Origin of the sequence: Mesorhizobium sp. M3A.F.Ca.ET.175.01.1.1 (assembly GCF_004791945.1) — a bacterium.
Lineage (GTDB): Bacteria > Pseudomonadota > Alphaproteobacteria > Rhizobiales > Rhizobiaceae > Mesorhizobium.
Map to the genome: position 1 here is coordinate 331,951 of NZ_SRTP01000002.1, position 368,535 is coordinate 700,485.

General features: G+C 62.9%; 344 protein-coding genes, 3 tRNA genes, 1 other RNA gene, 9 pseudogenes and 1 riboswitch (1 of these 358 only partly in view). Of the genes and pseudogenes, 144 read left to right on the plus strand and 213 right to left on the minus strand.

Features of this window, described 5'->3' with window-relative positions; translation table 11 throughout:
* Nucleotides 1-352, plus strand: the 3' portion of a protein-coding gene (locus EN818_RS06215) for a murein L,D-transpeptidase family protein (protein WP_095804543.1). Its footprint begins 941 nt before the window's first position; the window shows 352 of its 1,293 coding nt (coding positions 942-1,293); its start codon lies beyond the left edge, outside the window; the stop codon is at nucleotides 350-352.
* Between the two features lie 47 nt (nucleotides 353-399).
* A complete protein-coding gene (locus EN818_RS06220; protein ID WP_095804929.1) occupies nucleotides 400-651 on the plus strand; it encodes a sulfurtransferase TusA family protein in 252 nt (83 codons plus the stop codon).
* Between the two features lie 17 nt (nucleotides 652-668).
* Here the strand turns inward: EN818_RS06220 and EN818_RS06225 are convergent, their stop codons facing one another.
* Nucleotides 669-1,775, minus strand: coding sequence for a GTP-binding protein (locus tag EN818_RS06225; protein WP_095804544.1), 1,107 nt, complete (start codon nucleotides 1,773-1,775; stop codon nucleotides 669-671).
* Nucleotides 1,776-1,779: 4 nt separating this feature from the next.
* Entirely contained in the window at nucleotides 1,780-2,952 is a 1,173-nt protein-coding gene (locus EN818_RS06230) for a D-alanyl-D-alanine carboxypeptidase family protein (RefSeq protein ID WP_095804545.1), read from the minus strand.
* 215 nt (nucleotides 2,953-3,167) lie between these two features.
* Here EN818_RS06230 and EN818_RS06235 point away from each other — a divergent pair, with 215 nt between their 5' ends.
* Both EN818_RS06235 and EN818_RS06240 read left to right on the plus strand, forming a co-directional pair.
* Nucleotides 3,168-4,331, plus strand: a complete 1,164-nt coding sequence (locus EN818_RS06235) for a M20 aminoacylase family protein (RefSeq protein ID WP_095804546.1) — start codon at nucleotides 3,168-3,170, stop codon at nucleotides 4,329-4,331.
* Between the two features lie 485 nt (nucleotides 4,332-4,816).
* Nucleotides 4,817-5,839: a zinc-binding alcohol dehydrogenase family protein gene (locus tag EN818_RS06240; protein WP_095804930.1), complete on the plus strand. Its 1,023-nt coding sequence runs from the start codon at nucleotides 4,817-4,819 to the stop codon at nucleotides 5,837-5,839.
* 144 nt (nucleotides 5,840-5,983) lie between these two features.
* Here the strand turns inward: EN818_RS06240 and EN818_RS06245 are convergent, their stop codons facing one another.
* Genes EN818_RS06245 through EN818_RS06265 form a run of 5 tightly spaced genes read right to left on the minus strand, consistent with a single transcriptional unit; the run spans nucleotide 5,984 to nucleotide 9,969 of the window.
* Entirely contained in the window at nucleotides 5,984-6,775 is a 792-nt protein-coding gene (locus EN818_RS06245; RefSeq protein ID WP_095804547.1) for a transporter substrate-binding domain-containing protein, read from the minus strand.
* 37 nt (nucleotides 6,776-6,812) lie between these two features.
* Complete coding sequence (locus EN818_RS06250) at nucleotides 6,813-7,541, minus strand: amino acid ABC transporter ATP-binding protein (protein ID WP_095804548.1); 729 nt, start codon at nucleotides 7,539-7,541, stop codon at nucleotides 6,813-6,815.
* Nucleotides 7,525-8,175, minus strand: coding sequence for an amino acid ABC transporter permease (locus EN818_RS06255; protein WP_095804549.1), 651 nt, complete (start codon nucleotides 8,173-8,175; stop codon nucleotides 7,525-7,527). The genes EN818_RS06250 and EN818_RS06255 overlap by 17 nt, the downstream gene beginning before the upstream one ends.
* A gap of 16 nt (nucleotides 8,176-8,191) precedes the next feature.
* Entirely contained in the window at nucleotides 8,192-8,875 is a 684-nt protein-coding gene (locus tag EN818_RS06260; RefSeq protein ID WP_095804550.1) for an amino acid ABC transporter permease, read from the minus strand.
* On the minus strand, nucleotides 8,872-9,969 hold the full coding sequence (locus tag EN818_RS06265; RefSeq protein ID WP_245420278.1) for a mannitol dehydrogenase family protein: 1,098 nt from the start codon (nucleotides 9,967-9,969) through the stop codon (nucleotides 8,872-8,874). Before EN818_RS06265 ends, EN818_RS06260 begins: the two co-directional genes overlap by 4 nt.
* On the opposite strand from EN818_RS06265, the gene EN818_RS06270 reads away from it, so the two are divergent.
* Both EN818_RS06270 and EN818_RS06275 read left to right on the plus strand, forming a co-directional pair.
* Nucleotides 9,956-11,065, plus strand: a complete 1,110-nt coding sequence (locus EN818_RS06270) for a GntR family transcriptional regulator (protein ID WP_095804552.1) — start codon at nucleotides 9,956-9,958, stop codon at nucleotides 11,063-11,065. The genes EN818_RS06265 and EN818_RS06270 overlap by 14 nt on opposite strands.
* Before the next feature lie 139 nt (nucleotides 11,066-11,204).
* Nucleotides 11,205-11,281: transfer RNA gene (locus tag EN818_RS06275), tRNA-Arg, on the plus strand.
* A 37-nt stretch (nucleotides 11,282-11,318) separates the two neighbouring features.
* On the opposite strand, the gene ugpC is transcribed toward EN818_RS06275, so the two are convergent.
* From ugpC to EN818_RS06320, 9 genes are all read right to left on the minus strand, one after another.
* Nucleotides 11,319-12,377 carry a sn-glycerol-3-phosphate ABC transporter ATP-binding protein UgpC gene (gene ugpC / locus EN818_RS06280; RefSeq protein ID WP_095804553.1) on the minus strand — a complete coding sequence of 353 codons (1,059 nt, stop codon included), beginning with the start codon at nucleotides 12,375-12,377 and terminating at the stop codon, nucleotides 11,319-11,321.
* Nucleotides 12,378-12,415: 38 nt separating this feature from the next.
* Nucleotides 12,416-13,237, minus strand: coding sequence for a carbohydrate ABC transporter permease (locus tag EN818_RS06285; RefSeq protein ID WP_095804554.1), 822 nt, complete (start codon nucleotides 13,235-13,237; stop codon nucleotides 12,416-12,418).
* Nucleotides 13,238-14,176 carry a sugar ABC transporter permease gene (locus EN818_RS06290; RefSeq protein ID WP_095804555.1) on the minus strand — a complete coding sequence of 313 codons (939 nt, stop codon included), beginning with the start codon at nucleotides 14,174-14,176 and terminating at the stop codon, nucleotides 13,238-13,240.
* Nucleotides 14,176-15,513: an extracellular solute-binding protein gene (locus tag EN818_RS06295; RefSeq protein WP_095804556.1), complete on the minus strand. Its 1,338-nt coding sequence runs from the start codon at nucleotides 15,511-15,513 to the stop codon at nucleotides 14,176-14,178. The genes EN818_RS06290 and EN818_RS06295 overlap by 1 nt, the downstream gene beginning before the upstream one ends.
* Before the next feature lie 62 nt (nucleotides 15,514-15,575).
* Nucleotides 15,576-16,235, minus strand: coding sequence for a GntR family transcriptional regulator (locus tag EN818_RS06300; RefSeq protein ID WP_095804557.1), 660 nt, complete (start codon nucleotides 16,233-16,235; stop codon nucleotides 15,576-15,578).
* Between the two features lie 22 nt (nucleotides 16,236-16,257).
* Entirely contained in the window at nucleotides 16,258-17,142 is an 885-nt protein-coding gene (locus EN818_RS06305) for a dihydrodipicolinate synthase family protein (protein WP_095804558.1), read from the minus strand.
* A gap of 96 nt (nucleotides 17,143-17,238) precedes the next feature.
* Nucleotides 17,239-18,627 (minus strand): chromate efflux transporter, encoded by a 1,389-nt coding sequence (gene chrA / locus EN818_RS06310; RefSeq protein ID WP_095804559.1) that lies wholly within the window; start codon nucleotides 18,625-18,627, stop codon nucleotides 17,239-17,241.
* On the minus strand, nucleotides 18,624-19,442 hold the full coding sequence (locus tag EN818_RS06315) for a chromate resistance protein ChrB domain-containing protein (protein ID WP_095804560.1): 819 nt from the start codon (nucleotides 19,440-19,442) through the stop codon (nucleotides 18,624-18,626). The genes chrA and EN818_RS06315 overlap by 4 nt, the downstream gene beginning before the upstream one ends.
* A 184-nt stretch (nucleotides 19,443-19,626) precedes the next feature.
* Nucleotides 19,627-20,160, minus strand: coding sequence for a TetR family transcriptional regulator (locus EN818_RS06320; RefSeq protein ID WP_095804931.1), 534 nt, complete (start codon nucleotides 20,158-20,160; stop codon nucleotides 19,627-19,629).
* Nucleotides 20,161-20,309: 149 nt separating this feature from the next.
* Between EN818_RS06320 and EN818_RS06325 the strand changes: the two genes are divergently transcribed.
* Nucleotides 20,310-21,623 carry an efflux RND transporter periplasmic adaptor subunit gene (locus EN818_RS06325; protein ID WP_095804561.1) on the plus strand — a complete coding sequence of 438 codons (1,314 nt, stop codon included), beginning with the start codon at nucleotides 20,310-20,312 and terminating at the stop codon, nucleotides 21,621-21,623.
* A complete protein-coding gene (locus EN818_RS06330; RefSeq protein ID WP_095804562.1) occupies nucleotides 21,620-24,703 on the plus strand; it encodes an efflux RND transporter permease subunit in 3,084 nt (1,027 codons plus the stop codon). The genes EN818_RS06325 and EN818_RS06330 overlap by 4 nt, the downstream gene beginning before the upstream one ends.
* A gap of 212 nt (nucleotides 24,704-24,915) precedes the next feature.
* Here EN818_RS06330 and EN818_RS06335 read toward each other — a convergent pair whose 3' ends face one another.
* On the minus strand, nucleotides 24,916-25,371 hold the full coding sequence (locus EN818_RS06335) for a L,D-transpeptidase (RefSeq protein ID WP_095804563.1): 456 nt from the start codon (nucleotides 25,369-25,371) through the stop codon (nucleotides 24,916-24,918).
* A 344-nt stretch (nucleotides 25,372-25,715) separates the two neighbouring features.
* On the opposite strand from EN818_RS06335, the gene EN818_RS06340 reads away from it, so the two are divergent.
* Complete coding sequence (locus EN818_RS06340; RefSeq protein WP_095804564.1) at nucleotides 25,716-26,048, plus strand: hypothetical protein; 333 nt, start codon at nucleotides 25,716-25,718, stop codon at nucleotides 26,046-26,048.
* 34 nt (nucleotides 26,049-26,082) lie between these two features.
* Nucleotides 26,083-26,247 carry a hypothetical protein gene (locus tag EN818_RS06345; RefSeq protein ID WP_095804565.1) on the plus strand — a complete coding sequence of 55 codons (165 nt, stop codon included), beginning with the start codon at nucleotides 26,083-26,085 and terminating at the stop codon, nucleotides 26,245-26,247.
* Nucleotides 26,248-26,389: 142 nt separating this feature from the next.
* Here the strand turns inward: EN818_RS06345 and EN818_RS06350 are convergent, their stop codons facing one another.
* The gene (locus EN818_RS06350; RefSeq protein ID WP_095804566.1) at nucleotides 26,390-27,076 is read right to left on the minus strand and encodes a response regulator transcription factor; all 687 of its coding nucleotides are present in this window, start codon (nucleotides 27,074-27,076) and stop codon (nucleotides 26,390-26,392) included.
* A 93-nt stretch (nucleotides 27,077-27,169) separates the two neighbouring features.
* Here EN818_RS06350 and EN818_RS06355 point away from each other — a divergent pair, with 93 nt between their 5' ends.
* The gene (locus EN818_RS06355; protein ID WP_245518798.1) at nucleotides 27,170-27,901 is read left to right on the plus strand and encodes a response regulator transcription factor; all 732 of its coding nucleotides are present in this window, start codon (nucleotides 27,170-27,172) and stop codon (nucleotides 27,899-27,901) included.
* A 37-nt stretch (nucleotides 27,902-27,938) separates the two neighbouring features.
* Nucleotides 27,939-30,038, plus strand: a complete 2,100-nt coding sequence (locus tag EN818_RS06360) for a sensor histidine kinase (protein WP_189523769.1) — start codon at nucleotides 27,939-27,941, stop codon at nucleotides 30,036-30,038.
* A gap of 181 nt (nucleotides 30,039-30,219) precedes the next feature.
* Here EN818_RS06360 and EN818_RS06365 read toward each other — a convergent pair whose 3' ends face one another.
* From EN818_RS06365 to EN818_RS06390, 6 genes are all read right to left on the minus strand, one after another.
* Nucleotides 30,220-30,630, minus strand: a complete 411-nt coding sequence (locus tag EN818_RS06365; protein ID WP_095804568.1) for a hypothetical protein — start codon at nucleotides 30,628-30,630, stop codon at nucleotides 30,220-30,222.
* Between the two features lie 340 nt (nucleotides 30,631-30,970).
* Nucleotides 30,971-32,275, minus strand: a complete 1,305-nt coding sequence (locus tag EN818_RS06370; protein ID WP_095804569.1) for a flavin monoamine oxidase family protein — start codon at nucleotides 32,273-32,275, stop codon at nucleotides 30,971-30,973.
* Nucleotides 32,276-32,328: 53 nt separating this feature from the next.
* Nucleotides 32,329-33,387, minus strand: coding sequence for a dipeptidase (locus tag EN818_RS06375; protein WP_095804570.1), 1,059 nt, complete (start codon nucleotides 33,385-33,387; stop codon nucleotides 32,329-32,331).
* 165 nt (nucleotides 33,388-33,552) lie between these two features.
* On the minus strand, nucleotides 33,553-33,852 hold the full coding sequence (locus tag EN818_RS06380) for a GNAT family N-acetyltransferase (RefSeq protein ID WP_095804571.1): 300 nt from the start codon (nucleotides 33,850-33,852) through the stop codon (nucleotides 33,553-33,555).
* The gene (locus tag EN818_RS06385; RefSeq protein WP_095804572.1) at nucleotides 33,845-34,480 is read right to left on the minus strand and encodes an alpha/beta hydrolase; all 636 of its coding nucleotides are present in this window, start codon (nucleotides 34,478-34,480) and stop codon (nucleotides 33,845-33,847) included. The genes EN818_RS06380 and EN818_RS06385 overlap by 8 nt, the downstream gene beginning before the upstream one ends.
* A 4-nt stretch (nucleotides 34,481-34,484) precedes the next feature.
* The gene (locus tag EN818_RS06390; protein WP_095804573.1) at nucleotides 34,485-35,417 is read right to left on the minus strand and encodes a VOC family protein; all 933 of its coding nucleotides are present in this window, start codon (nucleotides 35,415-35,417) and stop codon (nucleotides 34,485-34,487) included.
* Nucleotides 35,418-35,634: 217 nt separating this feature from the next.
* Between EN818_RS06390 and EN818_RS06395 the strand changes: the two genes are divergently transcribed.
* Nucleotides 35,635-37,194: an alkaline phosphatase family protein gene (locus EN818_RS06395; RefSeq protein WP_095804574.1), complete on the plus strand. Its 1,560-nt coding sequence runs from the start codon at nucleotides 35,635-35,637 to the stop codon at nucleotides 37,192-37,194.
* Between the two features lie 50 nt (nucleotides 37,195-37,244).
* On the opposite strand, the gene EN818_RS06400 is transcribed toward EN818_RS06395, so the two are convergent.
* Nucleotides 37,245-38,561, minus strand: a complete 1,317-nt coding sequence (locus tag EN818_RS06400; protein WP_095804575.1) for a PRC-barrel domain-containing protein — start codon at nucleotides 38,559-38,561, stop codon at nucleotides 37,245-37,247.
* A gap of 245 nt (nucleotides 38,562-38,806) precedes the next feature.
* Here EN818_RS06400 and EN818_RS06405 point away from each other — a divergent pair, with 245 nt between their 5' ends.
* Nucleotides 38,807-39,727 carry a diacylglycerol kinase family protein gene (locus tag EN818_RS06405; protein WP_135904135.1) on the plus strand — a complete coding sequence of 307 codons (921 nt, stop codon included), beginning with the start codon at nucleotides 38,807-38,809 and terminating at the stop codon, nucleotides 39,725-39,727.
* Nucleotides 39,728-39,740: 13 nt separating this feature from the next.
* Here EN818_RS06405 and EN818_RS06410 read toward each other — a convergent pair whose 3' ends face one another.
* From EN818_RS06410 to EN818_RS06425, 4 genes are all read right to left on the minus strand, one after another.
* Nucleotides 39,741-39,959 (minus strand): hypothetical protein, encoded by a 219-nt coding sequence (locus tag EN818_RS06410; RefSeq protein ID WP_348631403.1) that lies wholly within the window; start codon nucleotides 39,957-39,959, stop codon nucleotides 39,741-39,743.
* A 96-nt stretch (nucleotides 39,960-40,055) separates the two neighbouring features.
* Nucleotides 40,056-40,508, minus strand: coding sequence for a phage holin family protein (locus tag EN818_RS06415; protein ID WP_095804577.1), 453 nt, complete (start codon nucleotides 40,506-40,508; stop codon nucleotides 40,056-40,058).
* Between the two features lie 5 nt (nucleotides 40,509-40,513).
* A complete protein-coding gene (locus tag EN818_RS06420; RefSeq protein ID WP_095804578.1) occupies nucleotides 40,514-40,840 on the minus strand; it encodes a DUF883 family protein in 327 nt (108 codons plus the stop codon).
* A 78-nt stretch (nucleotides 40,841-40,918) separates the two neighbouring features.
* Nucleotides 40,919-41,680 carry a Crp/Fnr family transcriptional regulator gene (locus tag EN818_RS06425; RefSeq protein ID WP_095804579.1) on the minus strand — a complete coding sequence of 254 codons (762 nt, stop codon included), beginning with the start codon at nucleotides 41,678-41,680 and terminating at the stop codon, nucleotides 40,919-40,921.
* A 244-nt stretch (nucleotides 41,681-41,924) separates the two neighbouring features.
* Here EN818_RS06425 and EN818_RS06430 point away from each other — a divergent pair, with 244 nt between their 5' ends.
* The gene (locus EN818_RS06430; protein WP_165349985.1) at nucleotides 41,925-42,245 is read left to right on the plus strand and encodes a response regulator; all 321 of its coding nucleotides are present in this window, start codon (nucleotides 41,925-41,927) and stop codon (nucleotides 42,243-42,245) included.
* 33 nt (nucleotides 42,246-42,278) lie between these two features.
* Here the strand turns inward: EN818_RS06430 and EN818_RS06435 are convergent, their stop codons facing one another.
* A complete protein-coding gene (locus EN818_RS06435; protein WP_095804581.1) occupies nucleotides 42,279-42,830 on the minus strand; it encodes an RNA polymerase sigma factor in 552 nt (183 codons plus the stop codon).
* Nucleotides 42,831-42,833: 3 nt separating this feature from the next.
* On the minus strand, nucleotides 42,834-43,037 hold the full coding sequence (locus EN818_RS06440; RefSeq protein WP_095804582.1) for a NepR family anti-sigma factor: 204 nt from the start codon (nucleotides 43,035-43,037) through the stop codon (nucleotides 42,834-42,836).
* A 225-nt stretch (nucleotides 43,038-43,262) separates the two neighbouring features.
* Between EN818_RS06440 and EN818_RS06445 the strand changes: the two genes are divergently transcribed.
* From EN818_RS06445 to EN818_RS06465, 6 genes are all read left to right on the plus strand, one after another.
* Nucleotides 43,263-44,057: a response regulator gene (locus tag EN818_RS06445; RefSeq protein WP_095804583.1), complete on the plus strand. Its 795-nt coding sequence runs from the start codon at nucleotides 43,263-43,265 to the stop codon at nucleotides 44,055-44,057.
* Nucleotides 44,058-44,230: 173 nt separating this feature from the next.
* The gene (locus EN818_RS06450) at nucleotides 44,231-44,395 is read left to right on the plus strand and encodes a DUF1328 domain-containing protein (protein WP_095804584.1); all 165 of its coding nucleotides are present in this window, start codon (nucleotides 44,231-44,233) and stop codon (nucleotides 44,393-44,395) included.
* Nucleotides 44,396-44,548: 153 nt separating this feature from the next.
* Nucleotides 44,549-45,580, plus strand: coding sequence for a sensor histidine kinase (locus tag EN818_RS06455; protein WP_165349984.1), 1,032 nt, complete (start codon nucleotides 44,549-44,551; stop codon nucleotides 45,578-45,580).
* Between the two features lie 145 nt (nucleotides 45,581-45,725).
* Nucleotides 45,726-45,905, plus strand: coding sequence for a hypothetical protein (locus EN818_RS32575; protein WP_095804586.1), 180 nt, complete (start codon nucleotides 45,726-45,728; stop codon nucleotides 45,903-45,905).
* A gap of 118 nt (nucleotides 45,906-46,023) precedes the next feature.
* Complete coding sequence (locus EN818_RS06460) at nucleotides 46,024-46,350, plus strand: hypothetical protein (RefSeq protein WP_095804934.1); 327 nt, start codon at nucleotides 46,024-46,026, stop codon at nucleotides 46,348-46,350.
* Between the two features lie 82 nt (nucleotides 46,351-46,432).
* Entirely contained in the window at nucleotides 46,433-46,678 is a 246-nt protein-coding gene (locus EN818_RS06465) for a YMGG-like glycine zipper-containing protein (protein ID WP_095804587.1), read from the plus strand.
* Between the two features lie 114 nt (nucleotides 46,679-46,792).
* Here EN818_RS06465 and EN818_RS06470 read toward each other — a convergent pair whose 3' ends face one another.
* The 4 genes from EN818_RS06470 to xylF form a co-directional block, all read right to left on the minus strand.
* On the minus strand, nucleotides 46,793-48,415 hold the full coding sequence (locus EN818_RS06470) for a CHASE domain-containing protein (protein WP_095804935.1): 1,623 nt from the start codon (nucleotides 48,413-48,415) through the stop codon (nucleotides 46,793-46,795).
* 123 nt (nucleotides 48,416-48,538) lie between these two features.
* A complete protein-coding gene (locus EN818_RS06475; RefSeq protein ID WP_095804588.1) occupies nucleotides 48,539-49,339 on the minus strand; it encodes an ATP-binding cassette domain-containing protein in 801 nt (266 codons plus the stop codon).
* A gap of 27 nt (nucleotides 49,340-49,366) precedes the next feature.
* The gene (locus EN818_RS06480) at nucleotides 49,367-50,731 is read right to left on the minus strand and encodes a sugar ABC transporter permease (protein WP_095804589.1); all 1,365 of its coding nucleotides are present in this window, start codon (nucleotides 50,729-50,731) and stop codon (nucleotides 49,367-49,369) included.
* A gap of 241 nt (nucleotides 50,732-50,972) precedes the next feature.
* Entirely contained in the window at nucleotides 50,973-52,013 is a 1,041-nt protein-coding gene (xylF, locus tag EN818_RS06485) for a D-xylose ABC transporter substrate-binding protein (protein WP_095804590.1), read from the minus strand.
* Nucleotides 52,014-52,277: 264 nt separating this feature from the next.
* On the opposite strand from xylF, the gene EN818_RS06490 reads away from it, so the two are divergent.
* Nucleotides 52,278-53,519 (plus strand): ROK family protein, encoded by a 1,242-nt coding sequence (locus tag EN818_RS06490; RefSeq protein WP_095804936.1) that lies wholly within the window; start codon nucleotides 52,278-52,280, stop codon nucleotides 53,517-53,519.
* 83 nt (nucleotides 53,520-53,602) lie between these two features.
* On the opposite strand, the gene phoB is transcribed toward EN818_RS06490, so the two are convergent.
* From phoB to EN818_RS06525, 7 genes are all read right to left on the minus strand, one after another.
* Nucleotides 53,603-54,292, minus strand: coding sequence for a phosphate regulon transcriptional regulator PhoB (gene phoB, locus EN818_RS06495; RefSeq protein ID WP_010911896.1), 690 nt, complete (start codon nucleotides 54,290-54,292; stop codon nucleotides 53,603-53,605).
* Between the two features lie 19 nt (nucleotides 54,293-54,311).
* Nucleotides 54,312-55,013, minus strand: coding sequence for a phosphate signaling complex protein PhoU (gene phoU / locus EN818_RS06500; RefSeq protein ID WP_095804591.1), 702 nt, complete (start codon nucleotides 55,011-55,013; stop codon nucleotides 54,312-54,314).
* Between the two features lie 18 nt (nucleotides 55,014-55,031).
* A complete protein-coding gene (gene pstB, locus EN818_RS06505; protein ID WP_095804592.1) occupies nucleotides 55,032-55,835 on the minus strand; it encodes a phosphate ABC transporter ATP-binding protein PstB in 804 nt (267 codons plus the stop codon).
* Nucleotides 55,832-56,683, minus strand: a complete 852-nt coding sequence (gene pstA, locus EN818_RS06510) for a phosphate ABC transporter permease PstA (protein WP_095804593.1) — start codon at nucleotides 56,681-56,683, stop codon at nucleotides 55,832-55,834. The genes pstB and pstA overlap by 4 nt, the downstream gene beginning before the upstream one ends.
* 3 nt (nucleotides 56,684-56,686) lie before the next feature.
* A complete protein-coding gene (gene pstC / locus EN818_RS06515) occupies nucleotides 56,687-57,673 on the minus strand; it encodes a phosphate ABC transporter permease subunit PstC (RefSeq protein WP_095804594.1) in 987 nt (328 codons plus the stop codon).
* 64 nt (nucleotides 57,674-57,737) lie between these two features.
* Entirely contained in the window at nucleotides 57,738-58,796 is a 1,059-nt protein-coding gene (gene pstS / locus EN818_RS06520) for a phosphate ABC transporter substrate-binding protein PstS (protein ID WP_095804595.1), read from the minus strand.
* Between the two features lie 479 nt (nucleotides 58,797-59,275).
* Nucleotides 59,276-62,212 (minus strand): response regulator, encoded by a 2,937-nt coding sequence (locus EN818_RS06525; protein ID WP_245420280.1) that lies wholly within the window; start codon nucleotides 62,210-62,212, stop codon nucleotides 59,276-59,278.
* Nucleotides 62,213-63,075: 863 nt separating this feature from the next.
* Between EN818_RS06525 and EN818_RS06535 the strand changes: the two genes are divergently transcribed.
* A complete protein-coding gene (locus EN818_RS06535; protein WP_095804596.1) occupies nucleotides 63,076-63,297 on the plus strand; it encodes a hypothetical protein in 222 nt (73 codons plus the stop codon).
* 122 nt (nucleotides 63,298-63,419) lie between these two features.
* Here the strand turns inward: EN818_RS06535 and EN818_RS06540 are convergent, their stop codons facing one another.
* From EN818_RS06540 to EN818_RS06565, 6 genes are all read right to left on the minus strand, one after another.
* Nucleotides 63,420-63,788, minus strand: a complete 369-nt coding sequence (locus EN818_RS06540) for a hypothetical protein (RefSeq protein ID WP_095804597.1) — start codon at nucleotides 63,786-63,788, stop codon at nucleotides 63,420-63,422.
* A gap of 258 nt (nucleotides 63,789-64,046) precedes the next feature.
* Nucleotides 64,047-64,988 carry a glutathione S-transferase family protein gene (locus EN818_RS06545; RefSeq protein ID WP_095804598.1) on the minus strand — a complete coding sequence of 314 codons (942 nt, stop codon included), beginning with the start codon at nucleotides 64,986-64,988 and terminating at the stop codon, nucleotides 64,047-64,049.
* A 23-nt stretch (nucleotides 64,989-65,011) separates the two neighbouring features.
* Nucleotides 65,012-65,593, minus strand: coding sequence for a VOC family protein (locus EN818_RS06550; protein WP_095804599.1), 582 nt, complete (start codon nucleotides 65,591-65,593; stop codon nucleotides 65,012-65,014).
* A gap of 233 nt (nucleotides 65,594-65,826) precedes the next feature.
* Nucleotides 65,827-65,901, minus strand: a tRNA-Glu gene (locus EN818_RS06555).
* 87 nt (nucleotides 65,902-65,988) lie between these two features.
* Nucleotides 65,989-66,402: a VOC family protein gene (locus EN818_RS06560; RefSeq protein ID WP_095804600.1), complete on the minus strand. Its 414-nt coding sequence runs from the start codon at nucleotides 66,400-66,402 to the stop codon at nucleotides 65,989-65,991.
* Between the two features lie 11 nt (nucleotides 66,403-66,413).
* Entirely contained in the window at nucleotides 66,414-66,797 is a 384-nt protein-coding gene (locus EN818_RS06565; protein WP_095804601.1) for a fimbrial protein, read from the minus strand.
* A 26-nt stretch (nucleotides 66,798-66,823) separates the two neighbouring features.
* On the opposite strand from EN818_RS06565, the gene EN818_RS06570 reads away from it, so the two are divergent.
* Both EN818_RS06570 and rpoH read left to right on the plus strand, forming a co-directional pair.
* Nucleotides 66,824-67,864 carry an RluA family pseudouridine synthase gene (locus EN818_RS06570; RefSeq protein ID WP_129553681.1) on the plus strand — a complete coding sequence of 347 codons (1,041 nt, stop codon included), beginning with the start codon at nucleotides 66,824-66,826 and terminating at the stop codon, nucleotides 67,862-67,864.
* Between the two features lie 210 nt (nucleotides 67,865-68,074).
* Nucleotides 68,075-68,986 (plus strand): RNA polymerase sigma factor RpoH, encoded by a 912-nt coding sequence (rpoH, locus tag EN818_RS06575; protein ID WP_095804603.1) that lies wholly within the window; start codon nucleotides 68,075-68,077, stop codon nucleotides 68,984-68,986.
* A 289-nt stretch (nucleotides 68,987-69,275) separates the two neighbouring features.
* On the opposite strand, the gene EN818_RS06580 is transcribed toward rpoH, so the two are convergent.
* From EN818_RS06580 to EN818_RS06590, 3 genes are all read right to left on the minus strand, one after another.
* Nucleotides 69,276-69,935 carry a peroxiredoxin gene (locus tag EN818_RS06580; RefSeq protein ID WP_095804604.1) on the minus strand — a complete coding sequence of 220 codons (660 nt, stop codon included), beginning with the start codon at nucleotides 69,933-69,935 and terminating at the stop codon, nucleotides 69,276-69,278.
* 189 nt (nucleotides 69,936-70,124) lie between these two features.
* Complete coding sequence (locus EN818_RS06585) at nucleotides 70,125-70,490, minus strand: cell division protein ZapA (RefSeq protein WP_095804605.1); 366 nt, start codon at nucleotides 70,488-70,490, stop codon at nucleotides 70,125-70,127.
* 18 nt (nucleotides 70,491-70,508) lie between these two features.
* Nucleotides 70,509-70,781 (minus strand): DUF4164 domain-containing protein, encoded by a 273-nt coding sequence (locus EN818_RS06590; protein WP_095804606.1) that lies wholly within the window; start codon nucleotides 70,779-70,781, stop codon nucleotides 70,509-70,511.
* A gap of 261 nt (nucleotides 70,782-71,042) precedes the next feature.
* Between EN818_RS06590 and tkt the strand changes: the two genes are divergently transcribed.
* The 6 genes from tkt (at nucleotide 71,043) to EN818_RS06620 (ending at nucleotide 79,637) form a co-directional block, all read left to right on the plus strand.
* Nucleotides 71,043-73,034: a transketolase gene (gene tkt / locus EN818_RS06595; protein WP_129553680.1), complete on the plus strand. Its 1,992-nt coding sequence runs from the start codon at nucleotides 71,043-71,045 to the stop codon at nucleotides 73,032-73,034.
* A 158-nt stretch (nucleotides 73,035-73,192) separates the two neighbouring features.
* Nucleotides 73,193-74,203 (plus strand): type I glyceraldehyde-3-phosphate dehydrogenase, encoded by a 1,011-nt coding sequence (gene gap / locus EN818_RS06600; protein WP_095804608.1) that lies wholly within the window; start codon nucleotides 73,193-73,195, stop codon nucleotides 74,201-74,203.
* Nucleotides 74,204-74,399: 196 nt separating this feature from the next.
* Nucleotides 74,400-76,289, plus strand: a complete 1,890-nt coding sequence (locus EN818_RS06605; RefSeq protein ID WP_095804609.1) for a potassium/proton antiporter — start codon at nucleotides 74,400-74,402, stop codon at nucleotides 76,287-76,289.
* 103 nt (nucleotides 76,290-76,392) lie between these two features.
* Nucleotides 76,393-77,589 (plus strand): phosphoglycerate kinase, encoded by a 1,197-nt coding sequence (locus tag EN818_RS06610; RefSeq protein ID WP_129553679.1) that lies wholly within the window; start codon nucleotides 76,393-76,395, stop codon nucleotides 77,587-77,589.
* A gap of 200 nt (nucleotides 77,590-77,789) precedes the next feature.
* Nucleotides 77,790-78,815 carry a class I fructose-bisphosphate aldolase gene (locus EN818_RS06615; protein WP_095804611.1) on the plus strand — a complete coding sequence of 342 codons (1,026 nt, stop codon included), beginning with the start codon at nucleotides 77,790-77,792 and terminating at the stop codon, nucleotides 78,813-78,815.
* Between the two features lie 84 nt (nucleotides 78,816-78,899).
* A complete protein-coding gene (locus EN818_RS06620) occupies nucleotides 78,900-79,637 on the plus strand; it encodes an SGNH/GDSL hydrolase family protein (RefSeq protein ID WP_129553678.1) in 738 nt (245 codons plus the stop codon).
* A 105-nt stretch (nucleotides 79,638-79,742) separates the two neighbouring features.
* On the opposite strand, the gene EN818_RS06625 is transcribed toward EN818_RS06620, so the two are convergent.
* Complete coding sequence (locus EN818_RS06625) at nucleotides 79,743-79,904, minus strand: hypothetical protein (RefSeq protein ID WP_095804938.1); 162 nt, start codon at nucleotides 79,902-79,904, stop codon at nucleotides 79,743-79,745.
* Nucleotides 79,905-80,108: 204 nt separating this feature from the next.
* Here EN818_RS06625 and EN818_RS06630 point away from each other — a divergent pair, with 204 nt between their 5' ends.
* Nucleotides 80,109-80,273: a hypothetical protein gene (locus tag EN818_RS06630; RefSeq protein WP_095804613.1), complete on the plus strand. Its 165-nt coding sequence runs from the start codon at nucleotides 80,109-80,111 to the stop codon at nucleotides 80,271-80,273.
* 219 nt (nucleotides 80,274-80,492) lie between these two features.
* On the plus strand, nucleotides 80,493-81,212 hold the full coding sequence (locus EN818_RS06635) for a YafY family protein (protein WP_095804614.1): 720 nt from the start codon (nucleotides 80,493-80,495) through the stop codon (nucleotides 81,210-81,212).
* 223 nt (nucleotides 81,213-81,435) lie between these two features.
* Here EN818_RS06635 and EN818_RS06640 read toward each other — a convergent pair whose 3' ends face one another.
* From EN818_RS06640 to EN818_RS06650, 3 genes are all read right to left on the minus strand, one after another.
* Nucleotides 81,436-82,131, minus strand: a complete 696-nt coding sequence (locus EN818_RS06640; protein ID WP_095804615.1) for a DUF1013 domain-containing protein — start codon at nucleotides 82,129-82,131, stop codon at nucleotides 81,436-81,438.
* A gap of 306 nt (nucleotides 82,132-82,437) precedes the next feature.
* The gene (locus EN818_RS06645; protein ID WP_095804939.1) at nucleotides 82,438-82,578 is read right to left on the minus strand and encodes a DUF1127 domain-containing protein; all 141 of its coding nucleotides are present in this window, start codon (nucleotides 82,576-82,578) and stop codon (nucleotides 82,438-82,440) included.
* A 289-nt stretch (nucleotides 82,579-82,867) separates the two neighbouring features.
* On the minus strand, nucleotides 82,868-83,878 hold the full coding sequence (locus EN818_RS06650; protein ID WP_095804940.1) for an NAD(P)H-quinone oxidoreductase: 1,011 nt from the start codon (nucleotides 83,876-83,878) through the stop codon (nucleotides 82,868-82,870).
* 112 nt (nucleotides 83,879-83,990) lie between these two features.
* Here EN818_RS06650 and EN818_RS06655 point away from each other — a divergent pair, with 112 nt between their 5' ends.
* The 3 genes from EN818_RS06655 to EN818_RS06665 all read left to right on the plus strand — a co-directional run bounded on the left by EN818_RS06655 (nucleotide 83,991) and on the right by EN818_RS06665 (nucleotide 85,826).
* On the plus strand, nucleotides 83,991-84,185 hold the full coding sequence (locus EN818_RS06655) for a DUF1192 domain-containing protein (protein ID WP_095804616.1): 195 nt from the start codon (nucleotides 83,991-83,993) through the stop codon (nucleotides 84,183-84,185).
* A gap of 78 nt (nucleotides 84,186-84,263) precedes the next feature.
* Entirely contained in the window at nucleotides 84,264-85,508 is a 1,245-nt protein-coding gene (locus EN818_RS06660) for an MFS transporter (RefSeq protein WP_095804617.1), read from the plus strand.
* A 30-nt stretch (nucleotides 85,509-85,538) separates the two neighbouring features.
* Nucleotides 85,539-85,826 (plus strand): metalloregulator ArsR/SmtB family transcription factor, encoded by a 288-nt coding sequence (locus tag EN818_RS06665; protein WP_095804618.1) that lies wholly within the window; start codon nucleotides 85,539-85,541, stop codon nucleotides 85,824-85,826.
* Between the two features lie 48 nt (nucleotides 85,827-85,874).
* Here EN818_RS06665 and EN818_RS06670 read toward each other — a convergent pair whose 3' ends face one another.
* On the minus strand, nucleotides 85,875-86,531 hold the full coding sequence (locus EN818_RS06670) for a glutathione S-transferase family protein (RefSeq protein ID WP_095804619.1): 657 nt from the start codon (nucleotides 86,529-86,531) through the stop codon (nucleotides 85,875-85,877).
* 17 nt (nucleotides 86,532-86,548) lie between these two features.
* Nucleotides 86,549-87,376 carry an alpha/beta hydrolase gene (locus EN818_RS06675; RefSeq protein ID WP_095804620.1) on the minus strand — a complete coding sequence of 276 codons (828 nt, stop codon included), beginning with the start codon at nucleotides 87,374-87,376 and terminating at the stop codon, nucleotides 86,549-86,551.
* Between the two features lie 88 nt (nucleotides 87,377-87,464).
* On the opposite strand from EN818_RS06675, the gene EN818_RS06680 reads away from it, so the two are divergent.
* Nucleotides 87,465-87,983 carry a helix-turn-helix domain-containing protein gene (locus EN818_RS06680; protein ID WP_095804941.1) on the plus strand — a complete coding sequence of 173 codons (519 nt, stop codon included), beginning with the start codon at nucleotides 87,465-87,467 and terminating at the stop codon, nucleotides 87,981-87,983.
* Between the two features lie 39 nt (nucleotides 87,984-88,022).
* Here EN818_RS06680 and EN818_RS06685 read toward each other — a convergent pair whose 3' ends face one another.
* The 3 genes from EN818_RS06685 to EN818_RS06695 all read right to left on the minus strand — a co-directional run bounded on the left by EN818_RS06685 (nucleotide 88,023) and on the right by EN818_RS06695 (nucleotide 89,813).
* Nucleotides 88,023-88,424 (minus strand): hypothetical protein, encoded by a 402-nt coding sequence (locus EN818_RS06685; protein ID WP_095804621.1) that lies wholly within the window; start codon nucleotides 88,422-88,424, stop codon nucleotides 88,023-88,025.
* Between the two features lie 345 nt (nucleotides 88,425-88,769).
* Nucleotides 88,770-88,952, minus strand: a complete 183-nt coding sequence (gene rpmF / locus EN818_RS06690) for a 50S ribosomal protein L32 (protein ID WP_006203806.1) — start codon at nucleotides 88,950-88,952, stop codon at nucleotides 88,770-88,772.
* Nucleotides 88,953-89,105: 153 nt separating this feature from the next.
* On the minus strand, nucleotides 89,106-89,813 hold the full coding sequence (locus tag EN818_RS06695; protein ID WP_095804942.1) for a transglycosylase domain-containing protein: 708 nt from the start codon (nucleotides 89,811-89,813) through the stop codon (nucleotides 89,106-89,108).
* Between the two features lie 129 nt (nucleotides 89,814-89,942).
* Between EN818_RS06695 and EN818_RS06700 the strand changes: the two genes are divergently transcribed.
* Nucleotides 89,943-90,860 carry a polyprenyl synthetase family protein gene (locus EN818_RS06700; protein WP_135904137.1) on the plus strand — a complete coding sequence of 306 codons (918 nt, stop codon included), beginning with the start codon at nucleotides 89,943-89,945 and terminating at the stop codon, nucleotides 90,858-90,860.
* Between the two features lie 22 nt (nucleotides 90,861-90,882).
* Here the strand turns inward: EN818_RS06700 and EN818_RS06705 are convergent, their stop codons facing one another.
* Nucleotides 90,883-91,806, minus strand: coding sequence for an SMP-30/gluconolactonase/LRE family protein (locus tag EN818_RS06705; protein WP_095804623.1), 924 nt, complete (start codon nucleotides 91,804-91,806; stop codon nucleotides 90,883-90,885).
* A 132-nt stretch (nucleotides 91,807-91,938) separates the two neighbouring features.
* Here EN818_RS06705 and EN818_RS06710 point away from each other — a divergent pair, with 132 nt between their 5' ends.
* The 3 genes from EN818_RS06710 to EN818_RS06720 are packed head-to-tail and all read left to right on the plus strand — an operon-like array spanning nucleotide 91,939 to nucleotide 95,635.
* Complete coding sequence (locus tag EN818_RS06710; protein ID WP_129553677.1) at nucleotides 91,939-93,432, plus strand: sugar ABC transporter ATP-binding protein; 1,494 nt, start codon at nucleotides 91,939-91,941, stop codon at nucleotides 93,430-93,432.
* Nucleotides 93,433-93,441: 9 nt separating this feature from the next.
* Nucleotides 93,442-94,524 carry an ABC transporter permease gene (locus EN818_RS06715; protein WP_129553676.1) on the plus strand — a complete coding sequence of 361 codons (1,083 nt, stop codon included), beginning with the start codon at nucleotides 93,442-93,444 and terminating at the stop codon, nucleotides 94,522-94,524.
* A gap of 13 nt (nucleotides 94,525-94,537) precedes the next feature.
* A complete protein-coding gene (locus EN818_RS06720; RefSeq protein WP_129553675.1) occupies nucleotides 94,538-95,635 on the plus strand; it encodes a substrate-binding domain-containing protein in 1,098 nt (365 codons plus the stop codon).
* Between the two features lie 62 nt (nucleotides 95,636-95,697).
* On the opposite strand, the gene EN818_RS06725 is transcribed toward EN818_RS06720, so the two are convergent.
* The 3 genes from EN818_RS06725 to EN818_RS06735 form a co-directional block, all read right to left on the minus strand.
* Nucleotides 95,698-96,717 carry a LacI family DNA-binding transcriptional regulator gene (locus EN818_RS06725; protein ID WP_165349980.1) on the minus strand — a complete coding sequence of 340 codons (1,020 nt, stop codon included), beginning with the start codon at nucleotides 96,715-96,717 and terminating at the stop codon, nucleotides 95,698-95,700.
* Between the two features lie 48 nt (nucleotides 96,718-96,765).
* Entirely contained in the window at nucleotides 96,766-97,800 is a 1,035-nt protein-coding gene (locus tag EN818_RS06730; RefSeq protein WP_129553674.1) for an L-idonate 5-dehydrogenase, read from the minus strand.
* Between the two features lie 70 nt (nucleotides 97,801-97,870).
* Nucleotides 97,871-98,818, minus strand: a complete 948-nt coding sequence (locus EN818_RS06735; RefSeq protein ID WP_129553673.1) for a 2-hydroxyacid dehydrogenase — start codon at nucleotides 98,816-98,818, stop codon at nucleotides 97,871-97,873.
* Nucleotides 98,819-98,897: 79 nt separating this feature from the next.
* On the opposite strand from EN818_RS06735, the gene EN818_RS06740 reads away from it, so the two are divergent.
* From EN818_RS06740 to EN818_RS06760, 5 genes are all read left to right on the plus strand, one after another.
* Nucleotides 98,898-99,653: an SDR family oxidoreductase gene (locus EN818_RS06740; protein ID WP_129553672.1), complete on the plus strand. Its 756-nt coding sequence runs from the start codon at nucleotides 98,898-98,900 to the stop codon at nucleotides 99,651-99,653.
* Entirely contained in the window at nucleotides 99,622-100,158 is a 537-nt protein-coding gene (locus EN818_RS06745) for a gluconokinase (RefSeq protein ID WP_129553671.1), read from the plus strand. Before EN818_RS06740 ends, EN818_RS06745 begins: the two co-directional genes overlap by 32 nt.
* Complete coding sequence (locus EN818_RS06750; protein WP_129553670.1) at nucleotides 100,155-101,042, plus strand: NAD(P)-dependent oxidoreductase; 888 nt, start codon at nucleotides 100,155-100,157, stop codon at nucleotides 101,040-101,042. Before EN818_RS06745 ends, EN818_RS06750 begins: the two co-directional genes overlap by 4 nt.
* Nucleotides 101,039-101,380 carry a hypothetical protein gene (locus EN818_RS06755; RefSeq protein ID WP_095804632.1) on the plus strand — a complete coding sequence of 114 codons (342 nt, stop codon included), beginning with the start codon at nucleotides 101,039-101,041 and terminating at the stop codon, nucleotides 101,378-101,380. Before EN818_RS06750 ends, EN818_RS06755 begins: the two co-directional genes overlap by 4 nt.
* A 116-nt stretch (nucleotides 101,381-101,496) precedes the next feature.
* On the plus strand, nucleotides 101,497-103,827 hold the full coding sequence (locus EN818_RS06760) for a response regulator (protein WP_095804633.1): 2,331 nt from the start codon (nucleotides 101,497-101,499) through the stop codon (nucleotides 103,825-103,827).
* Nucleotides 103,828-103,905: 78 nt separating this feature from the next.
* On the opposite strand, the gene EN818_RS06765 is transcribed toward EN818_RS06760, so the two are convergent.
* From EN818_RS06765 to EN818_RS06775, 3 genes are all read right to left on the minus strand, one after another.
* On the minus strand, nucleotides 103,906-104,721 hold the full coding sequence (locus EN818_RS06765; RefSeq protein ID WP_245420297.1) for a lytic transglycosylase domain-containing protein: 816 nt from the start codon (nucleotides 104,719-104,721) through the stop codon (nucleotides 103,906-103,908).
* 49 nt (nucleotides 104,722-104,770) lie between these two features.
* A complete protein-coding gene (gene ispG, locus EN818_RS06770) occupies nucleotides 104,771-106,021 on the minus strand; it encodes a flavodoxin-dependent (E)-4-hydroxy-3-methylbut-2-enyl-diphosphate synthase (RefSeq protein ID WP_095804944.1) in 1,251 nt (416 codons plus the stop codon).
* Between the two features lie 263 nt (nucleotides 106,022-106,284).
* Entirely contained in the window at nucleotides 106,285-106,464 is a 180-nt protein-coding gene (locus tag EN818_RS06775) for a YdcH family protein (protein ID WP_095804635.1), read from the minus strand.
* 237 nt (nucleotides 106,465-106,701) lie between these two features.
* Here EN818_RS06775 and EN818_RS06780 point away from each other — a divergent pair, with 237 nt between their 5' ends.
* Nucleotides 106,702-106,905 carry a YdcH family protein gene (locus EN818_RS06780; RefSeq protein ID WP_095804636.1) on the plus strand — a complete coding sequence of 68 codons (204 nt, stop codon included), beginning with the start codon at nucleotides 106,702-106,704 and terminating at the stop codon, nucleotides 106,903-106,905.
* Between the two features lie 22 nt (nucleotides 106,906-106,927).
* Here the strand turns inward: EN818_RS06780 and EN818_RS06785 are convergent, their stop codons facing one another.
* Nucleotides 106,928-107,728: an IclR family transcriptional regulator gene (locus tag EN818_RS06785; RefSeq protein WP_095804637.1), complete on the minus strand. Its 801-nt coding sequence runs from the start codon at nucleotides 107,726-107,728 to the stop codon at nucleotides 106,928-106,930.
* A gap of 166 nt (nucleotides 107,729-107,894) precedes the next feature.
* Between EN818_RS06785 and EN818_RS06790 the strand changes: the two genes are divergently transcribed.
* The 8 genes from EN818_RS06790 (at nucleotide 107,895) to EN818_RS06825 (ending at nucleotide 114,373) form a co-directional block, all read left to right on the plus strand.
* A complete protein-coding gene (locus EN818_RS06790; protein ID WP_207210082.1) occupies nucleotides 107,895-108,725 on the plus strand; it encodes a transporter substrate-binding domain-containing protein in 831 nt (276 codons plus the stop codon).
* Nucleotides 108,726-108,831: 106 nt separating this feature from the next.
* Nucleotides 108,832-109,497, plus strand: coding sequence for an amino acid ABC transporter permease (locus EN818_RS06795; RefSeq protein WP_095804639.1), 666 nt, complete (start codon nucleotides 108,832-108,834; stop codon nucleotides 109,495-109,497).
* Nucleotides 109,497-110,147: an amino acid ABC transporter permease gene (locus EN818_RS06800; protein WP_095804640.1), complete on the plus strand. Its 651-nt coding sequence runs from the start codon at nucleotides 109,497-109,499 to the stop codon at nucleotides 110,145-110,147. The genes EN818_RS06795 and EN818_RS06800 overlap by 1 nt, the downstream gene beginning before the upstream one ends.
* A gap of 4 nt (nucleotides 110,148-110,151) precedes the next feature.
* Complete coding sequence (locus EN818_RS06805) at nucleotides 110,152-110,961, plus strand: amino acid ABC transporter ATP-binding protein (RefSeq protein ID WP_095804641.1); 810 nt, start codon at nucleotides 110,152-110,154, stop codon at nucleotides 110,959-110,961.
* Nucleotides 110,962-111,028: 67 nt separating this feature from the next.
* Nucleotides 111,029-111,490, plus strand: a complete 462-nt coding sequence (locus EN818_RS06810; RefSeq protein WP_010911960.1) for a RidA family protein — start codon at nucleotides 111,029-111,031, stop codon at nucleotides 111,488-111,490.
* Between the two features lie 17 nt (nucleotides 111,491-111,507).
* Complete coding sequence (locus EN818_RS06815; RefSeq protein ID WP_095804642.1) at nucleotides 111,508-112,713, plus strand: aminotransferase class V-fold PLP-dependent enzyme; 1,206 nt, start codon at nucleotides 111,508-111,510, stop codon at nucleotides 112,711-112,713.
* 89 nt (nucleotides 112,714-112,802) lie between these two features.
* Entirely contained in the window at nucleotides 112,803-113,300 is a 498-nt protein-coding gene (gene purE, locus EN818_RS06820; protein ID WP_095804643.1) for a 5-(carboxyamino)imidazole ribonucleotide mutase, read from the plus strand.
* Nucleotides 113,297-114,373 (plus strand): 5-(carboxyamino)imidazole ribonucleotide synthase, encoded by a 1,077-nt coding sequence (locus EN818_RS06825; protein WP_095804644.1) that lies wholly within the window; start codon nucleotides 113,297-113,299, stop codon nucleotides 114,371-114,373. Before purE ends, EN818_RS06825 begins: the two co-directional genes overlap by 4 nt.
* A 7-nt stretch (nucleotides 114,374-114,380) precedes the next feature.
* Here the strand turns inward: EN818_RS06825 and EN818_RS06830 are convergent, their stop codons facing one another.
* The gene (locus EN818_RS06830) at nucleotides 114,381-114,803 is read right to left on the minus strand and encodes a lysozyme inhibitor LprI family protein (RefSeq protein WP_095804945.1); all 423 of its coding nucleotides are present in this window, start codon (nucleotides 114,801-114,803) and stop codon (nucleotides 114,381-114,383) included.
* A 239-nt stretch (nucleotides 114,804-115,042) separates the two neighbouring features.
* On the opposite strand from EN818_RS06830, the gene ykgO reads away from it, so the two are divergent.
* The 3 genes from ykgO (at nucleotide 115,043) to EN818_RS06845 (ending at nucleotide 117,132) form a co-directional block, all read left to right on the plus strand.
* Nucleotides 115,043-115,168 (plus strand): type B 50S ribosomal protein L36, encoded by a 126-nt coding sequence (gene ykgO, locus EN818_RS06835; protein ID WP_040974291.1) that lies wholly within the window; start codon nucleotides 115,043-115,045, stop codon nucleotides 115,166-115,168.
* A gap of 155 nt (nucleotides 115,169-115,323) precedes the next feature.
* Nucleotides 115,324-115,944: a hypothetical protein gene (locus tag EN818_RS06840; protein WP_095804645.1), complete on the plus strand. Its 621-nt coding sequence runs from the start codon at nucleotides 115,324-115,326 to the stop codon at nucleotides 115,942-115,944.
* 126 nt (nucleotides 115,945-116,070) lie between these two features.
* A complete protein-coding gene (locus tag EN818_RS06845; protein ID WP_129553668.1) occupies nucleotides 116,071-117,132 on the plus strand; it encodes an alpha/beta hydrolase in 1,062 nt (353 codons plus the stop codon).
* Nucleotides 117,133-117,250: 118 nt separating this feature from the next.
* On the opposite strand, the gene pyk is transcribed toward EN818_RS06845, so the two are convergent.
* Nucleotides 117,251-118,678, minus strand: a complete 1,428-nt coding sequence (gene pyk, locus EN818_RS06850; RefSeq protein ID WP_095804647.1) for a pyruvate kinase — start codon at nucleotides 118,676-118,678, stop codon at nucleotides 117,251-117,253.
* Nucleotides 118,675-119,163 (minus strand): DUF1036 domain-containing protein, encoded by a 489-nt coding sequence (locus EN818_RS06855; RefSeq protein ID WP_095804648.1) that lies wholly within the window; start codon nucleotides 119,161-119,163, stop codon nucleotides 118,675-118,677. The genes pyk and EN818_RS06855 overlap by 4 nt, the downstream gene beginning before the upstream one ends.
* 351 nt (nucleotides 119,164-119,514) lie before the next feature.
* Between EN818_RS06855 and EN818_RS06860 the strand changes: the two genes are divergently transcribed.
* Together EN818_RS06860 and EN818_RS06865 are read left to right on the plus strand one after the other, a co-directional pair.
* Nucleotides 119,515-120,312, plus strand: coding sequence for an N-formylglutamate amidohydrolase (locus EN818_RS06860; RefSeq protein ID WP_095804649.1), 798 nt, complete (start codon nucleotides 119,515-119,517; stop codon nucleotides 120,310-120,312).
* A 25-nt stretch (nucleotides 120,313-120,337) separates the two neighbouring features.
* Nucleotides 120,338-120,646, plus strand: a complete 309-nt coding sequence (locus tag EN818_RS06865) for a DUF1244 domain-containing protein (protein WP_095804650.1) — start codon at nucleotides 120,338-120,340, stop codon at nucleotides 120,644-120,646.
* A 134-nt stretch (nucleotides 120,647-120,780) separates the two neighbouring features.
* Here EN818_RS06865 and EN818_RS06870 read toward each other — a convergent pair whose 3' ends face one another.
* From EN818_RS06870 to EN818_RS06895, 6 genes are all read right to left on the minus strand, one after another.
* Nucleotides 120,781-120,939 (minus strand): DUF3309 family protein, encoded by a 159-nt coding sequence (locus EN818_RS06870; RefSeq protein ID WP_095804651.1) that lies wholly within the window; start codon nucleotides 120,937-120,939, stop codon nucleotides 120,781-120,783.
* A 197-nt stretch (nucleotides 120,940-121,136) separates the two neighbouring features.
* Complete coding sequence (locus EN818_RS06875; RefSeq protein ID WP_095804652.1) at nucleotides 121,137-124,295, minus strand: efflux RND transporter permease subunit; 3,159 nt, start codon at nucleotides 124,293-124,295, stop codon at nucleotides 121,137-121,139.
* A 73-nt stretch (nucleotides 124,296-124,368) separates the two neighbouring features.
* The gene (locus EN818_RS06880; RefSeq protein ID WP_095804946.1) at nucleotides 124,369-125,544 is read right to left on the minus strand and encodes an efflux RND transporter periplasmic adaptor subunit; all 1,176 of its coding nucleotides are present in this window, start codon (nucleotides 125,542-125,544) and stop codon (nucleotides 124,369-124,371) included.
* A gap of 414 nt (nucleotides 125,545-125,958) precedes the next feature.
* Nucleotides 125,959-127,380, minus strand: coding sequence for a coniferyl aldehyde dehydrogenase (locus tag EN818_RS06885; RefSeq protein WP_135904139.1), 1,422 nt, complete (start codon nucleotides 127,378-127,380; stop codon nucleotides 125,959-125,961).
* Between the two features lie 170 nt (nucleotides 127,381-127,550).
* Nucleotides 127,551-128,681, minus strand: coding sequence for a patatin-like phospholipase family protein (locus tag EN818_RS06890; RefSeq protein ID WP_095804653.1), 1,131 nt, complete (start codon nucleotides 128,679-128,681; stop codon nucleotides 127,551-127,553).
* A gap of 209 nt (nucleotides 128,682-128,890) precedes the next feature.
* Nucleotides 128,891-129,976 carry a citrate synthase/methylcitrate synthase gene (locus EN818_RS06895; RefSeq protein ID WP_095804654.1) on the minus strand — a complete coding sequence of 362 codons (1,086 nt, stop codon included), beginning with the start codon at nucleotides 129,974-129,976 and terminating at the stop codon, nucleotides 128,891-128,893.
* 94 nt (nucleotides 129,977-130,070) lie between these two features.
* On the opposite strand from EN818_RS06895, the gene EN818_RS06900 reads away from it, so the two are divergent.
* Nucleotides 130,071-131,219: a citrate synthase gene (locus tag EN818_RS06900; RefSeq protein ID WP_095804947.1), complete on the plus strand. Its 1,149-nt coding sequence runs from the start codon at nucleotides 130,071-130,073 to the stop codon at nucleotides 131,217-131,219.
* A 208-nt stretch (nucleotides 131,220-131,427) separates the two neighbouring features.
* On the opposite strand, the gene phaR is transcribed toward EN818_RS06900, so the two are convergent.
* Nucleotides 131,428-132,018 carry a polyhydroxyalkanoate synthesis repressor PhaR gene (phaR, locus tag EN818_RS06905; protein ID WP_095804655.1) on the minus strand — a complete coding sequence of 197 codons (591 nt, stop codon included), beginning with the start codon at nucleotides 132,016-132,018 and terminating at the stop codon, nucleotides 131,428-131,430.
* A 302-nt stretch (nucleotides 132,019-132,320) separates the two neighbouring features.
* Here phaR and EN818_RS06910 point away from each other — a divergent pair, with 302 nt between their 5' ends.
* The 6 genes from EN818_RS06910 to EN818_RS06935 all read left to right on the plus strand — a co-directional run bounded on the left by EN818_RS06910 (nucleotide 132,321) and on the right by EN818_RS06935 (nucleotide 140,291).
* On the plus strand, nucleotides 132,321-133,505 hold the full coding sequence (locus EN818_RS06910; protein WP_095804656.1) for an acetyl-CoA C-acetyltransferase: 1,185 nt from the start codon (nucleotides 132,321-132,323) through the stop codon (nucleotides 133,503-133,505).
* A gap of 112 nt (nucleotides 133,506-133,617) precedes the next feature.
* On the plus strand, nucleotides 133,618-134,343 hold the full coding sequence (gene phbB / locus EN818_RS06915; protein WP_095804657.1) for an acetoacetyl-CoA reductase: 726 nt from the start codon (nucleotides 133,618-133,620) through the stop codon (nucleotides 134,341-134,343).
* Between the two features lie 723 nt (nucleotides 134,344-135,066).
* Nucleotides 135,067-138,453, plus strand: coding sequence for a helicase-related protein (locus EN818_RS06920; RefSeq protein WP_095804658.1), 3,387 nt, complete (start codon nucleotides 135,067-135,069; stop codon nucleotides 138,451-138,453).
* A gap of 15 nt (nucleotides 138,454-138,468) precedes the next feature.
* Complete coding sequence (locus EN818_RS06925) at nucleotides 138,469-138,855, plus strand: RNA-binding S4 domain-containing protein (protein WP_095804659.1); 387 nt, start codon at nucleotides 138,469-138,471, stop codon at nucleotides 138,853-138,855.
* Between the two features lie 142 nt (nucleotides 138,856-138,997).
* Nucleotides 138,998-139,336, plus strand: coding sequence for a ferredoxin FdxA (fdxA, locus tag EN818_RS06930; RefSeq protein ID WP_095804660.1), 339 nt, complete (start codon nucleotides 138,998-139,000; stop codon nucleotides 139,334-139,336).
* Nucleotides 139,337-139,709: 373 nt separating this feature from the next.
* Entirely contained in the window at nucleotides 139,710-140,291 is a 582-nt protein-coding gene (locus EN818_RS06935; RefSeq protein WP_095804661.1) for a CarD family transcriptional regulator, read from the plus strand.
* A 123-nt stretch (nucleotides 140,292-140,414) separates the two neighbouring features.
* On the opposite strand, the gene EN818_RS06940 is transcribed toward EN818_RS06935, so the two are convergent.
* From EN818_RS06940 to EN818_RS06950, 3 genes are all read right to left on the minus strand, one after another.
* Nucleotides 140,415-141,200, minus strand: a complete 786-nt coding sequence (locus EN818_RS06940; protein WP_129553664.1) for an amino acid ABC transporter ATP-binding protein — start codon at nucleotides 141,198-141,200, stop codon at nucleotides 140,415-140,417.
* Complete coding sequence (locus EN818_RS06945; protein ID WP_095804663.1) at nucleotides 141,197-141,877, minus strand: ABC transporter permease subunit; 681 nt, start codon at nucleotides 141,875-141,877, stop codon at nucleotides 141,197-141,199. Before EN818_RS06945 ends, EN818_RS06940 begins: the two co-directional genes overlap by 4 nt.
* 122 nt (nucleotides 141,878-141,999) lie before the next feature.
* On the minus strand, nucleotides 142,000-142,773 hold the full coding sequence (locus tag EN818_RS06950; protein ID WP_095804664.1) for an amino acid ABC transporter substrate-binding protein: 774 nt from the start codon (nucleotides 142,771-142,773) through the stop codon (nucleotides 142,000-142,002).
* A gap of 308 nt (nucleotides 142,774-143,081) precedes the next feature.
* Between EN818_RS06950 and EN818_RS06955 the strand changes: the two genes are divergently transcribed.
* Complete coding sequence (locus EN818_RS06955; RefSeq protein ID WP_095804665.1) at nucleotides 143,082-143,945, plus strand: RNA polymerase factor sigma-32; 864 nt, start codon at nucleotides 143,082-143,084, stop codon at nucleotides 143,943-143,945.
* Nucleotides 143,946-144,116: 171 nt separating this feature from the next.
* Nucleotides 144,117-146,510, plus strand: a complete 2,394-nt coding sequence (locus EN818_RS06960; RefSeq protein ID WP_176478329.1) for a caspase family protein — start codon at nucleotides 144,117-144,119, stop codon at nucleotides 146,508-146,510.
* Between the two features lie 70 nt (nucleotides 146,511-146,580).
* Here EN818_RS06960 and EN818_RS06965 read toward each other — a convergent pair whose 3' ends face one another.
* The 4 genes from EN818_RS06965 to thiB all read right to left on the minus strand — a co-directional run bounded on the left by EN818_RS06965 (nucleotide 146,581) and on the right by thiB (nucleotide 151,860).
* Complete coding sequence (locus tag EN818_RS06965; protein ID WP_348627031.1) at nucleotides 146,581-147,987, minus strand: M48 family metalloprotease; 1,407 nt, start codon at nucleotides 147,985-147,987, stop codon at nucleotides 146,581-146,583.
* A 217-nt stretch (nucleotides 147,988-148,204) separates the two neighbouring features.
* A complete protein-coding gene (gene thiQ / locus EN818_RS06970; RefSeq protein ID WP_245420284.1) occupies nucleotides 148,205-148,990 on the minus strand; it encodes a thiamine ABC transporter ATP-binding protein in 786 nt (261 codons plus the stop codon).
* The gene (thiP, locus tag EN818_RS06975; protein WP_245420298.1) at nucleotides 148,987-150,606 is read right to left on the minus strand and encodes a thiamine/thiamine pyrophosphate ABC transporter permease; all 1,620 of its coding nucleotides are present in this window, start codon (nucleotides 150,604-150,606) and stop codon (nucleotides 148,987-148,989) included. Before thiP ends, thiQ begins: the two co-directional genes overlap by 4 nt.
* Before the next feature lie 243 nt (nucleotides 150,607-150,849).
* Entirely contained in the window at nucleotides 150,850-151,860 is a 1,011-nt protein-coding gene (gene thiB, locus EN818_RS06980; protein WP_095804668.1) for a thiamine ABC transporter substrate binding subunit, read from the minus strand.
* Between the two features lie 43 nt (nucleotides 151,861-151,903).
* A riboswitch (TPP riboswitch) is annotated at nucleotides 151,904-152,017 on the minus strand.
* A 145-nt stretch (nucleotides 152,018-152,162) separates the two neighbouring features.
* Here thiB and EN818_RS06985 point away from each other — a divergent pair.
* From EN818_RS06985 to EN818_RS07000, 4 genes are all read left to right on the plus strand, one after another.
* Complete coding sequence (locus EN818_RS06985; protein ID WP_129553663.1) at nucleotides 152,163-152,810, plus strand: thiamine diphosphokinase; 648 nt, start codon at nucleotides 152,163-152,165, stop codon at nucleotides 152,808-152,810.
* A 1-nt stretch (nucleotide 152,811) separates the two neighbouring features.
* Nucleotides 152,812-154,626 (plus strand): ATP-binding cassette domain-containing protein, encoded by a 1,815-nt coding sequence (locus EN818_RS06990; RefSeq protein ID WP_095804670.1) that lies wholly within the window; start codon nucleotides 152,812-152,814, stop codon nucleotides 154,624-154,626.
* Between the two features lie 71 nt (nucleotides 154,627-154,697).
* Nucleotides 154,698-154,940 carry a type II toxin-antitoxin system CcdA family antitoxin gene (locus EN818_RS06995; protein WP_095804671.1) on the plus strand — a complete coding sequence of 81 codons (243 nt, stop codon included), beginning with the start codon at nucleotides 154,698-154,700 and terminating at the stop codon, nucleotides 154,938-154,940.
* A complete protein-coding gene (locus tag EN818_RS07000; protein ID WP_095804672.1) occupies nucleotides 154,940-155,242 on the plus strand; it encodes a CcdB family protein in 303 nt (100 codons plus the stop codon). The genes EN818_RS06995 and EN818_RS07000 overlap by 1 nt, the downstream gene beginning before the upstream one ends.
* A 24-nt stretch (nucleotides 155,243-155,266) precedes the next feature.
* Here the strand turns inward: EN818_RS07000 and EN818_RS07005 are convergent, their stop codons facing one another.
* Together EN818_RS07005 and EN818_RS07010 are read right to left on the minus strand one after the other, a co-directional pair.
* A complete protein-coding gene (locus EN818_RS07005) occupies nucleotides 155,267-156,970 on the minus strand; it encodes a hypothetical protein (RefSeq protein ID WP_095804673.1) in 1,704 nt (567 codons plus the stop codon).
* Nucleotides 156,971-157,040: 70 nt separating this feature from the next.
* Nucleotides 157,041-158,339 (minus strand): adenylosuccinate synthase, encoded by a 1,299-nt coding sequence (locus EN818_RS07010; protein WP_095804674.1) that lies wholly within the window; start codon nucleotides 158,337-158,339, stop codon nucleotides 157,041-157,043.
* A gap of 202 nt (nucleotides 158,340-158,541) precedes the next feature.
* Here EN818_RS07010 and EN818_RS07015 point away from each other — a divergent pair, with 202 nt between their 5' ends.
* On the plus strand, nucleotides 158,542-159,432 hold the full coding sequence (locus tag EN818_RS07015; RefSeq protein WP_095804675.1) for a DMT family transporter: 891 nt from the start codon (nucleotides 158,542-158,544) through the stop codon (nucleotides 159,430-159,432).
* A gap of 58 nt (nucleotides 159,433-159,490) precedes the next feature.
* On the opposite strand, the gene serA is transcribed toward EN818_RS07015, so the two are convergent.
* The 5 genes from serA to glmM form a co-directional block, all read right to left on the minus strand.
* Nucleotides 159,491-161,089, minus strand: a complete 1,599-nt coding sequence (gene serA / locus EN818_RS07020; protein ID WP_095804676.1) for a phosphoglycerate dehydrogenase — start codon at nucleotides 161,087-161,089, stop codon at nucleotides 159,491-159,493.
* 71 nt (nucleotides 161,090-161,160) lie between these two features.
* Nucleotides 161,161-162,336 carry a phosphoserine transaminase gene (locus EN818_RS07025; protein WP_095804677.1) on the minus strand — a complete coding sequence of 392 codons (1,176 nt, stop codon included), beginning with the start codon at nucleotides 162,334-162,336 and terminating at the stop codon, nucleotides 161,161-161,163.
* Between the two features lie 192 nt (nucleotides 162,337-162,528).
* Complete coding sequence (locus tag EN818_RS07030; RefSeq protein ID WP_095804678.1) at nucleotides 162,529-163,302, minus strand: outer membrane protein; 774 nt, start codon at nucleotides 163,300-163,302, stop codon at nucleotides 162,529-162,531.
* A gap of 208 nt (nucleotides 163,303-163,510) precedes the next feature.
* A complete protein-coding gene (locus EN818_RS07035) occupies nucleotides 163,511-164,326 on the minus strand; it encodes an outer membrane protein (protein WP_095804679.1) in 816 nt (271 codons plus the stop codon).
* Between the two features lie 210 nt (nucleotides 164,327-164,536).
* On the minus strand, nucleotides 164,537-165,889 hold the full coding sequence (gene glmM, locus EN818_RS07040) for a phosphoglucosamine mutase (RefSeq protein WP_095804680.1): 1,353 nt from the start codon (nucleotides 165,887-165,889) through the stop codon (nucleotides 164,537-164,539).
* Nucleotides 165,890-166,255: 366 nt separating this feature from the next.
* On the opposite strand from glmM, the gene EN818_RS07045 reads away from it, so the two are divergent.
* Nucleotides 166,256-167,119: a hypothetical protein gene (locus EN818_RS07045; RefSeq protein WP_095804681.1), complete on the plus strand. Its 864-nt coding sequence runs from the start codon at nucleotides 166,256-166,258 to the stop codon at nucleotides 167,117-167,119.
* Between the two features lie 462 nt (nucleotides 167,120-167,581).
* On the opposite strand, the gene ftsH is transcribed toward EN818_RS07045, so the two are convergent.
* The 10 genes from ftsH to ybgC form a co-directional block, all read right to left on the minus strand.
* Entirely contained in the window at nucleotides 167,582-169,516 is a 1,935-nt protein-coding gene (gene ftsH / locus EN818_RS07050; protein ID WP_095804682.1) for an ATP-dependent zinc metalloprotease FtsH, read from the minus strand.
* Between the two features lie 104 nt (nucleotides 169,517-169,620).
* On the minus strand, nucleotides 169,621-171,012 hold the full coding sequence (gene tilS / locus EN818_RS07055) for a tRNA lysidine(34) synthetase TilS (protein ID WP_095804683.1): 1,392 nt from the start codon (nucleotides 171,010-171,012) through the stop codon (nucleotides 169,621-169,623).
* Between the two features lie 58 nt (nucleotides 171,013-171,070).
* Complete coding sequence (gene ybgF / locus EN818_RS07060) at nucleotides 171,071-172,207, minus strand: tol-pal system protein YbgF (RefSeq protein ID WP_095804684.1); 1,137 nt, start codon at nucleotides 172,205-172,207, stop codon at nucleotides 171,071-171,073.
* 192 nt (nucleotides 172,208-172,399) lie between these two features.
* Nucleotides 172,400-172,906: a peptidoglycan-associated lipoprotein Pal gene (gene pal / locus EN818_RS07065; protein ID WP_095804685.1), complete on the minus strand. Its 507-nt coding sequence runs from the start codon at nucleotides 172,904-172,906 to the stop codon at nucleotides 172,400-172,402.
* 255 nt (nucleotides 172,907-173,161) lie between these two features.
* Nucleotides 173,162-173,536 (minus strand): four helix bundle protein, encoded by a 375-nt coding sequence (locus EN818_RS07070; RefSeq protein WP_129553661.1) that lies wholly within the window; start codon nucleotides 173,534-173,536, stop codon nucleotides 173,162-173,164.
* A gap of 42 nt (nucleotides 173,537-173,578) precedes the next feature.
* Nucleotides 173,579-174,850: a Tol-Pal system beta propeller repeat protein TolB gene (gene tolB, locus EN818_RS07075; protein WP_245420299.1), complete on the minus strand. Its 1,272-nt coding sequence runs from the start codon at nucleotides 174,848-174,850 to the stop codon at nucleotides 173,579-173,581.
* A 79-nt stretch (nucleotides 174,851-174,929) separates the two neighbouring features.
* Nucleotides 174,930-176,087, minus strand: coding sequence for a cell envelope integrity protein TolA (locus EN818_RS07080; RefSeq protein WP_095804688.1), 1,158 nt, complete (start codon nucleotides 176,085-176,087; stop codon nucleotides 174,930-174,932).
* A gap of 8 nt (nucleotides 176,088-176,095) precedes the next feature.
* Complete coding sequence (gene tolR, locus EN818_RS07085; RefSeq protein ID WP_095804689.1) at nucleotides 176,096-176,557, minus strand: protein TolR; 462 nt, start codon at nucleotides 176,555-176,557, stop codon at nucleotides 176,096-176,098.
* 9 nt (nucleotides 176,558-176,566) lie between these two features.
* On the minus strand, nucleotides 176,567-177,277 hold the full coding sequence (gene tolQ / locus EN818_RS07090; protein ID WP_095804690.1) for a protein TolQ: 711 nt from the start codon (nucleotides 177,275-177,277) through the stop codon (nucleotides 176,567-176,569).
* A gap of 313 nt (nucleotides 177,278-177,590) precedes the next feature.
* Entirely contained in the window at nucleotides 177,591-178,061 is a 471-nt protein-coding gene (gene ybgC, locus EN818_RS07095) for a tol-pal system-associated acyl-CoA thioesterase (protein ID WP_095804691.1), read from the minus strand.
* Between the two features lie 132 nt (nucleotides 178,062-178,193).
* Here ybgC and EN818_RS07100 point away from each other — a divergent pair, with 132 nt between their 5' ends.
* Nucleotides 178,194-179,444, plus strand: a complete 1,251-nt coding sequence (locus EN818_RS07100) for a cellulase family glycosylhydrolase (protein ID WP_095804692.1) — start codon at nucleotides 178,194-178,196, stop codon at nucleotides 179,442-179,444.
* Nucleotides 179,445-179,450: 6 nt separating this feature from the next.
* Here EN818_RS07100 and EN818_RS07105 read toward each other — a convergent pair whose 3' ends face one another.
* From EN818_RS07105 to EN818_RS07125, 5 genes are all read right to left on the minus strand, one after another.
* On the minus strand, nucleotides 179,451-180,353 hold the full coding sequence (locus tag EN818_RS07105) for a metallophosphoesterase (protein WP_095804693.1): 903 nt from the start codon (nucleotides 180,351-180,353) through the stop codon (nucleotides 179,451-179,453).
* A gap of 140 nt (nucleotides 180,354-180,493) precedes the next feature.
* Nucleotides 180,494-181,531, minus strand: coding sequence for a Holliday junction branch migration DNA helicase RuvB (gene ruvB / locus EN818_RS07110; protein ID WP_095804694.1), 1,038 nt, complete (start codon nucleotides 181,529-181,531; stop codon nucleotides 180,494-180,496).
* Nucleotides 181,532-181,574: 43 nt separating this feature from the next.
* A complete protein-coding gene (ruvA, locus tag EN818_RS07115; RefSeq protein WP_095804695.1) occupies nucleotides 181,575-182,195 on the minus strand; it encodes a Holliday junction branch migration protein RuvA in 621 nt (206 codons plus the stop codon).
* A gap of 10 nt (nucleotides 182,196-182,205) precedes the next feature.
* The gene (ruvC, locus tag EN818_RS07120) at nucleotides 182,206-182,715 is read right to left on the minus strand and encodes a crossover junction endodeoxyribonuclease RuvC (protein WP_095804696.1); all 510 of its coding nucleotides are present in this window, start codon (nucleotides 182,713-182,715) and stop codon (nucleotides 182,206-182,208) included.
* Between the two features lie 105 nt (nucleotides 182,716-182,820).
* Nucleotides 182,821-183,348, minus strand: a complete 528-nt coding sequence (locus tag EN818_RS07125) for a DUF1465 family protein (protein ID WP_095804697.1) — start codon at nucleotides 183,346-183,348, stop codon at nucleotides 182,821-182,823.
* A 536-nt stretch (nucleotides 183,349-183,884) separates the two neighbouring features.
* On the opposite strand from EN818_RS07125, the gene EN818_RS07130 reads away from it, so the two are divergent.
* Nucleotides 183,885-184,436, plus strand: coding sequence for a DUF2269 family protein (locus EN818_RS07130; protein WP_095804698.1), 552 nt, complete (start codon nucleotides 183,885-183,887; stop codon nucleotides 184,434-184,436).
* A 31-nt stretch (nucleotides 184,437-184,467) separates the two neighbouring features.
* On the opposite strand, the gene EN818_RS07135 is transcribed toward EN818_RS07130, so the two are convergent.
* On the minus strand, nucleotides 184,468-185,238 hold the full coding sequence (locus EN818_RS07135) for a sulfite exporter TauE/SafE family protein (RefSeq protein ID WP_095804699.1): 771 nt from the start codon (nucleotides 185,236-185,238) through the stop codon (nucleotides 184,468-184,470).
* 188 nt (nucleotides 185,239-185,426) lie between these two features.
* Between EN818_RS07135 and EN818_RS07140 the strand changes: the two genes are divergently transcribed.
* The 9 genes from EN818_RS07140 to EN818_RS07180 all read left to right on the plus strand — a co-directional run bounded on the left by EN818_RS07140 (nucleotide 185,427) and on the right by EN818_RS07180 (nucleotide 193,145).
* Nucleotides 185,427-185,885 (plus strand): GNAT family N-acetyltransferase, encoded by a 459-nt coding sequence (locus tag EN818_RS07140; RefSeq protein WP_095804700.1) that lies wholly within the window; start codon nucleotides 185,427-185,429, stop codon nucleotides 185,883-185,885.
* A 142-nt stretch (nucleotides 185,886-186,027) separates the two neighbouring features.
* Nucleotides 186,028-186,675: a thiamine phosphate synthase gene (locus tag EN818_RS07145; RefSeq protein ID WP_095804701.1), complete on the plus strand. Its 648-nt coding sequence runs from the start codon at nucleotides 186,028-186,030 to the stop codon at nucleotides 186,673-186,675.
* Between the two features lies 1 nt (nucleotide 186,676).
* On the plus strand, nucleotides 186,677-187,753 hold the full coding sequence (locus EN818_RS07150) for a tetratricopeptide repeat protein (RefSeq protein WP_165349979.1): 1,077 nt from the start codon (nucleotides 186,677-186,679) through the stop codon (nucleotides 187,751-187,753).
* A 104-nt stretch (nucleotides 187,754-187,857) separates the two neighbouring features.
* On the plus strand, nucleotides 187,858-188,424 hold the full coding sequence (gene efp, locus EN818_RS07155) for an elongation factor P (protein ID WP_095804703.1): 567 nt from the start codon (nucleotides 187,858-187,860) through the stop codon (nucleotides 188,422-188,424).
* Between the two features lie 38 nt (nucleotides 188,425-188,462).
* Nucleotides 188,463-189,263, plus strand: a complete 801-nt coding sequence (locus EN818_RS07160) for an inositol monophosphatase family protein (RefSeq protein WP_129553660.1) — start codon at nucleotides 188,463-188,465, stop codon at nucleotides 189,261-189,263.
* A 160-nt stretch (nucleotides 189,264-189,423) separates the two neighbouring features.
* A complete protein-coding gene (locus tag EN818_RS07165; protein ID WP_095804705.1) occupies nucleotides 189,424-190,116 on the plus strand; it encodes a hemolysin III family protein in 693 nt (230 codons plus the stop codon).
* Between the two features lie 198 nt (nucleotides 190,117-190,314).
* Complete coding sequence (locus EN818_RS07170) at nucleotides 190,315-191,337, plus strand: MotA/TolQ/ExbB proton channel family protein (protein ID WP_095804706.1); 1,023 nt, start codon at nucleotides 190,315-190,317, stop codon at nucleotides 191,335-191,337.
* 1 nt (nucleotide 191,338) lies between these two features.
* Nucleotides 191,339-192,367 (plus strand): peptidoglycan -binding protein, encoded by a 1,029-nt coding sequence (locus EN818_RS07175; protein WP_095804707.1) that lies wholly within the window; start codon nucleotides 191,339-191,341, stop codon nucleotides 192,365-192,367.
* Nucleotides 192,368-192,719: 352 nt separating this feature from the next.
* Nucleotides 192,720-193,145, plus strand: a complete 426-nt coding sequence (locus tag EN818_RS07180; RefSeq protein WP_095804708.1) for a hypothetical protein — start codon at nucleotides 192,720-192,722, stop codon at nucleotides 193,143-193,145.
* A 128-nt stretch (nucleotides 193,146-193,273) separates the two neighbouring features.
* Here EN818_RS07180 and EN818_RS07185 read toward each other — a convergent pair whose 3' ends face one another.
* Complete coding sequence (locus EN818_RS07185; protein ID WP_095804709.1) at nucleotides 193,274-193,627, minus strand: DUF1304 domain-containing protein; 354 nt, start codon at nucleotides 193,625-193,627, stop codon at nucleotides 193,274-193,276.
* Nucleotides 193,628-193,774: 147 nt separating this feature from the next.
* Between EN818_RS07185 and EN818_RS07190 the strand changes: the two genes are divergently transcribed.
* Both EN818_RS07190 and EN818_RS07195 read left to right on the plus strand, forming a co-directional pair.
* A complete protein-coding gene (locus EN818_RS07190) occupies nucleotides 193,775-195,259 on the plus strand; it encodes a carboxypeptidase M32 (RefSeq protein ID WP_095804710.1) in 1,485 nt (494 codons plus the stop codon).
* Nucleotides 195,260-195,473: 214 nt separating this feature from the next.
* Nucleotides 195,474-197,462 (plus strand): DUF3857 domain-containing transglutaminase family protein, encoded by a 1,989-nt coding sequence (locus EN818_RS07195; protein WP_165349978.1) that lies wholly within the window; start codon nucleotides 195,474-195,476, stop codon nucleotides 197,460-197,462.
* A 32-nt stretch (nucleotides 197,463-197,494) separates the two neighbouring features.
* Here the strand turns inward: EN818_RS07195 and EN818_RS07200 are convergent, their stop codons facing one another.
* A complete protein-coding gene (locus EN818_RS07200) occupies nucleotides 197,495-199,297 on the minus strand; it encodes an ABC transporter transmembrane domain-containing protein (RefSeq protein WP_095804949.1) in 1,803 nt (600 codons plus the stop codon).
* Nucleotides 199,298-199,502: 205 nt separating this feature from the next.
* On the opposite strand from EN818_RS07200, the gene rpmE reads away from it, so the two are divergent.
* Nucleotides 199,503-199,724 (plus strand): 50S ribosomal protein L31, encoded by a 222-nt coding sequence (rpmE, locus tag EN818_RS07205; protein WP_095804712.1) that lies wholly within the window; start codon nucleotides 199,503-199,505, stop codon nucleotides 199,722-199,724.
* Nucleotides 199,725-199,860: 136 nt separating this feature from the next.
* Here rpmE and EN818_RS07210 read toward each other — a convergent pair whose 3' ends face one another.
* From EN818_RS07210 to EN818_RS07225, 4 genes are all read right to left on the minus strand, one after another.
* Nucleotides 199,861-200,187 carry a SelT/SelW/SelH family protein gene (locus EN818_RS07210; RefSeq protein ID WP_095804713.1) on the minus strand — a complete coding sequence of 109 codons (327 nt, stop codon included), beginning with the start codon at nucleotides 200,185-200,187 and terminating at the stop codon, nucleotides 199,861-199,863.
* A complete protein-coding gene (locus tag EN818_RS07215) occupies nucleotides 200,184-200,969 on the minus strand; it encodes an RDD family protein (RefSeq protein ID WP_095804714.1) in 786 nt (261 codons plus the stop codon). The genes EN818_RS07210 and EN818_RS07215 overlap by 4 nt, the downstream gene beginning before the upstream one ends.
* Nucleotides 200,970-201,062: 93 nt before the next feature.
* Nucleotides 201,063-201,812, minus strand: coding sequence for a YebC/PmpR family DNA-binding transcriptional regulator (locus tag EN818_RS07220; protein WP_095804715.1), 750 nt, complete (start codon nucleotides 201,810-201,812; stop codon nucleotides 201,063-201,065).
* Nucleotides 201,813-202,015: 203 nt separating this feature from the next.
* Nucleotides 202,016-202,339: a metalloregulator ArsR/SmtB family transcription factor gene (locus EN818_RS07225; protein WP_095804716.1), complete on the minus strand. Its 324-nt coding sequence runs from the start codon at nucleotides 202,337-202,339 to the stop codon at nucleotides 202,016-202,018.
* Between the two features lie 52 nt (nucleotides 202,340-202,391).
* On the opposite strand from EN818_RS07225, the gene EN818_RS07230 reads away from it, so the two are divergent.
* Nucleotides 202,392-202,874: an SRPBCC domain-containing protein gene (locus EN818_RS07230; RefSeq protein ID WP_095804717.1), complete on the plus strand. Its 483-nt coding sequence runs from the start codon at nucleotides 202,392-202,394 to the stop codon at nucleotides 202,872-202,874.
* Nucleotides 202,875-202,923: 49 nt separating this feature from the next.
* On the opposite strand, the gene EN818_RS07235 is transcribed toward EN818_RS07230, so the two are convergent.
* The 5 genes from EN818_RS07235 to ssrS all read right to left on the minus strand — a co-directional run bounded on the left by EN818_RS07235 (nucleotide 202,924) and on the right by ssrS (nucleotide 206,130).
* Nucleotides 202,924-203,691 carry a TerC family protein gene (locus tag EN818_RS07235; RefSeq protein ID WP_095804718.1) on the minus strand — a complete coding sequence of 256 codons (768 nt, stop codon included), beginning with the start codon at nucleotides 203,689-203,691 and terminating at the stop codon, nucleotides 202,924-202,926.
* 135 nt (nucleotides 203,692-203,826) lie between these two features.
* Nucleotides 203,827-204,651: a YmdB family metallophosphoesterase gene (locus EN818_RS07240; protein WP_095804719.1), complete on the minus strand. Its 825-nt coding sequence runs from the start codon at nucleotides 204,649-204,651 to the stop codon at nucleotides 203,827-203,829.
* A 95-nt stretch (nucleotides 204,652-204,746) separates the two neighbouring features.
* Nucleotides 204,747-205,172 (minus strand): DUF3592 domain-containing protein, encoded by a 426-nt coding sequence (locus EN818_RS07245; protein WP_165349977.1) that lies wholly within the window; start codon nucleotides 205,170-205,172, stop codon nucleotides 204,747-204,749.
* A gap of 86 nt (nucleotides 205,173-205,258) precedes the next feature.
* A complete protein-coding gene (locus EN818_RS07250; RefSeq protein WP_095804721.1) occupies nucleotides 205,259-205,843 on the minus strand; it encodes a 5-formyltetrahydrofolate cyclo-ligase in 585 nt (194 codons plus the stop codon).
* A 131-nt stretch (nucleotides 205,844-205,974) separates the two neighbouring features.
* Nucleotides 205,975-206,130: non-coding RNA, 6S RNA (ssrS, locus tag EN818_RS07255), on the minus strand.
* Nucleotides 206,131-206,242: 112 nt separating this feature from the next.
* Between ssrS and EN818_RS07260 the strand changes: the two genes are divergently transcribed.
* The 4 genes from EN818_RS07260 (at nucleotide 206,243) to msrB (ending at nucleotide 209,315) form a co-directional block, all read left to right on the plus strand.
* A complete protein-coding gene (locus EN818_RS07260; RefSeq protein ID WP_095804722.1) occupies nucleotides 206,243-207,082 on the plus strand; it encodes a MoxR family ATPase in 840 nt (279 codons plus the stop codon).
* Between the two features lie 92 nt (nucleotides 207,083-207,174).
* Complete coding sequence (locus tag EN818_RS07265; RefSeq protein ID WP_095804723.1) at nucleotides 207,175-207,621, plus strand: GNAT family N-acetyltransferase; 447 nt, start codon at nucleotides 207,175-207,177, stop codon at nucleotides 207,619-207,621.
* Between the two features lie 6 nt (nucleotides 207,622-207,627).
* A complete protein-coding gene (locus EN818_RS07270; protein ID WP_095804724.1) occupies nucleotides 207,628-208,818 on the plus strand; it encodes a VWA domain-containing protein in 1,191 nt (396 codons plus the stop codon).
* A gap of 92 nt (nucleotides 208,819-208,910) precedes the next feature.
* Nucleotides 208,911-209,315 carry a peptide-methionine (R)-S-oxide reductase MsrB gene (msrB, locus tag EN818_RS07275; RefSeq protein ID WP_095804725.1) on the plus strand — a complete coding sequence of 135 codons (405 nt, stop codon included), beginning with the start codon at nucleotides 208,911-208,913 and terminating at the stop codon, nucleotides 209,313-209,315.
* A 73-nt stretch (nucleotides 209,316-209,388) separates the two neighbouring features.
* On the opposite strand, the gene EN818_RS07280 is transcribed toward msrB, so the two are convergent.
* From EN818_RS07280 to EN818_RS07340, 13 genes and pseudogenes are all read right to left on the minus strand, one after another.
* Nucleotides 209,389-209,688, minus strand: a complete 300-nt coding sequence (locus tag EN818_RS07280) for a hypothetical protein (protein WP_095804726.1) — start codon at nucleotides 209,686-209,688, stop codon at nucleotides 209,389-209,391.
* A 4-nt stretch (nucleotides 209,689-209,692) separates the two neighbouring features.
* Complete coding sequence (locus tag EN818_RS07285; RefSeq protein ID WP_135904141.1) at nucleotides 209,693-210,133, minus strand: hypothetical protein; 441 nt, start codon at nucleotides 210,131-210,133, stop codon at nucleotides 209,693-209,695.
* 21 nt (nucleotides 210,134-210,154) lie between these two features.
* Entirely contained in the window at nucleotides 210,155-210,415 is a 261-nt protein-coding gene (locus EN818_RS07290; RefSeq protein ID WP_095804728.1) for a DUF2312 domain-containing protein, read from the minus strand.
* A gap of 213 nt (nucleotides 210,416-210,628) precedes the next feature.
* Nucleotides 210,629-214,087: a pyruvate carboxylase gene (gene pyc, locus EN818_RS07295; protein WP_095804729.1), complete on the minus strand. Its 3,459-nt coding sequence runs from the start codon at nucleotides 214,085-214,087 to the stop codon at nucleotides 210,629-210,631.
* 176 nt (nucleotides 214,088-214,263) lie between these two features.
* Nucleotides 214,264-215,382, minus strand: coding sequence for a branched-chain amino acid ABC transporter substrate-binding protein (locus EN818_RS07300; RefSeq protein WP_095804730.1), 1,119 nt, complete (start codon nucleotides 215,380-215,382; stop codon nucleotides 214,264-214,266).
* A 139-nt stretch (nucleotides 215,383-215,521) separates the two neighbouring features.
* Nucleotides 215,522-215,869 (minus strand): DUF6867 family protein, encoded by a 348-nt coding sequence (locus EN818_RS07305; protein ID WP_095804731.1) that lies wholly within the window; start codon nucleotides 215,867-215,869, stop codon nucleotides 215,522-215,524.
* Nucleotides 215,870-215,885: 16 nt separating this feature from the next.
* Nucleotides 215,886-216,614 carry an ABC transporter ATP-binding protein gene (locus EN818_RS07310; RefSeq protein WP_095804732.1) on the minus strand — a complete coding sequence of 243 codons (729 nt, stop codon included), beginning with the start codon at nucleotides 216,612-216,614 and terminating at the stop codon, nucleotides 215,886-215,888.
* Nucleotides 216,615-216,646: 32 nt separating this feature from the next.
* Nucleotides 216,647-217,771, minus strand: a pseudogene (locus EN818_RS07315) (ATP-binding cassette domain-containing protein); the annotation flags it as partial.
* Nucleotides 217,771-219,162 (minus strand): high-affinity branched-chain amino acid ABC transporter permease LivM, encoded by a 1,392-nt coding sequence (gene livM / locus EN818_RS07320; protein WP_095804734.1) that lies wholly within the window; start codon nucleotides 219,160-219,162, stop codon nucleotides 217,771-217,773. The pseudogene EN818_RS07315 and the gene livM, both read right to left, overlap by 1 nt.
* 3 nt (nucleotides 219,163-219,165) lie before the next feature.
* The gene (locus EN818_RS07325; protein WP_095804735.1) at nucleotides 219,166-220,068 is read right to left on the minus strand and encodes a branched-chain amino acid ABC transporter permease LivH; all 903 of its coding nucleotides are present in this window, start codon (nucleotides 220,066-220,068) and stop codon (nucleotides 219,166-219,168) included.
* A 423-nt stretch (nucleotides 220,069-220,491) separates the two neighbouring features.
* Entirely contained in the window at nucleotides 220,492-221,493 is a 1,002-nt protein-coding gene (locus tag EN818_RS07330) for a 4-hydroxyproline epimerase (RefSeq protein ID WP_095804736.1), read from the minus strand.
* A 16-nt stretch (nucleotides 221,494-221,509) separates the two neighbouring features.
* A complete protein-coding gene (locus EN818_RS07335; RefSeq protein WP_095804737.1) occupies nucleotides 221,510-222,844 on the minus strand; it encodes an FAD-binding oxidoreductase in 1,335 nt (444 codons plus the stop codon).
* Between the two features lie 56 nt (nucleotides 222,845-222,900).
* Complete coding sequence (locus EN818_RS07340) at nucleotides 222,901-223,794, minus strand: dihydrodipicolinate synthase family protein (protein ID WP_095804738.1); 894 nt, start codon at nucleotides 223,792-223,794, stop codon at nucleotides 222,901-222,903.
* Between the two features lie 69 nt (nucleotides 223,795-223,863).
* Between EN818_RS07340 and EN818_RS07345 the strand changes: the two genes are divergently transcribed.
* Entirely contained in the window at nucleotides 223,864-224,556 is a 693-nt protein-coding gene (locus EN818_RS07345) for a GntR family transcriptional regulator (protein WP_095804739.1), read from the plus strand.
* A gap of 15 nt (nucleotides 224,557-224,571) precedes the next feature.
* On the opposite strand, the gene EN818_RS07350 is transcribed toward EN818_RS07345, so the two are convergent.
* From EN818_RS07350 to EN818_RS07360, 3 genes are all read right to left on the minus strand, one after another.
* Nucleotides 224,572-224,889: a hypothetical protein gene (locus tag EN818_RS07350; protein ID WP_095804740.1), complete on the minus strand. Its 318-nt coding sequence runs from the start codon at nucleotides 224,887-224,889 to the stop codon at nucleotides 224,572-224,574.
* A 258-nt stretch (nucleotides 224,890-225,147) separates the two neighbouring features.
* Entirely contained in the window at nucleotides 225,148-225,450 is a 303-nt protein-coding gene (locus EN818_RS07355) for a hypothetical protein (RefSeq protein ID WP_095804741.1), read from the minus strand.
* 343 nt (nucleotides 225,451-225,793) lie between these two features.
* Nucleotides 225,794-227,290 (minus strand): CoA-acylating methylmalonate-semialdehyde dehydrogenase, encoded by a 1,497-nt coding sequence (locus tag EN818_RS07360; protein ID WP_095804742.1) that lies wholly within the window; start codon nucleotides 227,288-227,290, stop codon nucleotides 225,794-225,796.
* 285 nt (nucleotides 227,291-227,575) lie between these two features.
* On the opposite strand from EN818_RS07360, the gene EN818_RS07365 reads away from it, so the two are divergent.
* From EN818_RS07365 to EN818_RS07375, 3 genes are all read left to right on the plus strand, one after another.
* A complete protein-coding gene (locus EN818_RS07365) occupies nucleotides 227,576-228,457 on the plus strand; it encodes a LysR family transcriptional regulator (RefSeq protein WP_095804950.1) in 882 nt (293 codons plus the stop codon).
* Between the two features lie 95 nt (nucleotides 228,458-228,552).
* Entirely contained in the window at nucleotides 228,553-228,993 is a 441-nt protein-coding gene (locus EN818_RS07370; RefSeq protein WP_095804743.1) for a hypothetical protein, read from the plus strand.
* Between the two features lie 26 nt (nucleotides 228,994-229,019).
* The gene (locus EN818_RS07375) at nucleotides 229,020-231,155 is read left to right on the plus strand and encodes a phosphatidylserine/phosphatidylglycerophosphate/cardiolipin synthase family protein (RefSeq protein WP_348628766.1); all 2,136 of its coding nucleotides are present in this window, start codon (nucleotides 229,020-229,022) and stop codon (nucleotides 231,153-231,155) included.
* Nucleotides 231,156-231,170: 15 nt separating this feature from the next.
* Here the strand turns inward: EN818_RS07375 and EN818_RS07380 are convergent, their stop codons facing one another.
* From EN818_RS07380 to rsfS, 8 genes are all read right to left on the minus strand, one after another.
* The gene (locus EN818_RS07380; protein WP_095804744.1) at nucleotides 231,171-232,424 is read right to left on the minus strand and encodes a D-amino acid dehydrogenase; all 1,254 of its coding nucleotides are present in this window, start codon (nucleotides 232,422-232,424) and stop codon (nucleotides 231,171-231,173) included.
* A gap of 93 nt (nucleotides 232,425-232,517) precedes the next feature.
* Nucleotides 232,518-233,663 carry an alanine racemase gene (gene alr / locus EN818_RS07385; RefSeq protein WP_095804745.1) on the minus strand — a complete coding sequence of 382 codons (1,146 nt, stop codon included), beginning with the start codon at nucleotides 233,661-233,663 and terminating at the stop codon, nucleotides 232,518-232,520.
* 159 nt (nucleotides 233,664-233,822) lie between these two features.
* Entirely contained in the window at nucleotides 233,823-234,356 is a 534-nt protein-coding gene (locus tag EN818_RS07390; RefSeq protein WP_095804746.1) for an RNA pyrophosphohydrolase, read from the minus strand.
* Between the two features lie 32 nt (nucleotides 234,357-234,388).
* Nucleotides 234,389-235,591, minus strand: a complete 1,203-nt coding sequence (locus EN818_RS07395) for a divergent polysaccharide deacetylase family protein (protein ID WP_095804747.1) — start codon at nucleotides 235,589-235,591, stop codon at nucleotides 234,389-234,391.
* 174 nt (nucleotides 235,592-235,765) lie between these two features.
* The gene (locus tag EN818_RS07400; RefSeq protein WP_165349976.1) at nucleotides 235,766-237,097 is read right to left on the minus strand and encodes a S41 family peptidase; all 1,332 of its coding nucleotides are present in this window, start codon (nucleotides 237,095-237,097) and stop codon (nucleotides 235,766-235,768) included.
* Nucleotide 237,098: 1 nt separating this feature from the next.
* Complete coding sequence (locus tag EN818_RS07405) at nucleotides 237,099-238,430, minus strand: murein hydrolase activator EnvC (protein WP_095804748.1); 1,332 nt, start codon at nucleotides 238,428-238,430, stop codon at nucleotides 237,099-237,101.
* Between the two features lie 157 nt (nucleotides 238,431-238,587).
* Nucleotides 238,588-239,070 (minus strand): 23S rRNA (pseudouridine(1915)-N(3))-methyltransferase RlmH, encoded by a 483-nt coding sequence (gene rlmH, locus EN818_RS07410; RefSeq protein ID WP_095804749.1) that lies wholly within the window; start codon nucleotides 239,068-239,070, stop codon nucleotides 238,588-238,590.
* Nucleotides 239,071-239,131: 61 nt separating this feature from the next.
* A complete protein-coding gene (rsfS, locus tag EN818_RS07415) occupies nucleotides 239,132-239,509 on the minus strand; it encodes a ribosome silencing factor (RefSeq protein WP_095804953.1) in 378 nt (125 codons plus the stop codon).
* Nucleotides 239,510-239,752: 243 nt separating this feature from the next.
* Between rsfS and EN818_RS07420 the strand changes: the two genes are divergently transcribed.
* Complete coding sequence (locus tag EN818_RS07420; RefSeq protein ID WP_095804750.1) at nucleotides 239,753-240,604, plus strand: mechanosensitive ion channel domain-containing protein; 852 nt, start codon at nucleotides 239,753-239,755, stop codon at nucleotides 240,602-240,604.
* 18 nt (nucleotides 240,605-240,622) lie between these two features.
* On the opposite strand, the gene EN818_RS07425 is transcribed toward EN818_RS07420, so the two are convergent.
* The 5 genes from EN818_RS07425 to obgE form a co-directional block, all read right to left on the minus strand.
* A complete protein-coding gene (locus tag EN818_RS07425; RefSeq protein ID WP_245420286.1) occupies nucleotides 240,623-241,930 on the minus strand; it encodes an MFS transporter in 1,308 nt (435 codons plus the stop codon).
* A gap of 89 nt (nucleotides 241,931-242,019) precedes the next feature.
* Nucleotides 242,020-242,607 carry a nicotinate-nucleotide adenylyltransferase gene (locus tag EN818_RS07430; RefSeq protein WP_095804751.1) on the minus strand — a complete coding sequence of 196 codons (588 nt, stop codon included), beginning with the start codon at nucleotides 242,605-242,607 and terminating at the stop codon, nucleotides 242,020-242,022.
* Nucleotides 242,608-242,681: 74 nt separating this feature from the next.
* A complete protein-coding gene (locus EN818_RS07435) occupies nucleotides 242,682-243,968 on the minus strand; it encodes a glutamate-5-semialdehyde dehydrogenase (RefSeq protein WP_095804955.1) in 1,287 nt (428 codons plus the stop codon).
* 17 nt (nucleotides 243,969-243,985) lie between these two features.
* On the minus strand, nucleotides 243,986-245,125 hold the full coding sequence (gene proB, locus EN818_RS07440; RefSeq protein WP_095804752.1) for a glutamate 5-kinase: 1,140 nt from the start codon (nucleotides 245,123-245,125) through the stop codon (nucleotides 243,986-243,988).
* A gap of 5 nt (nucleotides 245,126-245,130) precedes the next feature.
* On the minus strand, nucleotides 245,131-246,159 hold the full coding sequence (obgE, locus tag EN818_RS07445) for a GTPase ObgE (protein WP_095804753.1): 1,029 nt from the start codon (nucleotides 246,157-246,159) through the stop codon (nucleotides 245,131-245,133).
* Nucleotides 246,160-246,357: 198 nt separating this feature from the next.
* Between obgE and EN818_RS07450 the strand changes: the two genes are divergently transcribed.
* Nucleotides 246,358-247,221, plus strand: a complete 864-nt coding sequence (locus tag EN818_RS07450) for an endonuclease/exonuclease/phosphatase family protein (RefSeq protein WP_095804754.1) — start codon at nucleotides 246,358-246,360, stop codon at nucleotides 247,219-247,221.
* Nucleotides 247,222-247,387: 166 nt separating this feature from the next.
* Here EN818_RS07450 and EN818_RS07455 read toward each other — a convergent pair whose 3' ends face one another.
* The 3 genes from EN818_RS07455 to EN818_RS07465 form a co-directional block, all read right to left on the minus strand.
* Complete coding sequence (locus tag EN818_RS07455; RefSeq protein WP_165349975.1) at nucleotides 247,388-247,975, minus strand: GNAT family protein; 588 nt, start codon at nucleotides 247,973-247,975, stop codon at nucleotides 247,388-247,390.
* A gap of 126 nt (nucleotides 247,976-248,101) precedes the next feature.
* A complete protein-coding gene (rpmA, locus tag EN818_RS07460; RefSeq protein ID WP_059189273.1) occupies nucleotides 248,102-248,371 on the minus strand; it encodes a 50S ribosomal protein L27 in 270 nt (89 codons plus the stop codon).
* Nucleotides 248,372-248,486: 115 nt separating this feature from the next.
* Nucleotides 248,487-249,176 (minus strand): 50S ribosomal protein L21, encoded by a 690-nt coding sequence (locus EN818_RS07465; protein ID WP_095804956.1) that lies wholly within the window; start codon nucleotides 249,174-249,176, stop codon nucleotides 248,487-248,489.
* A gap of 418 nt (nucleotides 249,177-249,594) precedes the next feature.
* Here EN818_RS07465 and EN818_RS07470 point away from each other — a divergent pair.
* Nucleotides 249,595-249,684 (plus strand) — tRNA-Ser (locus EN818_RS07470).
* Between the two features lie 114 nt (nucleotides 249,685-249,798).
* Complete coding sequence (locus EN818_RS07475) at nucleotides 249,799-251,121, plus strand: integrase (protein WP_126057794.1); 1,323 nt, start codon at nucleotides 249,799-249,801, stop codon at nucleotides 251,119-251,121.
* Nucleotides 251,122-252,575: 1,454 nt separating this feature from the next.
* Here the strand turns inward: EN818_RS07475 and EN818_RS33520 are convergent.
* From EN818_RS33520 to EN818_RS07535, 13 genes are all read right to left on the minus strand, one after another.
* Nucleotides 252,576-253,241: an EAL domain-containing protein gene (locus EN818_RS33520; protein ID WP_245454739.1), complete on the minus strand. Its 666-nt coding sequence runs from the start codon at nucleotides 253,239-253,241 to the stop codon at nucleotides 252,576-252,578.
* Complete coding sequence (locus EN818_RS33525) at nucleotides 253,235-254,383, minus strand: GGDEF domain-containing protein (RefSeq protein ID WP_245454738.1); 1,149 nt, start codon at nucleotides 254,381-254,383, stop codon at nucleotides 253,235-253,237. The genes EN818_RS33520 and EN818_RS33525 overlap by 7 nt, the downstream gene beginning before the upstream one ends.
* A gap of 269 nt (nucleotides 254,384-254,652) precedes the next feature.
* On the minus strand, nucleotides 254,653-255,834 hold the full coding sequence (ubiM, locus tag EN818_RS07485; protein WP_185928959.1) for a 5-demethoxyubiquinol-8 5-hydroxylase UbiM: 1,182 nt from the start codon (nucleotides 255,832-255,834) through the stop codon (nucleotides 254,653-254,655).
* 280 nt (nucleotides 255,835-256,114) lie between these two features.
* Nucleotides 256,115-256,459 (minus strand): hypothetical protein, encoded by a 345-nt coding sequence (locus EN818_RS07490; protein WP_126057793.1) that lies wholly within the window; start codon nucleotides 256,457-256,459, stop codon nucleotides 256,115-256,117.
* Between the two features lie 612 nt (nucleotides 256,460-257,071).
* Nucleotides 257,072-257,227 (minus strand): cbb3-type cytochrome oxidase assembly protein CcoS, encoded by a 156-nt coding sequence (gene ccoS, locus EN818_RS07495; RefSeq protein WP_081714250.1) that lies wholly within the window; start codon nucleotides 257,225-257,227, stop codon nucleotides 257,072-257,074.
* A 5-nt stretch (nucleotides 257,228-257,232) separates the two neighbouring features.
* Nucleotides 257,233-259,506 (minus strand): cation-translocating P-type ATPase, encoded by a 2,274-nt coding sequence (locus tag EN818_RS07500; RefSeq protein ID WP_126059322.1) that lies wholly within the window; start codon nucleotides 259,504-259,506, stop codon nucleotides 257,233-257,235.
* Nucleotides 259,503-260,000, minus strand: coding sequence for a FixH family protein (locus tag EN818_RS07505; protein WP_126057792.1), 498 nt, complete (start codon nucleotides 259,998-260,000; stop codon nucleotides 259,503-259,505). Before EN818_RS07505 ends, EN818_RS07500 begins: the two co-directional genes overlap by 4 nt.
* Nucleotides 259,997-261,556 carry a cytochrome c oxidase accessory protein CcoG gene (gene ccoG / locus EN818_RS07510; RefSeq protein ID WP_126057791.1) on the minus strand — a complete coding sequence of 520 codons (1,560 nt, stop codon included), beginning with the start codon at nucleotides 261,554-261,556 and terminating at the stop codon, nucleotides 259,997-259,999. Before ccoG ends, EN818_RS07505 begins: the two co-directional genes overlap by 4 nt.
* Before the next feature lie 166 nt (nucleotides 261,557-261,722).
* A complete protein-coding gene (ccoP, locus tag EN818_RS07515) occupies nucleotides 261,723-262,586 on the minus strand; it encodes a cytochrome-c oxidase, cbb3-type subunit III (protein ID WP_126057790.1) in 864 nt (287 codons plus the stop codon).
* 2 nt (nucleotides 262,587-262,588) lie between these two features.
* Complete coding sequence (locus tag EN818_RS07520) at nucleotides 262,589-262,738, minus strand: cbb3-type cytochrome c oxidase subunit 3 (protein ID WP_024502864.1); 150 nt, start codon at nucleotides 262,736-262,738, stop codon at nucleotides 262,589-262,591.
* Between the two features lie 11 nt (nucleotides 262,739-262,749).
* A complete protein-coding gene (gene ccoO / locus EN818_RS07525; protein WP_126057789.1) occupies nucleotides 262,750-263,481 on the minus strand; it encodes a cytochrome-c oxidase, cbb3-type subunit II in 732 nt (243 codons plus the stop codon).
* Entirely contained in the window at nucleotides 263,481-265,100 is a 1,620-nt protein-coding gene (gene ccoN / locus EN818_RS07530) for a cytochrome-c oxidase, cbb3-type subunit I (RefSeq protein WP_126057788.1), read from the minus strand. Before ccoN ends, ccoO begins: the two co-directional genes overlap by 1 nt.
* A 496-nt stretch (nucleotides 265,101-265,596) precedes the next feature.
* Complete coding sequence (locus EN818_RS07535; RefSeq protein WP_126057787.1) at nucleotides 265,597-266,340, minus strand: Crp/Fnr family transcriptional regulator; 744 nt, start codon at nucleotides 266,338-266,340, stop codon at nucleotides 265,597-265,599.
* Between the two features lie 152 nt (nucleotides 266,341-266,492).
* Between EN818_RS07535 and hemN (EN818_RS07540) the strand changes: the two genes are divergently transcribed.
* Nucleotides 266,493-267,842, plus strand: coding sequence for an oxygen-independent coproporphyrinogen III oxidase (gene hemN / locus EN818_RS07540; RefSeq protein ID WP_126059321.1), 1,350 nt, complete (start codon nucleotides 266,493-266,495; stop codon nucleotides 267,840-267,842).
* Nucleotides 267,843-268,077: 235 nt separating this feature from the next.
* Here the strand turns inward: hemN (EN818_RS07540) and EN818_RS07545 are convergent, their stop codons facing one another.
* From EN818_RS07545 to EN818_RS33225, 16 genes and pseudogenes are all read right to left on the minus strand, one after another.
* Nucleotides 268,078-268,320, minus strand: coding sequence for a DUF2274 domain-containing protein (locus tag EN818_RS07545; protein ID WP_126057786.1), 243 nt, complete (start codon nucleotides 268,318-268,320; stop codon nucleotides 268,078-268,080).
* 12 nt (nucleotides 268,321-268,332) lie between these two features.
* The gene (locus tag EN818_RS07550) at nucleotides 268,333-269,547 is read right to left on the minus strand and encodes a TrbI/VirB10 family protein (protein ID WP_126057785.1); all 1,215 of its coding nucleotides are present in this window, start codon (nucleotides 269,545-269,547) and stop codon (nucleotides 268,333-268,335) included.
* Nucleotides 269,544-270,569: a P-type conjugative transfer protein TrbG gene (gene trbG / locus EN818_RS07555; protein WP_127232321.1), complete on the minus strand. Its 1,026-nt coding sequence runs from the start codon at nucleotides 270,567-270,569 to the stop codon at nucleotides 269,544-269,546. The genes EN818_RS07550 and trbG overlap by 4 nt, the downstream gene beginning before the upstream one ends.
* A gap of 1 nt (nucleotide 270,570) precedes the next feature.
* The gene (trbF, locus tag EN818_RS07560) at nucleotides 270,571-271,302 is read right to left on the minus strand and encodes a conjugal transfer protein TrbF (RefSeq protein ID WP_126063930.1); all 732 of its coding nucleotides are present in this window, start codon (nucleotides 271,300-271,302) and stop codon (nucleotides 270,571-270,573) included.
* A complete protein-coding gene (gene trbL / locus EN818_RS07565) occupies nucleotides 271,303-272,625 on the minus strand; it encodes a P-type conjugative transfer protein TrbL (protein WP_126057783.1) in 1,323 nt (440 codons plus the stop codon). It abuts the gene before it with no gap.
* A gap of 33 nt (nucleotides 272,626-272,658) precedes the next feature.
* Nucleotides 272,659-273,384, minus strand: a complete 726-nt coding sequence (trbJ, locus tag EN818_RS07570) for a P-type conjugative transfer protein TrbJ (RefSeq protein WP_024502854.1) — start codon at nucleotides 273,382-273,384, stop codon at nucleotides 272,659-272,661.
* Entirely contained in the window at nucleotides 273,381-275,831 is a 2,451-nt protein-coding gene (trbE, locus tag EN818_RS07575) for a conjugal transfer protein TrbE (RefSeq protein WP_126057782.1), read from the minus strand. The genes trbJ and trbE overlap by 4 nt, the downstream gene beginning before the upstream one ends.
* Complete coding sequence (locus EN818_RS07580; protein WP_024502852.1) at nucleotides 275,825-276,097, minus strand: VirB3 family type IV secretion system protein; 273 nt, start codon at nucleotides 276,095-276,097, stop codon at nucleotides 275,825-275,827. The genes trbE and EN818_RS07580 overlap by 7 nt, the downstream gene beginning before the upstream one ends.
* Nucleotides 276,097-276,405 carry a TrbC/VirB2 family protein gene (locus tag EN818_RS07585; protein WP_126057781.1) on the minus strand — a complete coding sequence of 103 codons (309 nt, stop codon included), beginning with the start codon at nucleotides 276,403-276,405 and terminating at the stop codon, nucleotides 276,097-276,099. Before EN818_RS07585 ends, EN818_RS07580 begins: the two co-directional genes overlap by 1 nt.
* A 12-nt stretch (nucleotides 276,406-276,417) precedes the next feature.
* Entirely contained in the window at nucleotides 276,418-277,386 is a 969-nt protein-coding gene (gene trbB, locus EN818_RS07590) for a P-type conjugative transfer ATPase TrbB (protein WP_024502850.1), read from the minus strand.
* Nucleotides 277,383-277,796, minus strand: coding sequence for a CopG family transcriptional regulator (locus EN818_RS07595; protein WP_095488561.1), 414 nt, complete (start codon nucleotides 277,794-277,796; stop codon nucleotides 277,383-277,385). Before EN818_RS07595 ends, trbB begins: the two co-directional genes overlap by 4 nt.
* Before the next feature lie 116 nt (nucleotides 277,797-277,912).
* Nucleotides 277,913-279,937: a conjugal transfer protein TraG gene (locus tag EN818_RS07600; RefSeq protein WP_024502848.1), complete on the minus strand. Its 2,025-nt coding sequence runs from the start codon at nucleotides 279,935-279,937 to the stop codon at nucleotides 277,913-277,915.
* A 206-nt stretch (nucleotides 279,938-280,143) separates the two neighbouring features.
* Nucleotides 280,144-283,665 carry a Ulp1 family isopeptidase gene (locus tag EN818_RS07605; RefSeq protein WP_245454737.1) on the minus strand — a complete coding sequence of 1,174 codons (3,522 nt, stop codon included), beginning with the start codon at nucleotides 283,663-283,665 and terminating at the stop codon, nucleotides 280,144-280,146.
* Between the two features lie 833 nt (nucleotides 283,666-284,498).
* Complete coding sequence (locus EN818_RS07610) at nucleotides 284,499-286,805, minus strand: S9 family peptidase (protein ID WP_126080685.1); 2,307 nt, start codon at nucleotides 286,803-286,805, stop codon at nucleotides 284,499-284,501.
* A gap of 515 nt (nucleotides 286,806-287,320) precedes the next feature.
* Nucleotides 287,321-288,244: pseudogene (fni, locus tag EN818_RS07615) on the minus strand (type 2 isopentenyl-diphosphate Delta-isomerase); the annotation flags it as partial.
* A pseudogene (locus EN818_RS33225) lies at nucleotides 288,233-288,472 on the minus strand (hypothetical protein); the annotation flags it as partial. The pseudogenes fni and EN818_RS33225, both read right to left, overlap by 12 nt.
* Before the next feature lie 311 nt (nucleotides 288,473-288,783).
* On the opposite strand from EN818_RS33225, the gene EN818_RS07620 reads away from it, so the two are divergent.
* The 4 genes from EN818_RS07620 to EN818_RS07635 all read left to right on the plus strand — a co-directional run bounded on the left by EN818_RS07620 (nucleotide 288,784) and on the right by EN818_RS07635 (nucleotide 291,708).
* The gene (locus EN818_RS07620) at nucleotides 288,784-289,080 is read left to right on the plus strand and encodes a DUF2604 domain-containing protein (RefSeq protein ID WP_126057779.1); all 297 of its coding nucleotides are present in this window, start codon (nucleotides 288,784-288,786) and stop codon (nucleotides 289,078-289,080) included.
* A complete protein-coding gene (locus EN818_RS07625; protein ID WP_126057778.1) occupies nucleotides 289,073-289,690 on the plus strand; it encodes a putative metal-binding protein in 618 nt (205 codons plus the stop codon). Before EN818_RS07620 ends, EN818_RS07625 begins: the two co-directional genes overlap by 8 nt.
* Nucleotides 289,691-289,788: 98 nt before the next feature.
* The gene (locus EN818_RS07630; protein ID WP_245454736.1) at nucleotides 289,789-290,175 is read left to right on the plus strand and encodes a Mov34/MPN/PAD-1 family protein; all 387 of its coding nucleotides are present in this window, start codon (nucleotides 289,789-289,791) and stop codon (nucleotides 290,173-290,175) included.
* A 3-nt stretch (nucleotides 290,176-290,178) separates the two neighbouring features.
* On the plus strand, nucleotides 290,179-291,708 hold the full coding sequence (locus tag EN818_RS07635) for an E2 ligase fold family C protein (RefSeq protein ID WP_126057776.1): 1,530 nt from the start codon (nucleotides 290,179-290,181) through the stop codon (nucleotides 291,706-291,708).
* Between the two features lie 232 nt (nucleotides 291,709-291,940).
* Here EN818_RS07635 and EN818_RS07640 read toward each other — a convergent pair.
* The 7 genes and pseudogenes from EN818_RS07640 to EN818_RS07670 all read right to left on the minus strand — a co-directional run bounded on the left by EN818_RS07640 (nucleotide 291,941) and on the right by EN818_RS07670 (nucleotide 299,908).
* Nucleotides 291,941-294,409: pseudogene (locus EN818_RS07640) on the minus strand (S8 family peptidase).
* A gap of 17 nt (nucleotides 294,410-294,426) precedes the next feature.
* Entirely contained in the window at nucleotides 294,427-295,413 is a 987-nt protein-coding gene (locus EN818_RS07645) for an ATP-binding protein (RefSeq protein WP_126057775.1), read from the minus strand.
* Between the two features lie 355 nt (nucleotides 295,414-295,768).
* Nucleotides 295,769-297,739, minus strand: a complete 1,971-nt coding sequence (gene rlxS / locus EN818_RS07650) for a relaxase/mobilization nuclease RlxS (RefSeq protein WP_024505648.1) — start codon at nucleotides 297,737-297,739, stop codon at nucleotides 295,769-295,771.
* Nucleotides 297,740-297,917: 178 nt separating this feature from the next.
* The gene (locus EN818_RS07655) at nucleotides 297,918-298,601 is read right to left on the minus strand and encodes a lytic transglycosylase domain-containing protein (protein WP_024505647.1); all 684 of its coding nucleotides are present in this window, start codon (nucleotides 298,599-298,601) and stop codon (nucleotides 297,918-297,920) included.
* The gene (locus EN818_RS07660; RefSeq protein ID WP_024505646.1) at nucleotides 298,589-299,137 is read right to left on the minus strand and encodes a S26 family signal peptidase; all 549 of its coding nucleotides are present in this window, start codon (nucleotides 299,135-299,137) and stop codon (nucleotides 298,589-298,591) included. The genes EN818_RS07655 and EN818_RS07660 overlap by 13 nt, the downstream gene beginning before the upstream one ends.
* Nucleotides 299,134-299,403: a helix-turn-helix domain-containing protein gene (locus EN818_RS07665; RefSeq protein ID WP_024505645.1), complete on the minus strand. Its 270-nt coding sequence runs from the start codon at nucleotides 299,401-299,403 to the stop codon at nucleotides 299,134-299,136. Before EN818_RS07665 ends, EN818_RS07660 begins: the two co-directional genes overlap by 4 nt.
* Nucleotides 299,404-299,584: 181 nt before the next feature.
* Complete coding sequence (locus EN818_RS07670) at nucleotides 299,585-299,908, minus strand: DUF736 domain-containing protein (RefSeq protein ID WP_024505644.1); 324 nt, start codon at nucleotides 299,906-299,908, stop codon at nucleotides 299,585-299,587.
* A 1,010-nt stretch (nucleotides 299,909-300,918) separates the two neighbouring features.
* On the opposite strand from EN818_RS07670, the gene EN818_RS07675 reads away from it, so the two are divergent.
* The 3 genes and pseudogenes from EN818_RS07675 (at nucleotide 300,919) to groL (ending at nucleotide 303,343) form a co-directional block, all read left to right on the plus strand.
* Complete coding sequence (locus EN818_RS07675) at nucleotides 300,919-301,266, plus strand: hypothetical protein (protein ID WP_063169239.1); 348 nt, start codon at nucleotides 300,919-300,921, stop codon at nucleotides 301,264-301,266.
* Nucleotides 301,267-301,328: 62 nt separating this feature from the next.
* A pseudogene (gene groES / locus EN818_RS07680) lies at nucleotides 301,329-301,622 on the plus strand (co-chaperone GroES); the annotation flags it as partial.
* Between the two features lie 65 nt (nucleotides 301,623-301,687).
* Nucleotides 301,688-303,343: a chaperonin GroEL gene (groL, locus tag EN818_RS07685; RefSeq protein WP_126057772.1), complete on the plus strand. Its 1,656-nt coding sequence runs from the start codon at nucleotides 301,688-301,690 to the stop codon at nucleotides 303,341-303,343.
* A 157-nt stretch (nucleotides 303,344-303,500) separates the two neighbouring features.
* On the opposite strand, the gene EN818_RS07690 is transcribed toward groL, so the two are convergent.
* A complete protein-coding gene (locus EN818_RS07690) occupies nucleotides 303,501-304,502 on the minus strand; it encodes a zincin-like metallopeptidase domain-containing protein (protein WP_126059319.1) in 1,002 nt (333 codons plus the stop codon).
* 611 nt (nucleotides 304,503-305,113) lie between these two features.
* Between EN818_RS07690 and EN818_RS33530 the strand changes: the two genes are divergently transcribed.
* Nucleotides 305,114-305,683, plus strand: coding sequence for a hypothetical protein (locus tag EN818_RS33530; RefSeq protein ID WP_245454735.1), 570 nt, complete (start codon nucleotides 305,114-305,116; stop codon nucleotides 305,681-305,683).
* Between the two features lie 6 nt (nucleotides 305,684-305,689).
* On the opposite strand, the gene EN818_RS07700 is transcribed toward EN818_RS33530, so the two are convergent.
* The gene (locus EN818_RS07700) at nucleotides 305,690-306,889 is read right to left on the minus strand and encodes a cation:dicarboxylase symporter family transporter (RefSeq protein WP_306462679.1); all 1,200 of its coding nucleotides are present in this window, start codon (nucleotides 306,887-306,889) and stop codon (nucleotides 305,690-305,692) included.
* A gap of 707 nt (nucleotides 306,890-307,596) precedes the next feature.
* On the opposite strand from EN818_RS07700, the gene EN818_RS07705 reads away from it, so the two are divergent.
* Nucleotides 307,597-307,986 (plus strand): hypothetical protein, encoded by a 390-nt coding sequence (locus tag EN818_RS07705; RefSeq protein WP_024505560.1) that lies wholly within the window; start codon nucleotides 307,597-307,599, stop codon nucleotides 307,984-307,986.
* A 189-nt stretch (nucleotides 307,987-308,175) separates the two neighbouring features.
* On the opposite strand, the gene EN818_RS07710 is transcribed toward EN818_RS07705, so the two are convergent.
* The 3 genes from EN818_RS07710 to EN818_RS07715 all read right to left on the minus strand — a co-directional run bounded on the left by EN818_RS07710 (nucleotide 308,176) and on the right by EN818_RS07715 (nucleotide 309,193).
* A complete protein-coding gene (locus tag EN818_RS07710) occupies nucleotides 308,176-308,421 on the minus strand; it encodes a hypothetical protein (RefSeq protein WP_063169243.1) in 246 nt (81 codons plus the stop codon).
* Between the two features lie 174 nt (nucleotides 308,422-308,595).
* Nucleotides 308,596-308,730, minus strand: coding sequence for a hypothetical protein (locus EN818_RS34280; RefSeq protein WP_256754986.1), 135 nt, complete (start codon nucleotides 308,728-308,730; stop codon nucleotides 308,596-308,598).
* Complete coding sequence (locus EN818_RS07715; protein WP_245454734.1) at nucleotides 308,723-309,193, minus strand: hypothetical protein; 471 nt, start codon at nucleotides 309,191-309,193, stop codon at nucleotides 308,723-308,725. The genes EN818_RS34280 and EN818_RS07715 overlap by 8 nt, the downstream gene beginning before the upstream one ends.
* Before the next feature lie 599 nt (nucleotides 309,194-309,792).
* On the opposite strand from EN818_RS07715, the gene EN818_RS33535 reads away from it, so the two are divergent.
* The gene (locus EN818_RS33535; protein WP_063169245.1) at nucleotides 309,793-310,041 is read left to right on the plus strand and encodes a DUF6074 family protein; all 249 of its coding nucleotides are present in this window, start codon (nucleotides 309,793-309,795) and stop codon (nucleotides 310,039-310,041) included.
* Between the two features lie 366 nt (nucleotides 310,042-310,407).
* Here the strand turns inward: EN818_RS33535 and EN818_RS07725 are convergent, their stop codons facing one another.
* From EN818_RS07725 to panB, 4 genes are all read right to left on the minus strand, one after another.
* A complete protein-coding gene (locus tag EN818_RS07725; RefSeq protein ID WP_126057769.1) occupies nucleotides 310,408-311,040 on the minus strand; it encodes an acyl-homoserine-lactone synthase in 633 nt (210 codons plus the stop codon).
* Nucleotides 311,041-311,132: 92 nt separating this feature from the next.
* Nucleotides 311,133-311,852: a LuxR family transcriptional regulator gene (locus tag EN818_RS07730; RefSeq protein WP_126057768.1), complete on the minus strand. Its 720-nt coding sequence runs from the start codon at nucleotides 311,850-311,852 to the stop codon at nucleotides 311,133-311,135.
* Nucleotides 311,853-311,950: 98 nt separating this feature from the next.
* Entirely contained in the window at nucleotides 311,951-312,859 is a 909-nt protein-coding gene (gene panC / locus EN818_RS07735) for a pantoate--beta-alanine ligase (protein ID WP_024505565.1), read from the minus strand.
* The gene (panB, locus tag EN818_RS07740) at nucleotides 312,856-313,692 is read right to left on the minus strand and encodes a 3-methyl-2-oxobutanoate hydroxymethyltransferase (RefSeq protein ID WP_126063927.1); all 837 of its coding nucleotides are present in this window, start codon (nucleotides 313,690-313,692) and stop codon (nucleotides 312,856-312,858) included. Before panB ends, panC begins: the two co-directional genes overlap by 4 nt.
* Before the next feature lie 171 nt (nucleotides 313,693-313,863).
* On the opposite strand from panB, the gene EN818_RS07745 reads away from it, so the two are divergent.
* The 10 genes from EN818_RS07745 to EN818_RS07790 all read left to right on the plus strand — a co-directional run bounded on the left by EN818_RS07745 (nucleotide 313,864) and on the right by EN818_RS07790 (nucleotide 325,257).
* Entirely contained in the window at nucleotides 313,864-314,826 is a 963-nt protein-coding gene (locus EN818_RS07745; protein WP_126063926.1) for a hypothetical protein, read from the plus strand.
* Between the two features lie 62 nt (nucleotides 314,827-314,888).
* The gene (gene nadA, locus EN818_RS07750; protein WP_126063925.1) at nucleotides 314,889-315,863 is read left to right on the plus strand and encodes a quinolinate synthase NadA; all 975 of its coding nucleotides are present in this window, start codon (nucleotides 314,889-314,891) and stop codon (nucleotides 315,861-315,863) included.
* Complete coding sequence (locus EN818_RS07755) at nucleotides 315,860-317,401, plus strand: L-aspartate oxidase (protein ID WP_024505569.1); 1,542 nt, start codon at nucleotides 315,860-315,862, stop codon at nucleotides 317,399-317,401. The genes nadA and EN818_RS07755 overlap by 4 nt, the downstream gene beginning before the upstream one ends.
* Nucleotide 317,402: 1 nt before the next feature.
* The gene (nadC, locus tag EN818_RS07760; RefSeq protein WP_024505570.1) at nucleotides 317,403-318,284 is read left to right on the plus strand and encodes a carboxylating nicotinate-nucleotide diphosphorylase; all 882 of its coding nucleotides are present in this window, start codon (nucleotides 317,403-317,405) and stop codon (nucleotides 318,282-318,284) included.
* A 174-nt stretch (nucleotides 318,285-318,458) separates the two neighbouring features.
* Nucleotides 318,459-319,427: a biotin synthase BioB gene (bioB, locus tag EN818_RS07765; RefSeq protein ID WP_245454882.1), complete on the plus strand. Its 969-nt coding sequence runs from the start codon at nucleotides 318,459-318,461 to the stop codon at nucleotides 319,425-319,427.
* A complete protein-coding gene (locus tag EN818_RS07770; RefSeq protein ID WP_024505572.1) occupies nucleotides 319,424-320,563 on the plus strand; it encodes an 8-amino-7-oxononanoate synthase in 1,140 nt (379 codons plus the stop codon). Before bioB ends, EN818_RS07770 begins: the two co-directional genes overlap by 4 nt.
* Nucleotides 320,560-321,195, plus strand: a complete 636-nt coding sequence (gene bioD / locus EN818_RS07775) for a dethiobiotin synthase (protein ID WP_063169254.1) — start codon at nucleotides 320,560-320,562, stop codon at nucleotides 321,193-321,195. Before EN818_RS07770 ends, bioD begins: the two co-directional genes overlap by 4 nt.
* Nucleotides 321,195-322,460 (plus strand): adenosylmethionine--8-amino-7-oxononanoate transaminase, encoded by a 1,266-nt coding sequence (locus EN818_RS07780; RefSeq protein ID WP_126080683.1) that lies wholly within the window; start codon nucleotides 321,195-321,197, stop codon nucleotides 322,458-322,460. The genes bioD and EN818_RS07780 overlap by 1 nt, the downstream gene beginning before the upstream one ends.
* Nucleotides 322,457-323,440: a beta-ketoacyl-ACP synthase III gene (locus EN818_RS07785; RefSeq protein ID WP_126063924.1), complete on the plus strand. Its 984-nt coding sequence runs from the start codon at nucleotides 322,457-322,459 to the stop codon at nucleotides 323,438-323,440. The genes EN818_RS07780 and EN818_RS07785 overlap by 4 nt, the downstream gene beginning before the upstream one ends.
* 173 nt (nucleotides 323,441-323,613) lie before the next feature.
* On the plus strand, nucleotides 323,614-325,257 hold the full coding sequence (locus tag EN818_RS07790) for an MFS transporter (RefSeq protein WP_126063923.1): 1,644 nt from the start codon (nucleotides 323,614-323,616) through the stop codon (nucleotides 325,255-325,257).
* A gap of 234 nt (nucleotides 325,258-325,491) precedes the next feature.
* Here the strand turns inward: EN818_RS07790 and hemN (EN818_RS07795) are convergent.
* Nucleotides 325,492-326,818, minus strand: a pseudogene (gene hemN, locus EN818_RS07795) (oxygen-independent coproporphyrinogen III oxidase).
* A 470-nt stretch (nucleotides 326,819-327,288) separates the two neighbouring features.
* On the minus strand, nucleotides 327,289-327,645 hold the full coding sequence (locus EN818_RS07800) for a hypothetical protein (RefSeq protein ID WP_024505577.1): 357 nt from the start codon (nucleotides 327,643-327,645) through the stop codon (nucleotides 327,289-327,291).
* A gap of 682 nt (nucleotides 327,646-328,327) precedes the next feature.
* Between EN818_RS07800 and EN818_RS07805 the strand changes: the two genes are divergently transcribed.
* The gene (locus EN818_RS07805) at nucleotides 328,328-329,467 is read left to right on the plus strand and encodes a porin (protein WP_126063922.1); all 1,140 of its coding nucleotides are present in this window, start codon (nucleotides 328,328-328,330) and stop codon (nucleotides 329,465-329,467) included.
* Nucleotides 329,468-329,949: 482 nt separating this feature from the next.
* On the opposite strand, the gene EN818_RS07810 is transcribed toward EN818_RS07805, so the two are convergent.
* The 9 genes and pseudogenes from EN818_RS07810 to glyA form a co-directional block, all read right to left on the minus strand.
* On the minus strand, nucleotides 329,950-331,821 hold the full coding sequence (locus tag EN818_RS07810) for an acyltransferase family protein (RefSeq protein WP_126080682.1): 1,872 nt from the start codon (nucleotides 331,819-331,821) through the stop codon (nucleotides 329,950-329,952).
* Nucleotides 331,822-331,904: 83 nt separating this feature from the next.
* On the minus strand, nucleotides 331,905-332,465 hold the full coding sequence (locus EN818_RS07815) for a CpaD family pilus assembly lipoprotein (protein ID WP_063169261.1): 561 nt from the start codon (nucleotides 332,463-332,465) through the stop codon (nucleotides 331,905-331,907).
* Between the two features lie 12 nt (nucleotides 332,466-332,477).
* Complete coding sequence (locus EN818_RS07820) at nucleotides 332,478-333,899, minus strand: type II and III secretion system protein family protein (RefSeq protein WP_050580548.1); 1,422 nt, start codon at nucleotides 333,897-333,899, stop codon at nucleotides 332,478-332,480.
* Between the two features lie 71 nt (nucleotides 333,900-333,970).
* A complete protein-coding gene (locus EN818_RS07825; RefSeq protein ID WP_024505585.1) occupies nucleotides 333,971-334,657 on the minus strand; it encodes a response regulator transcription factor in 687 nt (228 codons plus the stop codon).
* 812 nt (nucleotides 334,658-335,469) lie between these two features.
* A pseudogene (locus EN818_RS33540) lies at nucleotides 335,470-335,638 on the minus strand (transposase); the annotation flags it as partial.
* Between the two features lie 714 nt (nucleotides 335,639-336,352).
* Nucleotides 336,353-337,387 (minus strand): L-threonine 3-dehydrogenase, encoded by a 1,035-nt coding sequence (tdh, locus tag EN818_RS07835; protein ID WP_126063920.1) that lies wholly within the window; start codon nucleotides 337,385-337,387, stop codon nucleotides 336,353-336,355.
* A gap of 65 nt (nucleotides 337,388-337,452) precedes the next feature.
* Nucleotides 337,453-338,466 carry an adenosine kinase gene (locus EN818_RS07840; RefSeq protein ID WP_126063919.1) on the minus strand — a complete coding sequence of 338 codons (1,014 nt, stop codon included), beginning with the start codon at nucleotides 338,464-338,466 and terminating at the stop codon, nucleotides 337,453-337,455.
* 100 nt (nucleotides 338,467-338,566) lie between these two features.
* On the minus strand, nucleotides 338,567-339,742 hold the full coding sequence (gene metK, locus EN818_RS07845; RefSeq protein WP_063169265.1) for a methionine adenosyltransferase: 1,176 nt from the start codon (nucleotides 339,740-339,742) through the stop codon (nucleotides 338,567-338,569).
* 57 nt (nucleotides 339,743-339,799) lie between these two features.
* A pseudogene (gene glyA, locus EN818_RS07850) lies at nucleotides 339,800-341,120 on the minus strand (serine hydroxymethyltransferase).
* Nucleotides 341,121-341,220: 100 nt separating this feature from the next.
* Between glyA and EN818_RS32585 the strand changes: the two are divergent.
* Nucleotides 341,221-341,421 (plus strand): hypothetical protein, encoded by a 201-nt coding sequence (locus tag EN818_RS32585; protein ID WP_024505365.1) that lies wholly within the window; start codon nucleotides 341,221-341,223, stop codon nucleotides 341,419-341,421.
* 1,137 nt (nucleotides 341,422-342,558) lie between these two features.
* Here EN818_RS32585 and EN818_RS07865 read toward each other — a convergent pair.
* Entirely contained in the window at nucleotides 342,559-344,493 is a 1,935-nt protein-coding gene (locus EN818_RS07865) for an HrpF/NolX family T3SS translocon protein (RefSeq protein ID WP_024505366.1), read from the minus strand.
* Nucleotides 344,494-344,794: 301 nt separating this feature from the next.
* Nucleotides 344,795-345,493 carry a secretin N-terminal domain-containing protein gene (locus EN818_RS07870; RefSeq protein WP_024505367.1) on the minus strand — a complete coding sequence of 233 codons (699 nt, stop codon included), beginning with the start codon at nucleotides 345,491-345,493 and terminating at the stop codon, nucleotides 344,795-344,797.
* Nucleotides 345,494-345,680: 187 nt separating this feature from the next.
* On the opposite strand from EN818_RS07870, the gene EN818_RS07875 reads away from it, so the two are divergent.
* From EN818_RS07875 to EN818_RS07930, 12 genes are all read left to right on the plus strand, one after another.
* Nucleotides 345,681-346,190 (plus strand): nodulation protein NolB, encoded by a 510-nt coding sequence (locus tag EN818_RS07875; RefSeq protein WP_024505368.1) that lies wholly within the window; start codon nucleotides 345,681-345,683, stop codon nucleotides 346,188-346,190.
* 9 nt (nucleotides 346,191-346,199) lie between these two features.
* Nucleotides 346,200-347,063, plus strand: coding sequence for a type III secretion inner membrane ring lipoprotein SctJ (sctJ, locus tag EN818_RS07880; protein WP_024505369.1), 864 nt, complete (start codon nucleotides 346,200-346,202; stop codon nucleotides 347,061-347,063).
* Nucleotides 347,056-347,694, plus strand: coding sequence for a nodulation protein NolU (locus tag EN818_RS07885; protein WP_306462680.1), 639 nt, complete (start codon nucleotides 347,056-347,058; stop codon nucleotides 347,692-347,694). Before sctJ ends, EN818_RS07885 begins: the two co-directional genes overlap by 8 nt.
* Nucleotides 347,691-348,314 carry a type III secretion system stator protein SctL gene (gene sctL, locus EN818_RS07890; protein WP_024505371.1) on the plus strand — a complete coding sequence of 208 codons (624 nt, stop codon included), beginning with the start codon at nucleotides 347,691-347,693 and terminating at the stop codon, nucleotides 348,312-348,314. Before EN818_RS07885 ends, sctL begins: the two co-directional genes overlap by 4 nt.
* On the plus strand, nucleotides 348,311-349,669 hold the full coding sequence (gene sctN, locus EN818_RS07895) for a type III secretion system ATPase SctN (RefSeq protein ID WP_024505372.1): 1,359 nt from the start codon (nucleotides 348,311-348,313) through the stop codon (nucleotides 349,667-349,669). The genes sctL and sctN overlap by 4 nt, the downstream gene beginning before the upstream one ends.
* Nucleotides 349,645-350,157: a hypothetical protein gene (locus tag EN818_RS07900; protein ID WP_032899688.1), complete on the plus strand. Its 513-nt coding sequence runs from the start codon at nucleotides 349,645-349,647 to the stop codon at nucleotides 350,155-350,157. Before sctN ends, EN818_RS07900 begins: the two co-directional genes overlap by 25 nt.
* Nucleotides 350,158-350,246: 89 nt before the next feature.
* The gene (gene sctQ, locus EN818_RS07905) at nucleotides 350,247-351,275 is read left to right on the plus strand and encodes a type III secretion system cytoplasmic ring protein SctQ (protein ID WP_095769044.1); all 1,029 of its coding nucleotides are present in this window, start codon (nucleotides 350,247-350,249) and stop codon (nucleotides 351,273-351,275) included.
* On the plus strand, nucleotides 351,268-351,933 hold the full coding sequence (gene sctR / locus EN818_RS07910) for a type III secretion system export apparatus subunit SctR (protein WP_029354851.1): 666 nt from the start codon (nucleotides 351,268-351,270) through the stop codon (nucleotides 351,931-351,933). Before sctQ ends, sctR begins: the two co-directional genes overlap by 8 nt.
* 2 nt (nucleotides 351,934-351,935) lie before the next feature.
* Nucleotides 351,936-352,211 carry an EscS/YscS/HrcS family type III secretion system export apparatus protein gene (locus tag EN818_RS07915; RefSeq protein ID WP_024505375.1) on the plus strand — a complete coding sequence of 92 codons (276 nt, stop codon included), beginning with the start codon at nucleotides 351,936-351,938 and terminating at the stop codon, nucleotides 352,209-352,211.
* 8 nt (nucleotides 352,212-352,219) lie between these two features.
* Nucleotides 352,220-353,038 carry a type III secretion system export apparatus subunit SctT gene (gene sctT / locus EN818_RS07920; protein WP_024505376.1) on the plus strand — a complete coding sequence of 273 codons (819 nt, stop codon included), beginning with the start codon at nucleotides 352,220-352,222 and terminating at the stop codon, nucleotides 353,036-353,038.
* The gene (locus tag EN818_RS07925) at nucleotides 353,035-354,072 is read left to right on the plus strand and encodes an EscU/YscU/HrcU family type III secretion system export apparatus switch protein (RefSeq protein WP_024505377.1); all 1,038 of its coding nucleotides are present in this window, start codon (nucleotides 353,035-353,037) and stop codon (nucleotides 354,070-354,072) included. Before sctT ends, EN818_RS07925 begins: the two co-directional genes overlap by 4 nt.
* 356 nt (nucleotides 354,073-354,428) lie before the next feature.
* Nucleotides 354,429-355,232, plus strand: coding sequence for a hypothetical protein (locus tag EN818_RS07930; RefSeq protein ID WP_024505378.1), 804 nt, complete (start codon nucleotides 354,429-354,431; stop codon nucleotides 355,230-355,232).
* Nucleotides 355,233-355,757: 525 nt separating this feature from the next.
* Here the strand turns inward: EN818_RS07930 and EN818_RS07935 are convergent.
* Nucleotides 355,758-357,872, minus strand: coding sequence for a hypothetical protein (locus tag EN818_RS07935; RefSeq protein WP_245454733.1), 2,115 nt, complete (start codon nucleotides 357,870-357,872; stop codon nucleotides 355,758-355,760).
* Nucleotides 357,873-359,220: 1,348 nt separating this feature from the next.
* Here EN818_RS07935 and EN818_RS07940 point away from each other — a divergent pair.
* The 6 genes from EN818_RS07940 to EN818_RS07965 all read left to right on the plus strand — a co-directional run bounded on the left by EN818_RS07940 (nucleotide 359,221) and on the right by EN818_RS07965 (nucleotide 365,129).
* Nucleotides 359,221-359,550, plus strand: coding sequence for a hypothetical protein (locus EN818_RS07940; RefSeq protein ID WP_081714433.1), 330 nt, complete (start codon nucleotides 359,221-359,223; stop codon nucleotides 359,548-359,550).
* Between the two features lie 71 nt (nucleotides 359,551-359,621).
* The gene (locus tag EN818_RS33545) at nucleotides 359,622-359,864 is read left to right on the plus strand and encodes a nodulation protein NopA (protein WP_224570034.1); all 243 of its coding nucleotides are present in this window, start codon (nucleotides 359,622-359,624) and stop codon (nucleotides 359,862-359,864) included.
* Between the two features lie 117 nt (nucleotides 359,865-359,981).
* Entirely contained in the window at nucleotides 359,982-360,872 is an 891-nt protein-coding gene (locus tag EN818_RS07950) for a hypothetical protein (protein ID WP_024505382.1), read from the plus strand.
* Nucleotides 360,873-361,104: 232 nt separating this feature from the next.
* Nucleotides 361,105-363,168: a type III secretion system export apparatus subunit SctV gene (gene sctV / locus EN818_RS07955; protein ID WP_024505383.1), complete on the plus strand. Its 2,064-nt coding sequence runs from the start codon at nucleotides 361,105-361,107 to the stop codon at nucleotides 363,166-363,168.
* Nucleotides 363,169-363,221: 53 nt separating this feature from the next.
* Nucleotides 363,222-363,764, plus strand: coding sequence for a tetratricopeptide repeat protein (locus EN818_RS07960; protein ID WP_081714429.1), 543 nt, complete (start codon nucleotides 363,222-363,224; stop codon nucleotides 363,762-363,764).
* A gap of 894 nt (nucleotides 363,765-364,658) precedes the next feature.
* Nucleotides 364,659-365,129 carry a MucR family transcriptional regulator gene (locus tag EN818_RS07965; RefSeq protein ID WP_024505385.1) on the plus strand — a complete coding sequence of 157 codons (471 nt, stop codon included), beginning with the start codon at nucleotides 364,659-364,661 and terminating at the stop codon, nucleotides 365,127-365,129.
* A 228-nt stretch (nucleotides 365,130-365,357) separates the two neighbouring features.
* Here EN818_RS07965 and EN818_RS07970 read toward each other — a convergent pair whose 3' ends face one another.
* Nucleotides 365,358-365,570: a cold-shock protein gene (locus EN818_RS07970; protein ID WP_008874821.1), complete on the minus strand. Its 213-nt coding sequence runs from the start codon at nucleotides 365,568-365,570 to the stop codon at nucleotides 365,358-365,360.
* A gap of 524 nt (nucleotides 365,571-366,094) precedes the next feature.
* Between EN818_RS07970 and EN818_RS33550 the strand changes: the two are divergent.
* Nucleotides 366,095-366,311: pseudogene (locus EN818_RS33550) on the plus strand (transposase); the annotation flags it as partial.
* A gap of 794 nt (nucleotides 366,312-367,105) precedes the next feature.
* On the opposite strand, the gene EN818_RS07975 reads toward EN818_RS33550, so the two are convergent.
* A complete protein-coding gene (locus tag EN818_RS07975) occupies nucleotides 367,106-368,074 on the minus strand; it encodes a DUF418 domain-containing protein (protein ID WP_135904145.1) in 969 nt (322 codons plus the stop codon).
* A gap of 11 nt (nucleotides 368,075-368,085) precedes the next feature.
* Nucleotides 368,086-368,535 (minus strand): integrase core domain-containing protein (locus EN818_RS07980; protein ID WP_135906525.1); only part of this gene is annotated, 450 nt, incomplete at its 5' end.

Consider the following 368,535-nt stretch of genomic DNA (forward strand, 5'->3'; position numbering starts at 1 on the left):
CGAGCCGCCGTCGATGAACGCCGACGGCTCGGTGACCGAAGTGACGCGTATGGGCCGTATCGATTCCCCGCTCGGTCGCAAGATGGCGGCAATCGACGCGGAGAAGGAGGCCAAGCGCAAGGCCGAGGAGCAGCGCCTGGCGGCCATCGAGGCGGCCAAGGCCGCCAAGGAAGCGGCCCGGGCCCAGGCTTTGGCCGAAAAGGAAGCCGCCAAGCAAGCTGCCCAGCAACCGGTTGAGACTGCTGGCGTCACCCAGCCCGCCGGGCCGGCAGCCGAGACGCAGTCGGCAAGTGCCGACGAGGGCACCGTGTCGAAGCTGAAGAAGAAGCTGGTCGGCCTGTTCGGCGGCTGAGATCGGTGATGCATGTTGCCAAACATAAGGTGGCTTTGGACAACGACATGCCGGAACAAAAAGTGGCCAGGCACTCCATTTACGACCTCAAGGGCCTGAACTGCCCGCTGCCGGTGTTGAAAGCCCGCAAACGCCTGGCCGCAATGCGGCCGGGCAGCCGGGTGTGGCTGGAAACCACCGATCCGCTGGCTGTAATCGACATTCCGGCATTCTGCGCCGACGCCGGGCACCAATTGATCGAGTCGGCCGCGGTCTCCGGCGGCCATCGCTTCCTGGTCGAGCGCGGCGCCGCGGCCTGAGCCGCCCTTGTTCCAGGTTACAACCCGGCGATCGCCAGCGGATTGGCTTCGAGTGCCGCCCGGTCCGGCGTGTCGATCGATGGCTTGTTGGTGAGGGCGGAAAACAGCCGCTGGACGTAATCCTGCGGCATGTCGATCGTGATCAACACCAGCCTTGTGCCGCGCTGGCCTTCCGGCCAAGCCGGCAGCCGTGCCGGCGGATGCAGGATCTTCTGCACCCCGTGAATGACCAGCGGCCGTGAGGGATCTTCCTGGAGCTCGATGACGCCCTTCATACGAAGCAGCTTTTCGCCATGCGTCGAGCGCAGGAGATCCAGGAACATCTCGATCGCCGAGAACGGCACCGGGCCATCATGCACCAGCGAATGTGAGCGCACGCGCTCGTCGTGCCGATGATGGTGATGGTCGTGATCGTGATCGTGATGATCATGGTCATCATGATGATGGCCGTGATCGTGCACGGCCTCTTCGCCGAGCCAGCGCCGCACATCGGCGGACTTGGTTTCGGGATCGTAGACGCCACAATCGAACAGCGAGGACGCCGCGGTCTCGGCCACGTCGAGCAGCACAGCGCCCGGATTGATCTGCCTCAGCCTCGCCCGCAACGCCTCGACACCGGCCGCGTCTGCCAGGTCTGTCTTGGCCAGCACGATGCGGTCGGCAACCGCAGCCTGCTTCACCGCTTCGACATGCGCGTCGAGCGTGGCAGTGCCGTTGACGGCGTCGACCAGAGTGATGACGCCGTCGAGGCGGAAGGCCTGCACAAGCGCCGGATGCGCCATGATCGACTGCAGCACCGGGGCTGGATCGGCAAGGCCGGTGGTTTCGACGACGACGCGGGCAAGCCTGGCGATGCGGCCGGTCTGCAGCCGGTCGACGAGATCGGCCAGCGTGTCGACCAGATCGCCGCGCACCGTACAGCAGAGGCAGCCGTCGGACAGTTGGATGATGCCGTCTGTCGCCTGCTCGACCAGCAGATGATCGATCGCCACCTCGCCGAACTCGTTGATAATGACCGCCGTATCGGTCAGGGCCGGGTCCTTGAGCAGCCGGTTGAGCAGCGTCGTCTTGCCGGCGCCGAGAAAGCCGGTGAGCACCGAGACGGGGATCGGAAAACCAGCCATGGACCTAGTTCGCGGGCTTGGCCGATTGGTCGCCCTGGGCGGCGGCAGCGGCTGTTCCGGTCGCGGCGGGCTCGGCGCCGGCCGGCACCTCCATGTCGGGCCGCCAGGTCGGCACCGGAACATCGGCATAGTTCTCGTCGGTCTGGTCGACGAAAGCCTTGGGCGCGGGTCCGGTCGCGCCCCCGAGGCCGACCGCGATCAGCGTCGGGTGGTCGAGCCTTACCTGATAGGGCGATTTCTGCTTGCCCTTGGCGGCAACGGCAGGCGCTGCCTCGGACTGCTCGTGCTTCGGCTTCCTCTTGCAGATCTCGTCGTTCATGTCGGTCGGCGACAGCGTGTCCCCATAGGGCTGCAAACCGGCCAGCGTCGTCGAGCCGGCGGCCGGCATGCCGAAACCCTGGTCGAGCAGCCTCGCCGCGGCCTCGGCACGGCTGACGGCCGATCTCTCGCCCAGCACCACGGCCACCAGCGTGCGGCCGTTGCGCGTCGCCGAACCGATCATGTTGAATCCAGACGAGCAGACGAAGCCGGTCTTCATACCGTCGGCGCCGGGATAGCGACCGATCAAGAGATTGTAGTTCGGCAGCGCCTTCTTGCCGACGGCAAGCCCCTCGATCGAGAACCACGGCGCGTATTGCGGAAAATCGGTGCGGATCGCGGTGACCAGCAGCGCGAGATCGCGCGCCGTCGTGTACTGGTCCGGCGAATAGAGCCCGTTCGGATTGACGAAGTGCGTGCCGGTCATGCCGAGCCGCGCCGCCTCGGCGTTCATCCTGTCGGCGAAGGCGGCCTGTGACCCGCCGATATTCTCGCCGACAGCCATGGCGATATCGTTGGCCGACTTGACCAGCATCATCTTCAGCGCATTGTCCAGCCGCATAACCGAGCCGGGCTTGAAGCCCATCTTGCTCGGCGGTTCGCCGGCGGAATGCTTGGTCATCTTGATCGGCGAATCGAGCGCCACTTCACCGGCGGCGATCGCACGAAAGGTGACATAGGCCGTCATCAGCTTGCTGAGCGAGGCGGGATACCAGCGCTTGAAGGCATCCTGATGCTCCAGCACCTGGCCGCTCTTGAGATCGAACAGCACCACCGGATTGGCGCGCGCCGCGCCTGAAAGCATCGGCAGCGCCAGCGCGCCCGCAAGCAACAGGTTGAGGAAATGCCTTTGCCGCATGATCAAATCCGAAATCGCCTCTTGCCGTAATCGCTGCTGGGTCCGTAAGATTTGGTTACGCATAGCCAGCATAATGCGGTTCGGCCCTCGATCTCGACCCGCATCGTTGCGGTGCTATTTACCCTATGTGACGCCAAAATGGCAAAGCGCCCGACAATCGCGATTGCTGAGCGGCGGATCTGAACCGACTGCTCCAACAAGGAAACGGACTGATCATGCCAATTCTGAACCGTGCCGCGGAAATGCAGGAAGAGGTCGCCGGGTGGCGGCGACAGCTGCATCAGACGCCGGAATTGAACTTCGACGTTTTCCAGACCGCCGGCTTCGTCACCGACAAGCTCGAGGCCTTCGGCTGCGACGAAGTGGTGACGGGCCTCGGCAAGACCGGCGTGGTCGGCATCATCCACGGCCGCAAGGGCAGCGGCACGACCATCGGGCTGCGCGCCGACATGGACGCGCTGCCGATCGACGAGATCAGCGGCAAGCCCTGGGCCTCGACGGTGCCCGGCAAGATGCATGCCTGCGGCCATGACGGCCACACCGCCATGCTGCTGGGTGCCGCCAAATACCTTGCCGAGACGCGCAATTTCGCCGGCACCGTGGCGGTGATCTTCCAGCCGGCCGAGGAAGGCGGCGGCGGCGGCAACGAGATGGTCAAGGACGGCATGATGGAGCGATTCGGCATCGCAAAGGTGTTCGGCATGCACAACATGCCGGGCCTCCCAGTGGGCCAGTTCGCCATCAAGCCCGGCCCGATCATGGCGGCGACGGCCGAGTTCACCATCACCGTCAAGGGCCGCGGCGGTCACGCCGCTATGCCGCACAGCACGATCGACCCGATCGTCATCGCCAGCCAGCTGGTCGGGGCTCTGCAGACCATCGCCTCGCGCACCACCGACCCGGTCGAGTCGGTGGTGGTCTCGGTTACGAAGTTCCACGCCGGCGACGCCTACAACGTCATCCCCGAGAGCGCCGAGATCGCCGGCACCGTTCGCACGCTGAAGAAGGAAGTCGCCAAGCGGGCGGAAGAGCGCATGCGTGCCATCTGCGCCGGCCTCGCCGCCGCCTTCGGCGCGACGATCGAGGTCGACTACGACCCCAATTATCCGGTCACCTTCAATCATCCGGAGGAGACGGTTTTCGCCAGCGACGTTGCCGCCGACATCGCCGGCGACGCGCATGTCCACCGCGCCATGCAGCCGGTGATGGGCGGCGAGGATTTTTCCTACATGCTGGAAGCACGTCCCGGCGCCTTCATCTTCATCGGCAACGGCGACACCGCCGGTCTCCACCATCCTGCCTACGACTTCAACGACGAGGTCATCCCCCACGGCATGAGCTATTGGGTCAAACTGGCCGAGACGGCGCTGGCGGCTTAAAGCATGTTTCCCGAGGGGAACCGGGTTCAAGACAAAGACATGCCTAGAATCAAAGACCTGAAGCGCATGGAGCGAACCTGAAAGATCGCGACGCGCTTTGAGAACGCGTCGGCTGAACGGGTATCATGCGTGGCGGAGGGTTGTCCTTCCTGTCCGCCCTGCTCACTCGGCGAAGTGTCTTTTTATCTGATTTTTATGCATAAAAAACAGCTTGACACTTATAGCTTCCGGGTTGTCTTTTACGCGAAGAAAAGCAACATGTCGCCCAGAACCGGGTTAGCGGTTCTGGGGCAAGGACAGCATCAAAACAAGGACTTAAGGCGCGCAGCCGGAATTCACTTGAGCGGACGCGCTTTAGAAACCTTCAAGGCGACGAGACTTCGGTTTCTGTCGCGGGAGAGAACGTGTGTTTGAACGACTGCTAGCGCTATTCGGTCGGTCTTCTGCGCAACTCCAAATCTTTTCGCGCTAGGTTCGCTGCCATGATCAAGACTGTCCGTTGTATCGCACCGGGACAACTGGAGTTCGGTGACCAGCCGGCACCGGGTGCCATTCCCGAAGGTTGGGCTCTTATCGACGTTGCTCACGTCGGGGTTTGCGGCACCGACTACCACATATTCGAGGGTAAGCACCCCTTCTTGGCCTATCCCCGTGTCATGGGGCACGAAGTCTCGGGCACGGTGGTCGCGCTCAATGGCGAGGCGGAGGTCGCGGCTGGCCAGGACGTGATCATCAACCCGTACCTGTCCTGTGGGAAATGCGTCGCCTGTCGGCAAGGCAAGCCGAACTGCTGCGTGGCGATCCAGGTGCTTGGCGTGCACCGTGACGGGGCGATGTGCGAGCAGATCATTGTGCCTGTGCAAAATCTGCTTCCAGCCGGCGGCTTGTCGCTCGTCGAGGCGGCGACTGTCGAGTTTCTAGCCGTCGGCGCACATGCCGTGCGCAGGTCGATGGCAAAGCCGGGCAGCCGCGCGCTGGTCGTCGGCGCCGGCCCGATCGGCTTGGCCACCGCGCTGTTTGCAAGGATTGCCGAACAGGATGTGACCGTCATGGATCTCAGCGCCGAGCGACTGACCTTCACGCAAGGCAAGCTTGGTCTCCAGGTGCTCGACGGATCCGAAGGCGTGCTCGAGAAAATATCCGAACGGACCAGCGGCGCGGGTTTCGATGTCGTTTACGACGCGACCGGAAACAGCCGTTCGATGCAATCGGCTTTCGCCTACGTCGCGCATGGCGGCGTGCTGGTCCTGGTCAGCGTCGTGCAGGGTGACATAACCTTCTCGGATCCCGAGTTCCACAAGCGCGAGATGATGTTGATCGGTAGCCGCAACGCCACCAACGCTGATTTCCAGCACGTGGTCGCCTCGATCCAAGGCGGCAGGATACCGATTGACCGCCTCGTCACGCACCGCACCAGCCTGGCCGACAGCCCCCGCGACATCGCGCTCTGGGCACATCAGAAGTCCGGCCTGATCAAGGCCGTGATCGATGTCCGAAACCCGGGCTGATACGCCCGTGTCATTGGGGACAGGGACTCGCCGCGCCGCCTGCGACGCGCTTTCAATGTAGCAGAATCCCGCTAATTCAAGGTCAAAAAAGAGCAGGATGCCAAGTCAATTGCATCCTGCTCCAGATACCACGATCGCGAAAGCTTATTTCAGCATGTCGCTCGGAAGGTCGAGATTGTTGTACTTCTTGTAGATCTCGTTCAGCTTGCCGTTCTTGAGGTTCGCGTGAACCCATTCGTTGATCGTTGTCTTTAGCTCATCGTCGCCCTTGCGAAGGCCGATGGCGTAAGGATTGACCTTGAGAACAAGCTTGGTTTCCAGCGGATCGTTTGTGCGGCGCTGATTGACGGCATTCAAGATCTGCGGAGCCGAGATCATGATGTCGTTCTGGCCCGACACCAAAGCCGTGACGAGGGTCGCATCGTCATCGTAGCGAACGATGTTGGCGTCCTTCGCCTGGGTCGTGGCTTCCTTGTCGTTGGAAGTCCCGCGCGTCGTGGCGACATCCTTGCCCTTCAGATCGTCCAGGCTTTTGATCGCCATACTTGCCGGCGCGGCAACGATGATCTTGATGACGCCATGGGGATCGGCGAAATCGATGACCTTCTTGCGTTCGTCCGTAACCGACAGCGAGGCGACCACGATGTCGGCCTTGCTCGTCTGCAGGAAGGGAATGCGGTTGGGGCTGGTCACCTCGACGATCTGCAGCTTCACACCCAGGGAGTCGGCAAGCAGCTTGGCGGTTTCCACTTCCGAGCCGGTCGGCTGCATGCTTGCGTCCTGCATGCCGAACGGTGGCGAGGCGAGGTCGATTGCCGCGCGCAGCGTGCCGCGCGCCTTGATGTCTTCGAGCGTGCCGGCCACCGCCGCGATCGGCGTGGCGATGAACAGCGCGAGGAACGTCGCGCGCGTGACGATGCTGTTGATGAATTTCACGTTGTATTCCTCCTTGAATTGCGTTGATCTGTCGGTGTCAAAGGCCGTTGCTTAAAAAGTCCTGCAGTTCGCGCGTCTGTGGCCTGTCGAGCATCGCGCCTGGACCCGTCTCCCAAACCTTTCCCTGGTGCATGAAGATGACCTTGTTGGCGACCTTGCGGGCAAAGGGCATTTCATGCGTGACCAGGATCATGCTCATGCCGCCACGGGCCAGATCCTCCATCACGCGCAACACTTCGCCGGTAAGCTGCGGGTCAAGCGCGGACGTGACCTCATCGAAGAGCATGAGCTTCGGCTGCATGGCGAGCGACCGCGCGATGGCGACACGCTGCTGCTGCCCGCCGGAAAGCTGCTCCGGATAGTTTTCGGCTTTTTCGGCCAGGCCGACACGGGCAAGCACGCTCTTGGCCAGCGCCCGCGCCTCGCCTTTGCCGATGTTCTTCACGCAGGTCGGCGCCAGCATGATGTTCTGTGCGACCGTGAGGTGCGGGAACAGATTGTAGCTCTGGAACACGATGCCGACATCGCGGCGCAGCGCGCGCCTGTCGAGCTTGGCGTCGTCCACCCGATGGCCGCAGACGAGGATTTCGCCACTGCTCACCGTTTCCAGCGCGTTGATGCAGCGGAGCGCCGTCGACTTCCCCGACCCGGAGGCGCCGATCACGGCGACAACCTCGCCGGCGCCGACCTCGAAGGTGACACCTTTCAGCACCTCCACCGAACCGAAGCTCTTATGGACGTTGGTAAGGCTAACGACGGCCGGCATTGAGGTTCCTTTCCAGGCTGCGGCTCCAGACGGACAGCGGGTAGCAGATCGCGAAATAGAAACAGGCGACGATCGCGAAGACTTTGAAGGGCTCGAAGAGCGAGTTGTTGATCAGCTTGCCGGCCTGGGCGAGTTCGACGAAGCCAACGACCGACGCGAGCGACGTGTTCTTGACGATCTGAACGAGGAACCCGACCGTCGGCGGCGTCGCGATCCGCAGCGCCTGCGGCAGGATCACCCGGCTCATGCGCTGCCAGCGGCTGAGCGCCAGGCACTCGGCGGCTTCCCACTGTGTTTTGGGAACCGACTGCAGGCAGCCTCTCCATATCTCCGCCAGGAAGGCCGAGGAGTAGATGACGAGGCCGGAGCCGGCTGCCACGATGGAGGGCAGGCTGTCGAAACCTGCAATGGCCAAGCCGAAGTAGAGCACGAAAATGGTGACGAGCAGCGGAGTTCCCTGCACGAGCTGGATATAGGCGCTGGCCGCCACGCGCAGCGACTTGTTCGGCCCGATTCGCGCCAGCGCCAGCAGGAAGCCAATGAGGGAGCCTCCGACAAAGGCGATGGCGGAAAGGCCGAGCGTCCACAGAGCGCCGATCGCTATGAACTGAAATTGGGTGAGACTGAGTGACATGCGCGTACCTCAGCTTTCAGATGGCCGTGCCGAGTTTGCGTCGCCGCGGGAAGACCACGAGACCAAAAACGGAAAATGCAAAACGCACGATGAAAGATAGAATGATGTAGAGCACGCCGGTCACGATGTACGTTTCGAAGGAGCGGAACGTATCCGACTGGATGCGATTTGCCACCGCTGTCAGCTCTTCGGCGGAAATTTGCGACGTGATTGATGACGCCAGCATCAGCAACACGTACTGACTTGTCAAAGCAGGATAGACACGCTCGATGGCCGGCCGGATAATCACGTGCCAATAAGTCTGCCCTCGCGTCAATCCGAGGCATTCAGCAGCCTCGAGCTGCGATTTGTGTATCGACTGAAGCCCCGCCCGCACGATCTCGCAGGTATATGCGCCGACATTCACCACCAGCGCCGCGACGGCTGCGGTATTTGCCGTAACTTTCAAGCCCAGCGAAGCAAATCCGAAATAGACCAGGAAAACCTGTATGAGCAGCGGCGTGTTGCGTATCAGCTCGACATAGAAGGAGACGAGCAATCGCAGCCAAGGCGGGCCGTCGGCCCGGGCTATGGCGCAGAGCGTGCCGACGGCGAAGCCGATCACCGTCGCCAGCGCGGATAGCTTGAGCGTCAGCCAGACCCCGCGCAGAAACTCGGGCCAATAGGGCAGCAGCGCTGAGAAATCGAAGATATAGCTCATGCCGCCACCCCGTGCCGCGCCACGATGGATTCGAGGATGGGCGCGGATGTGCCTGCCCATTCGATGAATCCGGCGATGCGCCGCCTCACCTTGAGTGCATGGTCGCCGGCGATGTCGGCGACGCGGTGGTTCAGATAGGGATTGAGGAAGCGATCCATGGTGGTCTGCACATACCCCCGGGCCTCCAATTCCATGCCGCGCGCGGCAAAACCCGGCACCACTTCATTCTCATAGAGCCTGTCGAGTTGGGCGCGCACGCCCGGATCGGCAAGCATGCTCTTGACTGTTTCTTGCTCGGCCCGTCCTTCATTCCGCCAGGCTTCGGCCAGGAATGTGTGTCCAAGATTGAGGATATGAAGCTTCAGCCGCTCATACGGCTCGAGATCGTCCACCAAAACGATGCTCGGATGTTCGCAGGGTAAAGCCAGTCCCGGCGCCTTCTCGATCGCCCAAAGGGCATAGGGCTCGGCGACGGCTCCCGCCGGCTCGATCGGCTCGGACACGATGCGGTCGACCAGCGTATTGGCGAACAGCACCTGCGCGTCGAGCCAGGACAGGAAGTCCGCTGGAGCGCCCGCCGCCACGGCGATACCGCGCACAAGCTTCTTCAGGACCTGCCCGTTCCGGCTGACAAGTTCGCATGGAAGACAGGTGAGCGGCGCGCCGCCGGCATGCCAGCGGGCATAGAGCAGTTGCGCAAGCTTGCCTGGAAAAGAAGCCAGCGGCGCCTTGCCGTCGAGCCCTTCGGCGCCCTCCCCGGCAGCGACCGCATATCCCGCATCGGCCGTGTTGGAGATGACGAAACGCGCTTGGAGGAAGAGCTCCGTGACCGTTGCCCAGTCGCGACCGGCGGAAAGTCCTCGGGTCACACTTTTGCAGGAAATACGTCGCTCGATCGGGTTGCCGCCTTCGAGACCCCGCACGATCACCGGAAAACCCGCGGGAGCGGACAGGCCGGCAAGTCTCGCCTCGCGCTCTGCGGCGCCAGTCGTCTGCACCACCACGATAGGTGGCACGGCCTGCCCCGCTTCACGCGCCTCGTGGAGAAAGAGATCGGCATGCGCTTGAAGGAAGCGGCTTGTGCCGAACTGCATCACAAGCCCCGTTGCCGGGTCGGAGCCGGGCATAGTGCTTGGATGTGGTGTCGCGCCTAGGCGCTGTCCTCCTGCTTGCATCAAGCTCCTCCCGCTAGGCAGCAGACTGTTCTTTTTACATAAAACACATATTCACTTGCGCGCAATCTGTTTTTTTTATAAAAAAGCCATTGAAAAAAACATCGCGGCGAGCGTGTCGCGGAGGCGGACCTTGAAGACCAATACACTCTACAAGCGCACCTATAACCAATGCCTCGATCTTCTTGCGCGCCATGAGGTCGGCCGGACGCTCCCTTCGGAAGTGGCCGTGGCGGCCGACCTGGGTGTCAGCCGGACGACGTTGCGGGCCATACTGGCTGAGCTCGCCGGCCGCGACATGGTTGCAGTCCAGGGGCGCTCAAAAATATTGCTGAGGCTGCCGAACCCAAACGATTATCTCGTCGGCCTCGATCTCGAGCCGCTTGCGGATATGGTCGAACGCAAATTCATGGCCTGGATGGTGGGCCCCGAATGCAGGCCCGGACAAATCATCAACGGCCTTGAACTGGCCCGCCAGTTCGGCGCCTCGACATCGGCGATCCGGGAATGCCTCAACAGGTTCAGTCATTTCGGTTTGCTGGAGCGTCAGAGAAATGGCCGCTGGCGGGTGCTCGGGCTGACCGTCGATTTCGTCACCGAGCTTTTCGACATGCGCGAGTTCATGGAGTTCGGCGCCGTCGATCGCTTCGTGGCCCTGCCCAAGGATCATGCTGCCTGGCCGGCCTTGGCGGCGCTCAAGCAGGAGCATTCCGAACTGCTCCTGCGTCAACGGCATGGCGATTTTCCGGACCTTGACTATCGCTTCCATCGCCTGGTCAACAGCGTTGCCCCGAACCGCTTCTTCACCAATATTCAAGGCGTCATGTCGGTGATCTTTCACTACCACTATCAGTGGAACAAGCACGATGAGAGGGAGCGAAACCTCGTCGCGGCAGCGGAACATCTTGCCTACATTGCCGGCCTGGAAAGCCGCGAGATCGGCAGGGCGCGCGAGGCATGTCGCAACCACCTTGAGACCGCTCGCGCGACTTTGCTGGCTTCCATACTGCGCCAATAGCCGAACTGGAGCATGTGCGGTTGGACGGGGTCGCACGCCAGGCATGGCAAAGCGGTCAGCCATCCGGCCTTGCGCGCGACCGGCAGCCTTCAGTACGCTCTTGGCGAAGCGGTCCGAAGCGGTTATGTGTCGGGCGCGTGGTCCCGTAGCTCAGTAGGATAGAGCGGCAGATTCCTAATCTGTAGGTCACAGGTTCGATTCCTGTCGGGATCACCATTTTCGCAACCTCCGGCGCAGCCCGGCCGCTGCGCGCTCAGATGCGCCGGCCGGTCTTGGCGTCGAACAGGTGGGCGCAAGCGCGGTCGACCTCGATGCGCACGTCCTCGCCTTGCTTCAGCGCCAGCCGCTCGCGGAAGAGGCAGGAGATCACCTCCCCGCCGCAGTCGACCGTGGCGAAGATTTCCGATCCGGTCGCCTCCATCAGCGTGACGGTGCCGGAAAGCCCCTGGCCGGTCGCCCGGATATGCTCGGGGCGGATGCCGTAGACCAGTTCCCTTCCCGCGGCCTCGCTCGGCTGGATGCCGTCCGGCAGCGGCAGCGTCAGCCCGCCGGCGCTGCGGAAGATGCCTTCCTCGATATGGCCGTGGATGAAGTTCATGGAGGGCGAGCCGATGAAGCCGGCGACGAACAGATTGGCCGGACGGTCATAGAGATCGAGCGGCGCGCCGATCTGCTCGACGAGGCCGTCATGGAGCACGACGATCTTGTCGGCCATGGTCATGGCCTCGATCTGGTCGTGCGTGACGTAGATGGTGGTGGTGCCGAGCCGCTGGTGCAGCGCCTTGATCTCGCCGCGCATCTGCACGCGCAATTTGGCGTCGAGATTGGAGAGCGGCTCGTCGAACAGGAACACCTGCGGGTCGCGCACGATGGCGCGGCCCATGGCGACGCGCTGGCGCTGGCCGCCGGAAAGCTGGCGTGGATAGCGATCGAGCAGTTTCTCGAGGCCGAGAATGCTTGCCGCCCGCTTGACCCGGCCCGCCGTGTCGGCCGGATCGGCCTTCTTGATCTTCAGCGCGAAGCCCATGTTGTCGGCCACTGTCATATGCGGATAGAGCGCATAGTTCTGGAACACCATGGCGATGTTGCGGTCCCGTGCCCTGAGGTTGTTCACGGTGCGCTCGCCGATCGCGATCTTGCCGGCCGAGATCGTTTCGAGCCCCGCGATCATGCGCAGCAGCGTCGACTTCCCGCAGCCCGACGGTCCGACGAGGATGACGAACTCGCCATCGGCGATGTCGACGCTGACGTCGTGGATGATCTTGGCGCTCCCGAAGGCCTTCTGCACGTTGTTGATCGTTACCGATGCCATTGCGTGTCTCCGAAAAAGAGTGAGGGCGGATCAGGCGCTCAGCCGCCCTTGACCGCGCCGGCGGTAAGCCCGGCGACGATCTGCCGTTGCGCGAACATGGTCAGAACCAGCACCGGCAGCGTCACCACCAATGCTGCCGCGGCGAGCGGTCCCCAACTCACCTGCTCGTAGGACAACATGTTGTAGACCGCGACCGGCAGGGTCCTGGTCTCGCGGCTGGCGAGCACCACGCCAAAGACGAAATTGTTCCACGAGAAGATGATCGACAGGATGAAGGCGACGACGATGCCAGGCTTGGCGATCGGCAGCGCCACCAGCCGGAACACCTGCCAGGAGCTGGCGCCGTCGATGTTGGCCGCCTCTTCCAGCTCCATCGGCGTCGTCTCGAAATAGCCGATCATCACCCAGACCACGATCGGCACCGTCACCACCAGATGGATGATGATCTGCGGCCACAGCGTGCCGAGGATGCCCAGCCACTGGAACAGGAGGAATAGCGGGATGAGGTAGGAGAGCCCCGGCGTCATGCGGGCGATCATGATGACGATCGCCGAGCGTTCCGCCTTCAGCCTGGCGATGCCGTAGCCGGCCGGCACGCCGATCAGCAGCGCCAGAAGCGTGGCCGTGCCGGTGACCAGAACCGAATTCCACATGTAGAGCAGGAAATTGTTCTCCTCGAAAACCTTCGCATAGTTCGACCAGGCGAAGCGCTCGGGGATCAGGATCGGCGGATAGGCGCCGTTGTCGATCTCGAACTTCAGCGACAGCGAGATCATCCAGAGGAAGAACAGGATTGCCGGCGAGACCAGCACCAGCGCCGCGAAGAACAGGCTCAGCTGGTTGAGAAGCCGCGAACTCATCTATTTGCCCTCCACGTCGATCCATTGCGAGCGCTGGCGCAGCATCAGCAGGATGAAGGACAGCGCCACGATGACGATGAAGAAGACGACGGCCATGGCCGAGCCGTAGCCCATGTCGTAATAGGAAAAGGCGGTGTTGTAGAGGTAGATGTTGATGGTCTCCGACGCCGTGCCGGGCCCGCCCTGGGTCATCGCGTAGATGATGTCGAAGCTCTTCAGCGCATCGATGGTGCGGATGATCACCGCGATCATCAGGAAGGGCGCGATCATCGGCAAGGTCAGATAGCGGAACTGCTGCCACGCGTTGGCGCCGTCGATCTCGGCGCTCTCGAACGGCTCGCGCGGCACCGACGCCAGCCCGCCCAGCACGATCAGCATCACCAGCGGCGTCCATTGCCAGGTCTCGACCGCGACCAGCGAAGGGATGACCGAGTTGGCGTTGAATATCCATTCCTGCGCCGGAATGCCGACCAGCGACAGGAGATAGTTGAGCACACCGAGCTGCGGGTGGAACATCATCGTCCAGACCAGCGCCACGGCAACCGGAGTGGCCATCATCGGCATCACGAAGATACCGCGCATCAGGCCCCGCAGCGGGAACTTGGCATCGAAGATCAAAGCGGCCACCGTGCCGAAGAGCATTGGTGCCGCCACCGACAGGAAGGTGTAGGTCAAGGTGTGCCAGAGCGACTCCCAGAAGCGCGGGTCACTCGCCAGGCGCAGATAATTCTCCATGCCGGCAAAGCTGCGCGACTGGCCGAGGGTCCAGCTGTTGACGCTCATCCACAGCGTGAATGCCCAGGGAAAGACGATCACCGCGCTGACGACGACGAGCGCCGGAAGGACGAAAGGCCAGTAGTTGGGAGCCAGCCGCACCGGCTGGCTCCCGTCGACGGCTTGCGTCGTCACCCCTGCGCGTTCTGGGGCGATGGCGGACATCAGCCTTGCTCGCTCCTGTCGAGAACCGGCTGGAACTGCTCGGTCGCCTTCTTCAGCTCTTCGGCCGGATCGGCGCCGGCGATCATGTTGGTCAGCGCCACGCCGTAGATGTCGCGGAACTCGGTGACCGGGATGATGACCGGCAGCGCCAGCCGGCTGATGTTGCCGGAGCCGACCACGGCATCCAGCCAGCTCGGCGGCATGGTGACGCCCTCGCGCACCTTGGGATCCTCGAGCACCGATTTGCGGAACGGCACGCCGGCGCCGGCCTGCAGCAGGCGCGCGCCCATTGCCGGCGACACCGCCCATTGGCAGAACAGGTAGGCCGCTTCCTTCTTGGTGCTGGCCGAGGTCACGCCGATACCGTCGCCGAAAGTGCCCGCGGCATGCGCCTTGGGACCCTTGGGCACGACACCATAGCCGACCTTGCCGACCACCCGCGACTTCTCGGGGTTTTCCATGGGCGGCGCAAAGCCGACGCCGTCGAACCACATGCCGATCTTGCCCTGCAGGAAGGCGGACTGCGCCTCGGCCCAGTTGAACCCGGTGACGCCCGGAGGCGCCGCCTTGGTCATCAGCCGCTGGTAGAGGCTGGCGGCTTCGACCGCCTCCGGCGAGGTGGTGCGCAGCTTGCCGTCGCTGCCGAGCGGCGTCATGTCGTAGCCGAGCATCAGCGACGTCCACACCGGCGTGTTGGCATTCTTGAGGCCGCGGGCGACGAAGCCGAAGGTGTTGCTCGATGGGTCGGTCAGCGCTTCGGCGGCGGTCACCAGCTGCTCGAAGGTCTCGGGATATTTCAGCCCCTTGGCGTCGAACAGCTCCTTGTTCCAGTAAAGGATCCAGTAGTCGACCGAGAACGGCAGCGAGCGCAGCACGCCCTGGCCGTCCTTGGCGAACTGCATGCCGGCCTCGGCGAAGTCGCTTTCGACGAGGCCCGGATCGGTGAGCGCCGGATCGGCCAGGTAGCCTGAGATGTCGGCCAGCCAGCCGCCCTTCTCGAACTGCCGCTTCTGCACATGGTAGCTCAAATGCACGACGTCGAAGCTGGGCTTGCCGGAGCTGAGCTCGATCACCGTCTTCTGACGCTGCTGCTGCTCCGGCGTCGCTTCCGCATTGACCTTGATGCCGGTCAGTTCCTCGAACTCGGCGAGATTCTTCAGGATGGTGTCGCTGCGCGGGCTCTTTACCAGATTGACGTCGAGCGTGGTGCCCGCAAAGCGCTTCCAGTCGACGCCGGCGGCGAAGCCCGGACGAAGACCGGCAAGACCCGCGGCGGCGAGCGCGGCGGTTCCTTGGAGCAGCTGTCTCCTGGTTGGATTGAACGAATTGGTCGACATTTCTTCCTCCCGGTTGCTGTCGTTGTCGATTGCGCCGCGTCATTGCGGCGCGGTCTGCTGCCTCAAAACTGGAGCGCCAGCCGGCGCGCATTGTCGATGTGCTGGCTGATCGCCTCGACCGCCTTCTGCGGATTGCGGCTTTCCAGTGCCTCGATCACGGCCAGATGCTCGCGCATCACCGGCACCACGCGTCCGTCGATGCGAAACCGCTCCTGGTGGATGAGCCGGATCTTCACCGAATTGACCAGATAGGCCTTGGCGATGATCTCGTTGTCCAGCGCGGTTATGAATGTGTCATGCATCGCCCAATCGATGTTCTGGGCCTTGGCTTCCATTTCCGGGGTCGCCGTCTGCGCCAGCGCCTGGGCCAGCATGTCCTCATGCTCGCGCCTGAGACGCGCCAGCTCGGCGTCCGAGGCGCTGACGGCAAACAGCGCGACGGCCTCGCGCTCCATGAACAGGCGAAACTGGAACGCCTCGCGGATCAGGCTGATGTCGATATGCGCGATCTGCATGCCGCGCTGCGGGATCGTCATCAGCAGGCCCTCGGCCTCGAGCCGCGGCACGATCTCGCGGATGGCGCCAAGCGGCAGGCCGGTGAAGGCCACCAGCTCGCGCTGCGACACGAACTGGCCGGGCTTCAGGTCGCGCGCCAGCAGGTGCCGCGTGAAGCTGGCATAGGCCTTCTCCCTGAGGGTCGCCGGTTCGCTCGTGTCGTCCATGCCGATGCGCGTCCTCCGCCGATCACGCCGCCTGTGTCGCGAACAGCCTGTCGTAGGCAGCGCCCAATTGCTGCCGCTCCTGCAATGTCACCGGCTCCAGCGGCGGCCGCACCGTCAGCCAGCGTTCATCACCGCTGGTCCGCGCCACCATGGCCTTCACCGCCGGAATGACCGGCTGCTTCAGCAGCTCGAGCACAAAGCCTTCGACGCGGGGATCGTCGGTCCCGTTTTCGGCCATGGCGCGAAGCTCGCCCGCGGCGAAATTGGCCATGCCGGAAATCGCTCCCTGGCCGCCGATCCGCACCGCAGGCGCCAGATGCCGTTCATCGCCGATCAGGATGATCAGATCGCCATGCGCTTTGAGCAGCGCTTCGCTGTAGGCCCAGTCCCCGCCGGAATCCTTGACCCCGGCGACCACGCCCGGATAGGCCTTGCGCAGACGGCCGATCAGGTCCAGCGACAGCTTCACCGTGGTGACCGAAGGGATGTTGTAGAGCAGCATGCCCCGGGCGAGCGGACCGAGCGACTCGAACACTGCGGCAAACCAGCCGAACAGCCCGGCGTCGCCGACATTCTTGAAGTAGCTCGGCGGCGCGAGCAGGATGTTGCGGGCGCCGAGCTGCAAGGCTTGGCGGCACTGCTCGGCCGCATCCTCCGCCGCATCGACCAGCACCCCGGCGACGAGCTGGTCGGCCGCAATCCCTGCCGCAAGCATGGCGTCGATGACCATCTGCCGCTCCGCCCTGCCGACCGAGGCGCCTTCCCCGGTGGTGCCGAACAGCGTCACGCTGCTGCAGCCGGCGTCCAGGCAGGCTCGGGCATGCGCGGTCATGAGCGGCATGACGATCCGCCCGGCGGCGTCAAAGGGCGTTGTGAGGGCAACCGATAATCCAAAGCGCGACGCCACGTAAGTCTCCACATCAATCCGCGCGCAGCCGTAGCACACTAACATGTTAGCTGTAAACAGAGAGCGCGATCACGTTTGCAGACGTGCAGAAAAAAATCACAATGCCTGGAGGGCAAGCCCCAGCAGCGCCGATCCGAGAAGCGTCGGCAACATACCGGCTTTCAGTCTCAACATGGCAATCATCGCAGCGATAGAAAGCAGTGCCGCGCGCCAGTCGAGAGAGGAGAGGACGGGAACCTCGACGCCCCAAGCGACGCTCTGGACATGAGCGAAGACGACATGCAGCGCGAACCACAGCGCAAGATTCATCACCACGCCGACCACCGCGGCCGTGATGGCGCCGAGCGCCGCCGACAGCGCCTTGTTCTGCCGCAGCTGCTCGATGTAGGGGGCGCCGAGAAAGATCCAGAAGAAGCAGGGCACGAAGGTGGCCCAGAGCGTCAGCAGCGCTCCGAGCGAGCCGGCCAGAAGCGGGCTGATGGCGCTTCCGTGGCGATAGGCGGCGGCAAAACCGACGAACTGCAGCACGAGGATGAGCGGGCCTGGCGTCGTCTCGGCGAGCCCCAGCCCGTCTACCATTTCTCCCGGCGACAGCCAGCCGAAGGAGTTCACCGCCGCCTGCGCGACATAGGCGAGGACCGCATAGGCGCCGCCGAAGGTGACGACCGCCATCAGGCTGAAGAATCCGCCTATCTGCGCCCACACGCTGCCCGGCCCCGCCAGCGCGGCGATGAGCGCCACAGGTCCGAGCCAGAGCGGCAGCCAGATGGCGATGATGCGGGCCGCGTGCCATCGGGTCGGCCTGGTGTGGCCGAGTTCACCGCGTTCGAACATCAGGTCGACCACGCCACGCGTATCGGCTGCGGCGCCGCCTTTGCCGTGCGCCGAGCCTGAAAACAGCCCCGGCGCATAACGGCTGCCGATCCAGCCGATCAGCCCTGCCGCAAGGACGATCAGCGGAAACGGCAGCCTCGCCACATAGATGGCTAAGAAAGCCATCACCGCGATCGCCACCATCATCCGGTTCTTGAGCGCTCGCCTGCCGATGCGGATGACGGCTTCGACGACGACGGCAAGCACCGCAGCCTTGACGCCGAAGAACAGCGCTTCGATGACAGGTGCATCGTTGTAGAGCATGTAGAAGCTGCTGAGGCCGAGCATGACCAGCGCGCCCGGCAGCACGAACAATGTGCCGGCAACCAGGCCGCCGGCCGTCCGGTGCAGCAGCCAGCCGACATAGACGGCGAGCTGCTGCGCCTCCGGCCCCGGCAACAGCATGCAGTAGTTGAGCGCGTGCAGAAAACGCTCCTCGCCGATCCAGCGGCGCTCCTCGACCAGTTCCTTGTGCATCAGCGCGATCTGCCCGGCCGGGCCGCCGAAGGACAGGACACCAATCTTGGCCCAAAGCCGCGTCGCTTCGCGGAAGGTCGGCACAGCGGGAATCTCGGCTGGCCGCGCGGTGCCGTCTTTGGCAAGGACGGTCATTGCGCTTTGCCTCCGGCCGGCCAGTTATGCGTCTCCTCGGTGGCATCGCGGCACCAGCGGAAGAAGGCGTCGTAAAGAAGCATGCCGGCTTCGAGCTGCTCGAGGTCGTCGCGGAACATGCGCGACAGGCCGAGCGAGGCGGCGAGAAAACCGGCCGCCTGCGGCACGAGGTCGAGCCGCGCCGTGTCAGCCCCGCGCACGATCAGTGCCAGGCGATCGAGCGCCTCGATGCGCAGGCCGAATTCCTCGATCATCGTGTCGAAGGTGCAGCGCTCGCCGCGATGGCTCCAGAACACGCCTTCGATGTCGAAGGCAACCGCGGCGAAGCGATCGGCCACCAGGGGCACCTCGGCCGGATCGACGAACAGGAACACCGCATCGGGATCGACGAAACGGCGGATCAGCCAGGGACAGGCAACGCGATCGACCTTCGGCCGGGAACGGGTGACCCATACGGTGCGTCCCTGCTCGTCGCGCGGCGGGATCGCGCTGGCGGAGACCAACGGTGCCTTGGCGGCAGCCCAGGCCTCGAAACCGCCTTCGAGCGATTCCGCCGGAATGCCTTCGTGGCGTAGCCATGCGGCAACGCCCTGCGAGAGCTTCTGCCCCCTATGGCAGATGACGACGACCTTTGATGCAGAAAACTCGGCCGCCCAGGTCGAGACGGTTTTGAAATCGCGCCGGTAAGAAGCCGGCAGCAGGCGCGGATCGGCCTGGTAGTCTTCATCGGTGCGGACGTCGATGAGAATTGGAGCATCCGGCAGCCCGACGAGACGGGAAAGCTGCTGAACGGTGATTGCGGTCGTTGATGGCATGGCGTCCACCTCCTGAACGAAGAGAGTTTGGACGCGATCGTTGGGCTGACGCCTCACGGGGTCGTCGCGGGAACCCCTTGCCCGAATGCTGGATCGCCCGCCGCCGATTGTCAAGAAAAGCGTTGCCTTCGGCGCCTTCCCTTTCAGCCGATCTGGACAGGCGGCAAGCCAGCCTCGTCGGTTTTCAACCAGCGATCTTGAGCAGCGATTCGATCAAGAGCTGGCGCTCATCCTTCGACAGCACATCGAAATCGAACAGATTCATGCTGCGCATTCCCTCGATGGCGAGGAAACAGACGAGCAGCGATCCGACATCCTTCGTCTCGCCCTTCAGCCGCTCGAACAGCTGCCGCTTGAACGACTTTATCGGCGTCAGGAAATCGGGGTCCTCCGCAATTGCGGAAAACATCCACGAAGCCGACGGCTTCGGCTCCTCGCAATCGTCGGCCGAGAGCTTGATATAGGCCGATAGCGCGCTTTCTTGCCCAGCCCCGGCGACGCGCGCTTCCAGGGCCTCTTCGAAGGCGCTGAGGTAGTTTTCCACCAAGCCCTGCATCAGCTTGGCTTTGGTCGGAAAATTATAAAGCAGGCCGCCCTTGGAGACGCCAGCCCGGCTGGCGACGGCATCGAGCGACAGGCTTCCCGGACCCGCCTCGCGCGCCACATCGGCGGCGGCGGCCAGTATCCTGTCGCGCGAATTTGCCCTGCGTGCTTTCATCAACTCTTCCATACATGAGCATGCGCCGAATTGACAAGACCGTCCAGACGGTACAGTAAAGCGCCAATTATTTGAGATGGGGACCTGTCGTCGACAAGTGTCCCGCTGCCGACTGTCATGCCGGGGTTCCGGCTCGAGGGGACTTACCCGTGAAGCGCTTCACCATCATCACCGCAATACTGCTGCTGCTCGTTTTGGTGTGTGGCGGCATCGTTGGCTTCAACATCATGCGCGACAAGGGCATCAAGCAGTTCTTCGCCGCCATGAAGCCGCCGGCCGCGACTGTCTCGACCGTTGTCGTGAAGCCTTCCGACTGGACGCCGGGCGTCGAGGCGATCGGCACCGTGAGTGCCGTGCGCGGCGTCGATCTCACGGTCGAAACCAGCGGCATCGTCAAGGAGATCCGCTTTCATGCCAACCAGAAGGTCGCCGCCGACGCTGTGCTGTTGCAGCTCGACGACGCCGTCGAGCGCGCCGACCTGGTTGCGCAAAAGGCCCAGGCCGCCTCCGACCAGGCGGCCTTGACCCGCGCGCTCGAATTGCAGCGACGCGGCGTCGGCACCGATGCAACCCTCGACGCCGCGCGCGCGGCGGCGACCGCCTCCGCGGCGCAGGTCAACAAGCTGCAGGCGGTGCTCGACCAGAAGCAACTGGCCGCGCCCTTCACCGGCACCGTGGGCATCCCGAAAATCGATATCGGCCAGTATCTGGCGCCCGGTAATTCGGTGGTGACGCTGCAGGACCTGGATACGATGCGCGTCGACTTCTCGGTTCCCGAACAGCAGCTGCCGCTGCTGAAGATCGGGCAGACCGTCCGCTTGGGCACCGGTGGTGGCGAAATGCCGTTCGCCGGCGCCATCCGCGGCATCAATCCCAAGATCGATCCGACCAGCCGGCTCGTGGCGATCCGGGCCGAAGTCGCCAATCCGGAGGGCAAGCTGACGCCCGGTCAGTTCGTTCAGGTTCGCGTCGAATTGCCGGAGGAGAACAATGTCCTGTCGCTGCCGCAGACGGCTCTGACGTCCAGCCTTTATGGTGACTATGTCTTCGTGGTCGTACCTGCCAAGCCCGCGGACGCAGGCGCCGCCCCGGCAGCGAAGCCCGACGAGCGGAAGGCAGCCGCCGACAAGCCGGCGGCGAGCGCCGACAAGGCGCAGTCCGATGCCGCGAAGCCTGCAGCCGGGGCGACCACCCCCCCTGCCGACCCGGCAAAGTCCGCTGCCAAGCCGGCCGTCGATGCGAGCAAGCCGGCGGCCGACGCACAGAAGCCCGCGCTCGTCCTGTCGCAGGTGTTCGTAAAGCCCGGCCGCCGCAACGAAGGCATGGTCGAGATCGTCGATGGCCTGAAGGCCGGAGACGAAGTGGTGACCGCCGGCCAGAACCGCCTGTTCAACGGCATGCCGGTCGCCGTCGACAACACCATCGATCCGAGCAAATCGGCAAACAAGCAGGCGCAGCAATGAGCTTCTCCGACATCTTCATTCGCCGGCCCGTCCTCTCGACGGTGCTCGCCTGCATGATCCTGCTCCTGGGCTTCCAGGGCATCTTCAACCTGTCGATCCGGCAGTATCCCAAGGTCGACGAGACGGCGATCACCATCACCACGGCCTATCCCGGCGCCAGTGCCGACCTCATCCAGGGTTTCATCTCGGCCCCGATCGCGCGCGCCGTCGCCTCGACCGAGAACATCGACTACGTCACCTCCTCCAGCCGTCCGTCCGCGAGCACCGTGACTGTGCAGATGAAGCTCGGCTCCAACCCGGACGTTGCGCTGACCGAGGTTCTGTCCAAGGTCCAGGGCGTGCGCGGCACCTTGCCGGACGCCGCCAAGGATCCGGTCATCGTCAAGGGTACCGGTCAGCAGTTCGCGATGATGTACATCTCGATGCAGAATCCGAACATGACCAAGGAGCAGCTCACCGAATATATCGAGCGCGTCGTGCGGCCGCGCATCTCGACGGTCGAAGGTGTGGCCGACGTCCAGATCTTCGGCGCCGAAGAATATTCGATGCGTGTCTGGGTCGACCCGGTCAAGCTCGCCGCCCGCGGAGTCACCGCGGCCGAGGTGCTGGCCGCGATCAACAATTCCAACTTCCTTTCGGCGCCCGGCAATACGCAGAACGAGTATGTCGTTTCCTCGATCACCGTCCACTCGACGCTGCAGACGCCGGAAGCCTTCGCCGCGCTTCCGCTGCGTTCGACGGATGGCCAGGTGGTGCGGCTGCGCGACGTCGCCCGTGTCGAGCTCGGCGCGGCCAGCACCGACACCAGGGTGAGCTTCAACGGCAAGCCTGGTACCTTCCTTGCCATCTTCCCGACGCCGGCGGCCAACCCGCTGACGACCGCGGCCGCGGTCACCAAGCTCGTGCCGCAGATTCAGGAGACGCTGCCGAAAGGCATGACGATCGAAGTCGTCTACGACGCGACCGGCCAGATCAGCGCCTCGATCGAGGAGGTGTTCAAGACCATCGGCGAGGCGGTCGCCATCGTCGTGGTGGTCATCCTGCTGTTCCTGGGTTCGTTCCGCTCGGTGCTGATGCCGATCGTGACCATCCCGCTGTCGCTGATCGGTGTCTGCTTCATTCTGTTTTCGATCGGCTATTCGATCAACCTGTTGTCGCTGCTTGCCATGGTGCTGGCGATCGGCCTCGTCGTCGACGATGCCATCGTGGTGGTGGAGAACATCCATCGTCACATGGAAGAAGACCACATGTCGCCGATGCAGGCGGCCTTCAACGGCATGCGCGAGATCTTCTCCGCCATCGTCGCCATGACGATTACGCTTGCCGCCGTGTTCGCGCCGCTGGCCTTCACCGGCGGTCTGACCGGCGCCCTGTTCCGCGAATTCGCCATGACGCTCGCCGGCTCGGTGGTGCTTTCGGGCATCATCGCCGTCACCATCACCCCGATGATGTCGGCGCGCATCCTGAAGGCGGGCTCGCACAGCCGCTTCCAGCGCATCGTCGACGGAACCTTCGGACGCGTCGAACGCGTCTACGAGCGAGCTGTCACTGCCTCGCTCCGCAACCGGCCGGTGACGCTGATCATCGTCGTCGCGCTCGTCGCCCTCACCGGCTTCATGTTCACCAAGACATCCGGCGAGCTGGCGCCGGAAGAGGATCAGGGCTTCCTGCTCTCGATCGTGACTGCCCCGCGCTACGCGACCTCGGATTACACCGAGACCTACGTCAACCAGATGCTCGGCCTCGTGAAGGACATTCCCGAAACCAGGGCGCAGTTCTCGGCCGTCGCCTTCGGCGGCGCGACCAACAGCGCCTTCGTCGGCTTCGCCTTCAAGGACTGGGCCGACCGCAAGCGCAACTCGAAAGAACTCCAGGCCGACATCACCGCGCGCCTTGCCAAGGTGGCAGGTGTCCAGGCCTTCGTCTTCGCGCCGCCGACGCTCCCCGGCTCGGGCGGCGGGCTGCCGATTTCTATGGTGGTGCGCTCGACGGGCGACGCCTCTGAAGTCTACGAGGTGGCCGAGCAGATCAAGAACAAGGCACAGGCATCCGGCCGCTTCATCGTGGTGCAGAACTCGATGTCCTACGACGCGCCGCAGACGACGGTCACCATCGACCGCGACCGCGCCGCGGCTCTGAACCTGCCGATCGCCGAGATCGGCCGCACGTTGACGCTGCTGGTCGGCGGCGCCGAGGTGGCCCAGTTTGATCGCGACTCCAACAGCTACGACATCATCCCGCAGGTACCGCAGGAGTTCCGCGACAATCCTGAGAAGCTCGGCGAATATTTCGTGCGTAGCGTGGACGACCAGATGGTGCCGCTCTCGGCGGTGGTGAAGATCTCCACCAATGCCGCGCCGGCGGCGATCGAGCAGTTCAACCAGCTGAACTCCGCCACCATCTCCGCCTTGCCGCTCCCCGGCGTGACCACCGGCGACGGGCTGAAGGCGCTCGAGGACATTGCCAGGGAGAACCTGCCCGACGGCTTCTTCATCGACTATTCCGGCCAGTCCCGGCAGGAGAAGGAGCAGGGCAACACCATCCTGATCGCGTTCGTTGCGGCCGTGTTCGTCATCTATCTGGTGCTGGCCGCCCAGTTCGAGAGCTTCCGCGATCCGTTGATCATCATGATGGCCGTGCCGCTGTCGATCTTCGGCGCCATCGTGCCGCTCAACATCGGGCTGGGTACGCTCAACATCTATACCCAGGTCGGCCTGATCACGCTGATCGGCCTGATCACCAAGCACGGCATCCTGCTGGTGGAGTTCGCCAACCAGCAGCGCGAGATCCACGGCATGCGCCGGCGCGATGCCATCATCGCCTCGGCCAAGGTGCGCTTGCGGCCAATCCTGATGACCACGGCGGCCATGGCCCTGGGCGTCGTGCCGCTGATCATCTCCAGCGGCGCTGGTGCCGCGGCCCGCTATTCGATGGGCCTCGTCATCTTCACCGGCATCCTGGTCGGCACCATGTTCACGCTCTTCGTCGTGCCCATGTTCTACACATTCATCGCCAGCAAGGATCTGCCGCACCTTGCCGAGAAGCCGGACCCGAAGTTGATGCCGGCGCTGCCGAGCTGATGCGCGTTGCCCAGAAGTGCGTAGCGGTTCTGGGACAACGACATGCATCAAAGCAAAGATCCGAGCGCGTCGCCCGAACGCGCGCTCCAAGAAACGAAAAGAGGCCGGAAAAAAACTCCGGCCTCTTTTTTGGCTGTGCTCGATACCGCAGGATGTTTCCAGCGGGAGTCTTGAACAGGACACGGCGGTTCCGCCGGCCCGTTCACAGCCTGCTACTTGACGATGACGATGCTGGTGTTGGCGGGGCCGAAGGCCTCGACCAGCTGGTAGAAGTCGGCGGCGGCATCCGGATGCAGACGCACGCAGCCATGCGAGGCCGGCCGGCCGAGATGCTTGACGGCATAGGTCGCATGCACTGCGTAGCCGCCGCTGAAGAACACCGAGTGCGGCATCGGTGCGTTGTCGTACTTCTTCGAATACCACATCTCGTGCAGGCGGGTCGGCTTGAACGATCCCGTCGGCGTGACATGCGCCCTGTCGCCCGTCGACACCTTCCAGGTGAAGGTCGGCCGGCCGTCGACCATGACTTGCATGACCTGCTGCGACAGCGAAACCCGCGCAACGATCTGATTGGCGTGGGCGTTGCTGCCGGCGCCGAGGAAAAGGGCCGCACCGGTGAGGGCGGCGGCGGTCACATTGATGAGCTTGGCTGAAATGGCGGTATGCATGACGATCCCTCTCTCTTTTTCTCGCCGGTCCGACCGGCTGTAATTCGATGGATCGCTTTATCGTGGCCGCTTGTTTCAAGCCTATTTCGTTTGATGATCGGTTTTGTTTCGAATCTGTTTCCCATGATTAACAGCGACGAGCTGGCGAGCAGCGGCCGAGAACGCAGCTTGAGTGCTTGAAAACACGGCCAGACGGCCAAACGAAAGCGCGCATGGCGCTGAAATAAAAGCAGTTTCGCCGGCCCCGAAACCAATTTGCAACAAACCGCGGCCCTGGCGGCATGATCCGGATACAGGCCGGCGGGACAGTTTGACGCAACGGGAACAGACGACGGCAAACGAAAATGGGCAGGAAAACGAACCTACGCTCCTGGCTCCTCGGGCTCAGTGTCGCGGCGGTCATTATCGGCGGCGCCGGCTCGGTGGCCGGCAACCCGGTCACGACGCTTGGGGCCATGAATTCTGGCGAGGTTTCGACGCTGCACACCGCTCTGTTCATCGCCACGGTCTGGATTGTTTCCAGCCTGCGCATCCACCGGCTGAAGGCCCTCTGGCGGGTCGGCCTTCGGCTGATGAGGATGCGCGGCCCCTCCGGCTACTTGCTGCCGAGAGGACCGAAGGCCCGCGCCGCAGCGGGGGGCTCCGTCAGCGGCGCGGGCGCTTCGGGAGTTTCCTGAAGCACAACGGAAATCGAAGTCTGGGGATACTGATATGAAGACGAAATTCGCCGCTTCCGTGCTTTCCGCCCTGCTCTACGCCCAGGGGCTGCTTGGTTTTGCCGCGCTCGCCACCGTGCTCCTGAAGGATCGCGCCCATGCCGAGCTTTCCGCCAGCGCGGAGATGCCATCGGGACCCTCGGTGCTCGTGGTGCGTTGAGCCGCGGTATCGGACCCACCATCGAAATTCGGTTTGCAGCACCCGATGACGCGCCAACACCCACATCGGGCCCAAATGTGACAACCGGCTTTTGGGAACTCCGATCTTGAAGCAGACAAACCTGGGAAAAACCGATTGCGTCTCAGTCGGTGCGTTGCGTCGGCGGGTCGAACCGATAGCCGGCACCGCGGATGGTGGTGATGGTGTCGGTGTCGAGCTTGCGGCGCAGCCGCACGATGCGGGAATCGATCGAGCGGTCGAAGGCATCGGCATTCTCGGCGGGCGCCGCGGCGATGATGTCGTCACGCGTCAGCACCTTGCGCGGACTGGCCAGGAAAAGCCGCAGCAGCGCCACCTGCCCCGGCGAGAGCTGATCCTCGGCACCCGAGCGATGCATGACCATGGCCGACCTGAGGTCGACCGTGGCGTTCTCCAGCACGATCAGCTCTCCGGCATTCCTGCCGCGCCGCATCAGCAGGCCGCCGATACGCGCCGCCAGCTCACGCACGTTGAGCGGGCTCTCGACGACGTCGGCGGCACCGAGCTCGAGCGCCAGCACCTTGTCGACCAGGTCGGCTGGCCGGCAGATCAGGATGAAGTCCGGGCCGCCCTCGCCGCCATAACGTTTGAGCAGCTCGCGGCCTTCCGCCTGGGTCACGCTGTCGCCGACCACCGCGACGTCGATACCGCCGGCCGAAAGCAGCGACTCCGCCTCCCAAGGCTGACGCGCCTGGCGCACGTCATGGCCGCGCCGTTCCAGATGGTCGGCGAGATCGCCCGCCACCACATCGGCAACGGACACAAGCGCGACAACGGATCGTGCGGCCATTTTTTCCACCCCGCCACAGACATCTAGAGATGAGTGCTGGACATCATGTTTATACCCAATCTACTTTCCACTGAAAGCGGGAGTGAGATCATAGTGAAGGCACGCATCATCGTCGTCGAGGACGAGCCGGACCTGCGGGAGGCGGTCGCCGAGTATCTTGGCGCCAGCGGCTACCACGTGGCAACCGCCGAGAACGCGGCGGCGGCGCGCGCCCTGCTCGACATGCAATCCTTCCATCTTGCCATTCTCGACATCGCCATGCCCGGCGAGGATGGCCTTTCGCTCGGCCGCTGGCTGCGGTCGAAAACGCAGATCGGCATCATCTACGCCACCGCGGCCGGCACCGCGCTCGACCGCATCGTCGGGCTGGAGCTCGGCGCCGACGACTACATCGTCAAGCCCTATGAGCTGCGCGAGGTGCTGGCACGGGTACGCAGCGTCCTGCGTCGCGTTCCGCAGCTGGCCGAGCCGCAGCCGACGAAGGCCGACAACGGCGCTGCCCGCCGCTTCATGAACTTCGGCAGCTTCCAGGCCGATTTCGATGGCCGCCTCGTCACTGGCGCCAACGGCGCGGTGATCGACATGGCCAAGAGCGAATTCGACGTGCTCGAAGTCTTCCTGACCCGCGCCAACCGCCTGCTGACGCGGGCGGCGATTTCCGAAGCGATCGGCTTTGTCGAGGATCCCGAATCATCCCGCGCGGTCGACATCCGCATCATGCGGCTGAGGAAGAAGATCGAGGCCGACCCGGCCAATCCGAAATTTCTGCGCACGGTTCGCGGCGAAGGCTATATTTTCTCGCTGCCGACAGGCGACAGCAACTGAACGACCAGACATCCGAGCCCCCGAATGACGGCCGAACATGACTGCTGAGGCAGCCCGCACAGACATGCCAGGCTCGCGCCAGGGCGCCGCGATGGCGGCCGTCCACGTCGTTCGCCGGCTGCGCGAGGCCGGCGATTGGCAGCGCGAGATGGACGGCATACTGGAGACGCTGTGCCGCGCCATGGATTGCCAGCGCGGCATTCTGTTTCGCCTGCGCGAACTGCCCGGCCAGGGCTTTGCGCAGTCGGTTTCAGCCTACTGGATCGACCCCGCATTCGGCGGCGAGCTGGCATTGCCGACCGTGATCATGCAGTCGATCATCAATTCCGATCCACTGCTCGAACGGCTGCAGGAGGACGAGCGCCAAGGCAAGGTCTTCGCCGGCCACACCCGCAATCTCGACGGTTTCCTGCGGACCGACTTCGAAAAGCAGAACATCAAGTCGTTCCTGTCCGTGTCGGTCTTCGCGCATGGGCATCTCTGGGGCACGCTGGCCGTCAACGACTGCGTTGCCGAGCGCGAATGGACCGAAGAGGAAGAGGCGACGCTGCACATCATCGCGCTCGCCATCGGCGATGCGATCGAGCACTCGCCATCGGAAGCGCATGCCAGCGAGGTCATTCGCCGCACTATGCTGCAGGCCTCCCTCGACGCCATCATCGTCATCGACGAGGCGGGCTCTATCATCGAGTTCAACCCGGCAGCCGAGAAGATGTTCGGCTTCCCGCGCAGCGATATCCTCGGCAAGGACCTGCTCGACACCATCGTTCCGATATACTACCGCAAAGGCTACGTATCGGGCGCCGAATATATGTCCGGCCGCGGCGCGCCGATGGTCGGCCAGCGCTTGGAGACCGTGACCCAGAACGCCGCCGGCGAGGTCTTTCCGATCGAACTGACGGCGACCGAGATGCGCGTTGCCGACCGCCGGCTGATCTTCGGTTCGATCCGCGACCTGCGCGACAAGCTGAGGGCCGAGGAGGAAATCAACCGCCAGCGCGAAAAGCTGCACCAGAACGAGAAGATGGCGGCCATGGGCTCGCTGCTTGCCGGTGTCTCGCACGAGCTCAACAACCCGCTGGCCGTGGTGGTGGCGCAGTCGACGCTGCTGCACGAATTCGCTGGCGATCCGCAGACCAAGGTGCGTGCCGAGAAGGTGCGTGCCGCGGCCGAGCGCTGCGGCCGCATCGTCAAGAGCTTCCTGTCGATGGTGCGCCTGCATCCGACCGAGCAGACGGAAACGGATCTCAACCAGGTGATGCGCGCCGCGCTCGAAGTCACCGCCTATGGTGCGCGCTCAAGCGGCATCATCATCGATACCGACTTTGCCAGCGGTCCGCTGCTGGCGATGGCCGATGCCGACCACGTGACGCAGGTCGCCGCCAACTTCCTGGTCAACAGCCAGCACGCGCTCGCCGGGGCGGCAGGGGAACGGCATATCAAGGTGCGGACTTTCCGCAGCGACCGCGGCAACCCGGGCTTCTCCGTCGAAGACAACGGGCCGGGCATACCGGAGGCGATTCGCTCGCGCATTTTCGAATCCTACTTCACCACCAAGCCGGTCGGCGTCGGCACCGGCATCGGCCTGTCGATCTCCAAATCGATCGTCGAAAGGCACAAGGGCAACATCTGGTTCGAGGAGGTGGTGCCGCACGGCGCGCGTTTCGTGGTCGAATTGCCGGCGCTGGTCGGCGATGTCGCCAAGGCCGGCGAAGGTCCGGCGCGCTCGAGCGGGTTGCGCCATGCGCTGATCATCGACGACGAGCCCGACGTCGCCGGCTCGCTTTCCGACATACTCGAACTGATGGGCGTCAAGTCGCGGGTCGTGGCGAACTGGAGTTCGGCCGCGCAAGCGCTCGACGGGCACATGCCGCCTGACATCGTCTTTTCCGACCTGCGCATGCCGGGCACCAGCGGAATTTCGATCTATCGCGAACTGCTTGTCGAACGCCCGATGCTGGCGCGGCGGTTCGTGCTGGTCACCGGCGACCTGATCGGCGCCAAGGCAGAGATCGAAGCACTGCCGCCGCAGCAGCGACCTCAGATCCTGGAGAAGCCGTTCTCGACGCTCGACGTACGCGGCGTCCTGTCGATAGTGGCGGAGGACGCGGTGGCCGACGGCGCAGCGCATCTCTGATCCTGCGCCATCGGGATGGCGGCTGTCCCCCGTCGCTGCCGCATCGTTCGCGTTGGCGCCAAAAAAAGAGGCTCCCGACCGACATGCGGTGGGAGCCTGACTGGAGCGCTGGAGGCGCGCTCTGGGGAGGTTGGGCGTGATCCGAAGACGCAAAACCAGTTTCGGATCAGCCCAGCAGAACTCAGAAAATATTCGGCGTATTTGTGAGCGGCGCGGCGTTGGCGATCATGCGCACCGCACGCGCCCGGTGCTGGCCCGACTGTTCGGCGATGGCGCGCAGGCATTCGGCGCTTTCGGCGCCCCAGTTCTGGCCTTTGCACGCAAACTCGATCGCCGGCTGCGGCAGGCGCGCGGTCTTGAGCGTGGTCGAGGCACCCTCGACGACATTGGCCGGCGGATTGATCGAGGCGAAAGCTGGACCGGCGGCCGGCGCGAGCAGCATGCTGCTGAAGGCGGTGGCGCCAAGCAGCATGAACATCGCCATCGGATGGTCGCTGGCGCGCTGGCGCAGGGAAAGCTTCGGCCGGCGGTCATTGAGCTCCGGGCCATGGGCGCGACGCTTCATGTCGGCGGTCTGGACTTTCGCAAACATCGGATGTTCCCTTCGTTATCTTTCTTTTGCTTATGAAACGAATGTAGTCGCGTCAGGTAACGAGCGAATGCTAACTGCAATTGCCTGTGTAACAGGAATGAAACAGCATCTTCGTCGTGACGTCCGATCCCTGATCGGACCGGCCGGCACTCGCCGCTTCCGGTTTGGCGACGCTCATGCACGAGCCTGGCCTCGCGCACTGTAAGCGAACTCACACAGCAGCTTGATTTCGGGCCTGCGACCACGATCCTGGAGATGCCGCGCCGGAAGGCGGTTTCGGTGGTCGCTCCGATAGTTCGGGCGCAGCCGGCATTCGGATCGATTTGTCGATCCGCCTCGGTTACGAGGTTCTCGTCACCCTCGCCGATTGAAGCTCGCCCGCGATCTTCTGGGCGGCGATACGCCCCGCGACAATGGCGCCTTCGACATAGCCCGGATAGGACGGCGATAGTTCCGAAGCGGCGAAATACACTGGCGGTGCGCCGGCGAGCATCGTGCGCTCTGCATCCGTCGCCGTCACGTCGACGATGAGATCGCCGTAGCCGCCGCCGCTCCAGCGGTCACCTGTCCAATCGCGCTGATTGAAATCGAGCATGTCGGCTGCATCCGGGCCGAGCGCGTCGGTGAGCCTGACCGTCACTTGCGCGCGCAGCGCCGCTTTGCCAAGCGCGCGCCAGCGCAGCGCCAGCGGCCCGCCAACGAAGACGGTGAGCGCGGCGTGCTCGGCATCTCTGCTCGCATCGCAGACAAACAGGCCCGGCAGGTCGCGCCACATCGCCATGCCGCTCAAATGCCGCTCGCGCCAGAACGGCCTGGCATAGCGCACCCGGATCTTGATCACTGCGCCGCTTTCCCACACGCTCAAAGCCGCAGCCAGCTTGGCGGGCAAGGCCGGCGCGAAATCGAGCTTCGCGGCCGTCGCCGGCGGCAGGGCGACAAGGACCTGGCGCGCTTCGAGGACGCCGCTTGTCGTATGAAGGCGGACATTGTCACCGCCATGCTCGACGCGCGTGACTGACCGGTTGAGCCGCAGCCGGTCGGCGAGATCATCTGCCAGATCGTCGGCGAGCGACTGCATGGTTTCTCGCAGGGAATATTGCAGCTCCGGCACATCGTTGGTGATGCGGCGATCATTGTCGATCAGATGCCAGAGCGGCAGCTTGTCGATCGCAAGACACCACAACCCTTCGATCATCGAACGGAAGGCTGATTTGGCATCGGCGGTGCCCTTCTGGCGCTCCAGCCAGCCGGCGACCGTCAGGCCGGCGATCGCCGCGTCGTCCGGCTCGATCCCGTTCATCCGCTCGCGCATCGCCACGGCTTCGCGATAGGTTCGCTCCGCCTGTCGGATCGACATCGACGGATGAGTGACGAAATCGCCTTCGACATAAGTCTCGACGAAGGTCTTGCCGCGCGCTTTCGCCAAAGCCATCAGTTCCGGCATGTCCTGGCAAAGGAACTGACCGCCCGTGTCGATCCGTTCGCCCAGCCCGTCCTGCACGGCTTCCACACGACCGCCGACACGATCGCGGGCTTCCAGGACTATCAAGTCGATGCCGGCGCGCTTGAGTTCCAGCGCGCCGGACAGGCCGGTGAACCCGGCCCCGACGATGGCAACATCGGTTCGTTCGATTTTGCTGCTCACTCGCCCGCCTCGATCTGCCGGCTATTCGATCGCTTCCAAGCGCGCCGATTACCTTAGCCGATCGTTCGCTCGAGCACGCTGAGCCAATTGCGGTAGGCGATCTTTTCGATCAGCGCCCGGCCGAAGCCGCGCCCGGCCAGCGCATCGATGAGCTTCGGCAGGCCGGCGACGTCGCCGATGGCGGCCGGGATCATCGCTCCGTCGAAATCCGAGCCCAAGCCGACACCGTCCTCACCCAGCGCCTGCAGCAGCGATTCGATATGGCGGACCATGATGTCGAGCCCGGTGTCGGCATTCATGCGGCCGTCCTCGCGAAGGAAGCCGGTGGCGAAATTGAGCCCCACCATGCCGCCCGACTCGCGAATGGCGCCGAGCTGCCAGTCGGTCAGGTTGCGCGAATGGCCGCAGATCGCATGCACGTTGGAGTGGGTCGCGACCAGCGGCGCCTCGCTGAGCGCCGCGACATCGCGAAAGCCCTTCTCGTTGAGGTGCGAAAGGTCGATCATGATCCTGAGCTGGTTGCAGGCCTTGACCAGCGCCTTGCCGGCGTCGGTGAGGCCGGGCCCCGTGTCAGGTGAGGACGGGAAGCGGAACGGCACGCCATTGCCGAACGCGTTCGGCCGGCTCCAGACGATGCCCAGCGAGCGCAGGCCCGCGGCATGGAGCACGTCGAGCATGGCAAGCTCGGGATCGATCGCCTCGACGCCTTCGATGTGGAACACCGCTGCGATCGAGTCCCTCGCCATCGCCTCGCGGATATCGTCGGCCTTGCGGCACACGGTCAGGGCTCCCGCGCGCTCGAGGCGGAACAGAATCGAGGCCATGCCGATGGTGGAGGTGACCGCCTCGGCATGCGGCAGTTCCGGCGGCAGCGGCTCGTTGTCGCTTGGCGCCGGCGGCACGGCGCTGCGCTTGGTCTTTTCGATCGGCGGCGGAAAGATCGCGAACATGCCGCCTGCGAAGCCGCCCTTCCTGGCGCGCGGCAGATCGATATGACCGCCCGCCGTGCCGTCGGTGAACAGCTTTTCGACGTCCGTATCCTGCGACTGATACAGCCGGAGCAGCGTGTCGTTGTGCCCGTCGAAAACGGGAATGAGATCGGGTTCAGTCATCAGGCCATTCGCTTTTGAGGTAGCAGGTCGGAGGCGCGAAAGCCGCAGGTGATCTGTCTACTTAGGCAAGATGGCCGGACTGCGCAAATGCCAGAGGCGTGTTCGGAATTGTGGCTGGCTGGCGGTTCCCCTCCTCCCCCTTGTGGGAGAAGGGGAATGCCGCCCCTACTGCTTCAGCACGTCGGCCCATTCCGGATGGCGGCGGAACTGGGCGTTCGCGAAGGGGCAGAGCGGGATGATCTTCTTGCCGGCGGCGCGTGCATCCTCGACGGCGCGGGTGACGAGCCGAAGCCCGGCGCCCTGGCCGCGAAAGACATCAGGCACTTCGGTGTGGTCGATGATGAGCTGATGCTCGCCGATCTTGGTGAAGGTCATCTCGGCCTCCGCCCGGCCCGGCCCGCGCAGCACGTAGCGCCCCTTGGAGCCGCGGTCTTCGAGTTCGATCTCCGGCAGTTGCTCAGCCATTGTCCTTGCCTCCTTCGGCCGGCGCCAGCGCAAACAGCCGCCGTGCCGCCTCGATTTCGTTCGGCCGCACCTCGTGCCCGCCGTCGTGCCACTCAATCGCGACGTCGGCGCCGTCAGCGCGCAAATAGGCTTCCAGCCGCGACGTCAGGTTGGGAGGACAGATCGGATCGCGGCGGCCGGCCGTGATCAGCATGCGGCGCCCGGCGAGGCTGCCTTTCACTTCCGGCTCGAACGGGATCAGCGGGTGCATGAGCGCCGCCGCGTCGAACAGGCCTGGCGCGGCGAACACCACCGATGCCAGGATATTGGCCCCGTTGGAGTAGCCCAGGCCCAACACCGCCGTGGGCTTTGTCGCCTCGACATGCGCGCTGACGAAGCCCCCCATCTTGGCCGTCGCCCTTGCGAGATCGTCCATGTCGTAGACGCCCTCGCCGGTGCGGCGGAAGAAGCGGGCAGCCCCATGCTCCGGCACATCGCCGCGCGGCGAGACAATGGTCGCGGAAGCCAGCAGCTCGCGCCCGAGCGACAGCAGTTGGTTCTCGTCGCCTCCTGTTCCGTGGAAGACGAACAACAGCGGGCCGCCCGGCGACCCGGGCAGCGTTTTGTGGATGTAGGCGTCCTTGCTCATGGCTTCAGTCTTCCAGCTTCTGCAGGTGCTGTTCCAGATAGGACCTGAGATGCTGATGCTGCCGCGGCAGCTTCAGCGCCTCGCCGAGATGGGCGGTATCCTCGTCGCGGTCGAAGCCCGGCTCGTTGGTGGACACCTCGAACAGCACCCCGCCGGGCGTGCGGAAATAGATCGCCCAGAAATAGTCGCGATCGATGACCGGGGTCACGCCATAGCCCGTGTCGATCAGCGCCTTGCGCACCTCGAGCTGCCTGGCGCGATCCTCGACCGCGAACGCGACGTGGTGCACCGAGCCGGCGCCGAGATTGGCAAAACCGGCGCCCGGCAGCGATTCGATGTCGACGACGTCGGCGCCGTTGCCGTTCTGGATCGCAAGCCGCCGGACATTGCCCGACTTGTCGACTTCCTCATAGCCCATGAACTTCAGCAGCTCCTCGGTGGCGCCGCCGTCCTTCAGCCTGAGCGCAACCGAGTGGAAGCCGCGGATCGCTTCGTCGCCGGGAACCCCGCCTTTGACCCAGGGCGCGCGGCTGTCGGCCTTGTCCTCGAGCAACGCAAAACTGTCGCCGTCGGGACCGGTGAAGGTGAGGCGCTGCTCGCCGAAGCTTTCGCCGCGGGAGACACCGCCCACGCCTTCGTCGGCAAAGCGCTTTTCCCAATAGCCGAGCGTGCCTTCCGGCACGGAAAAGACGGTGGTGCCGACCTCGCCGACGCCGTGCCGGCCCTTGCCGATGTCGGGAAACGGGAAATAGGTCATCACCGAGCCAGGCGTGCCGAATTCGTCGGCATAGTAGAGGTGGTAGACATCGGGCGCATCGAAGTTGACGGTCTTCTTCACCCGCCGCAGGCCAAGCTTCCTGGTGAAAAAATCATTGTTGCGGCGCGCGTCGCTCGCCATGGAGGTGACGTGGTGCAGGCCCTTGATCTGATTGAGCATGATCGTGTTCCTTGCCTATCCTTGCTGCGGCCCTTGCCGCTGTCCACGCCAATATGAGGATGGCACCGGCGGTGGCAAAGCCGCCAAACACAGAATGCACTGTGTCACAATAGTGAACGAATGCACTTCATATGTTCACCAATTCACCAATGGCTGCAACTTGCAACGGCTGCGAAATTGGGCTCCATGAGCCGCACACCTTCCCGAGGGAATCGATTTGGCCAACCGAACCAGCCGCCCGAATGTCCTCCTCATCACCTGCGATCAGTGGCGCGGCGACTGCCTGTCGGTTGCCGGCCATCCGGTGGTGAAGACGCCGAACGCCGACGCGCTCGCCGCCGAGGGCGTGCTGTTTCGACGCCATTATGGCGGGGCTGCGCCCTGCTCGCCGGCGCGCGCCTGCCTCTACACCGGTCTCTACCAGATGAACAACCGCGTCTGCCGCAACGGCACGCCGCTGGATGCGCGGCACGACAACATTGCGCTTGCGGCCCGCCGGCTTGGCTACGACCCGACCCTCTTCGGCTACACCGACGTCTCGCCGGACCCGCGCGCGCTGGCGCCTGACGATCCCCGGCTGACGACCTACGAAGGCGTGCTGCCTGGCTTCACCGTCCGGCAGTTCCTGCCCGAACACCAGAAGCCGTGGCTTTCCTGGTTGCGGGCACAGGGCATCGACAGCAGTGCCGGCTATCCAGGCATTCATCGGCCGCTCGGTCATCCAGAACCCGATGTGACCAGCGCCCCGCCCGTCTATTCGAAAGATCAGACGCCGACCGCCTTCCTGGCCGGCGAATTCGTCCGCTGGCTGGGCGAGCAGGAGCAGGGCGCGCCGTGGTTCGCGCACATCTCCTTCATCAGTCCGCATCCGCCCTTCATCGTGCCGGAATCCTACAACACCCTGTATGACCCGGCCGAAGGTCCGGCTTTTTGGCGGGCCGCAGACCGGCAGGCCGAGGCGCAGAGCCATCCCTACCTCGCCTACGACCTTGGCCGGCAGAAAAGAACGAATTTCGTTCCCGGCGTCGGTGGCAATGTCCGGGATTGGGGCGACGAGAATTTCCGCCGCATACGCGCCATCTATTACGGCATGATTTCCGAACTCGACGCGCAGCTTGGCCGCATCTGGAACGCGGTCCGGGCGGCGGGCGCCTGGGACGACACCGTGATCGTTCTCACCTCCGACCACGCCGAGATGATGGGCGACCATTACATGCTGGGCAAGGGCGGTTTCTTCGACGGCAGCTACCATATTCCGCTGATCGTCCGCGATCCTCGCCGGAGTGCGGCGGCTGGCACCTCCGTCGATCGCTTCACCGAGGCCGTCGACGTCTTTCCGACCCTGCTCGAGCTGACCGGCGCCGCACCCGAGCCGCACCTCGACGGCCGGTCCCTGGCGCCCTGGCTGGACGGCAGCGAACCTGCCGACTGGCGCGACGCCGCGCATTGGGAGTTCGATTTCCGCTCGGTCGCCGCCGGCGCAGCGGAGCGTCATTTCGGCATCGGACCACGCCACTGCAATCTCAGCGTGATCCGCACCGCGGAGTTCAAATATGTCCATTTCGGTGGCGGCCTGCCGCCGCTTCTCTTCGACCTGACAAAGGATCCGGGCGAGTTGGCCGACGTCGCCCGCGACCCGGCCTATTTGTCTGTGAGGCTTGAACTCGCCGAACGGCTGCTGGCATGGCGTGCCGAACACCTCGACCAGTCACTGGCGCTTGCCGAATTGACGGAGGCCGGCGTTGTCGGCCACGTGGCCAAAGCAATAGGGCAGTAGGTTCAGAATTTTCTTTGCCTACTGCCCTACTGCCTACTGCCTTAATTCACCTACTTCAGGATCATGCGCTGTTCGTCGCGCTTCTGGGCATAGGTGCCTTTGTCGTAGGCTGTCTGTGCCTGCAACTGATCCTTGGTGAAGTTGGTGTAGAGGTACTTGTTGCCGTCCTTGTCGGTCATGACCTTGAGCTTGTCCAAACCGAGTGCGACCTCCTTGGCGCCGATGCCGAGGAACCCGCCGACGTCGACGATCACCGCGTCCGGCTTGTTCTCGGGTGTCAGCACCACGTCGCCGATCGTACCGATCTTGGCGTCATTGGCGCCGTAGACGGTCGCTCCCTTCAGGTCCTCGCCCCTGATATTGCCCATCGGCATCTCCGTCAGGGTCGACTTGTCGATCGAGGCCGTCTGGGTCTCGTCGGTGGCGGACGTACCCGTTGTCGCGGCCGGAGCCGCAGGCTTGTTCTCGGCCGTCGTCTGGGCAGGCTTGGCCTGCTTATCGGTCGTGGTTTCGGCCGATGTCACGGCAGGGGTGGTCGTTGCCGGAGCATTGTTCGAAGCCGCGGTGGCCGGCGCCGGGGCCGGATCATAGGCCTTGCGGTTGAAATCCGCCTGTGCCTGCAGCTCTTCCTTGGTGGTCTCGGCCACCAGCCAGCGATCGCCGTTCTTCTCGGCCCACTTTGCCTTGGCAAAGTCGTAGGTGACGTTCTTTTCGCCCATGCCGAGGAAGCCGCCGACACCGATGACGAGCGATTCGGCCTTGCCGTCCTTGGCCAGCACGATGTCGTTCACGTCGCCGATCTTTTGGGCATCGTCCGCGGTGCCGTTGTAGACCGACTCACCCATGATGTTGGTGGCGAGATTGCCTTCGGCTTTCTTCACCGGTTCAGCCGGTTTGGCGGTTTCGGTGGTTGCGGGCTGTGTCGCATCGGTCGACTGCGCCGGCGGGGCCGGATCATAGGCCTTGCGGTCGAATGCCGGCTGAGCATTCAACTCATCCTTGGTTGTCTTGGCCACCAGCCAGCGGTCGCCGTTTTTCTCGGCCCATTCCAGCTTGCCGTAGTCGAAGGCCACGTCCTTCGTGCCGACGCCGAGAAACCCGCCGACTCCGATGATTGCCGACTTGGCCTTGCCGCTTTCATCGAAGATGACATCGTCGACCTTGCCGATGTTCTGGGCGTCGTCACCCGTGCCGTTATAGACGGATTCGCCGATGATGTTGCTCATCAGTGCGCCCTCCGCGCGCACAACGGGCGCGGGGTTCTCCGCGGCAGGGGGCTGAGCCGGCGCGGTGGTTGCCGTCTGGGCAAAGGCGCCCGTCGCAAGCAGCGTCGCAAGCGCTGTCGTCGCAAAAAGAGTGCGGATCATGATGGTCTCTCCTCGTGCCTGATTAGTGCACGCCGCACCCTGACCGGCCTCTGAAAACCAGGTCGGACGCGGCATCGTTTGACAGTTTCACAACGTCGTGAGCGGAGCGTTGTTCCAAAAAGAGCGTCGCTACCTGAGGCTGCGAGTTTCGGCTCGTTCCTGGAACCTTCGAACCGCCTCTCTCGTTTTCAGCCTGCGGCTGAGAGGCCGTTTTCGGCTATGGATCCACACAAACGGAGCGGGGCATGCGGTTTGCTGCAGTGCTGAACCAAAGCGGCGGCACGTTGCGCACGACCGATCTCTCTGCTCTGTCGGATCAGTTGCGCCAGACGCTGGAAGCGGCCGGACATTCGGTTCAGCTGGACATCGTCGCGGGCCGCGACGTCGCTGCCGCGCTGGAAAAGGCCATCGCCAACCCCGACATAGACGTCGTGCTTGCCGGAGGCGGCGACGGCACGATCTCGACGGCGGCATCGCTTCTCATGTACAAGCAAAAGGCCCTGGCCATATTGCCGGCGGGCACGATGAACCTCTTTGCTCGCGGCCTCGGTGTTCCCCAGACCCTGGATGCGGCCCTGAAATCCTTTGCCGACGGCGAGGTGAAGGCCGTCGACATGGCGACCGCCAACGGCCAGCCCTTCGTGCATCAGTTTTCGATCGGCATGCATGCCAGGATGGTCCAACTGCGCGAGAAAATGGATTTCGGCTCCCGCCTTGGAAAGATGCAGGCGTCGGTCCGCGCCGCCTGGGCGACGATCAAGAACCCGCCGGCCCTCAAGGTCACGCTGATCGTCGGCAACGCCGAGATCGTCACCCGAACCACCGGCATCGGCATCAGCAACAATCTGTTCGGCGAGGGTCATCTTCCCTATGCCGACAATCCGGCCGGCGGCGTGCTCGGCATCTATGTCAGCGTCGCGCGGCGGCGCCGCGATCTGGCGAAACTCTTCCTCGACATGCTGCGAGGCCGGTGGCGCGACAGCGAACATGTCGAAATCCACCAAGCCGACAAGGCGGTGCTCAAGATCCATTCGTCGACGAAGAAATTCCGTGCGGTGATGGACGGAGAGTTGGTCAAGCTGGAACGCGAGACGGTGATTGAAATCCATCCCGGCGCGCTCAATGTGCTGGTCCCCAGGAGCAGCATTCAGGCCAAGGCCGCCTAACCAGAAGATACGACTATTGGCTTTGGCCACTCGGAGCGGGCGCCTGTTCCGTACCCGGAGGCTGCGGAACGTGCTGCTGCTCGGCGGCTGGCTGCTTGATCATGACACCATAAATCTCTGCCACCCCCCAGGCGATGAAAACCAGCAGCAGTCCGGCGATGAGAATCCTCAGGGCGTGCCAGCCCCAATGCGCCTGGCGGGCTTTGTTCTCAGGAACGGTCTTCGTCATCATTGGCCTCCATGTGACGTGGCGGCGAAACGCACCTGGCGCGACATGGTCGGGTAACGACCCCTTTCCCCGAAGGTTCCCAATCTCCGGCTCTTCGCCCTATCCGGCTGGGTCCTTTGGCCCTGGCTTCACATTCTCGCGATAGATGGCATAGGCGACGAGCGCTATCGCGGGTGCAAGAACGGCGCCGAGGCCGCCCTTGCTCTTGGCAAGCGCCGGGAGCAGCGCGAGCGCCGCCGTCACCCCGACAGCCGTCATGTCGGTCTTGCGCCGGCGCGCCCGCCGCCGCGCGCGTATCCCTGCCGTCACGCGATGATACAACAGGATAAGCCCGGCTATGACGAGGAAGCCCACGCCGAAGCCGAAGGAAGTCGCCAATGGGCCATAGCGCTCGGCGAACCAGATATAAGCGGCGCCGATCAGGAAACCGAGGCCGCACAGAGCCAAGACACCGGCAAGCCCGTAAAGCATTGCCGTCGTGCGCGCTCGTTGGAGAGCCGCGAGAGCCTCGCCGGAGGCAAGGGCGGTAATGAGCGAAACCAGCGTCCCCATGCGCACTAGCGACGGGACAGCAGCGCGAACAGGAAGCCGACGCCAGCGGCTATCGCCAGTGAGGTCACCGGCTTTTCGCGAACGCTGGCCACGATTTGCGCTTCAAGGTCCTGGGCGCTGCCGCGCACGCTTTCGAACGCCGCTTCGCCTTGGGCGCGCAGTTGTTCGACGCCTTCGGCCGCCGCACGTCGTGCAGCGCCATAGCCATGTTCGCCGGTCTTTGCCAATTGCCTGGTGAGTTCTTCGATGTCGGCCCGCAATTGCCGGATGTCGGCTTCGAGATCGGCATTAGAGGGGGCATCTGATGAGGTTCTGCCTGCGGCGGTCGCCATCGCTTAACTCCTTGCGTTTGCTTCGGTTTCAACGTCGGATCGGCGCCAAGGTTCCCGCCCCCTCGGCTCGTGCTTTGCTCAAATCAGTGGCCGGCGCTGTTCACGCAAGCCTTCCCAGCGGGCGAGCCCTTTGAGCCCTTCATGATCGACCACCTCACAACCGCCATCACGCCACAGAATGAGCTTGCGGTCGATCAGTTTCCGGATCGTCTTGTTGGTGTGAACCAGCGACAGGCCGAGCGTATCGGCGATGTGCTGCTGCGTGATCGGGACCTGCACCGGCGTCTTGCCATTCAAGCCGGCGCCGCGCGCCCGGCTGGAGATGAAGGCGATAAGATAGGCGGCGCGTTCGAGAGCCGTGCGCCGTCCGATGCTGAGCAGGTTCTCGTCAAGCATGCGTTCCTCGCGCGATGCAAGCCAGGTGATGTCATAGGCAAGGCCGGGATGATTGCGGTAGAGCTCGTGCAATTGCTCGCGCTCGAAGACGCACAGCAGCATCGGCGACAGCGCCTCGACGGAATGTTGCATCTCGCCCATCAGGCTGCCTTGCAGCCCGATCAGGTCGCCTGGCATCGAATAGTTGAGGATCTGCCGCCGCCCGTCCGGCAGCAGCTTGTAGCGGAAGGCCCAGCCGGAAAGCACCGTGTAGAGGTGCGCGCTATGGCTGCCTTCGACCAGCACTGTCGCGCCCTTGTCGACTGAAAGCTCCCCTCCTTTGAAGATGCTGACGAATGCCAGTTCCTGCTTTTCGAACTCGCGAAAGGCCGGCAGCGGCCGAAGCGGACACTTCTCACAGGGATATTGGCGGCTGGAAGGGAAGCGGGCGGTTTGGCTGGACATTTCGACCCCTCTTCGAAATTCCCGCCCCGCGGGAGATCGCTCCCTGTGGGGCGCATAGAAACGCTCCAGCCAAGCCGAGGTTCCGTATTCCTTGATGTCTCGCCTCAGCCATGTCTTTTTTAAATGACATGAGACCAAATACCGAGCATCACTGCTGACCTTGCATTTAGGAGTCCGCCGCCACGTGCCCTCATTGCTAGCCGGACTACGCATTCTGGTCCTGGAAGATGAATTCCTGATCGCCATGGATGTCGAACAGCTGTGCCGCGACCACGGCGCCGCCGAGGTCGCGATCGCGCGCGGTTTGACCGAAATCGACGAGCAGGAGCTGCCCGCACGGTTCGACGCGGCTGTCGTCGACCTGATGCTGGGCGGCACGTCGACGCTCGATTTCGCCGCCCGACTGCACACGGCCGGCATTCCGTTCGTTTTTGCGTCCGGCTATTCCGACTCGGATGATCTCAAGTCGGCCTTTCCAGAGATTCGGCTGGTGAGCAAACCCTATTCCGGCGAAGATCTGATCGCCGCCCTGGCGGCGGCCTGCGGGCGCGCCGAGGCCGCCTGAGCCGACATTGGGCGCAAGCCATGTCGACCGGGCTCAGGCGGCGTTCGAGCCTGTCACCTGCGCCGAGATGGCGTCGGGCCCATATTCGTCCTCGCCGGAAATCTTGAGGATCTCCTGCAGCCTGGCGCGGGCGCGGCTGACGCGGCTCTTGATCGTGCCGACGGCACAGCCGCAGATCTCGGCCGCCTCTTCGTAAGAGAAGCCGGACGCGCCGATCAGGATGATCGCTTCGCGCTGATCCTCCGGCAGTTGCTCGAGCGCGCCGCGAAAATCCTTGAGGTCAAGCTGGCCGTGCTGGGCTGGGTGCACGGCAAGCCTGGCGGTCATAATACCGTCGCTGTCCTGCACCTCGCGACCGCGCTTGCGCATCTGCGAATAGAATTCGTTGCGCAGGATCGTGAACAGCCATGCCTTGAGATTGGTGCCTGGCTGAAAGCTCTCGTGCTTGTCCCACGCCTTGACCAGTGTTTCCTGCACCAGGTCGTCGGCCTTGTCGGCGTTCTGCGTCAGCGACACCGCAAAGGCGCGCAGGCTCGGGATCGCGCCGAGCAACTCGGTCTTGAAGCTCTGGGAGACCGCCGCCATGCTTCAGTCCTTTTTCTGGGCGGGTTCGGCCTTTTCCAGCTGGCTGAGCAACTGAGCGAATCGATCCGGCACATGATCGGAGACCAGTTCGTCATAATATTGCTTGAGCTTGCGCCCGATCTCGGAGTTTGGCCCAAGCGGATCGCCATTGGCGAGCCGGCGCTTGTTTGCGGCGCCAGCCGTGATGTGTTTCGTCATATCTTTCATTTCGCCCTAATTCCCAGCACCCGAAACCGCTTCTGAAATCGATACGACATAAGGCAAGCGGCACCCTCGTCTGGTCGCCCATCCCGAAGCCCCGAAACGTGTTCCGACTAAATTAGTTCCACAAACATCGGAACTTTTTCTAAAAGTCCACGTTGGGTTGGCCGGGACTTGCAAATCCGCCAGGCCTGTAAAAGTGCAATACGTCATCTGAGGGAGACGTCCAATATGAGCCTTTCCGCAACCATCGCGCCTCACCTGCCGTTCCTGCGCCGCTTCTCGCGGGCCGTCTCCGGATCGCAGGAAAGTGGTGACGCGCTGGTCGCCGCGATGCTTGAAGCCATCATCGCCGATGTCGAGATTTTCCCGCAGGCGTCGAGCGACCGCATCGCTCTTTACAAGGTCTTTGCCCGGCTGTTCACCTCGGTGGCCATTCGCGTGCCGCAGGAGCATGCACAGACCGCCTGGGAGCAGCGGGCTGCCGCCAATCTGAATGCCATCGCGCCGCGGCCCAGGCAGGCCTTCCTGCTGGTTGCCGTGGAAGGCTTCAGCGAGGACGAGGCCGCGGAAATTCTCGACGCCGACGAGCAGGAGTTTTCCGAGCTGCTTGCCCAGGCCAGCAATGAGATTTCGCGCCAGGTCGCGACGGACGTGCTGATCATCGAGGACGAGCCGCTGATTGCCATGGACATAGAGGAGATGGTCGAAAGTCTCGGCCATCGCGTCGTCGGAACGGCGCGCACCCATGCCGAGGCGGTCGCCATGTTCGGCAAGACGCGGCCCAAGATGGTCCTGGCCGACATCCAGCTCGCCGACGGCAGTTCCGGCATCGAGGCCGTCAACGAGATCCTTTCTTCGACGCCGATACCGGTGATCTTTATCACCGCTTTCCCCGAGCGCCTGCTGACCGGCGAGCGACCCGAGCCGGCATTCCTAGTCACCAAGCCGTTCAACCCCGACATGGTCAAGGCCTTGATCAGTCAGGCGCTTTTCTTCGATCGGCAGGCCAAGGCGGCCGCCTGATCAGGCGTTTTCGTTAGTGCGATTCTGACGCGCGCGGCGCGGCCTGCCGCGGGTTCGACGCGTTCGACATTTTCGATCTGGAAGAGCGTCGTGGGGGGTCGTCTTTTTCAGCGAATGGTGGAACAAACGGCACCGAGCCACGTTTTTCCCCCGACATAAGAAGGAGACGCATCATGCTGTACTGGGCGCTCGTGTTCCTTGTGGTTGCTATCATTGCCGGCGCGCTTGGGTTCGGCGGCATAGCCGGCACTTCGGCCGGTATCGCGCAGATACTGTTCTTCATCTTCCTGGCTTTCTTGATCATTTCGCTCATCGCCGGCCTGTTTAGACGGGCTTGACGGGATAGCGGCTGAACACTGGAAGCCGCACCCCTCAAACGGTTTCCAGCCACCGCCGGGCGGAGTCCTCCACGGGAAGCCGCCCGGCGGACCTTTTTGAGAACCCGTTTTCGAACAGAGCCGTTCAGCCTCCGTCGGGTGGACATACGATCGATGCGTTCCACGGGAGACAAAAGCCAAGATGATGTGCGCGAAAGCGAAGTCATTGCCATGCATCCCGCCGAAAGCGGCATGCAGCTCGGGCGAGCTCTCCTTCATGCCCTCCACAATGCAGGCATCTCCGTTCTCTACCAGGATCGCGAGATGAAGACGGTCTGGGCTCGCAACATGCGCGCGCCCTGGGCAGCGGACACCGCCGACGGAACCGATCAGATTCCTCCCGCTCAGGCCGAGCGAATCAAGGCCGCCAAGCGAAGGGTGGTTCAATCCGGCAATGCGGATCGGCTCGAGCTGAGCATCCCGGCAAGCGATGGCATACGCTGGTTCCATATCTGGATCGACGCCGACCGCAGCGAGGCCGGCGAGGTCCAGGGCGTCGTTACCACGATGGTCGAGACCACCGAGCAGAAACGGCGCGAACAGACGTTGAAGACGTTGCTGCGCGAAGTCAGCCACCGCTCGAAGAACCTTCTGGCCATCATTCAAAGCATCGCCAGCCAGACCGGACGCTACTCGGAAACGCTTGGTGACTTTCTGACCCGTTTTCGCGGCCGCTTGCAGTCGCTCGCCTCCTCGCAGGATCTGGTGACGTCATCCAACTGGCGCGGCGCCGCGCTCCGCGAGCTCATATCCGGTCAGGTCGGCCGCTATGGCGCGGACCCCAAGCGGAGCCTGCGGTTCGAAGGCGAAAATCCCTACCTCAACCCCAACGCGGCTCTGCACATCGGACTGGCGATGCACGAGCTTGCCGTGAACTCGGTGAGCTATGGGGCACTGTCGCGGCCGGGCGGCTATGTATCGGTCAACGCCAGGCTGGCCACGGCTCCCGGCGAGGCTCCCGCGTTGTGTTTGATCTGGAGCGAAATGATCGAACTCGACAAGCCTCACAACGAAAAGCGCTTCGGCAGCGTGGCCCTCGAGCGTGTCGTCCCAGCCTCGCTGAACGGCACCGCCACGCTTGACATCGGCGAGGGTCATCTCGAGTACCGTCTCACCGTCCCTCACGGCAATTTCGAAACGGACTGATTGTTCTCATAATCCCGAGTATGACCGCCGAGGTGGGCGGCGACTTTAACCGGCTGTTCACCATAAAGTCCGATGCTGGGCTTCCCGACAATCGCTGCGGCCCATGCACCGGCAATCCCGGCCGTGCCGAAGCGCGATTGGGGAGATGGTGAACGTGATCGTTGCCGATATGAATAGCCTGGAGCAGGCCGCCCGCATCTCGATGGGCGGCGTCCAGGAGGTCGAGCCGCAGCCTCCGCCTCAGCCCTTTCTCCGTCCGCTCCGCCTCGGCGCTGTCGTGCTGCTGGCCGCCGTGGCGCTGCTGGCGGCCTGGCAGTTGACCTGATCGGGTTCGCCGGCTGCTTCGCAAGGCTCAAAGGGCAGGCTGAGGCAGCATGGGCAAGCCCTGGACGCGGAACCTTTACCAACTCGGCGTCGTTTCTGCGGCCGGAGGTTCTTCCGCCATGGAACACATCGCTGCCTTGCTGCTTGTCATCGGCTGTTCGAACGGCATGACCGATTGCCGGGAGCTGTCGGTGCCGGTGAGCGTCTTCGAGACCTTCGAGGAATGCACCGCCGAACGCCCCTTCGCGCTGGACGGCCTTCGGAGCAAGGCCCAGCATGTCATCGGTGAGTGCCTTGCCGTCGATCCGGCGCTGGAGGACGACTACGACCAGATCGCCTGGAACGTGCGCCCTGACGGCACCCTCGAGGCCTCGCTCCAGATCGCCGGCACGCTCATTGCGGCGAACGGCCCGCGCCCCGAAAAGGACTATCTTCACCAACAGTAAGATCGAGCAGGCAAAGCTCGTTTTTTCGTGCTAAACGGCTGCTGGCATTGCCAAAAGTTAGTTCAAAATGAGGGAGCATTTTATGCGGAAAATGATTATTGCCTTGGTTGCGGTCGTCGGTGTCAGCGGCTGCACTTCGACCGAGCGTGACGTCGGCGTGGGCGCCGGTGTCGGCGCTGTGGCCGGCGGCCTTATCGGCGGCACCAAGGGGGCGCTGATCGGCGCGGCCGTCGGTGCCGGCTCCGGTCTTCTGGTGCGCAACCTGCGCAATGGCTACTGCCAGTATCGCGATAATCGCGGCCGGATCTACACGGCCCGCTGCAACTAACTTCCGCTTCAGACAGACGCATCCATCCAGAGACCGGCGGGCCGGTCTCTGGATTTGCTTGCGCGGGAAAACTGCGTAGCGGTTTGCGCCCGGGCTGCGTGAGAACCGCGCTCTTCAGCCGGTCAGGGGGATTCTGATTTCCACCGTCAGGCCGTCGGCCTGGAAATCGCGCCTGATCGTGCCGCGCAATTCGCGGGTGACGTTGAGATCGATCAGCTTGGTGCCGAAACCGGTCTTGGCCGGTGTCTCCAGTTTTTTCTGGCCGGCTTCGCGCCAGTTGAGCACCAGGATCCGCTCCCGGCTACGCCTCTCGACGAACCAGTCGACCTTGAGCGCGCCGACCACATTGCCGGCTTCGCCATATTTCAGCGCATTCGTCGCCAGTTCGTGAAAGGTCAGGCCGAGCGCCTGTGTCGTGGTCTCATCGAGCATCACCTCGGGCCCCGACAATATGCCGTCCGGCAGTTCCTTGCCGAACACCTGACCGAGCTCGATGCGCAGCAGATCCCCGAGGTCGGCCTTCTGCCAGCGCGAACGCGTCAGCATGTCCTGCGAGGCCGCCATCGCTTGCAGGCGCGCCGAGAAGGATGACGAGAACTCCTTCACATCCGTGGCCTGCGATGCGGTCTGGCGCGCGATCGCAAGAACCCGCGTGATCGAGTTCTTGATGCGATGCTTCATCTCCTGCAGCATCAGATCCTTTTCGAGCAGGCTCTTTTCCGTCGTCTCATGCAGCAGCGACACGGCGTCGTAAGCGCGTTCCTGGTAGCGCGCCACCAAGGCGATGGCGCCGGCAAGCAGCAGTCCGAACAGACCGAGCATCACCGGCACCGCGCGGGAGGAAGGCAGCGAGAAGGCGCTCGTCGGCCTGAACAGCACGGTCCAAGGCCTGCCCGCCACGACGATCTCGCGGCGCGCCAGAAGCCTGTCGCCCAAGGCGTGCGCCGGAGGGGTCTCGGAGCGGAACAGCAGCTTGCCGGCCTCCGCCTTGCCGTCATAGATCTCGATGTTGACCGGCAGCAGCGGCGCGCGGCTGAGAGATGTCTGGAACAGCTCGCGCGCCCGGAAGGCGGCATAGAGGAATCCGGCCGTGGAGGAGCGGCTTGCATCGATGACATCCGGAGCGGTCTCCACATTGAGCCGCACGAAGACCAGAAAACCCGTGAAGGTCTGCGCGGCGCCCGTGCCCTGGCCGAGCTGGACGAGCCCGCTGGCATGCTGCCGGTCGTCGGCCATCGCCTTTTCGATCGCCGCCCGCCGGACCGGCTCGGTGAACATGTCGTAGCCGATGATCGACTGGTTGGATGTGTCGAGCGGTTCGAACAGCACGATCGGCGTGCGCCATTGCTGGGTCGTGGCGGGATAGACGGGATGCGCCGATCCGTGATCGCGCAGGATATCGCGCTCGACCGCCGCCTCATCGCCGGTCTTGGCCAGTCTCAGGAATCCGATGCCGCGCAGGCCGGCGAAATTGTCGTTGATATCGAGCGCGGTGAAGAACGCCTTGAATTCCCCGCGCGTGATCTCACCGTTGTTGGCATCGAACAGTGCCTGCGTGGAGCGCAGCAGCGACAAATGCAGGTCAATCCGGCTTTCGATGCGGTTGAGCGCGTCGTCGGCCGTTCCTTCGAACTTGATGCGCGCCGCTTCCTGGGTGGCGAAATAGGCGAATCCCGCCATCGTCAGGCTGATAAGCGCGACGGCGACAAAGGCAACGATCGGAAAGAGCTTTTTCAACGCAGGATGCGGCCCATGGACGGTCGTTGCCTTTATGGGCAAGTCTCCGCGCCAATACAATGGCGAGGCCAAATCATCGCGATGGCTGGCACACCGGCAACGCAATTAGCCGGCTAAATTACCTCAGGCCGCGATCTTCAGCGCTCCCGGTCCCGGTATGGCGCCGGGCGGGCATTTGCCCAGAATGATCATGCCGAGCACCTCGTCCTGGGTCACGTCGCCGGTGCGCGCGGTGCCGACGACCTGGCCGTTCTTCATCACGCAGACCCGGTCGGCGAGCTCGAACACGTCATGGATGTCGTGGCTGATCAGGAAGATGCCGATACCGTCGGCCTTGAGCTGCCGCACCAGCTCGCCGACCTGGGCGGTTTCCTGCGGGCCGAGCGCCGCTGTCGGCTCGTCCATGATCAGGATGCGGGCGTTGAACAGGATGGCGCGAGCGATCGCCACCGATTGCCGCTGGCCGCCGGAAAGCTTGACCACCGGCTCCTTGAAGCGCTGGAAACGCGGATTGAGCCGACCCATGACCTTGCGCGCCTCCGCCTCCATGGCCACGTCGTCGAGCGTGCCCCAGCCGGTCATCAGCTCGCGACCGAGGAACAGATTGGCGGCGGCATCGACGTTGTCGGCGAGCGCCAGCGTCTGGTAGATCGTCTCGATGCCGTATTTCTTGGCGTCGCGCGGGTTGGAGATCGATGCCTCCTCGCCATTGACGAAGATCTGGCCCGCATCGCGCTTGTAAGCGCCGGACAGGATCTTGATCAGCGTCGACTTGCCGGCGCCGTTGTGGCCGAGCAGCGCCACCACTTCGCCGGGGTAAAGATCGAGGGAGGCGTCGTCGACGGCGCGGATGCCGCCGAATGCGATCGAGATGTTGCGCATGTCGACCAGCGGAGCGCCGGCGGGGGCGGACTTGTCTGCCATGATCGTTCTCCTCCTCCTTCAGCCTGCTCAGACGCGCTTGCGGTAGATCGTGTCGAGCCAGACGGCGACGACCAGCACGCCGCCGACGACAATGCTTTGCAGCGGCGAGTCGACGCCGAGCAGCACCATGCCGGACTGCAGCGACTGCATCAGCAGCGCGCCGAGCATGGCGCCGAGCACGGTTCCGGAGCCGCCGGCAAGCGAGGTGCCGCCGATCACCGCCGCGGCGATGACCAGGAGCTCGTCAAGCGTGCCCAGCGCATTGGTCGAGGAGTTCTGCCGGGCGGACGAGATCGCCGCGGCGATCGTCGCCAGCACGCCCATGATCATGAACACCTTCATGGTGATCCAGCGGGTGTTGATGCCGGCAAGATTGGCCGCCTCCGGATTGCCGCCGATGGCGAAGACATAGCGCCCGAAGCGGGTTCGCTTGGTGATGAAGGTCATGATCAGTCCGACGGCAATCGCCATCAGCACCGGGATGGCTATGCCGTGGGCGATGAACAGACCGCCCTCGGGCACAGTGATGTTGTTGGCCGCCGCGTAGCGGTTCACGATGCCGACCGGCCACGGATATGAATTGGCGAGCCACACGGCACCCATGATGATCGCGCAGGTGACCGCACCGAGCAGCGCCTCGGCCCAGATCGGGCGCAGCGGGAAGCGGAAGCGCTTTCGCTGCACCCGGCCGTGAAACAGCATGAACACCACCGCCAGGCAGGCGACGACGCCCACGACCCAGCTCCAGCTGGCGCCGATCGAGCCTGCCGGTCCGCCGCCCATCAGCTGGAAGGTGGCGTCGAGCGGCGCGACGGTCTGGCCGCTGGTCACCCACCAGGCAGCACCGCGCCACACCAGCAGTCCGCCCAGCGTCACGATGAAGGCTGGAACATCGAGATAGGCGATGACGAAACCCTGGAAGGCGCCGATCAGCAGCCCGAGCGTCAGGCCGATCGCCAGTGCCAGCACCCAGACCCACGGATTGCCCAGTTCGAGTCCGACCATGCGCACCAGGAAATGCACCTGGGCAAAACCCATGACCATGCCGATCAGCCCTTCGGCCGAGCCGACGGAAAGGTCGATGTTGCGCATGACGATGACCAGCACCATGCCGGAAGCCATGATCGCCACGGCCGAGGTCTGAACCGACAGGTTCCACAAATTGCGCGGCGTCAGGAACGTGCGGCTGTCGAAATCGAACGGATTGACCCCAAGCCGCAGGCTCGAAATGACGTGCAGCCCGATCCAGATGATCAGCAGCGCGCCGACCATGCCGAGCATGCGCGTGTCGAGCTCGGTCGCCTTGAGGAAGCGCCCGAGGGCGCTGAGTTCGGAGGCACGCGCGCGATCCGCGGCCGGGTTGGCGGCGGCATCAGAGGTCGTATCGGTCATGATATCCTCCCACCGGCGTGCCGTCTGTCGCGAATTGCCGGACCACGATGCTAGGGCAGTTCCAGGAAAAACGCGCACGGTTTTTGCGTCCGGAATTGCGTGGAAACCAACGGCGGCGCAGTTCGGCGATCCTGCCGGACGCGTGCGCTGCCCGCATGGCTCTTCCCGCCCCGTTGAAGCGGAAAGTCCTTGGCAAACGCCGCGGCTTTTCTCGACCGCGGCGTGCTGTTCGGTCGGCTGGTTAGTTGCAGACCGCGACGCTGCCGGCGGCAACGCCCGCGCAGACCTCGTCCTTCTTGATCCAGCCGGCGTCGATGACGACGTTCAGATTGTCCTTGGTGATCGCGACCGGGGTCAGGAACACCGATTTGACGGTGTTGCCGCCGGGCGTGGTGAAGTCCTTGGCGCCGGGGATGTCGGCCATCTTCTTGCCGTCGGCCAGTTGCGAGGCGATCTCGGCGGCGTTCTTGCCGAGCTCGCGCGCATCCTTCCACACCGACACAGTCTGCGTGCCAAGCGCAATGCGATTGAGCGCGGCGTGGTCGCCGTCCTGGCCCGACACCGGAACGGTCCCAGCCAGCCCTTGCGCGGTCAGTGCCGCGACGACGCCGCCGGCGGTGCCGTCATTGGCGGCGACCACGGCGTCGATCTTGTTGTCGTTGGCGGTCAGGAACTGTTCCATGTTCTTCTGCGCATTGGCAGGCAGCCAGCCGTCGGTATAGGCCTCTCCGACATTCTTGACCTTGCCGCTGTCGATCGCTTCCTTCAGGACTTCCATCGAACCCGAGAACAGGAAATCGGCATTCGGATCGGAACCCGAGCCCTTGATGAAGACGTAGTTGCCCTCGGGCTTGGCCTTGAACACCTCGCGAGCCTGCATGCGCCCGACTTCCTTGTTGTCGAAGGTCAGGTAGAACACGTCCTTGTTTTCGATCAGCCGGTCGTAGCCGACGACGGGGATGCCTTCGTCCAGTGCCTTCTGCACCGCGGGCCCGATCGCCGAGGCGTCCTGCGCCAGGACGATCAGCGCGTTGGCGCCCTGCGAGATGAGGCTTTCGACATCGGTCAGCTGCTTGCCCGGATTGGACTGCGCGTCGGCGGAAATGTATTTGTCGCCGGCAGCTTCGATCGCCGCCTTCATCGCCGCTTCGTCGGTCTTCCAGCGCTCCTCCTGGAAATTGGACCACGAAACGCCGATGACCTTGTCCTTCGCCTCTGCGACCGGGGCCAACGTCATCGACATGGCGACGCCCGCCAGCATGGCGGCTGCGAATTTCTTCATGATATCCTCCCTGCGCCGTGCGTGGCGCGACCTAGTCTGGCCCGAAGGCCGGCACAAGGCTCTTTTTTTCGAGCCTCGAAAAAATACTGATCCAATGGCGGAGTGCTGTCAACTGCGATTCTGAGGGTTTTTGAGCTGACAGCAACTTTTTTTCGGGTTCCGCAATAAATAATGACAGCTTCGCCTGGTTCTGCCACTATCCACACCTGTCACCCGCTGCCCATGTCATCGGAAAGCCTGCGGTGACTGGGAGGAATGCAAACGATGTCGGTGGGAATCCGCCACGACGACCTGCGTCGGCGCAACCGTGCGATGGTGCTTGCGGCCGTGCGCCGGGGTGGGCAGCCGTCGCGCACGGAGATCGCCGCCACCACCGGGCTCAGCCATTCGACCATATCCGCGATCTCCTCCGACCTTATTCAGGAAGGCATACTCGCCGAGAGCAAGGCGAGCGAGGCGGCAGCGCTGAAGCGGGGGCGGCCACAGGTCGGCCTTGCCCTCAACCCCGAGGCGGCTGCGGTGGTCACGGTGGTGCTGTCGCTGAATTTCCTCTCCGTCGCCGTCATCGACTATGCTGGCCAGGTCATCGCCGAGGAGCAGCGCCGCCTCGACACTCTCACCCTGCCCCGCGATGAACTGATCGGCGAATGCACCGCAATCGTCCGGCGCCGGCTGGAGGACCCCGACCTCGACGTCAGCAGCGTCGCCCGCATCGCCATGGGCATCCAAGGCATCACCGATTCCCATGCCCGCTTGATGCTGTGGTCGCCGATCACGCCGCTGACCGACATTGCCTTTGCCGACATACTGGAACAGGAATTCGGCATCCCGGCCACCATGGAGAACGACTGCAACATGATGGCGGTGGCGCTGCAGTGGCGCGAACCCGAGCGCTACCGCGACAATTTCATCGCCATCCTGCTCTCGCATGGCATTGGCATGGGCCTGGTGCTGAAGGGCGAGCTGTTCACCGGCACCCATTCTTCGGGCGGCGAGTTCGGCCACATGATCCACCGACCCGGCGGTGCGCTCTGCCGCTGCGGGCGGCGCGGCTGCGTCGAGGCCTATGCCGGCAACTACGCGATCTGGCGCAACGCCATGCGGATGGGCGAGGATGCCGAGCCGGTCGACATCGGCGACGCCGACATGCGGGCTCTGGCGGCACGGGCACGCGAGAATGACGGCCCGGAGCGCGAAGCCTATCGCCGGGCGGGAGAGGCGCTGGGCTTCGGCCTCGGCAGCCTGTTCGCGCTGATCGACCCGGCGCCGGTCGCCATGGTCGGCGTCAGCGCCGCCGCCTTCGACCTGATCGAGCCGGCGCTGCGCGCAGCCATCGCCCAGACCGCCGGCGGCCAGCATTCGAAGTCGATTTCCTTCGACACCGAGCCGAATGAATTGCCGCTGATCCGCGAGGGCTGCGCCGTCCGCGCGCTGACCTTCGTCGACCAGGAGATCTTCGCGCCGGGCATCCAGGCACGGGCAGGCGCCGGAAAGAACGTGGCGTGAGCCAACGCTGCTTCGATAGATCGCCACCAATGCTGAAGGTTGGCCGGGCGCCCTCGAGGTCGGCATAAGGGTCGCCGCCGGACCTAATCCTCCCTTATCGCGTAGCCCGCCCCGCGAATGGTGCGGATGACATCCGGCATGCGGCCGTTGTTGACCGCCTTGCGCAGGCGCCCGACATGCACATCCACCGTGCGCTCGTCGATATAGATCGTCTCGCCCCAGACATTGTCGAGCAGCTGGCTGCGCGAGAACACGCGGCCGGGATGGCGCATCATGAATTCGAGCAGCCGGAACTCGGTCGGTCCGAGCCGGATCTCGCTCTTCTTGCGGTAGACACGGTGCGATTCACGGTCGAGCACGATGTCGCCGACCTTGAGCACGCTGGACAGCACCTCCGGCTTCGCGCGGCGCAGCAGCGCCTTGACGCGTGCCATGAATTCCGGCGTCGAGAACGGCTTGACCAGATAGTCGTCGGCGCCGGTCGACAGCCCGCGCACCCGGTCGCTCTCCTCGCCGCGCGCGGTCAGCATGATGATCGGCAGCCGCTCCGTCTCGGGCCGCATCCTGAGGCGCCGGCACAGCTCGATGCCGGAAACCGCCGGCACCATCCAGTCGAGCACCAGCAGATCGGGCACGTTCTCCTGCAGGCGGATCTCGGCCTCGTCGCCGCGCGTCACCACTTCGACCTGATAGCCCTCGGATTCGAGGTTGTAGCGGAGCAGCACGCCCAGCGGCTCCTCGTCCTCCACCACCATGATGCGTGGCGCGATCATTGGAAATTCACCCTTGTCGTCAGGCCGCCGGCGCCGACATCTCGTCCTGCTTCGGACGGTTTGCGGGCAATTGGGTGCCGGTCAGCACGTAATAGGCGTTCTCGGCGATGTTGGTCACATGGTCGCCGATGCGCTCCAGATTCTTGGCGCAGAACAAAAGGTGCGTGCAAGCGGTGATGTTGCGCGGATCTTCCATCATGTAGGTCAAGAGCTCACGGAAGACCGAAGTGTACTTGACGTCGATGCGCTCGTCGTCGTTGCGCAGCCTGGCGAGTGCCGCCGCGTCGCCCGCCGCATACTCCTCGATCACGCCCTGCACCTGGATCAGTACAAGCTGCGCCATGCCGTCGATGGAATGCGAGAGGTCGCGCGGCGCGGCGCTGACGCCGACGGTGCCGACGCGCTTGGCGATGTTCTTGGCGAGGTCGCCGATGCGCTCGAGGTCGCCGGCCATGCGGATGGCGCCGACCACATTGCGCAGGTCGTCGGCCATGGGCTGCCGCTTGGCGATCAGGGTGATGGCGCGGTCGTCGAGCTCGCGCTGGCGGGCGTCCATGATGGCGTCGTCGGAGACCACGCGCTGCGCCATCGCATTGTCGGAATTGAGCAGTGCCTTGGTCGAGGCGCCGACCATCGCGCCGGCAAGATCGCCCATGTCACGGATGAGCCGGCTGATCTGGGCGAGATCCTCGTCGAAGGAAGCGACCGTATGGGCCATGATTCATGTCCTCGTATGAGATCAGCCGAAGCGGCCGGTGATGTAGTCCTGCGTGCGCTTCTCGCGGGGCGAGGTGAAGATCTTCTCGGTGCGGTCGAACTCGACCAGCTCGCCGAGATACATGAATGCCGTCTGCCGGGACACGCGCGCCGCCTGCTGCATGTTGTGGGTGACGATGACGATCGTGTAGTCGGCCTGGAGTTCGTCGATCAGTTCCTCGATCTTGGCGGTCGACAGCGGATCGAGCGCCGAGGCCGGCTCGTCGAGCAGGATGACCTCGGGCTTCACCGCCACGGTACGCGCGATGCAGAGCCGCTGCTGCTGGCCGCCGGACAGGCTCTGGCCGCTGGCGTGAAGCTTGTCCTTGACCTCGTTCCACAATGCCGCGCGCTTCAGCGCCTGCTCGACGCGGCCGTCCATCTCGGACTTGCTGATCTTCTCGTAAAGCCGGACGCCGAAGGCGATGTTCTCGTAGATCGACATCGGAAACGGCGTCGGCTTCTGGAAAACCATGCCGATCTTGGTCCTGAGCAGGTTGAGGTCCTGCGAGCGGTCAAGGATGTTCTTGCCGTCGAGCAGCACCTGGCCCTCGGCGCTCTGCTTCGGATAAAGTTCGTAGATGCGGTTGAAGACGCGCAGCAGCGTCGACTTCCCGCAGCCCGACGGCCCGATGAAGGCGGTGACGCTGCGTTCGGGCAGCGTCAGGCTGATATCCTTCAGCGCCTTCGATTGGCCGTAGTAGAAGTTGAGGTTCTTGACCTCGATCTTGGCCTTCTCGACGGCTGCTTCGGCCACGTTCAAATCGGTGGACAACATCGGTTTCATCTGTCCTCTCTGCGTCCGGTAAGGCTGCGGGCGAAGATGCTCAGCCCGAGAACCGTCAGGGTGATTACGAGGGCGCCGGTCCAGGCCAGTTGCTGCCATTCCTCATAGGGGCTGAGCGCAAACTGGAAGATGGTCACCGGCAGGCTGGCCATCGGCGCGTTGAGATTGCTCGACCAGAACTGGTTGTTGAGCGCGGTGAAAAGCAGCGGCGCCGTCTCGCCGGAAATGCGGGCGATCGCCAGCAATATGCCGGTGACGATGCCCGACAGCGCGGCGCGATAGGCGACGGAGCGGATGACGATCCAGCGCGGCGCGCCGATCGCCGTGCCGGCCTCGCGCAGGGCGTTCGGCACCAGCAGAAGCATATCCTCGGTGGTGCGCACGACCACCGGAATCACCAGAATGGCAAGCGCGAAGGCGCCGGCGATGGCCGAGAAATGCCCCATCGGCCGGACCAGGAGCTCATAGACGAACAGGCCGACGATGATCGAGGGCGCCGACAGAAGGATGTCGTTGATGAACCGCACCACCGTGGTGAGCTTCGAGAAGCGCCCGTACTCGGCCATGTAGGTTCCGGCGAGCACGCCGATCGGCGTGCCGACGACGATGCCGATGATCGTCATCACGATGCTGCCGTAGATGGCGTTGAGCAGGCCGCCCGCATCGCCGGGCGGCGGCGTCATCTCGGTGAAGACGGACAGTGAGACGCCGGATAGGCCCTTGTAGAGGAGCGCGCCAAGGATCAGCGCCAGCCAGGCAAGGCCGATGCCGGCCGCGACGACGCAAAGCGTCATCATCACGGCATTCCTGCGCTTACGGCTTTGGTGGAGCGACGTGGCTGTCGACATCGGTCAGGCTCCCGTGCGGCTATCCATGCGCAGCAGCATGTAGCGCGCCATGGCGAGGATCAGGAAGGTGATGATGAACAGGATCAGGCCGAGCCCCACCAGCGAGGACGTGTAGAGGTCCCCGTCCGCTTCCGTGAACTCGTTGGCGATGGTCGCCGAGATCGTCGTGCCCGGCGCGAACAGCGAGGCGCTGATGCGATGGGCATTGCCGATGACGAAGGTGACGGCCATGGTCTCGCCGAGCGCGCGGCCAAGACCGAGCATGACACCGCCCATGATGCCGACGCGGGTGTAGGGGATGACGACGCGCCGCGTGACCTCCCAGGTCGTGCAGCCGATACCGTAGGCCGATTCCTTCAGCACCGCCGGAACCGTGTCGAAGACGTCCTTGGTGATCGAGGTGATGAAGGGCAGCACCATGATGGCAAGGATCAGCGCCGACGTCAGCAGCCCGATGCCATAGGGCGGACCGGCGAACAGGCTGGAGAGCCCCGGCACGTGGTGGAACAGGTTGATGATGAAAGGCTGCACCGTCGTCTGCAGGAACGGCGCGAAGACGAACAGGCCCCAGATGCCGTAGATGATCGAGGGAATGCCGGCGAGCAGCTCGACGGCGATGCCGATCGGGCGCCTGAGGGGGCGCGGGCAGAGCTCGGTCAGGAAGATGGCGATGCCGATACCGATCGGAACGGCAATCAGGATGGCGATCGCCGCGGTGACGACGGTGCCGTAGATCGGCGCCAGAGCGCCGAAGTTCTCCTTGACCGGATTCCAGGACTCGGTCGTCAGGAACGAAAAACCGAACTTCGACAGCGCCTGCCATGAGCCGGCAAAGAGCGAGATGGCGACGCCGCCCAGGATGAGCAGCACGAGGACGGCCGAAAGGCGCGTCGCCGTGCGGAAGATCACGTCGGTAAGGGCGAAGCGCCGGACCGTTGCTTCCCTGGTCCGCATGGCGGCCGACGTCATGGCTTCGGAAACGGCTGTCATCTAGCCCCTCGCATTTGGAAAGGAGAAACGGGAGGGCGCCGGAAGCGCCCTCCTGTTCCGGAAATTACATTCCCGAGTAGAGCGGCTTGCCGTCGTTGTCGACGATGTCCTTGCCCCACATCTCCTCGACGCTCTTCACGACCGCATCGGGCATCGGGACATAATCGAGCTCCCCAGCCATGTCGTCGCCCTTGCCGTAGGACCAGGCGAAGAACTTGAGCGCTTCGGTCGTCGCCGCCGCATCGTCGGGCTTCTTGTAGACGAGGATCCAGGTGGCGGAGGTCATCGGCCAGGATTCGGCACCTGCCTGGTTGGCAAGGATCACGCCGTAGCCCGGCTGCGAGTTCCAGTCGGCGTTGGCCGCGGCAGCCGAGAAGGCCGCTGCGGTCGGCTCGACCTTCTTGCCGTCCTTGTTGACCATGTCCGTATAGGTCAGCTTGTTCTGCTTGGCGTAGGCATATTCGACATAGCCGATCGCGCCGCCGGTCTGCGACACGTTGTTGGCGACGCCTTCATTGCCCTTGGCACCGATGCCCACCGGCCATTCGAGCGCCTTGTCGACGCCGACCTTCGACTTCCACTCGGCGCTGACGTCGGCCAGGTAGTAGCTGAAGTTGAAGGTGGTGCCCGAGCCGTCGGAACGGTGGACGACCGCGATTGCCTGGTCGGGCAGCTTCAGATCGGGATTGAGCTTCTTGATCGCCTCGTCGTTCCAGTTGGCGATCTTGCCGATGAAGATGTCGGCCAGGGTCGGGCCGTCGAGCACGAGCTCGCCCGGCTTGATGCCTTCGAGATTGACGACCGGAACGATGCCGCCCATCACCATCGGGAACTGCGCGAGCCCGGTGGACTCCAGTTCATCGCCCTTCAGCGGCGCGTCGGAAGCGCCGAATGTCACGGTCTTTGCCTTGATTTGCTTGATGCCGCCGCCCGAGCCGATCGACTGGTAGTTGAGACCGACGCCGGTCTCCTTCTTGTAGGCATCGGCCCACTTCGCGTAGATCGGATAGGGGAAGGTGGCGCCGGCACCCGAGATGTCCGCGGCCCAAGCGGCGGACAGGGTGAGCGTGGACGCCGTAGCCATTGCAATCGCAACGGCCGCCGAGCGGATGAAATGTCTCATGTGGCCTGCTCCTGTTCAGAAATATTGTCTCTCGGCACCGTCGTCTGCCGGCGCCCGCCGTGGCCAATAGCTTCCGATTATTACAGTCGCATGACAGTTTCGTGTCAGCGCGATAACGTCCGCACGGCGGCGCCCGCGCCATTCCCACGGCCCAGCCAAAGTTCGCTTCCAGAATCAGTAACTTGCGTCGCCTTTGAAGAAAAATTTATTCCGGCGGCCGGTCTGCGGCCGCCGGAATAATAAAAACCGGGCGAGAGCGCGTCGCATGAATGCCAGAGCGTGTCATGGCCAAGCCTTCGCCGAAAACAGGTCCGTTGGGGTAGAGTCGACGCTGTTTCTTGACCGGCGGTCGCTGCTCCCGCCCGTAACCGAAAGGCGGAATCGATGCAGCCATTGTCCAGACTTGGTGCTCGCTTGGTATGGTGCGATCGCACCATACGCATACGTCAACCTCGCGCGACGGTCGGCGAGCCGCGTTGTTAGCCGGCGCTGCGCCGCGCTTGCTCGTCGTTGTCCAGCCAACGCTCGAGCTTCTCGAGCAGCGCGCGCGGGCTGATCGGCTTCGGCAGGTAATCGTCCATCCCGGCCTCGAGGCAACGCTCGCGATCGCCCTTGAGCGCATGCGCGGTGACGCCGACGATCGGCACATGCGTGTCCGTCTCCGCCTCGAGCTGCCGGATGGCGGCAGTCGCCTCGAGGCCGTTCATCTCCGGCATCGACAGATCCATCAGGATCATGCGCGGGTTGAGCCGGCTGAAGGCATCGATCGCCTTGCGTCCGTTGCCGACGATCTCGAATCCATAGCCGGTCTCGCCGAGGATCTGCGTGAACACGAGCTGGTTCACCTCATTGTCCTCGGCAACGAGAATATCGAGGCCGGTTTCCCCATTGGTCGGGCGCGGTCGGGCGCGGGTCGGCGGCGGCTGCAGCAGGGCGCGGTCCGAGGCCGCCTGCGCCGCGGAGGTCTGCGAGCCGGGTCCCGCCGACATCGGCGGACGAGTGCCTGTGCTGTGGCGGTGACGCTGGATGGTGGACACCAGCGTCTCAAGCAGGATGGAGGAGCGCGCCGGCTTGATCAGCTGCGCATCGATGCCGAGGTCGCGATAGCTCGTGTTGGCAAGCGACTGGTCGACCGAGGTCAGCATGATGATCGGGGTATTGGCGAGGCCATCGTTGTTGCGCACGATCCGCGCCGTCTCCGCGCCGCTCATGCCCGGCATCTGGTAGTCGAGCACGATGCAATCGACCGGCACGCCATAGGCGGCGGCGGCGATCAGCACCTTGAGGCCTTCGGCGCCGCTTTCCGCCGCGCAGGAATCGAATGTCCATGAGGCCATCTGCTCGCTGAGGATCGACCGGTTGACGGCATTGTCGTCGATGATCAGCACCCGCGCGCCGGTCACGTCCACCGGCATGACCCGCTGCCCGCCCTGCTGCATGGCGCGCGGCAGCGTCACCGTGAACCAGAAGGTCGAGCCCCTGCCTTCGGCGCTGTCCACGCCGATCTCGCCGCCCATCAATTCGACCAGCCGCGAGGTGATGGCAAGGCCGAGGCCGGTGCCTTCGTGCCGTCGCGTCGATGATGTATCGACCTGGCTGAACTTCTCGAACACCAGCTTGAGCTTGTCTTCCGGAATGCCGATGCCGGTATCGGTGACCGAGATGGTGAGCCTCGTCCCCATTGGCACGGGCTCGCCGGTGACATCGACCAGGACATGGCCTTCGTCGGTGAATTTCACCGCATTGCCGAGCAGGTTGGTGACGATCTGCCTGATACGGCCGACATCGCCGATGAACTGGCCGTCGAGGCCGGGCTGCACGCGCACGATGAGCTCGAGATCCTTCTCCTTGGCGCGCGTCGACACCAGTGTCGCCACGTCCTCGATCGCCTCAGCGAGATTGAACGGCGCCGGGTCGAGCACCAGCTGGCCGGCGTCGATCTTGGAGAAATCGAGGATGTCGTTGATGATCGTCAGCAGCGCGTTGCCCGACTTGACGATGATGTCGGTGAAGGTCTTCTGCTTCGGATCGAGCTCGGACTTGGCCAGCAGTTCTGCCATGCCGAGCACGCCGTTCATCGGCGTGCGGATCTCGTGGCTCATATTGGCCAGGAATTCCGATTTGGCGCGGTCGGCGAGCACGGCGCGCTGCCGCGCCTCGCTGAGCTCCGCCTCGCGCTGCTTCAGCTCCGTGATGTCGGTGGTCGATCCGATCAGGTAGAGCGACCCGTCGGAAGCAATCATCGCGCCTTTGCGCGCGAACTGGTGCCGCACGCTGCCGTCCGGCAATGTCACGGTCTCCTCGGTTTCCTGCGTCTCGCCGGTGCGCAGCACCGCTAGATCGCTCGCCACGAAGGCTTCGCCGTCCGGCCCGAAGATCTCGACATCGGTCCTGCCGATCGCCTCGTCCTTGCTGAAGCCGGTAAGGTCGCACCAGCCCTGGTTGACGTAGAATTGCCTGAGGTCCGAGCGCTTGGCGTAAATCGACACCGGCACGTTGTCGATGAGGCTGCGGAACACCTCGTTCTCGCGCATGCTTTCCTTGAGCGCCCGCTCTCGCGCCTTGACCTCGGTGATGTCGGTGCTGGAACCGACCAGGTGCACCGTGCCGTCGATCGCCACGAGGCGGCTTTTGCGGGTCATCAATTGCCGGACCGTTCCATCGCGATGGGTGACCGGCTCCTCGACCTCCCGCCCCTTGCCGGTGGTCATGACCTCGGTATCGTCATGGCTGTAGCTTTCGGCATCGTCGGTGCCGAACAGCTGGCGGTCCGTCTTGCCGATGACGTCTTCCTTGGCGATGCCGGTCAGCGCGCACCAGGCCTTGTTGACGAACTCGATGCTGAGGTCCTCGGCCTTGATGAATGCCGCCACCGGCAGCTCGTCCATGACGTGCCGGTAGAGATCGGTCTGGCGCATCGAATCGTGCAGCGCCTTTTCGCGGTTTTTGATGTCGGTGATATCGATATAGGAAATCAGCCGCTTGCCGTGGGCAAGCGGTGCCAGCGATGCAATCAGCGTGCGGCCGTCATTGCGCGGCAACTCCCTGGAGCCCGTCGCGCCGGCCGTGATCTCGGCCTCACGCTCGGCAATGTGGCGCTGCCAGGCCGCCTCCTCGGTGCCGTATGGGTCGGCATCGCGGGTCGCCTCCATCAATTCGCGGAAAGTGCAGCCAACCATGGCGCGACGCGGATCGACCTTCCAGAAATCGTAGAAGGCCCTGTTGATGATCTCTACCTTGAGACTGCCATCGAGGACGATGACCCCGATCGGCATCGAATCGACCATCAGGCGAAGATCGGTGAGTGCCTGCGAAATGCCGGCTGCGTGCTGTTCATGGGCAGGGCACACCACTTCCTTGCCGCGCGGAAAATCGCGCGTATCGCTCGCCCCGAACGTTTCGTCCCTACCCGCCATTCCCACCCCCAGGCTGATCCTTCCGGGTCCGTCGGCGGAATGTGCCCGACAAGCATTAACGATCCGCTAACCTTAACGATTCGCAACCAGACACGCGGCCGCTCGTTTCGGACGCAGGTCTGACCGGCTGCGATAATCGGTCCGTTGGCGCGGCAGCCGTCGCCGGGTTATAAGATGCGGGGGGTATGCTTATGCTTGGTCGATTGCTGGCTTTTGTCTTGTGCCCGGCGCTGCTTGCGGCAAGCGGTTGCGCCCGCAGCGACGACGGCACGGTGATTATCCCCAAACCGCTCGACGTCAGGCGCGTCTGGGACAAGGCCCCGCCGGGAGCGGCTCCTCCAAGTCAGACGGCCGCGGATGTGTTTCCTCAGCCGCCGCCGTCTCCGCCGACGACTGCGGCTCCCCGCAGATACTTCAAGCCGTCAGCGGGAACGCCTTCCCTGAACCAGCAAGATGCAGCTTCCGGGCCGCAGAGGTCGCTCGCCTGCAGGAACGTCAGCGAACCCGGCAAACGCTATCGCGTCGTGTGCAAATAGCTCTCGTCGTGTCTTCGTCATCCTGAGCCGGAGCAAGCAAGCGATGCGAAGCGGCTTCGGCGCAATGCGATGTTCCCGAACGGTGAGACTGTGGCCGCCCGTTCCTGCGCCCGGCTACGGCAAAATCGCGGATAGACCGTTTGTATAGCTGGCGCGCCATGCCGCCTGCGATAGAATGAACCATTGCTTTTTCATGTCTGATCGAGGCGCGCCGAAGGGCGCTGCCGTTTCGGTTCGCAGCCGCCCGGGCGCGCCTGCGGTCACGGACGGCTGATGAAACCATTGGCAGGCGTTTGACGTTATCGGCGGAACGCAAGGAGACCGAAGATGTCCATTCACTTCACCGTCTCTGGCCTGACCAGGAACCTGATCCATTCCCTTGGGCTGGATCACGAGCGCACGCCGAGACATCTGACGCCTGAGCAGAACCTTTTGCTGGAATGCTATCTGGCCGGGCAGATTCCGGATTCGGCCTGGAACGACTATGTCTACGAAATGCCGGAGCTGGGAAAGCACGTCGTTGCGCGGCGTTCTGGCAAAAGCGCGTAGCGGTTCTCCATCCGGCATCACGCAAAAAGCAAAGACTTGGAGCGGACCGGTTCGCCTGCGAAAAGGCTGGCCCGCTCTTGTCGATGCCGGGTGTGCCCAGGCCGGAACGGCGCCTTGCGTGACTACTGCTTCGGCGAATTGAACTGCAGAGTGAAGATGTTGCCGGCAATCCCCTTGGCGAGTGCCGGCGAGAAACTGAGCGGCAGGCAATTGCGCAACGCTGTCGTCGCCGCATCGACATAGGCTTGCCGCGCCTTGTCGTCGCCGCTGACCTTGATGGCGGTCGGTTTCGGCGGACCGATCAGCGTGCCGTCGCGCTTGAAGCTGAAGCTCAAGGTGACGGAGGCTGTGCCGGAATTGGCTGGCGGAGTCCAGCAGGCCTGTAGCGCGGTGCCCACCTCGTTCATCGTGTTGAGCGGTGCGGCATTCACCGGAATAGCAGGCGCCAGCATCACGCCCGCGATCGCCAGGATTCTTGCCATGCTTGTCATGACGGGGCCTCGTCGCTTTCGCCGCTCGCCTGAAGGTATGGTAGGTCCAACCAGAAGGATGACAATAGGCTTCAGCCGGGCGGCGGCAACAAATCCCGTCGTCGCGATTGCCGTAGCGCTCGCCGGAAAAGCAAAAGGTCGGCAACGAGCCGACCTTTCCCTTGGCCTCGGCGCTGCGCCAGTACATCCGTGGTCGCAGCGAGGACCACAACACTAGACAGGGTTTTGGTTAACCAATCCTTAACCCGTCCAAGCGCGCTACGCCCCGGCCTGAGCCTTCACATGGGCGATGTAGGCGCGCACGTCGCCGGCCGGCTCCGCATAAGCCTTGCCGAGTTTCTTCTCTATCGCGGCCATATAGTCTTTCGCCCATCCTGGCAGCTCGTAGTCGACCACGGCCAGGAATTCGAGCGTCGCCGCCAGCCGGATGTCGGCGATCGAGGGATTGCTGCCGCCGATGAACGGCTTGCCGTCGCGGAAGAAGCTGTGGAACACCTCCAGCGGTTCGGCGATCGCGGCCAGCGCCGCCTTCTGCGCCTCCGATTTCTTCTCCGGATGTGCGTCGCTGTGGCCGACCTCGCCGGCATATTGCGGGAAGCCCAGCGCGGGATAGGTGGCTCTAGCCACATAGGGATAGAGCGTGCCGACGAGATAGAACATGGCGCTGTCGACCATCGCGCGCTTGGCCGGCGCCTTCGGATAGAATTTATCGAGCCCATGCTTGTTGGCGAGGTACTGCATGATGGCGCAGCTTTCCCACAGCACGCCGCGCGGCAGGCCCTTGTCCTCGATCATCGGCGTCAGGTGCGCCGGGTTGCGCGCCAGGAATTCCGGTGAGCGCGTCTGGCCCCAGGCGTCCGTCTCGGAATGGTCGAGCCCGGCCGCGCGCGTGAACACCCGCACCGTCATGTTGTTGACGCTCGGCCGCAGCATGCTGAGCTTGACCGTCGGTTTCCTTGCCGGCTTCGCTTTAGGCGCGGCCTTGGCCGTCGTCTTAGGCGCGGCCTTGGCCGTCGTCTTAGGCGCGGCCTTGGCCGTCATCTTGGGTGCGGCTTTCGCCGTCGCTTTGGGTGCGGCTTTTGCCGCTGCCTTTGCGGCCGGCTTGGCTGACGCCTTGGCGGCGGCCGCTGTCTTTGCTGTGCTCTTCGCCGCCGGCTTGGCGACGGCCTTCTTGGTTGCCTTCGTTGCAGCCTTTGCCATCTTTCGTCCTCCCTCTGACCTGTTCAGTATGGGTTTTTCGCCGCCCGCTCCTCGGACAAAGTCGCGCGCGACCGCTCGACCAGCGCCTGGATGGCGTCGGCAAGGTGCACTTCGGCTATTGCGTAGTCGCCGCGCCCGACGCGGATCTTGTGCGCCTCCATCAAGACGTCGGCATGGGTGAAGCTGGCCGGCGGCTCGAAGCGGTAAGAGGCCAGCTCGATCAAGAGCCCGAGCGGATCCTCGAAGTAGATCGAATCCATGAAGCCGCGGTCCTTGACGCCGCTATGCTTGATGCCGCGCTCGTCGAGCCGCGCGACCGCCTGCAGGAACGTGACCCGCGACACCGAAAACGCGATGTGATGGACGCAGCCGATGTCGGTCGGCGTGCGCCGCTTGACCGGCGTGCGGCTCTCATCGGTGAAGATCGTGATCAGCCGCCCGTCGCCCGGATCGAAATAGAGGTGGCTTTCGCTCGCCTTGTCGAGATTGGGCTGCTCGAAGATGAACGGCATGCCGAGCACACCTTCCCAGAAGTCGATGGAAGTCTGGCGCCCGGCACCGACCAGCGTGATGTGATGGACGCCCTGCGACTGCAGCTTCTGCATTGGCTCTCCTCCCGGGATCGCTCGCCCGTGTGCCGAACGGAGTCCAGCCCGCACGAGCGCGCCTCGTCAGCCGTCTTGCGAATGCATAGCCGCCCGCCGGCTTGTTCCCTTGCGCCCGGTGTCGTGCAAAGCTGTATTGCGCCCCAGGCTTGCTGATCTGATGCTAATTCAATCGGCGGCATTGCGCCAGAAGCGGCAATGGCGGCTTGCTCGACATTTGAAGGAGAGGAACTTGGTACGCCCAAGGGGAATCGAACCCCTGTTCCCGCCGTGAGAGGGCGGTGTCCTGACCGCTAGACGATGGGCGCGCTCAAGAACCGGCTACATAGGCTGGCGGCAGCGAAAAAGCAACTGGGGTTTCGGTCCGCTTCGCGCAGTTTGCCCAACGGCTTGGCTTAGCCCTGCCGTTTTGGCTCGATCAGGTCCCAGAGATTGCCGTAGAGATCGGCAAACACCGCGACCGTGCCATAGCCCTCATGGCGTGGTCCCTCGCGGAACTCGACGCCTTTGTCGAGCATCGCCCGATGGTCGCGGGCGAAGTCGTCGGTCTCGAGGAAGAGAAACACCCGGCCGCCGGTCTGGTTGCCGATGCGGCTCGCCTGCGTTTCGCCGGACGCCTGCGCCAGCAACAGCCGCGCGCCGTTACCGTTCGGTGGCGAGACGGTGACCCAGCGCTTGCCGTCGCCGAGGTCGACATCCTCGGTCAGCACGAAGCCCAGCCGCTCGACATACCAGCCAACCGCTTCGTCATAGTTCCCGACGACGAGCGCCACGGTCGCAATGCTGCGGCGCTCTGCGAAGGCGCTCATTTGTTGCGGGCTCATTTATTACGGATTGGGAACTGGCCGATCATGCGGCGCTCGGCAATGTCGTAGACGAAGATCGCGCGGCTGCCGTCGGCAAGCTCGGCATCGATCGACAGCCGGTTGCCGGAAAGCGACTGACCGGCCACCTTGGCCCCGACCGGCAGCACGATGTCGCCGGAAAGCGGCGCGCCCGCCGGAGCCTGGATCTCGCCGGCTGACTCCGAGCCGGCCCCAGGCGCGTTGCGCGCTTTGTAGACAAGCGCCCCGATCACCACCATAAGGGCAAGAAACAGCAGCCCGAGATTGACGATCATGAAGCGGATCAGCTTCTGGCGCACTCTCTCGGCCGCGGGATCGAGCGGCTTTTCCTCTTCTTCTTCGGCGATCGGCCGGGCCATGGCTAAACAATCCGCAACGGGTTTCGATGAGCGCTCATAACGAAGACACCCCGATTTTGATAGGGGGCGAAGCAGTGGAACTGGAAGCCGGAGCCGAAGCCGCCGGCCAGCGCCTCGACCAGTGGCTGGCCTCCAGGCTTGGGCCCGACATCTCACGCAGCCGCGTCCAAGCCTTGATCAAACAGGGCGCGATCTCGATCGCCGGCAAGCCTGTCGAGGAAGCCAGGCGCAAGATGGCGGCCGGCGAGCGTGTCCTGGTCGTCTTGCCCGATGCGCAGCCGGCCGAGCCGCAAGGCGAGGACATTCCACTCGATATCCTGCACGAGGATGAGGAGTTGGTCGTCATCAACAAGCCGGCCGGGCTGGTCGTTCATCCCGGCGCCGGCAACTGGACCGGCACGCTGGTCAACGCGCTGATCCATCACTGCGGCGACAGCCTCTCAGGCATAGGCGGCGTCAAGCGGCCGGGCATCGTCCATCGCCTGGACAAGGAAACCAGCGGCGTCATGGTGGTGGCCAAGACCGACCGCGCCCACAAGGCTCTGTCGGAAGCCTTTGCCGATCATGGCCGCACCGGCGATCTCGAGCGCGCCTATCTGGCGTTGGTCTGGGGCATTCCGCAGCGGCCGGCCGGCACCGTCGACGCGCCGCTCGGCCGTGCCGCCGACCGGGTCCGCCGCGCCGTGGTTCCCGCAGGCCGCGACGACGCCCGCCACGCCATTACCCATTTCACGGTGGTCGAGCGCTTCGGCGAGCAGCAGAAGACCTTCACCACGGCGAGCCTCGTCGAATGCCGGCTGGAGACCGGCCGCACCCACCAGATCCGCGTCCACATGGCCCATATCGGCCACCCGGTCGTCGGCGACCCGGACTACGGCCAGGCCTTCCGCACCAAGGCCAACCGGCTGCCGGAACCGCTGAAAGGCGCGGTCGGCGCATTTCCAAGGCAGGCGCTTCACGCGTGGCTTCTTGAATTCCGGCATCCGGCCACCCATCTAACGATGAGGTTCGAGGCGCCGATGCCGAAGGACATGGAGGAACTCGTCGGCGGCTTCCGCAAGCTCTGAACCCGCCTTCAAGACGCTTCAAACCAGCCATCAAAAAACCTGACTGGCGTTGTTCACTTCAGCGTGACACACTGTTTCGTGTTGAACAAATGCCTGTCTTTTCTGGTTTTGTTCCTATATATACCCGTTGCCGCGAGTGAGCCTTTGGCATTCGCGACGCATGCCCGCCGCATCGCGGGGGCATCACTCCAATAGAGAGGGGGCGCTATCATGGCCCAGTCATTACCCAGTATTGTTTCCGGTGAAGGCGGTCTCGCCCGTTACCTGGAAGAAATCCGCCGCTTTCCGATGCTGCAGCCGCAGGAAGAGTACATGCTCGCCAAGCGCTACGCCGAGCATCAGGACACTTCGGCCGCGCACAAGCTAGTCACCAGCCATTTGCGGCTCGTCGCCAAGATCGCCATGGGCTATCGCGGCTACGGCCTGCCGATCGGCGAGGTCATCTCGGAAGGCAATGTCGGCCTGATGCAGGCCGTCAAGAAATTCGAACCGGAGCGCGGCTTCCGTCTCGCCACCTATGCCATGTGGTGGATCAAGGCCTCGATCCAGGAGTACATCCTGCGCTCGTGGAGCCTGGTCAAGATGGGCACCACCGCCAACCAGAAGCGCCTGTTCTTCAACCTGCGTAAGGTGAAGGGCAAGATCCAGGCGCTCGATGAAGGCGACCTCAGGCCCGATCAGATCGCCGAGATCGCGACCCGCCTCAATGTCTCCGAGGCCGAGGTCGTGTCGATGAATCGCCGCCTCTCGGGTGACGCTTCGCTGAATGCTCCGATCCGGGCAAGCGAGGGCGAGTCCGGCGAATGGCAGGACTGGCTGGTCGACGATCACGACAACCAGGAAGAGATGCTGATCGAGCAGGACGAACTGGAGAACCGGCGGACCATGCTTTCGGGCGCGCTGTCGGTGCTCAACGACCGCGAGCGGCGCATCTTCGAGGCACGCCGCCTCGCCGAGGAGCCGCTGACGCTGGAAGAGCTGTCGGCCGAGTTCGACATCAGCCGCGAGCGCGTGCGCCAGATCGAGGTGCGCGCCTTCGAGAAGGTCCAGGATGCGGTCAAGGCAGCGGCCAAGCGCCAGAGCCAGGCGCTGCGCACCATCGAGGCGCAGCCGGCGGCCTAGGCCTCGGGATCGCGTAGAATACGAAACGGCGGCGCCAGGATCTGGTGCCGCCGTTTGTGTTTGTGCAACGCTCGCGATTGGCCGAGGCAGCGGTTCCAGCCCTTTTTCCCCGTCACTATACGAGGAGACATGTCCGGCAGGACAATGAGGGGCAGCGCCGATGCCTCGAGGTTGTCCTACCAGGGCCGCGGTTGCGTCTGAGGATATTGGCGCGGTGATCGCCGAACGCCGCGCCGCCCCTCATCCGCCCTTCGGCACCTTCTCCCCGTGGAACGGGGAGAAGGAAAGCTCAAGCCGCAGGCTGCTTGGTCTTCCTCAGATACGGCAGCACCGTCTCATAGGCGCCGAAGCGCTTGACCGCATCTTCGTCGGAGACGGCGGCGGTGATGATCACGTCCTCGCCCTGCTTCCAGTTGGCCGGCGTCGCCACCTGGTGCTTGGCCGTCAGCTGGATGGAATCGACCACGCGTAGGATCTCGTCGAAATTGCGCCCGGTGGTCATCGGATAGGTCAGCACCAGCTTGATCTTCTTGTCCGGCCCGATGACATAGACCGAACGCACGGTTGCGTTGTCGGCCGGCGTGCGGCCCTCCGAACTCTCGCCGGCGCCGGCCGGCAGCATCTCATAGAGTTTGGCGACCTTGAGATCGCGGTCGCCGATCAGCGGATAGTTCACCACCTGGCCGGTGGCCGTCTTGATGTCGTCCTGCCACTTGCCGTGGCTTTCGACCGGATCGACCGAGATGCCGATGATCTTGACGTTGCGCTTTTTGAATTCCCCTTCCAGCCCGGCCATGGTGCCGAGTTCGGTCGTGCAGACCGGCGTGAAGTTCTTCGGGTGGCTGAACAGCACCGCCCAGCCGTCGCCGATCCATTGATGGAAATTGATCGTCCCCTGTGTCGTCTCGGCCGTGAAGTCCGGCGCGATATCGTTGATGCGAAGGCTCATGACGTGCTCCCTACCCTTGTGACAAATCGCCGGCATGGCCAACCCCACCGGCGCGGTTGCCGTTTTATACCGCCGGATGGCCCGGTTCAAAAGGCCTGTATCAGCAAGCGTGATCGGGGTCGCAGAAAATCTTCGTCTTTTCCTGGAAAAGACAGCTGAAATTTCCGCAGTGAAGGCGAGCGGCTTACTTTAGGCCTTCTTCAGCGCCAGCGTCGCCGCGAGATCTTCCATGCGCTGGGCCAGCGCGGCAAGCGCCGTGGTCAGCACGCTGTCGCTCTTGTCCGCCTTGGTCAGCGCCTCGTCGCGCGTCTTGCGCAAGGTCAGCACTTCACTCTCCATGCCCTTGACGCGCTTGGCGAGCTCCGACAATTCGTCCATCACCATGATGCCGGCCATAACCGTCAGCCGCTGGTCGCCGATCTCGCCGAAGGAATCCTTCAGATGCGCGACATAGCGGTCGAAGCGCTCGGCGAGATCGATGAGATGCTCTTCCTGGCCCTCGTCGCAGGCCATCCGATACTGCTTGCCGTCGATGGAAACCGTGACCTGTGCCATTGGCCTGCCTGCCCAGCCTTATCTGTCCAACACGGCGCGGATGGTTTCCATGGCGGTCACCAGCCGGCGTGAGACTTCCTTGTTGGCATCTTCCAGCCGTTCGGCGCGCGCCTCCGAATTGTCGAGCTCCTGCGCCAGCCGCGAGCGGTCCGCGTTCATGCGCTGCACCTCGGCCTCGGCTTCGGAATAGTCGCGCTCCTGCTCGAGCCGCGTCGCCACGGCATTTTCGAGCCCCTCAATGGCTTTGCCGAGCCTCGCGATGACTTCCTTGAGTGTCGTTTCCCCGGTCATGGCCTTCGTCCTGTGCCCTGCCCATCACCGAATCGTTCGCGTTCAGAACGCGTTATCTGGGAAACATTAGGCGCCGTGTGAAGCGCGCGTCAATAAAGCTCTCGCGACTGTCCCCCGCTAACGCTAATGTAGCTCGGCCGACGCTTCACAAGACTGGCAAAAACGCACCCGATTTGTTGACTCAAGGGCCCCGCCTGCTATGTGTCGCGCACCCTTTTCCAGGGCTCTCCCAAGGCCCCAACCCCCATTTCCGGAGGAAGCATGACCTCGCGTGAACAACATGACCGGATGGCCAATGCGATCCGTTTCCTGTCCATGGACGCCGTCGAGAAGGCAAATTCCGGCCATCCCGGCCTGCCCATGGGCTGCGCCGACATCGCAACGGTGCTGTTCACACGCTTCCTGAAATTCGACGCCAAGGCTCCGCACTGGGCCGATCGCGACCGCTTCATCCTGTCGGCAGGCCACGGCTCGATGCTGCTCTACTCGCTGTTGTACCTCACCGGCTACGAGGACATGACGATCGACCAGATCAAGAATTTCAGGCAGCTCGGCTCGAGGACCGCCGGCCATCCCGAATATGGCCATGCCGCCGGCATCGAGACCACCACCGGCCCGCTCGGCCAGGGTCTTGCCAACTCGGTCGGCTTCGCGCTCGGCGAGCGCATCATGAACGCCGCCTTCGGCAACGACCTCGTCAACCACTACACCTATGTGCTGGCCGGCGACGGCTGCCTGATGGAAGGCGTTTCCCAGGAAGCCATCGCGCTCGCAGGCCACCTCAAGCTCAACAAGCTGATCGTCTTCTGGGACAACAACAACATCTCGATCGACGGCCCTGTCTCGCTCGCCGACAACACCGACCAGGTCGCGCGGTTCCAGGCCTCCGGCTGGAACGCCAGCCATATCGACGGCACCGATCCGGAAGCGATCGCCTACGCCATCGAGGCGGCGCGCCATTCCGACAAGCCGACCATGATCGCCTGCAAGACCACCATCGGCTTCGGCGCCCCGACCAAGGCCGGCACCAACAAGGCGCACGGCTCGCCGCTCGGCGCCGACGAAATCGCCGGCGCGCGGAAATTCTTCAACTGGCAATCGCCGCCCTTCGAGATTCCGGCCGACATTCTCGACGCCTGGCGCGCCGCCGGCAAGGCCGGCGCCGAGGCGCGCGCAGACTGGGAGGGACGCCTTGCCAAGGCCGACGCCACGCTGAAAAGCGAATTCGAGCGGCGCATCGCCGGCAAGCTGCCAGCGAATTTCGACGCCGTCATCGCCGACTACAAGAAGAAGTTGTCGGCCGACAAGCCGAAGGTCGCCACCCGCAAATCATCGGAGATGGCGCTGGAGGTTATCAACGGCGCGGTGCCGGAGACCATCGGCGGCTCGGCCGACCTCACCGGCTCCAACAACACCAAGACCAGCCAGACCAAGAACATCACGCCCGACGACTACGGCCAGCGTTATGTCCATTACGGCATCCGCGAACATGGCATGGCGGCAGCCATCAACGGACTGACGCTGCACGGCGGCGTCATTGCCTATGGCGGCACCTTCCTTTGCTTCTCCGACTATGCCCGCCCCTCGATGCGCCTGGCCTCGCTGATGGGCATCCGCTCGATCTTCGTCATGACGCATGACTCGATCGGCCTTGGCGAGGACGGCCCGACCCACCAGCCGGTCGAGCATCTGGCGGCACTGCGCGCCATTCCCAATCACAATGTGTTCCGACCCGCCGATGCGGTCGAGACCGCGGAATGCTGGCAGCTGGCGCTCGAATCCGAGAAGACACCCTCGACACTGGCGCTGACCCGCCAGAACCTGCCGACGGTGCGCATGGAGTTCAGCGAGAAGAATCTGAGCGCCTCCGGCGCCTATGAACTCGCCGCCGCCAGCGGCGAGGCGGCCGTGACGATCTTTGCCAGCGGCTCCGAGGTGGAGGTCGCGCTCGGCGCCCGCGATCTGCTTGAGCAGCACGGCCATCCGACCCGCGTCGTCTCGGTGCCGTGCTTCGAGCTGTTCGAGCAGCAGAGCGAAGACTATCGCAGCAAGACCATCGGCAACGCCAAGGTCAAGGTCGCCATCGAGGCCGGCATTCGCCAGAGCTGGGACCATATCATCGGCAGCGACGGTATCTTCGTCGGCATGACCGGCTTCGGTGCCTCGGGCACCATCGAGCAGCTCTATCCGCATTTCGGCATCACCGCCGAAGCAGCGGCGAAGGCTGCAGAAGCCCGCTTGCACGGCAAGTGAGAAAACGCGCCGATCCGGTGAAGCCATCCAGAGAGTTTCACCGGGCTGGCTCAACTTAATCGATTTAGAACTGGACTTCTGCGGCTGGATTCTTTGTCCACCCGCCGTTATGAAGCTGCGGACCCATCCGCTTTCCAGCCCCCAAGGAGAGAAAAGAAATGACCGTCAGAGTTGCCATCAACGGATTTGGCCGCATCGGCCGCAACATCCTGCGCGCCATCCATGAATCCGGCCGCAAGGACATCGACGTGGTCGCCGTCAACGATCTCGGCCCGGTCGAAACCAATGCGCACCTGCTGCGCTACGACAGCGTCCATGGCCGCTTCCCGCATGAGGTGACGGTCGACGGCGACCAGATCTCCGTCGGCACCGAGAAATTCAAGGTCACCGCCATCAAGGACCCGACGCAGCTGCCGTGGAAAGAGCTCGGCGTCGACATCGCGCTCGAATGCACCGGCATCTTCACCGCCCGTGACAAGGCCGCCGCGCACCTGACCGCTGGCGCCAAGCGCGTCATCGTCTCGGCCCCGGCCGAAGGCGCCGATCTCACGGTCGTCTACGGCATCAACCACGACAAGCTGACCAAGGACCACATCGTCATCTCCAACGCGTCCTGCACGACCAACTGCCTGGCGCCGCTTGCCGCCGTGCTGCACGAGACCGTCGGCATCGAGAAGGGCATGATGACGACGATCCACTCCTATACCGGCGACCAGCCGACGCTGGACACCATGCACAAGGACCTCTACCGCGCCCGCGCGGCAGCGCTCTCGCAGATCCCGACATCGACCGGCGCGGCCAAGGCGATCGGCCTCGTGCTGCCCGACCTCAAAGGCAAGCTCGACGGCATCTCGATCCGCGTGCCCACACCGAACGTCTCGGTGGTCGACTTCAAGTTCATCGCCAAGCGCTCGACGACCGCGCAGGAAATCAACGAGGCGCTGATCGCCGCCTCCAAGGGCAAGCTGAAGGGCGTGCTCTCGGTCACGCATCACCCGAATGTCTCGATCGACTTCAACCATGATCCGCATTCCTCGATCGCAGCGCTCGACCAGACCAAGGTCATGGACGGCAACCTGGTTTCGGTCCTGTCCTGGTACGACAACGAATGGGGCTTCTCGAACCGCATGGGCGACACCGCCGTCGCCTTCGGCAAGACCATCGCCTGATAGCGGCCTCCTTTGCTGATGTCCAAGACGCCCGGCTTCGGCCGGGCGTTTTCGTTTCAGCCGGTCCGACTTCCGGAGACTCCGGAAAATCTGCGGCATGGTGCGAAAAACCACGCTGTTGCCTTGCACTGGTCATGTCTTCGCCCCAGTCTGCCTTGAAGCGACAAAACACAGGGTTTTGGAGGGGCGATACCGGATGGAGCATGCCATCTATCTCGTGACGCTGGTCGGCACGGCACTCATTGTTGTCGCCGCGTTCTCGAGCCTGATCGCCTTTCGCTTCGGCGCTCCCTTGCTGCTTCTCTTCCTCTGCATCGGCCTTGCCACCGGCACCGATGGCCTGGGCATCGAATTCGACAATGCCAGGCTGGCTTATTTTGCCGGCTCCCTGGCATTGGCCATCATTCTGTTCGATTCGGGTTTCGGCACCCCGCTCAATGCGCTCCGTCAGGCGGCCGGGCCGGCGCTTTCGCTGGCGACCTTCGGTGTCGTCCTGACCACCGCGATCTTCGGCGCCGCCGCCTACTATCTTCTCAATCTCAGTTGGCTGGAATCCTCGCTGCTCGGCGCCGCCGTCGCCTCGACCGATGCGGCCGCCGTCTTCTTCCTGCTGCGCGCCGGCGAGATCCATCTGCGCGAGCGCGTGCGTTCGACGCTCGAGGTCGAATCCGGCACCAACGACCCGATCGCAATCTTCCTCACCATCACCCTGGTCGAGATCATCGCCGCGCATGCCAATCCCGAGGCGGATGTTCTCGCCACCAACCTGGTGCTCGGTTTTCTCATTAATATGGGGCTCGGCGCCGTCATCGGCGGGCTGGGCGGCCTCGCCATCGTGCGTCTCGTCGAGCGGCTCAACCTCGACCACGGCCTGCTGCCGATCTTCGTGCTGACCCTGTCCTTGATGGTGTTCGCAGCCGCCGGTGCCGTCGGCGGTTCGGGCTTTCTTGCCGTCTATCTCGCTGGCTTGGTCGCCGGCAATTCCGACATCCGCGCCGTCACCATCCTGAAGCGCTTCCAGGACGGTATGTCGTGGCTTGCGCAGATCATCATGTTCCTGATCCTCGGCCTGTTCGCGACCCCCTCGCAATTCCCGGCGATCATGGTGCCGGCGGTGCTGCTCGGCCTGTTCCTGATTTTCGTCGCACGGCCGCTCGCCGTCTGGCTCTGCCTGATCCCGTTCCGCCTGCCGCGCCCCGAAGTCGCGTTCGTCTCCTGGGTCGGCTTGCGCGGCGCCGTCTCGATCCTGCTTGCCATCACGCCGCTGCTCGGCGGCCTCGCCAACGGTCGCCTCATCTTCAACGTCGCCTTCATCATCGTGCTTGTGTCGCTTGTCGTGCAGGGCTGGACCGTCGGCCCGCTGGCGCGGCGGCTCGGCCTGATCGTGCCGGCGCGCCTTGGGCCGCTCGACAAGGTCGAGCTCGAGTTGCCCGGTTCGGCGCATCACGAGCTGCTTGCCTATCGCGTCGCGCCCGGCAGTCCGGTGGCGCGCGGCGAACGCATCCCGCGCTGGGCGAGGCCCTCGCTGGTGCTGCGCGACGGCCGTTCCATGCGTTTCCAGGACATGGGCCGGCTTGCCGCCGGCGACCAGGTCTACATCTTCGTGCCGGATCGGTATCCGCGCCTGCTCGACAAGCTCTTCGCCAGCCGCGCTGTGGTCGATCCCGAGGATGCCGATTTCTTCGGCGCCTTCTCCCTCGATCCGGCCCGCTCCGCGGCCGAGCTGGAGGCCGCCTACGGGCCAGGCCTCACCGAAGCCGAACAGAAGCTCACCGTCGCAGAGCTGGTTACGGAGCGTCTCGGCAGCCACGCCGAATATGCCGACCGAGTGATGATCGGCCCGATCGAGCTGATCGTGCGCGACGTCGACGAGAAGGGCAGGATCATCAGCCTTGGCCTGTCCTTCGAGCCGACCGCTCCAGTGGCGCGCGTGCCGGTTTTCCTCAGCGCCGGCGAGATCGTCGACCGCATCGCCGCTTTCATTCGAGGCTGGCGCAAGCCTGCCGAAATGCGGGCAGCCGAAAGCGGGCCCAACGAGCCGGCGACGCCTGAGCCTGAGGCGAAAAAAGCAGCGAGCGAAAGCTGACGTCACACAGCGACATCATTTTTGCGCGCGCGTCACCATGCGGGCCTTGCATCCCCGACCATGCCGGGTAAGGTCGCCGCGTTTTTTGCGGAAAGGAACGACCATGGCCGGCTTCAAGACACTCGACGACATCGGCGCCGTAAGCGGCAAGCGGGTTCTGGTGCGGGTCGACCTCAACGTGCCGGTCGCCGACGGCAAGGTGACCGACGCCACGCGCATCGAGCGCATTGCGCCGACCATTTCCGAGCTTTCGGCCCAGGGCGCCAAGGTGATCCTGCTCGCGCATTTTGGCCGCCCGAAGGAGGGCCCGTCGGCCGAGTTCTCGCTGGAGCCGATCGCCAGGGCCACGGCTGAAGTGCTCGGCCGTCCGGTCGGCTTCGCCTCCGACTGCATCGGCGACAAGGCTGCGGAAGCGGTCGCGGCCATGAAGAACGGCGACGTGCTGCTGCTGGAAAACACCCGGTTCCACAAGGCCGAAGAAAAGAACGAGCCCAGCTTCACCGACAAACTCGCCGCCAACGGCGACATCTATGTCAATGACGCCTTTTCCGCTGCCCACCGGGCGCATGCATCGACGGAGGGCCTGGCACACCGGCTGCCGGCCTATGCCGGCCGCACCATGCAGGCCGAGCTCGAAGCGCTGGAAAAGGGTCTCGGCAATCCGGTGCGGCCGGTGGTGGCGATCGTCGGCGGCGCCAAGGTCTCGACCAAGATCGACCTGTTGATGAACCTGGTGAAGAAGGTCGACGCGCTGGTCATCGGCGGCGGCATGGCCAACACCTTCCTTGCCGCGCGCGGCACGAATGTCGGCAAGTCGCTTTGCGAGCATGACCTTGCTCCCACTGCCAAGCAGATCATGATCGAGGCAGCCGAGGCCGGATGCGCCATCATCCTGCCCAACGACGGCGTCGTGGCGAAGGAGTTCAAGGCCGGTGCCCCGAGCGAAACCGTCGCCATCGAGGCAGTGCCGGCCGACGGCATGATCCTCGACGTCGGCGCAAAGACCGTGCAAAGCGTAACCGACTGGATCGACAGGGCTGCGACGCTGGTCTGGAACGGTCCGCTCGGCGCCTTCGAGATCGAGCCGTTCGACCGTGCGACGGTGGCGGCGGCCAGGCACGCGGCGGCCCGCACCAAGGAAGGCAAGCTGGTGTCCGTGGCCGGCGGCGGCGACACGGTCGCCGCTCTCAACCATGCCGGTGTCGCCGACGACTTCACCTATGTTTCCACCGCCGGCGGCGCGTTCCTGGAATGGATGGAAGGCAAGCCGCTGCCCGGCGTCGATGTGTTGAAGCGGTAGAGCACATCCAGGAATGCGCGTGGCGGTTTTTCCTCTGAACCGCGTGAACGCGGAGCATCTTGCAGCCAGGCGGAAGCGCCTGGCAACGCAATCAAAACCAGCAGAGCCCGCCGCTTCTGCTCGAATCCTGCTTCTCGCCGATGCTTCTTTGGCGGTAGAGTTCCGCAAAAGCGCGGAACCACCATCAGGGAGAAGCGAAAATGAGCGAACGTCTCGAAGACATTGCCGCCGCGATCGTGGCCGATGGCAAGGGCCTTTTGGCTGCCGATGAAAGCTCCGGCACCATCAAGAAGCGCTTCGACGTCATCGGCGTCGAATCGACCGCCGACAACCGGCGCGATTATCGCGAGATGATGTTCCGCGCCACCGACGCGATGACCAGATACATCTCCGGCGTCATCCTCTATGACGAGACGATCCGCCAGAAGGCAGCCGACGGCACGCCGCTGGTGGACATCATCAAGGCATCCGGCGCCATCCCAGGCATCAAGGTCGATGCCGGCGCCAAGCCGCTGGCCGGCTTTCCCGGCGACACCGTCACCGAGGGGCTGGACGGCCTGCGCGAGCGGCTGGCGGACTATTACAAGCTCGGTGCCCGTTTCGCCAAATGGCGCGCCGTGATCGATATCGACACGGCAAAAGGCGTGCCTTCCGCGACCTCGATCGCCTCCAACGCGCACGCGCTGGCCCGCTATGCGGCACTTTGTCAGGAAGCCGGCATCGTGCCGATCGTCGAGCCGGAAGTGCTTATGGACGGCGCCCACAGCATCGATACCTGCTATCAGATCAGCAAGGCGACGCTGCTGAAGCTCTATGACGAGCTCTATGCGGCACGCGTGGTGCTGGAAGGCACCATTCTCAAGCCGAACATGGTCATCTCCGGCAAGAAGTCGGGCCGGACCGACAGCCCCGAAGCGGTGGCCGAAAAGACCATAAAGCTGTTCCGCGAGACCGTTCCGGCGGCGGTGCCGGGCATCGCCTTCCTGTCCGGAGGACAGGGTGACGAGGAGGCCACGGCCAACCTCAACGCCATCAATGCCATCGGCCCGCATCCATGGAAACTCACCTTCTCCTATGGCCGCGCCCTGCAGGCCGCCGCGCAGAAGGCCTGGAGCGGCAAGGCATCGAACGTCGCCGCCGGCCAGGCGGCCTTTATCCATCGCGCCCATATGAACCATCTGGCGGCGCTTGGAAAATGGCAGCCGACGCTGGAAAAGGCCGCCTGACCAGCCTGACCTTTCTTGCAAACTCAAAGCCCGTGCAGCTTCGCCCGGGCTTTGCTTTTGGGTGATTGTCAAACGGGAACCACCATGCAGCGCCTGCTCGCCCTCCTTACCTGGCTCGCCTATCCGGTCTATGCCTGGCAGGGCCTTGGCGTGCGCCGCCGCACGACACGCATGCTGCCCGCGCACGGCCCCGTCATGCACGAGATCGCCGGCGCGGCGCCGGCCATCTCGCTGCTGGTTCTGGGCGATTCCTCGGCCGCCTCCGTCGGCATCGAACAATCCGAATACGGCCTTGCCGCGCAGCTTGCCGGCCTGACTGCCGAGCGTACCGGCAGCACTGTGCGCTGGCGCGCCGCCGGCTTCAACTCGGCAACGTCCGGCCAAATCCGTGATCACGTCCTGCCGAACCTGTCGGCGGATCCGTGGATGCATATCGTGCTCGCCATTGGCACCAACGACACCAAGAATTTCCATTCCGTGCCCCGCTTCAAGAAGGAGTTCGGCGGCCTGCTGTACGCGCTGCGCGCCAAATGGCCGGAGGCGCGCGTGGTCTGGTCGCCGGTGCTGGAATTCACCCGCGCGCCGGCAATGCCGCCGCTGCTCGGCAAGATCCTCGAAATCCGCGCCACGCAGATGAACCGGATGGGCGTGCGCCTCTGCAACGAGCGCGGCGGCGTTCCCGCCGCGCGCCTGCCGATCGACGATCCGGCGGCCGGTTTCGCCTCCGACGGCTTCCACGCTTCGGAAGCGGGCTATCGTGCCTGGGCCGAGCATCTGTTGGATTTTGTGCTCGGCAACGAAAGCCCGCAGAAGGCTTGCTGAACATCAAGTCAGGACGAGCCGGAAATGTTGGTGGCGTACTCGTGAGCTCCGGAAGCGCAGGGCACCCTCATTTGCAAGCCGTCCTCACCTGAAACTCATCGAACCTTAGGCCCAATGCCCGAGCATCGCCGCGAGCGAGATCGCCGCCATGGCGAGCACCGCCAGCTTCCAGAAATCGCTGCGCCGCTTCAGCCCCGGCCAGCCGAGCGGCTTGATGATCTGGATCAGCATGATGCCGATGATGACAAGGGCGAGAAGTTTGGTCATGGCGCCTTTGACCAGCATCGCTGGCTGCTGTCAAAGCGCTTCTTCGGCGGGCCGGCGATCCAGACCATTGCTGCCAAAAGCCTGGTTTGCTGTTCGTCCGCGGCGTCGCGCGATCTGTTTTTCAGAAGGCTGCCACCCTCCTGACAGACTGCTGTCAGCAGGGGTGTGCGATACTGCTCTCATCAAAAAGAGAGGAGTCTGGTCATGAACGGTTTTACGATTCTGCGTAGCGTGCAGCACTATGTCGGCAAGATTCGCACCGTACGGAACGAGATCCGGACCCAGCGTTTCCTGAACACTTTGCCCGCGGACATCCGCAAAGACATCGGTTGGCCCGATCTCTACGACGGCCGTGTGCGCAGGAACTGAAATTTTTCGACGCATGACTTGGATGTCGGCCGTGCCGCGCCCAGATGTAATGTCGGTCGAAACGCTCGGTTTCAGGAAAGATGCCATTGTTTGCGAGTTGATTCAGCGCAGCCTCCTGACACTATGTTGTCAGGAGGCCTGCGCTATTGAAGCTGACTCGAACCTGCGCCCGGTTGTGGGACCGCGGCATGCATAGAACCGAAACCAAGGGGTCAAACGATGCGCCGCGCCGACAGGCTCTTCCAGATCGTGCAGCATCTTCGCGGTGGTCGGCTCGTCACCGCGCAGAAGCTCGGCACGTGGCTCGAGGTATCCGAGCGGACCATCTATCGCGACATAGCCGACCTGCAGTCGACCGGCGTGCCGATCGACGGCGAGGCAGGGGTCGGCTACATGATGAGGGAGGGTTTCGACCTTCCGCCGCTGATGTTCACGCGTGACGAGATCGTGGCCTTGGTTGCCGGCGCGCGCATGGTGCGTGCTTTCGGCGGAGCCGCCATGGCGAGGGCCGCCGACGAGGCGCTGGTCAAGATCGGCGCGGTGCTGCCCGACGCCGAAAAGGACCGCATCGCCCGCACCGAGATCCATACGCCGATGTGGGTGGTGAGCGATGCCGCGCGGGAAGCGATCGACCTGATCGAGCGCGCCGTCGAGAAACGCCAGGTGCTGACCATCGACTATTCGGACGAGGCGGGCCGCAGCACGGCGCGCGATATCCGGCCGCTCGGCCTGTGGTTCTGGGGCAAGGTCTGGACCTTGGTCGCCTGGTGCGAGATGCGCGACGATTTCCGCGCCTTCCGCATCGACCGCATCGCCTCAGTGGTCATCGCCGGCCGCATTTTCAAGCCGGAGCGCGGCAAGCAGCTCGCCGACTTTTATCGCGCCGTCGAGCGCAGCGAGGATTACGGCATGGCGCCCGACCGTGCCGCCCGGACATGATGCCTCCCAAGCCATTGTCCAACAAAAAAGCCCGCTCGAAGCGGGCTTTTTTGTCGAGCCTTTGCAACTCGCCAAAAGTGCGGTTTTGGGCGAATGCATCGCCACGAGGCTTAAACTGCGGCGCGCTGAAAGGGATTCAGGCGACGCGCTTTAAGGTTTTGTTTGATGCATGTCGTAGTCTCAGAACCGCTGCGCACTTCTGAGCGACATGCATTAAGGAATCTCACTCCTCGTCCTCGGGCTTGTCCTTCGACTTCAGCGCCGACAGCTTGGCGAAGACGGCGTTGGCGTCGAGCTCCTGATCCTCGTCCTTGGGCTTTTCCGGCGCCGGCACCAAGCGCTCGGTAAGAGCCGCCGGCAGCAGCGTGTCGCCGGCGACGGGCTGCGCCTGCTCGCGTCCGCGCGAAGCGCGGTTGACCTCCATGTCGAGATCGATCTGCGAGGCCAGGCCCAGCGTCACCGGATCCATCGGCTGGAGATTGGCCGAGTTCCAGTGCTTGCGCTCGCGGATCTGCTCGATCGTCGACTTGGTGGTGCCCACAAGACGGGCAATCTGCGCGTCCTTCAGTTCGGGGTGGTTGCGCACCAGCCACAGGATCGCGTTCGGACGGTCCTGGCGCTTCGACAGCGGCGTGTAACGGGGGCCCTTGCGCTTCGATTCCGGCACCCTGACCTTGGGATCGGAGAGCTTCAGCCGATGGTTCGTGTCCTTCTCGCCGCGCGCAATCTCCTCGCGGGTCAGCTGGCCGGTCATGATCGGGTCCATGCCCTTGATGCCTTGCGCCGACTCGCCGTCGGCGATTGCCTTGACCTCCAGCGGATGCAGTCCGCAGAACTGTGCGATCTGCTCGAACGAGAGCGCAGTGTTGTCGACCAGCCAGACGGCGGTCGCCTTGGGCATCAGCAGCGTATTGGCCATGTCAAAAATCCTTCTCGTTCGCCCGCGTTCCCGCGCGGGCGGTGGTTTAGAGCCACCAAAATGGGAAATTCGCGGCCTGTATAAACGCTCCGTCACGATTTCGCAATATTTTTGGGAAGGGAGGCGTCCGAGGCATGTCGCCCGAAAGCGCACGGCGGCTTTGGGAAGACGACGTTGATAAACAAAGTGCCCCAAAAGACAAAACCCGCTGGACAGGATCCAGCGGGCTTGGAACCGGAGACAGCAAGCGTCTGCGACGGCTCTGGCTTTTCGGCGCAGCCCGGCCCTGCGGCCGGGCATGCGTCATCAAAGCGCCTGGCGGGCGACCTTCTCGATGTCGCCGCGGTTGATGCCGAGGTCGTGCAGCTGACGAGCATTGAGCTTGTTCAGCTCGCGCACGGTCTCGTTGTACAGGCGCCAGTTGCGGTAAGCGCGGATCGGGTTCATTTCAGTCCTCCATTCGTCTGGATCGTGGATTTCGATGACGCGTAAATAGGCATCGTTGCACAGGAAATGAACGGATGGTTTTGCATGGCGGCAATGCATTTGTTGCATTGCACCATTAAGGTTCTGTTCAGCTTGCGGAAGGCGATGCGGACACCCCAGGCTGCATCGAGCTTCAGGTCAGGTCGAGCCGAGAGTTGCGCCTTCGAGAACCGGGGCGGAGCGCATTTGAAACACGTGAGCACCGCAAGCGCCCCGTCCACAGACCAACCTCGCCTGAATTTCGACGCGCCTAGCCGACGTCGAGCACGATCTTGCCGATATGCTCGCCTTCCTCCATCCGCTCATGCGCCCGCCAGGCTTCGGTCAGCGGGAAGATCATATCCATGACCGGCGCGACCTTGCGGGTGCCGAGCAGGGGCCAGACCTGAGCCTCGAGAGCGGCGGCGATGGCGGCCTTGAACTCGACTGTGCGCGGCCGCAGCGTCGAGCCGGTATGGGTGAGGCGCTTGACCATGATCTTGGAGAAGTCCGCGCTCGCCACCGCGCCAGCCTGCACCGCGATCTGGACGATGCGGCCCTCCATGGCGGCGGCGTGGTAGTTGCGGGCGACATAGTCGCCGCCGACCATGTCCAGGATGAGGTCGGCGCCCCGGCCATCGGTTGCGTCCTTGACCTGGGCGACGAAATCCTCTTCGCGATAGTTGATCGCGCGGTCGGCGCCGAGTTTCAGGCAGGCGTTGCACTTCTCCCTGGTGCCGGCCGTGGTGACGACATAGGCGCCGAACGCGGACGCCAGCTGTATGGCAGTGGTGCCGATGCCGGACGAGCCGCCATGGACGAGCAGCGTTTCGCCCTTCTTCAACCCGCCGCGCTCGAAAACATTATGCCAGACGGTGAAATAGTTCTCCGGCACCGCCGCGGCTTCCGAATAGGTGAAGCCGGCCGGGATCGGCAGCACGCTGCCGGCATGGACCTTGACATATTCGGCGTAGCCGCCGCCCGGCGTGAGCGCGCAGACCCGGTCGCCGATGCGCCAGCGCGAAATCTCGTCGCCGAGCGCCGCCACCTCGCCGGCCGCCTCGAGGCCGGGCAGGTCCGAGGCGCCGGGCGGCGGCGGATAGGCGCCCTTGCGCTGCTGTACGTCCGGCCGGTTCACGCCGGCGGCATGGACCCGAATGAGAACCTCGCCGGGGCCGGGCTTCGGCACGTCCCTCGTCTCCGCCTTCAGCACCCTGGGACCGCCCGGCTGCGAAATCGCGATGGCCGTCATCTTCGCCGGAATCTTGTGTCCGCTTGGCATGGTTCCCGTCTCCTCAACGCCGGTCGAGTCGCCGGCTGTTTGCATCGGCGCCCTCGCCCTATGTATGCTGATTGCCAAATCAGGCAAATGGCCAACTCAGGGAGGAGCGACGATGGCGACCTTCGACGACGAACCCAGGAAGAAGCCGCGCTCGCACGAGATCGGGCAGGACCTGGCGCTGCTTTCCGTCGATGAATTGTCCGAACGCATAACCCTGTTGCGTGACGAGATCGCCCGGCTCGAGGCCGAGCGGGCCGCCAAGGGCGCCACCAAGTCAGCCGCCGAGGCACTGTTCCGCCGCGGTTGACTTCCGCGGCTCGTTGCCGCTGAAAAGCCCCAATAAGCCTGTCAGACCTGCGCCACGACATTCCAGCCAGACGAGCCCATGTTCGCCACATACAGACCGATTCTCTCGCTGCTTCGCGGCACCGCCTTCCTGCTTGCGGCTTCCGGCCTGCACGGCCTGCTTCTGCCGCTGCGCGGACAACTGGAAGGATTCTCCACCGCTTCGCTCGGCCTGATGGGCACGGCCTGGGCCGGCGGCTTCGTCGCCGGCTGCTTCTTCGCCCCGCGCCTCGTGCGCCGTGCTGGCCATGTCCGCGCCTTCGGCGCCTTCGCCGCGTCGGGCGCCATAGTCGCCCTGCTCACCGGGCTGATCATCGAGCAGTATATCTGGATCCTGCTGCGCGCCTTCACCGGCTTCACCATGGCCGGCGCTTTCATGGTCATCGAAAGCTGGCTGAACGAGAAAGCGACCAACGAGAACCGCGGCACCGTCTTCGGCCTCTACATGATGGTCACTTTCGCCTCGATCATGGGTGGCCAGATGATCGTCGCCGGCGGCGACGTGAGATCGGCCTCGCTGTTCATGATCACCGGCATATTGTTCTGCCTTTCGCTCATTCCGACGGCCGTCTCGACGCAGTCGCACCCCAAGCCGCTGCAGGATGTGAAGCTTGACGTCAAAGGCCTCTACGCCAATTCTCCGGTATCGGCCGTGGCTTGCCTCCTGATCGGCATCGCCAACGGTGCGTGGGGCACGCTTGGGGCCGTCTATGGCGCGCGCATCGGCATCTCGACCGCCGAGATCGCGCTGATGATGAGCCTTGTGGTGATTGCCGGCGCGGCCATGCAACTCCCCGCGGGTCGGCTTTCCGACACCACCGATCGCCGCTTCGTGCTGGCTGGCGCCGCCTTCGGTGCGGCCGTGTTCGCGGTGCTGGTCTTCCTGATCGAACCGCATTCGGGCGCCTTCGTGATCGCCATGACCGCTGCCTATGGCGGCTTCGCCTACACCCTCTATTCCATCGCGGTTGCGCATGCCAACGACCATGCGCGGGCCGAGGATTTCGTAAAGGTCTCCGGCGGTCTGCTCCTGCTTTATGGTTTCGGCACCATGATCGGGCCGCTGCTGGGGGCTGCCCTGATGGGACTGCGCCCCGAGGGGCTTTTTCTTGCCACCGCCTTCGCGCACCTTTGCCTCACCGGTTACACGCTGCTGCGCATCCGCCGTCGCGCTCCTGTGCCCATCGAAAACCGCGAAGCCTTCAAGACGCAGCCGGCTGATAGGGCGGTCACGCCGGAAGCCTTGCGGCTCGATCCGCGCAGAAAGGTTGAAACCGACGGTTGAGATTCGGCGAAGTTTGCCTAAAAATATGGTATGATGTTCTCCGACGCCTTCATGGCGATAGCCGATCCCAACCGGCGTTATCTCTTGGAAGAGCTCCGACGCGGCCCGAAGACGGTCAACGAACTGGCGGCCGGATTGCCGGTTTCCCGTCCAGCCGTTTCCCAGCATCTGAAGGTCCTGCTCGACGCCGGCCTGGTCCATGCCAAGGCCGAGGGCACGAAGCGCGTCTACACCGTCAGCCAAGCGGGCTTCCTCAGGCTGAACATCTGGCTCGACCAGTTCTGGGAATCCGAGGAACTCGGCGCGCCCGGCAGCTGAAGCCGTCAGCTGCCGGGCGGCTGTCGCTTCCGAACTGTTTCTGCCGGCTCAACCGTCATTGTAGGGGAAGAGCTTGAAATAGGGCTGCGCTTCCTTGATCACGCGGGCAAAGGAAGCGCGATCCATCAGGCGATCGTGGTAGCGCCTCACGGCAGGGAACTTGTCGCCGAACGGTTCGACCTTGTTGGCGTAGAACAGGGCCGGCGAGGCAGCGCAGTCGGCCATGGTGAAGGTCTCGCCCACTGCCCAGGTCTTTCCCTTCATCTCCTGTTCGATGATGGCGTAGGAGGTGCGAAGCTGCGCGCGGGCCTGCTCGACGCCGAACGGATCGGTCTTGTCCTGCGGCCGCAGCCGGTCGCCGACGATCTTCTGCATCGGCTCCTGCACATAGAAATCGTAGAAGCGATCGGCCTGGCGGATCTTGATGGCGAGGTCGATGTCGGCCGAAACGAGTTCGACCGGTCCTGGATAATAGGCGGCGAGATATTCGATCACGATGGTCGATTCCAACACCGTGCGGTCCCGCGTGTCGTCACGAAGGGCCGGCATCTTGCCGGTCGGCGATACCTTCAGGAAAGCCGTGCGCGACTGCTCGTCGCCGAGATCCACGATGACCGGCGTGAAAGGCGTGGCGTTTTCGTAGAGCGCGATCAGCGGCTTCCAGCAGAAGGAGGCCAATGGATGAAAGTGCAGGGTCAGGGACATTTCTTCTCGCTTCCATTTTATCCGCCATGCTGCGTGATGGCTTCGATGATTTGCGGCCAATCCATGCGATGCAGTTCATGGCCACCGCCTTCTATCCGCACCAGTCTGGCGCCGGGAACCGCCGAGGCCAAGGCCTCGCCGTGCTCGATCGGGAAGATCGGATCGGCCGTGCCGTGGATGACGAGCAGCGGCACCGACAAATCTTTTGCCCGCCGCTCCTGCCCCCCACCCTTGAGCAGGAAATGATTGGTCGCGCTGGCGAGGCCGCCGGAACGGTCGAAATCCTCCTCGATCGTGGCGCGTGCGCGGTCCTCGTCGAACGGATGCAACGTGCTGGCGAGCGCATGCGCGTCCTCAAGCATGTAGGAGAGCACCTGATTCCTCTTCGACCAGTCGACGTCGGCGCCATGCGCCGAATGCTTCCGGTAAGCCTCGCTGGTGTCCGGCAGGCCGGACGTGTCGACGCCAAGCGGCGAACTGGAGATCACGGTGAGTGCCCGAACGCGTTCGGGATATTTCAGCGCCGCGATCTGCGCGATCATGCCGCCCATCGACATGCCGGCGACATGCGCCTCGCCTATCAGGTGATCGTCGAGCACCCGGATGGCATCGTCCACCATGTCCTCGAACGTATAAGGCGGTTCGCCCGGTGTGTATTTCGTCGACAGGCCTGTATCGCGATTGTCGTAGCGGATGACGAAGCGGCCGCGCTCGGCGAGCTGCCGGCAGAAGGCCTCCGGCCACCAGAGCATCGAAGCCATGGCGCCCATGATCAGCAGGATGGCCGGGTCGGCCGGATTGCCGAAGCCTTCGCAGACAATTGTCGGGCGGCGGATCAGGGTCATCGTCCAGTCCTCCAATCCGATTGCATTTTGCAATCAGTTGCACGATAATCAAACCGATATCATTATGCAACTGGTTTTGGAGAAATATATGAACACCGAGCACCGGTCCGGCTGCCCGATCAATCTGTCGCTCGAGGTCTTCGGTGACCGCTGGAGCCTGATCATCCTGCGCGACATGATCTTCGGCGGCCGCCGGCATTTTCGCGAGCTGCTCAAGGGATCGCTGGAGGGCATTGCCTCCAACATCCTGGCCGACCGGCTGAAGCGGCTGATGGAACTGGGCCTGCTCACAAAGGCCGACGATCCCAGCCACAAGCAGAAGGCGATCTATAGCTTGACCGAGATGGCAATCACCTTGGTGCCGATCATGGCGCATCTCGGCGCCTGGGGACGGGTCTGGTTGCCGGTGAGCGAGGAGCTTTCGATCCGCGCCGAGCTGCTGGAAAAGGGCGGCCTGCCGCTATGGGATCAGTTCATGGACGAGTTGCGCCACGAGCATCTCGGCGCGCCGGTGAAGACGCCGCCAGGCACGCCGAGCGTCCGCGCGCAATTGCAGGCCGCTTATGAAGCGGTGGTGGCGCGCAAGGCTTCGGCCGCCGCCAGATGACCGCGCTTGAGCGGCAGGCCGCAGGATGGTCGGCACAGCCTAATTCAGATTGATATCCCGGCTCGCCGACCGCATCGACACCGAGAACCCGGCAAGCACATCGAAGAGCGCGATGATCATCAGCGTGAAGAAAACGGAGTGCGCGGCGCCCTTGACCAGCAGGAACTCGACCAGAAAGGCGATGAAGACCAGCGTCGACAGAAGATGATCGAGGATCGATGCATTGGTGGTGCGCACCGATTTCGAGATCTCGACGAACAGGAAGATCAACCCGATCAGCACCATCAGGTCGCCGAGCGTCATCGAGAACACGCCGCCCGACATCATGCGGAATGAAAACATCTCGGTCATCCACGGATCGTCGCCGCCGCCGAACAGTCCGAGCAGTCCGAGATTGTAAAGGACGAAAGGCACGATCAGCAGCGGGATGGCACCGAACATCTGGGCAACTCCAATGGGCTCCCATTTGTAGAATGCCGGGCAGGCACGCCGTCAAGGTTTTTCAGGCGCGGCGGCAAACACGCTTTGGAGCAATTCCGGGAAAAGCGTGAAACGGTTTTCCGTCAGCAATTGCGTCAAACAAAGGGATAGAGCGGTTCGCCGTTTGCGTGAAACGGTGAACCGCTCCAAAACCCGAATGAAACAGGAATGCCAGCCGGTTGCCGGCCTTTCGCCGGTCTGCGAGGCTCGGCCGGAAGGCAGCGATCCGGCCCAGACCGCGAGCCCAAAACGCAAAAAGACCGGCCAGTGGCCGGTCTTTTGACTTGCCCAAACCGTGGAAGCTGCTCAGCTTTCCTTCGGCTCCAGGACCTGGCGGCCGCGATACATGCCGGTCTTCAGGTCGATGTGGTGCGGGCGGCGCATTTCGCCGGAATTCTTGTCCTCGACATAGGTCGGGGCCTTGAGAGCGTCGGCCGAGCGGCGCATGCCGCGCTTCGACGGAGAGGTTTTTCTTTTTGGAACGGCCATGGATATGCTCCACTACATGGTCAAAATGCCCCGGCAACCCTCGCGAAAGGGCCGCATCGAGGCCATAATCTGAGAAAGTCGGGTGCCTATACACGCCTTGCGCCGTTTTGGCCAGCACTGCCGCGAATTTTTTTGACCCGCCGCCGCCTTTCCCTAATCCAGGCAACCCACATACGCTCCGGACCTGCCCGCGCGCCGCTCGATCAGATTGGCGAGACGCCTCAAGCCAGGGCCGGGCTTGGCCGGATTGCGGGCGATCGGGTTGGGCAAGGTGACGGCGAGAAGCGCGGCCTGCCGTCGCGACAATTGCTTGGCCGAGACGCCGAAATGATGCTGGGCGGCCGCCTCGATGCCGTAGATGCCCGGTCCCCATTCGGCGATGTTGAGATAGATCTCCATGATGCGCCGCTTCGACATCACCGCGTCGAAATAGACGGCCAAAGGCAGTTCGACCACCTTGCGCACGCTGCCCAGCGGCCGCGACCACAAGAACAGGTTCTTCACCGTCTGCATGGTGATGGTGGAGGCGCCGCGCGTCGCCTCGCCGGCCAGGGCATCGTCGACGACGCCGCGCAATTCGCCGAGGTCGACGCCGCGATGGAAGCAGAACTGCCCGTCCTCCGACATGATCACCGAATTCGCCAGCACCGGCGCCACGTCGTCGATCGACACCCAACGCCGGTCGTAGCCGGAGAAAGTCACGAGGTCTTTCAGCATCAGTGTCGATACCGGATGCACGAAGGAGGGCAGATAGAGGAAGGCGAGCACGACCGGCATCGCCACCAGGACGGCGGCGACAACCACCAAGCGCCGGCCGAGGCGCTTGAGACCGGCGCGGTTCAGACGCCTCGGCCGCGCCATGTCCAGCACTTCGCTTCCATGATCCACGATTGGTTCCGTCAAGCCGCCCCACCCGCGCCATTCGCCCAACCGGCATAAAGGCGCGACGCTTCTTGCGCAATGTCTGAGTGTCGGCTACCGGTCCCGACCATGACGAAAGACGACCAGATGGCCTTCGATTCCGCGCTTTTTGCGCGTGCCGCCACGATCGAGACCCTGCTGCGGCGCCTGCTCGACGCGCGCCCCTCGCAAGGCGAGATCGCCCGGCCGGAGCGCCTGATGGCTGCCATGCGTCATGGCGTGCTGAATGGAGGCAAGCGGCTCCGCCCTTTTCTGGTCATGGAAAGTGCGGCTCTGTTTTCGGCCGATGGCGAGGCCGCGCTGCGTGTCGCGGCGGCGCTCGAATGCGTGCACTGCTATTCGCTGATCCATGACGACCTGCCGGCCATGGACGACGATGACCTGCGCCGCGGCCAGCCCACCGTGCACAGGGCCTTCGACGAGGCGACCGCGATTCTGGCCGGCGACGCGCTGCTGACCTTGGCCTTCGATATCGTCGCCGACGAGGCGACCGCGCTGCCGGCCGAACGCCGGGCGTCGCTTGTCCTGGCGCTCGCCCGCGCCGCCGGAACCGGCGGCATGGTCGGCGGACAGAGCCTCGATCTGGACGCCGAGCGCAAGCGGCCGGACGAGGCCGGCATCATCACGCTGCAGGCGATGAAGACCGGCGCGCTGATCCGCTTTGCCTGCGAGGCCGGCGCGATCGTCGCCGGTGCCTCCGCCACTGATCGCGAACGGCTGGCGGAGTTTGGCTCGGCAATAGGGCTTGCCTTCCAGCTAGCGGACGACTTGCTCGACCTCACCGCCGACGTGCACCAGATGGGTAAGGCGACGAAGAAGGACGCCGCCGCCGGCAAGGCGACTGTCGCGGCGCTGCATGGCCCCGACTGGGCGCGCGGTCAGCTCCATGGCCTCATCGACCAGGCGCATGCGCTGCTCGAACCCTATGGTGAGCAGGCGGCGATGCTGAAAGCCGCCGCGACGTTCGTCGCGACCCGGAGCAGCTGACGCTGCATCTCTGGGCCTGACTTCATCCGCGCCCGGCGGCATTCGCCGCGACGAACACCGCATAAAGCGACTGCCGCGCGGTGATGAACAGGCGGTTGCGCTTGGGGCCGCCGAAGGTCAGGTTGGCGACCGTCTCGGGGATGCGGATCTTGCCGATCAGCGAGCCGTCGGGATCGAAGCAGTGGACGCCGTCGCCGGCGCCCGCCCAGATGCGGCCGGCGGTATCCACCCTGAATCCGTCGAACAGCCCGGCCGAGCAGGCGGCGAAGACGCCGAGCTCCTTGAGCGCATTGCCCTCGACGGCGAACTTGCGGATGTGCTTCGGCCCATCCTTCTGGTGCGTGACGCCGGTGTCGCCGACATAGAGGACAGTCTCGTCCGGCGAGAAGGCAAGGCCATTGGGCTTGGCCATCGTGGAAACGACGCGCGCCACCGCGCCCGTTGCGGGGTCGGCGCGGTAGACGTGACAGCCCTCGATTTCCTGCTCGGCCCGGTCGCCCTCGTAGTCGGTCGCGATGCCGTAGGGCGGATCGGAAAACCATACCGTTCCGTCCGAGCGCACCACCACATCGTTGGGCGAATTCAACCGCTTGCCCTCGAAACCGTCTGCGATCACCGTAATCGAGCCGTCATGCTCGGTCCGCGTCACCCGCCGCGCCCGATGCTCGCAGGTGACCAGCCGTCCCTGCGTATCGACCGTGTTGCCATTGGCATTGTTGGCCGGCGCGCGGAAAACCGAGACCACGCCGCTGGTGTCGTCGTAGCGCATGATGCGGTCGTTCGGGATATCGGAGAAAAGGAGATAGCGGCCGGCGGCGAACCATGCCGGACCTTCGAGCCAGCGGCCCCCCGTCCAAAGCCGCTCGACCGCCACATGACCGACGAAACAGCTCTCGAACCGCTCGTCGAGAACCTCGAACCCAGTGCCGTCAATGTCGCCGAACATGGCTGTCTCTCCGCAAAATCGGTTCATCGATAGCCGTCGCCTCGCCCCTTTTTCAAGACTTGACCTGCAAAAATGTTAGCGATAACATCCGCGCCAATTCAATCCGTCTGCTTGGCTTGGGAGGAGCCAAAAATGCGGCCCAAGCTCATCGAATTCATCGACATCTCCAAGCGCTTCGGCGGTACGCTGGCGTTGAAGTCGGTGTCGCTCGACATTCACGAGGGAGAGATCGTCGCGCTGCTTGGCGAGAACGGCGCCGGCAAGTCGACGCTGATCAAGACGCTCGCCGGCATCCACAAGCGCGACCAGGGCACGATCCGGTTTCGCGGCGAGGACTATCATCATCGCCCGCCGAGCCCCAGCCTGCCACAGAAGGTCGCCTTCATCCATCAGGACCTCGGTCTGATCGAATGGATGACGGTGGCCGAGAATGTCGGCATGGCGCAGGGTTTCTCGCGCCGTTCCGGCCTGATCGACTGGCGCGACACCGAACGCCGCGCCGAGCGCGCGCTGGCGCTGGTCGGCTGCGCTTTCGATCCGGCGACACGCGTCCAGGATCTGTCGCGAACCGAAAAGTCGCTGGTCGCCATCGCCCGCGCCCTGGCCACGGAAGCGGATGTCCTGGTGCTCGACGAGCCGACGGCCAGCCTGCCGGCGGACGAGGTCGAGCGGCTGTTCGAGGCGCTGCGGCCGCTGCGCGAGCGCGGCGTCGGCATGATCTATGTCTCGCACCGGCTGGACGAGGTGTTCCGCATCGCCGACCGGGTTGCGGTCATGCGCGACGGTCGCATGGTCGCGGTCAAGCCGGTCGCCGAGACCACGCCGCAGGAACTGGTCGACCTCATCGTCGGCCGCCCGGCGCACCAGATGTTCGCCAAGTCGCGCTGGCAGGAGGGGCCGGAGCGGCTCAAGGTGGAAAATCTCACCTGCGGGAGCGTCGGCCCCATCCGCTTCGAGGCCCGGTCCGGCGAACTGCTTGGCCTAGTCGGCCTGCGCGGCGCCGGGCAGGAAGCCGTCGGCCGCGCCTTGTTCGGTGCCGAGCACTTCGAGGGCACCGTCCTGCTCGACGGCAAGCATCTCGACCTGTCCTCGGTCGGCGCGGCCCTTGCCGCCGGCGTCGGGCTGATTGCGCGCGACCGCACCGAGGAGTCGGTGGCGCTGTCGCTCTCCGTGCGCGAGAACATGTACCTCAACCCGTCGGCCATCGGCCGCGGGCTTTTCTCCTTTATGAAGCCGGCGCGGGAGAGTGAGCTAACGCGGGAGCTCGGCACCCGGCTGGGGCTGCGGCCCAACGACCCGCATCTCCCGATCGAGGCGCTGTCCGGCGGCAACCAGCAGAAGGTGGTGGTCGGCCGCTGGCTGGCGACGGAACGCAAGCTCTTGATCGCCGAGGACCCGACGGCGGGCGTCGATGTCGGCGCCAAGGCCGAAATCTACCGGCTGATCGCGGCCGCCGTCGAAGCCGGGCTGGCGGTCATCGTCGTCTCCACCGATTTCGAGGAGGTCGCGCATATCTGCCATCGCGCACTGGTCTTCTCGCATAACCGCATCGTGCGCGAACTGGCCGGCGATGCCTTGACGACGGCTGCGCTCATCAGCGCCGCGTCCGTATCCGAGGCAGCCTGAGGAGGATCCATGAATTCGATCAAATCGACGGCGCTGGAGCCGACCCGCTCGGAACTCTCGGGCCTGAGCGCCAGCCAGAAAGCGGCGCGCTACCTGCCGGTCTACGGTCTGCCGATCCTGACGCTGCTTTTGATCCTGCTCTTCTCGCTGCTCCTGCCGCGGACCTTCCCGACCCTGCTCAACCTGCGCTCGATCATTTCCGACAAGGCGATCATCGCGCTCCTGTCGCTGGCGGCGATGATCCCGATGGCCTCGGGACGCATCGACCTGACGGTCGGCTACGGCATCGTGTTGTGGCACATCCTCGCCATCAGCCTGCAGACCGCCTTCGGCGTGCCCTGGACGCTTGCCGTGCTGATCGTCATCCTGCTCGGCGTGCTCACCGGCTTCATCAATGGCCTGCTGGTCGAGGTGGCACGCATCGATTCCTTCATCGCCACTCTCGGCACCGGCACCGTGCTCTATGCCTTGGCCATGTGGTACACGGGCGGGCGTCAGGTCGTCGGCGTGCTTCCCGACGGCTTCCTCTCGCTCAACGGCACGATGCTGTTCGGCCTGCCGATCACCGGCTACTACGTGGTCGCGCTGGCACTCGTGATGTGGCTGGTGCTCGAATACATGCCGCTCGGCCGTTATCTCTACGCCATCGGCGCCAATCCGAAGGCTGCAGCGCTCAACGGCATTCCGGTGCAGAAATTCGTCATGGGCGCCTTCGTCGCCTCCGGCGCGCTGACCGCGCTTGGCGGCGTGCTCCTGGCGTCCAAACTCAGGATCGGCCAGGCCAGCGTCGGCCTCGAATACCTCTTGCCGGCACTGGTCGGCGCGTTTCTCGGCTCGACCACCATAAAGCCCGGCCGCGTCAACGTCTGGGGCACGATCGTCGGCGTCGTCATCCTCGCCGTCGGCATTTCCGGCATCCAGCAGTTCGGCGGCTCGTTCTGGGTCGAGCCGCTGTTCAATGGCGTCACGCTGCTGGTCGCGATCGGTATTGCCGGTTACGCGCAGCGCCGCCGCGGCGCGGTCGTGCCGCCCCCCGCATCCACCAGCCAACCAGCCACTAGCCAACCGACAACGACATCCAACAACGCTTAATGGGAGAAACGATATGCAGCGCAGAACAGTCCTTCAGCTTGGCGTCGCCTGCCTGGCGCTCGGCATTGCCTCGCCGAGCCTGGCCGACCCGATGGCCGACGCCAAGGCGGTCGTCGACAAATACGCCAGCAAGGTCGAGAAGTGGGATGGACCGACGACCGGACCGAAGGGCGCTGCCGGCAAGACAATCGTCGTGCTCGGCGCCGACATGAAGAACGGTGGCATCCTCGGCGTCACCAAGGGCGTCGAGGAAGCCGCTGCTGCGCTCGGCTGGACGGTCAAGACGCTTGACGGCGCCGGCTCGATCGGCGGCCGCACCGCGGCCTTCGGCCAGGCGCTGGCGCTCAATCCCGACGGCATCATCATCAACGGCTTCGATGCCGTGGAGCAGAAGCCGGCGATGGAGCAGGCCAGGGCCGCCAAGATCCCGATGGCGGCATGGCATGCCGCGCCGACCGTCGGACCGATCGACGATCTCGGCATCATCGCCAATGTCTCGACCGATCCGATGGAAGTGTCGAAGGCCGCCGCCGACTGGGCCTTTGTCGACGCCAAGGGCAAGCCCGGCGTCATCATCTTCACCGATTCCACCTACCAGATCGCCATCGCCAAGGCGGATCGAATGAAGAAGGAGATCGAGGATCTCGGCGGCAAGGTGCTCGAATATGTCGACACGCCGATCGCCGAGACCTCGCAGCGCATGCCGCAGCTCACCACCTCGCTGCTGCAGAAATACGGCGGTCAATGGACGCATTCGCTGGCGATCAACGACCTCTATTTCGACTTCATGGGACCGTCGCTGGCGGCGGCCGGCAAGTCGGGCACCGACGCGCCGATCAACGTGGCGGCGGGCGATGGCTCCGAATCTGCCTACCAGCGCATCCGCTCCGGCCAGTTCCAGAAGGTGACGGTGGCCGAGCCGCTGAATCTGCAGGGTTGGCAGCTCGTCGACGAGCTCAACCGCGCCATGGCCGGCGAGAAATGGTCGGGCTACATCTCGCCGTTGCATGTCGTGACTTCGGACAATGTCGAATTCGACGGCGGCCCGGACAACCGCTTCGACCCGGGCAACGGCTACCGCGACCAATACAAGGAGATCTGGGGCAAGTAAGCGCCATTCGCAGGACAAGCGAGCGGCCGGCGGTCACCGCCGGCCGTTTGTTTTTCCCAAGCTCAGGCCGTGTGGCGCACGATCACCTTGGGCGTCATGCCGACCACCACCCGATCGTCGGCCGCGCGGCGTCCACTGAGCAGGTCGAGCACCAGCTCCGCGACACGCACGCCGATCTCGTGGGCGCCGACATCGATCGTGGTGATCGGCGGCACCGACTGCTCGGCAAGGTCATAGGCGCCGAAGCCGGCGATCGCGACATCCTCCGGCACGCGGATGCCGCGCCGCACGCACTCCATCAGCGCGCCGAAGGCCGAAAGGTCCGACACGCACATCACCGCCTGTGTGTCCGGCCAGCGCGAGATCATCTCGACCATGGCGGCCGCGCCCTCGCGCATCGAGATCGGCGGCACGCCGGACGCAATCACGCGCGACGCATCGAGCCCGCGGCCCTGCAGCGCCGCGACGAAGCCGCGCCGACGGTCCAGGCCGCGCGTGTCGCGCGAGGTGTCGCCGCCGATGAAGCCGAGCCTCGAGTACCCGCGTTCGACGAAATGATCGACCATCAGGCGCCCGGCCTCCGCGTTGGAAAAACCGACGACATGGCCGATCGGATCGGCCGGCAGGTCCCAGGTCTCCACCACCGGGACGCCGGCATTGGCCAGCATCTTGCGGCAGCGCGGCGTATGCCGCCCGCCGGTGACGATGATCGCTTCCGGCCGCCGCTGCAGCAGCTGGCCGACCAGGCGCTCTTCCTCCTCGACATTGTAATCGGTGAAGCCGAGCAGGATCTCCAGCCCGCTGTCGCGCAGGCCCTCGGTCATGCCGCGCACCGTGTCGGCGAAGTTGGCATTGTTGATCGAAGGGATCGTCACCGCGACGAAACCCGACCGCCGCGACGACAGGTTGGCGGCAATGCTGTCGAAGACATAGCCGAGCTCTTCCGCGGCCTTGAGGATGCGGTCGCGCGTGTCGGCGCTGACCGAGGCGTCGCGCTTGAAAGCGCGCGAGACGGTCATGGTCGAGACATTGGCGCGATGCGCGACATCGGCCATGGTCGGGCGTTTTGGCGAAGACTGCATGGCCGTACGTTATCGATATCACATCGGATTGCAACGCATCGCCGCCGCCTATGCGAAAGCGATCTGGACCTTCATCGCCTGGCTGCGGTCGTTGGCGAGCTCAAAGCCGGACAGCGCCTCGCCGCAGGCCACCGTGTGGGTGATCAGCGGCTTCACGTCGATCAGCCCCTTGCGCATCAGTTCGACCCCGACGGCGAGTTCGGGGTGGAAGCGGAACGAGCCGTGCAGCGACAGTTCCTTGGTGGTGATCGCCGTCATCGGCAGCGCCATTTCGCCGCCGCCAAGGCCAAGCTGGACGATCGTCCCGCGCGGGCGCAGCGCCGAGATGCCTTGCGCCAGCGCCGCCGCCGCGCCCGAACATTCGTAAAGGACATCGAATGTTCCCTTGTCGGCAAGATAGGGCGCGAGCCCATCCGGATCGGTTCGGGTGTTGATGGTCTTGTCGGCGCCGGCGCGCATCGCCATCGCCAGCGTGAAATCGGCAATGTCGACGGCGACGATCTCGGCGGCGCCCGCGCGCCGCGCGCTCAGGATCGACAGCAGGCCGATCGGTCCGCAGCCGGTGACCAGCACGCGCTTGCCCAGCATCTCGCCGGCCCGGCGCGTTGCATGCAGACACACCGCCAGCGGTTCGGCCATCGCCGCCTCGGCGGCGGTCAGCCCATCGGCCGGAACGCATTGTATCGCGTCCGCTACCAGCATTTCGCGGAACGCCCCCTGGATATGCGGGAACGGCATGGCGCTGCCATAAAAGCGCATGTTGAGGCACTGGTTGTGCATGCCTTCCCGGCAATAGCGGCAGGTGTAGCAGGGCCGCGACGGCGAGACGGCGACCAGTTGCCCGGTCTCCAGCCCGCTGACGCCGGGACCGATCTTTTCGATGACTCCCGATACCTCATGGCCGAGGATCATCGGCTCCCTCAGGCGCACCGTTCCGAAGCCGCCGTGATTGTAGTAGTGCAGGTCGCTGCCGCAGATGCCGCCGACGGCAAGACGCAGCAGCACCTGGCCCGAATCCGCGTCCTCGACGGCCCGGTCCTCGATACGAAGGTCCTTGGCGGCGTGGATGACGATTGACTTCATGATGAGCGAACTCCTCGAGCAGTTCATGAAAAGGCGCGCAACGGTTTGCCTCGAAACGCGCAAAACATGTCTAGAGCACAGGCGTCAGCAGCGGCTCGCCGGCGAAATGAGCGGCAAGATTGTCGCGCACCAGCTTGCCCATCGCCTTGCGCGTTTCGACGGTGCCGGACGCATGGTGCGGTTGCAAAAGCACGTTGTCGAGCGCCAGGAAGCGGGGATTGAGCTTGGGCTCGCCTTCGAAGACGTCGAGCGCGGCCGAACCCAGCACCTTCTTCTCGAGCGCGTCGAGCAGCGCTTCCTCATCGATGTTGGAGGCGCGCGAGATGTTGATCAGCATGCCGTCCTCGCCCAGCGCTGCGATCACCTCGCCGTTGACGATGTGGCGCGTCGCGGCCGACGCCGCCAGCGTCACGAACAGGAAGTCCGAACGCCTGGCCAGCTTGACCGGATCGGCGACGAACTCCCAATCCGGAGCGAAGTCCTTCGGCGCGACGTCGCTATAAGCGATGTCCATGCCGAACCCGGCAAGACGCTTGGCCACCTCGTAGCCGATGCGGCCGAGCCCGAGCACGCCGGCCCGCCGGCCCCAGACGCGGCGCTTGAGCGGATAGAGCCCATTCGCTGCCCAACTGCCGTCGCGCACCCAGCGCTCGGCGCCGATCATGCCGCGCGACAGGCACAGCATCATGGCGATGCCGAGATCGGCGACGTCGTTGGTCAGCACGTCGGGCGTGTTGGTGACGCGGACGCCCCGTTCCCGGCATGCGGCGAGATCGACCGCATCGAAACCGACGCCGTAGACGGAGACGATCTCCAGCGAGGGGCAGGCATCGATCATGGCGCGGCTCGCGCCCAGTTCGCCGCGGGTTGCGATGGCGCGCACCTGCGGACCGATCTCGGCGAGGAAGGACGGCTTGTCGTCGGCGGCAAAATAGCGATGCACCACGAAGGCCTCATTGAGCGGCGCCTCGTCCCACGCGGGATAGGGTCCAACCTGAAGGATGTGAGGCCGCTGCATCGGTTTTTCGCTCCGCTTGACTTGACAGAAGATGTTATCGATAACATAAGGCGCTCAGCGACGAGAGGCAATTGGAAAAATGTCATCCACTCTGTTCGATCTCACCGGGCGCATGGCGCTCGTCACCGGCTCCTCGCAAGGCATCGGTTTTGCCCTGGCCAAGGGCCTTGCCGACGCCGGAGCCAGGGTGATCCTGAACGGCCGCGACCCGGCGAAGCTCGCTGCCGCGGCCGCTCAAATCCCCCATGCACTCACACTCGCCTTCGATGCGACCGACCATGAGGGGGTCCGGGCCGCGATCGACGCGTTCGAGCAGGCCCACGGTCCGATCGACATCCTGGTCAACAATGCCGGCATGCAGTTCCGCACGCCGCTCGAGGATTTTCCCGCCGACGCGTTCGAGCGCCTGCTGCAGGCCAATATCGCCAGCGTCTTCCACGTCGGCCAGGCGGTGGCGCGCCACATGATCCGGCGCGGCCGCGGCAAGATCATCAACATCGCCAGCGTGCAGACGGCGCTCGCCCGCCCGGGCATCGCGCCCTATACGGCGACCAAGGGCGCGGTCGGAAATCTGACCAAAGGCATGGCGACCGACTGGGCCAGGCACGGGTTGCAGTGCAACGCGATTGCGCCCGGCTATTTCGACACCCCGCTCAACGCCGCCCTTGTCGCCGACCCGGCCTTCAGCGCCTGGCTCGAAAAGCGCACGCCGGCCGGCCGCTGGGGCAGGGTCGAGGAGCTTGTCGGCGCCTGCGTCTTCCTGGCCTCCGAGGCATCATCCTTTGTCAATGGACATGTTCTCTATGTCGACGGCGGCATCACGGCTTCGATCTGACCCGCCGCCGCGCATGGTGGTCATGGGCGTCACCGGGTCGGGCAAGACGACCATCGGCGAAGCGCTGACCCGCGCGATCGCCGCAACCTTTGTGGATGGCGACAAGCTGCATCCCGAGGCCAATATCGCCAAGATGAGCGCCGGCATTCCGCTTGACGACGCCGACAGGTGGCCGTGGTTGGCGAAGGTCGGCGAAACGCTGAGGCGGCAGCCCGCACCGGTCATCGTCGGCTGTTCGGCGCTCAAGCGCGCCTATCGCGATTTCATCACCGAGCGGGCCGGTGCGCCGGTGCTGTTCGTATATCTCGAGGGGTCGCGCGAACTGATCTCGCGGCGCATGCACGAGCGCACCGGCCACTTCATGCCGACCAGCCTCCTCGACAGCCAGTTCGCGACGCTGGAGGTGCCGGGCAAAGACGAGAATGCGATCACGGTCGCGATCGACGCGCCGCTCGAAAAGATTGTCGCGGACATAACGTCCAGATTTGAGGAGCGGCCGTCATGACCAACATAGTCGCGCTCATCGGCGCCGGCGCCATGGGCGGAGCGATCGGCGAACGCCTGCTTGCCACCGGCAACCGGCTCTTCGTGTTCGACCTCGACACCGCCAAGGTGGAAACGCTGGTTGCCAGGGGAGCCAGCGCCGCGGCCAGTGCGGCCGCGGCCGCCGCTGCGGCCGACTTCGTCATCCTCAGCCTTAATTCCGCGGCGATCGTACGCCGCGCCGTGTTCGGCGATGGCGGCGTCGCCGCCGGCGCGAAGCCCGGCACGCTGATCGTCGACATGTCGTCGATCGACCCTGACGCCACGCGCCAGCTGGCGGTGGACGCCGGCGAAAAGGGTCTGCGCTGGGTCGACTCTCCGCTCTCGGGCGGGGCGCCGAAAGCCCTCGTCGGCGAGTTGACGCTGATGGCCGGTGGCAAGGCGGAAGATGTGGCGGACGCGCACAAGGTGCTCCGCCATGTCGCCAGCAACTACACGCATATGGGCCCGGCCGGTGCGGGGCAGACGACGAAGCTGATCAACCAGGTGCTCTGCGCGCTGAATTTCATGGCCGTGGCGGAGGCGACGCGGCTGGCGCTCGACGCCGGCGTCGACGCGCTGAAGATCCCGCAGGCGTTGAAGGGCGGCCGCGCCGACAGCGCCATCCTGCAGGAATACCTGCCGCGCTTCGCCACCCGCGACTACCGCCGCACCGGCCGCATCGACAACATGGTGAAGGATCTCAACGCCGCGCAGGATCTGGCGCGGCGCACACATACGGCCATGCCGCTGACGGCGCTCTGCGCCGAGGTGCATCGCCTGCTGACGGCCGCCGGACTGGGTGGCGAGGATCAGGCTGCTTTGATGGAATTTTTCCGGCGCAACGACGAGGAGAAGAACACATGATCACCCGCTATGCGCTGTTTGAGGGCAAGGTCAAGCAAGGCCAGATCGAGGCGTTCCGCAGGGACGTGATCGAGACCATCCTGCCGAAGTGGAAGGCTTTCCCGGGTGCGCTCGATGTGCGCGTCAGCTTCGCCGAGAAACGCGACGATGGCGCGCCGGAATTCCCGCTGATCCTGGCGATCAACTATCGCGACATGGCAGCTGTCGACGCGGCTCTCGCCAGCCCGGTACGGGCCGAGTCGCGGGCGGCGACCGAGGCAGTGCTGGCCAAATATTTCGAAGGCCGCATTCACCATCACGTCACCATCGCCAACGAGTTTCCCCTGGCGGCGGATTGATGGTGCCCAGAAGCCTTGAATTGGGAGGCAGGAGAGGCGGCAGCGCGAACGAAATCTTAATGTAAATCAAGCGTAATCCCGACCATTCAAATGATGCGTATTGGTTGGGGTTGCGCATGCCGGAATATTCCTCCTTCCTCCGGTCGATCCGGGTCCGCTATGTCTCGGGCCTGTTGATCTTCGCGCTGGCTTCCGCCGCCGTGATGTTCGCCCTCAATCGCGTGAACTCCTTCCGCCACGACGTCGATACGCTCAGCGGCAATTTCGTCATCTTCGCGCGCGACCTGCGCAACGCCACCAATTTTGCCGAGACGACCAGCACTGCCTGGCGAGCCGAGACACGCGACGCGTTGACCACGGCCGCGCGCGGCCATTCCGAACGCCTGACCAGCGAGATCAATATTCTCACGGCGGAGCTTGCCGCTATCAGGCCGCGCCTGTCGAAGAACACGGTCAACGCGCTCGAGTCCGCTTCGGTGAACGGCGATCTGTTCTGGTCGGCACGCGACATGGTGCGCAACTTCAATCTTATGTCGACGGCGCAGAAGGTCGATGAGTGGAGCTACCGCGAGATCCGCAACCAGAACGACCTGTTCGCCCAGCCGATGCTGGTGCGCGTGCGCACCGCGCTCGATGACGAGCGCCACCTCGCCGACGCCTCCAGCGACCGGCTGCTTTTGTGGGCGAGCGGCCTTCTGTTCGCCGTGCTCGCCATAGCCGCGTTCTGGATCTTCCGGCCGATGGAAAGGGCGATCCGCCGCGCCTTCGCCGAGACCGCTGCATCGCTGTTCAAGGCCGAGGCGGCCGACCGCGCCAAGTCCGAGTTCCTCGCCAATATGAGCCATGAGATCCGCACGCCGATGAACGGCGTGCTGGGCATGGCCGAGCTTCTCGCCAAGACCGAGCTGACGCCGCGCCAGAAGACCTTCACCGACGTCATCGTCAAATCCGGCAATGCGCTGCTCACCATCATCAACGACATCCTCGACTTCTCGAAGATCAATGCCGGCCAGCTCACACTCGACCCCGCCCCGTTCCGTCTTGCCGAAGCGGTCGAGGACGTGGCGACGCTGGTGTCGGCACGCGTCGCCGAGAAGAACCTCGAGCTCATCGTGCGCGTCGACCCGCACCTGCCGGGCTTCGTCGTCGGCGATGCCGGACGTTTCCGCCAGATCGTCACCAACCTGCTCGGCAACGCGGTGAAGTTCACCGAGAAGGGACATGTCTTGATCGATGTCGGCGGCAATGTCGTCGACGGCGTGGTCCAGCTCAAGGTGCGCGTCGAGGATACCGGCATCGGCATCCCCGCCGAGAAGCTGCAAAGCGTGTTCGAGAAGTTCGCGCAGGTCGACGGCTCCTCGACCCGCCGCCACGAAGGCACCGGCCTCGGCCTTGCGATCGCCGCCCGCCTCGTCGACCTGATGGGCGGCAAGATCGGCGTCGAAAGCGAGATCGGGCGTGGTTCCGTGTTCTGGTTCGCCGTGCCGCTGCCGGCGCACAACCAGGATGCGCGCGACGAGATCGTGCCGGTGGATGTCACCGGCGCGCGTGTGCTGGTCATCGACGACAATCCGGTCAACCGCGAAATCCTGCTGGAACAGCTGAGAAGCTGGAGCTTCGACTGTGCGGCGGCCGAAAGCGGCGCTGTGGGCCTCGCTTTCCTCGACCGTGCCTGCCAATTGGGCGCTTCGGTCGACTGCATCATCCTCGATTACCAGATGCCCGGCATGAACGGCGCCGATGTCGCCAAGGCGATTGCCGCCGACAGTCGCCTCGCCGGCATTCCGGTCGTGCTGCTGACCTCAGTCGACCAGATCGATTTCGGCAGGATGGTGATCGATTTCGGCATTGCCGCCCATCTCACCAAGCCGGCGCGCTCGGCGGTGCTGCTCGGCACCGTGATCTCCGCCATCCAGAAGGCGCGCACGCAGGCCGGCAGGGCGCATTTCGTGCGCGAGCCGGTTGCGATTCAGGCCGCGCCCCCGGCCTTTACCGTCATCCGCGGCCCGGCGGTTTCGGTGCCCTCGGCTCCGGAGACCGTCGCCCCGGGCGGCCCGATCGACATCCTCATCGCCGAGGACAATGAGGTGAACCAGTTGGTCTTCGGCCAGATCCTCAACGGCCTTGGTCTCAGCTACCGCATCGCCGGCAATGGCCGCACGGCGGTAGAGATGTACCGCTCGCTGCGGCCGCGGCTGGTGCTGATGGATGTCTCGATGCCGGAGATGAACGGCTACGAGGCGACGCGCGCCATCCGCGCCATCGAGCAGCAGAATGGCGGCCATACGCCGATCATCGGCGTCACCGCGCATGCGCTGAAGGGCGACCGCGAAAAATGCATCGAGGCCGGCATGGACGACTATCTGCCGAAGCCGGTCTCGCCCGACCGCCTCGGCGCCAAGATCGGCACCTGGCTCAGCGAAACGGTGGCAGCGAAGAGAGCGTGAGGCGCTTCTGAAGGAGGCGACCGACGACCCACCGCCGAGTTCCTTCGACAGCGTTTCTAATATTTTGTCGCAGGCGTCCTACCGGTTGCGCATCACCACGCAGGCGCCGCCGACGCCGTGCAGCTTATTGCAGATGCCGTTGGCCTCGGCCCTCGTATCGGCGCCGATCCTGACCGCATAGATGCCGCGCCGGCCGATCGGCGTGCGCACCCGGCTGACCACCGGATCGTGGTTGGCAAGCAGCGCCGGGAAGCGGCCGCGCACCCTGAGCCACTGGCCGATCGCCGCCGAGCGCCGGAAATTGCCGGCCACCTGCACGCCCCATGGCTTGACGTTGATCGACGCCATGGCGACGGTCTGCGACATGATCACCGGCAGCCTGCGGCAGGCGACCGCGAAGCTCATCTTCGGATCGAGTGGCCGGATGGTGCCGTCGTAGGCGGTGTCCGAGAACTTGTCGACCGGCTCGCCCATGATGTCGAAGACATAGCTTTCCGTCTCCATCGGCAGGAAGCCGCCGGAGGAGAGCCAGCGCGACACGCGGTTCTCGCCCGCATTGTAGGCGGCAGCCGCAAGGCCGAGATTGCCGTAGCTGACCTTCATCTCGGCGAGATATTTCGCTGAAGCCGGAATCGCCTGCCCGATGTCGAAGGGATCGGCGAGCCCGCGCAGCTTGGCGGTGCCCGGCATGAACTGGGCGATGCCTTCGGCGCCCACCGGGCTCACCGCGTTGGGGTCGAAGCGGCTTTCCTTCCAGATCAGCCTGGCAAAGAAATCCTTGGGCAGACCGTTCCTGACGGCCTCGCCCTCGATCAGGTCGCAGACGCGGCCGATCAGCCTTTTGGCGGCCGAATGTGACTGCGGCGGATCGGCGAACGCCTCACCGGCCGACATCAGCGCGCAAGTCAGGATCAGTGCCGCCCCGAACAAGCGTCGCATCGGCCTACTCGGCCGCTGCTTTGCCGTGTCCGTACCTCTGCTCGATATAGTCGGCGACCATCTTCTCGAAATCCTGGGCTATCGACGGTCCGCGCAAGGTCGCCGCCTTCTTGCCGTCGATGAAGACCGGCGCCGTCGGCGTCTCGCCGGTGCCCGGCAGCGATATGCCGATATCGGCATGCTTGGATTCGCCGGGACCGTTGACGATGCAGCCCATCACCGCGACCTTGAGGTTCTCGACGCCGGGATATTTCTCGCGCCACACCGGCATGTTCTTGCGGATATCGGCCTGGATGCTCTGGGCCAGTTCCTGGAAAACCGTCGACGTCGTGCGGCCGCAGCCCGGGCAGGCGGCGACGATCGGCACGAACTGCCGGAAGCCCATGGTCTGCAGCAGTTCCTGCGACACCTGCACCTCGCGGGTGCGGTCGCCGTTCGGCTCCGGCGTCAGCGAAATGCGGATCGTATCGCCGATGCCCTGCTGCAGGAGAATGCCCATGGCGGCGGATGATGCGACGATGCCTTTGGTGCCCATGCCGGCCTCGGTGAGGCCGAGATGCAGCGCGTGGTTCGAGCGCGTCGCGAGCTCGGTGTAGACGGCGATCAGGTCCTGCACGCCGCTGACCTTGGCCGACAGGATGATCTTGTCGCGGCCGAGCCCGATCTCTTCCGCCATCTCGGCCGACAGGATTGCCGACTGCACGATCGCCTCGCGCGTGACCTCCTGCGCGGTGAGCGGAGAGCCCTGCGCCTGGTTCTCGTCCATCAGCCGGGTCAGGAGCTCCTGGTCGAGCGAGCCCCAGTTGACGCCGATGCGCACCGGCTTGTCGTATCGGATCGCCATTTCGACGATCGCCGCGAACTGGCGGTCCTTCTTGTCCTTGAAGCCGACATTGCCGGGATTGATGCGGTATTTCGCCAGCGCCTCGGCGCAGGCCGGGTGATCGGCGAGCAGCTTGTGGCCGATATAATGGAAATCGCCGACCAGCGGCACATTGACGCCGAGCCGCGCCAGGCGCTCCTGGATGCGCGGCACCGCAGCGGCGCTCTCGTCGCGATCGACGGTGATGCGCACGATCTCCGAGCCGGCACGATGCAGCGCCGCGACCTGGGCAACCGTCTGGTCGACATCGGCCGTATCGGTGTTGGTCATCGACTGCACGACCACCGGCGCGCCGCCGCCGACGACCACGCCGCCGACGGAAACGCCGACCGAAGCCCGGCGCGGGAAGGGAGAAGAGAAATATCCGGTCATGCCGGCCGCCTTCATCTGGAAGTTCCGGGCATGAGGTGGAGGAGCAAGGATGGCTTGTCAATGCCGACTGGCAGGTAAGCCCGCAAATCGGCCGCAGTGCTGGGTGTTGAGAATATGTGCCCAATTACGGCACCGGAGGCGTCCAAAGACGCCACCGAGCCGAAACGACCCAAAATCCGAAGTAAGAACCCAAGCTCCGGCGGCTGAGACGCTACCGGAGGAGGACTGCGCCGCAGGGGCGCGGGGTGTTGCCTAAAGGAGCTTCAGTGTGCCGTCGGTTTTGCCTTCAGCTTTTCAATCTCGTCCTTGATTGCCAGCTTGCGCCGCTTGAGATTCACGATTTCGAGGTCGTCCACCGACGGATGGTTCATGGCGTCGGTGAGTTCGCGCTCGATGTCGCCGTGCTTCCGCTGCAGCTCATCAAGATGGGACGCAAGAGACATGATTGGTTCTCCCTTTCATGGTTTCCTCGATTGCAGCCATCACAAGGCAACGTCCACCGCAGGCTCGCTACTGTGACGGCATGATGACAGTCTGCCACCATCCGATCTCGATGTCGAATGCCGCGTGGTAGCATTCCACGACAATGTGAAATGTGATATCAGCGGCGCGCCGGTCACAAACCCCACCGGCCGCGCTCAACAAGGCCCCTTGGGCGTCGCATTTGCACACGGTAGATAATGTCCGAGCAGGAACAGGCTGAGATACGCCTAGAATTTTCCCGGCTGAAACAGGAACACGCCGATTTCGACGCCGCCATCAATGCGATGATCGCCACAGGCTGTGACCCGCTTCAGATCCAGCGCATGAAGAAAAAGAAGCTGCTCCTGAAGGACAGGCTGATGAGGTTGGAAGACCGCATCATCCCCGACATCATCGCCTGAGCCGCCTCCGGCTTCAGCCGTATCAGGAGATCGAAAGCCGTGCGGCGCGTTCGCGCAGCAGCGCGACCAGTTCGCCCGTTCGTTCTTCCGACGTGTCGATCGGAACCACCAGGCACATCGTCGCCTCGACCTTGCCGGGTGCCGAAAAGACCGGCGCCGCCAGGCATTTGGTGTAGGCGTCGACGAGGCCCGACGTCACGCAATAGCCGGCGACGCGCGCCCTGCCGATGTCGTCGATGAAATCGTCGAGCGATAGCTTGCGCCCATCCGGCAGCACGAGGTCGCCGTCCGAGATCATCGCTTCGATGCGGCTTCTGTCCAGGCCCGCAAGCAGCAGCCTGCCCGACGCCGTCCAGGGAAGCGGTATCTGCAGGCCGGTGGCCGAGCTGATCCGGAACGGCCTCGTGCCCGGACTGGAGTGGACGATCGTGTAGCGGCCGCTCTGCAGCATGCACAGTTCCGAGGTCTCCCCGGTCTCCCGCGACAGCGTGTCGACCTCCTGGCGGCCGCGCCGCAGCAGGTCGTTGCCGCGCATATAGGCCATTCCGTAGAGATAGAGCTTCTTGCCGAAGTAGACGCGGTTGCCGTCGCCGGCCATCTCAAGCAGCCCGGCATCCACCAGGTCGCGCACCAGCGTGTAGGTCGTCGAGCGCGGCGCATTCACCCCCTTTGCCAGCTCGCCGATGCCGATCGCCCGCTGGGTCGCATGCAGGAACTCCAGAATGTGGAGCACCCGATTCATGCCCTTCTCGCGGGAATTGGCCGGCCTTTCCTCGTCCGCCCCGCCAGCCTGCCATTCGGTCAGCGTCTCGCCATCTTGCATTGTCGATTCCTGGTGTTAGTATTGTCTTGTACAACATACATGCGTCTCTTGTAAGAGACAACCGCTTGTCGATCACGGACGCGTGTATGGCTCGCAGGGGAACACAACACGAAGGGAGGTCGCCGTGAACGACGCATCCGGAAGACGTGACTTTTTGAAGCTGGGAATGGCCGGACTGGCAACGGCAGGCGCGCTCACCGCCATCAGTGCCGAGAAGGCGGCCGCGCAAGCCGCGTCCGACAGCGTGCTGCGCACGGCGCTCGACCGCGGCAAGCTGATTGTCGGCACCGGCAGCACGAACGCGCCGTGGCATTTCGAGAACGACGCCGGCGAACTGGTCGGCATGGACATCACCATGGGCCGCATCCTCGCCAAGGGTCTTTTCGACGATCCGACAAAGGTCGAGTTCGTCGCGCAGGACCCGGCGCAGCGCATTCCGAACGTGACCACCAACAAGGTCGACATCACCATCCAGTTCATGACCATGACCGCGCAGCGTTCGCAACTGATCCATTTCTCGCGGCCATACTATGTCGAAGGCGTCGCCCTGCTGACGCTGCCCGGCGCCGAGAACAAGACCTTCGACAAGCTGCTTGCCGCGGGTTCGGCCACGCGCGTCTCGATCCTGCAGAATGTCGATGCCGAAAGCTCGGTGCACTATGCCCTGCCGCAGGCGCAGGTGATGCAGATCGACACCCAGGCCAATGTGTTGCAGGCGCTGGAATCGAAGCGCGTCGATGCCGCGGCGGTCGATCTCTCAACCGTGCGCTGGCTCGCCTCGCGCAACCCCGAGAAATATTTCGACGCCGGCAAGAGCTGGTACTCGATGCTCTACGGCGCGGCGCTGCGGCAAGGTGATCTCGACTGGCTGACCTTCGTCAACCAGACCTTCACCATCGCCATGTTCGGCCACGAGACGGCACTCTACGATGCTGCCTTCAAGGAATATTTCGGCCAGGAGCCGCCGCCGCGCCATCCGGGCTTCCCGGTCATCTGATCAAGCGCATCAGACGGAACCGGCGGAAGGAAACGTCCTTCCGTCGGTTTCTCCTCGACACGGGCCGAGCGGACGATGATCCGCCGCTGGCCATTGAGACGGACGCATGGGCTACACGCTCAACTTCAACCTGATCTGGCGCCATTTCGACAAGCTGTGGGGCGGGCTGCTGCTCAGCCTCGAGCTTGCCGTGATCTCGATCGCCATCGGCATCGTCATCGGGCTGGTGCTGGCCGTCTGGTATGTCTCGGCCGGGCGCGTCGTGCGCGGCATCATCGCGGCCTATGTCGAATTCATCCGCAACGTGCCGCTGATCCTGCTTGTCTATCTCGTCTTCTACGGCCTGCCGACGGTGGTCGACCTCGCCTATAGCGCGCAGACCTCCTTCGTTGCGACGCTTGCGCTCTATAGCGGCGCCTATCTGGTCGAGGTGTTCCGCTCCGGCTTGGAGGCAGTGCCGCGCGGCCAGATCGATGCCGGCAAGGCGATTGGGCTGACACCCTGGCAGCGTCTGCTGCATGTGCGCCTTCCGACGATGATGCGCATCACGCTGCCGGCGCTCTCCAACACCTTCATCTCGCTGTTCAAGGACACCTCGGTCGCCTCTGTCATCTCCGTGCCCGAGCTGACCTACGGCGCGCAGTGGATCAACTTCAACACCTTCCGCATCGTCGAGGTCTATCTCGTGGTGACGGCGATGTATCTGGTAACGGGATACGCCCTGCTCTTCGCGCTCCGCCTGGTCGAGCGCTGGTACAGGACGGCACGCTGATGCTGAGCCAGATCGCCTACGCCCTGCCGTTCCTCGCCCAGGGCTTCGCTCTGACGCTCTGGGTATCCTTCCTGGTCGTGGTGCTGTCGCTGATTGCCGGCGTCGTCCTCGGCGTCGGCCTGGTCTACGGACCGGCGCCGTTGCGCTGGGCGGTGCGCATCTTCAGCGACACCATTCGCGGCATCCCGATCCTGGTGCTGATCTTCTTCGTCTATTACGGCCTGCCGGCGGTCGGCGTGCACCTGCAGTCCTTCTGGGCCGCTGTGCTGGCGCTGACCCTGTTCAAGACCGCGCAGGTGGTCGAATATCTGCGCGGTGCGGTCGCTTCGATCCCGAAGGGCCAGTCGGAAGCGGCGATGGCGATCGGCCTCACCTTCCGCCGGCGCCTTGCCTACGTCATCTTCCCGCAGGCCTTCCGTCGCTTCCTGCCGCCATGGATCAATGGCGTCACCGATGCGGTGAAGGGCAGCGCGCTCGTCTCGCTGCTCGGCATCACCGACCTGATGCAGGCCATCAACCAGGTCATCGGCCGCACCTATGAGGCGATGCCGCTCTATATCCTCGGTGCCCTGCTCTATTTCACCGTCAACTACGCGCTTTCATACGCCAGCCGCCGGCTGGAACAGCGCTTCGCCTTCATTCGGGAATAGGACGATGGCCGCCAATTCGAACGCAAGCCCCGCTCTTCTCGATATCGCCGAAGTGTCGAAATCCTTCGGCTCCGTCGCGGTTCTGCGCTCGGTCAGCCTGCAAGTGGCGAAGGGCGAGGTGGTCACCGTCATCGGACCTTCCGGCAGCGGCAAGACAACGCTGCTGCGCTGCGTCAACTTCCTCGAAAGCTACGACAGCGGCTCGATCCGCATCGACGGCAAGGAGGTCGGCTTTCGCCCCGGTCCTGCTCGCGACTCCGGCGCGCGCCAGCGGCGCAGCGAGCGCGACTTGGCAGCCATGCGCGCCGAGACCGGCATGGTCTTTCAGAGCTTCAACCTGTTCCCGCATCTGACCGCAGCCGGCAATATCATGCTCGGCCTCACCAAGGTGCGCGGCAAGAGCAATGCGGAAGCGCGTTCGATCGCTGAGCATTGGCTGGGCCGTGTCGGCCTCGCCCACAAGGCCGACAGCCTGCCGGCCGAACTTTCCGGCGGCCAGCAGCAGCGTGTCGGCATTGCCCGCGCGGTGGCCATGGAGCCGAAGATCCTGCTGCTCGACGAGATCACCTCGGCGCTCGATCCGGAACTCGTCGGCGAGGTGCTGGCCGTTGTGCGCAGCCTGGCCGAGGACGGCATGACCATGGTGATGGTGACGCATGAGATGGCCTTCGCCCGCGATGCCTCCAGCCGCATCGTCTTCATGGCCGATGGCGGGGTGAGCGCCGTCGGGCCGCCGAAGGAGGTGCTCGCCGCGGAGACCAGCAACGAGCGGCTGCGCACCTTCCTGGCGCGTTTCCGCGCCTCGCATTTTTGACATCGGGTGGCCGAAGCCATTCATTGTGGACATCGGATGGCTGAGACCATCCAAGGAGCCTTCTTCCATGACGCCTTACATCCGGCTCGCCGAACTCGGCCTGACGCTGCCCGAGCCGCCGACACCCATCGCCAACTTCGTCACCCATGCCGAGAGCGGCCGGCTGATCTTCCTCTCCGGCCAGGGACCGCTGCGCGCCGACGGCACGCTCTGCACCGGCAAGGTCGGCGAGGACGTCACCGTCGAGCAGGCCTATGAGCACGCCCGCCTCACCGGCCTCAATCTGCTGGCGGTCATGCATGCGGCTGCCGGCGATCTCGGCCGCATCGTGCGTGTCGTCAAGCTGCTCGGCTTCGTCAATGCGACGCCGACCTTCAGCGACCACCCCAAAGTGGTCAATGGCTGCTCCGATCTCTTCGCCGACGTCTTCGACAAGATCGGCGGCCATGCGCGTTCGGCGATCGGCGTCGGCTCGCTGCCTGGAAACATAACCGTTGAAATCGAAGCGGTGGTCGAGATCGCCGCCTGACATTAGGATCTGCTGCCATGAAGACCTATTCCGACACCGGCTCCAACACCACGATCCGCGAAAGGCTAGGCTTGAGGCCCATCATCAACGTCTCCGGCACGATGACGGCGCTTGGGGCCTCGATCATCGTTCCCGAAGCGATCAGCGCCATGGCCGAGATCGCCTCGCAATGGGTGGAGATGGACGATCTGCAGCGCGCCGCGAGCTCGGTCGTCGCGCGCCTCACCGGCGGCGAGGCGGGCTTCATCACCGCCTGCTGCGCCAGCGGCATCACCATGGCGATCGCAGGCGCCATGACCGGCACGAATCTTTTGGCGATCGAGCGGCTGCCGGACGACACCGAAGGGCTGAAGTCGGAGGTCGTCATCCAGCTCGGCCACATCGTCAATTACGGCGCGCCGATCGACCAGTCGATCCGCGTCGCCGGCGCCAAGGTGGTGCCGGCGGGCACCGTAAGCGTCACGCAGGATTATCACGTACGCGAAGCGATCAACGAGCGCACGGCCGCAGCGCTCTACGTGGTCGCTCACCACACGGTGCAATACGGCATGCTCTCGCTGGAGGAGTTCTGCGAGATCTGTCATGCCAAGGGCGTGCCGGTGATTGTCGACGCCGCTTCGGAATACGATCTGCGCGCCTTCCTCGCGCGCGGCGCCGACATCGTCGTCTACAGCGGCCACAAATTTCTCAGCGGCCCGACCAGCGGCATCGTTACCGGACGCAAGGATCTGGTGCGCGCCGCCTATTTGCAGAACCGCGGCGTCGCCCGCGCCATGAAGGTCGGCAAGGAAAGCATCGCCGGCACCATGGCGGCGCTCGAGGCCTGGGAGAAGCGCGATCACGCCGGCATCCGCCGGCGCGAGGAGGCGGCGCTCAAGCTGTGGAAGGATGCGCTCCAGGACATTCCGGGCATAGGCGCTCAGATCATCCCCGACCCGACCGCCAATCCACTCGACCGCCTGCAGGTGTTCGTGCGTCCGGAGAGCCGCTTCACCGCTGCCGGCCTCGCTTCGGCGCTTGCGGCCGGGTCGCCGCCCGTCATTGTGCGCAACCACGAGGTCGAACGCGGCCACTTCTTCCTCGACCCCTGCAATCTCCATCCCGGCGAGGCCGAGATCGTGGCCGAGTGCTTGCGCGCGGTACTGACTGCCAAGGACCGCCCGGCGGATGCGATGAAAGCGCCGCGCAAGAATTCGAGTGGGGCGCTGCGCTGGCCGGACTAAACTCTCCCCGGGGCGCCACAGCCGCGACAATCCTTGCGGCTGTCGGCGAATTCCGCTAAGGCGCGCCTTTGCCGCCGGGGAGCGATGCATTGACCGATCAGCATGCCGACGTCGCCATCATCATGGGCAGCCAGTCCGACTGGGCGACGATGCGCCAGGCGGCGGAAATCCTGGATGCGCTGGGCGTTCCGCACAAGAAGCTGATCGTCTCGGCGCATCGCACGCCGGACCGCCTTTATGAATTCGCCAAGGGTGCCAAGGCGGCCGGCTACAAGGTGATCATCGCCGGCGCCGGCGGTGCCGCGCACCTGCCCGGCATGACCGCGGCGATGACGCCGCTGCCCGTCTTCGGCGTGCCGGTGGAATCGAAGGCGCTCTCCGGTCAGGACTCGCTCCTCTCCATCGTGCAGATGCCGGCCGGCATTCCCGTTGGCACTTTAGCCATCGGCAAGGCGGGCGCCGCCAACGCCGCCCTTCTCGCCGCCGCGGTGCTTGCGCTCCACGATGACAAGCTCGCCGCCAGGCTCGACGCCTGGCGCGCCGCGCAGACCGCCAAGGTCGCCGCCGAGCCGGCGGATACGCCGTGAGCCTGGTCCCCGGATCGACCATCGGCATCATCGGCGGCGGCCAGCTCGGCCGCATGCTGGCGATGGCCGCCGCTCGTCTCGGCTATCGCACGATCGTGCTGGAACCGCAGGTCGACTGCCCTGCGGCGCAGGTCGCCAATCGCCAGATCGTCGCCGCCTATGACAACCCGGCAGCGCTTGCCGAACTGGCTGCGGCGAGCGCCGTCGTCACCTACGAATTCGAGAATGTCCCAGTTGCGGCGGCCGAGACGCTCGCCACCAAAGTCGCGGTCTACCCGCCGGCCCGCGCGCTCGAAGTCGCGCAGGATCGCGTGATCGAGAAGCATTTCTTGAACGGCATCGGCATCCCGACCGCTGAATTCTGTCCCATCGACAATGACGAGCAGCTGACGGCCGCGCTGAAGAAATTCAGCGGCAGCGGCGTCTTGAAGACGCGGCGCATGGGCTATGACGGCAAGGGCCAGCGCGTCTTCCGCAACATGGAGACGGGCGGCTTTGCCGGCACCTGCGAGGCGATGGGCAATGTGCCGCTGATCCTCGAATCGCTCGTCGCCTTCGAGCGCGAGATTTCGGTGATCGCCGCGCGTGGAATTGACGCAAGCATCGCCGCCTACGACCCGGCCGAGAACGTCCATCGCGAGGGCATCCTGCGCAGCTCGACCCTGCCGGCCGCCATCAGGCCGGATACGGCCGCGGCGGCGAAGGAAGCGGCGGCGAAAATCCTGTCGGCGCTCGACTATGTCGGCGTCGTCGGCGTCGAGTTCTTCGTCCTTGCCGATGGCTCGCTGCTCGCCAACGAGCTGGCGCCGCGCGTTCATAATTCCGGACACTGGACGGAGGCGGCCTGCCTCGTCTCGCAGTTCGAGCAGCACATCCGCGCCGTCGCCGGGCTGCCGCTGGGTGCGCCCAGCCGCCATTGCGACTGCGTGATGGAAAACCTGATCGGCGACGACATGCTGCAGGTCCCGGCGCTGCTCGCCGAGCCTGATCTGATGCTGCATCTCTACGGCAAGGCGGAATCACGCCCCGGCCGCAAGATGGGCCATTTCACCCGGATCAGCCGCCGGGCCTGACCTGGCGCTATTGCATGTCCTGATCTTCGTCCTCGTCCGGGCTGGCACAGCTTGGATCGCCTTCCTGGCAGTTGGGACCGGACGTCAGCTGCTTGGTGCGCTCGTTGGTCAGCTCCGTCAGGCACTGCGATACCTCCATCGGATGGATGGAGCCGCCCTCGCTGCCGGCGGTCGAATAGGCGCATTCGGCATCGCGGAAGGCGATCCAGGCGCGTTGCGCCGTTTGCAGCAGCTTGTTGGCTTTCTCGTCGTTGCGGCCGACCAGATCCTTGTAGGCGGCATTGAGCTTGGCGTCGGCGGTCTGAAAGTCGGCATTGGCGCAGATATTCATCATCGACTGGCTGTCGTCGCTGCGGTCGCACTCCTGCCCCCAGGCAACAGGCGCCGTTCCAAGGAGGATAAGGCAGGCGGAGAGAAAGAGAGGGCGCAAGGTGGACTCCGATCGCTTCACGCGGGCACTTTTCCAGCAGCTTTCGAGTCGCGCAATGCCGCGCGGTTGCGATGGCGAATATTTGATGAGCCCTGCCATTTGCGGCATAGGAGCCGGCCATGCGGTTGACATAGGCAAGGCTCCTCGTTTAAGAGCCACGCAAGTTCACAAGGCGCGCTTTTTCGGGCGCGCCTTTAAAATTCGGCCCGGGACCGGGCCCCGACCAAACAGGCAAGACCATGAAGATCAAGAATTCGCTCAAGGCGCTCAAGGCGCGTCACCGCGACAACCGGCTGGTTCGCCGCAAGGGACGCATCTACATCATCAACAAGACCGCTCCGCGCTACAAGGCGCGCCAGGGCTGAGGCTTGCGCGCGGCTTGATGCATGTCCCCCAAAAGTGGGAAAACGGCATGCGCAAAAAACAACGGGCCGCGTTTGCTGATGTTGACTGCCGGTTCGCCGGCGCTCTCACGCTAAAATCAGATTGACGATCCGCCGTCCGGGATTAGATTCCGGCGATGCGGACTCTTTTTGCTTCTCTCGCCGCCCTGCTCCTCGCCTGCCCTGCCTTGCCTGCTTCGGCGCAGGATCAGCCCACGCAGCCGTCCGTGGCCTCGCCGCCACCGGCCATCACACCGCCGCCGGTCCCCTCCACCAGGCAGGGCCGCCTCGACCAGCTGTTTGCCGACCTCAGGCGCGAGCGCAATGAAAAGGCCGCCGAGCGCATCGCCGGCCGCATCTGGAGCGAGTGGAACCAGTCCGGCAGCGCCTCGATCGACCTGATGATGCGGTGGGCGCAAAAGGCGGCGGAAGACCAGAAATTCGGCGTCGCGCTCGATTTTCTCGACCAGGTGGTGATCTTGCAGCCGGACTATGCCGAGGGCTGGAACCGGCGAGCCACCGTGCATTTCCTGATGAAGAACTACGGCAAGTCGATGTCCGACATCGATCACACGCTGCGGCTCGAGCCGCGCCATTTCGGCGCCCTCTCCGGGCTGGCCCAGATCATGACCGAGACCGGCCACAAGCAATCGGCGCTCGAAGCCTGGCAGAGAGTGCTGACCATCTATCCGATGATGCGCAGCGCCCAGGACCAGGTCTCCGCGCTTTCGGAAGAGCTGGCAGGCGAAGGCATTTGATTCTTTTAAGGGAGTAGGGGAATAGGGGAGTAAGGGAATAGCGTAGATTGGCTCGGAACACCTCCCCTGCTCCCCTACTCCCCTACTCCCCTAAAACTAATTCCTCCCATCTTCGTACTTCCTCGCATGAACCTCATCTTCGCCGCGCTTTTCTTCCTCATCGCGTCCGTCTTTGCCCTGGCCGGCGTTACCCGTGCCGGCCTCTGGGTGGTTGAGCGCCGCAATCCGCCAGTGGGTCAGTTCACCGAGATCAACGGCGCCCGGATCCACTACGTCCATATCCCGGCTCCCGCCGGCGGCGATCTGCCGCCGGTCGTTTTCATCCATGGCGCCAGCGCCAACCTCAACGACCAGATGCTGCCGCTCAGGCCGCTGCTCGAAGGCCGTGCCGAGATGCTGTTTTTCGACCGGCCGGGCTTCGGCTGGTCGGAACGCGGCAACAACGAAACGCTGGCGGCGCAGGGAGACACAATCGCCGCGCTGATGGATCGCCTCGGTCTCGCCAAGGCCATCATCGTCGGCCATTCCTTTGGCGGCGCGGTCACCACCGCCTTTGCGCGAAACCATCCGGAAAAGACGCTCGGCCTCGTCTTCCTGGCGCCCGTCAGCCATCCCTGGCCTGGCGGCGCGACCGCCTGGTATTACAAGCTGACGGCCACCCCCGCAGTCGGCCGGCTGTTTTCCGAGACGCTCGCCTATCCCGCCGGCATGCTGCAACTCGGCAATGCGACGGCCTGCGTCTTCTCGCCCAACAAGGTGCCGGAGGGCTATATCGCCAACGCCGCCATCCCGCTGGTGCTGCGGCCGTCCGCCTTCCGCGCCAATGCCATCGATGTGGCCCAGCTCTATGAATACACCCGGACGGCCTCGCCTCACTACCGCGAGATCAGCGCGCCGACGGTGGTTATCTCAGGCGATCGCGACAAGGTCGTGTACGCCACGATCCACTCGGTCGGCCTCGAGCGCGACATCCCTGGTGCTGAGCTCGTCTGGGTCCACAATCTCGGCCACAAACCCGACTGGATCGCGCCCGATCTGGTGGTCGGCGCGATCGAGAAAGCGGCCGGAGCGGCCATCGACCTTCTGGCGATGGCAAGGACGGTGGAAAGCCGCGTTGCCGGCGACACCCAAGGTGCCGGCAGATGCCCGGAACTCAAAGCGCCCGACGCGGAGCTCGCGCCGGGCTAAGCGGTTTTCACCACTGTCGCCAAACGCCATCGAAATGGCGCTGCATAGGCTCATGCGGCGGCAGCAATCGCTGGTGCTTCGCGGAAGCGATTGGCCAGTGATTGGCTACAGGCAGCGGCTAATGCGTGTCCGACCCCACATACGCAATCCGCAGCATGTTGGTCGAGCCCGGCGTCCTCAGCGGCACGCCGGCGGTGATGATGACGCGGTCGCCCGGCTTGCCGAAGCCTTCGTCGAGCGCGATGCGGCAGGCGCGGTTGACCATGTCGTCGAGATCGGTGGCATCCGGGGACACGACGCAGTGCGTGCCCCACAAAAGCGAAAGCCGCCGCGCCGTGTTGACGATCGGCGACAGCGCCACGATCGGCACCTGCGGCCGTTCGCGCGCGGCGCGCAGGCCCGTCGTGCCCGAGGCGGTATAGGTGATGATCGCCGACAGCTTCAGCGTCTCGGCGATCTCGCGCGCGGCGAGTGAAATCGCGTCGGCACCGGTTGCTTCCGGCTCCGAGCGCTGTGCGTTGATGATGCCGGCATAGGTCGGATCGGTTTCGACCTTGGTGGCGATGCGGTTCATCATGCCGACCGCCTCGACCGGGTAGGCGCCGGCCGCGGATTCGGCCGAAAGCATGATCGCGTCTGCGCCCTCGAACACCGCGGTCGACACGTCGGATACCTCGGCACGGGTCGGCACCGGCGCGGTGATCATCGATTCCAGCATCTGTGTTGCGATCACCACCGGCTTTCCGGCGCGGCGGGCGGCGCGCGTGATCTGCTTCTGGATGCCGGGCACCGCCTCCAGCGGCATCTCGACGCCGAGATCGCCGCGCGCGACCATCAGCGCGTCGGACAATTCGATGATCTCCGTCAGGCGGGCGACCGCCTGGGGCTTTTCGATCTTGGCCATGATCAGCGCCCGGCCGCGCGCGATCTTGCGCGCTTCGGCCAGATCCTCCGGCCGCTGCACGAAGGACAGCGCCACCCAATCGATGCTTTCCGCGAGCACCGCGTCGAGGTCCGCGCGGTCCTTCTCGGTGAGCGCGCCGACTGGCAGCACGGTGTCGGGAAGGCTGACGCCTTTCTTGTCCGAGATGGAGGTGCCGGCCACGACCGTGCAGGTGATCGACTTGCCGTCGCTCTTCACCGCCTTGAGCTCCAGCTTGCCGTCGTCGATCAAAAGCCGGTGACCGGCCTCGACCGAGCTCAGGATTTCCGGGTGCGGCAGATAGACCCTCTTCGACGTGCCGGGTTCGGGATTGTCGTCGAGCGTGAACGTCTGGCCGGCGGTCAGCGCCTCCTTGCCATTGGCAAACTTGCCGACCCTGAGCTTCGGACCCTGCAGGTCGGCCAGAATGCCGATCGGACGCCCGACATCCGCCTCGACGGCGCGGATGCGGCGGACGAGCGTGCGCATCAGTTCGTGGTCGGTGTGGCTCATATTGATGCGAAAGACATCGGCGCCCGCTTCGAAAAGCTTCTTCAGCATCTCGTCGGATGAAGAAGCCGGACCGATGGTGGCGAGGATCTTGACCTTGCGGCTACGTCTCATTGACTGTTTGTTCCCGGAGCGGGGGTCGCTGGCGCGCCTCCCGTTGCGGGCTCGTCGGTAAGCTGGACCATCCAGCTTGCCTGCTCGCCCGTGTCATATTCTTGAAATCCGGCGCGCTGGAAGCCCCGGGCGACGCAATCATTCACGCCGGCGATCTTGAACTCTTTTTCGGCCACGCACATGTTGATCGGGCCGTCCCACCGACCGCCGCGCTCGGCGTCTTCTGCATAGAGATAGTAAAACCTTGATGACAGCGGCCCTTCGATCAGCGTCTTGCAGGTCGATCCTTCGATGTGCCACCAGCCTTCGGTGATCCAGCCGGCCTTGGCGCGATAGCCGATGCCGACCCCGACAAGGTTCTGCGTCGCGTTGCAGACGCGGAAGTCGGCGCGCGCCGGCGAGGTCGCCGCGATCGCGCACAGGCCCGCGGCAAAGATCAGCAGCGGCACGGCCATGCGCTCGCGCAGCCTGCCGCTAAAACCCATCCCAAATCCCCTCACGAACCACATCTGCATCTCTCGACGCCCCTTTTCAGCAAACTCCGGGCCCATGTCAACGCGCCGTTTTGTTGAATTCCAATCGATTTAGAAAGGTCCGGCGCCTGACCTCGAAAAATCGGAATCGATTTTCGGAAAGGATCATGCGCCAAATCAAAGTGCTACAGCATCCTTTGCCCATCCAAGAGGACGCGCGGCGCTGTAGTTGCACGGTTTGTCGTCTCATCCGGGATTTTTTTGCAGAAACCGTGGCCAAACAACGGCATTGCACCGGCGTCCTCTTCGTGGAATGACGATACCACCCTGCCGGACACCAGCGACCAGCCCATTTCCTAGCCGATGACCCGATCCACAGTTTTCGCGCCATTCGATATCGTCGAGGGCGATCGCAAGAAGGGCATCGTGCTTCTCGCCGATCACGCCCGCCGCGACCTGCCCGAGGAATATGGCAGCCTCGGCCTGCCCGAGGCCGAGTTCGAGCGGCACATCGCCTACGACATCGGCGTCGAGACGGTGACGCGCGAACTGGCGGCGGCGCTCGATGCGCCGGCCGTGCTCGCCGGCTTTTCGCGGCTTTTGATCGACCCGAACCGGGGCGAAGACGATCCGACGCTGATCCGCCAGCTCTATGACGGCACCATCGTGCCGCGAAACTACCCCATGGCCGCCGACGAGCGCGAGCGGCGCCTCGACCGCTTCTACCGGCCCTACCATGACGCCGTCGGCGCGATGATTTCCTCCGTGGCGCACGCCTCCGGCAAAGCGCCCTTCATCTTCTCGGTGCATTCCTTCACGCCCCGCATGCAGGGCTTCGTCCGGCCGTGGCATGTCGGCATCCTGTGGGACCTCGACGATCGCGTGGCGCGGCCGCTGATCGACATGCTGGCCGAAGACAAGACGCTCGTCGTCGGCGACAACGAGCCCTATGACGGCGCGCTGCGCGGCGACACGATGTTCCGACACGCGATCGTCAACGGCTATGCCCATGCTCTGCTCGAGATCCGCCAGGACCTGATCGCCGACCGCGCCGGCGCGCTGGCATGGGCCGAGCGGCTGGCGCCGATCGTTGACGCCATCGACTGTCGTGCCGATATACATCAGGTGAAGAGGTTCGGCTCCCGCACCGGCCCGGTGTGACAGAGGCGGCAAGGAGGTCCCGGCGATGATCGATCTCAGCGACGAGCAGAAACGCGATTTCGAGGCCGCCGCCTTCCGCCGGCTGGTCGGGCATCTGCGCGAACGCGGCGATGTCCAGAACATCGACCTGATGAACCTCGCCGGCTTCTGCCGCAACTGCCTGTCGAACTGGTATCGCGAGGCTGCCGCGGCCGATGGCGTGGCGCTGTCGAAGGACGAATCCCGTGAGATCATCTACGGCATGCCCTATGCCGAATGGCAGGCGCTCAACCAGACGGATGCGTCCGAAGCCAAGAAGGCGGAATTCGAGGCAAAGCGGCCGAAGGATCACTAAACGATCGCCTGCGGCCTCGTCGTTCTAGGGCGAAGCGCTTCTCAAAACCTACGGGAGGATCAATCGTCGCCAAGCCGCCTGGCGGTGGCGGGAGAACGGCCGAGCTTTGAAGAGCCCGGCCGCAAGTGCTTGCGTCAGATCCTGCCCATCAAGAGGAGGATCAGCAGCACCACCAAAATGACGCCGACAATCCCCGAGGGGCCATAGCCCCAGGAACGCGAATGCGGCCACGCCGGTATCGCGCCGATCAGGATCAGGATCAGGATGATTACGAGAATTGTGCCGAGCGTCATGGAATCCTCGCCGTGTGGTTGAATCGAGGAGACAATGCAAAAGGCCGCCCGATAGTTCCCGGGCGGCTCAGAGCATTCTGCAGCCGGCGCAGCCGCCTGGCGTCGCTGGAATGCGTTAACAAATAGCCTGAGCAGGATGCCGGATGTATCCTGCCCCAAGCGGCTATCCAGAGGAGGCGGCTATCCAGAGAAGGCCCCTACTCCGCGGCCTTCTGGAAGCTGACCTCCGTCTGGGCGGCCAATTCGGCCGCCTTGGTGGTTGAAGAGACCTCGCCCTTGCCGCGCCGGAAGAAGGCATGGAAGCGGCTGTCCTTGCTGCGCGTGAACACCATCAGCATAGACGGCGTCACGACCAGCGTCAGCAGCGTGGCGAAGGACAGGCCGAAGACGATCGCCGACGACAGTGAAATCCACCATTGCGTCGAAGGCGCGTTGATAGTCGTCTCGTGGTGGAAGATTTCGAGGCCGAGGCCGAAGGCGATCGGCAGCACGCCGAGGATGGCCGAGACAGCCGTCAGCACCACCGGCCGCGCGCGCTCGCGGCAGGTCTGCAGCACCGCCTCCATCTTGTCCCAGCCTTCCTCGCGCAGCCGGTCATAGGTGTCGATGAGCACGATGTTGTTGTTCACAACCACGCCGGCCAGCGCGATGACACCGATGCCCGACATGACGATGCCGAAGGCCTCGCCGGTCAGAAGCAGCCCCAGGAACACGCCGACCGTCGCCATGACGACGCAGGACAGCACCAGCCAGACGCTGGTGAACTTGTTGAACTGCATCAAAAGCACCAGGAAGATCAGGAAGATCGCCGCGCCGAATGCCTTGCTGAGGAAGGCGCCGGCCTCGGCGCTGTCCTCGTTGGAGCCGGCGAGCTTCCAGCGGATTCCGTTGCCGAGATTCATCTCGGAGACGGCCTTGGTCACCTCCTGCTGCACCGCCGCCACCTGCGCGCCGGCGCTGACATTGGCCTGGACGACCACGGTGCGCGCGCCGTCGATTCGGTTGAGGATGCCGACCGTCGGCTCGGGCTTGCGCACCACGAAGTTCGAGATCGGCACCGACCCTTGCGAGGTCTGCACGCGAAGTTCGTCGAGCGTCGACAGCGTGCGCCGGTCCTCAGGCAGGCGCAGCCTTATATCGACCGCGTCGTCGGCGCCGGCCGGCCGGTATTCCGACAGTTTGAGGCCGTTGGTCACCAGCTGCACCACAGTGCCGACCGAAGTCGGACTGATGCCGTATTGCGCCGCCTTGGCACGATCGACCTCAAGCGCCCAGTCGACGCCGGGCGGCGGCAGGCCGTCCGAAATGTCGATGACGTTGGATATCTTGGCGATCCGCGCCGCCACCGCGCGGGCCTTGTCGTCGAGCCCGGCCGGATCGGCGGCCGAAAGCCTGATCTGGATCGGCTTGCCGGTCGGCGGGCCGGCCTCCGGCACCCGCACCTCGACGTCGACGCCGGGAATGCCGGCCATGACGCCGCGCAGGTCGCTGAGGATCTGGTTGGCGGACTTGCGCTCGCGCCAGTCGACGAACTCGTACTGGATCACGCCGACGACGTCTTCCGGAATGTCCTGGCCGCCGCCCTGCGTTTTGCCGACGCGCGTGTAGACCGACTTCACGCCGGGCCAGCCGAGCAGACGGCCTTCCGCCGTCTTGGTGGCGGCATCCATTTCGGCCAGCGAAAGGTTGCCGCGCGCATGCACATAGAGCAGGCCGTAATCAGGCTCGACGCTGGGGAAGAATTCGACCCCGGCGCCGTATTTCGAATAGGCGAAGCCGACGCCGACCAGAAGGCCGACGGTGAGCAGGATGACCGTTATCGGGAAACGCACGGCCTGCTTGACCAGCGCCATGTACCAGCCGTCGCGATGATCGCCCTCGTGATGCGCCGGCGCCTTGGCGAAGATGGCCCCGAGCGTCGGCGCGAAGACCAGCGCGTAGAGCATCGATGCCGACAGGGTCACGATCAGCGTGATCGGCATGTACTTCATGAAGTCGCCGATGATGCCGGGCCAGAACAGGAGCGGCGAGAAGGCGGCGATGCGCGTCATCGTGGCCGCGATGACCGGGCCGGCCATGCGCCTGGCGGCGAGCGCGAAAGCGTCCGCCTTCGGCATGCCTTCGCTCATGCGCCGTTCAGCGAATTCGGTGACGATGATGGCGTCGTCGACCAGCATGCCGACCGCCAGGATGAGGCTGAACAGCACGATCATGTTGATCGTGTAGCCCATCATCGCAAGCAGCAGGATGCCGATCAGGAAGGATGACGGAATAGCCAATCCGATCAGCAGCGATGCCCGGCCCGACAGCGCATAGAGGATGACGATGAACACCAGGATGACGGCGATCATCACATGGTTCTGCAGGTCGCCCAAAAGCTGGTTGACGAAGACCGACTTGTCCTGCGTGTAGGTGACGTGCATGCCTTCGGGCATGGTCTTGATAAAGCCGTCCGAGACGGCCCGCACCTGGTTCAGCGTGTCGATCAGATTGGCGCCGATGCGCTTCTTGACTTCGATGGCGATGGCCGGCTTGCCGTCGAGCCGTGTCACCGTCTCGGCGTCCTTGAAGGTCGAGCGGATGGTGGCGACGTCCTTGGCCTGCACTACGGCATTTGGGGTGGCGACCACCGGCAGGTTGGCGACATCCTCAGGCGTCTCGATCAGCGACGGCACCTTGACCGCATACTTGCCTTCGGAGCCCTCGAGATTGCCCGCGGCGACCAGGCTGTTGGATGCGCCGACGCCCTGCATCACCTGGTCGAGCTGCAGCCCGTAGGATGACAGCTTCACCGGATCGATGACGACCTCGACCAGATCGTCGCGCGCGCCCTGCAGCGAGCCTTCCAGCACGCCCGGCACTTCCTCGATGCGGTCGCGCAACTCGCGCGCCGCCGCCGTCAGCACGCGCTCAGGCACATCACCCGAAAGCGTCACGACCATGACCGGGAATTCCGAAACGTTCACCTCGGTGACCGTCGGTTCCTCGGCCGCCTGCGGCAGGTCGGCCTTGGCGTCCTGGACCTTGCTGCGCGTGTCCTGCAGTGCCGTCGCCAGATTGGTCTGCGGCTGGAATTCGACCAGCACGTAGCCGCCGCCCTGGAAGGCGGCCGAGCGCATCTCCTTCAGCCCCTTGAGGCTCTTGAGCTTGCTTTCCATCGGCCTCAGCAGCAGGCGCTCGGAATCCTCCGGCGAGATGCCCTGGTAGATCAGGCTGACATACATCATCGGAATCGGAACGTCGGGCTCCGCTTCCTTCGGCGTCGACTGATAGGCGACCCAGCCCGCCACCAGCAGGAACATCAGCGCCGATATTGTGAGGCGGGCGTTGTGTATGGCGAGTCTGACGATATCCATGACTTATGCCTGCTGTTTCTTCGGAAGCGGAGAAGGGCCGGCGCCATTGATGGCGCGGTGCCGGGTGCTCGCGCTACTGCGTGCCGGCGGTGGCTTCGCCGATCAGCTTGCTGATGGTCGCCTGGTCTGCTTCGACCGGCTTCACCAGATCGCCTTCCTTCACCAGCTCCTGGCCGGCCACGATGATGCGTGCCTCCTGCGGGATGCCGCCGAGCACCAGCCCCTGGGGCGTGTCGTCGACGAGGTCGATCGGGAAGAACGCGACCTTGTCGTCCTTGCCGACCGCGCGAATGCCGAGATCGCCCTTGTCGCCCAGCGTCACCACCGAACGCGGCAGCATGATCGCATCGGTCGGCTCGGCGCTGAGCGTGATCTCGGCCGTCATGCCGGCCGGAATGGAGCCGTCCCCATTCGGGATCGCCACCTCGACGCGGAAGGTGCGGGTCTGGGAAGAAGCGTCGCGGCTGATGTAGCGAAGCGTGCCGGTCACCTTCTGGTCGTTGACCAGGCGCACATCGGCCTCGTCGCCGATCTTGACGTAGCGCAGGTCGCGCTCGCTGATCTCACCGCGCGCGATCACCGGATCGAGCTTGAGGATGGTCGCGACCTCGCCGCCCTGCATGACCGAACTGCCGAGTTCCACCGGCACGCGGTCGATGACGCCGTCGAATGGCGCCTTGACCTCGTTGCGGTCGAGTTCGGCTTGCGCCGTTTCCAGCATCGACTGCGCCGCCGTCAGGTTCGAGCGCGCGGTGTCGAGCTGCAGCTTGGGCAGGTTGCCGGTCTTGGCCAACTGCTCGGCGGCTTCGAGTTCGGCCTTGCGCTGCACCAGCAGCTGCTTGGCGTTGTCGACATTGGAGATCTTTTCTTCGGCGGCCAGCATCAGCACCAGGTCGCCCGTCTTGACGCGCTGGCCCTGTCTGACCGGCAGCTTGTCGATCACGCCGGCGACGCGGGTCGCCAGCACCGCCCGCTTGTCGGCCTCGGTCAGCCCGGAGATGCGGATGGCCCGCGCATAGGTCTTGCGCGGCGGCGTCACCACCGCGACCGTGCGCAGCGGTGCCTTCGGCTCGGCCTCGGCCGATTTCGGCTTGGCGTCCGGCTGCTTGGGCTTCGAAGCATCAGCTGTCTTCTGATCGTCGGCGGCAGCGCTGCTGCCGACGGACGAGAACTCGCCCGTTCCCATCCAGGCTGCGAAGCCGATGAGCACAGCAATAGCGGCAAGCTTGTGAAACCTGATTTTCGGCATCGTCATTTTTCCGTTGCGGGCCTGGCGAGGTCGGCGCGTCCGACTCCCGGGCGCGCGGCCGATATGGGTGCGCGCAGGGCCCAATTCAATTCGCCGTGATCGGCGACGGGGCGCTTCTTACCGCAAAGTTGCAACCCAAAACAGTCAGAAACTTTGATGTTTCCTGCGGAGTTACTGCATGCCGCGCAAACGTGTGCAGCTGTTTTGCGAAAACGACATGCACAAAACTAAGACCTGAAGCGCAGCGCATGGCTGCGTTCCACCGCGACGCGCTCTAGGTATTTCGCGTTCTTCGGCTTCCGCGCCTGCCGCTGCGTTTTTCTCGCTCGGAAGCCGAATGGCAGCAGGCGTCAGGATGATGCGAAACTTTGTTCTCGAATTCGCGCGAACCGGCCCATATCGGAAAAGCTGCCGTCAGGTGATCAGGTTCAGCAGTCGGAACAGCCACTCGAACCGTCTGCCATAGGGCGGACGCAAAAGCCCGCCAGCGCTGAGCCTCGATTGCACGAAGATCGGCTTTTCCTTGCTGAAGGTCCGAAATCCCCATTCGCCGTGGTAGGCCCCCATGCCGCTCTCGCCGACGCCGCCGAATGGCTGCCGCTCCTGCACCAGATGCATCATGCAATCATTGACCGTGACGCCGCCGGCAATGGTTTCGCGCATCATCCGTCGCCGATTGGCGCTGTCGCTGCCGAACCAGTAAAGGGCAAGCGGTCGCTCCGCCCGATTCACGTGATCGATGGCCTGCTCGAGGGTGCCATATTCGACGATCGGCAGCACCGGCCCGAAGATTTCCTCGCGCATGAGCCGCAAAGTCTCGCCGGCATTCCTGACCAGCACGGGCGACATCTTGCGGTCCGTCACGCCAAGCTCCTCCCTGGCCGGATTGACCTCTACGACCTCGGCGCCGCTTTCGCGCGCCTCGGCGACCATGTCGCCCAGGCGCTTGTGATGCCGCTCGCTGATGATGGCCGTGTAGTCGGGGTTGTTGCGCAGGCTGGGATAGAGCCGCGCCATGGCTGCCGCCAGCTTGGCGGCGACTGTCGCCCCTTGTCCGCGCGGGACCATGAGGTAGTCCGGCGCGATGCAGGTCTGGCCGGCGTTGAGCAGCTTGCCGTAGGCGACGCTGGCGACCGCCGCGTCGAGATCGCAGGACGGATCGAAGATCGCCGGCGACTTGCCGCCGAGCTCGAGCGTGACCGGTGTCAGGTTGGCCGCCGCCGCCAGCGCCACCTGCCGGCCGACCGCGGTTGAGCCGGTGAACAGCAGATGATCGAAAGGCATCGACACGAATGCCTTGCCGGCTTCGGCGTCGCCGACCACCACGCTCATCTCGTCGGGAGAAAAATGTTCTTCGACCAGCCGGGCAAGCAGGTCCGAAAATTTCGGTGTCAGCTCGGAGGGCTTGATCAGCACGCGGTTGCCCGCGGCGAGTGCCGCGGTCGCCGGCGCGATGGCGAGTTGGAAAGGATAGTTCCAGGGCGACACGATGCCCACGACGCCCAAGGGCTGCGCCAGCAGGCGATTGCGCCCAGGCAGGAACGGCAGGCTGGTGGCGAGGCGGCGCTCGCGCATCCAGCCGCGCAGATGGCGAATGGCATTCCTGATCCCGGCACGGACGACGAACAGCTCGGCAAGCCGCGTTTCCTGTTGTGCCCGGCCGCAAAAGTCGCCGTCGATCGCCGCGCAGATCTCGGCCTCATGCTTTTCGGTGAGCGCCAGCAGACGGTTCAGCCTATCCTTGCGGACCTCGAGAGCGGGGAACGGCTCCCTCTCGAAGGCCCGGGCCTGCGCTTCAAACCTGACTGCAAGGGCATTCTGTCCGGTCTGCAGCATCGCCACCTCCCGTTTACGTCGAGGTAAGCTATATCGCTGAACAGCGACGAATCCAGCGCCTCCGCGGTTTCCGCAAGGGAAGACGTCGCGCCGATTGCGTAAAAGCCGTTCGAGCGGTCCGCCCACGATAGACTGAACTGCTCCAGACCCGAACGGACAGGCGAAGAATTCTATGCCTGCCGCCGCGCCGCGTCAGGCTTCATGCGAGCGGCGAGGAATTCCTTGACCCGCCGGCCCGGCGCCGGGCCGCGCACAGGCTTGAAGCCGTCGTCGAGCTCGCCCGAGAGGTCGAGCGTCGCGCGCTTGCCCACGGCATCGTAATTCTCCTCCAGCCAGTCGCTCGCCGCGCTTCGGCCGAGGTCGCGCAGATAGACGAGGAAGGCCCACTCTGCATTGATCTTGGATGAGGCCGACAGGTCCTTGAACGCCTCGTCGGCATCGATCCGGTGCATGCGGATGTCGCGGTATTCGCCATGCGGCAGGCGGCCGGCGGCGATCAGCTCCTTGACGAAGGCGATGGAGCGGAATTCGCGCAGCAGCCCGGCGTTGAAGGTGATCTCGTCGATGCGGTTCTGGATCTCGTTGGCGCTTTTCGGCGTGCCTTCGCGCACCACGGGGTTGATCTGCACCAGCAGCACGTCCTCGGTCGCTGTCGCCTTGAAGAACGGGTAGAGCGCCGGATTGCCGCCATAGCCGCCGTCCCAGTAGGGAACGCCCTTGATCTCGACGGCGCGGAACAGTTGCGGCAGGCAGGCCGAGGCCATCACGGTGTCGAGCTCGATCTCGCCGTCGGAAAAGACATGCAACTGTCCGGTTTCGACATTCGTCGCAGAGATGAACAGTTCCATCGCCTTGCAGGCGCGCACGTTGGAGAAGTTGATTTCCTGCTTGAGCACGTCGCGCAGCGGGTTAAGCCCGAGCGGATTGGCGACATAGGGGGAAAACACCCGCGACATGGTGTCGAAGAACAGGTAGCCGGGCGTGTTCTCGATCGACCAGTTGCCCCACAGGACGTCCCACGGCATGCGCTGCACCGGGCTGAAGCGGCCTTTCGAAGCTACGGCGCGCCAGAGATCCTCGAGCTTCTTGCGCGCGCCCTCGACGCCACCGCGCACAAATCCGTCGGCCAGCGCCACGGCATTCATGGCGCCGGCGCTGGTGCCGGACACGGCAGCGATCTCCAGCCGTCCGTCCTCCAGCAGGCGGTCGAGCACGCCCCAGGAGAAGGCGCCATGGGAGCCGCCACCCTGCAGCGCGATGTTGATCTTCTTGTTGTCTTCCGCCTCGCCGTTCTTCGTCATGGCGTTCCTATCGTCTTGATGCGTCAGCCTGCCCCAGCGTCATCGCACGAAGCAAGCTGCCGTCGACCTATGTTGCAGTGCAGCATATAGGAGCGGACCAAGGCAAGAACACGAACACGCTCGCGTGATCACATGAAATTTCTGCGACGAAAAGGCGCCTTCCGCTATCCTGAGCGGAAGCGCGCCATCAAGGCTGTGGCTTGCAACCCTCAGGCGACCAGACCGGGCATCGGTCCGACATAGTGCGATTGCGGCCGGATCAGACGGCCGGTCGCCTGCTGCTCGCGCGCATGCGCAATCCAGCCGGCGACGCGGCCGGCGGCAAAGACATTGGAGAACGCCTCTTTCGGAAAGCCTGCGGCCTCGAGCAGCAGGGCCGTGTAGAACTCGACATTGGTCTGGATCGAGCGCTGCGGCTTCGCGACCCGAAGCACCTCGAGCGCCGCCTGCTCCACCGCCTCGGCAAAGGCCAGCCGGCTGCCGGCCTTGCCCGCCGCGCCCAGTTGCCGCTTCACCGCCTTCAGCACATCGGCGCGCGGATCGCGCACGCGGTAGATGCGGTGTCCGAAACCCATGATGCGCTCGCCGCGCGCGATCTCGTCGCGCAACCAGGCGGCAGCGTCGCCGCTGGCTTCGATCGCATCGAGCATCTCGATCACCGGCCCCGGTGCGCCGCCATGCAGCGGACCTTTCAGCGCGCCGAGGCCCGCCAGGATCGCCGAGGTCAGCCCGGCCTGCGTCGATGCCACGACGCGTGTCGCAAAGGTTGACGCATTGAGCCCGTGGTCGCAGACCGTCACCAGATAGGTGTCGAGCGCCTTCGCAAGCGCCGGCCTTGGGCCGCCGCCAAGCATCCTTAGCATGTCGGTGGCGTGATCGGCGCGTTGGTCCGGCGCGACAGGGCTTTCGCCGCGGCGCAGCCGCAGCAGAGCCGGCGTCAGCACGGCCGGCGCCGCGATCAGCCTCAGCGCATCGGCAAGGCCCTCCCCATCCGGCAGCGCGGCGATGCCTGCCCGCATGGCGCTGTAGATGTCCAGCGGCGCAAGTTGGGCGAGCAGCGGCTGCAGCCGCTCGAACACCTCGACACGCGCCGCGCCGATAGCCCTTTCCAACTCGGCGTCGGCCGGCAGTCCGTCGAAGAAGCCATGGAACAGCAGCTGGACGACCTGGCTGTAACGCCAACGGCCGGCGAGTTCTGTCACCGAGTAGCCTCGAATGGTCAGATGACCTGCCGCGCCATCGACGTCGGAAAGCACCGTGTCGGCCGCCACCACATCATCGAGCCCGTTTGCCATGACCGTCTCCTTGACCTCTTGCGCATTGCAATTAATGCTGCGCAATCAATGCATCAATCTTGATCAACTGAATCAATATGAGGCTGGAACGGGGATGTCGGAATGGCTGACAAGGGAGGAAGCGCTTCAACGGCTCAACGTTCGGCCGCAGACGCTCTATGCCTATGTCAGCCGGGGCCGCATCGGCATGCGGCCCGACGCGGCCGACCCGCGGCGCAGTCAGTACCGCGCCGACGACATCGCCGCGCTCGCCACCCGCAGGGCGCGCGGGCGAAGCCCGCAGGCGATCGCCGAGAGCGCCATCGCCTGGGGCGAGCCGGCGATCACCACCGCCATTTCGACGGTTCTGCATGGCCGCCTTGTTTATCGCGGCAAGGACGCGGCGGCGCTGTCAGCGACGGCCACTCTGGAAGAAACCGCCGGCCTGCTCTGGGCCTCCGACAAACCAGTTTCCTTTGCTTCGCTGACCTCTGCCGCCGTTCGGCAGAGCGGCACTCCCACAGCATTTGCAAGGTTGTCGGCGCTGGCTGCCCAGGGCTGGTCCTCGCTCGGCCGCAGGCCAGCCATGCTGCAGCAGGATGGCGCCAGCGCCACCAGCGCACTTGCCACGGCGCTCGGCGCTGCCCCCGGTTCGGCGCCGCCTCACGAGAGGCTCGCGCATGGCTGGTCGGCGGACCAGGCCGGCGCCGATCGCATCCGCAGGGCGCTGGTGCTGCTCGCCGATCACGAGCTGAATGCATCGACATTCGCCGCGCGCGTTGCCGCCTCCACCGGTGCGCCGATCGCTGCGTGCCTGCTCGCAGGCCTCGCGACCCTCTCCGGCCCTCGTCACGGCGGAGCCGGCGCGGCGGCGATTGCAATGGTCGAGGATGCCGAGCGGCTCGGCCCGGACGAAGCGATCGCGCGCTGGCTTGCCCAGGATCGGCCGTTGCCCGGGTTTGGCCACCCGCTCTATCCCGAGGGCGACCCGCGCGCCGAAGCCCTGCTGTCCGACCTCGCGATCGATGCCGGGCTCCAACGCCTGCGCGAGGCGGTGCTTGCCGCGACCGGCCTGCTGCCGAATATCGATTTCGCGCTGGCCGCACTGACGCGGGGCCTGCGACTGCCCGCCGACGCGCCGTTCCGCCTGTTCGCGCTTGGCCGCAGCGTCGGCTGGACGGCGCATGCGATCGAGCAGGTGACGAGCAACCGCCCGATCAGGCCACGCGCCCGCTATGAGGGAGCGGTCGGACCGGGACGATAGCTTCCCGGAAGTTAGCAGTTCTAGGGGCGGAGCAGGAGCGAAGCGACGCGCGCAAACCCTCCATGCCGTGACACTAAGGCGTCGCAACGATTACAGAATTCTGCACCGTTGTACCCTGGATCCTCGGGTCAAGCCCGAGGATGACGAAGCGAGGGGCGTTTTCGGCTAACCACAAACGCGAGCGACCGCCAGAAACGATGGCACACCGTCAGGACATCGTGTCGAGCTTGCGCTGCATCGCTGCGATCTGCGCCTTCAATTCCTGCAGATCGTCGGATTTCTCGTCTTTCTTCGGCGGCTCAGCGGGCGCTGCGGAACCTGGACCGGCCGACGGAAACGGCGTGAACATGCGCATCGCGTTCTGGAACATCTCGACGTTGCGGCGCGTCTGTTCTTCCAGCGCCTTCATCGGTGTCTTCATCATGTCCATCGGCGTCTTGCCGAAGGCGCCCTTCATCTGCTCGCGAAAACGCTCCTGCTCCTTGGAAAAGGCGATCATCGACTGTTCGAGGAAGCTCGGCACGATCATCTGCATCTGGTCGCCGTAAAACGAGATCAGCTGGCGCAGGAACGGGATCGGCAGCATGTTCTGCCCGTCCTTGTTCTCCAGCTCGAAAATGATCTGGGTAAGCACCGGATGCGTGATGTCGTCGCCGGTCTTGGCGTCCTGAACGGTGAACTCCTCGCCCTTCTTGACCATGTCGGCCAGATCCTCGAGCGTCACATAAGTGCTGGTGCCGGTGTTGTAGAGCCGGCGGTTGGCATATTTCTTGATGACGATCGGGTCGTCCTTGGCCATCCGTATCCTCCCCAGGATACCGGCGCATTGAGAGTAAGCAGCCGGTAACGATTGCGCCATCCGTTAAGGATATGCGCAAAAGCGTCGCAATTCCAAGTGGTTTGTGCAGTGCGGCATCAATTAATGCTGCAGAGCCGGGCAGAATATGCTGCGGAGCAGCGGCAGGCGGTGGCCGCGGATCTCCCTGTCCTGCTTGCCGCGCATGACCGCTATGCCGAATTCCGGTTTGACTCGGGGTCCGTAACGGGCAAGAAAAGTCTTCAAAGATACTGAGAAACGACACTCGAAGTCTGGAGAAGAAAATGGCTGCTTCCAATTCAATCGTCGTCGCCAGCGCCGCCCGCACCGCGGTCGGATCCTTCAACGGCAGTTTCGCCGCGACGCCGGCGCATGAGCTCGGCGCCGTGGTGATCAAGGAATTGCTCGCGCGGGCCAACGTCCAGCCCTCGGAAGTCGACGAAGTCATTCTCGGCCAGGTGCTGACCGCGGCCCAGGGACAGAACCCCGCCCGTCAGGCTTCGATCAAGGCCGGCCTGCCCAAGGAGACCACTGCCTGGGGGCTCAACCAGGTTTGCGGCTCCGGCCTCAGGGCAATCGCGCTCGGCATGCAGCAGATCGCTTCCGGCGATGCCAAGGTGATCGTCGCCGGCGGTCAGGAATCGATGTCGCTCTCGCCGCACGCCCAGCATCTGCGCGCCGGCGTCAAGATGGGCGACTACAAGATGATCGACACCATGATCAAGGACGGCTTGTGGGATGCTTTCCACGGCTATCACATGGGCACCACCGCCGAGAACGTCGCCCGCCAGTTCCAGATCACCCGCGACGACCAGGACCAGTTCGCGCTGGCCTCCCAGAACAAGGCCGAGGCGGCACAGAAGGCCGGCAAGTTCAAGGACGAGATCGTCGCGTTCACTGTTGCGGGCAGAAAGGGCGACACCATCGTCGACCAGGACGAATACATCCGCCACGGCGCGACGCTGGATGGCATGACCAAGCTGAAGCCTGCCTTCGACAAGGAAGGCACGGTGACGGCCGGCAACGCCTCCGGCATCAATGACGGCGCCGCCGGCGCACTGCTGATGAGCGAAGCCGAGGCCGCCCGCCGCGGCATCACGCCGCTCGTGCGCATCGCCTCCTGGGCGACCGCCGGCGTCGATCCGACGATCATGGGCACGGGGCCGATCCCGGCGTCGCGCAAGGCGCTGGAAAAGGCCGGCTGGTCGGTCGGCGACCTCGATCTGGTCGAGGCCAACGAAGCCTTCGCCGCGCAGGCCTGCGCCGTCAACAAGGACATGGGCTGGGATCCTGCGATCGTCAACGTCAATGGCGGCGCGATCGCCATCGGCCATCCGATCGGCGCCTCCGGCGCCCGCGTCTTCAACACGCTGGTGTTTGAGATGCGTCGCCGCGGCGCCAAGAAGGGTCTCGCGACGCTGTGCATCGGCGGCGGCATGGGCGTCGCCATGTGCGTGGAAGCGCTCTGAGAAAAGAGTGAATGGTGAATGGCAAAATGGTGAATGGCCGGTCGCGACCGTCATGAACCCGTTCGCTATTCACCATTGACCATTCACCAGATCTTTAGGGAGAGGAAATTTCATGAGCAAGGTAGCAATCGTCACGGGCGGATCGCGCGGTATCGGTGCGGCGATATCGGTGGCCTTGAAGAATGCCGGCTATTCGGTTGCCGCGAACTATGCCGGCAATGACGCGGCGGCCGAGAAGTTCAAGGCCGAGACCGGCATCCCGGTCTACAAATGGTCGGTCGCAGACTACGACGCCTGCGCGGCCGGCATCAAGCAGGTCGAGGCCGATCTCGGTCCGGTCGGCGTGCTGGTCAACAATGCCGGCATTACCCGCGACGCCATGTTCCACAAAATGACGCCCGCCCAATGGAAGGAAGTCGTCGACACCAATCTCTCCGGCGTCTTCAACATGACGCATCCGCTGTGGGGCGGCATGCGCGACCGCAAGTTCGGCCGCGTCATCACCATTTCCTCCATCAATGGCCAGAAGGGGCAGGCCGGCCAGGCCAACTACTCCGCCGCCAAGGCCGGCGACATCGGCTTCTCCAAGGCGCTGGCCCAGGAAGGCGCGCGCGCAGGCATCACCGTCAACGTCATCTGCCCCGGCTACATCGCCACCGAGATGGTCAAGGCGATCGACGAGAAGGTGCTCAACGAGCGTATCATCCCGCAGATCCCGGTCGGCCGCCTCGGCGAGCCGGAAGAGATCGCGCGTTGCGTCGTCTTCCTGGCGTCCGACGAAGCCGGCTTCATCACCGGCTCGACGATCACCGCCAATGGCGGCCAGTATTTCGCCTGAGATCTTGTTCGCCTGATTTCCTTCGACATCGCTGGCAGGCGGTCCGGAGCAACCGGGCCGCCTGTTTCGTTGGCGCCGCCAGGCTGGTCGCGGCGCATGCCTCAAGACGGCACGCAAAGGTTAACGGCCGCGCGGCGGCCTGTGCGAAAGCCTGTTCACAAGCTGTGAATTATCGGTGCGCAAGCTGTGCACAACACCATATCTGGGGGTGAACAAACCGGGAAAACTTGCAGATCGCTGATTCGTCGCCGATTCGTTCCGGGTTTGGCCGGAACGTTAACGCGACGGCCCCGAAATGACGCCTGAATTGTTAACGTCGATTAAGAAACGTCAATAATTTCATAACCTTGACAGCAACGCGCGGGGAGGTCGCCAGCCCTCGCCGGCAAAGGTTAACGCCGCGCCGGAAGGTGGCTCGTCCAAGCACGAAACGGGCCAATCCGGGGATTCAGCATGTGGTAAGACTCATCGTCAAAAAATCCACATATAGCCGTGAACAAACCCTGAATCAGGACGAGTCAGCGATTCGTCGCCGATTCGTTCCAGACTCGTTCCAACGGTTAATCGGCAGCGGTTTCTGACAGCGAATTGCAGCATCGCCGGCCTCCGCCGGAACAATTCCGCTTTCGCTTCGCGTCCGAAATCCCTATGTGTCGCCTGTCACACGCGGCGGCACCGCAGCGTTCCCGACAACAAGCGGCAGAAAGCCTCATTTCCGAGCCGATGAACATTCAGCCGAAACATACTAAGCCGCTGATCCTTTCGGGCCGCGACGTGACGGCCGTGCTGGGGCCGACCAACACCGGCAAAACCCATCTCGCCATCGAGCGCATGGTGGCGCACGAGACCGGCGTCATCGGCCTGCCGCTGAGGCTGCTCGCCCGCGAGGTCTATACCCGCGTTTGCGAGAAGGTCGGCGCCCACAAGGTGGCGCTGATCACCGGCGAGGAGAAGATCGTCCCGGCGAGCGCGAAATATTCGGTCTGCACCGTCGAGGCCATGCCGCGCGAGACCGACGCTGCCTTCGTGGCCATCGACGAGGTGCAACTCGCCGGCGACCTCGAACGCGGCCACATCTTCACCGACCGCATCCTGCATCTGCGCGGTCGCCAGGAGACACTGCTGCTGGGCGCCGCAACCATGCACGGCATCCTGCAGAAACTGCTGAAGGGCGTGTCGGTGGTGACGCGGCCACGGCTGTCGCACCTGGCCTATGCCGGCTCGAAGAAGCTCACCCGCCTGCCGCGGCGCACGGCGATCGTCGCCTTCTCCGCCGACGAAGTCTACGCCATCGCCGAACTGATCCGCCGCCAGCAGGGCGGTGCCGCCGTCGTGCTCGGTGCGCTCTCGCCCCGCACCCGCAATGCCCAGGTGGCGCTGTTCCAGTCGGGCGACGTCGATTATCTCGTCGCCACCGACGCCATCGGCATGGGGCTGAACCTCGATCTCGAGCACGTCGCCTTTGCCCAGAACCGCAAGTTCGACGGCTATCAATATCGCAATCTGACCGCCGCCGAGCTCGGCCAGATCGCCGGCCGCGCCGGCCGGCACCTGCGCGACGGCACGTTCGGCGTCACCGGCCAGGTCGACCCGTTCGACGAGGATCTGGTCAAGAAGATCGAGGCGCACGATTTCGACCCGGTGAAGGTGCTGCAGTGGCGCACCGCCGATTTCGATTTCGCCAGCCTCGACGCGCTGAAGCGCTCGATCGAGACCAACGCGCCGGTCGAAGGCCTGACGCGCGCCCTTCCGGCAGTAGACGCCCAGGCGCTCGAGCACCTGTCTCGTGACGCGGATATCCGCGCGCTCGCCAACAGCCCCGAGCGCGTGGCGCTGCTCTGGGAGGCCTGCGCCCTGCCGGACTACCGCAAGATCGCGCCCGCTCAGCACGCCGACCTCATCGCCTCGATCTACATGGATCTTGCCCGCCATGGCCATGTCGATGAGAACTACATGGCCGAGCAGGTTCGGCGCGCCGACACCACGGACGGCGATATCGACACGCTGTCGCACCGGATCGCCCAGATCCGCACCTGGACCTTCGTCTCCAACCGCCCAGGCTGGCTGGCCGATCAGGCACACTGGCGGGAAAAGACACGCGAAATCGAAGACAGATTGTCCGATGCGTTGCATGAGCGGTTGACGAAACGCTTCGTAGACCGCAGGACTTCCGTCCTCATGCGGCGCCTTAGAGAAAATACCATGCCTGAAGCCGAAATCAGCCCAACCGGAACCGTCCTCGTCGAAGGCCATCATGTCGGCGAGTTGCAGGGTTTCCGCTTCACCGCCGACCAGAGCGCCGGCGGCGAGGACGCCAAGGCGGTGCGCACCGCCGCGCAGAAGGCGCTTGCGGCCGAGTTCGAGGCACGCGCCGAACGCTTTGCCGCCTGCGCCAATGGCGACCTGGCGCTTGGCTCGGACGGCATCCTGCGCTGGATCGGCGCCCCCATCGGCACACTGGTTTCCGGCGACGAAGCGTTGAAGCCGCGGCTGGTGCTGCTCGCCGACGAGCAGCTCACCGGCCCGGCCCGCGACAAGGTGGCAGCGCGCGCCGAGCGCTTCGTCAACTACCAGATCGAATCCCTCCTGAAGCCACTGGTCGACCTCAAGAACGCCGAGCAGCTCACCGGCATCGGCCGCGGCATCGCCTTCCAGCTCGTCGAGCATTTCGGCCTCATCAATCGCCGCGATATCGCCGACGAGATGAAGTCGCTCGACCAGGAAGGACGTGCGGCGCTGCGCCGGCTTGGCGTGCGCTTCGGCGCCTACCACGTCTTCGTGCCGGCGCTGATCAAGCCGGCGCCCGCCGGGCTGGTCACGCTGCTCTGGGCGCTGCAGAGCGACGGCAAGGACAAACCCGGCTTTGGCGATGTCGTCCACGCTCTGGCGTCGGGCCGCACATCCGTGGTCATCGACCCAGCCTTCGACAAGACTTTCTACAAGCTTGCCGGCTACCGCAATCTCGGCCGCCGCGCCGTTCGCGTCGACATACTGGAGCGACTGGCCGATCTCATCCGACCGGCGACCAACTGGAAGCCCGGCCTCGGCCAGCGTCCCGACGGCGCCTATGACGGCCACGCCTTCATGGTGACGCCGCCGATGATGTCGATCCTCGGCGCCACCGCCGACGACATGGAAGAAATCCTCAAAGGCCTGGGCTACCGCGCCGAACCAAAGCCGGCGGCCGAGGTGAAGGCCAAGCTGGAGGCGCAGGACAACGCGGCTCGCGAAGCCGCCGCGGCCAAGCTCGCGGCCGAAGAGGCGGCTCGCGCCAGCCAGGCGGCGCAAGCAGAAGCTGCGGCGACAGACGCGATTGCCGCAGCATCGGTCGAAGGTTCGGAGCCGGCAGGCGTCGTCGAAGCGCCCGAAGTTGCCGCTGAAGCCGGCACGGAAGCGGCAGCGGAACCTGTCGCGGAAGAGCCGGCAGAAGCTGCCGTCGAGGTTGCGGAAGTGGCCCATCCTGCGGAGGAGAATTTCGCCGTGCCCGAGTCGGCCGAGAGCGCCGACGCCCTTGCCTCCTCCTCGATGGGGGATGCCGCGGCGCGAAGCGAAGCGGGTGATGGCGCCGACGATGCAGGCACTGCTGCCGCTGACGCTGCCCCGCCGTTGCGCGCCGGCCTTTCGGGCGAGGCTGACACCGCGGGAAGCCCGTCCGAGCAGGAAGAACCCAAGCCGATCCTGCTATGGCGCCAGGCCCGCTTCGACCACCAGCGCCCGCGCCACCGCCACCACGACAACCGTTCGCGCACCGGGAAGGCTGCCCGCGAGGGCCAGGCCGATGCCGCAAGCGGACAACCCGGCAATCGGTCAGGGCAAGAAGGTCGACGCGATCAGCGCGACGGCGCCGGCAAGCCGCGCTTCGATCGCAGCAAGTTCAAGCCCAGGCCGGAGCGCGAGACCGGCGAACGGCGCGAAGGACGGCCGCAAGGCGAGCGCCCCGAGCGCCGTGAGGCTCGGCCCGACTGGAAAGGCAACAGGCAGGACGCCAAGGAAAATGCCGCCGGCAAGCCGAGCTTCCAGGGCAAGCCGCGCGAGGAGCGCCCGCAGCGCTTCGATCCGGATTCGCCTTTCGCCAAGCTCGCCGCCCTGCGCGACCAGCTGAAGAAATAGCGTCGGCCGGTTGCGATGGTTGGAGAAGGCCGCCAGCGCATCGACAAATGGCTGTTCTTCTCGCGTGCGGTGAAATCACGCTCGCTGGCTGCGAAGATCGTCGTTGCCGGGCGGGTCCGCATCAATCGCGACAAAGCAGCGCAGGCCTCCGATCTGGTCAAGCCGGGCGACGTGCTGACCATCACGCTTGAGGGGCGCATCCTGGTCTGGAAGGTGCTTGGGCCCGGAACCCGACGCGGTCCGGCCGAAGAGGCGCGGCTGCTCTATGAGGACATGTCGCCGCCGCCTACCCCGAAGGGCGAGGCGGTCCCGGACGCCATTCCGGCACTGCGCGAGGCCGGCAGCGGCCGGCCGACCAAAAGGGAACGCCGCCAGACCGACCGGCTGCTCGGCGAAGATTGATCCGATCGATTGCCGGGCGCTTGTTGGAAATGCAATCCGGAAACGCCGGTTCAGCCGACAAGCTGCGCCCTTGCAAGCGACCGGCAAAGGCGGTACCTCACCTGAAAAAGCCCTGCAAAGACGGGACGTCCCGGAGCCTGCGATGACCTATGTCGTGACCGATAATTGCATAAAATGCAAATACATGGACTGCATCGAGGTCTGTCCGGTCGACTGTTTCTATGAAGGCGAGAACATGCTCGTCATCCATCCCGACGAGTGCATCGACTGCGGCGTCTGCGAGCCGGAATGCCCGGCTGACGCGATCAAGCCCGATACCGAGCCGGGGCTCGAGAAATGGCTGCAGGTCAACACCGAATATGCGGAGAAATGGCCGAACATCACGGCCAAGAAGGAACCGCCTGCCGACGCCAAGGCCTTCGACGGCGAGACCGGAAAATTCGAGAAGTATTTCTCGCCCGAGCCCGGCGAAGGCGACTGACATCCGCGGCGGCTGCCTTGCGATGACCGCCGCATGACACGACCGACACAATAACTGTCTTGACAGGCAGCGATGGCGTTCGTTGTTAGCGACCGCAGCAAAACCTTGATTCTTCCGACTTTTTGTGTTACATCAGCTAAACATGCCGGTGACACAACGTCGATTTATGGCGCTAACGCCCCAAATCACTGAAAGGTGAGCTTTCCATCCGGACCAGAGCGATCTGGGGCAGGCGGTCGCATCATGATGCGGTTAGCTCGTCTCGGCTTTTCCGGTGGCTCATCTGTGCGCGGCTGACAGTCGGCGACCGCCGACCACGTGGGTTTTGCCGGCGCCGCCATGCCGGCGCTACAACTAAGGAGTTCACGGCGTAATGGCAACGATCACCCCGCAGAAGAAGTCCAGTGCAGCGCGTCACGGTTTCAAGACCGGCGAGTTCATCGTCTACCCGGCCCACGGCGTCGGCCAGATCGTGTCCATCGACGAGCAAGAGGTTGCGGGCCACAAGCTGGAACTGTTCGTAATCGATTTCCAGAAGGACAAGATGCGGCTCAAGGTGCCGGTCGCCAAGGCGACCTCGATCGGCATGCGCAAGCTGTCGGAAGAGGATTATGTCGACCGCGCGCTGAAGGTGGTGCAGGGCCGCGCCCGCATCAAGCGCACCATGTGGTCGCGCCGCGCCCAGGAATATGATGCCAAGATCAACTCCGGCGACCTGATCTCGATTTCGGAAGTCGTGCGCGACCTCTACCGTGCCGACAACCAGCCGGAACAGTCCTATTCCGAGCGCCAGCTCTATGAAGCCGCGCTGGACCGCATGGCGCGCGAGATCGCCGCCGTCAACCGCATGTCGGAGACCGAAGCGGTTCGCCTCATCGAGGTCAACCTCAACAAGGGGCCGAAGCGCGGCGCCAAGGCCGACAATGAGGAAGCCGAGCAGGACGAAGCAGCCTGAGGCTTTTTGCTCACCACGACACGAAAACCCGGCCGAGCGCCGGGTTTTTGTTTTTGAAGACAGGATACTTGAGCCTGATGAATGTCGTTGCCAGAACCGCGGCACATTCCGGGCGACTATGCATTACACACCGCTCGCGCCGCTGCCGGCTTCCTTCTGCGCCTCCTCCTGCCGCAACGAGGCAATGAAGCGCCTGGTCCGCTCGCGCTGCGGATTGTCGAACACCACCGAGGCCGGGCCCTTCTCGACGATGGCGCCGGCATCGAGGAACACCACCTCCTGCGCGATCTTGGAGGCGAGCCTGAGATCATGGGTGGCCATCACCATGGTCGTGCCCTCGCGAGCAAGCTGGCCGAGCACCTCGACCACTTCCTGCGCCAGCTCCGGATCGAGCGCCGAGGTCGGCTCGTCGCAAAGCAGCACCCTGGGCGACGGCGCCAGCGCCCGCGCGATCGCCACGCGCTGCTGCTGACCGCCGGAGAGCGTCGCCGGCCAGGCATCGGTCTTGTGCCCCATGCCGACCTTGTCGAGCAGCGCCAGCGCCCGCTCGCGCGCCCTCGGCTCAGGCCATTTCAGCACCGTCACCAGCCCTTCCATGACATTCTCGATCGCGGTGCGATGCGGGAACAGCTGGAAGTTCTGGAACACCATGCCGGTCTGCAGACGGATGCGCTGGACATCCTTTGCCGCCACCTTGCCGCCCGGCCGGAACTCCAGTGTCTCATCGCCGATCCGCAAGGTGCCGGAGGTCGGCATTTCCAGCAGGTTGATGCAGCGCAACAACGTGCTCTTGCCCCCACCGGAGGGACCGACCAGGGCGGTCACGCTGCCTTCGTCGATGCTGACGGTGACGCCCTTCAGCACCAGGTTGTCGCCGAAGCGCTTCTCGATGTTGGTGAGGCCGATCATGCGTTCGCCTCCAGGAAGCCGCCATAGCGGTTGAGGCGCACCTCCAGCCGCGCCTGCAGCGCCGACAGCACCGAGCTCATGACCAGGTAGAGCGCCGCCGCCTCGACATAGAGGATCAGCGGCTCGTAGGTGGTGGCGACGATGCGCTGCGCCGCCTGGAACATCTCGGGCACGGTGATGGCGGCGGCCAGCGAAGTGTCCTTGACCAGCGAGATGAAGGTGTTGGAGAGCGGCGGCACTGCGACACGCCCGGCTTGCGGCAGGATGGTGCGTCGCATCGCCTGGCTCCAGGTCATGCCGATGGAATAGGACGCCTCCCACTGTCCCTTCGGCACTGAGCCGATGACGGCGCGAATGATCTCCGAACTGTAGGCGCCGATGTTGAGGGTGAAGCCGATCAGCGCGGCCGGAAAGGCATCGAGCAGGACGCCGACAGAGGGCAGCCCGTAGAAAATCAGGAAAAGTTGCACCAGCAGCGGCGTGCCGCGGAAGATCCAGACATAGAAGCGGACGAGCGCGACCAGCGGTTTCGGGCCGAACAGCCGGATCAGTGCCGTGACCAGCCCGGCAAGGAGCCCGAAGGCGAACGACAGCAGCGTCAGCGGCACGGTGAAGATCAGCGCCGCCCACAGCAACGTCGGCAGCGACTCCAGCATCAGTTGCAACCAGTGCGGCACGGAGCCCTTCTCCTTTCGGACGCGACAGCGTCTTGCCTGGCATCCTCAAATGACCATCACGCAAAAACCGGCGGACCATCGAAGACGGCCCGCCGGGATTCAAGAAGGAAAGGCGGTATGCCTTACTGCGAAACGTCCTGGCCGAAATAAGTGTCGGCGATCTTCTTGTAGGTGCCGTCGGCCTTGATGTCGGCCAGCGCCTTGTTGATGGCCGCGACCAGTTCCGGATCGCCCTTGCGCACGATGACACCGGAATAGTCGGCGTTCTCTTCCTGCGCGGCGATCTTCACATTGGCGTCAGGCTTGTGTTTCTTGAAGTCGAGGAAGGACAGGCTGTCGTTGATGGTGGCGTCGGCGCGGCCGGTCAAGAGCAGCTGGATCGACTGGTCGAAGCCGTCGGTGCCGACCAGCTCGGCGCCGTTCTTCTCGGCAAGCTTGCCGAAGTTGGACGTCAGCGACTGCGCCGCCTTCTTGCCCTTGAGGTCGGCAAAGGTCTTGATGTCGGTGTTGTCGCCACGAACGATCAGCACCGCCTTGGAGGCAATGTAGGGATCGGAGAAATCATACTTGGCCTTGCGGGCGTCCGTGATGCCGACCTCGTTGATGACGGCATCGTAGCGGTTGGCGTCGAGACCTGCGATCAGACCGTCCCATTTGCCCTCGAGGAATTCGACCTTGACGCCGAGCTTCTCGCCGATCGCCTTGGCGATCTCGACATCGAAGCCGACCAGGGCGCCTGACGCGTCATGATAGGTGAAGGGCGCGTAGGTGCCTTCCGTGCCGACCTTGATGACGCCCGCCTGCTTGATCTGGTCGAGATTGGCGCCGGCGTGTCCGGCGGCAATCGCCAGAGCCTGCAGCGTTCCGGCGATGATGAGCGATTTGAGCCATTTCATTTTTCTGTGATCCCGTCTTGACCGGTGCGCCGGCGCGTTTGTGAGAGCCTGGAAACTGGCAGATGGAACTCGGCGAAATAAGGAACGCGATTTCAAAAATCGGGCATCTCGGGAATGCAATTCTCAAAAGACTCCGCCTCTCGCCAATCGGCCTGCCCGCGACGGTCGTGTTCGCACCGCGCGCCGGGTCGCGCGCCAACGGGTTGCATCGGAACCAATCCCGCGCCTGGCACGTTGCTGGCTGTTGTAGGGCGCGGCGCCGCCATTTCAACCACCATCGATGAACATAGCCGCCAACGGAAACCGCCATGATCGAAGATACGGCAGGACGGACACTGGTCAGGGCGGCGATGCAGGCTCCCTATCTCGAGCGCGACGAGGAGCACCTTCTGGCCGTTCGCTGGAAGGAAGAGAACGACCAGCACGCCCTGCACCGGATCACCGTCGCCCACATGCGTCTGGTGATTTCCATGGCCTCCAAGTTCCGCCACTACGGCCTGCCGCTCGGCGATCTGATCCAGGAAGGTCATGTCGGCCTGCTGGAAGCGGCGGCGCGTTTCGAGCCGGCCCGTGAGGTACGCTTCTCGACCTATGCCACGTGGTGGATCCGCGCCTCGATGCAGGACTACATCCTGCGCAACTGGTCGATCGTGCGTGGCGGCACCAGTTCGGCGCAGAAGGCGCTGTTCTTCAATCTGCGGCGGCTCCGCGCCCGCCTGGCCAACAGCGCCGAGCCGATCTCGAACACCTCGCTCTACCGTCAGGTATCGGCTGCGCTGGGTGTCCCCGAAGCCGATGTGGCGATGATGGATTCGCGTCTGTCGGCGCCCGACAGCTCGCTCAATGCGCCGCTCGCCGACGAGAATGGCGCCGCCGAGCGGCTGGATTTCCTGATCTGCGAGGATCCGCTGCCGGACGAGGTGGTCGGCGAAATGATCGATGTCGAGCGACGCGCGGTTTGGTTGAAGGGCGCGCTCGGCGCGCTCAATGAACGCGAGCTCAGAATCATCGAGGAGCGCCGGCTGAGCGACGATGGCGCCACGCTGGAATCGCTGGGCGAGCAACTCGGCATCTCCAAGGAGCGCGTGCGCCAGATCGAAGCGCGGGCCATGGAAAAACTCAAGGTGGCGCTGGTCAAACAGAACCCCGCATTCCTCGCGGAGGCAGCCTGAGAGCTATGCGGCGACTCGCATTTGCCAATTTAAAAAATTACTAAATAAGAATATCTCGCCATCGGGGCGGATTTGTTCTTAACTATCTGCGGATTGTGAATTCTTTAACAGACCGCGCGCGCCGACTGGCCTTTCATGAAGCCGACAGACGATAGCGGGTGAGGATTTGCGATGCTGCGATGCTGCGCGTTCCTTGCAGCCTTGATCCTCGTGGGTTTCGCGACGTTCGAAGCTCGCGCCGATCGACGGGTTGCCCTTGTAATCGGCAATTCAGAATACCGAGAGATCCCTGCGCTCAAGAACCCTGACAAGGATGCTCAGGACGTGGCGAACACGTTCCGGCTGGCCGGCTTCGACGTGTTCGTCGCCAAGGACTTGACCAAGCTGCAGTTCGAACAACAGTTCCGCAATTATCTGGCCGCGGCGGACGGCGCCGATCTGGCGGTCGTCTATTATTCGGGCCATGGCTTTCAGATCGGCGGCGAGAACTTTCTTATCCCCGTCGATGCCTCCCTGAAGGATGCGGCCGATATCGAGGTCCAGGCAATCAAGCTCGACGACGTGCTGCAGCAATTGCGCTCGAAATCGAAGATCCAGGTGATCATCCTCGATGCCTGCCGCAACAATCCGTTCCCACGCAAGGACTATTGGCTGCGCGACCAGTTGATCACCGCAAGCGGCACCGGCCTGGCGCAGGTGAAAAGCTCGCAGAACACATTGATCGCCTTCGCTACCGAGCCTGGCGCTGTTGCCTTTGACGGGACCGGCAGCCTCAGCCCGTTTTCATCCGCCTTTTCCCGCCGTGCGCTGGCGCCGAACCAGGAGATACGCACCGTCATGGCCGCCGTGCGCCGCGATGTGGTGCGGGCGACCGACGGCAAGCAGGTTCCCTGGGAAAACTCCTCGCTGATCGACGACGTGGTGCTGATGCGCCGGGCGACCCGGCCCTCGCTGCCGCCGGTGCTGGAGAAGGTCGTGCCGTCGGGCGTCGGCCCGGTCGCCCTCGACTTGCCACAGCCGGTCGACGTCGACGGCGGCGCAGTTACCGTCAGCATTGAAACGCTTCCGACGCTCGGGCGCCTGACATTGGACGGCCGACCTGTCGCCGTAACCGAACCGATACAGGGCAAGGATCTGCCACGCCTGCGCATGGAGGTGGCCAAGACGATCGACGCGCAGGAACAGGTGGAAACGTTGGCCTATACCACACGTGACGAGTGGGGCGGCCAATCCCAGGGCATTCTGGTGCTGCGGATCAAGAGCGGCGGCGGCGCCGAGGGTCGGCAGATCGTGGCTTCGCAGAAGGAGCAGGTCGTGGAGCGCGGCCTCCATATCACCGGCGCGGTCAAGGTGATCGAGAACCGCGACGTCACGATTCCTGTCGGCGTTGGCCCGGTTCCATTGAAGCTGGACTTCCCGACCAAGGATCCGGCGATCAGCCTGAAGCTTGCGAGTTATCCGGCGACCGGAACATTGTCCCTGCCGGATCGCATTCTGTCGCCTCAATCGAGTCTGATGGCCAAGGAAGTCGGCGATCTTCGCTACGAGCCGCAGATCGGCTCGGCAGTTCCTGTCGAGGTCGGCTTCCAAATCCGCGCCAGCAAATCGTCCAAGCAGGCGACGATGAAGCTGTCGCCAAGCATCGACCCTTGCGATCAGGCGGCGGGCGCTCCGCTCGACCTGCAGGGCGTCGTCCCGGGCCGGTTGCCGAATGAGATCGGCGGCCAGGCGGTGGAGGCCTGCGAGGCGGCGGTGAAGGCCTACCCCGATGTCGCCCGCTTCCGCTACGAGCTCGGGCGGGCGCTGCTGGCGGCAAGCAAGGTCGACGAGGCCAGGAAGGTCATCCAAGCTGCTGCCGACAAGGGCCATGTCCGCGCCGGCTTCGAGCTCGGCTATATCGCGTCGTCCGGCACCGGGACGGCGGCGGATCCTGCGAAAGCGAACACCTTCTATTCACAAGCGTCCGACAGGGGAGATCCCTACGCCATGGCCGCTTGGGGGCGTGCCTTGTTCAATGGCCTCGGCGTCCAGCGCGATACCGGCAAGGGCTTGGACCTGCTGCTCAAGGCGGCGGCGATGGGGCATGTCGATGCCATGAACGATCTTGCGGTGATCTTCACGGAAGGCCGCAATGGCATGCCCGCCGATCCGGTTCGCGCCATGGCCTTTCTCAGAGCCGGCATCGAGCGGCAAGGCAACTTTTCGACGAGCGCTCTCGCTCCTGGCGGGCGCAACCTCCAGACGCTCGCTGTGTGCACGCCCAAGATCGTGCCGAAAATAATAACCAAGATAAAGGTGATCCGCGTACCCGCGCCAAAGCCGCCGAGAGTCGTCAGACCGGTGAAACCAGTGCAGGACGAACCCGGGCGGGCTACTTGGAGTGGCAATAATGGCGGCGACCGCCCAGGTCCCTCCGAAGGCGGCGGCAACACTGACGGCACTGACGGCGGCAGCACCGGCGGCACGGACGGCGGCACCACTGGCGGCACCGACGGCGGCACGACCGGCAGCACTGATAGCGGGACCGGCGGTGGCTTTGACACCGTCAGCGGCAGCCCCGGGTAGCAGCGGCGACGGCATGCCCGGGCCGCCGGAGCCAATCCTGGCGGAAGCGGCCGGAACGCGGAGCCGGGCTTTATCTGTCGGTGACGATCTTGACCTTGTCGCCGGCCGACACCGTGGCCCCCGGTGACATCGCGTTGAGCACCCGGAACAGATCGAGCTTACGGTCGACGCCGATCATCTGCGCGGCGAGCGAGCCCATGGTCTGGCCGGCTTGCACGGTCACCACCCGGATATGCAGCGGCTTCAGCGCCGCCTTCTCGGCCGCGCTCAGGATGCGGAACGAACCGCTGACGGAGCGCGCGACCGGCTCCAGCGCCGTGCTGGCCGAGGGTGCGGCGGTGAGCAGCCGGTAGACCTGGCCGCCGGCGCGGATCACCGCGATGTCGAATTGCCATCCTTGAGCGACGGCATGCGCCATCGCCGCTTCATTGCCATTGATCGATTCCTGGCGGACGCTTGCGTCCTCGAGGCCGGCAACCCAGCCGCTGCGGATGTAATCGGTCAATGAAACCGATTTGTCGATCGCCACGCCGTCGAAGCGGATCGCGATGTCCCCAGGCCCTGTGGCGGTCACGGCGGCGGCCGAATTGTCGATCACGAAGCCGTCCGGCACCGAAAACGACACGCCAAGGCCAGGATGCAGGAAGGTCTGGCCACGCACATAGCCCTCTTCCGGCGTGTCGCCGTAGAGCAGGCCGTCTATGCCGGCAAGAAAGGCGTCGCGGTCACGAGTGCCCACGCCCGGCGGGCCGAAATTGCGGGCAAGACGCTGCGCCAGTTCGATGCGCTGCGGCGTGTTGGGATGCGTGGCCAGGAAGTCGAGGCTGGCATCGGTGGCGCCGCTGACCGAACGGAAATCCGTATAGGCCGACATCGACTGCAGGAAACGGCCGGCGGCATAGGGGTCATAGCCCGCCTCGCCGATCGATTTGATGCCGATCGCATCGGCCTGCAGTTCCTGGTTGCGCGAGAACTGCGCCAGCTTCAGCTTGCCGCGGATCAGCGCGGCCTTGGCGGTCGGGCTGTCGCCGAGCACGTCGGAGACGACCTTGGTGGCCAGCCCCTCCTCGGCCTCGAGCTGCTGCCGCTGCAGTCCGTGATTCGCGGTGACGTGGCCCATCTCATGCGCGATGACGGCGGCGAGTTCCGAGGAATCATTGGCCAGCGCCAACAGGCCGCGCGTGACATAGAGATAGCCGCCCGGCAGTGCGAAGGCATTGACGTTGGGCGAATTGAGGATGGTGATGCGGTAGGTCTGGGTCGGGTTGGCTGACACCACGGTCAGGTTGCCGACGACCTTGGCCACCATCCGCTCGAGCTTCGGATCCGAATATTCGCCGCCATAGGTGGCCAGGATGCGCGGATGCTGCGCCTTCGCCATTTCCGCCAGCTTGGCATTGGCGACGACATTGTCGACCGTGATCGGCTTGTCGGAAGGCTGGAATCCGGATTCCTGCACATCCGGCGGCGTGAACATCTGGCAGCTCGCCAGCGCCACGGCAAAGCTGGCCAGCGCAAGGAATCGCGCCAGCGGCTTCGTCCGCACTTTCTCGATGCCGGTCGGCAGATCGGCCTCCGTTCCAAATCTCTCGGCAAATCACGGCCTATGCCGGACCAGTGTGGCCGGACCTAGCCACACTCCTCCTGACAAGGCAAGCAAACGCCGCATCGCACCCTGACGGTTTGGGCGTAAATTATGTCCGCTTCCGGGCAATATCCTGTGATCCGTTGCCCGCGCCTTCGCTCCCGATATAACGCCGGAAAGCTTCAGGTCCAGCACGATCGAAGAAATCTTCGGCCGGCCCTGTGGCTGCGACCTTACCCGCGTCGACAAAGGCCACATTCTGGCTGATTCGGCGCGCGTCTTGCGGCTGATGGGTGACGAAAAGCACCGTCATTTGCCGCTCGGCATGGATGGCGGCCACAAGATCCAGCATGTCGTCGCGCAATGCGGGGCCGAGCGACGCGAAAGGCTCGTCCAGCAGAAGCACCGGCCGGTTGCGCAACAGGACCCTCGCCAGCGCGACGCGCTGCCGCTCGCCGCCGGAAAGCTCGCGCGGCAGCCGTCTTTCCTTGCCGCCCAGGCCGACACGCGCCAGCGCCTCCGCGACTGCGGCGTGATCTCCATCTGTCAGCCGGAGCGAAGGCGAACGCCCGAGCCCGACATTGGCTTCGACCGAAAGATGGGCGAAGAGGTTGTTTTCCTGGAACACCATCGACACCGGACGAAGCGAGGGCGGCACATCCCCGACATCCACCCCGCCGATCAGAACCCTGCCCGCTCCGGGCGATTCGAAGCCGGCCACCAGATTGAGCAGCGTCGACTTGCCGGAGCCGCTCGGCCCCATGATCGCCGTGATCCTGCCGGCCTCGAACTCGGCATCAAAGCGGAAGATCGCCTCGCCATAGCTGAACGAGACGCTGTCCAGCCGCACGGCCGAGCCTTTCCCCGCCTGAATGCCGGTGGTGGCCATGGTCATGACCTTTCTTCCCGCCCCAGCCAGTCGGCGGCAACAACCAGCATCAGGCAGACGAGGCCGAGCAGCAAGGCGAGCCCCGCTGCATCGGCGGTCCGGTAGCTGCCCATGCGTGCGAACAGGAGATAGGGCAGGGTCTGCACCGAGTCGCTGCCGAACAGCGCAATCACGCCGAGATCCCCGAGCGAGAGCGCCATGGCAAAGGCAAAGCCGGTGGCCAGTGGCCGCCGGAGCGCCGGCCAGTCGATCAGGTGCAGCCGGTGCCATCCGGAAATGCCGAGCGCCAGGCAAAGCCGCTCGTGGCGTTCGCTGGCGGAATCATAGGCGGGGCGGACGGCGCGGAGGACGAACGGCATCGCCATCATTGCGTTGACGGCGACGACCATCACGGGCGCAATGGCGAAGACGTCGGTGACGCCGCGCAGCGCCAGGAACCAGCCTGCGCCGATCACGATCGGCGGCACGACCAGCACGAAGCCGGCGCCGGTGTCGGCGGCATGTTCGAGCAGGCTCATGGCGCCGCCGCGCCGCCGCAGGGCAAGCGCCCGCCGCGCCGCAACCAGCGCCAGCGAGAGCGCCACGGCAAGCAGCCCCGAAAGGAATGAGAGCCCGGCGCTGGTGAGCGTCGCGCGGCGCACCGCGTCTTCGCCCGCCAGCCGACCGAGATCCGCCTGCAGCCCCGCCAAAACGGTCGCCGCCATCGGCCCGGCGACGAACAGCAGCGCAAGCGCGATCAGGCAGGCGTTCAGCACCGTTTCGATTTTGCCTGACGAGAGATACCGGCGCCGCGCCACCGGCAGATTGGCGTCGCCGACCGTATTGGCGCCGAGCCGCGAGAGCACGGCGATGACGAGGACGGTCAGGGCGATCTGCAGCAGCGTCAGCACCACCGCGCGGGCCGGATCGAAATCGAAGCGCAGCGCCTGGTAGATAGCGACCTCGAGTGTCGTGGCCGCCGGCCCGCCGCCCAGCGTCAGCACGATGGTGAAGGATGTGATGCACAGCATGAAGACCAGTCCGGCGACGCTCGGCAATGCCGCGCGCAATGCCGGCCACTCGATCAGCCGCAAGGCCGGCCAGCCCCCCATGCCAAGCTGGCTTGCCAGCCGCCACTGGTCGGGCGCTATGGTGCCCAGCGCTTCGAGGAACAGCCGCGTCGCCAAAGGCAGGTTGAAGAACACATGCGCGACAAGAATGCCGGACAGGCCGTAAATGCCCGGCCATTCCTGGCCGCCGAGCTTGCCCAGGACGCCGGCGAAATAGCCGGCGCGTCCATAGAGCGCCAATATGCCGAGCGCCGCGACGATGGCCGGCAGCGCCAGCGGCACGGTGAACAGCCTGAGCATCATATTTCGGCCGGGAAAGCGCGGGTGCGTGGACAGCGCCCGCGCGACCAGAAGCGCCGGTGCGACTGACAGCAGCGTCGACAGCAGCGCCTGCCACAGCGTGAAGCGGGCGACGCGGAAGAGATAGCCATCGAAGGCAGCGAATGCGCCGGACGGATCGTGGATGCCTTCGAAGATGAGGCCGGCGAAGGCGCCGCCGATGAGCAAGGCGATTGCCGCGAGGGCCAGGACGCCGGCGACGACGCGGGCCTCAGAGCGCGCGGCGGACTGCACGCTGCACCATGTGGGCAGGGCTGGCTGGCGAATGCCGCGATCCTTCGCGCCCCCCTCTGTCCTGCCGGACATCTCCCCCTCCAGGGGGGAGATTGGAAGTTCGGGCGCCCCGCCCGGTCCCGCAACGTTTAAGATTGGCGAAATCGCCGATGACAGCCAATCTCCCCCCTCGTGGGGGAGATGTCCGGTAGGACAGAGGGGGGCGCCGTAGAACACTCATCTCAGAAGGCTAGCCAAGACCAGCTACTTGCTCATCACCGCAAGCCACTCGTCCACCCAGGCCTTGCGGTTGGCTGCCACTTCCTCGGGGCTGAACAGCAAAGTCTTGGTCGGCTTGACCAGCTTGTCGAAGGCCGGGTTGAGCGGCTTGTCGGTCTTGCCGGCCGGGAACATCCAGTTGGTCTCAGGGATGATGTCCTGGAATTTCGACCCGGTCATGAAGGCGATGAACTTCTCCGCGAGCGGATTCTTCGCGCCCGTGGTCGTGATGCCCGCAACCTCGATCTGCAGGTATTCGCCCTCTTCGAACGAGGCAGCCTGGTAACGCTCGGTGTTCTCGGCAACCATGTGGTAGGCGGGCGAGGTGGTGTAGGACAGCACCATCGGCGCCTCGCCCTTGGTGAACAGGCCGTAGGCTTCGCTCCAGCCCGGCGTGACGGTGAGCACCTTGGTCTTGAGCTTGGCCCAGGCTTCCGGCGCCTTGTCGCCATAGACCGACTTCACCCACAAAAGCAGGCCGAGGCCCGGCGTCGAGGTGCGCGGATCCTGGATGACGATCTTGTCGGTGGCGCTACCCTCGACGAGTTCCTTCAGGCTCTTCGGCGGGCTCTTCAGCTTTTCGGTGTCATAGACCACGGCGAAATAGCCGTAGTCGAAGGGCACGAAAGTGTCGTCCTTCCAGCCGCCGGGCACATTCGCATCGGCTACGGCGCCGTGCGGCGCGAACAGACCGCTCGCCTTCGCCTCTGCCGTCAGGTTGGTGTCGAGACCGAGCACGACATCGGCCTTGGTGCCGGCGCCTTCGAGCTTGACGCGGTTGAGCAAGGCCACGCCGTCGGCGACCGAGACGAACTCGAGATCGCAGCCGCATTCGGCCTCGAATTCCTTCTTCACCGCCGGGCCGGGGCCCCACTCGGCGGTGAAGCTCTCATAAGTATAGATGGTGAGCTTGTCTTTCGCCTCGGCAGCGCCGACGCCTGTCAGCAGCGAAACAAGACCTGTTGCGAAAATAAGCCGGGACAGCAGTGAGCGCATCGGCGCCTCCTTCGTTGGTGTGACAAGGAATTGAGGCGCCGGATGGTCCGAAACGTCTAATCCCTCCGCCGGTACAAACCGGATCAGGTTCAGCGGGTTGGCTTGTCTGCCTCTCAGCCGGCCGCGAAATCAGCGTCCGGCACCCCGTTAGAGCGGCTGCAGACATAGGCCCGGCCGAAACGGCGCGCAAGCGGAAGTTTGCCGGGCCTCCAATGCATCACGGTTCATTCTAAAACGAGCGCCGTTCCGTTTGGATGCGCCCGGCTTCCGTTTCGCGGGCCGGGCTGGTAAGGGCGACACCCATGGGCACATTCACCATCCTGCTTGGCGGCGAGCTTGTCCGCACGCCGCGGCTCGAGCGCCAGATCGAAGGCTCGCGCCTTATCGCCGCCGACGCCGGCATCGGCCATGCCCGCATGCTCGGCCTCGTGCCGGAGCTCTGGGTCGGCGATTTCGATTCGGTGCCGGCGGACCTGCCGGACGACCTGGCCGCCGTGCCGCGAAAGATCTTTCCGACCGAAAAAGACATGACGGACGGCGAACTCGCCATCGCCGAGGCCCTCCAGCGCGGCGCCACCAGCCTGGTGCTGGCCGGCGCCTTCGGCGGCAAGCGGGCCGACCATGCCTTTTTGCATCTGGCGCTTGCGCTTCGACTGGCGGACGCGGGCACGGACCTGCTGCTGACCAGCGGCGCGCAGGAAGGCGTGCCAATCCTGCCCGGCAAAGCAGCCGGTTTCGACTATGCCGACGGCACTCTGTTCTCGGTGCTCGGCTTTTCCGATCTCGCCGGCCTGACGGTCACCGGCGCCAAATGGCCGCTGGATCGCGTCGAGGTGGCGTTCGGCTCCTCGCTCACCATATCAAACGAGGTCAGGGGGCGGCTCGGCATTGCGCTCGAACGTGGCCGGGCTCTGCTTCTCGCCCACCCCTATCCTCTTCCCGAAAGCTGACATGGCGCCGCCTCTCCTCAATCTCGACGGCATCGTCCTGACCTTCGGCGGCGCGCCGCTGCTCGGCGGCGCGGCGCTCAGCGCTTCCGCCGGCGAGAAGATCGCGCTGGTCGGCCGCAACGGCTCGGGCAAGTCGACCTTGCTCAAGATCGCCGCCGGGCTGATCGAGCCGCAGGACGGCGAGGTGTTCCGCCAGCCCTCGGCGACCGTTCGCTACCTGCCGCAGATGCCCGACATGGATGGCTTCGCCAGCGTGCGCGCCTATGTCGAGGCGGGCCTCGGGCCGGCCGACGACCCGCACCGCGCCACCTATCTCATGGAGCATCTCGGCCTCACCGGAGAGGAGCGGCCGAACGACCTTTCCGGCGGCGAGGCCCGCCGCGCGGCACTCGCCCGCGCGATGGCGCCCGAGCCCGACATCCTGCTGCTCGACGAGCCGACCAACCATCTCGACCTGTCGGTCATCGAATGGCTGGAGGAGGAGCTCGCCCGCACCTCCTCGGCGGTGATCCTGATCTCGCACGACCGCCGCTTTCTCGAGCGCGTCTCGCGCGCCACCGTCTGGCTCGACCGCGGCCAAACACGCCGGCTGGACAAGGGGTTCGCGCATTTCGAGGAGTGGCGCGACCAGGTGCTGGAAGAGGAGGAGCGCGAGCAGCACAAGCTCGGCCGGCAGATCGTGCGCGAGGAGCATTGGCTGCGCTATGGCGTGACGGCCAGGCGCAAGCGCAACATGCGCCGCCTCGGTGAGCTTCAAGCCATGCGCCAGCGCTTCCGAAGCCACCGCGGCGCCGAAGGCACCGCGACCATGGTGGCCAGCGACGCCGCAGAATCCGGCAAGCTGGTGATCGAGGCAAAGGGCATCGACAAGAGCTTCGGTGACCTGACCGTCGTCAAGGGCTTCTCGACCCGCATCCAGCGCGGCGACCGCGTCGGTCTGGTCGGCCCCAACGGCGCCGGCAAGACGACGCTGTTGAAGATGCTGACCGGCGAGCTTCCACCCGACGCCGGCAGCGTGCGGCTCGGCGTCAATTTGGAGATCGCCACGCTCGACCAGAAGCGCGAGGCGGTCGATCCGCAGGAGACGCTGGCGCACTACCTGACCGATGGCCGCGGCGAGAACTTGCTTGTCAATGGCGAGCAGCGTCACGTCGTTTCCTACATGAAGGATTTCCTTTTCAAGCCGGAGCAGGCGCGCACGCCGGTGCGCGAGCTCTCGGGCGGCGAGCGGGCGCGGCTGCTGCTTGCCCGCGTGCTGGCAAGGCCGGCCAACCTCCTGGTGCTCGACGAGCCGACCAACGATCTCGACATGGAGACGCTGGAGTTGCTGCAGGAGCTGGTCGCCGGCTTTGCCGGAACGGTGATCCTGGTCAGCCACGACCGCGATTTCCTCGACCGCACGGTGACCAGCGTCATCGCTCCGGACGGCGGCGGGCGCTGGATCGAATATGCCGGCGGCTACTCCGACATGCTGACGCAGCGCGGCGGCTCAAGACTGGAGGAGCGCAGGACGAGGCCGAAGGTTGAAGCAAGCGAAGCGACAGCCAAGGCCGAACAGGCCAACGCGAAAAGCCCGGCCAAGAAACTCTCCTTCAAGCAGAAGTTCGCGCTGGAGTCCCTGCCGAAGAAGATCGAGGCGGTGACCGCGTCGATCTCGAGGCTGGAGAACAACATCGCCGACCCGTCCTTCTACGAGCGCGACCCCGCCTCGTTCCAGAAGACCATCGCCGCCCTCGACAAGGAGCGCACGACGCTGGCGGCGCTCGAGGAGGAATGGCTGGAGTTGGAGATGCTGCGCGAGGAGATGGAGGGGTAGGCGCCGAACAGTCTGCTCGTTGTTTTAGCGAGGAAAAGCGCATATGGTATACGCATGTTGCGGAGGCCATTATGCGCAAGATTGCTGCAAACGCGGTCCGTCAGCCTGCAAATCTGTCGATCGATTCACAGCTCATGAAGGAAGCGAAAGGTCTCAATGTAAACGTGTCCCGTGCCGCCGAGGCCGGGATCGCGGAAGCCGTGGCCGCCGAGAAGACGCGTCTCTGGAAGCTTGAGAACCGCGACACGATGGACTCCTGGAATGACTATGTCGAAAGGCATGGCATTCCGCTTGAGGAACATCGGCAGTTCTGATGGCGCGCTATGACGTCTTCGCCTCCAGCGGCTCCGAAGGCGTCTACCTTCTGGACGTCCAATCCGACTTGCTCGATCATTTCAAGACGCGGGTCGTTGTCCCGCTTCTGCCTATGGCTTCGGCCCCGCCCCCGATGCGCAAGCTCCATCCCGTCTTCGAGATCAACGGACGCAAAGTGGTGATGGCGACGCAGTTGATCGCAACGGTCTCGACGACGGAATTGGGCGAAAGCCGGCTTAACCTGACACGACACCACGACGAGATCGTCGCTGCGCTGGATATGCTGTTTCAAGGCTTCTGAACGTCGGGGCCGCCACCCGTTTTCTCACCCCGACGTCTTCGTCGCCCAGGCCTTCAGCGCCTCATCAAACACTTTCTCGCCCGGAATGCCCTTTTCCATCGTGAGCAACGCCCGTCGTCCGGTCTTGTAGACCACCGGCACGTCGATCCAGGCCTGGCCCCTGAGCAGCGTCAAATTGGCGTCCTCATCGGCCTTGGTGTCGTTGAGCGCCACGAGGAAGAACCCGTCGGCGATCTTGGCCGGGATGCCGATCAGCGGGCTGCCGGCATCCTGTTCCGAGCTCTTCATGGCGATGCGCAGGATGTTGTCGACACCGCCGCCGTCAAATCCTTCCGGTGTCAGGAAGATCATCTCGATGATATGGCTGGCCGGCAGCGTCTGGTCGGTGTTGCGCCGGATCGTCATGCGCAGCTGGATGTCCTTGCCCGGGATCGTCGCCTCGGCGCGGATCGCCGGCTCCGGCGGCAGGTCGCCGCCCGGCGATTCCTGCACCAGCGACCAGACGATGCTGCCGGGCTCAGCCGTGCCCTGCTGCGTGCTGGTTCGTTCCTCGTAGAAGATCGCCTTCTGCCCAACAGGCACGGTCGCTTCGGCCGTCGCGGGCGTAGGCGCAGCGCCGGCAGCGGGTGGCGTCGGGGCGGCCGCCGGCGGTGTGGTCCCGGCGGCGGGCGGCGCGGTCCCGGCGGCCGTCGCAGGTGGATTGGCGGCATCGGCGGACGGCGCCGGTGTTCCGGCAGGCGGTGCCCCCGGCGCTGGCGCCGCCGGAGCAGCGCCGGATGCAGCCGGCGGAATGGTCGGCGCCGGCGTGACGGTCGGCGGCGTGGTCAGCGCAGCGACGGATTCGCCTTCGCCGATCGTGGCCTGTCCGCCGGCGGGGCCAGGATCGGTCTCCTTGCCTTCCGGGGTCAGGCGTTGGGTGAACTTGGCTGTTTCGGCCGGTTCATTGGCACCGGCCGCATTGGTGCCCGCGGCCGGCGGGGCAGCCGCCGTCTCGGAAGCCGGTTTTGCCGGAGCCGGCTTGACCAGCGGCTCGGTCGCGACGGTCTTGCTCTCTCCAGCCAGGCCGAACAGCGAGCCGAACGCAGCCTTGTTCAGCCAGATGCCGTAGCCGCCGCCAGCCAGAACCAGAAGCGCGACGACGGCGGCGATCAACCCGCCATAGCTGCGCCTGCGCGCTGGCGGGCGCACCCGCTGGAAGCTCTCGGCCGCCGGCTGTTCGTCATTGGCGAAGACGTCGCTGCCATCGTCGGCTTCGGCCGGTGCCGTTGCGGCATGACCGATGTCGTCGTCGCGCGGCGACGGCATCGGCGGCGGGGGCCAGCTGGGTTCAGGCTTCTTCGTCGCACTTTGCCACGCCGGTTCCGCTTTTGCGGGCGCCGGTGCCGGTTTGGGGGGCACGGGCCTGGCCGGCTCCGGTTTGGCCAGCGGCTGCCGGACATGGCTCGGCTGGTTCTTGTTGCGGTCGATCGACGAGAAAATATGCTCCAGCTCCGCCAGCGGATCTTCTGCCGGGGCCGGCTTGGCATATTCCCGCTCGACGCTGGAAATGGCCTCTTCCAGCGAACGCTTCTGCTTGGCTATGACATCGGCCGTGAGCGGCGGGGAATAATCCGCAAGCTTCTTCGCCAGTGCCGCACGAGCATTCTCGTACGTCCGCTTGCGCAGCTCGGACGACGGTTCGCCGTGCTTCTCAAGCGACTTTTTCAGAACACTAACGAAATCCGCCATGCGTCAGTTGACCTGCATTCTTTCCCCGGGCGACCGCAAATCAGTCGCAGCGCCGGGAAGGGCTGTGAAACTAGTCTTGAAACGGGTCGGTCACAAGTATCGTGTCGTCCCGTTCCGGGCTGGTGGAAAGCAGCGCCACCGGGGCACCGATCAGCTCCTCGATGTAGCGGACATACTTGACCGCTTGCGCCGGCAGGTCGTTCCAGCTCCTTGCGCCGGCCGTGGTTCCCTTCCAGCCTTCGAGCGTTTCGTAGACCGGCTCGACGCGCGCCTGGGCGCCCTGGCTGGCCGGCAGATAGTCGATAAGCTCGCCGTCGAGCTTGTAGCCGGTGCAGACCTTGATCTCGTCCAGGCCGTCGAGCACGTCGAGCTTGGTCAGCGCGATGCCCTTGATGCCGTTGACGGCGACGGCCTGGCGCACCAGCACCGCGTCGAACCAGCCGCAGCGGCGCTTGCGGCCGGTGACGACGCCGAATTCGTGGCCGCGCGTGCCGAGGAATTCGCCGACCTCGTTCTGCTGTTCGGTCGGGAACGGCCCTTCGCCGACGCGCGTCGTATAGGCCTTGGTGATGCCCAGCACATAGCCGACCGCGCCCGGGCCCGTGCCCGAGCCGGCGGCGGCCTGGCCGGCGACGGTATTGGACGAGGTGACGAAGGGATAGGTGCCGTGGTCGATGTCGAGCAGCGTGCCTTGCGCACCCTCGAACAGAATGCGCTCGCCCGCGCGCCGTTTGTCGTCGAGCACCTTCCAGACACGGTCCATGTAAGGCAGGATATCGCCGGCGACCGAAGTCAGCTCCTGCATGATCGCCTCATGCGTCGCCTCGGCATGGCCAAGCCCGCGGCGCAGCGCATTGTGGTGCGTCAGCAGCCTGTCGACCTTCAGGGGAAGCGTTTCCAAATCCGCCAAATCCATCACCCGCACGGCGCGCCGGCCCACCTTGTCTTCGTAGGCGGGGCCGATGCCGCGGCGGGTCGTGCCAATCTTGGTTCCGGAATTGGAAGCGGCGTCTTCGCGGAATCCGTCCAGCTCCCGGTGCAGCGACAGGATAAGCGCGGTGTTTTCGGCTATTTTCAGGCGTTCGGGCGTCACGTCAACGCCTTGCGCCTTGAGCTTCGCCACTTCGGCGACGAAGGCATGCGGATCGAACACCACGCCATTGCCGATGATAGACAGCTTGCCTTGCCGCACCACGCCGGACGGCAGAAGCGACAGCTTGTAGACCTTGCCGTCGACGACCAACGTGTGGCCGGCATTATGGCCGCCCTGGAAGCGCACGACCACGTCGGCCCGCTCCGACAGCCAGTCGACGATCTTGCCCTTTCCCTCGTCGCCCCATTGCGAGCCGACGACCACCACATTGGCCATGTTCTTTTCCCTTGAGATGCCGCCCTGGCGGCTTGAAACGACAGGCCTCTATAGCCTCATGTGCACGCCGATGCGACCCTTTCTTTGCCGCGCGGGAACAGTCCGAGGCACAACCGATTCCGGCTTTCGCATCATTTACTTGGGTCGGCTTGCGCAATAGGCCGGCCCGCAGGTCGAACCATCCTTCACTTCGGAATCAGCGATGCATCGGAACGCCTACCTGTTCCTTTTCCTCACCACCCTGCTATGGGGCGGCAATTCCGTGGCCGGCAAGCTGGCTGTCGGCCACGTCTCGCCCATGACGCTGGTGTTCCTGCGCTGGGTGATGGCGGTGATGATCCTGCTGCCCATCGGCTGGCGGGCGTTGCGCGAGGACTGGCCGCAGGTGCGCCGGCATTGGCTGTTGCTCGCCGGCCTCGGCGCCTGCGGCTTCACATTCTTCAATGTCATCTTCTACACGGCGTTGAACTACACCACCGCCATCAATGTCTCGATCGAGCAGGCCGCCATACCGATCGTCATCATCATTGCCAATTTCGCGCTGTTCCGGCTGCGTGTGCGCCACTTGCAGATCGTCGGCGTCGCGCTGACCATCATGGGTGTCGCACTCACCGCGAGCCACGGCGATCTGGCCCAGTTGCTGAAGCTCGGTCTCAACTATGGCGACGCGATCATGCTGGTCGCGGTGCTCTGCTACAGCCTCTATTCGGTGGGTTTGCGCTTGAAGCCGGCGATCCGCTGGCAAAGCCTGATACTGGCCTTGTCTTTAGCCGCGCTTTTGACCTCGCTGCCCTTCTTTGTCTGGGAGGTCGCGGCGGGACGTGTCATCGTCCCGGACGCGCGCGGATGGGCGATCGCGGCCTACACCGCGCTCGGTGCCTCTGTGGTCTCGCAGATCTTCTACATCAGGGGCAATGAACTGATCGGCGCCAACCGGGCCGGGCTGTTCATCAACCTTGTGCCGATCTTCGGCACGCTGCTCTCGGTGCTCATCGTCGGCGAGAAATTCCAGCTCTATCAAGGTCTTGCGCTTGTGCTGGTGCTCGGCGGCATTGCCCTCGCCGAATACAGCGGCCGAAAGGCTGCCCTGTAGAGCGGCACCAAAATGCCCCGCTTGCCGAAGCGATGCGGGGCATTCCCAATGGCGTGTCTCAATCGCCTACGTCGAACCGCAGCCGCTTGGCCGAATCGATCGACTTGTGCGCCCGCAGCTGATCCAGGACCTTCTCCGGGAAGGGCGCGTCGAGATAGAGCAACGCAATGGCGTCACCGCCGGGCCGGTTGCGCCCGAGCTGGAAGTTGGCGATGTTGACGCCGTTCTCGCCGCAGACGGTGCCGAGCAGGCCGATGATGCCGGGCACGTCGGCATTGGTGGTGTAGAGCATGTGCTGTCCGACTTCGGCGTCGAGGTTGATGCCCTTGATCTGGATGAAGCGCGGCTTGCCGTCCGAGAAGCAGGTGCCGGCGATCGAACGCGTCCTGTGCTCGGTCTTGACCGTCAGCTTGATATAGCCGTCGAACACGCCCGACTTGTCGCGCTTCACCTCGGCGACGATGATGCCGCGTTCCTTCACCAAGATCGGCGCCGACACCATGTTGACGTCCGAGACCTGCGGCCGGATCAGGCCGGCAAGCGTGGCGCTGATCAGCGCCCGCGTGTTCATCGACGCTGTCGAGCCGTCGAAGAGGATCTCGACCTCCTTGATCGGATCCTCGGTGACCTGGCCGACGAAGGCGCCGAGCACTTCGGCAAGCTTGACGAAGGGCTTCAGCCTCGGCGCTTCCTCGGCGGTGATCGAAGGCATGTTGATGGCGTTGGAGACGGCGCCCTTGATCAGATAGTCCGACATCTGCTCGGCGACCTGCAGCGCGACATTCTCTTGTGCCTCGGCGGTGGAGGCGCCGAGATGCGGCGTCGCCACGACATTCTCCAGGCCGAACAATTCATTGTTCTCCGCCGGCTCGGTCTCGAACACGTCGATGCCGGCGCCGGCCACCTTGCCGCTCTTCAGCGCCGCCACCAGGTCGGCCTCGACGATCAGCCCGCCGCGGGCGCAATTGATGATGCGCACGCCGGACTTCATCTTGGCGATCGCGGCCGCATTGATGATGTTGCGCGTCTTGTCGGTCAGCGGCGTGTGCAGCGTGATGAAATCGGCGCGGGCGAAGAGCTCGTCGAGCTCGACCTTCTCGACGCCGAGCTCTTCGGCGCGACTGTCCGACAGGAACGGGTCGAAGGCGATGACATGCATCTTCAGGCCGACTCCGCGTGTCGCGACGATCGAGCCGATATTGCCGCAGCCGACGACACCCAACGTCTTGCCGGTGATCTCGATGCCCATGAAGCGGTTCTTTTCCCACTTGCCGGCATGCGTCGAGGCGTTGGCCTCCGGGATCTGGCGCGCCAGCGCGAAGATCATGGCAACCGCGTGCTCGGCAGTGGTGATCGAATTGCCGAAGGGCGTGTTCATCACGATGATGCCCTTGCGGCTGGCGGCGGGGATATCGACATTGTCGACCCCGATGCCGGCGCGGCCGACGACCTTCAGCTTCGGGGCGGCATTGATCAGCTTCTCGGTGACCTTGGTCGCCGAGCGAATGGCGAGGCCGTCATACTGGCCGATCACCTCGAGCAGCTTTTCCTTGTCCTTGCCGAGATCGGGCAGATAGTCGACGTCGACGCCGCGATCCTTGAATATCTGCACGGCTGTGGGAGAAAGTTTATCGGAAACGAGAACGCGGGGCGCCATGGCGACCTCCTTCGAAAATGGGATTTGATCCGTTTGGGGATCGGCGGCTCGCGGGCCGCCGCGAATGGATTTCAGGCCGCTGCTTTCAGCGACGCCTTCTGCGTGGCAAAGGCCCAGTCGAGCCAGGGCAGCAGCGCTTCGAGGTCGGACGTCTCGACCGTGGCCCCGCACCAGATGCGCAGCCCCGGAGGCGCATCGCGATAGGCGCCGATGTCGTAGGCCACAGCCTCCTTGTCGAGCACCGAGACGATGGCTTTGGCGAAGGCCGCCTGGCCGTCGGCATCGAGCACCGCCACGTCCGCATCTCTGAAGGAGAGGCACACGGACGTGTTCGAGCGCGTCGCTGGGTCGATCGCCAAGTGGCCGAGCCACGGCGATTGCGCCACGAACCGGTCGAGCACCGCGGCATTGGCATCGGCGCGGGCGATCAGCGCGTCCAGGCCGCCGATCGACTTCGCCCAGTTGAGCGCATCGAGATAGTCCTCGACGCACAGCATCGACGGCGTGTTGATGGTCTCGCCCTTGAAGATGCCCTCGATCAGCTTGCCGCCGGAGGTCAGCCGGAAGATCTTCGGCAGCGGCCAGGCCGGCTTGTAGGTCTCCAACCGCTCGACGGCGCGTGGGCTGAGGATCAGCATGCCGTGCGCGCCCTCGCCGCCCAGCACCTTCTGCCAGGAGAAGGTGACGACATCGAGCTTTTCGAAATCGAGCCTTTGCGCGAACGCCGCCGACGTCGCGTCGCAGATGGTCAGCCCCTTGCGCCCAGCCGGAATGAAATCGCCGTTCGGCACGCGCACGCCCGAGGTGGTGCCGTTCCAGGTGAAGACCACGTCGCGATCGAAATCGATCTGCGCCAGATCAGGCAACGCACCATAGTCGGCCTCGAACCTGCGCACGTCGGCGAGCTTGAGCTGCTTGACGACATCGGTCACCCAGCCGGAACCGAAGCTTTCCCAGGCGACCATGTCGACGCCGCGCGCGCCGAGCAGCGACCACAGCGCCATTTCGACCGCGCCGGTGTCCGACGCCGGCACGATGCCGATGCGATAGTCGGCCGGCACCTGCAGGATCTCGCGCGTCAGCTCGATCGCCTGCTCGAGCTTGCTCTTGCCGATCTTGGCACGATGGGAACGTCCGAGCGCGGCAGCCTTCAGCGCCTCGACCGACCAGCCGGGGCGTTTTGCGCAGGGACCTGAGGAAAAATTGGGATTTGCCGGACGGAGTCCGGGCTTGGTAAGCGTCGTCATCGTGGTCTATCCTTCCAGATAGTGGCCCCTCGTTGGGGAGGGGTGGCCCACGGACGGCGATATGCTGTCAGCCTTCCGGCGTCAAGAGCAAAGTTTTTGTCGCTGGCGGGATATTCGTCAGGTTTTTCACTACACGGCGAAACGACGGCGGATCAGTGGATCCGCCGTTTCGCGTTTCAGGAGTTGCGCTGCTCACCAGAGGTCGTAGCGAAGACCCAGCTTGACCTGGTTGTTGCTGATCCCCTTGTGGATGGAATAGGAATTCAGACTGTCGGCCGTGGCGTACTCGGCATCAGGCGCCGAGAAATACTGATATCCGAGGTCAATCACTACATTCTTCGTTACCTGGTAGGCAAAACCTGCATTCAAAGTATATGCCAGGGAATATTTCGTCTTGTTGTCACTTACGACAAAGTCATCGGTAGGGTCCAAGTTGTCGGTAAAATAGCTAGCCGAAAGGCTATATTTGCTTCGAACGATGCCGACACCGGCGCCGACATAGGGCGTGACCCCAACATAGGTGCCAAGATCGACATAGCCGTTGAGTATGCCGGAGATGGCATTGTTCTTGAGGGTCGCGGAAGCCACGGTCGCCGTTGCCGGCGGTATCACAGTCGTTGAATCATCGTAGCTGACACTGACCTCGTTGCCCGGCAGATAGCCGAGGTTGAGATCGGCGCGCAGATAGTCGTTGAAGTGGTAGCCAAAGCCGATGCTTGCAAAGATCGGATCTTCACTCTCGCTGAAGCTGGTGGGGGTGGAGCTGAAATTCTGGTCCTTGAAGCTCTTGTCTACCAGGTAGGAGACATCACCGCGCAGGTACCAGCCGGAGCCCACCTCGACCGGCTGATAGTCCGGCGCCTGGTCGACATAGATCGGCGGGTCGTAGTCGGCCGACAGCGCCTGCGTCGCCGGCGTCAGCACGATTGCGGCGAGCACCAGTGCAATACGCGATTTTGATATCATGGTCCCCGGCTCCTGAAGGTGGCGCCAGTCGCGAACGCGAGCACAGCTGCCGTTTCCAGGATGCATTGTTAACCATAGTGGTTAAGTGCCGGTTAAGGATAACAGTCAGTTACCGAATTGATTTCGATCGACTTTTGCCCAACGCTTGACAAACGAAAACCGCCCGGCGGATCGCCGGGCGGTTCGCAATGCCTCGAAAAATGGACGCCTACTTGGTATAGATGGGCTCAGGTTCGGGCTGATAGGCCACGACCGGCGCGGCACACCCATTGTTGCCGCCGAATTGATAGCGCAGGCCGCCGCGCACCTCGTGCGTATCGATGCCATGGTCGAAACCTGGCCCGGAGCTGCTCGTATCGAACTCAAACATGCGGCCTCCCTGGATATGGGAGAAGCGATAGCCCGCATCCAAGATCAATTTGTCGGTCAAGCAGTAGGAAGCGCCGGCCATAAGAGCGTATGCGAAACGCCAGCTGGATACGCCGGGGTTGAACTCGGTGGTGTTCGGGTCCCTGACGTCGTCCCATTTGACACGCGCGCCGCCGATGCCGGCGCCGACGTAAGGCGTGATCCCATGATAGGTGCCGAGATCGACATATGCATTGGCGAGCAGGAGGAAGGCGCTCATTTTTGAGACCTCGGTCGACGTCGTGACGAGGTCGGAGGTCTGGCCGTTGAAGTCTGACTTGAACCAGTAATCGGCAGTCAGATCGGTGCGGAAGTAGTCGTTGACCTTGTAGCCGACGCCGGCGCCCAGCGAGAATCCACCCTTGAGGTCGCCGAAATCGAAATCGTTGGTGCCGGGCGGGGGGCCGTATGTAATGTAGTCGATGCTATCCAGATCCGACTGGTGGTAGTCGATGTCGCCGCGGATATACCAGCCGCCGACATCCGCCGGCTGCGCCTCGACGACAGGCGGCGGTGCCTGCTCGACCATCGGCTCCACCATATCGGCCGCGAAGACCGGTCCGGCTGCCCCTGCGAACAGCGCGGCAAACGCCGCCATTCTTGCTGTATTGAACATGACTGTCACCCCTAAGAAGCCTCGGGACGACGCCCGAAGATGGTTGCCTCGGGTGGATAATGAATTGCAAAGGTTAAAGGCCGTTTAACCGTACCGATTAACCACGAATCTATGCAATTCTAGATGGCAAAGCCATGTCCATGGCGGCGCGGTCGCAGCAAAAAGCCCGCCTGCTGGCGGGCTCCGGGATGTCGGACGCGGCGGCGGGCGTCAGGCGGCGCTGCGGGTTTCCGAAATGATCCCGACGATGTCGTTGACGACGGCTTCGACCAGTTGCGGGTCGTCGCCTTCGGCCATGACGCGGATCAGCGGCTCGGTGCCCGAGGGCCGAATGACGAGGCGCCCGCTCTTGCCCAGCCGGTTGCGCGCATCCTCGATCGCCGCCTTGACGGGGGCCTCCTCCAGCGGCTTGCCGCCGGCGATGCGCACGTTCTTCAGAAGCTGCGGCACCGGCTCGAATTTCCTCGACAGCTCGCTGACCGGCCGGTTCTGCCGCTTGATGCAGGCCAGCACCTGCAGCGCCGAGACGAGGCCGTCGCCGGTGGTCGAGAAATCGGAGAGCACGATGTGGCCGGACTGCTCGCCGCCGACATTGAGCCCGTGCGCGCGCATGTGCTCGACCACATAGCGGTCGCCGACCTTGGTGCGGTGCAGTTGCAGCTTCATGTCGCCGAGGAAGCGCTCGAGACCGAGATTGGACATCACCGTCGAGACGACGCCGCCGCCGGCGAGCCGGCCGCTCTGGTGCCAGGATTCGGCGATCAGCGCCATGATCTGGTCGCCATCGACGATGGCGCCGTTCTCGTCGACGATGACCACGCGGTCGGCGTCACCGTCGAGCGCGATGCCGATGTCGGCGCGCACCTCATGCACCTTCTTCTGCAGCCCGGCCGGATGGGTCGAGCCGCACTCCTTGTTGATGTTGAAGCCGTTCGGCTCGACATTGATGGCAACGACCTCGGCGCCGAGCTCCCACAGCGCCTCGGGCGCCACCTTGTAGGAGGCGCCATTCGCGCAGTCGACGACGATGCGCAGCCCCGAAAGCGACATCGAACGCGGCAGGGTGCGCTTGGCGAATTCGATATAGCGGTCATGGACACCATCGACGCGCTTGGCGCGGCCGAGGCCGTCCGAATCGGCAAGCGCCAGCTCGATGTCCTTGTCGAGCATTCCCTCGATGCGCTCTTCGATCTCGTCGGAAAGCTTGTAGCCGTCAGGACCGAACAGTTTGATGCCGTTGTCGTAGTAGGGATTGTGCGAGGCCGAGATCATCACGCCGATGTCGGCGCGCAGCGAGCGCACCAGCATGGCGACTGCCGGTGTTGGGATCGGGCCGAGCAGGAATACATCCATTCCGGCGGCGCACAGGCCGGACACCATCGCGTTCTCGATCATGTAGCCGGAAAGCCGGGTGTCCTTGCCGAGCACCACGCGGTGGCGATGGTTGCCGCGCTGGAAGGAGAGTCCGGCCGCCATGCCAACCCTCATGGCGACCTCGGCCGTCATCGGAAACTTGTTGGCGCGTCCGCGGATGCCGTCGGTGCCGAAATATTGCCCTGCCATGTTTATTAGGTCCCCGTCGGTTTCAGCGGCCCGTATTGCCATAATTGGGCCGCATCCGATCATCACGTTTCGCGATTATATATTACCATTCCCTTAGAAAATCATTGTGGCGGCGGATTCAAATGATTCGGCGTCCCTGCCACGACCTCTCATTGTAACGGCAATATAGCAGCCGAGACGAGCTTTTTCCGTTCAAAGCGCATATCCGACCTTGCTTGCCTGGAGAATCGTAAGCAATTCATCACCTTATCGGGAGGAACACACTTTGTGACGGGGTTCGCAATGGAAGCATCTGGCGCAACCCGACATTGAGAGTTATTGATTTGGCATAGGGACACAACCTGACGGCAACAAGGGAGAGACGCCATGCTTATTCATAGACTTGCAACAGTGACGGGCCTCGCCGTGGCAGCCTTTTTCGTGGCGGCGCCGGCGAGCGCGCTGACCATGGCCGAGTGCAGCACCAAGTACAACACGGCCAAGGACGCCGGAACGCTCAACGGCCAGACCTGGAATCAGTTCCGCAAGGCCCAGTGCGGCAGCGAGGCCTCGGCCACGACCGATACCAAGGCGACGGACACCAAAGCCACTGACACCAAGACCAACACCGAGGCGGCCGAGACCAAGCCGGCCAAGAAGGCGAAGGAGCCCACCGCAGCAGCGGACAGCTCGGCCAAGGGCCTGACCGCCAAGGAATGCAGTGCCAAGTACCAGGCCGCGAAGGCCGCCGGCACGCTGAACGGCATGAAGTGGAACGACTTCCGCAAGACCGAATGCGGTGCAGGCGCGACCGCCGCGGCCGAGACCAAGCCGGCTGCGGCCAAGACCTCGACCGAAGCCGCCGAAGGCTCCAAGGGCCTCACCATGGCTGAATGCAGCAGCAAGTATCAGGCAGCCAAGACGGCCAACAAGCTCAACGGCATGAAGTGGAACGACTTCCGCAAGGCCGAGTGCGGCACAGGCGCCGCCGACGACGACACTGTCCCGGCCCCGACGGAAGCGACCTACACCAAGGAGCCGGCAAAGCCGACCGCAGCCGCGCCGAAGGGCGTCACCTTCCCGACCGCCATCTCGTCGAAATTCGCCAACGAGACCCCGGCCAAGGCCCGCATGCACACCTGCCTCGAGCAGTACTACGCCAACAAGGACGCCAACACGCTCAACGGCCTGAAGTGGATCCAGAAGGGCGGCGGCTTCTACAGCCTGTGCAATGCCAAGCTGAAGAGCTGATTTCAGCACAGACTCTCCAGATGAAGGCCCGCGCGTCGCCGGATGCGCGGGCCTTTTGCTGGAGATCATCGAGACTGTGTCTGCGCTGTTGGCGAAGCGCCGACGACGACGCTGCCAATCTCCCCCCTCGAGGGGCCCGCGTGGGGGAGATGTCCGGCAGGACAGAGGGGGGCGCGAAGGATCGCTTCCTTCATCCTACTTGGTTTGCTCACGAAGGTGCGGCTCGGCAGGCCGAGACCCGGCGGGGACTTATTAACGGGCGCAAAGCCACGCTCGACATGCCGGCGGGACAGCGCCCCTCTCTGCCCTGCCGGGCATCTCCCCCAGGAGGGCCCCAGGAGGGGGGAGATTGGCTGTCGCGCCGGCTTTCGACAATCGCCGGCGTGTAGGCCCGACCTCCGGCTCTTCAAAGCAAAAACGCCGCGGCAAGGCCGCGGCGCTCGTTCGATCGGTGTTTCCAGACTAGCCCTGCGGCTGGGGCTCCATGCCGCCTTCGGGCTCGGGGCCCTTCTTGCGGCGGCCGCCGGTGCCGGCCTTCGGCACGGCCGAGCCGCGGCTGGGGGGCGTGTCGTCGCCGAGGTCGCGGGCGGGCTTGTGGCCGGCGATCAGTTGCTTGATCTCGTCGCCGGTCAGCGTCTCGTATTCGAGCAGCCCCTCGGCCAGAGCGATCCAGTCCTTCTTCTTCTTGGTCAGCACGGCCTTGGCGGTCGAGTAGGCATCGTCGATCAGCCGGCGCACTTCGGCGTCGATGATCTGCGCCGTCTCTTCCGAGATGTTCTGCGTGCGCGCCACGGAGTGGCCGAGGAAGACCTCTTCCTGGTTGTCGCCATAGGCGACATGGCCGAGCTTGTCGGAGAAGCCCCAGCGCGTGACCATGGCGCGCGCCAGCTTGGTCGCCTGCTCGATGTCGGAAGAGGCACCGGAGGTGATGTTCTCCTTGCCGAACTTGAATTCCTCGGCAACGCGGCCACCCATCATGATCGCCAGACGCGAGATCATGTATTTGTAGCTCATCGAATAGCGGTCGCCTTCCGGCAGCTGCATGACCATGCCGAGCGCGCGGCCGCGCGGAATGATGGTCGCCTTGTGCAGCGGGTCCGCCGTCGGCACGTTAAGGGCCAGGATGGCGTGGCCGGACTCGTGATAGGCGGTCAGTTCCTTCTCGGCCTGCGTCATCGCCGACGAACGACGCTCGGCGCCCATCATGATCTTGTCCTTGGCATCCTCGAACTCGGCCATGGTGACGAGCCGCTTGTTGCGGCGCGCCGCCATCAGCGCGGATTCGTTGACGAGGTTCATCAGGTCGGCGCCGGAGAAGCCGGGCGTGCCGCGCGCGATGACCTTGAGGTCGACATTGGGCGCCAGCGGCACATTGCGCACATGCACCTTGAGGATCTTCTCGCGGCCGACGATGTCGGGGTTCGGCACCACGACCTGGCGGTCGAAGCGGCCGGGCCTCAGCAGCGCCGGGTCGAGCACGTCGGGCCGGTTGGTGGCGGCGATCAGGATGATGCTCTCGTTCGACTCGAAGCCGTCCATCTCGACCAGCAGCTGGTTCAGCGTCTGCTCGCGCTCGTCATTGCCGCCGCCGAGGCCGGCGCCGCGATGACGGCCGACCGCGTCGATTTCATCGATGAAGATGATGCAGGGCGCGTTCTTCTTGGCCTGGTCGAACATGTCGCGCACGCGGCTGGCGCCGACGCCGACGAACATCTCGACGAAGTCCGAGCCGGAGATGGTGAAGAACGGCACATTGGCTTCGCCCGCGACCGAACGCGCGAGCAGCGTCTTGCCGGTTCCGGGCGGGCCGACCAGCAGCACGCCGCGCGGGATCTTGCCGCCGAGGCGCTGGAACTTCTGCGGGTCGCGCAGGAACTCGACGATCTCCTCGAGATCCTCCTTGGCCTCGTCGACGCCGGCAACGTCCTGGAAGGTGACGCGGCCGTGCGCTTCGGTGAGCAGCTTGGCCTTCGACTTGCCGAAGCCCATGGCGCGGCCGGAGCCGGACTGCATCTGGCGCATGAAGAAAATCCACACGCCCAGGATCAGGATCATCGGCAGCCACGAGATCAGATAGCCGAACAGCGAATTGGAGCCATCGGTTTCAGGCTTGGCGGTGATGGTGACGTTCTTGTCCTGCAGCCTGGAGACCAGCGACGGATCGCCGGGCGAATAGGTCTGGAAGCCGTTGGCGTTGTCCGTGTAGTTGCCGAAGATGCGGGCGCCGGCAATCGTCACGCTCTTGACCCGGCCGGAAGCGACGTCCTGCAGGAACTGCGAATAGGCGATATCGCTGGTAGCGCCCCGCGTCTGTGGCGTCTGGAAAAGGTTGAACAGGGCAATGAGCAGGACGGCTATGATCGCCCAGAGCGCGAGGTTGCGATAGTTCGGGTTCATCTATTGTCCTGTTGGCGTCCGCGCGGGGACCACGATGATGGAGGAAGCTTGAGCCTAACATAGGGAGAGCGCCTCTCCTTGCCAAGCAGAACAGCACGGGTCGGTTAAGCTTTCGACCATGGTCGGCCGCGATCATGGCCGCGAAAGGGCGAAGCCGGCGGCTGCGCTGCGCCGATCAGCCGGGCCACGGCGGCGGCGGGCAGCAAATCGAAGCACGGCAGGAAGCGTGCGAACGGCGACACCAATGGGGCCGCCGCGATTGGCGGCCGCAAGCCGCCGCCGCCAGCAGAATCAAGGCGTTCGTCATCGCGCCACAGCGCGGGTTCGCTGGCAAGCGCCTTGCGCACTATGCCGGCGGGCGCAGCTTCGTCGGCGCAAGCGCGTTTGGCGGCGGCCACTCCCAACGGGGCGATCACCAACCCGTCCGATTTGTCGCCCAATGTGATCCGCCGCCGACCGTCCCAGCAGTTGTGGTCCTCGGCCGGAGCGGGTGCCGGCAGATTTCGGCTCTCGCGGTGGAGAAAGATGCCGCTTCGACGCGCATCCACCACGCTCCGCGACAATGTGGCGCAAAGCGAACCGGAACGCAGTCTCTCGAACAGGCGACGCGAGCGCGCCTCGTCCGCGAGAAACGATGTGCCCCCCATCGTGGCGAGCAGGATGCGCAGCGCGTAGGTCGCGGCCTCGCCGTCCTCGCTGGCGGCAAAGGCGGGATCAAGGCGGACAAGTCCGGAAGCCGGCCGGCTGGCGAAGGCCCCGATCAGAATGGCGGCGCGGCTGCCGAGTTCTTCGCGCGCGGCGGCGGCCTGCCCGGCCTCTGCGATCGCCGCGGCGAAGCGAGCCTCGCCCTCGCCGCCCGAGAGCGCCGCCCGCATCCGCGGGCGCTCGAAACGCTGGTCGACATTGGTCGGATCCTCGATCCAGCCGATGTTTCGCCGCTTGAGAAACTGACGCAGCACCGCCCGCCGCGTGCCGAGCAGCGGCCTTCCGATCCAGGTCCGCCAGCCATAGAGCGTGGCAGGCGCCATGCCCGCCAGGCCGCGCCCGTCATCGTCTCCGTCGCGAGTTCCGGCGTCGCGCGCCTGTCGCATCAGCACGGTCTCGGCTTGGTCGTCGGCGGTATGGCCGGTCAGGATCAGGCCGATGCTTTCCCCTTCAGCCGCCTCGGCCAGCAGCCGGTAGCGGGCTTCGCGCGCCGCGGCGGGCAGGCCGGTCGCCGGCTTGGGTCCGGACCAGATCAGGGTGCGATGCGCGATGCCATGAGCGGCGCAGAGTTCCGCCACGGCGCGCGCTTCCGCTGCCGAATTCGGCCGCAGGGCATGATCGATGGTTACCGCCAGCAGCCTTGCCGCGGGCGCGTCTCGATCGAGGCGGTCTTTGAGGAGAAGAAGCAGGGCGGTCGAGTCGCTGCCGCCGGACACGGCTGCAACGGCGCCGCTGGAAAAATCGAAATCTGAAAAAAGGCGGCCCGAAAACTCAGGCTCAGTGCCGGGCATTACTGCATGTCGCGCGGAAACGGTCCCGCTTGTGGAGCAACCACATGCGAGAGAAAAGCTAGCACGACGCCAGCGCCTTCTCCTGCTTGATGCGTTCCTTGAGCGCGCCGGAAACATCGGGATAGCGCTTCCCGATCTCGCTGAAGGTGGCGCAGGCCACGTCGTTCTGCTTCAGGCCGACCAGCGCTACGCCGAGCTTGAGCAGCATGTCGGGAGCCTTCTTGGCCTTCGGATAATCCTTGCTGGCGCCAAGGAAGACCTCTGCCGCGTCGCGGTATTTCTGCTGGCCGAGCAGCGACTCGCCCAGCCAGTAATGCGCATCCGCAGCCTTGGCATCCTTGGGGAAGCGGGAGATATGGTCGCGAAAACCCTGCTCGGCGGTCGGATAGTCGCCCGACAGGATGAACTGGTAGGAGTTGCGGTAGAGTTCGTCCGGGTCGTTGGTCGAGGGCAGAGAAGCCATGACCGTGCCGCCCGACTTGGTCTTGCCGCTCTTGGCCGGCGTCTCGGCGGTCGGAGCGCTCGCCGTCGCCGCCGGAGCTCCCGCTGGCGCGCTGGCCTGCGGATCGGTCTCGGCATTGACGACATTGCCGTTCTTGTCGACCGTAATGGTGCCGAAGGTCTTCGGCGGCGCGCCGGTGATCACCTTGCCCGGATCGCCGGTCTGCGACTCCACGATGACCTCGCTGACGCTCTTGCCGCCGCTCTGCGTGCCGGCAGCGGCCGGAGCCTGCGTCGGCGGAGCATCGGCGACGTTGGTGTCGGCGCCGGCATCAGCCATGCCCGCATCGCCACCATTCGCATCGCCGTTCTGGGGCGCGGCCTCGGACTTCTTCTGGCCCGTCGGTTTAGCGCCTTGGGAGCCGCCCTCGAGCTGCTGGAAGCGGAACTCGTTGTCTTCCTGCTGCTTGCGCATCTGCTCCTGCATTTGGAGGATCTGGAAGTTGAGTTCCTCGATCTTGCCGTTCATCTGGCGAAGCTGATCTTCCAGCCCGGTCGCCCCGGCGCCGTCCTGCTGCGCGACCTGCGCCTGCTCTGGCTTCGTCTTGTCGCCGAAGATCCCGAGTGTCGGCAGATGGAAGGTGAATCCGCTGTCTGGCGATTGCGCGGTGCTGCCTGCCGGGGCGGCGACGCTTGAGATGCTTGATGCGAGCAGCAGCGCAAGCGTGCCGCTCAGGACCGTTCTGAAATGCATTTATGTCTCTCGCCGTGAAATCTGTTGGCCTGATGCGCCTTTCCAAATCGGAATGGGAGGAAGCGCCGTCGCGCTCATAGCAGGACGCGAGACTTCGGCCAAATTTTGTTTCAGCCTGTCGCATGCGAAAAAGGCGGCCCTGAGGCCGCCTTTCGTGAGGAGATGTTGTATTTTTGCCGCCGATGCGATGCGTCAGGAACCGGCGCCGGAAAGCGTGGTGACGGCGCGGCGGTTCTGCGACCAGCAGGAGATGTCGTCGCAGACCGCGACCGGACGCTCCTTACCGTAGGAGATCGTCTTGAGGCGGTTCGCGGCAACGCCCTTCGAGACTAGGAAGTCGCGGGTGGCGGCGGCGCGGCGGGCACCCAGGGCCAGGTTGTATTCGCGCGTGCCGCGCTCGTCGGCATGGCCTTCGATGACGATGGCATACTGCCTGTACTGGTTGAGCCACTGCGCCTGGCGCGACAGCGTGGTCTGCGCGTCGGCGCGGATCGACGAGGAGTCGGTGTCGAAGAAGATGCGGTCGCCGATGTTGACGGTGAAGTCCTGCGCCGAGCCGGGCGTGGCGGCGCCGGCGCCGTTCAGGCCGAGATCGGCCGCGCTGTTGGGCGTCTTCTTCGAGGCGCAACCGGTGATGGCAAGCGCTGCCACCAGCGCGATCATCGCCGGGTTTCTGGTAAGTGCTGCGATACGGCCCATGCCGCCTCTCCTTCGCATTCGAGTGATTTCGTTGATCACCCAGTAACCACGTTTGGGTTAACCGGCATTCAAGAAACACGGTTAATATTTGGTTTCAGGCCGCCGTCCTCGGCCATTCTCGCGAGGGCGCCACGATGCGCGCGGACCGTAGGCGGAAATGCGGCCAAAACATGAAAAAAGGGGGAATTGAAGAACTGAAGAATTGAGGAACTGAGGAACTGAGGAACTGAGGAACTGAGGAACTGAGGGAAAAAATTACGTCAGCTTTTCCCTCAAGTTCACAAGCATCCCATGAACGAGGGCGTAAGACTGCCGCCACGCATCGAGTTGGTCCGGTGTGATGTACTCAAGGTCGAACGCGTAGGATATCCAGGTCTCCACTTCGCTGCACGAGCCGATCGCCATCGAAACGAAACGAGCAAATTCGGCTTTGGAGTGGCTCTGCTTGGCAAATCCCTCGGCCAGATTGGCGCAAATCGCTTTACTCGAGCGGCGCAATTGATCGGCCAGCGCGTATTGCTCAATTTTCGGAAAACCAAGGGTGGGGTGCATCTCGAGAGAAACTGCATAGGCGCGCTGGTAGACTCCCAGGTCTCTCGCGCGCTCAACGAAGCGCCCTGGCTTCTCCATTCCTCAGTTCCTCAGTTCCTCAGTTCCTCAGTTCTTCAGTTCCTACTCAAGCAACGGCGACCACGCCGGATCCGAGGCGAAGTTCGCCGTCGGTATCGGCTGCTCGTTGCGGCCGGTGAGATCGACCGAAACCAGTTTCGGACCGCCGGCGGAGTCGCGGAAGAACATCAACACGCGGCCGTTCGGCGCCCAGGTCGGGCCTTCCTGCTGGAAGCCGGAGGAAAGGATGCGCTCGCCCGAGCCGTCGGTGCGCATGACGCCGATCTGGAACTCGCCGCCGGTCTGCTTGGTGAAAGCGATGAGGTCGCCGCGCGGCGACCATACCGGCGTCGAATAGACGCCGTCACCGAAGGAAATGCGGGTCTGGCCCGAGCCGTCGGCGCCCATCACATAGATCTGCGCGCGGCCGCCGCGATCCGAGGTGAAGACGATCTTGCTGCCGTCGGGAGAATAGGACGGCGAGGTGTCGATGGCAGGCGAATTGGTGAGCCGCGTGGTCGAGCGGCTCCTCAAATCCATGGCGAAGATGTTGGAATTGCCATCGTCGCGCAGCAGGCTCATGATCACCTTCTGGCCGTCGGGCGAGAAGCGGGGCGCGAACGTCATGCCGGGGAAGTTGCCGACCAATTCGCGCTGCCCGGTCTCGATCTGCAGCAGATAGACCTTGGGCTGCCCGCTCTCATAGGACATGTAGGTGATTTCCTGCCGGTTCGGCGAGAAGCGCGGTGTCAGCACGATCGAGCGGCCGTCCGAGAGATAGCGCACATTGGCGCCGTCCTGGTCCATGATGGCGAGCCGCTTCTTGCGCGCGTTCTTGGCTCCGGACTCGTCAACGAAGACGACGCGCGTGTCGAAGTAACCCTTCTCCCCGGTCAGCCGCTCATAGATCGCATCGGCAATGATGTGGGCGACGCGCCTGGTGTTGGCGTCATTGGCGAAAAACTGCTCGCCCGCCATCTGCTGGCCGGCGAACGTGTCCCACAGCCGGTACTGGGCGCGGATGCGGCCGTCGGCTTCCTTGCCGACGCTGCCGGTGACCAGCGCCTGTGCGTTGATCACCTTCCAGTCCTCGAAGCGCGGCGTGGCGTCCGGGCCCGAGATCTTTTCGATGAAGGCGCTTTTGTCGATCGGGGCGAACAGGCCGGAGCGTTTCAGGTCGGCCGTCACGATCTGCGTGATCTGGGCGCCCAGCGCATCGTTGGACTGGAAGTCCGTGATCGCGATCGGCAGCGGCTCGACATTGCCCTTGTTGACGTTGAGCTCGACGAGGGCCCAGGCCGGCAGTGTGGCGCCTGCCGTCATGCCCAGCGCCATGGCTGCAATCGTCAGGAGCGGCTTGAGGAAAGATCTCATGTCTTCTCGCTTCTCTTCTTAGATGGTTTGGACGCCGGCCCTACAGGCCGAGCATCTCCCGTGGATCGAACGTGACCCGGATGTCGTTCCAGATGTCCTGCTTGCCGGCGGGAACCTGCAGGCCGGCCACGTCGCATTTCTGCACCGCGCGCACCGCGCTTTCGTCGAATTGCCGATTGCCGCTCGACTGCTCGACCGACGGGCGGCCGTCGAGCTTGCCGTTGGTGTCGAGATTGAACCGGACCACCACGACGAAATTCTCTGAACCTTCCAGCCCGACAGGCAAGGTCCAGCAGCCTCCAAGCTGATTTTCCAGCGCCCCCTGCTCAGACTTCGACAGCTTCTGGCCCTGGTCCTTTTCACCGCCGAGCGACGACTGCTGGGTCGAGCGCTTGGCGCCACCGCCTGACGGCTTCTGCTTGTCGAGCAGCGCCGAGATCTCATCGGCATTGAACTGCTTCTCATCCGACTTCGGCTTGGACGAGGCTTCCTTGACCGGCTTTTCGGCATCCTTGCGGTCCGGCGCCTTGGCGCTCGCGGCCGGAGCAGGCTGCGGCTTCGGCCGCGCCGCCGGCGCCGGCGCCGAATCCGGAAGCTTCGCCTCCTCGGTCGGCTGTTGCTTGGCGATCGCCTCGGCCACAGCGTCCGGCTTGACCTCTTCCTTCGGCTGGATGGCTGCGGTCGTGTCCTTTGTCGGCGCGGGCGTCGGCTCCTTGGCCGGCGCCGGCTTGGGATCCGTCTGCTTGACCGGCTCGGGCTTGACCTCTTCCTTCGGCGCAGGCGTCGGCGCCACTTCGGTGGCCGGCACCGGCTTCGGCTTTTCCTGCGGCTTCGGCACGTCCTCGGCAGCCTGCTTCTCTTTCGGCGTCGGCGCCGGCGGCGGCGCCGAAGTCTTCTCGACCGGCTTCGGCTTCGCCTCGTCCGTCACCGGCTTGTCGGTGTCGACGCTGTTCTCGCCGACCTTCTGGGCATCGGGAACGATATCCGGACGCTTCGTCGGCAGCGGCGCCGGCTTGTCATGCATGACCGCTTTCTTGTCGCCTTGCAGCGACTGCGCGACAGCTTCCATCGGCACGATGTCGACCGCCACCGACTCAACGTCGGCGGCGGGCATGGCCGGCGGCGTGGACAACGTGAACAGCCCGAAGGCGATCGCCGTCGCATGCAAGATGACCGATGTGGTGAGGCCGGTCCTCATCTTCGTGTCTACTGGTCCTGTTCCTGCAGAGAGACCAGGCCGATGTTCTTGTAGCCCGCGGCCGAAATGCGGGCCATGACCTTCATCGCCGTGCCGTAGTCGGTCATCTTATCGCCGCGGATGAAGATGCGCTCGTCATAGCCGGTCTTCGAGATCGCCTGCAGCTTGGCCACCAGTTCCTCGATCGGGATCTCGGTTTCCTGCAGATAGATCTGGCCGGCGGAGTTGATCGACACGGTGATCGGCTGGGTGTCGACATTCATCGCCTTTGCCTGCGTGTCAGGCAGGTCGATAGGCACGCCGACGGTGAGCAGCGGCGCCGCGACCATGAAGATGATCAACAGCACCAGCATCACGTCGACCATCGGCGTGACGTTGATTTCCGACATCAGGCCGTGATGGCGCCCACGCCGCCTATGGCCGCGTCCGCCTCGCCCCATGCCACCTGCGCCTGCAGCAGACATCCCCATGATCGATCCTCAGGCCTTCTGGGCTACTTTTTCATCGATTTGGCGCGAGAGTATGGCGGAGAACTCGTCCGAGAACCCTTCCATGCGCATGGCGAGTTTGTTCGCATCCGATGACAGCTTGTTGTAGGCGATGACGGCGGGGATGGCCGCGAGCAGGCCGATGGCCGTCGCCAGCAGCGCCTCGGCGATGCCGGGAGCGACGACCGAAAGGCTGGTGTTCTTCGACGCGGCGATCGCCTGGAACGAGGTCATGATGCCGATGACGGTGCCGAACAGGCCGATGAAGGGCGCGGCCGAGCCGGTGGTGGCGAGGAAGCCGAGCCGGCCCTCCAGCCTTTCCATCTCGCGCGTCAGCGCCAGGTCCATCGCCTTGTCGATGCGGGTCTGCAGCGCCAGCGGCGATTTGGCGCCTTTCTCGAAGCTCTTCTTCCATTCGCGCATTGCCGCGACGAAGATCGCGCCCATGCCCGTGGTCTTGCGGTCGGCCAGCGTGCGGTAAAGGTCTTCCAGCGACTGTCCCGACCAGAACACCTGCTCGAAGCGGTTCAGCGCCAGCCGCATCCGGCCATAGGCGACGAGCTTGTCGATGATGATGGCCCAGGTCCAGATCGAGGCACAGAGCAGGCCGATCATGACCAGCTTGACCACCCAGCTGGCCTGCATGAACAGGGCCCAAATCGATAAATGCGCGCCCGGTTCGGCGAGTGCGATGTTTTCCATGACTTAAGTCCTTAAGAATTTCCGGGCATCGCTGGCGTGGCCCATGGGCATCCCTTTGGTCCGATCGCGCGAAGCTTGAAGCTTGCGGGACAAGCCCCGAATGCACCGTTTCGCGGCCTTTTCGGGGCAAATCTTGGTGAAAGGAAGGCGCAGGAATTGCGCCAATCTTCGCCAATTCCTTCATGAACCGTTATGGTTAAGGATGGGTTAGGATCCAAAAGCGCGGCGCATTGCCGCGCCTGGCGCTGAACGCTTCGGCGCCACCGAGATCAAGTTGCGTTGAAATTCATGTCAGCCAGGGCTCACCTGAATGTCACCGTCCCTTGGGCATGAAGGCTGATATCCACTCTTTTGGAAAGCGCCTTGGTCTCCCGCCCTCGCCGACGATCGCCGCCTCGACCTTGGCTTCGACCAGCACCTCGGCGCCGCGCTTCAGTTGCTGCGCCATGAAGATGCGGGCGCCGGAAATATCTTCCGTGCGTGTTTCGACAGTGAGAATATCGTCCATGCGGGCCGGTGAGCGAAAGTCGATCACCATGCGGCGCACCACCCAGACGATGCGCTCGCCATGCTTGCCGTCGGCAAGCTCGGTGTGATGGACGCCGGCGAGCCGCAGATAGTCGGACCGGCCGCGCTCGAAGAACTCGAGGTAGCGCGCATGGTAGACGACGCCTGAGAAGTCGGTGTCGGCATAGTAGACCCGAGCCATCAGGCGATGGCCGAACTCGGTCAGCGCCCCGGAAAGCCCGGCGCTGAGCGTCGCCGATTCACCATGATCGTCCATCGCGCTTTCCTTTTCGGCCCCGAACGGGCACCTAACGCCCGGCGGGCTTTAGGCATTTTCCTTTTGCGTGTCGTTGTCCCAAAACCGCTGCGCACTTTTGGGCGACACGCACTGTTCCCGCGCGGGAACCGGATGGCACTGTTGGGCGGCATGATCAAGACCTTGATGGCGGCACTGCTGGCGCTCTTTGCGCTCGCTCAGCCAGTTGAAGCGGCGGCCTTCACCATGAAGCGCGGCCTCAACCTCGACCAGTGGGTCACCTGGCCGGCTGAAGACAAATGGGGCGATCGCGCGGCGATCCTGCCTTATCCGGAGTGGCGCAAGTTCCTCAAGGAAGATGACCTCAAGGCGCTCAAGGACGCCGGCTTCGACTTCCTGCGCATGCCGGTCGATCCCTCGCCTTTCCTGTCCGAGCGGACGCCGGCGCTGCGCGACGACCTCTATGCCAGCGTGCTGGACTCGGCGCGCCTGATCAACCGCGCCGGCCTCAAGGTCATCGTCGATCTGCATCTGATCCCGGCCGGCGGCAACCGCACGATCGGCATGGGCGAGGTGATGGGCGACCCCGCCACCTTCGACGCTTACCTCGAACTGGTGCGCAAAATGGCGCGCACGCTCGCCGCCGAAGAACCGGGCCAGGTCGCGCTCGAACTGATGAATGAACCGATCGTCGATTGCGACGGCAGCGCCACGAGCCTTTGGCCGGACCGCCAGAAGAAACTGTTCGCGGCCGCGCGATCTTCGGCGACCAGGCTGACGTTGATCCTCACCGGCGGCTGCTATTCGAATGCTGAATCTCTGGCCAGGATCGACCCGAAGGCGATCCCCGATGACAACGTCATCTGGACCTTCCATTCCTACGACCCGTTCCTCCTTACCCATCAGGGCGCGACCTGGGCCGGTGATTTCATTCAGTATGTCACCGGCCTGCCCTATCCGCTGACAGCCGTGTCACGTGCGCAGCTCGACGTGACGCTGGACACGATCCGCGACCGGATCAAAGCCGAGGCGCCATGGGCGCGGCAAAGCGGTCTGCTGGCCTATCTCGACGAACAGGTGGCTGGTCTCGACAGCCCCGAGAAGCTGCTCGCGGCCATGGACGCGCCGTTCAAGACAGTCGACGCCTGGGCGAAAGCCAACGGGATCAAGCCGGAAAACATCACGCTTGGCGAGTTCGGCATGATCCGCAAGGAGTATGGCAACGCCTATGCCATGCCGGCCGAATACCGCGCCGCTTACGTCGGCGACATGATCGCCCGCGCCGAAACGCATGGCTTTTCCTGGTCGGTCTGGAGCTACGGCGGCGCCTTCGGCATCGTCGACGGCTTCGATGGCGAGAAGGCGGAGCCGGAAGTGATGGATCTGATCAGGTCACTTCACTGATTGGTTTCAGCCCAGCTCGATATGCAAAATTTCCGGCCGCACGCCGAAACGCACCGGCATGATGCTGAAGCCGAGCCCACCGGAGACGATCAGGTGACGGTCGTTTTCCACCACATGGCCATAGGCGTAGCGGTTGCCGAACACGGACGGCACGACCGGCGAATAGCCGAACAGCCGCACCTGCCCGCCATGCGTGTGGCCGGACAGCGTCAGTGAAACCCGCCACGGCACTTCGGGAAAGATGTCGGGCTCATGCGCAAGCAGGATGATGGGCGCGTTGTCGCTCACCTTGGCGAGCGTGCCTTTGAGATCGTCCAGCCCCTTGAAGCTGGACCGGCCCCAGGCACGACCCGGACGCAGTGCAAGCTGGTCTGCGAGCCCGGCTATCCAGAAGCCTTGTCCATCCTTTTCCAGGCGCACGACATCGTTTTCCAGCACTGGAATGCCGACGCCTTCCAGTGCCTTGCGCGAAATCGTCGGCCCGGCCCCGGCCTCTTGCGCGGCAACATCGTGCCACCAGTCGTGATTGCCGAGGATCGACAGCACCCCGAGCGGCGCCTTCAGTCCGGACAGGGCCGAAGCCCATTCCGCCGCCGACACCTGCTCCGTGACCAGGCGCATACCGGCAACATAGTCGCCGAGCAGCACAATCAGATCCGGCTGCAGTGCGTTCGCCTCCTCGGCCAGCGAGGCGACGCGCTCCGGCGTCATCCAGGGCCGGCAGGCATGGATGTCTGCGAGCGCCACGATGCGGAGCTTGAGCCCGGCCGGCCAATGCGGCGGCGTCAGCGCGTAGCGCTTGACATGGGTGAGCAGCATCGGCTCGATGCCGACCGCATAGGCGCCGAGCGACACCAAGGAGAAGAACGAGCCGCCGACGAGCCGCAGGAAACCACGTCTGGTGATCATCGATAAGTCCCTGGCCCGGGCAACGGCAATTGCATCAATCCACCCCTGTCTTAGAGGCCGCAATTGCGCCTTCGGCTTGGCCGAGGCGAGGAGATTTTGCGCAGATAAGCCGTCACCCGGCAGCGGGCGACCAAATCACATTACTCTTCCTGGAACAGGCTGATCTGCTGCTGAGCAAGGTCCTTTGGCGCATCGAGACCGAGATGCCGCCAGGCATTGGCTGTCAGCACGCGGCCGCGCGGCGTGCGCTGGATGAAGCCCTGCTGGATCAAATAGGGCTCGATGATGTCTTCGATCGCGTCGCGCGGCTCGGAAAGCCCCGCCGCGATCGTTTCGATGCCGACCGGCCCGCCGCCGAAATTGCGCGCGATCATCGAAAGATATCGGCGGTCGAGCGCGTCGAGTCCGAGACCGTCCACCTCCAGCCTGGTCAGCGCCTCGTCGGCGATGCGTTTGTCGACATGGCCGTCTCCGGCGACGGAGGCGAAATCGCGCACCCGTCGCAACAGCCGGCCGGCGATGCGCGGTGTGCCGCGGGCGCGGCGCGCGATCTCCAGCGCGCCGTCGTCGCCGAGCGGCATCGAGAGGATGCGGGCGCCGCGGCGCACGATCTGCTCCAACTCCTCGACCGTATAGAAATTGAGCCTGACCGGAATGCCGAAACGGTCGCGCAGCGGATTGGTCAGCAGCCCGAGTCGCGTCGTTGCAGCAACCAGCGTGAAGCGGGCAAGGTCGATCTTGACCGAACGCGCCGCCGGCCCCTCGCCGATGATCAGGTCGAGCTGGAAATCCTCCATCGCCGGATAGAGGATTTCCTCCACCGCCGGATTGAGGCGGTGGATCTCGTCGATGAAGAGGACGTCGCGGTCCTCGAGATTGGTGAGAAGTGCTGCAAGGTCGCCGGCCTTGGCGATGACCGGCCCCGAGGTCGAGCGGAAATTGACCCCGAGCTCGCGTGCCATGATCTGCGCCAGCGTCGTCTTGCCGAGGCCTGGCGGCCCGACGAACAGCACATGGTCGAGCGCCTCGCCGCGGTTCTTGGCGGCGTCGACGAAAACCTTGAGGTTGGCCCTGACCGCCGCTTGGCCGACGAACTCGTCGAGCGACTGCGGGCGCAAGGTCTGGTCGGCATCCTCGCCGCGCTTGTCGGGAGCAATGAGGCGGGGCGAAAGGTTCATGCCGCCTTCCTTGCATACGCCAACAAACTGGACAAGCGCCGCGTCACCGCGCCAGTTCCTTCAATCCGAAGCGGATCAGCTTCGAGGCATCGGCACCCTCGCCGGCCGCCTTCAGCGCCGCCGCCACCGCATTGGCGGCGATGTCGCGCGAATAGCCGAGATTGACCAGCGCCGAGACCGCGTCGGTGATCGGTGCTGCCGCCACGCCCGCGCCGAGCTCCTGCTTGAGTCCGATCGTGCCGGTGGCAGCGCCCGCATAGGCGGGCGCCTTGGCCTTCAACTCGGTGACGATGCGCTCGGCCACTTTCTTGCCGACGCCGGGCGCTCGGCTGACCATGGCGATGTCGCGCAGCGCGATCGCATTGGCGAGATCGGCCGGGGCCAATGTCGACAGCACCGCCAGCGCCACCTTGGCGCCGACGCCCTGCACATTGTTCATCAGCAGGCGGAACCATTCGCGCTCGAGTGCTGTCTGGAAGCCGTAGAGCCGGATCATGTCCTCGCGCACATAGGTCTCGATGAACAGCACCACCGCCTCGCCGGGCCCCGGCAGGGAAGCCAGCGTGCGCGCCGAGCAATAGGCGACATAGCCGACGCCATGCACGTCGACGAGACAAGAATCCTCGTCGATCTCGTCCAGCGTGCCTTTCAGCTTGCCGATCATGGCATTCCTCTCATGCCAAAGCCGCCATCCGATAGGCGACGCTCTGGCGATGATGCGCATGGCAGATGGCGATGGCCAGCGCATCGGCGGCATCGTCCGTGTCGAAGATGGCCTTCGGCATCAGCACCTTCACCATCATGTGGATCTGCTTCTTCTCGCCGTGGCCGACGCCGATCACCGCCTTCTTGACGGCGTTGGGGGCGTATTCGGCAACGACCAATCCGGCGCGCGCCGGCACCAGCATGGCAATGCCGCGCGCCTGGCCGAGCTTCAGCGTCGCGGTCGCATCCTTGTTGACGAAGGTCTGCTCGACCGCTGCCTCGTGCGGCATGGCTTGGTGCAGCACCTCGGCCAGTCCGTCATGCAATTGGCAGAGTCTTGCTGCGAGCGGCGCCTTGTCGTCCGAGCGCACGGTACCGGAAGCGACGAAGCGCAGCGAATTGCCAAGGCTCTCGACGATGCCCCAGCCGGTGCGCCTCAGCCCCGGATCGATGCCGATGATGCGAATCGCTTCCCCCATGCGCCAACTTTACCCGTGGCGGCAAGCGATGCCAGCGAAATGTGAACAAACCAGAAACGATTCAAGGGGGAAACAGGCTGCTCGGATTTTGGCTAAGCAGCCGGATCAGCCGCGGGCGAAAGCCGTGTTCAGCAGGCTGATCTGGTCGGAGACCGGGTTGGCGCGGCGGCTGACGGCCGGCGTGTCGTAGATCGAGCCATAGATTTCCTCGTCCATGCGGCGCACCAGCGCCTGCAGGCGCAGCGACCGGCTCACGAGTTCCAGAAACTCCTTCGGCAGTTCGCTCCATCCGGCTGCTTCGTCATGCGCGGACGCCGTGTCGAGGCGCACCTTTGACTTCTCGGAGGCGACCTGGTCGCGCGTCATCTCGCCGGAATTCGCCGCGCGCTGCAGAAGCAGCCAGGACGCAACCTGCATCAGCCTTGTGGTCAGCCGCATCGATTCGGCCGCATAGAGCGTCGCCGCCGCGCGCGACAGCTTCTTCGCCTCGGCTCTGCCCTTGCCGTCGAGATATTCGGCGGCCTGTTCGACCAGTCCCATACCCTCCTGGTAGAGCGGCTTGAAGGATTGGGAAAAGACCCGGCGCTCCGCGAGCTTGATGGTTTTCGCGCTGCCTTTCGAAGGCTCGGTCATTGATACGCCCCTGCACTGCCGCAAGCCGATTCGGCATTCTTGCCGACGCGTCTGCACCCTAAACGACTGAGGCTTGAAAATGCGCTTAGGCGCCCATGAAGGCAAGCGCATGTTTAACAAACGGTTAACGCAAACCCTGCCACCGGCCGGCCTGCCGGGGACAAAAAAAGAGCCGCGGATAAGGCGGCTCTCAGGAGTTTAACAGGGAGGCGTCAAACAAAGTGGCTCCAACCACTCGGTAAGAATCCAGCAAAACTGGATGTGCATAGTAAACACCTGTAAAGCTTAACGAAGCCTTAACGCCGGGCGGATTTTTTGACCGATTGAGCTCTTCTGTGCCGGAACAGGACAGGCTGCATCGCGATCCCGATTTTCGGCGGCGGCTGACCTTCCCTCGCGATTCGCAGCGCCGAAACATACCGGCCGCCGGCGCGACATCGTTCCGATACAGCCCGCACGCTAAAGGCCCGCTTCTCTGAGGGGGCGGGCGCGAATTCGCGCCGCCGCGACATAAAAATGCATTCCAGGAGCAAAGCATGGACTGGTACTCGATCGTCAAATTCCTCCACGTCGTCTCGGCCATTCTGTGGGTCGGCGGTGGATTCGTCCTGTTCCTGCTCGGTGTGCTTGCCCAGCGCGCCGGCAACATCGAGGATAAGCTGCAGGCGATGCGCGCAAGCGGTCAGCTCGGCGGCAAGTACTTCGCCCCGATGTCGATGCTGACCCTGATCTTCGGGCTTATCATGTGCGGCTTCTGGGTCGGCTTCTCCGACCTGTGGATCATCATCGGCCTCGCCGGTTACGTCACCACCTTCTCGATTGGCATGCTCGTCTTCAAGCCGACCGGCGAGCGAATGGGCGCCATGATCGCCAAGGACGGCGTCACGCCCGCGGTTCTCGCCATCGGCCAGCGCATGATGAGTTGGGCACGCCTCGACTATGCCGTCATGCTGGTGATCATCGCCGACATGGTCCTGAAGCCGACTGTGCATGATGTCGGCATGCTCGCCGGCATGGCGCTGGTCGTGGTAGTGGGCGCGGCACTCGCCGTCGGCGGCGGCCGTCAGATGGTGCCGAGCGCTGCCTGACGGCAAGGGCGGCGGCAGGCCGCCCTCCTCCTTACATGAGGCCGGCGATACCGTCCCACAAAAGCTTGACCGCCACCACCGCGACGGTTGCGTATGTGAACGGATAGAACACCTCCGGCCGCATGCGCCGCACCAGCCACGCGCCTGCGATCGTGGCGAGCGGCGCCAGCGGCATCAGCACCGCCGAAGCGGTGAGGTTGGTGGTGTCGAACTGTCCGAGCGCGAAATAGGGAACGAGCTTCAGCGCATTGGTGGCGGCGAAGAAGATCGTCGCCGTTCCCGAAAGCACCTTCGGGTCGAGCCGTATCGGCAGTGCATAGACCTGGAAGGGCGGGCCGCCGACATGGGCGACGAAGCTGGTGAAGCCGGCAACCGTGCCCCAGAATGCGGCCGCCGTGCGGTTCGGCTCGGCCGCGTGGTCGGCACCATGACGCAATTGCAGATAGAGCCAGCGCAGCACGAAAATCAGCGCCACCGCGCCGACGATCAGCCGCACCATCTCCTCGGTCACCAGAGCCGCCGTCAGCCAGCCGAGGCCGATACCGACGATGGCGCCCGGCATCATCTCGACCAGCATCTTGCGGTCATAGATGCCCCACCAGGTCCATACCGAAACGATATCCATCAGGCACAGGATCGGCAGCAGGATGGCGGCGGCCTGCACCGGCGGGATGGTCAGCGCCATCAACGGCACGCCGACGAAGCCGACGGCACCGCCGAAGCCGCCTTTCGACAGGCCGACGAGGATGACCGCCGGAATGGCGGCGGCGTAGAACCACGGGTCGCTGGGCAGGCCTGACATTGAGAAGAGAGCGGCTGGGAGATGAGGTCGGCAGGAGGTCCTGCAATAGACCAGAATGCGAACTGTCGCGATAGCCAATGTGGCCGGACAACCGGACGGCACGATCAATTGTCCGTAACCCGGCCTTTGCGGTTTGCGGCAATCGCGCCGGCCATGCATAACTCCTCGACCCAGCAGAGGTTCTGACAATGAGCAAAATCGCGATCCGCCGCGCGACCGAAGCCGATCTCCCGACGATCGTCGCGATGCTCGCCGACGATGAGCTTGGCAGCGCCCGCGAGGATACGCGACTGCCTTTGGCGCGGGCCTATCTGGATGCCTTCGCCGCGGTCGACCGTGACCCGAACCAATTCCTTGCTGTCATGACTGACGGCGCCGACGTCGTCGGCACGCTGCAGATCAGCTTCCTTGCCGGCCTGTCGCTGCAGGGCGCCTGGCGCGGCCAGATCGAGGCCGTCCGCGTCGCGGCGGACCGGCGCGGCGAAAGGCTTGGACAGCGCATGTTCGAATGGGCGATCGAAAAGTGCCGCGAGCGGGGCTGCAGGGTGGTGCAGCTAACGACCAACAGAAGCCGCCTCGACGCGCACCGCTTCTACGAACGGCTCGGCTTCAAGGGAAGCCACCTCGGCTACAAGCTGGCGCTGTAAATGGAGGTGGCCCGACACCGCCTCCGTTCGGACCATCGATCCGCGCCGGCCGCATAGCCGGCTGTTCAAGCCGCCCGGTTTGCTCTATGCCGCAATGCAACCATCTTCGCCCGGCATAGGCGAAAACCGGGATCGAAGACCGATGAATGAAGCCACGCCGCCCAACCGCTGCCGCATCGTTTTGATTGCGCCGCCGCTTGCGACGGCTGAACATATCTGCGCGGCATTCGAGGGCGGCGACGTCGCCTCGCTGATCCTGCCTGAAAACGGCATGGACGATGCGGCTTTCCAGGCCTTCGCCGAGAAGATCGTGCCGATCGCCCAGGCCGCCGGCGTCGCTGTCGTCATCGCGGGCGACAGCCGCATTGCCGGTCGCGTTCACGCCGACGGCATCCATGTCGAGGCGGGCCGCAATGATCTCGCCGAGACGATCGAGCGCCTGCAAGGCAAGATGATGGTCGGCGCTGGCGGCGCCAAGACCCGCGACGACGCGCTGGACCTTGGCGAGGAGCGCCCGGACTATATTTTCTTCGGCCGCTTCGGCTACGACAACAAGTCTGAGCCGCATCCCCGCAACCTCTCGCTTGGCGAATGGTGGGCGCAGATGATCCAGATTCCCTGCGTCGTCATGGGCGGATCCGATCTCGGGTCGGTGGAAGCCGTCGCGGCGACAGGCGCCGAGTTCGTGGCGCTGTCCAGCGCGGTCTTCGCCGACGGGCTGGACCCGCGCGCGGCGGTCGCCGCGGCCAATGCGCTGCTCGACCAGACCGCGCCCCGCTTCGAGGACTGACGTGCGCCTGCCCCGGCTCCCCTTCGCGGCCCTGGCTGCCGCCCTTGCGATCCAGGCCGCGGCTGCAGCCGAACCCGTGCCGATGCCGCAGCCCAAGCCGGCTGCGAGCGCGCCGGATCCCAGCAAGCCCGCTGCCGGTGCGCATGAAAATCGGGTGCATGCCGACAAGGCGATCGACAAACCGCTGCCGCAGCCGGCCACGCTTGCGCCGCCCTCGGCCGACAGCATCAATCCCGACCGCTTTGGCGCGAGGCCTCCGGACGCCGCCTATGGCGCCTTCCAGCGCGGGCTCTACAAGACCGCCTACAACCTCGCGATGGTGCGGGCCAAGAATGGCGATCCGGCGGCCCAGACGCTGGTGGCCGAGATACTGTCGCGCGGGCTGGGCGTGCCGCTCAACGCCGCCGAGGCGGCGAAGTGGTATGGGCTTGCCGCCGAGCAGGGCGTTCCGGAAGCACAGTTCCAGTACGCCCTGATGCTGCTCGACGGGCGCTATGTGAAGAAGGACGAGAAGGCGGCTTTCGCGCTGATGCAGGCCGCCGCCGAGGCCGGCAATCGGCTGGCGCAGTTCAACTTCGCACAACTGCTCGTCCAGCAGGATCCGGGCGACGCCGGGCTTGCCAAGGCGGCGGCCTACTATGAACGCGCCGCCGCCACGGGCCTTGCGGATGCGCAATACGCATTGGCGCAGATCTACGCCAACGGCGTCGGCGGCAAGCCGCACGACGATGCCCGGGCGCGCATCCTGCTCGCGCAGGCCGCGCGTCAGAACTACGACACCGCGCAGATCGACCTTGCGGCCTGGATGATCGAGGGGCGCGGCGGCGCGCGCGACCTGAAGTCGGGCTTCGCCTGGATGAAACGGGCCGCCGAGGGCGGCAACGTCGCCGCCCAGAACCGGCTGGCCAAGCTTTACATGGGCGGCATCGGCACCGATCCGGACGTGATCCTCGCCGGCGCCTGGTACATTGTTGCCCGCCGCGCCGGACTGATCGATGCCGAGATGGATGATTTCCTGCAAGGGCTCGACGACGAACAGACCAGGCAGGCGCTGCAGAAGGCCAACCGCCTGCCCTGAAGGTCTCCCTTGCCCGCCCTCCCTTGCCACTGTGCGCGATTTGTGGTCTTGGAGGCGCCACACGCGCGGGCTGCGCCAAAAATCTCATTCCGGATCAGTTCATCATGGCCAAGATCAGTGGCAGCGAAATCCGTCCAGGCTATGTCATCGAGCACGACGGCGGCCTGTGGGTGGCGGTCAAGACCAACACCGTCAAGCCCGGCAAGGGCGGCGCCTACAACCAGGTCGAGCTGAAGAACCTGATCAACGGCACCAAGCTCAACGAGCGCTTCCGCTCGGCCGAAACGGTCGAGCAGATCAGGCTGGAAATGAAGGACTTTTCCTTCCTTTACGAACAGGGTGACGCGCTGGTGTTCATGGACACCGAAAGCTACGAGCAGCTCGAACTGCAGAAGGACTTCGTCGGCGACCGTGCCGCCTTCCTGCAGGACGGCATGATGGTGACGGTCCAGCTTTACGAGGAACGGCCGATCGGCATCTCGCTGCCCGACCAGGTGACGCTCACCATCACCGAGGCTGACCCGGTGGTGAAGGGCCAGACGGCCGCCTCCTCCTACAAGCCGGCGGTGCTGGAGAACGGCATCCGCGTGCTTGTGCCGCCCTTCATCGCGGCGGGCGAGCGCATCATCGTCGACACCAACGAAATCACATACGTGCGCCGCGCGGAATAGGCGGCGAGCAGCGGGAAGAAGGGCAGCAGGAAGAAGAAATGGCGCGTTCCGCGATCCTCAATGTCATGGTCCAGGCGGCGATGAAGGCCGGGCGCTCGCTGTCGCGCGATTTCGGCGAAGTGCAGAACCTGCAGGTGTCGATGAAGGGCCCCGGCGACTATGTCAGCCAGGCCGATCGCAAGGCGGAAGAAATCGTCTTTGCCGAGCTGTCCAAGGCGCGGCCGGGCTATGCCTTCCTGATGGAAGAGCGCGGCGCCGTCGAGGGCGACGACGACCAGCACCGCTGGATCGTCGATCCGCTCGACGGCACCACCAATTTCCTGCATGGCATCCCGCTGTTCGCTGTCTCGATCGCGCTCGAGCGGCAGGGCCAGATCGTCGCCGGCGTCGTCTACAATCCGGCGATGGACGAACTCTACACCGCCGAGCGCGGCGGCGGTGCCTTCATGAACGACCGCAGGCTGCGGGTCGCCGGTCGCGCCAAGCTGACCGATGCGGTGATCGGCTGCGGCGTGCCGCATCTCGGACGCGGCCAGCACGGCAACTTCCTGATCGAGCTCCGCAACGTCATGGCGGAAGTGTCGGGCGTTCGCCGCCTCGGCTCCGCCTCCCTCGACCTCGCCTACGTCGCCGCCGGCCGCATGGACGGGTTCTGGGAGATCGGGCTCTCCGCTTGGGATATCGCCGCCGGCCTATTGCTGATCCGGGAGGCGGGCGGCTTCGTCTCCGACTTCGAGGGCGGACAGGAAATGCTGGAGCGCGGCTCGGTCGTCGCCGGCAACGAGGTCATCCAGCGCGCGCTGCTCAAGACCGTCAGGAAGCCGCTCGCGTCCCGTTGATCGCAGGTCGCGCCGCAGGCACGACGCGCCAGAGCGTGCGCAAATGAAAATGCGGCAGCGTCCTTTGCGCGTCGAAAGGACGCGCTCGTGGTCGCAAAACCGCAACCGAAGCTTGAAATACTGGTTCGCAGCTGCCCAGATAAGGTCTGCAGGACCATTTATGAGCAAAGCCCGTCAAGAAACCCAGATCGAGATCCCGTTCATCGGGCGCTGGCATTACTCCCGCGCCGAGATGATCGCGGATGGCATCGTGCATGCCGTGGGCATCGTGCTGGCGATCGCCGCCGGTTCGGCCTTTCTGGCTTTAGCCGCCTTCCATTCAGGGCCCGGCGAATATTTCGCCGCGGTCTTCTACGTCATCTCGCTGCTCACCGTGCTTTCGGTGTCGCTGGCCTATAATCTGTGGCCGGTGGCGTGGCCGGCGAAATGGATATTGCGCCGTTTCGATCATGCCGCGATCTATCTGCTGATCGCGTCGACCTACACGCCTTTTCTCGCCCAGCTCCACAATTCGACGCTTGCCGTGCCCATGATCGTGGTGGTCTGGACCGCCGCCGCGCTGGGCATCGCGATCAAGATGCTCCTGCCAGGGCGCTATGACCGGTTGGCGATCGTCTTCTATCTCGCCATCGGCTGGAGCGGCGTCGTGCTGGCCGGGCCGCTGCTCGATACGCTGCCGACAGCCTCGATCGCCCTGCTCGTCGCCGGCGGCGTCGTCTATTCGCTGGGCGTGGTCTTCTTCGCCTGGAAGGGCATGCGCTTCCACAACGCCGTCTGGCATGGCTTCGTCGTCACCGGCGCCGGCTTGCACCTGGCGGCCATGGTCGACTGCCTGGTCGTAAGCCGCTTCTGATGGTTGTCGCCCGGAAGTGTGCAGCGCTTCAGGGACGATGGCATGCATCAAACAAAACACGCTGCCTGAATCCGTTTCAGCGCGATCCGCGTCGAGGCGACCGGCGCTGGCCATATTGCCAAGCGCCATTCAATTTGGTCACAATTCCGTTTAGAGTCGCGTGAATTCTGCGGCGGTGGCATCGGAAACGGGGCACGGATGGCTTTTCTCAGATCCTTCGGCAGGCGCTCGGATGTCCTGGTCTATGATCCGCACAAGCTATCGAGCCCGCAGGTCTTCCTGCTGACCATGGTGATCTTCCTGGTCATCGTCGCCTTCATCGCCGCCATCCTGACCCGCCAGATCTCGAGCGCCTTCGGCTCCAATCCCGGACTCAATGGACTGATCGTCGGTGTGCTCGGCATCGGCATCCTGCTTGCCTTCGTCCAGGTCGGCCGGCTCTTTCGCGAGGTGCGCTGGGTCAATTCCTTCCGTGCCGGCTCGGAGACCACCGAGCCCGTCCTGCTGGCCCCGATGAAGGCGATGATCGGCCGCTCGTCGTCGATGGCGTTTTCGACCTCGTCGATGCGCACCATGCTCGATTCGATCGCCACCCGCCTCGACGAGACCCGCGACACCTCGCGCTACCTGGTCGGCCTGCTGGTGTTCCTCGGCCTGCTCGGCACCTTTTGGGGCCTGCTCAACACCATCGCCTCGATCCGCGAGACCATCGAGGCGCTCGACCCCGGCACGGGAGACGCGGCCGCCGTGCTCGACGCGCTGAAGCAGGGCCTGTCGGCGCCGCTCGCCGGCATGGGCACCGCCTTCTCGTCCTCGCTGTTCGGTCTTTCGGGCTCGCTGGTGCTCGGTTTCCTCGACCTGCAGGCCGGCCGAGCCCAGACTCGCTTCTACACCGAGCTCGAAAACTGGCTGTCCTCGGTCACCGATCTTTCATCCGACATCGTCGTCTCCGACCATCCGGCCCGGACCGAGCCGTCCGAGGAAATTCGCGTGCTGTCGGAGCGGCTGCGCAGCCTGCAGGAAAATGGCGGCGGCTCCAACCCCCGCGTGGCCACCGCCATGGCCAATCTCGCCGACGGCATCTCCGGCCTGGTCAAGAACATGCGTTCCGAGCAGCAGATCATGCGCGACTGGGTCGAGGCCCAGTCCGACGAGCAGAAGGCCATGCGCAACACGCTGGAGAAGATCGCCGACGCGCTGAAGAAGCAAGGGGTCCACTGACGTGGCGCTGGCAAGGCGGCGCGCCGATCGCCGCATCGACTATTGGCCGGGTTTCGTCGACGCGCTGTCGACGCTGCTGCTCGCGATCATGTTCCTGCTCACCGTCTTCGTGCTGGCGCAGTTCCTGCTCAGCCGCGAGATTTCCGGCAAGGACGCGGTTCTCAACCGGCTGAATTCGCAAATCAACGAATTGACCCAACTGCTGGCGCTGGAGCGTTCGAACACGCAGGACAAGGAAGACTCGCTCGCCAACCTGCAAGCCTCGCTGTCGGCGGCCGAAGCTGAAAAGAGCCGTCTGCAGCAATTGCTGGCGCAGGGCGCCGGCGCCGGCGATGCCGCCAATCAGCGCGCGGAAGCTCTGTCCGGCGAACTCAGCAACCAGCGCCAGATCAGCCAGCAGGCGCTGAGCCAGGTCGAGATCCTGAACCAGCAGATCGCGGCACTGCGCAAGCAGATCGGCGCGCTCGAGGACGCGCTCAACGTCTCCGAACAGCGCGACCGCGACTCCAACACCAAGATCGCCGATCTCGGCCGCCGCCTGAACGTGGCGCTTGCGCAGCGCGTGCAGGAACTCAACCGCTACCGGTCGGACTTCTTCGGCCGCCTGCGCGAAATCCTCGCCGACCGTGAAAACATCCGCATCGTCGGCGACCGCTTCGTCTTCCAGTCCGAGGTGCTGTTCCCGACCGGTTCCGAGGTGATCAACGATGCCGGCAAGGTCGAGATGAAGAAGCTGGCCGACGCCATCATCGAATTGCAGAAAGAGATCCCGCCGGAGATCAACTGGGTGCTGCGCGTCGACGGCCACACCGACAACAAGCCGCTGTCGGGCACCGGCCGCTATCGCGACAATTGGGAATTGTCGACGGCGCGCGCGACCTCGGTGGTGAAGTTCCTGATCGAGAACGGCGTGCCGGCCAACCGGCTGGTCGCCGCCGGCTTCGGCGAGTTCCAGCCGCTCGATCCGGCCGACACGGACGAAGCGCGCAGCAAGAACCGGCGCATCGAACTGAAGCTCACCGAACGTTGATGTGAAGCATGTCTCGCGAAAGTGGGAACCGGCCTCGGGACAAAGACATGCGTGGAATCAAAACCCTAAGACGCATGCAGCGAATCTGAAGGATTGCGACACGCATCAACATCACGCGAGTTCACGCGAATTTGTTCGCCGGCGCAACTCTAGGGCGCAACAGGCTGCCGGCAAGGCCTGAAAACATTATCTTTTTTTAATTACACATCCTGCGCGGGCACTCCTAATTTGCCGTGCGGGCCGAGAACCGCCGGCGATGCCTCCCATCGCGACGCGACGGAACCGGACGGCCCAAACGGTCGGAAGGCGAAGCGGCAGGGCCGCTCACTTCCCAGCAAAAGGAGGCGCCGTCATGCGCACTTCAGCATCTCTCAAGACTGCAACCATCGCCGCGTTCCTTGTCGCCGCTCCGCTTGCCGGCGCCTATGCCGCTGGGCATCACAAGGGCGCGCTCGACGCGACCGAGCCGACCGACCTCACCGGGCCGCGTGTGACCAGCCTCATCGATCAGATTCAAGGCGTCGACCAGGGCATCAAGGAGGCACGGGAAGCCAACACCATCTCGGCCGCCGAGGCGCAGTCGCTGCGCATGCGTGCCAATCACATCAGCCTGGCAGCCGAGAAGGTCGCTGCTTCGGATCATGGCAGAATCCCTGCCGCGCAATATCACGACCTGTTGCGCCGGCTCGACAATGTCGACCAAAAGCTGATGCTCGATACCGGCAGCAGCTTCCTGATGGGCGATGGCGCCGACGGCGGTCACTACCCGAACGGCTGAGCAATTCCAGGAAAAGTGTGAAGCGGCCTTCCGTCCGGAACTGCCGCCAGAGCAAGAGCAACTCTTCGGAGGAACGGAAGGGACCACCTGACGCCCGAGGGACCTGGCCCCATGGGCGTCCTTTTTTGTCACCAACCCAGCCACAGGGCGACGATTGCGAGCACCGCCGGCACCGTCTGGATGAGGAGAATCTTCCGGCTGACGGTCGCCGCGCCGTAGAGGCCGGCGACGGCAACGCTAAGCAGGAAGAAGATCTCGATCTGGAACCCGGCGGCGCCGAGATAGAGTCCCCAGATCAGGCCGGCAGCGAGAAAGCCGTTATAGAGCCCCTGGTTGGCGGCGAGTACTTTTGAGGCGCTGGCGAAATCCGGCTTCAGCTTGAATGCCTTGTGGCCGCGCGGCGTGTCCCAAAGCACTATCTCCAGATAGACGATGCAGCAATGGATCAAAGCCACCAGCCCGACCAGGATACTGCCGATCATTGTCTCCTCCGCGCCTCCGGTTGAAGCATTGATCACGCATCGCCATGGCCAGGCAAGACGGCCTGATCCGAACCGCTGCGATCAGGGTTGCCAAGCTCTGTGCATTGGTATCTTTTCCCGCCAGCCAATTTCCAGTTGGGATCCATCATGTCTTTCCAGAAACTCGACGATCTCGGCCGCAAGCTCGAAGCGCTGGAGCACGCGCTTGCCATCCTCGGTGCCGACGAGGCGACCCACATGGCGGTCGGCGGCGGCGAGAAACGCGCCGAGGCCATGTCGGCGCTTGCCGGCATGCTGCACGCCCGCGCGACGGCGCCGGAGATCGCCGACTGGATCGCCGCTGCCGAGGCAGAGCCGCTGAACGAGGAACAGCAGGCGGCGGTCACGGAACTGCGCCGGCAATACACCAACCTGACCTGCCTGCCGGTCGAATTCGTCGAGCGGCAGACGACGGCGCGCATGCGCTCCGAGCAGCTCTGGCGCGATCTGCGCGCCAAGAACGACTGGGCCGGCTTCCTGCCGGCGCTGGAAGGCATTGTGGCGCTGGTCCGTGAAGAAGCGGCTCTGCGCGCCGACGTGCTTGGTCTGGACCCTTATGACTCGCTGATGGAACAATACGACCCCGGCAATCGCGCCGCCGACATCACGCCGGTGTTTGCCGAGCTGAAGGTATTCCTGAAGGATTTCCTGCCGCATGCGCTGGCCGTGCAGGACGCCCGGCTGGCGAAGCATCCGCTGAAGCCGCTCTCCGGCAGCTACGCAATCGACAGACAGCACGAGCTCGGCCTCGCGATGATGACGGCGGTCGGTTTCGACCTCACCCACGGCTCGCTGTCGGTGTCGCACCATCCATTCTGCGGCGGGGTGCCGAGCGATGTGCGCATCACCACCCGCTACAAGACCTCCGATTTCCTGTCCGCGCTGATGGGCGTGCTGCACGAAACCGGCCACGCGCTCTACGAGCAGAACCTTCCGAAAGCCTGGTCGCACTGGCCGCTCGGCAAGGCGCGCGGCATGGCCGTGCATGAGAGCCAGAGCCTGTTCGTCGAAAAGCAGATCGGCCGCAACCCCGGCTTCTGGCGCTGGGCTTTGCCGGCGGTCGAAAAGCATCTTGGCGAAGCCTGGTCGCTCGACGATATCCTGCCGCATGTCCACCATGTCGAGCGCGGGCTGATCCGGGTCGATGCCGACGAGGTCACCTATCCGCTGCATGTCATCCTGCGTTACGAGCTCGAGCAGGAACTGGTCTCCGGCCGGCTGGAGGCCGCCGACCTGCCCGAGGCTTGGGACGCCAGGATGCGCGACTATCTCGGCCTGTCGACCATCGACAACCCGGCCGATGGGCCGATGCAGGACGTGCACTGGCCCAGTGCCGCCTTCGGCTATTTTCCGTCCTACACGCTGGGCGCCATGATGGCGGCGCAGCAATGGGCCGCCCTGACCAGTCAGCACCCGTCGGCGGATGAGGATCTCGCGAAAGGCGATTTCAGCGCCATCAACGATTGGCGCCGCGACAAGATCTGGTCGCAGGGCTCGCGCTGGTCGACACCCGACCTGCTCGAACGCGCCACCGGCGAGAAGCTCAACGCCGCCTATTTCACCCAACATCTGCGCAGGCGCTACGGCGACTGAAGCGGCTTCGCGAACCACCAGGCCGACCGGCGCGAAAGATGCGTTATCGACCCTTTACTTTGGCGGGAAAGACTCTGACAAAGGGCGTTCCTTGCTTCAGTGGGCTTGAATGTTGGTGGGTGGCAGTTTTCGTCAGGTTGCGCCGTTCCGTTGCCTCGTTGTGATTTTGGCCGTACTGGCCGCTCCGATCCTTCCAGCCGGTGCTGATGAGATCGTGCTCAAAGGACCGGAGGCGGGCTGGATCAAGTCGGTCGATGTCCCGGTGGCCGATCCGGCGCGGGCCGATCAGATCAAGAACGGGATATCCTGGCTGCTAGCGGATGAGCAGATCATCCATCGCGACTATGGCTATGACGACTATTCGCGCACGGTCTACAGAATTGTCGACCGTCCCGGTCTTGAGCAGGGCGCGAGCATCGACCTCGAGTTCGATCCGTCGAGACACAAGGTCACGCTCAACCATCTGCGCATCATCCGCGACGGCGCCGTGCTGGACCGGCTCGATGACGTAAAGTTCGACATTTTCCGGCAGGAGAAGGACGCCGAGAAGGGCGTCTATGACGGCTGGCTGACCGCTCATGTCAACATTGACGACGTGCGTGTCGGCGACATAGTCGACTACGGCGAGACCTATGAGATCACACCGCTCGTCGGCAAAGGCCTGTTCTTCTACAGCTTCTCCACCGAGTGGGAAGACCCGGTGGGGCTGATCCGCACCAGCATCACCTGGCCGGCCTCGCAGCCGCTCGCGATCAAGCCGCGAGGCACCGAGATCAAGCCCACCATCTCCGCCTCGGGAACGGACTCCGTCTATCTTTGGCAGATTGCCAATCCGAAGCCTGTCAAGGTGGAGGAGAACGTGCCGACGGATTTCCCGGCCTGGGGATCGATCGACGTCTCGTCCACCGCCAGTTGGCAAAGCGTGATCGACGCCGTTCAGCCTTACTACAAACCGGCGACGGCCTTTCCGCCCGCCTTTGCCGCCAAGCTCGACGAGATCGCGGCCAGGCACCCTCTGCCAGAGGATCGGATGATCCAGGCGATGCGCCTCGTCCAGGACGAGATACGCTATGTCAGCCTCTCGATAGGCTCCGGGTCGTACATTCCGCGAGATCCGGCGATGGTCATCCAGAGCGGCTTCGGCGACTGCAAGGACAAGGCGCTGCTGCTGACCTCGGCGCTCGCGCGGCTGGGTGTTTCGGCCCAGGTCGCGCTGGCCGACCTTGACCACGGGCGGGCGCTGGACCAGCACCTGCCGGCGTTGCGCAACTTCGACCATGCCATCGTCAAGACGACGATCGGGGCCAAGACGTACTGGCTCGACGCCACCAATTACCTGCAGGGCGGCGACGCCAGCAATTTCCCACAGCCGGACTACGGTTTCGCCTTGCCGGTCTTTGGCACTGGCGAGTTGGAGAAGATGCCCAGTCGGGAGCTTAAAAGCCCAAGTATCAAGGTTGCCGAGGAGTTTTCCTTTCCCGACAAGCCTGGTGGCCAGTTGACGCTGTCGGTGCTGTCGACCCATGAGGGCGCCGACGCCGACTACATGCGCAGCAAGCTCGCCAGCCGGTCGGTCAGCGAACTGTCCGACGCCTACCTGAAATACTACACCAAGCGCTACCCCGGCATCGAAAGCGCGGCAAAGCTGGAAATCTTCGACAATCGTGACGGCGACATCATCAACATACGGGAGAGCTATCGGCTGCCGGCTGAAGCGCTCGCGGCCAACGATCTCGCCAAGAACTTCTCGCTCAAGGCGGCCGACCTCGGCACCGACCTGCCGACCCCGACCGTGGTGGATCGCGCCGGACCCGTGTCGCTGGGATCGCCGGTCTATCGCAGGCACAGCGTGACGGTGAGCAATCTGAGGGCGAGGTTTTCCGGCGGGGAGATGAAGAGTGTCGTCACGCCCTATCTCTCGCTGAAGTCGTCATGGAGCAATACACCGACAACTTTCGAGGTGCAGTGGGATTTCCGGACGTTGGCGACGCAGGTGCCGGCCAAGGAAATCACCGACTACCTGAGGTCGGTCAAGGACGTCGGCGACAACATCGACTGGACATACGACTTCACCTACCAGGATGCGCCCGCAGATCCGCTAAGCAGCGATCCTGACAGGTCGCAACAACAGGTCATAACCGGGGTGCTGCTGGTCTCGATCTTCATAGGCGTGCCGCTTTTCATGGCCTTCCGGCGCAGATAGCCGCACGGCAGCTCCTGCCGAGAAGGCTGGTGCTATTCCGCCGCGCCCTGGAAGGCGTTTGCACCGGTCTCGAACTGCAGCTTGGCGAGCCGCGCATAGATGCCGCCCTTGGCGACGAGGCTTTGGTGGGTGCCTTCCTCGACGATGCGCCCGCCTTCCATCACGAGAATGCGGTCGGCCTTGAGCACCGTCGCCAGCCGGTGAGCGATGACGATGGTGGTGCGGCCGCGCATCAGCCGTTCGAGCGCCGTCTGCACCAGCGTCTCGCTTTCGGCATCGAGCGCCGACGTCGCCTCGTCGAGCAGCAGGATCGGTGCGTCGCGCAGGATGGCGCGGGCGATGGCCACGCGCTGGCGCTGGCCACCGGAGAGCGTCACGCCCCGTTCGCCGACCTGGCTGTCGTACCCTCTGTCGAGCTTGCGAATGAACTCGTCGGCGAGCGCTGCCTTGGCGGCCGCCTCGATCTCGGCATCGCCGGCGCCCGGCCGGCCGAAACCGATATTGTCGCGGACGCTGGCGGCGAAGACGGTGACGTCCTGCGGCACGATCGCGATGCGTTCGCGAACCGCGGCGGGGTCCGCCCCGCGCACATCGACGCCATCGATGACGATGCGGCCGCTCTCGGGATCGTAGAAGCGCAGGATCAGTGAAAAGACGGTGCTTTTTCCCGCACCCGAAGGCCCGACGATCGCCACGGTCTCGCCGGGCTTCACCTGGAAACTCAGGCCATGCACGGCAGCCCTGTCCGGACGCGCCGGATAGGAGAAAGAGACGTCCTCGAAGCCGATTGCGCCTCTGGCGACGGCCGGCAGCGGCTGGGGATCGACCGGCGACTGGATCGCCGGGCGCTCGGCGAGAATCTCGGTCAGCCGTTCGGCGGCGCCCGCCGCCTGCGACAGCTCGCTCCAGACCTCCGACAGCGCGCCGAGCGCGCCGGCCGCGAACACCGAATAGAGCAGGAACTGGCCAAGCGTGCCGGCCGACATCGTGCCGACAAGCACGTCGCGCGAGCCGAACCAGAGCACCGCCACCACCGAGGAGAAGATCATGAAGATGGCAAAGAAGGTGAGGAAGGAACGGGCGAAGACGGAGGTGCGCGCCGCGTCGAAGGCAGCTTCGACCGCCGCCGAGAAGCGGTCGGTGACCAGCTTCTCGTTGGTGAAGGCCTGCAGCGTGCGCACCGCGCCGATCTGCTCGCTGGCATAGGCGGTCGCCTCCGCCAGCGTATCCTGCGCCTGGCGCGACTTGCGGCGCACCGACCGACCGAAAGCGACGAGCGGCAGCACGATCAGCGGGATGGCGGCCAGCACCAGGCCGGAAAGTTTCGGGCTGGTGAAAACCATCATGCCGACGGCGCCGAGCCCGAGAATGAGATTGCGCAGCGCCACCGAGGCGGTGGCGCCGACCGCCGATTTCACCTGCGTGGTGTCGGCGGCAAGCCGCGACACGATTTCGCCCGACTGCGCGCGGTCGAAAAAGGCCGGCGAAAGGGTCGTGACATGGGCGAAAACGTCGCGACGAATATCGGCGACGACCCGCTCGCCGAGCGTGATGACGAAATAGTAGCGGCTGGCGGACGCCGCAGCGAGCAGGGCCGCCATCACCACGAGCGCCGCGAAATACTCGGCGATGAAGCTGGAGCTCGCCGCCTGGAAGCCGTGATCGATCATGCGCCGCACGGCCATCGGCAAGGCCAGCGTCGTCGCTGCCGCCACGCTCAGCGAGATCAGGGCGCCGACCGCCAGTTTCCGGTAGCGCGTGACATAGGGAAAGAGGCTTCTCAGCGGCCGGATCGATCGCCTGCGCGCGTCTGCACTGCCGTCGATATCCGCCATGGGCGCTTCCTCCGGCCGCTTGCTGGTTTTGCGCTTCAATATGCGCTTACCGCGGCCTTGTGATTCAATTCCGGCTGATGTATAGGCTCGCCGACCGTTTTAGAAGCCGTGGCTTTCCAATAGCTGCGGCTTCGAGTTTTAAAAAGGGGCGCATCGACGCAGGCCATTGGCCCGTCACCGGCGCCGGCAAGCCAGGAACACGACAATGAAGGCCGATATTCATCCCGACTACCACACCATCAAGGTCGTCATGACCGACGGCACCGAGTACACCACCCGCTCCACCTGGGGCAAGGAAGGCGATACGATGAACCTCGACATCGACCCGACCACGCACCCGGCCTGGACCGGCGGCCAGCAGACCCTGCTCGACCGCGGCGGCCGCCTGTCCAAGTTCAAGAAGCGCTTCGAAGGTTTCGGCCTTTAAGACTTTCTCTGCTTTGTCGCAGATCAAAAACCCGCCTTCGAGGCGGGTTTTTTGTTGCAGGTCTCAAACCATAGCCAGCGACTGCTCAAGCCCTAGCCTCGGCCGCCGATCCGTGGACTAAGGTGAAGAATTCGCCTCAGGCAGAGCCTTCTTTCGTCTGCTCTTTTGACGTGTGGCCCTTGCGGTCGGCATGGCCGAGATCGCGATCCGGGTCGATGACATCGCGGACCAGCTGCTTCAGCTTCGCCGCATCCGGAAAGCCGCCGTCGCGCTTGCGATCCCAGATAAGCACCTCATTGCAGGAAATGGTGAAGATGCCCCCGGTGCCCGGCACCAGTGTCACTTCGCCGAGATCGGCGCCGAAGGTCGAGAGCAGTTCCTGCGCCATCCAGCCGGCACGCAGCAGCCACTGGCATTGCGTGCAGTAGGTTATGACGATCCGAGGCTTTTCCAATGGGGTCATGCGTTAGTCTCGCTGATGCGGACGGTCGTGTCGGCTAGTCTATCGTGTATCGGGTCGTTACCCGAGGCAATCGATAGCCCAATCCACACCGGCCAGATCAACGCTAAAGCAAATGCGGCGAACGCGCATACAATTTCCACCTTGGAATAGCTCGGCGCAGGTCCAGGAATGCTCCCCCAGGTCTGGAAAGCAAACCACGCCCCAGTCAGGGTGACGGGGACGACGCCCAGAAACTTTATCACTTGTCGACGAACCGCTTTTCGCACGGACAGGCCGGTTCTATGCCAATCGTATTCATCATGCACGACAAGCGACAAAGCACGCTTGCCGACCGACTGGCCGGCGGCCATCTCCATGGCAAGAAGGTAGAGCGCCAGGATGGGCAATTCGAGGAAGCCCAGATCCAATGCGGCAGGTCGAAAATTGCCTTTCGAATCAAGATCGAGTGAAACGGCCTCAGCCGCGCTCGATTGGGTATCTATGGGCGTGCCAACTGCCCATTCGGTAACCGGGAAACCGAAGATAGATGTTCTGCAGACCTGCCAATTGTAAGCTTCAAGCGATGGATTTCCGTGCACCGTCGCGGAGCTACATATTCTCCAGTTGAGCCAGAAGTGGCCATTCACCCCACCGTCGGTCAGCAGAAAAAAACTTGCTACCACCGAATAAACAGGTATCAGAACGACAAGATAATCGATTAGAGACGCGAAACACCGTCGCCAGAAACCACCTCGGCGAGGCCAATCCAACGCATCGGCAAATTGAACCCCTTCGCCAATCATCACCCCTCCCAACGATAACACACGAACTTATACGTTGGGCGGAGAGTTCTTGGCTATGGCATTTGAATATATTTCCGCGTGACAGTCTGAGACTCAAGCCGCGCTGAGCTTGGCCATCGTCTCTTCGTCGACCTCGAAATTGGCATAGACGCTCTGCACGTCGTCATCGTCCTCAAGCGTGGCGACCAGCTTCATCAGCGATTGCGCCCGCTCTTCGTCGACCGGCACGTTGTTCTGCGGCCGCCAGATCGGCTTCACCGATTCCGCCTCGCCGAGCGACGCTTCGAGCGACTTCGACACTTCGCCGAGATTCTCGAAGCTGCAGTAGATGGTATGGCCTTCCTCGTCGGACTCGACATCGTCGGCGCCGGCTTCGATCGCCGCTTCCATGACCTTGTCGGCACTGCCGGCCGCGACCGGATAATAGATCTCGCCGATGCGATCCCACATGAAGGAGACCGAGCCGGTCTCGCCGAGCGCACCGCCGGCCTTGGTGAAGGCGGCGCGCACGTTGGAGGCGGAGCGGTTGCGGTTGTCGGTCAGCACCTCGACGATCAGCGCCACGCCGCCCGGGCCGTAGCCTTCGTAGCGCACGGCCTCGTAGTTTTCGGCATCGCCGGCGGAAGCCTTGTTGATGGCGCGCTGGATGTTGTCCTTCGGCATCGACACCGCTTTGGCGTTTTGCACGGCAAGGCGCAACCGTGGATTCATCGCCGGATCCGGGGTGCCGGTCTTGGCGGCTACGGTGATTTCGCGCGCCAGCTTTGAAAACATTTTCGACCGCACCGCGTCCTGGCGGCCCTTGCGGTGCATGATGTTCTTGAACTGTGAATGGCCAGCCATGGCACCCCTGTCGCGTTCGGCTAGAGCATTCGCATGCGAGGTGCCATCACCTCGTCATCCGCGACATGCTCGAATTCAATTTTCAGAACGCCCGGGCCATGCCTTTGAAGGCGCGCGGCGCTCTCTGTCGGAATGGCCGGCTTATAGATAAATCGGCTCAATTCGTCCAGCCGCGCCGTTTCGCCGCCGCGACGCTCAAGCCATCAGCCTTCCAGATCCGACTTGAGCCGGTCGAGGATGCTGATCGCGTGGCCGGCATACTGGCTGATCCAGCGATCATGGATCTGCTTGATCGGCAGAGCGTTGAGATGGTTCCAGCGCTCGCGTCCCTCACGCCGCGCCACGACCAGGTCAGCCTGCTCCAGCACCTTGAGATGCATCATCACCGTGCAGCGGTCCATATCGGGGAACGCCTCGCAGAGCGCGCCGGTGGTCTGCGGTTGATCCTTCAGGCGATCGAGCAGCTCGCGCCGGCGCGGATGCGCCAAGGCCTTGAAAACATGATCATCTCCGGCGCGGGTTGACATGTTATCTTTTTATAACATATCGTGGGGGCAAGCAAGAAAGGGAGCTGTGGATATGTCTCTTGGATTCAAGATTTCCGGGCGTATCGGCAAACCGGTCGCCGAAGTCTTCGACGCGGTCGTCAATCCGACCAAGCTCAGCGGATATTTTACGACCCTCGGCGGCGCAAGCGCCCCGCTCGTTGCCGGCACCACGGTGACATGGTGGAAGACGGTGCCGGTCGAGGTCGAGGAAGTGGTTCCCAACAAGCGCATCGTGTTGCGTTGGGATGGCAGCGGCCCCGGCGTCGTGCCGGCCTACAAGACCAGCATCGAGATGAGCTTCGAAGCTCTGGATGACGGCGGCACTTTCGTTACCATCGCCGAAAGCGGATGGCGCGACGATGAGGCTGGCCGCAAATCATCCTACGGCAATTGCGAAGGCTGGTCGCAAATGCTGTCTTGCATGAAGGCCTACCTCGAATACGGCATCAACCTGCGTGAAGGGTTCTACCCCAGCGAGATGCGCGGTGAGTTGCCGACGTCGGAAAGCAGATGAACCCGGGCCAGCAGGGATAGCCACTCGGCTGGCGGCCAGGTTGGCTTAGTCAATGCTCGCCGCCGGCCTTCTGCCTCCTGCGTCGCCTTGCCAGCATATTGAGCCCCTCGACCAGCGCCGAGAACCCCATGGCGGCATAGATGTAGCCCTTGGGCACGTGGTAGCCCATGCCGTCGGCGATCAGCGTCATGCCGATCATCAGCAGGAAGCCCAGCGCCAGCATCACGATGCTTGGGTTCCTGGCAATGAAATTGGCAAGCGGTCCGGCCGCCAGCATCATCACGCTTACCGCCACGATCACCGCGATATACATGATGCCGATCTCGTCGGTCATGCCGACGGCAGTGATGATCGAATCGATCGAGAAGACCAGGTCGAGCAGCAGGATCTGGAAGATCGCGCCGGCCAGGCTCATGTGCAGCGTCTCGCCCATCATCGTGTCCTGATGGTCCTGCGGGTCGACCGTGTGATGGATTTCCTTGGTCGCCTTCCAGACCAGGAACAGCCCGCCGGCGATCAGGATCAGGTCGCGCCAGGAAAAGCCGTGCCCGAACGCGGTGAACACCGGCGTCGTCAGTTGCACGATGATCGAGATGGTGGCGAGCAGCACCAGCCGCATGATCAGCGCCGCCGAGATGCCAAGCCTGCGGGCGCGGGCGCGCTGCGCTTCCGGAAGCTTGTTGGTCAGGATCGAAATGAAGATCAGATTGTCGATGCCGAGCACGACCTCCAGCACCACCAGCGTCAGCAGCGCGATCCATGCGGTCGGGTCGGAGACAAAGGCAAGGTGCGGCGCCAGAAACTCGATCAGCTGCATGAAGTCGTCCCCTCTTAAGATCTAGAGCAATTGCAGTCGCGGTTTCCCGTCCGGAATTGCGTAGAAACAAAATTTTGTGGAGCAGTTTTCGCGGGTTTCGTCGCCAGTTAGGTATTGCTGGCGCCCATATCAATATTACGACCAGAAAGATGGGGCAGTTTCTTCCAGCCGCGGCCCGCGACGAAACGGCGCGATCTTCTCCGCAAGCCCCGTGCGGTCGGAAAGGTCGACCCCGACGCCGCACAGCGTCGCCGGCCCGCTCGCCGCCTCGAATCGGCCCTTCGGCACTTTCGACAGGAACCGGTTGAGCGGCTCCTCCTTGTCCATGCCGAGCGAGGAATCGTAATCCCCGCACATGCCCGCGTCCGAAATATAGGCGGTGCCGCCATTGAGGATCTGATGATCGGCGGTGGGCTGGTGCGTGTGGGTGCCGACCACCAGGCTGGCGCGGCCGTCCACGAAATGCGCGAAGCACATTTTTTCCGAGGTCGCCTCGGCATGGAAGTCGATGACAACCGCATCGGCCTGCTCGCCGAGCGGACAGGCGGCAAGCTCGCGCTCGCCGGCCTGGAACGGATCGTCGAGCTCGGGATGCATGAAGACGCGCCCCATGATATTGGCGACCAGCACCCGCGCGCCGTTGCGGGCGATATAGACGCCCGAGCCACGCCCCGGCGTTCCCTTGGGAAAATTCGACGGGCGCAGGAAGCGCTCCTCGCGCGGCGCGAAGACCAGCGCGTCGCGCTGATCCCAGACATGGTTGCCGGTGGTGACGACGTCTGCGCCGGCGGCGATCGTCTCGCGAAAGATCTCTTCGGTGATGCCGAAGCCGCCAGCGGCGTTCTCGCCGTTGACGATGACGAAGTCGAGTTTGAAGTCCGATATCAGCCCCGGCAGTTGTTCCCACACCGCCGTGCGTCCCGTCTTGCCAACCATGTCGCCGAGGAAAAGAAGTCTCATGCCCACTTCTATCTAGAGCCATGGACGCTAGGCAAGCGGCACCGCGATTGGTTTTAACGCGGGCCGAAGCGACGCGCTGCCCTCATAAACAGCCCCTAGTGCGCACGCCGGGCTCGCAGCCAGAATAACCAGACGTAGAAGGCGACGAAACCGGCGGTACTGGCAAGCAGCAACAACCCGCCGCGCCAGCCCTTCATTGCGGCAGTATCGAGGTTCGACGGATCGGCAGGGTCGTAGTACAATTCAACCTTGTCGCCTGGGTTCACGCTATAAAGACCGATAATCTTTCCCTTTCCGGACCAAGTCATCGGCGTGTCGCCAACGAGATAGGCAACGGCAACATTGATGCCGTCGGTGGTGAAGCCTTTTTTGTGCACTTCAGTGTACGGAACGACCTCTGTCACGGTAGCGACCGTCTGAATCCAGAAGGCTTGGTGATAGAAGCCTGTCCCGAAAATGTGCAGTCCCATGATAAACAGTACTGCCGCGATCAAAGCGAACGGCATCAGGAGGAACCGCATTAAACGCATAGCCGCCATCGACTTGGATTGTCACAGCGAAACATTATCTGGGCATGTCTTAGAATGACGTTAAGCGGCTGGGATATTTATTGGTCGCCGAACCTTCGCAACCCGCTCTCGGTCAGTATTTCCGAGATGATGACATCGTGGTTCTCTTCCGGAACCATCGCCACTTCCTGGCAGTCGAAAGCAATGCCGATGAGCCTCGGTGTCATTCCCTTGTCGGCCAGCTTGGCGATGGCGCGATCGTAGTAGCCGGCGCCGTAGCCGATGCGGTGGCCGCGCGCGTCGAAAGCGGCAAGCGGCACCAGCATCAGCGATGGATCGAGCACTTCGGCCTCTGCATGCGGCCCGACCGTGCCGAAGCCCATGTCGACCATCGGCGCCCCGCGCACCAGCTCGCGAAAGACAATCGTGGTCTTGTCGAGGATCGCCGGCAGGCAGAGCCTGGCGCCCTTTTCACGCAACGCGAACATCAGCGGCCGCACGTCGACCTCGGAGCGCATCGGCCAAAAGCCGGAGACGACTTGTCCGGGCTCGACGGCGATTTGGTCGCGCGCCGTCTCGGCCATTTCCAGCGCGATTTCCACCCGCCAGAATTCGTCGAGCGCATCCCGGCGCGCCAACGCCTCCTTGCGAAGCTGCTTTTTCAATTCCTTGGATGAGGTCATGCGGAACTCGTTTGCGGCGCCGCAGGAAAATCCCAACTTCGGACGCAGGTCAAGGAAAACCGGTCCAGGGCCTGGAGTTGACGTCGCGGTCAATCAGAGGAGCACCGGAACCGCTTGAATCTTTCGGGAGGTGACGATCCACACAACCGGTGGAGAGGTCGATCCCGGGTGCCTACAAAGTAGGTGGGCGCCGTGTGAGAAAACCCACGGGTCTTCCCAGGGACAGCTCCCTAAGGATCGATAAGGCCCCGGGGATAAGTTTCTCCTGCCGGGAAGCGCAGACCGCCAATGCCAATATAGGCCCATGCTTGCCCCAGCGCCAGAGAAACGGAGCGACCGTTAAGCCTTGCGCGCATGCGCATCGCTCCTTACGGTCCCGCCGCACGGACAGGAGACAGAATGCGTTTCGAAGGCACTGCGGCCTATGTCGCCGACAAGGATCTGATGGTTGCGGTGAACGCCGCGATCGCGCTGGAGCGGCCCCTGCTGGTCAAGGGCGAGCCCGGCACCGGCAAGACCGAACTTGCCCGCCAGGTCGCGGCCGCGCTCGAACTGGACTTCATCGAATGGAACGTCAAGTCCACCACCAAGGCGCAGCAGGGCCTCTACGAATACGACGCCGTCTCGCGGCTCCGCGACAGCCAATTGGGAGACGACCGCTTCAACGACATCGCCAATTACATCAAGCGCGGCAAGCTGTGGGACGCCTTCGCTGCCCAGAAGAAAGTCGTGCTGCTGATCGACGAAATCGACAAGGCCGACATCGAATTCCCCAACGATCTCCTGCAGGAGCTCGATCGGATGGAATTCTTCGTCTATGAGACAGGCGAGACGATCCGCGCCGCTTTCAGGCCGATCGTCATCATCACCTCCAACAACGAGAAGGAGCTGCCGGACGCCTTCCTGCGCCGCTGCTTCTTCCATTACATCCGCTTCCCCGACGTCGAGACGCTGCATCGCATCGTCGATGTGCACTATCCCGGCATCAAGCAGAACCTGGTGCGGGCCGCACTGACACAGTTCTACGAAATCCGCGAAGTGCCGGGGCTGAAGAAGAAGCCGTCGACCTCGGAAGCGCTCGACTGGATTCGCCTGCTCGTCGCCGACGACATCGCGCCGGAGGACCTGCGCGCCGACCCAAAGAACATGCTGCCGAAGCTGCACGGCGCGCTGCTGAAGAACGAGCAGGACGTGCATTTGTTCGAGCGCCTGGCCTTCATGGCCAGACGCCAGCAATAGGCCCGCAGCAACAGCACTTTCCCGAGCTGTGGACCGTTGCCGACAATCGGCCGAGGCCGCAGCTTCGGAAGCAAAGCATCGAGGGAGAAGAAATGTCCGAGATCGCCATCCGTCCGCTCGCCCAGTCCGACCACGCCGACTGGCGGCGGCTTTGGACCGCCTATCTCACCTTCTACGAGACCAGGCTGCCGGACGAAGTCTACGACCAGACCTGGAAACGGCTGTTCACGGCAGGCGAATTCGAGCCGAAGGGGTTCATTGCCACGCTCGGTGGCAAGGCCGTGGGCATCACCCATTATCTCTATCACCGCTCCTGCTGGTCGCAGCTCAACAACTGCTATCTGCAGGACCTGTTCGCCGACCCGCAAGTGCGCGGCAAGGGCGTCGGCGCCGCCCTGATCAAAGCGGTGCAGGACGAGGCCGGCAAGATCGGCGTCAAGAACGTCTACTGGATGACGCACGAAACCAACGCCACCGCGCGCCGGCTCTACGACCATGTCGCGCGTCGCACGGGCTTCATCGAGTACGATCTGCTATAAACAACCATGTTCATTCCCTTCTTCCTCGAGCTGAAGGCTGCGCGGATTCCCGTTTCGCTGCGGGAATATCTGACGCTGCTGGAAGGCCTGGAAGCAGGGCTCGTCGATTATGATGTCGAGGGTTTCTACTACCTTGCCCGCTCGGTCCTGGTGAAGGACGAGCGCCATATCGACCGATTCGATCAGGTCTTTGCGCATGTCTTCAAGGGTGTCGAGGCGCTTTCCGGCCCGGATGCCGTCGATGTCGCCAACATCCCCGAGGAATGGCTGCGCCGGCTGGCCGAAAAGCACCTGACCGACGAGGAGAAGAAACTGGTCGAGGCATTGGGCGGCTTCGACAAGCTGATGGAGACGCTGAAGAAGCGGCTCGAGGAACAGAAAGGGCGCCATCAAGGCGGCTCGAAATGGATCGGCACCGGCGGCACCTCGCCCTTCGGCGCCTATGGCTACAACCCGGAAGGCGTGCGCGTCGGCCAGCATGAGAGCCGGCATCGCCGCGCGGTGAAAGTCTGGGACAAGCGCGAGTTCAGGAACTTCGACGACACGGTCGAACTCGGCACGCGCAACATCAAGGTGGCGTTGAAGCGGCTGCGCCGCTGGGTGCGCGAAGGCGCCGAGGAAGAATTCGATCTGCCCGGCACCATCCACGCCACTGCCGAGCATGGCTATCTCGACGTCAAGACACGGCCGGAACGGCGCAACGCGGTAAAGCTTCTGATGTTCTTCGATGTCGGCGGCTCGATGGACGACCATGTCCGCGGCGTCGAGGAGCTGTTCTCGGCCGCACGCGCCGAATTTCGGCAGCTCGAATATTTCTACTTCCACAACTGCCTCTATGAGCGCGTCTGGAAGGACAATCGCCGCCGGCTTGCCGAGACGATCCCAACCTTCGACCTGCTTCACAAATATGGGCCGGACTACAAGGTCATCATCGTCGGCGACGCTTCGATGAGCCCCTACGAGATCGTTCATCCCGGCGGCTCGGTCGAGCACTGGAATCCGGAGGCCGGCAGCGTCTGGCTGGCACGACTGTTGCAGCAGTGGCCTAACGCGGTGTGGCTCAACCCGGAAGGCGAGAAGAACTGGCGCTACACCCACTCGATCCAGTTGATCGGCGACATCTTCGGCGGCCGCATGTTCCCGCTGACGCTGGCCGGGCTTGAGGCGGCGACGAAGCAGCTGTCGCGCAGGCACTGACCGCTTTCCCTGGCAGCGCCTGTAACAAAGGCCTATCTTCCGACGAATACGGGCTGCAACCGACAACGAGCCGCCAAGGCCGAGGAGATCTCATGGACACCCACGCCTATCCCGTTACCCGCAGCGACGCCGAGTGGCGCGCCCGGCTGACGCCGGAGCAATATGCCGTCATGCGCAATCACGGCACCGAGCGTCCGGGCAGTTGCGCCCTGCTTTACGAGAAGCGCGCCGGCACCTTCTACTGCGTCGGCTGCGATCAGCCGCTGTTCGAATCCAAGCTGAAGTTCGAGAGCGGCACCGGCTGGCCAAGCTTCAATGATCCTGTCCCGGGTTCGATCGAGACGACCGTCGACCGCAGCTACGGCATGGTTCGGACCGAATGCCATTGCTCGCGCTGCGGCAGCCATCTCGGCCATGTCTTCGAAGACGGCCCGCCGCCGACCGGCCTGCGCTACTGCATCAACGGCGTAGCGCTGCGATTCGAGCCGGCGGCCTGAAGGCGTCGCTTCGATCGTCAGCCAGAGGGCGGCTTCGGCCGCCCTTTTTTGTTTGCGCGGCACCGGGCGCCGGTCAGACAACCACCGTCGCGATCAGCCAGAGCGCCGAGCCCAGCATCGTCAGCGATGCTTTGGCGCCGGCTGTCTTCTCTGCCATCCGCCAGACGGCAAGAGCGAGAAAGATGTTGTACGGCACGGGGAGGAAATGCACCGAGAGCACCAGCCACAGCGGCAGCTTCGATCCGAGCAGGACGAGCGCGACCGCGGACGACACGATGTTGATTACGGTGCCGACCAGCAACATGTCGCGCCAGAACAGCCGGTCGAGCGGCACTTTGCCTTGCCAGCGCGAGCGAAAGAAATCCGCCAGCATCGGCCTATCCCTGCCTCAGAACTTCAGTGACGGCGCGCTCGAAGCGAGAGCATTCCGTAACCAGCCAATCGGTCATGGCCGGCCAGTCGTCCTCGGCAAAGCAATTGACCCGCGACTGCGAATTGATGCCGAGATTCTGTGCGCTCTGCTCCGGCCTGAGCTTCAGCCGCGCCTCGATCGCTGGCTGGACCGGCTTCAGCCGCGTCCAGACTTCCGTCGCGCCAAGCTTTTCGTTGCGCCCGAAGAAGACGCCGACGACGTTCTCGCTGGGCGCGACATACATGGAAAGCACCAAGCCGAATTCAGGCAGCCCGCGCTGCCAGAACCAGGGACCGCGCCTAGCCAGCCGAGCGCGCTCCTCTGGGTGCCGTTCCGAAAACAGCCCCCAGAAACCGCGGTGCCGGAACTCCGAGGCGCGGCGGCCGCCGAAGTCGAACTCGCTCATGGCCGGCCTCGGCCGCGAGCCTTAGACCATGCCGAGCGCGGCCTTGTACAGGTCGAGGATGGACTCCTCCTCCTGGCGCTCGGCCTGGTCCTTCTTGCGCAGCCGGATGATGGTGCGGATCGCCTTGGTGTCGAAACCGGTGCCCTTGGCCTCGCCATAGACGTCCTTGATGTCGTCGGAAATCGTCTTCTTCTCTTCCTCGAGCCGCTCGATGCGCTCGATGATGGCGCGCAGCTGGCCGGCGGCTACAGTCTGGCTGGTCTCGGTAATTTCGTCGGCCATTTTTCTCTCCGCGTCGTTTCAGCGCCGCGACTCTGGCGGCAAATTGGAGCGGGTTCGATGCCCGAGCGGGCGCTGCGGGTCAAGCCGTTATTGGTGCGGCATGAAACGCCAATTTCTTGCGAGGGCGGTGCTGACATCGACTATGCCCCCGGCCGAACCCACTCGTCGCGGCCAAGCGATTTCGTTGGGCAGCCTGCCCTGAAACAGCTTGTCTCAGGCAAACGCGATCAGCAGGTCCTTGGCATCGATCTGGTCGCCGGCCTTGACCAGCACCTCGGCGACCACGCCGTCGCGCTCGGCGTGGAGCGCGGTTTCCATCTTCATCGCCTCGATCGAGAGCAGCACGTCGCCCGCCTTCACCGGCTGGCCGGCAGCAACGGCAAGCGCCGAGACCACGCCCGGCATCGGTGCGCCGACATGCGCCTCGTTGCCTGGCTCCGCCTTGCGCCGCGCCTTGGCGGCAGAGGCGCCATGCGCGCGGTCCGGCACCTTCACGCGGCGCGGCTGGCCGTTGAGCTCGAAGAAGACGGTGACCATGCCCTTTTCGTCGACATCGCCGAACGCCTGGCAACGCACGACCAGCGTCTTGCCCTTCTCGATGTCGACGAAAATCTCGTCTTCCGACTTCATGCCGTAGAAATAGGTCGGCGTCGGCAGCACGCTGACCGGGCCGTAGGTCTCCTGCGCGGCGGCGAAGTCGGTGAACACTTTCGGGTACATCAGCCAGGAGGCGAATTCGAATTCGCTGAGCTTGCGCTCGAGCTTCTCTTCGATCTCCTTGCGGCTGGCCTTGAGGTCGGCTGCCTTCAGCAGCGAGCCCGGCCGCACGGTGATTGGCTTTTCGCCCTTAAGCGCCTTCTTCTGCAAGGGCGCCGGCCAGCCGCCCGGCGACTGGCCGAGATCGCCGCGCAGCATCGAGACGACCGAATCCGGAAAGGCGATGTCCTTTGCGGGATTCTCGACATCGGCGACCGCGAGATCCTGGCTGACCATCATCAGCGCCATGTCGCCCACCACCTTGGACGACGGCGTCACCTTGACGATGTCGCCGAACATCAGGTTGACGTCGTGATAGGCCTGCGCCACCTCGTGCCAGCGTGTTTCCAGTCCCAGGGAGCGCGCCTGCTCCTTGAGATTTGTGAACTGGCCGCCGGGCATCTCATGCAGATAGACTTCCGAGGCCGGCCCCTTGAGGTCGCTCTCGAAGGCGGCATACTGGTTGCGCACCGCTTCCCAGTAGAACGAGATGTGGCGGATCCATTGCGGATCGAGGCCGGGATCGCGCTCGGTGCCCTTCAGCGCCTCGACGATCGAGCCGAGACAGGGCTGCGAGGTGTTGCCTGAAAAGGAGTCCATCGCTGCGTCGATGGCGTCGACGCCTGTCTCGACCGCCGCCAGCACAGTCGCCGCCGAGAGGCCGGACGTGTCATGCGTGTGGAAATGGATCGGCAGGTCGGTGGATTCGCGCAGCGCCTTGAACAGCACGCGCGCCGCCGACGGCTTCAACAGCCCCGCCATGTCCTTGACGGCGATGATGTGGGCGCCGGCGGCCTCGAGTTCCTTCGCCAGCCCGACGTAATATTTGAGGTCGTATTTGGCGCGCGCCGGATCGAGTATGTCGCCGGTGTAGCACATCGCCGCTTCGATCAGCTTGCCTTCGGCGCCCACCGCGTCCATGGCGAAGCGCATGTTCTCGACCCAGTTCAGGCAGTCGAAGACGCGGAACAGGTCGACGCCGCCGGCCGCCGCTTGGCGGACGAAATGCTGCACCACGTTGTCGGGGTAGTTGGTGTAGCCGACGCCGTTGGCGCCGCGCAGAAGCATCTGCAGGAGCAGATTGGGCGCGGCTTCGCGCACCCGCGACAGACGCTCCCACGGATCCTCGGTGAGGAAGCGCATGGCGACGTCGAAGGTGGCGCCGCCCCAGCATTCCAGCGACAGCAGCTGCGGCAACGCCCGCGCATATGTGCCGGCGATGCCGGCAATGTCATAGGTGCGCATGCGCGTGGCGAGCAGCGACTGATGTCCGTCGCGCATCGTCGTGTCGGTGACCAGCACCTGGGTCTGATCGCGCATCCAGGCGGCGAACTTCTGCGGCCCGAGCGCGTCGAGCCTCTGCTTGCTGCCGTCGGGAATGTTGCCGTTGAGATAGGGCACGACCGGGGCCGCCGCATCGACCTTGGGCATCGGCCGCCCGCGTGTCTCGGGATGCCCGTTGACGCTGACGTCGGCCAGATAATTGAGCAGCTTGGTGGCGCGGTCCTGCCGCTTCACCTGCTCGAACAGCTCCGGCGTCGTGTCGATGAACTTGGTCGTGTAGGAATTGTCGGCGAAGCTCTGGTGGTTGATGATCGCCTCGAGGAAGGTGAGGTTGGTCGCCACGCCGCGGATGCGGAATTCGCGCAGGGCCCGGTTCATGCGCGCGATCGTCTCGGCCGGCGTCGGCGCCCACGCCGTCACCTTTTCCAGCAGCGGATCGTAGAAGCGGGTGATGACCGCGCCCGAATAGGCGGTGCCGCCGTCGAGGCGGATGCCGAACCCGGTCGCGCCGCGGTAGGCGGTGATGCGGCCGTAATCCGGAATGAAATTCTGCTCCGGATCCTCGGTGGTGATGCGGCACTGCAGCGCGTGGCCGTTGAGCCTGATGTCCTTCTGCGCCGGCACGCCCGATTCCGGCGTGCCGATGGCAAAGCCGTCGAGGATGTGGATCTGCGCTTTGACGATGTCGATCCCGGTCACCATCTCGGTGACCGTATGCTCGACCTGGATGCGCGGGTTGACTTCGATGAAATAGAACTTGCCGGTGTCGGCGTCCTGCAGGAACTCGACCGTGCCGGCGCCGATATAGCTGGTCTCGCGTGCGATCTTCAGCGCATAGCCGCAGAGTTCCTGGCGCAGTTCCTCGCTGAGATAGGGAGCCGGGGCGCGCTCCACGACCTTCTGGTTGCGACGCTGGATCGAGCAGTCGCGTTCGAACAGATGCACGGCGTTGCCATGCGTGTCGCCAAGCACCTGCACCTCGACATGGCGGGCGCGCTCGATCAGCTTCTCGAGATAGACTTCGTCCTTGCCGAAGGCCGCCTTCGCTTCGCGCTTGCCTTCCATCACCTCGCGCGCCAGGTCGGCTTCCGCGCGGATGGCGCGCATGCCGCGTCCGCCGCCGCCCCACGAGGCCTTCAGCATCACCGGGTAGCCGATCTCGGCGGCAAGCTTCTTGACCGTGTCCATGTCGTCCGGCAGCGGCTCGGTGGCGGGCACCACCGGCACGTCCACCTCGATCGCCAGATTGCGCGCGGCGACCTTGTTGCCGAGCCGGCGCATCGTCTCCGGCTTCGGCCCGATGAAAGTGATGCCGGCGCCAGCGCAAGCCTCGGCGAATTCCGGGCTTTCCGACAACAGGCCGTAGCCCGGATGGATGGCATCAGCGCCCGATAATTTGGCGACGCGGATTACCTCGTCGATCGACAGGTAGCTTTCGATCGGCCCCATGTCCTTGGCAAGATGCGGTCCGCGTCCGACCTGATAACTCTCGTCGGCCTTGAAGCGATGCAGCGAATATTTGTCTTCCTCGGCCCAGATCGCCACGGTTTTGAGCCCGAGTTCGTTTGCCGCGCGAAAGACGCGGATGGCGATTTCGGACCGGTTGGCGACGAGGATCTTCGTGATGGCCAAGGACTGGGCTCCAGCAGCGGAAGGTTGGGTGGACCGGCGCATGATTAACGTGAAAATGCTGCAGCGCAAACAAAATCGCGCGACACCTAAAACGATTTAAATCCTCTGTTTGCGCCAAAACAAAAATGCCCGGCGCGACGCACCGGGCATTTCTGGTCTCCGGCCTATTGCCGGGCTTATTGCTCGAAGTAGGAGTACTTGCCGTCGTCGCCCTTCTTCCAGGTGTACATGACGTAGTCCGGACGAGTGATGTCGCCCTTGGCGTCATAGCCGATGTCGCCGATGGCGGTCTTCCACGGCCCGCCGGACTTGATGGTGTCGGCGACCTTCTGGGCATCATCGGCGGAGCCGGTCTTGGTGATAGCCGCTGCGATGATCTGTATCGCGGCGTAGGAGTAGAGCGTGTAGGCTTCCGGCTCGAAGCCGGCGGCGCGGAACTTCTCGACAAGCTCCTTGGCGTTCGGGTTCTTGCGCGGATCGGGAGCGAAGGTCATCAGCGTGCCCTGGACGGCGTCGCCAGCGATCGAAGCCAGTTCGTTCGAGACGATGCCGTCGCCGGACATGAACTGGGCCTTGAGGCCCTGGTCGGCGAGCTGGCGAATGATCAGGCCGGCCTCGGTGTGCAGGCCGCCATAGTAGACGACGGTGACGCCGGCTTCCTTCATCTTGGCGATGAGCGCCGAGAAGTCCTTGTCGCCGACATTGATGCCTTCATACATGGCTTCCTTGACGCCATTGCCGTTGAGCGCCTTCTTGGTTTCGTCGGCGAGGCCCTGGCCATAAGGTGTCTTGTCGTGGATGAGCGCGATCTTGGCGTCCTTGAAGTTCTTGGCGACATAGTCGCCCGCAACCTTGCCCTGCTGGTCGTCGCGTCCGCAGGTGCGGAATGTGTTCCACATGCCGCGTTCGGTGAACTTCGGATTGGTCGCGGCAGGCGTGATCTCGAGGATGCCATTCTCGGCATAGACTTCCGACGCAGGAATTGAGACGCCGGAATTGAAGTGGCCATCGACGTACTTGATGCCGTCGGCGACAAACTTGTTGGCGACCGAGATACCCTGCTTCGGATCCGACACGTCGTCACCGACGCTCAGCTTGAGCTGCTGGCCGAGGACTCCGCCGGCCGCGTTGATGTCAGCGACGGCCTGCTCTGCGCCCTTCTGCAACTGCGCGCCGAAGGCGGCGTTCGGGCCGGTGATCGGACCGGCAACGCCGATCAGGATGTCGGCCCACGCGCTGCCGGTGAACGCGACGAGCGCGGTCAGGGCCACGGCGGACAAGAGAGATTTTTTCATTTAGTACGCTCCCATTTACGGAGTGGGCGTGGATGACACTTTCATGCGATGCCCACCCTTATCGCAGAAAGCACAGTTTGCCGATTTTCAGGCACTTGTCACGCCGAATTCATCCCTGAAGCGGCGCTAATCGTGAACATCAACCTTTCGGTTTCCAGCTCAAGAGGGAAGCTCTTTCGTAGAGCCAATTATACTGTGTCACCATCTGATTGGTGCGCGTGTATTGGTAGCCGAGGAAACCCAGTATGGTCAGCACAATCGTGTCGACGATATAGTAATGCAGCGAGAACATCGTGCCGTCGAACAGCGCGTGGTGGATGAACCTTATGCCGATGCCGAGCCCGAGCATGTAAAGGAACAGCTGAAAGAAGCTGCGCCAGGTTTGCGCGCTCGCCTTGCCGGTCATCCATGCCGCCCAGCCGCCGAGCAGGCAGGTGACGAACAGGAACTGCCAGATCGAGGCTTCCTCGTAGAGAATGCCCTGCATGATGAGTCTCCTGAACTCAGTGGTGGCCGCCCTCGAGATAGGCGGCGCGCACTTCCGGATTGGCGAGCAGCTCTTTGCCGGAGCCGCTCATCGTCACATTGCCGTTGACCATGACATAGCCGCGATTGGCGAGCTTCAGCGCGCCGAAGGCGTTCTGCTCGACCAGGAATACGGTCAGCCCTTGCGTCCTGTTCAGCTCGCGGATGGCATCGAAGATCTGCTTGACGATCAGTGGCGCCAGACCCAGCGACGGCTCGTCGAGCAGCAGCAGCTTCGGCCGTGCCATCAGCGCTCGGCCGATCGACAGCATCTGCTGCTCGCCGCCCGACAGCGTGCCGCCGCGCTGGCCGATGCGCTCTTTCAGCCGCGGGAACAGCGAAAAGACCTTCTCGACGTCCTCGTCGTAATGCTTGAGGTTGTCGAGGCTGGCGCCCATCTGCAGGTTTTCCATCACCGTCATGCGCGGGAAGATGCGCCGTCCCTCCGGCGACTGGGCGATGCGCATCCGTGCGATCTCGTGCGTCGGCAACTGCGTGATGTCGGTGCCGGCGAAGGTGATGGTGCCGGTGCGCGCACGCGGGGCGCCGAAGATCGTCATCATCAACGTCGACTTGCCGGCGCCGTTGGCGCCGATCAGCGCCACCACCTCGCCCTCGTTGACGCTGACATTGACGCCGTTCAGCGCCCGGATGTTGCCGTAATAGGTTTCGACGCCCTTGATGTCGAGCAGCGCTGTCCCGGCCATTATTTGCGCCCTCCGCGCGGCTTGGCTGTCGAGGATTTCGTCGCCGGCTTGGCCGGCGAGGTGGACTTGGTGGCCGAGGTCTTCGCCTTCGCAGCGGGCTTCCCGGCCTGCGCGGCCGGTTTGGTCCTTGCCGAACTTGCGCGTGCATCGACCTGAGCCGCTTTCGAGGCGCCTTTCGATACCGTGACCCGTTCGCCTTCGTCCGCGTGTTCGACGGTATCGGAAACCGGTCCCGCCATCATCGAGGCGGAACTGCCGGGCCCGTGCGCCGCATCCGGCCCGGTATCCAGCTGCTCGATGACGTCCTCGTCGCCGACCTCGGTCAGCACCGTCTCGACCTCTTCGTCGTCGACGCCGAGATAGGCGGCAATCACGCGCGGGTCCGTCCTGACCGACTGCGGATTGCCGTCGGATATCTTGCGGCCGTATTCCAGCACCACGACGTGGTCGGAGATCTGCATGACCACCGACATGTCGTGCTCGATGAGCAGGATCGAGGTGCCGGTGTTGTCCTTGATGTCCATCAGGAGTTCGTTGAGCGAGGCCGACTCCTTCGGATTGAGGCCGGCGGCCGGCTCGTCGAGGCACAGAAGCTCGGGGCCGGTGCACATGGCGCGTGCGATCTCGAGCCGCCGCTGCGCGCCATAAGGCAGGTCGCCGGCCGGGTCGTCGGCGCGGTCGACGAGATTGGCTTTCTCCAGCCAGTGCTTGGCGAGATCGATCGATTCGGCCGAGGCCTGCCGGTAACTGGAAAAGCCGAACAGGCCAAGGAAGGTGTAGCCGGAAGCCTTCATGAGCTTGTTGTGCTGGGCGACCAGGAGGTTCTCCAGCACAGTCATGCCCGAGAACAGGCGGATGTTCTGGAAGGTGCGCGCCACCTTGGCGCGCGCCGGGATCTCGTGATTGGGCAGGCGCTCGAGCAGGTAGCTCGACCCGTCGCGCCGGCTGAGCGTGATCATGCCTTCCGACGGCTTGTAGAAGCCGGTGATGCAGTTGAACACCGTGGTCTTGCCGGCGCCGTTCGGCCCGATGAGCGCGGTGATCTCGCCGCGCTTGGCCTGGAACGACAGGTCGCCGATGGCGATCAGGCCGCCGAACTTCATCGACAGATGCTCGACCTGCAGGATGACGTCGCTGATGGAAGGTTGCGCGTTCATCAGCCGTGGCCCTCCTTGGTGAAGGAGCCTGAGACGGCTCTTCGCTCCTTGAGGAAGGCTGTCGGCTCACGGCTGCCGACGAAGCCGCGCGGCTTCCACAGCATGACGACGACCATGGCGATGCCGAACAGCAGCATGCGGTAGAGTTCCGGCGTGAAGTCCGGACCGAACAGCACCTTGAGGAAGCCCAGCTCGCGCAGGATCTCGGTGCCGCCGATCATCACCAGTGCCGCCACCGCGATACCGCCCAGCGAGCCCATGCCGCCGAGCACGACGATGGCGAGGATGATCGCCGATTCCAGGAAGACGAAGGATTCCGGACTGACGAAGCCCTGGCGCGCGGCGAAGAAAGAGCCGGCGAAGCCGCCGAACATGGCGCCGGTGGCGAACGCCGTCAGCTTGGTGGTGGTGGTGTTGATGCCGAGCGATCGGCAGGCGATCTCGTCCTCGCGCAAGGCTTCCCAGGCGCGGCCCACCGGCAGGCGGCGCAGCCTGATGGTGACGAACGCGGTGAGGAAGCAGAGTCCCAGGATGAGATAGTAGAGGAAGATCTTGTAGTAGGCGCCCGACTGGGCGATGCCGAGAACCTTGGCGATGTAGTTCGGGTCCGAGACGTTGAACGACATCAGTCCGAAAAAGGAGACTTTCGGGATGCCGGAGATGCCTGCCGAGCCGTTGGTCACCTCACGCCAGTTGATCAGCACCAGACGGATGATCTCGCCGAAGGCGAGCGTGACGATCGCCAGATAGTCGCCGCGTAGCCTCAGCACCGGGAAGCCGAGCATGACGCCCCAGAAGGCCGCCATGCAGCCGGCGGCGGGCAGCAGGATCCAGAACGACAGGCCGAAATGCGTGCCGAGCAGCGCATAGGCATAGGCGCCGACGGCGTAGAAGGCGACGTAGCCGAGGTCGAGCAGGCCAGCCAAACCGATGACGATGTTGAGTCCCCAGGCCAGCATCACGTAGATCAGGATCTGAATGCCGAAATTGTCGACCCATTTCAGCGAGCCCTGGAAGCCGAACAGAAGCACCATGGCGACCGGATAGATCAGCAGCACGACGACGCCGATCTTGTTGAAGTTGCGCCGCACGAAGCCGGGCTCGACGGTGACCGCGGGCGCCTTGGCCTTCTCGACCTTGGCCCGCTCCATCGCCGGCTGAGCGAATCCGACATAGAGGAAGCGTCCGGCCGCGGTGAGGATCACCACCAGCGCGAGCAGACCCCAGCGCTGCACCAGGATCAGTTCGTTGTTGATGTTCTGGTCGGTCCTCAGACCGATGAACAGCACGAACAGCCCGAGCGCGATCGCGCCGGCATAGAGCGCTTCGCGAAATGCGCGCTGGATGGGAGTTGCGACGCTGTCGCTCGCCGGAGACACGGTAACGGCCATGGCTCAGACCTTTTCGACTTCAGGCCGGCCGAGAATGCCGGAGGGCAGGAAGATCAGCACGATCGCCAGGATCGAGAAGGCGGCGACGTCCTTGTAGTCGATCGAGAAATAAGCCGACCACATGCTTTCGATGAAGCCGATCAGAAGCCCGCCGAGCACAGCGCCGGGCAGCGAGCCGATGCCGCCGAGCACGGCCGCCGTAAACGCCTTCACGCCCGGCACGAAGCCGTCGGAAAACACCACCACGCCATAATACATCAGGAACAGCGTGCCGGCGACCGCCGCGAGCGCCGCGCCCATGATGAAGGTGATGGAAATGGTACGATCGACGTCGATGCCGAGCAGGGCCGCCATCTTGCGGTCCTGTTCGCAGGCGCGCTGCGCGCGGCCAAGCGCCGTTCGGTTGACCAGGTACCAGAAGATCGCCAGCAGCACGATCGTCACCAGCACGATGATGATCTGCTTCAGCGAGACGCTGATTCCGTCGAAGGAATAGACCTGGCTGACCAGCGGCGGAATCGGCTTGTTGCGCGGACCTTGCGTGACCTGCACGAAGTTGGACAGAGCGATCGACATGCCGATGGCTGTGATCAGCGGCGCCAGCCGGAACGAGCCGCGCAACGGCCTGTAGGCCACTTTCTCGATCGTCCAGTTGTAAAGACTGGTGAGCAGCATGGCCACGATCATCATGATCAGAAGCGCGACCACGACCGGGACGGAATAGAAAATCGCGCCGAGGATGAGGAAGACGATGAGGGCCGCGAAGGCCCCAACCATGAAGATGTCGCCATGCGCGAAATTGATCATGCCGATGATGCCGTAGACCATCGTGTAGCCGATCGCGATCAGCCCATAGATCGATCCCAGCGTCAGCCCGTTGATAAGCTGCTGGACGAAATACTGCATATTTATGCGGCTCCCCTGGAACGTCGCCCTTAAGGGCGCGTCCCTTTTCGTATTTCCCCTAGTCGTAAAGTTTCGAGCCCGGATTGCAACGTGATTTTTCGATCACGCGACATGTTTCCGACGCCCGGCTTACGATCGTTCGTTTTCTTGCACCCGACCCCCTGGACTATGGCGGACCCTAGCATTGGCACAACGCAATGTCTTTGACGATTCAGGCGCATCATGCGCCGCCTTTCGAAGAAATCGCCGTCAAAAGTAGGTGATGAGGCGATTCCTTGCGCCCCTGACAGGGTTCCGTTGCCCGCCCCGACTGCTTCCGCAAGGGCAGGATTCTGCCATGTGGCGGCCAGGCAAGCAGGGGCATCGCCTGGCCGTGAGTGGCCGCGACACCGGCTGCCGAGCACCGGCCAGTCCATCGGGACGTCAAGCGACGATAAACCCGTGCGCGAACGGATCGCGCTCGTCGATGAAAATGGTGTTCAAACCCGTCATGCGCGCCCAGCCGCCGATCGAAGGGATGATCGCCGGCTTGCCGGCCACGCTGACCTCCTTTTCCACCCTGCCCTTGAACAGCGAGCCGATGATCGATTCATGGACGAAGCTGTCGCCTTCCTTGAGCTTGCCCTTGGCGTGCAGTTGCGCCATGCGCGCCGAAGTGCCGGTGCCGCAAGGCGAGCGGTCGATCGCCTTGTCGCCATAGAAGACGGCGTTGCGCGCATCGGCCTCGGCATGTTTCGGCCGGCCGGTCCACAGCATGTGTGACAGCCGGTTGATGCCGGGATTCTCCGGATGGACGAAGGAATATTTCTCGTTGAGGCGCTGGCGCACCACAGGGCTCCAGGCGATGAGGTCGCCGGCCGAGTAGTCGGCCATGTCACGGTAGTTCTTCTGCGGCTCCACGATGGCGTAGAAATTGCCGCCATAGGCGACGTCGACGCTGATCTGGCCAAGCACCGGGCATTCGACCGTCAGCCCTTCGGCATAGAGGAACGACGGCACGTTGGTGATGCGCACTTCCTCGACATAGTCGCCGACCTGTTTGTATTCGGCGACGACGAGGCCGGCCGGCGTGTCCAGCCTGAGCACACCAGGCGTCTTCGGCTTCACCAGCCCGTGCTCGATCGCCATCGTCACCGTGCCGATCGTTCCGTGTCCGCACATCGGCAGACAGCCGGATGTCTCGATGAAGAGGATGGCGATGTCGCAGTCCCCGCGCGTCGGCGGATAGAGGATCGAGCCCGACATCACGTCGTGGCCGCGCGGCTCGAACATCAGCCCGGTGCGGATCCAGTCATACTCGGCCAGAAAATGCGCCCGCCGCTCCATCATTGTGGCGCCCAGCAGCGGCGGCCCGCCGCCGGCGACCAGCCTGACCGGATTGCCGCAAGTGTGGCCGTCGATGCAGAAGAAGGTTTGCTTGGCCATGATGATTTCCTAACTTTCAGAACCGCTGCGGGCGGAATGGTGTGAGATCGAGCGCCGGCGTCTGCCCGAGAACGAGATCGCGGATCAAGCGCCCGGTCGCGGCCGACTGGGTCAGGCCGAGGTGGCCGTGGCCGAATGCGTAGAAGACATTCGGCGCCCCGGCCATGCCGATGACCGGCAGCGAATCCGGCAGCGACGGGCGAAAACCCATCCATTCCCGGCCGCCGCTTGGATCGAGCCCCGGCAGGAATTTTTTCGCTTTTTCGAGCATCGCCCTCGAGCGGGCGAAATTCGGCGGCCGCTCGATGCCGCCGAGCTCGACGGCACCGCCGATGCGCAAGCCGGTCTCCAGCGGCGTGATGACGAAACCATGCCCGGAAAAGATCAGCTGCCGCTTCACATCGAAGGCTGAGACCGGCAGTGTCGTGTTGTAGCCGCGCTCGGTCTCCAACGGGATTCGGTCGCCGAGGTTTCTGGCTAGCAGGTGCGACCATGCACCTGCGGCGATGACGAGATGCCTTGCCCGCCGCGTCGTTCCGTCGGCCAGCGAAATCGTTGGGCCTTCGGATCCTGTTTCGACCCGCTGGACCTGCCCCTTTTCGTAGCGGGCGCCCAGCCGCTCGGCGTAGGCCCAGACCGCCTTGCCGAACAGCTTGGGGTCGGTGACCGTTTTCCAGCTCGGAACGAAGGAGCCCTTGACGAATCGCGGGGCAAGCCCCGGCTGCAGGGCGGCAAGCTCCTCCCTTTCGACGTGACGGAAGGCGATGCCGAAACGTCCGCGCGCCGCCCAGCCGGGCAGTGAAGCACGGAATTCCGCTTCGCTCTCATAGAGTTCCAATGAGCCGTCCTCGCGCAGCATCGACCTCGTGCCGGAGCGATCGAGCAGACCCATCCATTCGGCCTCGGCAAGCTTCATCATGCCCGCTTGCGCCGCGAGGCTTGCCTCGTAGCGGCCGCTTCGCCCGGCACGCCAGAAGCGGATCAGCCAGGGCAGGAGCTTCGGCAGATAGGTGGGGGGAATGCTGAGGGGCCCGAGCGGGTCTGCAAGCCACTTCGGCAGCTGCCTGATCATGCCCTTGTGCGCGAGCGGCAGCACATCGGAGAAGGCGAATGCCGAGGCATTGCCGGAACTCGTTTCCTCGCAGATGCCGGTGCGGTCGAAGACGGTGACGCGGCGCCCCGCCTCCGCTAGGTAGGTTGCCGCGCAGATGCCGATGATGCCGCCGCCGATGATGGCGATATCTTCTGCTTCTCCCGGCTCGCGAGATGAAGCTGCACGCGGGGCGGCTGAGGAGTGCCGCCTCTCTTGTGTCTCTTTGGAGTCTTCTTGCACGTCGGCACTGCCCTTCATCCGGCTGCCTTACCTTCTCTCCGGCGCGGGGAGAAGGCTGCAAGCCGGAGCCAAGTTTAGAACGCCGGCAGTTTCGGCCGCACGGCGAGCGCATCCCGCACGATCTTCTCGACAGCCTTGCGGCGTTCGCCCGACAGCGGCTGCCGCGGCATGCGCACGCGGTCATTGGTATCAATCGCCAGCACTTCAGCAAGCTTGATGTTCTGTACCAGATAGGTCGAGACGTCGAGATCGAGCAGAGTCCGGAACCAGCGGTAGATTGCCAGCGCCTCCTCGCGGCGGCCCTGCTTCATCAGTTGGTAGATGGCGACCGTTTCGCGCGGGAAGGCCGTCACCAGGCCGGCCACCCAGCCGACGGCGCCGACCGATAGCGCCTCGAAGGCGAGATTGTCGACGCCGGTGAAGAGGTCGTAGCGGTCGCCGAGGCGGTTGATGATCTCGGTCGACCGGCGGATATCGTCGGACGATTCCTTGATGGCGACGAAGCGCTCGTCGGAAGCAAGCTCCTCCATCAGGTCGACCGTGACGTCGACGCGATAGGCGAGCCGGTTGGAATAGATCATCACCGGCAGGTCGCCCGCTTGCGCGACGGCGCGTAGCGCTGCCACCGTCTCTTGCCGGTCGGTGTGGTAGATCGGGCTTGGCACCACCATCAGGCCATTGGCGCCCTCCCTGGCGGCGCGGCGCGCAATGTTCGCCGCCTCGCGGGTGCCGGGCTCGTTGACGGTCAGGAGCACCGGCTTGCGGCCGGCGACCTTCTGCGCCGTCTTCAGCACCTCGATCTTCTCGTCATGCGACAGCATCGGACCTTCTCCGAGCGAGCCACAGACGATGATGCCGTCGCAGCCAGCCTCCATCTGCAGCCCATAGCAGCGCTCCATCTCGGCGTGGTCGAGGCGGTCGTCGGTCGTGAATTTGGTCGTGACGGCGGGGAAAACTCCGGTCCACATGGCAGCACCTCCATCTGATATATCAGGCATATATCTATTAAGAAATGGCCCGTCAACGCGGAATCGATTATGATATATGAAAAATATATCAGGAGCCTGCCTTTGATATCCCTCGAGACAAGGACGGCGTTCGAGCCGGCGGCGACGCGAGCCTACCGGGCCCTCGAGCACATGATCGTCACCCTGGAGCTGCCTCCGGCTAGCTTTGTCACCGAGGGCGCGCTGATCGATCGGCTGGGGTTGGGCCGGACCCCGGTGCGCGAGGCAATCCAGCGGCTGGCGTGGGAAGGCCTGCTCGATGTGCGCCCGCGCGCCGGCGTCGCGGTCGCGCCGCTTCACCCCGGCGACTGGCTGCGGGTGCTCGACGCAAGGCGCGGCATCGAGCTGGTGCTGGCCCGCTCAGCGGCCCGCTTCGTCACCCGCGAGGCGGCGGACCTTTTCCACGAGGCCGCCCTAGCCATGCAGAAGGCGGTGATCTCCGGCAACGTGCTTTCTTTCATCCAGGCCGACAAGGCCCTCGACGAGGCCCTTGCGATGGCGGCCGACAATCCGTTCGCGGCACGCGTGGCGGCTCCCTTGCAGACCCACAGCCGCCGCTTCTGGTACCGCTACAAGGCCGATACCGGCTTGGCCGAATCGGCCGAACATCACGTCGCGCTGATCCGCTCCATCCTCGACGGCGATGAGGAGGCGGCCGCCAAGGATGCTGACAAGCTGATGGCGCTGCTGCGCGGCCATGCCGAGGTCGCGGCGACGCGCTGACCGGCGCGTCGCGCGTCACCCGCCCGGCTGCCCGACCGCGGTGGCCGGAGTCTCTTCCCAACCCTCACCGGCCGCAAGGATGCAGCTTTGGCCGTTGACGTCCGTCACGACGATGGTCCAGGTGCCGCTTGCCGAGGCGAACACCTCAAAGATGGCGACATCTCCGGCTACACCATAGCCGAGCCGCTTCTCCTCGAACGTCGCCGCCAGTCCGGTGACCAAAACGTCATGGGCGTCGCAAATGACCTGCGCCGATGCGGGGAATGCCAGCAACGCCATCGTCGACCCGACCGCCGCCGGCTTGATCCATTGAAACGAAAATATGCGTGCCATCGGGCACCTCCTTCGCCGTCGCATTTCGGCAAGGGAGGCACATTTGGCCGCCTCAGCGTGCCGGAATGCTCCAGGCCGGATCGGACGTTCCCATCACGTCATTCCTTCTGGTTTCCGGTCTGTCGGGAGCTGTCACTTCCTGGATTCGATATGGTGAACCTGCGCCCCGCAAACAAGCTGACCGAGCGCAAGCAACCTGCTTTCTCCGCTTCGGGCTGTAAACCTGGCGAGGCGCTCAGGCGCCTTGCATCTCGACGTTCAAGCGCCCGGCAGGGCGGCGGCGATCGTCGGGCTATCCCAGCCTTCGCCGACCGAAAGCACGCAGCTCTGACCCTTGGTATCGGAGGCAAGGACCGTCCAACTGCCCTGCTCGGAAACAAAAATCTCGAGCACCACGTTCGGATTGATCAGTCCGCGGCCGGCCTCGCTTTCATGGAACTTGTCGCCGAGCGCTTTGATCACCTCGGAACGTGGAGCACATTGCCCGGCCGCGTTTGCCTGGGCGATGCCGCCGGATACCGCAACCGCAAGGCTCATCGTCGCCATAAGAAATCGTGTCACCTGACACCTCCTCGCGCCAGACGAGTACCCCGGCTGCTACCGGCGCTGTTTGATTGGCCTGCACGCGGCAGGAATGTAATTTAAGGCAGATATTGCCTGTTGGTTCCATGGTCGTGACATTCGCTTGATTCCGCTTTGAAAAGGAGAGGCCCAGCGCGAGCGCCGGGCCTCTCATTCAATCACGATCGGATGCCGCGCGCCCGCAGCCGCAACGCGGCGAGGACGCGCAACCAAAAGCGTCCGGTCAGTTCATCGTCGGGATGACGAACTCGGCGCTGTCCTTGATACCTGCCGCGCGCCCGCAGCCGCAACGCGGCGAGGACGCGCAACCAAAAGCGTCCGGTCAGTTCATCGTCGGGATGACGAACTCGGCGCCGTCTTTGATACCGGACGGCCAGCGCGAGGTGACCGTCTTGGTCTTGGTGTAGAAGCGGAACGCGTCCGGACCATGCTGGTTGAGGTCACCGAAGGAGGAGGCCTTCCAACCGCCGAACGTGTAGTAGGCGATCGGCACCGGGATCGGCACGTTGACCCCGACCATGCCGACCTGGACGCGCGAGGCAAAGTCGCGCGCGGCGTCGCCGTCGCGGGTGAAGATGGCGACGCCATTGCCCATTTCGTGGTCGTTGGCGAGGTGGATGGCGTTCTCATAGGTCGGCGCGCGCACCACCGACAGCACCGGTCCGAAGATCTCTTCCTTGTAGATGCGCATGTCGGCGGTCACATTGTCGAACAGGCAGCCGCCCATATAGTAGCCGTTCTCATAACCTTGCATCTTGAAGCCACGGCCGTCGACGACGAGCTTGGCGCCTTCCTTGACGCCCAGGTCGACATAGCCCTTGACGCGCTCCAGCGCTTGGCGCGTCACTAGCGGGCCGAAATCGGCGGAAGAGTCGGTCGACGGGCCGACCTTCAGGCTTTCGACGCGCGGCACCAGCTTTTCCATCAGCCGGTTGGCGGTGTCGTTGCCGACCGGCACGGCGACGGAGATCGCCATGCAGCGCTCGCCGGCCGAGCCGTAGCCCGCGCCGATCAGCGCATCGACCGTCTGGTCCATGTCGGCGTCGGGCATGATGATCATATGGTTCTTGGCGCCGCCGAAGCACTGCACGCGCTTGCCGGCCGCGCAGCCGCGCGAATAGATGTATTGGGCGATCGGCGTCGAGCCGACGAAACCGATGGCCTTGATGTCCGGATCGTCGAGGATGGCGTCGACCACTTCCTTGTCGCCGTTGACGACGTTGAGGATGCCGGCAGGCAGGCCGGCCTCGATGAACAGTTCGGCGATGCGCAGCGGCACGCCCGGATCGCGCTCGGATGGCTTCAGGATGAAGGCATTGCCGCAGGCGATCGCCGGCGCGATCTTCCAAAGCGGGATCATCGCCGGGAAGTTGAACGGCGTGATGCCGGCGACCACGCCGAGCGGCTGGCGCATCGAATAGACATCGATGCCGGGGCCGGCGCCGTCGGTGAATTCGCCCTTCATCATGTGCGGGGCGCCGATGCAGACTTCGACCACTTCGAGGCCGCGCTGGATGTCGCCGCGCGCATCGGCAAGGGTCTTGCCGTGCTCGCGCGCCAGTATGTCGGCGAGCTCTTCATAGTCGCGCTGGACCAGCTCGAGAAACTTCATCAGCACGCGCACGCGGCGCTGCGGGTTGGTGGCGGCCCACTTGGGCTGCGCGGCCTTGGCGTTCTCGACCGCGGAGCGCAGCTCCGCCTGCGAGGCCAGCGCCACCGTGCCGCGCACGGAGCCGTCCATCGGCTGCATCACATCCTGCTTGCGCCCGCTCGTGCCGGCGACACGCTCGCCGCCGATGAAATGACCGTATTCGATCATGGTTTCTCTCCCTGTTTTCGATGATGAGGCATTGTCCGCCTTTGCGAGGGCGAAGGCAACGCGAGCCAGAACGCAACCGTTGTGCGAAAAATAGACAACAGGAGCCGGACGTGCATTAATTGCCGCAAATAGCCAGAGCCTGTCGCCAAGGATTTCTCAAGTTGAGCTTTGTCACGCCCCCCTCCGTCCTGCCGGACACCTCACCCTCTAGAGGGGAGATGTCCGGCAGGACGGAGGGGGGCGCGAGGGATCGCGGCCTTGACCGTTGCCACCGAGGTCATCCCCATGAACTGGGATGACGTCCGCATCTTCCTCGCCGTGGCGCGCGCCGGCCAGATCCTGGGCGCGGCCAAGCGCCTGGAGCTCAACCACGCCACCGTGTCGCGCCGCATCGCCGCGCTCGAGGAGGCATTGCGCACAAAACTCTTTCGTCGCCTGACCACCGGCAGCGAGCTGACGCCGGCCGGTGAGCGCTTGCTCGACATTGCCGAGCGCATGGAGAGCGACATGATCGCCGCGCGCTCGACCATTGCCGGCGAGGGCGACGACGTTTCCGGCACGGTGCGCATCGGCGCGCCCGACGGCTTTGGCGTCGCCTTCCTGGCCAAGCGGCTCGGCGGTCTGACGGCGCTCCACCGCGAACTCACCATCCAGTTGGTGCCCGTGCCGCGCTCCTTCTCGCTGTCGCGGCGCGAGGCCGATATCGCGATCACGGTCGAGCGGCCGACCGAGGGCCGGCTGATCGCGGGAAAGCTGGTCGACTACACGCTTGGCCTGTTTGCCTCCCGCGCTTACGTGGATTCCAACGGGCTGCCGAAGTCGGCGGCCGAGCTCGGTCAGCACACGCTGATCGGCTACGTGCCCGACCTCATCGTCAGCCCCTCGCTCGACTACGCCGCCGAGTTCAGCCCCGACTGGCGCTCGACCTTCGCCATCTCCTCGGCCCTCGGCCAGGCGGAAGCCGTGCGCTCCGGCGCCGGCATCGGCATCCTCCACACCTTCGTGGCGCGCTCGATGCCGGAGCTCGTCCCGGTCGACATCGTGGCGCCCATCCGCCGGGCCTACTGGCTGGTCTATCATGAATCGGTGAGGCCGCTGCGGCGCGTGCAGATCGTCGCCAACTTCATCACCAAGGCGGTCGAGCGGGAGCGCGCGTTGTTCATGTGAGCAGGCCGCCTTGCGCTTGCCACAAAGTCGGCGAGTGTGGCACCGGCGATCGTCACGGACGACCGTGGACTGTTCTTCGTAACGTCGGCGGAAACATGCGTGCCTCTCTTGCCATCCTGCCGCTGTTTTGCCTCGCCGCCTGCGCCAATCCCTGGACCAAACGTCCGGAGGCGGAACTTCCGAAACCGATCCGCTATGCAATGGCTCGCCCCTCGCCGTTCGTCTTCGGCAACTATTGTGGGCCCGGGACCCGAACCGGGGACCTGTCGTCCAAGCCGGTCGATCGTCTTGATGCCGCCTGCCAGGTCCACGACGCCTGCTACATCGCCCAGCGCAATCATTGCGACTGCGACGGCGCGCTGATCGCCTCGGCGAGGGCGATCCGCGACGACCGCAGCGCACCGAGGAAGATGCGTGGCGAGGCGGAGCTTCTGCTCGCCACCTTTGCGCTTCCCGTCTGCAGGATGTTCCCGCATGGCTTCATGCCGCCGCGCGATCCTGCCCAGCTCAAGGCCATGAACGGGGCCATCGGGTGAGCTTGAGGTCCGTTGGAGCAAGCTCGTTGGCGGGTTTGGCGCTGACGGTGCTGGCCAGTTGCGCGGGCATGCCGGGCCGTTCCGCCTGCGCCTATTTTCCAGGTGATGGTGCCTGCGCCCGCCCCCCAATATCGGCCGACACCAGCGGCGCCGAGACCGCGACCGCCCGCATCTTCGCGGATGACGGCGACTTTGCCTACGAGAAGCGGTTCCAGGCATTGCTCGCCCAGAGCCGGATCGACGCCCTCGACCGCTCAAACGGCACCGGCCGCTTCGGCCGCAACTGGCGCGACGTCCATAACGATAGCTTCCAAAGGACCTATCGAGCGCTGCAGCGGTTGGCAAATCCGCTCGACAGGACAGAGCTGCCGCCGGCATCGGGCAAGCCGGGCGAAAGCCATTTCACCGGCCGCTGGCGCATGTCGCGGCAGACGCTTTATCTCGATGCCACCGCGCGGCCCTCTGACCCCAAGACCTTCAGCTTTTCAGGACTTCAGGCGCGCTCCGTCGAGATCGTGCTGCGACAGGCCGGCAACACGCCCCTCGACATTGACGGCAGTTGCGATGGCCCGCTCGCCCTTCGCTCGTCGGCGCGATCGGGCACCGTCGCCGCGGGCTCGCAATTCCATCTCAGCCTGCCCGCAGCCGGCACTCCGGTCAGCCTCTTTCCCAGCGAGGCGCTCGGCCGCTGCGACCTGCGCGTCAGCTCCAGAGAGGCCCCGGCCGGAGCCCCGCTGACCATTCTGCGCGAGGAGACCGCCGATCCCTGGATCACGGCGCTCGACAGCCGCTATGACCGCTGCCCGGTACCCGATGCGAAAAGCCTCGAAGCGCTCGACCGCGCTTTCTATGCCGGCCGCTGGCTGTCGCAGACCTGCGCTCTGCCGCTCGGAAATCCCACGCTCCTGCGCAAGTCGCGCGACGGCTTCAACGCCAAGGTCGAGGCCCTGCTCGGCAAGACGCTGCCCGACAGTGCCTTCGACAAAGCCGATCCGGAACTGCCGCTCGATTTTTCCGACGCTCCAAAGCTCAGGCTGATCTATCTGTCGTCGCTGGAGTTCAAGGCGGACTTTTCCGGCCGCATCATCGAGCGGCTGATAAGGTATCATGCCGCGCGGGGCGCCAAGGTGCGCATCCTGATCACCGACGTGCTGGAACGCGAGAAGGACGACGCCATGCTGCACCGCCTGGCCGCCGAATTCCCCAATGTCCAGCTGCAGGAATATCGCTGGCGGGCCTACCGCGGCGCGCCGATCGACGAGCAGATCTCACAGCTGCACAAGACCCACCACATCAAGATGCTGGCGACGCTGGCGGATCAGCCTGGCCGGTCCCGCGTCATCATCGGCGGACGCAACATCCATGATGGCTTCCTTTTTCACCGGCCGGTCGACCTGACGCGTTATCCGAACCTGCAGCAATACGGCAAGACGGACGGGTTCTCGCTGAACTACTATTCCAACTGGAGCGATTTCGACGTCGAGGTCGCGGACGAGGCGACGGTCGCGACGCTTGCGGCGCACCTCTCCACAGTCTGGCTGCGCGATGCCGACACCAACCTGTCACGTCCGTTTTCAATCCCGGTTCCTTCAGCCGGTCGCAGCTCGCCAGGCGTGGCGCGGCACTTCATCTCGGTGCCCTACGAGGATGGGCATGCGCTGGAGAACTACTTTGTCGAGCTTATCAACGCCGCCAGGCGCCATATCCAAATCGTCAACCCTTATCTCAACCCGACGCCCGACCTTGTTCGCGCCCTCGACCGGGCGCTCGCCCGAGGCGTGAAGATCGACATCGTCGGCCGCATCGACCTCAAGGGCGACATCGGCGGCAGCTTTCTCACCGCGCTCAACAGGCTGTTCGTCGAGAAATATGGCGACCATATCAACATCCGCGAGTTCAAGGCCCCGGATGTCGTGTTACACTCCAAGATCATGATGATCGACGAGCGGCTGGTCACCATCTCCTCGGTCAATCTCAACAACCGCAGCTTCTTTCACGACAGCGAGAACGGCATGGTGGTGCTCGATCCCGCCTTCTACCGCCGCATGAAGCCGGTCTATGACGACTATCTCGCCCATTCCCGGCCGGTCGCCGCCAATGTGAGCATCGGCTGGGCCTACAGGCTGCTGTTCAGCGGGGCATGGGTGAGGCAGGCCTTTTGATCAGCGTGGCCTTCACTAGAGATACCGGTCCGGGCTGAGATCGCGCGCGTTGATCTCCGGGACCCTGTTGGAAAGGATGTCGGAGAGCACCCTGGCCGACCCGCAGGCCATGGTCCAGCCGAGCGTGCCGTGGCCGGTGTTGAGATAGAGATTGGACAATTCGCTTTGTCCGATCAGCGGCGGTCCGTCCGGCGTCATCGGCCTGAGCCCGCACCAGAACGTCGCCGCCTTGAGGTCGCCGGCGCCCGGAAAGAGGTCGCCGACTGAATGCTCGAGCGTGCGGCGGCGGGATTCGTGCAGCCTCATATCGAAGCCGGAGATCTCCGCCGTCCCGCCGACGCGGATGCGGTCGCCGAGCCGGGTGGTCGCCACCTTGTAGGTCTCGTCCATGATCGTCGACACCGGTGCCGCCTCGGCGTTCTTGATCGGCACCGTGATCGAGTAGCCCTTGACCGGATAGACCGGAATCGGCCGCTTCATCTTGTGCATGAAAAGCGCGGAATAGCTGCCAAGCGCCAGCACATAGGCATCCGCCATGCGCCAGCCCTTGTCGGTGATGACATGGCCGACGCGGTTGCGGCTCCTGACGATACGCCGGATGGTGGTGCCATATTCGAAGCTGACGCCGCGCGCCGCGCAAAGCTCGGCCAGCCGATCGGTGAACATCTTGCAGTCGCCGGTCTCGTCGCCGGGCAGCCTCAGGCCACCGACGAACTTCTCGCGAACGGCGGCCAGCCCCGGTTCGGCACCGATGCAGCCGTCGCGATCGAGGAGCTCGTAGGGAACGCCGTATTTCTTCAGCACCTCGACATCGCCGCCCGTGCCGTCGAGCTGCTTCTGCTGGCGAAAGAGCTGCAGCGTGCCTTTTGCGCGCTCGTCATAGGCAATGCCGGTCGCCGCGCGCAGCGCCTTCAGCGTGTCGCGGCTGTATTCGGCAAGCGGCACCATGCGCGACTTGTTGAGCGCATAGCGTTCCGCCGTGCAATTGCGCAGCATCTTGAGCAGCCACGTCCACATTTGCGGATCGAAGGCAGGCCGCACCACCAGTGGGCCGTGCTTCATCAGCAGCCACTTGATCGCCTTGATCGGCACCCCCGGCCCGGCCCAGGGCGAGGCATAGCCGGGCGAGATCTCGCCGGCATTGGCGAAGCTGGTCTCCAGCCCCGGCCCCTTCTGGCGGTCGATCACCGTGACCTCATGGCCGGCCTCTGCGAGGAAGTAGGCGCTTGTGACACCGATCACGCCGCCGCCCAACACCAGGATCTTCATCGCATGCTCCCCTCAAGACCGACCCGCCGTGCGGGGGCGAGATCGCTCCCGCCTGTCTGCCGGATTCTGAGGCGCGCGCCAAGGGCTTGCGTGCTACAGGCCGACATAGCGGCGATGAAAGCGGGGACCAAGGCTGGTCAGAATCTCATAGCCGATGGTGCCGGCCTGGCCGGCGGCGGCGTCGACGCTTTGCGAGGGGCCGAGGAGCTCGACGAGATCGCCTTCGCCGAGCCGTCCGGCCGGCAGCGCGGAAATGTCGAGGATGATCGAGTCCATCGACACGCGGCCGGCAAACGGCAGCCGCACCCCCTCGAACCAGGCTGCCGAGGCTGCGCGCCGGTGCCAGCCATCGGCGTAACCCAGCGAAATCGTCGCCAGCCGAAGCGGCCCCTCCGCGTGGAAGCTGTGGCCATAGCCGACGCCCGCGCCTTTTTCGACGCCGCGCGTCTGCGCCACCTTGGCCTCCAGCCGCACCACGGGCAGCATCGGGTTGGGTTCGCCAGGTGTCGGATTGATGCCGTAGAGCGCCGCACCCGGGCGGGCGAGATCGTAGCGGTACAGCGGCCCCAGGAATATGCCGGACGAATTGGCGAGCGAAGCGGGTGCCTCCGGCAGCATTTTCCGCAGCCGTTCGAACGCCAGCCACTGCTCTTCGTTGGCCGGATGCCTCGGATCGTCGGCGCAGGCGAGATGGCTCATGACGAGGCGCAGATCGATGCCCTGGAAGGCACTGTCATCCTTCGCGAGCGCCTCGACTTCGGCCGGCGACATGCCGAGCCGCGACATGCCGCTGTCGACCTGGATCGCGCCCGCCAGGCTTTGACCGGTCTGGCGGCCTGCCTGACGCCATGCTTCCAACTGCGCGGTGCTGTTGATGACGGGATAGAGCGCAGCCGCAACCGCTTCCGCTTCTGAACCCGGCGGCAGCCCGTTGAGCACATAGATCTGGGGCACCGGCCCCAGCGCCTTGCGCAGTGCAATGCCCTCGGCCAGCAGCGCCACGAAGAATGTCTCGCAGCCTTCTTTCGCCAGCGCCCCTGCCACCTGTGCGGCACCGAGACCATAGCCGTCGGCCTTGAGCACGCCGGCGCAACGCACACCGCCGAGCCTTGCCTTGAGCCGCCGGTAGTTCTCGCCTATCGCGCCGAGATCGATCGTCAGGATCGCGCCGGCCGCCGCTTCGCTGACCAGCGCGCCGGGAGCTGATTTCGGAAAAGGCCCTCTGGCGTCGTCGTTCATGGCGCCCCTTTTGCGTCAGCCCATCAATAGTGCGGTCGTGCCACCGGGGCAACCGCCGTGGAGACGACCGCCGCCTATGCATGTGGCTCGCAAGTGGCAGCGGGTCTGAGCTAGCGACATGCATCAAACAAAAACCTGGACCGCGTCGCCTGGATCCCTTCAGCGCGAGGCGCTTTGCGGAGCGAGATGCCGGAATGCCTGCACCACCTGTTGGTAGACCTTGCGCTTGAACGGCACGATCAGGTCGGGCAATTCCTGCATCGGCCGCCATGCCCATTGGTCGAATTCGGCCTTGTGATCGCCTGGCGGCGGATTGATCTGGATTTCGCTCTCGTCGCCCTCGAAGCGGTAGGCGAACCATTTCTGCGTCTGGCCGCGGTAGCGTCCCTTGAAGGCGACGCCCACTAGATGCGGCGGCAGGTCGTAATGGATCCACTGCGGCGCCTCGGCGAGGAACGACACGCTGCGCATGCCGGTCTCCTCATAAAGCTCCCGCCCGGCCGCCTGCAGCGGCTCCTCGCCCTTGTCGATGCCGCCCTGCGGCATTTGCCAGAGCTGTGTCGTGCCTGAAAATTCGCTGTCCGGTTCGGCGATGCGGTGCCCGACCCAGACCAGGCCGGCGGGGTTGAGGATCATCAGGCCGACGCAGGGGCGGTAAGGCAGCGTCTCGGGATCGATCATTTTCTTGGACATTCTGGATACCAGCATCAACGGAAGGCCGAGGGCTAACCTTTCTGAGGGTCTATGGCCACAGCCGAAATCGGCACGATCTCGATGCCGCGCTTCTTGGCCTCGGCGATCCAGGACGTCACCGCATCGACGGTGACGTCGAAGGCCGAGCCGATACCGACGGCCGTGCCCTTGGCCCGCGCAGTCGCCTCCAGGCTGTCGAGTTTCTTGAGGATCTCGCCCCGTTCCTGCACGGCATCGATCGACATGTCGCCGGCCACGAAAGGCACGCCGTCCTTCAGCGCCAGGTCGGATGCCAGGCTGCGCGCCGACGACCCGTCATCGACATAGGCCAGCCCCCGCTTGCCGAGTTCGGCGATGAATGGACCCATCGCGGCGGCGTCGGCCGAAAATCGCGCGCCCATGTAGTTCATGATGCCGGTGTAGTTGGTCGTCCTGGACAGCGCCCAGTGCAGGCTCTTCAGGTTCTCGGCCGGGCTTGCGGTGACAGTCAGCGTGTTGCGGCCGGGATTGACGTTCGGATAGTCGAACGGCTCCAACGGGATCTGCATGACGATCTCGTGCCCGCCCTGCCGTGCCGCCTGCATCCAGCGGCCGATGCTGTTGCCCTGCGGCGCGAAAGCCAGCGTCACTTCGGCCGGCAATTTGGCGATCGCCGCCTGCGTCCCGGTCTGCGAGACGGCGAGCCCGCCGATGACGATCGCCACGCGCGCCCCGCGCGCCCCGGACCATGGCCGCGCATAGACGTCGAACGGCCGCCTGCCGTCGGCCGCCCGGATCGGCAGCGGACCGGTATCGCTGGCCTCGATCAACGCCCGGTCGGGAATATGCGCTACCTTCAGATCCTGGCCGAGCGTGGAGGGATCGCGGATGACGATCCCTGCCTTGGGCGCGCCGTCACCCTCTGCGGGCTGGACATGGATGATCTGCGGACCACCGCTCTTCATCGATGTGCCCGCATTGGGGCTCGTCGCGGCGACCTCGGCCGGTGCCGGCGGCGGCGCCGGTGCGGGGGGCGCGGGAGCTGGCGCCACTGCCTCTTTCGGCGTCGAAACGGCTATCTCCTGCGGCTTGCGAAAGGGCCTGTCGCGCAGCGCGATAGCGGCGGAAACGCCCATCACGGCGAGGACGGCGATCGTTGCGACAAGCGTGCCTGTGCTGATGCCGCGCGCGGCGGAGCGTTGGGCGCGGAGCGTCTGTCCGAGCGGACGTTCGATGTCCTTGCCGATGTCAGCCAAGCCGCATCCCCAAGCCCGTGATCCAGCTCGCCAGGTCGTCAGCGGTCACGTGCGCATTCCTCTTCGGCGCGTCGCGGCGCCAACTCCCCGAATCAAACTGCCGGAACCTCGCGGTCCCGGCAGCATCGCATTGCTTCGATCGGGCGGCCAGAGTCTTCTCTAGCCATCCCAGGTTTACTGGTTCATCACAGCCTTGTCCGGGTTCGGCGGGAAGGCCGGATCGGTCTTTTGGCCGCGCAGCAGCTGCTCGGCATAGATCAGCTGCAGATCGTCCTTCGGTTCCGGCGGCACATAGGCGGCCGACCCGGAGCCGGTGGAGCTCTCGTCGGCGCCCTTGATATGGCCCTTGAGGTCCGATTCGCCACGGGTCAGGTCGCGGCCCTGCAGGTCCGGCGGCAGCGGCTGCTCGACCTTGATGTCGGGCGTGATGCCCTTGCCCTGAATCGACTTGCCCGACGGGGTGTAATAGAGCGCCGTGGTGAGCCGGAGCGCGCCATTCTCGCCGAGCGGGATGATGGTCTGCACCGAGCCCTTGCCGAAGGACTGCGTGCCGACCACGGTGGCGCGGCGCAGATCCTGCAGCGCGCCGGCGACGATTTCGGACGCGCTCGCCGAACCGCCATTGACCAGTACGATGAGCGGCTTGCCGTTGATGTCGTCGTTCTGCTTCGGCTTGGCGTCGAAGCGGGTGACGTCCTTGGGGTCGCGGCCGCGGGTCGACACGATCTCGCCGCGCTTCAGGAAGGCATCCGACACGCTCACCGCCTGGTCGAGCAGACCGCCGGGATTGAGCCTGAGGTCGAGCACGTAGCCTTTCAGCTTGTCGTTCGGCACCTGCTTCTTGATGTTCTCGATGGCGTTCTCGAGATCGTCATAGGTCTTTTCGGTGAAGGAGGTGATCTTCATGTAGCCGACGTCGTTCTCGACCCGGTACTTCACCGCCTTGACCTTGATGATGTCGCGCACCACGGTCAGCTCGATCGGCTTGTCGGCGCCCTGGCGCAGGATGGTCAGCTTGATCGGCGTGTTGACCGGACCGCGCATCTTCTCGACCGCGTCGTTGAGGGTCAGGCCGCGGACCTCCTCGCCGTCGATCTTGGCGATGTAGTCGCCGGCAAGCACGCCCGCCTTGGCGGCCGGCGTATCGTCGATCGGCGTGATCACCTTGACCAGGTCGTTCTCCATCGTGACCTCGATGCCGAGGCCGCCGAACTCGCCCTTGGTCTGCACGCGCATGTCCTGCGCCTGCTCGGCATTCATGTAGGAGGAGTGCGGGTCGAGCGAGGCCAGCATGCCGTTGATGGCATTCTCGACCAGCGACTTGTCGTCCGGCGGCGTCACATACTGCGCCCGCACCCGCTCGAAGATGTCCCCGAAGATCGCCAGCTGCTTGTAGGTTTCGGAACCCGCAGCGTTCGCCGCCGAGCCCGGTGCGCCGTAGACCAGGCTCATTGCCGATGCGCCCATCAGCGCGCCGGCAAACAGAAGCGACAATTTCCGCATCATTTCACGTCCTTCCAGAAAATCGGTCCGCCCACCAGGGATTCGGATCGACGGGTTTTCCATCCTTGCGGAACTCAACATAGAGTTCCGGCACCGCATTTCCATTCTGCGAGGCCGAAGTGCTTGCCACTCGGGCCTCTCCCATCGCGCCGACCGGCTCTCCTGCGAGCACCGACTGTCCGGTCGTGACGCTGATTCTGCTCATCCCAGCCAGGACGACATGATATCCGTCGCCGGCATCGAGGATCAAGAGTTGACCATAGGAGCGAAACGGGCCGGCATAAAGCACATTTCCGTCCGCCGGAGCGGTTACGATGGCGCCCGATTGTGTCGCAACCATGTCCCCCTGCATCGGGGCGCCGTTGCCGTCGTCGCTGCCGAAACGGCGCTTGATCTTGCCGGTGACCGGCGGCGCCACCTGTCCCAGCAGCGCCGAGAACGGCGCCGACGAGGCCAGACGGTTGGCCTCGGGGACAGGCAGCGCGGCAAGCTCCGTCGTCGATGCCGTCTGGTCGCCGTCGGCCGATTTCTGCTCGGCCGCCTTGGCCTGGTCGGCGGCCTTGCGCGCCTTGTCGGCCTCGAGCGAGGCGATGAGGTCTTTCAGGCTGCTGGCCTTGGCCGCCAGCTCCTGCGAATGCTGCCGTTCGGCGGCCAGCGCCGTTTCGGTGTCGGTCTGCAGCCTCCGCTTGGCCTCCAGCAGCATGGTTAGGCGCTTCTTCTCCGCTGCCTGCTCGGTCACAGCCGCGCTGAGGCGGCCCCGTTCGGCCTCGATCGACGCCGTCACCCGGGTCTGTTCCTTGAGATCGGCAACCAGCCTGTCGGTCTGCTGGCGCAGTTCCGGCACCACCGCCCCGAGCAGGATGGCGCTGCGCACCGACGACAGCGCGTCCTCCGGCTTGACAAGGATCGCCGGCGGCGGGTTGAGCCCCATGCGCTGCAACGCGCCGAGCACTTCCGCCAGCACGTCACGGCGCGCCGCCAGCGAGGCGCGCAGCTTCTCTTGCTCCGTCTTCAAACCCTCGAGCTTGGCGCCGATGTCCTCGATGTCCTGGCTGAGCTTCTGCTCGGTCATCGCCGATTGGATAAGCGCCGCGCTGATCGATGCGTGGTCCTTCTTGACCGCGGCGATATCGGCCGCCAGCTTGGCCAGCTTCTCCGCGGACAGCGTGATTTCCTTCGAGACCTGCTCGTATTCGGCGCGGCTCCGGTCCGGATCCGGCGCGCCATCCAGCGTGTTCTCCGCTCGCGCATGGCCCAAAGCCAACAGCACGGCGGCTACGGCCAAGCCGCAGCGGCCGCGCCAGGCGCGCTTCCTCGAATTCCAGCCTTCAGACATCAGGCTTCGACTCTATCCGCCGCTTCGTTAACGAACCATCAACCATGTTGGACGAACACCAGCCATTGGGATGATGTGGCATTGGGCTGATGTGGCCTGCCATTGGGGCGGAAATCCGGGCAAACGGGCCTCATCCCCAGCTTTCGATCGATGGTTTTCAGGATCGGTGGTAGGGATGGCCGGCGAGAATGGTCGCGACGCGGTAAAGCTGCTCGCCCAGCATGACCCGCACCAGCTGGTGCGGCCAGGTCAGCGCCCCGAACGAAAGAACGAGATCGGCCTGATCGCGCAGGGATTTGTCATGGCCGTCGGCGCCGCCGATGGCGATGACCAGCGCCTTGCGGCCACCGTCGCGCAACTGGCCGATGCGGGTGGCGAGGTTCTCCGAGGACAGCGCCTTGCCGCGCTCGTCGAGCAGGAACAGCACGGCTCCCGTCGCCAACTGGCTCTGCAATCTCTGGCCTTCTTCCCGGCGGCGCTCGTCGGCACTCTGTCCACGGCTCTCGGGAGTCTCGGCTATGCCGCCAAATTCCAGCCCGACCGCTGGCCCAGCCTTGGCGAAACGCTCGAAATAGCGGTCGGCGAGTTCTCTCTCGGGGCCGGTTTTCATTCGGCCCACGGCATGAACGGTGATCTTCATCCTCGCCCCCGCGAGATTCTCGATGCATGCCGCCGAAAATTCACGGCATGCCGATCAAGGCTCAGTGCAAGGTCTCTTCCTCGAGATCCGGCGCCTGCCACATCTTTTCGAGATTGTAGAATTCGCGGACTTCGGGGCGGAAGACATGGACGATGATGTCGCCCGAATCGATCAGGACCCAGTCTGCGCTGGCCAGCCCCTCGACGCGCGCCATGCCGAGACCGGCATCCTTGAGCGCCTTGAGGAGATGATCGGCGACAGCCGAGACATGACGGTGCGATCGACCCGAGGCGACGACCATATAGTCGCCCAAGCTCGATTTTCCCTGGATGTCGATTGAGACGATGTTTTCGGCCTTGGAGTCTTCCAGACTGGCAAGGACTGTCTTGATGGCGAGGGACGCAGCATCGTTCTCGCTGATCCCGGCCGGCGAAGGCACGATATCGGCCTTCTTCCGCAGTGCTGTTCTCAGTGTGTTTCCTTTCCCAACAAGAACAACCAAATCACCCATCAAATCAGGTGACACCACTTAGATAGGCAGAGTTCCGTTGCAGTTTCAAGACGCCGGCGCTCGCCGAGGCCAACGCGCCGCCAGCTTGGCGGTTCCACGACAGTCGGAAAATGTCGGAACCCTTTGCGCGCCGCAGGGGTTAACGGCCCGCCCACCAACCGGATTCCCGCCATGCCCATCGATCCCCAAAGTGCTTTCCTCACCGTGCAGGCTGGGCTCGCGCAGCTCAGCACATTGATCGTTTCCTATTCCTTCTCAGCCATCGGCGCCGTCATTCTCCTGATCGTCGGCTACATCGTCGCCGGTCTTGCCGAGCGGTCGATCTATGCCGGGCTCGGCCACATTCATGGCTTCGACGAGACCCTTCGCCATTTCTTCTCGCAGGTGGTGCGCTACGGCATCCTGATCCTGGTGGTGATCATGGTGCTCGGCCAGTTCGGCGTGCAGACCGCTTCGATCATCGCCACCATCGGTGCCGCCGGCCTGGCCATCGGGCTGGCGCTGCAGGGCACGCTGCAGAACATCGCAGCCGGCATCATGCTGCTGGCGCTGAGGCCGTTCCGCATTGGCGAATATGTGGAGGTCGGCTCGATCGCCGGCACGATCGAGGAAATCGGCCTGTTCGCCACCACGCTCCGCACTGCGGAAGGCGTGTACATCCTGGCGCCCAACTCGACGCTGTGGAACCAGCCGGTGCGCAACTTCACCCGCAACGGCGTGCGCCGCTGCGACGTCACGCTCAGCATCGGTTCCTGGAACGACATCGACCGCGGGCAGAAGACGCTGCTTGCCATCGCCAATGCCGAGAAGCGCATCCGGCGCGAACCGGCGCCGATCGCCTTCGTGGCGAGCCTGGGCGAAACCACGGTCACGCTGACCTTGCGCTACTGGACATCGGCAGCCGATTACTTCGCCACCCAGATCGGCATGACCAAGCGCGCCAAGCAGGCCTTCGACAATGAAGGCATCTCCATCCCGCTGCCGCCGCCCGAGGTGCCGCTGCCGGAGGCGCGCAAGCAATAAACCAATCCCTTTGACGATTCAGCGCTCGGGCCGATCTGTCGAATCGTCCGGCGCGAAGGCGAGTTCCACCGGCAACGGCGTCTGCGCGCACATCGGCGCGAAGCCGCCAGTCGCCGGGGCGGAGGCCCGCCGCGCCGCCATCACGCGCCACAGCACGAACACGCAGAACATTGAAGCGATGACAATGCCCACATAGATGAAGGTCGCGGTGCCGAAGACAGCCGAAAGCGCCGTCACGATGCCCGGCACGATGAAGCCGGACAGCGACCAGGCAAACAAAAGCGAACTCGACAGGGCAAGCAGTTCGTCCTTGCTTGCGCGGTCGGCAGCGTGCGCGCTGGACAGCGAATAGATCGACTCCGCCGCACCGTCCCAGACGAGGTAGATCACCACCAGGGCCATCAGCGCGCCGCCGTCGAAGCCGATCGCCAGCAGGCTGGCGACGACCGCCAGCGCCGCGGTGCCCGCCAGCACGTAGCGCCGGTCGGTGCGGTCGGAGAGCCAGCCGAGCGGGATCTGCAGGATCAGGGTGCCGACCGGCATGGCCGAGAGGAGCAGCGCGACATCCGCCTGGCTGTAGCCCTTGGCGGTGGCGTGGATCGGTGCGAAACCGGAAATGATCATCGACAGCCCGCCAACCGCCAGCATGCCGGCGACGCCGACCGGCGAGATCCGCCAGGCCTTGCCGAGCGCCACCGAAGCCGCCTGCGGCGCCGGCGGCTGCGCAAGCCGCGTCATACCAACCGGCAGGATGGACAAGGCGGTGAACGCGATGCCGATCAGCGGCGCGGCGGCGGTTTGGATGTCGATTGCCGCGAGCGTGCCATAGCCGAGGCCCAGTCCGCCAATGTAGGCGACATAGAACACCGCCATCACGCGGCCGCGTATGGCATTCGGCAAGGCATCGTTGAGCCAGCTTTGCGCGACGATGAACAGGCCGCAAATGGCAAAGCCGTAAAGCGCCCGGGCCGCGATCCAGACGAGCGGGATCGGACCGGCGCCGATCGCCGCATTGGAGAGCGCGATCAGTGCCGAGAGCACCATGAACGCGCGGGCGTGGCCAACCCTCCTGACGAGAGGTCCGGTCAGGATGCAGCCGGCGAGGCCGCCGGCCGAAAGACCGGTGACGATGAGCCCGGCCCAGGTCGGGTCGAAACCCCCGGCACCGAGCCGCACCGGTATGTAAGCGAACATCAGCCCGTTGCCGATCGCAATCAGCGCCATCGACACGATGACGCTGGCGATGGCGATCAGCGGCGCCGGCTTGCTGCCCTGGTTATTGTCGATCGTGGTGCGCTTCTTCGCCGGCATGATGTTGCGCAGCATCGCTTACCCAGGGACGAAAGACCGCCGTAAAAGCGACATGGCCGGCTTTTCCCCTTCTCCCCTTGTGTGGGAGAAGGGGGCGCCCGCGCTCAGCCCTTCGCCGCCTTGCGCAGCGCGGTGGAAGACAGTGACGAGCGCGGGCCGTGGATGAAGGTCCAGGCCGGCGCCTGCGTGCGGGCGAGCCGCGGCGCGTCGCCCTCGTCGACGCGGGCATAGTCGAAGGTCTTGGCGACGACCGACGACAGGAAGGAGAGCGTGGCGCCCGGACGGTCGATGACCGCGATCGGGAAGGTGAGCACGATCTCGCGCCAGCGCTGCCAGCGATGGAAGTCGCGCAGCGAATCCGCGCCCATGATCCAGACGAAGTCGACGCCCGGATTGCGCGCCTTGACCAGCGCCAGCGTGTCGGCTGTGTAGCGGACATGCTGCGCCGCCTCGAAGGCAGTGACCTTGATCTTAGGGTTGCGGGCAATTTTCTCGGACAACGCGATCCGCTCGGCGAGCGGCGCGAGTTCGCGTGCGCTTTTCAGCGGGTTGCCGGGCGTCACGATCCACCACAGCTGATCGAGCGCTAGCCTGCGCAGCGCGATCTCGGCGACCAGCGCATGACCGGCATGCGGCGGATTGAACGAGCCGCCGAACAGGCCGACGGCCAGTCCTCTGCCGGCATGCGGCATGTGGAGATAGGGTGCCGGAACAGGTGGCTCGGGCTGGGAAAGCATGGTGCCTCAGGCCCTTTGGCCAACCAGCTTCAAGGCCGCACCTGTCCCGACCCGCGCACGCGGTATTTGAACGAAGTCAGCTGCTCGACGCCGACCGGACCCCGCGCATGCATCTTGCCGGTGGCGATGCCGATCTCGGCGCCCATGCCGAACTCGCCGCCATCGGCGAACTGCGTCGAGGCGTTGTGCAAAAGGATGGCCGAGTCGATCTCATTGAAGAATCTTTCGACCGCCTTCGCGTCCTCGGCCACGATCGCCTCGGTGTGGTGCGAGGAGAAGGTCTCGATATGCTCGATCGCGCCGGCGACGCCGTCGACCAGCTTCACCGCGATGACGGCGTCGAGATACTCCGTCACCCAGTCCGCATCGGTCGCCGGGCTGGCATCGGAATAGGCCAGCAGCACCTCGGCGTCGGCATGGATCTCGCAGCCGGCGGCGTGCAGCGCCTCCAGGATCGGCACCAGATGCGTCGAGGCGACGGCTTGGTCGACCAGCAGCGTCTCGGCGGCCCCGCAGATGCCGGTGCGCCGCATCTTGGCGTTGACGGCGATCGCCACCGCCATGTCGAGCTTCGCGGACCGGTCGACATAGAGGTGGCAGATGCCTTCGAGATGCGCAAAGACCGGCACCCGGGCTTCGGTCTGCACGCGCCCGACAAGGCTTTTGCCACCGCGCGGGATGATGACGTCCAGATTGCCGCCCAGACCCTTCAACATCTCGCCGACGGCGGCGCGGTCCGTGGTCGGCACCAGCTGGATAGCGTCTTCCGGTAGGCCGGCGGCCTTCAGCCCCTCGGCCATGCAGGCATGGATAGCGGAGGAGGAATTGAGCGAATCCGAGCCGCCGCGCAGGATCACCGGATTGCCAGCTTTAAGGCAGAGCGCGCCGGCGTCCGCCGTAACGTTCGGGCGACTCTCATAGATCACCCCGACGACGCCGAGCGGCGTGCGCACGCGTTCGATATGGAGGCCGTTCGGCCGGTCCCATTCGGCAATCACGTCGCCGACCGGGTCCTTGAGCGCGGCGATCTCGCGGATGCCGTCGGCCATGGCCTTGATGCGCGCCGGATTAAGCTTCAGCCGGTCCATGAGCGAGGCGGAGAATCCGGCCTCTTCGCCGTTCGCCATGTCGATGGCATTGGCCTTAAGGATCGCCTGCTCGTTGCGCAGGATGGCGTCGGCCATCGCGGATAGGGCGCTGTTCTTGGCTTCTGTCGATGCGACGGCCAGCGGTCGGGCGGCAGCGCGGGCGCGACGGCCGATATCGGTCATCATCGCCACCGTGTCTTCCCCGGATTTTTCATGCAGCTTGAGCATGGTCATCCTCCACTGGGCTACTCGTCGGCCAATACGTGGTCGCCGGCAATGCTCACCACAAGGTCGTCGCGGTGGATCATCGCCGAACGCGCCTCATAGCCGAGCACGGTTTCGATCTCGGCGGTCTTCAGGCCTGCGATCCTTACGGCATCGGCGGCGTCGTAGGCAACCAGCCCGCGCGCGATCTCGCGCCCCTCGGGCGACAGGATCGCCACCGTGTCGCCGCGCGAGAAGTTGCCGCTGACCAGCCTGACGCCGGCCGGCAGCAGCGACTTGCCCGACTTCAGCGCGCCGACGGCGCCGGCATCGACGGTGAGCCGGCCCGCCGGCTCCAGCTGCCCAGCGATCCAGGTCTTGTAGCCCTTCACCGGATTGGCGCTCGGCCTGAAGAAGGTGGCGCGTTCGCCGCGCTCGATCGCCATCAGCGGCGACAGCCTTGTGCCTGAAGTGATGATCATGGCGGTGCCGGCGGCGTTGGCGATCTTGCCGGCATCGAGCTTTGTCCGCATGCCGCCGCGCGACAGCTCCGAGGCCGCGGCGCCCGCCATCGCCTCGATGTCGGGGGTGATGCGGTCGACCACCGGGATGAACTTCGCCGTCGGATCTTTCGCCGGCGGCGCCGTGTAGAGCCCATCGATGTCGGAAAGCAGCACCAGCAGGTCGGCGCCCATCATGGTCGCCACCCGTGCGGCCAGCCGGTCGTTGTCGCCATAGCGGATTTCCGAGGTCGCCACCGTGTCGTTCTCGTTGATGACCGGCACCGCCTTCATCTTGATCAGCGTCGAGATCGTCGCGCGCGCGTTGAGGTAGCGACGGCGCTCCTCGGTGTCGCCCAGGGTCAACAGAATCTGGCCCGACTTCAGCCCGTCCTTGCCGAGCGCGTCCGACCAGGCGCCGGCGAGCGCGATCTGGCCCACCGCGGCGGCAGCCTGGCTTTCCTCGAGCTTCAGCGCGCGCTTGCCGAGGCCGAGGATGGTGCGGCCGAGCGCGATCGCGCCGGAAGAAACGACGAGCACCTCGGCGCCGGCATTGGCGAGCGCCGCAATGTCGGCTGCGAGCGAGTTCAGCCAGTCGCGCTTCAAGCCCGTCGAGCGGTCGACGAGCAGCGCCGAGCCGATCTTCACGGTAATGCGCCGGTATGATTTCAGCGATTTCATGAGGCTTACCGCCAGCGCGTGTCGACAGGGGCGGGAACAGCGTCGCGCGCCTCAGTGACGACCGCCATCAGCGCGCGCTGAACAGCCTCGACACCTTCGCCGGTGACCGCCGACAACAGCATCGGCGCACGCCCGGCCGCGCGCTTCAGCGATGCCGCCTTCTTCTTGCGGGCATCGGCGTCGAGGACGTCGATCTGGCTCAGCGCGACAATCTCGACCTTGTCGGTGAGCCCCTGGCCATACGCTTCGAGCTCGGCGCGCACGGTTTTGTAGGCCTTGCCCGGATTCTCCTCCAGCGCCGAGACGAGATGGAGCAGCACGCGCGTGCGCTCGACATGGCCGAGGAAACGGTCGCCGATGCCGACGCCCTCATGCGCGCCCTCGATCAGTCCGGGAATGTCGGCCAGCACGAATTCGCGGCCGTCTATGCGGGCGACGCCGAGGCCGGGATGGAGCGTGGTGAACGGATAGTCGGCGATCTTCGGCTTGGCGGCCGTGACGGCGGCGAGGAAGGTCGACTTGCCGGCATTGGGCAGGCCGACAAGGCCGGCATCCGCGATCAGCTTCAGCCGCAGCCAGATGCTCAGCTCCTCGCCCGGCTGGCCGGGATTGGCGCGGCGCGGCGCCTGGTTGGTCGAGGTCTTGAAATGCTGGTTGCCGAAGCCGCCATTGCCGCCCTTGGCGAGCAGGAAGCGCTGGCCGACCTCGGTCAGGTCGCAGATCAGCGTCTCGTTGTCCTCGGCGAATATCTGCGTGCCGGCCGGCACTTTCAGCGTCACGTCGGCGCCCTTGCCGCCGGTCATGTTGCGGCCCATGCCGTGCATGCCGGTCTTGGCCTTGAAATGCTGCTGGTAGCGATAGTCGATCAGCGTGTTCAGCCCGTCGACCGCTTCCGCCCAGACATCGCCGCCGCGGCCGCCGTCGCCGCCGTCCGGGCCGCCGAACTCGATGAACTTCTCGCGGCGGAACGAAACCGAACCGGCGCCGCCGTCGCCGGAGCGGATATAAACCTTGGCTTGGTCGAGGAATTTCATGGATTACAGGTTTCTGTGATGGTCTTGCGCGACTGCTTAAACCAAGGCGAAGCTTAGGGCGAGGCTGTTTTGTGACGAAAGCGCTGGCACACGCTTTTGCGCGCGCCGCAGAAGCGGTAGCACTGTCAGGCCGCGAGCGATCGCGCGCGACGGTCCGTTGTGCTGTTCGCGGTTCCGCGTCGGCGTTGGAGCACCGGAATGAAGCTCGTCACCTACAACATCCAGTATGGCATCGGTCTCGACGATCGCTACGACGTCGGCCGCATCGCGGAAGCGGTGCGCGGCGCCGACGTGATCGCGCTGCAGGAGGTCACCCGCAACAACCCGCGCAACGGCGACCGCGACATGGTGGCCGAGATCGGCGAGGCGCTGCCCGACTATTTCGCCGCCTATGGCTGCAATTTCGAGGTCAATGTCGGCTCGCGCCTGGAGGCCGGCCGCGCCGTCACCCGGACTTTCCAGCTCGGCAACATGGTGCTGTCGAAGTCGCCCATTCATCTGTCGCGCAATCTCCTTTTGCCGCGCAGCCGCAGCCTCGAGGCGATGAACTTCCAGCGCGGCGCGCTCGAGGCGCTCATCGAGACGCCGCTCGGCTTCGTGCGCTTCTACTCCACCCATCTCGACCACCGCAGTCCGGTCGAACGCCAGGCCCAGATCCGGTTCCTGCGCCAGCGCCTGCTGAACTACGCGCTGGAAGGCGGCGGCCTGTCCGGCATTCCCGAGATCGGCCTGCCGGATTTGCCCTATCCGGAAGCCTTCATCGTCATGGGCGACTTCAACATGCTGCCGGGCTCGCCCGAATATGTCGAACTCGCCGGCCGTCCGGACCATCAGTTCGGCATGCCGCTGACCGCCGATCTGGCGGTCGACGCCGCCCAGCGCCTCGGCGCTTCTGATCTCGTCACCTGTGTCGATCCCGACCGACCCGACGACGCCAGCCGTCACAAATGCATCGATTACGTCTTCACCAGCGCTTCGCTGGCCAAATCGCTGCAGCGCCTGTGGGCCGACAGCAAAGCGGTCGGTTCCGACCACCTGCCGGTCTGGGTCGAGCTCGGCTGAGCCCCCCAGCACGATCAAGCGCACCCAGATGGGTCGAGATTGAGGTCAGGCCGCGCCGAGAGCGGCGGCTTCCGAGAACCGGAGCGGAGCGTGCTTGAGGCACGTGAGCCCGGAAGCGGAGGAAGTAGCCACTCGCAGGCCGGCATCACCTGAATATCGGCCCATCTCAGAAGTGGACCCAGTTGCGCAGGCTGCTCCACGTCTTTTTGTCCAGGCGGTAGCGCTCGACCGGCACCTGGCCGGCGACGATCGAGTTCAGCATGCCCTGGCCGGCATACTGGAAGCCGCACTTGTGGATGACGCGCCGCGAGGCAGGATTGATGACCCGGGTCGAGACGTGCAGCACCTGGATCGAGGTCTTCTGGAAGGCGAGGTCGACCAGCGCGTGCGCCGCCTCTGTCGCATAGCCGCGCTTCCAGTAAGGCTCGCCGATCCAGTAGCCGAGCTCCAGCCCGCGATCGGTGGTGTTGAGCCCCGCGCAGCCGACGAAGGTGCCGGTGCCGGCGAGCGTCAGCGCATAGACGATGCCGGCGCGCTGAGAGGAGGCCATGGCGAGAAAGGCCCGGCCTTCGGCCTCGCCATAGGGATGCGGCATGCGGGCCAGCATCTCGGCGACGTGACGGTTGTCGGCCAGCGCCACCAGTTGCCCGAGATCGCTCTCGCGCGGGGCGCGCATGACCAGACGCTCGGTCGCGAGCACCGGGCAATCGATCGCATAACTTTCGTCTTCGCTGTCTTCCGCTTCGGCAACCATTTTAGTCCTCCAGGCAAAAAGAAAATGAAAAAAGGAGAGATGGAAGCCCATCTCTCCTGATCCTTTTCCTGGACTGGCCAGACACCGGTTCCCGAGATGGGCGCCGGTGTTATGGTGCGGAACCGGCTACTCCGCTGCTTTGGTAATCGGGTTCACCGAAACGTAGGTTCGGCCGTTGGCTTTTTTGTTGAAGGCGACTGCGCCGGCTTCGAGCGCAAAGAGGGTGTGGTCCGTGCCCATGCCTACGTTGGTGCCCGGATGCCATTGCGTGCCGCGCTGACGAATGATGATGTTGCCGGCAACCACGGCTTCGCCGCCGAACTTCTTCACGCCGAGCCGCTTGGAATGCGAGTCGCGACCGTTGCGCGACGAACCGCCAGCTTTCTTGTGTGCCATCTAACTAACTCCGATGCGCCCTGGGGGCGCTTGAATTGTCTTATGAACGCGTTCGCGTTCCGTTTCAAGTCCGTACCGGCGGCAGCCGCCGGCCCGTCTTACTTATTCGTGCGCCTTACTTCTTCTTCGCCAGTTCCTTGGCCTGCTCGCGCCAGTCCTTGATCTGGTCGGTGCTGAACGGCATGTGCTCGTCGATCTTGGCGACATCCTTGTCGGTCAGCTTGGCGAGCTGCGCGAAGGTGATGATGCCCTGCTCGTTGAGGTCCTTCGCAGCGACGGGGCCGATGCCCTTGATCACGGTCAGGTCGTCCGGCTCGCCCTTCGGCGCCTTGAACAGCGGCGCGGCAGCGGTCTCGGCAGTGGCGTCGTCCTTCGCAGCCGCCTCTGTCTTCTTGGCCTTGGCTTCCTTCGGAGCGGCTTCGGCCTTCGCCTCGGCAGCGACTTCAGCCTTGGCTTCGGCCTTCGCAGCAGCCTTCTTCGCCGGCTTGGCGCCACCCAGCAGGATCTCGGAAATCCGCACGGTGGTCAGCAGCTGGCGGTGGCCGATCTTGCGGCGCGAATTCTGGCGGCGGCGCTTCTTGAAAGCGATGACGGTGCGGTTCTTGCCCTGCTCGACAACTTCCGCCGTGACCATGGCGCCATCGACGAAGGGTGCGCCGAAGGTGACGTTCTCGCCCTCGCCATGCGCGAGCACATTGCCGATCTCGACGATATCGCCGACCTTGGCTTCGACTTTCTCGATCTTGAGCAGATCGTTGGCGGCGACGCGATACTGCTTGCCGCCCGTTTTGATGACTGCGAACATTTTTTGCCTTTCGCTGTTCGGTCGGCCTCGATGAACCGCCTCAAGCGGTTCGGCCGTCTTTTTGTCAGTCTGCGGGTTCAAAAAACAAGCGGCGCGGAAGAGCCTCCACGCCGATTGCGGGCTGTCCCTAACCGATGGTTGCGCGGAAGTCAAGGCAATGAGCCTTTCCGGGAGCCAGCACCGGCGCAGCGTCCGGCGCTGGTGGTAGCTTGCAGCCTGTGCCAACCGCCCCACGGTCAGCCGACCCTCAAGGGGCAACACGGCGAGGACGCGCTGAAACCTCGCTTGCGGCGAAGACCGAAGCAGCGTGCCCTGCCGACTTTCGAAGAAGCTGGAAATCCGCCAAGAGGGCCTTGTAACTGCTGCAGTCAGCCGTTATCTAGTGCGCCGCGCCGGCAACGGCCGACCATGACCTCGCGGAGAGGTGGCAGAGTGGTCGAATGCACCGCACTCGAAATGCGGCATACTCGCAAGGGTATCGGGGGTTCGAATCCCTCCCTCTCCGCCATTTAGCTTCCATAATAATCGTTTCCTTTCAAAAGCTTCCTTGTTGCGCTTGACCAGCGCGAAGCGAAACTTATCTTAGACTGTGTAACAAACTGTGTAACATTAGAGAAAGATAATGCGACGTTCCGCAGCGCCAAAGCCGCATAAACGTGAAGGCATCTGGTATCTCGTCCGCAGGGTGCCGAAGGAATTCGCGGCGTTTGATCGCCGCTGCCTAGTACGCATTTCCACGGGCGTCGCCGTGGCTGACGATCCCCGCGGTGTACGGGCGCGAGATGCAGTGCAAAGCCTCGGCGCGGGGCTGGAGGCGTATTGGCGTAGACTGCGGGAAGGCCAATCCGCCGAGGCGGGGCTGCGTTTCGAAGCCGCGAGGAAGCGCGCGCGGTCATTTGGATTGGCCTATCGCTCTAACGAGGAACTAGCAGCGGGGCCGCTCGACGAACTCATGGCCCGTATCAAGCTGCTCCTCGACAAAAAATCGATCGAGGACGCGCAGGACGTCTCGGCCGTCATGGGTGGGGAGAAGCGGCCAGCGGTCCGCCTGAGCGGTCTTATCAAGGAATTCGAGACGATCGAGCAACAGAACTTGCTGACCATGTCGCCTAACCAAATCAAGAAATGGCGTAACCCCAAAAAGCGCGCAGTTGCCAATCTGGTTGGAGTCATTGGCGACAAGGAGATCGCAAGCCTCACTCGGGACGACGCAATCGCGTTCCGCGAGTGGTGGCAAAAGCGGATCGTTGAGGATGGACTTGATATCGGTACGGCCAACAAGGACATCGGCCATGTTTCGAAAATGCTGCGCGTCGTCGATCTGACTCACCAGCTCAAGCTGGAGCCGGTTTTTCGAAACCTGCGTCTTTCCGGCGCCGTCCCCGGGCAACGCGCTGCGTTCACAGCGGAGTTCATTCAGGAGAAGATACTCGCTGAAGGCGCGCTCGACGGACTCAATGACGAAGCCCGCCATCTAATCTATGTGATTGCCGATACCGGACTCAGGCTTTCTGAAGCGGCAAACCTCACCACCGAAACAATCCACCTCGATCAAGAAATCCCGCATGTGCGGGTGCGCCCCAATGGCCGTCGCTTGAAGACCGGTCATTCAGCCCGTGACATTCCCTTGGTTGGCGGCGCACTTGCAGCCATCAAGCTCCATCCGGACGGCTTTCCTCGTTATCGCGACAAGGCCGCGTCACTTTCAGCGCTCGTCAACAAGGTGCTCGCCAGCAAGGAACTTCTGCCGACTTCCGAGCATAGTCTTTATAGCCTGCGACACACTTTCGAGGACCGGCTGACGGCAGTTGAGGCGCCGGAGAAGGTAATTGCTTCTCTGATGGGCCACAAATGGATCCGGCCCAAATACGGCGCGGGACCTTCGTTAGCGCAAAAGCGCGAGTGGCTTCAAAAAATCGCTTTTACCCCGCCCGGGCGAATGTGATTGCGGCGCCATCCAGGCCTTGAGAACCAACCTCACGGCTCCAGCTGTCCGAGCCATTTAGGTTGAGCGTGGCCAGCACGCGCTGCGCTCGCTCGCGATTTCCGAGCTTCCGCCGCATTTGTTCGACCTCGTATTCCAGCCTTTCGAAGGTCGGTATATAGGCATCTCCATGCCGGATGACCAAGTAGGCGGCAACAGCTAGACAGCATTCTAGCTCCGTGGCCGATGGATCGGAAAAAGGGGCGACGCCATACCAAGACGAGCAACGCCTCTCGAGGGCTTCCGAACTAGGCAAACGGCCAGCATGTGGCATGGGATACAAACCTATGCCTGATCGACGAACCTAAAGTGCTCACGAAGCTTGACCGGTACGCGGGCCATCGGAGGGTTCTGCCTAAAACCGCCAAAAATTTTGAAACACCCATTCATCCGGCTCGAATTCAAAGGGATCGGCGATTTTTGGGTTATGGCTTGCAAGCATAGTTCAGCCCAGACAAGAACGCCTGATATCTTGTCGTTCACTGTCACCCTGCCAAATATGGTGCCGGTGACAACGGCAGTTTGGCGAGCAGAAGAATTCCCGAGACTGAGACGTTCTACGGCTTGGCCCATGTTCGCGCTCCTCCTCGATTGGAGACAGGATGGGCCATATGGAAGCGAATAAAAGGAGGTTGGTGACGAGTCTCGGTAGTGGAGTAGAAACGGGTGGAAAAGCTTGCGCTATTCGCCGTCGGCGCCGCTAAGCGCATTTGAGAGAAGGGGCAACGATCGCCAAGAGATGACGTCCGATCGCAAGCCGGCTAGAAATGCGACAGTGACGCGCCTTTTTTGGCACGACCTTAGCACCCGATCGGGCCTCAGCTGGTCGTCGTTGCGCAGCCGATCGGGTGCGATTTTTATAAAGCTCTCTTGGCTTTAGCTTTGAGAGCCCGTCATCGAGACAAATGCAAGGGAACGGTCCCGCCCCCTGGGGACATTCGACATGCCGTGGCAGCTTCCTATGGTGAGCCAGCGCATTCCGATACACGTTTTCCGCGCTCTACCGTTGCTCCAGCACCTGTGCTGAGGCTGAGCGCTTGATCAGGACCCGACCGCTGCTGTTGCGGGATGGTGACTGGGTTGAGGTCGCGAAAACCTTGACCGCGGGTACGTTGTTCATCCAGATGAGCGCTGAGCCGAGAAGCAGCCAAGAACGCTTCCCGTAATCGAATCCTACGGGAACCGCGAAACCAGCGTCCAAGGGACGCAATTCTCCGACGTCGTTCACTCAAGCTCATCTCGCAACTTGAACGCTTGTATGAAGCCGCTGCATGTGCGCCGGTGGACCGGATTGCTGCTATCCAAACCACGTGCTCAGTTTCGCCCCCGTAATAACTCTACCGTCCGAAACGGCTTTCGCGCGTCAGGTCCACCCCACATGAAAGTTCCGCGAGCAGCACGGACGGAGAGGCCGGTCACAACTCCTTCGCGTGCTCTTTTACTACCGAATCAAGTGCCAAATGGAGAGGCACTGCCTTAGAGAACAGGAAGCCCTGCGCGGTTCTGCAGCCAAGCTTGTACAGAGTTTGCCGATCTGCCTCTGTTTCAACGCCCTCGGCCATGACCTCGATCCCGAGCGTCCTACCAAGGTCAATCACCGCTTTGACAAGCAGCCGATTCTCCCGGGACTTGGCTAAGCCGCGAATGAAGCCCTGATCTATTTTCACTTTCCTGATCCGACTGTCCTTGAGCGATGCCAACGTCGAAAAACCGGTGCCGAAGTCCTCGAGCGCGATAGAAATGCCAGCATGTGAAAGCTGGCCGAGCTTTTCATCCACTCTGTCCGGATCCACTGGGGCTTCTTCGGTAATCTCGATGTCGAACATCGTTGCAGGGAGGTCTTTTGCCGCCAGACCATTAAGAATCATCTCGTCAATATCGCCAGCTTCCAACTCGCGCGGTGAAACATTCATCGCCACACGAACATCACGACGGTCAGCTTTGACCAAGCCCTCGATAAGAGCGCAACAGTCGGCGAATACCGTTTGAGTTAGCAGCTGAAGCATTCCAGTTTCGCGTGCCGCTGTCATGATCTCGGGCGGAGAAATGGGACCGTGAAGCGGGTGAGACCATCTTAGCAAGGCTTCAAAACCGACGACGCTTCAGTTTCGAGTCTTACGATTGGCTGAAACCAAGCGACCAAGCTTCTCATCGTTATCGCCGAATGAAGATCGCGTTCGATTGACTGGCGGCGTTGCAGTTCCCGGGCTAGCTCGGCACCGAACAGACAAAATTCATTCCTGCCGCGGCGCTTAGCTGTGTAAAGGGCGATGTCGGCCCGCAACAACATTTCCGTCAGTCCGGGGTTTTCAGCCAAGTAGATTCCTATAGACGCTCCAATGCGGACGGATGCGATCCCAGGATAGGGGCGAGCAAGCTTGGCTATGAGATTGGACGCGAGATTGGTGGGAGAAGGAGAATTCTTTCGCGAAGAAAAAACCAGCACGAATTCATCCCCACCGATGCGGGCGAGCGTTGAGCCCTCCGGTGCTTCTTCCTCTATTCGGCGGGCGATCCTGGCAAGCAGCTCGTCACCCGTTCTGTGACCGTAGGTACCGTTGACAGATTTGAACCCGTCCAGATCAATCAGCATGGCCACAAAGGGTCCATCGGTGTTCTCAAACTGATCGATTGCATGTTCGAGGCCCCGCCTGTTGAGGAGCGCGGTAAGATGGTCCTCCCTGGAATTGCGCTCCATTTCCGCGGCAAGCCGCTCGGCTTGATGTCTCAGGCGGCTCGCGTCACGGAAGCGCGCTTGTCCAACGAACGAGGATCGAACCAGGCCGCCCTCGAAAAGCAGGACGGCAAAAGCCAGAATGTAGTTTTCCGGGGCTCCCTTCGTCAGCAAACATGCGGCGGCAATGAGGAGTGGCGGTGTGATGAAGCATATCGCTGCCGCAGCATATGAGCTGCCGTACGTGACCGCGCCAGCTGAAATGCCCGCCAGAATTATTAGATGCAGCGATGCTTGAGACGTCGTGTATCCAGCCGTTAGGATGGCAAGGAATGACCAGGTGAATCCCGCCAGAAGAGCAAGCCTGCCAAACCAGCGAAGCCGCAGCCAAACCCGTGTCAGATCATCCTGGACTCCGGGTTCCTTCAGCTGATGACGGGCGAGTGCAAGGCGGGCGGCATTTATCGCATTAACGACCGAAAACCAGGCCGCGCCAGCAAGACCGTTCCCGGAAAGGGCCTGCACGGTCAAAATCAGCCCGGACAGCACAATGCTTATCGGCATTGAGACGAAAAGGCCTGCCCTCAGATCAGCGAGCTGGTCCTGAAGGATTCTCGCCTCCAGCGGATCTTCTTTTCCAAGGCTGGACGGGTCAGCTTGCTTACTCCTGCTTGTCCGCAGCCTATGCAGCCCCCCTGAAGGACGGGTTAATTCTTCAATCGGAGATCAGCGTCGGGGAGCAGGATTACTCCGGTGCATCATGCACTCTCTCCCATCGCTCGCCCAGCACGCGCAAAAATGCGACTGCTGGTGCAGTATCACCGCTGGAGCTCCGCCGATATCCCATGCCGGACAAGGGGAACATGTTGGGCAAAGCGAAGCCCCAGATGCCTTGCAAGCCGTGCCGCCAGGTGGTCTCTGGAGTAGAGTCCAATCAATATGTTCGTTGCATGGTAGAGCGGCGCCGCCGACAGGCGCAGCCGCCTTTCGTATATATGCAGCATGTCGGGGTCGCCAACATTGCGGCCGTCGCGGCACGCAGTCATGATTCCACGGGCGAGTTGCTTCTGGCTGCTGAGACCGATGTTGAATCCGTGAGCGGTCACCGGGTGCATGCCGATGGCAGCGTCGCCGATGAGTGCGGCGCTCGGCGCCCGGAATTTGTGCGCCCAGGTCGTGACCAGCGGATAGGTGTGGCGCTTGCTTGCCAAGGTCATTTTTCCAAGGCGCCCTCGACACCGTTTCGTCAACTCCGACAGGAACAAATCATCATCGAAGGCAAGCAGTCTATAGGCCTCGTTTGAGCGCAATGTGAGCAGCAGCGACGACATGCCCTCCGCGAGGGGCAACATCGCTATCGTCTGATGGTGATCGAACCATTCGATGGCGATCTGGTGGTGGGCGCGCTCGTGCCTCACTCGGCAAATCAGCATCGAGTGGCCAAGCCGGTTGATATCGGCGCCGATGCCTAGCAGATCACGCGTGGCGGACAAACGCGAATCCGCGGCAACAACCAGCCGAGCAGTTAAACGCGCGCCATTAGAGAGCGTTACGACTGCTCCTTCTTGGCTGTTTGTTGCATCGACGACCGAGTGGCCGCACAACAGCCGGGCGCGATCCTGCAAGCGGACGATTTTGAACAGCGCCTCGCGGATCCGGCAATTTGGAACCAAAACCCCCAGCGGTTCTCCAGAGTTGCTGGGAGGATCGAAACGAAGAGCGAATGCGCTCGAGCCGTTGAGCACGCGCGCGCCTTGAAGTGCTGATTTGTCCGAAGCCGGGATGACATCCCAGGCGCCGAGCTCGCGAAGGGTTCTGATCGAAGCGTTGGTCAGCGCGATTTCGCGACCATCGAAAGCCGGATTCGCCAGACTATCGAATGTGTTCTGTTCAACAACTGCCACCTTGAGTTCGCTTTGGGCAAGCGACGCAGCGAACGAAAGGCCGACCGGGCCGGCTCCAACGACAACGATGTCAAAATTATCGTCAGAGCCCATCAGCGTGCCGCCATCCGGTCGCCTATCCTCGTGTAACGGTGGAACTGAGCCGAGTGACATGAGCTCCGTGGCCGCCGCATTGCCTAAAGGCGCTGGGCCGGGAGATTCGCATCGATCGGCAACGAAGCACTCAAAGCGCTCAGAGGTGGATGCGGCTAACCGATCCCGCCCTTTGGCCGCGCAGCCGCGCAGATCGCCGCCAGCAAGCGAGACACTCGCGACGCTGGTCAGCCACGGCCGCGCCGCATCGATCGCCACATTCCACCTGGAACCCTTGCGCATACTACTCACGCTCCACGACGTCGAAGCGGGCTCTCTTGCGAGGGTATCGAACGTAGCGCTCTCTCTCGTCATCCCAGCCAAGGTAGCGGAAACTTTTATCCACGACCGCGCATATCTCATCAAGAACCTGCTGCATGGCTTCGATGTCGATGTCCTTGCAATTCAGTCGCCGATAGAGCAAAGCCCACGCGGCGACATAGTCGTCGAAATAGCGCGCGTCACTCGAACCAATGATCAACTTCGGACGGTTGATCGATCTCGAAAACGCACGTCCCAACCCCGATGATGCTCCGCAGCACGTTGACATCACGAGGATCTTCGGCGCTGGATGCGAGCCCTGGAACATTTCTACGAAGTCAGCCCAAAGAAGGCCACTTTCGACGCACACAACCCATCAAAGGCGAAAGCTGTTGATCGGCCCCCGTGTCCGCGCAGCCACGCGGATGGTCAGCCAGCAAGCGAGATACACACGACGCCGGTCAGCTAATGGCTGCGCCGTAAGCACAAGGCATGGCCGACCACACGACAGAAAACCCAGAACCGTGAAGGTGCTGATAATGACGACCAATCTTTCCGTAAGTCATGCATTTCTCCGTCGAAGACTGGTCAATAGAACACACCGATGAGTATGACCCTGATCTGGATCAGCCAGACATGACCAATCGGCACTGGCGGTTCACGGTCAGGTGATCGACCGTGACGTTCCACTTTGGAACCCGTGCGCACATGGCCAAGCTCTCGTCCGGCCACGCGAGGTACTCTCGTGGCATCAGCCGCCTCATACTGGGTGCAATGGGAGGCAGTCCTTCGCACGACAGAGGCTTTTCACAAATGTAGTGTGCAGCTTAGGTCAAGATGGTCATGGAGCATGGAGCATGGAGCATGGACAGCTTGTTCCCGACCGAGCCGGCTCGACTGACGAGCGCGATCCGCGCATCTTATGCACAGCGGATTGAAATCAGCGTTCCGGTTTGTCGTCCCGATCAATTAGTATCCGCTCGGCGGCTCCGTCGAGATCTTCGTATTGACCGCTTCGCAATGCCCAGACGAAGCCGGACACACCCAGTGCACCCAGAAAAAGGGCCACTGGTATGAGATAGAGCAACGTCGTCACGAGGATTATGCCGAATAGCTGACTGCGGAGCGTCCGACTTTTTGAATAACTTGCAGCGTCGCATTCGCCCCGAAGCCGTGCAAGCGCAATGCGTTTCCAATAACAAGCACCGATGAGGCAGACATGGCAATCGCCGCTAACAAAGGCGTGGCGTGCCCGAGGATGGCGATTGGTACTGCCACCGCATTGTAGACGATCGCAATCGCGATGTTCTGGCGGATCAGGTGTCCCGCCTTGCGCGAGACGTCCAGCGCGAGAGGCACTGCCAGAAGGCTTTCGCGCAGGAATACGAAGTCGGCGGCATTGCGGCCAATGTCGGCGGCGGTAGCTGGAGCGATCGAGACATGCGCCGCGCTGAGCGCCGGCGTGTCGTTGAGGCCGTCGCCAACCATCAGAACCTTGTGTCCGTCTTTCGCCAGGGTCTCGATGCGCTCGACCTTGCCGGATGGCAGCAGGCACGGAACGAAGTCCTTGACACCCAGCATTTCTGCGACTTCACCGCAGGCACCCGCAGTATCGCCCGACAGCATTTCCACTGACACCCCGGCATGGCTCAATTGCCCGATCGCCGCCTTGGCGTCTGCGCGCAGCGCGTCCTCAAAATCGAAGGTCGCGACAATGAACCCGTCTTTTGTCAGCACGGTTCCGCCATGTTTGCCTTCACCACCGGTCCGGGCTCTCCATCCAGCCCATCCGCGTCGGCCTAGCCGCCAGGTGCTTCCGGCTCCAGTGGCTTCGATTCCAAACCCTGGATGCTCGGTGACGGCATCAAATTTGTACTGCCCGCCGGGATGGGCAAAACCGGCTATGGCCTTTGAAAAAGGATGGCGGGAATGCGTAGCCATGTCTCCCGCGACTGCCAGCATGGCCGGATCGATCGACGATGCATTGACCAGCCGGGGCTGGCCGAGCGTGAGCGTTCCGGTCTTGTCGAACACCGCTGTATCAATCGTCGCCAGGCGCTCCATGGCAGAACCGTCCTTTACCATGATGCCGTTCTCAAACAGGCGCCGCGCGGCGACCACCTGAACGATCGGTACGGCGAGGCCGAGCGCGCACGGGCAGGTGATGATCAGAACGGCAATGGCGATGGTTATCGCCCGGTGCCAGTCGCCGGTCACCGCCATCCAGCCAAGGAACGTCGCGAAGGCTGTGAGATGAACCACCGGGGCATAGAGCGCTGAAACGCGATCGGCGATCCGGCGATAATGCGCGCGGCCGCCCTCTGCGGCTTCCATAAGACGAACCATTTCCGCCAGAAACGAATCCTTCGCGGCGGCTGTCGCCTCAATCGTCAGCGGGCCGGTAAGATTGAGCACGCCGGCCTGAACTGCTTCGCCCGGCGCCACGTTTTTCGGCGTGCTTTCGCCTGAGGCCAGCGAGCAGTCGAGATCCGACGTTCCCTGGATGATCTTGCCGTCGACGGGGATCCTCTCACCGGCTGCGATCAACAACCGCATGCCTGGTTCGATCTCGCCGACCGGCAAATAGTCGCGCGCGCCGTCGCTGCGCAGCACCATGGCGCCATGTGCGGCCAACTGGGACAGGCCTTTCACAGCGGTCCGGGCACGTTCGCGCATCACGTGATCCAACGTGCGGCCGATCAACAGGAAGAACAGCAGCGATACCGACGCGTCAAAATAGGCGTGATCGCCATGGTTGATCGTCTCGTAGAGGCTCATGGCGTAGGCGAGCGAAACACCGACCGCGATCGGCACGTCCATATTCATGCGGCCATGGCGCAAAGCATTCCAGGCCGAACGGAAGAAGATGCCGCCGGCGAAGGCGAGGGCAGGAATGGCGATCAGCGCCGAGACCCAGTGAAACAGGTCGCGGGTAGCACCTTCGGCGCCGGACCAGACCGAGACCGAAAGCAGCATGATGTTGCCCGCCGCAAAGCCGGCAACCGCGACCGCGCGGATCAAATCCGATAACGTCCTGTCCTTGTCGCCGACCTCGGAAGGGAAGAGATGCGCCTGGTAGCCTAGCCGCCCAAGCGCGACGACGAACGGTGGGACCTCGTCACCACGCCACCGGACAGAGACCCGTTTCGTCGACAGGTTGACGCGGGCGCTCTCGACGCGATCGAGCTTTCCCAGCGCCGTCTCGATCGTCTGGATGCAGCCTGCGCAATGAACCGTCGGTACTGAAAGATCGGTCTGGTGAAGATCATCGCCAAGCGATCGGCTCGCCAGCCTGATCTCCTGGCTGGACGGCAGGACCGATCCGGTGTTGACCAGATCAAGCGCCATTTCGGCGCCCGGTGCACAACAACTCATTGCAGCGCTCCATTGGAAATCATGATCCGGCGGACGTCGCGATACGGTTTGTCCAGACCGGCGTCGGCGTCGACTTCGACAATCCAGACGCCGTCCTTCGGCATGTGCTGGGCTGCGAATTCCTGGCCCGAGGCGGGTGCGAGGGTGACCGACTTGTCCTCCTTCTCGTACGCGGGATGGCGAAACAGCACCTTGACGCCGTGCAAGGGAACCGGCTTGCCGGCGACGTCGGCGAGGCCATAGCGAACTTCGCCCCATGCGATGGTCAGCTTGCCGGTCCAGCCAAGTGCTGCCTGCGCCCGTCCTTCCTCGGCCTTCTTGTTGAATTGCTGGCTCGCCACATAGGTGTTTTCGACGACGAGGCCAGTCCAGCTTGTGCTGGCGAGCGTTGCCATGGTCAGATTGACTGCGATGACCACGCCGAAAAAGGCCAGGATGATGACCAGCATGTGCCTGCCGGTGAATTCACGAGGCTTTTGTACATTGGCAGTCATCTGAGGGGCTCCGGCGCGTTGAAGGTGGCGGTGTACTCGTTCGACTCAAAGCTGGCTCTGTCCTCGACGCGGAACTTGAAGGTCTGTGCCGGAGCGCGGATCTGGTCCGCCGGCTGGCGAACGAAGACCCTCAGCATTTTCAGGCGGTCGGGTTCGACCGGAATGGCGAAGGAACGGCCTGCGGGGATGTCGTCGCCGACGACGACCATGTCAGCGCCTTCAAGGCCCTGCATGGTTACGACGATCGTCCTCGGCTCGGGGATCATGTTGAGCAGCTTGACGGTATAGCCATTGCGGATGGATCCGTCGGTCAGCGTGACGAACTGGGGATTGCGATCATGCAATACGTTCAGTTCGAGCCGATCGCGCGTCAGCAGCGAATAGAGCAGGCCGAGGCCGATCAGCGACCACAAGCCCATGTAGACGTAGGTGCGCGGCCGAAAGATCTTGCGGATGTGAAAATGCGCCACCTTGTCGGAGAACAGGCCATCAGCGGTCCTGATCAGCGATGGATTGACTGAGCTGGACCCGCCTGCAGTCGCCAGCATCATGTTGGCGTTGTAGTCGGAGAGCGTCGCATAGGCGATCAGCCCACGCTCCTTGCCGAGCTTGTCCATGACGCCGTCACAGGCGTCGATGCAGAGCGCGCAAGTGATGCATTCGAGCTGCTGGCCGTCGCGAATGTCTATCCCCATCGGGCAGACCGCGACACAGGCATTGCAGTCGACGCAGTCGCCCACGGGCTGGCCTGCGGCCAGCACCTTCTTGGCGTGGCGCGAACGCGGTTCGCCGCGCCAGTCATTGTAGGTGACAGTGAGGGAATTTTCATCGAGCATGGCCGCCTGGATGCGGGGCCACGGGCACATATAGGTGCAGACCTGTTCGCGCATCAGACCGCCGAACGTGTAGGTGGTAGCCGTCAGGACGGCGACAGTGATGTAGGCGACGGGCGCCGCAGTGCCGGTGAAGAGCTCGCCGAGCAGCGTCGGTGCATCGGCAAAGTAGAAGATCCAGGCGCCGCCAGTCGCCGCCCCTATGACCAGCCAGATGGTGTGCTTGGACACACGCAGCATGAGCTTGCGCGCGGTCCAGGGACCTGCGTCAAGTTTCATGCGGGCGTTGCGGTCCCCCTCGATCGCACGTTCGACGACGAGGAACAGATCGACCCACACCGTCTGAGGGCATGCATAGCCGCACCAGGCACGGCCGACAGTCGAGGTGATCAGGAAAAGACCGACGCCCGCCATGACCAGGAGGCCGGCCACATAGAAGAATTCCTGGGGCCATATCTCGATGAAGAAGAAGTAGAAGCGCCGGTTCGCGAGATCGAGCAGGACTGCCTGGTCCGGGGCAAATGGACCGCGAGCCCAAGGCAGCCACGCAGCCAGGTAGTAGATGCCAAGTGTGATCGTCATCACCAGCCATTTGAAGCGACGAAAGTTGCCCGAGGCGCGCTTCGGAAAGATCTTTTGACGCGCGGCATAAAGCGGCTTGCGGGTTTTGGCGGAATTGACAGTTTCTGTTTCGAGCCGTGTCAACTGCGTCTTATCACGCATGTGCAACTCCACTTTCCCAGCCAATGTCAGGGGCACCTGTCGTAAAGCCTCGCGGTAGGATAGCCTTGCCGGGTTGTGCAGATCGCATTAGGGATGGTGTCGAGGCCCGGCTCACGCCGGGCCTCGTCCGCTTGGCAGGGGGGACCGAAGAATAGGACTTCCATTCCTATTCTCCGCCGCCAAGCGAATGGACATAAACTGCAAGTTCCTTGACCTTGATCTCGCCGAGACGGCCAACCCAGGCCGGCATGACGCCCTGTTTTGGCGCACGGACCTGTGCGGCGATGGCTGTCTCACCGGATCCATAGAGCCAGATCGCATCGGTCAGGTCGGGGGCGCCGAATTCCCTGTTGCCTTTTGCATTGTCGCCGTGACAGGCGACGCAGTTCTCGGCAAAGACCTTGGCGCCGGGTTGGATCAGACTTGCATCGCGGACCTTGCCGGAAAGGCTGGCCACGTAGGCGCTGACTTGTGCGATCTGGTCGGCGGTAATGATGTCGCCGAAGGCCGGCATTTCCGACAGGCGCGTGTCCGGATCGGATGCGAAGCGGATGCCGTGCGTAATCGTCTGCTGGATCTGCTCGGCCTTGCCGCCCCATAGCCAGTCGTCGTCGTTGAGATTGGGAAAGCCCTTGGAACCTTGGGCGCCGGAGCCGTGACATTGTACGCAATTGACCTTGAAAGCGGCGCCACCGGCGGCGATTGCGAATTCGCGCAGGCCGTCGTCCGCGGAGATCTCCGAGACGCTCTTGGACTCCACCGCCGAGATATATTTGCCCTTGGCGGCCTCAGCCGCAGTCAGCTCGTTCCTGACCTCGTTGCGGCTGGAATAGCCGAGCACACCCTTCGTCGCCGAGTGCAACAGAGGCCATGCTGGATAGGCGATGGTGTAGCCTATCGCCCAGACAATGGTGACGTAAAAGGTGATAACCCACCATCTGGGAAGCGGGTTGTTCAGCTCCCGGATGCCATCCCATTCGTGGCCGGTGGTCGAGACGCCAGAGATTTCATCGATATGCTCGTCGCTCATGATCACTCGTCCTCGAGCGGAATGCGGGCCGCTTCGTCGGCCAGCCTTCGGCTGCCGGGGCGTAGGGCAAAGGCGATGCACCCCACGAAGAACAGCGCCATCGCAACCAGGCCCCAGCTGTCGGCAAACGCCCGCATCAAATTGTAGGTCATCAGCGTTCTCCTCAGCGGTAGCCGGCGGCTTCGTCGTAATTTTTGAAGTCGACCAGTGTGCCAAGCATCTGCAGGTAGGCGAGCAGGGCATCCATTTCGGTGACCTGTTGCGGGTTGCCGTCGAAGTCGCCGATCTTGGCTTTTGGGTAACGCGCCTCAAGGCCTGATGTGTCGGCATTGGGATCGGCCTGCGCCGCCAGATCCGCATTGGCGTGGACGATCATGTCATCGGTGTAAGGGACGGCTACAAGCCTGTTGGCGACCAGATGCGTTGAGAAATCCTTCACGTCGATCGGCGTGTCTTTCAGGAACCCATAGCTCGGCATGATCGATTCCGGCACCACCGAGCGCGGGTCGGTAAGATGCGCGACATGCCATGCATTCGAGTAGCGGTCGCCAACTCTGGCGAGATCCGGCCCGGTGCGCTTCGATCCCCACTGGAAGGGGTGATCGTACATGGACTCGGCAGCTAGGCTGTAGTGGCCATAGCGCTCAACTTCGTCGCGGAACGGCCTGATCATCTGGCTATGACAGAGGTAGCAGCCCTCGCGCATATAGATGTTGCGCCCGACAAGTTCGAGCGGCGAATAGGGGCGCATGCCTTCCACCTTCTCGATCGTATTGTCGAGATAGAAGAGAGGCGCGATCTCGACGATGCCGCCGACCGTCACCACGAGCAGCGAGCCAACGAGAAGAAGCGTGGCGTTCTTCTCGATGATTGCGTGTTTGTCCATCAAGCCCATTACCTGGCTCCTGATCGCGCAGGTCGGATGGCGACGGGGCTCGGCATCGGCTCCTCCTCGCGCTGGTGGCCGAGGATGGTCCTGGTGATGTTCCAGGCCATGATCAGCGCGCCGGAGAGGTACATGGCCCCACCGATGGCGCGCATGACATAGTAGGGGTGCATGGCGGCGACGGTCTCGGCGAAGGAGTAGACCAGGAAGCCCTGCTCGTCGTATTCGCGCCACATCAGGCCCTGCATGACGCCGGATACCCACATCACCGCGGCGTAGACAACGATACCAAGTGTCGCCAGCCAGAAATGCCAGGTGACCAGCCGCAACGAGTAGAGCCGTTGCCGGTTCCAGAGCTTCGGCACCATGTAGTAGATTGCGCCGAACGAGATCATGCCAACCCAGCCGAGCGCGCCCGAATGGACGTGGCCGATCGTCCAGTCGGTATAATGCGACAGCGAATTGACCGCCCGGATCGCCATGATGGGGCCTTCGAAGGTCGACATGCCATAGAAGGCGACGGCCATCACCATCATGCGTATGATCGGATCGGTGCGCAGCTTGTCCCAGGCGCCGGACAGCGTCATCAGGCCGTTGATCATGCCGCCCCAGGACGGCATCCACAGCATGATCGAGAACACCATGCCGAGCGTCTGCGCCCAATCGGGCAAGGCGGTGTAGTGCAGGTGATGCGGCCCGGCCCAGATGTAGAGAAAGATGATCGCCCAGAAATGGACGATCGACAGCCGGTACGAATAGACTGGCCGGTTCGCCTGCTTGGGCACGAAATAATACATCATGCCGAGGAAGCCGGCGGTGAGAAAGAAGCCGACCGCGTTGTGGCCGTACCACCATTGCGTCAAGGCGTCCTGGACCCCTGAAAAGGCGGAGTAGCTCTTGGAGCCCAGGAACGAGACTGGTATGGACAGGTTGTTGACCACATGCAGCATCGCGATGGTGACGATGAACGACAGGTAGAACCAGTTGGCCACGTAGATATGCGGTTCCTTGCGCTTCAGGATCGTGCCAAGGAACAGAATGAGGTAGGCGACCCAGACGATGGTCAGCCAGACATCCACATACCATTCGGGTTCGGCGTACTCGCGGCCCTCGGTGATGCCGAGCAGGTAGCCGGTCGCGGCCATGACGATGAACAGCTGGTAGCCCCAGAAGACGAACCAGGCCAGATCACGGCCGAAGAGGCGGGCGCGGCAGGTGCGCTGCACGACATACAGAGACGTGCAAAGCAGCGCGTTGCCGCCGAAGGCGAAGACGACACCGGATGTGTGCAACGGCCGCAAACGACCGAAATTGAACCAGGGCTGGATGTTGAGATCGGGGTAGGCGAGCTGCAGCGCGATCACCACGCCGACCAGCATGCCGACGACACCCCAGAACACGGTGGCGATCGCGCCGTAGCGGATCGGACCATCCATGTAAGCGGATGGGTCAATCGGAGCTGCTGGCTTGAACTCCGTGTTGCGCAACAGGATCGCAGTGAAACCAGCCACTGCGAAGAACAACACCCACATGTGTCGGCGGAAAGGTTCATCCACGCCGAAGCCGGCGGCCACCAGGGCCGCAAAAGCGAACACGCTTAGAAGGACGATCTCTGTGCCGAATTTCATTGCAGATCCCGATCTCGAATCTGGTGGATGCCAAATCCGCAGCGCACTAATCGCGCAGCCGCCGCCCCCTCGCCCTGATCTATGTCAGGCCGCAAGATTTTGTGTCGGCGGCGCAATCAGCAGGTGGCGAATGAACGAGGAACGCAGCGCGGGCTCACCCCCCTCATGGAAGGCGTTCCCTGGGTTGGGCGGGCGCAGACGCGATCGCTGAGGCGAAAGCTGAGGCCCTGCGCGCGTTGGATGCTATTGCCGATGCCCTGCCAAACGTTGTTCGGATCCCATTGGAAACGAACGCGATCGTTCCGCCGAGCCGTGGCAGATTAAGGACCATGCTTCGCCGGTATGTGCCGAAACACACCTGGCGATTGGTCACGTTCCTATCAAAGCCCGAAAGCTGTTTGTCTCGACCGTGACGCCGCTTCGTCGAAGGCGCGGCAACATCGCATTAAAAGGCAAACACGGCCCGCCCCGGAGTCATGCGACATGGCCTCGCCGCTTAGGGCCGCTCGCGTCCGCCGCCACAGCGCTTCTCCAGACGGCTTATGCTGTCCACCGTCACATGGCGTGCGTTCTCAATCCGAATCACCCCGTCAGCCCGCAATCGCGTCAGTTGGCGGCTCACGGTCTCGTTGGTGATTCCAAGGAAATCAGACATTTCGACACGCGTCAGCGGCAGATCGAAGGACGCCGACCCGGAAGCCGCATCGAGACTGGAATCGATATTCCGGGCCATCATGAGGAGAAAAGTCGCTACCTTTTCCGGAGCTGTCTTGCGCCCCAGCGTCACCATCCACTCGCGCGCCTCATCGAGTTCATTCAGCGTCTGTTTGAGCAGGCGATGCTCGAATTCCCGTGACGCCTTCATCATCCGTTCGACGGCCGCTCGCGGAAACGAACACAGCGTGACTGCTGTTGCCGCTTCCGCATTGATCGAGCTTTCCACCTTGAAAGGACGTCCCAGAAAATCCGGTGCAAACTGGAGACCGACGATCTGCTGGCGCCCATCCGACAGGCTCTTTGATAGCTTTACAACGCCTGAAAGCACGTTGGAGTAGCTGTCGACGTTCTGTGCCTCGCCGGTCAACTCCATTCCTGACTCGATCCGGCGACGCGAGCAAGTCTTGGCGAGCCCAACCAAATTGTCTGGATCGAGCGCACCGCAGACACCGCGACGCCGTGCCTCGCAAGGGAAGCAAAGAACAGGAATGCCGGAACTATGAATGTCTTGCCGAAAGGTCATGCGTTCGCCTTACCCGATCCTAACTGCCGGCAGGATACCCATCCAGGGTAGAGAAATCCTGCGGCGGTTTGTCCATGAGCGCGGCTGATCGAGATCAGGGTCTGCTTCAGCGATGCGTGCAGTGTTCCGGCGGGCAACACGGTGAACGCGAGATGCAATCGGAAATAGCTGTCAAACTCAGCGAGAACGTCCCACGCTACACCAGCTATCCGACGGCGCCGCATTTCCATTCGGGGATCGATGCTGCCATTTACCGTGGCTGGTTGGAGACGCTGGAAAGCGGCGACGAAATCTCGCTGTACCTGCACATTCCTTACTGCGACAAGCTCTGCTGGTTCTGCGCCTGCCACACCAAGCAGACGCACCAATATGAGCCGGTGGCCGCTTATCTGCGCTCGCTGAATGCCGAAATCGTCACGATTGCCGGTCTGCTGAGCGGCAAGGCACATGTCCGTGCAATCCACTTCGGTGGCGGTTCGCCAACTATTCTGAGGCCCGATGATATGGTTGCTCTTGGAGCGGCCTTGCGGGACAGCTTCGACTTTCTCCCGGATGCTACGGTCAGCATCGAAATCGAAACCAACGACATGGACAAGGCGCGCCTTGATGCACTTGCTCAAATCGGCGTAACCCGGGCGAGCCTCGGCGTGCAGGATTTCGATCCGCAAGTGCAAAAAGCAATTAATCGTGAGCAGAGTTTTTTGCAGACCAAGGCAGTCGTCGACGGGGTTCGTTCGCGGGGCGTCGAATCGGTCAATCTGGACCTGCTCTACGGGCTCCCGAATCAGACACGCGAGACGATCTGTTCCACGGTGGCGCAGGCACTGACCTTGGAGCCAGACCGGATGGCCCTGTTCGGCTACGCACATGTGCCCTGGTTCAAGAAGCATCAGACGATGATCGACGAGGCATGGCTGCCGAGTCCCACTGAGCGTTTCGCCCAATCTCAACTCGCGGCGCGGGCAATTGTCGCCAAGGGATATGAGGCAATAGGACTCGATCATTTCGCGAAGCCCGACGATGCGCTGGCCATAGCGGCCCGCGCAGGGGTTTTGCATCGCAATTTTCAGGGCTACACTGAGGATCGCTGCCCGACACTGATCGGACTTGGCCCTTCGTCCATCGGTCGTTTTCGCCAAGGCTACGTGCAAAACATGGCTTCGACTGCCGGGTACGGGCGCATGGTTGCGGATGGCGGGTTGGCTGCCGTCCGCGGCGTTGCCCTTTCCGACGACGATCGCGTCCGTGGCTGGATCATCGAGCGGCTGATGTGTGATTTTGCCTTCTCGGCAGTCGATCTGGTGGAGCGGTTCGGCAAAGCCGGCGAGCAGCTCCTTCATCGCTCGAGGTCCATCGCACTCCACGATCCTGCCCGAGCGCTTGAATTCGATGGTGACAGTTTCCTCGTACGGACTGAAAGTCGCCCCTTCATTCGAACCATCGCGGCCAAGTTCGATACATATTTCAAAGGGGGAACGGCGAGGCACTCGGTGGCGGTCTGAGCAAAGCACAGTGCGCTCGCCGTTTGGTCGATCGGCGAACCAGCTGCGTTCGTTTTGACCGCTCATAGGCGACTACCGCATCAAATCGAAAATGCAAACTTAGGCTGTTGCGCGGTATCTCCTTCCACATCCTCTCTTGCGCATACCTACATTCCAAGGGGTTTGATCCTATGCTTCGCGAGGAGCAGGTAGGTCGCGACAGCTAGGCAATGTTCCAGCTGCCCTAGCGGAGGAGTCACGATTTTCCGGCAAGCTCCGTCGGCAGACGTTCTTTTCTGGCCCTGGCAAAGGCTCGGTCGCCTTCCAGAAACGCCGCCAGCATGAAAGGGATGAGTTCTGCCACGGTTTCAGACTGACCATAGGTCTGACGGTAAAGTGCAGCATACTCCTTGAGTGTTTGGCTCAGCTCCGCGCTGACGGTAATGGTGATCTTCGAAGCTGTTCGGTCCGGAAGTTTTCCAAGTTTCAGGTCAGCCATGATAACTCCTGCTCAACTGGCGTATGGCCGCAGCACGATGTCCTTGTGCACGATGACGCGCAGTGGCCAACCTGGGCGGACGACGATGGTGGGCTGGATATTGAGGTTTTTTTCGGTGATGCGCTGGCCGGCTCGACTGGCGTTCTGCTGGGCTGATTCCCGGATCGCCTTGACCAGATCGCTCTCGTTTTCGCCGAGGCTGAATTCTGTGCCGACACCGAGCAATGTGGCAAGCGCCACTCCCTTGATCATCTGCCAAGTGTGGAAATCGACTTTGTCTTCCAGCCCTGCGTAGCCGGCGGTGTCGCTCGCGGGCAGATTGTCGATTTCGGCCGACGAGCCGTCGGGCAGCAGAATGCGCTGCCAGACCAGCAGCGCTCGCTTTTGCCCGAACGCGACGACGCTGTCGTAGACGCCGATAAGACGTGAGCCCTGCGGAATCAGCAATATGTTGCCCGTGACCGTGTCGTGCACATTTTCGGTGACTTGCGCGACGACAAGGCCCGGCAAATCGGAATTGATGCCGGTGATCAGGCTGGCGGCAATCACGCTGCCAGCCATCAGTTGATATGGCGAGATCGGCGTCTGAAGCGCATGCGGATTGTAGATCCCGCCAGTGCTCCGCTGGCTGAGAAAATCAAGCTTTCGCTGCTGATTGTTCTGGTCGCCTTCCGCCGCCGCCACCGAGGCTGACGCGCGTCCTGCTTCGGATTGGGGAAGCGCCTCAAATGGATGCTGAGCAGTTTGCACGCTCTCTCCGACATCTGTCTGTTGAGCTCGATTTTCGACGCGGAAAAGCACCCGCGATTCACGCGCTTCGATCGCCTGCTGCGCTAGACGCTGCTCCTCGGCCGAGATGTCTTGGCCCGGCACGATGCCGAGCTGGCGCTGCCGCTCGAGGATGGGGCGGCCGAGGTCGCCCGGCAAAGGTAGCCCAAGGACGGGAGGCTTTGGCTTCATGCCGGAATAGTCATGGGGAAGCGTATCGAGTCCCTCGGCGGTTGGTTTGCGCTCAGTGTTGTAGAGATCTTCCGCCTGATCCCTGATGCGAAGGGCCGGCCCCTGGAGGGCGATCATGGTAACGCCGAAGACAGCGCCGGATCCGAGCGCTGCGATAGCGATGATCACACCGCGCCTGAACCGCACCACGCGGCGGGGAGAGGCCCGAAGCTGCAGTTCCTCGGGATCCAGTTTCGGCGGGATGCCAGAGCGGGAATTTTCGATCATGAGCCCTCACCTCGCCGGCTGCCGCGAAAGAGCGAGATCCGCCGTTGCGGTTGCCTGCCGTCAATCCTGCTGATGCGGATCACCTGCTGCCGCTTGGTGCCGAGGCGAAGTTCGGCCGCGGCGAAGAGCCGATCGACGATGTAATAGTTGCCGCGCACGCGATAGTTGACGAGCTCGCTGCTCCCATCTGCGCCGACGATGAAGAGTGGTGGCGCCTCGCCCTGATCTATGCGACGAGGGAACTCAATATAGACCTTGCTGCCGTCGTCGAAGGCTCGCGTCGGTCTCCAGGGCGGTGTGTCGCCACTGATTGAGTAGCGAAAGCGAAGGTTTTCGAGCGCGATGTTCGACGCGACCGGTGTAACTGCCTCGGCTTGAGCATTGCGCTGGCGAAGCGCGATGATCTGGTCTTGGCTGTAGGTCCAGGAGATTGCCGCCATTGCGGTCTTCTCGGTGCTTTGAAGCTGCAAATGATAGGTCCGCCGGTCCGTCGTAATGACGACATTGGTGGCAAGACCCGGCGCGAAGGGTTTTACCAGAACATGGGTGCGCTGATTGTCACCGGTGCCGCTTGCGGTATCGCCAATGACCCAGCGCACGGTGTCGCCAGCCGACACGGCGGTTAGTTTCTCGCCCGGCTGCAGAGCGATGTCGGTCACGCGCTCCGGCGCGGCATAGAGTTGATAAAGCGCGCCATCGGTGAAGGGGTAGACTTGCACTGCATTAACATACCCGTACTTGGTGGGTTGCTGGGTCGCGGCTTTGTTGGCATCAGCGACGCGTTCTTCAGGAGGGCGCTTGTCCTCGGCCTTGCCGGGCTCGGGCTGCATTTGGCCAGGCAGCGGCAGTGGTTTTGGCACCTCGACAATTCTAATCGGCCTCTCCGGCGCTTTTTCGATCGCGGCCGGTTTGAAGTCGGCAGCGTCATAGGAAATCTCAGGCGGCGGCACCTTCTTCGATGCACAAGCGGAAACGACCGCTGCCGACACCGATAGGATCAGCACGGCACGAATCGGTGACATTTTACCTTTCATTGGTGGACTCCGTCGGAGAAAGGGGGGCTGGGACGGCGCTGTCGAGCTCGCGTGACCAGTCAATGGCATTGATGAAGACGCCGAGCGGATTCTTGCGCAGCTGATCCGTATTGCTTGGCGAGCGGATCACGATCGTGAGGATCGCAGTCCAGCGCATCGTGCTGGCAAGGCTTCCGCGCTCAAACACCTGCTCGGTCCATTTGACCTGGAATGAACTTTCGGAGGCTCTGACCACGCTGGTGACCTGTACCGAAACACTGCGCGTTCCGATCTGACCGAAGGGGTCGTTCGCCTTGGCGTATTCGTTGAGGAAGAGCGCTGCGCGATCGCTAGCAAAGTCGTACGCTGCCAACCAGTTCTGCCGAACCAAAACCGGATCGGTGGAAACGGAACGGACATTCTGGATGAAGCGGCCGAGATGCCAGGCGATCTGAGCATCCGAGGGCTCATAATTCCGGACCGCCGGCGCGACGGCGCGCGTCTCGCCGAAGCCATCGACCTCGACGACATAAGGCACGACACGGCTTTGCATCGACTGCCATACGAGTCCGCCGGAAAGCCCGGTCGCCAAGGCCAGGCAGCCAAGGGCCATGATCCGCCAGTTCCTGGCCTGCAGTCGAGATGAGCCGATGCGCTCGTCCCACAGTTGGGCGGCTTTTTGATACGGCGTGACCGGTTCGGGTGTTTTGCCGTAACGGTGCACGGGTCGCTTGAAGAGCATCTAGTCATCCTTGTCGTTGAGAGAGGGGTTGGCGCTGCCTCCCGGCCGGTCTCCGTCTCGGACAGCTTGCATGGCAGCGTGGCGATTTGCCCGGGCGGTCTGTTCAGAACGTAGGCGCCTTGCCCACGTCGGCGCCGAAACAGTGGCCGAACCGGCAGAGCGTTCGGTCATTGACGCTGTCGGCGCGCCGCCGGTCGCGGTCCACGCGGCATCGCGCCCGGCATCGGCGTTGCGCCCAACACTTGCAGTGGCGGATCGCGCTATGCGTATAGCGGCGCCGCCAGCTGCACTGGTTACACCATGCATTCCAGCAGCCACACCGGAGAGGCCAGCGTCGGGCGAGGTTGCGCGCCCGATCTGCCATGACGTGGAAGCAGCCGATCCCATTGTTGTGCCGGCTCGGATGGCGGCGAGACCGCCGCTGGTTGCCATACGCGCGCCAGCAAATGCTGTGCCTCCAGCAACGAGTGATACACCCGCTGCCGCCGCGGTCGTGCCGAGGGCGGCGCCCGCCCCAAGCTGCGGTGCGCCTGAGACAAGACCCGACGCGATCCCCGGCCCAAAAATGCCAAGGCCAAGCAGTGCCAGTGCGCCCAGTACCTGGGACATGGCACCGGCAAGATCCGGCTCCTTGCCTTGCAATGCGGAAGCGAACTCCCCGAAGAGCGTGGAGCCGATACCGACAATGACGGCGAGCACCATCACCTTGATGCCTGACGAGATAACATGGCCGAGCACGCGTTCGGCCAGGAACGCTGAACGGTTCCAAAGTGCGAATGGAACCAAAACAAAACCTGCCAGCGTGGTGAGCTTGAACTCTAGGATGGTGATGAAAAGCTGGATGGAAAGGATGAAGAAGGCGATGATAACCAGGAACCAGGCCATCAGCAGCACGAAGATGGTCAGTGCGTTGCCGAAGATTTCCGGGAAGCCCAGGAGCTGACTGGCTTGGTCAAGCATTGGCCAAGCACCTTCGAAACCGGTCGCGGCAATGCGGCCCGGGCGCAAGAGATTGTCTGCCGACAGATTGCCGGCCGACGCCTTAATCCCGAGACCGGCAAAAGAACGATAAACGATATCGGCGAGGTTCTTGAAATTGTTCAGAATGAAGGCGAAGACGCCAACATAGAGCACCTTGCGGACAAGCCGGCCGAGAACGCTGGTTTCGTCGCCGAGCGCCCACGCCAGGCCGGCAAGTGTGATGTCAATGCCGATCAGAATGGTAGTGAGGAAGGCGAGGTCGCCCGATAGCAGACCGAACCCGCTGTCGATGTAGCGGATGAAGGTCTCCATGAAGCGATCGATGACGCCAAGGTCGTTCATGCCGCTGCCTTTCTCGTCGTGATGAACTCGTGATTAATTGCCGGGATAAGCCGAGCCGGTACCCAAGAACCGCTTCGTCATCTCGCGGGCGGCTTCGTCTGACTGGGCCTTGCGGGCGGCATCCTCGGCCTCAGCTCGAAACTGCGTTGCGAGCAGCGTCTGGATCTGCATCTGCTGTTTTGTCGAAAGCGCCATCAGCTGGTTGGTGGCCTGGCTTGCCTGAAGCGCACCGGCCGCCCCTTGGCTGCGGTTGACGAGATCGGCGAGCAGATCGCCGTCGGCGCGGACGTTCTCGACGATTTGCGACTGGACACCCATGGTCTGGCGGAACGCCTGCATGGCGGTTTGCCAACGCTCCCGCGCAGCACTCGCCACATCGCTGACTTTGATCGTGGCGTCGTAGCTTTCCGGATATTGGCTGCGCCACTGGTCTTGAAGCTTGCCCAGATCAAAGCTGAGGCCACTCGCCTGGTCCATCAAGCCGTCGATGCGATGGAGCGAACCGGTGAGTTGGCCAACGGAAGAGAAATCCAGACGCTGAAGATTGCGCGCCATGTTCTGCAGCATGGTCGCCTGATTCTGCAGCGACTGGATTTGGTTGTTGATCTGCTCCAATGCGCGCGCGGCCGTCAGCACGTTCTGCGCATAATTGGACGGATCGAACACGATAAGGGCGTACGCGGGCTGCACATAGTCGGCCATAGGCTTGGCGATCAGGGAAACGGTGATCAGGCCGGAGAGAAGGCGTCGCCGCATCATGAGAATTGCTCCTTGTCTGGTTGAGGGAATTGCTTGAGAAGTTCGCCGGCCCAATCGAGGCCGCGCGCGATCAGGAACTGCGAGGCAAAGCTGCCTTGCCCGTCTTCGGACATGATCCTGTCGATCAGAGTCTGCGTGGCCGGATCGGAAGCACCGCAAAGCGCAAGAGCGATGGGGCCAAGCTCGAGCTCGAACAGACGGTTGCCGCGGCGCGATTGCAGATAATACTGACGCTTCGGCGTGGCGCGGGCGATCAATTCGATCTGCCGCTCGCTTAAACCGAAGCGCTCGTAGGCTGTGCGCGCCTGGGGTTCCACGGCACGATCATTGGGAAGGAAAATGCGCTGCGGGCAGCTTTCGATGATTGCCGGCGCTATGCCAGAGCCCGCGATATCAGCCAGCGACTGCGTAGCGAAGACAACCGACACGTTCTTCTTTCGCAGCACCTTCAGCCATTCGCGGATGCGGGCGGCGAACAGCGGATTGTCGAGATAGACCCACGCCTCGTCGAGCATGATCAGCGTGGGCCGTCCGTCGAACCGTTCCTCAAGTCGCTGGAACAGATAGGTAAGCACCGGCAGCAAAGCGCCTTGGCTGTGCATTAACTCCTCGGTCTCGAAACACTGCACATCCGACAAGGCCAGCCCATCATGATCGGCATCGAGCAGGCGGCCGAAGGGACCGTCGAGCGTGTAGGGCATCAATGCGGTCTTCAGCGCATTGGATTGAAGCAGGACCGAAAGACCGGTCAGTGTGCGTTCCTGCGCCGGCGCGGTGGCAAGGCTGGCCAGCGCTGACCAAATAGCCTCCTTCACCTCCGGCGTGACGGTGACGTTCTCGTGGGCAACAAGGCTGGCGATCCATTCGGCCGCCCAGCTTCGGCTAGCCTGGTCGTTGATGCTGCGCAGTGGCTGAAAGGCAAGGGAACCGTCCGCTCCTAGCGCGTGGTGTTCTCCACCCATGGCAAGTGTTGCAGCACGGGCCGAATTGCCTTTGTCGAAGACATAAACCTGGGCGCCGGCATAGCGCCTGAACTGCAGAGCAATCAGAGCAAGCAGAACCGACTTGCCGGCGCCGGTCGGACCAACAACCAGCATGTGGCCGACATCTTCGACGTGGGTGGAAAGCCGAAACGGTGTCGACCCACTGGTCTCGGCAACGAAAAGCGGTGGCGCTTCGGTTTGGGTGACTTTCGCGAGATGCTCGTTTGTCGCAGGACCGGCCCAAACCGACGACAGCGGCATGAGATGGGCAAGGTTCAATGTATGAACGAGCGGTTGGCGAACGTTAGCGTAGACATGGCCAGGCAATGAGCCGAGCCAAGCCTCGACCGCATTGACGCCTTCTCGGATCGTGGTGAAGCCGAGCCCATTGATGATGCGCTCGACCGCGCGAAGCTTCTCTGCAGCGGCTTGGCGATCCTCGCCCCACACCGTCACGGTGGTGGTGAGATAGCCGAAACTCACATGATCACCGCCCAATGCCTGAAGGGCTTCGTCGGCATCGAGCGCCTTGTTGTCGGCATCGTTATCGACAAGCGGGACCGGCTCGTTGGTAATGACCTCGCGTAGGATTGCCACGATCGATTTGCGCTTGGCAAACCACTGCCGGCGCAATCGCGTCAGCGTCTTCGTGGCTTCCGTTTTCTCGAGCGGAATGAAGCGCGTCATCCAGCGATAGGCGAAATCCTGATGATTGAGGGTATCGAGGATTCCGGGCCGGGTGAGGTTCGGAAAGCCGAGGATGGTCAGTGTGCGAAGATGCTGCTCACCCAGCATCGGCTCCAGGCCACCGGTAAGCGGCGCATCGACCAGGATTGCATCCAGATATATCGGCGTTTCCGGGGCCATGATAGGATGGCGACGAGGCGAAATCGTGCCGTGGAGGTAGGTCAACGTCTGAGCATCATCGAGGACGCGTACTTCGGACATGAAACCCGAGAAGAGATCGAGCACGCGGTTGGTCTCGTCACGGAACCTCGCCAGATCCTGGCGCCAGTCTCTTTCTCCTCGGGAATAATGAGAGTCGACGAGCGCGCTTTCTGCGCGCGCCTGGGCGTCCGGCGGTGGCATAAACACCAAGGTCAGATGATAGCGGCTCTCGTAGTGCGCTACCTTCCCCTCGAAAGCAGCGCGGCGTTCTTCGTCGACCAGCCACGACGCGGCGTCAGGAAAATGCGAGTTCGGATAGCCCAGCGCTTCTGTGCGCTCGGCCTCAAAGAACAATGCCCAGCCAGAGCCAAGGCGTCTGAGAGCATTGTTCGCCCGGGCGCAAATGCCGACGAGTTCAGCCTCCGTCGCACTTTCGAGATCCGGGCCGCGGAACCGCAACGTCCGCTGAAAGCTGCCGTCCTTGTTGAGCACGATGCCGGGCGCCACCAAGGCAGCCCAGGGTAGATGGTCGGCAAGCCGGTCGGCTTTGCTTCGATATTCCGAAAGGTTCAGCATGCAAGCCACCCCTTCAGACGTAGGTGGCGCACAAGCACGCTGGCGAAGTCCGGATCGCGTCTTGCGGCAAACACCGCTAACGAGTGGCCTGCGATCCAAAGCACCAGACCAGCAATCCATTGCTGCAAGCCGAAGCCAATGGCCGCGGCCACTGTACCGTTGAGGATCGCCACCGCGCGCGGAGCCCCGCCGAGCAGGATCGGCTCGGTCAGCGCCCGGTGGACCGGTACTGCGAAGCCCTCGATATGCTGCTCCCCGGCGGCCATCAGACGAGCGCCCCACCACCGAAGGAGAAGAAGGAGAGGAAGAAGCTCGATGCCGCGAAGGCGATTGACAGACCGAAGACGATCTGAATCAGGCGCCGAAAACCACCGGCGGTGTCGCCGAAGGCAAGCGTCAGGCCGGTGGTGATAATGATGATCACCGCAACGATCTTGGCGACCGGTCCCTGCACGGACTCCAGGATCTGCTGCAGCGGCTGCTCCCACGGCATGCCGGAGCCGGCGGCATAAACCGGGGCCGTGTTAAGAAACGCGAGCGCTGTGGACGAAAGAAAGCGAAGCTTCTTGCGCATGAGGAAGGCCTTTCAAAGCTGCTGGAGTTGCGAAAGCGTGAGCGGGGCAACGGCGTAATCGCCGCTGCCGTCGAGACCGGTGACCTCGGCGATTGCGTCGATGTGGCGCGACGAGCCGCGTCCCGCTATGAAGACGATCAGATCTATCGCCTCAGCGATGAGCCGGCGGGGAACGGTGACCACCGCTTCCTGGGCGAGTTGCTCAATGCGATAGAGAGCCGAGCGCGCGGAATTGGCGTGTACGGTAGCGATGCCGCCTGGGTGCCCGGTGTTCCATGCCTTCAGCATGTCGAGCGCTTCCGCGCCCCTCACCTCGCCCACGATGATGCGGTCCGGCCTGAGCCTCAGCGTCGAGCGCACGAGATCGGCAAGGGTGACCGAGCCCCGCCTTGTTCTCAGGGCAACGCAGTCCCTGGCCGCGCACTGCAGTTCGCGTGTGTCCTCGATCAGGATCACCCGATCGTCGCATTCGGCGACTTCAGCCAGCAGAGCGTTGGCGAGTGTTGTCTTCCCCGAGGAAGTGCCGCCGGCGATCAGCATGTTGCGCCGCTCGCGGACGGCCTTTTTCAGCGCATCGGCCTGCAGCGGCAGCATGATGCGTTCGGCAACATAGTCGGCCAGGGTGTAGACTTTCGCGGCGGGCTTGCGGATGGCAAAACATGGCGCCAACACCACAGGTGGCAGCAGGCCTTCGAAGCGTTCGCCAGACGGCAATTCGGCACTGACGATCGGGTTGTCGGCGTGCGCCTCGGCGCGCACGTGCGAAGCAACCAGGCGGATGATACGTTCTGCCTCGGACGGGTGCATGTGAACGTCGGTATCGACCCGACCTTCGCCTAACCGGTCGAGTCGCAGCGCGCCGTCGGGATTGACCATCACCTCGATGACGGACGGATCGGCCAGGGCTTCGGTGATTGCCGGACCCATGGCGGTGCGCAGCATGACACGCCGCCGGTGGTCGGCCTCGGGATGAGAGCTCATCCTTCCCCTCCCCCACCATTGTCTTTGCTAAGCGACTTTTTGCCGGAAGCGATCTGGCGGCCGACCTTCTCAACGAATTTCTCGAAACGCTCTTGGGCAATAGCCTGCGTTGCCCGATCCGGGACCGGCGTGTGGGCGTGAAGGGTGATCGAAAAGCGGATGAAGAGCGCCAGGCTCTCCAGGATCACCTCGGAATCGCGCCTGACGTGGGCAAGATCGCGGGAGAGCCGGTCAAGCCTTACGCCGTAGCGCCGATCGAACTCGCTCTCGCCACGCCGCTCGATGAACGCCTCGATCGCCTTCGCCACGATCGCTGATTTGGTCGTTGACGGATCGCGACTGAGGTTGTCCAGTTTCTCGCTGAGCTCCGGCTCAAGCAGAAACTGATGGCGAATGCGGTGCGGCTTCATGCGGCTCGTTCCGACGGCCCGGCGTTGCGCCGGCGACGGGAGAAGCATCGGCCAGACGCTCAAAATTGCTTATGGCCGTTATCTACGCTGAGGTGCGCTCTGCAACTCAGCGGACTTCAGAAGCCGGGAATGACATCGTCGCCCCTGCCCTCGTTGATACCGTAGGCGCGGGCCGCAGTGGAAATCCGATCCATGACACGCTTGTCCGCGAGCGCTTCGCTGTCATCGTCTGCGGGCTTGTACAGATCGGCCTGATCGGGCTCTTGAGAGACAACAACGTCTTCTTCGGGCAGGCTTGGATGGCGTTGCTGCTGAACGCCTCCCTCGTCTTCAACTGGCGCGTCGGCGCTTTCCTCGTCCGCAGCAAGTCGGCTATCGACGCTGCACACTTGTCCAGTCCAGCCGTCCGGGCGTGATGCAGGGCAGTCCGCATAGGGTCCGTCGTGCAGCACCGGCGCAGGCAGCACCCGATCTGTGAAATTCTGATCCTGATAATAGCGCAGCTTCTTGGCGCGGATCGGCGGCAACCCAGAAACCAGGACCAATTCGTCTGACGGCGGCAATTGCATCACCTCGCCTGGCGTCAGGAGCGGGCGCGCGGTTTCCTGGCGGCTCACCATGACATGTGAAAGCCAGGGCGCAAGCCGATGGCCCGCATAGTTGCGCATCGACCTAAGTTCGGTTGCGGTGCCGAGGGCATCCGAGATGCGCTTGGCCGTGCGTTCGTCATTGGAGGAAAAGGCAATTCGCACGTGGCAATTGTCGAGAATAGCATTGTTCTCGCCATAGGCCTTTGAAACCTGGTTCAAAGATTGTGCGATCAGATAGGAGCGAATGCCATAACCTGCCATGAAGGCGAGCGCCGTTTCGAAGAAGTCGAGGCGACCGAGCGCCGGAAACTCGTCCAGCATCATGAGCAGCTGATGCTTACGGCTCTTCTTCGGGTCCCCCTCCAGACGCTCCGTCAACCGCCTGCCGATCTGGTTCAAGATCAGTCGCACCAAAGGCTTGGTGCGCGAGATATCCGAAGGCGGCACGACCAGATAGAGCGACAGCGGTCGCTCTCCATCCACTAGGTCAGCGATGCGCCAGTCGCAGGACGAAGTGGCCGCCGCGACCGTTGGATCACGATAAAGCCCAAGAAAGGACATGGCGGTCGAGAGGACGCCTGAGCGCTCGTTTTCCGACTTGTTCAGGAGTTCGCGAGCCGCCGAGGCCACTACGGGATGGACCTGAGGGTTATGCCCCGTCCCGAGATGGTTTGTCGTCATCATCCGCCGTAGCGTTGCGGCAAACGAGCGTTGCGGGTCCGACAGGAAGGTGGCGACGCGGGCTAGCGTCTTGTCCTCTTCAGCGTAGAGCACGTGCAAAATGGCGCCAACTAGGAGTGAATGGCTGGTCTTCTCCCAGTGATTCCGTCGCTCCAGCGCGCCCTCGGGATCGACGAGGATGTCGGCGATGTTTTGAACGTCCCGGATCTCATCTGGGCCTTTGCGCACCTCCAGCAGCGGGTTGTAGCGTGCCGATCTCGGGTCGGTCGGATTGAACAGAAGGCAGTACGAGAATTTCGACCGCCAGCCGGAGGTCAACTGCCAATTTTCGCCTTTTATATCATGAATGATGGCAGACCCGGTCCAGGAAAGTAGCGTTGGAACAACCAGCCCCACGCCCTTGCCCGAACGCGTCGGCGCAAATGCCATGACGTGCTCCGGGCCGTCATGGCGCAGATAGCGATCGTTCAGCCTACCGAGGAAAACGCCCGCCGGCCGTAACAACCCTGCCGTCTCGACCTCATGAGTCGTGGCCCACCGTGAAGACCCATAGGTCGTAACCGACCCGCGCTGTCGCGCGCGCAAAAGCGAGCCTGCGATTGCGGCGGCACAGCCCAGGAATCCGCTGGCGCCTGCAAGCGTACCGGCTTTGTCGAAGACCTCCGGCGCATAAGCATCGAAGTGGAACCACCATTCAAACAGCTTCCACGGCTTGTAGATTGGCCAGCCGGCGAAGAGAAACCATGGTGCGCCGAGAGGCGTCTGGTAGGTCAGCATTTGAGCGCACCATTGGGTTGCCGTCCATACGCCGATAATGACAATTGCGCACACAACGGCGATCTGCCCGATCAGTAGCTTCGTAGGTGTCATCGGCTTGGCCCGCTGAACAACGCGACCTAGCATCGCGCGGTGCAGCCGGGACAGGAATGTTCCTCACATACGATTTGGGAGCAATGAACGACTTCCTACTATGCAGGTCGGTCAGCACGCGTGTTGCGCCTTCACGCGACACCATCCTCTCCATTCACCCTGAGGCCCGGCGCCGCCGACAGTTGCGTGACCGCTCCTCCGCAAAGTTATCTTCTGCGTTCAGGGAGCCAGGGCGCCTGGGCTGGCTGATGAACACCGTCCGCTCGCGCATGTGGGGTCGAATTGATTTGTGCCCAAGTGGAGGCAGGCTCATCATTCAACAGTTGCCGCAGTTCCCCTGGCTCGAACGCCATCATTGGTGGGGAGGCAGGCTCGTCTTCCAACAGTTGCCGCAGTTCCCCTGGCTCGAACGCCATCATCGGTGGGGAAGCGGGTTCATCCTCCAACAGCTGCCGCAGTTCCCCTGGCTCGAACGCCATCATCGGTGGGGAAGCGGGTTCATCCTCCAACAGCTGCCGCAGTTCCCCTGGCTCGAACGCCATCATTGGTGGGGAGGCAGGCTCGTCCTCCAACAGTTGCCGCAGTTCCCCTGACTCGAACGCCATCATTGGTGGGGAGGCAGGCTCGTCTTCCAACAGTTGCCGCAGTTCCCCTGACTCGAACGCCATCATTGGTGGGGAGTCAGGCTCGTCTTCCAACAGTTGCCGCAGTTCCCCTGGCTCGAATGCCATCATCGGTGGGGAGGCGGGTTCATCCTCCAGCAGCTGCCGCGGCTCTTCCTCGTGCGGCAAGCGCCTCCTTAGCCGGTCTTGCAGCGCCTGCCGATCGGCAACGAGGTTGTCGAGGGGCAGCGGCTCGTGGTCTGGCCGCTGCCCTTTCACCAATCGTTCAACCAGCGCCCACGTGCCCTCCAGGACAAATACGCCGCAATCATAATGGTTCGTCTGTCTGGCCATGGGGGCTGGCGCCAAGGTAGCATTCAGCAGTCCTGCGAGCTGTTTTGCAGGCACGTCGTTATATCCCTCTCGCTGGAGGGAGTCGTAGTGATAGGCGAACCGCCTTTCGGGGTCGCGGCGATCAACGAGCAGCAGCGACCAATGGGTGCCGGGGCTAGTAGCCGTGCCATTATTCACTGGCAAGAACAGGAAGTCGGCTGTGGCGTTGTTTTGATTATAGATGGACTGCAATATGCCTCGAGCGTCTTGCGGCGACGTGTGTCGCAGTAGATGGGATACGGAAGGATCCACCAGCCGAGTCCGGGCAGCGAGCGCCGGATTGATCCCCTGCAGTTGCCGCTCCAGCAAATTGTAATCTCTCTGGACATGGGCGTCGCTCAGCCATTCGGCGGCGCCGAGCACCCGCCCCGTTGCAACGTTGGACGGGGCTGTCGGATCGAGCGCCCCGATCTGAGCCCCAGAGGAACTGGTCGTCAGTGTGGTCACATCAACCAGTGGAAGGCCGCGGTAGGTGCCTGGCAGCTTAGCGGTTGCTGGCGAGGCGGGTTGGGGAGCTCTTGCCGGTGCCGCTGGCCCAGCTTCAGCAGCGGCCCCAACGCGCCTGGTGACTGCGTCTGCCGGATGAGCAGCAAGGACAGTTTCGCGCCCGAGCACAATGCGCGGCAGGATATCCCGGAGGTGAGCCAATGCAGAACCGATACTTAGTCTATTACCATAGGAGACAGCCTTGAAGCTCTCAACATCTTTATCCAGCGATTTGTCGTGAATCCGAGCGGCAATCCCAGGCTTGTTATTTTGACGCAGATACTGGCTAAAATGTCTAAGAAAATTTGTATAGCCGCCCACGGTATCTGGATTCCGTCCGGTCGCAGGCGCTGCCAGGTACTCCTTGGTCGAAGCGGCTCTGTAATCTCTAATGAGCTCGGCATCGTCAGGATAGGGGATCACGAGAGGGCGACCCATAATCGGGGCTCCGCTTGTCGACTTCTTGAGGTAACGCAGTGCGCCAGCCACGGTGGAGGAACCACCCGTACTCTCGTACTCCTTGAGATCCTGATCCAGCGACGAATGGTAAAGCCGAGCAGCAAACCCTGGCTTGTTGTTTTGAAGGAGCCACCGACTAAAGCCGAAAAGAGAATTTACATTGAAAGTGACCGTGTTCGCGCTGGCCTTACCCGCGTGGAATGCTGCCCTCAGCCCTTCGATAGCGGTCGCATCGTTGGAATAGACAGGACGCTTGTCGGAACCGTTGGGGACTACAATTGGACGATCCGGCTGCACTGTCGAGGACATCGAACCACCACCTCCGGGATGCGGTGCTGGGGTGGATTCGTGTTCATCCCTCTGCCTGACGAGCTGCGCCTCAGATTCCGGTGTAGCCACCTTATGAGGATCCTGCATCGGTTCGATCCCCTCCATCTCCTGCTGCAACCAAGCCAAAGCTTGGCGAGCGGCGGCTTCATCAACCGCGGAGGATGTCTCCACACCTCTGGCGGACGCCGGCAGAGCCTGCTCCGCCCGCCGTCGAAAGAGCTCTGGCGAGGCGGATTTCTCCGCCCACAATCTGGGCTGCGTAGCGAGTCCCCGTCCAGATTTATGTGGCACCGCCTCGCTTGGCAGCGGGCTGCTCCTGTCCCGTGCAGCTACCAGCCCCTCCGGGGCGCCCTGGTCGCCGTGGCGCCAGTTCAAGTGAGGGACGGCCTCTCCAAAGTCGGGTGCTTGGTGTTGGTGCGCGGTTGGGGCGAGAGACAATGGTAGATCGGTGCCCTCCTTATAACCTACCGGCAGGAGCTCCTCTGGCCAATCGAATCCCTGCTGTGGTGCGGTATGCTGAGCAGCGTCGCCACGGGGACGAGCCTCCATGCTGACCGCGTTTTCCAGATGACTCCCGAGTATAACGCGCGGCGGGTGCTTGCGGATATAAACCAGTGCAGATTCGATCGGAGCTCCACGAGTAGAGGAGGCGGCCTTGTAGCTCTCAACATCTTTATCCAGCGATTCATCGTAAATCCGGCCCGCAATCCCGAGCTTGTCATTTTGACGTAGGTAATGACTGAAATGGTTAAGAGCAGTTGCGTAGCCGCTCGCGGATCTGAAATGTCTAGTGAGCGCGGCGTCGTCAGGATGGGGGTTCAGGACAGCGCGACCCACAATCGGGGCGGCTCCGCCTATCGGCTTCATCAGTTGACGCAGTGCGCCAGCCACTGTGGAGGAACCACCCCTACTCTCGTACTCCTCGAGATCCTGGCTCAGCGACGGATGGTAAAGCCGAGCAGCAAACCCTGGCTTTTTGTTTTGAAAGAGCCAACGACTAAAGCCGAAAAGAGAATTTGCGCTGCGAGTGACCGTGTCCGGCCTGGCTTTACCCGCAAGGAGTGCAGACTTCAGCCCTTCGATGGCGGTGGCATCGTTGGAATAAACAGGACGCTTGTCGGCACCGTCGGGGGCCACAATTGGACGATCCGGCTGCACTGTCGAGGGCATCGACCCATCGAGATGCGGCGCTGGGGTGTATTCGTGCTCATCCCCCTGCATCGCGAGCTGCGCCTCCCGTTCCGATGTACCCACCTGATGGGCAGGGAGTTGCATCATCGCGCGAGCGCCTGAGTCACCAACCTGACCTGGTTGCCGCTCAGTGACAGCATGCTGCAGATTGCTTTGGATCCTCTGCCTCTTCGTTGGTCTCAACTCACCTTTGCCATGCGAGCCATTGACGAGGACATCCTCGCCTGGTGCACTCATCAACTCATCCGCCGCCTGCAATTCGCCCAAGTGCTGCTCAAAACCGGCTTGGCCGGCTTGTCCGCTTGCTCGTGCGGTACGGCGTGCTGCACCTGCAGCCAAGCTGCTACGATGAATGTCCAGTTTGTACGGGTGCACGCTAGCCTCACTTCCACAGATCACATGAGCAACCTACTCAGGCAAGCTTTCGAAAGGCTGACGAGGTCCGCCGCCGCGGAAGGCGAAGGCTGGTTTTCTGCTCAGCGGTTGACGGCCTAGCGTGTTGCGGCCGCGCCGGGTATCACGCCAATCAATCTGAATAGTCGATGCGTCAAACGAACCAGGATAGGATTTTCGTAGCGGGGCTGCTCTACTCACTCTTGTCCTGAGGTAGAATTCAACCATATCGCCGAGCAACTGGATGCCGATTGGATACCCGATCCGGAAAGCTTCAGCTCATATGTGACGCGAGGATGAGAATCGTGGCAGCTCCAGACCGACGGGCTGCCACCCACAGCGGCGATGACCGACGAGGGTCTTCTATTGCCAAGGTAATCGTCCGTTCGGGGACCTATGTGTTCCTATGCTCGTCGAGCGGATCGGGTGGGCCGCACCGCCGTAGCGTTACGGCGAGCGGAAGCGGCGTTGGGTGCGGCTTTTCCCCTGAACGCTTCACACCAGGCTGATAGGGGATCTTGCAATCGCACACACGCGGTCTGCAGGCGTGCCTATCAAGCAGTTTGCTCAGACCAACGTCGCGGCGAGCCTATCCTCAATACGCAGCGCAAGTCCTAGACTCCACGATCGTCCTTCGGTGCAGATTTGCTCGCGCCTCGCCCTGATTACAGCCGATAAGGCGAGCTAACAATTGCAAGAGCCACAAGCTACTCCAGCTCGATCGGTTTGCTGTTCCAGTCGGGCGGGGTCTGACCGAGAATGTTGCGAACGAAGAAGTCTAGGAGTTTGCGCTCGGTGTAGGTGCCTAGAGTATGGTGATTGGCACCAGGAACGTAGACAATGTCAAAATCTTTTCCTGCCTTGATGAGTCGATCGGCAAGCTGGAACGAGCAAAACGGATCGACATTATCATCCATTTCGCCGACCGCGATCATCAGCTTGCCCTGCAGCCTGTGAGCATTGTCAACGGCGGAGGATTGCGAATATTCAATGCCGACCGGCCACCCCATCCACAGTTCATTCCACCAGGTCTTGTCTATCCTGTTGTCGAAGCAGCCGTTTTTGGCGACGGCGACCTTGTAGAAATCGGGGTGAAAGAGCAGCGCGCTGACTGCACTCTGGCCGCCGGCGGATGCGCCAAAAATGCCGACGTTGGATATGTCGTACCATGGATATTGCGCGGCCGCCGCCTTGTGCCACAGAATGCGATCGGGAAATCCTGCGTCCTTCAGATTCTTCCAAGCAACATCATGGAAGGCGCGGGAGCGGTTGTTGGTGCCCATGCCGTCGATCTGAGCAACGACGAAGCCCAGCTGCGTGAGCGGCTCTGTCCACCGCGAGAAGGATTTTGGGACGAAGGAGCCGTGGGGTCCAGCATAGATATTCTCCACAACCGGGTATTTCTTCGTCGGGTCGAAGTTGGCTGGCAGGTGGAGCACACCCCAGATGTCAGTTTTGCCGTCGCGCCCCTTGGAATGGAAACTGAGCGGCGGCTGCCAGCCTGCGGCGACGAGCTCGGAAATGTCGGCCGTCTCGATCTGCTGGAGCTTGGCATTGTCGCTGGCGCGGTAGAGTGCCATGCGCGGGGGCAGATCGATGCGTGACCAGAGATCGACATAATAGCGCCTGTCAGGCGAGAACTCGATATGGTGGTTGGCCGGTTCGGGCGTCAGTGCAGTCAGTCCCTTGCCGTCAAAGCCGATGCGGTAAGCATGGACCCAATAGGGGTCCTCCTGCGAGTTCATCCCGCTCGCCTCGAACCAGATCTGACGCTTCACCGGATCGACATGGTTGACCCTCCGGACGACCCACTCACCTCGGGTGATCTGGTTTTCGAGCGCGCCTGTCCGGCCGTTGAAAAGATACAAATGCTCATACCCGTCGCGCTCTGATGCCCAGATGATCTCCTTCCCGTCATCGACATCGTAACGGAAGATTTTTCCGGCATCCTCCTGGCCATGCCCCAGCGGCAAATAATCCACGAATGTCTCGCTGGTCTCATCGATCAGGGAGCGCCCGCGGCCCGAGGCGGCGTCTACCTCGACCAAGCGATAGAGCTGATGCCCGCGCTGGTTATATTCGAAAGTGAAGCCGCGGCTGTCCGCCCACCACCGGAGAGGGGAAAGTTCGAAGACGTTCGAGAAGAGGGCACCGTCAATCACGATCTGGCGCCGGCCGGCAATGTCGAACAGGACTGGTTGGGGCAGCGGAAGGACATCGCCCGGCCTGGGATAGAATATTGTTGAATATTCCCGCTCCAACTGGTCCGTCGATGAATTGAGGTAGCGGACCTCTCGCCTATAGCCGGGGCGAACAAGGTAAGCGGCGAGGTGGCGCGAGTCCGGCGACCAGCTCAGCGTCGAAAAGACGTAGCAATTGCCTTCGGCTCCGTCCCGGCTCAGAGGAACATCCTGCAATCCGTCCTCGCTGCGCAGGAAAACGTTGCAGTTCTTGATATAGGCGATCCATTTGCCGTCGGGCGACGCGTTGCTCTTGTCGGGGTTGTTCTCCGCTGGCGGCGTGTAGCGGTGGCTGAGCTCCCTACGGTCCCCTTTCCTTGCATCGAATGTGGTGCTGGTACAGTCATAGCTTGCAAGGTCGCAGCTCCACCGGGTGTCTTCAATCTGGAAGTCGAGCCTGCGACCATCCTCACTCAGTTCGAAACGGTCGAACGGAAGATTGCCGGCTTGATAGCTCTCATGGCTCACCTTGTTTAGCGCTGCCGCCAGACGCGCCTGATCGAAAGCGGGCCGCTTGAAACCCGTGGCAGCATCGACCTGCATGAACTGCTGCTCGCCGTGGCTAGTCCGGCGGTAGACGAAGGCTTCACCCCCGGTCAGCCAGAAAGGCATTTTGGGGACATTGACAGTGAGCCCGCCATATCGATCGTTGATCGTAAGTGCGCGCTTGAAATCGGCCGGCGCTAGCGTCGGGTGTAAACTTTTCGAACCCTTGGCCAGCGTCTGAGTTGCCGATCGCCATGCCGCGCGCGTCAAAGCGCCGATCCTGGACATACCTGTTCACTTCTTTCGGTTTTCGGAATGCTAATTTTGAAGTTGGGTTCTCGTCGCCGGTCTGCAGCAGCGCCGAGCGTCGCCTTGGAGGAGAGCCAGCACGCGGGTGCAGCCAGGCACGCGCAACAGGGGCGCTCCTTGGACATCCAGGCACTGGTTCGGGTGCCGATTGAAGAGTTGGCGTCCGTCGCCGAAACAACCAGGAAAGAGCGTCCATGCAGCCCTGACGCGACTATTTCCCCGCGAGTATGGCCGCTTGCTTTTCTGCATCATCTGAAAGGTCCTGCTCTAGTCGGGCCGGATGTCACCCCGGCAGATTGTGCTATTTCGACAATCTCCGAGCGATTGCCGCCGGCCCATGACGAGGTTTACCGATAGGGCGCAATATGCGTGCCAAAGGAAAAGCGGTTTAATACACGGCAATCCGCCTATGTCGCATCCCCAACATCGTCGCACACCGGACAATGCCGGACGATATTGTCCCGGGGCGTCAAATTGGTTTGATGGTGACCCAACAACTGGCGGATGACGATCTCGAAATGCGCGACAACGGCCTCGGTGGACACTGTCGCCGCGCCCAGCACGCTGGCCGCCTGCCCGGCGATGTCCGCGCCCAGGCGGATGGCCTTGGCCACGTCGACGCCATCGCGGATCCCGCCCGACGCGATCAGCTTCACCGTTGGCAGCGCCCGACGCACCGCCTGCACGCTGGTCAGGGTGGGAATCCCCCAATTGGCGAATGACATCGCCACTGCACGGTCGGCGGCATTGCGGGCGCGCTCGCCCTCCACTGCGGCCCAACTGGTGCCGCCGGCGCCGGCGACATCGATTACCGCCACGCCCGCCTCGACGAGCGCACAGGCCACCGAGGCGGACAGGCCGCCCCCACTTCCTTGGCCACGATCGGCACGCCCACGATGCGCGCGGCGCCAGCGATCAGCGCCAGGACGCCGCGCCAGTCGCGGTCGCCCTCCCGGCTGTACCGCTTCCTGCAGCGGATTGAGATGGACGATGAGCCCATCGGCCTCCAGCGCGTCCACCGCGCGACGCGCCAGGTCCAGGCCGTCGGCCTCCCGCAGTTGCGCGGCGCCGATATTGGCCAGCAAGGGAATGTCTGGCGCCAGGCGGCGCAGCGCGCGCGTTAGCCCCTGGGAGTTACGGGATTGCAGGCTCACACGCTGCGAACCGCACATGGCGATCCGCAAGGCTTGCGCTGCCTCGCTCAAATGCCGGTTGATGGCCTCGGCCCGTGGCATGCCGCCGGCCATAGAGCTGATCAGCAGCGGCGCGCGCATAGCCTTGCCCAGCAGCGAGGCGCGCAGGTCGATCTGCGTCAGGTCCAACTCGGGCAGTGCGCAGTGTTCGAAATGGATGTACTCCCAGCCAGCGGCCACCGTGGCCGGCGCCGTTCGCCGATCCAGCACCAGCGAAGCGCGCAGCTGAGCGCAGCCCTCGAATCCGGAGAGAACGCACGGTACGCCGTGCCCCAGCGCCTGCTCCACGGCGGCGAGCTGCTCCGGCGCGATCAGGCCAACGTCGTTGCAATCGTCTAGCCAGAACAGCAGCGCCAGTTCGCGATAGAACGCCACGATCAGCGTTTCGTTCTGCGGATCACGGCCGGTGCGGGCGCTGGTGTCGCGCAGGCTCGGGTGAATGCGTTGCAGGATTGGGGGACGCGTGACGCAGTCAAAGCTCCCCTTGCCAAGCACGGAGCAGGCGAGTGAGAGAGCAGATGAATAGGCGTGTCGCCAATATTTTCGCATTGCTATAATCGATTATAGTTGTGAGGAGCAATTTGAGACCATTTACTTGCGGCTCAAGTCACCCATAAAAGAAGGCAAGCACCGATTCGGTAGCTTATCCCCTGTCTTTCGCGTACTCGCGGCCGTGGCGCCGGGTGAACGATTGAAGACCGCCGGTCTCACTCGCAGGTGGGCGCCAGGGCGTGGGACGGTTGGCAAGCCACAGGAGTAGGACAATGTCGAAGGATTCGGGTAAGGGCGATAATCACGGCGGCGGGCCGGGCAAGATCGAGATCACGATGGTGGTGAACGGCCAGCCCACGCAGGTCGAAGCCAATCCCAACCAGCCGCTTCACGTCATTCGTACCAAAGCCCTTGAGAACACGCAGAATGTCGCCCAACCAGCCGAGAATTGGGAATTGAAGGATGAGGCCGGCAACTTGCTCGACGTCGACAAGAAGCTTGGCGATTTCGGTTTCCCGAATACTGTGACCCTGTTCCTCAGCCTGAAGGCGGGCGTCGCAGGTGCCTAAACCCCAAAGTGTGGATCCGGAGGTCTCCCGAGCGAAGTTTGATCGGGAGATCGGCCGGTTCCGGCCATATGCTGATGTCTATCGGGCTCAGGGCTGCTTCTTGATCGAGGCGACCTTTCCGCGCGCTTTCTTCATTTTCGCAAGCCTCAAGTTAAAACCACGGGTGATCAGCGCAGCGAGCGAGGTCGACTTCACCGACTACGACTTAAGACCACCGTCCGTGGTCTTCGTCGATCCGTTTACGCGTCATCCGATTGCCCGGAAAGATCTATACCTGAAAATGCTTAGACGTCCGCCGCTGCCCGGAACGCCGCCGGAGATGATAGGAGCTCTCATCCAGCAGAACGCCGTGCCGCTGACGGACTTCATCCAGGCCAACAGTCCCGAGGACGAACCATTCCTGTGCATGGCGGGCGTCCGGGAATACCACGACAATCCAGCCCATTCAGGTGATCCATGGCTACTTCATCGGGGTTCTGGCGAAGGCTGTTTGGCCTTCATCCTGGACAAGATCATCAAGTACGGAATCATTCCTATAGAGCAGTTGCAGATTCAACTCCCACCGGCAATCGTAGGAATGGTGGTATCCCCTCAGGCGATACAAGAATGACTGGTTTGAGAGATGTAACGATCGTGACTCTCCCGCGCGGCTGCATCTCGACCACGCATGGGCATCTGCGCTCAGTTGGTCGCGAAGGCAATGAGGGGATGGCGCTCTGGGTCGGCGTTCAGCAAGACCGGCACTTTGCCGTAACAGAGACGGTTATCCCGGCGCAGCGTCACATTCGGACAAACGATGGCGTTTGCGTGATCGTTGCGGCCGAAGAACTGCACCGGCTCAATGTCTGGCTCTACAAAAGCGGCCTGAAACTCTTGGCCCAGATTCACAGCCATCCGGGCCGCGCCTACCATTCGACGACGGACGACGCTTATGCGGTTGCTACCACGGTTGGGTGTCTGTCGCTGGTAGTGCCGAATTTCGCCCGCGAGCCTTTCGATTTTGCTCGGGTCGCCGCCTATCGGCTTGACGAAAAGGCCAAATGGAATGCGCTCCCTCCCGCGGCACTGTCGCGAATGATCATGATATCGAGTTGAACAATGGCATTCGCTAACTTCATCGATCGTGCCGCCACGGCGGCATCTCAGGTCCTGGCCGATTTTCATCTGGGAGACTTCAAAGCAGCTCTTGAAAAGCAGGTCGTGGCAGTCGCCTTCGACCATCAGGCCGCTTCCTGCGCCGAAGGCCAGGCGACACTAGATCTTGCGGTGAGATTGCTCGCTAGGCTCTACCCGGTTCTGGCGATACTCCCGCTGGACAGCGCGGCGAGCTCTCAAGCCCAAGCGCTGGAGCGCTTGGCAAAGTCGATCAATCCAAAAGTCGGCATCCGGCGTTCCGGCAAGTCTGCCACCGTCTGCGTCGTTGCAGGGGTAACGCGCCCATCACTCCGGTGCCCGATCTTTTTCGTGGGATCGGACGGTTGGGCGGCAAAGCTGTCGCGTACGGACCCGGTGGGCTCTGGCCCAAGTCTGCTGCCTTTTGGAGCTGGCGCCGCCAGTTGCTTCGGCGCCGCCAACGTCTTTCGAACTATCTTCGCCGCCCAGTTGACCGGCGCCGAGTTGGACGAAACCATCGACCTCTCGCTATGCAGCTACGACAAGACCAAAGCCGGGGAGGCTGGCCCGATCGACTTCCCAGTCGACCTTGGCGAAACCCACCTCGTTGGGCTCGGTGCGATAGGCCATGGCTCGCTTTGGGCGCTAGCGAGACAACCCGATCTCAAGGGTCGTCTGCATGTAATCGATCACGAAGCGATCGAACTCTCAAACCTGCAGCGCTACGCATTGGCCGGCCAGGCGGAGATTGGTATGTCCAAGGCGGTTCTTGCAGCCACCGCCCTTAGATCGACTGGCCTTGAGGTCGAGGCGCACCCTCTGACGTGGGCAGAATATGTTGCGCGCCGGGGCAATTGGGTCTTAGACCAAGTGGGTGTGGCGCTTGACACCGCCGCCGACCGTCTGGCTGTCCAAGGTGCACTGCCGCGATGGATCGCAAACGCTTGGATGCAGGAGCACGATCTCGGTATCTCCCGGCATGGTTTCGATGACGGCCAGGCTTGCCTTTGTTGCATGTACCTGCCATCCGGAAAATCCAAGGACGAGCACCAGCTGATTGCCGAGGAACTCGGAATACCGGAAGCACACGAGCAGGTGAAAACGCTCCTGCAGACAAATGCCGGAGTTCCCAACGACTTTGTAGTTCGCGTGGCTACAGCGATGGCTGTGCCGTTTGAACCGCTAGCCCCGTTTGTCGGCCAGCCCCTGCGCTCCTTTTATCAGCAGGCTATCTGCGGCGGTCTGGTGTTCCAGCTTAGCGAAGGAAGTCGCCGCGTTCGAACTGTGGTTCCGATGGCCTTTCAGTCGGTGCTTGCCGGGATTATGCTTGCCGCGGATTTGGTCAAGCATAGTGCGGGGTTTCCCATGAGCCCGACGACGAGCACTCGGGTGAATCTTCTGCGCCCCCTTGGCTCTCACTTGCACGATCCGAAGGCCAAGGACTCCAGCGGCCGCTGCATCTGTAGCGACGACGATTTCATTGCCGCTTACAGGCGCAAATACGGAGCGCGTTGATCAGGTAAGCGATGTCTCGGCCGCCTAAGCAGACGCGCACCTCTCCGTAGACGCAGGGGGCGCGGCTTGTGGGCGTGACCATGGGCGCCATTATGACACGCTTGGCCCGCTCCTTTGCCGGCCTATCGTCCTCCGCGCATGATCCCGTGCCGACGTGATGATCCAGCACCAGCCGCCATGGCACCAGAGGCTGGTCAAACCTCCGTTGTTGGCCGGTTTGGACAGTGCTGCATCAGGTCTCGACCGACGTCTCGACAGTCAGGGCTGCTTCGACGGGTGTGAAGATGTCAACATCGACCCCAGGCGCCCGAATCGTCACAATCAGGGCGTACCGAGCCAGAGCGTCGACGCGTTCCAGGTAAGGCTTCTCCTTCCACCAGCCCCCGACCGGGAACACGCCGATCGCGTCACGCTCGGCGAGATCGGCGGCGCTGCCCGACCAGAAATCGGCGTGCAACGAGCCGCGATCGCGGAAGGTGCCGAGCAGCCACTCTTCTCCGCCTCCAGCAGGCGCCCCTTCCTCCTCGTCCCGAGCGGCCTGATTGATGCGGGCTCGGAATTCGTCGACTGTCTCGGTCGCTGACTTTACTCTGAACCGAAGACCATGGGACGCGTAACGATGCCGGCGGGTCCATCCGCGTTCACCGGGGTTGGGTTCGATGAAATAGGACAGCGTGACGCGGAGCTCGACCTGGGCAGCGCCGAGCGCCGCGAGCTGCTCCTTCGGCCAAGGCAGGCGATGCAGCTTCATGTCACGCGTTTTGGCAGCCGCGCCGCCCTCGCGCTGGAAAGGCTGAAGCTCATCTTCAACGATAAGCGTGAGGTCGTTCACCGTTGACAGAAGCGCGCGCCCAAGATCTGGCACGCCGTAACCATAGCGCCGCACGAGCGCCTGGATCTCGCCCTTCGCTCCGTTGCACGCATCGATGCGTGCGCGCATCGCCGGAGTCCATTCGGCCGAGTGGACGATCAGGGCGCGAACCGATTCAGGCCACAGCTCGGGGCGCGCTGATAGAATTAGTCCCGCCATCCGTGCGGCATGGGCCGTTGCCGCGCTCGTATCTCCGAGGGTGGTGAAGTGGCGCAGTTCGGGTCGACAGAAAGTGGTCAATATCTGCAGATCGTCGATCGGCTCGCCGGGCAACACACCGTCATGGGCGAGATTGCCGCCTTCGAAGACGACCTCGGGCTTCACCGGCCACTGCCTGTCCCAAACGACCGAAGTGCGACTGCGCGGCGAGAGCTCGCCGACCGGCGCGATCGGAGCGTAGCCCGAAAAGTCGGTGTCAATGATATCGACCTTTTCTGTGAAAGCGCCGACCGTCAGCGCATTCCAGGCCTGAGAAGGATCATCGACTGCTTCCAGATCGTTGCGCGTCAAATGCTCGGCCGGCATGAGGTCATCGCCGATGTTGCCGGCAGAGAGAACGATCAAGCGTCGCTGTTCCTCTTCGAAACAGAGTTGGTCGATAGCGGCAGACCACGATGTGGGCCTTCCACGCGCCGGACTGGCGCTTGTCACAGCCATTGCGATCGCGCGGCGGCGCTCCGGCGCCTGCACCTCGGCGCGGGCGATCGCTTCCGCGGTGATCGCGCCATAGAGTTCTGGATCGTTTGCCTCGTCTTCTGGCGGAAGGATACGAACACTCTCCAGCCGAAAGGGCAATGGAACTGGATCGCCTCCGACCAGGAGCGGGACCAGATCACCGTACAGGCCGACACCTGCCATTCGCGTCCCGTGGCCGCTCCACGCAGGTGTGTCGTCGCTGCCCCATGCCGGTTTGACGGTGTGCCAGTCTTAAACGGCAAGTGCGGGTTCGATCAACGGGTGGGTGCGACGCACGCCGCTGTCGAGAATGCAGACCGCAATATCGGATTGAGGCGGTCTGACGCGCCCGAGAAGCTCGTCGCTCCAGTCCCTTTGCTCCGCGCCGCCAAGGCCCAGGAAGAAGGACGGCGTATCCTTCGCGCGCCGCAGCTCGGCGACGACATCGCTGTGCGCAATCATGCGGTCGAGCATTGCCGTGCTGGCGAGGGCCAGCATGACCACCCGCTCCGGAAACCTAACCGCATGCGTGCGCAAAGTGATGTTCAGGGCTTCGGCAATGTGCTCGAAGTTCTCGCGGCGACCGTCGCGCAGCCAGACTTCCCACCACACCTGCTCGTCAGCGGCCTGGGGGAAGAGGTCGTCGTGGTCGGTAAACAACGATCGTGCAGTCGCCAGCCTGACTGTCTCCATGCGGGAGACGAGCGGCTCGTTGCGCGGTCTGCCGCGGTCAGTATCAACGTCTCGATACGCCTCGACTTTCCGCAAATAATAGGCTTGCGCGCTTTGCGGCAGGAACACCGACGCTGTGATGGGAGCACCGGGTTGAGTTGGCTCATGGACGGCGACCAGCTCCATGTGCTGGCGACGATCGGCCAACTGGTCGAGGGCCGCCCGTCCGGACATGGGCAGATCGATCGCGAGGTAAAAGCCAGGCGTGCCGACCGACAGCTGGGGGTCACGCGCCGCAATCTGCTGGCGTGCACTTTCGACCGCTTGTTCGATGGATTGCGTCAAGGCCGCAGCATGCGACGCCCGATCACGCGCCGGCAGCGGCGGTGCATGTATAAGTTGGTTGGGCCGCCGATAGGCTTCCCGAATGCCGTTGTTGCGAAGGTGGATATGGGCGCGGTCGCGCGGAAAATCGTCTGCCATTATGATCTGTGCTGTCGCTACTCAAACAGCGACGCCTGCCGGCGTTCCTTCAGAGCGTCGATGAGCGCTTCCGAGGTGATCCGCTTCCCCCCCCGCAATATGATGGTTTTTGCAGCGTCGTCGGCCGCGCGCGTGATCTCGGCCTGCGACAGTCTCTCTGCCTGAGAGATCGCCTCGTTCCAGGCAAGCCCTCTGGTGTCGAAGCGGTCGAGTCGAGCCCGAAGCAGCGCCTCTATAATCGGCCGATCGGGCACGGCGTATTCGATGACATCGTCGAAACGGCGGAACAAAGCTCTGTCGAGCAGCTCGGGATGATTTGTTGCCGCAATAATCAGGCTGTGGCTGTCGTCTTGCTCGAGAAACTGCAGAAACGAATTCAGCACGCGCCGAATCTCGCCAACATCCTGGCGTTCGCCTCGACGCGCGCCGATGGCATCGAATTCGTCAAAGAAGTAGACGCCCCGCGTCGCCTGCATTGCATCAAAAACAAGCCGCAGCTTTCCGGCAGTCTCTCCCATGAACTTGGTGATCAAACCATCGAGGACGATCGTGAAAAGGGGCAGATGAAGCTCCCCGGCCAATGCCGATGCGGTCATCGTCTTGCCTGATCCTGGCGGGCCGACCAGAAGCAGTTTGCGACGGGGAACAAGCCCGTGCTCGCGCAAGCTTGCTTGTTGGCGCTGCTCTCCCAGCACGCGGTGCAGGCGCGAGCGCAGACTGTCCGGCAAAATCATGTCGGTCAGTCGCAGGTCCGGATAGCGCACATGCAGGAGCCCTGCGAGCTCGCCCTTTGGCTGAAAAAGGGGAACCGGCCGACTGCTCTTGACAATCCGGGCGTCCCTGCTCTTGGCTGCGTCGACCAGATCCTTGAGCTCCTGAGCAAGCTTACCATGGCCTTGACGTGCCTCATGCGCAGCAAGCTGCATCGCGATAGAGAGGAAACGATCCTCGTCGCCGGCAATGTGGCTTTTAAGCAGCGTCACGATATGGCGGGCCGTGGTCATGGCTCTCTTCTGGGGTATCCGTTTACTTGGCGAAGCGCATGCAACCTAAACGCTTTCAACGGCGATTTGTATCGCGCAATGGTGTTTTTTCTCTTGTCGATGTTCGCCCGTGGCAACTTCAGCGGTGAACTGTTGCGCCGCGGTCATAGGCCAGCCGGAATAACGCCGGCCAGCAGACAACAGTCCGCATCTTCGAGCGCTCGAAGTCTGGCCACTCACGCAGCGTGTCGGGTCCGAACGCTCCAAAGCCGCCCCGCCTGGCAGGTCCATGCGACCGATTGCGGGCGTGCGGCCATAAGGTCTACGCGGGCTCGCATGGCTGCCCGCGCCGCTGGCTAAAAAGCTGTACACCATCTCACGAAACACCAGGTCCGCTCCTTTGCCGGCCGACGGTCCATGAAATCCCCTCCCCACTTACGACACCGGAGACCTCCTTGCCCACATGGCGCTCAAGCACCGGCCGCCATGGCACCAGCGTGAACTCGCGCGACTTTTCAACGACGGCATATTTTCCGCTGGCAAGCTCGACGGAGCGGCGGAGCGTACCCTCTACTCGTCCTCCGGATCGCGCTTCGGCATAGGGCAGGCCAAGTTCCTCCGACAGTTGGCCAGCAACACGGTTCAGTTCTCGCTGGCGCAGGATCGAAAGCATGTTGGCTCGATAGACGATCCCATCCTGTTCTTTATGCGCGAGGCCTTGCGCGATCAGCCACTGCCGCCGGCGAGCTTGCGCCTCTCTCACGTCGCGGCCGAAGCCGGATCCGTGCAAAGGCTCGGGTCTATCGGCAACCAGCTCCCGGTCGAGCCAGGTGGCGCCGTTGAAGCTGACCTGTCGCTCCAGCGCCATTGAGGAGAGCTTGTCGGCAACGACAGGCTCGGCCCTGGCCCGCTGGCCCTCATAATTCGCGACGCGATCGAGATGGTCCGGCGCGATGAGCCAGGTGCCGTTCGGCTCTCGCTCGACGCCGCCGGTCGCGCGGCGGATCGCCTCCAGCCGCCGCACATGCGTTCGCGCAAAGCTCTCGGTGGCGGATGGGTCATGCTTCAGGTGCATATCGACGTCGTAACGGCCGCCATGCGCGGCGGCGATTTCGGCGATGGTACGATCGACCTGCCTCGGCTCGGTGTTCCTTGGCGCGACACGCACGATGCAGCCATTAGGCATCGTTTCCATCGCCTCGCCTCTACCGATGTTGATCCAATGGCTCTTACCGTCGACGGCGTCGACGATCATGTAATGGCGGTCATTGATCTCGTCGGCCAGTCCACGCGCGACAACGCGACCGACGAGAGACTGGACGGGCTCGCCGGATCGATCGTGGATCACCCAGTCGGCGGCCCTGCGGGCAAGCCCCTTGCCGGTCAGTTCGCGGTGCATGGTCTTGATGATGTCGCCGCGTTCGCCGGTGCGGCGCAGCGTGGCTTCGAGCTCATCGTCGAGGCGCCAGGAGCCAGCGCCGACCTCCGCGGCCAGACCCATCCGCTCGAGCTTGCGCAGCCGTCCCTGGTGCAGCGTCTGGCGAATGGCGTCGGGACCGCCCGGCGAGACCAGGCCGTCATCATCACGCATGCTGAGCAGCCGACGGTCGATGCTGGTGAAGCGTTCCTGCTCCATTTCCCGGCGCAGGCGAAGCTCAATCTCGCGGTCGGTTCGCGGACCGAGATCGAGGCTGACCAGCTCGGCCGCCCGCTCGCGGATGCCAGATGAGATATATTCGCGCGCGATGACCAGGTTCTCGCCACGGTCGTCCCTGCCACGGACGATGATGTGGCTGTGCGGGTGGCCGGTGTTGAAATGATCGACCGCGACCCAGTCGAGCTTCGTGCCGAGGTCTTCCTGCATCTGCGCCATGAGCCGCCGCGTCAGCGCCTTGAGGTCGTCGTACTCGATGCCGTCTTCGGCAGCGACGATGAAGCGGAACTGATGGCGGTCGCCGTCCGCGCGATCGATGAACGCCTTGCCGTCGACGCGGCCGCTGTCGGCGCCGTAGAGCTCGCCAGGTTCACCTTCGCGGGTGACCCCGTCGCGCTGAAGATAGCGTAGATGGGCACGCGCCCCGTCCGCGCCCTTGCCGGCGAGCTTGACGACCCGCGCCTTGACGATCACCCGGCGCTGGCGGAAGGCGGCATACCGGTCGCGCGATTTCAGCAGTGCGGCGGCCGCCCCGCCGCGCCCTGTCCGGCTTCCTGTGAAGCGACCACCGCGTTGCGGCCGGCCGCCAGCCCGGTTGATCGCCGCACGAACCTGGCCGGCATAGCGTTTGCCGGCCTTCGAGCCGCGCGACCCGATTTTGCCGAGCTTCGGCCTGAACTCGTCATCCTTAATGCGAGCCTCCCAGACATATCAAGCAAAATCAGACACTTACACGTCAAACCCTCTTGGCACCGGCGGCAGCCTCCCGGAAAAACGATGTGCAGACAAAGATTTAACCGCCTCCTGGAGGCGGTACCTTTATCTTGCCTTCCGCGCCCAGCCCCGCCAGACGCGCCCCCGTCCGCCATGGCTAACGCACCGGCTCCTTCGGCTGCGCGCCGTCCTTGCCGAGCGGCACGAAGAGATCGCCGTTTCGCACGCCTGAGTGAACACCGTCATGAATGAAGAACAGCGACCGTCCGAGAGGAGCGATTTGCGCCTTTGGAGCGACAGATTGGCTTTCGAACGCCTCGATGTCGGCCGCCGAAACTCCGGCCGCCTTGAGTTGGTCGAGGTACTCGACGGTCTCTTCTGGCAGCGGTTTGCCACGCTTCAAATGCTCGTCGTAGCGCTCGGGACCGGCATTGTAGGCGCCAAACAGGCCAGGAAATCCGAAGCGGTCATACATGGCACTGAGATAGGCCGTGCCGGCCAGGATATTGTCGCGCGGATCGTGGGGGTTAGGCCCAAGGCCGTGTTCGACCCGCATCTCTTCATAGGTGCCGGGCATCACCTGCATGAGGCCCATGGCGCCAGCGGGGGAGGTGATGGGGCGGCCGCCGCGCATTGTCTTGCCGCCGCTTTCGGCAGCCATGACGGCATAGATCCAGGCTTGGGGAATATGGAAGCGCCGGCTTGCTTCCGATACCAACGTCTGCCACTTTCGCAGCTGCGGACTTTGGGAGATGGCGACCGGCTCAGCGCCGGTCGAGGCGGAACAGGCGCATGGCGCAATGGCGATCATGCCCAACAAGAGGAGGGTCACTCGGTCCATAGTGGTACGAGCCTCCCGATGACATTTTGAGTGGGAACAGGCCCGAAATAGCGGCTGTCGAAGGAGCGGTTTTTGTCGCTGCCGAGCAGGAAAACCTCGTTATCCCCGAGCGCTCGGCAGCCGTTCCACCATGGCAAAGGTCGGCCTTCGGCGTCGATTTTGAGCCGGCGCGCGACGATGTCGCCGCCGATGATGATGGCGTCATTGAAGGCGCAGACATTATCGTCCGGCAGCGCTGCAAGACGTTTTGCCAGCGGCACATTGCGAGGCAGATAGCTGCGCTCGGCGGCGAGATACGCCGCGTATTCAGGCGGGCGCACGAGCACGAGATCGCCACGCGCCAGCGCTCCCGCAGCGATGCGGTAAAGGCCGATCGGCGCGCTGGCCGAGGCGTTCCAGACCAGCCAAGGGGCGGGCTTTCCCAGCGCCGTGAAGCCCAAAAGACCGAGACCGGCCGCGGCCAAGGCGACCGTCTTACGGGCTCGAACACGCCTCAGGCGGCTGCCGATCAGATGGATGGAAGGGCGCCGCCTCATGAACGGCCTCCCGTGCCGCCCTGGCCGGAACCGGCCTTGCCATCGCCGGCGATGGAGTGCTGCGGGTGTCCTTTCGACCAATGGTCGAGTTCGTCGATGTGATAGCGGACATAGCGGCCGTGCTTGCGGAATTTCGGGCCGCCGCCCTTGAGCCGCATCTTTTCGAGCGTGCGCTGGGAGAGCCCGATATAGAAGGCGGCTTGGGCTGTGCTGAGAAACGGGCTGCCCTTTTTCGCGCGGGCCGCGCGTTCGTTTTCGTCGTCCATGATGATCCTCGTTTCGCTTCGGACAAGCGAGGGCGAGGATGGGCGAGGGAGATCGTCTCGGGGACGGGCGAAGAGTCGGGGGAGAGTTTTCGCCGCCCTTTAGGGCGGACGGGGTTTGGGTGGAACTCCTGGGAATGAGCCCCGCGCCGGGGCTGCGGCGCGAGGCTCTTATCTCGGCCGGTCAGTCGGCCGGGTTCCAGATGATGGCGTAGGTGTCGTGATCGTCCTGGCCGGCGGCTCGGCCGAGATTGGCGTAGAGCTTGCGCGGTCCGAACTCCGGCGCTGCAATCGACAGGCTCACATAATCCTTGCCGGAAGTCTCGCCGGTGCGGATCCAGCCAGCGCCGACTTCGACCCCTTGCGTAAGCACCCGGAAGTCGGGATGGTTATCGGCGCTCTTGGCCTGGTTGGGGACGATATCGATGTCGGCGCGGACGCTGAGCGTCTTGAACTGGCCCTTGTAGGCGCCGTTTTCCTGCTTGTTGACGTAACCGATCGCGGTCATTTCGAAGTCTCCTTTTGTGGTTTCGCCGGGGACCATCCCCTGCGATGGCGCACCGTAATGGGCGCGTCAGGACCGCCTGAATCCGACAGGGCCGCAGCGACAGTGAAGGACCCGAGCGGGCAGCTTTTTTGTGAGCGAAGCGGCGCGAGGAAGCCGCCGCAGGCGGCGGGGAAAAAAGCTGATGGCGCGAGGGTTTCGGGCGGCCGGACCCGCCCATAGGTCGACAAGCCAGCCGCAGGGATGGTCCTTGGAGAGAGCATGGAGACCGCTCGCCAAGTGCGGTCTGTCAGCCAAGCAGGACGCCGGGATGAAACGGCCTGCAAAGATGCTGCGCCCTTATGCCGGATCGAGATCGTGCCAGCGGGTCGGGCGCCAGAGCAGACATCCGGCATGGTGCGATCTATGAAAGCAGGGCTCGCCAGCGGGAATTTGATACGCGAGGGGGCCAAAGTAAGGCTGGATGAGAAGCCGGTGCTACCTGCAGGTCCAGTGTCATGTGGCGGCGCTCGGGAAACCGCTACGCAATGTAACGCGCTCTTATGAGGCGAACAGACCGGCCCCAAAACCGATCGACCGGTGGTCGGCGCGAAACGCGTCATGCCTGTCCGAAAGCTGACAGTGGCAGAAGACGCATGTCGGGTTCCGCACAATTGACCATGCTGGATTTGTGAGGTTTTCAGGGAGAGCCATGCGTTCACTTCCCAGTGAGCTTTGGCACGGCATTTGCTCTTGATGTGGCAACACGGATCGAAGGTTGACTGCATGCACAAGCGCGAGATGAGCAATGCTCTCCTTTCCTGGAGGCTTGGCAGCAGATTCGATTTGACGTTGCGAGGAGCTTCAGCCGCTCGCGGCGGAAGTGATCTCAAATCTGAAGGCACCGTTGGGGCCGCAGCCATCAAACACATCTTTCTCTTTTTCGCAGCTCGTCTTCAACGCGATGCGGACTTCTTCGCGTCGACGGCGGCCGAAGGTGGAGAAGGGGCTCGACTTGCAAAAAGGAGTTGTCAATGACGTCTTACGTTCGCACCAACAGCCCGGCGCAGGTGCGCTCACTGTCCACCTTTGGCAAGCATCTGCAAAGGAGCGTGCTGACGGCGACGCTGCTTGCCGCGGCTTCGACGGGAAGTGAAGCGCAGCCCTATGTTCGTGCTGACGGCAGCACGACTGACGACTTGGAAGCGGCGCGAGCAAGTTGGCGTCATGACGCCGAATTCAATGGAAATGTGGGGCTCGCAGCCATCAACGCGGATGCCGCGTATGCGTTGGGTTCCACCGGGGAGGGGGCCAGAGCTCCTCGCCTGCCCTCGTCCGTCTTGACGAGTGCCCGCTTACAGCCTACCTCACTATCGCGTTAGCACTCGTCCATCGCGAGTGCTAACAAAAACCCCTCAACAGCGCACCAGGGAAAAATCCGAAAATGGCAAAGTCGAAGTTCCGCCCGCTGCATGACCGCGTGGTCGTTCGCCGGGTCGAATCCGAATCCAAGACCGCTGGCGGGATCATCATCCCCGACACGGCAAAGGAAAAGCCGCAGGAAGGCGAGATCATCGCTGTCGGCTTCGGCGCTCGTGACGAAGCTGGCAAGCTGGTCCCGCTGGACGTCAAGGCCGGCGACCGCATCCTGTTCAGCAAGTGGTCGGGCACGGAAGTCAAGCTCAATGGCGAAGACCTTCTGATCATGAAGGAATCCGACATCATGGGCATCATCGGCTCATATCAGGCCCTTTCGTCAACTGAATTCCCGGGCTCGATTGAAGCCCCTGCCAGGAGCTAAAAATGGCTGCCAAAGACGTAAAATTCTCCCGCGATGCCCGCGAGCGCATGCTGCGCGGTGTCAACATCCTCGCTGACGCGGTGAAGGTCACGCTCGGCCCCAAGGGCCGCAACGTGGTCATCGACAAGTCGTTCGGCGCCCCGCGCATCACCAAGGACGGCGTCACCGTCGCCAAGGAAATCGAGCTTGAGGACAAGTTCGAAAACATGGGCGCGCAGATGGTCCGCGAAGTTGCTTCGAAGACCAACGACATCGCTGGCGACGGCACCACGACCGCGACCGTTCTGGCGCAGTCGATCGTCCAGGAAGGCCACAAGGCCGTTGCCGCCGGCATGAACCCGATGGACCTGAAGCGCGGCATCGACCTCGCGGTAACCGACGTCGTTGCGACCCTGATCAAGAACGCCAAGAAGATCAAGACCTCCGAAGAGGTTGCCCAGGTCGGCACCATCGCCGGCAACGGCGATGCTTCGGTCGGCAAGATGATCGCCGAAGCGATGCAGAAGGTCGGCAACGAAGGCGTCATCACGGTTGAGGAAGCCAAGACCGCCGAGACCGAACTCGAAGTCGTCGAAGGCATGCAGTTCGACCGCGGCTACCTCTCGCCCTACTTCGTCACCAACGCCGACAAGATGGTTGCCGAGCTCGAGGACGTCTACATCCTCCTGCACGAGAAGAAGCTGTCCAACCTCCAGGCCATGCTGCCGGTTCTCGAAGCCGTCGTGCAGACCTCGAAGCCGCTGCTCATCATCTCGGAAGACGTCGAAGGCGAGGCTCTGGCCACGCTGGTCGTCAACAAGCTGCGTGGCGGCCTGAAGATCGCCGCCGTCAAGGCGCCGGGCTTCGGTGATCGCCGCAAGGCCATGCTGGAAGACATCGCCATCCTCACCGGTGGCCAGGTCATCTCGGAAGACCTCGGCATCAAGCTCGAGAACGTCGGCCTCAACATGCTCGGCCGCGCCAAGAAGGTGTCGATCTCCAAGGAGAACACCACCATCGTCGACGGCGCCGGCAAGAAGGCCGAGATCCAGGGCCGCGTTGCCCAGATCAAGCAGCAGATCGAAGAGACCACTTCGGACTACGACAAGGAGAAGCTGCAGGAACGTCTGGCGAAGCTCGCCGGCGGCGTTGCGGTGATCCGCGTCGGCGGTGCGACGGAAGTCGAAGTCAAGGAAAAGAAGGACCGCGTCGATGACGCCCTCAACGCGACCCGCGCGGCCGTCGAAGAAGGCATCGTTGCTGGTGGTGGCGTCGCGCTGCTGCGCGCTTCGGCCAACATCAAGGCCACCGGCGTCAATGCCGACCAGGCCGCCGGCATCAACATCGTGCGTCGTGCGCTTCAGGCTCCGGCCCGCCAGATCGCGGCCAACGCCGGTGCGGAAGCATCGATCGTTGCCGGCAAGATCCTTGAGAACAAGGGCGCGACCTTCGGCTACAACGCCCAGACCGGCGAGTATGGCGACATGATCGCCATGGGTATCGTCGATCCGGTCAAGGTTGTCCGTACGGCTCTTCAGGACGCGGCCTCGGTCGCCGGCCTGCTGGTCACCACCGAAGCCATGATCGCGGAGGCTCCGAAGAAGGAGTCGGCTGGCGGCGGCATGCCTGGCGGCATGGGCGGCGGCGGCATGGGCGGCATGGGCGGCATGGATTTCTAATCCAGCTCTGGCAGCTTTCGCAACGAGAGGGCGGCATCAATGCCGCCCTCTTTTTTTGCGAACCTCGGTCCGATGAACGATCGACGCCAACGCCGGCCATCGGCGTTAGGGCAACCTCAAAAGAACTGTCGAGTTGGTTGCGCGCGGCTTTGCGTCATCAGAGGCGCAAGGCGGTCGCGTGTGAGGATTGCGCGCTCCCATAGGCGGTTTCGGCATGTGCCTCGCCTTCGACATCGACATTGCGGCCAAGCAGGAAATCGGCGGCTTTCGAGGCATGGCTTGCGGCGCGGAAGATGGCGCGGTTGTCCTCGCGCAAAACCGTCAGCCATGAGCCGATGTAGTCGGCATGGCGCACGCTCGGCTCGATGCCGAGACTGCTGCAGATGAAGGCTGATGCGATTTCGGCGACCAGTTCCTCGCGCGCATAGGTGTTGGACCCGAAGGAGCCGGACAGGTCGCGCGCGAGTCGCCTCGGGTGGCCGGTCCAGTGTCCAAGCTCGTGAAAGCAGGTCCGGTAATAGTCGATCTGGTGGAAGAAAGCCGGCTGCGGCGGCACCTGTATGGTGTCGCTGCCGGGCATGTAGAAGGCGCGCTCGCCGCCGATGCGAAAATCAGCGCCGGTTGCATGAATGAGCGCCTCGGCCTGCGGGACCATCTCGCGCTCAGGCAGAGGCTCGCCGGCGGCGTAAAGATGTTCGGGCAGATTATCGCACTGCGCGACATCGAAGACGGTGAAGCGCTTCAGGAAGGGCACCGCCTGCGGTTCGTCGCCATCGGTGTCGGCGCGTTGCTTTTCGTTCTTGGGAACAAAGCGGTCAGCGTGAACGATGGTGGTGCCGTGCTCGCCCTTCCTGACATTGCCGCCAAGCGAAAGCGCCTGCCGGAAGGTGAGCCAGTTCTGGCTGGGGAAACCGCGCTCGATGACCGCGCCCCACAGGATCAGGATATTGATGCCGGAATATCGGCGCTGGGTGGCCGCATTCCGCGGCAGGCCGAGGCCTGTCCTTGCCCTGCCCCACGGCTTGACCCATGGCACGGTGCCGCGCTCCAGTTCGGCAATGATGCGGTCGGTGATTTCCTGATAAAGGCTGGCGCCGGTGCGCCCGCCACTGTCTGCGCCAGCCTGTCGGCTGCCGCAACGTTTGTTGTTTGCACGCATCGTGATGTCCTCCGCTCTACAATCGCGCGCCCTCCCCGGAAGCGGGGTGGGCGGCAAAAGCGACCGGAAAGGCCCGCCGTCGGAGGCGGACTGCATCAGCAGGACCGGAACGGAGTGGAGGACCCGAAAGCGACAAGCGAAGGGTTGCGGGACGCCGCGGCGGGCCTAGAAGGGAGTGCTGCCCACCCTGCGCCAGGGGGAAGGCCACAATAGAAAGACGCCGGCCGACAGGCCGGCGACCGTCAGCAGCCGAAGGCTGCCCCGCGCCAGGGGGCGATGCCGCAGGGCCAAGACCGCCTGAGCTTGCCGAAGAAAAGCGGGCTCGGTTCACGAGCACCCGGCCAGCGACTTCAGGCGCGGGCGCTCAGGATTGTTGTTGGCGCCCACGGCAGCTGGATGACCGCAACAAGATTACGAGGAGCGACAGCAAAGCCAGCTGCCACAAACGGCACGCTCCGGCAACAACAGCGTGGCCGGTCTACAGATGCTGCCCCGCACGAGAGCCAGCACGCTTTGAGCGCGCATCGGCGATGCAAGCGTTGCAAGCTGGCCATGTCCACAAGGTCGGCGACCACTATATCGCCGACCACCAACGCGGGCGTACCGTCTAAGTGCAGACCTTTCGCGAGTGCGCGGACCGCGCATTTCATCTGCGATGGCCGGATCTTGCATTCCCGCTTGAGCTGCTCAACGTCAAGGCCTACACGCGCTGCGATCTTGAGAGTGACCCTTCAACTGGGGGAAATCATAAGGGCGCGGTGGAATTCGTCGAACTTTCCCTGTTTTCTCGAGGCGAGTGCGGCGAAGGCTGGGAATTGGGAATCCGGTCCCAGGACCGGGAACTGTTTGATCACAAGCTTCAGATTGGGTTCATGCTTGAAGGCTTTTTGGTAGTTGATATCAGCCAGTCTGCAATGCGGACAGTTGTGGTAGTCATTGAATATGACCAGAACGGCATCGCCTTGCGGGTTGCCGGCGATTGGCGAAGGAGATCGTTGTCGAATGCGCCGCTCCACTTTTGCCTGTCGGTCGACCACGCCTGCCGGTGCAGGTTCGCGCTATATTGGCTCGCCAGCAAGGCGAGGAGTAAAAGAAGAGCTGCGACAGTGATGGCAGTCGGCTTAGACATGAGTCTCCAATCCATGGACGGCGTGGCAGCAACGGCCGCCTTTTTGGTGTAAAATGGGTCAGTTTTGATCGTGCCCCGCAGTTGCTACAGGCGCACAGGTGCCGGTGCGATCTGGCGGTTTCTCAAATACGGCTTTGCGCCATCGGGTCCACCCCAATAGCTGAGCGTCGTTCGCACGGGGAATTGTGTTCACCACGCCGGGCGACTTGACCGTCCACCGCCGGAGCGCTGAACGGTCCGCTAGTGAGGCGCTCCCCGAATCGTCGTTTATCCCGCTCGCCCCGGACCGGGTGACAGCCAGCGTTGCCGCTACGCTGCGGAGAAAAACCGTCAGCGCGTGGCATTCGGACATAAGCTGATCGACGCCAAGAATAAGCCCCACGGAGGTGACCGGTGCGGCCGGAACAAGAAAGAGCGTTGCAGCCATTGTGACGAGGCCTGCACCGGTAATGCGGGTTGTTCCGTTCGAAGGGAACAATGCGACAAACAGCATGAGGATCCGGCAGCCGATCGGGAGATCAGTTTTCGTCGCTTGGGCGATGAAAAGGGCGGCGAGCATCATATTCGTGCCGTCCAGATTGAATGGAATGAGACCCACGACCGAATGCGTGGCGCCGGCCCTTTCCATCTTCTCCATGAGCGAGGCCAGCGCGGCCTCTGAGGAGGACATTGCGAGCAGCAGCTCGTCCTTGATGTATCGGACGAGAGAGAAGAGCGAGCGGCCGTTGTAGCGGCAGACCGCGCCGAACAGGACCGAGAGGAACAAGACTTGCAGGATGTCGCCTTCCGCGAAGGCATTGGCAATCGTTGACGGGATGATGTTCATCAGGAAGCTGGTCACGGACTGCTCGTGAGCCGTGGCCACATAGCCCTTAACGGCTTGGACATCGAGCGAGGCCGGATCGATGTTGAGGCCGGCGCCAGGCTGAACGATATTCGCGACAATCAGCCCGACAACAAAAGCGAGCGTCGAAAAGGTGAGAAAATAGACCATCGCCTTGGCGGCAACTCGGCCGACCTTCTGCAGATCGCTCATGCCGGCAATGCCGGTCGCCATTGTCAGGAAGATGACAGGTACGGTGATTATCTTGACGACATCGACGAAGGCATCGCCGAGCGGCTTCAGGCTGTGGCCGGTCTCCAAATGGAAATAGCCGATTGCGGCACCCAGGATTATGGCGGCAAGTACCTGCACGTAGGTCCGGGCAAAATGGCGCTTGCGGGGCGCTGCGATCGCGCGGGGAACTCTTGGAACCAACACCGTCTCTCTCCTTGACCGGATCGGGGTGGGGCTCCTCCCTCTCCCATGCAGTGCTCCGGTCGAACGCTGCGCCCACTTCGGCGCAAACGATGTGCCAAATAGCAAAGAGGGGAAAACGCGCAGGACCTCACGCAATGCTTGCGATTCGCTCTCCCACACTCGTGCAGTGGTTGCCTGTCGCAACTATGGAAGGGTCGATTCTTGGGAACTCCAAAGGCCGCTCTTTGCGTCGAGCAGCTTGGCTGCCTGGAAGGTTCCCTCTTTGCCTTGCGGTCTGCGAGCTGAGTCCAGATCGTCATCATTTGGCTGCGCGCCGCACGGGGCTCGAAAGATTCAATCGAGGACGGGTCCTCTTGGAAAACGGGGGCAGCGTTGGTCAAGCCCTTCCACCCTGCTGTCCCAATGGTGTTCAGAAGCTCAGTTCACGATCAAGCGATGGATCAGCGTCATCTGGCGTTTGCGCCATCGCGGCGGCGTTGCAACGGGTCTGCCAAAGATGAGAAGGCCGCGAGGCAGGGTCCGAGACCTAGACTCCAACCTCATAGCACGCTCGGCTCGCGTTCGGAAGGTTCGAACCGCAGCACGATCAGGTGGCGACACCGTTGGTCGGAACCGGAACCCGACGAATGATCGTTCGTGACCGACATCTGTGAACAAGCAGTATGTGTCATTGCAATCACCACCCGTTGCGCGGAAATGCCCATATGGCCGTGAATGAACTGGATTTGGTGATTTTCCAGATGGCGGTGGAAAGCGTCCGCTTGCTCTCTTCAAGCTTTGATGAGAAGGCGGCTGAGATAGCCACGAGGAGCCGTGGTAGCCTTCTTTTTGACGTGCGGGTGGACGGTGACCTGGAGGTCCAGCGAGTCGCAGCCATTGGATATCCAGGCGACAAGATCGGTGTGGTGGCATTGGACCGAGAGGGCCTTGTTAGCTGTTGTTGCCTAGTCAATGGCACCTTCTCACCTTTCATTGCACCGTTGGAGAACTGGACCAGCATGCCCCTTTCGATGCAGGCCCAGATCGATGTCACAGGCTATGCGAGGCTCCTTCTGGCCGCCTTGCGAAATGCTGGACATATGCTGGACAGGTAGCATCGCGATGATGTCTGTGATGAGATGGTGCAAACGGCTGGATGAGGCGATCGCTTGCTGGCAGCTTTGGCAACAAAGCGATCGGTGAGTTCGCAATGCTGGAACACGTCCTTTAGACTCTGCAGTTAAGTTAGCGGACTACCATCTGACGAATGCCCTCTGACAGTCTGCATGGCGCGGCATGCCCTCTTAGGAATGCAGCCGTGGTTCTACACCATCGGCTGTTTTTGTGTCGAAGGCGACGGGCACGCCATGAACGAAGGAAGCGGCCGCCAACAGTTCCTCCAACTCGCGGTCGGTGGCCTTGCATGCCGGCATTAGTGTTCGGATGGCGCGGATCGCCTGCGCCATGGAGAGAAAGCGGACCCTTCCCCTGGAAAGGACATAGGCTTCTGCGGCTTTTTCGACGGTGACGGTGTGAAACGAATTGGTCATGACGAATTCCTCCCTGAACCCTGACCAACCCGACTTATGGCACGAATTCGACCGCCTTCAAGCCTATGTCCGATTGCGGACAATAGCTGCGATTCGTTCAAAACCGCTGATGCTTTTGGGCGACCTGGTGAGGGGCAAGGAGACGTCGGCTGAACCCGTTTCAACCGACATGCTTCAGGCAGCGGCCAGGCCGAAATAACGCTGCTCCTCCTTGTCATAAGCGCCATGTGTGAGCTTTATCAATCCGGCACGGTCGATGATCGTGATCTCGCCGCGCTTGGCGTGCACCAGTCCTCGATACTCAAGCATTTGCAGGGCCGTGGTGACCCCGGGCGGTGGGCGCGAGCATGGTCGCCAGAAATTCATGCGTCGGGAGGATCTTATCTCCTTCCGCACGGTCGTGGACCATCAGCTGCCAGCGGGCCAGCCGTTCTTCGATCTTGGAGTGGCCATTGACCAGTGCCGTCCGGCATGATTGGACGAGGAACGCGTGGGCATAATCCAGCACTGAGGTGCGAAGCGACGGGCTAATCGCAGGGCGAAGGTTTTCAACCGGCAGGCGCCAGGTAGTGCTTTCCTTTCCGAGAATGACGGCAATTCCTTTCATCCCGTCATAGCCGACAATGCCGACTTCACCTTGCCGCCCGCCGGTCATGGTGGCGACCACCGACGCGATGCCCCTCTCGGGAAAATATACGTTCTTGATCGGCTGATGCGCGACCTCCAACTGGTCCTTGATGCCCGGTTCGACGTGATGCAGCGATGGTCGCAAAAGCGCGAAGTCCTGCGGGGTGAGGGCTTCAGCACCTGGTCGCGAAAGAGGGATCGGGCAAGGCTCTCTTCCAACGGGGCAAGAGCGCGTACGTCTTACTGTCGGCTGCACCGAAGTAAATGCCGGCCGATGCCAAAGCATAGGCTTCGAAACGCGCGATTGCAAAGCCCTGTCGGGGCAGTGCAGTCATGCTAGAAGTCGCGCCGCCTACGATAGGCAGCGGATGACATGATTCCCTTCTGCGGCGGCCACCAAGAACGGCTCGGGCACGCTTTAATCGTTCATACACAAGCTCGCAGGAATGTAAGCAGCGGAACAATCGGGTGATTCGTACCGCCCTGCCCTTTCAGAGATCAAGTCATTGGACGTCAATTCGGCTGGAACGCCTCGTCGAACGGCCCAGGAAAATGCAGCCGGATGAGCAATGGTGGTTCACCTTATGTGCGGTCCCGGATATGCGGTCCGGCGGCTCATCTCCCAATAGCTTGTCGATGGGGAAGTGGAACTCGTCATGTCGCCGCGAACCGTCACCGCGCTAGCGGGGCTCTTTTGAAGACGCCGGTGTTTTTCTTTGTGGAACTGAATCTGTGAGGTGATTGATGCATGAATCAAACATTTGCGTATTTCCGCTGCATCGGCGACGTATATTGGTCGAAAGTATCGCCCAGGCCCTCGAGACCAAGAACGGCGAGGCGGCGAGTGCGTTCTGGCGCTGTGCTGCCAAGAAAATGCTCATTCAATTGTCCGATGTAGGAATTGCGCCAGAGCTCGCTGCGCAGGAGGTTGGAAGCCTTCTTCATGCGGTCTTGGACGACATGGCCAACCGAACGGTAATGCACAAAGCATAGGCTCGGGCGCTGTTGGACCGCGCGTCAGCTCGGGTCCTTATCAGGGGACTGCTCCGACTGGCCGACGGTCCGGCCAAACCGGCATACCGGCAAAGGTTTGAGGTTGCGATCGCTCACGGCGGCCGGTCCAATATTCTAAGACGACCTCAGAAGCCACGTTGGCTTCTTTGGACGAAGCGGAGGGGCGCCATTTTGGCGTGCTCACGCTGGACTGCGGGTTGCGCCTACGGAAATCCAAAGTCCGGCCGCGCGAGCCAATCGACCGGAACAGTCGAAAGCTCGTGGGGGCGGGTCCGCTCACCCTCACGGCGGCGGTGGCGGCCGTGAGCAGACTTAACTCAAGTCACGGCTGAGCATCCGCAGGCGCTATGCCGATTGGATGAGAACTGGTTGCCACAACACCGGCCCGTTGAGGCGTCCCCTCCAGCGGATGCGCAAGAGACTGGCGTAGGAAATATCGAGGAAGCCGGCGACTGCCTCGGTGTTGCCGACCTGCTTGGGCTGTCCGATACGTGACAACGGCCAGGTGGCGAGACGAAGGATCCTTTCGATGCGCGTATCTGTCACCGTTACGATCCCGGAGAGATTGTTGGCCAAGCCGAATTCGATGATCCCCGCGAAGAGCTCGTAGGTTGCTTGGGCCAGGCCGCCAGCTGCCTTCGGCGCTGTCGCAGGGAGATCGAGCGCGAAACGACTACTCTCCCAGATATCGGCACTCGCAGGGACCACCATCTCATCCAGCAGCGTCGGAAACGTATCGCGCAACATTGTCGGTCCGGTGGTCGGCAAAAGGCGGACGCAGCCGCAAGTTCGCCAATCGGACCCCTTGAGAAGCAGGTAGACGGGGTTCAGGCTGTCAAACGGGTCCGTTTCCATTTCGCCTTCGGTCTGCACTTCCCAATCGAGCCGCTTCTTGAAAACCCGATACCTAAGTCCGTGCATTTCCTTGAGTTCGCTCGCAAACTCGGCGTAGCAGTCGGGTGTTATCAGCTGCATCATTGTCGTCTCCGTGCGGGATGTGTCCACGCAATCGAAGGGCAAAGCCGTCATGAATGCAGCCTGTAGACCTTTACAGCTAGACTTGGAGAGGATCAGGATCTCGCCCGAGCAGCCATCCGCACTACGGCCTGGTTGATGGTTCGCACGCCAAGCTTCGCCTTGGCGTTTTCCTGATGGAAGGTCACGGTGCGTTTCGAGACACCGAGAATCTGGCTGATATCCCAGGCCGACTTGCCGCACGCCGCCCATTTCAGGCACTCGAACTCCCGCCGGGTGAGCGTTATGCCATCTACCACGCAATCTTCGGCGAGCCTGCGCCGGGCATGGATATGAACGTTGATCGCAACCAGTTGCATTGCTTTTTCGTAGCGCGTCAGCGACCTCAGAAATGGCGGATGCGCCTCGTTGGAGGCGAAGGTCAGTGCGGCGAACCGGCCGCGATGATCATGCATCGACATGGTCAGTCCGCCGCGAATGCCGAACTCAGCTGCTTTTTCCAGGACTTCCTGCTGAGAGGTCGGCAAATAACGGTGATCGCGGTCCACACCCCAGTCGAAGGTATCCCAGCCCCGCAGTCCCCGCAGGATCACGGGATCCACGCTGTGGTAGCGCTGTTGCAGGTAATGTGATGTCCATGATGATGGATAATTCGAGATCAATCGCGGCCTGTCGCCGGAAGCGGATGGGTAGGTGAAATAAGCGAAGAGCGGAAAGTCGAACCCGGCTGCGGCGGACGCCATTGCCTCATGGAGATCGACGGCATCGACGCTTGCAGAGAGTTGCTCGACCAAGGTTTCAAATACGCGATGCATCTGCGCTTAGCGTACCTCGCGGAGGTTGCTGGAAGCCGACGGAGACGTGGTTCTAAATGATGGCCTGTCCCTGCAGGGCATACGACGCGCCGCCGTCATCACCGCAATTGCTGTGCTGCTTCCGATTGGAGAGAGCTCCGCCCACCTGACCAACTACCGATGGGTGATATTGCGACGTTATCGATGAGCCGCGTGTCGCCAAGCCAAGCCGCAGCAAGCAAGCGTGCCGGTCGGTCAAGGCTTGCTAACGATTGCAGGTCTGTTTCTCCGCGCAGCTCCAGGTATTCGAGCTCGCGATAGCCGGCAGCCAGAATTGCTGCACGCGCTTCATCAAGCGTAGGCAGGATGGGGGAGCCGCGTGCAAGCCGCTCGGCCGTATCGAGCAGGACCGATGCTAGTTTTGGGGCAATGGCGCGTTGGGCTGGGGAGAGCCGCACGTTACGCGACGATAGCGCAAGACCATCGGCTTCGCGGACTGTCGGACAGGGCACAATAGTGATCGGAATGTCGAGATCCCGGACCAAGCGCCTGACAAGCTGAAGTTGCTGAAAATCCTTTTCGCCAAAAAAGGCGAAGTCAGCGCCGGCCTGCAGGAAGAGCTTGGCCACGACCGTCGCCACGCCATTGAAATGGCCGGGCCGGAATGCGCCGCAAAGGCATTCGCTGATGCCGGACACTGAAACGGCCGTGGCGAAGCCCACCTGGTACATTTCCTCTGTGTCCGGCACATAGAGCAGATGCGTGCCCAGCAGAGCGAGCTTGGCAGCATCGTCGCTTTCCGTCCGAGGGTAGGCAATCAGGTCGGCGGGGCTGTTGAACTGCTTGGGGTTTACGAACAGCGTCACGATCACCCGCTCGGCCCTTTCGAGCGCCTTCCGCACGAGGCTCAGATGCCCGTCGTGCAAGGCTCCCATGGTCGGCACAATACCGATCGTGGCACCCGAGCGACGCCATTGCGCAACGACGCCGCGCAGCTCGCTCACGGTTCGAGCGATCGGCACGCTCATGTGAAGTCACCGGCCTTCAAGGCGTTGACATAGAGATGTTCGACCGCCGGAAAGTGCCGGTTCCGCACATCGGTGGCGTAAGCGGCGATTGCCGCCTCAGCCTGCTCACCGAGCTCGGCATAGCGTTTGACGAACTTCGGCCGAAATGAGGTGAAGAGCCCGAGCATATCGTGGCTCACCAGAATCTGGCCGTCGCAAGCTGGCGAGGCACCGATGCCGATTGTGGGTATGTCGATATCGGCGGTTATCTGCCGTGCAAGCTGCTCCGGTATCTTTTCCAGCACCAAGGAGAAGGCGCCCGCTTCGGTTACCGCCCTGGCGTCGCGCCTGATCCGCTCTGCATCGGCTCCCCGGCCCTGCACACGATAGCCTCCAAACGTGTTTACCGCCTGCGGCGTCAGGCCCACATGGGCCATGACAGGTACGCCGCGCGCGGTAAGGAAGCGGATGGTTTCCGAGATGGTCTCGCCGCCCTCGATCTTTACCGCTGAACAACCGGTCTCACCCATCACGCGCGCAGCGTTGCCGAAAGCGTGCTCTGGGCTTTCCTCGTAGGAACCGAAGGGCAGGTCGACGACCATCAGCGCGTGTTCAAGGCCGCGGCGAACGGCCTGTCCGTGCATGATCATCATGTCGAGCGTGACCCCCAGCGTCGACGACAGGCCGTGCAGCACCATGCCGACGCTGTCGCCGACAAGAACGATGTCGCAGTGGCGATCGAGCAGCCTCGCGACCGGCGTGGTGTAGGCCGTCAAGCATACAAGTGGCGTCTGGCCTTTTCGCGATCGAATATCTGGAGGAGTCATCCCTTTTATCTCACCAGCCGCGCTCAACCGAGGCCCCTTCCCTTACGTTACCAACAGCGGGTGTCGCGTTTGGCATATTTTTGTGCGACTGCGAAGAGCTAAAAACAGCGCTTGAGTACTCTGGTGTTGACGTGCTGGCTTCCAAGGTTACATTCAATCGATTAAGGCGCTCCGTTGGGCCAACCCGCTTTCGCAAACATGGATCCTCAGACAAGAAGAACCAAGAAAGGCAAAGCCGCCGTCAAAGCTGACGAAGCCAAAGTGGACCTGACTGCCGTCGTGGTCGCCGTAAACGACAGTGAGCCCTGTGTCCTCACAGTCGGTCATGCGGACACCCTCCCTTCTGGACCTTTTGCCCTTGAGCATCGATCACTGCAGTCGGGTTTGAGGGGGTGGGTGGAGCAGCAGACCGGCCATGCACTTGGATACATCGAGCAACTCTACACCTTCGCCGATCGCGATCGCATCGGCACTGAGCGCCACCAGCGCGTCATCTCAATCAGCTATCTCGCATTGACCAGGAAGGAACAGGCAACGAACTCGGCCGCGTGCGGCTGGCAAAGTTGGTACGAATATTTTCCCTGGGAGGACCACCGCTTCGGCACGCCGCCTGTGCTGCTCGATAGATTGCGGCCCCGCCTGATTGAGTGGGCCGGCGGCGCCAGCGAGCCGACCACTCAACGCGAGCGCCGGCAGCGCGCTGCGATAGCCTTCGGCTTCGACGACCGCCATTGGAACGAGGAACTCACGCTCCAACGCTACGAGTTGCTCTATGAAGCTGGTCTGATTGAGGAGGCCGGTGGCGGCAGGGACGCGATTGCGGCCGCGGCTGGCAAACCAATGGTCGCTGACCACCGTCGTATTCTGGCAACCGGGATCGCGCGGCTGCGTTCGAAGATCAAATACCGGCCGGTCGTGTTCGAGCTTATGCGGCCTTCCTTCACGCTGCTGCAACTGCAGCGAACCGTGGAAGCTTTGGCTGGCAGGCTGATCAACAAGCCGAACTTCCGGAGATTGGTCGAGCAGCAGGAACTTGTTGAGGAGACCGGGGAGACCTCCCTCGACACGGGCGGCCGACCGGCGAAGCTTTATCGCTTCCGGCATGCCGTCCTCGACGACAGGGCTATCGCCGGGACAAAATTACCGCTGGCGCGGGCTTGACATACTTATAGTCAAGGTAGATATATTCCCTTATTGTCAAACCGAATATAATCGAGGCGCCAATGACTGGGGCGTTACCTATGGCTGCGTCCCTGTATGAGCGTGTCCGGCGGGTGATCCCACCCGTTGAATGGCTCGCGTTCGCCGGCGATATTGAAGCCATCTTAGCGCTGAAGCGTGAGCGCAATGCGGTGGTGCTGGCGCACAATTACCAGACGCCCGAAATTTTTCATTGCGTGGCAGACATCGTCGGCGACAGCCTGGCGTTGGCCCACAAGGCGGTGACGGTCGACGCCGACATCATCGTGGTTGCCGGCGTTCATTTCATGGCCGAGACGGCAAAACTGCTCAATCCGAACAAGACCGTGCTCATCCCGGATCTCCGCGCCGGCTGCTCGCTGGCCGAATCGATCACGGCAAACGACGTGCGGCTAATGCGGCTGCGGTATCCGGGGGTCCCCGTTGTTACTTACGTCAACACTTCCGCCGCCGTAAAAGCGGAGTCCGACATCTGCTGCACGTCCGGCAACGCCAAGGCGGTGGTGGAATCGCTTGGCGTGGCGCGTGTGCTGATGCTCCCGGACGAATATCTGGCGAGGAACGTGGCAGCCGATACAGACGTCGAGATCATCGCCTGGAAAGGCCATTGCGAGGTGCATGAGCGCTTCACCGCAGCAGACATCCGGGAACTGCGCGATGCCCATCCAGGCGTCATCGTGCTGGCCCATCCAGAATGCCCACCAGACGTTGTCGCGGAGGCGGAGTTCTCCGGCTCGACCGCGGCGATGTCGGATTATGTCGAGCGTGAGAAACCGACGCGTGTCGTCCTTCTGACCGAATGTTCGATGAGCGACAACGTCGCGGTCGCGCATCCCGACGTCGAGTTCGTTCGCCCATGCAATCTGTGCCCGCACATGAAGCGCATCAACCTGGCCAACATTCGCGCCGCACTCGAGCAGAACCGGCATGAGGTCCGGATTGATCCCGAAATTGCCGGCCCCGCCCGCCGCGCGGTCGAGCGCATGCTTTCCCTATGAGTCTGGAGGTTCGCGACATCGCCGGGGCGCCGGTCGTCATCGGCGGCGGCATTGCCGGCCTGATGACGGCGCTTCATCTGGCGCCGGAACCGGTCGTGCTTTTGACCAACGCGCCGCTTGGAACCGGAGCCTGCAGTGAACTTGCCCAGGGCGGTCTTGCGGCAAGTCTCGGGGGCGACGACGGCCCAGATTTTCACCTTTGCGACACGATAGCTGCCGGCGACGGACTCTGCGATGAGGCCACGGTGCGGCGAGTGGTACGAGCTGCACCCGAAGCGATTAGGACGATCCAAAGGTTCGGCGTCGACTTCGACCAGCACCCTGACCGCGCGTTGCGACTTGGGCTCGAGGCGGCACACTCGCGACGGCGAATTGTGCATGCAGCCGGCGACGCCACCGGTCGCGAGTTGGTGCGCGCGCTCGTCGCCGCGGTTCGGCGTACAGCCTCGATCACCATTATCGAAAATGTGGAGGTCCGCCGGCTGGTCGTGCAGGACGGGTCGGTCATCGCCGTGGTCGCAGCAGGACGAGCCGGCGCGCTCGCTCTGCCCACGCGTCGCGCGGTGCTGGCGACCGGCGGCGTCGGCGGGCTGTTTTGCGACACGACAAACCCCGCTGGCTCATGGGGTCACGGGCTGGCGCTCGCCGCATGGGCGGGGGCGGAACTCGCCGACTTGGAATTCATACAGTTCCATCCAACTGCGCTCGACGGTCCGCGCCGGCCGATGCCGCTGGTGAGCGAAGCCGTGCGTGGCGAAGGCGCGGTGCTCATCGATGAGCGAGGAGAGCGCTTCCTCGCCGACACACCTGGCGGTGAACTTGCGCCTCGCGACGTCGTAGCGCGCGCCATTTGGCACCAGCTTGCCGTTGGACGCCGCGTATTCCTGGACGCACGGCAAAGTCTCGGCCCGAGATTTGGCAAGCGTTTTCCAGGCATCGCCGAATTGTGCCGGAGCGCAGGAATCGACCCCGCGACCGACCTGATCCCGGTGCGCCCGGCGGCACATTATCACATGGGCGGCGTCGCCGTAGACAGCGCCGGCCGCAGCTCCATCGAGGGATTGTGGGCCTGCGGTGAGGTGGCCTGTACCGGCCTGCACGGCGCCAACCGCCTGGCCAGCAACTCGCTCACCGAAGCGGCGGTCACCGCGAGCTGGGTTGCCGAAAGCGTTGCCGGCACGTCGTATACCCGGCGACCGCGCAGATGCTCCACATTCGTCCCTCCACGACCAGACGCTTCCGTGGTCCGCCCGATTGTCTCCGCCGCCCTGGGTATCATCCGCGACGGCGAGGCAATGCGCGAAGCGGTGGCGACCCTGCTGCCGATCGCAGCCAATAGTGTCGCTGCCTCTGGTCCGGCTTTGGTCTCACTGATGATCGCCGCGGCGGCCCTGAGGCGGGAAGAGAGTCGAGGCGCGCACTGTCGGTCCGATTTCCCGCTCCACGATGCCAACGTGCGCCCATCACGGCTGACACTGCACAGCGCAATGCGGGCCGCGGCCGCACTCGATTGCCGGGCTACCATACGGAGCACTTGATATGACTTCATTCTCCCCCCTCCCCGCGACCCTGATCGAACCGATTGTGCGCGTTGCGCTCCTCGAAGACCTGGGCAGATCCGGCGACCTGACCACCGATGCGGTTATCCCGTATGATTGCACTGCCACGTTGGTGCTCAAAGCGAGGCAGGCGGGCGTCGTTGCCGGGCTCGATCTGGTCTCGTATGCCTTCCTTCTCGTGGAACCGGCGATCAACATCCAGATCTGGCGCCCTGATGGCAGCGAGGTTGGGGCCGGGGAAACCATTGCAAGATTGTCCGGACCCGCACGAGGCCTGCTCACGGCCGAACGCACGGCCCTCAATTTCTTATGCCGGCTGAGCGGCATTGCCACTGCCACAGCGGCCATGGTTGAGGCCGTGCGCGGTCACAAGGCGAGGATTGTATCGACGCGAAAGACGACGCCCGGGCTGCGGGCATTGGAGAAATACGCCGTGCGCGTCGGCGGCGGTGCCAATCACCGGTTCGGCCTCGATGACGGCGTGCTCATAAAGGACAACCACATCGCGATCGCCGGCGATATCCGCACAGCAATAGAGCGGGCGCGCGCCGCAGCAGGGCATATGGTGAAGGTCGAGGTCGAGGTCGACACGCTGAAGCAGCTCGATGCAGCGCTCGCGATTGGTGTTGACGCGGTGCTGCTCGACAATATGTCGGTCGAGGATCTTGCCCGCGCGGTTTCTATAGTGGATGGCCGTACGATCACCGAGGCGTCCGGTCGGGTGATGCCGAAAACGGCGGCGGCGATTGCGGCGACCGGTGTCGATCTCATCTCCATGGGTTGGCTGACGCACAGCGCCCCGATCCTCGACATCGGCCTGGACATGCCGGACCACCAGAACATCTGCAAGCACTTGAACTGAGGATTACGGCGTGAGGAGCAACATCAGCTCGGCAGGCGTAGGAGGTGCTGGAAAGACGTGCCGCAGCTCGCCTTTAGCGAGTGCGCCCCAAAGCCAAGAAGGCGTACCGGACTAGCAAACAAAGGTTTGACGATGACGATTGGAATGAACTCGGAGTTCGACGTGAACCAGACCATGCAATCGGTCGATGGAACGCCTCCGCGATGGAACCGCAAAGAGGCCGAGGCCATCTACGGCATGCCATTCAACGATCTGCTGTTCCTAGCTCAGACGATCCACCGCCAGAACTTCGATCGAAACCGAGTGCAGCTGTCGCGGCTCCTTAGCATCAAGACCGGCGGGTGCCCCGAAGATTGCGGCTATTGCAGCCAGTCTGCGCATTACGAAACCGGTGTGAAGGCGTCGAAGCTGGTGGACGTCAAGCATGTCATCGACGAAGCGGCCATGGCGCGTGATGGCGGCGCAACGCGCTATTGCATGGGCGCGGCGTGGCGAAGTCCCAAGGAGCGCGACATGGAGGTTGTGGTCGCCATGATTGAGGGCGTCAAGGCCCTCGGCATGGAGACCTGCATGACGCTCGGCATGCTCGATCTTGAGCAAGCTGCTCGCCTGAAGCAGGCCGGTCTCGACTACTATAACCACAACATCGATACCTCTGAGCGCTACTATGGCGAGGTTATTTCAACCAGGACTTTTGCCGACCGGCTGGAAACGCTTGGGCACGTGCGCGCGGTTGGGATGAAAGTCTGCTGCGGCGGCATTGTCGGGATGGGAGAAGAAAAGACCGATCGCATCGACATGCTGGTCACGCTCGCGAACCTGCCCGAGCCGCCGGAAAGCGTGCCGATCAACATGCTTATTCCCATCGAAGGCACGCCGCTTGCCGCGGCCGACGCCATCGATCCGATCGATTTCGTCCGCATCGTTGCGCTCGCGCGGGTGATGATGCCGAAATCCTATGTAAGGCTGTCCGCCGGCAGGACGGCGATGAGCGACGAAACGCAGGCGCTGTGCTTCTTTGCCGGGGCCAATTCGATCTTTGTCGGCGACACGCTGCTGACGGCGGGAAATCCCGGCGAGGACAAGGATACCCTTCTGTTCCGGCGCCTCGGCATTGAGCCTATGGAACTCGCCACGCAATGAAGGAGGCAATTCTTGCCCGCTATGACGCAACCTTGCGGGGACTGGGGCGCAAGGACCGGTTGCGGACGCTCGCACCGCGCGCCGGGCTCGACTTCTCGTCGAACGACTATATCGGACTTGCCGCCTCCAAAAGACTGGGCGATGCGGTTTCGACGGCGATTGCGCGGGGCACGCCAGTGGGCGCCACCGGATCGCGGCTGTTGCGCGGCAATGCACCGGAACATGAGCAACTGGAGGCGGACGCAGCGGCATTTTTCGGAGCCGAGCGTGCACTGTTCTTCGGCAGCGGCTATATCGCCAACTTCGCTCTGCTGACGGCCCTGCCGCAGAAAGGCGACCTGCTGGTCCTCGACGAGCTCGCTCATGCCAGCATGCATGAGGGTGCCCAGGCCGGGCGCGCTGAGTTCAAGCTGGCCGCGCACAACGACGTCGACGCTGTCGAGGACGCAATCACCCGCTGGCGCGCCGAAGGCGGCATGGGGCGGGTGTGGATCGCCTTCGAAAGCCTTTACAGCATGGATGGCGACCGTGCGCCGATGGAGAGCCTGGTCGCGCTGGCTGATCGGTACCAGGCATTCATCGTCGTCGATGAAGCGCATGCCACCGGCGTCTGGGGACCGGACGGCCGGGGACTGGCCGCCGCGTATGAAGGCCGCGACAACATCGTCACGCTCCACACATGCGGCAAGGCGCTTGGCGCATCCGGCGCGCTCGTTACCGGACCGCGAACACTGTGCGACTATCTTATCAACCGGTGCCGGCCATTCATCTATGCGACCGCACCATCGCCGCTGATGGCAGTCGCGGCACGTGAGGCGCTGACTATTCTGTCTGACGAGCCTATGCGTCGTGCTCAGTTGCACGAGCGTGTCGCTTTCGCGAGCCGGCAATTGGCCGAACGCTGCGGCGTGATGCCCAGCGGTTCGCAGATCCAGCCGCTTGTGATCGGCGATAACAGCCGCACCATGGCGGTGGCGGCAGGACTGCAGGCACGCGGCTTCGACATACGCGGCATTCGCCCGCCGACAGTGCCTGAGGGTACGTCGCGCCTGCGCATTTCGCTGACTCTCAACGTCGACGAAGCCGACATTTCCGCCATGGTCGAGGCTCTCGTCGGAGTGTTGGCCACAGCATGACCAAACGCATCGTCGTCACCGGAACAGACACTGGAATTGGCAAGACAGTGTTTTCGGCCGGACTTGCCGGGCTGCTCGACGGCTTCTACTGGAAGCCGGTGCAATCGGGCCTCAACGAGGAGACCGACAGCGAGGTCGTCGCCCGGCTTTCCGGCTTGCCCGACGGACGCGTGCTGCCCGAAGTCTATCGACTGACGATGCCGCTGTCGCCGCATCGATCAGCCGAAATCGACGGCGTCGCGATCGAGGCCGACGATCTTTCATTTCCGGTCCTGCCGACACCGCTCGTCATCGAAGGCGCCGGCGGGCTGATGGTGCCGCTCAATCGACAGACAAGGTTCATTGACATATTCGAACAATGGCGGCTGCCGGTCATACTGTGCGCCCGCACCGCGCTTGGCACCATCAATCATACGCTGTTGTCGATCGAGGCCCTGAGAGCCCGCTCCATCCCGCTCATCGGCATTGCCTTCATTGGCGAAGAGGTGGCCGATACACAAAGGACAATCGTGGAATTCGGCGGCGTGCCGCAGCTGGGCAGGCTGCCGCACCTCGGTCCGCTGACGGGTGAAACGTTGAGAGATGCAATGATTTCCGGCTTCGACCTGGCCATGATTGCCGGAGGCGACTGATGGCGGAGTCTCGAGTCTGGCATCCGTTCACGCAGCACGCGCTAGAGCCCTCGGTCCCTGAAATCGTGCTGACTGAAGGCGCCTATCTCCACAAGGCCGACGGCTTCCGCATCCTCGATGCGATTTCTTCCTGGTGGGTCGTCACCCATGGCCATCGCCACCCCCGCATCATGAAGGCCATCGAGACGACCGCGTCGAGCCTCGACCAGATCATCTTCGCGGGCTTCACCCACGAGCCGGCCGAACGGCTGGCCGAGGCGCTTATCGGCATCGCACCCGCCGGCCTCGACCGGGTGTTCTATTCCGACAGTGGCTCCACCTCAGTCGAAGTCGCGCTGAAGATGGCGCTCGGCTATTTCCGCAACATCGGCGCGCCGCGTTCGCGCATCGCCGTCATGGAGCACAGCTATCATGGCGACACGATCGGGGCGATGAGCGTCGGCGCCCGCGGCGTCTTCAACGCCGCCTATGATCCTTTGCTGTTCGAGGTCGACGCCATCCCCTTCCCGGCCGCCGGGCGCGAGCAGGAAACGCTGGATCGGTTCGAGGCCGTTAGCCGCGACCGGCGCGCAGCCGCGCTGATCGTCGAGCCGCTGGTGCTTGGCGCCGGCGGCATGCTGATGTATCCGGCCTGGGTTCTTGCCGAATTGAAGAGGATCGCCGAAGCCTCCGGCACGCTGCTGATCGCCGATGAAGTGATGACCGGCTGGGGGCGCACCGGAACCATGTTTGCCTGCGAACAGGCGTCCGTCTCGCCCGACATCTTGTGCACCTCGAAAGGTCTGACCGGTGGTACCATCCCGCTGGCCGCCACGATCGCCACCGATGCCATCTTCCACGCTCACTTTTCGGAGGATCGCAAGAAGACGTTTTTCCATTCGAGCTCCTACACCGCCAATCCGATCGCCTGCGCGGCAGCACTTGCCAATGTCGAGATCTGGCGTGACGAGCCGGTGGCCGAGCGGATCGCGGTCTTGAGCGCGAGGCAGGCCGCCGGGCTGCAACGCTTCCGGGTCAATCCATATTTCACCGACTGCCGGACAACCGGCACCATCGCGGCACTCGACCTACGCACCGGCTCAGCCGGTTATCTGGCCGAGATCGGGCCAAAACTGCGCGCTTTTTTCCTTGAGCGGGGGCTACTTGTGCGCCCGCTCGGCAATGTCCTCTATCTTCTACCGCCCTATTGCATCACCAGCGACGAATTGGGCGGGCTCTATGACGCGATAGAGGAGGCCGGCGAACGCTTCGGCTCGCGGCCATGAACCTATCGTCGCGCGTTCTCGGCTTCGGCCATCATGCGCCGGCGCGCAAGGTCGAGAACCCGGAAATCGAAGACCGGCTCGGGCTTGAGCCCGGCTGGATCGAGCGGCGCACCGGAATTCGCTCGCGCTTCTGGGCAACAGACGAAGACACGCTGTCGGGCCTTGCCGCCTCTGCCGGCGACATGGCGCTGACCAATGCCGGTATCGACCGCGGCGACGTCGGTCTACTCTTGCTCGCCACGTCGACGCCCGATCACCTTCTGCCGCCAAGCGCGCCGCTGGTCGCACATCGGCTGGGGCTAGGCCGCGCCGGAGCGATCGACCTGACCGGCGCCTGCGCCGGCTTCATCTATGCGCTGATGTTCGCCGACGGGTTCACCCGCCTGCACGGCAAAGCGAGCCTTGTCATCGCCGCCAACATCCTCAGCCACCGCATCAATTTGGCCGAGCGCGCCAGCGCCGTGCTGTTTGCCGATGCCGCCGGCGCCATGGTGATCAGTCCTTGCGATGACCCGGATCGAGGCATTCTCGGCGCTTCGGTGGATTCCGACGGCTCGCGCTACGGGCTAATCCAGATTCCCGCCGGGGGAAGCAACACTCCGTTCCATGCCGACCTCGACCTCGCGCAGACACGGATGACGATCACTGACGGCCGTGAAGTATTCAGCAAGGCCGTGGAGATGATGACCGCCTGCTCGAGAGATGCGCTCACTGCTGCCCGACTGAGGCCGCAAGACCTCGATCGTTTCGTGCCGCATCAGGCCAATGCGCGCATTTTCGACGCGGTCGGCAGGAACCTCGGCATCGCTGATCACTCGATCGTCAAGACGATCGCCGAATATGGCAACTCTTCCGCCGCGACGATCCCGCTCTCATTGTCGCTGGCCCATCGGGCGCAGCCGTTTCGGCCTGGCGAGAAAGTCCTCTTGGCGGCAGCGGGTGCGGGTCTCAGCGGCGGCGCGCTTGTGGTGGGAATTTAGCAAAGCAATGCTTGCGCACAGGACTGCTCATGAATGAGACTATGAGAATGGCTCAATACGTAAATAGTCGCCGGCAAGCTCCATAGAGCTGGGTTCCGTGCGGTGCTCCGCGATGTCTAAGTATCGACCCGCTTGCTCAAATCGCAGCGCTCATCGAAGGCCAGCAATACCTCATGCAGAGCGAAAATCCTCAACCGCCCGTTTCAAAGACGCTCGCCCCATTTCGAAACAAGGTGTTTCGCTCAATTTGGGCGGCCACCCAGATTTCCAGCCTCGGTTGGCTAGTGCAAACGGTCGCCATCAGTTGGCTTATGGCAACGATTTCAGCGTCCGACCTCATGGTGGCACTCGTCCAGGCCGCATCCACATTGCCGGTGTTCTTCCTCTCAGTTTTCGCCGGAGCCATTGCCGACAACTTCAGCCGCCGGTGGGTGATGTTTGCGGGACACTGCCTGATAGCATCGGCGTCGACGACGCTGATGATTTCTGTGGGTCTGGGATTTGTCAGTCCTTGGCTGATTCTCGGGTTAGGTTTCCTGGCCGGCTGCGGCTTTGCCTTGAATGATCCGGCTTGGCACGCTTCGGTCGGCGATATCCTTCACAAACGCGACATTCCGGCCGCAGTGACGCTTATGTCCGTCGGATACAACATTGTGCGCAGCGTTGGTCCGGCCTTGGGGGGCGTGATCCTGGCCGTCTTTGGGCCGCTGGCCGCTTTCGCCTTGGCTGCGGTGAGTGATCTGGCGCCCATAAGCGCGATATGGCGCACCAAATGGGAGGTCCGCTCTTCGCCTCTCCCTCGTGAGAGAATGACGACGGCAATTCATGACGGAGTGCGCTTTACTGCGATGTCTTTGGAGATCAGGGCAGCGACCGCCCGAGCCGCTCTTTTCGGATTGGCAAGCATCTCCATTCTGGCGTTGCTCCCCCTCGTCGTCCGGGATCAGTTGAAGAGTGGGCCAATTGTCTACGGTATCTTATTGGCCGGCTTCGGCATGGGTGCTTTCATCGCGGGCATGGGCAACGGCTTCTTGAGGAAGGTCACGTCTCAAAACAGGCTGGTGGCCTTCGCCTCTGTGGCTTGTGCAGTCTGTTGCCTCTCCCTTGCCCTTACATCGTCGATTCCTGTGGCGGCCATTTCGCTGGCGCTCGGCGGAGCGGGTTGGCTTATCACCTGGACGGGCATTGACGTGTCGGTGCAGTTGGCAAGCCCAAGGTGGGTTGTAGGCCGCACGCTCTCCATTTACTACGCCTTGAGCGCAGGCGGTATGGCTGCTGGCAGCTGGATCTGGGGTTCTGTCGCGCAAAACTATTCCTTGACCTTAGCATTGGAGGGCGCCGCAGGCGCTCTGTTGCTGGTTGCAGCAGCGGGGATCGTGTTGCCGGTCCGTCCCTGGGAAGAAACCGATCAAGAAAGTTCAGTTTTTCATCCGCCGGACGTGGCTCTCGATCTGAAACCCAGAAGTGGCCCTATCGTGGCCAAGGTCGAGTATTTGATATCGGAGGAAAATATCGAGGCCTTTCTGGGCTCCATGCGCACGCGGCGACACGTCCAGAGCCGTGCCGGTGCACGAAACTGGACGCTCCAGCGAAATCTGCAAACACCGTCACTTTGGACGGAGACATTCCGCACCCCCACCTGGATGGACTTTCTCCGCCTAAATCATCGACTCACCGCAGCAGATAAGGAAGTCGCCCAGCATCTCCTGTCACTGCATGAAGGAGAGGTGCCTCCGCAGACAGTGCTTTCGATTGAACGGACGACCGAGGCAATTCGTACCCGTACCTCGACAATCTTTTCTCGTCCTCCAAGATGACGCCATCAAGCTGCTGTCCAGGGACAGGGTGGATCACCGGTGCTTTGCAGAGCACAGCCTCACACCGAGAGCAGCGTGCTCCGGGTTGTGCGCTTTCGCGCGCACCCAGGCGAGATGATGGTGAACGCGGCGTCAAGTGGAAGTCCCCTGCATACGCTTGCGGAGTCTTCTGCGAGAGCCCATGCCGACGAGCGCCAAACAAGGTTTGATGCCTTTCGGCGTCGTGGCCTCAACTCATCGATTCGCGAGAAAAGCATCGAATGCAGCAGCAACGGCGCGAACAACAAAGCGGTGCTCCGGCCGCACGCGGATGAAGCCGTTTTCGACGTCCAGGATCCCCTCCTCAGCCAGCGTCACCAAACTCTCAACTGAATCGAGAAAACGAGCTGGTTCGATTTCGTGGGCGGCACAGATGGTCGGCACGTCGGCCTCCAAATCGCACATCAGTCGCTCGATGATCGCTGCGCGCACCCGGTCATCGTCGGTCAGACGGTGACCCTTTGATGTCGCCAGACGTCCACTTGCGATGTGCCGGGCGTAAGAATCCCGTGTTACTTCGTTCTGAACATACCCCTCGCGGACTCGGCCAATAGCCGACGCGCCTAAGCCGATCACGTTTTGCAAGTATCGGCCGAGTATCCCAGCGAATTACGCCGTAGGCGCGCCCGGTCTTCTGCGCTAGCGCGAGTTCGTCGTCCGGCGGAGCGAAATGATCGAGCCCGATCTCCCGGTAGCCAGCGCCAACCAGTGTCTCGGCGACAGCTGCAGCCTGTTCGGCGCGAAGATCGCCGTCCGGTAGACCTGCCTGCTCGATAGGCGCTGGTTCTTTATCACGGAAGGAATATGCGCGTATCCGAACACCGCAAGCCGGTTGGGGCGCATGGCGACCGCAGCCATCGCGGTCTGGATGCAGGACTGCACAGTCTGTTTCGGTAGACCGAAGATGAGGTCGAAGTTGATATGGCCAACGCCATGCCGGCGGAGATTTTGGACTGCAGCGGCCGTCTGCACCTTACTCTGGATCCGATTGATCGCCTTTGCACATCGGGATCAAAGCTCTGCACGCCGATGCTCGCGCGGTTGACACCGTTAGCTGCCAAGGCTTCGGCCATTTCCGGTGTGAACGTTCGGGGATCGATCTCCACGGTGATCGCAGCAGTTTTGCTGAAAGCGAAGTGGCGGCGTAGAAATTCCATCAGCGCCAAGTGCTCGGCTGGCCCGATAAGGTGAGGCGTTCCGCGCCGAAATGCACATCGCTCACCGGCAGCCCTTGCCGCACTTGCTCCGACACCAAACTGATCTCCTGACGCAGCACCGCTAAATAATTAAGGATCGGGCCGTTGCGACGGATGACCGCGGTAGGGAAGCCGCAATACCAGCACATGGATCGGCAAAACGGAATGTGGAAATAGAGCGACACCGATTCGTCGGCCGGGAGGCCCCCCAGCCATTCCTCATAATCGTCAGCACCAACTGCCGCAGAGAAGTCTGGCACAGTCGGATAGATGGTATACCAAGGCGGCCGGGGGTCCCGGTACTTTGTCAGGATTGAGGTGTGCAAGGAGCTGTCATCCCACGTCGCTGATCCATCATTCTTTCGTTGCGCGCTCGTCCTGGTCTCTGACCTAAGTCAGTGCGTCCCGCTTATGTCGCAGTCTCGTTTGGACAGGATGGGGTCAACCACGCCGGGGAGCGCGCGTGCCATGGTTGCGCCTGAGGTGATGGTGCGGTGCCGCATTCAACGTCTGAGTAGTACGTGACGCCAGTGCAGTGTGCTTGAGGCGTCTGCGGAAGAACTTTGCAATGCGAAATTCATGTCCGACGCAACGGACCTGTCAAGCCTCGTTCAGACGCCATCCAGGTCCAGCCAGCGGCCTTCCCTGCCGGCCGAAAAACCATACCGGCTTTAGCCACCGAGACGCTCTAAAGCTGACGTCGGCTCATTTGATGAAAGGAGGACGCCGCTAGGGGGTGCACAAGGTTCCCCGGCTTGACGTCGCTTCGAGCGAAGAGCGGCGGTGTGGCTTGTCGTCAAGCGCCGGGCAGCGTGCCCCCTACCGATATCCCGAAAAGATCGACCAAGATGGCCATGCCGACGCCACACGCGGTCTGGATGAGGCCGACCATGAAAATGCGATTGGCGCGTTCGTAGATGGGGCGCCGCAAGGAACTCATGTCGAGCAGCATGGACAGCGCTCTCATCTGCAGTGCGATGCCGAGCAGGATCGGCACTACGGCGAACAGATCGTAGAGTTGCCATGGCAAGGGGTTCGCGGCCCAATGAGTGAGGAAGCCGAGCGAAAAGGCAAGCAGGATACCCACGGCAGTGATTGTGCCGTTGCGGAAAATGGTCTCGATCGGTTCTTCCTTCGGATCGTGCTCGTCCAAGCGGCTTCCTTTCGTTGCTCTTTCCGTCGAGACTAAGTTCTCGAGAATGCTGTTCATCGCCAATTACTCGAGGCGAGCCGTAGGCAGCCGTTTCAGGGTGCGCTCCCTCTCGCTTCCGGCCGCGCAATGTACCTGCACGGCGAACTTACAGCGGCGAAAAGGTGCTGCGGCCACCATGCGACGCCTCGGACGCGCACGCCCTCTGTTCCTGGCGCAGCCCTTGCGGAGCGTACGCGCAGTGATCCTTCTCGGTAGCGCATGGCGCGGCCTCCGTTGCGGTCAGACGGGAAGCCGTCGCTGTTAAACGAGACTGTCACATATCGAACATGGCGAACCGTGTCGCACATTGCTTTTCGCAGTGACCCTCAAAAAAAGTGATTCCAGCGAGACGAAGGCGCGTCGGCCCGATTTTGGTGTCGGCCGCATTTACGCTTCAGGTTGGCATGTCGCTTGCTGCTCTATTTCGGAGAGCTGCAGCGGTCCGACCGGAGTGTTTCACATGTAAACGATAATGAATCTCCTAACAGAAAACACTATTATAAGTACATGTGGCTTTTACGCTGGCTCACCTCTCGTGTCAAGCGCTTTGGCGTCCACATATTGGAGACAACACGCACAAAATTTAGAGGAAAAGCTTGCTCTTTCGCCTCTATCCTTTTTATTCCTTCATGGAGATCTAGACATGTACATCAAGAGTCCTCTTCTCGGCTTAACTGCTCTGATGACCGTTTCCGTCGGTCGAGCAGCTGGCGCCGAGCGGGAACCGGCCGAGTACATCAAGATCTGCGACGTCCTCGGCTCGGGATATTCCTATATTCCCAACACCGAGACCTGCCTGCGCATCGGCGGCTATGTCCGTTACGATATCGGCCTGGGTGACGTCCGATCGTATGACAGCGCAAGAACCTCGGACGTGAGAACTGGCGAGGACCAAGGCACTTGGCGAAACAGCACACGCTTCACGTTCAAAACTTGGACCGGCCAGCAGACCGAGCTCGGCGCGTTGACGACCTATACCGAAACCCACGTGAATTTTGGCAACAGCGCTAACTCGCATGACAGTCCTCAGAACTATGATTTCAACAGCGGCCTCGCACTGGCTTCTGCCTGGGTCGAGCTGGGAGGCCTGCGAGTTGGCAAGGAGGGGTCGGCCTTCGATACGTTTGTAAGCTACGCTGGCGACGTTCTCGATAGTATGCTCGTTCCGTCGGCCGGCTTCGACACCAACGTGGCTCAGTACCACTTCGACGCCGGCAACGGCATTTCGACTGTGATTTCGCTCGAACAAGGATCGGGCTCAGCCGGTACTATCGACAGCTATATTCCGCACGTTGTCGCCGGCTTGAAATACACGCAAGGCTGGGGCTCGATCACCGGCGTCGCGGCTTATGACAGCAATTACGAAGCTTTTGCCGGCAAGATCCGCGTCGACGTCGCTGTCACAAACCAGCTGTCGCTGTTTGGACTCTTCGGCTACGGTTCCAATGCCAGTCTCAACGAGGACTCAAACGGCGCAATTGCCAATCATGGGCGCGGCTCGTACAAAATCTGGAACGGCCAGTGGGCTTTCTGGGCGGGCGCCACCTACGAGTTTGACGAGAAAACTTCGTTCAACCTTCAGGTCTCGGGTGATCAGCTCAAGGATGCTGGTGTGGCTGCAAACGTCGCCTACATGGTCGTTCCCGGCTTCACGGTCACAGCCGAGGTCGATTACGACCACTACGGCAACTCTGGCCTCGGCCCTGCCGAGCCTACCGCCGTCAAGGGCACGAGCAAGCCGAACAGCGTCGGCGGCATTCTCCGCTTACAAGGCTCATTTTGAAATCTCTCCAGTCGCGAGCATGGCAAAGGCACTTGCCTCGACAACGCACGCATGGAGAGCTTCGTTCGCCATCTTGAAGTCTGCATCGACCGTCCACGGCCCATCGTACCAACTAGAAACTGAAAGTTATGAGCCCTGTGTACTACACCTAGCCCTTGACCTGCCCGATGAACCGGCCAGGGGCCGTCAGTTCAAATTCGGGGCCGCTTAGAGGGCAGTGTGAGGCCGTGTTAGGTAAGCGCCACTGCAATGTCGAGGCCGCGACACGCCTGTCGCTTTGGACGGCTGGAATTGCCCTTCGCGGCGCCATTCATTCTCTCAACATTTACGTGATAATGCACGCTGAGTCCGAGCCGCGTGGCAGCACCCATCCTAGGTCACTATCGGGGGGCCTTAAACCTGAACAGCTCCATCGTCGCGGCTGCTGCGGAAGCAGGAGCTATCACTGGGACCCGTACTGGTGCTTGTCAGCCGCTGAGCCGCTACTTCGTCTTAGGAAGAGCATTGTCCTTGCCAAAAGCCGGCCAGTATTTCGAGATTGCCAGTGTGGCGCCGGCTGAAGAGAAATGACCATAGTCGAAATATAAAAACTCTCCTCTATCGGAATAGGCGCAGCGTCCTGCGCTGCACAGGAATTTCAGCGGATCGATGAATGTGGCGCCTTTGGTAAATGAGCGCACACGTTCGTTGATGTCGGGGTCCATCGCGATCGGCCAGGACGTATCGTCCAGATTTTGGCGCTTGGCGAAGAACGCAATTTTCCGGACGTCAGTTGGGAACTGCGGAGACTGGCCGATGACAAACACGCGCACGCCCAGGGCACGAAGCGTAGCGATTGTTTGCTGAAGACCGTCGAAACCTCTGACCTCATAGTCACTCCATCTACCGCTGAGGATAACCGTCTTGATGTCCGCTTCCAAGATGACGTCCAAGGCCTTGCGATTGAACCGGACACAATCAAGACGATCGTAAGGGTAGTAATAGAGTATCGGCGCGCAGCTGGCGTACGTATATTCAACGATGTTCGCCTGCAATCGATTTATGTTAGCACCCAAGCCGGAAACATAGTGCGCGGCGAAGGAGTCGCCCCACAAAAAAACCGTTGTTGGAAAACCGCTGGTGCGCGTGCAATCCTCCATATTCCAGCTTTCGATCCGGCTGGTGCCCTCGTTGAAACAGATGCCATTCCTCCAGTCCCCGACGGAAATGCGCCGCTGGACATAGTCCGGAAACCGTTGCGGAAAGCCATTGCCGAGCGCCCCCGCCGCTCCGCCGGCACAAAGGACAACGATCGCGAGCGCTGAAAAGGCGAAGATAGGCCCCGGGGAGGTGAAGGCCCTCTTCTGTCGAAACGGCTGCTCTACAAACTTCCAGGAGAATGCAGCCAATGCGAGGCTTGCCACCAACATCGCACCGGTCATCAACGGATCGAGTTTTTGGAACGAAAGATAGTGCGCGAACGCATTGAGAGGCCAGTGAACAAGATACAACGAATACGAGATGAGCCCAATCCAGACCAGCGGCCGGACTTCGAGCATGCGGGTGGCGACCGTCGAGGGGGTATTTTGGCCAACATAGATCAGAAGGGCCGTTCCGATGCATGGATACAAGGCGTTGTAGCCTGGGAACGGATCACTCGCCGAAATCGCGAAGAACCCGATGGCGAGAAGGCCAAATCCGGCCACCCCCACCGACTCCATCAGGAATCGGTTGCCCAGCGGCGAGGGGCATTTGAGCATGAGCAGGGCGCCCAACATGAGTTCCCAGATTCGGGTCGGCAGCAGATAGAATCCGGCGGTGGGTGCCAGCGATGTCGCCATCACCGCCACTACGAAGCTGCAGAGAATTATCGGAAGAAGTGTCGTCAGCCAGCGCTTCCCGATGTAGCGATAGATTAGGAACATCAGGATTGGTGCGAAGATGTAGTACTGCTCCGCTACGGAAAGCGGCCAAGTGTGCAACAGTGGTAGAAGCGCGGCATCGATAGAGAAGTAACTTGACGTTTTCCAGAAGAAAACGTTCGACCAGAAGGTCGAGGTAGCTATGATGCTAAGACTGAATCCGCGCAGATCCGGTGGCAGAAGAATGAACAATGCTGCAATGCAGGTGAGAAGCATCACAAAGACGAGCGCCGGCAGAATGCGCCGGGCACGGCGCCAGTAGAAGTTGACGATGGAAAATTGGCCGCGTTCAAGGTCATCCAGGAGGCTTCCGCTGGTTAGGTAGCCGGAGATGACGAAGAAGATATCGACCCCGCTAAAGCCACCCGGGATCGCCGAAATTCCGAAATGAAAGAGTACGACCGGAAGTACAGCAACGGCCCTAAGGCCCTCGATATAGCGCCTATATTGCATCCAGCGGTTCCTTTTATTTTAGATCAGGACGCGATTGGAAGCTTTCAATCTCCGGTAGGAGTGCTGCCGAGATAAGGGCGGTATCAGCCACCTTTATCCGTCCCGAATGTTCTGTAAGTTGCAACTGGTACAGAAGCACGATCGCCATCGCCGGCCTTGACGGCCTGATTGTCGAGCAGATCGCGCGGATCGTTGACCATCACGGCCAGGTTATGTCCTGTCGAACAACCAAGCGGCTGTTTGAAGGATTCTTCATTGGGTAAGGCACCATATGAGGGACAGACCGGCGGACGGGCGTGATAGACAATCGCCTCAATTCGCACTGAGCCGGCGTCGTGTTGATCGCGCAATTGAATGTTGTCTTCTTCGATTGCCAACTGCCTGGCCTGATGGGCTACCCCTGCGCTGAGCTGGGGCGAACCGCTGATGAGGAGGTGGATGGCATCGAACCGGCCGCGACTGGCCTTGTCTAGGAAAACACGCAAACGCTGCCGTTCGGAAGCGCGCAGGCTTTGCAACGTCAGGACGGTGGTCTCCTCTCGGACAAGCATTGGTGCCGATGGTTCGACATCAACTGGCGTAGTGCTTGTGCAGCCACTTACGCTTGGTGCCAGAGCGACAAAGAGGATTATAAAACGCAACATCTTTGGATGACACTATTCGATGATGAAGCCGAGACCGCCCTGGGCGCTTGGCGCGCCCGCACGGATAGCAGCGCGGTCTCGCGGGGGACTTGTCACGGAATTCGTCGGAGCGCCCCCTCCGTTCAAAGCCGGTGCCGCCCGCTCGGTCGGTGCGCTCATCTGGTTTGGGTTGGAGCCTGGTCTTACAATGTAAGGCGTAACTAGAATGACCAGTTCTGACTCCTCTTTTTGAAACGAGGTCGAGCGAAAAAGCGGTCCCAGGATCGGCAGTTCTCCGAGCCAGGGAAAGGCCCTGACATCATTGTTGACGTTCCGCCTGATTAGACCGCCGATTGCGAAGCTCTGGCCGCTGGCGAGTTCGACGACCGTATCGGCTCGGCGCGTGGAAACTGCCGGCACGGAAATTCCGTTGATTTGCACGGCACCTTGCGTCGACAGTTCACTGACTTCGGGCGTTACGTGAATGTTGATTTGATTGTTGCTGAGAACTGTCGGCACAAATTCCAGACTGACGCCGAAGTGACGGAATTCAACCGATACCTGCCTGTTTTCCTGCAGGACAGGAATGGGAAATTCGCCGCCCGCGAGAAAGCTGGCCTTTTCACCCGACATAGCGGTGAGGTTCGGCTCAGCCAGGACGGAAGCTATATGCTCCTTGGCGAGCGCGTCGAGAACCGCGCTGACGTTGACGGCACCGTTGTCGAATCCGATTTCTGCTGTACCGCCACCCTGGGTTGAACCAGACCCAGCGCTTGCAGCGCTTCCGCTTAGAACGCCCACTTTGAAATTGCCGATTTGACCGAAGGCGGACAAGTTGACGCCGAGTGACTTCATGGCGCTGCGTGAGACTTCGGCTACGCGCACGCTGAGGTTAACTTGCAGGGATCCAGCGACCTTGATGTTGTTGACGACTTGCGCTCCGTCGCCCAGATATTGCTCAGTGACTCTTTTTGCGGTGTCGGCGACCTCTGCGTCGGGCGCCGTCCCGCTAAGGATTGCGCCGCGCGGCGTATAGTTGACGCGGATGGGATAGTCGCCGACCTGCTCCCGCAACATGGCGCGTAAATCCCCGATCGGTTGCGTGACAACGATACGCAATTCGGCGAGAGGCTCGCCATTGCCATCCAAGGCGAATAGGCTGGTCCGCCCCGATTTCTTGCCAAAGACGAAGATTGTTTTGCTCGATGGCGCCTGAAAATCCGCGATCGTGGGGTCAGCAACAAAGATGGTCGTGGCTGGCGCGGGCAGATGAACGGTCTCCCCGAGCGAAGAGGAAAGGGTCAGCGTGGCGTTGATGCTATTCGAAGCCGCATGCGGCGGGCCTTTGTCCTGCTTGTTTTGCGCCGCGACACCAAGTGGGAAAGTCACAATAAGCGCGCAGAGGAGATGGCCCAGGTAACGGGGAACTGCAGGTCTTGTAACCTTGTTGGCGATCGCCCGCCAATTGAGCGCATGGCAAGGATGTTGAAGGATCAGCAAAATAGATCTTCTTTCGATTCGACAAACTATGCGGACGAGGCGTCAGTCAATTCTAGGATGTAACCAATGCCTCGGATGGTCTTGATCCGTGGCGTTGCACCTGATCTGGTCAGATGTCCCCGTAAACGATAAATTCCGACTTCAAGCGCGTTGGCAGACACGTCGTCGTTGAATGAATAGAGGTGATCTTCCAATTGCGCACGGGGCACGATGCGGCCTGCCCGGTTAAGCAGGTGCTCTAGAATACAGAGTTCGCGACGTGCGATCATCATTGGGTGCCCATCAACGAAAACCTGGCGGGCGACCGGATCAAAGTCGAGATTGCCAAATACGAGCCTCAGGTCGGTCATCTGTGTCGCCCGGCGCAGAATGGCTCTCATTCTGGCAATAAGCTCATCGGTAGAGATGGGTTTGAGCAGAAAGTCGTCCGCACCACCGTTGAAGATCGCAATTCGCTTATCGAGATCGTTAAGGCTGCTCATAATGACGGCAGGAACTGAATGCCCGTGGGTCCTCAACTGCCTCAGCCAACCCAAGCCATCGCCATCTGGCAGAGCCAATTCCAGCAGGAGAATTTCATAGCTGGCGCAAGAAAATGCACTCGAAGCCAGTTCCAGAGTACCAACGACATCAACGACGAAGCCGCCATCCCCGAGCGCAAGTCGCATGGCGCGCGCAAGATCCGCATGATGATCCACGAGCAGCGTTCGCATTTCATCTCCTCTCGAAGAGGGACGGCCCATCGAACGCGTCACCGGCGGCCATCTGATCGGAGCACACGGCGCGCAACTCGTCGCAGCTCTCGGAACTGGTCCGAGTCGGAGGGACATGCAAGTCGCTCGGTGGCAATAGGCGCGGGTGAGGACCAACTGACGGGCTCAAATACGCCGGTCGGCGAACCCACGAGGCCAGCAACCCGCGTGCGATTTCTCGTTGCATCATCTCTCCTACGTGCAGCCCCTGCGCTCGCAAGGCAGCGTCGCGGCTCAGAGCCCGATTCCCACAGAGGGTAGGGTTAGCTTTCGAGAAACTGATTGAACAAATCGATTATTTGGATCGAATGCATCCACGGTATGGATGCAGCGCACCATCTTCAACGACTGCGGCGTCCTGATGCACTGTTGTGTCTGTCGTGCTCTGCTTTTTTCGCTGTCCTTCAAGGCTGGCGAGCCTGGTGGAACCTGCGCGTCATTGGCTTGGTAGCTTGAATGCTCAACAACGGAGCGCCCTGCGCAAAGCCGCTCTCATTTCCAAAAAGCCTTGCAATCTGGTTGGAGCACTTCGCGCTCGACACCAAAATAGGCGAGGAAAACTGACGTCTGACAGGGATGTACATGCAACAGCCGATTTGCGGCACCAGCAAACGACCGCGTTCAGGCTGAAGATCGACGACCAACGGCTCCTCGATTTCCGCACCGACCGCTTTTACAAGCTCTTCCTGTGCGGGCGGATGCCGGCAAACAGCAGCACAGGGTCAGCGAAACCGGGAGCGGGCCTGCTTGATCGCCATGATCACATTGCCGCTGTCGCGCGTGCGGAGCGGAATGCAATCGGTCCAGCCGGCGGCAATCCGGTCAGCACCATCGTCTGCACGAAGCTCCCTGACGAAGACGTGCCCGAATGCGCTCAACAAAGCCGGGCGGCGGATCTTTCCAATCGCCGAAGGTGCGGGCTGGCACCGAGCGGCGAACTGCGAACTCATTCCTGCCCGGCGGCGCTGGCCGCCGCGAGCGTCGATGCGGACCCAGCCGCTCCGAATCCTCCCACAACACGATGAGCGCGTCGCGGACATCGCTGCCGTAACAGCGGCTGCGGCTCTTGCCCGCAGACGGCCTCTGCTCACGACGGTTCATAAGACGGATCGCGCGCTTGCGAATAATAGCCGGTTACCGCCTCGAACTCATCCAGAATGCGCCGCTTGTCAACGCCGCAATAAAGCTCCACGATCGCCGCTTCACCGTGTCGCCATGCTGAGCCGCGCCATCCTTCCCCCGAACCGGAATGGCACGACCTGTCCATCCCCTTTGGAACAGGACACTATTGGTAACATTTTGCTTGAGGCAATGCGGCTCGTTGCCTTCCTTTTCGCTGACCGGAAGGGTACCGGAAGTCGTCTATCGCATTTTACCCGCTGAAAGCGGCAACACCTCGACCTCAATCGCAGATCATAGGAAATAGACGATCGCGTCGGGGCCTCAGCATCGGTTCACCGGGTTTCCGTCATCGACTGAAGCGAATTGCCCCATCGACCGTCACCGGGTGGGCCGCGATACGTCGCCGTGTATGATTAGCGAGCGCACGTAGCGGAGCCATAGCTCTCCACCCAGCCATGTTCCCCTAGTTGGAAAATGTCCGGCGGACCAGAGGTGCTGTCGTCAGCTTTTCCTGAATAGCGGCCAAGGCAATCCCTACCAGTCCATCACCACCTTGCCGGAACTGCCGCTCTTCATCGCATCGAAACCGATCTGAAAATCGTCGATGCCGATGCGGTGGGTGATCAGGCCGGAGACATCCAGCGGACCCTGCACAAGCGCGATCATCTTGTACCAGGTTTCGAACATCTCGCGGCCGTAGATGCCTTTGAGATGCAGCATCTTGAAGATGACCTTGTTCCAGTCGATCTCGAAGCCGGTCGGCGCGATGCCCAGAATGGCGATCTTGCCGCCATTGTTCATGGTGTCGATCATGTCGCGGAAAGCGGGGGCGGCGCCTGACATTTCGAGCCCGACGTCGAACCCCTCGGTCATGCCGAGCACCGGCATGACGTCGCGCAGCTTCTCCTTCGAGGCGTCGACGACATGCTGGACGCCGAGTTTCTTGGCTAGCGCCAGCCGCACCGGGTTGATGTCAGTGATGACCACTTTGCGCGCGCCGACGCATTGGGCGACGAGCGCGCCCATGATGCCGATCGGCCCGGCGCCAGTCACCAGCACGTCCTCGCCGACCAGATCGAAGGACAATGCGGTGTGGACGGCATTGCCCAAGGGATCGAAGATCGCGGCAATCTCATCGGGCACATCGTCGGGGATCGGCACGACATTGTGCTGCGGGATCGCCAGATACTCGCCGAAGGCGCCTGGACGGTTGACGCCGACGCCGAGTGTGTTGCGGCACAGATGCCCTCGCCCGGCGCGACAGTTGCGGCAATGGCCGCAGACGATGTGGCCTTCGCCCAATACACGCTGGCCGACCTTGTATTCGGTGACCGCTGCGCCGAAATCGGCAACGGTGCCGACGAATTCATGGCCCGTCACCATCGGCACCGGCACCGTCTTCTGCGCCCACTGGTCCCAATTGTAGATGTGCACGTCGGTGCCGCAGATCGCCGTCTTCTTGATCTTGATCAGCACGTCGTTGGGGCCGATTTCCGGCACCGGCACCTCTTCCATCCAGATGCCCGGTTCGGCCTTGGCCTTCACAAGCGCCTTCATCATGTTCGACATCAGGATTTCCCTATTCCGTGATTGCGCTTCTGGCGAGATAGCCTGCACAACGGGAAGGTAGGCCACTAACTCGTTTGAACGTCCGGAATGGTCAGCCCCGCCTGCTCGGCCTCGCGGCGCAAATTCTGACGGGGCCTGGGGCCGATCTGCTGGATCACCAATCCGGCTGCCAGTGAGCCAAGGTCGCCGCAAGTCTGCAGGTCGCGGCCTTGCGTGTAGCCATGCAGGAAGCCGGCGGCATAGAGATCGCCGGCGCCCGTCGTGTCGACCAGTTCCTTGATGGCGGTCGCCTTGATCACCACGGTCTCGTCGCCGCGCACGATCACCGAGCCTTTTTCCGAGCGGGTGACGGCGGCGATCCGGCAATCCTTGCGGATCTGGGCCAGCGCCTCGTCGAACGACGATGTCTGGTAGAGCGACTTGATCTCGTGGCTGTTGGCAAAGACGATGTCGACCGTGCCCGAGCGCATCAGGTCGAGGAATTCGTCGCGGTAGCGGTCGACGCAGAACGAATCCGATAGCGTCATCGACACTTCTCGGCCTGCCGCGTGCGCCAGCTTCGCCGTCTGGCGGATTGCCTCCTTGGCGCGCGGCGGGTCCCACAGATAGCCTTCGAAATAGGTGACCTTGGCGCCGGACGCCTTGTCGGCTTCGACATCCTCAGGGCCAAGCTCGACGCAGGCGCCGAGATAGGTGTTCATCGAGCGCTCGCCGTCGGGCGTGACGAAGATCATCGAGCGCGCCGTCGGCGGCTCACCCTTGAGCGGCGTGGTGCCGAAGGCGACGCCCTGCGCATGGATGTCGTGGGCGTAGATTTCGCCCAGCGCATCGTTGGAGACCTTGCCGAAGAAGGCCGCGCGGCCGCCAAAGCTGGCGACGCCGGCCGCCGTGTTGCCGGCGCTGCCGCCGGACGCTTCGATCGCCGGACCCATGCGGCTGTAGAGCAGTTCGGCGCGTTGTGTGTCGATGAGGTTCATCGCGCCCTTGATGATGCCGTTGGTCTCGAGGAATTCCTCGTCGCACTGGGCGATGATGTCGACAATGGCATTGCCGATGCAAAGCACGTCATAATCCGGCATCAAAATCTCCGCCAAAACCCGAGCCGGCTTCTTGCCACGCCGGCCGGGCGTGGTCTCGCGAGTTGAAATGGGTTGCCGCATGCGCCTGATCCAGCCGCCCTCACGCAGCTGCCGGTCCGGCTTCACGCAGCAAATCGTCAGCTTTGTCCGTCTTCTCCCAAGTGAACTCAGGCTCTTCACGCCCGAAGTGTCCGTATGTCGCCGTCTTGCGGTATATCGGCCGTAAGAGATCAAGCATCTTGATGATGCCTTTCGGTCGGAGATTGAAAACCTCGAGAACAAGGCGCTCGATCCTTTTTTCCTCGATCCTTGCGGTTCCGAAGGTATTGACCATGACAGAAACCGGACTGGCCACGCCGATCGCGTAGGCAAGCTGAACCTCGCAGACCTCTGCAAGGCCGCTGGCAACGATGTTCTTCGCGACATACCGGGCGGCATAGGCCGCCGAGCGGTCAACCTTGGATGGGTCCTTGCCCGAAAAGGCACCGCCGCCGTGACGCCCGGTCCCACCGTAGGAATCGACGATGATCTTCCGTCCTGTGAGGCCGCAGTCGCCGGCAGGCCCACCGACCACGAACCGCCCTGTTGGGTTGACCAGAAATCTGATCCCCGAAGTATCCAGGTGGGCCGGCAGGACCGGTTTTATGATCTCCTCAATGACGCCTTCGCGGACCGTGGCTTGTGAGACCGCTTCGTCATGCTGCGTTGACAGGACTATGGTATCCAGCGCCACCGGGCGGAGCCCTTCGTAGCGTACCGACACTTGAGATTTCACGTCCGGACGCAGCCAGCCAAGCTGTCCCGCTTTCCGGACCTCGGCCTGTCTTTTCGTCAAATGGTGAGCGAGTTGGATCGGCAGGGGCATCAATGTATCCGTCTCGTTGCATGCGAATCCAAACATGATGCCCTGATCCCCTGCCCCTTGCCCGAGATCCTGCCCTCGTCCTTCATCAACGCCCTGGCTTATGTCGGGCGACTGCTCGGTGAGGGCCAGAACGACGGCGCAACGTCGACCATCAAAGCCAATCGCATCATCGTCGTAGCCAATATCGAGTATCGTATCGCGGGCGACTTGGCTGTAATCGATGTGGGCATGGCTGGTGATCTCGCCAGCCACAACGACCATCCCCGTCTTCACCAACACTTCACAGGCGACGCGCGCCTTCGGATCGGTGCGCAGGACCGCATCGAGAATGGCATCGGAGATGTTGTCTGCCATCTTGTCGGGGTGTCCCGCGCCGACGGATTCGGAAGAGAACACGAACTGCCTGGTCATAAAAATGCCCTCGCTTCAAGTGCTGGAGTTAGTGAGGAGTTTCTGGATTGGGGTGGCTTATCGGTCGCGGATGCCGGGAACATCGAACGCAGTGCAGAAGTCGGCAACGTCTCTTCGTACGCTCGCATGAACTTCCTGGTCATCGGGCTGGCGGCAGACCGAGTCGATGAAAGCGGCGATCTGCACCATCTCCGTTTCGCGCATGCCCATGGACGTCACCGCTGGTGTCCCTAAGCGGATGCCGCTTGTCAGCGCCGGATGCCGCCGGTCGCCCGGGACCATATTGAAATTCGCAATGATGCCTGCACGCGATAAGCGCTCCGCATAGGCTTTGCCTGACAGCGGCCGGTCCCGAAGATCAAGGATCAGCATGTGATTGTCAGTGCCCCCAGTGACGAGTTCATAACCTCGCTCCAGAAGCGCCTGGGCCAGAGCCTTGGCGTTGTGGACGATCTGCTGACCGTAGACACGAAAGGACGAGTTCGCTGCTTCCTGCAAAGCGACGGCAAGCGCGGCGATAGTATTCATATGCGGTCCGCCTTGCAGAAGAGGGAACACGGCGCAGATTGTGTTTGCTCTTCGGATGATGGAGGGGCTGATAACGGTCTTCATTCCTTGATAAAATGAAGCCACCCCGGGGACCGCGGATCGACTTGTGAGAGGTGCTGGTGACCACATCGCAATGGGACACGGGGTTCGGATGCACTCCTGCGACAACCAGGCCGCAGATGTGGGCGATGTCAGCCACCAGATACGAGTTCACCTCCGAAGCAATTTCGGCCATTGCCGCGTAGTCAAAAATACGCGGATAAGCAGTTCCGCCGACCCAAATTAGCTTCGGGCGTTCCCGCTTGGCGGTCTCGCGCAAGTGGTCATAGTCAATTTGCTGTGTCTTTTCGTGCAGCCTGTACGGGACGCGCTGATAATCGCTGCCGGAAAAATTGACGGACCAACCGTGAGTCAGATGGCCGCCTTCGGGTAAAGGCAAGCCCATGACTTTGTCACGGGGGCTCAAAAGCGCGCGATAGACAGCCTGGTTGGCTGGCGAGCCTGAATAAGGCTGGACGTTGGCGTGTTCACTGCCAAATAGCGCTTTCAGGCGCTCGATCGCGAGGGTCTCAAGCTCATCGACGATCTCGTTTCCGGCGTAGTAGCGCGCACCGGGGTATCCCTCGGCATACTTGTTGGTGAAAATCGACCCGGTCGCTTCCAACACCGCCGAGGAGGCAAAGTTCTCGGAGGCGATCAGTTTGAGAGTTGTCCGCTCCTGACGCTCCTGTCTTAGAAGCAGTTCGTGAACGCGGGAGTCGACGGCGGCTAAGTGAGGCCGCCCGTAAGTGTCGGGCTGCGCGATGGCGCCGCCGGCGGAGTTATCCATGGTAGTCGCGCTCCATTTGGACTGATCTATTTCACGATCAAGCAAACGGTCCCTTCAACCGCGCGTCTTGTATTGCTTCCAGGCGTTGTAGGTCTCTTTTATGATGGCCATCATCGTGGGGCAGGAGATCGACCACCAATTGAGCCAGCCCGCCATCCTTGCCTCCTGCTTGCATATGGTACGAAGACTGCGGACGTTGTTCGTTGCAGCAAAGAAAGTTGGCTCTGCCCAGCCGCCGAACGTGGCGTCGAACCTGCTCGCGAGGCAGACTGGTAATATCGGCCAGCTCGCCGACGGTTAGATCCGCATGCGCGCAAAGGCCCAGGATTCGAAGGCGATCAAGATGCGCTGCCGTCCTTAGGCGATTTACCAGTGTCAACATTGGTTGGCATCAACCCGGACGGGATGCAGCAAGCCGCTAGCCCTTCTATCCCCATCAATCCGCATGAGACCTCTCTCGTCATTTGCTGTAAATCCGCTGGTATGGATGCTAATGGAAGATGGATCACAGTCCTTTCTACGACTAAGACGCCAGATATTGGGGCTAATGTACCACCTGACAGGAGACTACACTCACGAACATTATGTGAATTTTTTTTAACGTTGCTGAGAATCAAGGGTGAGGTTTGGCGAATGTCTCGCCGTCGACTGTCGAATCCTGCCCGACGGGATTATGGGGTGCGTAGCCTGCTTGTCCTTTCCACATGACCAGCGACGATGGGGCGGAGGCGGCAGACATAGCTCTGGAGCATGCTGCGGTATCTTTGGCCTGAAGCCGAGGAAGGCGGACCGTGGCTTCCGCGCCGCTGCCGGGAGCCCGCGAACAGGCCAAGTTGATCAGCCGGGTGTTGCCGTCATAGAGCGTGAGACCCAAAGCTGGCCAGCCGCGCCCTGAGGCTGACGCACCGCTCAGCGTCCACCTTGCTCTCGAAGCCCATCGGCATAGCGCCGATAACGACTTGACCGCGTGCGTGTCGACGAGCGATCGGTGAGCGCAAGGATCGAGGGTGCAGTGCAGGATAATGCTGTTTTAAATCAGCGCTGTTTTCAGCCGACTGCCTTGAGCGTGGGCACAAGGATATAGGCCCAAGGCAGGAGATCATCGTCTGCTGTTCGGGAGGCCGCCCTGGGCGCGCGACAGCCGTTCCTTCGGCTGCGCCGCTCCGCCACCATCCGCGCCGTGCCTTCCGGAGACCATTCCCGCTGCCGGCCGGCGCCCGTGAAAACCTCGACCCGGCGCACCGGCTCGAGATGGCTGGGCTCAGCGTAACTCTGAAGTCGTCATATACCGAAGCCTTCACAGACTTCGGACATCCCCCTCACAGTCCGATCCAGATGGCGTCAGGAACACCGCTGCGTTGATGCGGATGAACCCCTGCTTGTGCCACAATGACCCTTATGTCAGCGCGCGAGCCAAAGCTTCCGCGCAAGGCGACGGCTAGGATAAGGCAATGCCGACGAAGGGCACATTGCTTGCCACACTCTGGAATGATGGCATGCTCGGAAGGCCTAGGCTTTGCTCAGGGCCGCCTGCAAGGCGCGCTTTGAGGTTATTCACATAGCCTTCTGCGTAGTCCTGCGCCGTCGAGACCGAAAGATCAATGCCTGCCGCCAAGGCCTCTTCCATCAGGTGCTTTACGAGCCCATTTCGAATGGCCAGCTTGACCTCGGGGCCTGCGATAAGGCCGATCGCCTGCGCGGCCATATTGAGGCCAGCTTCCTCCAGCGCTCGCTTCATATCGCCTCCGTTAATGGCCGTACGCAGGAGATTGGCTGCTTGCGACTCAGCCTCGAGAACCATCGAGGCAAGATCGGCTACTTGTCCGAGGCCCGGAATGAAGCTGAGCAGTCCCACCGCCGTTGCCGCCAAGTCGAGCACTTTCGTCTCGATTTTGAGCACGGAGTCGACGACGTGCATGACGGCCCCGCCGTTCTTTTTGGCTGACTTAATGTCAGGCTGGTCCATCAGGCCCATCTTCATGTCCGCGACGGCATTCTGCTCTTCTGCGGTTTGGGCGCCGTGGGTGATTGGCTGCTGAACGTTGCGGTTCGCAGACGACATGTTTGTGCAAAAATGGGCAAAGTCTTTTTTGCTGATATTGCCGGAATCAACCGTATGCCCGCCGCCAAAGTCGAAGAATTTATGATGGGTCTTATAGCCCGTGATCGAATTGTTCAGGAGGCCAAACAGAAGAGGATCTGAAAGGAGCTGAGAGGCTGCTTCCCGCACTTTCGGATCAAGGCTCTTGTCGTCTTTCATTTTCGCCAGTTTGTCGCGAGTCAGAACACCGCTTCCAAAGAACGTGTCCTGATGGTCCTTGATCATCTCGACCGTATTCAGCTCAGTTTGCGTGAGGCTCATCGACGATGAGGCGACTTGCAGGAAATCCTCTTTGTGCATCTTCCCTTTCGAGCCACCGCACAACTGGTTCCAAGCATCGGGGTGATCGAGGAAATATTGCGCCGCCGCAATGACCTGGGGCGGAAATTTGCCGTTTTTCGATTCGCCGCCGACCATTTTCTTGAACTCATCCAGACTCAGGTCCTTGGACAGATTTTCGGAGTACCGGTAAAACTCCCGCAAGGCATCGCTCAAGGTCATGACCGAAGGCTGCAAACCTCCGCTGCCGTCGGATGGTATGTAGTTCTGCTCGTAGCTTCGCGCTTGGGCTTCCTGAAATGCAGCAACTTGTGGGTGGTGGTTTGAAAATCCGGCCAAGTCCTTGGCGTTGATCTTGCCTCCACAGCGGCCGTCGCCCTGCGAGCCAATCGCATAAAAAAGTCCCGAATCCTGCTGCAGTCCCTGGATCGCCGCTTTCAGATCCGGTGGCGTAGAGGGATCATTGGCTTTGTCGGTCAACGACTTCCAAGTAAGCGGGCATTGGTCCTTGTGACGGTTGAGTACCGCAACAATCTGCAACTCAGCCGTGGTCAGCGACCCACCGTTCCACGTGATTCCGGGGCTCGGCCTGGGAGCCGGCTCGATCTTCGGAGTGACGCCGAGCAGATGTTGGGCTTCAGTCGCCTTGGAGCGTTGCGATTGGTCCTCCTTGAGAGCCGCCCTCATATTTGGCGGCAGCAGATCCAGTGGGTGTTGCTCCAAGCCATTCAATGTCAAGACATCCGGTGCCAGATGGCCCAAAGGGTCCTGCCGCAATTTATCCATTGTCGAATCAAGATTCGACGCTGGCAGATCCCCTTGCGCGAAAGAGCCGGGCTTGTCTGCCAGCACACAAGTGGACAGCATCGCTTCGAAGCACGATGCACTTTGCTGATGCTGGGTCGCAAAATGGGAAACTTTCAGGCCCGGCCAACCCCTTGCGGACTGTAGCGAATTTGAGCGGTAGAAAGTTGAAAGATTACTGGCCGACATTATGCATCCTCAGACGTGACGTTGAAATCCCCACAAGAGACCCCGACAGAAGATCCCTTGCGTTTCACAAAATTCGACAATTCCAAGCGTCGGCAGGTCACGAATGCGCCTGCCCTGCCTTCAATTGCTGTGTTCCGGGCCGGCTCCAAGGTTCGGTCCAACACAATGGCCGGAGTCACCGCGAGAGCTGCCGGGACTCATCATGAGCGGATTAGCTTTCGAGAAACTGACGAGTTTGCGAAGAGTTCACAAAGGGGTAGCCGCAGTCATGTTCTTCAGAGCTGCGGGAAATCCTCAATGTTCATTTCTTGCCCAGCTCAGGCTTCCCGCCAACGCTATCCTGTTGTGGGATGTCAGAAGAATAAGAAGCATCCGGTCGTCCGTCGCGAACGACCGTAGTGGAGGAGCCGCGAAACAAGATCAGCACTGATTCCTTTGGCGTTGCCGCTATGTGAGTCTGCGCCTGCGCCTGCGCCACCAAGCCGTTAAAGGTCTGCTCCACGAGTGCGACGAAGCGCGGTGGACCGGAAACGAAGACGAGGCCATTGCCTGGCACGGGTTTGACCACATAGCGCTCGTCGGAGATATCAAGCTTGTCGAGAGCCCCCTTGAACGCATCGAAGCGAATCGACGTCATCAAAAGCATTCGAGTTTGCGATTCTTGTGCAGCAGACACATAGAGCACAAGGCCGTCATAGTACCATTGTAGACCGTAAAGGTTCGTCAAGCGGTCGAGGAACGCGCGCGGTGGCAAATCAGGCATACGTCCGCGAATTCGCCCCTTCACCGCAGGACTGATGTTGACCCTGATATTCAGGTTGTTGCCGAATTCCTGCAACGCTGCAGCGAGCTCCTGATCCAGAACCGTGTATCTATAGGGTGTCGCCGGAAGGGACAGCGGGACTGCATGCGCCGGGTGAATCCCGGTGGACAGAAAAAACCCGGCACAAAGAAGTCTCAAAACATGCAGGGTGACGGGTTGGATAAGCGTTCTCGGCATGTCGCACTGATAAACCAAACGCTGAAATCATCACAAGTGACTAAATTGCCGAAGAGATTTTAGATTGTCGAAATGACGCCGCCGTTAGTCAGCTTGTTGTCAGCTTGCCCCCCTAGGAGTGTTGCGCCGACACCGGGTGATGAATGGGCGGGGCTCGCCCGGTCAGAGAGAGCAACCGAGTCCTTACATGATGATGCCTGTCACGTCGATCTCTGCCACTCTAACGGCTGGCCTCCCCAGGGTCGGATCACCGTCGATTGTCGAGCAGGCCCAGTTTGAGCGCGCCTTAGGGCATGCAGCCGACTCGCTGAAAAACGATGCCGCCGCGGGGCCAGCGAGTGCGGCGCCAGTTGCTGCGGCGATGGATGTTCAGCGCGCGGCTGCGCCGACGAGCGGCATGGGCGATCGCGTGTTGCAGACGATTTCCTCCCTATATCCACACAACACTGTTTCCTTCCCCGCGCTCGACCATGACATAGCCCTTTCGAAGGGCGCTCTACCGGGACCGGCGCAGAAGCTTCCCGTTCCAGGTGAGGCGGGAACCGGAATCTCGGGCATTCCCCAACAAGGGCAAGACTTCGAAACGATGATGGCTGGTCTTCGGGATGTTTACAACGGCGTCACCCAGGTGGCGCTTATCTCCAAAGGCGTCAGCGGCGTCACATCATCCGTGAATAAACTTTTGAAGGAAGGCTGAACCGCGCGCATGATTGGCTTGGCCGAGGGCGAAATCATGCGTGGCCTGTCAGGGTGGCGGTCGGTTAGACTTGTCATGCTGCCAGTTCTCGTCGCCCTCACTGCTTGCAAAGCCGACCTCTACACGCAATTGCAAGAGCGTGAGGCAAATGAAATGCTCGCACTTCTTGAAGACAACGGGGTCGCCGCGATCCGGGTGGTCGCCAAGGATGGAACCAGCACGATCCAGGTTGACGAAAAGCTGCTCGCCTTCTCAATCAACCTTCTGAACGCCAAGGGGCTGCCGCGCCAATCCTTCAAGAACCTCGGTGAGATATTCCAAGGATCAGGCCTGATTGCCTCGCCGACCGAAGAGCGTGCCCGTTACGTGTATGCCCTGAGCGAAGAGTTGTCGCGGACGATCAGCGATATCGATGGCGTTTTTTCTGTACGTGTTCACGTCGTGCTGCCGCATAACGACCTTGTGCGAGCCGGTGCCACGCCATCCTCGGCCTCGGTGTTTATCAGGCACGACGCAAAAACAAATGTCGCGGCTCTGCTGCCAAAGATAAAGATGCTTGTAGCCGACAGCATCGAAGGCCTGTCCTACGATAAGGTGGAAGTGGTTTTGGTGCCGGTAGAACGGTCCGCACACGAGCAACGGCCCGATCCGACTGCTGTTTTGCCACAAGCATCACTACCTCTTCCTGCGCCACTTCTGGCGACCGTAACAGGTTTTGCCGCAGCCGTATTCGCCGTGGCCTGTTATCTCTTGATCGGCGTTGTTACGCGTCGGCGCAAGCAATCAACCGGCGTTTCCAAGGTCGAGGGGCGCCGGGATGCTTCTGCTGTCGAGGCCATTCGCAAAAGAATGCCTGCAATTGGACGTGGGTGACATCTCATTGCCAATGCCTATACAGACCGCCCGACCTGATGGTCCGCACTTTCCGGGCGCGAGCGAGCTTGCGGCTTCGGCCCATCCAACCCGTCTTGCGGCGCGTCTTGATCCAGCGTTATCGGCCGAAACGTTAGTGAAGTTGCAGAAGTGTTCCAGACTGCATCCAAGGCTGGCAGAATTGCTGGGCAACGATGACGTGGATCTGAACCACATCGGCTGCAGGCCGGACCTTCTACGCGGGCATGATCCATATCGAGCGGCCCTTCTTGCTGGTAGTATCTGGCATGCCCGTTCGCTGGTCGCGTTTGTCTCTCAGCCTGAGCTTGCCATCCTTGTTAAACGCATCGGCGTGGATGCACACGCATTCGGAATCCGACACCTGCTGCATGCTGTTGACAAAAGACTGATCTCGGACCCAGAAAAACTCGCTCAGCAAATCGAATACGATGGACACGCATGTCTTGGAGCTTGGCTCCAGGACAGTTCAGCGACCGAGCGTAACCGCGTGCTTCTTCGATTGCCCGAGGGGACTGCCGCGGAGACTCCAGCACATGAGCATTGGACCGCCGCCGGCCAATTGCTTTCACTTGTAGTAGCTCATTTTGAGACAGAGACCCCGGTGAAATGACAGTCGAACTTTCCGAGGGGCCAATAGCGCCGCAGATGCGTCCAGTCGGACCACTGATACCCGCGAGCGAGCTCGAAACCTGGCACAGCGCCGCGCAAGCCCTTGCCGCGGCAGAACGGCATCGGCAGCGCGTTCGAAACTGGGCACGCGCGGTTTACCAGCGGGCGTGGGCGCGCGGCCACATGGAGGGCTCGAATGCAGGCACCGAGGAGATGGCAGGGTTGATTGCGGAGACAATCTCCGAAATCGCGCGACGAAAGGCGGCTCTGGAGCAGGAATTGCCGCAGCTCGTGATGGAAATATTGAGCGATCTTATCGGCGCTTTCGATCCGGGCGAGCTATTGGTGAGGGCTGTTCGTCACGCCATAGAGTGTCAATACAGCGGCGCCGACGTTTGCCTTCATGTTTCTCCCATGCAAGTCGACATGCTTGCACGAGAGTTTGCTCGATGCGACGGCCAGGATGGTCGACCAAGGGTGCGGATCGAGCCCGACCCGACATTGTCGCCGCAACGCTGCGTGCTGTGGAGCGAGTACGGCAATGTTGACCTTGGACTTGACGCCCAGATGCGCGCGCTGCGCCTTGGTTTCGGGACGCTCTGTGAGAAAGGCGAGCTATGAGAAAGCCCGTCCCAGAACATAACGCTGACGCCGACACTCGAGCTCTCGTTCCAGCAATCTCGTCTTTGAGGGCTGCGGCCAAGCGAATTGACACGCGTGCGGTGCGCGGTCGGATCACGCGGGCTATCGGCACACTGGTTCATGCCGTCTTGCCAGACACTCGTATTGGGGAACTTTGCCTCCTAGAGGACCCGCGAACCGGGCTGTCGCTCGAGGCCGAGGTGATCGGCCTGTCGGGTGATGGTGTATTGCTGACACCGATCGGGGACTTGGTGGGCCTATCCAGCCGCGCAGAGGTCGTGGCCACTGGCCGAATGCGTGAGGTGCCCGTCGGCGGCGATTTGCTCGGTCGCGTGATCGACAGTCGTTGCCGCCCATTGGACGGCAAAGGCGAAATCAAGACCGTCGAAACTCGGCCCCTGCATGGCAGAGCCCCCAATCCGATGACGAGGCGCATGATTGAGCGGCCATTCCCGCTTGGGGTCCGTGTCCTCGATGGTCTGCTGACGTGCGGCGAGGGCCAGCGGATCGGGATTTATGGCGAGCCAGGTGGTGGCAAGTCGACGCTGTTGTCACAGATCGTAAAGGGTGCCGCCGCTGACGTCGTCATAGTGGCGCTCATAGGCGAACGTGGACGGGAAGTTCGTGAATTCATCGAAAGGAATCTTGGTGAAGAGGGCCTTCTCCGTACGGTCGTCGTGGTTGAAACATCCGACCGCTCGGCGGTAGAGCGTGCGCAATGCGCTCCAATGGCGACTGCGCTCGCGGAATATTTCCGCGATCAAGGCCTACGCGTTGCTCTCATGCTGGATTCGCTGACGCGCTTCTGCCGCGCTATGCGCGAAATAGGCCTTGCTGCGGGTGAGCCGCCGACGCGACGGGGCTTTCCTCCTTCCGTTTTTGGCATGCTGCCAGGCCTGCTCGAGCGCGCCGGCATGGGTGAGCGGGGCTCAATCACGGCCTTCTATACGGTGCTTGTAGAGGGTGATGGCACGGGTGATCCAATCGCCGAGGAATCGCGTGGTATTCTCGATGGCCATGTCATCCTCTCACGCGCTATTGCGGCGCGATCGCATTTCCCCGCTATTGATGTGCTGCAGAGTCGCAGCCGCGTCATGGATGCAGTCGTTTCGGGGACACATCGCAAGGCAGCATCCATTTTCCGCGAGCTCCTGTCGCGCTATGCCGAGACCGAGTTCTTGATCAATGTTGGCGAATACAAGCCAGGTGGAGATCCCCTGACTGACCGGGCTGTCGCGTCAATCGACGAACTGAGGGAGTTTCTGCGCCAGAGCGAAGATGACGCGTCAGATTTCGAGGAGACGGTCGCATGGATGTCGCGTCTGACCGCGTAAACTGGATTCAGTCTTCGAGGTTACGGCTTCTGAAGGAAATGCAAGAGCGTCGTGCCCTTGGCGAGCTGTCCAAGAAGGAAGCCCAGCGCGATGTGGCCGCCTCAGCCGTACAAAATGCCTCTAGGGAGCTTGCAATGATACAGCAACATTGTTCAAGAAAAGAAGCAGCGCTCTATCAGCATCTGATGTCACTCGACAACTTGTCTAGCGCAGCGCTCGACCGTCACCGCCTTCACACTGAACAACTTGCCGCTGAGATCAATTCCAGACGGCAGATGCTTGATGATACCCAAATCGCTCAAGAGGAGGCTGAGATGGCGGCGTCCAGGACGAGGGAGCTATGGGTCATATGTTCGGCGGCAAGGGACAAATGGCAACAAATCGAGGACGACGTGCGGCGCGCCGTCGAGACTCATTCGGAGGCCGCAGCCGAGATCGAGGCCGACGATGAGATACTGCTGAAATATGCGAGGGGGTCGCTTGCCTAAATGCCGCGCAACCGGATCCGACGGTCGCAAGAGGTCGTCCGAATGACACGACCGTGCAGTCTTTGATAGGCGCTGCGGTCACACCCGCCATGTTCGAACCAGTTCTGAAACTGTCCCACACGGTTGTCTCGTGGCTCAATGATACAGCAGCGCCGCGCACGCCGTTTCAAAGCCGGATCAACGAGGTGCCGCTATCGGTGCGAACGGCAGGGCTTGTCTGGCAGCAGGAACCTGCTGCCATTCCGATGCTTGACTGCGTCTGGAGAGTGGGAGCCGAAACGGTCATCTTGTCACTGTCGCGCCCGCTCGTAGAGGAGTTCATCACGACAGTGCAGAACGGCTTGGCCTTCCCTTCCGAGCCAACTGCTTCGCTAATTCTCGAACTCGCTCTGGAGCCGCTTGTCACTCGACTGGAGGAGACGACGCGTCTGAACGTGCAACTCGTGCGGGTATGCGAAGCCACGATGCTGGCTCCTCATCTTGAACTCGACATCATTTTCGGCGCGGTCAAGGGCAAGGGCCGTCTATTCCTGTTCACGCCACTTGACGGCTTAGTACCGCCTGCGTTTCGCGCGCTAGGCGAACTGCTTGCCCAGTTGCCGCGGCAGCTGGGCGGGCTGCCTCCAGAGCTCCCGCTCATTGTTGCAGGAGAGGTCGGCACGCTTCGCCTTCCTGCGGCGCTTCTTCGAAGCGCATGTGTCGGTGATGCATTGTTGCCCGATATTGCGCCGTTCGGCCGCGGCCAGATCACCCTAGCTGTCGGCCAGTTGTGCGCCGAGGCGGATCTTGACGGCGATGAATTAATCTTGCGGGGGCCTTTCCGCCCGCGACCGTGTCCTTTGGAGAGTGCGCATATGACACAACCCGGATCGCAACTGGAGCTTACTAAGGATCTCGACGATGTCGAGATCGTGCTTGTCTTTGAATGCGGCCGCTGGCCTATTTCTCTTGGGGAATTAAGAAGTGCCGGCGAAGGGCATATTTTTGAACTTGGATGGCCGATCGACGGCCCGGTCGACATAGTGGCCAATGGTCAGCGTATCGGGCGTGGCGACATTGTCCGCATCGGAGAAGAGCTGGGCATCAGGCTCCGTGGCGGGTTTGCATGCAATGAGTGAAGCTCAGCCGACAATCCTGGCGCTTCTTGCGGTTACCGCCGGACTCGGTCTGCTGGTTTTAGCAGTTGCCACGACAACGGCCTTTGTAAAGGTATCAATTGTTCTTTTCCTCGTCCGCAATGCGCTCGGGACCCAGACCATACCACCCAATGTGGTGCTGTACGCCGCGGCGATGATCCTCACTATGTTCGTTAGTGCGCCCGTTGCTGAGCAGACCTATGACCGCATGTCGGATCCCAAGCTCCACTATCAGACATTCGACGACTGGGTAAGCGCCGCTAAAGCCGGAAGTGAGCCCTTGCGCGAGCATCTCAAGAAATTCACAAATGAAGAGCAGCGGCGATTTTTCCTATCTTCGACAGAAAAGGTCTGGCCAGAGGAAATGCACGCTGCAGCCACGCCTGATGACTTTGCAATACTTGTACCATCTTTCTTGCTATCAGAATTGAAGCGCGGATTTGAGATAGGATTTCTACTTTATCTGCCTTTTATTGTTATAGATCTGATAGTGACAACTATCTTGATGGCAATGGGTATGTCGATGGTCTCACCAACTGTTATATCTGTCCCGTTCAAGATCTTCTTGTTTGTTGCCATTGATGGTTGGTCAAAATTGATGCATGGGCTTGTGCTGAGTTATACGTTACCGGGAGGCTGATCATCACTGAATCCAGCATCATTACTCTTATGAGCCAATCACTGGTGGTTTTCATGATCTGGATTCTACCGCCGCTCATTGCATCAGTGGTTGTCGGCCTCGTCATCGGCATCCTCCAGGCGGCGACGCAGATCCAGGATGAAAGCTTGCCGCTCACCGTGAAGCTTCTGGTCGTTGTCGCGGTGATTGGGCTGTTTGCTCCTGTGCTAAGCGCCCCGCTCATAGAGCTAGCCGATCAGATCTTCACCGAGTTTCCCGCAATGACACTTAGCTACTAGTCCGCCCCATGGACGCGCCATCGGCCGATATTCAAATTCTGATCCAGACGGCTCTCGAACTCGTCGTTGCGGCAGGTCTTGGGGCAGCCCGCGCGATGGGCATCATGCTGATCTTTCCCGTATTCACACGCTCGCAGATCAGTGGGCTGATCCGGGGCTGTTTGGCTGTTGGCTTCGCACTACCATGCCTGGCACACGTCAGCGGCGGATTGCCGGCGCTGGATCCTGATACGCGCCTGATCCAGCTAACCCTGCTCGGATTCAAGGAAGTTTTTGTCGGTGTACTCCTTGGCACTTTTCTTGGCATTCCGCTTTGGGGCCTTCAGGCTGCCGGGGAGCTTATCGACAACCAACGCGGCATCAGCAGCCCGACCGCTTCGGCCGATCCCGCGACGAACAGTCAGGCTTCCGCGATGGGCGTTTTTCTGGGGATCACTGCGATTGCCATATTCGTCGGATCAGGAGGCCTGGAAACTTTGATCAGTGTCCTGTACCGCAGCTACTTGATCTGGCCGGTGTATCAGTTTCACCCGACACTGAGTGGGCCAGGAGCAATGGAGTTGTTGGGGCTTCTCGACAGCATAATGCGCACGGCATTATTGGTATCGGGGCCTGTCGTGTTCTTCCTGATACTGATTGATATATCGATGATGCTGCTGCGTCGCTTTGCCCCGCAATTTAAGGCGAGCCAACTGTCTCCGGCAATCAAGAACATTGTCTTTCCAGTTCTCATGGTCACCTACGCTGCCTATCTGGTGGAGAGCATGAAACTGGAGGTCACACGTGCCAACGGCGTGCTGGAGTGGTTCGACAAATTGCTGCCATGAGCGACACAAGTGAAGAGAAGACACACGCCGCCAGCCCGAAGAAGTTAAGTGAAGCGCGCAAAAAAGGACAGCTGCCACGTAGCTCCGATTTCGTCCGCGCGGTCGGGACTTGCGCTGGGCTCGGCTACCTTTGGCTAAGAGGCAGCGTGATCGAGGACAAATGCCGGGAAGCGCTCCTATTAGCCACCAAGTTGCAGAGCCTACCTTTCGATACCGCGGTGCCGCAGGCATTGGTTGTGCTCGTCCAACTCACAGTCGCGGCTGTTGGCCCGCTGCTTGGAACCCTTGTCGCCGCGGTGATTTTGGCCAGCCTGCTAGCCAATGGTGGATTTGTCTTCTCTCTGGAGCCGATGAAGCTCAGCTTTAAGAAAATTGACCCCTTTGAAGGGCTGAAGCGCTTGGGGTCTGCTCGTTCCATGGTCGAAGTCTGCAAGACCATGTTCAAGGTATTGGTTCTCAGCGCAACCTTTTCCATTGTCCTTCTCGGGATGTGGAAGACAATGGTCCCTCTGCCGATCTGCGGCATGGGCTGTGTTGGCCTCATCTTTATGGAGACAAAATTGCTGATGGGAATTGGCGCCGGCGCACTGCTGGTCGGCGGACTGATCGATCTTCTGCTCCAGCGCGCGTTGTATCTGCGCGAAATGCGCATGACCAATACCGAAGTGACGCGCGAGTCGAAGGATCAGCAAGGAGCGCCAGAGTTGAAAGGTGAACAGCGTCGCATCCGCGAGGAGGCGGCCGACGAGCCTGCGCTTGGCGTGCATCGCGCCACGCTGGTCTTAACAGGAAGGGCGGTCCTGATCGGTCTGCGTTACGTTCGCGGTGAAACCGGGGTGCCGTTCTTAGTTTGCCGTGCCGAAGGTGAGCGCGTTTCACATGTGTTGAGCGAGGCGCGGGCACTACGCCTGACGATCGTCCATGACCATGTCTTAGCGCGTCAGCTGATAGGCACTACAAAACTCGGCCACGCGGTTCCTATGCAATATTTCCAGCCTGTCGCGAAAGCATTCTTTGCCGCAGGCTTGGCCTAGTCATTGGAAGTCCACGACTGCCCAGTTCAAAACTGACCTGGCTCCATGCTAGTGGCAAATGTCGGCTGGCCATCCGTGCCCCAGTGTCTCTGTCAGGCCAACCGCGCAACCGCGGGCCTGGGGCAATCACTCCCCTCGGATCTGCCACCCAGCAACTACGGCAAGTCCTCCGGGCATGACCTTGCAGCCTCTGCTGGCCGGTGCGTGGCGCAGTCCGAGGTTTTGAGGCCGGCAGTGCGGATTTGATTGGTGCAGCCGTTGGAATGCCCTCGTCAGCTAGTCGTCAACTAAGCGCCCTATGTTGAACAGCCGTGCTAACTTGAGCTCGGTTGCGAAACATAGGAGTACGAATCGTCATGTATGGTCGAATTGGTGGCTCATCCGATAGTTACCGCGCGCATAATGCCGGCGAGCAATCGGATGCAGGAAGCGAAGGGTTCGCGGACACATTTGCCCGAATGCACTTATCCGGATCGGAAGGTAGCGGCGCCTCATCATCGGCGGCTCCCCAAGCATACTCCCTCAATTCCCGACCTCCTGTGGTGGAGATCAACAGGACTTCCTTCAGGAGACAGGTGAGGCAATTTCATGGTGATGAAATCACGCACATCGCCGACAATCCTCAAGAGTATTCGGAGTTCGTATCGTCACGAGCCAGGCGCACCGCGGACGTTGCTCAGCAATATGGCATCCGTCGAGATACGGAGCACGCGCGATATTTCAGTTACCAATTGGGAGACCGGAGTGCCGGACTGCTGAGAATGGAAGGCGGATTCAGCATGAACGAGTTCGAATCGGAAAGTTGGCGGGAACAATTTCCTGGTCGAACTGAGGTCACTTCCATAGTGGATCTTCAAGTCGCCCATCCGCTCGTCGAAAATGCGGGCGATATTCTGCTGGAGCATCAACTTCGGATAGACGGCGACCGACCGTTGCTGAATTGGCGTGCGGCTAATCCGGAAGCACAAGCGCGCGCGCAGACGATGGGGTTTGTTGAAGTGGATCATGGCGACCTGGTGCTTGACCCTACGCAGCATCCCGACAAATGGACGAAGAACAGTGCCGGTGAGTGGCAGCGTGCAGGCAAACCTCCACTCTATCTCCACAAAACCGAGGATAGCGACAGCAGCGATAGCGGGTCCGACGACGATTTCATGTGATTTGTCGACCCGCCGCCGAGCCTTGCAACTGGTGACGGTTGCAAGGCTGTTGGCAGTGAATGCTAATTGTCCGGCGACAGCCCCGCCTTAGCGCCAGCGCCGCCGAGCAATCCAGCCCATCTCCCAGACAATAAACTGCGGATGCGCATCGTGGGTGCTTGCGAGCGGATTGTATTCGGGCCGGAACTCCGCCTCTTGGAACCGAGCTCTCCCGAATCCAATTTTCTCCACCACACCGTTGGGTCGTTGCGATGCGCCGATCCCGATCGGATCGGCTATGCCTGCTCCGCGCTCGCAGGAAGACCTTCCGCCTCGATCTTGGCGGCGCGATCTCGGCGATAAGTTGGATGGGAGGCAAGATACGCCGCCACGTCAACAGCCGGTAACGCGACATCGCAAATCGGCCCTGACGGTAGCCGATCGACTCCAATCGCCGGACCGCAACTCGCGCAGCGGCATTCGCGGTTTGGCCAGGAGAAATGCTCGCTGACTCACAGCGTGGCCGGCCGCATTCTGAGTGCCCTGTCATGCAGCCTGCGCCGACGGGAGCTCGGCACGCGAATGGCGTGGTTGGCGGCCAAGCCCTGAGGTCAACAAGGACTTACAGAAAGCGGGGGTGAGTTTGCCGCGATGAATTATGACCTTCTCGCGACCGGACCTAGCATCGGCTTCCTCTCGCTCTCGATTGTAGCCGCGCTGTTCGTTGGATTTAACGTGGCAAGCGGTGAATTCGGAATCAGCCAGCCCTTCCAAGTTTCTGGCCATGACGGGGCGACTCGTGTGGATGTGCACCCACATCGGGCTCGGCATCGCACCATTGACCAGCATCTTGGGCTGCAGCTTCATCTCAAACAGCTTTCCTGGCTCGCCACGCAGCGCGACCGGTGCCTCCGGCGGCATCAATTCGTCGGCATTGCACAAATGTTCCAGGTATTTTTGCGCCGGAAATGCGTAGGTCTTCATGCAATCAGTCGTAATGCCGGCTTTTCCTTCATTCAATGCGTTGGCCTGTCCCAGCACCATGTTCAGCAACCCTTTGAGCTGGTCTGTGCGTTCGTGCACTTTGGGTAGCTGGGTGGAGGTGAGTAGCAGGCGTACATTACGCCCCTGCAACCCGGCGAGACAGGTTTGCATCTCAATGGCCTGGGCTCGCAGGTACTGGGCCACATCGTCCACGACCTTACCGGCCTCCTCAGGCTTCATCTGGCGCACTTGGGAGACGACGCTTTGCTGACCGGCCAGATCGAACTGCAAAAGTTCGTCCAATCGTTTGAGCCGCTCCGTCAATACCTCCATTGACAACGCGGCGCCCCCGATTGTCGAGCCTGCCCCCGACGAACTCGCAGCCACCTCTTGCGCTCTCACCTGTGTACTCGCAACTTGATCCGAGCGCGCGAGAACCTTGGCTGCTGGCACTGTGCCGGCGTTCGCAGCGACTGGTGTTGATGGCTGCCCGGCGGCAGAAGTCCCGGCGCGAGCTGCCGACTTATGCTTTGACTTCCCTTTCCTTCGCGCTGTAGTGCCTTCTGACACTGCAGCCGTACCAGCAGTGCCAGCCGGTATCGCAGCGCCTGCCCTGGCCGGCATCGCAGCGCCCGCCTGGGCCTGTGGCGCCATGATGGCTGACGGCGGAGACTGCAGGTTCAACAAGTGCATGGCATCGTGCGCAGTGATCCATGCATCGTCCACGATCCGTTCGAACAGTTTCAATGGGAGGCCGGCATCTGGGTAGGTATGGCTTAGCTTGGTATGCACCTCGTGCAACGCCAATCCAAAATCCGAAAGCCGCTCCATGATTTTTTCTACAACCGCGCAATCATGAGCGTTGAGTGTTTTGCCATCATCCATTATGCCCTTCGCCAAAGAGAGGGCGCGAAGAGCTTCTTGAGCGGCGCTTGCCATCAGCTGCACCACTCCATTTCGACCGACGAGGAGTTCCTTCAAATCTGGCTCGAACCTGCTCGCCCGCAGTTCAATCTTGGCCCGCGCAAGACCGATCCGCTCACGGACCAGCCAGATCCTGACACTCAGTACCGAGCCGGCACGCAGCCGCAGTGCGCACCGCTCGGCTTCCCGCATCACGGGCGTTCCACTGGATAGGCTAGCGGTGGCAGCGCAGGCGGATCGCTGCCGTTCGGAGCGCCATGCCTTTTTTTCCCACCACTTAATTGCCGCCGTATGGTGGTTCTCCACATTTAAAATCAACAGCTCCTGCCGGTCCGCCTGGGAGTAGGAGTAGAGTTTATCGACCATACCTGCCGCTTTCTTGGTCTTTTTGTCCAATTTCGTGATCGTCGACAGGCCAAGTTTGTCTACTTCATTCGCGGCGTCGCACACGATCTGGCAACATCTACGCACCTTGTCGTCTGGCATAATTGTCTGCGCCTCAGCCGCAGGCAGGCTAGCGCGGTACTCCAGAATTGCTGAGGCTGCATCGACGACCCGACTGATCAGCTCCACCGCCTCCTCGGGGACGTCGGTTTTCCTGGCCGCAGCCTCGCAATCAGTCAGTTGTTGAACAAGACTGTTCATTCTGAGCTGTGTCGGACTGATATCTTCATTTGACGATGAGCTGGTGCCTTCCACCTGCGCGGTTGATAGTTGGCTACCGACCGGCGCCATGGCTTCGCCCTCAGACATGGAGGGAGAACCGCGCCGCCTTGCGGCTGCGCCACGTGGCGCTACGGTTCCGCGTGGTGGCGCAGCGGCTCCACGTCGCGGTGTGTTCAGGATTTGATCTTCGCCAATCGAGGCGCCTGGCAGACTTTCGCGGGCATCGCCTGGACCGCGCGCAACTGGAAGGGAGGAGGGCCTCCTATCGGCGTCCCCAGAGCGCATCTGCTCCACAACGGAATCGAATGACTGTCCACCTTCTCCCGCAGCAAGACTTGATTGCGAAAGGGAACTGCTCGCCCGCCCCGCGCGGCTGGCTCCAGTTTCAGCCTGCGATTTCCGTGGTCGGCCAATGCCCTTCATATTGCGTCTCCGTAGTAGGCGAGAATGTGCTGCTATTGTGCTGGCGGCTGACGAGACCAGCGGCATCTTTCGGTTAACGTCACGGTCAGCCAGACCCGCGACGGCGTAATGTTCCCGCCAAAGTGCTTCTCAGTAGCAGGCCAAGATTGGCCCGAGCTCACAGGACTTTCGCAACGTTGCCATCGATGTCCTGAGATTATCAGCGCTTCAGTCCGCCGATTTCCAGGAACAGCGAATGAAATCAGACCAACTCGGCTAGCTCCCCTTCCTAGACACGTGCCTGACGATTTTATTGATGCGTCACTCCTCTCGTTCGCCACCGACAAAGTCACACATTTGCTTCAGAGAAGCGTGTGCGTTGCGTATCACGCGGACCATTTCGATCTATAGTTACAAAAAGTGTCGAGACGGGACCTTTGGATCCGAAGGTCAGGCACGGCCGGCCTAGATAGACCGCTTGGCTGACGATTAGCTGACGATGGGAGTTCTCACGAACAGGGCAAGAAAATCCGACCGCTTCAAGCTTTCGATATGGTGAGAAGAGGATCCGCACCGGCCTCCCAAAGCCGGCAGACCATCCCATGTTCGTACGGTCGCCGACCTTCTCGAAGCCAATGAGCTCACCGCGCCGGGCCGTGATGTGCAGGCGAGAGAATGGTGATGCAAAGACCGAGTTCCTGCTCGTTGCGTGCGCCCGTGGAGCCAGCAAGAATACGGTCATTGCGGTCATGCAGCACGTGGACCGTGTCTCCTGTTCGACACCACAGCATCGAGGATGCAAACGAGCTGCTGCGGCTGCCATTCGGTCGCGGCATGCGTGGACGGCGGGATTGGCCGAACAGCCGAGATCGTGGTCGACTGTTCGATGCGAGAGCAACATCCTGCAGAGCATACGTTTTTGCGCTGGCCGGTTTTTGTCAAAAGCCGTCAGGTTCTCGAAAGCTCCCGCCCTTAGCTTGATCGAGGCTAACCTTTAACACGTCGCCGCCAATGGCAAATGCCGGAGTACCTGATGATAGCAGCAATTGGGAGTGGAGTTGGCAACCTCGGGACTTCCTTGATCCGAAAGGGCCATGGGGATTCGAAATCCGAGCATTCTGGTGATGGCAAGCCGGCTGATGGCAATGATGGCAAGCCAGCTGGTGGGAATGATGGCAAGGCAGCTGGCGGGAACGATCGGGCGGATAACCGGACCGTTTCAAATGATCAACTTCAAGACAACTCACAGTCTGCAGCACAAAGTGAAGCCTTCCAAAGTATCCTGCGATCGTTCGCGTTCCAATTCGCGAACGATGCGATGGCTGAGGCCGATGAAGCTTTGGATGACACAGAAGATGCCTGACGCGGGAAATCCGGCGTGAGGTCATACAGGCCGTTATTGACGGCACAACTCCAACAGAAAAAGGAATGATCATGGCTGCAGTTGATAATAATAAAAAATCAGGCAATACCAATACCAGTAGCGCCGGCAATACCGATAAAACTAACAGTGGCACTCCCGGCAATACAAGCGGAGCTGATGCTACTGCTTTTCAGGCGCAAGTGCAGGAACTAACCAATGTTAGCTTGGAGGCGACGAAAAGGAGTGTCCAGTTGCGCACTCTAACGACCAATCTCCAGACCATCAAGAAGGCCGCCGACGAACGCGTTTCGTAATGTCGGAAGCGGGTTTTAGACTGCCCCCTAGCGCGTCTCCTTATTGACGCGACGTAGTCCCGAAATGAGCCGCATGGCAATTGCCATGCGGCTTCTATCCTGTTTGAGAGATGCTCTGTGGATGACGCCGTTTCCCTCCGTTTCGAAGTGCGTTCGGGGCACTATTGCGGTCTGACCGGCAAGACGGATCTTCAAAAGTGTTTAATCGGCAGCGGCTTCGATGCCGATTTGGTCTTTGTCGAGCAGGGACTGGCACCGCATCACCTTCGTGTAACTCTTCTTGGCAAGTCGATCGAACTGGAGGCGCTTGCACCCGGACTCAGTATCGAGGGCAACCGGAATATCGCCGCAGGCCAGTCCGTTGTTGTGCCCCTTCCTGTCGTCCTGCTCGTAGGCGAGATGTCCATTGCTTTGTCCGTGCAGGATGCAGAGCCGCCTGGTTCGACCGGCATACCGCGCCTACCGATCGGTGTGCTCGCCATGGTCATAATCAGCTCACTCGGGATCGGCGCGCTTTCAGGCACGATCTCCTATCTTGGCAATGCAAGTGGATCGAGCCCCAATTCACTTCGGGCTGAAGTCGCGTCCAGAACGATCAGTCACCGCGCTGACAATGAACTTACGGAGGCAGCGGCCCAAGAGCTGCAGGAGGAAGTCGATCGAGCGGGTCTTCTCGACGTCAAGATTGGGTCGGCAAAGGGTGTTGTGACCGCCGAAGGCACCGTCACGTCTGAATCGGTCATCAGCTGGCAGAAGCTTCAGCAATCGTTCGATCGTCGCACCAAGGGTACTCTAACACTGGTGAACGGAGTGCTCATCAAAGAGGAGAAGGCGCCATCCGCAATCGCGGTCGAAGCTGTGTGGCATGGGGTCCAACCATATATTGTCATCGACAGCGAGAAGTATTTTGTCGGCGCCATTTTGGCTGATGGATGGGTGGTCGAACGTATTGAGGACAGCCGTGTGCTGCTGAGCAGGAATGGCCGCATTGCTGCTCTCCAATATTGAAAGCTCGCAGGCCCCATCAAGCAGCACTCTATGGCCAGCCAAACATCCTGTCGCGCTCGGTGCTGACAAGCTGGCTGCGTTGGAAACATTTGCTGCCCAGCCATTTCGCGCCTGCTTGTGGCTCTCATGCAGGGTCACGCGCTGGCCAAGGCTGAGGCGCCTTCGGAGTTCGAAAGCCACGTTTCATGGCGTAACAGCAGAGTAAGTCTCAACCGATTGCAAAGGTGTCTCGATGGCCAACGTCCTGCGTGACTTCATCAAGCGTGCGCCGGCCAGCCCGGATTTAATGGTTGCGTTGATGCTGCTTCTGGCTGTCGCGATGATGGTCATGCCTATCCCGGTCGTGGTGGTCGACGCCCTGATAGGATTCAATATGGGGTTGGCCATACTGCTGATGATGGTTGCCCTGTATGTCAGTACTCCACTTGATTTTTCCTCTTTGCCCGGCGTTATTTTGATTTCCACTGTATTCCGTCTCGCGCTCACGGTCGCAACGACGCGACTGATCCTGGCCGAGGGGGAGGCCGGCAGCATTATTCATACTTTTGGCGATTTCGTCATTTCAGGCAATATCGTGGTGGGTTTCGTCATATTTCTGGTCGTCACCATGGTGCAATTCATGGTCCTCGCGAAGGGTGCCGAACGGGTGGCAGAAGTGGCGGCGCGTTTCACGCTGGATGCTCTGCCGGGCAAGCAAATGGCGGTCGACGCAGAGCTACGCAACGGCCACATCGATGCCAACGAATCCCGCCGGCGGCGCGCCGAATTGGAGAAGGAAAGCCAACTCTATGGCGCGATGGACGGCGCGATGAAATTTGTGAAGGGCGATTCCATCGCCGGGCTGGTGGTTATCTGCATCAACATGCTGGGTGGAATTTCGATCGGCCTGCTCTCCAAGGGCATGTCCTTCGGCGAGGTACTGCATCACTACACTCTGCTGACGATAGGCGATGCATTGATATCGCAGATTCCGGCCCTTCTGCTCTCCATTACTGCGGCGACCATCGTCACCCGTGTGACTGGGACGGCGAGGATCAACCTCGGTACAGAAATGGTCAGTCAGCTCACGGCCAGCACTCGAGCCTTGCGACTGGCGGCCGGCGTCCTGGTTGTAATGGGGTTCGTTCCTGGGTTTCCCCTCCCCGTCTTTCTGATGCTGGCCGCAGTGTTCGCTGCGGTAAGCATTGTCAAGGCTGATGTGCTGGGCGCCGGCACTGCCGATGCGAAAGGTGGAACTGCAGCGGAGCCTAAGCAAGCCGCGCCTGCGAAGGAATTCCCGATCGCATTTTTTCTAGCGCCAGATCTTATGCAGGCGGTCGATCAAGCCGAATTGCAAAAACATATTGGGCGCGTTTCGCTCCTGGTCACAGCCGATCTGGGCATTATCGTTCCTCGCATCCCTGTCTTGGTTGACGAGCAGCTGCCTGAATCGCAATTCCGAATTGATGTCGAGGGCGTGCCAGTCGAACAGGACGCCTTAGATCCAAACCAGATGGCGCTCCGAGCCGATGTAGCGCACGTCGACTCGAGCGGTGTCCCCCTTAGACGTGAGCCGAAAACGGACACACTCCCGGTTGAACATACCCCTGCAAAGGCCCTTACGGGCGCCGGCACGGAGCATAGGGCTCCCGGCGAACTCCTCGCCTTGCGCGTCCATGCAGCGTTGACCCGCTACGCACCGCGATTGGTGGGCATCCAAGAGACCCGACATTTCCTGGGCCGAATGGAGCAGGAATATTCTGAGCTTGTGAAAGAGGTGCTACGCACGACGCCGATTCCTCGGATTGCCGATGTTCTGCGCCGCCTCCTGGAGGAAGGTATCCCAATCCGCCACACCCGTCTCGTGTTGGAGGCATTGGCCGAATGGAGCGAGCGTGAGCAGAACGTTGCCCTGCTGACGGAATATGTCCGTTCTGGTTTGAAGCGACAGATCTGCCACCGCCATGCCAACACGGAGGGCATCGTGTCCGCCCTGGTCGTCGAGCGCGAGAGCGAGGATGTGATGCGTGGCGCGGTTCGAGATTCGGATGCAGGCCCCTATCTCGCACTGGAGGATCGGCAAAGCGAAGCGATGCTATCACAGATACGTCAGGTCCTTTCGAACGCAGAACCGGGTCAAACCCGCCCTATTCTGTTGACGTCGATGGATGTCCGACGTTTCGTCCGCGGCTTTCTGACGCGAAACGGGGTTGATCTCGCCGTGCTGTCTTATCAAGACCTCGCCTCCGACTTTACAATTCGCCCCGCAGGATCCGTCACACTCCCGCACGGATCGAACAGCGGATTGTTAGAGTAGTCCCACCTTTCCTAACTGAACGCCACGCGCCTCCCCGATAACTGAGAGATAACATGAATAGTAATACAGTTTCTCCATCGCCTATGTTTCTGCGCCGGAACTCACTTCTTTTTGCCGTACTCGCCATTCTGCCTTTGGGCGGTTGCGCCAGCTGGCAAAAGCCGGCTCTTTCCGTGCAGGAGACATCTTCCCCCGAGTTGCTCAGCGCCGATCAAATCGATCCGGCTATGCGCGAACGCATTTTGCGCGAAGTTGGTCAGGATGTTCAAGAGCGGGCTTTGCGGGATGAGGTGAAGCAGCACCCGGACAATGTTGATGCGGCGATACGACTTACAAATGCCTTGGTGGGCCAGAAGCGCCCGCACGAAGCGGTTGAGGTGCTCGACAGCGTCTTGGTTGCAGCCCCAGGAAACGTACGTGCATTGAATGCGAAGGGCGTGATTTTGGACATTGAGGGGCGGCATGACGCGGCACAGGCCCTGTATCGGCGAGCTCTCGAAAACGAGCCAGGCAATCAGATGGTGCAGCATAACTTCAATCTGTCGCTTGCCTTTAACGGCAAGTCCAAACAACCAAGGTTAGCACGATCGCAATAGGTGGGCACAGTGCATGCGCAGCCTGTTCCCCGGCTCGAACACGCGCTCGGCTCCCATCATAGATGGCCCCCTGAAGAGAGCCATATCTATGCAAAACAGTTGCTCCAGATCTGGCCGGCAGAGATCGGCAGGAGAGCCGGATGACATCACGCGGCCACCCGCAAGGCCACCCGCCTCGCTTCGTTGCCAGAGCGCCCTCTCCCTCGCCGGTCACCGTCTCGCAATGCGGCGACCTGGCTTAAGGCGGTCGACCGAGCGCCCGATGCAGTAGCCATGAATACGTAACGCAGCGATGGACCCGCCGGATCGTGTCGCGCTTGTGCTGGCCGTCCCTGCCATTACAGCACGGTGATTGTAGCTGGATCCTATTCTAGAGGCATCGATGGTGTGGATGCCTTCGATCCAAACAATCGATTTGTTGAATTCGTCCGCCTGAGGAAATTAGCTGCGGCGATCCGACTTCCGACGCCTGCAGGCGCAAAACCAACAGCGTGAGCGCTGCGGGTCCGGAGGCAGGCTGCAAAGTGCAATCACCAGCGCTGATAAGCGGCAAGTGAAGAATGTATCGCTCGGGCGACTCCTGTGTTGTGCACGGTTGCCCCGCGAGGTGAACTGTAGCAGCTTGGCAGCTCAGCGTTCACGAAAGGAGAAAAGATTTGGGGCCAAGCAAAGACCGGCTTTTTTGATTGTCTTGCTGTATCGCTATGGTGGGGCGGGCGCGACCGCTCCCATAATTCAATACGCTGCCTTTAGCGATGGACGATGACGGGATGCGTCGCCGAGACTTCAATGGTGGAGGAGCAGCGCACCCGTCGATCCATTTGCTTTCAGCGGCAACCGCCACTATGAAGCGACACTTCGCCCAACTGTGTTTCAAGCTGCCCGGAGAAGTTTATGACAGAAGAACCCCACAAGACCGACATCCTCATCGAGCTCACTGCCGATGTTGTATCAGCCTACGTCTCCAACAACCCCGTCCCGGCGGGGGAGCTTCCTGCCCTGATCGCCCAAGTGCACGGGGCTCTAAACGGCACGGCTGGACTCATACCGGCAGAAGAGCCTGTGCCTGTAAAAAAACCTGCTGTCCCGATCAAAAAGTCGATCGAACCGGACTACATCATTAGCCTTGAAGACGGCAAGAAATTCAAATCGCTAAAGCGCCATCTGGCGACGCACTATGGTCTGACCCCAGACGAATATCGCGCCAAATGGGGTCTGCCGTCGGATTATCCCATGGTGGCGCCGAATTACGCCGCTGCGCGCTCCGCCTTGGCCAAGACCATGGGACTCGGCCGCAAACCGAAAGAGCCGGAAGCCCCAGCCACGGCGCCGGCGAAACGGACCCGCAAGAAGGTCGCAGCCTAAATCCGTATCAACAGTCGTTCGGACGCGCAGCAGCCGTTGGCCCAATCTGCGCGGAATCAAAGGGCGGGGATGAGCCCCGCCTTTCCCGTCCAAGAGCCTCATTTCCAGAGTAATTCATGATGGCTCCAGCAATCCCTGCCGCGGCATTAACTTGCATGCTCCGGCCCGGGTTTCGAGCCGTCAATGCGTTCCGGCGATGACGAACCTTGCCAAGGCTTTCCCGGACCGTTAGCCAGCCTTGCTGAGGCTGCCTGCAGAGGACTTTCCCGTGCGGCGATCCTGTTCCACCTCGTAGTTGATCTTCTGGCCCTCATTAAGGGTCGACAGGCCCGCTCGTTCAACAGCGGAAATGTGGACAAAGACATCCTGACCGCCGTTGTCAGGCTGAATAAAACCAAAACCCTTCGTGCTGTTGAACCACTTCACCGTTCCAGTCGCCATATCCATTCCTTTGTAATAAGTCGCAACTTAGGCAGGCCATTCACGCCAGCCTGATTTGTACACGAGACTTTAGGCGCATCAAAATCGGAAAATTGCAAGGCCCACTCGATCGCCTGATCTCCAGCAGCAACTGCAACATATGCGAGGCGCGTGCCAGACGAGGCGTATGCCAGACGTTTCGTCGTGCGCTGTCGCTCGAACGTTGACAGAAACAATGACACACCTTGCAAACTCGGCACATCTTGTGGACGTGCTCGGGTCGCTTCTCGACTGCGATACCCGCTCCTGACCGGGTATCGTCGGCCAAAATGAGGGTTTTTGTCATGTGCCGCCAGACCGAAAGATCAGGCGCGCAGCGACCTGCACATTCAAACCGGAACCCGCGAACCTCGATTAGCTTCTGCCTGCTCCGAAGGGCGGTAGCCTGCTCTGAGGCGGGCCACTGTCGGGTTGAAAACCAACTGTCGGGTTCGGAACCCCAGATTGTCGGCAAGGTACGCGCCGCCCACTGGTTGGCCAAAGGGCACTGGCTCCTGATCCTGCCGCCATGCTCGCCCGATCTCAACCCGATCAAGACAGGTCTGCTCAAAACTCAAGGCGCGGCTGCGGAAGAAGGCGGCCAAAACTTTCGACGCTCTCTGCGGAACTCTCGGCGATATCTGCCAGCTGCTGGAGCCAAATCAAAAACCATTAATTGCGACAGGTGATTTTATGACATTCATTGCGAAGAGGCCAGAATGAACAGCGGAAGAGAGTAGCAGCTCTCTGGTCGCGGCGAGGTGGATCGTCGACACGATCGGCACCTGGCCCGTGCGGGGATCGCACCGCAGCCAGCACCAGAGCCAGACCTTGACCGCTTGCCTTGCTCAGGCGCCACAACAACGAGTGGCTGGAAGCAGATCCACGTGAACTCAGCGATATCGATCAGACGATGCTTACCCTCATGAAAGCCGATCCCGACGCTGTCCAGCGCCGCGAAATCCTGACCAGCATATGGCGCATCGGATGCCACCGCCTGCACACTCACCATCGACATGCCGGAACTCGGAACCAAAGGCCGCAAGCCTCGCCGGCCTCGGCAAAATGGAGCGGCCGCGCCTGGGCGGCCGGGCCAATGTTCGCCAGGCCCTCTACATGCCCGGCCCTTCGCCCTGCGCTTCAACCCCGACCTCAAGGCAAAATACCAGGCGCTAAAGGCGGCAGGCAAACCCGCAAAGGTCATCATCTTGTTGCGAAAGCTCCTCATCCTAGCAAACGCTCTCCTCAAGGCGCAGCGAAAATGGCCCCTAAAACCCTTGACCGAAACGGATACCTTAGCCTTTCAGGTGAGGCGGGCCGAGATAGACCAACCGCGGGTTTAACTTCGCGAGTTTAAGCTGATTATGCCGATGCAACTCTAGCGCCTGCGCGACCGTTTTAGCTTCCATCAACAAGGCGGCAGGGTGGGAGGAAGTACCCTCCCCTGCCGCGAACAAGCTTTGGACAAAGCCCCACCTTGTCCGTAATGTGATCGGGAGGCCGGGGCGCGGCGGTGCTCAGCGGATGTGACGCGCGAGATCTGCGACCCTACCCATCAGCACTTCCATCGGTCCTCGCTGGAAGACGCGCAGCCAAAGCACCGCAAAAGTGCTGATAACCACAACGAAGCCAAAGAGCGTGGACAGGCTCTCGTCTTTGAAAATGTTTATCTTCATAAGATAGGCTATTCCCGCAATGTGCAGCACATAGGCCGTCAAAGACATCGAGCCGACTGCGATTATTGGCCAGACCAGCTTTCGCAGACGCGGGAGCGCATCCACAGCGAGCATGCAAGCCGCCAAGATGATCATTGCGCAACCGGTGCTGCCCACGATCGAAAGCGTCGTTTCGCTATGAGGTGCGGCTATCCATGACGACTTGACTATAAATGACGACTTGGAAGGCTCAAAAGCGCCGTCAACGTCAGACCACCACAAGGAGGTTTCAGTCAAAGCGCGGGAACTCAGCGCGAGCAAGGATCCCCCATGGCCCAACACGGCCAGCGCGACCCCCGCCAGACCAAGGCGCCAATGCGCTGCTAGCGTATTAAGATTAAGGCGCGCGATGGCCATGCCAGCGATGAGGAAAGGAACCCAGGTCACCGCGGGATAGTAGCCGTTGACCATGAGGTTGAAGACCGGGTCGAGGAGGTTGGGGGCAACCGACAGAAGGGAGGAACGGACTTGCGGGAGAACTAATGCCGTAGCGGCAGCGATCAAGCCCAGCTGATATGCGCTGAGCCGATGGAGCGGCAATACCAACAAGAAGCAAATTCCGTAGTATTCTAGGATGACTTCGACCTGGGTACCGAGGCAGCCCAGGATTGAGCCAAGCGCGAGCAAAACAAGGGCACGAATTGCGACTCTGGCGATGGCCTGTCTACCGGCTATCCCCGACTTCGGCGCCTTGCGACCTGTAATCAGGAGGATTGAAAAACCGGCCAATACGGCAAACAGGGCCGACGGCCGCCCATGGGTTAGTTCCATCAGAAACCCGACTAGTTGTGGAGCCTCAACAGGTTGTCCTCGGTTAGAGCGAGGCGACTGATAGGTGTTTTGGACTTTAGGCTCCCGTGGGGACGGTGCCAATTGTATCTGTGCAGCCAGACCGGCAACTCTGCGGCGCGGTGATCTGAAGTCGGATAAGCGATGGCATAAGCCCATTCGCGCAGTGCTGTCTGGATGAAGCGCTCGGCCTTGCCATTGGTCTTGGGTGTATAGGGTCTTGTCCTGACGTGCTTGAGGCCGAGATCGCGGCAGGCCTTGGCGAAGGCCTTTGATCTGTAGCAGGAGCCGTTGTCGGTCATGACGCGGGCTATCGTGACGCCGAGGCTGGCGTAGTAGGCCACCGCCGCCTTGAGGAAGGCGATGGCGCTTTCTTTTTTCTCGTCGGGCAGGATCTGCGAGAAGGCGATGCGGGAGGCGTCGTCGATGCAGACATGGACGAA

Bases quoted from the DNA above. Each gene is read 5' to 3' on its own strand.
- EN818_RS06220 (WP_095804929.1), top strand. From the start codon at position 400: ATGCCGGAACAAAAAGTGGCCAGGCACTCCATTTACGACCTCAAGGGC.
- EN818_RS06225 (WP_095804544.1), bottom strand. From the start codon at position 1,775: ATGGCTGGTTTTCCGATCCCCGTCTCGGTGCTCACCGGCTTTCTCGGC.
- EN818_RS06230 (WP_095804545.1), bottom strand. From the start codon at position 2,952: ATGCGGCAAAGGCATTTCCTCAACCTGTTGCTTGCGGGCGCGCTGGCG.
- EN818_RS06235 (WP_095804546.1), top strand. From the start codon at position 3,168: ATGCCAATTCTGAACCGTGCCGCGGAAATGCAGGAAGAGGTCGCCGGG.
- EN818_RS06250 (WP_095804548.1), bottom strand. From the start codon at position 7,541: ATGCCGGCCGTCGTTAGCCTTACCAACGTCCATAAGAGCTTCGGTTCG.
- EN818_RS06255 (WP_095804549.1), bottom strand. From the start codon at position 8,175: ATGTCACTCAGTCTCACCCAATTTCAGTTCATAGCGATCGGCGCTCTG.
- EN818_RS06260 (WP_095804550.1), bottom strand. From the start codon at position 8,875: ATGAGCTATATCTTCGATTTCTCAGCGCTGCTGCCCTATTGGCCCGAG.
- EN818_RS06265 (WP_245420278.1), bottom strand. From the start codon at position 9,969: ATGCAGTTCGGCACAAGCCGCTTCCTTCAAGCGCATGCCGATCTCTTT.
- ugpC (WP_095804553.1), bottom strand. From the start codon at position 12,377: ATGGCATCGGTAACGATCAACAACGTGCAGAAGGCCTTCGGGAGCGCC.
- EN818_RS06285 (WP_095804554.1), bottom strand. From the start codon at position 13,237: ATGAGTTCGCGGCTTCTCAACCAGCTGAGCCTGTTCTTCGCGGCGCTG.
- EN818_RS06290 (WP_095804555.1), bottom strand. From the start codon at position 14,176: ATGTCCGCCATCGCCCCAGAACGCGCAGGGGTGACGACGCAAGCCGTC.
- EN818_RS06295 (WP_095804556.1), bottom strand. From the start codon at position 15,513: ATGTCGACCAATTCGTTCAATCCAACCAGGAGACAGCTGCTCCAAGGA.
- EN818_RS06300 (WP_095804557.1), bottom strand. From the start codon at position 16,235: ATGGACGACACGAGCGAACCGGCGACCCTCAGGGAGAAGGCCTATGCC.
- chrA (WP_095804559.1), bottom strand. From the start codon at position 18,627: ATGACCGTCCTTGCCAAAGACGGCACCGCGCGGCCAGCCGAGATTCCC.
- EN818_RS06315 (WP_095804560.1), bottom strand. From the start codon at position 19,442: ATGCCATCAACGACCGCAATCACCGTTCAGCAGCTTTCCCGTCTCGTC.
- EN818_RS06320 (WP_095804931.1), bottom strand. From the start codon at position 20,160: ATGAAAGCACGCAGGGCAAATTCGCGCGACAGGATACTGGCCGCCGCC.
- EN818_RS06330 (WP_095804562.1), top strand. From the start codon at position 21,620: ATGAGCTTCTCCGACATCTTCATTCGCCGGCCCGTCCTCTCGACGGTG.
- EN818_RS06335 (WP_095804563.1), bottom strand. From the start codon at position 25,371: ATGCATACCGCCATTTCAGCCAAGCTCATCAATGTGACCGCCGCCGCC.
- EN818_RS06340 (WP_095804564.1), top strand. From the start codon at position 25,716: ATGGGCAGGAAAACGAACCTACGCTCCTGGCTCCTCGGGCTCAGTGTC.
- EN818_RS06345 (WP_095804565.1), top strand. From the start codon at position 26,083: ATGAAGACGAAATTCGCCGCTTCCGTGCTTTCCGCCCTGCTCTACGCC.
- EN818_RS06350 (WP_095804566.1), bottom strand. From the start codon at position 27,076: ATGGCCGCACGATCCGTTGTCGCGCTTGTGTCCGTTGCCGATGTGGTG.
- EN818_RS06360 (WP_189523769.1), top strand. From the start codon at position 27,939: ATGACTGCTGAGGCAGCCCGCACAGACATGCCAGGCTCGCGCCAGGGC.
- EN818_RS06365 (WP_095804568.1), bottom strand. From the start codon at position 30,630: ATGTTTGCGAAAGTCCAGACCGCCGACATGAAGCGTCGCGCCCATGGC.
- EN818_RS06375 (WP_095804570.1), bottom strand. From the start codon at position 33,387: ATGACTGAACCCGATCTCATTCCCGTTTTCGACGGGCACAACGACACG.
- EN818_RS06380 (WP_095804571.1), bottom strand. From the start codon at position 33,852: ATGGCTGAGCAACTGCCGGAGATCGAACTCGAAGACCGCGGCTCCAAG.
- EN818_RS06385 (WP_095804572.1), bottom strand. From the start codon at position 34,480: ATGAGCAAGGACGCCTACATCCACAAAACGCTGCCCGGGTCGCCGGGC.
- EN818_RS06390 (WP_095804573.1), bottom strand. From the start codon at position 35,417: ATGCTCAATCAGATCAAGGGCCTGCACCACGTCACCTCCATGGCGAGC.
- EN818_RS06400 (WP_095804575.1), bottom strand. From the start codon at position 38,561: ATGATCCGCACTCTTTTTGCGACGACAGCGCTTGCGACGCTGCTTGCG.
- EN818_RS06405 (WP_135904135.1), top strand. From the start codon at position 38,807: ATGCGGTTTGCTGCAGTGCTGAACCAAAGCGGCGGCACGTTGCGCACG.
- EN818_RS06410 (WP_348631403.1), bottom strand. From the start codon at position 39,959: ATGATGACGAAGACCGTTCCTGAGAACAAAGCCCGCCAGGCGCATTGG.
- EN818_RS06415 (WP_095804577.1), bottom strand. From the start codon at position 40,508: ATGGGGACGCTGGTTTCGCTCATTACCGCCCTTGCCTCCGGCGAGGCT.
- EN818_RS06420 (WP_095804578.1), bottom strand. From the start codon at position 40,840: ATGGCGACCGCCGCAGGCAGAACCTCATCAGATGCCCCCTCTAATGCC.
- EN818_RS06425 (WP_095804579.1), bottom strand. From the start codon at position 41,680: ATGTCCAGCCAAACCGCCCGCTTCCCTTCCAGCCGCCAATATCCCTGT.
- EN818_RS06430 (WP_165349985.1), top strand. From the start codon at position 41,925: ATGGATGTCGAACAGCTGTGCCGCGACCACGGCGCCGCCGAGGTCGCG.
- EN818_RS06435 (WP_095804581.1), bottom strand. From the start codon at position 42,830: ATGGCGGCGGTCTCCCAGAGCTTCAAGACCGAGTTGCTCGGCGCGATC.
- EN818_RS06440 (WP_095804582.1), bottom strand. From the start codon at position 43,037: ATGAAAGATATGACGAAACACATCACGGCTGGCGCCGCAAACAAGCGC.
- EN818_RS06445 (WP_095804583.1), top strand. From the start codon at position 43,263: ATGAGCCTTTCCGCAACCATCGCGCCTCACCTGCCGTTCCTGCGCCGC.
- EN818_RS06450 (WP_095804584.1), top strand. From the start codon at position 44,231: ATGCTGTACTGGGCGCTCGTGTTCCTTGTGGTTGCTATCATTGCCGGC.
- EN818_RS06455 (WP_165349984.1), top strand. From the start codon at position 44,549: ATGCGTTCCACGGGAGACAAAAGCCAAGATGATGTGCGCGAAAGCGAA.
- EN818_RS32575 (WP_095804586.1), top strand. From the start codon at position 45,726: ATGGTGAACGTGATCGTTGCCGATATGAATAGCCTGGAGCAGGCCGCC.
- EN818_RS06460 (WP_095804934.1), top strand. From the start codon at position 46,024: ATGGAACACATCGCTGCCTTGCTGCTTGTCATCGGCTGTTCGAACGGC.
- EN818_RS06465 (WP_095804587.1), top strand. From the start codon at position 46,433: ATGCGGAAAATGATTATTGCCTTGGTTGCGGTCGTCGGTGTCAGCGGC.
- EN818_RS06475 (WP_095804588.1), bottom strand. From the start codon at position 49,339: ATGGCAGACAAGTCCGCCCCCGCCGGCGCTCCGCTGGTCGACATGCGC.
- EN818_RS06480 (WP_095804589.1), bottom strand. From the start codon at position 50,731: ATGACCGATACGACCTCTGATGCCGCCGCCAACCCGGCCGCGGATCGC.
- xylF (WP_095804590.1), bottom strand. From the start codon at position 52,013: ATGAAGAAATTCGCAGCCGCCATGCTGGCGGGCGTCGCCATGTCGATG.
- EN818_RS06490 (WP_095804936.1), top strand. From the start codon at position 52,278: ATGTCGGTGGGAATCCGCCACGACGACCTGCGTCGGCGCAACCGTGCG.
- phoB (WP_010911896.1), bottom strand. From the start codon at position 54,292: ATGATCGCGCCACGCATCATGGTGGTGGAGGACGAGGAGCCGCTGGGC.
- pstB (WP_095804592.1), bottom strand. From the start codon at position 55,835: ATGAAACCGATGTTGTCCACCGATTTGAACGTGGCCGAAGCAGCCGTC.
- pstA (WP_095804593.1), bottom strand. From the start codon at position 56,683: ATGTCGACAGCCACGTCGCTCCACCAAAGCCGTAAGCGCAGGAATGCC.
- pstC (WP_095804594.1), bottom strand. From the start codon at position 57,673: ATGACAGCCGTTTCCGAAGCCATGACGTCGGCCGCCATGCGGACCAGG.
- pstS (WP_095804595.1), bottom strand. From the start codon at position 58,796: ATGAGACATTTCATCCGCTCGGCGGCCGTTGCGATTGCAATGGCTACG.
- EN818_RS06525 (WP_245420280.1), bottom strand. From the start codon at position 62,212: ATGGCGGGTAGGGACGAAACGTTCGGGGCGAGCGATACGCGCGATTTT.
- EN818_RS06535 (WP_095804596.1), top strand. From the start codon at position 63,076: ATGTCCATTCACTTCACCGTCTCTGGCCTGACCAGGAACCTGATCCAT.
- EN818_RS06540 (WP_095804597.1), bottom strand. From the start codon at position 63,788: ATGACAAGCATGGCAAGAATCCTGGCGATCGCGGGCGTGATGCTGGCG.
- EN818_RS06545 (WP_095804598.1), bottom strand. From the start codon at position 64,988: ATGGCAAAGGCTGCAACGAAGGCAACCAAGAAGGCCGTCGCCAAGCCG.
- EN818_RS06550 (WP_095804599.1), bottom strand. From the start codon at position 65,593: ATGCAGAAGCTGCAGTCGCAGGGCGTCCATCACATCACGCTGGTCGGT.
- EN818_RS06560 (WP_095804600.1), bottom strand. From the start codon at position 66,402: ATGAGCGCCTTCGCAGAGCGCCGCAGCATTGCGACCGTGGCGCTCGTC.
- EN818_RS06565 (WP_095804601.1), bottom strand. From the start codon at position 66,797: ATGGCCCGGCCGATCGCCGAAGAAGAAGAGGAAAAGCCGCTCGATCCC.
- EN818_RS06570 (WP_129553681.1), top strand. From the start codon at position 66,824: ATGAGCGCTCATAACGAAGACACCCCGATTTTGATAGGGGGCGAAGCA.
- rpoH (WP_095804603.1), top strand. From the start codon at position 68,075: ATGGCCCAGTCATTACCCAGTATTGTTTCCGGTGAAGGCGGTCTCGCC.
- EN818_RS06580 (WP_095804604.1), bottom strand. From the start codon at position 69,935: ATGAGCCTTCGCATCAACGATATCGCGCCGGACTTCACGGCCGAGACG.
- EN818_RS06585 (WP_095804605.1), bottom strand. From the start codon at position 70,490: ATGGCACAGGTCACGGTTTCCATCGACGGCAAGCAGTATCGGATGGCC.
- EN818_RS06590 (WP_095804606.1), bottom strand. From the start codon at position 70,781: ATGACCGGGGAAACGACACTCAAGGAAGTCATCGCGAGGCTCGGCAAA.
- tkt (WP_129553680.1), top strand. From the start codon at position 71,043: ATGACCTCGCGTGAACAACATGACCGGATGGCCAATGCGATCCGTTTC.
- gap (WP_095804608.1), top strand. From the start codon at position 73,193: ATGACCGTCAGAGTTGCCATCAACGGATTTGGCCGCATCGGCCGCAAC.
- EN818_RS06605 (WP_095804609.1), top strand. From the start codon at position 74,400: ATGGAGCATGCCATCTATCTCGTGACGCTGGTCGGCACGGCACTCATT.
- EN818_RS06610 (WP_129553679.1), top strand. From the start codon at position 76,393: ATGGCCGGCTTCAAGACACTCGACGACATCGGCGCCGTAAGCGGCAAG.
- EN818_RS06615 (WP_095804611.1), top strand. From the start codon at position 77,790: ATGAGCGAACGTCTCGAAGACATTGCCGCCGCGATCGTGGCCGATGGC.
- EN818_RS06620 (WP_129553678.1), top strand. From the start codon at position 78,900: ATGCAGCGCCTGCTCGCCCTCCTTACCTGGCTCGCCTATCCGGTCTAT.
- EN818_RS06625 (WP_095804938.1), bottom strand. From the start codon at position 79,904: ATGACCAAACTTCTCGCCCTTGTCATCATCGGCATCATGCTGATCCAG.
- EN818_RS06630 (WP_095804613.1), top strand. From the start codon at position 80,109: ATGAACGGTTTTACGATTCTGCGTAGCGTGCAGCACTATGTCGGCAAG.
- EN818_RS06635 (WP_095804614.1), top strand. From the start codon at position 80,493: ATGCGCCGCGCCGACAGGCTCTTCCAGATCGTGCAGCATCTTCGCGGT.
- EN818_RS06640 (WP_095804615.1), bottom strand. From the start codon at position 82,131: ATGGCCAATACGCTGCTGATGCCCAAGGCGACCGCCGTCTGGCTGGTC.
- EN818_RS06645 (WP_095804939.1), bottom strand. From the start codon at position 82,578: ATGAACCCGATCCGCGCTTACCGCAACTGGCGCCTGTACAACGAGACC.
- EN818_RS06650 (WP_095804940.1), bottom strand. From the start codon at position 83,878: ATGCCAAGCGGACACAAGATTCCGGCGAAGATGACGGCCATCGCGATT.
- EN818_RS06655 (WP_095804616.1), top strand. From the start codon at position 83,991: ATGGCGACCTTCGACGACGAACCCAGGAAGAAGCCGCGCTCGCACGAG.
- EN818_RS06660 (WP_095804617.1), top strand. From the start codon at position 84,264: ATGTTCGCCACATACAGACCGATTCTCTCGCTGCTTCGCGGCACCGCC.
- EN818_RS06665 (WP_095804618.1), top strand. From the start codon at position 85,539: ATGATGTTCTCCGACGCCTTCATGGCGATAGCCGATCCCAACCGGCGT.
- EN818_RS06670 (WP_095804619.1), bottom strand. From the start codon at position 86,531: ATGTCCCTGACCCTGCACTTTCATCCATTGGCCTCCTTCTGCTGGAAG.
- EN818_RS06675 (WP_095804620.1), bottom strand. From the start codon at position 87,376: ATGACCCTGATCCGCCGCCCGACAATTGTCTGCGAAGGCTTCGGCAAT.
- EN818_RS06680 (WP_095804941.1), top strand. From the start codon at position 87,465: ATGAACACCGAGCACCGGTCCGGCTGCCCGATCAATCTGTCGCTCGAG.
- EN818_RS06685 (WP_095804621.1), bottom strand. From the start codon at position 88,424: ATGTTCGGTGCCATCCCGCTGCTGATCGTGCCTTTCGTCCTTTACAAT.
- rpmF (WP_006203806.1), bottom strand. From the start codon at position 88,952: ATGGCCGTTCCAAAAAGAAAAACCTCTCCGTCGAAGCGCGGCATGCGC.
- EN818_RS06695 (WP_095804942.1), bottom strand. From the start codon at position 89,813: ATGGCGCGGCCGAGGCGTCTGAACCGCGCCGGTCTCAAGCGCCTCGGC.
- EN818_RS06700 (WP_135904137.1), top strand. From the start codon at position 89,943: ATGACGAAAGACGACCAGATGGCCTTCGATTCCGCGCTTTTTGCGCGT.
- EN818_RS06705 (WP_095804623.1), bottom strand. From the start codon at position 91,806: ATGTTCGGCGACATTGACGGCACTGGGTTCGAGGTTCTCGACGAGCGG.
- EN818_RS06710 (WP_129553677.1), top strand. From the start codon at position 91,939: ATGCGGCCCAAGCTCATCGAATTCATCGACATCTCCAAGCGCTTCGGC.
- EN818_RS06715 (WP_129553676.1), top strand. From the start codon at position 93,442: ATGAATTCGATCAAATCGACGGCGCTGGAGCCGACCCGCTCGGAACTC.
- EN818_RS06720 (WP_129553675.1), top strand. From the start codon at position 94,538: ATGCAGCGCAGAACAGTCCTTCAGCTTGGCGTCGCCTGCCTGGCGCTC.
- EN818_RS06725 (WP_165349980.1), bottom strand. From the start codon at position 96,717: ATGCAGTCTTCGCCAAAACGCCCGACCATGGCCGATGTCGCGCATCGC.
- EN818_RS06730 (WP_129553674.1), bottom strand. From the start codon at position 97,800: ATGAAGTCAATCGTCATCCACGCCGCCAAGGACCTTCGTATCGAGGAC.
- EN818_RS06735 (WP_129553673.1), bottom strand. From the start codon at position 98,818: ATGCAGCGGCCTCACATCCTTCAGGTTGGACCCTATCCCGCGTGGGAC.
- EN818_RS06740 (WP_129553672.1), top strand. From the start codon at position 98,898: ATGTCATCCACTCTGTTCGATCTCACCGGGCGCATGGCGCTCGTCACC.
- EN818_RS06745 (WP_129553671.1), top strand. From the start codon at position 99,622: ATGTCGACGGCGGCATCACGGCTTCGATCTGACCCGCCGCCGCGCATG.
- EN818_RS06750 (WP_129553670.1), top strand. From the start codon at position 100,155: ATGACCAACATAGTCGCGCTCATCGGCGCCGGCGCCATGGGCGGAGCG.
- EN818_RS06755 (WP_095804632.1), top strand. From the start codon at position 101,039: ATGATCACCCGCTATGCGCTGTTTGAGGGCAAGGTCAAGCAAGGCCAG.
- EN818_RS06760 (WP_095804633.1), top strand. From the start codon at position 101,497: ATGCCGGAATATTCCTCCTTCCTCCGGTCGATCCGGGTCCGCTATGTC.
- EN818_RS06765 (WP_245420297.1), bottom strand. From the start codon at position 104,721: ATGTCGGCCGGTGAGGCGTTCGCCGATCCGCCGCAGTCACATTCGGCC.
- ispG (WP_095804944.1), bottom strand. From the start codon at position 106,021: ATGACCGGATATTTCTCTTCTCCCTTCCCGCGCCGGGCTTCGGTCGGC.
- EN818_RS06775 (WP_095804635.1), bottom strand. From the start codon at position 106,464: ATGTCTCTTGCGTCCCATCTTGATGAGCTGCAGCGGAAGCACGGCGAC.
- EN818_RS06780 (WP_095804636.1), top strand. From the start codon at position 106,702: ATGTCCGAGCAGGAACAGGCTGAGATACGCCTAGAATTTTCCCGGCTG.
- EN818_RS06785 (WP_095804637.1), bottom strand. From the start codon at position 107,728: ATGCAAGATGGCGAGACGCTGACCGAATGGCAGGCTGGCGGGGCGGAC.
- EN818_RS06790 (WP_207210082.1), top strand. From the start codon at position 107,895: ATGGCCGGACTGGCAACGGCAGGCGCGCTCACCGCCATCAGTGCCGAG.
- EN818_RS06795 (WP_095804639.1), top strand. From the start codon at position 108,832: ATGGGCTACACGCTCAACTTCAACCTGATCTGGCGCCATTTCGACAAG.
- EN818_RS06800 (WP_095804640.1), top strand. From the start codon at position 109,497: ATGCTGAGCCAGATCGCCTACGCCCTGCCGTTCCTCGCCCAGGGCTTC.
- EN818_RS06805 (WP_095804641.1), top strand. From the start codon at position 110,152: ATGGCCGCCAATTCGAACGCAAGCCCCGCTCTTCTCGATATCGCCGAA.
- EN818_RS06810 (WP_010911960.1), top strand. From the start codon at position 111,029: ATGACGCCTTACATCCGGCTCGCCGAACTCGGCCTGACGCTGCCCGAG.
- EN818_RS06815 (WP_095804642.1), top strand. From the start codon at position 111,508: ATGAAGACCTATTCCGACACCGGCTCCAACACCACGATCCGCGAAAGG.
- ykgO (WP_040974291.1), top strand. From the start codon at position 115,043: ATGAAGATCAAGAATTCGCTCAAGGCGCTCAAGGCGCGTCACCGCGAC.
- EN818_RS06840 (WP_095804645.1), top strand. From the start codon at position 115,324: ATGCGGACTCTTTTTGCTTCTCTCGCCGCCCTGCTCCTCGCCTGCCCT.
- EN818_RS06845 (WP_129553668.1), top strand. From the start codon at position 116,071: ATGAACCTCATCTTCGCCGCGCTTTTCTTCCTCATCGCGTCCGTCTTT.
- pyk (WP_095804647.1), bottom strand. From the start codon at position 118,678: ATGAGACGTAGCCGCAAGGTCAAGATCCTCGCCACCATCGGTCCGGCT.
- EN818_RS06855 (WP_095804648.1), bottom strand. From the start codon at position 119,163: ATGGGTTTTAGCGGCAGGCTGCGCGAGCGCATGGCCGTGCCGCTGCTG.
- EN818_RS06860 (WP_095804649.1), top strand. From the start codon at position 119,515: ATGACCCGATCCACAGTTTTCGCGCCATTCGATATCGTCGAGGGCGAT.
- EN818_RS06865 (WP_095804650.1), top strand. From the start codon at position 120,338: ATGATCGATCTCAGCGACGAGCAGAAACGCGATTTCGAGGCCGCCGCC.
- EN818_RS06870 (WP_095804651.1), bottom strand. From the start codon at position 120,939: ATGACGCTCGGCACAATTCTCGTAATCATCCTGATCCTGATCCTGATC.
- EN818_RS06875 (WP_095804652.1), bottom strand. From the start codon at position 124,295: ATGGATATCGTCAGACTCGCCATACACAACGCCCGCCTCACAATATCG.
- EN818_RS06880 (WP_095804946.1), bottom strand. From the start codon at position 125,544: ATGCCGAAAATCAGGTTTCACAAGCTTGCCGCTATTGCTGTGCTCATC.
- EN818_RS06885 (WP_135904139.1), bottom strand. From the start codon at position 127,380: ATGCTGCAGACCGGACAGAATGCCCTTGCAGTCAGGTTTGAAGCGCAG.
- EN818_RS06890 (WP_095804653.1), bottom strand. From the start codon at position 128,681: ATGACGAAGAACGGCGAGGCGGAAGACAACAAGAAGATCAACATCGCG.
- EN818_RS06895 (WP_095804654.1), bottom strand. From the start codon at position 129,976: ATGGCAAACGGGCTCGATGATGTGGTGGCGGCCGACACGGTGCTTTCC.
- EN818_RS06900 (WP_095804947.1), top strand. From the start codon at position 130,071: ATGTCGGAATGGCTGACAAGGGAGGAAGCGCTTCAACGGCTCAACGTT.
- phaR (WP_095804655.1), bottom strand. From the start codon at position 132,018: ATGGCCAAGGACGACCCGATCGTCATCAAGAAATATGCCAACCGCCGG.
- EN818_RS06910 (WP_095804656.1), top strand. From the start codon at position 132,321: ATGGCTGCTTCCAATTCAATCGTCGTCGCCAGCGCCGCCCGCACCGCG.
- phbB (WP_095804657.1), top strand. From the start codon at position 133,618: ATGAGCAAGGTAGCAATCGTCACGGGCGGATCGCGCGGTATCGGTGCG.
- EN818_RS06920 (WP_095804658.1), top strand. From the start codon at position 135,067: ATGAACATTCAGCCGAAACATACTAAGCCGCTGATCCTTTCGGGCCGC.
- EN818_RS06925 (WP_095804659.1), top strand. From the start codon at position 138,469: ATGGTTGGAGAAGGCCGCCAGCGCATCGACAAATGGCTGTTCTTCTCG.
- fdxA (WP_095804660.1), top strand. From the start codon at position 138,998: ATGACCTATGTCGTGACCGATAATTGCATAAAATGCAAATACATGGAC.
- EN818_RS06935 (WP_095804661.1), top strand. From the start codon at position 139,710: ATGGCAACGATCACCCCGCAGAAGAAGTCCAGTGCAGCGCGTCACGGT.
- EN818_RS06940 (WP_129553664.1), bottom strand. From the start codon at position 141,200: ATGATCGGCCTCACCAACATCGAGAAGCGCTTCGGCGACAACCTGGTG.
- EN818_RS06950 (WP_095804664.1), bottom strand. From the start codon at position 142,773: ATGAAATGGCTCAAATCGCTCATCATCGCCGGAACGCTGCAGGCTCTG.
- EN818_RS06955 (WP_095804665.1), top strand. From the start codon at position 143,082: ATGATCGAAGATACGGCAGGACGGACACTGGTCAGGGCGGCGATGCAG.
- EN818_RS06960 (WP_176478329.1), top strand. From the start codon at position 144,117: ATGCTGCGATGCTGCGCGTTCCTTGCAGCCTTGATCCTCGTGGGTTTC.
- EN818_RS06965 (WP_348627031.1), bottom strand. From the start codon at position 147,987: ATGTTCACGCCGCCGGATGTGCAGGAATCCGGATTCCAGCCTTCCGAC.
- thiQ (WP_245420284.1), bottom strand. From the start codon at position 148,990: ATGACCATGGCCACCACCGGCATTCAGGCGGGGAAAGGCTCGGCCGTG.
- thiB (WP_095804668.1), bottom strand. From the start codon at position 151,860: ATGCGCTCACTGCTGTCCCGGCTTATTTTCGCAACAGGTCTTGTTTCG.
- EN818_RS06985 (WP_129553663.1), top strand. From the start codon at position 152,163: ATGGGCACATTCACCATCCTGCTTGGCGGCGAGCTTGTCCGCACGCCG.
- EN818_RS06990 (WP_095804670.1), top strand. From the start codon at position 152,812: ATGGCGCCGCCTCTCCTCAATCTCGACGGCATCGTCCTGACCTTCGGC.
- EN818_RS06995 (WP_095804671.1), top strand. From the start codon at position 154,698: ATGCGCAAGATTGCTGCAAACGCGGTCCGTCAGCCTGCAAATCTGTCG.
- EN818_RS07000 (WP_095804672.1), top strand. From the start codon at position 154,940: ATGGCGCGCTATGACGTCTTCGCCTCCAGCGGCTCCGAAGGCGTCTAC.
- EN818_RS07005 (WP_095804673.1), bottom strand. From the start codon at position 156,970: ATGGCGGATTTCGTTAGTGTTCTGAAAAAGTCGCTTGAGAAGCACGGC.
- EN818_RS07010 (WP_095804674.1), bottom strand. From the start codon at position 158,339: ATGGCCAATGTGGTGGTCGTCGGCTCGCAATGGGGCGACGAGGGAAAG.
- EN818_RS07015 (WP_095804675.1), top strand. From the start codon at position 158,542: ATGCATCGGAACGCCTACCTGTTCCTTTTCCTCACCACCCTGCTATGG.
- serA (WP_095804676.1), bottom strand. From the start codon at position 161,089: ATGGCGCCCCGCGTTCTCGTTTCCGATAAACTTTCTCCCACAGCCGTG.
- EN818_RS07025 (WP_095804677.1), bottom strand. From the start codon at position 162,336: ATGACGACGCTTACCAAGCCCGGACTCCGTCCGGCAAATCCCAATTTT.
- EN818_RS07030 (WP_095804678.1), bottom strand. From the start codon at position 163,302: ATGATATCAAAATCGCGTATTGCACTGGTGCTCGCCGCAATCGTGCTG.
- EN818_RS07035 (WP_095804679.1), bottom strand. From the start codon at position 164,326: ATGTTCAATACAGCAAGAATGGCGGCGTTTGCCGCGCTGTTCGCAGGG.
- glmM (WP_095804680.1), bottom strand. From the start codon at position 165,889: ATGGCAGGGCAATATTTCGGCACCGACGGCATCCGCGGACGCGCCAAC.
- EN818_RS07045 (WP_095804681.1), top strand. From the start codon at position 166,256: ATGCTTATTCATAGACTTGCAACAGTGACGGGCCTCGCCGTGGCAGCC.
- ftsH (WP_095804682.1), bottom strand. From the start codon at position 169,516: ATGAACCCGAACTATCGCAACCTCGCGCTCTGGGCGATCATAGCCGTC.
- tilS (WP_095804683.1), bottom strand. From the start codon at position 171,012: ATGCCCGGCACTGAGCCTGAGTTTTCGGGCCGCCTTTTTTCAGATTTC.
- ybgF (WP_095804684.1), bottom strand. From the start codon at position 172,207: ATGCATTTCAGAACGGTCCTGAGCGGCACGCTTGCGCTGCTGCTCGCA.
- pal (WP_095804685.1), bottom strand. From the start codon at position 172,906: ATGGGCCGTATCGCAGCACTTACCAGAAACCCGGCGATGATCGCGCTG.
- EN818_RS07070 (WP_129553661.1), bottom strand. From the start codon at position 173,536: ATGGAGAAGCCAGGGCGCTTCGTTGAGCGCGCGAGAGACCTGGGAGTC.
- tolB (WP_245420299.1), bottom strand. From the start codon at position 174,850: ATGGCGCTGGGCATGACGGCAGGCGCCACACTGCCGGCCTGGGCCCTC.
- EN818_RS07080 (WP_095804688.1), bottom strand. From the start codon at position 176,087: ATGAGGACCGGCCTCACCACATCGGTCATCTTGCATGCGACGGCGATC.
- tolR (WP_095804689.1), bottom strand. From the start codon at position 176,557: ATGGGGATGTCTGCTGCAGGCGCAGGTGGCATGGGGCGAGGCGGACGC.
- tolQ (WP_095804690.1), bottom strand. From the start codon at position 177,277: ATGGAAAACATCGCACTCGCCGAACCGGGCGCGCATTTATCGATTTGG.
- ybgC (WP_095804691.1), bottom strand. From the start codon at position 178,061: ATGGACGATCATGGTGAATCGGCGACGCTCAGCGCCGGGCTTTCCGGG.
- EN818_RS07100 (WP_095804692.1), top strand. From the start codon at position 178,194: ATGGCACTGTTGGGCGGCATGATCAAGACCTTGATGGCGGCACTGCTG.
- EN818_RS07105 (WP_095804693.1), bottom strand. From the start codon at position 180,353: ATGATCACCAGACGTGGTTTCCTGCGGCTCGTCGGCGGCTCGTTCTTC.
- ruvB (WP_095804694.1), bottom strand. From the start codon at position 181,531: ATGAACCTTTCGCCCCGCCTCATTGCTCCCGACAAGCGCGGCGAGGAT.
- ruvA (WP_095804695.1), bottom strand. From the start codon at position 182,195: ATGATCGGCAAGCTGAAAGGCACGCTGGACGAGATCGACGAGGATTCT.
- ruvC (WP_095804696.1), bottom strand. From the start codon at position 182,715: ATGGGGGAAGCGATTCGCATCATCGGCATCGATCCGGGGCTGAGGCGC.
- EN818_RS07125 (WP_095804697.1), bottom strand. From the start codon at position 183,348: ATGACCGAGCCTTCGAAAGGCAGCGCGAAAACCATCAAGCTCGCGGAG.
- EN818_RS07130 (WP_095804698.1), top strand. From the start codon at position 183,885: ATGGACTGGTACTCGATCGTCAAATTCCTCCACGTCGTCTCGGCCATT.
- EN818_RS07135 (WP_095804699.1), bottom strand. From the start codon at position 185,238: ATGTCAGGCCTGCCCAGCGACCCGTGGTTCTACGCCGCCGCCATTCCG.
- EN818_RS07140 (WP_095804700.1), top strand. From the start codon at position 185,427: ATGAGCAAAATCGCGATCCGCCGCGCGACCGAAGCCGATCTCCCGACG.
- EN818_RS07145 (WP_095804701.1), top strand. From the start codon at position 186,028: ATGAATGAAGCCACGCCGCCCAACCGCTGCCGCATCGTTTTGATTGCG.
- efp (WP_095804703.1), top strand. From the start codon at position 187,858: ATGGCCAAGATCAGTGGCAGCGAAATCCGTCCAGGCTATGTCATCGAG.
- EN818_RS07160 (WP_129553660.1), top strand. From the start codon at position 188,463: ATGGCGCGTTCCGCGATCCTCAATGTCATGGTCCAGGCGGCGATGAAG.
- EN818_RS07165 (WP_095804705.1), top strand. From the start codon at position 189,424: ATGAGCAAAGCCCGTCAAGAAACCCAGATCGAGATCCCGTTCATCGGG.
- EN818_RS07170 (WP_095804706.1), top strand. From the start codon at position 190,315: ATGGCTTTTCTCAGATCCTTCGGCAGGCGCTCGGATGTCCTGGTCTAT.
- EN818_RS07180 (WP_095804708.1), top strand. From the start codon at position 192,720: ATGCGCACTTCAGCATCTCTCAAGACTGCAACCATCGCCGCGTTCCTT.
- EN818_RS07185 (WP_095804709.1), bottom strand. From the start codon at position 193,627: ATGATCGGCAGTATCCTGGTCGGGCTGGTGGCTTTGATCCATTGCTGC.
- EN818_RS07190 (WP_095804710.1), top strand. From the start codon at position 193,775: ATGTCTTTCCAGAAACTCGACGATCTCGGCCGCAAGCTCGAAGCGCTG.
- EN818_RS07200 (WP_095804949.1), bottom strand. From the start codon at position 199,297: ATGGCGGATATCGACGGCAGTGCAGACGCGCGCAGGCGATCGATCCGG.
- rpmE (WP_095804712.1), top strand. From the start codon at position 199,503: ATGAAGGCCGATATTCATCCCGACTACCACACCATCAAGGTCGTCATG.
- EN818_RS07210 (WP_095804713.1), bottom strand. From the start codon at position 200,187: ATGACCCCATTGGAAAAGCCTCGGATCGTCATAACCTACTGCACGCAA.
- EN818_RS07215 (WP_095804714.1), bottom strand. From the start codon at position 200,969: ATGATTGGCGAAGGGGTTCAATTTGCCGATGCGTTGGATTGGCCTCGC.
- EN818_RS07220 (WP_095804715.1), bottom strand. From the start codon at position 201,812: ATGGCTGGCCATTCACAGTTCAAGAACATCATGCACCGCAAGGGCCGC.
- EN818_RS07225 (WP_095804716.1), bottom strand. From the start codon at position 202,339: ATGTCAACCCGCGCCGGAGATGATCATGTTTTCAAGGCCTTGGCGCAT.
- EN818_RS07230 (WP_095804717.1), top strand. From the start codon at position 202,392: ATGTCTCTTGGATTCAAGATTTCCGGGCGTATCGGCAAACCGGTCGCC.
- EN818_RS07235 (WP_095804718.1), bottom strand. From the start codon at position 203,691: ATGCAGCTGATCGAGTTTCTGGCGCCGCACCTTGCCTTTGTCTCCGAC.
- EN818_RS07240 (WP_095804719.1), bottom strand. From the start codon at position 204,651: ATGAGACTTCTTTTCCTCGGCGACATGGTTGGCAAGACGGGACGCACG.
- EN818_RS07245 (WP_165349977.1), bottom strand. From the start codon at position 205,172: ATGCGGTTCCTCCTGATGCCGTTCGCTTTGATCGCGGCAGTACTGTTT.
- EN818_RS07250 (WP_095804721.1), bottom strand. From the start codon at position 205,843: ATGACCTCATCCAAGGAATTGAAAAAGCAGCTTCGCAAGGAGGCGTTG.
- EN818_RS07260 (WP_095804722.1), top strand. From the start codon at position 206,243: ATGCGTTTCGAAGGCACTGCGGCCTATGTCGCCGACAAGGATCTGATG.
- EN818_RS07265 (WP_095804723.1), top strand. From the start codon at position 207,175: ATGTCCGAGATCGCCATCCGTCCGCTCGCCCAGTCCGACCACGCCGAC.
- EN818_RS07270 (WP_095804724.1), top strand. From the start codon at position 207,628: ATGTTCATTCCCTTCTTCCTCGAGCTGAAGGCTGCGCGGATTCCCGTT.
- msrB (WP_095804725.1), top strand. From the start codon at position 208,911: ATGGACACCCACGCCTATCCCGTTACCCGCAGCGACGCCGAGTGGCGC.
- EN818_RS07280 (WP_095804726.1), bottom strand. From the start codon at position 209,688: ATGCTGGCGGATTTCTTTCGCTCGCGCTGGCAAGGCAAAGTGCCGCTC.
- EN818_RS07285 (WP_135904141.1), bottom strand. From the start codon at position 210,133: ATGAGCGAGTTCGACTTCGGCGGCCGCCGCGCCTCGGAGTTCCGGCAC.
- EN818_RS07290 (WP_095804728.1), bottom strand. From the start codon at position 210,415: ATGGCCGACGAAATTACCGAGACCAGCCAGACTGTAGCCGCCGGCCAG.
- EN818_RS07300 (WP_095804730.1), bottom strand. From the start codon at position 215,382: ATGAAAAAATCTCTCTTGTCCGCCGTGGCCCTGACCGCGCTCGTCGCG.
- EN818_RS07305 (WP_095804731.1), bottom strand. From the start codon at position 215,869: ATGCAGGGCATTCTCTACGAGGAAGCCTCGATCTGGCAGTTCCTGTTC.
- EN818_RS07310 (WP_095804732.1), bottom strand. From the start codon at position 216,614: ATGGCCGGGACAGCGCTGCTCGACATCAAGGGCGTCGAAACCTATTAC.
- livM (WP_095804734.1), bottom strand. From the start codon at position 219,162: ATGGCCGTTACCGTGTCTCCGGCGAGCGACAGCGTCGCAACTCCCATC.
- EN818_RS07325 (WP_095804735.1), bottom strand. From the start codon at position 220,068: ATGCAGTATTTCGTCCAGCAGCTTATCAACGGGCTGACGCTGGGATCG.
- EN818_RS07330 (WP_095804736.1), bottom strand. From the start codon at position 221,493: ATGGCCAAGCAAACCTTCTTCTGCATCGACGGCCACACTTGCGGCAAT.
- EN818_RS07335 (WP_095804737.1), bottom strand. From the start codon at position 222,844: ATGAAGGGCAGTGCCGACGTGCAAGAAGACTCCAAAGAGACACAAGAG.
- EN818_RS07340 (WP_095804738.1), bottom strand. From the start codon at position 223,794: ATGTGGACCGGAGTTTTCCCCGCCGTCACGACCAAATTCACGACCGAC.
- EN818_RS07345 (WP_095804739.1), top strand. From the start codon at position 223,864: ATGATATATGAAAAATATATCAGGAGCCTGCCTTTGATATCCCTCGAG.
- EN818_RS07350 (WP_095804740.1), bottom strand. From the start codon at position 224,889: ATGGCACGCATATTTTCGTTTCAATGGATCAAGCCGGCGGCGGTCGGG.
- EN818_RS07360 (WP_095804742.1), bottom strand. From the start codon at position 227,290: ATGATCGAATACGGTCATTTCATCGGCGGCGAGCGTGTCGCCGGCACG.
- EN818_RS07365 (WP_095804950.1), top strand. From the start codon at position 227,576: ATGAACTGGGATGACGTCCGCATCTTCCTCGCCGTGGCGCGCGCCGGC.
- EN818_RS07370 (WP_095804743.1), top strand. From the start codon at position 228,553: ATGCGTGCCTCTCTTGCCATCCTGCCGCTGTTTTGCCTCGCCGCCTGC.
- EN818_RS07380 (WP_095804744.1), bottom strand. From the start codon at position 232,424: ATGAAGATCCTGGTGTTGGGCGGCGGCGTGATCGGTGTCACAAGCGCC.
- alr (WP_095804745.1), bottom strand. From the start codon at position 233,663: ATGAACGACGACGCCAGAGGGCCTTTTCCGAAATCAGCTCCCGGCGCG.
- EN818_RS07390 (WP_095804746.1), bottom strand. From the start codon at position 234,356: ATGTCCAAGAAAATGATCGATCCCGAGACGCTGCCTTACCGCCCCTGC.
- EN818_RS07400 (WP_165349976.1), bottom strand. From the start codon at position 237,097: ATGATGCGGAAATTGTCGCTTCTGTTTGCCGGCGCGCTGATGGGCGCA.
- EN818_RS07405 (WP_095804748.1), bottom strand. From the start codon at position 238,430: ATGTCTGAAGGCTGGAATTCGAGGAAGCGCGCCTGGCGCGGCCGCTGC.
- rlmH (WP_095804749.1), bottom strand. From the start codon at position 239,070: ATGAAGATCACCGTTCATGCCGTGGGCCGAATGAAAACCGGCCCCGAG.
- EN818_RS07420 (WP_095804750.1), top strand. From the start codon at position 239,753: ATGCCCATCGATCCCCAAAGTGCTTTCCTCACCGTGCAGGCTGGGCTC.
- EN818_RS07425 (WP_245420286.1), bottom strand. From the start codon at position 241,930: ATGCTGCGCAACATCATGCCGGCGAAGAAGCGCACCACGATCGACAAT.
- EN818_RS07430 (WP_095804751.1), bottom strand. From the start codon at position 242,607: ATGCCGCATGCCGGCAGAGGACTGGCCGTCGGCCTGTTCGGCGGCTCG.
- EN818_RS07435 (WP_095804955.1), bottom strand. From the start codon at position 243,968: ATGCTCAAGCTGCATGAAAAATCCGGGGAAGACACGGTGGCGATGATG.
- proB (WP_095804752.1), bottom strand. From the start codon at position 245,125: ATGAAATCGCTGAAATCATACCGGCGCATTACCGTGAAGATCGGCTCG.
- obgE (WP_095804753.1), bottom strand. From the start codon at position 246,159: ATGAAATTCCTCGACCAAGCCAAGGTTTATATCCGCTCCGGCGACGGC.
- EN818_RS07450 (WP_095804754.1), top strand. From the start codon at position 246,358: ATGAAGCTCGTCACCTACAACATCCAGTATGGCATCGGTCTCGACGAT.
- EN818_RS07455 (WP_165349975.1), bottom strand. From the start codon at position 247,975: ATGGTTGCCGAAGCGGAAGACAGCGAAGACGAAAGTTATGCGATCGAT.
- rpmA (WP_059189273.1), bottom strand. From the start codon at position 248,371: ATGGCACACAAGAAAGCTGGCGGTTCGTCGCGCAACGGTCGCGACTCG.
- EN818_RS07465 (WP_095804956.1), bottom strand. From the start codon at position 249,176: ATGTTCGCAGTCATCAAAACGGGCGGCAAGCAGTATCGCGTCGCCGCC.
- EN818_RS07475 (WP_126057794.1), top strand. From the start codon at position 249,799: ATGCGACGTTCCGCAGCGCCAAAGCCGCATAAACGTGAAGGCATCTGG.
- EN818_RS07490 (WP_126057793.1), bottom strand. From the start codon at position 256,459: ATGTTCCAGGGCTCGCATCCAGCGCCGAAGATCCTCGTGATGTCAACG.
- EN818_RS07500 (WP_126059322.1), bottom strand. From the start codon at position 259,506: ATGAGTTGTTGTGCACCGGGCGCCGAAATGGCGCTTGATCTGGTCAAC.
- EN818_RS07505 (WP_126057792.1), bottom strand. From the start codon at position 260,000: ATGACTGCCAATGTACAAAAGCCTCGTGAATTCACCGGCAGGCACATG.
- ccoG (WP_126057791.1), bottom strand. From the start codon at position 261,556: ATGCGTGATAAGACGCAGTTGACACGGCTCGAAACAGAAACTGTCAAT.
- ccoP (WP_126057790.1), bottom strand. From the start codon at position 262,586: ATGAGCGACGAGCATATCGATGAAATCTCTGGCGTCTCGACCACCGGC.
- EN818_RS07520 (WP_024502864.1), bottom strand. From the start codon at position 262,738: ATGACCTACAATTTGATGCGGGCGTTTGCCGACAGCTGGGGCCTGGTT.
- ccoO (WP_126057789.1), bottom strand. From the start codon at position 263,481: ATGGGCTTGATGGACAAACACGCAATCATCGAGAAGAACGCCACGCTT.
- ccoN (WP_126057788.1), bottom strand. From the start codon at position 265,100: ATGAAATTCGGCACAGAGATCGTCCTTCTAAGCGTGTTCGCTTTTGCG.
- EN818_RS07535 (WP_126057787.1), bottom strand. From the start codon at position 266,340: ATGACCTTTCGGCAAGACATTCATAGTTCCGGCATTCCTGTTCTTTGC.
- hemN (WP_126059321.1), top strand. From the start codon at position 266,493: ATGCAATCGGAAATAGCTGTCAAACTCAGCGAGAACGTCCCACGCTAC.
- EN818_RS07545 (WP_126057786.1), bottom strand. From the start codon at position 268,320: ATGGCTGACCTGAAACTTGGAAAACTTCCGGACCGAACAGCTTCGAAG.
- EN818_RS07550 (WP_126057785.1), bottom strand. From the start codon at position 269,547: ATGATCGAAAATTCCCGCTCTGGCATCCCGCCGAAACTGGATCCCGAG.
- trbG (WP_127232321.1), bottom strand. From the start codon at position 270,569: ATGTCACCGATTCGTGCCGTGCTGATCCTATCGGTGTCGGCAGCGGTC.
- trbF (WP_126063930.1), bottom strand. From the start codon at position 271,302: ATGCTCTTCAAGCGACCCGTGCACCGTTACGGCAAAACACCCGAACCG.
- trbL (WP_126057783.1), bottom strand. From the start codon at position 272,625: ATGAACGACCTTGGCGTCATCGATCGCTTCATGGAGACCTTCATCCGC.
- trbJ (WP_024502854.1), bottom strand. From the start codon at position 273,384: ATGATGCGGCGACGCCTTCTCTCCGGCCTGATCACCGTTTCCCTGATC.
- trbE (WP_126057782.1), bottom strand. From the start codon at position 275,831: ATGCTGAACCTTTCGGAATATCGAAGCAAAGCCGACCGGCTTGCCGAC.
- EN818_RS07580 (WP_024502852.1), bottom strand. From the start codon at position 276,097: ATGGCCGCCGGGGAGCAGCATATCGAGGGCTTCGCAGTACCGGTCCAC.
- EN818_RS07585 (WP_126057781.1), bottom strand. From the start codon at position 276,405: ATGCGCAAGAAGCTTCGCTTTCTTTCGTCCACAGCGCTCGCGTTTCTT.
- trbB (WP_024502850.1), bottom strand. From the start codon at position 277,386: ATGAGCTCTCATCCCGAGGCCGACCACCGGCGGCGTGTCATGCTGCGC.
- EN818_RS07595 (WP_095488561.1), bottom strand. From the start codon at position 277,796: ATGAAGCCGCACCGCATTCGCCATCAGTTTCTGCTTGAGCCGGAGCTC.
- EN818_RS07600 (WP_024502848.1), bottom strand. From the start codon at position 279,937: ATGACACCTACGAAGCTACTGATCGGGCAGATCGCCGTTGTGTGCGCA.
- EN818_RS07610 (WP_126080685.1), bottom strand. From the start codon at position 286,805: ATGTCCAGGATCGGCGCTTTGACGCGCGCGGCATGGCGATCGGCAACT.
- EN818_RS07620 (WP_126057779.1), top strand. From the start codon at position 288,784: ATGTCGAAGGATTCGGGTAAGGGCGATAATCACGGCGGCGGGCCGGGC.
- EN818_RS07630 (WP_245454736.1), top strand. From the start codon at position 289,789: ATGGCGCTCTGGGTCGGCGTTCAGCAAGACCGGCACTTTGCCGTAACA.
- EN818_RS07635 (WP_126057776.1), top strand. From the start codon at position 290,179: ATGGCATTCGCTAACTTCATCGATCGTGCCGCCACGGCGGCATCTCAG.
- EN818_RS07645 (WP_126057775.1), bottom strand. From the start codon at position 295,413: ATGACCACGGCCCGCCATATCGTGACGCTGCTTAAAAGCCACATTGCC.
- EN818_RS07655 (WP_024505647.1), bottom strand. From the start codon at position 298,601: ATGGACCGAGTGACCCTCCTCTTGTTGGGCATGATCGCCATTGCGCCA.
- EN818_RS07660 (WP_024505646.1), bottom strand. From the start codon at position 299,137: ATGAGGCGGCGCCCTTCCATCCATCTGATCGGCAGCCGCCTGAGGCGT.
- EN818_RS07665 (WP_024505645.1), bottom strand. From the start codon at position 299,403: ATGGACGACGAAAACGAACGCGCGGCCCGCGCGAAAAAGGGCAGCCCG.
- EN818_RS07670 (WP_024505644.1), bottom strand. From the start codon at position 299,908: ATGACCGCGATCGGTTACGTCAACAAGCAGGAAAACGGCGCCTACAAG.
- EN818_RS07675 (WP_063169239.1), top strand. From the start codon at position 300,919: ATGACGTCTTACGTTCGCACCAACAGCCCGGCGCAGGTGCGCTCACTG.
- groL (WP_126057772.1), top strand. From the start codon at position 301,688: ATGGCTGCCAAAGACGTAAAATTCTCCCGCGATGCCCGCGAGCGCATG.
- EN818_RS07690 (WP_126059319.1), bottom strand. From the start codon at position 304,502: ATGCGTGCAAACAACAAACGTTGCGGCAGCCGACAGGCTGGCGCAGAC.
- EN818_RS07705 (WP_024505560.1), top strand. From the start codon at position 307,597: ATGGCCGTGAATGAACTGGATTTGGTGATTTTCCAGATGGCGGTGGAA.
- EN818_RS07710 (WP_063169243.1), bottom strand. From the start codon at position 308,421: ATGACCAATTCGTTTCACACCGTCACCGTCGAAAAAGCCGCAGAAGCC.
- EN818_RS34280 (WP_256754986.1), bottom strand. From the start codon at position 308,730: ATGCTTGAGTATCGAGGACTGGTGCACGCCAAGCGCGGCGAGATCACG.
- EN818_RS33535 (WP_063169245.1), top strand. From the start codon at position 309,793: ATGCATGAATCAAACATTTGCGTATTTCCGCTGCATCGGCGACGTATA.
- EN818_RS07725 (WP_126057769.1), bottom strand. From the start codon at position 311,040: ATGATGCAGCTGATAACACCCGACTGCTACGCCGAGTTTGCGAGCGAA.
- EN818_RS07730 (WP_126057768.1), bottom strand. From the start codon at position 311,852: ATGCATCGCGTATTTGAAACCTTGGTCGAGCAACTCTCTGCAAGCGTC.
- panC (WP_024505565.1), bottom strand. From the start codon at position 312,859: ATGAGCGTGCCGATCGCTCGAACCGTGAGCGAGCTGCGCGGCGTCGTT.
- EN818_RS07745 (WP_126063926.1), top strand. From the start codon at position 313,864: ATGGATCCTCAGACAAGAAGAACCAAGAAAGGCAAAGCCGCCGTCAAA.
- nadA (WP_126063925.1), top strand. From the start codon at position 314,889: ATGACTGGGGCGTTACCTATGGCTGCGTCCCTGTATGAGCGTGTCCGG.
- EN818_RS07755 (WP_024505569.1), top strand. From the start codon at position 315,860: ATGAGTCTGGAGGTTCGCGACATCGCCGGGGCGCCGGTCGTCATCGGC.
- nadC (WP_024505570.1), top strand. From the start codon at position 317,403: ATGACTTCATTCTCCCCCCTCCCCGCGACCCTGATCGAACCGATTGTG.
- bioB (WP_245454882.1), top strand. From the start codon at position 318,459: ATGCAATCGGTCGATGGAACGCCTCCGCGATGGAACCGCAAAGAGGCC.
- EN818_RS07770 (WP_024505572.1), top strand. From the start codon at position 319,424: ATGAAGGAGGCAATTCTTGCCCGCTATGACGCAACCTTGCGGGGACTG.
- bioD (WP_063169254.1), top strand. From the start codon at position 320,560: ATGACCAAACGCATCGTCGTCACCGGAACAGACACTGGAATTGGCAAG.
- EN818_RS07780 (WP_126080683.1), top strand. From the start codon at position 321,195: ATGGCGGAGTCTCGAGTCTGGCATCCGTTCACGCAGCACGCGCTAGAG.
- EN818_RS07785 (WP_126063924.1), top strand. From the start codon at position 322,457: ATGAACCTATCGTCGCGCGTTCTCGGCTTCGGCCATCATGCGCCGGCG.
- EN818_RS07790 (WP_126063923.1), top strand. From the start codon at position 323,614: ATGCAGAGCGAAAATCCTCAACCGCCCGTTTCAAAGACGCTCGCCCCA.
- EN818_RS07805 (WP_126063922.1), top strand. From the start codon at position 328,328: ATGTACATCAAGAGTCCTCTTCTCGGCTTAACTGCTCTGATGACCGTT.
- EN818_RS07810 (WP_126080682.1), bottom strand. From the start codon at position 331,821: ATGCAATATAGGCGCTATATCGAGGGCCTTAGGGCCGTTGCTGTACTT.
- EN818_RS07815 (WP_063169261.1), bottom strand. From the start codon at position 332,465: ATGTTGCGTTTTATAATCCTCTTTGTCGCTCTGGCACCAAGCGTAAGT.
- EN818_RS07825 (WP_024505585.1), bottom strand. From the start codon at position 334,657: ATGCGAACGCTGCTCGTGGATCATCATGCGGATCTTGCGCGCGCCATG.
- tdh (WP_126063920.1), bottom strand. From the start codon at position 337,387: ATGTCGAACATGATGAAGGCGCTTGTGAAGGCCAAGGCCGAACCGGGC.
- EN818_RS07840 (WP_126063919.1), bottom strand. From the start codon at position 338,466: ATGCCGGATTATGACGTGCTTTGCATCGGCAATGCCATTGTCGACATC.
- metK (WP_063169265.1), bottom strand. From the start codon at position 339,742: ATGACCAGGCAGTTCGTGTTCTCTTCCGAATCCGTCGGCGCGGGACAC.
- EN818_RS32585 (WP_024505365.1), top strand. From the start codon at position 341,221: ATGATGGCCATCATCGTGGGGCAGGAGATCGACCACCAATTGAGCCAG.
- EN818_RS07865 (WP_024505366.1), bottom strand. From the start codon at position 344,493: ATGTCGGCCAGTAATCTTTCAACTTTCTACCGCTCAAATTCGCTACAG.
- EN818_RS07870 (WP_024505367.1), bottom strand. From the start codon at position 345,493: ATGCCGAGAACGCTTATCCAACCCGTCACCCTGCATGTTTTGAGACTT.
- EN818_RS07875 (WP_024505368.1), top strand. From the start codon at position 345,681: ATGATGATGCCTGTCACGTCGATCTCTGCCACTCTAACGGCTGGCCTC.
- sctJ (WP_024505369.1), top strand. From the start codon at position 346,200: ATGATTGGCTTGGCCGAGGGCGAAATCATGCGTGGCCTGTCAGGGTGG.
- sctL (WP_024505371.1), top strand. From the start codon at position 347,691: ATGACAGTCGAACTTTCCGAGGGGCCAATAGCGCCGCAGATGCGTCCA.
- sctN (WP_024505372.1), top strand. From the start codon at position 348,311: ATGAGAAAGCCCGTCCCAGAACATAACGCTGACGCCGACACTCGAGCT.
- EN818_RS07900 (WP_032899688.1), top strand. From the start codon at position 349,645: ATGGATGTCGCGTCTGACCGCGTAAACTGGATTCAGTCTTCGAGGTTA.
- sctQ (WP_095769044.1), top strand. From the start codon at position 350,247: ATGTTCGAACCAGTTCTGAAACTGTCCCACACGGTTGTCTCGTGGCTC.
- sctR (WP_029354851.1), top strand. From the start codon at position 351,268: ATGAGTGAAGCTCAGCCGACAATCCTGGCGCTTCTTGCGGTTACCGCC.
- sctT (WP_024505376.1), top strand. From the start codon at position 352,220: ATGGACGCGCCATCGGCCGATATTCAAATTCTGATCCAGACGGCTCTC.
- EN818_RS07925 (WP_024505377.1), top strand. From the start codon at position 353,035: ATGAGCGACACAAGTGAAGAGAAGACACACGCCGCCAGCCCGAAGAAG.
- EN818_RS07930 (WP_024505378.1), top strand. From the start codon at position 354,429: ATGTATGGTCGAATTGGTGGCTCATCCGATAGTTACCGCGCGCATAAT.
- EN818_RS07935 (WP_245454733.1), bottom strand. From the start codon at position 357,872: ATGTCTGAGGGCGAAGCCATGGCGCCGGTCGGTAGCCAACTATCAACC.
- EN818_RS07940 (WP_081714433.1), top strand. From the start codon at position 359,221: ATGATAGCAGCAATTGGGAGTGGAGTTGGCAACCTCGGGACTTCCTTG.
- EN818_RS33545 (WP_224570034.1), top strand. From the start codon at position 359,622: ATGGCTGCAGTTGATAATAATAAAAAATCAGGCAATACCAATACCAGT.
- sctV (WP_024505383.1), top strand. From the start codon at position 361,105: ATGGCCAACGTCCTGCGTGACTTCATCAAGCGTGCGCCGGCCAGCCCG.
- EN818_RS07960 (WP_081714429.1), top strand. From the start codon at position 363,222: ATGAATAGTAATACAGTTTCTCCATCGCCTATGTTTCTGCGCCGGAAC.
- EN818_RS07965 (WP_024505385.1), top strand. From the start codon at position 364,659: ATGACAGAAGAACCCCACAAGACCGACATCCTCATCGAGCTCACTGCC.
- EN818_RS07970 (WP_008874821.1), bottom strand. From the start codon at position 365,570: ATGGCGACTGGAACGGTGAAGTGGTTCAACAGCACGAAGGGTTTTGGT.
- EN818_RS07975 (WP_135904145.1), bottom strand. From the start codon at position 368,074: ATGGAACTAACCCATGGGCGGCCGTCGGCCCTGTTTGCCGTATTGGCC.